458 protein-coding genes, 1 tRNA gene, 1 other RNA gene, 2 pseudogenes, 1 riboswitch and 1 other annotated feature (1 of these 464 only partly in view) are annotated in these 461,373 nt (G+C 53.1%); of the genes and pseudogenes, 331 read left to right on the top strand and 131 right to left on the bottom strand.

Annotated elements, in window-relative coordinates:
- From atpD to mreB, 6 genes are all read left to right on the top strand, one after another.
- On the top strand, positions 1-626 hold the 3' portion of the coding sequence (gene atpD / locus EVJ23_RS04890) for a F0F1 ATP synthase subunit beta (RefSeq protein WP_131464586.1). It extends 793 nt beyond the left edge of the window; 626 of the gene's 1,419 nt are visible here — the last part of the coding sequence; its start codon lies off the left edge, out of view; its stop codon occupies positions 624-626.
- Between the two features lie 28 nt (positions 627-654).
- Positions 655-1,065: a F0F1 ATP synthase subunit epsilon gene (locus EVJ23_RS04885; protein ID WP_016510237.1), complete on the top strand. Its 411-nt coding sequence runs from the start codon at positions 655-657 to the stop codon at positions 1,063-1,065.
- Positions 1,066-1,252: 187 nt separating this feature from the next.
- On the top strand, positions 1,253-2,443 hold the full coding sequence (locus EVJ23_RS04880; protein WP_070328174.1) for an EAL and HDOD domain-containing protein: 1,191 nt from the start codon (positions 1,253-1,255) through the stop codon (positions 2,441-2,443).
- A 204-nt stretch (positions 2,444-2,647) separates the two neighbouring features.
- Positions 2,648-2,893, top strand: coding sequence for a DUF1146 family protein (locus tag EVJ23_RS04875; protein WP_131459001.1), 246 nt, complete (start codon positions 2,648-2,650; stop codon positions 2,891-2,893).
- Between the two features lie 212 nt (positions 2,894-3,105).
- The gene (murA, locus tag EVJ23_RS04870) at positions 3,106-4,407 is read left to right on the top strand and encodes a UDP-N-acetylglucosamine 1-carboxyvinyltransferase (protein ID WP_131464584.1); all 1,302 of its coding nucleotides are present in this window, start codon (positions 3,106-3,108) and stop codon (positions 4,405-4,407) included.
- Positions 4,408-4,482: 75 nt separating this feature from the next.
- Positions 4,483-5,469, top strand: coding sequence for a rod shape-determining protein MreB (gene mreB, locus EVJ23_RS04865; protein ID WP_131464582.1), 987 nt, complete (start codon positions 4,483-4,485; stop codon positions 5,467-5,469).
- 161 nt (positions 5,470-5,630) lie between these two features.
- Here the strand turns inward: mreB and EVJ23_RS04860 are convergent, their stop codons facing one another.
- Both EVJ23_RS04860 and EVJ23_RS04855 read right to left on the bottom strand, forming a co-directional pair.
- Positions 5,631-6,350, bottom strand: a complete 720-nt coding sequence (locus tag EVJ23_RS04860) for a response regulator (protein WP_236641221.1) — start codon at positions 6,348-6,350, stop codon at positions 5,631-5,633.
- Between the two features lie 25 nt (positions 6,351-6,375).
- Positions 6,376-8,184, bottom strand: a complete 1,809-nt coding sequence (locus tag EVJ23_RS04855) for a sensor histidine kinase (protein WP_131464576.1) — start codon at positions 8,182-8,184, stop codon at positions 6,376-6,378.
- 189 nt (positions 8,185-8,373) lie between these two features.
- On the opposite strand from EVJ23_RS04855, the gene EVJ23_RS04850 reads away from it, so the two are divergent.
- The 4 genes from EVJ23_RS04850 to EVJ23_RS04835 all read left to right on the top strand — a co-directional run bounded on the left by EVJ23_RS04850 (position 8,374) and on the right by EVJ23_RS04835 (position 13,200).
- A complete protein-coding gene (locus EVJ23_RS04850; RefSeq protein ID WP_131464573.1) occupies positions 8,374-10,305 on the top strand; it encodes a sensor histidine kinase in 1,932 nt (643 codons plus the stop codon).
- Positions 10,306-10,462: 157 nt separating this feature from the next.
- A complete protein-coding gene (locus tag EVJ23_RS04845; RefSeq protein ID WP_070328167.1) occupies positions 10,463-11,236 on the top strand; it encodes a flagellar hook-basal body protein in 774 nt (257 codons plus the stop codon).
- Positions 11,237-11,247: 11 nt separating this feature from the next.
- Positions 11,248-12,033: a flagellar hook-basal body protein gene (locus tag EVJ23_RS04840; RefSeq protein WP_070328166.1), complete on the top strand. Its 786-nt coding sequence runs from the start codon at positions 11,248-11,250 to the stop codon at positions 12,031-12,033.
- Between the two features lie 63 nt (positions 12,034-12,096).
- Positions 12,097-13,200 carry a glycerate kinase gene (locus EVJ23_RS04835; RefSeq protein ID WP_236633710.1) on the top strand — a complete coding sequence of 368 codons (1,104 nt, stop codon included), beginning with the start codon at positions 12,097-12,099 and terminating at the stop codon, positions 13,198-13,200.
- 17 nt (positions 13,201-13,217) lie between these two features.
- Here the strand turns inward: EVJ23_RS04835 and mscL are convergent, their stop codons facing one another.
- A complete protein-coding gene (gene mscL / locus EVJ23_RS04830) occupies positions 13,218-13,598 on the bottom strand; it encodes a large-conductance mechanosensitive channel protein MscL (RefSeq protein WP_070328164.1) in 381 nt (126 codons plus the stop codon).
- A gap of 205 nt (positions 13,599-13,803) precedes the next feature.
- On the opposite strand from mscL, the gene EVJ23_RS04825 reads away from it, so the two are divergent.
- From EVJ23_RS04825 to EVJ23_RS04795, 7 genes are all read left to right on the top strand, one after another.
- Positions 13,804-14,055: a DNA-directed RNA polymerase subunit beta gene (locus EVJ23_RS04825; RefSeq protein ID WP_070328163.1), complete on the top strand. Its 252-nt coding sequence runs from the start codon at positions 13,804-13,806 to the stop codon at positions 14,053-14,055.
- Positions 14,056-14,068: 13 nt separating this feature from the next.
- Complete coding sequence (gene fabZ / locus EVJ23_RS04820; RefSeq protein WP_070328162.1) at positions 14,069-14,491, top strand: 3-hydroxyacyl-ACP dehydratase FabZ; 423 nt, start codon at positions 14,069-14,071, stop codon at positions 14,489-14,491.
- 11 nt (positions 14,492-14,502) lie between these two features.
- The gene (locus tag EVJ23_RS04815; protein WP_131464570.1) at positions 14,503-14,955 is read left to right on the top strand and encodes a hypothetical protein; all 453 of its coding nucleotides are present in this window, start codon (positions 14,503-14,505) and stop codon (positions 14,953-14,955) included.
- A gap of 95 nt (positions 14,956-15,050) precedes the next feature.
- Positions 15,051-16,790 (top strand): methyl-accepting chemotaxis protein, encoded by a 1,740-nt coding sequence (locus EVJ23_RS04810; protein WP_236633709.1) that lies wholly within the window; start codon positions 15,051-15,053, stop codon positions 16,788-16,790.
- Between the two features lie 63 nt (positions 16,791-16,853).
- Positions 16,854-17,903, top strand: coding sequence for a C45 family autoproteolytic acyltransferase/hydrolase (locus EVJ23_RS04805; RefSeq protein WP_070328159.1), 1,050 nt, complete (start codon positions 16,854-16,856; stop codon positions 17,901-17,903).
- A gap of 57 nt (positions 17,904-17,960) precedes the next feature.
- Complete coding sequence (locus EVJ23_RS04800; RefSeq protein WP_016507806.1) at positions 17,961-18,239, top strand: membrane protein; 279 nt, start codon at positions 17,961-17,963, stop codon at positions 18,237-18,239.
- Between the two features lie 154 nt (positions 18,240-18,393).
- Positions 18,394-21,669, top strand: coding sequence for an Ig-like domain-containing protein (locus EVJ23_RS04795; protein ID WP_161568389.1), 3,276 nt, complete (start codon positions 18,394-18,396; stop codon positions 21,667-21,669).
- 63 nt (positions 21,670-21,732) lie between these two features.
- On the opposite strand, the gene EVJ23_RS04790 is transcribed toward EVJ23_RS04795, so the two are convergent.
- Positions 21,733-22,365 carry a class I SAM-dependent methyltransferase gene (locus EVJ23_RS04790; protein WP_131464562.1) on the bottom strand — a complete coding sequence of 211 codons (633 nt, stop codon included), beginning with the start codon at positions 22,363-22,365 and terminating at the stop codon, positions 21,733-21,735.
- A 75-nt stretch (positions 22,366-22,440) separates the two neighbouring features.
- Here EVJ23_RS04790 and EVJ23_RS04785 point away from each other — a divergent pair, with 75 nt between their 5' ends.
- The 7 genes from EVJ23_RS04785 to EVJ23_RS04755 all read left to right on the top strand — a co-directional run bounded on the left by EVJ23_RS04785 (position 22,441) and on the right by EVJ23_RS04755 (position 29,512).
- On the top strand, positions 22,441-23,922 hold the full coding sequence (locus EVJ23_RS04785) for a cryptochrome/photolyase family protein (protein ID WP_131464559.1): 1,482 nt from the start codon (positions 22,441-22,443) through the stop codon (positions 23,920-23,922).
- Between the two features lie 201 nt (positions 23,923-24,123).
- Positions 24,124-24,711 (top strand): glycerol-3-phosphate responsive antiterminator, encoded by a 588-nt coding sequence (locus tag EVJ23_RS04780; RefSeq protein ID WP_131464556.1) that lies wholly within the window; start codon positions 24,124-24,126, stop codon positions 24,709-24,711.
- Positions 24,708-25,799, top strand: a complete 1,092-nt coding sequence (locus EVJ23_RS04775; RefSeq protein ID WP_070328149.1) for an ABC transporter ATP-binding protein — start codon at positions 24,708-24,710, stop codon at positions 25,797-25,799. The genes EVJ23_RS04780 and EVJ23_RS04775 overlap by 4 nt, the downstream gene beginning before the upstream one ends.
- Positions 25,796-26,701: a carbohydrate ABC transporter permease gene (locus EVJ23_RS04770; protein WP_070328148.1), complete on the top strand. Its 906-nt coding sequence runs from the start codon at positions 25,796-25,798 to the stop codon at positions 26,699-26,701. Before EVJ23_RS04775 ends, EVJ23_RS04770 begins: the two co-directional genes overlap by 4 nt.
- Positions 26,698-27,507, top strand: coding sequence for a carbohydrate ABC transporter permease (locus tag EVJ23_RS04765; RefSeq protein WP_131464553.1), 810 nt, complete (start codon positions 26,698-26,700; stop codon positions 27,505-27,507). Before EVJ23_RS04770 ends, EVJ23_RS04765 begins: the two co-directional genes overlap by 4 nt.
- Positions 27,508-27,522: 15 nt before the next feature.
- A complete protein-coding gene (locus EVJ23_RS04760) occupies positions 27,523-28,830 on the top strand; it encodes an ABC transporter substrate-binding protein (protein WP_131464550.1) in 1,308 nt (435 codons plus the stop codon).
- Entirely contained in the window at positions 28,793-29,512 is a 720-nt protein-coding gene (locus EVJ23_RS04755; RefSeq protein ID WP_131464547.1) for a glycerophosphodiester phosphodiesterase, read from the top strand. Before EVJ23_RS04760 ends, EVJ23_RS04755 begins: the two co-directional genes overlap by 38 nt.
- 32 nt (positions 29,513-29,544) lie before the next feature.
- On the opposite strand, the gene EVJ23_RS04750 is transcribed toward EVJ23_RS04755, so the two are convergent.
- Positions 29,545-30,822: a glycoside hydrolase family 32 protein gene (locus EVJ23_RS04750; protein WP_131464545.1), complete on the bottom strand. Its 1,278-nt coding sequence runs from the start codon at positions 30,820-30,822 to the stop codon at positions 29,545-29,547.
- Entirely contained in the window at positions 30,819-33,158 is a 2,340-nt protein-coding gene (locus EVJ23_RS04745) for a glycoside hydrolase family 65 protein (RefSeq protein WP_131464945.1), read from the bottom strand. The genes EVJ23_RS04750 and EVJ23_RS04745 overlap by 4 nt, the downstream gene beginning before the upstream one ends.
- Before the next feature lie 172 nt (positions 33,159-33,330).
- Here EVJ23_RS04745 and EVJ23_RS04740 point away from each other — a divergent pair, with 172 nt between their 5' ends.
- Positions 33,331-34,041, top strand: a complete 711-nt coding sequence (locus EVJ23_RS04740; protein ID WP_131464542.1) for a DUF1189 family protein — start codon at positions 33,331-33,333, stop codon at positions 34,039-34,041.
- Here the strand turns inward: EVJ23_RS04740 and EVJ23_RS04735 are convergent, their stop codons facing one another.
- On the bottom strand, positions 34,042-35,058 hold the full coding sequence (locus tag EVJ23_RS04735; protein WP_131464539.1) for a LacI family DNA-binding transcriptional regulator: 1,017 nt from the start codon (positions 35,056-35,058) through the stop codon (positions 34,042-34,044). It abuts the gene before it with no gap.
- Between the two features lie 232 nt (positions 35,059-35,290).
- Here EVJ23_RS04735 and EVJ23_RS04730 point away from each other — a divergent pair, with 232 nt between their 5' ends.
- Genes EVJ23_RS04730 through EVJ23_RS04710 form a run of 5 tightly spaced genes read left to right on the top strand, consistent with a single transcriptional unit; the run spans position 35,291 to position 40,755 of the window.
- Positions 35,291-36,568 carry an ABC transporter substrate-binding protein gene (locus EVJ23_RS04730; RefSeq protein ID WP_131464536.1) on the top strand — a complete coding sequence of 426 codons (1,278 nt, stop codon included), beginning with the start codon at positions 35,291-35,293 and terminating at the stop codon, positions 36,566-36,568.
- A gap of 56 nt (positions 36,569-36,624) precedes the next feature.
- The gene (locus EVJ23_RS04725) at positions 36,625-37,590 is read left to right on the top strand and encodes a carbohydrate ABC transporter permease (protein WP_131464533.1); all 966 of its coding nucleotides are present in this window, start codon (positions 36,625-36,627) and stop codon (positions 37,588-37,590) included.
- 13 nt (positions 37,591-37,603) lie between these two features.
- Positions 37,604-38,428: a carbohydrate ABC transporter permease gene (locus EVJ23_RS04720; RefSeq protein ID WP_071398317.1), complete on the top strand. Its 825-nt coding sequence runs from the start codon at positions 37,604-37,606 to the stop codon at positions 38,426-38,428.
- A 12-nt stretch (positions 38,429-38,440) separates the two neighbouring features.
- The gene (pgmB, locus tag EVJ23_RS04715) at positions 38,441-39,091 is read left to right on the top strand and encodes a beta-phosphoglucomutase (RefSeq protein ID WP_131464530.1); all 651 of its coding nucleotides are present in this window, start codon (positions 38,441-38,443) and stop codon (positions 39,089-39,091) included.
- A gap of 50 nt (positions 39,092-39,141) precedes the next feature.
- Positions 39,142-40,755 (top strand): alpha,alpha-phosphotrehalase, encoded by a 1,614-nt coding sequence (locus EVJ23_RS04710; protein WP_131470807.1) that lies wholly within the window; start codon positions 39,142-39,144, stop codon positions 40,753-40,755.
- On the opposite strand, the gene EVJ23_RS04705 is transcribed toward EVJ23_RS04710, so the two are convergent.
- Complete coding sequence (locus tag EVJ23_RS04705) at positions 40,749-40,928, bottom strand: hypothetical protein (protein WP_131464524.1); 180 nt, start codon at positions 40,926-40,928, stop codon at positions 40,749-40,751. The genes EVJ23_RS04710 and EVJ23_RS04705 overlap by 7 nt on opposite strands.
- Before the next feature lie 77 nt (positions 40,929-41,005).
- Entirely contained in the window at positions 41,006-41,152 is a 147-nt protein-coding gene (locus EVJ23_RS15275) for a hypothetical protein (protein WP_167615672.1), read from the bottom strand.
- 247 nt (positions 41,153-41,399) lie between these two features.
- Between EVJ23_RS15275 and EVJ23_RS04700 the strand changes: the two genes are divergently transcribed.
- A complete protein-coding gene (locus EVJ23_RS04700) occupies positions 41,400-42,842 on the top strand; it encodes a carbon starvation CstA family protein (protein WP_131464521.1) in 1,443 nt (480 codons plus the stop codon).
- 41 nt (positions 42,843-42,883) lie between these two features.
- Here the strand turns inward: EVJ23_RS04700 and EVJ23_RS04695 are convergent, their stop codons facing one another.
- Entirely contained in the window at positions 42,884-44,011 is a 1,128-nt protein-coding gene (locus tag EVJ23_RS04695; protein ID WP_236633708.1) for a sensor histidine kinase, read from the bottom strand.
- A 178-nt stretch (positions 44,012-44,189) separates the two neighbouring features.
- Here EVJ23_RS04695 and EVJ23_RS04690 point away from each other — a divergent pair, with 178 nt between their 5' ends.
- Positions 44,190-45,053 carry an SDR family oxidoreductase gene (locus EVJ23_RS04690; protein ID WP_236633707.1) on the top strand — a complete coding sequence of 288 codons (864 nt, stop codon included), beginning with the start codon at positions 44,190-44,192 and terminating at the stop codon, positions 45,051-45,053.
- 40 nt (positions 45,054-45,093) lie between these two features.
- Here the strand turns inward: EVJ23_RS04690 and EVJ23_RS04685 are convergent, their stop codons facing one another.
- Complete coding sequence (locus EVJ23_RS04685) at positions 45,094-45,810, bottom strand: peptidoglycan DD-metalloendopeptidase family protein (RefSeq protein ID WP_071398313.1); 717 nt, start codon at positions 45,808-45,810, stop codon at positions 45,094-45,096.
- Positions 45,811-46,270: 460 nt separating this feature from the next.
- Here EVJ23_RS04685 and EVJ23_RS04680 point away from each other — a divergent pair.
- Positions 46,271-47,083 (top strand): annotated as a pseudogene (locus tag EVJ23_RS04680) (RNA-guided endonuclease TnpB family protein); the annotation flags it as partial.
- A 284-nt stretch (positions 47,084-47,367) separates the two neighbouring features.
- On the opposite strand, the gene EVJ23_RS04675 reads toward EVJ23_RS04680, so the two are convergent.
- Positions 47,368-47,997 carry an NAD(P)-dependent oxidoreductase gene (locus tag EVJ23_RS04675; protein WP_070328140.1) on the bottom strand — a complete coding sequence of 210 codons (630 nt, stop codon included), beginning with the start codon at positions 47,995-47,997 and terminating at the stop codon, positions 47,368-47,370.
- A gap of 116 nt (positions 47,998-48,113) precedes the next feature.
- Between EVJ23_RS04675 and EVJ23_RS04670 the strand changes: the two genes are divergently transcribed.
- The gene (locus EVJ23_RS04670) at positions 48,114-48,455 is read left to right on the top strand and encodes a winged helix-turn-helix transcriptional regulator (protein WP_070328139.1); all 342 of its coding nucleotides are present in this window, start codon (positions 48,114-48,116) and stop codon (positions 48,453-48,455) included.
- Here EVJ23_RS04670 and EVJ23_RS04665 read toward each other — a convergent pair.
- The 6 genes from EVJ23_RS04665 to EVJ23_RS04650 form a co-directional block, all read right to left on the bottom strand.
- Positions 48,450-48,641 (bottom strand): hypothetical protein, encoded by a 192-nt coding sequence (locus EVJ23_RS04665; RefSeq protein WP_070328138.1) that lies wholly within the window; start codon positions 48,639-48,641, stop codon positions 48,450-48,452. The genes EVJ23_RS04670 and EVJ23_RS04665 overlap by 6 nt on opposite strands.
- Before the next feature lie 64 nt (positions 48,642-48,705).
- Positions 48,706-48,879: a hypothetical protein gene (locus EVJ23_RS15270; RefSeq protein ID WP_201738997.1), complete on the bottom strand. Its 174-nt coding sequence runs from the start codon at positions 48,877-48,879 to the stop codon at positions 48,706-48,708.
- 95 nt (positions 48,880-48,974) lie between these two features.
- On the bottom strand, positions 48,975-49,670 hold the full coding sequence (locus tag EVJ23_RS04660; protein ID WP_255569856.1) for a TerC/Alx family metal homeostasis membrane protein: 696 nt from the start codon (positions 49,668-49,670) through the stop codon (positions 48,975-48,977).
- A 102-nt stretch (positions 49,671-49,772) separates the two neighbouring features.
- On the bottom strand, positions 49,773-49,895 hold the full coding sequence (locus EVJ23_RS15370; RefSeq protein ID WP_255569849.1) for a hypothetical protein: 123 nt from the start codon (positions 49,893-49,895) through the stop codon (positions 49,773-49,775).
- 201 nt (positions 49,896-50,096) lie between these two features.
- The gene (locus EVJ23_RS04655) at positions 50,097-50,285 is read right to left on the bottom strand and encodes a hypothetical protein (RefSeq protein ID WP_070328137.1); all 189 of its coding nucleotides are present in this window, start codon (positions 50,283-50,285) and stop codon (positions 50,097-50,099) included.
- 138 nt (positions 50,286-50,423) lie between these two features.
- Positions 50,424-50,861, bottom strand: coding sequence for an Rrf2 family transcriptional regulator (locus EVJ23_RS04650; protein WP_070328136.1), 438 nt, complete (start codon positions 50,859-50,861; stop codon positions 50,424-50,426).
- A 148-nt stretch (positions 50,862-51,009) separates the two neighbouring features.
- On the opposite strand from EVJ23_RS04650, the gene EVJ23_RS04645 reads away from it, so the two are divergent.
- Positions 51,010-51,873 carry an SDR family oxidoreductase gene (locus tag EVJ23_RS04645; RefSeq protein WP_131464512.1) on the top strand — a complete coding sequence of 288 codons (864 nt, stop codon included), beginning with the start codon at positions 51,010-51,012 and terminating at the stop codon, positions 51,871-51,873.
- A gap of 487 nt (positions 51,874-52,360) precedes the next feature.
- Here the strand turns inward: EVJ23_RS04645 and EVJ23_RS04640 are convergent, their stop codons facing one another.
- Positions 52,361-53,017, bottom strand: a complete 657-nt coding sequence (locus EVJ23_RS04640; RefSeq protein WP_070328300.1) for a TVP38/TMEM64 family protein — start codon at positions 53,015-53,017, stop codon at positions 52,361-52,363.
- Positions 53,018-53,214: 197 nt separating this feature from the next.
- Here EVJ23_RS04640 and EVJ23_RS04635 point away from each other — a divergent pair, with 197 nt between their 5' ends.
- The gene (locus EVJ23_RS04635) at positions 53,215-54,924 is read left to right on the top strand and encodes a methyl-accepting chemotaxis protein (RefSeq protein WP_070328134.1); all 1,710 of its coding nucleotides are present in this window, start codon (positions 53,215-53,217) and stop codon (positions 54,922-54,924) included.
- A gap of 41 nt (positions 54,925-54,965) precedes the next feature.
- On the opposite strand, the gene EVJ23_RS04630 is transcribed toward EVJ23_RS04635, so the two are convergent.
- From EVJ23_RS04630 to EVJ23_RS04610, 5 genes are all read right to left on the bottom strand, one after another.
- Positions 54,966-55,388 carry a DUF1801 domain-containing protein gene (locus EVJ23_RS04630; protein ID WP_070328133.1) on the bottom strand — a complete coding sequence of 141 codons (423 nt, stop codon included), beginning with the start codon at positions 55,386-55,388 and terminating at the stop codon, positions 54,966-54,968.
- Positions 55,388-55,747 (bottom strand): DUF2200 domain-containing protein, encoded by a 360-nt coding sequence (locus tag EVJ23_RS04625; RefSeq protein WP_131464509.1) that lies wholly within the window; start codon positions 55,745-55,747, stop codon positions 55,388-55,390. The genes EVJ23_RS04630 and EVJ23_RS04625 overlap by 1 nt, the downstream gene beginning before the upstream one ends.
- An 88-nt stretch (positions 55,748-55,835) precedes the next feature.
- Positions 55,836-56,450 carry a flavodoxin family protein gene (locus EVJ23_RS04620; RefSeq protein ID WP_131464506.1) on the bottom strand — a complete coding sequence of 205 codons (615 nt, stop codon included), beginning with the start codon at positions 56,448-56,450 and terminating at the stop codon, positions 55,836-55,838.
- Positions 56,451-56,479: 29 nt separating this feature from the next.
- Positions 56,480-57,142 (bottom strand): haloacid dehalogenase type II, encoded by a 663-nt coding sequence (locus EVJ23_RS04615; RefSeq protein WP_070328130.1) that lies wholly within the window; start codon positions 57,140-57,142, stop codon positions 56,480-56,482.
- Positions 57,143-57,153: 11 nt separating this feature from the next.
- Positions 57,154-57,834 (bottom strand): Crp/Fnr family transcriptional regulator, encoded by a 681-nt coding sequence (locus EVJ23_RS04610; RefSeq protein WP_070328129.1) that lies wholly within the window; start codon positions 57,832-57,834, stop codon positions 57,154-57,156.
- 83 nt (positions 57,835-57,917) lie between these two features.
- On the opposite strand from EVJ23_RS04610, the gene EVJ23_RS04605 reads away from it, so the two are divergent.
- A complete protein-coding gene (locus EVJ23_RS04605; RefSeq protein ID WP_070328128.1) occupies positions 57,918-58,145 on the top strand; it encodes a glutaredoxin domain-containing protein in 228 nt (75 codons plus the stop codon).
- Between the two features lie 142 nt (positions 58,146-58,287).
- Here the strand turns inward: EVJ23_RS04605 and EVJ23_RS04600 are convergent, their stop codons facing one another.
- Together EVJ23_RS04600 and EVJ23_RS04595 are read right to left on the bottom strand one after the other, a co-directional pair.
- Positions 58,288-58,710, bottom strand: coding sequence for a hypothetical protein (locus tag EVJ23_RS04600; RefSeq protein WP_070328127.1), 423 nt, complete (start codon positions 58,708-58,710; stop codon positions 58,288-58,290).
- Positions 58,711-58,821: 111 nt separating this feature from the next.
- Entirely contained in the window at positions 58,822-59,328 is a 507-nt protein-coding gene (locus tag EVJ23_RS04595) for a peroxiredoxin family protein (protein WP_070328126.1), read from the bottom strand.
- Positions 59,329-59,424: 96 nt separating this feature from the next.
- Here EVJ23_RS04595 and EVJ23_RS04590 point away from each other — a divergent pair, with 96 nt between their 5' ends.
- The 5 genes from EVJ23_RS04590 (at position 59,425) to EVJ23_RS04570 (ending at position 63,811) form a co-directional block, all read left to right on the top strand.
- A complete protein-coding gene (locus EVJ23_RS04590) occupies positions 59,425-60,030 on the top strand; it encodes an FMN-binding negative transcriptional regulator (RefSeq protein WP_070328125.1) in 606 nt (201 codons plus the stop codon).
- A gap of 140 nt (positions 60,031-60,170) precedes the next feature.
- On the top strand, positions 60,171-61,190 hold the full coding sequence (locus EVJ23_RS04585) for an iron-siderophore ABC transporter substrate-binding protein (protein WP_201739224.1): 1,020 nt from the start codon (positions 60,171-60,173) through the stop codon (positions 61,188-61,190).
- Positions 61,191-61,194: 4 nt separating this feature from the next.
- Positions 61,195-62,214, top strand: a complete 1,020-nt coding sequence (locus EVJ23_RS04580; RefSeq protein ID WP_070328124.1) for a FecCD family ABC transporter permease — start codon at positions 61,195-61,197, stop codon at positions 62,212-62,214.
- On the top strand, positions 62,211-63,242 hold the full coding sequence (locus tag EVJ23_RS04575) for a FecCD family ABC transporter permease (RefSeq protein WP_131464500.1): 1,032 nt from the start codon (positions 62,211-62,213) through the stop codon (positions 63,240-63,242). The genes EVJ23_RS04580 and EVJ23_RS04575 overlap by 4 nt, the downstream gene beginning before the upstream one ends.
- Before the next feature lie 170 nt (positions 63,243-63,412).
- Complete coding sequence (locus EVJ23_RS04570) at positions 63,413-63,811, top strand: cytidine deaminase (RefSeq protein ID WP_131464497.1); 399 nt, start codon at positions 63,413-63,415, stop codon at positions 63,809-63,811.
- A 34-nt stretch (positions 63,812-63,845) separates the two neighbouring features.
- On the opposite strand, the gene EVJ23_RS04565 is transcribed toward EVJ23_RS04570, so the two are convergent.
- Positions 63,846-64,562 carry a polysaccharide deacetylase family protein gene (locus tag EVJ23_RS04565; protein WP_131464494.1) on the bottom strand — a complete coding sequence of 239 codons (717 nt, stop codon included), beginning with the start codon at positions 64,560-64,562 and terminating at the stop codon, positions 63,846-63,848.
- Between the two features lie 153 nt (positions 64,563-64,715).
- Complete coding sequence (locus EVJ23_RS04560; protein WP_131464491.1) at positions 64,716-65,435, bottom strand: GntR family transcriptional regulator; 720 nt, start codon at positions 65,433-65,435, stop codon at positions 64,716-64,718.
- A gap of 148 nt (positions 65,436-65,583) precedes the next feature.
- Here EVJ23_RS04560 and EVJ23_RS04555 point away from each other — a divergent pair, with 148 nt between their 5' ends.
- Entirely contained in the window at positions 65,584-66,933 is a 1,350-nt protein-coding gene (locus EVJ23_RS04555) for a 6-phospho-alpha-glucosidase (protein ID WP_131464488.1), read from the top strand.
- Between the two features lie 70 nt (positions 66,934-67,003).
- Positions 67,004-68,557 carry a PTS transporter subunit EIIC gene (locus EVJ23_RS04550; RefSeq protein WP_131464485.1) on the top strand — a complete coding sequence of 518 codons (1,554 nt, stop codon included), beginning with the start codon at positions 67,004-67,006 and terminating at the stop codon, positions 68,555-68,557.
- Between the two features lie 51 nt (positions 68,558-68,608).
- Here EVJ23_RS04550 and EVJ23_RS15205 read toward each other — a convergent pair whose 3' ends face one another.
- The 3 genes from EVJ23_RS15205 to EVJ23_RS04540 all read right to left on the bottom strand — a co-directional run bounded on the left by EVJ23_RS15205 (position 68,609) and on the right by EVJ23_RS04540 (position 71,126).
- On the bottom strand, positions 68,609-68,761 hold the full coding sequence (locus EVJ23_RS15205) for a hypothetical protein (protein ID WP_161567011.1): 153 nt from the start codon (positions 68,759-68,761) through the stop codon (positions 68,609-68,611).
- Between the two features lie 107 nt (positions 68,762-68,868).
- Positions 68,869-69,960, bottom strand: a complete 1,092-nt coding sequence (locus EVJ23_RS04545) for an RNA-guided endonuclease TnpB family protein (RefSeq protein ID WP_131464483.1) — start codon at positions 69,958-69,960, stop codon at positions 68,869-68,871.
- 266 nt (positions 69,961-70,226) lie between these two features.
- Positions 70,227-71,126: a helix-turn-helix transcriptional regulator gene (locus EVJ23_RS04540; protein ID WP_131464480.1), complete on the bottom strand. Its 900-nt coding sequence runs from the start codon at positions 71,124-71,126 to the stop codon at positions 70,227-70,229.
- A 66-nt stretch (positions 71,127-71,192) separates the two neighbouring features.
- Here EVJ23_RS04540 and EVJ23_RS04535 point away from each other — a divergent pair, with 66 nt between their 5' ends.
- A complete protein-coding gene (locus EVJ23_RS04535) occupies positions 71,193-71,708 on the top strand; it encodes a dihydrofolate reductase family protein (RefSeq protein ID WP_131464477.1) in 516 nt (171 codons plus the stop codon).
- Between the two features lie 42 nt (positions 71,709-71,750).
- On the opposite strand, the gene EVJ23_RS04530 is transcribed toward EVJ23_RS04535, so the two are convergent.
- The 4 genes from EVJ23_RS04530 to gnd (EVJ23_RS04515) all read right to left on the bottom strand — a co-directional run bounded on the left by EVJ23_RS04530 (position 71,751) and on the right by gnd (EVJ23_RS04515) (position 76,125).
- Positions 71,751-72,053 (bottom strand): hypothetical protein, encoded by a 303-nt coding sequence (locus EVJ23_RS04530; RefSeq protein WP_131464474.1) that lies wholly within the window; start codon positions 72,051-72,053, stop codon positions 71,751-71,753.
- A 245-nt stretch (positions 72,054-72,298) separates the two neighbouring features.
- A complete protein-coding gene (gene gntK / locus EVJ23_RS04525) occupies positions 72,299-73,798 on the bottom strand; it encodes a gluconokinase (protein WP_070328378.1) in 1,500 nt (499 codons plus the stop codon).
- Between the two features lie 16 nt (positions 73,799-73,814).
- Complete coding sequence (locus EVJ23_RS04520) at positions 73,815-75,158, bottom strand: GntT/GntP/DsdX family permease (protein WP_016507825.1); 1,344 nt, start codon at positions 75,156-75,158, stop codon at positions 73,815-73,817.
- Positions 75,159-75,240: 82 nt separating this feature from the next.
- The gene (gnd, locus tag EVJ23_RS04515) at positions 75,241-76,125 is read right to left on the bottom strand and encodes a phosphogluconate dehydrogenase (NAD(+)-dependent, decarboxylating) (RefSeq protein ID WP_070328380.1); all 885 of its coding nucleotides are present in this window, start codon (positions 76,123-76,125) and stop codon (positions 75,241-75,243) included.
- 184 nt (positions 76,126-76,309) lie between these two features.
- Between gnd (EVJ23_RS04515) and EVJ23_RS04510 the strand changes: the two genes are divergently transcribed.
- Genes EVJ23_RS04510 through dcd form a run of 4 tightly spaced genes read left to right on the top strand, consistent with a single transcriptional unit; the run spans position 76,310 to position 80,732 of the window.
- On the top strand, positions 76,310-77,386 hold the full coding sequence (locus EVJ23_RS04510; RefSeq protein WP_070328381.1) for an NAD(P)/FAD-dependent oxidoreductase: 1,077 nt from the start codon (positions 76,310-76,312) through the stop codon (positions 77,384-77,386).
- Positions 77,386-78,960 carry a nucleoside recognition domain-containing protein gene (locus EVJ23_RS04505; protein WP_131464471.1) on the top strand — a complete coding sequence of 525 codons (1,575 nt, stop codon included), beginning with the start codon at positions 77,386-77,388 and terminating at the stop codon, positions 78,958-78,960. Before EVJ23_RS04510 ends, EVJ23_RS04505 begins: the two co-directional genes overlap by 1 nt.
- Before the next feature lie 12 nt (positions 78,961-78,972).
- Complete coding sequence (locus tag EVJ23_RS04500; protein ID WP_131458519.1) at positions 78,973-80,193, top strand: GTP-binding protein; 1,221 nt, start codon at positions 78,973-78,975, stop codon at positions 80,191-80,193.
- A gap of 2 nt (positions 80,194-80,195) precedes the next feature.
- A complete protein-coding gene (dcd, locus tag EVJ23_RS04495; protein ID WP_131458520.1) occupies positions 80,196-80,732 on the top strand; it encodes a dCTP deaminase in 537 nt (178 codons plus the stop codon).
- A gap of 71 nt (positions 80,733-80,803) precedes the next feature.
- Here the strand turns inward: dcd and EVJ23_RS15365 are convergent, their stop codons facing one another.
- Complete coding sequence (locus EVJ23_RS15365; protein WP_255569937.1) at positions 80,804-80,932, bottom strand: hypothetical protein; 129 nt, start codon at positions 80,930-80,932, stop codon at positions 80,804-80,806.
- A 65-nt stretch (positions 80,933-80,997) separates the two neighbouring features.
- Here EVJ23_RS15365 and EVJ23_RS04485 point away from each other — a divergent pair, with 65 nt between their 5' ends.
- Positions 80,998-81,846: a MurR/RpiR family transcriptional regulator gene (locus EVJ23_RS04485; RefSeq protein ID WP_131464467.1), complete on the top strand. Its 849-nt coding sequence runs from the start codon at positions 80,998-81,000 to the stop codon at positions 81,844-81,846.
- Positions 81,847-81,944: 98 nt separating this feature from the next.
- Here EVJ23_RS04485 and EVJ23_RS04480 read toward each other — a convergent pair whose 3' ends face one another.
- Positions 81,945-84,722 (bottom strand): sensor domain-containing protein, encoded by a 2,778-nt coding sequence (locus tag EVJ23_RS04480; RefSeq protein WP_161567009.1) that lies wholly within the window; start codon positions 84,720-84,722, stop codon positions 81,945-81,947.
- A 285-nt stretch (positions 84,723-85,007) separates the two neighbouring features.
- Positions 85,008-85,889 carry a manganese catalase gene (locus EVJ23_RS04475; protein ID WP_131464461.1) on the bottom strand — a complete coding sequence of 294 codons (882 nt, stop codon included), beginning with the start codon at positions 85,887-85,889 and terminating at the stop codon, positions 85,008-85,010.
- A 232-nt stretch (positions 85,890-86,121) separates the two neighbouring features.
- On the opposite strand from EVJ23_RS04475, the gene EVJ23_RS04470 reads away from it, so the two are divergent.
- The 6 genes from EVJ23_RS04470 (at position 86,122) to EVJ23_RS04445 (ending at position 89,795) form a co-directional block, all read left to right on the top strand.
- Complete coding sequence (locus tag EVJ23_RS04470; protein WP_131464459.1) at positions 86,122-86,517, top strand: hypothetical protein; 396 nt, start codon at positions 86,122-86,124, stop codon at positions 86,515-86,517.
- Positions 86,518-86,596: 79 nt separating this feature from the next.
- Positions 86,597-88,114: an FAD-dependent oxidoreductase gene (locus EVJ23_RS04465; RefSeq protein WP_131464456.1), complete on the top strand. Its 1,518-nt coding sequence runs from the start codon at positions 86,597-86,599 to the stop codon at positions 88,112-88,114.
- Positions 88,115-88,330: 216 nt separating this feature from the next.
- Positions 88,331-88,717: a DUF2512 family protein gene (locus EVJ23_RS04460; RefSeq protein ID WP_131464454.1), complete on the top strand. Its 387-nt coding sequence runs from the start codon at positions 88,331-88,333 to the stop codon at positions 88,715-88,717.
- Positions 88,718-88,735: 18 nt separating this feature from the next.
- On the top strand, positions 88,736-88,936 hold the full coding sequence (locus EVJ23_RS04455; protein ID WP_131464451.1) for a spore coat protein: 201 nt from the start codon (positions 88,736-88,738) through the stop codon (positions 88,934-88,936).
- A 13-nt stretch (positions 88,937-88,949) separates the two neighbouring features.
- The gene (locus tag EVJ23_RS04450) at positions 88,950-89,246 is read left to right on the top strand and encodes a spore coat protein (protein WP_131464447.1); all 297 of its coding nucleotides are present in this window, start codon (positions 88,950-88,952) and stop codon (positions 89,244-89,246) included.
- Between the two features lie 138 nt (positions 89,247-89,384).
- The gene (locus tag EVJ23_RS04445; RefSeq protein ID WP_131464445.1) at positions 89,385-89,795 is read left to right on the top strand and encodes a hypothetical protein; all 411 of its coding nucleotides are present in this window, start codon (positions 89,385-89,387) and stop codon (positions 89,793-89,795) included.
- 127 nt (positions 89,796-89,922) lie between these two features.
- Here EVJ23_RS04445 and EVJ23_RS04440 read toward each other — a convergent pair whose 3' ends face one another.
- Positions 89,923-92,376, bottom strand: coding sequence for a sensor domain-containing protein (locus tag EVJ23_RS04440; protein ID WP_161567008.1), 2,454 nt, complete (start codon positions 92,374-92,376; stop codon positions 89,923-89,925).
- A 645-nt stretch (positions 92,377-93,021) separates the two neighbouring features.
- Here EVJ23_RS04440 and EVJ23_RS04435 point away from each other — a divergent pair.
- Positions 93,022-93,588 (top strand): hypothetical protein, encoded by a 567-nt coding sequence (locus tag EVJ23_RS04435; protein ID WP_201739219.1) that lies wholly within the window; start codon positions 93,022-93,024, stop codon positions 93,586-93,588.
- A 22-nt stretch (positions 93,589-93,610) separates the two neighbouring features.
- A complete protein-coding gene (tnpB, locus tag EVJ23_RS04430; protein WP_131464439.1) occupies positions 93,611-94,783 on the top strand; it encodes an IS200/IS605 family element RNA-guided endonuclease TnpB in 1,173 nt (390 codons plus the stop codon).
- A 71-nt stretch (positions 94,784-94,854) separates the two neighbouring features.
- On the opposite strand, the gene EVJ23_RS04425 is transcribed toward tnpB, so the two are convergent.
- From EVJ23_RS04425 to EVJ23_RS04415, 3 genes are all read right to left on the bottom strand, one after another.
- A complete protein-coding gene (locus EVJ23_RS04425) occupies positions 94,855-95,841 on the bottom strand; it encodes a metallophosphoesterase family protein (protein ID WP_131464436.1) in 987 nt (328 codons plus the stop codon).
- A gap of 213 nt (positions 95,842-96,054) precedes the next feature.
- Positions 96,055-96,936 (bottom strand): phosphogluconate dehydrogenase (NAD(+)-dependent, decarboxylating), encoded by an 882-nt coding sequence (gnd, locus tag EVJ23_RS04420; protein WP_131464433.1) that lies wholly within the window; start codon positions 96,934-96,936, stop codon positions 96,055-96,057.
- Between the two features lie 59 nt (positions 96,937-96,995).
- Positions 96,996-97,208: a hypothetical protein gene (locus EVJ23_RS04415; protein ID WP_070328395.1), complete on the bottom strand. Its 213-nt coding sequence runs from the start codon at positions 97,206-97,208 to the stop codon at positions 96,996-96,998.
- A gap of 510 nt (positions 97,209-97,718) precedes the next feature.
- Between EVJ23_RS04415 and EVJ23_RS04410 the strand changes: the two genes are divergently transcribed.
- The 5 genes from EVJ23_RS04410 to EVJ23_RS04390 all read left to right on the top strand — a co-directional run bounded on the left by EVJ23_RS04410 (position 97,719) and on the right by EVJ23_RS04390 (position 102,313).
- Positions 97,719-98,597 (top strand): LCP family glycopolymer transferase, encoded by an 879-nt coding sequence (locus EVJ23_RS04410; protein ID WP_236633719.1) that lies wholly within the window; start codon positions 97,719-97,721, stop codon positions 98,595-98,597.
- A 48-nt stretch (positions 98,598-98,645) separates the two neighbouring features.
- Entirely contained in the window at positions 98,646-99,515 is an 870-nt protein-coding gene (locus tag EVJ23_RS04405) for a YihY/virulence factor BrkB family protein (RefSeq protein WP_236641220.1), read from the top strand.
- Between the two features lie 102 nt (positions 99,516-99,617).
- A complete protein-coding gene (locus EVJ23_RS04400; RefSeq protein WP_131464939.1) occupies positions 99,618-100,541 on the top strand; it encodes an LCP family glycopolymer transferase in 924 nt (307 codons plus the stop codon).
- 85 nt (positions 100,542-100,626) lie between these two features.
- The gene (locus tag EVJ23_RS04395) at positions 100,627-101,823 is read left to right on the top strand and encodes an alpha-amylase family protein (RefSeq protein ID WP_131464427.1); all 1,197 of its coding nucleotides are present in this window, start codon (positions 100,627-100,629) and stop codon (positions 101,821-101,823) included.
- 127 nt (positions 101,824-101,950) lie between these two features.
- The gene (locus EVJ23_RS04390) at positions 101,951-102,313 is read left to right on the top strand and encodes a hypothetical protein (RefSeq protein ID WP_131464424.1); all 363 of its coding nucleotides are present in this window, start codon (positions 101,951-101,953) and stop codon (positions 102,311-102,313) included.
- A gap of 25 nt (positions 102,314-102,338) precedes the next feature.
- Here EVJ23_RS04390 and galE (EVJ23_RS04385) read toward each other — a convergent pair whose 3' ends face one another.
- Both galE (EVJ23_RS04385) and EVJ23_RS04380 read right to left on the bottom strand, forming a co-directional pair.
- Positions 102,339-103,355, bottom strand: coding sequence for a UDP-glucose 4-epimerase GalE (gene galE / locus EVJ23_RS04385; protein ID WP_131464421.1), 1,017 nt, complete (start codon positions 103,353-103,355; stop codon positions 102,339-102,341).
- 27 nt (positions 103,356-103,382) lie between these two features.
- Positions 103,383-104,567 (bottom strand): flagellar basal body-associated FliL family protein, encoded by a 1,185-nt coding sequence (locus EVJ23_RS04380; RefSeq protein ID WP_131464418.1) that lies wholly within the window; start codon positions 104,565-104,567, stop codon positions 103,383-103,385.
- A gap of 194 nt (positions 104,568-104,761) precedes the next feature.
- On the opposite strand from EVJ23_RS04380, the gene EVJ23_RS04375 reads away from it, so the two are divergent.
- The 16 genes from EVJ23_RS04375 to EVJ23_RS04300 all read left to right on the top strand — a co-directional run bounded on the left by EVJ23_RS04375 (position 104,762) and on the right by EVJ23_RS04300 (position 121,955).
- The gene (locus EVJ23_RS04375; protein WP_131458539.1) at positions 104,762-105,487 is read left to right on the top strand and encodes a YveK family protein; all 726 of its coding nucleotides are present in this window, start codon (positions 104,762-104,764) and stop codon (positions 105,485-105,487) included.
- Complete coding sequence (locus EVJ23_RS04370; RefSeq protein ID WP_070328404.1) at positions 105,480-106,196, top strand: CpsD/CapB family tyrosine-protein kinase; 717 nt, start codon at positions 105,480-105,482, stop codon at positions 106,194-106,196. Before EVJ23_RS04375 ends, EVJ23_RS04370 begins: the two co-directional genes overlap by 8 nt.
- Positions 106,197-106,211: 15 nt before the next feature.
- Positions 106,212-106,979, top strand: a complete 768-nt coding sequence (locus EVJ23_RS04365) for a tyrosine-protein phosphatase (RefSeq protein ID WP_131464415.1) — start codon at positions 106,212-106,214, stop codon at positions 106,977-106,979.
- A 219-nt stretch (positions 106,980-107,198) separates the two neighbouring features.
- On the top strand, positions 107,199-108,098 hold the full coding sequence (galU, locus tag EVJ23_RS04360; protein WP_131464412.1) for a UTP--glucose-1-phosphate uridylyltransferase GalU: 900 nt from the start codon (positions 107,199-107,201) through the stop codon (positions 108,096-108,098).
- Between the two features lie 76 nt (positions 108,099-108,174).
- Positions 108,175-110,007 (top strand): polysaccharide biosynthesis protein, encoded by a 1,833-nt coding sequence (locus tag EVJ23_RS04355; RefSeq protein ID WP_131464937.1) that lies wholly within the window; start codon positions 108,175-108,177, stop codon positions 110,005-110,007.
- Positions 110,008-110,023: 16 nt separating this feature from the next.
- Complete coding sequence (locus tag EVJ23_RS04350; RefSeq protein WP_131464409.1) at positions 110,024-110,656, top strand: sugar transferase; 633 nt, start codon at positions 110,024-110,026, stop codon at positions 110,654-110,656.
- Positions 110,653-111,516, top strand: a complete 864-nt coding sequence (locus EVJ23_RS04345; RefSeq protein ID WP_131464406.1) for an NAD-dependent epimerase/dehydratase family protein — start codon at positions 110,653-110,655, stop codon at positions 111,514-111,516. Before EVJ23_RS04350 ends, EVJ23_RS04345 begins: the two co-directional genes overlap by 4 nt.
- Complete coding sequence (locus tag EVJ23_RS04340; RefSeq protein WP_131464403.1) at positions 111,513-112,607, top strand: glycosyltransferase family 4 protein; 1,095 nt, start codon at positions 111,513-111,515, stop codon at positions 112,605-112,607. The genes EVJ23_RS04345 and EVJ23_RS04340 overlap by 4 nt, the downstream gene beginning before the upstream one ends.
- Before the next feature lie 24 nt (positions 112,608-112,631).
- Positions 112,632-113,753 (top strand): glycosyltransferase, encoded by a 1,122-nt coding sequence (locus EVJ23_RS04335; protein ID WP_131464400.1) that lies wholly within the window; start codon positions 112,632-112,634, stop codon positions 113,751-113,753.
- 36 nt (positions 113,754-113,789) lie between these two features.
- On the top strand, positions 113,790-115,226 hold the full coding sequence (locus EVJ23_RS04330) for an oligosaccharide flippase family protein (RefSeq protein ID WP_131464397.1): 1,437 nt from the start codon (positions 113,790-113,792) through the stop codon (positions 115,224-115,226).
- The gene (locus tag EVJ23_RS04325; RefSeq protein WP_161567007.1) at positions 115,223-116,368 is read left to right on the top strand and encodes a glycosyltransferase family 4 protein; all 1,146 of its coding nucleotides are present in this window, start codon (positions 115,223-115,225) and stop codon (positions 116,366-116,368) included. The genes EVJ23_RS04330 and EVJ23_RS04325 overlap by 4 nt, the downstream gene beginning before the upstream one ends.
- A gap of 41 nt (positions 116,369-116,409) precedes the next feature.
- Positions 116,410-117,756 carry an O-antigen polymerase gene (locus tag EVJ23_RS04320; protein WP_131464391.1) on the top strand — a complete coding sequence of 449 codons (1,347 nt, stop codon included), beginning with the start codon at positions 116,410-116,412 and terminating at the stop codon, positions 117,754-117,756.
- Between the two features lie 83 nt (positions 117,757-117,839).
- Positions 117,840-118,940, top strand: coding sequence for a glycosyltransferase (locus EVJ23_RS04315; protein WP_201739218.1), 1,101 nt, complete (start codon positions 117,840-117,842; stop codon positions 118,938-118,940).
- A 24-nt stretch (positions 118,941-118,964) separates the two neighbouring features.
- On the top strand, positions 118,965-119,543 hold the full coding sequence (locus tag EVJ23_RS04310) for a serine O-acetyltransferase (RefSeq protein WP_236633705.1): 579 nt from the start codon (positions 118,965-118,967) through the stop codon (positions 119,541-119,543).
- A gap of 35 nt (positions 119,544-119,578) precedes the next feature.
- Entirely contained in the window at positions 119,579-120,949 is a 1,371-nt protein-coding gene (locus tag EVJ23_RS04305) for a UDP-glucose dehydrogenase family protein (RefSeq protein WP_131464388.1), read from the top strand.
- Complete coding sequence (locus EVJ23_RS04300; protein ID WP_304984979.1) at positions 120,930-121,955, top strand: GDP-mannose 4,6-dehydratase; 1,026 nt, start codon at positions 120,930-120,932, stop codon at positions 121,953-121,955. Before EVJ23_RS04305 ends, EVJ23_RS04300 begins: the two co-directional genes overlap by 20 nt.
- Before the next feature lie 197 nt (positions 121,956-122,152).
- Here the strand turns inward: EVJ23_RS04300 and EVJ23_RS04295 are convergent, their stop codons facing one another.
- Complete coding sequence (locus tag EVJ23_RS04295) at positions 122,153-123,022, bottom strand: tyrosine-type recombinase/integrase (protein WP_131464382.1); 870 nt, start codon at positions 123,020-123,022, stop codon at positions 122,153-122,155.
- A 5-nt stretch (positions 123,023-123,027) separates the two neighbouring features.
- The gene (locus tag EVJ23_RS04290) at positions 123,028-123,480 is read right to left on the bottom strand and encodes a sigma factor (protein ID WP_131464379.1); all 453 of its coding nucleotides are present in this window, start codon (positions 123,478-123,480) and stop codon (positions 123,028-123,030) included.
- Between the two features lie 390 nt (positions 123,481-123,870).
- On the opposite strand from EVJ23_RS04290, the gene EVJ23_RS04285 reads away from it, so the two are divergent.
- The 12 genes from EVJ23_RS04285 (at position 123,871) to EVJ23_RS04230 (ending at position 138,500) form a co-directional block, all read left to right on the top strand.
- On the top strand, positions 123,871-124,731 hold the full coding sequence (locus EVJ23_RS04285) for an NAD-dependent epimerase/dehydratase family protein (protein WP_131464376.1): 861 nt from the start codon (positions 123,871-123,873) through the stop codon (positions 124,729-124,731).
- Positions 124,732-124,816: 85 nt separating this feature from the next.
- On the top strand, positions 124,817-125,965 hold the full coding sequence (locus EVJ23_RS04280; RefSeq protein WP_131464931.1) for an ROK family transcriptional regulator: 1,149 nt from the start codon (positions 124,817-124,819) through the stop codon (positions 125,963-125,965).
- A gap of 167 nt (positions 125,966-126,132) precedes the next feature.
- The gene (locus EVJ23_RS04275) at positions 126,133-126,582 is read left to right on the top strand and encodes a hypothetical protein (RefSeq protein ID WP_070328426.1); all 450 of its coding nucleotides are present in this window, start codon (positions 126,133-126,135) and stop codon (positions 126,580-126,582) included.
- Positions 126,583-126,602: 20 nt separating this feature from the next.
- Positions 126,603-127,904: an ABC transporter substrate-binding protein gene (locus EVJ23_RS04270; RefSeq protein ID WP_201739217.1), complete on the top strand. Its 1,302-nt coding sequence runs from the start codon at positions 126,603-126,605 to the stop codon at positions 127,902-127,904.
- A 67-nt stretch (positions 127,905-127,971) separates the two neighbouring features.
- Positions 127,972-128,925, top strand: a complete 954-nt coding sequence (locus tag EVJ23_RS04265; RefSeq protein WP_131458927.1) for a carbohydrate ABC transporter permease — start codon at positions 127,972-127,974, stop codon at positions 128,923-128,925.
- A 12-nt stretch (positions 128,926-128,937) separates the two neighbouring features.
- The gene (locus EVJ23_RS04260; protein ID WP_131464370.1) at positions 128,938-129,723 is read left to right on the top strand and encodes a carbohydrate ABC transporter permease; all 786 of its coding nucleotides are present in this window, start codon (positions 128,938-128,940) and stop codon (positions 129,721-129,723) included.
- A gap of 18 nt (positions 129,724-129,741) precedes the next feature.
- The gene (locus tag EVJ23_RS04255; protein WP_131464367.1) at positions 129,742-131,730 is read left to right on the top strand and encodes a beta-galactosidase; all 1,989 of its coding nucleotides are present in this window, start codon (positions 129,742-129,744) and stop codon (positions 131,728-131,730) included.
- Positions 131,727-133,793 (top strand): alpha-galactosidase, encoded by a 2,067-nt coding sequence (locus EVJ23_RS04250; RefSeq protein ID WP_131464364.1) that lies wholly within the window; start codon positions 131,727-131,729, stop codon positions 133,791-133,793. The genes EVJ23_RS04255 and EVJ23_RS04250 overlap by 4 nt, the downstream gene beginning before the upstream one ends.
- 22 nt (positions 133,794-133,815) lie before the next feature.
- A complete protein-coding gene (locus EVJ23_RS04245; protein WP_131464361.1) occupies positions 133,816-135,000 on the top strand; it encodes a galactokinase in 1,185 nt (394 codons plus the stop codon).
- Entirely contained in the window at positions 134,997-136,004 is a 1,008-nt protein-coding gene (gene galE, locus EVJ23_RS04240) for a UDP-glucose 4-epimerase GalE (RefSeq protein WP_131464359.1), read from the top strand. Before EVJ23_RS04245 ends, galE (EVJ23_RS04240) begins: the two co-directional genes overlap by 4 nt.
- Positions 136,001-137,515 carry a UDP-glucose--hexose-1-phosphate uridylyltransferase gene (locus EVJ23_RS04235; RefSeq protein ID WP_131464356.1) on the top strand — a complete coding sequence of 505 codons (1,515 nt, stop codon included), beginning with the start codon at positions 136,001-136,003 and terminating at the stop codon, positions 137,513-137,515. Before galE (EVJ23_RS04240) ends, EVJ23_RS04235 begins: the two co-directional genes overlap by 4 nt.
- A 22-nt stretch (positions 137,516-137,537) precedes the next feature.
- Positions 137,538-138,500, top strand: coding sequence for an aldose epimerase family protein (locus EVJ23_RS04230; protein WP_131464353.1), 963 nt, complete (start codon positions 137,538-137,540; stop codon positions 138,498-138,500).
- A 239-nt stretch (positions 138,501-138,739) separates the two neighbouring features.
- On the opposite strand, the gene EVJ23_RS04225 is transcribed toward EVJ23_RS04230, so the two are convergent.
- Entirely contained in the window at positions 138,740-140,245 is a 1,506-nt protein-coding gene (locus tag EVJ23_RS04225; RefSeq protein ID WP_131464350.1) for a hypothetical protein, read from the bottom strand.
- Positions 140,242-141,930, bottom strand: a complete 1,689-nt coding sequence (locus EVJ23_RS04220; protein ID WP_131464347.1) for a hypothetical protein — start codon at positions 141,928-141,930, stop codon at positions 140,242-140,244. Before EVJ23_RS04220 ends, EVJ23_RS04225 begins: the two co-directional genes overlap by 4 nt.
- Positions 141,931-142,044: 114 nt before the next feature.
- Here EVJ23_RS04220 and EVJ23_RS04215 point away from each other — a divergent pair, with 114 nt between their 5' ends.
- The 27 genes from EVJ23_RS04215 to EVJ23_RS04085 all read left to right on the top strand — a co-directional run bounded on the left by EVJ23_RS04215 (position 142,045) and on the right by EVJ23_RS04085 (position 168,413).
- On the top strand, positions 142,045-143,226 hold the full coding sequence (locus EVJ23_RS04215) for a transglutaminase domain-containing protein (RefSeq protein WP_131464344.1): 1,182 nt from the start codon (positions 142,045-142,047) through the stop codon (positions 143,224-143,226).
- A gap of 311 nt (positions 143,227-143,537) precedes the next feature.
- On the top strand, positions 143,538-144,368 hold the full coding sequence (locus tag EVJ23_RS04210; RefSeq protein ID WP_131464340.1) for a hypothetical protein: 831 nt from the start codon (positions 143,538-143,540) through the stop codon (positions 144,366-144,368).
- Entirely contained in the window at positions 144,365-145,957 is a 1,593-nt protein-coding gene (locus tag EVJ23_RS04205; protein ID WP_131464337.1) for a hypothetical protein, read from the top strand. Before EVJ23_RS04210 ends, EVJ23_RS04205 begins: the two co-directional genes overlap by 4 nt.
- Before the next feature lie 135 nt (positions 145,958-146,092).
- Positions 146,093-146,569 carry an Ig-like domain-containing protein gene (locus EVJ23_RS04200; protein ID WP_131464334.1) on the top strand — a complete coding sequence of 159 codons (477 nt, stop codon included), beginning with the start codon at positions 146,093-146,095 and terminating at the stop codon, positions 146,567-146,569.
- A gap of 330 nt (positions 146,570-146,899) precedes the next feature.
- Positions 146,900-147,103: a hypothetical protein gene (locus EVJ23_RS15200; RefSeq protein WP_131504539.1), complete on the top strand. Its 204-nt coding sequence runs from the start codon at positions 146,900-146,902 to the stop codon at positions 147,101-147,103.
- Positions 147,104-147,187: 84 nt separating this feature from the next.
- Positions 147,188-147,643, top strand: coding sequence for a hypothetical protein (locus EVJ23_RS04190; RefSeq protein WP_131464328.1), 456 nt, complete (start codon positions 147,188-147,190; stop codon positions 147,641-147,643).
- Positions 147,644-147,849: 206 nt separating this feature from the next.
- Positions 147,850-148,608 (top strand): YveK family protein, encoded by a 759-nt coding sequence (locus EVJ23_RS04185; RefSeq protein ID WP_131464326.1) that lies wholly within the window; start codon positions 147,850-147,852, stop codon positions 148,606-148,608.
- Positions 148,574-149,269, top strand: coding sequence for a CpsD/CapB family tyrosine-protein kinase (locus tag EVJ23_RS04180; RefSeq protein ID WP_131464324.1), 696 nt, complete (start codon positions 148,574-148,576; stop codon positions 149,267-149,269). Before EVJ23_RS04185 ends, EVJ23_RS04180 begins: the two co-directional genes overlap by 35 nt.
- A gap of 10 nt (positions 149,270-149,279) precedes the next feature.
- Positions 149,280-150,497: a glycosyltransferase gene (locus EVJ23_RS04175; RefSeq protein ID WP_201739216.1), complete on the top strand. Its 1,218-nt coding sequence runs from the start codon at positions 149,280-149,282 to the stop codon at positions 150,495-150,497.
- Entirely contained in the window at positions 150,494-151,420 is a 927-nt protein-coding gene (locus EVJ23_RS04170) for a glycosyltransferase family 2 protein (RefSeq protein ID WP_131464320.1), read from the top strand. Before EVJ23_RS04175 ends, EVJ23_RS04170 begins: the two co-directional genes overlap by 4 nt.
- 15 nt (positions 151,421-151,435) lie before the next feature.
- Entirely contained in the window at positions 151,436-152,485 is a 1,050-nt protein-coding gene (locus tag EVJ23_RS04165) for an EpsG family protein (RefSeq protein ID WP_131464318.1), read from the top strand.
- Between the two features lie 19 nt (positions 152,486-152,504).
- A complete protein-coding gene (locus EVJ23_RS04160) occupies positions 152,505-154,067 on the top strand; it encodes an oligosaccharide flippase family protein (RefSeq protein WP_131464316.1) in 1,563 nt (520 codons plus the stop codon).
- Between the two features lie 11 nt (positions 154,068-154,078).
- On the top strand, positions 154,079-155,230 hold the full coding sequence (wecB, locus tag EVJ23_RS04155) for a non-hydrolyzing UDP-N-acetylglucosamine 2-epimerase (protein WP_131464314.1): 1,152 nt from the start codon (positions 154,079-154,081) through the stop codon (positions 155,228-155,230).
- Between the two features lie 3 nt (positions 155,231-155,233).
- Positions 155,234-155,875, top strand: coding sequence for a sugar transferase (locus tag EVJ23_RS04150; protein ID WP_131464312.1), 642 nt, complete (start codon positions 155,234-155,236; stop codon positions 155,873-155,875).
- Positions 155,876-155,983: 108 nt separating this feature from the next.
- On the top strand, positions 155,984-157,027 hold the full coding sequence (locus tag EVJ23_RS04145) for a polysaccharide biosynthesis protein (RefSeq protein WP_131438962.1): 1,044 nt from the start codon (positions 155,984-155,986) through the stop codon (positions 157,025-157,027).
- Positions 157,028-157,037: 10 nt separating this feature from the next.
- A complete protein-coding gene (locus EVJ23_RS04140; RefSeq protein ID WP_131464310.1) occupies positions 157,038-158,168 on the top strand; it encodes a glycosyltransferase family 4 protein in 1,131 nt (376 codons plus the stop codon).
- Positions 158,169-158,188: 20 nt separating this feature from the next.
- Entirely contained in the window at positions 158,189-159,448 is a 1,260-nt protein-coding gene (locus tag EVJ23_RS04135) for an ATP-grasp domain-containing protein (protein ID WP_131464308.1), read from the top strand.
- Positions 159,412-160,527 (top strand): polysaccharide biosynthesis C-terminal domain-containing protein, encoded by a 1,116-nt coding sequence (locus EVJ23_RS04130; RefSeq protein ID WP_131464306.1) that lies wholly within the window; start codon positions 159,412-159,414, stop codon positions 160,525-160,527. Before EVJ23_RS04135 ends, EVJ23_RS04130 begins: the two co-directional genes overlap by 37 nt.
- 12 nt (positions 160,528-160,539) lie before the next feature.
- Positions 160,540-161,520, top strand: a complete 981-nt coding sequence (locus EVJ23_RS04125) for a glycosyltransferase family 2 protein (protein WP_131464304.1) — start codon at positions 160,540-160,542, stop codon at positions 161,518-161,520.
- Positions 161,521-161,533: 13 nt separating this feature from the next.
- Positions 161,534-162,232 (top strand): WbqC family protein, encoded by a 699-nt coding sequence (locus tag EVJ23_RS04120; protein WP_236633704.1) that lies wholly within the window; start codon positions 161,534-161,536, stop codon positions 162,230-162,232.
- Between the two features lie 23 nt (positions 162,233-162,255).
- Entirely contained in the window at positions 162,256-163,377 is a 1,122-nt protein-coding gene (locus tag EVJ23_RS04115; RefSeq protein WP_131464303.1) for a DegT/DnrJ/EryC1/StrS family aminotransferase, read from the top strand.
- Entirely contained in the window at positions 163,374-164,348 is a 975-nt protein-coding gene (gene rfbA, locus EVJ23_RS04110) for a glucose-1-phosphate thymidylyltransferase RfbA (RefSeq protein ID WP_131464301.1), read from the top strand. Before EVJ23_RS04115 ends, rfbA begins: the two co-directional genes overlap by 4 nt.
- Positions 164,251-165,300, top strand: a complete 1,050-nt coding sequence (rfbB, locus tag EVJ23_RS04105) for a dTDP-glucose 4,6-dehydratase (RefSeq protein WP_131464299.1) — start codon at positions 164,251-164,253, stop codon at positions 165,298-165,300. The genes rfbA and rfbB overlap by 98 nt, the downstream gene beginning before the upstream one ends.
- A gap of 6 nt (positions 165,301-165,306) precedes the next feature.
- Positions 165,307-166,284, top strand: coding sequence for a glycoside hydrolase family protein (locus EVJ23_RS04100; RefSeq protein WP_131464297.1), 978 nt, complete (start codon positions 165,307-165,309; stop codon positions 166,282-166,284).
- Positions 166,281-167,222: a glycoside hydrolase family protein gene (locus EVJ23_RS04095; protein ID WP_131464295.1), complete on the top strand. Its 942-nt coding sequence runs from the start codon at positions 166,281-166,283 to the stop codon at positions 167,220-167,222. Before EVJ23_RS04100 ends, EVJ23_RS04095 begins: the two co-directional genes overlap by 4 nt.
- Positions 167,219-167,638: a GNAT family N-acetyltransferase gene (locus EVJ23_RS04090; RefSeq protein ID WP_131464293.1), complete on the top strand. Its 420-nt coding sequence runs from the start codon at positions 167,219-167,221 to the stop codon at positions 167,636-167,638. Before EVJ23_RS04095 ends, EVJ23_RS04090 begins: the two co-directional genes overlap by 4 nt.
- A gap of 130 nt (positions 167,639-167,768) precedes the next feature.
- Positions 167,769-168,413, top strand: coding sequence for a thioredoxin domain-containing protein (locus EVJ23_RS04085; protein ID WP_161567006.1), 645 nt, complete (start codon positions 167,769-167,771; stop codon positions 168,411-168,413).
- A 19-nt stretch (positions 168,414-168,432) separates the two neighbouring features.
- On the opposite strand, the gene EVJ23_RS04080 is transcribed toward EVJ23_RS04085, so the two are convergent.
- Both EVJ23_RS04080 and EVJ23_RS04075 read right to left on the bottom strand, forming a co-directional pair.
- The gene (locus tag EVJ23_RS04080) at positions 168,433-169,086 is read right to left on the bottom strand and encodes a hypothetical protein (protein WP_131464289.1); all 654 of its coding nucleotides are present in this window, start codon (positions 169,084-169,086) and stop codon (positions 168,433-168,435) included.
- 214 nt (positions 169,087-169,300) lie between these two features.
- Complete coding sequence (locus tag EVJ23_RS04075) at positions 169,301-169,561, bottom strand: hypothetical protein (protein ID WP_131464287.1); 261 nt, start codon at positions 169,559-169,561, stop codon at positions 169,301-169,303.
- A gap of 105 nt (positions 169,562-169,666) precedes the next feature.
- Here EVJ23_RS04075 and EVJ23_RS04070 point away from each other — a divergent pair, with 105 nt between their 5' ends.
- Positions 169,667-170,908, top strand: a complete 1,242-nt coding sequence (locus EVJ23_RS04070; protein ID WP_131464285.1) for a UDP-glucose dehydrogenase family protein — start codon at positions 169,667-169,669, stop codon at positions 170,906-170,908.
- Between the two features lie 75 nt (positions 170,909-170,983).
- On the opposite strand, the gene EVJ23_RS04065 is transcribed toward EVJ23_RS04070, so the two are convergent.
- Positions 170,984-171,457: a DinB family protein gene (locus tag EVJ23_RS04065; RefSeq protein WP_131464283.1), complete on the bottom strand. Its 474-nt coding sequence runs from the start codon at positions 171,455-171,457 to the stop codon at positions 170,984-170,986.
- Between the two features lie 130 nt (positions 171,458-171,587).
- On the opposite strand from EVJ23_RS04065, the gene EVJ23_RS04060 reads away from it, so the two are divergent.
- Both EVJ23_RS04060 and EVJ23_RS04055 read left to right on the top strand, forming a co-directional pair.
- Positions 171,588-172,316 carry a DUF3784 domain-containing protein gene (locus tag EVJ23_RS04060; RefSeq protein ID WP_131464281.1) on the top strand — a complete coding sequence of 243 codons (729 nt, stop codon included), beginning with the start codon at positions 171,588-171,590 and terminating at the stop codon, positions 172,314-172,316.
- Entirely contained in the window at positions 172,313-172,573 is a 261-nt protein-coding gene (locus EVJ23_RS04055; protein ID WP_070328468.1) for a hypothetical protein, read from the top strand. The genes EVJ23_RS04060 and EVJ23_RS04055 overlap by 4 nt, the downstream gene beginning before the upstream one ends.
- A gap of 28 nt (positions 172,574-172,601) precedes the next feature.
- Here EVJ23_RS04055 and EVJ23_RS04050 read toward each other — a convergent pair whose 3' ends face one another.
- Positions 172,602-175,307 carry an EAL domain-containing protein gene (locus EVJ23_RS04050; protein WP_131464280.1) on the bottom strand — a complete coding sequence of 902 codons (2,706 nt, stop codon included), beginning with the start codon at positions 175,305-175,307 and terminating at the stop codon, positions 172,602-172,604.
- 114 nt (positions 175,308-175,421) lie between these two features.
- Positions 175,422-177,242, bottom strand: a complete 1,821-nt coding sequence (locus EVJ23_RS04045; RefSeq protein ID WP_236633703.1) for a C40 family peptidase — start codon at positions 177,240-177,242, stop codon at positions 175,422-175,424.
- 275 nt (positions 177,243-177,517) lie between these two features.
- On the opposite strand from EVJ23_RS04045, the gene EVJ23_RS04040 reads away from it, so the two are divergent.
- Complete coding sequence (locus EVJ23_RS04040) at positions 177,518-179,371, top strand: sensor domain-containing phosphodiesterase (RefSeq protein WP_131464279.1); 1,854 nt, start codon at positions 177,518-177,520, stop codon at positions 179,369-179,371.
- A gap of 17 nt (positions 179,372-179,388) precedes the next feature.
- Here EVJ23_RS04040 and EVJ23_RS04035 read toward each other — a convergent pair whose 3' ends face one another.
- Both EVJ23_RS04035 and EVJ23_RS04030 read right to left on the bottom strand, forming a co-directional pair.
- Positions 179,389-180,759: a sensor histidine kinase gene (locus EVJ23_RS04035; RefSeq protein WP_131464277.1), complete on the bottom strand. Its 1,371-nt coding sequence runs from the start codon at positions 180,757-180,759 to the stop codon at positions 179,389-179,391.
- Positions 180,760-180,771: 12 nt separating this feature from the next.
- Positions 180,772-181,461: a response regulator transcription factor gene (locus EVJ23_RS04030; protein WP_083274082.1), complete on the bottom strand. Its 690-nt coding sequence runs from the start codon at positions 181,459-181,461 to the stop codon at positions 180,772-180,774.
- Between the two features lie 107 nt (positions 181,462-181,568).
- Here EVJ23_RS04030 and EVJ23_RS04025 point away from each other — a divergent pair, with 107 nt between their 5' ends.
- The 3 genes from EVJ23_RS04025 to EVJ23_RS04015 are packed head-to-tail and all read left to right on the top strand — an operon-like array spanning position 181,569 to position 184,504.
- Complete coding sequence (locus tag EVJ23_RS04025) at positions 181,569-182,330, top strand: ABC transporter ATP-binding protein (RefSeq protein WP_131464275.1); 762 nt, start codon at positions 181,569-181,571, stop codon at positions 182,328-182,330.
- Complete coding sequence (locus EVJ23_RS04020; protein WP_131464273.1) at positions 182,317-184,146, top strand: FtsX-like permease family protein; 1,830 nt, start codon at positions 182,317-182,319, stop codon at positions 184,144-184,146. The genes EVJ23_RS04025 and EVJ23_RS04020 overlap by 14 nt, the downstream gene beginning before the upstream one ends.
- A 13-nt stretch (positions 184,147-184,159) precedes the next feature.
- Positions 184,160-184,504 carry a YxeA family protein gene (locus EVJ23_RS04015; protein ID WP_070328476.1) on the top strand — a complete coding sequence of 115 codons (345 nt, stop codon included), beginning with the start codon at positions 184,160-184,162 and terminating at the stop codon, positions 184,502-184,504.
- Positions 184,505-184,582: 78 nt separating this feature from the next.
- Here the strand turns inward: EVJ23_RS04015 and EVJ23_RS04010 are convergent, their stop codons facing one another.
- Positions 184,583-185,026, bottom strand: a complete 444-nt coding sequence (locus EVJ23_RS04010) for a MerR family transcriptional regulator (RefSeq protein WP_071398191.1) — start codon at positions 185,024-185,026, stop codon at positions 184,583-184,585.
- Between the two features lie 314 nt (positions 185,027-185,340).
- Between EVJ23_RS04010 and EVJ23_RS04005 the strand changes: the two genes are divergently transcribed.
- The 7 genes from EVJ23_RS04005 (at position 185,341) to EVJ23_RS03975 (ending at position 190,958) form a co-directional block, all read left to right on the top strand.
- Positions 185,341-185,553 (top strand): hypothetical protein, encoded by a 213-nt coding sequence (locus tag EVJ23_RS04005; RefSeq protein WP_070328478.1) that lies wholly within the window; start codon positions 185,341-185,343, stop codon positions 185,551-185,553.
- 73 nt (positions 185,554-185,626) lie between these two features.
- Positions 185,627-185,767 carry a YvrJ family protein gene (locus tag EVJ23_RS04000; RefSeq protein ID WP_021066374.1) on the top strand — a complete coding sequence of 47 codons (141 nt, stop codon included), beginning with the start codon at positions 185,627-185,629 and terminating at the stop codon, positions 185,765-185,767.
- Positions 185,768-185,793: 26 nt separating this feature from the next.
- Complete coding sequence (locus EVJ23_RS03995; protein WP_131464271.1) at positions 185,794-186,006, top strand: hypothetical protein; 213 nt, start codon at positions 185,794-185,796, stop codon at positions 186,004-186,006.
- A gap of 30 nt (positions 186,007-186,036) precedes the next feature.
- Positions 186,037-186,249: a DUF2922 domain-containing protein gene (locus tag EVJ23_RS03990; protein ID WP_070328480.1), complete on the top strand. Its 213-nt coding sequence runs from the start codon at positions 186,037-186,039 to the stop codon at positions 186,247-186,249.
- Positions 186,250-186,370: 121 nt separating this feature from the next.
- A complete protein-coding gene (locus EVJ23_RS03985) occupies positions 186,371-188,209 on the top strand; it encodes a methyl-accepting chemotaxis protein (protein WP_070328481.1) in 1,839 nt (612 codons plus the stop codon).
- 191 nt (positions 188,210-188,400) lie between these two features.
- The gene (locus EVJ23_RS03980; RefSeq protein ID WP_131464269.1) at positions 188,401-190,104 is read left to right on the top strand and encodes a methyl-accepting chemotaxis protein; all 1,704 of its coding nucleotides are present in this window, start codon (positions 188,401-188,403) and stop codon (positions 190,102-190,104) included.
- Positions 190,105-190,208: 104 nt separating this feature from the next.
- Positions 190,209-190,958, top strand: coding sequence for an SDR family NAD(P)-dependent oxidoreductase (locus tag EVJ23_RS03975; RefSeq protein WP_131464267.1), 750 nt, complete (start codon positions 190,209-190,211; stop codon positions 190,956-190,958).
- Between the two features lie 65 nt (positions 190,959-191,023).
- Here the strand turns inward: EVJ23_RS03975 and EVJ23_RS03970 are convergent, their stop codons facing one another.
- A complete protein-coding gene (locus EVJ23_RS03970) occupies positions 191,024-191,905 on the bottom strand; it encodes a tetratricopeptide repeat protein (protein ID WP_236633332.1) in 882 nt (293 codons plus the stop codon).
- Positions 191,906-192,033: 128 nt separating this feature from the next.
- Here EVJ23_RS03970 and EVJ23_RS03965 point away from each other — a divergent pair, with 128 nt between their 5' ends.
- Entirely contained in the window at positions 192,034-192,258 is a 225-nt protein-coding gene (locus tag EVJ23_RS03965) for a DUF3221 domain-containing protein (protein ID WP_131464265.1), read from the top strand.
- 19 nt (positions 192,259-192,277) lie between these two features.
- Positions 192,278-192,442: a hypothetical protein gene (locus EVJ23_RS15265; RefSeq protein WP_167615699.1), complete on the top strand. Its 165-nt coding sequence runs from the start codon at positions 192,278-192,280 to the stop codon at positions 192,440-192,442.
- A gap of 17 nt (positions 192,443-192,459) precedes the next feature.
- On the opposite strand, the gene EVJ23_RS03960 is transcribed toward EVJ23_RS15265, so the two are convergent.
- Positions 192,460-193,860, bottom strand: a complete 1,401-nt coding sequence (locus EVJ23_RS03960; RefSeq protein WP_131464263.1) for a S1 family peptidase — start codon at positions 193,858-193,860, stop codon at positions 192,460-192,462.
- A 155-nt stretch (positions 193,861-194,015) separates the two neighbouring features.
- Here EVJ23_RS03960 and EVJ23_RS03955 point away from each other — a divergent pair, with 155 nt between their 5' ends.
- From EVJ23_RS03955 to EVJ23_RS03935, 5 genes are read left to right on the top strand one after another with little or no spacing between them, the layout of a single operon-like run.
- Positions 194,016-195,143, top strand: coding sequence for an AI-2E family transporter (locus EVJ23_RS03955; RefSeq protein ID WP_131438926.1), 1,128 nt, complete (start codon positions 194,016-194,018; stop codon positions 195,141-195,143).
- Between the two features lies 1 nt (position 195,144).
- On the top strand, positions 195,145-196,263 hold the full coding sequence (locus EVJ23_RS03950) for a M20/M25/M40 family metallo-hydrolase (RefSeq protein WP_131464261.1): 1,119 nt from the start codon (positions 195,145-195,147) through the stop codon (positions 196,261-196,263).
- A 19-nt stretch (positions 196,264-196,282) separates the two neighbouring features.
- Positions 196,283-197,122 (top strand): YitT family protein, encoded by an 840-nt coding sequence (locus EVJ23_RS03945; protein ID WP_131464259.1) that lies wholly within the window; start codon positions 196,283-196,285, stop codon positions 197,120-197,122.
- A 21-nt stretch (positions 197,123-197,143) separates the two neighbouring features.
- On the top strand, positions 197,144-198,313 hold the full coding sequence (locus tag EVJ23_RS03940) for a hypothetical protein (RefSeq protein WP_071398181.1): 1,170 nt from the start codon (positions 197,144-197,146) through the stop codon (positions 198,311-198,313).
- 12 nt (positions 198,314-198,325) lie between these two features.
- Positions 198,326-199,102: a VLRF1 family aeRF1-type release factor gene (locus EVJ23_RS03935; RefSeq protein ID WP_131464257.1), complete on the top strand. Its 777-nt coding sequence runs from the start codon at positions 198,326-198,328 to the stop codon at positions 199,100-199,102.
- 31 nt (positions 199,103-199,133) lie between these two features.
- Here EVJ23_RS03935 and EVJ23_RS03930 read toward each other — a convergent pair whose 3' ends face one another.
- A complete protein-coding gene (locus EVJ23_RS03930; protein WP_070328490.1) occupies positions 199,134-200,045 on the bottom strand; it encodes a cation diffusion facilitator family transporter in 912 nt (303 codons plus the stop codon).
- 123 nt (positions 200,046-200,168) lie between these two features.
- Between EVJ23_RS03930 and EVJ23_RS03925 the strand changes: the two genes are divergently transcribed.
- Together EVJ23_RS03925 and EVJ23_RS15415 are read left to right on the top strand one after the other, a co-directional pair.
- Positions 200,169-200,729, top strand: coding sequence for an AAA family ATPase (locus tag EVJ23_RS03925; RefSeq protein WP_131464255.1), 561 nt, complete (start codon positions 200,169-200,171; stop codon positions 200,727-200,729).
- A 60-nt stretch (positions 200,730-200,789) separates the two neighbouring features.
- Complete coding sequence (locus tag EVJ23_RS15415; RefSeq protein ID WP_370251940.1) at positions 200,790-201,095, top strand: kinase to dihydroxyacetone kinase; 306 nt, start codon at positions 200,790-200,792, stop codon at positions 201,093-201,095.
- A 55-nt stretch (positions 201,096-201,150) separates the two neighbouring features.
- Here EVJ23_RS15415 and EVJ23_RS03915 read toward each other — a convergent pair whose 3' ends face one another.
- The 5 genes from EVJ23_RS03915 to EVJ23_RS03895 are packed head-to-tail and all read right to left on the bottom strand — an operon-like array spanning position 201,151 to position 205,096.
- Positions 201,151-201,846: a carbohydrate deacetylase gene (locus tag EVJ23_RS03915; protein WP_131464253.1), complete on the bottom strand. Its 696-nt coding sequence runs from the start codon at positions 201,844-201,846 to the stop codon at positions 201,151-201,153.
- The gene (locus EVJ23_RS03910) at positions 201,839-202,135 is read right to left on the bottom strand and encodes a PTS sugar transporter subunit IIB (protein WP_071398177.1); all 297 of its coding nucleotides are present in this window, start codon (positions 202,133-202,135) and stop codon (positions 201,839-201,841) included. The genes EVJ23_RS03915 and EVJ23_RS03910 overlap by 8 nt, the downstream gene beginning before the upstream one ends.
- Entirely contained in the window at positions 202,132-202,431 is a 300-nt protein-coding gene (locus tag EVJ23_RS03905; protein WP_035386318.1) for a PTS sugar transporter subunit IIA, read from the bottom strand. Before EVJ23_RS03905 ends, EVJ23_RS03910 begins: the two co-directional genes overlap by 4 nt.
- 29 nt (positions 202,432-202,460) lie before the next feature.
- On the bottom strand, positions 202,461-203,780 hold the full coding sequence (gene celB, locus EVJ23_RS03900) for a PTS cellobiose transporter subunit IIC (protein ID WP_131464251.1): 1,320 nt from the start codon (positions 203,778-203,780) through the stop codon (positions 202,461-202,463).
- Positions 203,777-205,096, bottom strand: a complete 1,320-nt coding sequence (locus tag EVJ23_RS03895; RefSeq protein WP_131464250.1) for a 6-phospho-beta-glucosidase — start codon at positions 205,094-205,096, stop codon at positions 203,777-203,779. The genes celB and EVJ23_RS03895 overlap by 4 nt, the downstream gene beginning before the upstream one ends.
- 174 nt (positions 205,097-205,270) lie before the next feature.
- On the opposite strand from EVJ23_RS03895, the gene EVJ23_RS03890 reads away from it, so the two are divergent.
- From EVJ23_RS03890 to EVJ23_RS03870, 5 genes are all read left to right on the top strand, one after another.
- Positions 205,271-205,987, top strand: a complete 717-nt coding sequence (locus EVJ23_RS03890; RefSeq protein ID WP_131456437.1) for a GntR family transcriptional regulator — start codon at positions 205,271-205,273, stop codon at positions 205,985-205,987.
- A 144-nt stretch (positions 205,988-206,131) separates the two neighbouring features.
- Entirely contained in the window at positions 206,132-206,353 is a 222-nt protein-coding gene (locus EVJ23_RS03885) for a DUF6440 family protein (RefSeq protein WP_131464248.1), read from the top strand.
- Between the two features lie 33 nt (positions 206,354-206,386).
- On the top strand, positions 206,387-207,091 hold the full coding sequence (locus tag EVJ23_RS03880) for an ABC transporter ATP-binding protein (RefSeq protein ID WP_070328498.1): 705 nt from the start codon (positions 206,387-206,389) through the stop codon (positions 207,089-207,091).
- Positions 207,088-207,861 carry an ABC transporter permease gene (locus tag EVJ23_RS03875; protein ID WP_131464246.1) on the top strand — a complete coding sequence of 258 codons (774 nt, stop codon included), beginning with the start codon at positions 207,088-207,090 and terminating at the stop codon, positions 207,859-207,861. Before EVJ23_RS03880 ends, EVJ23_RS03875 begins: the two co-directional genes overlap by 4 nt.
- Entirely contained in the window at positions 207,858-208,220 is a 363-nt protein-coding gene (locus EVJ23_RS03870) for a VOC family protein (RefSeq protein WP_131464244.1), read from the top strand. Before EVJ23_RS03875 ends, EVJ23_RS03870 begins: the two co-directional genes overlap by 4 nt.
- 38 nt (positions 208,221-208,258) lie before the next feature.
- Here the strand turns inward: EVJ23_RS03870 and EVJ23_RS03865 are convergent, their stop codons facing one another.
- The 4 genes from EVJ23_RS03865 to EVJ23_RS03850 all read right to left on the bottom strand — a co-directional run bounded on the left by EVJ23_RS03865 (position 208,259) and on the right by EVJ23_RS03850 (position 209,930).
- The gene (locus EVJ23_RS03865; protein ID WP_131464242.1) at positions 208,259-208,735 is read right to left on the bottom strand and encodes a hypothetical protein; all 477 of its coding nucleotides are present in this window, start codon (positions 208,733-208,735) and stop codon (positions 208,259-208,261) included.
- Positions 208,736-208,906: 171 nt separating this feature from the next.
- The gene (locus EVJ23_RS03860) at positions 208,907-209,248 is read right to left on the bottom strand and encodes a nuclear transport factor 2 family protein (protein ID WP_070328502.1); all 342 of its coding nucleotides are present in this window, start codon (positions 209,246-209,248) and stop codon (positions 208,907-208,909) included.
- A 24-nt stretch (positions 209,249-209,272) separates the two neighbouring features.
- On the bottom strand, positions 209,273-209,596 hold the full coding sequence (locus EVJ23_RS03855; RefSeq protein ID WP_370454207.1) for a DMT family transporter: 324 nt from the start codon (positions 209,594-209,596) through the stop codon (positions 209,273-209,275).
- A 25-nt stretch (positions 209,597-209,621) separates the two neighbouring features.
- Positions 209,622-209,930 carry a DMT family transporter gene (locus tag EVJ23_RS03850; protein WP_070328504.1) on the bottom strand — a complete coding sequence of 103 codons (309 nt, stop codon included), beginning with the start codon at positions 209,928-209,930 and terminating at the stop codon, positions 209,622-209,624.
- A 119-nt stretch (positions 209,931-210,049) separates the two neighbouring features.
- On the opposite strand from EVJ23_RS03850, the gene EVJ23_RS03845 reads away from it, so the two are divergent.
- From EVJ23_RS03845 to EVJ23_RS03810, 8 genes are all read left to right on the top strand, one after another.
- Positions 210,050-210,340 carry a hypothetical protein gene (locus tag EVJ23_RS03845; protein WP_131464238.1) on the top strand — a complete coding sequence of 97 codons (291 nt, stop codon included), beginning with the start codon at positions 210,050-210,052 and terminating at the stop codon, positions 210,338-210,340.
- Complete coding sequence (locus tag EVJ23_RS03840) at positions 210,337-210,627, top strand: hypothetical protein (RefSeq protein WP_131464236.1); 291 nt, start codon at positions 210,337-210,339, stop codon at positions 210,625-210,627. Before EVJ23_RS03845 ends, EVJ23_RS03840 begins: the two co-directional genes overlap by 4 nt.
- Before the next feature lie 264 nt (positions 210,628-210,891).
- Positions 210,892-211,893, top strand: coding sequence for a siderophore ABC transporter substrate-binding protein (locus EVJ23_RS03835; RefSeq protein ID WP_483297319.1), 1,002 nt, complete (start codon positions 210,892-210,894; stop codon positions 211,891-211,893).
- A 24-nt stretch (positions 211,894-211,917) separates the two neighbouring features.
- Entirely contained in the window at positions 211,918-212,910 is a 993-nt protein-coding gene (locus EVJ23_RS03830) for an ABC transporter permease (RefSeq protein WP_370252127.1), read from the top strand.
- Positions 212,907-213,983 carry an iron chelate uptake ABC transporter family permease subunit gene (locus EVJ23_RS03825; protein ID WP_131464230.1) on the top strand — a complete coding sequence of 359 codons (1,077 nt, stop codon included), beginning with the start codon at positions 212,907-212,909 and terminating at the stop codon, positions 213,981-213,983. Before EVJ23_RS03830 ends, EVJ23_RS03825 begins: the two co-directional genes overlap by 4 nt.
- Entirely contained in the window at positions 213,980-214,732 is a 753-nt protein-coding gene (locus tag EVJ23_RS03820) for an iron ABC transporter ATP-binding protein (protein ID WP_070328510.1), read from the top strand. Before EVJ23_RS03825 ends, EVJ23_RS03820 begins: the two co-directional genes overlap by 4 nt.
- A gap of 21 nt (positions 214,733-214,753) precedes the next feature.
- Positions 214,754-215,449: a dihydropteridine reductase gene (locus EVJ23_RS03815; RefSeq protein WP_131464228.1), complete on the top strand. Its 696-nt coding sequence runs from the start codon at positions 214,754-214,756 to the stop codon at positions 215,447-215,449.
- A gap of 111 nt (positions 215,450-215,560) precedes the next feature.
- The gene (locus EVJ23_RS03810; protein WP_131464226.1) at positions 215,561-216,778 is read left to right on the top strand and encodes a hypothetical protein; all 1,218 of its coding nucleotides are present in this window, start codon (positions 215,561-215,563) and stop codon (positions 216,776-216,778) included.
- A 9-nt stretch (positions 216,779-216,787) separates the two neighbouring features.
- On the opposite strand, the gene EVJ23_RS03805 is transcribed toward EVJ23_RS03810, so the two are convergent.
- The gene (locus EVJ23_RS03805) at positions 216,788-217,366 is read right to left on the bottom strand and encodes an anthranilate synthase component II (protein WP_131464224.1); all 579 of its coding nucleotides are present in this window, start codon (positions 217,364-217,366) and stop codon (positions 216,788-216,790) included.
- Positions 217,363-218,694, bottom strand: coding sequence for an anthranilate synthase component I (gene trpE, locus EVJ23_RS03800; RefSeq protein WP_131464222.1), 1,332 nt, complete (start codon positions 218,692-218,694; stop codon positions 217,363-217,365). The genes EVJ23_RS03805 and trpE overlap by 4 nt, the downstream gene beginning before the upstream one ends.
- A gap of 43 nt (positions 218,695-218,737) precedes the next feature.
- Here trpE and EVJ23_RS03795 point away from each other — a divergent pair, with 43 nt between their 5' ends.
- From EVJ23_RS03795 to EVJ23_RS03770, 6 genes are all read left to right on the top strand, one after another.
- The gene (locus EVJ23_RS03795; protein WP_131464220.1) at positions 218,738-219,304 is read left to right on the top strand and encodes a DUF3885 domain-containing protein; all 567 of its coding nucleotides are present in this window, start codon (positions 218,738-218,740) and stop codon (positions 219,302-219,304) included.
- Positions 219,301-219,533 (bottom strand) — a binding site (T-box leader). (Overlaps the previous gene by 4 nt.)
- Positions 219,534-219,694: 161 nt before the next feature.
- On the top strand, positions 219,695-222,415 hold the full coding sequence (locus EVJ23_RS03790; protein WP_131464218.1) for a S8 family peptidase: 2,721 nt from the start codon (positions 219,695-219,697) through the stop codon (positions 222,413-222,415).
- Between the two features lie 222 nt (positions 222,416-222,637).
- Positions 222,638-223,012 (top strand): nuclear transport factor 2 family protein, encoded by a 375-nt coding sequence (locus EVJ23_RS03785; RefSeq protein ID WP_070328521.1) that lies wholly within the window; start codon positions 222,638-222,640, stop codon positions 223,010-223,012.
- 146 nt (positions 223,013-223,158) lie between these two features.
- Positions 223,159-224,481, top strand: coding sequence for an Ig-like domain-containing protein (locus tag EVJ23_RS03780; protein WP_131464216.1), 1,323 nt, complete (start codon positions 223,159-223,161; stop codon positions 224,479-224,481).
- Positions 224,482-225,123: 642 nt separating this feature from the next.
- A complete protein-coding gene (locus tag EVJ23_RS03775) occupies positions 225,124-227,913 on the top strand; it encodes a hypothetical protein (protein WP_131464214.1) in 2,790 nt (929 codons plus the stop codon).
- A gap of 197 nt (positions 227,914-228,110) precedes the next feature.
- Positions 228,111-230,699 carry a hypothetical protein gene (locus EVJ23_RS03770; RefSeq protein ID WP_131464212.1) on the top strand — a complete coding sequence of 863 codons (2,589 nt, stop codon included), beginning with the start codon at positions 228,111-228,113 and terminating at the stop codon, positions 230,697-230,699.
- Positions 230,700-230,785: 86 nt separating this feature from the next.
- Here the strand turns inward: EVJ23_RS03770 and EVJ23_RS03765 are convergent, their stop codons facing one another.
- Complete coding sequence (locus EVJ23_RS03765; RefSeq protein ID WP_131464210.1) at positions 230,786-231,061, bottom strand: hypothetical protein; 276 nt, start codon at positions 231,059-231,061, stop codon at positions 230,786-230,788.
- Between the two features lie 488 nt (positions 231,062-231,549).
- On the opposite strand from EVJ23_RS03765, the gene EVJ23_RS03760 reads away from it, so the two are divergent.
- From EVJ23_RS03760 to EVJ23_RS03705, 12 genes are all read left to right on the top strand, one after another.
- Complete coding sequence (locus EVJ23_RS03760; RefSeq protein ID WP_161567005.1) at positions 231,550-233,676, top strand: heparinase II/III family protein; 2,127 nt, start codon at positions 231,550-231,552, stop codon at positions 233,674-233,676.
- Between the two features lie 231 nt (positions 233,677-233,907).
- The gene (locus EVJ23_RS03755) at positions 233,908-235,968 is read left to right on the top strand and encodes a bifunctional metallophosphatase/5'-nucleotidase (protein ID WP_236633334.1); all 2,061 of its coding nucleotides are present in this window, start codon (positions 233,908-233,910) and stop codon (positions 235,966-235,968) included.
- Between the two features lie 180 nt (positions 235,969-236,148).
- Positions 236,149-239,232, top strand: a complete 3,084-nt coding sequence (locus EVJ23_RS03750) for a CgeB family protein (protein ID WP_131464206.1) — start codon at positions 236,149-236,151, stop codon at positions 239,230-239,232.
- A complete protein-coding gene (locus EVJ23_RS03745) occupies positions 239,229-241,391 on the top strand; it encodes a glycosyltransferase (RefSeq protein ID WP_070328529.1) in 2,163 nt (720 codons plus the stop codon). Before EVJ23_RS03750 ends, EVJ23_RS03745 begins: the two co-directional genes overlap by 4 nt.
- 58 nt (positions 241,392-241,449) lie before the next feature.
- Positions 241,450-243,414 (top strand): hypothetical protein, encoded by a 1,965-nt coding sequence (locus EVJ23_RS03740; RefSeq protein ID WP_131464204.1) that lies wholly within the window; start codon positions 241,450-241,452, stop codon positions 243,412-243,414.
- Between the two features lie 10 nt (positions 243,415-243,424).
- Positions 243,425-243,778, top strand: coding sequence for a hypothetical protein (locus EVJ23_RS03735; protein ID WP_131438864.1), 354 nt, complete (start codon positions 243,425-243,427; stop codon positions 243,776-243,778).
- Positions 243,775-245,076 carry a glycosyltransferase gene (locus tag EVJ23_RS03730; RefSeq protein WP_131464202.1) on the top strand — a complete coding sequence of 434 codons (1,302 nt, stop codon included), beginning with the start codon at positions 243,775-243,777 and terminating at the stop codon, positions 245,074-245,076. Before EVJ23_RS03735 ends, EVJ23_RS03730 begins: the two co-directional genes overlap by 4 nt.
- A 147-nt stretch (positions 245,077-245,223) precedes the next feature.
- Positions 245,224-246,513 (top strand): nucleotide sugar dehydrogenase, encoded by a 1,290-nt coding sequence (locus tag EVJ23_RS03725; RefSeq protein WP_131464200.1) that lies wholly within the window; start codon positions 245,224-245,226, stop codon positions 246,511-246,513.
- Between the two features lie 14 nt (positions 246,514-246,527).
- On the top strand, positions 246,528-247,325 hold the full coding sequence (locus EVJ23_RS03720) for an ABC transporter permease (protein ID WP_070328534.1): 798 nt from the start codon (positions 246,528-246,530) through the stop codon (positions 247,323-247,325).
- A gap of 13 nt (positions 247,326-247,338) precedes the next feature.
- Positions 247,339-248,196, top strand: coding sequence for a teichoic acids export ABC transporter ATP-binding subunit TagH (tagH, locus tag EVJ23_RS03715; RefSeq protein WP_131438859.1), 858 nt, complete (start codon positions 247,339-247,341; stop codon positions 248,194-248,196).
- Positions 248,193-249,302, top strand: a complete 1,110-nt coding sequence (gene wecB / locus EVJ23_RS03710; protein WP_070328536.1) for a non-hydrolyzing UDP-N-acetylglucosamine 2-epimerase — start codon at positions 248,193-248,195, stop codon at positions 249,300-249,302. Before tagH ends, wecB (EVJ23_RS03710) begins: the two co-directional genes overlap by 4 nt.
- A 58-nt stretch (positions 249,303-249,360) precedes the next feature.
- On the top strand, positions 249,361-250,791 hold the full coding sequence (locus tag EVJ23_RS03705) for an MBOAT family O-acyltransferase (RefSeq protein ID WP_070328537.1): 1,431 nt from the start codon (positions 249,361-249,363) through the stop codon (positions 250,789-250,791).
- Between the two features lie 88 nt (positions 250,792-250,879).
- Here EVJ23_RS03705 and EVJ23_RS03700 read toward each other — a convergent pair whose 3' ends face one another.
- The gene (locus EVJ23_RS03700; RefSeq protein WP_161567004.1) at positions 250,880-251,971 is read right to left on the bottom strand and encodes an alginate O-acetyltransferase AlgX-related protein; all 1,092 of its coding nucleotides are present in this window, start codon (positions 251,969-251,971) and stop codon (positions 250,880-250,882) included.
- 301 nt (positions 251,972-252,272) lie between these two features.
- Between EVJ23_RS03700 and EVJ23_RS03695 the strand changes: the two genes are divergently transcribed.
- Positions 252,273-252,776 carry a YdcF family protein gene (locus tag EVJ23_RS03695; RefSeq protein ID WP_131464196.1) on the top strand — a complete coding sequence of 168 codons (504 nt, stop codon included), beginning with the start codon at positions 252,273-252,275 and terminating at the stop codon, positions 252,774-252,776.
- Positions 252,777-252,786: 10 nt separating this feature from the next.
- Here EVJ23_RS03695 and EVJ23_RS03690 read toward each other — a convergent pair whose 3' ends face one another.
- The 3 genes from EVJ23_RS03690 to EVJ23_RS03680 all read right to left on the bottom strand — a co-directional run bounded on the left by EVJ23_RS03690 (position 252,787) and on the right by EVJ23_RS03680 (position 256,233).
- Positions 252,787-254,562 carry an acyltransferase family protein gene (locus EVJ23_RS03690; RefSeq protein ID WP_131464194.1) on the bottom strand — a complete coding sequence of 592 codons (1,776 nt, stop codon included), beginning with the start codon at positions 254,560-254,562 and terminating at the stop codon, positions 252,787-252,789.
- 172 nt (positions 254,563-254,734) lie between these two features.
- Positions 254,735-255,919: a chromate efflux transporter gene (chrA, locus tag EVJ23_RS03685; RefSeq protein WP_131464192.1), complete on the bottom strand. Its 1,185-nt coding sequence runs from the start codon at positions 255,917-255,919 to the stop codon at positions 254,735-254,737.
- A gap of 5 nt (positions 255,920-255,924) precedes the next feature.
- On the bottom strand, positions 255,925-256,233 hold the full coding sequence (locus tag EVJ23_RS03680) for a PadR family transcriptional regulator (protein ID WP_131439584.1): 309 nt from the start codon (positions 256,231-256,233) through the stop codon (positions 255,925-255,927).
- Positions 256,234-256,435: 202 nt separating this feature from the next.
- On the opposite strand from EVJ23_RS03680, the gene EVJ23_RS03675 reads away from it, so the two are divergent.
- Positions 256,436-259,120 carry an HD domain-containing phosphohydrolase gene (locus tag EVJ23_RS03675; RefSeq protein ID WP_236633701.1) on the top strand — a complete coding sequence of 895 codons (2,685 nt, stop codon included), beginning with the start codon at positions 256,436-256,438 and terminating at the stop codon, positions 259,118-259,120.
- A 39-nt stretch (positions 259,121-259,159) separates the two neighbouring features.
- Here the strand turns inward: EVJ23_RS03675 and EVJ23_RS03670 are convergent, their stop codons facing one another.
- From EVJ23_RS03670 to EVJ23_RS03660, 3 genes are read right to left on the bottom strand one after another with little or no spacing between them, the layout of a single operon-like run.
- Positions 259,160-260,260 carry an ABC transporter permease gene (locus EVJ23_RS03670; RefSeq protein WP_070328543.1) on the bottom strand — a complete coding sequence of 367 codons (1,101 nt, stop codon included), beginning with the start codon at positions 260,258-260,260 and terminating at the stop codon, positions 259,160-259,162.
- On the bottom strand, positions 260,247-261,386 hold the full coding sequence (locus EVJ23_RS03665) for an ABC transporter permease (RefSeq protein ID WP_236633700.1): 1,140 nt from the start codon (positions 261,384-261,386) through the stop codon (positions 260,247-260,249). Before EVJ23_RS03665 ends, EVJ23_RS03670 begins: the two co-directional genes overlap by 14 nt.
- Before the next feature lie 5 nt (positions 261,387-261,391).
- Positions 261,392-262,324 carry an ABC transporter ATP-binding protein gene (locus EVJ23_RS03660; RefSeq protein WP_070328545.1) on the bottom strand — a complete coding sequence of 311 codons (933 nt, stop codon included), beginning with the start codon at positions 262,322-262,324 and terminating at the stop codon, positions 261,392-261,394.
- A 149-nt stretch (positions 262,325-262,473) separates the two neighbouring features.
- Between EVJ23_RS03660 and EVJ23_RS03655 the strand changes: the two genes are divergently transcribed.
- Together EVJ23_RS03655 and EVJ23_RS03650 are read left to right on the top strand one after the other, a co-directional pair.
- Entirely contained in the window at positions 262,474-262,872 is a 399-nt protein-coding gene (locus EVJ23_RS03655; RefSeq protein ID WP_070328546.1) for a hypothetical protein, read from the top strand.
- Between the two features lie 55 nt (positions 262,873-262,927).
- A complete protein-coding gene (locus EVJ23_RS03650; protein WP_071398105.1) occupies positions 262,928-263,125 on the top strand; it encodes a CsbD family protein in 198 nt (65 codons plus the stop codon).
- Positions 263,126-263,163: 38 nt separating this feature from the next.
- Here the strand turns inward: EVJ23_RS03650 and EVJ23_RS03645 are convergent, their stop codons facing one another.
- The 8 genes from EVJ23_RS03645 to EVJ23_RS03610 form a co-directional block, all read right to left on the bottom strand.
- Complete coding sequence (locus EVJ23_RS03645; protein ID WP_131464188.1) at positions 263,164-264,087, bottom strand: CAP domain-containing protein; 924 nt, start codon at positions 264,085-264,087, stop codon at positions 263,164-263,166.
- A 113-nt stretch (positions 264,088-264,200) separates the two neighbouring features.
- Positions 264,201-265,436, bottom strand: a complete 1,236-nt coding sequence (locus EVJ23_RS03640; RefSeq protein ID WP_131464186.1) for an exo-beta-N-acetylmuramidase NamZ family protein — start codon at positions 265,434-265,436, stop codon at positions 264,201-264,203.
- A gap of 191 nt (positions 265,437-265,627) precedes the next feature.
- Positions 265,628-266,386 carry an ABC transporter permease gene (locus EVJ23_RS03635; RefSeq protein WP_131464184.1) on the bottom strand — a complete coding sequence of 253 codons (759 nt, stop codon included), beginning with the start codon at positions 266,384-266,386 and terminating at the stop codon, positions 265,628-265,630.
- Complete coding sequence (locus EVJ23_RS03630; RefSeq protein ID WP_131464182.1) at positions 266,386-267,234, bottom strand: ABC transporter ATP-binding protein; 849 nt, start codon at positions 267,232-267,234, stop codon at positions 266,386-266,388. The genes EVJ23_RS03635 and EVJ23_RS03630 overlap by 1 nt, the downstream gene beginning before the upstream one ends.
- The gene (locus EVJ23_RS03625) at positions 267,231-267,437 is read right to left on the bottom strand and encodes a PLD nuclease N-terminal domain-containing protein (RefSeq protein WP_131464180.1); all 207 of its coding nucleotides are present in this window, start codon (positions 267,435-267,437) and stop codon (positions 267,231-267,233) included. Before EVJ23_RS03625 ends, EVJ23_RS03630 begins: the two co-directional genes overlap by 4 nt.
- Positions 267,438-267,549: 112 nt before the next feature.
- Positions 267,550-267,963, bottom strand: coding sequence for a universal stress protein (locus EVJ23_RS03620; RefSeq protein ID WP_131438831.1), 414 nt, complete (start codon positions 267,961-267,963; stop codon positions 267,550-267,552).
- Between the two features lie 130 nt (positions 267,964-268,093).
- Positions 268,094-268,507: a universal stress protein gene (locus EVJ23_RS03615; protein WP_131464178.1), complete on the bottom strand. Its 414-nt coding sequence runs from the start codon at positions 268,505-268,507 to the stop codon at positions 268,094-268,096.
- A 16-nt stretch (positions 268,508-268,523) separates the two neighbouring features.
- The gene (locus EVJ23_RS03610; protein ID WP_131464176.1) at positions 268,524-270,005 is read right to left on the bottom strand and encodes a SulP family inorganic anion transporter; all 1,482 of its coding nucleotides are present in this window, start codon (positions 270,003-270,005) and stop codon (positions 268,524-268,526) included.
- Between the two features lie 229 nt (positions 270,006-270,234).
- On the opposite strand from EVJ23_RS03610, the gene EVJ23_RS03605 reads away from it, so the two are divergent.
- The 7 genes from EVJ23_RS03605 (at position 270,235) to EVJ23_RS03575 (ending at position 276,600) form a co-directional block, all read left to right on the top strand.
- The gene (locus EVJ23_RS03605; protein ID WP_070328555.1) at positions 270,235-270,552 is read left to right on the top strand and encodes an ArsR/SmtB family transcription factor; all 318 of its coding nucleotides are present in this window, start codon (positions 270,235-270,237) and stop codon (positions 270,550-270,552) included.
- A 13-nt stretch (positions 270,553-270,565) separates the two neighbouring features.
- Positions 270,566-270,925 (top strand): arsenite efflux transporter metallochaperone ArsD, encoded by a 360-nt coding sequence (arsD, locus tag EVJ23_RS03600; RefSeq protein ID WP_131456514.1) that lies wholly within the window; start codon positions 270,566-270,568, stop codon positions 270,923-270,925.
- 11 nt (positions 270,926-270,936) lie between these two features.
- Complete coding sequence (arsA, locus tag EVJ23_RS03595; protein WP_131464174.1) at positions 270,937-272,697, top strand: arsenical pump-driving ATPase; 1,761 nt, start codon at positions 270,937-270,939, stop codon at positions 272,695-272,697.
- Complete coding sequence (locus EVJ23_RS03590; RefSeq protein ID WP_131464172.1) at positions 272,694-272,972, top strand: Fe-S cluster assembly protein HesB; 279 nt, start codon at positions 272,694-272,696, stop codon at positions 272,970-272,972. The genes arsA and EVJ23_RS03590 overlap by 4 nt, the downstream gene beginning before the upstream one ends.
- A 30-nt stretch (positions 272,973-273,002) precedes the next feature.
- Positions 273,003-274,289, top strand: a complete 1,287-nt coding sequence (locus tag EVJ23_RS03585) for an arsenic transporter (RefSeq protein WP_131464170.1) — start codon at positions 273,003-273,005, stop codon at positions 274,287-274,289.
- 14 nt (positions 274,290-274,303) lie between these two features.
- Positions 274,304-275,962 (top strand): FAD-dependent oxidoreductase, encoded by a 1,659-nt coding sequence (locus tag EVJ23_RS03580; RefSeq protein ID WP_131464168.1) that lies wholly within the window; start codon positions 274,304-274,306, stop codon positions 275,960-275,962.
- 68 nt (positions 275,963-276,030) lie between these two features.
- The gene (locus EVJ23_RS03575; protein WP_131464166.1) at positions 276,031-276,600 is read left to right on the top strand and encodes a hypothetical protein; all 570 of its coding nucleotides are present in this window, start codon (positions 276,031-276,033) and stop codon (positions 276,598-276,600) included.
- Between the two features lie 29 nt (positions 276,601-276,629).
- Here the strand turns inward: EVJ23_RS03575 and EVJ23_RS03570 are convergent, their stop codons facing one another.
- Positions 276,630-277,760, bottom strand: a complete 1,131-nt coding sequence (locus EVJ23_RS03570; protein ID WP_131464164.1) for a GGDEF domain-containing protein — start codon at positions 277,758-277,760, stop codon at positions 276,630-276,632.
- 209 nt (positions 277,761-277,969) lie between these two features.
- Between EVJ23_RS03570 and pulA the strand changes: the two genes are divergently transcribed.
- Positions 277,970-280,891, top strand: coding sequence for a type I pullulanase (gene pulA / locus EVJ23_RS03565; protein WP_236633698.1), 2,922 nt, complete (start codon positions 277,970-277,972; stop codon positions 280,889-280,891).
- Between the two features lie 256 nt (positions 280,892-281,147).
- Positions 281,148-283,964: a sensor domain-containing protein gene (locus tag EVJ23_RS03560; protein WP_161567003.1), complete on the top strand. Its 2,817-nt coding sequence runs from the start codon at positions 281,148-281,150 to the stop codon at positions 283,962-283,964.
- 188 nt (positions 283,965-284,152) lie between these two features.
- On the opposite strand, the pseudogene EVJ23_RS15410 reads toward EVJ23_RS03560, so the two are convergent.
- Together EVJ23_RS15410 and EVJ23_RS03555 are read right to left on the bottom strand one after the other, a co-directional pair.
- Positions 284,153-284,305: pseudogene (locus EVJ23_RS15410) on the bottom strand (transposase); the annotation flags it as partial.
- A 155-nt stretch (positions 284,306-284,460) separates the two neighbouring features.
- A complete protein-coding gene (locus tag EVJ23_RS03555; protein WP_131464160.1) occupies positions 284,461-284,913 on the bottom strand; it encodes a hypothetical protein in 453 nt (150 codons plus the stop codon).
- Between the two features lie 599 nt (positions 284,914-285,512).
- On the opposite strand from EVJ23_RS03555, the gene EVJ23_RS03550 reads away from it, so the two are divergent.
- From EVJ23_RS03550 to EVJ23_RS03530, 5 genes are all read left to right on the top strand, one after another.
- The gene (locus EVJ23_RS03550; RefSeq protein WP_131464159.1) at positions 285,513-286,589 is read left to right on the top strand and encodes a nitric oxide synthase oxygenase; all 1,077 of its coding nucleotides are present in this window, start codon (positions 285,513-285,515) and stop codon (positions 286,587-286,589) included.
- Between the two features lie 19 nt (positions 286,590-286,608).
- Positions 286,609-287,025, top strand: a complete 417-nt coding sequence (locus EVJ23_RS03545) for an RDD family protein (RefSeq protein WP_236633697.1) — start codon at positions 286,609-286,611, stop codon at positions 287,023-287,025.
- 114 nt (positions 287,026-287,139) lie between these two features.
- Entirely contained in the window at positions 287,140-287,991 is an 852-nt protein-coding gene (locus EVJ23_RS03540) for a DegV family protein (RefSeq protein ID WP_131464155.1), read from the top strand.
- A 19-nt stretch (positions 287,992-288,010) separates the two neighbouring features.
- Positions 288,011-288,334: a thioredoxin family protein gene (locus tag EVJ23_RS03535; RefSeq protein ID WP_131438813.1), complete on the top strand. Its 324-nt coding sequence runs from the start codon at positions 288,011-288,013 to the stop codon at positions 288,332-288,334.
- Positions 288,335-288,440: 106 nt separating this feature from the next.
- Positions 288,441-289,346, top strand: coding sequence for a DUF5996 family protein (locus tag EVJ23_RS03530; RefSeq protein ID WP_084812939.1), 906 nt, complete (start codon positions 288,441-288,443; stop codon positions 289,344-289,346).
- Between the two features lie 294 nt (positions 289,347-289,640).
- Here EVJ23_RS03530 and EVJ23_RS03525 read toward each other — a convergent pair whose 3' ends face one another.
- The 3 genes from EVJ23_RS03525 to EVJ23_RS03515 form a co-directional block, all read right to left on the bottom strand.
- Positions 289,641-290,366 (bottom strand): DUF4261 domain-containing protein, encoded by a 726-nt coding sequence (locus EVJ23_RS03525; protein ID WP_236633341.1) that lies wholly within the window; start codon positions 290,364-290,366, stop codon positions 289,641-289,643.
- Positions 290,367-290,451: 85 nt separating this feature from the next.
- The gene (locus EVJ23_RS03520) at positions 290,452-292,776 is read right to left on the bottom strand and encodes an ABC transporter permease (protein WP_131464150.1); all 2,325 of its coding nucleotides are present in this window, start codon (positions 292,774-292,776) and stop codon (positions 290,452-290,454) included.
- Positions 292,777-292,788: 12 nt separating this feature from the next.
- Positions 292,789-293,487, bottom strand: coding sequence for an ABC transporter ATP-binding protein (locus EVJ23_RS03515; protein ID WP_070328582.1), 699 nt, complete (start codon positions 293,485-293,487; stop codon positions 292,789-292,791).
- A gap of 177 nt (positions 293,488-293,664) precedes the next feature.
- Here EVJ23_RS03515 and EVJ23_RS03510 point away from each other — a divergent pair, with 177 nt between their 5' ends.
- Both EVJ23_RS03510 and EVJ23_RS03505 read left to right on the top strand, forming a co-directional pair.
- The gene (locus EVJ23_RS03510) at positions 293,665-294,495 is read left to right on the top strand and encodes a DegV family protein (RefSeq protein ID WP_070328583.1); all 831 of its coding nucleotides are present in this window, start codon (positions 293,665-293,667) and stop codon (positions 294,493-294,495) included.
- Positions 294,496-294,615: 120 nt separating this feature from the next.
- Complete coding sequence (locus EVJ23_RS03505) at positions 294,616-296,298, top strand: GGDEF domain-containing protein (protein ID WP_131464148.1); 1,683 nt, start codon at positions 294,616-294,618, stop codon at positions 296,296-296,298.
- A 44-nt stretch (positions 296,299-296,342) separates the two neighbouring features.
- Here EVJ23_RS03505 and EVJ23_RS03500 read toward each other — a convergent pair whose 3' ends face one another.
- On the bottom strand, positions 296,343-296,984 hold the full coding sequence (locus tag EVJ23_RS03500; protein ID WP_070328585.1) for a homing endonuclease associated repeat-containing protein: 642 nt from the start codon (positions 296,982-296,984) through the stop codon (positions 296,343-296,345).
- A gap of 451 nt (positions 296,985-297,435) precedes the next feature.
- On the opposite strand from EVJ23_RS03500, the gene EVJ23_RS03495 reads away from it, so the two are divergent.
- The 6 genes from EVJ23_RS03495 to EVJ23_RS03470 all read left to right on the top strand — a co-directional run bounded on the left by EVJ23_RS03495 (position 297,436) and on the right by EVJ23_RS03470 (position 302,926).
- Positions 297,436-298,248, top strand: a complete 813-nt coding sequence (locus EVJ23_RS03495; RefSeq protein ID WP_071398079.1) for an undecaprenyl-diphosphate phosphatase — start codon at positions 297,436-297,438, stop codon at positions 298,246-298,248.
- A gap of 91 nt (positions 298,249-298,339) precedes the next feature.
- Positions 298,340-298,482, top strand: a riboswitch (FMN riboswitch).
- Positions 298,483-298,632: 150 nt separating this feature from the next.
- Positions 298,633-299,715 carry a bifunctional diaminohydroxyphosphoribosylaminopyrimidine deaminase/5-amino-6-(5-phosphoribosylamino)uracil reductase RibD gene (gene ribD, locus EVJ23_RS03490; RefSeq protein WP_131464146.1) on the top strand — a complete coding sequence of 361 codons (1,083 nt, stop codon included), beginning with the start codon at positions 298,633-298,635 and terminating at the stop codon, positions 299,713-299,715.
- Positions 299,696-300,337, top strand: a complete 642-nt coding sequence (gene ribE, locus EVJ23_RS03485; protein ID WP_070328588.1) for a riboflavin synthase — start codon at positions 299,696-299,698, stop codon at positions 300,335-300,337. Before ribD ends, ribE begins: the two co-directional genes overlap by 20 nt.
- Positions 300,337-301,518, top strand: coding sequence for a bifunctional 3,4-dihydroxy-2-butanone-4-phosphate synthase/GTP cyclohydrolase II (locus EVJ23_RS03480; RefSeq protein ID WP_131464144.1), 1,182 nt, complete (start codon positions 300,337-300,339; stop codon positions 301,516-301,518). Before ribE ends, EVJ23_RS03480 begins: the two co-directional genes overlap by 1 nt.
- Complete coding sequence (gene ribH / locus EVJ23_RS03475; protein ID WP_070328590.1) at positions 301,518-301,982, top strand: 6,7-dimethyl-8-ribityllumazine synthase; 465 nt, start codon at positions 301,518-301,520, stop codon at positions 301,980-301,982. The genes EVJ23_RS03480 and ribH overlap by 1 nt, the downstream gene beginning before the upstream one ends.
- Before the next feature lie 128 nt (positions 301,983-302,110).
- Positions 302,111-302,926 (top strand): ZIP family metal transporter, encoded by an 816-nt coding sequence (locus EVJ23_RS03470; RefSeq protein ID WP_131464142.1) that lies wholly within the window; start codon positions 302,111-302,113, stop codon positions 302,924-302,926.
- 51 nt (positions 302,927-302,977) lie between these two features.
- On the opposite strand, the gene pruA is transcribed toward EVJ23_RS03470, so the two are convergent.
- The gene (gene pruA, locus EVJ23_RS03465; protein ID WP_071398075.1) at positions 302,978-304,522 is read right to left on the bottom strand and encodes an L-glutamate gamma-semialdehyde dehydrogenase; all 1,545 of its coding nucleotides are present in this window, start codon (positions 304,520-304,522) and stop codon (positions 302,978-302,980) included.
- Between the two features lie 170 nt (positions 304,523-304,692).
- Between pruA and EVJ23_RS03460 the strand changes: the two genes are divergently transcribed.
- From EVJ23_RS03460 to EVJ23_RS03450, 3 genes are all read left to right on the top strand, one after another.
- Positions 304,693-305,496 (top strand): nuclear transport factor 2 family protein, encoded by an 804-nt coding sequence (locus tag EVJ23_RS03460; RefSeq protein ID WP_131464140.1) that lies wholly within the window; start codon positions 304,693-304,695, stop codon positions 305,494-305,496.
- Positions 305,497-305,508: 12 nt separating this feature from the next.
- A complete protein-coding gene (bcp, locus tag EVJ23_RS03455) occupies positions 305,509-305,946 on the top strand; it encodes a thioredoxin-dependent thiol peroxidase (protein WP_070328593.1) in 438 nt (145 codons plus the stop codon).
- Between the two features lie 240 nt (positions 305,947-306,186).
- Positions 306,187-307,563, top strand: coding sequence for an alanine/glycine:cation symporter family protein (locus EVJ23_RS03450; RefSeq protein ID WP_131464138.1), 1,377 nt, complete (start codon positions 306,187-306,189; stop codon positions 307,561-307,563).
- 36 nt (positions 307,564-307,599) lie between these two features.
- Here EVJ23_RS03450 and EVJ23_RS03445 read toward each other — a convergent pair whose 3' ends face one another.
- Positions 307,600-309,303, bottom strand: a complete 1,704-nt coding sequence (locus EVJ23_RS03445; RefSeq protein ID WP_131464136.1) for a methyl-accepting chemotaxis protein — start codon at positions 309,301-309,303, stop codon at positions 307,600-307,602.
- 215 nt (positions 309,304-309,518) lie between these two features.
- Here EVJ23_RS03445 and gatC point away from each other — a divergent pair, with 215 nt between their 5' ends.
- The 7 genes from gatC to EVJ23_RS03410 all read left to right on the top strand — a co-directional run bounded on the left by gatC (position 309,519) and on the right by EVJ23_RS03410 (position 316,426).
- The gene (gatC, locus tag EVJ23_RS03440; protein ID WP_016509877.1) at positions 309,519-309,809 is read left to right on the top strand and encodes an Asp-tRNA(Asn)/Glu-tRNA(Gln) amidotransferase subunit GatC; all 291 of its coding nucleotides are present in this window, start codon (positions 309,519-309,521) and stop codon (positions 309,807-309,809) included.
- 11 nt (positions 309,810-309,820) lie between these two features.
- On the top strand, positions 309,821-311,263 hold the full coding sequence (gene gatA / locus EVJ23_RS03435) for an Asp-tRNA(Asn)/Glu-tRNA(Gln) amidotransferase subunit GatA (protein WP_131464134.1): 1,443 nt from the start codon (positions 309,821-309,823) through the stop codon (positions 311,261-311,263).
- Positions 311,264-311,274: 11 nt separating this feature from the next.
- Complete coding sequence (gene gatB, locus EVJ23_RS03430; RefSeq protein ID WP_131464132.1) at positions 311,275-312,705, top strand: Asp-tRNA(Asn)/Glu-tRNA(Gln) amidotransferase subunit GatB; 1,431 nt, start codon at positions 311,275-311,277, stop codon at positions 312,703-312,705.
- A 62-nt stretch (positions 312,706-312,767) separates the two neighbouring features.
- Complete coding sequence (locus EVJ23_RS03425) at positions 312,768-313,769, top strand: diacylglycerol kinase (protein ID WP_131464130.1); 1,002 nt, start codon at positions 312,768-312,770, stop codon at positions 313,767-313,769.
- 95 nt (positions 313,770-313,864) lie between these two features.
- Complete coding sequence (gene rlmD / locus EVJ23_RS03420; protein WP_131464128.1) at positions 313,865-315,226, top strand: 23S rRNA (uracil(1939)-C(5))-methyltransferase RlmD; 1,362 nt, start codon at positions 313,865-313,867, stop codon at positions 315,224-315,226.
- 71 nt (positions 315,227-315,297) lie between these two features.
- Positions 315,298-315,834, top strand: coding sequence for a GNAT family N-acetyltransferase (locus EVJ23_RS03415; RefSeq protein ID WP_035386431.1), 537 nt, complete (start codon positions 315,298-315,300; stop codon positions 315,832-315,834).
- A gap of 64 nt (positions 315,835-315,898) precedes the next feature.
- Positions 315,899-316,426: a DM13 domain-containing protein gene (locus EVJ23_RS03410; protein WP_236641223.1), complete on the top strand. Its 528-nt coding sequence runs from the start codon at positions 315,899-315,901 to the stop codon at positions 316,424-316,426.
- Positions 316,427-316,529: 103 nt separating this feature from the next.
- Here the strand turns inward: EVJ23_RS03410 and EVJ23_RS03405 are convergent, their stop codons facing one another.
- The 3 genes from EVJ23_RS03405 to EVJ23_RS03395 all read right to left on the bottom strand — a co-directional run bounded on the left by EVJ23_RS03405 (position 316,530) and on the right by EVJ23_RS03395 (position 318,544).
- Positions 316,530-317,249: a Fic/DOC family protein gene (locus EVJ23_RS03405; RefSeq protein WP_070328602.1), complete on the bottom strand. Its 720-nt coding sequence runs from the start codon at positions 317,247-317,249 to the stop codon at positions 316,530-316,532.
- The gene (locus EVJ23_RS03400) at positions 317,249-317,437 is read right to left on the bottom strand and encodes an antitoxin VbhA family protein (RefSeq protein WP_035386432.1); all 189 of its coding nucleotides are present in this window, start codon (positions 317,435-317,437) and stop codon (positions 317,249-317,251) included. The genes EVJ23_RS03405 and EVJ23_RS03400 overlap by 1 nt, the downstream gene beginning before the upstream one ends.
- A gap of 147 nt (positions 317,438-317,584) precedes the next feature.
- Positions 317,585-318,544 (bottom strand): DUF5692 family protein, encoded by a 960-nt coding sequence (locus EVJ23_RS03395; RefSeq protein WP_131464126.1) that lies wholly within the window; start codon positions 318,542-318,544, stop codon positions 317,585-317,587.
- A 219-nt stretch (positions 318,545-318,763) separates the two neighbouring features.
- Here EVJ23_RS03395 and EVJ23_RS03390 point away from each other — a divergent pair, with 219 nt between their 5' ends.
- The 18 genes from EVJ23_RS03390 to EVJ23_RS03310 all read left to right on the top strand — a co-directional run bounded on the left by EVJ23_RS03390 (position 318,764) and on the right by EVJ23_RS03310 (position 330,942).
- Positions 318,764-319,366: a TetR/AcrR family transcriptional regulator gene (locus EVJ23_RS03390; protein WP_131464124.1), complete on the top strand. Its 603-nt coding sequence runs from the start codon at positions 318,764-318,766 to the stop codon at positions 319,364-319,366.
- Positions 319,367-319,463: 97 nt separating this feature from the next.
- Entirely contained in the window at positions 319,464-320,450 is a 987-nt protein-coding gene (locus EVJ23_RS03385; RefSeq protein WP_131464122.1) for a tRNA dihydrouridine synthase, read from the top strand.
- Positions 320,451-320,504: 54 nt separating this feature from the next.
- Positions 320,505-321,011, top strand: a complete 507-nt coding sequence (locus tag EVJ23_RS03380; RefSeq protein WP_131438787.1) for a GNAT family N-acetyltransferase — start codon at positions 320,505-320,507, stop codon at positions 321,009-321,011.
- A gap of 108 nt (positions 321,012-321,119) precedes the next feature.
- Positions 321,120-321,446 (top strand): PadR family transcriptional regulator, encoded by a 327-nt coding sequence (locus tag EVJ23_RS03375; RefSeq protein ID WP_071398061.1) that lies wholly within the window; start codon positions 321,120-321,122, stop codon positions 321,444-321,446.
- Positions 321,443-321,973, top strand: coding sequence for a DUF2812 domain-containing protein (locus tag EVJ23_RS03370; RefSeq protein WP_131438786.1), 531 nt, complete (start codon positions 321,443-321,445; stop codon positions 321,971-321,973). Before EVJ23_RS03375 ends, EVJ23_RS03370 begins: the two co-directional genes overlap by 4 nt.
- Positions 321,974-321,987: 14 nt before the next feature.
- Positions 321,988-322,500: a hypothetical protein gene (locus tag EVJ23_RS03365; protein ID WP_131438785.1), complete on the top strand. Its 513-nt coding sequence runs from the start codon at positions 321,988-321,990 to the stop codon at positions 322,498-322,500.
- A gap of 62 nt (positions 322,501-322,562) precedes the next feature.
- The gene (locus tag EVJ23_RS15195) at positions 322,563-322,733 is read left to right on the top strand and encodes a hypothetical protein (protein WP_161567002.1); all 171 of its coding nucleotides are present in this window, start codon (positions 322,563-322,565) and stop codon (positions 322,731-322,733) included.
- Between the two features lie 32 nt (positions 322,734-322,765).
- Positions 322,766-323,257: a hypothetical protein gene (locus EVJ23_RS03360; RefSeq protein WP_131464120.1), complete on the top strand. Its 492-nt coding sequence runs from the start codon at positions 322,766-322,768 to the stop codon at positions 323,255-323,257.
- Positions 323,258-323,550: 293 nt separating this feature from the next.
- Positions 323,551-324,441 (top strand): GNAT family N-acetyltransferase, encoded by an 891-nt coding sequence (locus tag EVJ23_RS03355; protein WP_161567001.1) that lies wholly within the window; start codon positions 323,551-323,553, stop codon positions 324,439-324,441.
- 35 nt (positions 324,442-324,476) lie between these two features.
- Entirely contained in the window at positions 324,477-325,127 is a 651-nt protein-coding gene (locus tag EVJ23_RS03350) for an SIMPL domain-containing protein (RefSeq protein ID WP_131464116.1), read from the top strand.
- A complete protein-coding gene (locus tag EVJ23_RS03345) occupies positions 325,124-325,546 on the top strand; it encodes a hypothetical protein (protein ID WP_131464114.1) in 423 nt (140 codons plus the stop codon). The genes EVJ23_RS03350 and EVJ23_RS03345 overlap by 4 nt, the downstream gene beginning before the upstream one ends.
- Before the next feature lie 134 nt (positions 325,547-325,680).
- The gene (locus EVJ23_RS03340) at positions 325,681-326,151 is read left to right on the top strand and encodes a flavodoxin family protein (protein ID WP_070328611.1); all 471 of its coding nucleotides are present in this window, start codon (positions 325,681-325,683) and stop codon (positions 326,149-326,151) included.
- A 112-nt stretch (positions 326,152-326,263) separates the two neighbouring features.
- Positions 326,264-326,665, top strand: coding sequence for a hypothetical protein (locus EVJ23_RS03335; RefSeq protein WP_070328613.1), 402 nt, complete (start codon positions 326,264-326,266; stop codon positions 326,663-326,665).
- 82 nt (positions 326,666-326,747) lie between these two features.
- The gene (locus EVJ23_RS03330) at positions 326,748-327,860 is read left to right on the top strand and encodes a M14 family metallopeptidase (protein WP_131464112.1); all 1,113 of its coding nucleotides are present in this window, start codon (positions 326,748-326,750) and stop codon (positions 327,858-327,860) included.
- 91 nt (positions 327,861-327,951) lie between these two features.
- Entirely contained in the window at positions 327,952-328,752 is an 801-nt protein-coding gene (locus EVJ23_RS03325) for an alpha/beta fold hydrolase (protein ID WP_201739215.1), read from the top strand.
- A gap of 272 nt (positions 328,753-329,024) precedes the next feature.
- Positions 329,025-329,453: a CBS domain-containing protein gene (locus tag EVJ23_RS03320; RefSeq protein WP_016510664.1), complete on the top strand. Its 429-nt coding sequence runs from the start codon at positions 329,025-329,027 to the stop codon at positions 329,451-329,453.
- A gap of 98 nt (positions 329,454-329,551) precedes the next feature.
- A complete protein-coding gene (locus EVJ23_RS03315) occupies positions 329,552-330,055 on the top strand; it encodes a cupin domain-containing protein (RefSeq protein ID WP_070328616.1) in 504 nt (167 codons plus the stop codon).
- Positions 330,052-330,942 carry an aldo/keto reductase gene (locus EVJ23_RS03310; protein ID WP_131464108.1) on the top strand — a complete coding sequence of 297 codons (891 nt, stop codon included), beginning with the start codon at positions 330,052-330,054 and terminating at the stop codon, positions 330,940-330,942. Before EVJ23_RS03315 ends, EVJ23_RS03310 begins: the two co-directional genes overlap by 4 nt.
- 44 nt (positions 330,943-330,986) lie before the next feature.
- Here the strand turns inward: EVJ23_RS03310 and EVJ23_RS03305 are convergent, their stop codons facing one another.
- On the bottom strand, positions 330,987-332,681 hold the full coding sequence (locus tag EVJ23_RS03305) for a M3 family oligoendopeptidase (protein ID WP_131464106.1): 1,695 nt from the start codon (positions 332,679-332,681) through the stop codon (positions 330,987-330,989).
- A gap of 206 nt (positions 332,682-332,887) precedes the next feature.
- Here EVJ23_RS03305 and EVJ23_RS03300 point away from each other — a divergent pair, with 206 nt between their 5' ends.
- Entirely contained in the window at positions 332,888-333,388 is a 501-nt protein-coding gene (locus EVJ23_RS03300) for a PTS sugar transporter subunit IIA (protein ID WP_070328619.1), read from the top strand.
- A gap of 89 nt (positions 333,389-333,477) precedes the next feature.
- Entirely contained in the window at positions 333,478-334,077 is a 600-nt protein-coding gene (locus EVJ23_RS03295) for a helix-turn-helix domain-containing protein (RefSeq protein ID WP_016509316.1), read from the top strand.
- A 43-nt stretch (positions 334,078-334,120) separates the two neighbouring features.
- On the opposite strand, the gene EVJ23_RS03290 is transcribed toward EVJ23_RS03295, so the two are convergent.
- From EVJ23_RS03290 to EVJ23_RS03280, 3 genes are all read right to left on the bottom strand, one after another.
- A complete protein-coding gene (locus EVJ23_RS03290) occupies positions 334,121-334,546 on the bottom strand; it encodes a hypothetical protein (RefSeq protein WP_070328620.1) in 426 nt (141 codons plus the stop codon).
- Positions 334,547-334,609: 63 nt separating this feature from the next.
- The gene (locus EVJ23_RS03285; RefSeq protein ID WP_070328621.1) at positions 334,610-335,803 is read right to left on the bottom strand and encodes an ABC transporter permease; all 1,194 of its coding nucleotides are present in this window, start codon (positions 335,801-335,803) and stop codon (positions 334,610-334,612) included.
- Positions 335,793-336,683 carry an ABC transporter ATP-binding protein gene (locus tag EVJ23_RS03280; RefSeq protein ID WP_071398033.1) on the bottom strand — a complete coding sequence of 297 codons (891 nt, stop codon included), beginning with the start codon at positions 336,681-336,683 and terminating at the stop codon, positions 335,793-335,795. The genes EVJ23_RS03285 and EVJ23_RS03280 overlap by 11 nt, the downstream gene beginning before the upstream one ends.
- Positions 336,684-336,802: 119 nt before the next feature.
- Between EVJ23_RS03280 and EVJ23_RS03275 the strand changes: the two genes are divergently transcribed.
- Both EVJ23_RS03275 and EVJ23_RS03270 read left to right on the top strand, forming a co-directional pair.
- Complete coding sequence (locus tag EVJ23_RS03275) at positions 336,803-337,747, top strand: VOC family protein (RefSeq protein WP_070328623.1); 945 nt, start codon at positions 336,803-336,805, stop codon at positions 337,745-337,747.
- On the top strand, positions 337,744-338,343 hold the full coding sequence (locus EVJ23_RS03270) for an alpha/beta hydrolase (RefSeq protein ID WP_070328624.1): 600 nt from the start codon (positions 337,744-337,746) through the stop codon (positions 338,341-338,343). The genes EVJ23_RS03275 and EVJ23_RS03270 overlap by 4 nt, the downstream gene beginning before the upstream one ends.
- Positions 338,344-338,348: 5 nt before the next feature.
- Here the strand turns inward: EVJ23_RS03270 and EVJ23_RS03265 are convergent, their stop codons facing one another.
- Positions 338,349-338,837 (bottom strand): restriction endonuclease subunit S domain-containing protein, encoded by a 489-nt coding sequence (locus EVJ23_RS03265; RefSeq protein WP_131464104.1) that lies wholly within the window; start codon positions 338,835-338,837, stop codon positions 338,349-338,351.
- 250 nt (positions 338,838-339,087) lie between these two features.
- Here EVJ23_RS03265 and EVJ23_RS03260 point away from each other — a divergent pair, with 250 nt between their 5' ends.
- The 6 genes from EVJ23_RS03260 to EVJ23_RS03235 all read left to right on the top strand — a co-directional run bounded on the left by EVJ23_RS03260 (position 339,088) and on the right by EVJ23_RS03235 (position 343,475).
- A complete protein-coding gene (locus EVJ23_RS03260; protein WP_131464102.1) occupies positions 339,088-339,273 on the top strand; it encodes a hypothetical protein in 186 nt (61 codons plus the stop codon).
- A 74-nt stretch (positions 339,274-339,347) separates the two neighbouring features.
- Positions 339,348-340,403 (top strand): acyltransferase family protein, encoded by a 1,056-nt coding sequence (locus tag EVJ23_RS03255; protein WP_070328627.1) that lies wholly within the window; start codon positions 339,348-339,350, stop codon positions 340,401-340,403.
- A gap of 90 nt (positions 340,404-340,493) precedes the next feature.
- On the top strand, positions 340,494-340,811 hold the full coding sequence (locus tag EVJ23_RS03250) for an Asp23/Gls24 family envelope stress response protein (protein WP_236633343.1): 318 nt from the start codon (positions 340,494-340,496) through the stop codon (positions 340,809-340,811).
- Positions 340,812-341,013: 202 nt separating this feature from the next.
- Complete coding sequence (pgmB, locus tag EVJ23_RS03245; protein ID WP_016509311.1) at positions 341,014-341,679, top strand: beta-phosphoglucomutase; 666 nt, start codon at positions 341,014-341,016, stop codon at positions 341,677-341,679.
- 217 nt (positions 341,680-341,896) lie between these two features.
- A complete protein-coding gene (locus EVJ23_RS03240) occupies positions 341,897-342,310 on the top strand; it encodes a Rok-like winged helix domain-containing protein (RefSeq protein ID WP_016509287.1) in 414 nt (137 codons plus the stop codon).
- Between the two features lie 112 nt (positions 342,311-342,422).
- Complete coding sequence (locus EVJ23_RS03235; RefSeq protein ID WP_070328629.1) at positions 342,423-343,475, top strand: glycosyltransferase family 4 protein; 1,053 nt, start codon at positions 342,423-342,425, stop codon at positions 343,473-343,475.
- Between the two features lie 57 nt (positions 343,476-343,532).
- Here EVJ23_RS03235 and EVJ23_RS03230 read toward each other — a convergent pair whose 3' ends face one another.
- Both EVJ23_RS03230 and EVJ23_RS03225 read right to left on the bottom strand, forming a co-directional pair.
- Positions 343,533-344,534: an LCP family protein gene (locus EVJ23_RS03230; RefSeq protein WP_070328630.1), complete on the bottom strand. Its 1,002-nt coding sequence runs from the start codon at positions 344,532-344,534 to the stop codon at positions 343,533-343,535.
- 41 nt (positions 344,535-344,575) lie between these two features.
- Complete coding sequence (locus EVJ23_RS03225) at positions 344,576-345,217, bottom strand: YigZ family protein (RefSeq protein ID WP_131464100.1); 642 nt, start codon at positions 345,215-345,217, stop codon at positions 344,576-344,578.
- 174 nt (positions 345,218-345,391) lie between these two features.
- On the opposite strand from EVJ23_RS03225, the gene EVJ23_RS03220 reads away from it, so the two are divergent.
- From EVJ23_RS03220 to EVJ23_RS03190, 7 genes are all read left to right on the top strand, one after another.
- Complete coding sequence (locus EVJ23_RS03220) at positions 345,392-346,516, top strand: sensor histidine kinase (RefSeq protein ID WP_174545515.1); 1,125 nt, start codon at positions 345,392-345,394, stop codon at positions 346,514-346,516.
- Positions 346,517-346,538: 22 nt separating this feature from the next.
- Positions 346,539-347,234: a response regulator transcription factor gene (locus tag EVJ23_RS03215; RefSeq protein ID WP_131438756.1), complete on the top strand. Its 696-nt coding sequence runs from the start codon at positions 346,539-346,541 to the stop codon at positions 347,232-347,234.
- A gap of 95 nt (positions 347,235-347,329) precedes the next feature.
- Entirely contained in the window at positions 347,330-348,178 is an 849-nt protein-coding gene (locus EVJ23_RS03210) for a DegV family protein (protein ID WP_131464098.1), read from the top strand.
- Positions 348,179-348,193: 15 nt separating this feature from the next.
- Positions 348,194-348,937, top strand: a complete 744-nt coding sequence (treR, locus tag EVJ23_RS03205; RefSeq protein ID WP_131464096.1) for a trehalose operon repressor — start codon at positions 348,194-348,196, stop codon at positions 348,935-348,937.
- A gap of 204 nt (positions 348,938-349,141) precedes the next feature.
- Positions 349,142-350,590, top strand: coding sequence for a PTS system trehalose-specific EIIBC component (gene treP / locus EVJ23_RS03200; protein ID WP_131464094.1), 1,449 nt, complete (start codon positions 349,142-349,144; stop codon positions 350,588-350,590).
- An 84-nt stretch (positions 350,591-350,674) separates the two neighbouring features.
- Positions 350,675-352,306 carry an alpha,alpha-phosphotrehalase gene (gene treC / locus EVJ23_RS03195; RefSeq protein WP_131464092.1) on the top strand — a complete coding sequence of 544 codons (1,632 nt, stop codon included), beginning with the start codon at positions 350,675-350,677 and terminating at the stop codon, positions 352,304-352,306.
- A gap of 310 nt (positions 352,307-352,616) precedes the next feature.
- A complete protein-coding gene (locus EVJ23_RS03190; RefSeq protein WP_131438751.1) occupies positions 352,617-352,829 on the top strand; it encodes a hypothetical protein in 213 nt (70 codons plus the stop codon).
- Here the strand turns inward: EVJ23_RS03190 and EVJ23_RS03185 are convergent.
- Both EVJ23_RS03185 and EVJ23_RS03180 read right to left on the bottom strand, forming a co-directional pair.
- Positions 352,806-353,555 (bottom strand): hypothetical protein, encoded by a 750-nt coding sequence (locus EVJ23_RS03185; RefSeq protein ID WP_131464090.1) that lies wholly within the window; start codon positions 353,553-353,555, stop codon positions 352,806-352,808. The genes EVJ23_RS03190 and EVJ23_RS03185 overlap by 24 nt on opposite strands.
- Positions 353,556-353,558: 3 nt before the next feature.
- On the bottom strand, positions 353,559-354,305 hold the full coding sequence (locus tag EVJ23_RS03180) for a hypothetical protein (RefSeq protein WP_131438749.1): 747 nt from the start codon (positions 354,303-354,305) through the stop codon (positions 353,559-353,561).
- A gap of 165 nt (positions 354,306-354,470) precedes the next feature.
- Here EVJ23_RS03180 and EVJ23_RS03175 point away from each other — a divergent pair, with 165 nt between their 5' ends.
- The 11 genes from EVJ23_RS03175 to EVJ23_RS03125 all read left to right on the top strand — a co-directional run bounded on the left by EVJ23_RS03175 (position 354,471) and on the right by EVJ23_RS03125 (position 362,329).
- Positions 354,471-355,625: a DEAD/DEAH box helicase family protein gene (locus tag EVJ23_RS03175; RefSeq protein WP_131464088.1), complete on the top strand. Its 1,155-nt coding sequence runs from the start codon at positions 354,471-354,473 to the stop codon at positions 355,623-355,625.
- Positions 355,622-356,290 carry a ComFC family protein gene (locus EVJ23_RS03170; protein WP_131464086.1) on the top strand — a complete coding sequence of 223 codons (669 nt, stop codon included), beginning with the start codon at positions 355,622-355,624 and terminating at the stop codon, positions 356,288-356,290. Before EVJ23_RS03175 ends, EVJ23_RS03170 begins: the two co-directional genes overlap by 4 nt.
- A gap of 58 nt (positions 356,291-356,348) precedes the next feature.
- The gene (locus EVJ23_RS03165) at positions 356,349-356,693 is read left to right on the top strand and encodes a flagellar protein (RefSeq protein ID WP_131464084.1); all 345 of its coding nucleotides are present in this window, start codon (positions 356,349-356,351) and stop codon (positions 356,691-356,693) included.
- A 25-nt stretch (positions 356,694-356,718) separates the two neighbouring features.
- Positions 356,719-356,970: a flagellar biosynthesis anti-sigma factor FlgM gene (locus EVJ23_RS03160; RefSeq protein WP_131456628.1), complete on the top strand. Its 252-nt coding sequence runs from the start codon at positions 356,719-356,721 to the stop codon at positions 356,968-356,970.
- A 110-nt stretch (positions 356,971-357,080) separates the two neighbouring features.
- Positions 357,081-357,437: a flagellar export chaperone FlgN gene (locus EVJ23_RS03155; RefSeq protein WP_131464082.1), complete on the top strand. Its 357-nt coding sequence runs from the start codon at positions 357,081-357,083 to the stop codon at positions 357,435-357,437.
- 12 nt (positions 357,438-357,449) lie between these two features.
- Positions 357,450-358,964 (top strand): flagellar hook-associated protein FlgK, encoded by a 1,515-nt coding sequence (gene flgK / locus EVJ23_RS03150; protein WP_201739214.1) that lies wholly within the window; start codon positions 357,450-357,452, stop codon positions 358,962-358,964.
- Between the two features lie 6 nt (positions 358,965-358,970).
- Positions 358,971-359,909 (top strand): flagellar hook-associated protein FlgL, encoded by a 939-nt coding sequence (gene flgL, locus EVJ23_RS03145; protein WP_131464080.1) that lies wholly within the window; start codon positions 358,971-358,973, stop codon positions 359,907-359,909.
- 6 nt (positions 359,910-359,915) lie between these two features.
- Positions 359,916-360,491, top strand: a complete 576-nt coding sequence (locus tag EVJ23_RS03140; RefSeq protein WP_070328646.1) for a DUF6470 family protein — start codon at positions 359,916-359,918, stop codon at positions 360,489-360,491.
- 15 nt (positions 360,492-360,506) lie between these two features.
- Complete coding sequence (fliW, locus tag EVJ23_RS03135; protein ID WP_131438743.1) at positions 360,507-360,944, top strand: flagellar assembly protein FliW; 438 nt, start codon at positions 360,507-360,509, stop codon at positions 360,942-360,944.
- Complete coding sequence (gene csrA, locus EVJ23_RS03130; RefSeq protein WP_016509303.1) at positions 360,944-361,171, top strand: carbon storage regulator CsrA; 228 nt, start codon at positions 360,944-360,946, stop codon at positions 361,169-361,171. Before fliW ends, csrA begins: the two co-directional genes overlap by 1 nt.
- A 99-nt stretch (positions 361,172-361,270) precedes the next feature.
- Positions 361,271-362,329, top strand: coding sequence for a GGDEF domain-containing protein (locus EVJ23_RS03125; protein WP_236633693.1), 1,059 nt, complete (start codon positions 361,271-361,273; stop codon positions 362,327-362,329).
- Positions 362,330-362,359: 30 nt separating this feature from the next.
- Here EVJ23_RS03125 and EVJ23_RS03120 read toward each other — a convergent pair whose 3' ends face one another.
- Positions 362,360-363,274 carry a YitT family protein gene (locus tag EVJ23_RS03120; protein WP_236633345.1) on the bottom strand — a complete coding sequence of 305 codons (915 nt, stop codon included), beginning with the start codon at positions 363,272-363,274 and terminating at the stop codon, positions 362,360-362,362.
- Between the two features lie 120 nt (positions 363,275-363,394).
- Here EVJ23_RS03120 and EVJ23_RS03115 point away from each other — a divergent pair, with 120 nt between their 5' ends.
- Complete coding sequence (locus EVJ23_RS03115) at positions 363,395-363,691, top strand: putative quinol monooxygenase (RefSeq protein ID WP_016509292.1); 297 nt, start codon at positions 363,395-363,397, stop codon at positions 363,689-363,691.
- Positions 363,692-363,724: 33 nt separating this feature from the next.
- Here the strand turns inward: EVJ23_RS03115 and EVJ23_RS03110 are convergent, their stop codons facing one another.
- On the bottom strand, positions 363,725-364,219 hold the full coding sequence (locus tag EVJ23_RS03110) for a hypothetical protein (protein WP_016509305.1): 495 nt from the start codon (positions 364,217-364,219) through the stop codon (positions 363,725-363,727).
- Between the two features lie 158 nt (positions 364,220-364,377).
- Between EVJ23_RS03110 and EVJ23_RS03105 the strand changes: the two genes are divergently transcribed.
- From EVJ23_RS03105 to EVJ23_RS03030, 16 genes are all read left to right on the top strand, one after another.
- Positions 364,378-364,866, top strand: coding sequence for a hypothetical protein (locus tag EVJ23_RS03105; RefSeq protein WP_236633346.1), 489 nt, complete (start codon positions 364,378-364,380; stop codon positions 364,864-364,866).
- A gap of 97 nt (positions 364,867-364,963) precedes the next feature.
- Positions 364,964-365,389: a MarR family winged helix-turn-helix transcriptional regulator gene (locus EVJ23_RS03100; RefSeq protein WP_131464075.1), complete on the top strand. Its 426-nt coding sequence runs from the start codon at positions 364,964-364,966 to the stop codon at positions 365,387-365,389.
- A complete protein-coding gene (locus EVJ23_RS03095; RefSeq protein ID WP_131464073.1) occupies positions 365,379-366,089 on the top strand; it encodes a GAP family protein in 711 nt (236 codons plus the stop codon). Before EVJ23_RS03100 ends, EVJ23_RS03095 begins: the two co-directional genes overlap by 11 nt.
- 35 nt (positions 366,090-366,124) lie before the next feature.
- Positions 366,125-366,952 (top strand): GNAT family N-acetyltransferase, encoded by an 828-nt coding sequence (locus EVJ23_RS03090; RefSeq protein WP_131464071.1) that lies wholly within the window; start codon positions 366,125-366,127, stop codon positions 366,950-366,952.
- A 10-nt stretch (positions 366,953-366,962) separates the two neighbouring features.
- The gene (locus EVJ23_RS03085) at positions 366,963-367,286 is read left to right on the top strand and encodes a hypothetical protein (RefSeq protein WP_236633692.1); all 324 of its coding nucleotides are present in this window, start codon (positions 366,963-366,965) and stop codon (positions 367,284-367,286) included.
- Between the two features lie 122 nt (positions 367,287-367,408).
- Positions 367,409-368,698 carry a methyl-accepting chemotaxis protein gene (locus tag EVJ23_RS03080; protein ID WP_131464069.1) on the top strand — a complete coding sequence of 430 codons (1,290 nt, stop codon included), beginning with the start codon at positions 367,409-367,411 and terminating at the stop codon, positions 368,696-368,698.
- A gap of 62 nt (positions 368,699-368,760) precedes the next feature.
- On the top strand, positions 368,761-370,299 hold the full coding sequence (locus tag EVJ23_RS03075) for a PucR family transcriptional regulator (RefSeq protein ID WP_161567000.1): 1,539 nt from the start codon (positions 368,761-368,763) through the stop codon (positions 370,297-370,299).
- A gap of 249 nt (positions 370,300-370,548) precedes the next feature.
- A complete protein-coding gene (locus tag EVJ23_RS03070) occupies positions 370,549-372,111 on the top strand; it encodes a xanthine permease (RefSeq protein ID WP_201739213.1) in 1,563 nt (520 codons plus the stop codon).
- Positions 372,077-372,772, top strand: a complete 696-nt coding sequence (locus EVJ23_RS03065) for a cysteine hydrolase family protein (protein ID WP_131464065.1) — start codon at positions 372,077-372,079, stop codon at positions 372,770-372,772. The genes EVJ23_RS03070 and EVJ23_RS03065 overlap by 35 nt, the downstream gene beginning before the upstream one ends.
- Positions 372,765-374,309, top strand: a complete 1,545-nt coding sequence (locus EVJ23_RS03060; RefSeq protein ID WP_131464063.1) for a SulP family inorganic anion transporter — start codon at positions 372,765-372,767, stop codon at positions 374,307-374,309. Before EVJ23_RS03065 ends, EVJ23_RS03060 begins: the two co-directional genes overlap by 8 nt.
- On the top strand, positions 374,309-375,163 hold the full coding sequence (locus tag EVJ23_RS03055) for an oxamate carbamoyltransferase subunit AllH family protein (RefSeq protein WP_131464061.1): 855 nt from the start codon (positions 374,309-374,311) through the stop codon (positions 375,161-375,163). Before EVJ23_RS03060 ends, EVJ23_RS03055 begins: the two co-directional genes overlap by 1 nt.
- Positions 375,123-376,676 carry an acyl-CoA synthetase FdrA gene (gene fdrA / locus EVJ23_RS03050; RefSeq protein ID WP_131464059.1) on the top strand — a complete coding sequence of 518 codons (1,554 nt, stop codon included), beginning with the start codon at positions 375,123-375,125 and terminating at the stop codon, positions 376,674-376,676. The genes EVJ23_RS03055 and fdrA overlap by 41 nt, the downstream gene beginning before the upstream one ends.
- Positions 376,669-378,072 (top strand): YlbE family protein, encoded by a 1,404-nt coding sequence (locus tag EVJ23_RS03045; RefSeq protein ID WP_131464057.1) that lies wholly within the window; start codon positions 376,669-376,671, stop codon positions 378,070-378,072. Before fdrA ends, EVJ23_RS03045 begins: the two co-directional genes overlap by 8 nt.
- On the top strand, positions 378,065-379,003 hold the full coding sequence (gene arcC, locus EVJ23_RS03040) for a carbamate kinase (protein WP_131464055.1): 939 nt from the start codon (positions 378,065-378,067) through the stop codon (positions 379,001-379,003). The genes EVJ23_RS03045 and arcC overlap by 8 nt, the downstream gene beginning before the upstream one ends.
- 146 nt (positions 379,004-379,149) lie before the next feature.
- Positions 379,150-380,529, top strand: a complete 1,380-nt coding sequence (locus tag EVJ23_RS03035; RefSeq protein ID WP_131464053.1) for a coiled-coil domain-containing protein — start codon at positions 379,150-379,152, stop codon at positions 380,527-380,529.
- A 166-nt stretch (positions 380,530-380,695) separates the two neighbouring features.
- Positions 380,696-381,661 carry a flagellin N-terminal helical domain-containing protein gene (locus tag EVJ23_RS03030; protein WP_131464051.1) on the top strand — a complete coding sequence of 322 codons (966 nt, stop codon included), beginning with the start codon at positions 380,696-380,698 and terminating at the stop codon, positions 381,659-381,661.
- 439 nt (positions 381,662-382,100) lie between these two features.
- Here the strand turns inward: EVJ23_RS03030 and EVJ23_RS03025 are convergent, their stop codons facing one another.
- Positions 382,101-382,937 (bottom strand): endonuclease, encoded by an 837-nt coding sequence (locus EVJ23_RS03025; RefSeq protein WP_131464049.1) that lies wholly within the window; start codon positions 382,935-382,937, stop codon positions 382,101-382,103.
- A gap of 139 nt (positions 382,938-383,076) precedes the next feature.
- On the opposite strand from EVJ23_RS03025, the gene EVJ23_RS03020 reads away from it, so the two are divergent.
- The 5 genes from EVJ23_RS03020 to EVJ23_RS03000 are packed head-to-tail and all read left to right on the top strand — an operon-like array spanning position 383,077 to position 386,140.
- Positions 383,077-383,301, top strand: a complete 225-nt coding sequence (locus EVJ23_RS03020) for a hypothetical protein (protein ID WP_131464047.1) — start codon at positions 383,077-383,079, stop codon at positions 383,299-383,301.
- Between the two features lie 54 nt (positions 383,302-383,355).
- Positions 383,356-383,712 (top strand): flagellar protein FlaG, encoded by a 357-nt coding sequence (locus EVJ23_RS03015; RefSeq protein WP_131464045.1) that lies wholly within the window; start codon positions 383,356-383,358, stop codon positions 383,710-383,712.
- 12 nt (positions 383,713-383,724) lie between these two features.
- Positions 383,725-385,401: a flagellar filament capping protein FliD gene (gene fliD, locus EVJ23_RS03010; RefSeq protein ID WP_131464043.1), complete on the top strand. Its 1,677-nt coding sequence runs from the start codon at positions 383,725-383,727 to the stop codon at positions 385,399-385,401.
- A gap of 14 nt (positions 385,402-385,415) precedes the next feature.
- Positions 385,416-385,790, top strand: a complete 375-nt coding sequence (gene fliS, locus EVJ23_RS03005) for a flagellar export chaperone FliS (protein ID WP_114165847.1) — start codon at positions 385,416-385,418, stop codon at positions 385,788-385,790.
- Entirely contained in the window at positions 385,787-386,140 is a 354-nt protein-coding gene (locus tag EVJ23_RS03000) for a flagellar protein FliT (protein WP_070328660.1), read from the top strand. The genes fliS and EVJ23_RS03000 overlap by 4 nt, the downstream gene beginning before the upstream one ends.
- Positions 386,141-386,174: 34 nt before the next feature.
- On the opposite strand, the gene EVJ23_RS02995 is transcribed toward EVJ23_RS03000, so the two are convergent.
- Positions 386,175-386,558, bottom strand: a complete 384-nt coding sequence (locus EVJ23_RS02995) for a DUF3021 family protein (protein WP_131464041.1) — start codon at positions 386,556-386,558, stop codon at positions 386,175-386,177.
- A gap of 158 nt (positions 386,559-386,716) precedes the next feature.
- Between EVJ23_RS02995 and EVJ23_RS02990 the strand changes: the two genes are divergently transcribed.
- Positions 386,717-386,899 (top strand): hypothetical protein, encoded by a 183-nt coding sequence (locus tag EVJ23_RS02990; RefSeq protein ID WP_131464039.1) that lies wholly within the window; start codon positions 386,717-386,719, stop codon positions 386,897-386,899.
- 152 nt (positions 386,900-387,051) lie between these two features.
- Positions 387,052-387,693: a DUF4352 domain-containing protein gene (locus tag EVJ23_RS02985; RefSeq protein WP_131464037.1), complete on the top strand. Its 642-nt coding sequence runs from the start codon at positions 387,052-387,054 to the stop codon at positions 387,691-387,693.
- Between the two features lie 35 nt (positions 387,694-387,728).
- On the opposite strand, the gene EVJ23_RS02980 is transcribed toward EVJ23_RS02985, so the two are convergent.
- From EVJ23_RS02980 to EVJ23_RS02930, 11 genes are all read right to left on the bottom strand, one after another.
- Positions 387,729-388,472: a MurR/RpiR family transcriptional regulator gene (locus EVJ23_RS02980; RefSeq protein ID WP_131464035.1), complete on the bottom strand. Its 744-nt coding sequence runs from the start codon at positions 388,470-388,472 to the stop codon at positions 387,729-387,731.
- Positions 388,473-388,557: 85 nt separating this feature from the next.
- Positions 388,558-389,916 (bottom strand): 6-phospho-alpha-glucosidase, encoded by a 1,359-nt coding sequence (locus EVJ23_RS02975; RefSeq protein ID WP_131464033.1) that lies wholly within the window; start codon positions 389,914-389,916, stop codon positions 388,558-388,560.
- 17 nt (positions 389,917-389,933) lie between these two features.
- Positions 389,934-391,436 (bottom strand): PTS transporter subunit EIIC, encoded by a 1,503-nt coding sequence (locus EVJ23_RS02970; RefSeq protein ID WP_370252124.1) that lies wholly within the window; start codon positions 391,434-391,436, stop codon positions 389,934-389,936.
- 331 nt (positions 391,437-391,767) lie between these two features.
- Positions 391,768-392,265 (bottom strand): DUF1572 family protein, encoded by a 498-nt coding sequence (locus tag EVJ23_RS02965; protein WP_131464031.1) that lies wholly within the window; start codon positions 392,263-392,265, stop codon positions 391,768-391,770.
- Positions 392,266-392,546: 281 nt separating this feature from the next.
- Entirely contained in the window at positions 392,547-393,212 is a 666-nt protein-coding gene (locus EVJ23_RS02960; RefSeq protein ID WP_131464029.1) for a DUF2225 domain-containing protein, read from the bottom strand.
- Positions 393,213-393,220: 8 nt separating this feature from the next.
- The gene (locus tag EVJ23_RS02955; RefSeq protein WP_016508634.1) at positions 393,221-393,664 is read right to left on the bottom strand and encodes a YaaR family protein; all 444 of its coding nucleotides are present in this window, start codon (positions 393,662-393,664) and stop codon (positions 393,221-393,223) included.
- A gap of 22 nt (positions 393,665-393,686) precedes the next feature.
- On the bottom strand, positions 393,687-394,511 hold the full coding sequence (locus tag EVJ23_RS02950) for a flagellin N-terminal helical domain-containing protein (protein WP_131464027.1): 825 nt from the start codon (positions 394,509-394,511) through the stop codon (positions 393,687-393,689).
- Complete coding sequence (locus tag EVJ23_RS02945) at positions 394,495-394,875, bottom strand: flagellar protein FliS (protein WP_131464025.1); 381 nt, start codon at positions 394,873-394,875, stop codon at positions 394,495-394,497. The genes EVJ23_RS02950 and EVJ23_RS02945 overlap by 17 nt, the downstream gene beginning before the upstream one ends.
- On the bottom strand, positions 394,872-395,162 hold the full coding sequence (locus EVJ23_RS02940) for an EscU/YscU/HrcU family type III secretion system export apparatus switch protein (RefSeq protein ID WP_071397988.1): 291 nt from the start codon (positions 395,160-395,162) through the stop codon (positions 394,872-394,874). Before EVJ23_RS02940 ends, EVJ23_RS02945 begins: the two co-directional genes overlap by 4 nt.
- 9 nt (positions 395,163-395,171) lie before the next feature.
- A complete protein-coding gene (locus EVJ23_RS02935; protein ID WP_236633691.1) occupies positions 395,172-396,887 on the bottom strand; it encodes a hypothetical protein in 1,716 nt (571 codons plus the stop codon).
- Between the two features lie 92 nt (positions 396,888-396,979).
- On the bottom strand, positions 396,980-397,486 hold the full coding sequence (locus EVJ23_RS02930) for a competence protein ComK (protein ID WP_236633350.1): 507 nt from the start codon (positions 397,484-397,486) through the stop codon (positions 396,980-396,982).
- A 261-nt stretch (positions 397,487-397,747) separates the two neighbouring features.
- On the opposite strand from EVJ23_RS02930, the gene cspD reads away from it, so the two are divergent.
- The 12 genes from cspD to EVJ23_RS02870 all read left to right on the top strand — a co-directional run bounded on the left by cspD (position 397,748) and on the right by EVJ23_RS02870 (position 411,691).
- Complete coding sequence (gene cspD / locus EVJ23_RS02925) at positions 397,748-397,945, top strand: cold-shock protein CspD (RefSeq protein WP_035386012.1); 198 nt, start codon at positions 397,748-397,750, stop codon at positions 397,943-397,945.
- Positions 397,946-398,270: 325 nt separating this feature from the next.
- Entirely contained in the window at positions 398,271-398,831 is a 561-nt protein-coding gene (hpf, locus tag EVJ23_RS02920) for a ribosome hibernation-promoting factor, HPF/YfiA family (RefSeq protein WP_131464021.1), read from the top strand.
- A gap of 141 nt (positions 398,832-398,972) precedes the next feature.
- Positions 398,973-401,495: a preprotein translocase subunit SecA gene (gene secA / locus EVJ23_RS02915; protein WP_131464019.1), complete on the top strand. Its 2,523-nt coding sequence runs from the start codon at positions 398,973-398,975 to the stop codon at positions 401,493-401,495.
- Positions 401,496-401,549: 54 nt separating this feature from the next.
- Entirely contained in the window at positions 401,550-402,650 is a 1,101-nt protein-coding gene (gene prfB / locus EVJ23_RS02910; RefSeq protein ID WP_070328672.1) for a peptide chain release factor 2, read from the top strand.
- Positions 402,651-402,711: 61 nt separating this feature from the next.
- Complete coding sequence (locus tag EVJ23_RS02905) at positions 402,712-403,569, top strand: YitT family protein (protein ID WP_071397984.1); 858 nt, start codon at positions 402,712-402,714, stop codon at positions 403,567-403,569.
- Between the two features lie 107 nt (positions 403,570-403,676).
- A complete protein-coding gene (cccB, locus tag EVJ23_RS02900) occupies positions 403,677-404,012 on the top strand; it encodes a cytochrome c551 (protein ID WP_131464017.1) in 336 nt (111 codons plus the stop codon).
- A gap of 104 nt (positions 404,013-404,116) precedes the next feature.
- Positions 404,117-405,736: a BCCT family transporter gene (locus EVJ23_RS02895; protein WP_070328675.1), complete on the top strand. Its 1,620-nt coding sequence runs from the start codon at positions 404,117-404,119 to the stop codon at positions 405,734-405,736.
- A gap of 337 nt (positions 405,737-406,073) precedes the next feature.
- Complete coding sequence (gene ftsE, locus EVJ23_RS02890) at positions 406,074-406,760, top strand: cell division ATP-binding protein FtsE (protein WP_071397982.1); 687 nt, start codon at positions 406,074-406,076, stop codon at positions 406,758-406,760.
- The gene (gene ftsX / locus EVJ23_RS02885; protein WP_131464015.1) at positions 406,750-407,652 is read left to right on the top strand and encodes a permease-like cell division protein FtsX; all 903 of its coding nucleotides are present in this window, start codon (positions 406,750-406,752) and stop codon (positions 407,650-407,652) included. The genes ftsE and ftsX overlap by 11 nt, the downstream gene beginning before the upstream one ends.
- A 25-nt stretch (positions 407,653-407,677) precedes the next feature.
- Positions 407,678-409,012 (top strand): murein hydrolase activator EnvC family protein, encoded by a 1,335-nt coding sequence (locus tag EVJ23_RS02880; RefSeq protein WP_131464013.1) that lies wholly within the window; start codon positions 407,678-407,680, stop codon positions 409,010-409,012.
- Between the two features lie 98 nt (positions 409,013-409,110).
- Positions 409,111-410,514, top strand: a complete 1,404-nt coding sequence (locus EVJ23_RS02875) for a S41 family peptidase (RefSeq protein ID WP_070328679.1) — start codon at positions 409,111-409,113, stop codon at positions 410,512-410,514.
- 40 nt (positions 410,515-410,554) lie between these two features.
- Positions 410,555-411,691, top strand: a complete 1,137-nt coding sequence (locus tag EVJ23_RS02870) for a PDZ domain-containing protein (RefSeq protein ID WP_131464011.1) — start codon at positions 410,555-410,557, stop codon at positions 411,689-411,691.
- Positions 411,692-411,728: 37 nt separating this feature from the next.
- Here the strand turns inward: EVJ23_RS02870 and glpK are convergent, their stop codons facing one another.
- From glpK to EVJ23_RS02855, 3 genes are all read right to left on the bottom strand, one after another.
- A complete protein-coding gene (gene glpK / locus EVJ23_RS02865) occupies positions 411,729-413,246 on the bottom strand; it encodes a glycerol kinase GlpK (RefSeq protein WP_131464009.1) in 1,518 nt (505 codons plus the stop codon).
- A 30-nt stretch (positions 413,247-413,276) separates the two neighbouring features.
- Entirely contained in the window at positions 413,277-413,984 is a 708-nt protein-coding gene (locus EVJ23_RS02860; RefSeq protein ID WP_131464007.1) for an MIP/aquaporin family protein, read from the bottom strand.
- A 99-nt stretch (positions 413,985-414,083) separates the two neighbouring features.
- Positions 414,084-414,941 carry a sulfite exporter TauE/SafE family protein gene (locus EVJ23_RS02855; protein ID WP_131464005.1) on the bottom strand — a complete coding sequence of 286 codons (858 nt, stop codon included), beginning with the start codon at positions 414,939-414,941 and terminating at the stop codon, positions 414,084-414,086.
- 143 nt (positions 414,942-415,084) lie between these two features.
- On the opposite strand from EVJ23_RS02855, the gene uvrB reads away from it, so the two are divergent.
- From uvrB to EVJ23_RS02840, 3 genes are all read left to right on the top strand, one after another.
- Positions 415,085-417,061, top strand: coding sequence for an excinuclease ABC subunit UvrB (gene uvrB / locus EVJ23_RS02850; protein ID WP_370251869.1), 1,977 nt, complete (start codon positions 415,085-415,087; stop codon positions 417,059-417,061).
- Positions 417,062-419,935, top strand: coding sequence for an excinuclease ABC subunit UvrA (uvrA, locus tag EVJ23_RS02845; RefSeq protein WP_131464003.1), 2,874 nt, complete (start codon positions 417,062-417,064; stop codon positions 419,933-419,935).
- Positions 419,936-419,999: 64 nt separating this feature from the next.
- A complete protein-coding gene (locus tag EVJ23_RS02840; protein WP_131464001.1) occupies positions 420,000-421,178 on the top strand; it encodes a DUF4097 family beta strand repeat-containing protein in 1,179 nt (392 codons plus the stop codon).
- 93 nt (positions 421,179-421,271) lie between these two features.
- Here EVJ23_RS02840 and EVJ23_RS02835 read toward each other — a convergent pair whose 3' ends face one another.
- Positions 421,272-421,628: a hypothetical protein gene (locus tag EVJ23_RS02835; RefSeq protein WP_070328686.1), complete on the bottom strand. Its 357-nt coding sequence runs from the start codon at positions 421,626-421,628 to the stop codon at positions 421,272-421,274.
- A gap of 156 nt (positions 421,629-421,784) precedes the next feature.
- Here EVJ23_RS02835 and hprK point away from each other — a divergent pair, with 156 nt between their 5' ends.
- The 13 genes from hprK (at position 421,785) to EVJ23_RS02770 (ending at position 432,625) form a co-directional block, all read left to right on the top strand.
- On the top strand, positions 421,785-422,723 hold the full coding sequence (gene hprK / locus EVJ23_RS02830) for an HPr(Ser) kinase/phosphatase (RefSeq protein WP_070328687.1): 939 nt from the start codon (positions 421,785-421,787) through the stop codon (positions 422,721-422,723).
- On the top strand, positions 422,720-423,541 hold the full coding sequence (gene lgt, locus EVJ23_RS02825) for a prolipoprotein diacylglyceryl transferase (protein WP_070328688.1): 822 nt from the start codon (positions 422,720-422,722) through the stop codon (positions 423,539-423,541). Before hprK ends, lgt begins: the two co-directional genes overlap by 4 nt.
- The gene (ppaX, locus tag EVJ23_RS02820) at positions 423,541-424,191 is read left to right on the top strand and encodes a pyrophosphatase PpaX (protein WP_131463999.1); all 651 of its coding nucleotides are present in this window, start codon (positions 423,541-423,543) and stop codon (positions 424,189-424,191) included. Before lgt ends, ppaX begins: the two co-directional genes overlap by 1 nt.
- Positions 424,184-424,666, top strand: a complete 483-nt coding sequence (locus tag EVJ23_RS02815) for an acyltransferase (protein WP_131441393.1) — start codon at positions 424,184-424,186, stop codon at positions 424,664-424,666. The genes ppaX and EVJ23_RS02815 overlap by 8 nt, the downstream gene beginning before the upstream one ends.
- Before the next feature lie 296 nt (positions 424,667-424,962).
- A complete protein-coding gene (locus tag EVJ23_RS02810; RefSeq protein WP_236633351.1) occupies positions 424,963-426,435 on the top strand; it encodes a tetratricopeptide repeat protein in 1,473 nt (490 codons plus the stop codon).
- A 68-nt stretch (positions 426,436-426,503) separates the two neighbouring features.
- The gene (gene trxB, locus EVJ23_RS02805) at positions 426,504-427,457 is read left to right on the top strand and encodes a thioredoxin-disulfide reductase (RefSeq protein WP_070328693.1); all 954 of its coding nucleotides are present in this window, start codon (positions 426,504-426,506) and stop codon (positions 427,455-427,457) included.
- Positions 427,458-427,581: 124 nt separating this feature from the next.
- On the top strand, positions 427,582-428,454 hold the full coding sequence (rapZ, locus tag EVJ23_RS02800; RefSeq protein WP_131463997.1) for an RNase adapter RapZ: 873 nt from the start codon (positions 427,582-427,584) through the stop codon (positions 428,452-428,454).
- 1 nt (position 428,455) lies between these two features.
- The gene (locus EVJ23_RS02795; protein WP_071397965.1) at positions 428,456-429,451 is read left to right on the top strand and encodes a gluconeogenesis factor YvcK family protein; all 996 of its coding nucleotides are present in this window, start codon (positions 428,456-428,458) and stop codon (positions 429,449-429,451) included.
- A gap of 25 nt (positions 429,452-429,476) precedes the next feature.
- Positions 429,477-430,430, top strand: coding sequence for a DNA-binding protein WhiA (gene whiA / locus EVJ23_RS02790; protein WP_131455835.1), 954 nt, complete (start codon positions 429,477-429,479; stop codon positions 430,428-430,430).
- 86 nt (positions 430,431-430,516) lie between these two features.
- Entirely contained in the window at positions 430,517-430,753 is a 237-nt protein-coding gene (locus EVJ23_RS02785; RefSeq protein ID WP_016508644.1) for a hypothetical protein, read from the top strand.
- Positions 430,754-430,846: 93 nt separating this feature from the next.
- Positions 430,847-431,371: a DUF2179 domain-containing protein gene (locus EVJ23_RS02780; protein WP_236633352.1), complete on the top strand. Its 525-nt coding sequence runs from the start codon at positions 430,847-430,849 to the stop codon at positions 431,369-431,371.
- Positions 431,372-431,431: 60 nt separating this feature from the next.
- Entirely contained in the window at positions 431,432-431,872 is a 441-nt protein-coding gene (locus EVJ23_RS02775; protein ID WP_131463995.1) for a hypothetical protein, read from the top strand.
- A 57-nt stretch (positions 431,873-431,929) separates the two neighbouring features.
- Positions 431,930-432,625, top strand: a complete 696-nt coding sequence (locus EVJ23_RS02770; protein ID WP_131463993.1) for a MerR family transcriptional regulator — start codon at positions 431,930-431,932, stop codon at positions 432,623-432,625.
- 40 nt (positions 432,626-432,665) lie between these two features.
- On the opposite strand, the gene clpP is transcribed toward EVJ23_RS02770, so the two are convergent.
- Together clpP and EVJ23_RS02760 are read right to left on the bottom strand one after the other, a co-directional pair.
- Positions 432,666-433,280: an ATP-dependent Clp endopeptidase proteolytic subunit ClpP gene (gene clpP, locus EVJ23_RS02765; RefSeq protein WP_255569836.1), complete on the bottom strand. Its 615-nt coding sequence runs from the start codon at positions 433,278-433,280 to the stop codon at positions 432,666-432,668.
- 114 nt (positions 433,281-433,394) lie between these two features.
- A tRNA-Arg gene (locus tag EVJ23_RS02760) sits at positions 433,395-433,467 on the bottom strand.
- 124 nt (positions 433,468-433,591) lie between these two features.
- Here EVJ23_RS02760 and EVJ23_RS02755 point away from each other — a divergent pair.
- From EVJ23_RS02755 to EVJ23_RS02645, 23 genes are all read left to right on the top strand, one after another.
- Positions 433,592-434,731 (top strand): RNA polymerase factor sigma-54, encoded by a 1,140-nt coding sequence (locus EVJ23_RS02755; RefSeq protein WP_131463989.1) that lies wholly within the window; start codon positions 433,592-433,594, stop codon positions 434,729-434,731.
- A 1-nt stretch (position 434,732) separates the two neighbouring features.
- Positions 434,733-434,990 carry a glutaredoxin family protein gene (locus EVJ23_RS02750; RefSeq protein WP_070328700.1) on the top strand — a complete coding sequence of 86 codons (258 nt, stop codon included), beginning with the start codon at positions 434,733-434,735 and terminating at the stop codon, positions 434,988-434,990.
- A 112-nt stretch (positions 434,991-435,102) separates the two neighbouring features.
- Positions 435,103-436,128 (top strand): sugar-binding transcriptional regulator, encoded by a 1,026-nt coding sequence (locus tag EVJ23_RS02745; protein ID WP_070328791.1) that lies wholly within the window; start codon positions 435,103-435,105, stop codon positions 436,126-436,128.
- 60 nt (positions 436,129-436,188) lie between these two features.
- Complete coding sequence (gene gap, locus EVJ23_RS02740) at positions 436,189-437,196, top strand: type I glyceraldehyde-3-phosphate dehydrogenase (RefSeq protein ID WP_131463987.1); 1,008 nt, start codon at positions 436,189-436,191, stop codon at positions 437,194-437,196.
- Positions 437,197-437,294: 98 nt separating this feature from the next.
- Positions 437,295-438,479, top strand: coding sequence for a phosphoglycerate kinase (locus EVJ23_RS02735; RefSeq protein ID WP_070328702.1), 1,185 nt, complete (start codon positions 437,295-437,297; stop codon positions 438,477-438,479).
- Positions 438,480-438,497: 18 nt separating this feature from the next.
- Positions 438,498-439,250 carry a triose-phosphate isomerase gene (gene tpiA / locus EVJ23_RS02730; RefSeq protein WP_070328703.1) on the top strand — a complete coding sequence of 251 codons (753 nt, stop codon included), beginning with the start codon at positions 438,498-438,500 and terminating at the stop codon, positions 439,248-439,250.
- Entirely contained in the window at positions 439,251-440,789 is a 1,539-nt protein-coding gene (gpmI, locus tag EVJ23_RS02725; RefSeq protein ID WP_071397952.1) for a 2,3-bisphosphoglycerate-independent phosphoglycerate mutase, read from the top strand.
- A gap of 33 nt (positions 440,790-440,822) precedes the next feature.
- Positions 440,823-442,124, top strand: coding sequence for a phosphopyruvate hydratase (eno, locus tag EVJ23_RS02720; RefSeq protein ID WP_070328705.1), 1,302 nt, complete (start codon positions 440,823-440,825; stop codon positions 442,122-442,124).
- Between the two features lie 532 nt (positions 442,125-442,656).
- The gene (gene galU, locus EVJ23_RS02715) at positions 442,657-443,538 is read left to right on the top strand and encodes a UTP--glucose-1-phosphate uridylyltransferase GalU (protein ID WP_131463985.1); all 882 of its coding nucleotides are present in this window, start codon (positions 442,657-442,659) and stop codon (positions 443,536-443,538) included.
- 21 nt (positions 443,539-443,559) lie between these two features.
- Positions 443,560-444,768 carry a glycosyltransferase family 4 protein gene (locus tag EVJ23_RS02710; RefSeq protein ID WP_236633718.1) on the top strand — a complete coding sequence of 403 codons (1,209 nt, stop codon included), beginning with the start codon at positions 443,560-443,562 and terminating at the stop codon, positions 444,766-444,768.
- A complete protein-coding gene (locus tag EVJ23_RS02705) occupies positions 444,765-446,102 on the top strand; it encodes a glycosyltransferase (RefSeq protein WP_201739212.1) in 1,338 nt (445 codons plus the stop codon). Before EVJ23_RS02710 ends, EVJ23_RS02705 begins: the two co-directional genes overlap by 4 nt.
- A gap of 55 nt (positions 446,103-446,157) precedes the next feature.
- Entirely contained in the window at positions 446,158-447,045 is an 888-nt protein-coding gene (locus EVJ23_RS02700) for a YitT family protein (protein WP_167615727.1), read from the top strand.
- Between the two features lie 73 nt (positions 447,046-447,118).
- On the top strand, positions 447,119-447,343 hold the full coding sequence (secG, locus tag EVJ23_RS02695) for a preprotein translocase subunit SecG (protein ID WP_012726902.1): 225 nt from the start codon (positions 447,119-447,121) through the stop codon (positions 447,341-447,343).
- A gap of 102 nt (positions 447,344-447,445) precedes the next feature.
- Positions 447,446-448,186, top strand: coding sequence for an alpha/beta hydrolase (locus EVJ23_RS02690; RefSeq protein WP_070328793.1), 741 nt, complete (start codon positions 447,446-447,448; stop codon positions 448,184-448,186).
- Positions 448,187-448,202: 16 nt separating this feature from the next.
- Entirely contained in the window at positions 448,203-450,617 is a 2,415-nt protein-coding gene (rnr, locus tag EVJ23_RS02685) for a ribonuclease R (RefSeq protein WP_131463983.1), read from the top strand.
- A 48-nt stretch (positions 450,618-450,665) separates the two neighbouring features.
- On the top strand, positions 450,666-451,136 hold the full coding sequence (smpB, locus tag EVJ23_RS02680; protein ID WP_070328710.1) for an SsrA-binding protein SmpB: 471 nt from the start codon (positions 450,666-450,668) through the stop codon (positions 451,134-451,136).
- Between the two features lie 49 nt (positions 451,137-451,185).
- Positions 451,186-451,541: a transfer-messenger RNA gene (gene ssrA / locus EVJ23_RS02675) on the top strand.
- 127 nt (positions 451,542-451,668) lie between these two features.
- Positions 451,669-451,824 carry an alcohol dehydrogenase gene (locus EVJ23_RS02670; protein WP_071397948.1) on the top strand — a complete coding sequence of 52 codons (156 nt, stop codon included), beginning with the start codon at positions 451,669-451,671 and terminating at the stop codon, positions 451,822-451,824.
- A gap of 203 nt (positions 451,825-452,027) precedes the next feature.
- A complete protein-coding gene (locus EVJ23_RS02665) occupies positions 452,028-452,636 on the top strand; it encodes a hypothetical protein (RefSeq protein WP_131463981.1) in 609 nt (202 codons plus the stop codon).
- A 71-nt stretch (positions 452,637-452,707) separates the two neighbouring features.
- On the top strand, positions 452,708-453,667 hold the full coding sequence (locus tag EVJ23_RS02660) for an HNH endonuclease signature motif containing protein (RefSeq protein WP_131463979.1): 960 nt from the start codon (positions 452,708-452,710) through the stop codon (positions 453,665-453,667).
- A gap of 197 nt (positions 453,668-453,864) precedes the next feature.
- On the top strand, positions 453,865-454,335 hold the full coding sequence (locus EVJ23_RS02655; protein ID WP_161566999.1) for a GNAT family N-acetyltransferase: 471 nt from the start codon (positions 453,865-453,867) through the stop codon (positions 454,333-454,335).
- 28 nt (positions 454,336-454,363) lie between these two features.
- The gene (locus tag EVJ23_RS02650) at positions 454,364-455,011 is read left to right on the top strand and encodes a hypothetical protein (RefSeq protein ID WP_131463975.1); all 648 of its coding nucleotides are present in this window, start codon (positions 454,364-454,366) and stop codon (positions 455,009-455,011) included.
- Between the two features lie 69 nt (positions 455,012-455,080).
- Positions 455,081-456,142 (top strand): hypothetical protein, encoded by a 1,062-nt coding sequence (locus tag EVJ23_RS02645; RefSeq protein WP_131463973.1) that lies wholly within the window; start codon positions 455,081-455,083, stop codon positions 456,140-456,142.
- A gap of 83 nt (positions 456,143-456,225) precedes the next feature.
- Here EVJ23_RS02645 and EVJ23_RS02640 read toward each other — a convergent pair whose 3' ends face one another.
- Positions 456,226-456,414, bottom strand: coding sequence for a hypothetical protein (locus tag EVJ23_RS02640; protein ID WP_071397942.1), 189 nt, complete (start codon positions 456,412-456,414; stop codon positions 456,226-456,228).
- Positions 456,415-456,553: 139 nt separating this feature from the next.
- On the opposite strand from EVJ23_RS02640, the gene EVJ23_RS02635 reads away from it, so the two are divergent.
- Entirely contained in the window at positions 456,554-457,963 is a 1,410-nt protein-coding gene (locus tag EVJ23_RS02635; RefSeq protein ID WP_131463971.1) for an NAD-dependent epimerase/dehydratase family protein, read from the top strand.
- A gap of 139 nt (positions 457,964-458,102) precedes the next feature.
- Positions 458,103-459,659 carry a SulP family inorganic anion transporter gene (locus EVJ23_RS02630; RefSeq protein ID WP_131463969.1) on the top strand — a complete coding sequence of 519 codons (1,557 nt, stop codon included), beginning with the start codon at positions 458,103-458,105 and terminating at the stop codon, positions 459,657-459,659.
- On the opposite strand, the gene EVJ23_RS02625 is transcribed toward EVJ23_RS02630, so the two are convergent.
- Both EVJ23_RS02625 and EVJ23_RS02620 read right to left on the bottom strand, forming a co-directional pair.
- Positions 459,656-459,985 carry a YolD-like family protein gene (locus tag EVJ23_RS02625; RefSeq protein WP_071397939.1) on the bottom strand — a complete coding sequence of 110 codons (330 nt, stop codon included), beginning with the start codon at positions 459,983-459,985 and terminating at the stop codon, positions 459,656-459,658. The two genes, EVJ23_RS02630 and EVJ23_RS02625, sit on opposite strands and share 4 nt — an antisense overlap.
- Positions 459,982-461,277, bottom strand: coding sequence for a Y-family DNA polymerase (locus EVJ23_RS02620; protein ID WP_131463967.1), 1,296 nt, complete (start codon positions 461,275-461,277; stop codon positions 459,982-459,984). Before EVJ23_RS02620 ends, EVJ23_RS02625 begins: the two co-directional genes overlap by 4 nt.
- Between the last annotated feature and the right edge of the window lie 96 nt (positions 461,278-461,373).

The raw sequence follows: 461,373 nt of genomic DNA, 5'->3' as shown, positions 1-461,373 counted from the left end.
AAGTATCGGCCCTTCTCGGTCGGATGCCATCTGCCGTAGGTTACCAGCCGACACTCGCGACGGAAATGGGTATGCTTCAAGAGCGGATCACGTCGACAGCTAAAGGATCGGTCACATCGATCCAAGCGGTTTACGTACCAGCCGATGACTATACTGACCCGGCTCCAGCGACAACGTTCGCCCACCTTGATGCAACGACCAACCTTGAGCGTCGTCTCTCGGAGATGGGGATCTACCCAGCCGTTGACCCGCTCGCATCGACTTCACGTGCCCTCTCGCCTGACATCGTCGGACCTGAGCACTATGAAATCGCGCGTAACGTCCAGCAGACGCTTCAGCGTTACAAAGAGCTTCAAGATATCATCGCGATCCTCGGTATGGACGAGTTGTCTGAAGACGATAAGCTCACGGTTCACCGTGCCCGTCGGATTCAGTTCTTCTTGTCACAAAACTTCCACGTGGCTGAGCAGTTCACTGGCCAACAAGGTTCGTACGTACCAGTTAAAGAGACAGTCCGTGGCTTTAAAGAGATCCTCGATGGTAAACACGATGATCTCCCAGAAGACGCATTCCGTCTCGTTGGTCCAATCGAAGACGTCATCGAAAAAGCGAAGACGTTGGTCTAAGACCTACACGGAAGGGGGAAACTAGACGATGAATACTCTTCACGTCAACGTCGTCACCCCGGATGGTGCAGCTTACGAGGGCGAGGCACGAATGGTCGTCGCCAAATCGGTGACAGGTGAACTCGGTATCTTGCCGAAACACATCCCGATGGTGACGCCACTCGACGTCTCGGTCCTTAAACTGCGCCACGAAGATGGTGGACGCACGCTGATCGCACTCAGCGGCGGTTTCATGGAAGTTCGTCCCGATATGGTGACGATCTTAGCTGAAACGGCCGAAATGGCGGATAAGATCGACTACGACCGCGCCTCTGCGGCGAAATTCCGCGCCGAACGTCGCCTTCAAGATTCGAAGATTTCGGATACTGAATTCCGACGTGCGGAGTTAGCGCTCAAGAAAGCGGTCAACCGCTTGAGCATTCGCGATATTAAAGAATGATGAGCATCCTCTCTCACTTTTAGTGGGAGAGGATTTTTTGTTCCTCCATTTTGAATCAGACGTTTGAACCAGCTTCCTTCATTATATGTAGGTGGAAAGAACCATGTTTTTTTGTGTCCAAATAGTGGAATGCAGGAACGGGTCGTCCGATAGTATAGGTGGGAACTATCAAAAAGGAGATAGATGGATGAAAGTTTACGTTGCGCGTCAACCGATCTTTGACCAAAAACTACGTGTCTGCGGCTACGAACTGTTGTATCGCCGCAGCGAGAAAAATATGTTCGAACACGTCGACGATGCGCTTGCGACCGCCGACGTGATCCATAACGCCTACCTCGTCTTTAATTTTCGGGAATTGACCGAAGGGACGCGGGCGTTCATCAACTTTCCACAGAACTTGATCGAAGGGGAAGTGCCTTCATTATTGCCGCGGCAATCTCTCGTCATCGAAGTGCTTGAACACGTCGAACCGACCGAGAAAGTACTTGCCGCCCTGCGATCACTTCGGCGGAAAGGTTATACGATCGCCTTAGACGATTTCGTCTTCGAAGAGAAATACCGCCCGTTGATCGGGCTTGCGGATATTATTAAAATCGATTATCAGGCGACACCGGTCGATCAACAGAAACGCTTGATCGATGCGCTCGGACACCGGATCGAATTTCTTGCGGAAAAGATAGAGACGAAGCTTGAATATGATATCGCGAAAGAGCTTGGCTATAAAATGTTCCAAGGTTATTTCTTCAGTCGTCCGACAGTCATTCATGGGGCGGAAGTCCATCCGCTCCGTAATACGCTCGTCGAGGTGCTGAAAGAGCTTGATAAACCAGAACCGAACTTCCGCCGCATCGCCGGGCAAATTGAACGAAGTGTCGATCTGTCCTACAAGATGCTCCGGTCGGTGAACACGGTCTATCAAAAGGGCCGTACGACGATTCAATCGATCGAACAAGCCGTTGCCCGCATCGGACTTGACGAGATGCGGCGCTGGTCGTATTTGATGTTGCTTCGGGAGATGCAGACGTCTGAATCGAAAGAATTGATCAAGCAAAGCGTTATCCGTGGGAAGATGATGGAGTTGATTGCCGATGAGACAATTCCGGGGGTAGCTCCGTTTGATGCGTTCATCACCGGGATTTTCTCTTCACTCGACGTCATTTTGGACGAGACGATGCAAACGCTGATCGCCGAGCTCCCAGTCGAACCGGTTGTCAAAGAGGCACTTCTCGGTAAGCCGAACAAGTTGCATGAACTGCTCGAATCGGTGAAGGCATATGAGCAGTTAACTGTGCCAGTCGACGAGACGGCTCTAGATTGGTCTCGTTACTATATCGAAGCGATCCGCTGGGCGCTCGCACAGGACGAAAAAAAGGAATAATGTTTGAAAATTTGGTGGGACGTCAATTACTGTAGTAAAGGCTATGCGCCGATGACGTCCCTTTTATATGCGGTTTATTTAAAGAGAGTGAGCTGATAGGATGAGACGATTCGATTGATCATCATCATGCTAAGTCTTTTTTTCTCTGTCGCAACGTGCTATGATTAAAAATGGTACAAAATTTCGAAAAGAGGGGAATCGAGGATGTTAAACACCGTCTTATCGCTCGTCATCTATGTCGTAGCGATCTACGTCGCTTGGTGGGCACTCATGCCAGTTAAGTGGGAGAGCGTGCTCAACCAAGTGAGAAGTCCGCAAGCCGCTGTCTTGCGTGTCCTCGTGGCCGTCGTCTTCGGTTCTCTGATCGCCCAGTTCTTTTTGGAGTATATCCGATTGGCTCAGGCGCTCGTACCATTACAGTCGATTTTCCAAATCATTAACAAACTGTAATCCTGTTGTAACGACTCCTATATGTATATCATGTAGGATAAACTCGTCTGACATGACGACCAATCATCAGGACAGATTATGATTTTATTTTTATTTTTTTCTGATGAGGCGTCACGTTAAAAAAACATCATAGTAATCGACATAACCACATCCGGAAACGGATATCGACGCATAAAATAAAAAAACAACGAAGCTGGAGGACAAAGAGAGATATGAAGGATTTGATTGTAGTCCGTGGAGGACGTAAATTGTCAGGTATTGTGCGTGTTGAAGGAGCTAAAAACGCCGTACTGAAAACATTAGTTGCCACTCTTTTAGCAGGCGAAGGAAAATCGGTACTTCAAAACGTGCCACGTCTTGCTGATGTTTACACGATTAATAAAGTGCTTCGCCATCTCGGTGCAGAGGTCGCGTTCGATGAAGCAAACAACGAAGTCACTGTCGATGCCTCGGGCACAATCAAAGACGAGGCACCGCTTGAGTACGTTCGCAAAATGCGTGCCTCGATCCTTGTCATGGGTCCTCTCCTTGCTCGTCTTGGCCATGCGCGTGTCGCAATGCCAGGCGGATGTTCGATTGGATCACGTCCGATCGATCTCCATTTAAAAGGATTTGAAGCAATGGGCGCGAAGACAGTGATCGGCAACGGTTTCGTCGAAGCATCAGTTGAAGGTCGCTTGAAAGGTGCGAAGATCTATCTTGACTTCCCATCGGTCGGTGCGACAGAAAACATCATGATGGCGGCGGTTCTCGCTGAAGGAACGACTGTTATCGAGAACGTTGCGAAAGAACCGGAAATCGTCGACCTCGCGAACTTCTTGAACGGTATGGGCGCTCACGTCCGCGGTGCTGGAACGGAAACGATCCGCATCGAAGGCGTAGACAAGTTGCATGGTGCTGAGCATTCGATCATCCCGGACCGTATCGAAGCCGGCACGTTCCTCGTCGCTGCTGCGATCACAGCTAGCGATATTGAAGTCATCGGAGCTGAGCGCGAACATCTACGTCCACTTATCTCGAAGATGGAAGAGATGGGCGTCAAGTTCGAAGAGACGACGGAAGGTATGCGTGTCATTGGACCAGAAGTATTGAAACCAATCGACTTGAAGACGATGCCACACCCTGGCTTCCCGACAGATATGCAAGCGCAAATGATGGCCCTCGTTTTAAAAGCGGGTGGCACGTCAGTTATTACGGAGACTGTGTTTGAAAACCGCTTCATGCATGTCGAAGAATTCCGTCGCATGAACGCGGATATTAAGATTGAAGGTCGTTCAGCAATCATTAAAGGTGGCGTCCGCCTCCAAGGTGCCGAAGTCGTTTCGACAGACCTTCGTGCCGGGGCAGCGCTCGTCCTCGCAGGACTCATCGCCGACGAGGAGACTCGTGTCGGTGACTTATACCATATCGACCGCGGATACGTCGATTTCCACAAGAAACTTAAAGCACTCGGTGCCGACATCGAGCGAATTGAAGGAACTGTCGAAATCGCTGAAGAACTGGTCAACAACTAATTAATAGACTCATAGGAGCGAGGAGATTCTTCTCGCTCTTTTCAATGAAGTAACGAACGGAGGAACCTACACACCATGTTTTCAAAAGATATCGGGATTGATTTAGGAACAGCAAACGTCGTCATCCACGTGAAAGGCCGAGGCATCGTCCTCGACGAGCCTTCAGTCGTGGCCATCAAGCGTTCGACAGGGAAAGTACTCGCCGTTGGTTCGGAAGCGTATCAGATGGTCGGGCGTACGCCTGGCGACATCGTTGCCATCCGTCCACTCCGTGACGGGGTCATCGCCGACTTCGCGACGACAGAAGCGATGCTTCGCCACTTCGTCGAGAAGATTCAAGTCCGTGGCTTCTTCGGTGGCATCCGGATGCTGATCTGTACACCGGCCAACGTGACACCGGTCGAGGCGAAAGCCATTCGTGAGGCCGCTGAGAAAGCTGGCGCCAAAGAAGTCTTCCTCGCCGTGGAACCAAAAGCAGCGGCCGTCGGCTCGGGCATGGACATCTGGAAGCCAGCTGGACATATGATCGTCGATATCGGGGGCGGGACGACCGACGTCGCCATCCTCTCGATGGGCGACATCGTCTGCGGTGAAACGATCAAGATTGCCGGAGACCGGTTCGATACGGACATTCTCCGTGCCATCAAAGACAAGCACAAGCTCATCATCGGTGAGCGTACGGCCGAACAGATCAAAAAAGAGATCGCGACCGTATTCCCGGGTGGGCGCAACGAGACGATGGATATCCGAGGCCGAGACATGGTGCGTGGGCTTCCGCGTACAGTAACGATCACGTCAGAAGAACTCCGTGAAGCGATGGCTGAGTCGGCGAACGAGATCGTCGAAGCGACGAAGCGCGTCCTCGAGCAGACGCCGCCAGAACTCGCGGCCGACATCATCGACCGCGGCATCATCATGACAGGTGGTGGATCGCTCCTTCACGGCATCGACCAGCTCGTTGCTGAACGAGTCGGTTTGCCAGTCATGATCGCCGACGAGCCGACGCTTAGCGTCGCGCACGGTACAGGCATCATGCTTGAGAACTTAGATCGATTGAAATAAGAGGAAAACTCGGTACACGGCGTCTACGCTTCCTAGAGAAGACGGGACGCCTGGACCGAGTTTTTTTGTTCGTCCTTTTGTTGACTAGCCTTACACTAGTTTTTTGCTCCCCTAAACATCGGACGATAAAAAAACTTCTTCCCCGAGCGGGAAGAAGTTTTTTAGTGCCACTTGTAATCTTTGTCGACGAACAGGCGCGTGTTTGCTTCCGTCTGACCGGTATTCAACCAGTCGTGGTAGTCACACGAACAAACGTCGTCTAAGTGAAGCGAATAACCGTTGTTGATCGTTTGGACCGTGATGCTCAAGTCATGATCGGCGAGCGTCTTCTTTAAGCGATAGATGAGGTTGTAGACGTTATGGAGTGCCCGTTGCGGATCATCGATATCGGGATAGAGCGTCTCGGCGATGAGCCATTTATTGACGACCTTGTCACGATGATAGATCAAGTAGGCGAACAGCTCTTCGGTCTTTTGGGTCGGCCATTTGACGAGGTCGCCGTCTTGCGTCTTGACGGAGAAATTGTCGAAACATTGGATCGTACACGTCTGATGATGCTTGGACTGAAGCGATTCTGTATACCGTTTCGAGACGCGCGGGACGAGGTCGTGAATCATTTCTTCGGTAATCGGTTTGAGCAGATAGTGGGTCGCCTGTAACCCGAACGCCTCGACCGCATATTGGCTGTGTGCCGTTGTAAAAACGACTTGTGTCGTCTCAGGGAGGCGCTTAGCGAGGTCAAGTCCGTTCATCTTTGGCATTTCGACGTCAAGAAAGACGAGATCGACTTCTTGCGTCGTTAAAAATTCGAGTGCCTGGACGGGGTCGTGGAACGAGCCCATCCATTTCAAATTCGGCTCTGCTTGGATGAATCGTTCCATCATCCTCAAAATATGGGGCTCGTCTTCAATTAGGATTGTCCGCATGTGTTACTGTCATCCTCTCTCGTTTCGGAAGCCGAATGTGCACGTTCGTGCCGACCCCGTGTTCAGAATTCAATTTAAACGTGGCGTCAGGAAGGTAACCGATTCGGCTTTTGACGTTCGGGATACCGATACCGCTCACTTCGTGAAGCACTGCCTTCGGGTCAAAGCCGACCCCGTTATCCGAGATGCGAATATCAATCATATCGCCGGCGTCTTGGACGGATAACAGGAGCCGTTTGACGCCGTCTTGTTTCATCAACCCATGTTGGACCGCGTTCTCAACAAGCGGTTGGATCAAGAGTGGAGGGATGAGAGCGTCGAGAACGGTCTCGTCAATCTCTTTGATGATGGTGAAGGCGCCGTCGAACCGCGTCTGCTCGATCATCAAATAAGAATCGATCACCCCGAGTTCTTGGCGGAGTGAAATATCTGTCTCCGTGCGTCCGTTCTCGAAGATGAAGCGGACGTACGTGCTCAAATGGCTAAGAAGTCGTGCGGCTTCGTTCGGTGCGGTGTAGCAGAGTGCGATCACGTTCCCGAACGTATTGTACAAGAAATGCGGCTTGATTTGAGAGTTGAAGAATGAGATCTCGCTTTGTGTGGCGAACGTTTGCACTTCTCGCTTTTGCTTTTTGTCGGTCGATAAATGAACCGGCAGCAACATGAACATGAGTAAAAAGTAGATGAGCGACAGGACGTTCGAATACAACACTTGGTTCGGATGCGTGATGAACACGTAGATGAGTTGGCCGATATAGCCGATGACCAACGCGAGCGTAAAGATTAGAAATTCAAACGGATACCTATCGTCTTTTCGTTCGAATAGCCAATGGATATTGAGTCCTGTCCAAAACAAGGCGATTACGAGTACATAAACCCAGGCAACATAATCAAACGTCGCGTGTACACTGTACGGAATGATGAGTGCGATCAAGCTGAACGCGTAAAGTGGGTAAGATGCGATGGAGAGGAAACGGCTGAACGGGACTTGCTCGAGCCGGAGTGCGAATCCGATCAGCATGGTCAAGCTAAGGAGTCCTGTGATCATACTGAACTTATGGGCAACGACGTAGGTCATGGCCGGGATGAATTCGAATATGATCATTTGATCACGTGTCAACAGCGACAAGCCGATCAAGAAGAAGAAGGCGGCACCATATAGATAGAGTGACTCTTTCCGGTGGAACATAAAGACGATCGCATAGAATGAAAAAATTAAAAGTGAAATCAAAATAATAATAAAATCGTAGGTGAAAAATTTATTTTGGAGGGCCATGATACTGCTCGTCGGACCGATGAGCAGACTGTCTTGGATGCCGGTTGTGCGTTCATCCGATCTGGTCACTTGCATCGTCAAGCGAAAATCGGGCGTGTGCGTATCGAGTAAGACGAGATAGGCATGCCGTGAATCGGGTGTCGACGAATAGACGGGAGATACCGCTTCACCATCGATTGCGAGACGGATATGCGGGTGGTTTCTCGGGACGCGTAACGCGTACTGGCCAGGCGGGAGAGAGACGTCCACTTCGTACGTCGCCACTTGATGTGGGGTCACGTACGGGACGTTGCGATACGTCTGACGGTCGACTTGGTCGAGCAGGCTCGATTGAAAACGCCAAGTCCCGTCAAGACGTACGATTGTGTCAGTCACTTCGGAAGCGCTCAAGTCGGCAGTTCCTTGGATGACGGTAGCTGTACTGTCAATCGATTGCCCGCGTGTGAACGTGAGCCCACCTGTCAATGCCAGGAGGAGAATCAACAGCGTCAGCCCGATATATTTAGGGGTCATCAGCATGTTCCCTTCGCTATTTGTGAGTTTCTTGTGAGAAGTCATTGCTATACTGTTACTAGGTCAGGAAAAAAACTACATTTTTTAGAATAATAGTGTCTAACATCTAATTATAATACACGAATCTAGCTTATGTGAATAGCGAACGTAAATAAATAAAATATAACTGATACGGAAAGAAGGCCATGTATGAAACACTGGATCGAACAACGGATTAGCCGGCAAGTCCTAACGGTGTTCTACGTTCTCATCGTTTTAATTTGCGTTCCCTCGCTCGGGACTTATTTTTATACGCAACAGGCGATCGATGAGACGATGGTTGAACTCGAACGAATCAGTGAACAACGGGCGCGTGCGACCGACTTGTTCGAGACGTGGCAATCGATGCAGTATGAGATGCGCGGGCACGTCCTGCTCGGTGAGGCGTCACTGCTAGATGAAGTACGAGCGGCACAAGGCCGGATCGACGAACAGACGACGTGGTTCGAACAAAGCGCCGCGAGCGCAGAAGAAGTGACGTTCGCGACTGAAGCCCGTCTCCTTTTCACAATCTATACGTCCCGGGTCATGCCCGGACTCGAGCGTTACGTGATTGCCAAGGCGAACGGAGAAGTCGATGAGCCGTTCTTGCAGATGGCGACCGTTGGCCAACTCATGCCGCAAAACGCGAGCTCGGACCAGACACGATTCAAATTGAAGCCGACTAACGCGGCCGATATGAGCGCGAGCATCGTCGACATGGAATCGATATTCACCGATTATCGGTCCGAACTTGACTTCCAAGAAACCGGACTGCGTGAGTCGTTATCTGAACAGCTCGCCAAAGCCCAATGGAGTTGGCTCATCATCTTACTCGGCGCCCTGTTTACGCTCTTTATCAGTCTGCAACCGTATATCGTCCGGTTGACGAACCAGCTCCAGGCACTCATCACGAACAGCGAACGGTTGGCGGTCGATCCGCACGCATTGCTCGTCCCGGTCGATCCGCTTCAAAATGAGGTGGGGCAGCTTTCAAGATCGTTCAACGCGATGTCGAGCTCGCTCATCCAACAGCACGATGAATTGGAGCGGGAACGAGAGAAGACGGCACGAATCGTTCATACGATGCGAGACGCGATTGTATTTGTTAAGACGGACACAGGGCAAAGGTATGCCAATGCGGCGTTGTTTGATCTGTACGAACAACCGATCCCATTTGATGATCGCCAAAGTCTCTATCCGATTGAAGAGTTTTACCGACCGTTCATGGATCAAATCGACGATCAGGAAGGTCTCAACCGGTTCACAAATCGAGCGAAGCACGAAGGAATATTCGATGAGACGTTTACGTACTCGATGCAAGGGGGAACACGTATCATACGGATGTACGCCGAACCAATCGAACTGCAGGACGAACGTGTTGGTGTTATCTTTGTGTTGCGCGACGTCACGAAAGAGATTGAGGTCGATCGCTTGAAAACTGAATTGGTCGCGACCGTATCTCACGAACTGCGGACGCCTTTGACATCCATCCTCGGCTTCACGGAGCTCCTCGAGCACCGTCACGTCGATGAACTGAAACGCAAGCGTTACCTAGGGATGATCAGCAGCGAGACGAGACGGCTCGAACGGCTCGTCAGCGACCTGCTTGATGTTCAAAAGATGGAAGCGGGAAAAATCCAGCAAGCCTTTAAAGTACAGAGTTTGTTCGATCTCCTATCGGACGTCCTTGAGGTTCATGCGGGGTCGACCGAGCTGCATGCGTTCCATTTCGAGTGTGACGAGGAAATACGCGTCTCAGGGGACCCGGCCCAACTACGCCAAGTGTTCTCGAACATCTTGAACAACGCCATCAAATATTCACCCGACGGCGGGAATATTGCCGTCAATGTATCGTGTGAAGGGGACGTCATCCGCGTCGCCATCGAAGACGAGGGCATCGGGGTGACGGCAGAAGACGCCGAGCGACTATTCGAAAAGTTTTATCGCGTACAGAATGAACAGAGCCGCAACATTGGAGGCACCGGCCTTGGGCTCGCCATCTGTAAAGAAATCATCGAATCACACGGCGGAACGATTTCAGTCCGTTCTAAACCAGAACAAGGGACGACGATCATCGTCGAATTGCCGATTGTTGAATGATTGCATAGACAAAGCCCACTTCAGTCAAACTGAAGTGGGCTTTGTCTCGTATTGACGACTAAGAAGTTTTTATGCATTTTTTCGAAAAAGGGTGAATGATTCCTTCCTTTGGTACGATATAAGAAGTAGAAACTTTAAGGATGAAGGGAAGACGAACATGTTACGTGGACTTTATACGGCGGCGGGTGCGATGAACGCGCTTCAGCGGCAACAAGAGATATTGAGCAACAACCTTGGAAACGTTCGGACTCCGGGCTTCAAGGCATCAAACGGTGTCGTCCGGTCGTTCCCTGAACTATTGCTCGCCGAGGTGAGCCATCCTGGTAACGACCGTTCGCGCGTCCAAGGCGAGGTCGGCACGCTCTCGACCGGCGTGTATTTGCAGGAAACGATGCCACGCTTCTCTGCTGGCAGCGTCACGGCGACGGATAGCCCGACCGACGTATATTTGAAAGTTCCGGCTGACTTTACAGGCGCTGCCATGTTCGCGGTCGAACAGAACGGGGAGGCGCTCTATACGACGAACGGCCGCTTCTCGGTCGACGATGAGCGGTTCCTCCGCTCGGCAGATGGTGGGTACATCTTGTCTGATACGGGTGAACGCATCCAGTTGCCGTCTAGTGACTTCGAATTGTCAGGCGACGGTCAAATCACGTCGCTCGGTCAGGACGTAGCGACGCTCGGGGCGGTTCAAATCGATGATTTAGCCACGCTCGAACAAGTCGGGAACGACTATCGCGTCAACGGGGGAGCAAATCCCGCTGCGAACGTCCAGTTCCAACAAGGCTATATCGAAGAAGCAAACGTTGACCTCGACCGGACGATGGCTGACCTCATGGTGACGTACCGTCAGTTCGAGGCAAACCAAAAAGTCGTCCAGGCGTATGACAAGAGTGCCGAGCGGGCCATCGAAATCGCTCGGATTCGATAAGGAGGAAACCCATGCAGTCCATTTATAACTCGGTCTCGTCACTAGCCCAGCTTCAACGTCAGCTCGATGTGACCGGCCACAACATCGCGAACGTCGACACGGTCGGCTTTAAACGCCAGCAAGGTCACTTCGCCTCGCTCCTTTCGCAAGCGTATGACAATCAGCCTCGGGCCGAACTTGAAGTCGGCCGCGATACACCGAACGGGATCCGCATCGGTGTCGGCGGTCATGTCGGTGACATCTCCCAACAGTTCAACATCGGCCAAATCAAGAAGACGGACCGAGGTCTTGATGTCTTCTTGCAGGCAAGCCGCCAGTTTTTCGTCGTCGAGACGGAAGACGGGATCGGTGTGACCCGGAGCGGCAACATGCAGCTCTCGGTCGGCAATGACGGGACGACACTTTCTGACGTGAACGGTAACGCACTTCTCGGTGCAGATGGCAATCGCATCGTCACACCGAACGAAGCGACGAATCATCGCGTCCGTCAAGACGGGGTCCTCGTCGCCAGCGTGAACGGCGTCGAAGAAGAGTTCGGGCGCCTCGACATCGTCGAGGTGCGCAACACGTCGGAACTTCGTCCGCTTGGGAACAACGTCTATTCGGCTGATCTTGACATCGAAGTCGACCGTCCAGTCGGGAATCTCTTATTAGAAGGAACGCTCGAATCATCGAACGTCGACTTGATGAAAGAGATGACCGATATGACGATCACACAGCGTGCCTACCAGATGAACTCCCGGGCGCTGTCGATGAGCGACCAGATGATGGGGCTCGTGACGTCACTTCGCCCATAACATTGACCGCTTCTCTTCGGAGGAGCGGTTTTTATTTTATAATGAGGTGAAGGAGGGAACGGTATGAGAATTGTTGTGGCGATGGATTCATTCAAAGGCTCGCTGACGAGTCAGGAAGCGAATCGGGCGGTGCGACGGGCGCTTGCGGAACATGACGTCGTAGAGATCCCCGTATCGGACGGGGGCGAAGGGTTTCTCGACGCCTGGCTGGCGACACATCCGGAAGCGAATGCGGTCGAACAGGAAGTGACTGCGCTCGACGGACGGGTCCGTCAGGCGCGCTACGGATGGCACGAAGCAACACGAGAAGCGGTCGTCGAAGTGGCGGAAGCGTCCGGATTGACGCTCGTCAATCGGTTCGACCCGTGGCGGTACAGTTCTTACGGGACGGGGATGCAACTCAGACAAGCGATCGAACGCGGAGCGGGGCGCATCACGATCGGTCTCGGCGGCAGTGCGACTGTTGATGGTGGCAAGGGCGTGCTCGAAGCGCTAGGCGTCCGTTTCCTCGATGAGTCCGGACGAGTGCTCGAACCGTTCCCGCACGGACTCGAGCGCGTGAAGCGCGTCGACTGGTCCGGTCTGATGCCGGAGGCGAAGCACGTCACGTGGCGAATCGCCTCGGACGTGACGAACCCGCTCCTCGGACATGCGGGCGCGGCGGCCGTGTTCGGTCCACAAAAAGGTCTGGCACCAAGTGACGTCGCCCGCTATGACGACTTGATGAGCGCTTACGCTGCTTGTTTCGATCTCGCCGATACGACGGTCGCCGGGGCGGGAGCAGCTGGTGGCATCGGTTTTGCGATGTACCAACTCGGGGCGACGTACGTGAATGGCATCGAGGAAGTGATGCGTTGGTCATCGTTTGACGCGCAGCTGCATGGGGCCGATTGGTTGATCACGGGGGAAGGTAAGTTCGATGAACAGACACTGCACGGGAAAGCGCCATACGGTCTGGCCCGCCTCGCACGAACACATCATGTACCGACAATCGTCTTCACCGGCCAGACCGACATGACGGCACTCCCGGAAGTCGGGATTGAAGCCATTTTCCCGATCATTTCCCGGGTCATGACGCTTGAGACGGCGATGATGGAAGCGGCACCGCTCTTGACGAACGCGGTCAGCCGGGTGTTTCGACTAATTGAAAAAACGTCTAAACCGTGACGGCTCAGACGAATGGCTCATAGCGGACGGTTTTTAAGTAGATCGCGAATCTCGGAGAGCAACTGTTCTTCGCGCGACAACTCTGGCTCTGGCGTCTCTTCGACCGCTTGCTCGCGCTTCAGGCGATTGATCCCTTTGACCATCATGAATAAGGCGAAAGCGATCAGGAAAAACTTGACGATCTCTTGCAGAAAGTTGCCGTATGTGACGCTGACGCCGAGCACGGTGACTGCGAGCGTCGAGAAATCGATGCCGCCGATCAGGATGCCGAGGAACGGCATGAAGATATCGTTGACGAGCGACGTGACGATCGCCGTGAAGGCGGCCCCGAGGATGAAGGCGACAGCAAGGTTGATCACATTACCTTTGATTGCAAAGTCTTTGAACTCTTTCCACATGAAATGAATCCTCCTTTTACAATGAATACTCTCACGTTAGCATATTATTTAGGGCAAGCCGTATCTTTTTTCGCACGGGCGCTCGACTGCCAGAGGACGGGGCGCTTGTTCGACATTTCTAGATACGTTACACTTATAAAGAACTTATGAAACAATTTTAATACCTGGTACTAATATGTTATAATCAGATCAGCTGAAAGGATGAATGGACGTGACGAACGAAGAACAGAAGGGCTCGGAAGAAAAAGAGCCTAAAGAGCGGACGGAGCGAAAGCGCTTGTCGAACAACCGCCGTTTCCCGATCTTGTTACGCATCATCGTTGTCTTGATCTTGGCCGCCGCGATGCTCGCGATCGGTGCCATTATCGGGTACAGCGTGATTGGCGGAGGCGAGTGGAGAGACGTGTTCAACATCGACACGTGGCGCCATATCACCGATTTCTGGCTAACATCATAAGGGTGGTGGAACCATGTACACGATTGAACAGATTAAAGAAGTGATCCCGCATCGGTACCCGTTCTTGCTCATCGACCGGATTCTCGAGGTCGAAGAAGGCGAACGGGCCGTCGGTTTAAAAAATGTGACGGCGAACGAAGAATTCTTCAACGGACATTTCCCAGACTATAACGTCATGCCGGGCGTTTTGATCGTCGAAGCACTGGCCCAAGTCGGTGCGTTCGCGATGCTCAAACAAGAGTCGAACCGAGGTAAGCTCGCGTTCTTCGCCGGCATCGATAACTGCCGCTTTAAACGTCAAGTCGTCCCGGGCGACCAGTTGCGCCTCGAGGTCGAGATCTTGAAGGTGCGTGGTCCGATCGGTAAAGGACGTGCCGTAGCGACGGTCGACGGAGAAGTGGCGTGTGTTGCAGAACTGACTTTCGCCCTGAAGTGAGGGGAAACGAGATGCGTGTATTAGTGATTGCCTTGATGCTTGGATTAGCAACGATCGTCGGATGCCAACAGATGAAAACAGAAGAAGCGACAGAAGAGAACGTCGTCTTCGAACAGACGGCGGGCGATTCGATGATCGACAAGCGGGCCGGACAGTCTGAGTCGATTGCCGTGTCGCTCGAGCGGACGAACAGCTCGACGATGCTGTTCACGATCCGAATGCTCGAAGACCGTCGGCTCGACCCGACGACGGTGATCAGCTACGAAGTCGATGGCACGCGCGTACCGATCCCGTTCGGTGAAATCGTCGCCGAGCGTGAAGGTGACGTGCGGACATACGTCTATCAAGCCGACATGAACCCAGAATTGTTCGTGCCGACGACACTCCCATTGTTCCACATCGGAGAAGAAGGTGAGGCGGAAGTCTCGATGCCGCTCGAAGCCGTTAATTCGACAAATGAATAAAAAAAACGGATGATTTTGTCGAAAATCATCCGTTTTTTGTTTACTCTTTTTTAGTTTCCTCCGATATAACCAATAAGGAACTAGGAGGGGAATTTATGAAACAAAATAAACCACAGTCACTACAGAATCGGATTCTCGCGGCGATGCTCGCCTTTGTGACGCTACTCATCGTCATATTCGGGGTCACTCAATACGTGAGTACGAAACATACGGTGCTCAGTTCGATGCAGGCCGTCTTGCTAGAAGACGCCGCCCGAATCAGTGAGGCGATAGATGCGGACGCGTATGCGGCGTTTTTACAAAATCCGGAGAAGAATGAACAATTCGAGCAGTTTCGGGAACAACTCGATACGTACCGCACGCAAATCGGGGCGATGTACGTCTACACGCTCGCATTGGACGGTGAGGAGCTACAAATTATTGTAGATGGAATGAGTGGGACAGACGCGTCCGAGATTGGGGAACCGGTGTCTGCAACTTCGCTCGAAGACGCACAGCCGGCGTTTGAAGGCGGAACCGGCACGACGCCGATTGTCGAAGACCCGGAGTTTGGGACCTATATGACGGTGCTCGTCCCAATCAAGCAAGGGGATGAAGTCATCGGTGTCATCGGCATCGACAAAAGCGCGGCCGATGTTGCGGCGGTCACGACTGACGTATTACGTGAAAGTCTGCCCCCGGTACTCATCGGACTCGTCATCTTGCTCGGTCTCGCCTCGGTCATCATCTGGCGTTACCTCGGTTGGAAATTACGTCCGCTTCGTGACCTCGAACGCGTCGCAACGCACATCGCCGATGGCGACTTGGCGACGGCGTCGGTTGAGATAAACAACATTCAACTGCGCGCGAATGATGAGATCAAGCGCCTCACTGTCTCGATGGACCAAATGACGAAGATGTTGAAAGGGTTGATCTCAAACCTACAGACGTCGGCACAGACGGTCCGGGATGAGAGTGGCAACGTCGCGAGCATCTCAGAGGAAGTAAACGACGCGTCGCGACAGATTGCGTTCACAATGGAAGAAATCGCCGGCGGGGTCGAGAATCAGAGCGTGCTCACGATGAAGCTGTACGGACATATGAACGAGTTCTCGGGACTCGTCGAACAGACGGCGACGGACGGGCACGGCGTGAGCACTCAAGCGGAAGTCGTCAGTCGAGTGACAGCAGAAGGGCTGCAACTCATGGAAGACGCGGTCGGGAAGATGACGAACATCCACGCGCAAGTGAATGAGTCGCAAGGCCAAGTGAAAGACTTTGAGCAACAGGCGGACGAAGTGACGGCGCTCGTCACGATCATCCGGCAGATCTCGCAACAGACGAACTTACTCGCCTTGAACGCGGCCATCGAGGCGGCCCGTGCCGGGGAGCACGGGAAAGGGTTCGCCGTCGTCGCCTCCGAGATTCGCGGTCTGTCGAACAGCGTCGCCCAATCGGTCAGTGAGATCTCAGAGATCGTCGGCAGCGTCAAACGGAACTCGATCGCGCTCGGCGAGACGTTCACTGACAGTATGCACGCCGCCGAAGACGGCAGACGGACGCTCGAGGCGACGAAGCAGGCGTTCAATGAGATCGAGGCGAGTGTCCGTGAGATGCAGCGGCTGACCGGGTCGATGCAAGGACAGCTCGGTCGCGTCCAGACAAACCAAGAAGACATCAAGCGCGGTCTTTCAGACATTGCCTCGATCTCGGAAGAGAGTACGGCCGGTAACGAGGAAGTGGCCGCCTCGACCGAACAGATGTCGGCGACGAGCGAGACGATGAACCGTCTCGTCAAAGACTTGTCGCTCACCGCGGAAGACATGCAACAGATGAGCCGCCAGTTTAAACTATGAACAGCTTCAAGTCAGACATCCCTCCCGCGCGTCCGCTATAATGGGCGCAAGGGAGGTTTTTTCATGCAACGTGTCTCAAGCGAACTTACACAATTCCGCGGCAGTCACTACGACTTTGGCCGCTTTCAAGGTGAATATATCAAGCGCAGCAAGCTGCTCGAGAACCGGACCGATCAGTGGAAGCTGCGCGTCCCCCGGTTTGAGATTGACGAGCGCGAGGCGAAACAAGCGTTCGACCGGTTCGCCCCGCGGATTTGGGAAGAACTGCTCGGCCTGCAGGACGCGCTCGAACTGACGCTCGGCGATACGCTCCTTCACTTCGGTCATTTCCGGGTCAATAACCCGATCAGCGGCTGCTCGATTTTGACAGGGGACAACTTCCTCGTCCGCAACTACGACTATCATCCGATGACGTATGACGGGCGCTACAACGTGTTCCAACCGGACGAGGGCTACGCCGTCATCGGACCCGTCTCGCGCGTCACCGGGCGGATGGACGGAATGAACGAGCGCGGACTCGCCATGGGCTATAACTTCATCAACCGACGCCGCCCCGGCGACGGCTTCGTCTGCCAGATGATCGGACGGATGATTCTCGAGACGTGCGCGACGGTCGAAGAAGCGGTCGATCTGTTGAAAGACATCCCGCACCGCGGCTCGTTCACGTACGTCGTCCACGACAAGTCATCAAACACACGTGTCATCGAGGCGACCCCGCGCGATATCCGCGTCCGCGAGTCGAACATTTGTACGAACCACTTCGAGCTGTTGCAGCACGAGAACCGTTACCATCTCGACGACTCGACGCGGCGGATGATGGAGATCAAAATGTATCAACATATCGTCCAAGACGCCGAGAGCGCGTTCCGGCTCATGAACGACTCGGATAAAGGTGTGTTTTCGGAGCTGTATAAAAGTTGGGCCGGGACGATCCATACGGCCGCCTATTTCCCGGAGACGCTCGAGACGTGGTTCGCCCTCGGCGGCGACCGCGACCCGGTCATCTTTGATTTTCAGACGTGGCTCGACGGGGAGGATTTCGACTTGCACGCCCTCGACGGTGAGATTGCGACCGATATCGAGTTCGCGAACACGGTCCAGCTTTGGCGCTGACTTCGGTCAGTGCTTTTTTTATGAAAACGGGGAATAGGAATACGAGGAGGGATTCAAATGAAACGAATCGGATTATTGGCCATCATGCTCGGGTTGGTTGTCGTCCTCGGCGGCTGCGTGCCGGGTGACGGCTCCTACACGACGGACCCGGCCGGCTTCTTTTGGGGTGTCTGGCACGGCTGGATCGCACCGGTGTCACTGATTTTAGGGTTGTTCAATGATACGTATCGCGTCTATGAAGTGAACAACACCGGTTGGTTTTATGATTTAGGATTCTATATCGCTATCATCAGCGGTTTCGGCGGGGTCGCTGTGACACGGAGGAGCCGGGGCTAGACACAATTGTCTGGCTCTTTTTTATTGACCTATTTCCCGAAAATGTCGACTAGTTTATTGAAAATCGTGCTATATTTTTTATTGTTTAATCAGATATTACCAAAAGGAGATAGGGAAGATGGTTGCACATATAAAGAAGAGTTTCATATTATTCATGTTAATGATGTTGGTCGGGACGATGGTTACGCCACATCAAACATCAGCAGCGACATTAACAAAAACCGATACGAGTCAGAACGTGGTGACAGGAACCACAGATCAACCAAACCAGGAGGTCACAATTATAGCGAATGAACAGGTCTTCCGTACAAAGAGTGACGCCTCTAAAAATTATACATACACGTTCGATAAGGCACTGACTGGACAAATTGCGGTGTATCAACGTGACACGTATGGATTTGATCAATTGATTGACGTGACGGAGCGCCAGGCGCCCCAGACGTCGGCGGTTCCAGTGAAGCCACAAGACGCGACATTCATCGGGATGATGAACGACGAGTTCGTCTTCTTCACTCATCCGAACCATACGATTCACGCGACGTATGAAGGCCGAGTGAGAGAAGGAATTAGCGAGTTGCGCATCCAAAAAAATAAGGCGGATACCGTGAGCGTGTACGTCAGTAGTCCGGAGAAGGCGTCGACGCCAATCCGCACGTACACGGCGACGACCGTGACGGCGGATATCATTCAATTGGATGCATCACCGCACGAGACGTTGCGCGTCTCCGGGAAGACGTTGCCTTACGTCTCTGTGAACGTGAAAGTCGGACATGAGGTAAAGATGGGGCAAGCCGATGCGACTGGTACATTTGATTTTCCGTTCACGGGCTGGGAACCGCGCGCTTATCAGAATCAGACGTATACTGTGCAGGCTGCTCATTTGAATCAGACGAATGAAGGAATTCAGAAGTTCACAATGCCTGCCTTCAAAGCGACGCTCGACAACCCGTTGCTCGTGATTGAGGAGTCACTCACACAGTTTCGTGGGGTGACGATTCCGGACGCCGTCGTCTCACTCGATGGGGAAGCGTGTGCGGTCAGTGACGAGAGCGGTTATTTCGGCTGTTACTATGCACAGAACGATCAATCGAAGCGTACGTTCACGATTCAAAAAGAGAAAGAAACGATTTTTACAAAACAAGTGACTGTAAAACGAGACGTTCGGACCATCATGTTCGAAACGAAAGCGTTTGATCTTGAAGAGGGCCGATTGATTGGGAAGGCGACCCCGAATCAAACGTTTATCGTAACGTATGAAGATCGTCGAGCCGGTTACAGACAACTTCGTTTCCGGGCGAATAGTGACGCCAATGGTGACATCATTTTCCCGTTGCCGAAACTGTATGGTGTGAACTTTACCGTCTCTTATTTAGATGAGTACAATTACAGAAACCAGTTCTGGTCGGCCCGAGCCGAGGACAATCGTTTGGCACCGACACCGATCCTGAAGATGCAGAGCGACCGGGTTGCTATCAGCATCCCGCCGTTCTATTATCCGAACCAATCGATTTCGTTTGAGGCGAAAGTCGAGAAAGCGGATGGCGAATCTGTGTTAGAGAAGGCCGACATGAACAATCCGCATATTTCTCTCGAGGTGAACGACACGTTCATGATTCGGACTGTCCTACAAGATGGTCGTGTGTCGGAGTGGGTAAAAGGCACGTTCGATGCGATTCAAAAGCCACTCATCCCTGACTTGACGAACGACACGACGTTATTGAAAGGGACGACAGAACCGAACGCGACACTCAAGTTCACGAGCGGTCTCGTCAAAGAAGTAAAGGCAGATGCCCAAGGAAAATTTGAATTCGCCGTCGACTTGAAAAAAGTGAACGCTTTTACTTTGGCAGTCAGTGTCCAAGGAAAAGCCAATCAAACGTTCAAATACGAAGTGAAGGATACGATTCGTCCGACGCTGCGAATTCATGAACTAATACCTCAAGAAACAGAGACACTCATATTTGATGCGAATGAGTATGTCGGTAATTTTGAAATTGAATACTACAAAAATAATTCGTTAATCCGAAAAGAAAAAGTCACACCAATCAGACCGTATAAACCTCACAGTTCTGGTTTTTTAATCTCAGGAGAACTGCTGGTTTCACGCTTGAAAACAGATGGTATCACCCATCTAATGATTCGTTCCGAGGACTTAGCAGGTAATCCTTCTGAGGGAAATAAGATTACAGTGAAAGACATGGTTGCTCCGCGAGTCATTCTACAAAAATTCGTGTTAAACGGAGAGCATTTGATTTACGGGAAGACCGAACCGGGATCGACCGTGACGTTCACGTATCGAAGCGATAAAGACAAACGTGTCGCTGTCTCGAGCACCGGGATGTTCACGATCAAGACGACAGATCCAATTGTCGCGCAAAAATATGGACAAGTTAAAATCACGGCGACGGATAAAGCGGGAAACAAAGGGTATGGCTATATCTCTCCAAACGGAGAGAAGATTCAAGACATCCGTCTAGATGGCGGTCAGAAAGTTTGGTTCTATATGCAAAATGAGTATATGAACCAAAACCATTATGAGTTCACCATCAACGGACAAACCCAAAAGTATACTCAATTTGGATCCGTGATTACGTGGTCGAATGACATCTCGTTACCAGCGACTGTGACAGTTAAGCTCATCAACCCTGACAAAACTGTCAAGTACGAGATGACGAAAGTGATCACAAAACCGTATGTGAATAAGAACATCTCGAACGTGAAATTCCAGCAAGGCGTCCGTCGAATCACAGGAAACGGTGATCCATACGCAATCCTTGAAGTGTGGAGTGGCACGACACGCCTAGGATACACATCGATGGATGGTTTAGGAAAGTTCGATTTCAATCTAGTCCGGGCCTATAAAGAAGGCGAACAACTTCGTTTTGTTACGACTCCCCGTATCGGGAAGCAAGTGGCGACAACGATGAAAGCAAAAGACAACACGGCTCCGACGAAGCCGACCGTCAACGAAGTTTCGGCAGTGGCGACAAAAATCACGGGGAAAGCCGAAAAAGGAGCGACAGTTCTCATTACGTATAACGGGCGCACCTATTCGACTAAGGCAAATAACTCAGGTGTATATGCTTATGCCATTAAGAAATGGACGCCAGGAAAAACGGTCTCCGTCCGAGCGAAAGATGCATCAGGGAATTTGTCAGCAACTTCTACACAAATCATTAAATACGTGTTCAAACAGTTCAGTGTGAACACTGTTCGGACGAGTCACATCTACGTGACCGGCAAAGGGCATCCTGGCGCGACGGTACAGGTGTATAACGGTGCGGCAAAAGTAGGGAAGGCTGTTAAAGTCGATTCAAAAGGCAACTTCAAAGCGTATGTAAACAAGCAACGTCAAAGTAATATGTTGACGGTTGAAATGACACGATCAAGTTATGTGACGAAGCGTGTCAATGTCATCGTCTCTAAATAAAAAATCTCTCAGGATGTCATGTCCTGGGAGGTTTTTTTGCAGAACGGGTAAAAAAGAAGTGATTCATGGGTTCACCTTTTTGTAGCCAATCAAGGCAATGGTATGATAATCGCGAGAATCAGGTCCGCGCTGATCAGAGACGTCTGTCATACCGAGAGTCTTGGCGGAAGGGATGAACTGTTCCCGGACGAGCGTCGTGATCCCGTCCCAGGTCACGTCGCCTTTCCCGTCACAGTACGTGATGATGAACGACCCGCCTGGGGTTAAGACGCGTTCAATCTCGGCAAGTACCGTGGACATGTCGTCCCAGAAGTAGAGCGTATGGATGCTGAAGACGTGATTGAAACTCCCTTCCGGAAACGGGAGTGTCTCGAGGTCGCCTTCGACGACCTCGGCTCGCCCTGCTTGCAAGGCCGCTCGATTTCGTTTTGAGGCCGAGCGGACGATGGTCGGGGAACGGTCGAGCCCGGTCACGTGCACCTCATCAAAGCTACGAAGCATTTGTGCGATCGCATCACCGGCCCCGCAACCGAGGTCTAGGATGCGGTCGCCCGGCTGAACCGCCAACTGTTCAATCGTCCAGTCGACTTCTACCCGGTGTTGGCGGACCATCTTCTCGCCGATATACGTCCCGACGATGCCGCGCGGGTTCTCGTATTGGCTGTCGATCCATGTTTGCAGACGCTTCGGGCGCATCGAACCATTCCTTTCTAAATGAGGCAGATGTAAATTTAGTGTAGCACAATCAAAAATCAGAGAGGGGATGAATCCGTGCGCTCATTTTGGATTTTCGGCAATCAGTTATCACACGACCTCGAGATGCTCGACCACGTCAAAGCCGACGACGTCATCGTCATGATCGAGGCGACGTCACGGGCGATGTGGCGGAAGTATCATAAACAAAAACTCGTCCTCATCTTCTCGGCGATGCGACATTTCGCCGAGGAGTTACGCGAGCGCGGCTTCACCGTCGACTATCACGAGGCCGACTCGTTCCAAGACGCGTGGGACGATCACTTCAGCCGCTTCAATCCCGATGCGATTCACTACACGGCCGTCACCGATGAGCCGATGGAGCGGAAGCTGAAGCAGTTCGGAGACCAGCACGAGCTCATCGAACATACGGACGTACCGCTCTTCTATTTAACGAAGCAAGAGGCCGTCGACACGCTCGGCAGCGAGCCGTGGCGGATGGACCGGTTCTACCGTCATATGCGCAAACAGTTTGACGTGTTGCTCGAAGACGGGAAGGCAAAAGGCGGCAAATGGTCGTTCGACGCGGACAATCGCCAGCCGCCAAAGTCCGGGCTCACGTTCCCACCGGCCATCCACTTCCGACCTGACGCCATCACGACAGACGTCATCCGAAAAGTCGAGACGACGTTTTCCGACCACCCCGGACAAATCGAACCGTTCGCTTGGCCGGTGACGCGGGACGAGGCAAGGCGAGCACTCAAACGTTTCGTCGACGAGCGGCTCGAGACGTTCGGTCCGTATCAGGATGCGATGTTGACCGAAAACCCGGAGATGTCGCACAGTCTATTGTCGGCGGCGATCAATGTCGGACTGCTGACCCCGCACGAAGTCATCGAGGCGGCATGCGCGACCGACGCGCCCCTTGCTTCAGTCGAAGGGTTCGTCCGCCAAATCCTCGGCTGGCGGGAATACATGCGCGCCGTCTATGTGGCGTTGATGCCCGACTATCGAGACGTGAACACGTTCAACCACGAGCGTGACTTACCTGGCTTGTTTTGGGACGCGGACACGGACCTGAACTGTATGCACGAGAGCTTGAAACCGGTCGTCGAGCGAGCGCACAACCATCACATCCAGCGGCTGATGGTGCTCGGTAACTATGCGACGCTGTTCGAAATCTCGCCGCAACAGACGAGCGACTGGTTCAACGAGATGTATATCGACGCCTACGACTGGGTCGTGTTGCCGAACGTGCTCGGCATGGCGCTTCACGCTGACGGGGGACGTCTTGCGACGAAGCCGTACATCGCCTCGGGCAAATACATCGACCGGATGAGCGACTATTGCAAAGGCTGTAAGTATAACCCGAAACATACGACCGAGGCTGACGCCTGTCCGTTCAACGCCCTGTACTGGAACTTCATCGACAAGCACGAGGAACGCTTCTCGAACAACCAACGTATGAAGATGATGGTCCGCAACTGGCAAGGGCGTGACGACGACGTCAAAGCCGACATCTTGGCGAAGGCGCGACAAACATTGACCGATTCCCCGTGAATCGGTTTTTTTACGTTTCCTTAATGAAATTTTGCAGAGCGTTCACGGACACTTTACAATCGTTCGGTACGATATGACTTGTGAGACCCCTCAATCCAAAGTGAATAGCATTCGGTAGAACATTCGAGAGACCAACAGAAGCCCATACGTCCGTGACGTCATGTTTCTGTTGGTCTTTTTTTCTAGGAAAGGGTGAATCAAATGAATCCAACAATTCGCACGATTGGACGAGAGAAGATGATCGCATCGATCAAGTCGCCAAAACAGCTCGAGAAGTTCCTGCAATCGGACGTCACGACGACGTTCCTTATGATGGGCACGCTCAGCACGCTCGACCGGTATGTCGCGCATTTGAAGCGGGAGAACCGGACCGTGTTCCTGCACGCCGAACGAATCAACGGCATCAGCCTCGACCGCGACGGCATCGACTATTTGGCGAAACGGGTCGGCGCCGACGGTATCGTCACGACGAAAGCATCGGTCATCCAACACGCCAAACGAGCTGGGCTGATGACGGTGCAACGCTTATTCCTCGTCGACTCGGACGCCGTCACCTCAGGCATCAAGATGGCGAACGATCAACAGCCGGACGCACTCGAACTCATGCCCGGTCTCATCCCGAGCGTAATCGAACATGTCGCCGGTAGCGTCTCACTCCCAATCGTGACGGGTGGGATGATTCGTAAACCGATCGAAGTCCACCAAGCGTTGTCACATGGGGCGTTCGCCGTCTCGACAGGGGACGAGCGGCTATGGGCGTCACACGCGACGAAGGAGGAAATGGCATGAAGTCGATCCAACTGCAAGACCTCAAAAAATCATACGGGGACACCGAGGTCATCCGCGGCATCGACGTCACGATTGAGCCGGGCGAATTTTTCGCGCTCGTCGGACCGTCGGGTTGCGGCAAGAGCACGATGCTCCGGATGATCGCCGGTCTCGAGTCGATCACGAGCGGGACACTCCGGATTGACGGCGTCGCTGCGAACGAGCTGAAGCCAAGCGAGCGGCAACTGTCGATGGTATTCCAAAACTATGCGCTCTACCCGCATATGACGGTCGAGAAAAATATCACATTCGGCCTACATACGAAAGGACTCACGAAGCTCGAGCAGCGCGAACGGTGCGATGCGGCGGCCGAGACACTCGGTCTGACCGACTATTTGAAGCGCAAGCCGCGCCAGCTCTCGGGTGGGCAGCGGCAACGGGTCGCACTGGCCCGGGCTATCGTCACCGAGGCGCCAATCTGCCTCATGGACGAGCCGCTCTCGAACCTTGACGCCAAGCTTCGGGCCAAAATGCGTTCGGAGATCCGCCAGCTGCAACGCAAGCTGAACTTGACGATGATTTACGTCACACACGACCAAGTCGAGGCGATGACGATGGCCGACCGGATGATGTTATTGAACGACGGGGAAGTCCAACAAGTCGGCAAGCCGCTCGATTTGTACAACAAACCGGCCAATACGTTCGTCGCCTCGTTCATCGGCTCGCCGCCGATGAACTTGACCGAGGTAAAACGGGCGGAGAAAGGCTGGATTGCCTCGGATGGACGTCTCTTCCATCCGAATACGGTGACGAAACACGATGTGGCAACGCTCGGTATTCGGCCGGAACAAATCACACCGGCCGGGGAGACGGTGACGTTTTATGCCGAACTGAAGAACATCGAGGTGCTCGGCACCGAAACGATTCTTGCGTTCGATATGGGCGGGACCGAATGGCTCGCCAAATGGCCTGGACAGTGGCCGCTCTCGATCGGGGAGAAAATCGCTTGTTACGTCGATCCGAAACAAATGTCGCTCTTTGATACGGCCGGCGATCGCATCGAGCCACGGCAACCGAAACTGTTCGAGGCGCTGGAGGTGTTCCAATGACGGTCGCGTTGCCGAAACAGAGAGTCCGGGCACGCCTCTCGGACGCAGCGGCCGGGATCTTATATTTATCGCCCTCGATTGCGCTGTTTGGCATCTTCCTCGTCTATCCGTTGTTCCGGACGATCTACTTGAGCTTTTTTCGGACCGATACGCAGGGGACGCCGCTCAGCTTCGTCGGGGGTGAGCACTACGCGAAACTGTTCACGAGCGCCTCGTTTTGGCAAAGCATCCAAGCGACGGTCGGCTTCGTTCTGTTGACCGTTCCGCTCACAATCATCATCGCGCTAGGGTTAGCGCTGCTCGCTAACGAGAAACTACGCGGTATCGGTTTCTTCCGGACGGCGTTCTCGGCGACGATGGGGATGAGCGTCGCGGCATCATCGGTCATTTGGATGTTTATGTACAATCCGTCGATCGGCATCTTCAACCGTTTCTTAGAAGCGGTCGGGGCGAGTGGGGTACAGTGGCTACTTGACCCGCAGTATGCACTCCTGTCGGTATCGCTCGCGACCGTCTGGATGAACATCGGTTTCACATTTTTAATCATCCTCGGGGGACTGCAAAATATCGACCGGACGCTGTACGAGAGCGCGGACATCGCTGGGACGAGTTACGGGACGCAGCTTCGGTCAATCACGATTCCGATGCTGTCACCGACGCTCTTCTTCGTCGGTATCATTTCGCTCATCAACGCGTTCCAGACGTTCGGACAGATCGATCTACTGACGAAAGGCGGTCCGACGAATTCGACGAACGTCATCGTCTACGCCATCTACAAGGACGCGTTCATCAACTATAACGTCGGTGGGGCGAGCGCCCAGGCGGTGCTCTTGTTCGTCACGGTGCTGCTCTTGACGTGGCTCCAGTTCAAGCTCGTCGAAAGGAAGGTGCATTACCAATGACGCTTCGGAAAGTAGTCACGTATACGCTCCTCGTCTTGAGTACGCTCGTCATGCTGTTCCCGATCGCCTACGCGTTCTCGATCAGTTTGATGGACGGCGGCGAAGTATTGAACGGTCACTTGTTCCCACGTGAGGCGTCGTTCGCGAACTACGTCGCGGCGTTCGAGCGCCTGCCGCTGTTGACGTACTTGTGGAACAGCCTCGTCGTGGCGCTTTTCGTCATGGTCGGTCAGGTCGTCTTGTCGAGCCTTGCTGCGTTCGCGTTCGTCTTCATCGACTTCAAGGGGAAAGGGATTATCTTCATGCTCTTCCTCGCGACGATGATGGTGCCGTGGGAAGCGACGATGGTGCCGAACTTCTTGACGATCCAGTCACTCGGGTGGTTGAACTCGGTATGGGGGCTGTCGGTCCCGTTCTTCGCGCTTGCGTTCGGGACGTTCCTGCTTCGGCAACAGTTCAAGACGATCCCGCACGAGATGTATGAGGCGTCACAAATCGCCGGGGTCAGCCGCTTCCGTTTCTTTTGGAATATCGTCTTACCGGTGTCGAAGACGCCGCTCGTCACGTTGTCGGTCTACAGTTTTTTGACGACATGGAACATGTACTTATGGCCGCTCCTCGTCACGAACACGGAGCAGGCTCGAACGGTTCAAATCGGGATTAAACAGATGCAGTCGAACGAAGTGGCATCGGACTGGGGTGTCGTCATGGCCGCGGTCATCTTGATCATCATCCCGACGCTGATGCTGTTATTCGCTGGACAAAAACAGTTGCAAGAAGGATTGACGCAAGGTGCGATCAAATAATAGGGGGAATGTACGATGAAGAAGAAAGCACTATTCGCAGGATTGACTAGTTCGCTATTATTACTCGGGGCATGCGGTAGCGAAGAGGCGGCGACGGAAGCGTCGACGACAGAAGACGGGAAGACAGAGGTCGTGTTTTGGCACGCGATGAGCGGGGACCTAGAGACGGCGCTAAACAATCAGGTCGACGCCTTCAACGAGTCGCAGGAGGATTACGAAGTGAAACCAGTGTTCCAGGGGACGTATGAAGAGGCACTCACCAAATTTAACGCCGTCGCCGGTTCGACGGACGCGCCGGCCATCATGCAGACGTTCGAGGTCGGGACGAAGTATATGATCGACACGAACAAGATCACGCCGGTGCAAGAGTTCATCGACAAAGAAGACTTCGATACGAGCGTCTGGGAAGAGAACATCTTGAGCTATTACCAAGTCGACGGCAAGCAATACTCGATGCCGTTCAACTCGTCGACACCGGTACTGATCTACAACAAGGACGCCTTTAAAAAAGCGGGACTCGATCCGGAGAAGGCGCCACGAACGTATGATGAGTTGAAGCAAGCGGCGAAGGCGCTCACGACCGATGACCAGACCGGTTTCACGATGCTCAACTACGGCTGGTTCTTCGAACAGCTCGTCGCCGCGCAAGGCGGTCTTTACGTCGACAACGACAACGGCCGCAGTGGGGCGCCGACAAAAGCGGTGTTCGACGGCGAAGAAGGTCAGAACGCCTTCAACTTGATCAAAGACATGTACGACGAGAAGACGTTCCTAAATGTCGGACAAAACTGGGACGACATGCGCGCCGCTTTCCAGTCTGGGAAAGTCGCGATGTATCTCGACTCATCGGCTGGAATTCGTACGGTCGCGGACAATGCGTCGTTTGAAGTCGGCGCCTCGTACTTGCCGGTACCAGACGAAGCAGACCGTGAAGGGGTCGTCATCGGTGGCGCCTCGCTCTGGATGGGGGACGGTATCGCCGATGAGACGAAGCAAGGCGCATGGGAGTTCATGAAGTATGCCGCCTCGAAAGAAGCACAGGCCAAGTGGCACGTCGAGACGGGGTACTTCGCCATCAACCCGGACGCTTACAACGAACCGATTGTCGAAGAGATGTGGGCCGAGTACCCACAGCTAAAAGTGACGGTCGATCAATTGAGCGAGACGAAGGCGTCCCCGGCGACACAAGGCGCGCTCATCTCGACGTTCCCACAGTCGCGTCAGAGCGTCGTCAATGCGATGGAGAGCTTATACCAAGGCGTGTCGGTCGAGGACGCGTTGAAGCGTGCGGCCGACGAGACGACTTCCACCTTGGGGCAGTGACGTGTTGATTTATGCCCATCGCGGCTATAGCGCCAAGTATCCGGAAAATACGTTGGCGGCGTTTCAAGCGGCGCTGCCTTACGCCGAAGGCATCGAGCTCGATGTCCAGCTCTCAAAAGACGGCCGCCTCGTCGTAATCCATGACGAGACGGTCGACCGGACGACAGACGGGAGCGGCTACGTGAAAGACATGACGCTCCGGCAGATCCGCTTGCTAAGCACTGAGAGCGGGGAACGAATCCCGACGCTCGAAGAAGTACTCTTATTGATTGAATCGTCCGATGTCACGCTCAATATCGAACTGAAGACGGACCGATTCGATTATGACGGGATTGAATATCTCACATGGCTCGCTGTCACCGAGTTCAAGCTCGAGCAACGTGTCGTCTTCTCGTCATTCAATCCGGATACGCTCATCCGGTTACGAGATATCGCCCGAGAAGCGAGGATCGCCGTTTTAACGGTGGACGGGCATCCAGGCTTGGTTGATTTCATCGAGCGGATTGGGGCCGAGGCCGTTCATGCCCAACCGGAATTTCTCTGGACGAGAGACTGGACGACGCTTCGGGAACAGAATCGCTTGATTCGACTATATACGATCAACGACCCGAACGAGCTGCCGGACATGACTGGTGTCGATGCTATCATGACGGACGAGGTCGAAAGGTTCTATGTAAACTGAAACAGCCCGAGACATTTGTCTCGGGCTGTTTGTCAGTAACGATGAAGCGTTGCGGTCACATCACCAGTCAGTTCGTGGGTACGTTGATGGCTCGGGTAGACCCGACTTGAGAAGACGAATTCCCCGTCATTGACGAACACTTCGATTGAAGAGGCGTCGACGAAGATGCGGAATGTACGACCGTTCGCTTGCAGTCGGCGCACTTCTCGTCCGCGTGTCAATTCGAGTCTGTCGCCTGTTTTCGAGAAGGTAGCGGCCTCCCCGAAACAGGCGAAACAGAAGTCTCCTTGAGCTTCGACTGTCAGTTCAAACGCATCACCTTCAAATTTAGGTCCAGCCACACGATGACTGGTCTGGCGAAGGGACATCATTTCTTCGATTGGGGACATGTATACCTGTCCATTTCGAAGCGACAATTCTCGTGGGATTGTCATTTGATTCGTCCATCCCTCGATTTGTTCCGGCCAGTCGCGTTCCCACATAGCGTTCCAAGCGATCAAGATGCGTCGTCCTCGTTCGTCAAGGAACGTTTGGGCGGCGTAGAAATCGTGGCCATAATCGAGCTCGGTAAAAGTGCCGTGTGTGAAGAGCGGGGCGTTCAAGTCAAGGTGACCGACGAAGTACCCGCACTGATGCAAGTTATGATACCGATCACCGTCTTGCTCCATCCCTTGGGGTGAAAGGAGCAAGACGTCGTGACCGTCAAGGTGAAACAGGTCGGGACATTCCCACATCCAACCGTGTTCGCCCGTCTCCCCAGCGATAACGCCGCGCTCAGACCAATGAATGGCATCGTCCGAGTCGTAGAGGACGACTTTTCCGTCTGTCGCGTCACGCGTACCGAGGACCATGTAGTAGTGCCCGTCTTGTTCCCATACTTTCGGGTCGCGGACGTGAGCGTTACCCCGTGCGGGTTCGCCGGAGATGATTGGATTGTCTAAATGCTTTTTGAACGTGTTGCCATCTGCTGACGTGGCGAGACATTGAACTTGCCTGAGCGTCTCGCGTTTCTCATCAAGCCACACGTTGCCGGTATAATACAAGTGAAGTACGCCGTCTTTCACGAGGGCGCTCCCTGAGAAGACCCCGTCCTGGTCATAGTCTAGACCGGGACGAAGGGCGATTGGTTTGTGCTCCCAACGAATGAGGTCGGTCGACGTGGCATGTCCCCAGTGCATATCGTCCCAGTCTACCCCGAACGGATGGTACTGATAGAACAGATGATAGACACCATTATACTGGCACAGTCCATTCGGGTCGTTCATCCAACCGAACGGCGGGGCGAAGTGATAGTGGGGACGAAACGTCATACCGACAGCACTTCGCTCGTGAAAGCGTCTACGATTAAACGTTCTTCGCCATACACTTCGATTGTGACGGCATCATCTGTTGGTTGACGTCGAGTGATCGTCACTTTTTCTTGCGTCGCCTTCACGTCGAGCGTCTCGCCTTGCCAGTCGATTGAGAACGTGAGTGAGGTCCAAGCTTTCGGGAGCATCGGCGAAATGCGAAGCTTGCCGCCTGTCATACGGACACCGCCGAAGCCATTGACGACTGCTTGCCAAATGCCACCAAGCGAAGCAGCATGGATACCGGCGTCTGACGTCTTCATGTTCGGGCCGAGATCGATTTCAGAGGCGCGGCGGAACAAATCGTATGCCAATTCTTGATCGCCGAGATCAGATGCCAAAACACTATGTGTCGATAAAGACAGTGACGAATCGTGCAACGTTTTCGGTTCATAATAGTTCCAGTTGGCGCGTTTCACGTCCGCAGAGAACAGATCTTCCAACAAATACATGAGAATCATAACGTCTGCTTGTTTAGACACTTGAATCTCGTTCACTTGTTCAAGGTTATAGTCGAGGAACATCGAACCGACGTTCTCTTGATTCTTATACTTCGTCAAGTCGATGATCTCTTTTTGTAAATAGGTGTCGTCTTGTGGCAACACCCCGTCCTCGCGTACTTGTGGCAAGTAAATTAAGTCGAGCACGTGACGGAAGCGTTCGTCCGCCGTTTCTAGGTCGAGTTTGTAGTTCAACTGCTCGAAAAGTTCAGGTTTATCCGTACGGAGCAACTCGACATACTCGATTGCCTTGTTAATATTCCAGTGCGCAGTATAGTTCGTGAAGGCGTTGTTATCGACGTGCTCTTTATACTCGTCTGGTCCAACTACTTCGTTGATCTCATAGCGCTTTGTTATTTCATCCCACTCTAAGCGGCTTGCCCAGAACTTGGCTGTGTCGATAAGCAGTTCATACCCGTAGCGATCCATAAAGTCCTGGTCACCGGTGACATGGTAATACTGCCAAGCGGCGAAGGCGATGTCTGACGTGATGTGCTGCTCGATGAAGCCCGACCAAATTTTCGTTGCTTCACCTGTGACGATGTCGGCCGCGCCCCAGATCGGTGTGACTTCACCATCATCAAGCCATGCCGACTCCCACGGGAACATGGCACCCTCGTATCCGTTCTCTTTCGCTTTGCGATGAGCGCCGGAAAGTGATTGGTAGCGGTACTCGAGCAGGCTGCGAGCGATTTTTGGGTTCGTGTACGTGTAATACGGGAGAATGAATATTTCCGTGTCCCAGAATGTATGCCCTTTATACCCTTCGCCCGACAAGCCTTTCGCACCGACGTTCATCCGATTATCATGTTTCGGTGTCATGACGGCCAAGTGGTACTGTGCGAAGCGGATTGCGAGCTGGTCGAACATCTCGTTCGATTCGATTGCAATCGGGGCGTGCTCCCAGACAAGTTCGTTCCAAGCCTGGATGTGCTTCTCGAGCAAGCGGTCGTATCCCATCGCCTCGATTTCTTTTGTCACGTTGAGCGCGTGATTCGCGAGTTCTTCTGTCGTCTCGACCGTCAATTCTTTGTCGCGCGATGTGAAGATGGTCGAATACTTCTCAATCGTCAACGTCTCGTCTTGGGGGATGATCATGTCCGAGTAGTCAAAGAAGATTTTACGACGGTCCATCTTGATGATTGATTTTGGCTCGATTGTCTCATTGAGCATAAAGTGGTGCACGCTATGGAACGCGAAGTCGATGCCCGATTCGGTCGTCGTCTGAATTTGTTGCATGAAACGCCCGTCATATAGGCGTTTATCCCCTTCGAGGAAATGTTGAACCCCGCTGTTTGTCGTTTGACCGTTTATGCCTGACGTAAGAACGAGTTCTGTCTGTTGCTTCGGCGTGATAGATACGCGTTGAGCGATACTATGCAAGTTCGCCATCGAGACGAACCGCTTGAAGACGAGTTCGAACACATCACCGTTTGGACTTTCCCACGTCACTTCTCGAATGAGTTCCGCTTGTTTTAGGTTAAGGGTGCGACGATAGGCATGGATCTTTCCTTGTGTCAAATCGAAGCGAACCCCGTTCAATTTAAATTCCATCCATAAGACATCCGCCGCATTTGGCAGTTCTGTCACTTCGTTCGCCGCAAATTTATTGAACGTTCCGGCGACGAATAAGTTTCGTGTCTCGTTCGCATAATGTTCTTCTGTAACGGACCGTAGCCCCATGTACCCGTTTCCGAGTGAAAACACCGTTTCGCCTTTGCCGAGCCACTCTGGTCGGAAACCGTCCTCTGAGACGAGCCAATTTTGTAAATCACCTGTGCCAGTCGTATAGTTCATCAGTGTGTTTGTCACGGTATAACCTCCTGTATGATAAAGCGCTTTCTTGATTCGACCCCATTCTATCCGAAACGTTTCGGATGTTCAACCACTATTTTTGATATATTGGGTTTATTCGAATGATAAATCGTGATTTAATGGGGTTAGAAACGTTTTAGGAAAGAGGTTTGTCATGGAGCAATTAGTTGCAAGTTTGGGATTTCGATTCGATCAAGTGAAAATGTGGCGCGACCAATCGATCTGGAAGTCGGTCTTTTACGTTTTGATCGCACTGTTGATCTCGAATACGATTGTTTACGGTGTGAAGTGGGTGAATCAATCTACTCAGCTGGTCGAGTTGCCGGCTTTTTCGGTGACGGATGCTGGATTGCAGTATGATGAGGCGTTCGTTTTCGACGTGCCGGTACTTGATTTGACAGTCATGGTCGGGGAGGAAATACCGACGAATACGAAACAGACGCTATTGCTAGCGGATGAGGGGTGGGTCTTCAAACGGAGCGGTGTGGAGACGGAATTAAACGGTTACACGTCACTCTTGTCGTTCACCGGTAGCAGCGAACTATCCGAGCGTGACGTTCAAAGCGTATTGGAAGACTTAAACTGGTTTTATCCAGTCTATATTTATGGATCGATCCTGCTCGATCTTGTTGTTCACCTCATCTTGATTTCCTTGTTGGCGCTAGCTGGTCTTAGCTTCAAACGCTTCGTGCCAATCCGCTATAAGGAAGCGTGGACGATCACGGCGTATGGTATTACAGCTCCGCTCGTCGCTCGCACCATCATCGACCTATTACCGGTCAACGTCCCGATGCTTGCGGTGCTGTATTGGGCTACAGTTGGAATTTTTGCATTTATGACGATACGAAAAATCGGCGATGACTAATCATCGCCGATTTTTCGTGACTGATTCTCGTAAAACGAGTTGGTTATTGACGAACGCCTCGTGGGGGACGTCTTTTCCTTCGACAATATGAACGACCATCTCCGCTGCCGCCCGGCCCATTTCATACGGTTGTTGACCGATTGTCGTGAGTGGTGGCGATACGTATTGGGATAACAAGATGTTATCAAAACCGATAATCGATAAGTCCTCGGGCACATTCAGACCGAGTTCACGAGTTGCTTGAAGAACGCCGAGTGCCATGACGTCAGAAGCACAAAAGATGGCCGTTACTTCTGGGTGGTTCAATAAAAACGGTAGGGCGACTTCTTTAGCGGCGAGTTCTTCAAAATCACCATTCAATACGTAGTCGTCAAATGTATCGACCCCGTTCTCTTGAAGCACTTGACGGTAGGCGTCATAGCGTACGGTCGAGACATAGGCATGCGGGGAACCGTTCATAAAGGCGACATGGCGGTGGCCGAGGCGAAGCAAGTAACGGACTGCTTGTTTAGCACTCTCTAATTGGTTAGACGTCACATACCCTGTGTTCACGCCTTCGATTGGGATGTCGACCAAGACACATGGGACCGTACTTTCAATTGCCTCGAGCAAGTAAGGGTCGTCGCGTTTTAACCCTTGGATGACGACGCCGTCGAGTTGGCGCTCGGCGCACATTTGACCATACGTTTTATTTTTTTGTTTTGAAGTCGTTGTCGACAATAACACGAATTCATAGTCGAGCTTTGTTAGTTCGTCCGATACGCCGCACAACGTCTCAAACATGAAGTTGTCTTTGACGCTCTCGCGTTTTAGGTCGGTGACGAGGAAGCCGATCGTCTTCGACTGCTTCTTGACGAGGCTTCGTGCCAAAATGTTAGGGCTGTATCCGAGCTCTTTAGCGATGCTTAATATTTTGTCTCGTGTTTCGTTGTTCACGTCATCGTACCCGTTGAGTGCTCGAGAGACGGTCGTGACCGAAAAACCTGAAGCTTTCGAGACGTCTTTTAAAGTTGCCATAGGTAGTAGACTCCTTATTACCGGAAACGTTATGAGTGTTTTCCTGTAGAATGATTATATATCTATTCTAGTCGCTGATAGATAAAGCTGCAAACCCTTATTTATCAAGGTTGAATGCCAAATATAAAAAAAGTCTTGCTTTCCGAAACGTTTCGGGTATAAAATCGAGTTGTGAGTTGAAAGCGGTTTCTTAAAGTTTATTGATTAATTATCTCTGAGGAGGAAATCACACATGAATAAGAAAGTTTCGAAGCCATTATCAGTCTTAATGTTATCAGGTCTTGTATTCACGGCAGCTTGCGGTGGAGAAGAAGAAGCCCAAGTCGCATCTGACCCGACAGAACTCGAAGGAAAAGAAATCACGGTTGGGACTTGGAAGGGGACGGACGCAGAAGTGAAAGCGTTCGACGAAATGCTTGCTGCCTTCACCGACGAAACAGGCATCACCGTGAAGAAAAAAGTTTACAATGACTATCAGACCCAGCTGCAAACCGACCTAGTCGGGGGGACAGCACCTGACGTCTTCTACGTCGATGCGTTCCTAGCACCTGAGTTATCAAAACAAGGTGTCCTTGAGCCGATTGATCAATATGTTGAACAAGCTGAAAAAGACCTTGGTGATTTTTACGAGCCGGCCATCAACGCGTTTAAATCGGATGATAAATTGTTCGGATTGCCAAAAGACTATTCGACGCTCGGTCTTTACTATAACAAACAGATGATTGAGGATGCGGGTTTCACGCCAGAAGATATTCCGGCCGAAATGGAAGAACTTCCAGCTTTCCTCGCTGAATTGAAAGACAAGTTACCTTCTGGAGTGGCACCAGCTATTACAACGTCTGAACTCGCACGTCATATGTTCGTTATGCAGTCGGGCGGTACGGACGTTGTCGACGGTGACGGAAAAGCGGTCTTATCACAACCTGATCAGATTGCAGCGCTTCAACCGCTTGTCGATGCATACCAAGACAAGCTCGTCCAGCGTCCAGCTGATCTTGGTCAAGGTTGGGCCGGTGACTCGTTCGGTGCTGAAAAAGCGGCAATTATGATTGAAGGGAACTGGGCGATCTCGCATATCGAACAAAACTTCCCTGATGTTGAGATGGGGACAAAAGAAGTACCGACAATCGGTGGTGACAGCGGTTCGATGATGTTCACAGTGTCTTATTCACTGAACAGTGATTCGGATGAGAAAGCGGCTGGCTGGGAGTTCATCAACTACGCGACATCGAAAGACGGCATGAAGATTTGGTCTGAAGGGGCAGGGGTCCTTCCATCACTCAAATCGATTGCTGAAGAGTTGAACCTACAAGACGATGAATTGAAAGCACCGTTTGTTGCGGCTGGAGCTTATGCGACACCGTGGCAAAAAGGGGACTCACTCTCAATCGTTGCCCGTGAATACAACAACTTGTTGCCGGCAGCACTCACTGGGGATATGACGCTCGAAGAAGCGATGAAGCGCGCTGAAGAGGCCGCGAATAAAGATATCGAGACGCAGTTGCAGTAAGAAGAAGGGCTCGCGTGAAACCGCGAGCCTACTTTTGTTCGGAAAGGAAGGGTCAAATGGGCACTCAACTCGAGATTAATCGCCGTGCTGACACAGCGGCACAGGCGCCAGGTCCTCAAAAAAAGAAAGGGAACGAGCGTAATCGTCGGGAAGCCCTGCAAGGTGTCACGTTCATGTTGCCGACGATTATCCTCTTAGTGACGTTTACGTTACTCCCAATCTTCTATTCGTTATTCTTATCGTTCACGCGCGTCAACTTGTTTGGCGGAATTGATTTTCAATGGGTCGGTTTCACGAACTACGTCAACGCCTGGAACGATGACCGGGTTTGGGCGGCGCTAAATAATACGTTCCGTTACGCACTCTTCGTCGTACCGATCCAGACGGCGGTCGCCCTTCTCATGGCGGCGGTCCTCAATTCCGGAATCCGGTTTCAAAACACGTTCCGGACAATCTATTTCTTGCCGACGCTCACATCGAGCTCGGCGCTGACGATGATTTTCATGTTTCTCTTTAGTCTGAACGGACCAATCAACAATGCGCTCGTCAACTTTGGTTTGCTCGAGGCACCGATCAACTTTATCAATGAAACGGATTTTGCGCTTGCGACGATCATGGTCATGAACATTTGGTCGACGGTACCATTTTTTATGACGATTTACCTCGCGGGACTTCAAGATATCCCGACTTCTTTATATGAGGCGGCATCGTTAGATGGAGCGAACGCATGGCAGAAATTGATGAAAATTACGGTCCCAAACCTGACACCCGTCACGAACTACGTCATTTTGATGGGGATCATCGGTTGTTTCCAACTGTTTGACCAAGCCTATATCATATCTGGTGGGACAGGTGGACCGAACAATGCGACGCTCACGTTCTCGCTGATCATTTATCAATATGCGTTCCAAACGATCGGGACGATGGGCTATGCCTCGGCGCTCGCCATCATTTTGACGATCATCATCTTTACCGTATCGATGCTTGCTCGGAAGTTAAATAAAGAAGAATCCAACTACTAAGGAGGAATGGGATATGAAAAAGAGAAAATGGCCACGGATTCTCATGTATGTCATTCTCGTTTCATACGCGCTCGTCACGATGTACCCATTCCTATGGGCAGTGCTCGCATCGTTCAAACCGTATAGCGAGATTGTCGCAGGTGGTCTGACACTTTGGCCCGAAAATCCGACGCTTGCGAACTATGAACACATCTTCACGAACGATCCATTGTTTCCGCGTTGGATCTTAAACTCATTTTTCATCGCGACAGTGGGGACAATCATCAACGTCATTTTTAATACGATGGCCGGTTATTCACTTGCCCGCTTGCGATTCCCAGGTCGGAACTACTTGTTCTTGCTGATTCTAGCGGTCATGATGGTCCCGGGACAGATTTTGCTCATCCCGAACTATCTCATCATGCGCTCGCTCGGCATTTTAGATACGTATGCGGCGCTGATCGTACCTGGTGCGATAAACTTTGCCTATATCTTCTTGATGCGGCAATTCTTCATCAACTTCCCACGTGAAGTCGAAGAGGCGGCTCAAGTCGATGGATTGAACCGATTCCAGACGTTTTGGCGCATCGTCTTCCCGATGGCGAAAGCCTCGGTCGCGACGCAAGCCGTCTTCGTCTTTCTCGGTTTCTGGAACGAATTCTTGAAGCCGCTTCTCTATATCACATCGCCAGAGAAGTATACGCTCACGCTGGGACTTCAGTCGTTCCAAAGCCAAAACGCGACACAATGGAACTACATCATGGCGGCCTCGGTCGTCAGTATCGTCCCAATCATCATTTTGTACATCGTGCTGAACAAGTACTTCATGCAAGGTTTACGACTCGGTGGGGACAAATAAGGAGAGATGGATATGAAAGCTTTTATTTTTGATTTGGATGGCGTCATTACAGACAGCGCTGAATATCACTATTTAGCGTGGAAAGCGCTCGGGGAAGAACTGTCGATCCCGTTCGACCGTGAGTTCAACGAGACGCTAAAAGGTGTCAGCCGGACGGAGTCGCTCGAACGAATTCTGCGTCTCGGTGGCCGGGAGAACGATTTCTCGACAGAAGAGAAGGAACAATTGGCCACGAAGAAGAATGAACACTATGTGTCACTCATCAAAAACATCACGCCTGATGACGTCTTGCCAGGGATTGAGGCATTTTTGAGCGAGTTGAAGCAAGCCGGCTATAAGATTGGCATGGCCTCGGCCTCAAAAAACGCATTGATGGTGACGCGTCAGCTCGGCCTGCTCGATGCGTTTGACCATATCGTTGACGCGGCGACGGTCGCGCAGTCAAAACCGGATCCTGAAGTATTCTTGAAAGCGGCAGAAGCACTCGGGGTCGAACCGAAGGCGTGTATTGGAGTCGAAGATGCGGTGGCCGGTGTCGAAGCGATTCATGCGGCCGGTATGTTCGCTGTCGGAATAGGTGACCTAGCCGTCCTGACAGAAGCGAATATTGTCTTCACAGACACGACCGGACTCACGCTCGACAACGTATTGACACATATTTGAATGTTGCCTCGAGTGAAAACGCTCGAGGCCTTTCTATAGGGGGAGATAAAATGAAGCGAACATGGTGGAAAGAAGCAGTCGTCTATCAAGTGTATTGGCGCAGTTTCTTGGATACGAACGGGGATGGCTACGGAGATTTAGAAGGAGTCCGTCAAAAACTAGGCTACATCAAAGAATTAGGTGCCGACGTCATCTGGCTCAATCCGTTTTACGTCTCACCCGACAAAGACAACGGCTATGACATCGCTGACTATTACCGGGTCATGGACAAGGCAGGGACGATGGAGGACTTCGAGCGACTGCTCAAGGAAGCACACGAGCTCGGCCTGAAAGTTATTTTAGACCTCGTCGTCAACCATACGTCGGATGAGCACCCGTGGTTTCGCGAAGCAAAAGCATCCAAAACGTCGCCGAAACGAGATTATTACATTTGGCATGACCCGGTCGATGGGGAGGCGCCAAACAATTGGCGCTCGTACTTCGCCCCGTCATGCTGGGAGTATGACGAGGGAAGCGACCAATATTATTATCATTCGTTCGCCGTCGAGCAACCGGACCTCAATTGGGAGAATGAAGAGCTGCGACACGAAATCTACAACATGATGCGCTTCTGGCTCGACAAAGGCATCGATGGCTTCCGGATGGACGTCATCAACTTGCTCGCGAAGCGCAAAGATTTGTCGGACGTCGACAACCCGTATGATTTAAGTTACTTGGCCAACAATCCGGGTATTCACGACTATTTGCAAGAAATGCGTGACGAGGTGCTCAAGCATTACGACTGTATGACGGTCGGCGAGATTCCGTTTGTCACACCAAAAGAAGGACTGTTGTATGTCGATGAGGCACGTGGAGAACTCGATACACTGTTCCACTTCCAAATTGCTGATGAGATGCCGACGTGGGACATGCTTCGGTTCAAACAGATTCAACGGGATTGGTATAAAGGATTGAACGGGCGAGGGTGGAACTCGCAATTTTTGAACAACCACGACCATACGCGTCAAGTGACCCGCTACGGGAACGATGGGGAGCACCGCGTCGCCTCGGCGAAACTGCTCGCGACACTCACGCACACGCTGCCGGGGATGCCATATATTTATCAAGGGGAAGAGATCGGCATGACCGGCGTCAAGTTCGACTCGATTGACGACTATCAAGACATCGCCATGAAAAATCGCTACGTTGAGGAAGTCGGGAAAGGACGAGACCCGAAAGACGTGCTGGTGAGTCTACAACTGCTCAGCCGGGACAATTCACGGACACCGATGCAGTGGAACGCACAGAAGCATGGGGGTTTTACAGAAGGCAAGCCCTGGATGCCAGTTAATCCGAATTATGAGCGTTTGAATGTCGAGACAGATTTGTCGCGAGAGGATTCGGTGTTTCACTATTATCAACAGTTGATTCGACTTCGGAAAAACAATCCTGCGCTCATATACGGAGAGTTCACGGACTTGTTGCCGGAGGATGAGTCACTTCACGCTTATGAACGGAAATTAGGACAGGTCCGTTTCGTGATTGTCTTGAATCATTCGCACGAAACACGGACCCTTCCATTTTCGATCGACGCTCAATCGCTCGTTCTTCAAAATGTGGAGAATGGAACAGACGGATTGCTTCCGTACGAAGCACGGATTTACATGACGAAGACCGCTCAATGAGGCGGTCTTTTCCGTCTTTTCTTCGATGAACCGCTAAATGCGAAATACAGACCGGTCCCGAGCGCGAACCCGAGAAGATAGCTGTCGAGGACAATCGCGAACATGAAGCCGGAACTGATGGCGATTAGGATGGCATAGCTTTCTGAAAAACGTGACACTGACTGATTGGACATAGCATCGTTCTCCTTTGTTTAGTGATGATGATTTTTGTATGAAAAAGTTTCAGAGCGGTTGAAGGACCGACCTGTCGTCACGCCTTCTTCTTCGTCCCTTGGAACGCGAAAAACATCGCGATGCCGATCCCGATACCGAGCCACCAGTTGTCGAACAACAGTCCGAAGATGAGAATAAAGGCGACGGCGACCGGTAGTGCTAAATATCCACGTTGTCGTTTCATTTGATTCATCCTTTCCCTACGTCTCTCTTTGACTGTTCCCGGAAGCGGAATGATTCATTCTAAAAGTAACCGTTTTCATAAAAACGGCTCAACAGCAACGTTTGTCTAAAAAATGAACATTGTTATTTTCATGTGAAATAGTGAGCAATTACATCTATCCATCCATAGGAAAGCCTGTTATATTTTAATTGTGATAAGCTTCACAATAAGAAATCATACATGGGTCATATTATAGGAGGAAGAGAAGATGATTACATTTTTTATCGCACTAGGATTACTATTGGTCGGGTACCTCGTCTACGGCCGTTACGTCGAGAAGACGTTCGGCATCAAGGAAGAGCGGACGACGCCCGCCTATGCGTCTCAGGACGGTGTCGACTATGTACCGATGGGAAAAAAACGTAACTCGATGATCCAACTGTTGAACATCGCCGGTGTCGGTCCGATCTTCGGTCCGATCATGGGAGCACTCTACGGTCCGGTCGCATTCCTTTGGATTGTCGTCGGGTCAATCTTTGCCGGGGCGGTACACGACTACTTGACCGGGATGATCTCGCTCCGGAACAACGGCGCACACTTGCCGCAGCTCGCCGAGAAGTTCCTCGGCCGCTCGCTCCGCCACGTCGTCAACGGGTTCGCGCTCTTGTTGCTACTGCTTGTCGGGACGGTGTTCGTTACGTCACCGGCCAACATGATCAACAACTTGTTCGACGGTAACGCGTCGACGCTCGCCTGGGTGCTCCTCGCCATCTTCGGCTACTACATTTTGGCGACGCTCTTACCTGTCGATAAGATCATCGGGCGCATCTACCCGTTCTTCGGGGCGCTCTTGTTGATCAGCGCCGTCGGCATCGCCGTCAGCCTGTTCGCCCAAGGCTATCAGGTCCCTGAGATGACGTTCACGAACATGCACCCGGACGGCTTGCCGATCTGGCCGCTCTTGTTCTTCACAATCTCGTGCGGCGCGCTTTCAGGATTCCACGCGACGCAGTCGCCGATCATCTCGCGGACGACGATGAAAGAAAGCAATGGTCGCAGCATCTTCTACGGCATGATGATCGTCGAGGCCGTCATCGCCATGATCTGGGCAGCGGCCGCGATGGCGATCTTCGAACCGGGTCAACTGCTCGCGATGATCAACGCCGGCACACCGGCGCTCGTCGTCCAAGAAGTGGCAACGCTCATGCTCGGCAGCATCGGCGGCACGCTCGCCATCCTCGGTGTCATCGTCTTGCCGATCACGTCAGGTGACACGGCGTTCCGTAGCGCCCGGATGATCATCGCCGACTACATGAAGATCGCGCAGAAGAAGTTCGCATCACGCCTTTGGATCGCACTCCCGTTGTTCGTCATCTCGTTCATCTTGACGAAAGTCGACTTCCGTCTCCTCTGGCAATATTTCAACTGGGCCAACCAGACGACGGCGGTCATCGCCTTGTTCGTTGGGGCGACGTACTTGTACATCAAAGGACGCAACTACTGGATCGCGCTCGTCCCGGGGACGTTCATGCTGTACGCGGTCTGGTTCTATATCTTGACGGCGCCGATTGGCTTCAAGATGGATGGGGTCATTCCGTACGTCATCGCGACGGTCGGGACGGTGACATTGTTCTTCTTGTTCTTCAAGCACGCCAAAGCGATGCGCGCCCAAGATCTCGAGTGCGACGCACCGGTTCGAAAAGCCGCATAACAAACAGGGGTCTGGCATACATTGCCAGGCCCCTTTGTTGATCAGTCATATAAGTAAATTGAGAACGTCGTCCCTTCTCCGTACACGGAGTCGGCGTGGATGCCCCAACCGTGCGCCTCGGCGATCCGTTTGCAGATGCGCAGGCCGAGCCCGGTCCCTTTGATCGGACGGTGGGAGTCGGAGTCGACCCGGTAGTACTCGTCAAAGATGTACGGGATGGACTCAGGAGGGATACCGATGCCTGGGTCACGGACGGACAAGACGAGCGTCGTATCGTCCATCGAGCCCGTGATCCGGATCGTCCCGCCTTTCGGTGAATACTTGATGGCGTTGCCGATCAAGTTGTGAAGCAGCTGCAACAACTTCTCCTGGTCGGCCTCGATCGTCGCGTCGCAAGTGGACAAGACGACCTGGTGATTCGGGGATGTCGTCTCATAGTGGGCGACAATGCCTTCAAGAACCGGTTTGAGTGCGAACGTCGACAGCGTCAGCAATTCTGCGGAGTAGTTGACGCGTTGATAGTCGAGGAAGTTATCGACGAGCCGTTCGAGCCGCTCCGCTTCTCGTTTCACGAGCGTCAGCATGCCGTGCGTCTTCTCGTTATCGGTATGTTGGTACATGAGCAGTTCGGTGTAGCCGCTGATGGCGGTGAGCGGTGAGCGGAACTCATGCGACAGCTCGGCCAAAAATGAGTCTTTCTGCTCCTCGAACCGGCGCGCTTCGGTCTCGTCGCGCCAGAGGATGAACACGCCGCGCGGGGTGTGGGTGAAGTTCAAGATGAGTTGCAGCGTCCGGTCGCCGAGTTGGAAGTAGTGGGGTTCCATACTCGGACAGCAGCCGAAGCGATTGTCGAGCAATTCTTCCCGAAAAGACGTCACGGCGACCGGGTCGGCCCCGTTCCGTTCGAACACGTCATGGAGGAAGCGGCTCAAGGTCTCGAAATCGGTGAAGCGCCGCGTCGTCAGCGACGGACAGAAAGCACGGAGCGGTTGGTTCGTATACAGGTGGTTGCGGGTAAAATCGATATAACAGACGGCATCCTGCACTTCCTCGATGAGTGAAGCGATGGGAGAGTGCGGCAAGCGTCGTGTTGAATAGTTCGGGATGGCTCGTTTTGGACGTGTTCGGCCGTGCCTTGCGGATGAACGATAAAATCGGTTTCGGTCCATGCGTCGGCCTCCTCTCTACGATGTCGATTGATTTGTCTCTATTATACGACATTGTGCAGTATTTCCCTATATAGTCCATGGACCTACCTAAAAATGAGAGGAAATTGGGACGGTCGGCACAAATTGTTCAAACACAAACAGACGGGACTATACGACAATGAGAAGAGGAGGGGATATGATGAAGCAAGCGATTTTAGTGACCGGTGCGACCGGGAACGTCGGACAATACGTTGTGAAGTATTTAGAGAATCGAGGGGAAGCTGTCGTCGCGGCCGGGAGCAGGGTGGACGAGCTGCAGCGGCGCTTCCCGACGGCGGCACGACACGTCGAACTCGATTTTGAAAACCCGGACACGTACGAAGCGGCGCTAGACGGGGTCGATCGCGTCTTTTTGATGCGTCCGCCACAGATCGGGGACGCGGACGTGTTCGTTCCGTTCATTGAGGCGATGGCCGAACGTTCGATTCGACTCGTCGCCTTTCTTTCACTCATGGGCGTCGAGACGAATCCGTTCCCGCCACACTATAAGATCGAGAAGTACATCGAGCAGTCAGGTGTTCCATCCGTTCATATTCGGCCGGGTTTCTTCATGCAGAACGTGACCGACGTCCACGCCGAGGAGATCCGTCAAGACGACGAGATCTTCATCCCGGCCGGTAACAGTCAAGTCAGCTTCATCGACGCCGAGGATATCGGCAAGGCGATCGCGCACGTCTTGGCTGACCCGGAGTCACATCGCAATACGGCCTATACGCTCACCGGACCCGAGGCGCTCGATTATGTCGACATCGCCAACCAATTGACGATTCTGACCGGGCGGCGCATCACGTACGCCAAGCCGAGCATGCTGCGCTATCGCTCACACTATATTCAGGAACGTGGCCTGGATCCAGCGTATGTGAATGTGACGATGGCGCTCTACCTCATGACACGGCTCGGGACGGCGAAGGCGGTGACGGACGACTTTGAACGGTTGACCGGGGAGAAGCCACGTTCGTTTGCTGAGTTCGCACGTGATCATGTAGATGCGTTCCAACGCTAAAAAACACACTTTTATCCGTTAACGGATAAAAGTGTGTTTTTTAGAATAATGTATACGGGTTGACGCTGTTGGCGGCTGTCGAGCCGCTATAGACGTACTTGTTTTTATGGATCTCGAAGTGGAGGTGGCTCCCGAACGAGTTGCCGGTATTCCCGATTGTCCCGATGTTCGCGCCTTTTGAGATCGATTGGCCTTTGACGACGTTCAACCGATCCATGTGGGCATAGACGCTCGTGTACGCTTGGCCGTTGATCGTATGCGAGATCATGACGTGGTTCCCGTAGGCGCCATAGTTTCGGGCGACGATGACTTGACCGGAAGCGGCCGCTTGGATCGGTGTCCCTTTGGCGGCCGCGATGTCGATGCCGTTATGGAACGTGTAACCGTACTTTCCGCTCGCCGGGCCATACCCTTGCGACAATCTGCCTTGCGCCGGCATGATGAATTTAGCTGCCGTGGCCGTTTGTAACGCCGTACCGCTATATTTTTTGACATATGTACTCGCTACATATTTCGTGCTGCCGTTGTAATTGATTTTCGTCCATGAGCCGGTCGCCCCTAGATACGTGAACGATTGACCGAGCTTGGCGCTGCCGACCTTTTTGTAGGCGGTCGATGGACCCGTCCGCACGTTCAAGCTGTTCGTTGTGATTTTGACTTTATAAGAAGTGGCTGCTTCTACCGGTGTTGACGTTTGAAGCGTCAAACCGGAAACGAGAAGTGCGCCGAGAGTAATTGTCATTAATTGTTTTTTCATTTTTTGGTAAATCCTTTCGGTCAGTTAACAGGGCGACGGAATGATGTTTTTCTTAACCTTCTTTAGGAATTTTACCATCAAAAAATATAATTAAATATGTCATTTATATTTCAAAAAAATATATTGGGATTTTAACTGATTTAAGCGAGAATTCTCCCACCTCTAAGCGTCTGGGGCGAAGCCCAGCGTAGGTGGGAGATAAATCGCCCGTACATAAACCTCTTGGCCACCCCTGTGACAGATATAACGAACAGAAGTTCGTGATTTCGTCGGATTTCCCTTCCCCCGTCGCGGGTATCGGATGAGGAAGGCGTTCATCACGATCATCGGCCGGGAGGAGGGGGAGACATGCTGAAGGGCTACAAATACAGGCTCCACCCGACGGCGGCACAGGCCGAGTTCCTCCTACAAGCCGCCGTTCCCGTTCCTCGCCGAGGCGGACAGCCTCGCGCTCGCCAACGCGAAGCTTCACCTCGACACGGCGTTCGCGAAGTTCTTCGCCGGGACGGCCGGCTTCCCGGTCTTCAAGTCGAGACGGAAATCGCGCGCCTCCTACACGACGAACAACCAGCACGGCACGATCCGCATCGAAGGGGGCCACGTCCGGCTCCCGAAGGTCGGGTTCATCCGCTTCACACAGCACCGAATTTTCGACGGCGAGATCCGCTCGGCGACCGTGTCGATGACGAAGACGGGCAAGTTCTTCGTGTCGCTCCTCGTCGAGCAGGACGACGAGCCCTGGGTCCCGGCCGAGCACAAAATCGGGATCGACCTCGGCCTCGGGCACTTCGCCGTCATGACGAACGACGCAATGGTGACGGAGACAATTCCGAACCCGCGCAACCTGCGCGAGGCCGAGGAACGGCTGAGACGGGCGCAGCGCTCGCTCTCCCGCAAGAAGCCCGGCAGCCGGAACCGCGAGAAGGCGCGGCTCCTATTGGCCAAAAAGCATGAAAAGGTACGGAACCGCCGGCACGACTTCCTCCACAAGCTGTCACGACGCATCGTCGACGAGAACCAAGTCGTCGTCGTCGAGACGCTGAAACCGAGGGAGATGATGCGGGTCCGCCAGCTGGAATATAAGGCGAGATTCTATGGACGGACGTTCATCAAGGCCGACCCGTGGTTCGCCTCGACCCAGGTCTGTTCGGCCTGCGGCGAGAACGGCGGCAGGAAGGATCTGCACGTCCGCGAGTGGACATGCGGCGCTTGCGGCACACACCATGACCGCGACGTCAACGCGAGCCTCAACCTGTTGCGCCTCGCGGACTGAAACACTCCAGGGCAGGGACTGCCCGACGAGCTTGGTCCACAACCGTGGCTGGTCAAAGCACGGTCTTCCCAAGAAGCTCCCACTTCAAGTTGCGAAGCAAATAAGTGGTGAGTAGTTCACCTAGTTTGTGATTCAAAAGTATATGTTTGGACTCGGTTGTTTGAATAGGTATTCAAGTGACGAGTCGATGCTGGGGCATGTTTTTTAGCTGGAAATACAAACATTGAGACGTTACGAGTGAACGCAAAAAAAACAGGTGTGGCTGAATAAAGCGGCCACACCTGTTAGTTTCCAATCAGTGGATAGTCATGAACATATTGCCGCGTCTCGATTTCATCGAGCATAAAGTGGGCGACGTCAGCCCGGTCAATCACTAACTTGTCGAAAGCGAAATAACCTGTCCGATACTGCTCTGTCTTCGGACCTTCTGACAGACGAGGACAACGGACGACCGTCCAATCGAGCCCGCTCGCTTCAAGGATCCCTTTTTGCGTATAACTATCGCGAAGCAGATCGCTCGCGAGCGTCTTCATGAGCGTTTCGGCAAAACGGCTCATAAATTTCTGTTTGACGTCTTTTGGTACTTTGACGGTCGCGCCGGTCAAGTTGATGACCCGCTTCACACCGAACTCGTGCATCGCGGCGACGACGTGTGACGTCGCTTTTTCGAGGATATCTTTGTTCGACGTCTTCGTGTGGCCGAGTGCCATCACGACTGCGTCCGTTCCTTCGACGGTCCGGAAGACGTCCTCCCGATTTTCGGCATTTCCGCGGATGACTGTGAGCCGGGCGTGGGTGATGCCGAGTTTCTCTGGCGTTCTGATTAGAGCCTGAACAGTGTGTCCTTGTTCGAGCGCTTGGCCGATCAACTCATGTCCGGTTCGTCCGCTCCCTCCAAACAGTGCGATGTTCATGTCGTTCACTCCTTCATTTTAGTAGATACGTTTAGCGTACCCGTTCGTATACACAATTAGAAGTACGCACAATAATGACTTATACTATCTCTAAAGATACTAAAGGAGTGGATCATATGAAGGAGTGCCCGGTTGAAACGATCGTGCAAAAGATTTCCGGGAAATATAAGATGTTGATTCTTCATCGGCTCGGCACGCTCGGGACGAAACGGTTCAACGAGTTGTGTCGCTTGTTCCCACAGGCGACGCCACGGACGATGACACGGCAGTTGCGGGAGCTCGAGCAGGACGGGTTGATCACAAGAAAGATATATTCGGAGATTCCGCCGAAGGTCGAGTACTCGTTGTCGGAACAAGGTCGGTCACTTTACCCGATTTTACAGCAACTTGGCGATTGGGAAGCGGAGCAGCAAGAGTCGCAGTCGGCAAGCCATACGCCCCAATCATATCTGTCATAACTGATCTTCGATGAGCGCGACGGCCACAGTGAGAGCCTGAATGCGCCGTTTCGCTAGTGTCAGTTGGGACTTATAGCGCTCAGGCTCATCTTTTGCCTCGAGCGTCTTTATCGTCACGTTCAGCTTGTAGAGAATCGAGTCGATTTGTCGTTTCGCTTCTGTTAGTTCTATGGCTGAATAATCCATGTTGCCTCCTAAGTAAGTGTTTTTCTCCAGTATACATATGAAAAACCGAGGCGGGCGCCTCGGCTTAGCGTATTTGCGGTATATATTTTCTGGTACGGCGGTTTGACGAGCGCGGTGCGACGAGGAAGAACAATCCTAACATCACCCCAACTCCAAGTCCCCATAGACTGTTGAACAAAAACATCAACACGATCCCGAAGACGAGTCCAATACTCACATCACCCATACGGTCAAACATTTACAACCACCTTTTCTTTGTTTGCTAGACCAATAATTTACCCGGGTTTTAGACGAGATACACCTAACGACGAGATCTAGCTAGCATGTGTTTCTTTATGATACGTTTTTCTGCGAATTTGGTTTCGTTTTGTAAAAACTATAGACGACACTGATCAAGATGACGAGTACGATCGCACCGAGCGACATCCAGATCGGCATCTTGTAGACGTCACCGAAAATCATCTTCGTCCCGATGAAGACGAGCATGAAGCTGAGCCCATGCTTCAAATAGTAGAAGCGATCGATCAAGTTGGCGAGGACGAAGTAGAGGCTACGCAATCCAAGGATCGCCATAATGTTCGCGTAGAAGATGATATACGGGTCACGTGAGTAGGCGAAGCTGGCTGCGACCGAATCGACGGCGAAGACGATATCCGACAGTTCGATGAAGATGAGCGCGATGAAGAGCGGTGTGAAGAACAGCTTACCGTTGATGCGCTTCGTGAACTTCCCTGACGACATGTCTTGCGTGAGCGGCAAGTGGTTCTTTAACCAATTGATCGTCTTGTTGTCCTCGAGCGACTCGTCTTTGCCGATATTCTTGAACATCATCCAACCCGTATAGACGAGGAAAGCGCCGAACACGTAATAGACCCAACCGAAGTTCTCGAGAAGCGATACACCAGCGACGATGAAGACGGCCCGGAAGAGAATCGCACCGAGGATGCCCCAGAACAACACTTTATGCTGATATTTGAGTGGGATCGCGAAATAGGCGAAGACGAGCGAGAAGACGAACACGTTATCGATGGCGAGTGCCTTTTAGATGAAGTAGACGCTCGCATATTCGGTCGCGACCGTGCTGCCTTGCGAGTAGAACAACCAACCACTAAACGCAATGGCGATCCCGATTCAAACGAACGTCCATGTCCATGCCTCACGGAGCGAGACTTCGTGTGCCTTGCGGTGGAACACCCCGAGGTCAAGCGCGAGCATGAAGATGACGAGTGCCAAAAAGGCGATGAGTAGGGTCAACAATAATTCCTCCTTATAGGTTCATTTGAACTTTATATTATTATTATAAGTTCATATGAACTCAAAGTAAAGAGGATTCGTATTTCGCATTAAAACAAAGCGAGGAGAAATCGAACCTGTTGGGGCTATGGGAAGGGCTGGAAAATGGCACAGTCACATAAAAAAAGGCTTCTTAGCTGTTTTGCTAGGAAGCCCTTCGTCTTATTTTTTGCGTTTTTGAAATTGGTTGAAGACGCCTTTGACTTTATCCGTCAAGGAGTCGGAATGTCCTTCACCGCTTCGTTGGTTGGTCGTTTTATCATCGTTCATTTTCCCGGCGACTTCTTTCGCCTTGGCCGCGACTTGATCGATGATGTGGTCATACTTACCGTTTTGCTTATTTTCAGACATACGTCTAATTCCTCCTCGTTTCGAATCTTTATAAATAATATAACCGAATTTGCAACAATCTAAACTTTTGAGGTCGTTAGAACTTATTTTTACGAAGGGGATCTCAATGATAGCGAGACTGACAAAAACAGGGAAGCCTCAGTGGTTTCCCTGTCTTTGTGTTGCCACGTCTTGGACGACGTCGGCGAGTGTCACGTGCTTCAACACAGATTCCATCGCCGTTTGGGCGTTGATGAAGATCGGTTCGATTGTCGCTTGGATATTTTGGCCAACCGGACATGCCGGGTTCGGGTTGTCATGGATACTGAACAGTTCATTCTCCTCGACGACGCTGACGGCGCGATAGACGTCATACAGCGAGATATCGGTCAAGCCTTTAGCGAGCTTCGCACCAGCTACGCCGGGTTTGACCTCGATCAATCCGGCTTTTTTTAGCATCGCCATGATTTTACGGATGAGGGCGGGATTCGTATTGACGCTTCCGGCTAAAAAGTCAGACGAGGTGACGCCGTCCTGATTGAACTCGATCAACGTCAAGATATGAATGCCGACCGCGAAACGGCTACTGATGGTCATAAGCCACCACCTTTCTGAACAATCATGTAAGCAGATTAGTTACATCTTCAGTATAACAGGGAACAAATAATTGACAAATGAAGATGCTGTAACTATTATGATTACATGTAACTGATTTAATTGCAGGTTGAGAAGGAGGAAACGAATCATGAAATACTTAGTCACAGGTGCGACCGGGAAACTCGGTTCAAAAATCGTCGAGGTGTTGCTCGAGTCGATACCGGCGAGCGAACTTGCGGTCAGTGTCCGTAACCCGGAGAAAGCGGGAGCGCTGAAAGCAAAAGGAGTCGACGTGCGTCACGGCGACTTCGATCAACCGGAGACGCTCGACGAAGCGTTCCAAGGTGTCGAGCGGTTGCTCATCATCTCGGCGGACGGGGACAACGATACGCGCATCCGTCAACATGCGAACGCGGTCGAAGCAGCGAAGCGGGCCGGGGTCAAGTTCATCGCTTATACGAGCCTCGCCGATGCGACAGAGAGTCAAAATCTCATGGCACCGCCGCACGTCGAGACGGAAGAGGCGATCGAACGAACCGGGATCCCGCACGCATTCCTGCGCAACAACTGGTACTTAGAGAACGAACTCGGTGGCATTCAAGGCGCGCTCGCCGGTTCTCCTTGGGTGACAGCGGCCCGTGACGGGAAAGTCGGTTGGGCGCTGCAACAAGACTACGCCGAAGCAGCGGCGAACGTCCTCATGGCAGATGATTTCGAGCAAAACGTCTTCGAATTGTCAGGACCGCTCCATACGCAAGCAGAACTCGTCGAAGCGCTCAGTGACGTACTCGGCCGTGAGGTCAAACTCCAAGAAGTTAGTGCTGAGGCGTACGCCGACGTCATGCGCGGTGCCGGTGTGCCGGAAGGGGCGATCCCGATCGTCGTCGGCATTCAAGACAGTATCCGCAACGGGTCACTCGAAGTCGAATCAAATGACTTTGAATTGGTGCTCGGTCGTCCGGTGATACCGCTCAAAGAGGCGCTTCAAAAACTCGTCACCGCGTTATCATAACAACTACAGGACGGGGTGCTTCGTCTTTCTGACCAGATTATAAATGACAACGTCACGTTCTCGATTTCGAAGACGTGACGTTTTTTGATGCATGCTAGCGATTTGTATTCACATATTTGGCATACGTCAGCCACATTGCATATACTAACAATTAATGGATAATCGAAAGCGTACATATGCAAGAAAAGGGAAGCATCATTTTATTTAGATGGAAGGTGAATCACATGAAAAATATGATTTTTTTAACGGGAGTTGTCCTCGGATTGCTCTTACTTTTCGGATTAAGATATGAATTCAATGTGATTGGGGATATGGGCTTCAAAGTCACGGCCATCCTCATGTTTGTGACGATGCTTGTCATTCGATCGACTGCAAAAATCTCTTTCTTCAGCCGTTAACTAAAAAACAGACCGCGAATCCAAAATTCGCGGCCTGTTTTTTAGTTGGTCCGGGACTCAAGTTGACCGGTCGCGTCTTCTAACGTGCTCTAGTTCGAAGTGAGCCCGAGCCACCGTTTCACCGGCTCCCGGAAGTAATATGTGATGCCGATCAAACTGACGAAGACGAGGGCGGCGACGAAGACCGTCGTCACGCTCCCTGAAGCGAGGCTTGCCCCTAAAAAGCTATAGGCGAGTGTACCGGGGATCATCCCGAGCACGGTCGCGAGAATAAATGACCTGAAGCGAACCTTGGCAATCCCGCCCGCGTAGCTGAGAAGATCGAAGCTGACGAGCGGGATGAGCCGGAGTACGAACACGTATAAAAACCCGCGCTGCTCCATCTGCGTGAACAGCTTTTCCGACCACGGATAGTTCTCGACCTTGAGCACGGAGCGTCCGAACAAGCGCGCCATGACGTAGCCGGTCACGGCGGCAGCCGTCGCTCCGAACAGAATATACAGGACGCCCGGCCAGACACCGAACGCGAGGCCGGCTCCGAGCGATAAGACCGACGTCGGCAAGAACACGATCGGTCCGATCGCGTAGATGAGGAAGAAGATGACCGGTCCCCACCAACCGAACGACAAGACGACGTCGCGGATGTCGGACGGGCGGAGTTCGTAATGAAAATGCGTGATATAGAAGATACTCCCGAACACGACGAGCAAGAGACTGATTTTGAGCGGGCGCGGCACGGGAATCATTCCTTTCGAATCGATTTTCTTTTGTTCATCGTATCGCATTTTTTATTGAAATGAAGGTGAGACAGCTTACAAACATGCGATCAATGTGCTGATGAATCGTATAATCTGTCGAAAAATAGAAACTTAGGTCAACGCATGTGCGATCACACTTCACGTGAACCTTCTTTCCTACGATAAAGCAGATAGGAGGGATGGTCATGAAGAATTTGAAAATGTCTAAAAAGTTTGCGGTGCTCATCACCGCGTTCATCGCGACGCTTGTCATCATCGCGACGCTCAGCCACGTCTTGATGGGACGGATGGCCGACGCGGGGGAAGAAATTTATGAGGAGCGGTTGTTGCCGATTCGGGCACTCGGTCAAGTTCGGACCGATAACCGAGCCCTGGAAAGCTATTTACTCGAGTTGATGTTAGCAACCGAAGAAAGTCGTAACGCGGAACTCCAAGAAAATATTACGGAGCGACGAGATAGCATGGTCGAGAATTTAAAGTTGTTTAATGAAAACTTCGCTTCGACAGATGTTGACATGCAACAACAGGTCACAGATTTGAATACGTTGATTACGACGTATTTGGAACGGATTGATATCGTCTTGCAACCGGCAATCAGAAACGAGAATACGGCAGCCTATCGTCAATATGTCAGCGAGCTACGCCCAATCCGCCTCGCGCTCGTCGAAACGGCGACGGTCGTCATGGACGGGATTAACGAAGAAGCCGAGACGGCAAGTGCGGCGATGCAAGAAAATCGTGCTCAGTCGGTGCTCTTGTTTTGGGTGCTCGTCGCCATCGGCGCACTCGTCTCGATCGGACTTGGCGTCTATATCACGCGTCTCATCGTGCGGCCGGTCCGTGAATTGAATGGACTTATGAGCCGTGCCGGAGCCGGTGACTTGACCGTCGACAGCACGTATACGTCTCGTGACGAGATCGGTTCGCTCGCGATGTCGTTCAATGAGATGAAAGAAAGCTTGCGTGACTTGATCGGTAGCGTCACGGTGACGGCTGGACGTGTCGCGACATCTTCGGACGACTTGAAATCGAACGTCGAGGAGACGACGAAAGCGACGGAAATGGTTGCTGTGACGATGGAAGAGATCGCGTCAGGGTCGCTCCGCCAATTAACGCGGGTGAAAGAATCGAACGGCACACTGACGGAACTGACGAACGGGATCCACCACGTCTCGGGCAGCGCCCAGCAGATGACAGAGCTCTCGGAAGGCGCACTCCGAAAAGTCGGAGCCGGTAATGAACTAATTGAGACGCTCGAGACACAGCTCGAGGAGATGAATGAGAAAGTCAAATCACTCCAACACGTCATCGGCCAACTCGACGTCCGTTCCCAAGAGATCGGGACGATCACCGGAACGATTTCAGGCATCGCCGAGCAGACGAACTTGCTGGCGTTAAATGCGGCCATCGAAGCGGCCCGGGCCGGCGATCATGGACGCGGGTTCGCCGTCGTCGCCTCTGAAGTGAAGAAACTCGCCGAAGAGTCGGCCGTCGCGACGAAGTTGATCGCGTCGCTGATCACGGACACACAGACGGAGACGAAACAAGCCGTCAAGACGATGCACGTCGTCGAAGACGATATGGCGCACAGCGTGACGAACGTCCAACAGGCAGGGACGGCGTTCGATGAGATTAAGCTCGCGATTGAAGAGGTGAGCCAGAAAGTCGAGGAAGTGTCTGGTGCTGTCGAAGAGATGGCGGCAGGTGCGACCGAAGTGTTGACATCGGTGCATGAGATTCAAGGTATCACCGAGACGACGGCGACCGAGACCGAGAACACATCGGCGGCGACGGAAGAACAGATGGCGTCAATGGAAGAAATCACGGCGTCGGCGCAAGAGCTGTCGAACATGGCAGACGAGATGCGCCAAATGACGAAAAAATTCAATGTATGACGAACGAAAGACAGGTCGACATAAAAATCGACCTGTCTTTTTTAGCGTCCTGTGTAGGTGGCGACCCACTCGTCCGGTGTCATCTTCGCGACGAGCTCACCGATCAAGTCGTACGGGATATGCTTCACGTGTTTGAAGCGGATGCAGCTCTTGCCCATATCGAGCTTCGTCGGCACTCGTTCAGCGTACGCCTGCTCGAACCAACGCAACACGTCTTCGTCGGCGTAGACGCCCATATGATACAAGGCGACGTGATTCTTCTGGGCGATGACGCTCAAAAACGGCAACGGGGCGCCCGGCGTCACGTGATAACCAGGCGGGTACATCGACAACGGCACGACGTAATGGACACCTTTCCCGTCGGTCGTCTTCTCGAACCCGTCCGGTAAGTTCGCATCAATCACGTCAATCAAGCGGATAAAGCTGTCGAGCCGTTTGTCATCGACGAGTGTCGTATAGTCCATTACTGTTCGCCCCCTCGCAAAATCTTCGCCATCGCCTTGCCCTTAGCCAGTTCATCGACGAGTTTGTCCAAGTAACGGATCTCGCGCATGAGCGGCTCCTCGACGTTCTCGATGCGGACGCCGCAGACGACGCCTTTGATGAGAGCGCGATCCTCGTTCATGTCAGGGGCCGATGCGAAAAACGTGTTGAAGTCGACTTCGGCTTCGAGTTGCCGCTCGAGCCCGGCTTCGTCATAGCCGGTCAGCCAGCGGATGATCGTATCGACTTCGTCTTTCGTCCGGCCTTTCCGTTCGGCTTTCGCGACGTAACTCGGATAGACGCTCGCGAAGCTCGTCGTGTAGATGCGGTGTGCCATAATATCGCCTCATTTCGTGGATGGTACCTTCATTTTCGCACACAACGGCAAAAGACGATCAATCCGTTTGTGGATTCCTCGCCTTGGTCGGTCACGGCATGATGTTGCCTTCAGCCGGGATCGGATGTTGTTTCAACATGTTCGCGAAATGATAGAGGTTATACGCCAAAACCCGTCCGTTCTTTTTCGTGAAGGCGTTGTTGCGGCCGGCGTCGAGGTAAGAGTCGCCTGGACCGGCTTCGCCGACCCAGTATGCGTCGACGTTCGGCGGGATAGTGAAGCCGATATGGGACAAACCGTACAGGATTGAGGCACAGGCGTGCTTCGCCCCGTCCTCGTTGCCCGTCACGACGACACCGCCGACTTTGTTGTAGTAAATGGCTTGACCGTGTTCATTTTTCAGCCCGCTCCCGCCGTATAGCCGTTCGATCACTTGGGTGGCGACGCTGCTCTTCTCCCCGAGCCAAAGCGGCGTCCCGATGATGAGGATGTCGGCGGCTTTCACTTTGTCGAAGAGTTGCGGCCACTCGTCGCCAGCCCCTTCGTCCTCGGTCACCCCGAAAGCGATATCGTAGTCGACGACGCGGACGATCTCTGACTCGACGCCGAGTTTGTCAAAGTGGGGGATGATGTCTTTCATCAGACCTTCCGTATGCGATACCGTGTCTCCGCTTTTCAACGAACAGTTCAAAAATAGTGCCTTCATCACGATTCCTCCTTCTCAAAAGCAAGACGTTACGAAGTTCTCCACTCCAAAATTCCGGTCAAGTCGTCGTAGACTGCGTCTGGACGCACATCCATCGTTTCGAAGGGCTTGCCGTCACGGTTGATCCACACCGTCTGGAAGCCGAAGTTCTTGGCGCCAATGATGTCCCAGCCGTTCGAAGACATGAACAGCACCTCGTCCCGCTTCAAGTCGGTCGTCTTGAACCAGCTCATATAGGCGGCAGGTGATGGCTTGAACTGTTTGACGCCGTCGATGCTGACGAGTTCGTCGAACAGTTCGGTGAACGACGCGTTCGCGATCAATTGTTCAAGCATGTCAGCGGTCCCGTTCGACAAGACGACGGTCTGGGTGTCCCGCAGCTGCTTCAACACGTCCTCGACTTCCTCGTATGGCGAGAGCTCCGCATACGTGGCGATGAGCGCATCCTCGACGTCGCTAGATGCGGTCACATCCGCCGCCGCTAAGGCGTAACGCAAGGCGTCACGCGTGACGACCGAGAAGTCTTCATAGCGGCCCGAAATCTGACGGATGAAGAAATATTCAAGTTGTTTCGTGCGCCACGTCTGGCTGATCTGGTCACCTTTCCCGGGGAACTGTTCGTCACATGCTGCCTTGACGGAATGGACATCGAACAGCGTCCCGTACACATCGAATACGAATGCTTTTATCAAAGAATCCCCTCCTAAATTTCGTCTAACGCCTGCTGGACCTTGTCCGCGTGGATTGAGAGACGCAGTCCCTTTTTGATATACCCGTCTTTCTTCAAGTTAGACATGATGACGCTCGTCGTCTCCCGTGTCGTCCCGACCATGGCGGCGATATCGGCGTGAGTCAGCTTCATGTTGATCGTCTGCCAGTCTTTTTTGCGTTCCCCGCTCTTCTCGCTCAATTTGAGGAGCAGGAACAAGATGCGGTACTTCACGTCGGTCAAAGCAATCTTTTCACTGAGCGCATACACTTCCTTGAGTCGCACGGATAGAATGTTGATCAGCTTCAAGGCGATCTTCGGATTCTTTTCGATAAATTGCTCGAACTCATCGACCCCGATCGTACAAAGATATGTGTCCGTCATCGCCTCGGCGTACAAGTCATCGTCGGTCAACGAGAGCGTCGCCGTCTCACCGAAGATATTGCCGCTCGTCAAAATGTCGACGGTGAACTGTTTGCCGTGCTGATTCATCCGATACAGCCGGACTTGTCCTTCTTTCAACAGGAACAACGCCGGGATCGGGGCGTCCGGGGAGACGATGACTTTCCCTTTTTTGACAGGACGCATCTTACTCATCTCATCGATCACTTTCAACTCTTGCATCGGCAGCTCGTCGAACAGGCTGATATGTGAGAGTAACGTCAATTTGTCCATCGTTCACACCTCGCTTTCGTGTAATCTGTCTTACTGTCTCTCTTGATTATAAGCGATAGAATGAGGAAAAAGGGGGGAGTCTCGTGCTCGAACTTTATACGATCGACGGCTGTTCACGGTGTCACCGTGTCAAATTGCGCTTAGACGAATTAGCAATCCCGTTCGTCGAAAAAAATCTATTCGAAGAACAGCGCTTTGCCGAAGAATTGATCAACTTGAACCGCGAACTTGTCACCCCGGCACTCGTGAACGAGACCAGGGTCTTCACGGGAGACGAGTTATGGGACGAACTCGAGCTACTGACAAAGTGAACAGGCGAAAAAAGGGAGTAGGGTGACTCCCTTTTGTCATATTGTGACGTGTTCGGTTAGGAAACGGGTGACTTCATCTGGCGTTTTCGCGTTCGCGCTATGGAGATGCTTGCGCAAATTGCTGTTCATACGCTGCCCTTTATTAACGAGTTGCTGCTTTCGGCACGACTTGTTTTTCGGTGCGTAGTTTGAAGACGATGGCCAAGATGAACGAGAAGAACAGATGCGTGACGAGACTCATCAGCTGATCCGGTGCGAACGCGTTCACGAGGTTCGTCCCCATGCCCATCATGAGCGGCATGATGACGAGCGGCCCGACGATCCAAATGCCGATGCCGAACAAGACGGCGAGCGCCCAAACGTTTGAGATGACCAAATGACCTAATCCGTACGTGACGCCGAAGATGATGCTGATGATCATATGGACGATCCAACCGACGACGAGACTTTCGCTCCCGACCATGCTGGCGATCATTCCAATCATGCCCATCATCTGCATCAGTAGACCAAATAAGATCCCGCCGATGACCCCGCCAATCACACCGTTGACCACGTACCGTTTCATCTTCCTCACTCCCCTTTATTTTTATACAACTAGCATAAATCGAATGGTGTTTGATTTCTGTAACCGGCCTTACAATTTAGACAAAAAGACGTCATAATGGACGTCTTTTTGTCATTTCAGATTCTTTGTGATGTACTGGACGATTTTCCGGAGCTCGGTCGCGGTCGGCCGACCGAACGGGCTCGTCTGAATCTGTTGATACAACAGACGCCCAGTCTCGTCGATGAGGAAGTAAGCCGGTTCCCCGTGCTCGCCGTGGTCGGCGTACGGGGCGTCGGCGCCATGGTACTGAACGCCGTAATCGAGCAGCGTCTCGAGCGACTCGTCTCGGAGGACAGGGAAGCTGAGCGCATTGTCGTCGGCCATCTGCTTCAAGTCCTCGGCGCGGTCGGTCGAGATCGTCACGAGCCGAATGCCTTTATCGCGGAAGTAGCCTTGTTGGCTCTCGAGTTCTTTCAAATCTTGGACACAGACCGGACACCAGGCACCACGGAAGAAGATGATGAGATGCCAACCATCGTGCCGTTCAATCGAGTCTGTGAGTGAGAACATGTCACCGGATACGTCCGGTAAGTTGAAGTTTGGGGCTTGGTCGCGTAAGTTGAAAAGTGTAGCCACTGGGGTTCCTCCTCTATATGTTGTTTCGAGGAGGCAATCCTACCATGTCATCGGCCGCTTTGTTTGTAAGCTAGCTAACAATGGAGGAGGAATTCGATGTACGTTCCAAAACTATATGCCGTCAACGACGCTGAAGAAGTCCACGCTTTCTTGAAAGCCCATCCGTTCGGCACCGTCGTCACACATGACGGGCAGAAGCCGCACGCGACACACGTGCCGCTCCGAATTCACGCAGAAGATGGTCACATCTGGTTCACGACGCATATTGCCAAGAACAACTCGCAATGGCAGTCGATTGAAGACCAGACCGTGCTCATTATCGTCCAAGGAACGAACGCCTATATCTCGGCGTCGTTGTATGGCCACGAGGACGTGTCGACGTGGAACTATCAGGCCGTGCATCTGTATGGGAAGGCGACGATTTTGTCACCTACAGAGCTCGAGATGGATCTGGCAGGGCTACTCCGTGACCATGAAGGGGAGAGAGAGAACGCCGTCGTCTGGGAAGAGTTATCGGAGCCGGTGCAACGACAAAAACACGGCGTCGTCGGTTTCCGTATCGATATCGATGAAATCCAGGCGGCGTTCAAGCTGAGCCAGAACCGGAACGATGAGGATTATACGCGCATCGTCTCGGAGTTAGAGCAGGCAGGATGTCCGATGGCGGATGTGATGCGAGATAACCGAGACCCGTCGACGTGAAGTCGATGGGTTTTTTGCGTATTTCACGTTGACAACGTCAAGCCGTTCATCCTATACTCATAAATGATAATGATTATCAATATCGTTATAAAGGCATTGTCATAAGAAAAGGGGATCAGAACGTGAAAAACTATAAACAGATGCTACATATGTTCATCATCATGTCTGCCTTCGTACTCGTGCTCGCAGGATGCGGCTCGAACAATGAAGATGCGGCCACGACAGATGAGTCTGCCGAAACGGCAGAAGGCTATCCGATCACGATTAAACATGCGTTAGGCGAGACGGTCATCGACAAGAAACCGGAACGCGTCGCGACAATTGCTTGGTCGAACCAAGACGTCGCCCTCGCGCTTGACGTCGTCCCAGTCGGTTTCTCGGCTGCGAACTACGGTGTCCAAGACGGCAGCGGCATGTTGCCATGGACAGCTGAGAAGCTAAAAGACCTCGGGGAAGAAAACCCGAACATTTACCAAGACACAGACGGTCTCGATTTCGAAGCAATCGCTGACTCACAGCCGGACGTCATCTTGGCTGCCTACTCAGGCATCACGCAAGAAGACTACGACACGTTGAGCGAGATAGCACCGGTCGTTGCTTACCAAGAAACGCCTTGGGTGTCATCATGGCAGGACACGGTCCTCTACGACTCGATCGCCATGGGCATGGAAGCAGAAGGCAAACAGTTGATCGCAGACACAGAGAAACTCATCGCTGATAAAGCTGCTGAAGTACCGGACATGGCTGGCAAGAAAGCGGCCTTCATCGCGCTCAGCCCGGACGACCTCTCGAAGTTCTACATTTACACGACAGGTGACCCGCGTGGCGCCTTCATCGAAGAGCTCGGCATGGAGTACCCAAAAAACATCACGGACCAAATTAAAGACGAGAACAGCTTCTACCTCGAACTCAGCTCAGAGAACGCTGACATCTTGAACGACGTCGACATCTTCGTCGCTTACGGCAACGAAGAGACGTTGAAAGCACTTCAAGCTGACCCGCTCTACAGCAAAGTACCGGCCATCGAGCGCGGTTCGGTCGTCATGATCGAAGACAACACGCCGCTCGCGGCTGCCGGGACACCGTCACCGCTCTCGATCGAATACACGATCGACGACTACCTGAAGCTCGTGTCAGAAGCAATCGGGAAAGTCGAGTAATCATATGAATACGCTGAAGAAGTTGCAAACGCCGAGACATTTCCCGCTCCTGCTCGTAGGGTCGATCGTCCTGCTCGTCGTCTGCATGCTCGCTTCACTTGCTTTCGGCTCACGGACAGTCGGATGGGATGAACTGCTTGACGGTTTATTCCGTCCGGCTGTTCAGTCGTATGAAGCGGACATTGTCCGGCAACGGGTCGTGCGGACGCTGTTCAGTCTCATGTGCGGCGCGGCGCTCGGTGTGTCGGGTGCTTTGATGCAGTCGGTGACGCGAAATCCGATCGCTGACCCGAGCATTCTCGGGGTGAACACGGGCGCGGCGCTGTTCGTCGTCGTCGGGATCGCGTTCTTCAACATCTCGACTGCGGGCGACTACATCTGGTTCGCCCTCGTCGGTGCGCTCTTGACGGCCGCGTTCGTGTTCGGTATCGGCTCGCTCGGGCGGGGCGGCTCGACCCCGCTCAAGCTCGTCTTGGCCGGGGCGGCGACGAGTGCGGCCTTGTCCTCGCTCGTCATGGCAATCATGATCCCGCGCTCGAACGTCATGGACCAGTTCCGGTTCTGGCAAGTCGGCAGCGTCGGGGCGGGGACGATGGACTCGATCGTAACGTTTCTCCCGTTCTTCATCGCCGGCATTTTTATCGCCATTTTCGCGGCCCCGTCACTCAACATCATGGCGCTCGGCGAAGAGATGGCGACGGGACTCGGGGTCCGGATCGGTTCGTTGAAAGTCATCGCCTCGTTCGCCGGCGTCATCTTGTGTGGCGCAGCGACGGCATTGGCCGGTCCGATCGGCTTTATCGGTCTGTTGGCCCCGCACTTGATCCGTCTCGTGCTCGGCCCGGATGAACGGTATATCATTCCGATGTCAGCCTTATCGGGCGCCATCCTGTTGACGTTCGCCGACGTGGTCGGGCGTTTGCTCGGCAGTCCGGGAGAACTTGAAGTCGGCATCGTCACCGCGTTCGTCGGGGCGCCGATTTTGATCGCCTTGACGATGAAAGTGAAGGTGCGTGGCCTATGATGAAACAGTCAGTTCAACCTATCATTCACAATAGTCGCAAGCGCCGGCAGCGTACGGTGTTCGTGACGCTCGTGCTATTCGTGCTCGCGCTCGCCTTGAGCGCATTGATGCTCATGCTCGGTAATACGATCTATCCGGTCGCGGACGTCGTCCGTGTCTTGTTCGGGGAACAAGTACCGGGTGCGGCGTTCGCCGTAGGCACGATCCGTCTGCCGCGCATGCTCGCCGGCGTCTTCTCAGGACTCGCGTTCGGTATCGCCGGGACAGTGTTCCAGACGATGCTCAGAAACCCGCTCGCCAACCCGAACGTCATCGGCATCACGACAGGATCGAGTGCGGCCGCCGTGTTCGGCATCGTCGTCTTGCAGGCGAGCAACACTTTCGTCTCGGTGATCTCGGTCATCGGGGGACTCGCGACGGTGATCGTGCTCTACGTCTTATCAAAAGGCGCCGCTTTCTCGATCGGACGTCTCGTCTTGGTCGGAATCGGCATCCAAGCGATGCTGACCGCGGTCATCAACTACTTATTGCTCATCAGTCGCCAAAACGATGTCGGGACGGCGATGCGTTGGCTGAGCGGCAGTTTGAACGGGGTCAAGATGGAGACGTTGCCGCCGCTCATGCTCGCGGTCGCCCTCTGTCTCCCGGTCATCCTCCGCCTCAGCCGGCAGCTGCAGATTTTAGAACTCGGGGAGATGACGGCGACGTCGCTCGGCATCAAGACGAACCAGACCCGGATCCTCTTGATCATCGCCTCGGTGCTCATGCTCGCGCTGGCGACAGCAACGACCGGACCGATCGCTTTCATCGCTTTCCTTGCCGGACCGATCGCGAAACGGCTCGTCGGGGATGGACGCTCGACGATCATTCCGGCCGGACTTGTCGGCGTCGTCCTCGTGCTCGCCGCCGATTTGATCGGACAGTTCGCTTTCACCGTCCGCTATCCGGTCGGGGTCATCACCGGCATGGTCGGGGCACCGTATTTGATTTACCTCTTGATCCGGATGAACCGGAGAGGGGAATTGTAGACGACAGGAGCCGTGTCTGGTGGGACACGGCTCCTGTTTCGTCTAGGTGAAAGCGCCATCAAAAAGACGTTGACTTTGGTCGATGTGGGGTGTATGCTAAAAATCCTGCCCAAAAATCGAGGCACGGGAACTGGCATCAGTTCATTTTGAGTCAGAGAGGATACAATCCCATGAACCAACAACAATTAGTCGAGCGCGCCCGTCAATTGAAAGACAACGCCTACTCACCGTATTCGAACTTCCGCGTCGGAGCGGCCCTTCTTATGAAGGACGGGACGGTCATCGACGGCGTCAACGTCGAGAACGTCTCGTTCGGAGCGACGAACTGTGCCGAGCGCACGGCTGTATTCACGGCCATCGCGCAAGGTTATAAAAAAGGTGACTTCGAAGCCGTTGCGGTGTCAGGTGACACGGTCGACTTCTTACCGCCATGCAGCATCTGCCGCCAAGTGCTCGTCGAGTTCGGTGATCCGGACTTTAAAGTGTTGCTCACGAACGGCAACGCCGACGTCAAAGAAGTGACGCTCGAAGAACTCGTTCCGCTCGCGTTCACAGAGCTCGAAATGTAAACAGCAGTGCCGAGTCCATGCGACTCGGCATTTTTTACTGTCTTGGCTTCCATTTATTGAAGAAGTTGTGCGGGGTTTTGATGCCTTGTAGCGTCCTGAATTCGTAGCCGCGTTTCTTCGAATGTCGGAGGATGTAGTCGAGTGCGGTCGGGGTGATCGAATGGTCGTGCGTCAGGATGATCGAGGCGATTCTCGCTCTGTAGTTCGCGTCGAGCCGGGCGAACACTTGATTTTGGACGCGGCGGTTGTCCGACTTATACCGGTAGTCGAGACTGTCGATGTTCCAGTCCCACATTTGGAAGCCGGCTTTCGCCATCGCTTGCCTGTGCGCTGATGTCATGTACGGGTCGCTACCGTATGGGGTGCGGACGATGTTCGATTTGACGCCTGTCACTTGGAAGACGAGCTTTTGGACCGTCTGCATCTCGCGCACGGCTGTCGTCGGCGTCCGGTAAAACTTATGCCGGTCGTGCGTCATCCCGTGCAGAGCGATGAGGTGTCCTTCGGCGACGATCCGCTTCAGCAGTTTCTCATTGCCTTTTATATTGTTGCCGAGAATGAAAAACGTGGCCTTGACCTTATGCTTCTTCAAAACGTCGAGCAACGCGCCCGTCTGACGATGCGGCCCGTCATCGAACGTCAAATAGATAAGGCTGCGGTCGTTGTACGCTTTCGGCGTCGCCGCGCTTGCTGGCGACAAAGGACTAATTAATAAAAAGGCCAACACGAACAAAATCAAACGCTTCTTCATCGTACAAACCCTCCTAACGTTAAGTCGACGGGGGTTGGACGGTGCCGGCGTGAAATATACGTTACTCTTTACCCGATTACATTCCTAAAAATCGAACAAACAAAAAAATCGACATCGAATCGCTCGATGTCGTCACATACGTCTATATTTAATTCAATGCCTGCGTCCGGCACGGATGATGAAGCGGTATTCTTCGCTCTTGAAATACGTCTCCGTAAACTCGAAGCGGCTCCCGTCCATGAGGAAGGAATACAGCTCGACTTTGAGTACCGGCGTCCGTTCGCTCACTCCAAGCATCCCGGCAATCTCTTTCGTCGGGAGCACTGGGATGAACTCTTGGACGCTGTCGGCAATCTTCAATTGTTTGACGTTCTCGATGTACTCGTACTTCGACCGGGTCATCACTTCGTACGTCAAATCAGGAAAGAGCTTGAGCGGGAGGTACGTGTCCTCGACGATGAGCGGCTCACCGTCCGCGAATCGTTGGCGTCTTACATAGAAGACGAGTTCTCCTGTTTTAAGTTCGAGCGCTTCTCGAACTTTCTCATTCGGTGGTTGTAGCGTGAAGGTAAGTACTTTGTTCGTCACATCTTTTCCCTCTCGCTTCATGTCTTCGGTGAAACTTTTCAGTTCATACATATTGTGTTCGATCTTCTCGGACTGGACGTACGTGCCGCTTCCTTGTCGTTTCCACAACAGTCCTTCCTCTTGAAGTAGCTTGACAGCCTGGCGGACAGTGACTCGACTCACGTCGAACTCTTCGACGAGTTGCGCTTCTGTCGGGATTGCCTCTCCAGGAGCCCACGTGCCAGATTCGATGAAGCCGCGCATACTTTGTGCGACTTGTTGATAAAGCGGGGACTTTGCCTTCATGAAAAACACCTCCGATTTCCACTTGGATTTATACATTCAGTATACACAAAGTAAAACGTTTTCAAAAATAATGTTGACGACGAAAAATATATGTATTAAATTTGTATTGTAATCAATTAGATATGTATATTGAAAGGGGAAACGAAACATGAAACAGAGACAACGACTCGTCGTCGTAGGTGGCGGTAGTACGTACACAATCGGTATGATCATGAGCTTGATCGAAGAGAAAGCGCACTTCCCATTACGTTCAATCACATTTTATGATACAGATGGTGAACGCCAAGAGCGAGTCGCGAAAGCGACTGAGGTCATCTTGCGTGAGCATTATCCAGAACTTGAGTTGTTCGAATATACGACGGACAAAGAATATGCCTTTAAAAACAAAGACTTTTTCTTCGTCCAAATTCGGACCGGTGGCTTGGAGATGCGCGAGAAAGATGAACAGATTCCGCTCCGTCATGGTGTGGTTGGACAAGAAACGTGCGGACCGGGTGGTATGTCTTACGGGATGCGTTCAATCGGCGATATGATTGAACTCGTCTCAGACATCCGCGCCGGGTCACCGGACAGCTGGATTTTAAACTATACGAACCCGGCGGCGATTGTCGCTGAAGCATTGAAACGGGCCTATCCAAACGATAAGAAGATTATGAACATCTGTGACATGCCGGCGGCCATCATGGTGAGCTACGCGAAAATTCTCGGGAAAGAGATTTGGGATCTCGTTCCGGAATATTTCGGGCTCAATCACTTTGGCTGGTTCACAGGCATTTATGACAAAGAAGGCAACGAGTTGACGCAAGACATCAAGCGCGCCATCTTGGAGGACGGCTTCATTCCCGAAGACTCAGAGATCGCCAACGATCCATCGTGGATCAAGACGTTCAAGCAAGTCGAGAAGATGCTTACCGACTTCCCGGAATACTTGCCGAACACGTATCTCCAATACTACCTGTACCCGTCCGACATGGCAGAGAAGGAAGACGTATCGAACACGCGGGCCCGCCAAGTCATCAACGGGCGACAACAGCGCGTCTTCTCGATGTGCGACCAAATCATTGCCGACGACTCGCTCGAGAACGCGCATCTTGAAGTCGACATCCACGGGTGCTACATGATCCGTGTCGCGGCGTCACTTGCCTACAACAACGGGGACATCTTTATCGTCATGGTGAAGAACGATGGCATCATCGCCAACTTGCCGGACGATGCGATGGTCGAAGTGCCAGCGATGCTCACGAACCGCGGACCGAAACCGTTCGCCGTCGGGCACATCCCGCGTTTCTATAAAGGGATGATTGAAGGACAGCTCGCCTACGAGCAGCTCGTCGTCGACGCTTACTTCGAGAACAGCTATGAGAAAGCGCTCCAGGCGTTGACACTTAATCGGACTGTCGTCGACGCGCCGATCGCCCGTCAAATCCTTGACGACTTGATTACCGAGAATGAGAACTACTGGCCGGCCCTCAAACAACGAGAAACGGTCACGCGCTAAATAAAAGGGGATAGCATCCCCTTTATTCGCTTTATGAATTGACAACGCTTACACATGAGGAGTGAATCAGATGAGTCAATGGTTCGGGGTATTTCAAAAGTTTGGGAAGGCACTCATGGTGCCGGTGGCGCTTTTGCCGGCAGCAGGAATTTTGCTCGGTCTCGGGGCGGCGTTGACCGGTCCGCTCGCGGAAAGTTGGACGTTTCTTCAAAACGGGACGGTCGAGGCGGTCAGCGCCGGGATGTTGCAAATCGGCTTGAGCATCTTTGCCAACTTGCCGATCATCTTTGCAATCGGTGTCGCGGTCGGTCTGTCCGGCGGCTCGGGAATCGCGGCGCTCGCCGCGCTCGTCGGCTACGTCATCATGAACACGACGATCTCGATCGCGCTTGGCATCACGCCAGAGATGGCGACTGAGAGCGGGGAGTACGGCATGCTGCTTGGCATCCCGTCACTCGAGACGGGCGTGCTCGGCGGAATCGCGGTCGGCTTGCTCGCCGTCTGGGTGTATAAGAAGTTCCATACATTCAATCCACCAGAGATGCTCGGTTTCTTCGCCGGAGGTCGCTCGGTTGGGATTGTGATGGTGTTCTTCTCTATCTTGCTCGGTTTCGTCATGATGCTCATCTGGCCACCGATTCAGACGGCTCTCACGGCGATGGCGAACGTAATCGCGAGCGATGCGACGAACCCGGCCTACGTCGGGCTATACGGCATGCTCGAACGATTGTTGATTCCAACAGGTCTCCATCATATTTGGTATGCGCCGTTCTTATGGACGTCACTCGGTGGCACGGCGACGGTCGGTGATACGATTGTAAACGGAGATCAGTATATCTTCCTCGCTCAAATTGCTGAAGGGGTCGATGTGACGGCTGGTCGATTCATGGCCGGTAAATTCCCGATCATCATGTTCGGATTGCTCGGAGCAGCATTGGCGATGTATCGGCAAGCGGATCCGGATAAGCGTCCGGTCGTACGTGGTCTTCTGCTCGCGGCAGCTGGGACAGCGTTTCTGACAGGAATCACGGAGCCGATCGAGTTCACGTTCCTCTTTGTCGCACCGATTTTATACATCATCCATAGTGTCTTGACCGGAATCTCGTTCGCACTCATGTATGCACTCGACGTTCATATTGGTTGGGCCGGGGGTTCAGGATTCATCGATTACATCTTGGTGAATGTGCTGCCAGGGACACCACGTTGGTGGATGAACCTCGTTGCCGGGGCTGGATTCTTCTTCGTCTACTACGGCATCTTTACATTTGCTATTAAAAAGTGGAACTTGGCGACGCCAGGTCGTGGGGGACAAGAGACGAAACTGTTCACACGAAAAGACTATAACGATAAGAAATCGACAAAAACGTCGATTCAGACGACGGCACTTGCCATTCAAGAGGCACTCGGGGGTCGTGACAATATCGTCGACATCGACGCCTGTTTCACACGGCTACGCGTCGAACTGAAAGACGTCTCGCGCATCGATGAGGAAGAGTTAAAAGCACTCGGGGCGGCCGGGGTCGTCAAAGTGAAAAATAACATTCAGGCCATCTTCGGAGGACGTTCTGATTTGTACAAGAACGAACTGCTCAAGATTCATAAAGATATGGATCAAGCGAATTGAACAAAGCAGCCCAACCGTTCATGGTTGGGCTGCTTTTTAGTGTGACTCGTGTCAGTTGATGGCTGACGGTGTTTTGAAGAACTGGATACCTTTGATAAGTGAGGCGAAGACGAGTCCGATTGCGAGCGGCAACGTGACGACGCCGATGCCTTGCTCGGTGACGATCATATTGCCTTCTTCATAGTAGCCCTGTGAACTACTCACCACTTATTTGCTTCGCAACTTGAAGTGGGAGCTTCTTGGGAAGACCATGCTTTGACCAGCCACGGTTGTGGACCAAGCGCGTCGGGCAGTCCCTGCCCTGAAGGTTTTCAGTCGGCGAGACCCAACAGGTTGAGGCTCGCGTTGACGTCGCGGTCATGGAGCACCCCGCATGCGGCGCATGTCCATTCGCGGACGTCTAGCTCCTTCCTGCCGCCGTTCTCGCCGCAGGCCGAACAGACTTGGGTCGAGGCGAACCACGGGTCGGCCTTGATGAGTGTCCGTCCATAGAACCTCGCCTTATATTCCAATTGGCGGACGAACTCCCCCCATCCGGCGTCCCCGATCGACTTTGCCAGGCGGCGGTCCTGCATCATCTCCCTCGGCTTCAGCGTCTCGACCACGACGACTTGGTTCTCGTCGACGATGCGTCGTGACAGCTTGTGGAGGAAGTCGTGCCGTCGGTTCTTGACCTGCTCGTGCTTCTTGGCCAATAGGAGCCGTGCCTTCTCGCGGTTCCGGCTGCCGGGCTTCTTGCGGGACAGCGCGCGCTGCGCACGTTTGAGCCGCGCCTCGGCCTCGCGCAGGTTGCGCGGGTTCGGGATCTTCTCCGTGACGAGCGCGTCGTTCGTCATGACGGCGAAGTGCCCGAGGCCGAGGTCGATCCCGATCTTGTGCTCGGCGGGGACCCACGGCTCGTCGTCCTGCTCGACGAGGAGCGACACGAAGAACTTGCCCGTCTTGGTCATCGACACGGTCGCCGACCGGATCTCGCCGTCGAAGATTCGGTGCTGTGTGAAGCGGATGAATCCGACCTTCGGGAGCCGGACATGGCCCCCTTCGATGCGGATCGTGCCGTGCTGGTTGTTCGTCGTGTAGGACGCGCGCGCCTTCCGTTTCGACTTGAACACCGGGAAGCCGGCCGTCCCGGCGAAGAACTTCGCGAACGCCGCGTCGAGGTGAAGCTTCGCGTTCGCGAGCGCGAGGCTGTCCGCCTCGCAGAGGAACGGGAACAGCGGCTTGTAGGAGGCCGGCGTCGGCGGCTTCCGCTTCGGCCTGCCGTTCGCCTTCGCCTCCTCGTGGAGGGCGATGCGGTCCTCGAGCAGCTTGTTGTAGACGAACCGGGCGCAGCCGATCGTCCTGACCAGGAACTCGGCCTGTGCCGCCGTCGGGTGGAGCCGGTATTTATAGCCCTTCAGCATGTCTGTCCCTCCTTCACACCCGGCGTCAGGATGATTCTCTTCCCATTCCGATACCCGCGGCGGGGGAAGGGAAATCTGACGGAATCAAGAACTTATGTTCGTAATTATGTCACAGGGGTGCCCAAGAGGTTTATGTACGGGCGATTCATCTCCCACCTACGTTGGGCCTCGCCCCAGACGCTTAGAGGTGGGAGAATTCTCGCTTAATGATGTTAAATAGAACAGCCCTGAACCAATCGTCTCGTTCAATTCGAGTGGCGATTTGATTACCGATACAGGTCCCAAAGCCGTTCTGTTTGATCTCGCATCATCTCACGCAATTCGATCGGTGCCACGACCTCGACTTCCGCGCCGGCCGCGAGCAACTGCCGCGACAAGAACGGGAGCTCTGCTTCCGGCACATCCCACTCATTCTTTTCAGCGATATCGGGTAATACGTCTTCAAGCAGACGGCGGCCGAGCGGAGTGATATTGAGCCGGACGGTCACGCCGGTTCGTTCGTCAATTGTTTCGAGGAGCGTCGCCAAATCATCTGCTTCAAACGTCTTATCTAGCAGGCGTAGCGCTTCGACCCGGTCGATCCGATATTGACGCAACCCGTAATCCGAGAGACCGAACACGTACCATTTGAAGTTGAGGAGCGCCATCCCGACCGGCTCGATTGTGAACGTCCGTTGTCCTTTCGTCGTCGCGTACGTCATTTCGACTTTTCGTTTTCGTTCGACCGCCTCATAGACGTCTTTCGTGAACGGTGCCGGCGGGACAGTCTTGTTCCCGAGCCAAAGAATGTTCTTTTCAAGTCGGGCGATCTTCATCTCGAGGTCGTGCGGCAGCTCGTTCACGTACCAGTCGGACAGCGTGTCGCGCATATCGCCGAACGGTACGTCCGGGATCTGTTCCATCCATTTGAGCGTGAGGTAGAGCGCGACCGCTTCTTGCTCCCGGAGCTGGAGCGGCGGTAGCAAGCGGTTCGGCAACATCTCATAACCGCCGCCCGTGCCAGGGACGCTCCATATCGGATAGCCGAGTTCTTCAAGCGTGAACATGTCCCGTTGAATCGTCCGGACCGAGGCACCCGTCTCTGTCGCCAGTTCGTCCGCCGTGAAGCGTCGTCCCCGGTTGAGCAATCGGATCAACTGCAAATGTCGTTTTTTCAAATGAACCATTCCCGTCATGTTTTGTCGTGTTTGTCGATTAAGCTGAATGTATCACGAACCAAGGAGGAATACATCATGGCAAACGTCGTCGTATATATCGCGATGAGTTTAGATGGAAAGATCGCTCGGACGAACGATCAGCTCGATTGGCTATTTGAAATTATTGGGGATGGGGACAACGGTTACGCCGACTTCTTCAAGACGGTCGGTGCGGTCATCATGGGGCGGAAGACATACGAGGAAGTGTTGAAGTTAGAGCCTGACCGCTATCCGTACCCGGACATCCCGAACTACATTCTGACGCGGAGCCCGGAGCGGGAAGCCGAGCACGTCACGTTTACGGACGAGCCGATCGAGCAGTTGATCGAGCGGTTGAAACGAGAAGTCGACAAAGACGTCTGGCTCATCGGCGGCGGGGAAATCATCAAGGCCGCGATGGAACACGATTTGATCGATCGTTATGAGATCGCCATCGCACCGGTCGTCCTAGGAGAAGGCATCCCGCTCTTCCCGGAAGGCACGAAGGAGACGAAGTTGAGACTGACGAGTCAGCGCGCGTCCGGACAGTTCGTCATGGTGACGTACGAGTGAAATCGCTCAATTTCTTGAAGACAATCAAGTCGAACAGAACTTCTATGTACTAGAAGTTCTGTTCGCTTGGTTATCTTTTTCTTTTTTGAAAATGCCAACTAACAGCAGAGTGAGTCCGATTAAGAAAATAATAGGGAAGATAAGCCACATGATTAATCCGGCCCAACCATTTTGGACACTAATTGCATAAGAGAGTCCAATCGAAAAAGCTAAAGCGGGTGAAATGGGAAGCATCAGAGCGATGCCCCATATTTTATATTTTTTCTTTCTCGATTCTCCTGTACTAAGCAAATAAGCCGCAAGTGCACCTATACATGCAATGATATATCCGACAGCAATGGCCACTGAATCAATCCCTTCTCCTGATGATCATCCTTTTCATTCACTAAAACTTATAACCCTTCCAAGAGCAGTGTAGACACTTTTAACCCTATCGTTATTTTCCAGATATGTAATTGAATATCCTTTCGTAATCCTGTCATTCATTCAAATGATCGTATTCCGATGACGGATGTACTTTAGCACCTGCGACCGCATCCGAATAATTGATTCCCTCAAAAAAACCGAGCCCTTGAAGGACTCGGCTTTTCTCATACATGCTTCCGCTGAAACGCAGCAATCGCTTCATACTCTTCCGCGAAATGACGCGATAAGCGAATATAGATCGGGAGCAGTTCCCGGTAGATTGTCGTCGCCTCTACGTCCGGAATGTGCTCATGCGTCACTTGCGGTACCGCCGTGAAGTCGTCGATGTCACCGAACGCATACTCGCCGAGCATGACCGCACCTAAGCACGAACTCTCATGACTTTCCGGCACGACGACCGGCGTGTCGAAGATGTCGGCCATCATCTGGCGCCATAGCTTCGACTGGGCGAAACCGCCCGTCGCATGGATCCGGTTCGGTGCGCCCGTCAGTTCGTCGAGTGCGAGCATGACCGTATACAAGTTGAAGATGACGCCTTCTAAGACGGCACGGATGAAGTGCTCACGCTTATGATGGATGCTTAGGCCGAAGAATGAGCCGCGCGCGTTCGAGTCCCAGAGCGGGGCCCGTTCGCCCATCAAGTACGGATGGAACAGGAGTCCGTCCGAGCCCGGCTTGACCGTTTCAGCGATACGCGTCAGTACATCATACGCATCCATGCCGAGCCGTTTCGCCGTCTCGACCTCGCTCGCTGCGAACTCGTCTCGGAGCCAACGCAAGATGATGCCGCCGTTGTTGACCGGTCCACCGATGACCCAATGCTTGTCGGTCAAGGCGTAACAGAAGATCCGGCCTTTCGGGTCCTCGACCGGCTCACGGACGACCGTCCGGATGGCACCGCTCGTCCCGATCGTGACGGCGACGACGCCCGGTTCGAACGCCCCAACACCGAGGTTCGACAGCACGCCGTCGCTTGCCCCGATAACGAGCGGGAAGTCCCAGCCGAGCGTCTCACGCACGTCTTGCTTCAATTGAATGATCTCGGTCGTCGGCACGAGTTCGGACAGTTGGTCCGGTGTGACGCCGGCGATATGTAACGCCTCCGCGTCCCAGTCGCACGTCTTCAAATTGAACAGACCGGTCGCCGAGGCGATCGAATGGTCGACGACGAAGCGTCCGGTCAGGCGATAGAAGACGTACTCTTTGATCGAGACGAACTTGGCGGCACGCTTGAACACGTCCGCATGTTCCGCTTTTAACCAACGCAGTTTCGACAGCGGCGCCATCGGATGGACCGGTGTGCCGGTGCGCATATGGAGCGCACTCGCGTCAAAGTCGCGTTTGATCTCCTGCGTGTACGGGTTGGCCCGGCTATCGGCCCAGGTGATACTGTTCGTGAGCGGACGCCCTGACACATCGAGTGCGATCAAGCTGTGCATCGCCGAGCTGAACGAGACGAAGCGGATCGGCCCGTCGGCTTGCGCCCGGACGGCACTGACTGCTTCAAGCACCGCCCCGTAGATGACGACCGGGTCTTGCTCGGCCGTCTCCGTGTCCGGGGTGAGGAGCGGATACAGCACGTTATGTACCGCGAGTTGTTGGTGATTCTGAAACAGGACGGCTTTTGTACTCGTCGTCCCAATGTCGACGCCAATGGTGTACACACAATCACTTCCTTTGTTAAATGATGAATAGGCTGATCAAGAAGACGACCGCAAATCCGGTCAGTCCGATAATCGTCTCCATGACGGTCCACGATTTGAGCGTGTCTTTCACGTCTAGACCGAAGTAGCGGTTGACGAGCCAGAAGCCCGAGTCGTTGACGTGTGAGAGGACAGTCGCACCGGAAGCGATGGCGATGACGATCAAGCCGAGCGCGGCCCCAGTGATGTTTTGAATCTCAAGAAGCGGCGTGATGAGTCCTGCCGCCGTGACCATTGATACGGTCGCTGAACCTTGGGCGACGCGGACGACGGTCGCAATCAAGAAGGCGAGCACGATCGCCGGAAGCGGTGACCCGGCCATCATCTCCCCAAGGACGTCACCGACACCTGAGTCGATCAAGATTTGTTTGAACACGCCGCCGGCACCGGTGACAAGGATGATGATCCCGGCCGGTTCGAGCGCTTTCGTCGCAATCTCTTGCACTTCGTCACGTGTGTAACCACGGCGCGTGCCGAGGAAGATGAACGTGAGGAGCGTCGCGATCGTCAAAGCGACGAACGGATGACCCATGAACGTCAAGAACGTACGAATCGTATTTCCTTCATCTAACAGTACCGCAGACAACGTGTTCGCAAGAATCAACACGAGCGGGATCGAGATGAGCGAGATGATCATTTTGAAACTTGGCAGTTCTTTCGATGTGTCGATCTCTTCAAATTCCATATAGTCCGGGATGGTGACGTGAATCTTGTTCGCGATGTACTTCCCGAAAATTGGACCGGCGAGAATCGCTGCCGGAATCCCGGCGATCACTCCGAACAAGATGACCCAACCGAGCTCAGCACCGATGAGGTTTGCGACCGCAATCGGACCTGGTGTCGGCGGGATGAAGCTATGTGTGACGGCGAGGCCGGCGAGGAGCGGGATGCCGTAGTAGAGCAGCGAGCGACCCGTCCGCTTGGCGAGGCCATAAACGATTGGAACGAGAATGATGAAGCCGACGTCGAAGAAGACCGGGACGGCGACGATGAAGCCGGTGATGGCGAGTGCCCATTGTGCCTTGTCCTCACCGAACTTGTTGACGAGTGTCTGGGCGAGACGTTCCGCGCCACCTGATACTTCTAACATTTTACCAAACATGGCACCGAGTCCGACGACGACGGCGACGAAACCTAGCGTCCCGCCCATCCCGTTCTGAATCGAGGTGATGACATCCCCGAGCGGCATTCCGGCCGCGATCCCAACGAGCAAGCTGACGAGCAAGAGCGAGACGAACGCATGAAGTTTCGTCCGCATGACCAAAAATAAGAGCAAGAAGATGCCGGCGACGGCGATCAAGATAAGTGTAGAGCCTGACATATTTAGTTCCCCCTTTACCGTATGTGTAACCGTTTACAAATTTTTACAAAGGAAAAGGCCACCCCTGACCTTCTCCCGAACATTATTTTTTGACGACCGCGTGGCCTCCGAACTCGTTGCGGAGTGCGGCGACGACTTTACCTGAGAACGTGTCGTCCTCGAGCGAGCGATAGCGCATCATGAGTGACATGGCGATGACCGGGGCCGCCGCCTGCAGTTCGAGCGCCGTCTCGACCGTCCATTTTCCTTCCCCTGAAGAATGCATGACGCCACGGATCTCATCGAGCTTGGCGTCTTTTTTGAACGCGTTCTCGGTCAGTTCCATGAGCCATGACCGGACGACCGAGCCGTGGTTCCAGACGCGGGCCACTTGTTCGTAGTCGTAGTCGAACGGACTCTTCTCTAAAATATCAAACCCTTCGGCAATGGCTTGCATCATGCCGTATTCGATGCCGTTGTGGATCATCTTGAGGAAGTGGCCGCTGCCGGCCGGTCCCGTGTACAAGTAGCCGTTCTCGACCGAGAGGTCCTTGAAGATCGGCTCGATGGTTGGCCACGCCTTCGCGTCACCGCCGACCATCGTGCAGGCCCCGTTGCGTGCACCGTCCGTCCCGCCGCTCGTCCCGCAGTCGAAGAACGAGATGTTCTTCTCTGCGAATTGCTCGGCGCGTGCGACCGACAATTTATAGTTCGAGTTGCCGCCGTCGATGACGATGTCACCGGGTTCGAGTCGCTCGAAGAGTTCAGTGAGAACCGTCTCGGTGATGTCACCAGCCGGGACCATCGCCCAGACGACACGGGGCGCCTCAAGCTTGTCGACGACGTCCTTAAGTGTCGGGACGATTTCAAACGCTGTCGTCGCCTCGACGCTCGACGCGTCCGTTCCGATGACCGTGTGGCCGTGGTCACTCAAATTGAGCGCCAAGTTGTAACCCATTTTACCTAATCCAATCAAACCGATTTTCATAACGTCACCTCAAAAAAAGAATTTTTTTCCGTCTCTAGTCCATAATATCAAATAAAATTCGATTTTCAATTTAATTTTTGAAATTTATTTCGATTTTTTTATTTGGCCGGTTTCTGACTTGACAATCCTACTCAAGCAGTTCTATAAATAGTAATGATTACGATTAAGGGATAGGAGTGGTCGAATGATTACCGTCATCGGAGCCGGACCCTCGGGCGTTGGAATGTCCATTTTATTGAAGAAGTTAGGATTACCTTTCGTCTTGGTCGACCGAGACGAAGTTGGGGCCAGTTTAGCGAAGTGGCCGGAAGAGACGACGTTTTTGACCCCGTCCTTCACGGCGCATGGTTTTGGCGCCCTCGATTTGAATGCAGTCGCACCGAATACGTCACCAGCGTATTCGCTCCATAAAGAGCGTTTCACCGGATTGGAGTATCAACGCTACTTAAAGAGTCTCGTTGCGTTTTATGAAATTCCGTTCGAGAAGCGAGGCATTTACAAAATTAAAAAACAAGGTGATGCGTTTAAGCTGAGCCACTCTGACGGGACTAGCCTGAGCGATTTTGTCATCGTGGCGACGGGTGAGTACGGTGCGCCGATCCAGCCGTTTGAGGCCGGCAAACACGTCTCGACCGTGACGGCGTATGACGAAGAGTCGACGAGTGTCATCATCGGCGGCGGTGAGTCGGCGGCAGATGCCGCCATCCATTTGGCCAAGCATCGCGACGTCCTCGTCCTAATGAAAGAACAATGGGGGACGCAGCATCATGACCCGTCGACGACGCTCTCACCTTACACGAGACAACGTTTGTTCCCGTTGCTCTCGGACGGGAGCGTCAAGACGCGTTTCGTGACCGTTCAAGCGATCACCGAACAAGATGGCATCTATTCGATCAAGACGGACGGCGGAACGGTCAAGACGGATCACGTCCCAATCGTCGCCACCGGCTATAAACCGAACCTCGGTCCGTTCCGCGAATGGTTCGAATGGGACGCCTCCGGTATGCCGGTCTTGAACGACCGAGACGGCTCGACGATTGACGAGCGTCTATTTTTAATCGGACCGAGTGTCCGGCAACGTAACGTCATCTTCTGTTTCCTTTATAAATATCGTCAGCGCTTCGCCGTCGTCGCCGAGACGATGTTGACACTGTCGGACCAGCAGGTGGACAAGGACCAGGCCGACGTCTTCAACGACTATATTGACAACGATATGTTCTTGGACGACTTGTCCTGCTGCGACGCCGGATGTGACTGCTGATGGACGTCGCACTGATCGGACTCGAATCGTCCGGCAAATCGAGCCTCCTCTATCGGCTGAGTCAGTACAAGACGGCCCGTGGCTTGAACCAGCGTGGGTCGACGACCGATGTCGTCTCGTTCGAGGCGAACGGACTGACGTTTCATGACATGCCGGGGCTGCGGCACGACACCGATTTCGAGCGCTATCGCCATGTGACGGACGAAGCGGACGTCCATGTCGTCTTTGCTCGGGCTCATCAGTTGATTCGTGAGTGGAAGCGGCTTGAACGGGTCCTCACGTCGGGCAAACGGATTTTGCTCGTCATCTCACACATCGACCGACTTGATGAGGATTCGCTGCGCCGAGTCGAGCACCAGTTGAAGAAGCGGCAAATTCCCCACGTCATGCTGCAGACGCCCGGCAGCACGTGGAAGACACAATCGTTTTTCAAACAGTTGACCGAGGCACGGGCACTGTCCTTAGCAGATGTCTCGGCCTTGACGAGTCTATACGTCAAGCAGACGGACCCGGTCAATCTGTTCTTGAAGCACCCTGTCGGCGGGGTCGTCGCAGCGGTGCTCACGATTATCCTGTTGTACGGGCTCCCGGTCGCCCTCGCCTATCAAGTGGCGAGCAGGCTCGAGCCGTTCATCGAGCGCTTCGTTGACGTCGGGTCGACGTTTATCGACGGGGCCTTTTTAACGACGATGCTGTTCGGCGATTTCGGTTTGCTGTCGCTCGGCCTCTATTCGTTCGTCTGGGCGTTCCCGGTCGTCGTCTTGCTCGGCGTGATGGTCGGTGTGACTGATGACACCGGACTGAAGGACAAGCTTGCGGACGCACTCGATCCGGTCATGCGCAAGCTCGGCTTGAGTGGCCAGGACTTGATTCCGTTCCTTGGTGGCTTCGGTTGCAACGTGACGGCGCTCGATCAGACGAAAGGGTGTCATGCGTGCACACAGAAGAACTGCGCCTCGCTCATCTCGATCGGTTCGGCGTGCAGCTATCAGATGGGGGCGACACTGTCCGTGTTCGGCGCCATCGGGAAGCCGATGCTCGTGTTCCCGTACGTGTTCAGCCTGCTCGTCATCTCGCTCGTGCACTTGAAGCTGTTTGCCCGTAAAGAAGTGCCGCTGTTCTGGCGGCATGAGACGTTCTTGCAGCCGGCCCAGGCCGCGAACGTGCTGCGCCACGTCCGCGACGTCGTCGGTCAATTCATGACGCAGGCGATGCCGCTCTTCTTGCTCATCTGTCTGGTCGCGGCGCTGCTCGATTGGACTGGGCTGATCGCGCTGCTCGAGTCGGCGATGACACCGATCCTGTCGCTCTTACAATTGCCGGCTGTCGGGGCGGCCGCCTTGTTCGCGAGCATCATCCGAAAAGATGGGATTCTATTGTTGAACGAATCGGCATCAGCCATGGCGACCGTCGACGTGTTCTTACTCGTCTTGTTCGCCTCAGTGGCGACGTCGTGTCTCGTTACGATGACAAAACTCGGCAAACTGTTCGGTTGGCGCCAGGCGACGCGGACGATCGCGCTTCAGTTCGCAACGGCGTTCGGCGCCGTCTTTATCTTGTCGCACCTATTATAAAAGGAGGAATACATGATGAACAAAATTCCAGTTACCGTCCTGTCGGGTTATCTCGGCGCGGGCAAGACGACCGTATTGAACCATTGGCTCAACAACCGCGAGGGCAAGCGTCTCGCCGTCATCGTCAACGATATGAGCGAGGTCAATATTGACGCCGCCTTGATCGACCAGGGCGGATTTGCGCGGACGGAAGAGAAGCTCGTCGAACTGTCGAACGGTTGCATTTGTTGCACGCTCCGCGACGACTTGTTGATTGAAGTCGAGCGCCTCGTCAAAGAAGGAGACTACGACGGGATCGTCATCGAGTCGAGTGGGATCTCGGAGCCGGTACCGGTCGCCCAGACGTTCACGTTCGCCGATGAAGAGAACGGGATTGACTTGTCGCGCTATACGAAAATCAATGCGATGGTGACCGTCGTCGATGCGTATGGATTCATGCAGGACGTCCGTTCGCGTGACGCACTCCTTGACCGTGACCAGGCCGTCGGTGACGAAGACGACCGGACGATCGCCGATCTGTTGATCGAGCAGGTCGAGTTCGCCAACGTCATCGTCTTGAACAAAGTGGACCGGATGACCCCTGATACGCTGAAAGAAGTCAGACAGACGCTGAAGGCGCTCAATCCGGGCGCGCTCGTCATCGAGTCGACGTTCGGTCAAGTGTCAACAGACATTCTAACGCTCGACTTGTTCGATTTCGAAGAAGCGCAGTTGAACGCCGGTTGGGTGCGCGAGCTGCAAGGCGGACATCATCACCACACCCCGGAAACCGAAGCGTACGGCATCTCGAGCTTCGTCTATCGGGCGAACCGTCCGTTCCACCCTGATCGCTTCGCCGCCTTTTTAGACAAGTGGCCAACCGAGGTCGTTCGGGCGAAAGGGTTCCTCTGGATCGCCTCACGACATAACCTCGTCAGCGAGTTCAGCCGGGCCGGCTTCCATCATTCGCTCGAGCACGTCAGCCGCTGGGTCGCGACGTTGCCGATGCTCGACCAAGACTATTACTTACGGGAGATGCCGGGCTTGTCAGAGCGTTGGGACACAGAGCATGGTGACCGCTCGACCGAACTCGTCATGATCGGAATCGGTTTTGACCAGACGACATTGACGGCCGAGCTCGATGCATGTCTCGCGACGCGTGCAGAGCTTGAGACAAACTTGAAGGCAGTCGACCGCTTACCGAGTCGGGACGCGTACGAGCGGATGATTCATGCGCTCGGGTTGGAGGCGTGACCATGATTTTATCCCGACAATCGATTGAGCGGGGCATGCAGTCAGGTTCGATTCGGGTCGACGGAGCGGATGCACTTCAGCTTCAACCGGCGTCTGTCGATTTGCGTGTCGGCCGGCACTACCTGCAAGTCGACCCGAGCCAGACTTCGATGTTGACGCTGGATGCGACTGCGGCGTATCTCGAATTCGAGACGGACAAGATGGTCATCCCGCCGAAGACGTTCGTGCTCGCGACGACGATGGAGTACGTGTCGATCCCGAACGACATGACCGCTTTTGTCGAAGGAAGGAGCTCGATCGGCCGGCTCGGTCTGTTCATTCAAAACGCAGGCTGGGTCGACCCAGGCTTTGAAGGGCGAATCACGCTCGAACTGTTCAATGCCAACCAAGTCCCGATTGAGATCGAGGCTGGGCGACGGATCTGTCAGCTCGTGTTCGCGAAGCTCGATGAGGCGACTGCGCCGTATGCCGGCAAATATCGGGGACAGCCGAGTGTCACGGCGAGTCGTGTCGCGGCTGACTTTGAAGTGACGCCTTGAGAATCGTCCCTTTTCAGATTTCGTTCTAACTGTACATAAACAAACCTCCGTCACGGTTGACGGAGGTTTGTTTATTCGAGTAATCGGTCGAGCGCTTGCCACGTCATCTTCTCGTTTGAAGCCTTCTCCGGTGAATATGCGAGCGACTTTGGCCGCATAGTCCTTGTCCCGAAGAAGTGAAGCGACAAACGCAGGAACATCGTCTCGTCATTGCGGAATTTTTTTCGGAAAGGTATCGTTAAGAGAGACGAAAGGGTGATAGATGATGGAATCGATGAATGGACTGGCCCGTATCCGCGGTGCCTATTCGACTCTCAGCAAAAAAGAACAACGAATTGCCGACTATATGTTGAAACAACCGGAACTGATCATTCACCATACGATCAATCAAGTGGCCGACGACTTAGATGTCGCCGAGTCGACCGTGTTCCGTTTCTGTCAGCGCGTCGGCTTCAAAGGGTATCAAGCGCTGAAGATCGCGCTCGCCTCGGATATCGTCGCACCGCTCCATGATATCCATGAAGACATCACGCCAGATGATACGCCACTTCAAATTGCCGAAAAAATTTTCGCGACGAACGTCAAGACGATCGATTCGACGCGCCAAATCTTAGAGGAGGCGACGATGCAGCAGGCGGTCGACTTGTTGCTGTCGGCCCGCCGCATCGAGTTTTTCGGGAGCGGCGGGTCGGCCGTGATCGCGCTCGATGCGTACCACAAGTTCGTCCGTAGCGGCCTGCTCGTCACGGCGAATTTAGAATCCCATATGCAGCTCATGTCGGCGTCACAGCTGACGACAGACGACGTCGCCGTCCTCATCTCGCATTCGGGCGCCTCGAAGGAGACGCTCGACGTCGCGCACGTCTGTCGGGATCGCGGCGTGCCGATTATCGCCATCACGAACTACGCCAAGTCACCGCTCTCAAAACTTGCTGACGTCGCTTTATATACCGTGTCGCAAGAGACCGAGTTCCGCTCCGAGGCGCTCGCATCGCGCATCGCTGAGCTCAGTCTGATTGATGCTCTGTTCACGGTCGTCATGATGCGACGCGGGGAAGTGGGACGGGACGCGCTCCGTCAGATGCGGGAAGCGATCTCACTTAGAAGAATGTGATGTCCCGTGGCTAAAGTGTGCCGAGCCTCGGAGAAACAAAAACAGGCAGCCTTTCCGAGACTTTCTCGAAACGGCTGCCTGTTTCTGTTTGCATCACGTCAACGCTTTTGTTCTTGAAGTGAGGTGACGACACGGTGGGCTTGGTGCTGGTCTTTATAGACCGCCTCGTACTCATACATGCCGTCGCCCATCTCGGTCATGGTGACGAGTCGGACGTAGACGGGAGCACCGGACGGGAGCACGATCTTCAATTCGACCTCTTCGAGCACCGGGAGCCGAATTTTTGCATAAAAATGAACGGACCGGAGACTGCTCTTCGTCAGGACGATCGGTGTCGAGCCGACGTGGACGATGCGGTCATGGAACCGATGGATCGTCACGCGTGCATCGAGCGAGAACACTTGCTGGGAATTCGCCGACGCCGTCTCAGTCGTTATCATGTAGCGTTCCTCGAGCGCCTTGACGAAATCTTCTTCACCGAGCGGGCGGCTGAACAAGTAGCCTTGGACGATGCGGCACTTGAGTTGGCGCACGGCCTCGAGCTGTTCGAGTGTCTCGACCCCTTCGATGACGACATTCATCGAAAATTCCTCGGCCATGAACAGGATCGTCCGCACGATCGCCTGTGACTTCTTGTTCTCATGCAAGTCAGCGGCGAACTGTTGATCGATCTTGATCGTCTTGATCGGATAGTTTTGTAAATAGGAAAGTGAGGAGTAGCCGGTCCCGAAGTCGTCGAGGGCGATCTGGACGTTTGCCGCCTCGAGCTGTTCGAGAACCTCGTGGATCTTAAAGTTGTCGCTTAACACGTCCGTCTCCAAGATCTCAATCTCAAAGAGCGACGCGGGGACGTTGTAGTGCCGAAGAACGCGTTTGATCGTCTCGGCGTAATTGCCGTGCAACAACCGTTTCGGAGACACGTTGATCGATACCGGGACGACAGGCAGCCCTCGTTGCTGCCAGTCCTGCAAGTACGCACACGTCCGTTTGAGCACCCAATCGGCCAGCTTGATATGAAGCTCACTCTCTTCAGACAAGGCGATGAAGTCGTTCGGTGGGATCCGTCCCCATTCCGGGTGCTGCCAGCGCACGAGCGCCTCGGCGCCGGTGATTCGGCCCGACCAGGCCTCGACTTTCGGTTGGAACTCGAGGAAGAGCTCGTCTTCCTCGATGGCACGCCGCAAGTCGTTGCCGAGCTGGTGCCGGCGAAACAACTCGATATTGAAGTTCGAGGTGTAGAACACGAACCGGTCCGCGCCGGCCGCGTTCGTCCGGCCGAGTGCCGTGTTGGCGTACTGGAGCAGCTCTTCGGCGACATCTGAGTCTTCTGGGTAGCGGCTCACCCCGACCGTGACGGGCGGGCGCCATTCGTAAGGTCCGATGTGGATGGTCTTGTCCTCGAGGCGGATGAGTGACTTGCAATGCAGGGCGAGGGCCGCCTCGTCCACCGCATCGGCTAACAGTAAGATGAATTCGTCCCCACCGAGGTGAGCGACAAAACTGCTTTTCGGGAGCCGGTGGAGCAACGCCGACGTCGCCGCGACGATCCACTCATCCCCGATGGCGTAGCCGAAGTCACGGTTGATGAGATGGATCGAATTGAAACTGACGGAGAGCACGGCGACATGGTCATGCTGTTCAATCCACTCTTCTAGCTCATGGACGAACAAGCTCCGGTTAGGCAGTCCCGTCAGCGAGTCGTGCATGGCGAGCTGCCAGATCTGCTCTTCCTGCTCCTTGAGACGGGACACGTCCCGAGCGACGCTGATGACCGCGACGGGAGTATCGCCTTCCATCTGAGGGATGAGCTGTTTCTCGACCCATCTGACCTCGTTGCCCGTGACGACCCTGAAGACGATTCGGACTGTCTCGCCGGCCTCGGCCTTCGTATGGGCGGCACGTACTTTCATCCGGTCGTTCGGATGGATCATGTGCCGATGGGCGTTCGGGTCGAGCGCCATCGCCTCTTGGGTCGTATCGAAGAGCACTTCGAAGCCACGCGTGTAAAACTCGAGATGGCCGGTGGCGAGCGTCTTCTTATAGATGGACGCGTCGACGTGGTCATAAAGTTCCTCGAGCCGTTTGGCATGGGCCGCAACGGTCTTTGTGAGCAAATGGTGTGCCGTCACGTTCGTGAAGACACCGCGCGCCGTGTCGTTGAATTTGCCCATTTTGCCCACGTAATGGTGCTCGATTGGACCGAGCAGACGAAATTCGAGCGGTTCTTCTAACGTTTGTCCTTGAAACAAGGCGTCGCGGACCCGTCTCGCGTTCACCTGGTCGTCAGGGTGCATCCGCCGGACGAGCTGGTCCCAAGAAGTGACGGGACGCCCGACGGCTTCGTGGAGGGAGTCCGAACACTTGAGGATGACGCCATCGACGTCGAAGCTGAAGTAAGTGAGACCGGGCGCTTCCGTGAGCAGCCGCTGCTCGTAGAGGAGCCGTTCCCGCTCGGCCTTCAAACGTTCCTCCTGCGTCACGTCCCGGGCGATCCCGTACACGCCGACGATTAGTTGATTGTCATAGGCTGGGATGTTCGTGATCTGTAGCGTCAGCACGCGGCCGCTCTGATGCAGGGCACGGCAAAGATACGTCTCTTCATTCCCCGTCAAGACGCGTTCGAACTGCTCGGTGACGAACTCGACATCGTCAGGATGGATGAACGTCGAAAAGTGTTCATACATCGCCGCTGTCGAATAGCCGAGCAGAAGGGCAAGTTTTTCATTCATGTCGATGAACCGACCGTTCACGTCGATCATATATACCGGGTCGAGGTGTCCCTCGACGAAGTTTCGGTCCTGCGCGGCTTTGGTGAGCGGCGCGGTACTAGCAGCCAATCTTGATTTCAGTCGATTCGTCCAGGCAAAACGTGTCATAAGTTCCCCCTTAGTATGATTTGAGACCGCAACGTCTCTCGTTATGATACAGATATAATATTTAACAAAACTGTTTTTCATTTTACATTTATTTGCAGACAGCAACGTTTACAAATATACGCTTATTTAGATGAGTAGTAAAATAGATTCATCATAAGTTCACAAAAAATGAGCAAAAAGACCTATTACGGAACTTGGTCTTGTATAACAGATGGTGGACGTGTACATAAAAAAGCGAGCCCTGTCCTCATGGACATAGGCTCGCTCTGTGTGAAATTGATGTCGTTATTTACCTTTGATTTGGTCGGCGACTTTCTTGACGACTTTCTCGACGCCGCCCGGTCCTTCATCGAGATCGTGATGAAGCGTATGATCAGGAATGGATGGTGTTGGTTTTTGTCCTTGCGGGGCCGGGTCGCTCAAGTAGACGAAGTCGCCCGCTCCGTCCGGCGCCGAACCCGTCGCCCATTTGCCTTGGCTCGACTCGTTGCCTTCGGAGAGGTCCCAGAACTCGAGGCCGTGTTTTTCGGCTTCAAGCTCGTCTTTCGCCGGGAACGTCGCTGGGACGACGATGCCGTTTTTCTCTTCGAGCTCGTCGATCGCCGCCATCCATTGATATTGGTGGTAGCGGTCACGGGCGAGCATCTTACGGAACACTTTCCGGACGCCTTCGTCTTTCGTCATATGATACAGGCGCGCGACTTGAAGGCGGCCTTGTGTCTCCGCGTGCAAGTTCGAGCGCATGTCGGCGAGCAAGTTGCCGCTCGCGACGATGTATGATCCGTTCCATGGTACGCCATTCGAGTTCGTCGGCAGTCCGCCGAGCCCGCTGACGATTAAGTGTTGCGGGTTCATCCCGCCGAGAATGGCCGCCGTCGCCGGGTCTTTCGCCGCTTCGGCCTGATCGTCAGGCGATGCACCGTCGAGCAGCTGCGAGATGAGCGCGCAAAGCATCTCGACGTGGCCAATCTCCTCGGTGCCGATGTCCATGAGCATGTCTTTATATTTCTCTTCCCCACGACAGTTGAACCCTTGGAATAAGTATTGCATCATGACGGTCATTTCCCCGAACTGGCCGCCGAGCACTTCTTGAATTTGACGGGCGAGCTGTGGATCTGGACGATCGACCTTCACTTCGAACTGTAACTCTTTCTGATGACGAAACATGATATTCCTCCTTTTTTGAACAAACGGTGAATGAACAACAGTATAGTAGTACCACCCTCAACATATTCAAAACCTAAATTTAGCAGAATTTTGGAATATACAAGGTGGGGTATTTTCCGCCATTTTTTAAGTCGACCCTCGATTTTTTGGAGGAAATGGATTACTTCTGTCCGTATGGTGGAATAAATACACATGGAAGACATAAGGTTTAGAGACGAGAGAGGAATTCGCCATGCATAACATTGAATTTTTGACGCCTGACCATTACCAGACGTTCAAGCAGTTGGCACACCGCTTGGCTGACCCAGGGAAGGCGAGCCGCGAGTACTTCTCGGTGCTATACTTGATCTCAGGGAATGCGAGCGTGCGGGATATCTTGCTGCCCTACGTGGACTTAGAGACAGGGGAGATTCAGACGGAGACGATTATCGATGACAACACGTTCGACAAAGAAGCGCTCGTCCTCGTCAAGCTCGTCATCCATCTATATGACAATAAAGAATGGGTGCTACCGACCGAACTGCTCGGCTTGCTGGGGGAAGACTACAAACTCGCCATGCAGGCAATCACGCTTTGCCGGGCAGAACAGTTCGATACAATCACAATCACCGAGAACAAGGAGGCCTGACGCGAGGTCTCTTTTTTGTTTTCCTCCATCAAATGAAGGGTAATTCAACCATGCATTCACAATTGAAGGAGGGGATCATATGTTACAAGATTTTCCGAAGTCATATTGGCGTGACGTCGCCGGGGAGAAGACGGCATCGCTCCAAGCGGATATCAGCGCGGACGTCGCGGTCGTCGGGGCCGGGATCGCCGGTGTCGTGACGGCGCTCGAACTCGCCAAACAGGGCAGAAACGTCGTCTTGATCGAGGCGGCCGAATTCGGGAGCGGGACAACCGGATATACGACAGCGAAAGTGTCAGCCCAGCATGGCATCGTCTATGCCGAACTGATTAAGTCGCTCGGTGAGGAGAAGGCGAAGCTCTATTACGAAGCGAATATGGACGCGCTCCATTATTTGTCGCAACAGGTCGAACAGTATCAACTCGACTGCGATCTCGAGCATCAGCACGCTTACATGTACAGCGACTCGTCGTCGAGTTCGGCGAAGCTACTCGAGAAAGAAGACGAGGCGTACGCTAAACTCGGCATCAATGGCGGGGACGCGACCGACGAGGTGAACGGCTTGCTGCCGTATGCAGTGAAGAAGGCGACCGTCATGCGCGATCAGCTCCAGTTCCACCCGGTCAAGTACTTACAAGGTCTCATGAAGCAGTTTATCGAGCTCGGGGGCACACTTTACGAGATGACACGCGTCACGAAAATCGAATATGGGACGCCGAACGTTCTGTCGACATTGACAGGCCACACCGTGTCGGCGAAAGACGTCGTCGTCGCGACCCATTTCCCGTTCAACGACTTCAAAGGGCTCTATTTCGCGAAGATGGAGATCGAGCGGTCATACGTCGTCGCGGCCGAGGTCGATCAGTTCCCGGAAGGCATGTTCATCAGTGTCGACTCCCCGAGCCGTTCGCTTCGTCACATCAAACGCGATGGCAAGAAGATCGCCATGTTCGGCGGAGAGAACCATTTATCGGGACATAAAGAAGAGACGAAGAAGTGTTATGAGCATCTCGGCGAGTTCGCCGAGCGTCACTTCGGTGTTGACGAGTTCACGCACCATTGGTCGGCCCAGGACATGGTCACGCTCGACAAGGTCCCGTATATCGGGCGGATGACGAATGATACGCCGCACGTCTATGTCGCGACCGGGTTCTCGAAATGGGGGATGAGTCAAGGCATCGTCGCCGGTCGTTTGATCGCCGACTTGATCACGAGTCAGCCGAACCGGTATGAAGACTTGTATGACCCGACCCGGTCGAAATGGAAACTTGCCGACGCGGCCCGATTCGTGAAGACGAACGCCGACGTCGCCAAAGAGCTCGTCAAAGGAAAAGTGAAGCCGGTGACGAAACAGCTCGACGACCTCGGGTTCGATGAAGGCGCGATCGTCAATCATAACGGCGAGCACGTCGCCGCATATCGGGACCCGGACGGCAAAGTGTCGCTCGTAGGCTCGAACTGTACACACATGGGCTGTACGGTCAATTGGAACAATGCGGAGCGGTCATGGGACTGTCCGTGCCACGGCTCGCGTTTCAAACCGAACGGCGAAGTCATCGAGGGACCGGCCGTCAAGTCACTTCCGACGAAGAAGTGACTGTCATGTAATTGTAAATGTTTGTAGAAAATGTTAGGTGTATAAGGAAAATAAGCGAAATGTCCTCATCTGAAGCGGATGAGGACATTTTTTGTTTAAGGAAAAGGACAGCTGTTGTTATGCCACGATAGAATTGTGAAAATATCTTGTTTTTTCGTGAGACGTTCGGGAAACATGGTCTAAGACACGAACGATAAAGAAAGGAGGTTAGCAGTCATGGAAATCAATCATATGAAGGCGTTGACGATTAAGCATGGGGCGCTGCTCGTCGTTTTCATCGCCGTCTTGACGCTTGGCTTTGGCGTCCCGTGGTATCACGCCGCGTGGATTTCGTTCATGGTCGGCATCATCGCCTATTGGCTCGGGGACATGTTCGTCTTACGAAAGTTTGGCAACATCGTTGCGACCGTGGCCGACTTCGGACTCGTCTTCTTCTTGACGTGGTTTTTCCTTTGGATCTTGGACTTCGATATTCGGACGGAGACGAGCTTTGTCTTGCTGGCACTCTATACGGCGCTCGTGACCGCGGTCGTCGAATTCCTGTTCCACGGGTGGTTACTCAAACATAAACGGGAGAAAGCCGACGCACCGGTTACGCGCTAACGAAAAGGAGGAATAACGATGGCTAAAAACAAGCTCGCCATTCACGAAGTGTTGGAGATACATGAGATGTTGACGTTGAAGCAAGCGGGACTCGTCAAAGGGTATGTGAGCGAGCCGCTCATCAAAGATGACAAGTTAAAGAAGATTGCGCGGAAACAGTTGAAGAACGCCGAGCAGGCGGTCAGTGAGCTGAAGCAGTTGTTGCCGAACAAGGCATAAGGGGGAAAAACGTATGGGAATCGCAGAAAACTTGAAACGAGCCAGCAAACAACGCGACGAACTGATCGCGACAGATCTGCTTATCACGGCCAAGTCAGCCGTTCGGGCCTATGCCGTCGCCGTCACGGAGACGGCGTCGCCTGACGTGCGAAAAGTGCTCATCAAACAGCTAAACCAAGCAATCGAGGATCATGCCGAAATCGCTGACTACATGATCAAAAATGACATGTACATGGCGTACGACATCGAGAAGCAACTGAAGCACGACAAAGAAAAAGTCGACAAGGCGAACAAGTTGATCAATAAGTGACGGGACCGGCGTTCGCCGGTCTTTTTTTGTGGGAGCGAGATGGAAAGATTGCGGAATAAGCTGTGAGCAGGGTTACGTTTTGGCAAAGCGTGGAAATGATACATATCTAGTGAAAAACGGATAGAAAGGCTGAGCGCTATGAATAACATCGACTTCTTGTCGGCTGACCACTATCGCGTGTTCAAACAACTGGCGCAGCAGTTACAAGACCCAGGGACAGCGTGGAAAGAATATTTTTCGGCGCTGTACGTGATCGCGGGGAACGAGCGGGTGCGCGACATTTTTCTGCCGTACATTAATCTCGAGACAGGAAAAATCAACACATCGACCATCATCGACGATAATACGTTCGAGAAAGGCGAGCTCGTCCTCGTCAAACTCGTCATTCATCTATACAACCATAAGGAATGGGTGCTACCGACGGAACTGATCAGCTTGCCGCAAGAGGACTATCAACTCGCGATGCAAGCGATCACGCTCTGTCGCGATGACCAGTTCGACGGAATCGTGATCCCGACAGCCGACGAGACAGAGACACGCGGGAAATGAACGAACGACCATCCCTTCAGAGCGAAGGAATGGTCGTTTTTATTGTGTCGTTTTTCTCGCTTTGAAGCTTCGCGTGAAGAACACTTCGAGATAAAAACATTTGAAGTTTTTCAGTGCCCTCGACTGATCACAAAGAGCTTTTCGGGACTTGCGTGTTTTGTTGAAGCGTCATCATGACACGGTGCGATTCACTCGTATCGAGATAGCTCGCCTCGTATTCGAACAGACCGCTTTCGAGCTCGGTCACACGGACGAGTCGGACGAGGATATCTGTCTTGTCACCGACTTGTGGCAAGAGGATCTTTAATTCGATGGCCTCTGTGACCGGCAGGCGAACCCGGGCGTAAAAATGCAGGCTTTGCAGCCCGCTCTTCGTCACGAGAATCGGGGTCGAGCCGATCGACAGCTCCCGGTCGTGGAACTTGTGGATCGTCACGCTCGCCTCGAGCGAGAACGCCTGTCGCGTGGCGGCTGGACCGACCGTCTCCGTCGTTGCTAGGAAGCGGTGCTCGAGCGCCCGTTCGAACTGCTCGGCGCCGAGCGGACGGCTGAACAAGTAGCCTTGGACGATGCGGCAGTTGAGGCGTCGGACGACATCGAGTTGTTCGAGCGTCTCGACGCCTTCGATGACGACGTCCATCGCAAACTCCTCGGCCATGAACAGGATCGTCCGTACGATCGCCTGTGACTTCTTGTTCTCATGCAAGTCAGCGGCGAACTGTTGATCGATCTTGATCGTCTTGATCGGGTACTGCTGCAAATAAGATAACGACGAGTAGCCGGTCCCGAAGTCGTCGAGGGCGACACGGATATTGGCGGCGTCGAGCTGTTCGAGCGTGTCGTGAATCTTCCGATTATCGCTCAAGACATCGGTCTCTAATATCTCGATCTCGAGCAGCGACGGTGTGAGTGTATAGCGGCGGAGCGCCCGCGTGACCGTCTCGGCATAGTGCCCATGCAACAGTCGTTTCGGTGACACGTTGATCGACACCGGGACGACGGGGAGGTCTTTGTCCTGCCATTCGCGGAGATGGGCGCACGTATGGTGGAGCACCCAATCGGCGAGTTGGATGTGGAGGTCGCTCTCTTCAGACAACGGGATGAAGTCGTTCGGCGGAATCCGTCCCCATTCGGGATGTTGCCAGCGGACGAGCGCCTCGGCCCCGACGATCCGGCCCGACCAGGCGTCGACTTTCGGTTGGAATTCAAGGAAGAGTTCGTCTTCTTCGATGGCGCGACGCAAATCGTTGCCGAGCTGATGTCGCCGATACGAGTCGATATTGAAGCTCGAGGCGTAAAAGACGAACCGGTCCATACCCGGCAAGTTCGTCCGGCCGAGTGCCGTGTTGGCGTACTGCAGCAGCTCTTCGGCGACTGTCGAATCATGCGGATAGCGGCTGACACCGATCGAGACGGGTGGTCGCCATTCGTACGGGCCGACTTGGATATGCTTCTCCCCGAGTTTGAGCAAAGACTGGCAGCTCATGATCAACGAGGGCTCATCCGTGACATCGGGCAAGAGCAACATGAATTCGTCACCCCCGAGATGACCGACGAAGCTGCCGTTCGGCAAACGATGGAGCAGGGCCGACGTCGCCGCGACGATCCAGTCATCTCCGACGGCGTAGCCGAAGTCGTGATTGATCCGGTGAATCGAGTTGAAGCTGATCGTCAGGACCGCGATGTGCTCGTGCTGCTCCATCCGTTCGCCCAGCTCATAGAGAAACAGGCTCCGGTTCGGCAGACTAGTGAGCGAGTCGTGCATGGCGAGCTGCCAGATCTGTTCTTCTTGTGTCTTCAGACGGGTGATATCGTGGGCGATACTGATGACGGCCATGACCGTGCCGTCGTCGTCAAACTTCGGGATGAGGCGTTCCTCGACCCATTTGACGCTGTCGGTAAAGCTTGTCCGGTAGAGGACGGTCGTTTCCTGCCCCGCTTCGACACTTGCATGGGCGGCCCGGACTTTGGCCAAGTCGTTCCGATGGATCGCGTGATGGCAAGATGTCGGGTCCTCACCCATCGCTTGCGGTGCCGTCTGGAACAACGTCTCAAATCCGGCGGTATAAAACTCGAGCTTACCGGTCCGTAAATCTTTTCGATAGATGGACGCCTCAACGTGCTTGTATAAGTCGCGAAGCCGTCCCACCTCGTCCTTTAAGCGGTCGTCTTGCGTGATGTCCCGGGCGATCCCGTACACACCGACGATCAAGTGGTTGTCATAGGCAGGGATGTTGGTGATTTGCAGCTTCAACATGCGGCCGTCCTTCTGTTTCGCCATGCATGTGTACGTCTCTTCAGTTCCTGACAGGGCGCTTGCGAAATACGTTTGGATCCGTTCGGCGTCCGCTTCGGTCGTGAAGCGGGCGAAGTGCGTGAACAGCTCACGCTTCGTGTAGCCGAGCAAGAGCGACAGTTTCTCGTTGGAATCGACGATGTTCCCGTGAATGTCGAGTAAGAAGACCGGGTCGAGGTGTCCTTCGATGAAGTGGCGGTCGTTCGTGACGTCAGCGAGTGCGATCGGTAAGTCAGTGGCAGCCAATCGAGATTTGAGCGGATTGATCCAGTTGAACCGAGTCATAGTTTCCTCCTTAATCTGAATATATCGAGTCAGGAACGGTAAAGCATTCCTAATTTTCATTTCCAATCATTACAAAAACAGCAGCGTTTACAAATATACGCATAATTTGACGAGTAGTAAATATGTTTGAGTGAAGAGTCAATAAAACGGGAAAATAGACCTGAAACGTCGCGACATTAGAAGAATCGGGCGATCGTTTATATGTATGCACCAATATGAATGAAATCACATTATATATTTTTTGTGTATATTATTTCCATATAATGATAGCGGGGGGGTGATCGTAGCGAGACTGTGATTCGAAGCGCTGAACGTGTCAGCCGACAGGCCAGCATACCCGTAATATGAAAACGAGCGAATCATGCGTCTCAAAGTATACACCTAATTCAAGGAACGGTCATAACATTCGTAAAAGCGATGTGCCATCACATGATCGACGACCCGGCTCGCGCGGTGACATGCATGCCACGGACGAAACGTGAGGATAAATCGACCTTGTCCCTTGAGCTCGGGGCAACTTGTGCTCGCAGACGAGGGATAGGCCGAGCTTCGCCCGTTGCTTGACCAGATGAAAGATATGGTGCCGGAAAGCACCATCCAAGAAGACAGGCGGTTCATTCTTAGACGGTTAGAAGGTGCAGTCTGGTGAACAAATCAATGATCAGCTATGTCGCTGCCTTATTTTCGCTACTCTTGGTCGGAATTCTATTTGTCCAGTTGCTTAGACTCGACTATGGCCACCGGTTGATCCCGACCAAAGCCCATGAAGCGAGAGAGTTCAAAACGCTAGCGGGTGAGAGCAGAGAACTTGAAGGAGAGCCGATCGACATCTACATTCATCAAAACGAGGACGAATTGTCCGAGGCGATTTTGACGAACTTCAAATACGCACTCGACTACGCCAAACTCCCATATACATCGATCACGGCTGCACAGATCGAGGAGCTCGACCCGTCGCCGCATAACGTGCTCGTCTTGAGCGGGGAAAACACGGAGCAGTGGCCGTACGAGACGATCAAACAGTTCGTCGAACAAGGGGGGCGTCTCTATATCGCCGGACGTTTCATCGATGCGAAGTGGGCCGACCTCGTCGGCGTCAGCGATTTCGGGGACTTTCTGGACGGGGTCAACGGGCTTATCTTTGAACGAGAACTCTTCCCGGGCTATGTCGATCTGCCGCTAGACTCTGAATTGTTTATCCATTGGGTATAAATACCCAAAGGGGGTGAATATCATGTTGAAGCATAAGGCTTACAAATTCCGAATATATCCGACAAAGGAGCAGGAAATCCTGATTGCCAAGACAATCGGTTGTTCACGTTTCGTCTTCAACCACTTCTTAGCGAAGTGGGAAGAAACCTACAAGACGACAGGAAAAGGCTTGTCCTACGGTTCCTGTTCGAAAGAAATTCCTACCTTGAAGCAACAGTTTGACTGGCTAAAAGAAGTCGATAGCACATCTGTCCAGACCAGCGTCAAACATCTAGCCGAGGCGTATGACCGCTTCTTCAAGAAGCAGAACGAACGGCCACGGTTCAAATCGAAGCGGAACCCCGTCCAATCCTATAAGACGAACATCCAAGGCAAGTCTCAACTTCCTGAGGTGTCGATCGTCGGCAACAAGCTCAAACTTCCGAAGTTGAAGTGGGTCCGGTTCGCCAACTCGAAGCAGGTCGAGGGCCGCATCTTGAACGCCACGATCCGACGTAACGCCTCAGGTAAATACTTCGTCTCCCTCCTCGTCGATCAGGAAATCAACGAACTGCCGAAGACCGGCTCAACCGTCGGCGTCGACGTCGGACTCAAGAACTTCGCTATCCTGCCCGACGGCACGGTGTACCAAAACGACCGCTATTTTCGCACGCTTGAGAAGAAACTGGCGCGTGAGCAACGCAAGCTCTCCCGTCGTCAGCTCATCGCCCTGAACCGGAACATCAAGCTGTCCGAGGCGAAGAACTATCAAAAACAAAAGCGCAAGGTCGCCCGCATCCATGAGAAGATCGCCAACAAGCGTACCGACTTCCTGCACAAGGTGTCGACCGAGATCGTCAAAAACCACGACGTCATCGGCATCGAGACCTTACAGGTGAAGAACATGCAGAAGAACCGGAAGTTGAGCAAATCCATCTCCGAGGTCAGTTGGTCGGAGTTCTTCCGCATGCTCGAATACAAGGCGGACTGGTACGGGAAGACCGTCGTGAAGGTCGGCAAGACCTTTGCCTCGAGCCAGCTCTGTTCGAGTTGTGGCCATCAACACAAAGACGTGAAGCATCTTGGTCTGCGTGAGTGGACATGCCCGGGCTGCGGGATCCACCACGACCGCGATGTGAACGCAGGACTGAACTTGAAACGAGAGGCTGAACGAATCTTGGCCTCTTCAACCGTCGGGACGACGGGGCTAGCCTGATCAGGTTCCGGTCGTTAGACCGGATGACTCAGGAATCCTCCACCTCTAAGCGAAGCGTAGGTGGGGGTAGTTCAATGGGTGGTCGCTGTCGCCTTGAAGGAACGACGATAAAAATCTTCGAATCTAATTTCATTACGAAGCAGCGTTCGACCAGTCATACAGACGCGCGTGACGTTTTGACTTCGGTCACTCGGAGTGACGAAGTAATCGTCCGGATAACGTGTCAAAATGGCGCAGACGAGGAAACGCATGACGGAATCATCATCCGTTATCCAGCCGTCGTTGTCCCAATCGATATTATCGAGCGACAGGCAAATCCGGTCCTCATTCCGGTCGAATCGGTTGAAGGCGATGCGTCTTGTCTCCGGTCCTTCGAATGGACGGAACTCATGGGTCACACCGTCTGGAGAAATCGTCCCGATGACGTAACCTGTTGTCCAAGCCTTGCCGCTTCCGTCCCAGACGGAGAAGACATGGCCCGGGTAGACGAACGGGACACCGCCACGAGTAAATGGCTGTTTATACTCATGCAAATGACCTAACGCATAGTAGTCGTAGCCGAGCGAGGCGACAACGTCTTTAGGGAAGTCGGTACGATTGCCGTGGGTCAGAAACAGATTCGGATAAGCGTCTCGTCGCTGTGGCACAGTTACAAAGGATTCAGACAATCCAATTCGTCTAGCTTCACAACTAAGACCATATATACCGGCACCGAGTCGTACATCGAAGACGTAGTCGGGTTCCAAGAAACAATGGACGTGCTCAACCGTCTCCCATACATCCGTATAGACTGAACGATGTACATCGTGGTCACCGAAGATGATGTATACGGATGCACCGAGTCTTGTCCAGTCTCGTAAATATGGAAGGAAGTCATTCGGATCGCTCACTTCGATGTCACCGGCGACGAGAACTGCCTGGATGCTTTCGGTATGGATGACGTGAGCCAACTGATTGAGTTTGTCTCGCTGAATATCAAAACTTGAATGTTCTACAAGGATGTTCGTGTCGTCATATCTTGCGTGATGGATATCGGCGATGTGAATGAAACGGGTCATGGCTCAGCCTCCTCTAAGTCTCGTCTACATTGCCCGATTCCAAAGCTACGTGTCGATCACGCGTTTCCGGAAAGAGCAGCGTGGTGGAGCGACATCGTTGTTCGTACTTGCAACATTTATATATCCCAATTGCATCAACCACTGACGAGACGAGGTCGGATGGACAAATGTCACAACGCAAAAGACCGATCCAAAACGGATCGGTCTGGCCGTTCATTTCTTCTCGACCGCATGCCCACCGAACTCGTTTCGTAGCGCGGCGACGACCTTTCCGGAGAACGTGTCCTCCTCGAGCGAGCGTTGGCGCATCATGAGCGACATGGCGATGACCGGTGCCGGGACGCCGTATTCGAGCGCCGTCTCGACCGTCCACTTGCCTTCACCCGACGCATGCATGACGCCTTTGATCTCGTCTAGCTTCGCGTCCTTGTGGAACGCGCTCTCGGTCAACTCCATCAGCCACGAGCGAACGACGGAACCGTGATTCCAGACACGGGCGACTTGTTCGTGGTCGTAATCGAATAGGCTCTTCTCGAGAATCTCGAACCCTTCGGCGATCGCCTGCATCATGCCGTACTCGATGCCGTTGTGGATCATCTTGAGGAAATGCCCGCTGCCACTCGGCCCGGCGTACAAGTAGCCGTTGTCCGTCGACACGTCTTGGAACAATTCCTCGATCTTGCCGAACGCCTCGATATCGCCGCCGATCATCGTGCAGGCGCCGTTGCGTGCGCCTTCCATACCGCCACTCGTCCCGACGTCGAAGAAGTAGATCAGTTTGTCGTTGAAGTGCTCGGCCCGCCGCATCGACTCCTTATAGTTCGAGTTGCCGCCGTCGATGACGATATCCCCTGGAGACAACAGCGCATGCAAATCGTTCAACACACGCTCGGTCACGTCACCGGCCGGTACCATCACCCAGACGACGCGCGGCGCTTTCAATCCGTCCACGACCGCTTCGAGCGAATCGAGCGTCTCGAACTGGCTCGTCGACACGTTGCCCGGGTCGTAACCGAGCACGCGGTGGCCCCCATCCGTCAAATTGAGCGCCAGGTTGAGTCCCATCTTGCCAAGTCCAATCATTCCTAGTTCCATGTTCGCTCCCCCAATCAATTGGTTTAGTCTTTATAAGGGTTACCCGAAATGGAGCGGATTCAAAAGAGAGGATTTATATCATCGATCCGGTAGGCGAGGATCGACCCGATTCGAATCTTCTGTCCATCACTCGCCTCGATGAAGTCGTTGAGCGGATTGGCCAACTGGAGCGTCTGGTTAAATGTCCGTTCGGCCTGGTGCCTCGAACTCCCGTAAATAATGAATGAAAACGGCTCTTTTTTCTCGATAAAACACGTGACGACGAAACGCATCCGTCTATCCCCTTCGCAAAATAATTGGATTTCAATTACATTTACATGATTTCTTATACAAATATTACAAAAAATAATGCGTTTGTACTATAAGGCTTTTTAGAAATAAGGAAACGGACCTAAAAAAACAATCGATCGAGGGCGTCCCCGATCGGTTTCGTAAGAATTAGAACTGCGTGTTGCGACCTTGTGCCCATAGTGATCGGAATGGTAGCGGTTTCGGTTTTTGGAGCTCAGGGTACGATTAAAAAAAGATATGCCAGAAAAGCTAAACCTTTTTTCAAAACCGGCCGATAAAAATAAGCGAGTGAATGATTCGACAACAATCGGCAACCATTTACCTCTTTTATAAAAAATAGGAATATTAAAATAAGGTGCATGCTAAAATAAAACCTATGTGAAATTGACTACAGGTTCGAGGAAAGGTGCAATGTCATGGAAGAGCAAAAGAAAAAGAGAGTCAAGAAACGTCGTAGGAAGAAAACGCCCGCAAAACGCATCGCGTTGATTGTGGGGATCGTCGTCGGACTGTTCCTGCTCATCGGAGTCGGGGTGGCAGCTTATTTGTATAACCAAGTGGACTCGACGGTCAGTCGTTTGAACGAGTCGGCCGGGCTCAGCCCGGAACGGATGAACAAGCAGACGATCAACGACAAGAAACCGGTATCGGTCCTGTTGCTTGGTGTCGACCGCCGTGCCGACGAGCAAGGCCGCAGCGACTCGATCATCGTCATGACACTCAACCCGAATACGGATGCGAGCGCGATGCTCAGCATCCCGCGCGACACGAAGACGGAGATCGTCGGCAAAGGCACGACCGATAAGATCAACCACGCCTATGCGTTCGGCGGTGCCGAGATGGCGCTCGCGACGGTCGAGAACTTACTCGACATCCCGATCGATTACGTCGCCGAAGTCGATATGAAAGGGTTCCAAGACACGGTCGACCTTCTCGGAGGCGTCGAAGTGACGAACAAGTTCGCCTTCACGTCAGGCGACTATTCGTTCGAGCCAGGCACGATCAACTTGTCAGGCCCCGAGGCGCTCGCGTACACGCGGATGCGCTACGACGACCCGAGTGGTGACTTCGGTCGCCAAGAGCGTCAGCGTGACGTCATCACGGCGCTCGTCAACGAAGGCAAAGACGATTTCTCGATCTCGAAATTCAACAATATGCTCGACGTCTTAGGCAATAACGCGAAGACGAACATGACATTCAAAGACATCCGGACACTATCGGCCGACTATATGGCCGCCTTCAAAAACCAGGACGTCCTTCGACTCGAAGGCACTGGCGGCAAGGCTGACGACGGCATCTATTACTGGAACCCCGATGCGGCCTCACTTGAAGACGTGAAGTCGTATCTCGGCGAATTGATGGAACAATGACAATGGCGCCTCATCCAAAGCGGATGGGGCGTTTTAATTTGTGCGATAATGAAAAGAAAAGGGGTGACCCGTGTGCTCGACCGACTGATCCGTCTCATCATCGACGTCCGCCATCGCTTCAAAGACCATCACATCAACGACTATAGCGCCACGCTCGCCTTCTTCTGGTTTCTCGCCATCTTCCCGACGTTCGTCCTGTTGTTCGCCGTCATGGCGTGGCTCGGGATTGACGACGCCCTGTTGATCGAGCAGATCGAGATCTTGATCCCGGGCGCGAGCGTGCGTGATATGCTGTCGGTCGTCTATGACGTCAGCGGCGACATCAACGCCGGGCTCATCTCGGTCGGTGCCATCATCGCCGTCTGGTCGGCCTCGAACGGGGCGGCCCGGCTCGTCAAGCTGACCGTGTTCGCCTACGGCGAGACCGAGGCGCGCAGCTACATCGTCCGTCGGCTCATCGGGCTGTTGACGCTCGTCGCCTTCAGCGTCGGCGCCGTCATCTTGATCGTGTTCCACATCTTCGGCCGCGAGTTCGTTGAGCTCATGTACGCGTGGTTCCCGATGCTCGAGGAGTTTGAACGGTTGGCGACGCTCGCCCGGTATACCGTCTCGACCGTCATCCTCATCTTCGCGTTCTCGCTGTTTTATAAGTTCGCGCCCCAGCAACACGTCACATTCACGGAGACGCTCCCAGGCGCCACTTTCGCCGTCATCTCGTGGCAGCTGTTGTCGACCGGCTACAGCATCTACGTCGACCAGTTCTCGATGTTCGGCGACACGTACGGGACGATTGGGGTCGTCATCTTGCTGCAGATCTGGCTCTACTTGACGGCGGCGACGATGCTGCTCGGGGCGGAGATCAACGCGGCTTGGCCTGGTCATATGCGACGCCGGCCTCAGCGCACACATTTCCCATGAAAATCCGAAAGAAATCGTTAGCATTTTTTGGCAACGTGCTATAATACTACACGGTAAGCGGGAATTATTCATACTATAGATTTAATGAAAGCAGGTGGTCTGATGGCGAGACATCGCAAGAAATCATCATGGAAGAAATGGGTATTGCTCACAGTAGGCGTCATGACCGTCATCCTCATCGCCGGCGGACTGTTCGTCTGGTCGATGTACCGGGACGTCAATGAGACGGTGACACGGGTGAACGATAATTTAGAAATCTCTGAAGAACGCAAACAAGTACAGACGATCGAAGAGAAACGGTCCGTATCGGTCCTCCTCCTCGGCGTCGACCGCCGCGGCACTGAGCAAGGGCGGAGCGACTCGATCATCGTCATGACGCTCAACCCGGAGACGGACGAAGGGGCGATGCTCAGTATCCCGCGGGATACAAAGACGGAGATCGTCGGGCGCGGGATGCGTGACAAGATCAACCACGCCTACGCGTTCGGTGGGGCCGAGATGGCGATGGATACGGTCGAAGGACTCTTAGACATCCCGATCGACTACGTCGTCGAGACGGACATGGAGGCGTTCACCGAGGTCGTCGACGCGCTCGGCGGCATCACGGTGACGAACAACTTCGCGTTCGCATCGGACGGTTACTCGTATCCGGTCGGTGAAGTGGAGTTGACGGGTGAGTCGGCATTGTCGTATACGCGCATGCGTTACAACGACCCGAACGGAGACTTCGGCCGCCAAGAGCGGCAACGCGCTGTCGTCGCGGCCATCGTCGAGAAAGGGCGTTCCGACTTCTCGGTCGATAAAGTGACGAAATTGTTGGACGTCGCCGGCAACCGTGCCAAGACGAACATCGAGTTCAACGAGCTCGTCGGTCTGTCGACGGACTACATGCAGGCGTTCCGCAACGCCAGCACGCTCCGGATCGAAGGGGCGGGCGGGCTAGAGTCAGACGGTATTTATTACTGGAACCCAAATCCGGACTCGCTCGCAAGCGTCCAGACCGAACTGAAGCGTTTGATGGACTGAAGTCGCCCTCGGGTGGCTTTTTTCGTGCGTTTGAAACGGGCACATCGGTGGGACTGTTAATAGAGACAGTACTAGGAGGGATCACATGATTTGGGACAAACTTGAACCGATAATCAACCGACTCGAAGACGATCATACAACCGACGACTGGCGCCGTCTGTTCGACAAGTGGGCCGGCCACACGTGGCATGACCACGAGGCGCCGAGCGAACTGACGAGCGTCCTCATCGTCGACGCGAACGCCGTCACGACGGACGGGACGCAAGACCTCGACGCGCTGCACACGCTATTGAAAGACCACGTCCGATCGTCGATCAGCGACTTGTATCTCGTGTCGCTGTTCCCGCATCAAGTGAAGCCGACCGACACGGCCGTCAACCCGCGCATCCGTCTGTTCGAGGACCTCGGGCGCTTCCACGACGAGTTCGATCTCATGTATGAGATGACGCCGGACGTCTATAACGAGCTGCAAGTCGATTTGCTCGACGAGACCGACGCGTTCATCGAACGGCTCGCGCAAGGGGCGACGAAAGTACGCGTCCACGTCCAATCGTTTCGGGGCATGCCCGAGGAGCGGATCAAGCACGTGCTCGAACTATGGCAATTGATTCTCCACCACTATAAACCGCACGGGCAGCTCGTCCTCGCCTATGAAGGGGACGCCGACCGGACCGGTTCTTATTTCGAAGTCGCCGACGTCATCTGTCACTTCGACTTGGCGTCCCATACGCTGCTCGCTTTCGCCCAAGGCAACGCCAAAGGGTTGACCGACTGGGCCGACCATATCGAGGCACCCGAGGACGGCAAGACGTACTTCAACTTCTTGTCGACCCCGGAGCGGGACCCGTTCGAGAAGAACTTGCTCGAGCCGTCGGTCGACATGTTGCTCGCCGCCCATAGCGTCCTGTTCTCGCTCCAAGGCATCCCGGCCGTCGATTACCGGACGCTGCTCGGGGTGACGACGCCGGTCGAGCGGGCCGCGCTCGTCCAAGAGTTGAAGACGGACCCGTACCGCCTGCAAGTGTTCTCCGGCATCTTGAGCCAGCTGAACGTCAAGCGGACGCATCCGGCCTTCTCGCCGTACGCCGAGCAGCGCATCGTCGCGACGGACAAACGCGTGTTCACGGTCGAGCGGAGCGGGGGAGGCGAGACACTTCTACTCTATACGAACGTGTCGGACGAACGGGTCGTCATCGCTGCGAGCGGGACGAACTTGTTCACGGGAGAATGGGTCGAGGCGGTCGTGCTCGAGGCGTACGACTTCATGTGGCTCAAACAATAATAGGGCTTTTGAACCAAAAATCATTTTTGGTTAATAGTCGTATTGACGCATTCGATGTTTAGGTAGAAAATGGAATAGAAGGAAGTTCTATGACATACACGACCATACACCGAAGGAGCGGATTTCCATGAATCAACCTTTATTCGCGTATTTGTTCGGCTTGACGCTACAGTCGTTTCTCTATTGGATGTTTGCCACGCTGTTCATCGCCTTGGTCGGCTACGTCGCCCTCTACGTATGGGACCGTGACGTCGCCAATCAATACCGATCGCTTTGGCGCAAGGGCTATTACCTGACGTTCGGCGCCTTCGTCTTGTTCGGCTTCATCGTCGGTGAGTTCGCCATCGACGCCGCGTGGACGCTCGCGGGAATCGCCATCTTGATCGTCGTCCTCGACTACGGCGTGCTCGGGGCGCGGGAGCGACAAGATGTGATAGAAGAAGAACTGATAGAAGAAGACATGACAAAACCCCTTACGGAAGAACGATAACTCGTTCTCGCGTAAGGGGTTTTTCTTATGCCCGGTAACCGTTCGGGTTGTTCGCTTGCCAGTTCCAGGCGTCGCGGCACATGGCGCGGACGTCGTGTTTCGCTTCCCAGCCGAGCGCGTCTTTCGACTTTGTCGGGTCGGCGTAGCAGCTGCCGATGTCGCCTGGGCGACGCGGCGTCACTTTATACGGGACAGTTTTTCCACTCTCCGCCTCGAAAGCCTTGACGAGGTCGAGCACGCTGTAGCCCGTTCCGGTCCCGAGGTTGAACGCCTCGGCGCCGGTGTGGTCCATGACGTAGTCGAGCGCCTTCAAGTGGCCTTCCGCCAAGTCGACGACGTGAATGTAGTCGCGGACGCCGGTGCCGTCCGGTGTGTCGTAGTCGTCACCGAACACGCTCAGTTCGCTCAGGCGGCCGACGGCGACTTGCGTGATGTACGGCATCAAGTTGTTCGGCACGTCGAACGGGTCCTCACCGATCTGGCCTGACTCATGGGCGCCGATCGGGTTGAAGTAGCGGAGGAGCGCGATGCTCCATGACGGGTCGGCGACGGCCAAGTCGCGCATGATGTCTTCGATCATCAGTTTCGTGCGGCCGTACGGGTTCGTCGCGCTGAGCGGGAACGATTCGTCGATCGGGGTCCGTTCCGGCATGCCGTACACGGTCGCCGACGAGCTGAAGACGATTCGTTTCACGTCGAACGCATTCATCACGTCGAGCAGGACGGTCGTCCCGACGACGTTGTTCTCGTAATAGCGGAGCGGCTCGTTCACCGATTCGCCGACAGCTTTCAGTCCGGCGAAATGGATGACGGCGTCGATCGTATGTTTCAAGAAGATCTGTTCCAATAACTCCCGGTCGAGGATGTCGCCGAGATAAAACTCGACCGTTTTACCGGTCAGCGCCTCGACGCGGTCGAGCGCCTCACGGCGGCTGTTCGACAAGTTGTCGAGGACGATGACGTCGTGTCCGGTCTCAAGTAGTTGGAGGACGGTGTGGGTGCCGATGTAGCCGGCACCACCTGTAACTAAAATTGTAGTCATGGGGATTACTCCTTCCGAAGAAAACTATTATTTTTCTGTCAAACGCACGCGGGTCTGTCCGTTCGTGCCGATAAATAAGCGGAGCGAGTACGTCTCGCTCTCATAGACGAGCGCGTCGCTCGTCTCGATGACTGGTTCACCGAGCGGGTCGAACGCCTCACGCGCGAGTTGCGTGTTCGTCCAGTCGATGGCGTGGACTTGGTCGTCTTGGATGACGAAGAAGCCGCCGTTGTAGAACGCATAGGCGTTCAAGGCGTCGGTCTCACGACCGTACGGTGCGCCGAGCGTCTCGGTGAGTGCGGCCTCGTTCATCGCGAAGAAATCAGGGAGCGCTTCACCAAGCCAAGCGTTGTCTAGGTTCGTCTCGGCCCAGTCGAGCAGCGTACTGTCAGTCAGGTCGCGTGACGGCCAGTCGGTCGTGACGGCGTCGAGTGCGACCCAAGCCGTCGTGCCGTCGAGGTCGACTTCGACATGATCGTCTTGTTCGTTCACAATCTCGTAGCGATCGCCGATATCTCCTATATAGGTGACTGTCGTGCCGTTCGGTTCGCTGACGAGGTTGACGTTTTTGGTCGCCAGCCAGACGTAGTTCGTCTCCGGTTGTTCGACGACCGGTTCCGGTTCAGGCGCCGGGGCTTCGACTTCCGTTGTCTCGCTCGGCTCAAACAGCGCCGCTACATATGGATACCCGATATAGCCGCCGCCTAATAAGATCGCGACGAGCAACAGGCCACCGAGCCATTTGCCTTTCTTCTTACGGGGGCGGGCCGGTTCAATTCGCTTGGCCCGTTCGGCGCGTGACGGGACCGGTGTCTCTGGTACGTAACGCGGCTTCTGAGCCGGTGCTGCTGGTTGTGGCGTTCTTTCCGATGCGGCGTCTTCCGTTGTCTCGTTGACGACTGTCTTGTCAACCGTGATCGGTTGCGGCACCGTCGCTTCTTTGTTCAGCACCCGATCATGCTTCTCGAGTAAAGACACATAATATGGAAGGAACGTGGCATCTTTCTTCCCGTCTTTGATCCAGGCCGTGAAGTCGGCCGCTGATTTTTCGTCGGTCGGGAGTGAGGCTTTCGTCGCACCGGTCAGTTCTTCAAAAGAAACGGTCAACGATTTGCCGTCCCCTAGATTTTGTTTGATTAAAGTTTGCAATTTTGTACGTGTCGACGCATCGACATCGGCATATAGCTGGAGTAGGCGCTCACTAACGTGCACTATTGTCTCCCCCTTTTGTAAAGTTATTCCTTTCAAAGTTTAGCAGATTTGCATGCCAAAAAACCCAATTTTTAAAAAATGGGTCATCACGGGAGAGAATTTTTGCTATAATGTTTTGGTATTGTCAGTAAAAATATTATTTGCGGAAATTTTCCAGTCGTGATTTTACAGAATAGAGGAGAGAGAACACGAATATGAATGAAGAAACGATTTCCCTTGGAGAACTGTTCTCCATCTTGAAGCGGAGCAAATGGCTCATCGCAAGTTTAGCACTTATCGCGGCACTCATCGCCTTCCTCGTCAGCTCGTACGTCATCCAACCGACGTATGAGGCGTCGACACAAGTGCTCGTCGCACCGAAAGAGACACAAAACAACATGATCGACACCGGCCAAGTCCAGTCGTCGGTCGCGCTCGTCAACACGTACCGCGTCATCATCCAAAGCCCGGCCATCTTAGAGCCGGTCCAAGAGAACGTCGTCGGTGCCCCGGAGGACATCAGTAACTTGATTACCGTCAACAGCGAACAAAACTCGCAAGTCATCAACATTGCGGTCCAACATACGAACCCGGTGCTCGCAACAGATATCGCCAACGAGATCAGCACGGTGTTCTCGAAAGAAGTGAAAGAATTAATGAGCGGCGTCGACAACGTCAAAGTGTTGTCGGATGCGTCCGTACCGATGCTTCCGGTCAGCCCGAACATCTTGCTCAATACGGCGATCGCGACCGTGCTCGGCTTGATGATCGGAGTCGCTATCGCCTTCCTCAAAGTCGTGCTCGACCGTCGCATCAAGACGGAGCAAGACGTCGAGACGATTTTAGAACTCCCGGTATTAGGGTCGATCCCGGTCATTGACCGTGTCGAGATGCAGCAACAACGCCAAGCGAAAGTGAAAGGTGAAGAAGTCCATGTTTAATTTCGGGAAAAAGAAACACAAACATATCAAATACGACAAGACCGGACGCGACTTGATCACAGTCCACAAACCGAAGTCGCCGATCTCTGAGCAATACCGGACGATCCGGACGAACCTCGAGTTCACGGCCGTCGATGACGACTTACAGACGATGGTCATCACATCTGCCTCGTCTGGTGAAGGCAAGTCGACGACATCATCGAACCTCGCCGTCGTCTATGCCCAGCAAGGCAAGCGCGTCTTACTCGTCGACTGCGACATGCGCCGCCCGACGGCCCACTTCACGTTCCGTCTATCGAACGGGATCGGACTGTCGACCGTCCTCGCCAAGAAGACGACGATCGAGAAAGCGACGCATTCGACACAAGTCGAGAACTTGGACTTGATGGCGGCGGGACCGATCCCGCCGAACCCTTCTGAGTTATTGTCGTCGAAGACGATGGACCGCGTGCTCGAAGAGTTGAAGACGAATTACGACATCATCATTTTAGACGCCCCGCCGATGATGCAAGTCGCCGACACACGCGTCCTCGCCCGGAAAGTAGACGGCGTCGTCCTCGTCGTCGGATGCGACAAGTCGGACCGCCAGATGGTCGTCAAAGCGAAAGAACAATTGACGCTCGCCGAGGCCCATATCCTCGGTGTCGTCTTGAATAAGCGTGAGCCGCAAGGCAGCGACGATTACTATTACTACTACGCCTATGAGTAAAAAGGAGACAACGCCATGATCGATATCCATTGTCACTTGCTCCCGGCCGTCGATGACGGACCGGAGACGGTCGAACAAGCGGTAGAAATGGCGAAGCGCGCGGCAAGCGAAGGGGTGACCGCAATCGTGGTCACCCCCCACGCGTTTCACCCCCAGTTCGAGACGGACGAGTTGAACGTCCACAACGCCGTCGCCAAGCTTCAAGACGTATTGCGCCATGAGGGCATCGCGCTTGACCTGTACGCTGGGCAAGAGATTCGCGTGTTCGGCGAGTTAGTCGAGGCGCTCGAGCAAGGCCAGGCGCTCTCGCTCGCCAGCTCGCGTTACGTCCTCGTCGAGTTTCCGAGCGACTCTGTCCCGGCCTACGCCGAGCAACTGTTCTTCGGACTGCAGACAGAAGGTTACACGCCGGTCATCGCCCACCCGGAGCGCAACAAAGAGTTCGCGACGAACCCGAAACGCTTGATGGACTTCGTGTCGTCTGGTGCCTTGTCGCAAATCACGACGGGCAGTCTGACGGGTGAGTTCGGACAGAACGTGCAAGACCTCGCCTTTATGTTCCTTCGTAACGGACTGAGTCACTTGATCGCCTCGGACGCCCACAGCACCGGCCGCCGCACATTCTATTGGGATGACGCCAAAGCCGCTATCACAAAAGAACTCGGCCAAGACAAGTGGGACACGTACGTCGGCAACGCCGAGGCGGTCCTGAAAGACGAGTTCGTCTTCATCGACCCCCCAATTCTTCCAATTAAAAATTGGAGAGGGAAATGGAAGAAATGATTTCCCTTTATTAACAATAAACGGTTGACAACTAGGTTATCATTATGATTTTTGTCGACATCTGTCGAACGATTTTATGTTTTAATTTCCTTTCCTTGGTTTTTTAGGTGGATAGAACGTGATACCCTTAATTTATAATTTTTTTAAAGGATGGTAGATTCATCCTTTTTTCTATGGGTTAGACATAATAGAAAGAACCATCCAAGAGGAGTGGGATATATGACAATTAAACGAGTAAAAAAAGCCGTCATTCCGGCAGCTGGTCTCGGGACGCGTTTCTTACCGGCGACAAAAGCAATGCCAAAAGAGATGTTGCCGATCGTTGACAAACCGACAATCCAATACATCATTGAAGAAGCGGTTGAGTCAGGGATTGAAGACATTTTGATTGTAACCGGTAAAGGCAAGCGAGCCATCGAGGACCACTTCGACTCGGTACCAGAGCTCGAACAACAATTGATTGAGAAAGGGAAGTCGGAGTTTTTGAAGCTCGTCGAGGAGACGACGAACATTAACATCCACTTCATCCGTCAATCGAAGCCGCGAGGACTCGGTCACGCCGTGCTCCAAGCAAAAGCGTTCGTCGGCGACGAGCCGTTCGTCGTCATGCTTGGGGACGACATCGTCCAAGCGGATGTGCCATGTACACGTCAATTGATTGAACAGTACAACAAGACAGAGAGTTCGATCATCGGTGTCCAACCGGTATCGCGTGACGTGACGCACCGTTATGGCATCGTCGACATTCAGTCATCGCTTGAAGGCGGGTTACATAAAGTCGAGTCGTTCGTCGAAAAACCGGCACCAGGAACGGAACCGTCGAACTTGGCGATTCTCGGTCGTTACTTGTTCACGCCGCAAATTTTTAAATTTTTAGAGACACAAGCGCCGGGTGCGGGTGGCGAGATTCAGTTGACGGATGCGATCACACGGTTAAACGAAGTCCAGCGCGTATTCGCTTTTGAATTCACAGGTAAGCGCTATGACGTCGGGGAAAAGCTCGGCTTTATCCAGACGACGTTAGAATTCGCCTTGGCACGTGAAGACTTACGAGACGATGTCTTAAAGATGATGACGCAGTTAGTAGAAGAACAGTCTTCTATGAGTGCGATCAACTGAAAGGGAGGGAAAACGATTGTCCATTCCTGAACTAGGTCGAAAGTCGTTACGGACGAGTATATTGGTCATCCTCGATATGGCAGCAATCTTATCGTCGATGGTCGTCACTTATTTTTTCTTGTATCCAGTCGAATTCATTCAAAATATTGATCAAAATCATTTTATTGAGTCAGCCATTTTATATAGTGCGTTATTTATCGTCATGGCCGGTGTCAGCCGGCTATATCGTGTCGCTTGGCGCTTTGCGAGTATGTCTGAGGCGATCCGTCTCGCGATGACGCTTTTGTTGAGTACGATTACTCTTTATCTCATCCAGTTCGCCGTGTATGGCGAAGCGATGGAGCGGATGTTGTTCCTCAGTTTTTGCTTATCTCTTCTATTATTAGGTGGCATCCGTTTAGGGTCACGTATTTACGTGACGTGGAAACACGATCAGCTTTCAATTTTGCGTGGTCGCAATATGAAACGTCGTAAAGATGAGAAACGGACGCTCATCATTGGAGCGGGTCAAGCCGGTCGCATGCTCGTCCGTCAGATCAATCAGTCGGATAATCACCGGATGAATCCGATTGGCTTTATTGATGACAACCGTCACCTGCAGACGCTTACCGTCAACGGGGTCAAAGTCGTCGGGACAGTCGATAAGTTAGAAGATATCGTTGAGAAGGAAGCAGTCGATAAAATCGTCTTTGCCATTCCGTCGATGAAATATCAAGAGCGATTAGCCATCATCAAGCGGGCGAAAGCTGTTTGTACGAACGTGCATACGTTGCCGATGATTGAAGAAGTCGCAGCTGGTAAGGTCGCCGTCAATCAAATGCGTCAAGTGTCGATTGAAGATTTGCTCGGCCGCGAACCGGTCGAACTTGATATCTCGGGTATTCAATCTGAGGTCGAAGGTAAAACGGTGCTCGTTACCGGTGCTGGCGGTTCAATCGGATCAGAGATTTGTCGTCAAATTTTAAAGTTTAAACCAGAGCGCTTGTTGCTGCTCGGACACGGTGAAAACAGTATTTATTTAATTGAGCGTGAGTTGCGGGAGTTAAACTTAGATGTAGAACTCATTCCAATCATTGCCGACGTCCAAGACGTCGAACGGTTGCGTGACGTCTTTATGACGCACTCACCACATCTTGTCTTCCATGCGGCAGCACACAAGCACGTGCCGTTAATGGAAGCGAATCCACATGAAGCAGTGAAAAATAATATTTACGGCACGAAAAACGTCGCCGAGATGGCGGATGAATATGGTGCGGCCCGCTTCGTCATGATCTCGACGGACAAAGCAGTTAACCCGACGAACGTCATGGGCTCGACAAAACGAGTTGCCGAGATGATCATTCAAAACTTGGCGAAGACGAGTCGGACAAAATACGCCGTCGTGCGTTTCGGCAACGTGTTAGGAAGCCGCGGTTCGGTCATTCCGCTATTTAAATCGCAAATTGAGAAGGGCGGTCCCGTTACGGTGACACACCCTGATATGACCCGATACTTCATGACAATTCCGGAAGCAAGCCGTCTCGTTATTCAAGCTGGTACGCTCGCTGACGGTGGCGAAGTGTTCGTCCTTGATATGGGGGAACCCGTGAAGATTGTCGACCTTGCCCGTAACATGATCAAATTGAGCGGGTTCACGGAAGAGCAAATCCCGATTGCTTTTAGCGGGATTCGTCCTGGTGAGAAGATGTTTGAGGAGCTGCTGAAAGAAGGCGAAGTCCATCCTGAAGCAGTGTACCCCAAAATCTTTACTGGGATTGTGACCGAAGAGACAAATTTGGACGAGAAGTTAGCACGCATGAACGAATTGAAAACGAGCGAAGGGCTTGGTTTGTATCTAGTTAACTGGGCAAATGATTGTTTAGATTTAAATAATATGAACGTAAATAAAGACGTACGCGAGACCGTCTAAAAGTGGAGTGTGAATGATGAAGTATAGCGAGCAAAAACGAAAAATCGACTTTATTCTTTCTTTGATTGGATTAATTGTCCTGTCGCCATTGTTTATCGGAATTATGATTGCAATCAAACTTGAATCAAAAGGTCCGGTCTTCTTCAAACAAAAACGTGTCGGACTTTATCAATCGCACTTCAATATTTTAAAGTTTCGCACGATGCGCATCGATGCACCGAAAGATACGCCGACTCATTTACTAGCAGATCCAGAACAATACATCACGAAAACCGGAAAGTTTCTTCGGAAAACGAGTCTCGATGAATTACCACAGATTATTAACATTTTAAAAGGTGAGATGGCTATGATTGGTCCTCGTCCAGCGCTTTGGAATCAGTATGATTTGATTGAAGAACGTGAGAAATATGGAGCAAATGACGTCTTACCAGGTTTGACAGGGTGGGCTCAAATAAATGGACGTGATGAATTACCAATTTTACTTAAAGCAAAACTAGATGGCGAGTACCGAAATAACATCTCACTATTTATGGATGTTCGATGTTACTTTGGGACGGTGTGGGCAGTATTTAAAAGTAAAGGTGTAATAGAAGGAAAGCAAAAGCAAATAATTACAGATTTAGCTTCGAATAAGGAAGAAAATCAATGAAAAAAATCTTAATAACAGGTGAAAATAGTTACGTAGGAAATTCATTTCAAACATTTCTCTTAAATAATTACCCTCGGAAATATAGTATAGAAAAATTAAGTCTGCGTAATCAAAATTGGAAAAAACAAAATCTTGAAGGATATGATGCTGTAGTTCATGTTGCAGCAATTGTTCACAAAAAGGAAACTGAAAATAGTTTAGAGTTCTATCGGAAAATCAACAGAGATTTAACCTATGAAATTGCTCGAAAAGCAAAAAATGATAAAGTACCGCATTTTATTTTTATTAGTACTATGAGTGTCTATGGTAAAAAAAGTGGCATAATTGATCAGGAAACCGAACTGAAACCAAATACAAATTATGGTATTTCGAAACTTGAAGCGGAAGAGAGGTTGCAACAACTGCAAGATCAAAATTTCAATATCACTATTGTGCGGCCCCCGATGATTTACGGAAAACGTTGTGGTGGTAATTATAATAGACTTTCTAAATTTTCTATAATTAGTCCTGTTTTTATTCAAGCGGATAACCAGCGAAGTATGATATTTATAGATAATTTATCAGAGTATTTAAGAATCATGATTGAAAACAAAGTAATTGGAATAGTCCATGTACAAAATAAAGAATATATTAATACTTCTGATATGTACAAAGCTATTAGAGAAGTACATGAAAAAAAAATTTTGGTTATAAAAGCACCTGAATTTTTAAGAAAAATTATGAATTCTAATAATTTTTTAAACAAAATATTTGGGGATTTAGTTTACTCTAAAAAAATATCGTTTGATATTGAAGATTATGAAGATATATTATTTTCAGATTTAGAAACATCTATAAGATTGACGGAGGATATAACTTGAAAAAAGTAGTTATTTTATCAAATCACGATGCTTACACTTATAATTTCCGTAAGGAAATTATTCAAAAGTTTTTAGATGAAGGTTATGAAACTTATATTGTATTACCTTATGGGCCAAAAGTAGAAGCGTTAAAGGAATTAGGTTGCAAATTTATTAATGTGAATTTCGAAAGAAGAGGGAAAAACTTATTTAAAGAATTAACCTTATTAAAAGAATATTATAAAATATTAAAGGGAATTCAACCTACAGCTGTTTTTTCTTACACAATTAAGCCAAATATGTATGGAGGAATAGTATGTAATTTGTTAGACATTCCTTTTATACCAAACGTAACAGGACTAGGGTCAGTCTTTGAAAAAGACACGCTACTCCAAAAGAGTGTTTTAAAAGTCTATAAATATATTTTTTCTAAAGCTACTTGTGTATTTTTTCAAAATAAAAATGATCAGTTAATTTTAAGAAGTAAAGGTGTGAAATTTTTAAAAAGCAAAGTAATACCTGGATCTGGTGTAAATACTTCATATTTCGATTTAATTCCATATCCTATGGAAGAAGATAAAACAGTATTTTTATATATATCAAGGATTATGAAAGAAAAAGGCATAGATCAATTCTTAGAAATGGCTAACTATATAAAGATCAAATATCCAACTACAAGTTTTCACGTATTAGGTTTTTGTGAAGAAGCTTACGAAAGTAAGTTGAGGGAGCATGAAGACAAAGGAATTATTACTTATCACGGAATGCAAAATGATGTTAGAAAATTCCATGAAATATCTCATTGTTTAGTTCATCCTTCCTTTTATCCTGAGGGAATGTCAAATGTTTTACTAGAGGCTGCTTCTTCAGCAAGACCTCTTATTACCACTAATAGAAATGGTTGCAAAGAAACTTTAGATAATCACGAGAGCGGTTTTTTAATTAAAGAAAAAGATACATTAGATTTAATTTCTAAGGTAGAGACGTTTTTAAACCTTAATAGAGAAAAACAAAAGGAAATGGGTTTAAACGGCAGAAAAAAAATGGTGGATGAATTTGATAGAGAAATAATTGTAGAACACTATATTAAGGTTTTGGAAGAAATAAAATAAAATTTATTATTAAAGAGGAATTAAATGAGAATGAATAACCCTATAAGAATATTACACGTAGTAGGTATTATGGATGCTGGAGGAGCAGAGACCCTCATAATGAACTTATTCAGAAACATAGATCGAAAAAGAATCATTTTTGATTTTGTAGTTCATTCACAGAAAGAGGGGTTTTATGACAAAGAAATTTTAAAGTTAGGTGGCAGAATTCACAGAGTTCCTAATTTTAATACTAAAAATTCAATTAATTATTGTATTTCCTGGAATACTTTTTTCAAGACTTTTAAAGAGTATAGAATCATACATTCGCATGTGAGAAGTACTGCGTCACTTTTTTTATGGATAGCTAGAAAACATGGGAAGCACACTATAATTCATAGTCATAATACTTCAAATGGTAAAGGGGTAAATGCATTCATTAAGGATTTTTTACAGATTCCTTTGAAATATATTGCTGATGACTTTTTTGCATGTTCAAGAGATGCAGGACATTATCTTTTTGGTGAAAAAATAATGTCTTCTAATAAGTGCGAAATATTACCTAACGCTATTGATATAAAAAAATTTTCTTATGAAGAGTCCGGTAGAAAAAAAGTTAGAGAAGAGTTAGGGATTAATGATAATCAGCTTGTTTTGGGTCATATAGGAAGATTTGAATATCAAAAAAATCATGACTATCTAATAGAAATTTTTTCTGAAGTTGTCAAAAATGATAATAAAGCAATTTTGCTTCTTATTGGTTCTGGTTCTCTATTAGATTCAATTAAACAAAAAGTAAAAGAAAAAAAAATCGAGGAAAATGTTCGGTTTTTGGGGTTACGTGCAGATACTAGTTCTTTGTTGAAGGGGATGGATATCTTTTTGTTTCCGTCACATTTCGAAGGACTACCAGTCACGCTAGTTGAAACTCAAGTAAGCGATTTAAAGTGCATAATTTCTGATGGTATTAGTAATGAAGTTGATTTTAAAATGGGGCACATAGATTATATTTCACTTAAAAAACCTCCTGAATTTTGGGCTAATGAAATATTGAACCGAAAAAATATATCAAGAAATAATTTAGAGCATAAGTTTAAAAAATATAATTTTAATATTACTTATTTAAGTGAGTGGCTTAGCGAATATTATATTATTAAACAAAATTGAATTAGGATTTGACTTTTTAGAAAAGAGATTCTATATATGCAGAATAAAATAGTATTCGAAAATGTGGCATATCTTTTCTTTAGTGATGTGCTTACAAGAATAATTACCGCAATCGTAGCAATAGCATTGGCAAGGTATTTAGGTGCAACAGAATACGGAATGATCAGTGTTGCTTTGGCGTTTTCTGTAGTTGCCGGATACTTTGCAGATTTAGGCTTAGCACATACTTTAATCCGTGAAGGGACTAAGAAAAATGCAGATTTAAACGTCTTAATGAGTAGCTACATCAAGGCAAGATTTCTATTTGGTGCAATTACTGCTCTCTTTAGCATTGGAATAATAGAATGGTTTTATGAAGATGCAGAATTTAAAATGATACTGTCATTTATGGTTCTTCCTATTATTTTAGGAGCTACCCTTCAAGGAATAGGAGCAGTGTACTTTCAAGTCACTCAAAAAATGAAATACACAGCACTTATTAGAGGCATGTCAGCATTAATAGCTTCAATCTCTTTGATTATAGGAATGCATCTAAACTTAGAAGTTCATATAATTTCAGTGATATATGGATTGTCAAGTATTATAGGTGGAATTATTTCATGTGGACTAGTTTTTAAACGGATTACATTTACAAGAAAATGGGATAAGAAGATCTTTAATCAATTATTAGTATTTTCTATTGGCGGTTTTGGTGTTATGACTATACCGCAGTTAGGACCTTTAGTTCTTGAAAAGGTCACTACAGTTACAGAAGTAGGTTTTTTTTCAGCGGCATATAGAATTCCTGCTGTACTCTATCAAGTACCAGGGATAATAGCAACTGCATTTTATCCTTTACTATTCAAATACGCGAATTCTAACAAAATGGATGAACATTTGAATTTAAGTATTCTCGAATTAAAAATAATGTCATTTATAGGGGCAGTCGTATCACTGCCATTCTTAATATACGCAGAGTGGTGGATTGTCATCATGTTTGGTGAAGAATGGGTGAGGTCATCTTACATTTTACAAATTCTATCAGTGATAGTGATTATTCAGTCCATAAACTATCCATTAGCAGATTCACTTACGACAAAAGGATATCAAAAGATAAGAACGAATTTAGTTCTCATAGCGATGTTTATTGGTATAGCTTTGTATATTAACCTAGGTGAACTTTATGGCGCTGTCGGCGGTGCGATTTCTGCAATAAGCATTGAACTATTTTTAATGGTAGGCTATTTGATTTTCAATCGAACAGGTGGAAAGATACTCTTTAAAGGAGCATCTTTGACGTTAGTATCTTTAGGAATTACTGTATCAGTTTCAAAAAGTTTAGAATTATCAATTCATCCATTTTTAGGATCAATATTAATTGTTTTTATATTTTGTTTAATACTGTTTACAATAGATAAACAGTTATCTAAATATGTTCTTGAAAAAGTATTATTAATAAAAAATATAATTAGTTATAAATGGAGGCAATCATGAAAATTATTATCGGTACTTCTTCAAATTTTGAAATAGGCGGAGTCAACTCTTATATGAATACATTAAATGATTCATTGATCAAACAAGGGTTAGAATCAGAACTTTTATTTCCAAATCAAACAACTTCTATTTGGAAAATGAGGTCTTTGATAAAAAGTTACGGAAATCGAGATAAAGCTCGGTGTGAATTAGTTGAATTAAGGAAAGGAAATATTGAAAAAAAACTTAGGAATAAAATCGAGAATAGTTCTTTAAAAAATGAAAAGATATTAGTTCATGCTCAAGATATTATATTTGCTAATACTATTAAAAATAATGATTTCCCTTTAATTTTGACAGTACACGGTCCAACGTCAAGAGAGGCCGTAATGTCGAACAAATCTGGGGAACTCTATTCAAAATATCTTATTGAGAATGAAAGACAAGCGTTTAAAAAAGCTGATCATATTATTGCGGTTGATACGGGTCAAAAAAATATAGTTATTGAAGATTTTGGGATTTCTCCTGATAAAATATCTGTTATATTAAACAGCGTAGACGTTGAAGTATTCAAGCCTAAAAAAGTTTTGGAAAACAAAAAAAATATATTTTTAGTTCCAAGAAGACTTGTTCCTAAAAATGGTGTAGATGTTGCAATTAAGGCATTTGAAAATCTAAAGAATAACGAATGCGAACTTTGGATTGCAGGAGATGGCCCTGAAAAGGAAAAATTAAAGCAAATGGTATGTGACATGCAGTTAGATGATCACGTGAAATTTTTAGGGACTGTGAAAACAGAAGAAATGGTAAACTTAATAAATCAATCTACAGGAGTTATTATTCCATCTGTACCGGTAAATGGGGTAGTGGAAGCTAGTTCGATTTCAGCATTAGAAGGAATGAGCGTCGGAAAACCTGTGATTGCTTCTGATATTGGTGGACTTTCTGAGTTAATATCCCATGAAGAAAATGGTCTACTGTTTAAATCTGGCGAAGCAAAAGAGTTAGCTAATCTGGTTCTAAAAACTATCGAGGATACTACCCTTCGAGAAAAATTATCTTACATGGCACGTAAAGTAGTTATAGAGCAATTTAGCAGTGAAATTTGGGTCAAAAAGAAAATGGAGATATACGAACAAGCACTATCAAAATATTACATCTGATTTTAAAAATAGAGTCAAGTATACTCGAAAGGTTATAGTTTATGGTGAAAAAAATCGGGTTTGGTTTATCTTTCTTCTTGTCTATAGTGTTTGTATCTTTACATTCTTATGAATCGATCTATTTAATATTAGCGTTTATAATCTTAGCGGTTGAATTAGGTAGGAATAAGATAAACTGGGATTACTTGAGTGTAATCAATTACACATATATACTTTTGTACTGTATTGTTCCCATGTTTATGTATAGATTTCCTGAAGAATTACATTATTATATCGATCTAAATAATAGAAATATTTTAGTATCATCTCTTTATGTATATCTTGGATATTTTTTCATTTTATGTGGATACTTTATTACTTTTAACAAATCACTAAGACAAGATTTTATCATTAAAGATAAAATCTTGTTTAAGTTAAGCTTATTGTTTTTTACAATTGGATTGATTTCGTTTTCTCTATATGCTAGCTCTTATGGAGGATTTCAAATCATTATAGAAAATGCTGATAGAATAAGGTCAGGTTGGTTTACTACGAGTAGTCCGTTTGTTTTTTTTAAGTTACCCTCCGCCATGTTAACATTATCTTTTTGGATAGCTGTTTCATTGCTATTTAATAATAAAGCAAACGAATATACGAGATTGTTTTTACTTTTTTTAGTGGCAACTACTTTTACAATTGCACTAGCAAGAGCATTTGCCACTGCTGGAAGATCTGAAATTTTATATTTAATTTCACCAGTGATTCTAGGTTGGTATTTGTGGAGGAATAAAAAACCTAGTGCAGTGACGGTGATTGGATTATCAGTTTCATTTGTTTTCTTTCTACTAAATGGCGATCAAATCATTCGTAGACTAAATGGCAGCGAATCTTTTATAGAACAAAACAGAGAAAGCGGAACGGCTTTTTTTGATTTTCTACGAGAGTTTTCTCATCCATATGCTTCGCTAAATTCGATGATTATCTCAGTACCACATCCACTTTCTCCTGGACTTTTTTCAGATTTAATTTTATCTGTAGTACAACTTGTTCCTGAGAGACTACTAGGAATCAACTTGCCTTTTGGCGTGTCAGGTTATAATACTTATCAATTAACAGGTGTATTCAAAGAAACAATACCTCCTGGTCTTCTAGGTTTTTTATTTTATAGCTTACCTTTCGCAGGAGTAATTTTAGGAAGTTTTCTATTCGGACACCTAGTTAGAAGACTAGAATTATACCTGACTAAGTTTAAGGATACACACCCAATATATACATTATTATATGTTGCTTTTGGTATTACGATTTTTGGATTCATGATGGGAGGAGATCCAAAAGTTTATCTTAACTTGTACTTATGGAGTCTAATAATAGGAGCCTTAATAATTATCTTTTTCACAAAAAAAAAATGAAATCGATAAGTTCATCATTTAATTAAAATCTACAATTTTATATTATTTTTCACATCTAATAGATTTTGTTGGGAGGAGATAAAGTGAGTGAAATCAGCAAAAAAAAGGTGGCACTCTTTTTACCTTCTTTAAGGGGTGGCGGTGCCGAGAGAGTGATGCTCAATTTGGCAAAAGGGTTAGCGGAAGAGAATTTAGATGTTGATCTGATTTTGGCTCAAGCTGAAGGTGAATATATCAATCAAGTCCCTGAAAACGTAAGGATTATTGATTTAAAATCAAGTCGGATTTTAAAATCTCTTCCGAAACTAATTCATTACCTAAAGAAAGAAAATCCTGAATCAATTCTTTCAGCACTGACACATGCTAATATTGTACTAATATTAGCAAAGTTGTTTAGTAAAGGGACCACTAGAATAGTGGTCTCAGAACACAGTAATTTAACTCATGGGATTAAACATTCAAAAAGCATTAAAGAAAAAATTTTTCCGTTATTTATGAATCTAACATATAAGTATGCTGATGAAATAGTTGCTGTATCTAATGGAGTAGCAGAAGATTTAAAAAAAAACATCAAATCCCTTCATAAGGATGTAAAAGTAATTTACAACCCTATTTTGGAAGAACGGATTTTTACTCAAGCTAAAGCCCCTTTAAACAATCCCGTACCTATACATCGGCCGTATCTTCTCTCAGTTGGTAGATTAACTGAAGCAAAAGATTATGCAACGCTAATATCTGCTTTTTCATTAATCGCTCAACAATATGATGGGGATTTATTGATATTGGGAGAAGGGGAAGAGAAAAAACGTTTAGAAGCGTTAGCGATAGAATTAGGGGTCAGTAATCGTGTGCTGTTTTTAGGCTTTACTGATAATCCTTATAAATACATGAGGAATTGTGACTTGTTTGTTTTGTCATCAAAATGGGAAGGTCTACCAACTGTTTTAGTGGAGGCTCTCGCAGTAGGGTCTAAAGTTGTTTCAACTAGATGCCCTAGTGGTCCTGAAGAGATACTGAAAAATGGTGAAATCGGTATTTTAACTCCTGTAGGAGACGAAATTAAGATGGCAGAAAACTTATTATTAGGATTACGATACAAACAAAATATTAATCCCGAAATAGATTTAAAAGAATATTATTCTTCTTACGTAGTTAATTCCTACAAAAAAATAATGATTAAATAAACCTTTTTGGGAGGCATTCATATTTTGAAATTTAAAGATTTAATTGAATTTATTAAGGCTGATTTATTCAGATATGAAAAGCAAATAGGTTTTACTAACTTTATAAAAGTATTAATAAAAAGTCCTGGTTTCAAATATACTTTTTATCTAAGAACCACAAACTATTACAAGGATAAAAACGGAATTAGTAGAGTCTTATTTTTCTTGGCGCTTCTTTTTTTAAGAAAATATAGATACAAGTTTGGAATAGATATTCCTTATTCAACTAAAATCGGTAAAGGGCTGTATATCGGTCATTTTGGAGGAATCGTTGTTAATTCAGATGTGATAATCGGTGAAAATTGTAACTTGAGCCATGGTGTGACGATTGGTCAAGTTAATCGCGGGAAAAAAAGAGGTTCTCCGACAATCGGCAATGAGGTTTATATCGCACCAGGAGCTAAAATAATCGGTAAGATTAATATTGGAGATAACGTAGTTATTGGAACTAATAGCGTTATTAACTTAGATGTACCTAATAAATCTGTGATTGTTGGTATTCCTGGAAAAATAGTTTCCTCGAAGGGTTCGGCTGGGTATGTTGAGAATATATATTTGAATTAATTTAAAATAAAATCTTTATTAGAAAGGTGCTATATATGTATAAGGTAGCTGTTGCAGGGACTGGTTACGTTGGTTTGGTAGCAGGAGTCTGTTTTGCTGAGATAGGTCACCAAGTAACATGTGTGGATATCGACGAAAACAAAGTAGATTTAATGAAATCTGGTGTTTCCCCTATTTACGAACAAAGTCTAGAAGAGTTAATGAAAAAAAATTATACTGCTGGAATGATTGATTATACCACGGACTATAGTTCAGCCTATAAAAATGCTGATGCAATCTTTATAGGTGTGGGAACGCCTGAACAACCAGATGGATCTGCTAATCTCTCACATATTGCGACTGTTGCTCGTCAAATTGCTGAGTCGGTTGAGAAGGATTGTTTGGTCGTTGTGAAATCAACTGTTCCTATTGGTACGAATGATAAAGTTGAACAATTTATTCAGGACTTCCTTGTACATGATGTAAAAGTTGAAGTCGCTTCAAATCCTGAGTTCTTAGCGCAAGGGTCAGCAGTAAGGGATACATTATATGCTGATCGAATCGTTATTGGTACTGAGAGTGAGTGGGCCGGAAATTTACTGACGAAAATTTATGAGCCATTTAACTTACCTATCGTTTCGGTTAATCGTCGTTCTGCTGAAATGATTAAGTATGCATCTAATGACTTTTTAGCTCTTAAAATCTCTTACATGAATGATATCGCGAACTTGTGTGAATTAGTAGGTGCTGACGTTCAAGACGTAGCAAAAGGTATGAGTTTTGATGACCGGATTGGAAGTAAGTTTTTAAATGCCGGTATCGGCTATGGAGGATCGTGTTTCCCTAAAGACACGAAAGCTCTTGAGTATATTGCCAAGCAGAACAACTATGAACTCAAAACAGTCAAAGCTGCGATTGATGTTAATACTGAACAAAAAACGTTACTTTATAAGAAAGCTAGCAAGCGTCTAATCACGTTTAACAGGTTGAAGGTTGCGGTACTTGGTCTGACATTTAAACCTGGCACAGATGACTTACGGGAAGCAGCTTCTTTAGAAAATGTACCGCTACTTCTTGAACAAGGTGCGAATGTTTTTGCCTATGATCCTGTTGGAGCAGAGAACTTTGCCCACGTTCATCCGGAAGGTAAGCATGGTAAGGGTAGCATTACGTATGTGGATAATATTGAAGATGCCTTAGAGGATGCTAACGTGTGTTTCATCTTTACTGAATGGGGAGAAGTTAAAGCGATTCAGCCTGCTGATTATAAGACATTGATGAGAACACCACTAGTGTATGACGGTCGAAATATTTATTTAATAGAAGAAATGGTGTTAGCGGACGTAGAATACTATTCAGTTGGAAGGCGCCCTGTTCTTCGAGATACTAATAAGGAGTTGAAGAATGTTGAGCTACACAACTCTTGATGTAACAAAAACGTATTTTATTACAGGAGCGGCCGGTTTCGTCGGATACTTTTTATCTAAGCATCTGCTTGATAACGGATGTACTGTCATTGGCTTAGATAATCTAAATGACTATTACGATATTAACCTTAAACACGAGCGCTTGAATCAATTGAAACCTTATTCGAAATTCACGTTTATTAAAGGTGATATTTCAGATAAAGATTTCGTCCTTGGATTATTTGAGAAACATCGACCTGCTTTTGTAGTTAACTTAGCAGCTCAAGCGGGAGTACGGTACTCAATTGAGAATCCGGATGCATACATTCAAAGTAACATCATTGGCTTTTATAACATTTTAGAAGCTTGTCGTCATTATCCAGTCGACCATCTTGTCTATGCGTCTTCTAGCTCGGTATATGGGGCCAATAAAAAAGTACCATTTGAGGAAACAGACTTTGTTGACACCCCAGTGTCGTTATATGCATCGACCAAAAAATCGAATGAATTAATGGCCCACACGTATAGCCACTTGTATAAGATACCAGCGACCGGACTCCGCTTCTTCACCGTATATGGTCCGTTAGGTCGACCAGATATGGCGTACTTTGGATTTGCTGATAAGTATTTTGCTGATGAACCGATTCACATCTTTAACAATGGTGATTTCGAGAATGACCTTTATCGTGACTTCACGTATATTGATGATATCGTCGAAGGAATCGAACGGTTGATCAGTCATCCGCCAGAAGGTGATGTTCAACATAAAGTGTTCAATATCGGCAACAACAATCCTGAAAAATTGATGACGTTTATTGAAACTCTTGAAAAAGCTTTGACACATGCATTGGGAAGAGACGTTCAATTTGACAAAGTCTTTGAGCCGATTAAGCCGGGTGATGTACCCGCTACTTATGCCTCGACTGATCAATTGCAGAAAGCTGTAGGATTTAAACCAGAAACTTCAATTGAAGATGGGTTGCAACAATTTGCCAATTGGTATGTTGATTATTACGGAAAGAAATAAATACAAAAAAATAGCATGAGGCCGAATGGCTTCATGCTATTTCAATAATCAAACTTGGCTAGTTTACTAGTTTAAATTCTTCTGTCTAGTAGCTTCATCCCGTATTGATCGTCGGGCTGAAACTGTCAAGTACGAAAAGTCATGATAGGGGCACATTCCGCTAGCTACAAACAAAGCATGTGAGTCATTCTATTTACTCATTCGTTCAATCCTTCAATCAATTTACGACTCCGCTCCTGAGACACATGCAGATAGCGTTCTGTTGTCTTGGTCGATGTATGGCCTAGCAGATCCGCGACTGCTAAAATATCGTGACTTTGATTATAGAGTGTCGTCGCAAAGCTATGGCGCAACATATGACTCGTTAAGTGGAGGCCGAGTTGCGCTTTCGCGATCTGTTTCAAGTCCTCGTTCACAAAGTTCGCCTGAACGACGCGGCCGCTCGGCATGAGGAAGACATGGTTGGAGTCTCCGACGTTTGGTCGGTCCTTCTCGATGTACGTCTTCAATTCTTGGGCGAGTCGAGGCGTCATCGGGATCAATCGCGTTTTTTTGCCTTTCCCTTTCCAGACGATTAGGATGCTGTTTTCGAAATCGAGATGGTTCAGCTCCAAATTTAAAATTTCACTGATCCGGAGACCGGCGTCACCCCCGACGAGATAAATCGTATAGAGCGTCGTGTTGCGCGCGTGATACAGGACGGTGTTCAGCTGGTCGCGGCTGAGGATGGTCGGTTGTTTTTGGACGCTCTCGCGCGTGACGATTCGGCTGAACGGGTTTTGTTTCACCCAGCGTCGTTCCATCGCGAACGTGAACAGACTTCGCACCGCCATGATGTAGGACCGGACCGTATTGTCGGCTTTGTCGTTGATGGATTGTTTGTAAGGGACGGCATGTTTCTTCTCGGTAATGTCTTGGATATAGACGGCACCACGCTCTAGCGCGAACTGTTCAAAGCGTCGCAGCGTGTTGCGGTACGATTTCAATGTCGTCTCGGGTTTCTCGCGTCGTAGCTCCAAGTCTTTCAAATAAACAGTGATCGCATCGTTCAACAACATCTTCTTCATCGTGTTCACTCCTTCATCTGGATTGCCTCTCGAAGTTCGCGTTGGACGTCCGCCTTGTACGCCCGGAGCCGGCTCGGGGAGTAAGGCAACGTCTGTTCGGTCCCGTCGATCAAGTGGCAGAGGAGTTCGAAATGGCGTGGTGACAGCAACATCCGTTGTTCGTCGAGCCAGTCGTAGAAGTGACGCTCGGACTCGATGCATTGTTCGGGCAGGCGTTCGGCGGCGACTTCATGCTTCAAGTGACGGACGTTCTTTTGTTGGTGGTTCAGGATCGCTCCTCGGATACGTTGGAAGCAGTACGTCTTCGATAACGTGCAGCCGCGGTTCAACGCCTCCCATAAAGCAATCCTTGCGATTTGGGCGCAGTCTTCTTGTTCATTCGGATGGATGTGTAAGTGGCGGATGACATAACGAATCATCGGCTCCCACTCGTGAATTTGATCATCGATTGTGTTCATTGGTTGCTCTTTCTCGAGCGCTCTGTCAATTTCCTAGGATGCTTCGAGTATAGTCATTGATATCCCCGATGCACCAATGGCCTTATCGCACGTAAGCCTAGAGCTTATATCAAATATCTCCCTAAGATAAGGTATGGAGTCGAAAGGCGACCGTGTAGCAACATCCGAAAATTGAATATCAATGAATATTCTCCGCTTGGTCAAAAATAGGGGATTCGATGAGGGATGCCATCCGAATTAACCGTAAGTTGGCTTCGTTTGATCAAGCAATTTAGAAGTTGGACGCTCCGTAAATGAGCGTTCTTTTTTTATGTGTATCCAATGACAATTACGGGAAGAATTATAGAGAAAGTGGAAGGGACGAGTGAAACATACATCGGAGGCGATACCGTGAAGCGAGTGTTGATTACCGGAGTAACGGGTTTTGTCGGAAATTCATGCAAGCGTTGGATCGAGGAGCACTACAAGGAGCAGATTCACGTCGATACGGTCGGGATGCGTGACGGCGCATGGAGACAACGTTCGTTTGAAGGCTACGATGCAATCCTATACGTGGCCGGGATCGCCCATGTGTCGACGGATAAAAGTATGGAAGACCTCTACTACAAGGTGAACACGGAGCTGACAGCGGAAGTCGCAGCCAAAGCGAAGCGGTCTGGCGTCAAGCAGTTCATCTTCCTCAGCAGTATGATCGTCTATGGGGACGCGACGAACGCGAAATTGATCACGCGCGACACGGTGCCGAACCCGACCAACTTTTACGGCGACAGCAAACTCCAAGCCGAGAACAAGCTCGCGGAGTTGGCAGACGAAACGTTCGTCGTCGCGAACGTCCGGTCGCCGATGATTTATGGGAAGGGCTCGAAAGGCAATTACGTGAAACTCGCGGGCCTTGCTCAAAAAGTCCCGTTCTTCCCGAGCTATCAGAACAAACGCAGCATGATCCATATCGACAACTTGTCCGAGTTGTTAGCGCTCATCGTCTTGAACGGAGATAGCGGAACGTTCCATCCCCAGAACGCGGACTACGTGTGCACGTCCGACCTCGTCTCGATGATCGGGGCCGTCCACGGCAACCGCGTCCGGCGCTTAGGTTTGTTTAACGGTGTCATCGGAAAACTCGTCGACCGAAACGTCATGATGAACAAGCTGTTCGGGGATTTTGCGTACGCGAAAGAGCTTTCGGCGTATCCGCAGGACTATCACGTTCGCGACTTCTTTGACAGCGTCGTCGTCACCGAAAGAAAATGATTTGCCAGAATTTTTCAGTCAACCCATGACCGCTTTCTTCGACATGCTATACTAAGAAAAAAGCACAGAAATGGGTGGACTAGTTATGGGGAAGACGACACCACGGAACTCGAAATGGATGCGGACGTATAACCGCTCGCTCATCCTCCGGCTCATCCGGCTCCATCAGCCGGTGTCCCGGGTCGAGCTCGCCAAGGCGACGAATTTGACGAAGCCGACGATCTCGAACATCGTCAATGAGTTAAAGGAAGAAGGGCTGGTCAACGAGCGTGAGCTTGGCGTCTCGAGCGGGGGACGACGGCCGATCATGCTCGAGCTCGCGGCGAGCGACCGGTTCGTCATCGGCATCGACGCGACGCAACGAAAACTGCACGGCGTCGTGACGAACATTCACGGAGAATTACTTGACGAGGCGTGGCACGACGAGCGGTTCGATACGAACGAGGAGTTCATCGACGCCATCGTGACGCTATACATACAACTTGCCGGTAAGACTTCAGGGGACGTGATCGGACTTGGGGTGTCCGTCCACGGGATGGTCGAGGCCGGAGCGGGGATGGTCTTGTTCGCGCCGCGCTTCCACTTGCATGACATCCCGCTGAAGCGGGAGCTCGAGGCGCGCCTGAAACAGCATGTCTTCGTCGAGAACGACGTCCGGACGCTCGCGCTCGGGGAGCTCTACTTCGGTGAGGCGATCGGCATCGACGAGTTCTTCTACGTCTACGCCGGCTATGGTATCGGTGGCGCCTACGTCCACGGCGGCGAGCTGATCGACGGCGAGCACCATATCGCCGGTGAGATCGGCCATATGCGCATCATGCTCGACGGGCCGATCTGCTCGTGCGGCAACCGCGGCTGCTTGGAGGCGGTCGCTGGCGAACGGGCCATCTTGAACGAGGCGCGAGAGCTCTATGACTTGACGCTCGACGGCATGCGCGACGCGGTCGGGACGAATCCGGACGTCCAAAAGCTGTACGAGCGGGCCGGGGAGTACGTCGGCATCGCGACGCTCAATATGATTCATCTATTGAACCCGAGCCGGATCTTGCTCGGGGGGCCGCTGTTCAACTACGCGCCACAAGTCGTCACGAACATCCAGGAACGCGTCGCCCAGACGGCGTTGACGATGGACGCGCGCCAGACCGACATCCGCGTCGTCCCGTGGAACGCCAACCACGGTGCGCTCGGTGCGGCCGCACTCATCACGAACCAGCTGTTCGGCGAAATTCAATGACTCAATCGCTCTCACACGAGGGCGATTTTTTTGTGTCGAAAAATAATTTAAATGAAACCGTTTACAAATATAAAAACCATATGGTATAGTCTGTTTGTAGTTAGATAATAAATTTAATTTACTAAGTAAGGGGTGACACTCTCAAACGGGAAAGTGGAGGGGTAGACATGGACATAGAGACACCATTGCTGAAAGACAAGTTTCACGATATATTCGGTCGCTACGGAGCGACGCGGCTATTCACAAGGGACGGTTCGACGTTTGATGAATTGGAAGCGTTCACAAAAGCGGACGGCGTCGTCGTCACCCGCTCACGGCGGGACGGCATCTTCCGGCTATATGACGAGGAGGCACGCGACATCCGCCTGTTCCGCGTCTCGGACTTGAACCAGGCCGAGCGGGCGAACAGCTTCGACGAACTGTTCGAGATGCTGCTCTGGCGCTTGAAGCAACAGGACGCGCTGCCGTTCGGGGCGGACCTGTATGTCGTCGGCTCGTACATAGACGACCATTGGCAGTTTGATTTGGAACTGATCGCGTACACGCTCACCCGGCTCGGGGATCAACCGATGCCAGACCACTTGATTCGGGAGCTTTGCCTCAAGTTGGTCGCATAACATTCAAAGGAGAATTGGACATGAAAAAATCGACAATCGCACTCGCATCATCGGTACTCGTCTTGTCATCATTGCTCGCAGCTTGCGGCGGGAAAGAAGAGGCGGCCGCGACGACGGAAGACGGCAAGCCGGTCATCAACTGGTGGGGCTGGGCGCCGCAACCGGAAGTCGGCGAGGCACTCGCCAAATCGTTCAACGAGTCGCAAGACGACTACATCGTCAAGTTCAAGCGCCTCGAGGACTATGAGCAGCAACTCCAAGTCGCCATGCTCGGCGGCGATGGCCCGGACGTCATCGGCCTCAAGGAACCGATGATCCCGCAATACAAGGACCGCCTCGTCCCGGCGAAAGACTACATGGACAAAGCGGCCGGCGCGGGCTGGCAAGACAAGTTGATCGAGCTCGGCGTCGAACAGACGACGGTCGACGGCGAACAGATGGCGGTGCCGGTCGGCTTCACGGGCCAGGCCTACCTCATGTACAACAAGACGATGCTCGACAAATACGGCGTGACGCCACCGAAGACGTATGACGAGACGGTCAAAGCGATCGAGACGATCAACGCCTCGGGCGACGCGGTCATCCCGATGCAACTCGGCGCGAAAGACGCCTGGGTCGGCACGGACGTGTTCAACGTCTTGAGCCACCAGGTCGCACCAGGCTACATCCAAAAAGTACTCGAAGGCGAAGCGAAATGGACGGACAAAGAGATGGTCGAGACGGCCGAACTTTGGCAACAACTGTTCGAAGACAAAGTCTTCCAAGAAGGAGCGCTCGGCCTCGCGACATACATGGACGGTATGAACAACTTCTTCGACAAGAAAGCAGCGATGTGGGTCATCGGCTCATGGGAAGCCCACTCGATGACGACGGTCGAGAAGCGTGACAAGTGGAACAACTTCGAAGACGAGATCGGATTCGTCCCGCTCCCGAACCTCGCAGGTGGCACTGAGCAACCGGTCATCGCCTCGATCGACATGGCGCTCGGCGTCAACAAAGAGTCAGAGCAACAAGACGGCGCGGCCGCTTTCATCGCCTACATGACGCAAGGCGAGGGCCAAGCGCTCTACATGGAGAAGTTCGAGATGGCGCCAGCCGTCAAGGACATCGAAGTCGCGTACGAAGACAAGTTCACGTCTGACGTCGAGCGCGAATCGTACGAGATCTTGAACGAGACGGTGAAAAATGCCGTCGCGGGCCGCGGCATCCGTGACCCGAAAGTGTACGACACGCTCGGCAAAGAACTCCAGAACATCGCGGGCGGACAAGATGCGAAAGAAGCACTCGCACGCATCCAAGCCATCGCCGACCAAGGTAAATAATCGACACGAGCGCCAGTGGCCAGCCTGACTGGTGCTCGATTTTTTTAGCGGAAAGTGAGGGAACACTATGCAACACGCAACCGACTTAACGGAACAGGAACCAAAGCTGTCCGCGGTGCCGCCGAAACGACCGGACCCGGTGAAGAAGAAAGCACAGTTGAAAAAGAACTTGATCGGCTGGGCGTTCGTCGCCCCGACCGTCCTGTTCGTCATCGCCTTCATCTATTACGGCATCTTCTATAACGCGTATCACTCGGTGTTCTCTTGGGACGGCATCTCGTTCGAGAAGACGTACATCGGGCTCGAGAACTTCGGCCGCATGTTCAGCGACCCTGAATTTTATAACGCGCTCAAGAACACGGGCATCTTCACCGTCCTGACTGTAACGATCCAAGCCGGGCTCGGGCTCGTCTTAGCGTACTTGCTCCACACGAAAGGAGTCGGCCGGACGTTCTTCAAATCGGTGTTCTTCTTCCCGGTCGTCTTGAGCCCGGTCGTCCTCGGCGCCGCGTTCTCACAGATCTTCGACTTCCAGTTCGGTTACATCAACGAATTCTTACGCATGGTCGGCTTAGGCGCGTTCGAGCAGAACTGGCTCGGTGACCAAGACGTCGCGCTCTACTCGATCATCTTGATCAACATTTTCCAATGGACGGGCTCGTCGATGATCATGTACTACATGGCGATGCTCGCGATCGAACGAGAAGTGTTCGAGGCGGCCAACATCGACGGCGCCGGCTTCTGGCGCACGCTGTGGAGCGTCGTGTTCCCGAATCTTAAAGGGACGACGTTCACGCTGACGATCCTCGGGGTCATCGGTGGACTGAAGACGTTCGACATCGTCTGGATCTCGACGCAAGGCGGACCGGGTAACTCGACCGAGGTCATCTCGACGTACTTGTTCCGCAAGTCGATGCTGCACCAAGAGGTCGGCTACGCCAGTGCCGTCGCCATCATCTTGTTGATCATCGCGCTCGGCATCACGTACTTCCAGACGCGTGTGCAGAAGAAAATGGACTGAGGAGGGGTACCCATGGAAATTCAAACGAAAAAAGGAAGATGGCTCACCAATGTCGGCCTGTCACTCATGGCGATCATATGGTTGTTCCCGATCTTCGTCATGTTCAAAGAGAGTTTGCGGGTCAACGGCTTCAGTAACTATATCGCGACGTTACAGAACCCGAACTTTCCCCAGTTCGTCTTCAACAGCTTCATCGTCGCCTTCTTCATGATCATCATCTCGATCTCGTTTCTCGCCTTCGCGGCGTTCGGCTTCTCGAAGCTCGAGTTCGCCGGGAAACGGTTGTTGTTCAACCTCGTCTTAGCCGGGCTCATGCTGCCGGTCGCCTCGCTCATCGTCCCGCTCTTCTTCACGCTGCGGACGCTCGACGGGCTGAACAGCTATTGGGGCTTGATCGGCGCTGAGGTGGCGTTCTTCCTCCCGTTCGGACTCATGCTCATCAAGAGCTACTTCGACGAGCTGCCGAACGAATTGATGGAAGCGGCCCATATCGACGGGGCGTCGACGTTCCAAATCTTCTATAAGATCATGATGCCGCTCGCCAAACCGGCGCTCGCGACAGCGACGATCTATGCGTTCCTCAATTCGTGGAACGAGTACTTGATGGTGCTCACGTTCATGACGGACCCGGCCAAGCAGACGGTGACGCTCGCGCCGACGTTCTTCACGGAAGCGCTCGGCGGGGACCCGGGTAAACTATACGCCTCGCTCGTCTTGATCAGCTTGCCGACGATGGTGTTCTATATCTTCTTCCAACGCTTCTTACAAAAAGGGATGACTTCGGGAGCGGTCAAATAATCGATTGAGGTGACTAACATGTATGTAGGAGTAGACTATTACCCAGAACAGACGGACCGTGCCCTGTGGGACACGGACGTCCGCTTGATGAAAGAGTTAGGTGTCAACGTGATCCGGATGGCCGAGTTCGCGTGGACGATGATGGAGCCGGCCGACGGCGAGTTCGACTTCGCGTTTTGGGACGAGGTCGTCGCCAAGTTCGGCCAAGACTTCGACATCATCCTCGGCACGCCGACGGCGACGCCACCCGCCTGGCTGATCGAGAAATATCCGGACATCTTGCCGGTGACGGCCGACGGGGTCCGCATCAGTTTCGGGGCCCGGCGTCACTACACGGTCAACAGCCCGGTGTACCGCGAGTACTGCGAGCGCATCACCCGCAAGATGGCCGAGCGCTACGGCAAGCATCCGCGCGTCATCGGCTGGCAGACCGACAACGAGTACGGCCACGAGAAATCGGACCGCTCGTACGGCGACGTCGACCAAATCGCGTTCCAAGCATGGCTACAAGACCGCTACGAGACGCTCGACGCGTTGAACGCGGCCTGGGGGACCGTCTTCTGGAGCCATACATACTCGGCATGGAGCCAGATTCCGGTCCCTCGCACCGTGTTCCAAGAGCACAATCCGTCGCTCCTCGTCGACTTCGATCGCTTCTGCTCGGACGCGTACCGCTCGTTCAACAAGCTCCAAGTCGACACGCTCCGTCCGCTCATCCATGACGATGCGTTCATCACGCACAACCTTGTCTATAGCGACATGGCGATCAACCAGCAACAGATGGCCCAAGACCTCGACTACGTCTCGTTCGACAACTATCCGGTCTGGGGCGGGCTACCGGAGCCGAACCGGTTCGAGAAGACGGCGCACGACCACGACCTGTGCCGCTCGTCGAAACAAGGTAAAGGCTTCTGGGTGATGGAGCAGTTGAGTGGCGCCCAAGGCTGGAGCCGGATCGGCTACTTGCCTCGTCCGGGCCACATCCGTCTTTGGACGCATCAAGCCGTCGCCCGCGGCGCCGAGGCGATCGTCTACTTCCGTTTCCGGGCCGCGCACTTCGGTACCGAGGAGTTCTGCCACGGCATCATCGACCACGACGGCAAGCCGAAACGCAAGTTCGATGAAGTACAGGGCGTCATGAAAGAGTTGACGACGCACGGCGACATGATCAACGCGGCCGAATATAGAGCCGACGTCGCCGTCTATTACGACCAAGAGAACTTATGGGCCTGGACGCACCAACCCCATTCGGACGCGTTCAACTTCAAGCAAGAGTTCGTTCGCTTCTACGGCGCGGCCGTGCGCCAAGGCGTCAACACGGACATCGTCTTCCCGGGTGACGCGCTCGACAAGTATAAACTCGTCGTCGTGCCGCTTTATTTCCTCGGCAATGACACGTTCGACAAATCGCTCATCGACTACATCGAGAACGGCGGCCACGTCATCTTCACGTACCGGACCGGCGTCAAAGACCCGATCAACCGCTGTCACGCAGACACGCTCCCGGGCAAGTTCGCGACATACGCCGGTATCGAGATCGACGAGTACGAGAGCCTGCAGGCCGTCCAGTCGAACCAGGTTCGCCTAGGCGACTACGTGTCTGAGGCGAACATTTGGTGCGACTTGATCACGCCAAAAGGTGCCGACGTGCTCGCGACGTATGAGCAGGCGTTCTACAAAGGGACGGCCGCCGTCACGCGTCACACGTATAAAGGCGACGTGACGTACATCGGCTCATCGGTCGACGATACGATGCTTGACACAATATACAATGAGGCGCTCACGCGCGCCGGCATCGACGCAACGCGTCTTCCGGACGACGTCGAGAAAGTCGATCGTCACGGCGACGGTCACGTCATCCGCTTCTATATGAACCATTCGACGGACGTCACGTCGACGGTCGAGATCGGTGACGAGTGGCAGACGCTCGACGGGGACGCGGTCTCGGGGACACTCGAGCTCAAACCGCTCGACGTCATTATGTTGAAACGGGAGGTGGGGGCATGATTTATCGCTTCGACAACCGGTTTGTCATCGAAGGGAAGCAGATTGCCTACGTGTTCGACGTCGACGACCGGGGCCGGCTCGTCCATCAATACCTCGGCGATCGGCTCCATGAAACGGATTACATTGAACTACCAGATCGTCGGGTGTTGCACTCGTCGTTCGAGACACCAGAAGGCGTCGCCGCGTACGAGTTCGTCTCGTTCGGCGACCTCGTCTACACCGAGCCGACGCTCAAAAGCCATACGGCGACTGAACGGTTGCACGCCTTCACGTTCCAAGACGCACGGATCGGTCACGACACGCTCGAGCTCGACTTGGTCGACTCGATCCAACAGCTGACGGTCACGCTCCACTTCACCGTGTATCCGGCGTACGACATCATTGAACGGAAGATGACGGTTCAAGCCGGGACGGACGTCACGCTCGAGAGTGCGCAGTCGTTCAGCCTCGGGTTGACCGAGCGCAATCTGCGTCTCAGTCATTTTTCAGGGGCGTGGACCGGTGAGTTCCAATTACAACAAGGTGAGTTACTCCCAGGTAAGAAGACGATCGAGAGCCGGCGCGGCTTGACGAGCCATCAAAGCAATCCGTGGTTCGCGCTCGACGACGCGGCGACGGAACAGCACGGTGAGGTCATCTACGGCTTCCTCGGCCATTCCGGCAACTGGGCCATCCATTTCGAGCGCGACCAGTTCGGCTTCACGCAAGTGACGGGCGGGCTCAACACGTTCGACTTCGCGAAACGGCTGGCTTCAGGTGACGTGTTCACGACGCCAGCGGCCTATATCGGCTACACACAACTTGGTTTCGGGGCGATGAGCCGGAACGCGCACGACTTCGAGCGCGACGTCATCATGCCGGAACGGACGCGCGAGACGCTGCGTCCCGTGCTCTACAACTCATGGGAGGCTACGTATTTCGACGTCAGCGAGGACGGACAGAAACGGCTCGTCGATGAGGCCGCTGCGATCGGTTGCGAGCTGTTCGTCGTCGACGACGGCTGGTTCGGCGAACGGAACTCGGACGCGGCCGGTCTCGGCGACTGGCACGTCAACAATACGAAGTTCCCGAACGGGCTAGAGCCGCTCATCCGCTACGTCGAGGACAAAGGCCTCCAGTTCGGCCTCTGGGTCGAGCCGGAGATGGTCAACCCGGATTCGAATCTCTACCGGTCGCATCCCGACTGGATCTACCACACGAATGGACGCCCGTCGACGACGTCACGCAACCAGTTCGTGTTGAACTTGGCGCTGCCGGAAGTCGAGGCGCACGTGACGCATCTGTTGGACGATCTGCTCGAGAACCATGCGATCCGCTACATCAAGTGGGACATGAACCGCGCCTTCTCCGAACCGGACAGCCCGCATTTAGGTGATGCGAAAGAACTGTGGCTCCGTCATACGGAAGCGGTCTACCGCATTCTTGACACGCTCCGGGACAGACACCCGGACGTCGCCTTCGAATCTTGTGCCGGCGGCGGCGGCCGGATCGACCTCGGCGTGCTCTCGCGCGTCGAACAGGTTTGGACAAGCGACAACACCGACGCGCTCGACCGGCTCGAGATCCAGGAAGGGTTCTCCTACGCCTATAACGCCAAGATGATGAGCTGCTGGGTGACGGACGCGCCGAACTGGCTGAACGCCCGCGCACTCCCGCTCAACTACCGCTTCGTCAGCGCGATGCAGGGCACGCTCGGCATCGGCGGCAACTTGCTCGAATGGAGCACGGAAGACCTAGCCGCGTCGAAGCGTTGGATCGAGACGTACAAGTCGATCCGCCCGCTCGTGCAGCACGGGACGAGCTATCGTCTCGCCTCACTCAAGAAAGAAGGATTCCACGCGATGGGCTATACGGACGGGGAGGACTATGTCGCCCTCGTCAACGCAGACCGCCGTCATTACGGCAACAACAAGTTGCGCCTCAAACTCGCCGGGCTCGACCCGGACCGCGTCTACTTATATGAAGGAAGACGTTTGAGCGGCCGCTACTTGATGCAACAAGGGATCACACTGACACAACAAATCGATTATGACGCTTACTGCCTGGTCATCCACCCGGCGTGAGCGATGGAAGGGATGGAGTCGTATGCTTGCATTTGATTTAGCACACCTGAACGAACAGTTCGAGACCGTGTTTTTGGCGGGGCCTGAGCGGATCTTCTTCGCGCCGGGCCGCATCAACTTGATCGGCGAACACACGGATTACAACGGAGGTCACGTCTTCCCCTGTGCCATCACGTTCGGCACGTACGGGCTCGTCCGGAAGCGCGAGGACGGCATCATTCGCGTCTACTCGCTCAACTTCGAGGACGTCGGCGTCGTCACGTTCCCGGTGACGGACGGGACGTATGACGCCGGTCACGACTGGGCCAACTACGTCAAAGGGGTCGTCGCGCTCCTGCGACAAGACGGACACGACGTCGGAGGATTCGACTTCTTCCTCGCCGGCAACATCCCGAACGGCGCCGGACTGTCGTCGTCGGCCTCGCTCGAACTCGTGACGGCGCTCATGATCAATGACGTGTACGGCCTCGGGCTCGAGCGAATCGACCTCGTCCATCTCGGTCAACGTGTCGAGAACGACTTCATCGGCGTCAACTCAGGCATCATGGACCAGTTCGCGATCGGGATGGGCAAGGCCGACCACGCCATCCTGCTCGATTGCGATACGCTCCATCACGACTACGCGCCGATCAAGCTCGACGGTTACGACATTTTGATCATGAACACGAACAAGCGCCGTGAACTGGCCGACTCGAAATACAACGAGCGCCGGACCGAGTGCGACACGGCACTCGGCCTGCTAAAAGAGCGGTTCGATGTCGCCTCGCTCGGCCAACTATCGGTCGAGACGTTCGAGACGGTCGCATCGGAACTCCCGGAGACGCTCCGGAAACGGGCCCGCCACGCCATCTCGGAGAACGAGCGGACGAAGCTCGCCTTCACCGCCCTTCAAGACGAAAAGCTCGACGTGTTCGGGCAACTTCTGAACGACTCGCACGCGTCGCTTCGTGACGATTACGAAGTGACCGGTATCGAGCTCGACACGCTCGTCCAGGCAGCACAAGATTGCGATGGCGTCATCGGCGCCCGCATGACCGGTGCCGGTTTCGGTGGCTGCGCCATCGCCATCGTCGACAAGACGTCGACAGAAGCCGTCATCCAGACCGTGTCGACCGTATACGAAACAACGATCGGCTACGCGCCGACATTTTATATCGCGTCCGTCGGGGACGGCGCGCGTGAACTCGTAGAGGAGGAAGTCAAATGAGTGTACTCGTCGTCGGCGGGGCCGGTTATATCGGCTCCCATGCAGTCCGCGCCTTGCTCGCGCGCGGGGAAGACGTGATCGTGATCGACAACCTTCAGACCGGACATATCGAGTCGGTCCCGAAACAAGTCCGCTTCTATGAAGGCGACATCCGTGACCGTGCGTTCATGGACGAGACGTTCGCGAACGAAGACGTCACGGAAGTGCTTCATTTCGCCGCCAACTCGCTCGTCGGCGAATCGATGGAGGAACCGCTCGCGTATTACGACAACAACGTCTTCGGGACACAAGTGTTGCTCGAGACGATGCGCAAACACGGCGTCGCACGGATCGTCTTCTCCTCAACGGCCGCGACATACGGCGATCAGGACGAGATGCCGATCCGGGAGACGGCTGAAACGAACCCGACGAACACGTACGGGGCGACGAAGCTCGCCATGGAGACGATGATGAAGTGGTGTGACCGCGCCTTCGGCATCCGTTTCGTCGCACTCCGCTACTTCAACGTCGCCGGGGCTGATCCGTCAGGTGTGATCGGTGAAGACCATACACCGGAGACACACCTTATCCCACTCGTCCTCGAAGTGGCGAACGGGCAGCGTGAGGCGATCACCGTGTTCGGCGACGATTACAACACGCCGGACGGGACGTGCATCCGCGACTACATCCACGTCCAAGACCTCGTCGACGCCCACGTGCGCGCGCTCGACTACTTGAAACGAGGTGGAGACAGCGACGTGTTCAATCTCGGCACGGAGACGGGACTGTCGGTGCTCGAAATCATCGAGGCGGCCCGCCGCGTGACGGGACACCTGATTCCGGTCAAGACGGGGACACGCCGTGCCGGCGACCCGGCGATGCTGATCGCGTCACCGGACAAGGCGAAACGCGTGCTCGGCTGGACACCAGAGCGCTCGACGGTCGATATGATTCTCACAGACGCCTGGAACTGGCACGAGTCACATCCGGAAGGCTACAAACACGTAGAGGGGGCGAGACGATGATCGATGCAACGATTGAAGCGCTCGTCGAGGCGACGATCCGCGAGGAACTGATCACGGAGCAAGACCGCATCTACTCGCGGAACCGTGTGCTCGCGCGATTGAACAAGCTCGACTTTGACAAGCCGACGTTCGTGCCGCGCGACTCGATCCCGAACTTGCTCGAGACGTTGACCGAATATGCGGTCGAGGCCGGGCTCGTCGAGAATTTATTAGAGGAGAAGGACCGGTTCATGGCCGAGGTCATGGACGTGTTCGTCTCGAAACCTTCCGAGGTGACGCGCACGTTCAACGCGCTTCGGGCAGTTGACGTCGAGGCCGCGACGAGTTTCTTCTATAAGATGAGCCAGGCGTCGAACTATATCCAGACGCAGCGGATCGCAAACAATATCACATACAAGGCACCGACCCGCTACGGCACGCTCGACATCACGATCAACTTGTCGAAGCCGGAGAAAGACCCGCGCGAGATTGCGCGGGCCCGACTGCAACCGGCGCCAGAGACGAACTATCCGACGGGGTTGCTCGCGATCGAGAACGAAGGCTACGGCGGACACTTGAAACATCCGGCCCGGGCCAACCACCGCATCATCCCGCTCACGCTCGGCGGGGAAGAGTGGTCGTTCCAATACTCGCCGTACTTGTATTACAACGAACACTCGATTTTACTGTCGAACGAAGTGCGCGACATGGTCATCGACCGGTCGGCGTTCGAGCGTCTGCTCGACTTCGTCGGTCAGTTCCCGCATTACTTCGCCGGGTCGAACGCGGACCTGCCGATCGTCGGCGGCTCGATCTTGACGCACGACCATTACCAAGCCGGCCGCTACCGGTTTGCGATGGACGATGCCGACGTCGTCGCGACGTATCGCTCGGACCGTTACGACCAAGTCGACATCGAGACGCTCGAATGGCCACTCTCGGTCGTCCGGCTCCGTTCGACGCAGCGTGAGCAGCTCGCTATGTTGGCGAACCAACTGCTCGGCCACTGGCAAAACTACGAGGACGGTGACATCGTGCCGTATACGGGCGACGTCCGCCACAATACGGTGACGCCGATCGCCCGGCGCCGCGATGGCCGCTACGAGCTTGACCTCGTCCTCCGCAACAACCGGACGAGCGAGGCGCATCCGGACGGCATCTTCCATCCGCACGCCGACGTCCATCATATCAAGCGCGAGAACATCGGCTTGATCGAAGTGATGGGGCTCGCCGTGTTACCGGCCCGACTCAAGACCGAGCTCGAACAAGTCGTCCGTTTCATCGAAGGCGAGGACGTCGAGGTCGCGGACATGCACAAGGCGTGGGCCGAGGAGTTGAAGACGAAGTCAGGTGACGCTCGGATGATCGTCGACCAGGCCGTCGTCGACAAGTTCGTCAAAGGGTTAGAGGACGCGGGTGTGTTCAAACAGACGGTCGAGGGGCAGGAGCGCTTCACGGCGTTCATGAGCTCATTTTTGAGTCACGTCGATAAAGTGGAGTACGGCGCGTCGACTACGGGAAGTAACAGGTAAACTAGTCGAAGTAGGTGAGCCAATGAGAGAAGCAACGATTGAAAACAAGAACGGGATGCGGCTGTCGGCGATCGAGTATGGCTGTGCCATGACCGAGCTGACGGCACCGGACCGTGACGGCAACATGGACTCTGTCATTTTGAAATATGGCGACTTGGATCAATATCTCGAGAATCCGGTCTATTTGGGCTCGGTCGTCGGCCGTATCGCCGGAAGAATCCGTAACGCCGAGATCGATGGCGTGGCCTTGACCCCAAGCGAGGCCCCGCATCATATTCACGGCGGGACGGACGGTATCACGTCGCGGTATTGGGACATGGACGTCGACGGACAGGCGATTCAATTCATATACTTAAGTCCGGACGGGGAAGAAGGCTACCCGGGGAACGTCCGCTTCAAAGTCATCTATGAACTGACGGACGACAACGAACTCGTTGTCACGATGACGGCTGATACGGATAAACTGACGTGGGTCAACTTGAACCATCACAACTATTTCAATCTCGGTGGCCGGCCGACGATCCACGATCACGTGCTGACGCTACCGGCCGACCACGTCGCGCGGCTCGATGACGAGTCGCTCCCGACCGGGGAACTGCAGCCTGTCGATGCGACACCGTTCGACTTCCGCGACGGGAAACGAGTCGGCGAGGCGATCACGTCAGACGATGAAGCCATCGCGAAAGCCGGCGGGCTCGATCATCCGTTCATCTTGAAGAATGGGATGGCGCGGTTGCACGACCCGGTGAGCGGACGCGTGCTCGACGTCGAGACGAACCAACCGGTCATGGTCGTCTATACGGCGAACTTCCTCAGTGAAGAAACACCGGTCACGCTCGAGGGACGGCAGAAGCATAGCGCCATCTGTTTAGAAGCCCAGGCGCTTCCAGACGCGCCGCACTATCCAGACATCGCCACATCGATCGAACTGAAACCGGGTGAATTGTATCATTCGCGGACGGTTTATCGGTTTGGGGTGGAGTGAAAAAAGACCATCAAACTTGTGTATGACAAGTTCGATGGTCTTTTGCGTTGCGCTTTTACAGTATATAGCTCATTCAACACTTCGGTCACTGTCGCACTAAATGAACGAAACGCAGGAGCATCGAGGAGCGACGTCATGGCTTCTTTCACAATGATTACGTTCGTCCAGTCGGAGACATCGGTCGAATTTTCTAGTTGTAAGGTGGTACGAGTAAGTAGGGAATAAGAGCTCTTTTATGATCAGTATTCGCCGCTGAGTTTCTTCCATTCCTGCTCCAAATGGGCGTCAACGGCTTTCCAGTCGTACACGTCTTTCCCGAGCACATGCTTGAGCTCTTGCATCGAGGCGAAGGCAAAACGGCTCCAAGCGACGTAATTTAGCCGTGTCGCAAACAGAATTGGGACATTTCCACTCCGTATATATGCATCCATTCCGTCGGTCAGGCACAAGGCCCCGTGACCAACGAGTAGCATTTTTCGAAGTGTCGGTTTGTTGCCGACAGGAATTGACTCCATCCATCCATTTTTGTGATAAAACAGACTCTTCAATCCCCAAAGCAGGCGGATGACGAGTTCGTTGAAGACGACCGGAACCGCCATCGCGACACCATGACGCGCATCATATCCGCTCTCGAACACTTTTGTCGAGAAGTCGGCAAATGAGAGTGTCTTGCCTTTATGGGAAACCTGTCCGAAGTCGGCGAATTGGAACAGTTCGAAAAACGGGAGCGGGATACCGGCGCCACGACGACCATCGTCATGTCCCCGGACACCACTCGATCCTGACACGTCTGATAAAAGGTGGCCGATCCAGTTAGCGAACCCGGCGAACAGTTTAGCCAACACGTTCCCACCTTGAAGCACTTGGGTCCCGTCTTCTTTTGGCTCGAGCCGAAGCAGTCGGCCGTCCGAGATGAAACTGGCCTTACCCGTAAATTGATCTAAAATCGAGAAGAACAAACCGATGATATCCGGCGCGTGGGCGAGCGATTTCAAGTGGTGGTCCGACGGCCGCATGTTGAGCGTTGTTGCGCCCATCTTTAAATCACTCGCATAGCGTGCGTCGTAGTTTACTTTAAACCGACGCTCTAAAAAACCGATGGCGCTCGCAATCGAGTCCGGTTGTTTCCGGAGTCGAGCCCCATTCTTTTTGTCTTGTTTCCAGACGAGGTTTGCGAACTTGATGACGACGTTGTCGACTTTTTCGTCCGACCATGCGCGCAATTTACTGTCGGATGGGGAACCGACAAAGAAGCTGTCAATCAAACCGGCGATAAGGCCACTGAAGGAGGCAATCATATAATCGTAGCGGTCACATTCCGCTTCCTTCAGCATGAACTCTTCTTTAAATGACATCGCCAAGTCGTGCCGCTGTCGCGTTGTGAGTAAATGGACGAATGGGTCATCAAGTCCCGTTACGTCATGCCTTGCGGCGTACGAATCGAGCTCGTTCAAATAAATGTCCCAGGAGACGCCCGAGACTTGAATCGGCTCGAGTTCGTCAAACATCGGGACGGCTAGCGGTGCAAGCGTTGTTGCCTCCGCTGAAAGAGACTGCCCGTTCATGAGCCGCATCATATCTTCAAACAAATCATCGAGGACAGCAGCCTGCGCATCCTGTGTATTTTCAAGTTGTGATAGATGCTTGTTTACTTCACCTAAGCGTTGCTCGGCCTGGGCGGCTTGATGCTGTTGGACGAGTAGCGCTTTCGCCTTGTCTACCATGTCTTGTTCGGACCGGTTCATCTGTCACCGAAGACGTTCTTGACGAGACGCTTCGCTCCACCCGTCACTTCAGCGAGACCGCCGCCTGTCATCTCGAAGTAACCGATCGCTTGGAATGACTCATGCAATTGTTCTAGTTCTTCGAGCGTGAGCGTCTCTTTCAAGACGAGCTCCTCTTCGTTACTGAACGTCATGTCATCCAATTGGATTGGTTCAGGCGTATAACACGTATAGATGTAATCGCGAATCTTTTGATATGTCGCTTTCGACGTCAACTCATCTAAGCGAACCGTACTCAGTTTTGACGGTAGTTGCGTCATGATTTGTTCTTTCTGCGAATGGGTTTGCTTACCGGCGCTGAATTGAGCACTTTGGCTGAGCATCTGTAGCATATTGGATAACTGATTGATTTTCTCCGAATTTTCATTCCCCTGTTGGATGGCGACAACGAGACGACTTGAAATCTCATTGATGTCTTCGAGCAAATAGTTGAGCGTCTGCTGAGTGTTCCGGATGATGGCTTGAAGCATATATTCCCGTTGCTTATTATTCTCGATATCTTTAATTCCTGTGATTTTCTTCAATCCCTGGTATGTCCCGACTCCGATGACGACCAACACCCCGATTCCGGTGAACATGCTCGAGAATCCAAGCAATCCGCCCATGCCGAGAGAAGCCAAACCAGACGTCAATCCGGCGGCGCTCAAGCCGACGACAGATCCTGATAAATAGATGGCCGTCAATGGGACTCCGACCGCGGCCGCTTTCGCCGCCAAGTCTTTCATCGACTTGGCAATCTCAGAGTCATTTTTCCGGAACGTCAAAATATCCTCATCGCTTTGGATAGCACTTGAGATAAGTTCGATTTCGTCTCTTGAAATCGACAGATCCTCTTTTAGTTGTTGGAGAAACGCATTCTCAAACCATGCTGAGAGTGGGCGTTTTAATTTGAACAGATAAAGTAAGTCTTTGAACAATGATTTCTCGACGATGGAGAAATCGATCGTCGTCGACAGGGCACGTAATTCTTCAATCAAGTCGGTCGTCGAAGTGTGAAGCGACGGGTTGCTCAAGTAGCTTCGAAGCTGCAATCGATACTCGGAACTGAGGTGAATCCGAGTGACGAGTGACATGAGTTCACTGTACTCTTTCGCATCGATTTGCTGGTCGTCGACAAATGTGAAGTTCGCCAAAATTTTTAAATATGTAAGCTTATACGTTTCCGGCAAGTCGGCGAGGGGGGTCACTTGCGAGACGTTGACGAGTTCGTCTTCTTTGTCTTTGAGCGCTGCGATGCCGTTTAATAACTCGACGACGCCTTCGACGTTATACGTCGCGAGCTTGTCGGTCATACTATAGTCGTATTGCTCGGTGTGCATGACGACATGAAGCTTCTCTTTCCGCTTGTCGTTTTTATATGTTACTTCTCGGTCCAAGTCGACACGTTGCAAATCTTTGTAGAGCACACAGATTGGCTTTTCAAGAAGCGGTTTGAAGTAGAAGCGGTCCCCTAAAAACAGCATGCCTTCTTTGCCGCTCTTAAAGAGAGTCGAATCGTACAAGACGACGACGTGTTCTGGAAGTGCATCTTGCGCATAAGTTTTAATGGCACCGTTCAATTTTTTGTCGGGTACGTTCGGGGCGATATGTGTTCCGTCACCGAGCACAGTTTGAGCGTACTCTTTCAAATATGTATTAATATTCATGTGGCAACACCTTCCATATATTGTTTATAGAGTTATTATATACTTATAGAGGTTTAAGAGTAGGGAAAATATTCTATTCGGTAGCATACATGAACGAGAGGAGAAACGAACGTCGTGAATGTCATCATATATACGTTGATCGTGTTATTAAGTGGGGGTATTACGATTCTCTTATTTCGTCAAGGGCGTGAAATGAGGATTGTCCATCGAGCATTAAAGCGTGAACTTCGTCCCATCCGAATCGAGTTGAAAACGTATGAGCATAACCCCGCTAAACAGTTTGAACTGCTCGATCCGGTGTACCGGAAAGTCGTGTTTCAAGTTCATCCTAAATTGAAGATGAAACGGACGCAGCTAGAACAGATGGTCAGCAATGAACTGAACAGATTGATTAAAAGCAAGCGGTCGGCACTTTGGTCGTCCATCGTCGTGACTGGACGCGGCGTTTTGACGATGACAATGCTCGGGGTCAGCTTCGTGAGCGGATACATGGTGTATATGGAAGGTAACATGACGGAAATTTTCGGCCCGAAACAGGTCGAGAGTCAATCCGCTACGATTTTAGGGGACACGTTCGAGTTACCGAATCAGATTGCTTCTCCCGAAGAGCTCGGCAGGGCAATCGCCTACCATATGAGCCAATTCGATGATTCATTCAGCATCCGTTATATCGGTAAAAGTCGTGACTTCGAGCAGACGATGGATGAAGCGTGGGATTGGCTCGAAGCGAACCATATTTATGTCTTCCGCTTGTCACGCGGAGGCGAGACAGAGTATCGGGATCACGGCGGGTATGTCGATTTGGATATGCGATTGGCCTACGATATGAACATCGAGGAAGCTAAGCAAATCGAAGCAAAAGTCGATCAAGTCGTCGAGGAGATGCCTAGCGGCTTGAACGATTATGAGAAAGTGAAATATGTGAATGACTTTGTCGTCTTGAATACAGCCTACAATTTAAAAAGTGCGGCCAGTCCTTATACGCCGTACTCAATTTTGTTCAACGGCGAGGGTGTGTGTGAAGGGTATGCTTTGACGACGTTACTGTTATTGGAAGCCGCCGGGGTAGAGGCGAAGTATATTTCCGGGGAAGCCGGGACCGAGTTGCATGCCTGGAATCTCGTGAAGTTGGACGGTGCTTGGTATCACTTGGATACAACCTGGAATGATCCCGTGCCGAACCGGCCGGGGGAGGTCGGGTATGATTACTTCTTAGTGTCTGATGCGACGCTTCAGAAAGACCATAAGTGGGAAGTGGGGGATTATCCGGCGACAGGGCGGGTCGACTTCCAATAAAAAACGTGCTTCACTCCATTTAATCGGAGCGAAGCACGTTTTCCTTATTTAGGTGTGACAGAAGAAGACATCGTCTCTTCAAACCGCGCCGATTCCATGGATATCCGAATTGATGTGCCCGTTCAAATAGACATGATGTGAGATAAATCAACCTTAATGTGTAATCCCTTTACTCGTGTGGTGCATTACTTCTTAAAATCATCTACCTTAAACATAAAAATACCAACCTATAGCATGTTAAATCCTTATAATAGGATAAGGCTAGAATTTTTGTAATTATGTTCCTAATTAAAACATGGGGTGGTAGAAAAATGTTAAATCGACAGTTCCGAGATGATTCAATCGCAGAATATAAAAAATCTGAAATTGAATATGAAACAGCGAAAATTAGTGTAATGGACGAGTCAGAAAAATTATTTGGAAAACGAAAGTATTTAAAACTCATCATTGAAGGAAATTGGAATGTAATCCACAGATTAAAAAATCAACCGAGGGTCATGCAACTCGAAGTACAAAAAATTGAGCAAGGATTTAAAACATACGATACGTTTTTGATGGAAGTAGAGACTGCGATTGCAGCCAATCAAGAATTGCAAGATGCTTTAAAATCCGCGGTGAACGGTTTAAACAATGCAAACATTAGGACTACTGCGGCTGCCATTGCTACGACTTTCGGGATTGCCTCTCGTGGAACGATGAGTGGGAGTGTGGCTGCCGGTGCCTCTATAGCTTGGTTGGGGGGAAGTGTGTTCAGCAGTGGAAGTTTAGCCATAGGGAGTGGCCTTATCGGCTTAACTGGTCCCATTGGATGGGGGATTGTTTTCGCAACTGGTTTACTTCAAAATGGGAAAAATAAAAAGATGGGGCGAGAAGCACGAGAGAAGGCCACTGCATTGAAAAAGGAACGTGTGGCCCTAAAACAGAACGAAGCAGAGATTAAAGAATTAATCGATCTCACGAATCATTATTATGATGGTTTGCAACGCTTATTGAATGAAGTGAAACCCAAATTAAATACATACAGCTGGGACATGGAAAAGATTCAACAAGATCAAGATTTGTTAAAACGACTGGGAGTGTGGATGAATTCGTTAGAAAGTGCAACCGAGTTGTTGAATAAGAAAGTAGGTAAATCTAAATGAGCCAATTGTTCTCTGAATCCCTACACTCCAACTTTGAAATTGATTTGAACGAAACGTCCGGCTTAAAAGAATCCCATATCAAAATCTTATTAGAACAATATAAAGAGATTGCCATTACAAAAGTGATTCAAGAATTTGGGTTAAGCCCATTTATAGACGACTACAAACGAGGTGGCAATGTGACCACCTTGCATAATGCCAACGCGGGTGTGTTTTTAGATGATGACTTAAAAGAGCAATATTCTCGAGACTATTCAAAAAAAACGCGACAGGACATATACGAAAAAGATTTTAAAAAAATGAGAAAGCATGAATTTAAGCAAAACCAGACACTGGTAGATGACTACACGGGAAAAGAATTGCAAAAAGATGGGTCCAGTCATCGCGACCATATTGTGTCGGCCTCAGAGATTCATAAAAACAATGAAGCCCGTCTATATATGTCAGATGATGAACGAGGTAAAATGGCGGTCGATGAACAAAATTTGGCTTGGGCGAATGATCGTCTCAATAAATCAAAAGGCGATAAGGATTTAAAAGTATGGATGGATTCCCCTAACCCGAAAGATTCGAGCCAGACAAATCTAGACCGCTATGAAATAGACGAAGCAGCCGCGACGAAAAAATATGTTGAAGCGAAAAAGCATGTCAACTCTTCTGTTACTAAAGCAAAAAACACATATTACGTGAAAAAAATGGCTAAAACTGGGCTTGATCAAGGGGTACGTGTTGGATTTAAACAGGCGGTAGGATTATTTTTTTATGAGTTGCAACATAGTCTATTCAAAGAAATAAAAGTATTCTATAAAAATTTTAAACAATATACAGATTGGGAATCACGGACCGTGGCATTTAAACAAATGCTCGAGCGAGTGTTTGTCCATATGACTCAAAATGTGAAACGGTTTGCCACAACGTTCAAAGATGGCTTCATCGGTGGATTTATGGGGAATCTGTTGACCGTCTTCATTAATACATTTATGACGACTTCGAAAAAATTGGCTCGTTTGATTAATGATGGCGTAACGGGACTGTGGAGTGCGTTCAAATTGTTGACGAATCCGCCTCAAGGGATGGATTCGAAAACGGCGATGAAAGAAGCTACAAAGCTTGTAGTGGCGGCTTTGGCTACGACTGCCGGCGTATTATTGACGGAATCATTCGTGACGTATCTACAAACGACGCCGTTCGCAATGTTTGCTCACTTGATTGGTGGATTGATTGGCGGAATCCTGACTGGGATCGTCGTGGCCACGTTGATGTATGCGATTGATGAATTGGTCGCTTCGCTCTATAAATTGAACGAATTGATGGATACGTTCAAAGAGAGCTTATATACGAATACGGAGCAGGTGAAAGCCACATACGAGGCTGCCATCGCGATGATGAATGTGGAGTATCAGGCGGTGCTTCAAACCATCTTCAGACAATATGAGGAGTATCGACAGCTTTCGGCAATCGCCTTTGATGAAAACGAGCGAGTGAGCGTGCGTCTCGATGCGAGTGTCGAGTTGGCAGACTTACTCGACGTGCCGACGGATAATGTCATGCGCAACGCGGATGATGTAAGAAACTTCTTACGAAACTAACCTATTATTCATTTGTAGTAATAAAAAAAGGTGTCTCTCGTTTTAACTCAAAACAAGAGACGCTTTTTTTATTTTGTATGCAATGAAGAAGACATCGCTTCTTTAAACCGCGCCGTGATCTGTTGTGGACGCGTGATGGCTCCACCGCTCGCTACCGTCTCGACGTTGACGAACCGCTCGTCCCGTGTGTTCGGACGTGCGGAAGCCGGCTCGACAATCGTCGTTCATCACAATAAGAAACAATTGACTACGACCGCTTCGTCAGCAGGTGTCTACTCACTTAACTTGTCGCAGCTGACACGTGGTGATACCGTGTCAGTCCAAGCAATGGACGCGGCCGGAAACACGTCAAGTTCGATCAAACGGACCGTGCTCGGTGTCCAAGCGAAGCTCACGGCGACGGCCACACCGCGTGTCGTCAGCGGTAAAGGTGAGCCAGGTGCGTTCGTCCGCGTGTTCATCGGGACGAAGATGATTGGGAAGACCGTCAAAGTGGACGCCAAAGGAGCGTATCGCGTCGCCATCCCAGCACAAGCGAAAGGGAAATCACTTCTCGTGACACAACAAAAAACAGGGTATGTGAAACAGACGCAGACCGTCATCATCAAGTAGTCAGCACATAAGAATGGGGTCATTAGAAGAATTACACTTGAATGAAGTAAGATTTGAGACTTAAAATCGACGGAAATAGTAACTTATTTGTCACCTCAATTCCACTCCACTATTTAATTTCAACATGTGGTGATTTAGTATACTCTTCTCCTAAAGTAAAAACGCATTATCGACATAGCCTAATTTACACTCCGTCAAAGGAGCCGAATCGAAGCGGTTTTTCCCTATGACAGACTAAAAATGTGTAATGCGAACTCACCTAAAGTTTGCGATATACAACACAATTTTAAGCTTAGAAAAGAGGTGAATGAGCTCATGCTTTCTTTTTCAGTGAATGCGGAACAGACGTCAGTAGTTAAGTTTCAGCTTAACTCTGAAGTGAAGAATGCGTCTTACGCGGATGGAGTATTAGTCATCGAAACGGAGGATGGCAAACAAATTAAACTCAATGTAAATCAAGACGCATTGATTTTAAAATCTTCCCATCAATTCTCGGTTCAAAAACCTTACTTGTTTGAACTGGAAGAATTTTAAGAAAAGATCGGGCGAGTTTCTTATTTCGAAACTTGTGCCGAGCTTTTTACGTACATGGATATGTAATCCAAAGGAGGGACTCCCATGAAACGCGAACAACATATCCGCCGCCTCGTCGACTACGCACGGCAAGGCAAAGCAAAAGCGATTATGATCGGAGCCGGTTCCATCTTCCTGACGAGCACGTTCCTGCGAACGGACGACCTCTCGCAACCGCTCCTCATCGGACTCGGTTTCCTCGGCGTCGTCCCGCTGCTCGTGCGTGAATGGAAACTCGGGACAATCCGGAGTACGTTCAACGATGACGCGACGTATCAACGGCTCATCCGCTTCCCGTTTTGGCTGACGCTGTTTGGCCTCCTTGTCTTGTACGCGTTGCTTGGGTGGTTTGAAACCGGCTCGCCGGGGACGTCGTTCTTTCTAGCGCTCGGTGTCCTGTTGCTTGGCATGTTCGGCCTTCAACGCGCCTTCGACCGCGTCATCTTAAAACTCGAACCCGACTATATCACCGACCGCGAACTGCATCGCGAACTGAACTGACCGACCGTCTCCTCGCGAGGCGGTCTTTTTTAGGTCCAAGTTCCTAAAAAGACAAAGAACGAAACGGAACGGCAACATGACATGATGTTGCGAAAAAATGATAAATGATTCCCTCCGATTGTCAAGATGAACAGGGAAAGAACGTATTACGGTAGGCTCATGCCTTATTTCTGTCGTCCATTCTGTCTGTAGGGAGGGAAACATGTATGAATCAGCAAACGACGATCGTCGGTGATCTCGTCGAGGTACTTAAGAAAAGCAAGTGGTTACTCGTACCGTTCATCCTGCTCGGCGGGCTCGCTGCTTATTATGTGAGCACGGCGTTCATCCAACCGACGTACGAGGCCTCGACGCAAGTGCTCTTAGTGACCGAACAAGAAGGCGACCGCGTCGACAGCTCGGAAGTGCTCTCGTCGCTCTCGCTCGTCAATACGTACCGGGTCATCATGAAGAGCCCGGCCATCTTGAACGAAGTGACAGAGCGCGTCCCGAACGCGCCAGACCCGATCAGTGACGTGCTCACGGTCGAGAGTGAGGAAGAGTCACAAGTCATCAGCGTCGTCATCACCCATACGGACGCGGCGGTGGCGGCCGAGACGGCGAACGTCATCAGCGAAGTGTTCGCGGACGAGATCCCGGACTTGATGAACATCGACAACGTCCGCATCTTGTCGCCGGCTGAAGTGCCGCTCACCCCGATTTCACCAAACATCCTCGTCAATACAATAATCGGTATGTTCGTCGGCTTGTTCTTCGGCGGGCTGATCGGTCTCTTACGCTACGTGTTCGACAAACGGATCCAAAACGAACAAGAGGCGGAACGGCTGTTAGACCTTCCCGTCATCGGGTCGGTGCCGGTCATAGAACGGCGTGACATGAAACCGAAAAAAATAAAAACGAGCACCCCTAAAGGGAAAGGAGAGGTCCCTCATGTTCCTGAGAAAAAAGAACGACAATCTTCCTGATTACGGGCAGCGTGATTTGATCACGCTCGCCAATCCGAAGTCGCCGATCTCGGAGCAGTATCGGACGATCCGGACGAACCTCGAGTTCACGTCGATCGGTCAGAAGCTACAGATGATCAACGTCACATCGGCCTCGACCGGGGAAGGGAAGTCTACGACCGCGGCGAACCTTGCCGTCGTCTATGCGCAGCTCGGAAAGCGCGTCCTCCTCATCGACTGTGACCTTCGTAAACCGACGGCGCAGTTCACGTTCAACCTCTCGTCCCAAGCCGGGCTATCGACGATTCTCGTCGGACGGATCTTGCTCGAGCGGGCCATTCAAAAGACGGGCGTCGAGCGGTTGTCGCTCCTCACCGCCGGACCGATTCCGCCGAATCCGACCGAGCTCATCGCTTCTGACCAGATGGTCGAACTGCTCGACGAGGTGCGCCGGCAATACGATATCGTCATCCTCGACGCGCCGCCGATGATGCAAGTGGCGGACGCCCGTCTGCTCGCAAAAATCGCCGACGGCACGATCCTTGTCATCAGCTGTGAAAATTCGGAGCGCCAACTCGTCGTGAAAGCGAAAGAACAGCTCGAGCGGACCGGGACGCATATGCTCGGCCTCGTCTTGAACAAGCGGAAGAGCAGACGGCATAAGTATTACGCGTACGAGTGAGGTGGCGACGATGAAGATTCTCCATATTAACGCGATCAACGACGTGAAGAGCACTGGACGAATCTGTAAAGAACTCGCATCTGTCCATCACGACTGCGGACACGAGACGCGTGTCGCCCACTCGACGGGACCGGTCACCGAGGCGAGTTACGTCATCGGCGATCCCGTAGACGTGAAGCTGCACGCGCTGCACGCCCGGCTCACCGGACGGCAAGGCTACGCCTCACGATTTGCGACGGAGAATTTGGTCCGTGACATCGAGCGCTACACCCCGGACGTCGTCCATCTCCATAACTTGCATGCCAACTACGTTCATCTCAGGACGTTGTTCGAATACTTGGCCGCACGCGACATCCCGACCGTGTTGACGCTCCATGACTGCTGGTTCTTCACCGGCAAATGTACGCATTACACGACGGTCGGGTGCAACAAGTGGCAACAAGGTTGCGGCGACTGCCCGCAACTTCGGGACGATATCCCGAGCTGGCTGTTCGACCGGACGAGCGAGATGCTCGACGACAAGCGTCGCTGGTTGACGGCGATTCCGCGTCTCGCCGTCGTCGGGGTCTCCGACTGGATCACGACCGAGGCGCGCTTTTCGTTCCTCCGACACGCTGCCGTATTGCGCCGGATTCATAACTGGGTCGACCTCGACGTGTTTCGTCCGGTCGACGCGACCGAGCTCCGGGCACGGCTTCAGTTGGCCGACAAGATGGTGCTACTCGGTGTCGCGAGCACGTGGAGTGAGGCGAAAGGGCTCGGTGCCTTCCTCGACCTCGCGGCGGCACGTCCGAACGACGCCTTTCTCTTGATCGGCCGGCTTGACGACACAGAGCTCCCGGACAACGTCATCCACGTCAACGAGACGAACGACGCCCGTGAGCTCGCCCGCTACTACGCGCTCGCCGACGTGTTCCTCAACTTATCGGAACAGGAGTCGTTCGGCAACGTCACGGTCGAGGCGATGGCGTGCGGGACGCCGGTGCTCGTCTTGGACGCAACCGCGAGCCCGGAACTCGTCACCGACGATACGGGTGTCGTCGTCGCGACACGGGGACTCGCTGATTTGAATTACGGGATCGAGCGCATCTTTGCCCGTGGCAAACGGTCGTACAAAGACGCGTGCGTCACCCATGCCCGGACGAATTTTGCGCTCCGTGACCGCGCCATCGACTACTTGGACGTCTATGCGGCGCTCCGACACGAGAAAGTGAGGAATATTCTATGAAACCACTCGTCTCGATCATCATCCCGGTGTACAACGGGAGCAACTATTTGGCCGAATGTATCGACAGCGCCCTGGCCCAGACGTATACGCACATCGAAATCATCGTCGTCAACGACGGCTCGACCGACGGAGGGAAGACGGCCGCCGTCGCCAAGACCTACGGCGACCGGATCCGTTACATCGAGCAAGTGAACGGCGGCGTCTCGAGCGCGCTCAACCGTGGGATCGACGAGATGCGCGGTGACTTCTTCTCTTGGCTCAGCCACGACGACTTGTACGCCCCGCGGAAGATCGAGGCGCAGCTCGAGACGCTCGAGCGGGAAAGACTCGACCCGTCGCGGACGATCCTCGTCACCGGCACCCGCTTCATCGACGAACACGGGGCCCCGATCCGACGTTACCAGCGCAAGTTCACCGGGTTGTATGAAGCGGGTGATATGTTCCGTCACTTGATGCTGACGTCGAGCCTGAACGGTTGTGCGCTCCTCATCCCACGCGCGGCGTTCGCAGCGCGGCGCTTCTCGGAGGAGGACCGGTTCATCCAAGATTGGATATGTTGGATCGGGTTCGCGCTTGAAGGGTTTGACTACTATTTGACGGATGAGCCGCTCGTTCTGTCCCGGATTCATGGGGCCCAACAGACGAAAAAGATTGCCCACCGTGCCGAAATCGAATCGGACCGCTATCTCAGCCAGTTACTGATCGATGTTGAGCGCCGTCCGGACGCGGGTACGCTCATCCCGATCATCTTGCGCCATACGTTCAAAGAAGACGCGGCGGCGGTGCGTGAAGCGTATCTCGCGACCCGGGACGTGCGTGACTATTTCAGTCCGTTCGAACATGGGCGTCTGCGGTTCAACGGACTGTTGATCTCGAACTTGCTGTCGCTCTATCGCGGCGTCACGAACCTCATCTATCGTTAGAAAAGAGGCGACCTCATGACCATCTATCTCGTCAACATCGCACTGCTCGTCCTCTGGGCGATGCTGCTCATGCGTTCTGACACGACTTACAGGCGCGGTTGGTTCGTGACGTTCGCGACCGTCCAGTGGATCGTCTTGTCGGGATTTCGTCACATTTCGGTCGGGGACGACACGGCGCAATACGGAGCGCTGTTCCTTGCGACGAAGCCGTTGCCGCTCGACGCGCTGACACAGGACTTCTTTACCCTCGTCTTCACCGAGAGCGAGGACCCGGGCTATTATTTGTTCCAACGGATCACCCAGTTCGTCATCTCGGACTATCAACTGTATCTCGTCTTGATCGCCGTCATCTTCATGGTGCCGCTCGGTTACTTCATCTATAAATATTCGAGCGAGCCGCTCATCAGCTTTTTACTCTTCTCGGTCCTGTTTTATGAATTTTTCGCCGTGACGGGGTTACGCCAGACGGTGGCGACGGCGCTCGTCGTCCTCATCGGTTATCACTTCGTCAGGGCCCGCAAGCTCCTACTGTTTCTCGTCCTCGTGTTCGTCGCCATGACGATCCATAAGTCGGCGCTCGTGTTCTTGCCGTTTTATTTCTTGGCGAACCGCCAACTGACGAAAGCGTACATTCTCGGCATGCTCGGCTTCATCGCCGCCTTGTTCGTGTTTCGGGGCCCGTTCTTTGAGATGTTGGTGACGTTATCTGGCTACGACACGTATGACTACATGAATGGTGCGGGTGCGATCAACTTCAGCGTCATGCTCCTGTTCGTCCTGTTCGTCGCTTTATGGCGGCGCGATGAGATTTTGGCGAACAACCCGTCGGCGACGCATTACTTTAACGCGTTGTTCCTCGCGGCATGCTTCTTGCCGCTCACGTTCATCAACCCGTCGATGATGCGACTCGTCCAATACTTCACGCTGTTCTTGATTTTGATGATCCCGGAGATCCTCAAGACGTTCGAGCGGCGCGAACGATTGCTCGTCTATTACGCGGCGGTGACGCTGTTAGTCTTGTTGTTCCTGCAGGACGCACCGGTGTATACGTTCTTCTGGCAGTAAGGAAGAGAGGTGGAAACACATGTCGACACGCGTCGAGCCCGATGAGGCCGCGAGTACGCGCAAAATCAAATACGGGGCAGCGATGTCGTATACGCAAATCTTTTTCGGCATCTTGTCCGGATTGATCTATACGCCGTGGATGATCCAGGAGATCGGTCAGGCGAACTACGGGCTCTACATGCTCACCATCTCGCTGATCAGCATGTTCGCGATGGACTTCGGGCTCGACGCGGCCGTATCCCGGTTCATGAGCAAATACATGGCCGAAGGGGACGAGGATAAGGCGGCACGCTTCCTCGGCGTCGCCTATAAACTGTTCACCGTCATCGGCTTCGTCTTGTTCGTCATCCTCGCGGTCGTCTATTTCTTCCTCGACTCGGTATACGCGGGGCTGACCGCGGCCGAGCTCGACAAGTTGAAAGTCCTGTACGTCGTCGCCGGTCTGTTCATCGTCATGTCATTCCCGGCGAAACCGTTCACGGGCATCCTTGTCTCACATGAGTACTTCTTGTTCTCGAGCGCGCTCCAGTTAACAGAAAAGATCGCGACCGTCGTCCTCATGGTGACGGCGCTCCTTCTCGGCTACGGGCTGTATGCGCTCGTCCTCGTCACCGCGTTCGTCGGCACGCTCGTGCTCATCATCGAATACATCTTTATCCACCGGAAGACGACGGTCCGCGCGAACTTCCGTGAACGCGACAAAGGAATTTATAAAGACATCTTCGGCTTCATGACATGGAGCACGGTCACGCTCGTCGCCCAACGCTTCATCCTCAACATCACGCCGAGCCTGCTCGGGATGCTCGCCGGCAGTGCCTCGATCGCCTTGTTCTCAGTCGGGATGGTCATCGAAGGGTACGTCTGGACGATCGCGTCGGCGCTCGGTTTCTTGTTCTTGCCGAAAGTGAGCCGGATGCTCACGCGTGACGACAGGGGAGGAATCGCCGTCTTGTTCGTCCGGATCGGCCGCATCCAGCTCTATATCGTCGGATTGATCGTCCTGTCATTCTTCGTCCTCGGGCAAGAGTTCATGCGGCTCTGGGTCGGCGAGGCGTTTCACGATTCATATTACGTCGCGCTCCTCCTCATCGCCCCGAGCCTCATCACATTGACACAAGACATCGGCAACACGACGCTCATCGCCGAGAACAAAGTGAAATATCGGGCGTATGGCGCACTCATCGTCGCCTGTATCAGCATCACGTTATCTCCGCTCCTCATCCCGATTTACGGGCCGATCGGGGCGGCTGTCGCCATCTGTATCGGCAATGTCGTCGGGCTAGTCTTCTACATGAACTTCGTCTACAGCCGCATCCTCAAACTCGACATCGTCCTGTTTTTCCGGTCATGCCACGTGAGGATTCTTCCGGCGCTCGCGCTCTATACGGTCATCGGCTGGGGCATCCAACAGCTGTTCCCGGCGTCGAACCTGTTCACCTTCGCCTTGAAAGGGGGCGTGCTCGTCGTCCTCTATGGCATCATCATGTGGTTCCTCGCGTTTGATGACAGCGAGAAAGCACTCGTCCATCAAGTGTTTGCCCAAGTGAAGATCCGCATCCTATCCATCCACCATACTTCTTAGGAGGGAACGTTATGAATCGACTCAAAGTGATGACCATCGTCGGCACGCGCCCGGAAATCATCCGTCTCTCGGCCGTCATCGCCAAGCTCGAGGCGTCGGAGGCGATCGAACACATCCTCGTCCACACCGGACAAAACTACGACTACGAGTTGAATGAGATCTTTTTCGAAGACTTCGGTCTGCGCACACCGGACTACATCCTCGACGCCTCCGCGGACGGGCCGATGGCGACGATCGGCAACATCTTGATCGCGGTCGATCCGGTGCTCAAGGCGGAACGACCGGACGCCGTCCTCATTCTCGGCGATACGAACAGCTGCCTCGCCGCCATCGCCGTCAAACGCCATAAAATCCCGATCTTCCACATGGAGGCAGGGAACCGCTGCTTTGACGAACGTGTGCCGGAAGAGACGAACCGCCGCATCGTCGACCATATCGCTGATGTCAATTTGACGTACAGCGACATCGCCCGCGAGTATCTTCTAAAAGAAGGGCTCCCGTCCGACCGCGTCATCAAGACGGGCAGCCCGATGTTCGAGGTGCTCACGCGCCAACGAGACAAAATCGACCGCTCGGACGTGCTCGACCGGCTCGGTCTGACGGCAGGCGGCTACTTCGTCGTCTCCGCGCATCGGGACGAGAACATTAGTGCGGATGAGAACTTCTTCGACCTCGTCGACACGTTGAATGCGATCGCCGAGACGTACGACCTCCCGCTCATCATCAGCACGCACCCGCGCACCGCCAACCGGATTCGCGAGACCGGGGTGACGCTGCACCCGAATATCCGCACGCTCAAGCCGCTCGGGTTCAGCGATTACGTCCACTTGCAACTTCATGCGAAAGCGGTACTCAGTGACAGCGGGACGATCAGCGAGGAGAGCTCGATCCTCGGGCTGAAGGGCTTAAACATCCGCCAAGCGCACGAACGGCCCGAGGCGATGGAAGAAGGGGCGGCGATGATGGTCGGCTTGAAACGCGACCGCGTCCTCCAGGCGCTCCGCGTGTTAGAGGAGACGGATACGCCGATGCGACTCGTTTCCGACTACGCGATGCCGAACGTGTCCGATAAAGTGCTCCGCATCTTGTTGTCGTACACGGATTATGTGATGCGCGAAGTGTGGAAACAGACTCCGGGGAGTCCGCTCAAGAAGGAGGTGTGAGGGATGCGCTATTTGAATCAAAAGCGGAAACTCGACATCGTCTTGAGTTCGCTCGCACTATTTTTGCTCGCACCGTTGCTCGTGTTGATCGCGATTTTGATCAAACTCGACTCGAAAGGACCGGTCCTGTTCAAACAGCAGCGCGTCGGTCAGGACGAGACGTTGTTTTGGATCTATAAGTTCCGGACGATGCGGGACGACACGCCGAAAGACGTGCCGACCCACCTGTTCGCCGACCCGACGAAACACATCACGCCGATCGGTAGCGTCCTCAGGAAGACGAGCCTCGACGAACTCCCGCAACTCGTCAACATTTTAAAAGGCGACATGGCGCTCGTCGGTCCGCGACCGGCGCTGTGGAATCAGACCGATCTGATTGAGGCGAGACGCGCAGAAGGCGTCGCCCCGGTCAAACCAGGCCTGACCGGGTGGGCGCAAGTGAAAGGACGCGATGAGCTCCCGATCGAGGTGAAGGCGAAGTTTGACGGGGATTACGTCCGGCACATGGGTCACCGTCTCGACCTCGTCTGTATCTTGTTGACGGTCCGAAACGTCCTCCTGCGCAAAGGCATCATCGAAGGGCAGGTCGAACCGCCGACCGTCCCGTTGAAAGAAAAAGAGATGACACATGTTGCGAAAAAATGATAAGGGTTTCCCTTCTATTACCAATTCATTTCAAATTTGGCGGGTAAAAGACTTCATACACAACCTCCTGACCTCTTAGACAATGCAGATTAGAAAGGAGACTCGATCATGTTTTCGAATAAGACTTTGCTCATCACCGGCGGGACCGGCTCGTTCGGCAACGCCGTCATGGAACGGTTCCTCCATACGGACATTAAAGAGATCCGTATCTTCTCGCGCGACGAGAAAAAACAAGAAGACATCCGCAAGCGCTACAACGATGACAAACTGAAATTTTACATCGGTGACGTGCGCGATTCGAATAGCGTCAAGAACGCGATGTACGGCGTCGATTACGTGTTCCACGCCGCGGCGCTCAAACAAGTCCCCTCGTGCGAATTTTTCCCGATCGAAGCCGTCAAGACGAACATCCTTGGCACCGAGAACGTCTTGAACGCTGCCGTCGACGCGGGTGTCGCGAAAGTGATCTGCCTGTCGACCGATAAGGCGGCCTATCCGATCAACGCGATGGGCATCTCGAAAGCGATGATGGAAAAAGTGTTCGTCGCCAAGGCACGCGCCGTCGGTCCGGACAAGACGCTCATCTGCGGCACCCGTTACGGTAACGTCATGGCGTCCCGCGGCTCGGTCATCCCGCTCTTCGTCGAACAGATCAAAAACGGGGAACCGCTCACCGTGACCGACCCGCTCATGACCCGGTTCTTGATGAGTCTCAGTGACGCGGTCGAGCTCGTCGTCTTCGCCTTCAATTATGCGCACGCGGGCGACATCATGGTCCAAAAGTCACCGGCTTCGACGATTGGTGACCTCGCCGAGGCGCTCAAACAATTGTTCCAAGTCGACAATCCGGTCAAAGTCATCGGCACCCGGCACGGCGAGAAGACGTTCGAGACGCTCATGACACGTGAAGAACATGTCCTCGCCGAAGATATGGGCGGTTTCTTCCGTGTCCCGGCTGACAACCGTGACCTCAACTACGACAAATATTTCAGTGAAGGCAGCAGGGAGCTGACGGTCCAAGGCGAGTACAACTCGAACAACACCGAACAGCTCGGCGTCGAAGACGTGAAACGGCTGCTGTTGACGCTGCCCTACATTCAAGCAGAACTCGCAGCTTGGCACGTGCCGAGCTCGACGAAGCGGATCGGGTGAGGTGAATCTGATGAAACAACGACTCGTCTTCATCACGAACATCGCCGCCCCGTATCAAGTCAAATTCTGCTACGCGCTCCAAGAACATTTCGATACCGAGTTTTGGTTTTATGACCAATTGACCGCCCGACGTCCCGACTGGTGGAAAGTCCCGCTCGGCGACCGCTGTAAAGTGCTCAAAAGCAACTACTTCGCCGGACCATTGAACTATGTGTCACTCCAAGTGTTCCAAGAACTTGCCCGCTTCAAACCGGACATCATTCTCGTCGCCGGCTTCACACCGCTGCACTCGCTCATCTTGAAGCTCGCGAAACGGAAAGGCAGCAAAGTCGTCGTCTTGAGCGAGCCGATCCGCGACGTGTCGGGTGAGGATAACGCCTCGGACAAGCTGCTCGAACAAGCGAACGCGAAGTGGAAGACGCGGATCATCCACACGATGTTCCGTGACGCCGACCTGATCTTCGGAATGGGGCAGGTCGCCCGCGACCAATTCGTCCGCGAGTTCGGATTCATGGAAGAACAAGTCGTCAACGCCCCGTACCCGATCGATATCGACGCCTATTTCGACCATCCGCTCCGCGTGAAGCGCCGAGGTGACCCGGTCCGGATCTTGTTCGCGAACCGGCTCATCGACCGCTACCAACCGCTCGTCGCCCTAGAAGCGTACCGGGCCTTGAAACGAGACTATCCGAACCTGTCGCTCGCGTTGAACCGGGACGGACACTTGTACGAGGCGTGTCGTGACTACATCAAGGAGCATGACCTCGAAGGTGTGACGTTCTTGGATGAAATCGACGCCTGGGACAATATGCATCTCGTCTATCGTGACTCGGACATCTTAGTCTTGCCGGCGACCTATTCGAACGGCAACTTGACGATCATCGAGGCGTGCGCGTCCGGAATGGGCGTCGTCGTCAGCCGTCAAGTCGACAACGTCTCGGGGCATTTGACGGAAGGGGAGAACTGTTTCAAATGTGAGCCGACCGCTGCGTCGCTCGAGGCGTCGCTCCGGAACTACCTGGAAGCACCGGAACGGCTCGCGCCGCATGGCGCCCTGTCAAAACAAAGCGTCGAGAATCGTCGCAACCGTGCGACCGCTGCGACGTATCGCCAACTGTTCACGCAAGCACACATCATTTGACGCCAAAGGAGACCAACGACATGGTGAAGCTCATGCTGTTAGGAGGAGCGATGCATCAAACGCCCGTCATTTTAAAGGCGAAAGAGAAAGGGATCTTCACGATTCTGTGCGATTTCTTGCCGGACAATCCGGGGCGAACCGTCGCTGACCGCTATTATTGCGTCAGTACGCTCGACCGCGAACGCGTGCTCGAAGTGGCGCGCGAGGAACAGATTGACGGGATCATCGCTTACGCGTCAGACCCGGCCGCTCGCACTGCGGCTTATGTCGGCGAAGCGCTCGGACTCGTCACGAACCCGTTCCAGACGGTCGAGACGTTGACGAATAAGGTCAAGTTCCGCGCCTTCTTGAAAGCGAACGGCTTCCCGACACCTGAAGCGTACGCCTTCACCGAATTCGAAACGGCCGTTTCGGCACTGTCGACGCTGCGTGGGACGTACGTCGTCAAACCAGCCGACTCGTCGGGCAGCAAAGGGATCAGCCGCATCACCTCATCGGATACGCCCAGGAGGATTCGCGAGAAGCTAGCCGCAGCCTTCGAGGTGTCACCGGGCGGAGAGATCGTCGTCGAGCAGTTCATCAAACGTGATGGCTATCAAGTCGCCGGAGACGGGTTCGTCGTCGATGGAAAACTCGTCTTTCGCTGTTTCGGCAACAGCCATTTCAACGTGAAAGGCGTCAACCCGTTCGCGCCCATCGGTGCGAGCTTCCCGAGCGTCCAACCGGACCGCGTCCAAGCGAAAGTCCACGTCACGCTTCAACGCATGATCACGAAAGTCGGGCTGAAGAACGGTCCGCTCAACTTCGACATTTTCGTCAGTAAAGGTGACGTCTACTTGATGGACATCGGCCCCCGTAACGGCGGCAACTATATCCCGCAGATCATCGAACAGGCGACCGGTGTCGACATGGTGAGCGCGACGATCGACCTCGCGCTCGGACGACCGGTCGAACTGGAAATGAAACATGTCACGACGCCGTCGAGTTACTTCATTCTCGGCAGCCAGATCCCAGGCCGTTTTATCGGACTCACGTTCGCATCCAAAGGGTACACGATCGTCAAATCGAATTTGGCCTACGCGATCGGTGCGGATATTCCGTGCTTCGAAGGGGCGAACAAATCGCTCGGCAGTCTCATCCTTCGGTTTGAAGACGTGCCGACGATGCTCCGCTTGCTCGATCATCCGGACAAATGGGTGACGCTTCACGTCACGCCGGCTACTCAACGGAAGGAGAGATTATCATGGACATCGTCGTCACCGGAGCAAACGGCTTTTTAGGAAAACACCTCACGCACGCACTTGAACAGGATGGGCACAACGTCCTTAAAGTCACGCGGGAGACACACTTCGCTGAACGGAGCCGGATGCTCCGAGCGGCCGACTTCGTCTTCCATCTCGCCGGTATCAACCGGCCGGAAGACCCGCACGAATTCATCACCGGTAACGTCGATTTGACCGAGGTCATCGCGACGGAGCTGTTGTCATACAACCCGGTCCCGATCGTGTTCGCCTCGTCGATCCAGGCGACGCAAGACAACGACTACGGCCGCAGCAAGCGTGACGCGGAAAACATGCTCGTCGTCTACAGTGAACGCTCGGAGACGCGGGTCCACTTGTTCCGCTTGCCGAACGTGTTCGGGAAGTGGGGGCGTCCGTTTTATAACAGCGCCGTCACGACGTTCTGTCATCAGATCGCGCGCGGCGAGACGGTCACGGTGAACGACCCGGACCGATTGCTCACACTCGCCCACGTCGATGATGTCGTCGCCTCGTTTCTTGAGACGTTGACGACGGACGTCGCGCTCTATCCGACCGTCCCGGCGCATGAGATCTCCCTGCTCGACGTCGTCCGGACGCTCGAGGCGTTCGAGACGATGCGGGCGGCGCACAGCGTGCCGGACTTGTCGGACGCGTTCACGAAACAGCTGTATAGCACGTACACGAGTTACTTGCCGAGAGAGCGGATGGTGACACCGCTCCTGATGCACCGCGACGCGCGCGGCTCGTTCACCGAGTTCTTGAAGACGCCGGACCGGGGGCAAGTGTCCGTCAACGTCGCCAAGCTCGGCATCAAAAAAGGGGAACATTGGCACGACACAAAGCATGAGCAATTCCTCGTCGTCAGCGGAGAAGGCGTCATCCGGCTCCGATTGGTCGACGACACGGAAGTCATGACGTTCCATGTGAGCGGGGAAACGCTCGAAGTCGTCGAGATCCCGCCTGGATACGTCCACAATATCGAGAACGTCGGCACGACCGACCTCGTCACCATCATGTGGGTGAACGAACCGTTCGACCCGGGCCAGCCCGACACGTACTCAGGCACCGTCGCCCGAGCTGAAACCGAAGTGCTGTGAGGAGGAAACGCGATGATCATGGTCAGTATCAACTGCATCACCTATAACCATGAGGCGTATATCGGCCAGACGATCGAAGGATTCCTCATGCAGGAGACGGATTTCGACTTCGAGATCCTGATCCATGAGGATGCGTCGACGGACCGGACAGCCGAGATCGTCCGGGGTTACGAACGTCTTCACCCCGACAAGATCCGGGTCATTTATCAGATGGAGAACCAGTACTCAAAAGGCGTGTTCGTCAACTTGTTGAACGAAGAGCGGGCCCGCGGCAAATACGTCGCCCTCTGTGACGGTGACGACTACTGGATCGACCCGCACAAGCTGCAAAAGCAAGTCGACTACATGGAAGCAAATCCCGACTGCACGCTTTGCTTCCACGACGCCTACGTTGAGACGGACGACACGTTGCATACGGATTGGCGCGTCATTCCATGGATGCCTGAGAACCGGAAGTATGCGTCGTTTGAAGCACGGACGTACAACGCCGGTGAGCTGCAACTGCTCGGGTTCATCCCGACGATGTCGATGTTGTACCGAAACGGACTGATCATGGACGGGCCGGACTGGTTGAGCGATGCGCCGGCAAAAGACGGGGCGATGAAACTGTACGTCGCGAGTCATGGCTACGCCTACTATATGCCCGAGGTGATGAGCGTCTATCGATATGGCGTCGCAGGATCGGCGACGACGATCTGGAACGAAGGGAACCTCGAGCGGGATATCGCGCGTCACGAGGCGTTCATCCGCTTCATCGATACGTTCGATGCGTATTCAAACGGACAGTATCATCAGGAGATGGAACTTTCCCGCATCTCGTTCGAGGTCGGGCTGCACCGGCTGAGACGAGACTATGCCGCTTTAAAGTCACCACGATACGACCGTTACCTTGACCGTTTTGTCGGGAAAGAGCGGATTCGTCCTTACTTGATGGTGCGGCATCCGATCGTCACCGAACTATTGATTCGGCTTCGGTCGCGGCAACTGATATAAGGGGGTCGTAAACTTGAAACTGGCAATCATGCAACCTTACTATTTTCCATACCTCGGCTACTTCCAACTCATGGCCGCGGTCGACACGTTCGTCATCCTGGACGATGTCCAGTTCATTAAAGGGGGCTGGATCCATCGCAACACGATCCTGCTCGAGGGTAAAACGAAACCGATTCTCATGCCGGTCGAGCACATGTCCCAACTGCGTTTGATCAATGAGCATGACCGTGTGCTTGATTCGAAGCAGCGGCACTCCCAGTTACGTCTCATCCGTCACGCCTATCAGCGTGCGCCTCACTTTGACGACGTCATGCCGATGGTCGAGCGGATCATGAAAGACGAGGAGCGGAACGTCGCCGCTTACTTAGGGCGTCTCTTGAGTGAGGTGCGTGACTACGTCGGACTCGACACATCAATCGTCTATTCGTCGGAGCTCACGAACGACAAAAATACGAAGTGTGAGCATCTCGTTTTATCCATCTGTGAACATTTAGATGCGGACCATTACATCAACGCGATCGGGGGCACGGCCTTATACGATAAAGCGATGTTCGCCGAAGCCGGGGTCGTGCTCGACTTCATTAAGATGGACCCGGTCACATACCGGCAATTCAATGAACCGTTCACACCGAACTTGTCGATCATCGATGTGCTCATGTTCAATTCGAAACCGAAAGTCCGCGAGCTGCTGAACGCCTACACGCTAACTTGACTTAATAGAAGGAGAGGGACTAGATGAACTTACCGAAACACGATCTGTCGCCGCCGATCGCCGTGACACGTCCGGCGATGCCTGAGTTCGAGGCGTACGTCGAGATGATCCGGCCACTCTGGGACAGCCGCTGGCTCAGCAATCGCGGCGAACACGTCCGCGCACTCGAAGAAGAATTGACGGAATTGCTTGGTACAGAGCACGTCTCGCTCCTGACGAACGGACATTTGGCGCTCGAGACGGCGATCGACGTCCTCGGCCTCTCGGGCGAGGTCATCACGACACCGTTCACGTTCGCCTCGACGACGCATGCGCTCGTCCGAAAAGGACTGACACCGGTCTTTTGTGACATCAATCCGCTCGACTATACGCTAGACGTCTCGCAGCTCGAGTCGCTCATCACCGACAAGACGTCGGCCATCCTTCCGGTGCACGTGTACGGCAACGTTTGCCACGTCGACGAGATCGACCGCATTGCCAAACGGCACGGGTTGAAAGTACTGTACGATGCGGCCCATGCGTTCGGGGTCACGCATCAAGGACGAAGCATCGCCACATATGGAGACATGAGCATGTTCAGTTTCCATGCGACGAAAGTATTCCATACGATCGAGGGCGGTGCGCTCGCCTACGATGAGACGAGTTACCGAGACGCCATCGAACAGGCCGTCAACTTCGGCATCACCGGACCTGAAGCGGTCGAATCGGTCGGGGGCAACGCCAAGATGAACGAGTTCCAGGCGGCGATGGGGCGCTGTAACTTGCCGCGGTTCGAGCACGACGTCATGAAACGGCGCGCCATCGTCGAACGCTATGACGAACGGCTCAGGGGAATCCCGACGATTCGCTTGAACCGCCGAGGCGACGACACCGTCTCGAACTACGCCTACTATCCGGTGCTGTTCAAAGGCGACCGGCGCCGCCGCGACGAGATGATGGCTTGGCTCGCCGAGCACGGCATCTTCGCCCGGAAGTACTTTTATCCGCTCGTCACCGATTTTGGTTGTTATACGTTCGACGCCCGCGTGCCGAACGCGAAATATGTATCCGACCGCATCTTGACGCTGCCGCTCTATCCGGACATGACGCTCGAGATGGTCGACCGGATTTGCGACTTGATTATTGAAGGAGGGAACCGGACATGAAAGGAATCATTTTAGCAGGCGGTAATGGGACACGGCTCTATCCGATGACGAAAGCAGTCTCGAAACAGTTGCTCCCGATTTACGACAAGCCGCTCATCTACTATCCGATGTCGGTCTTGATGCTCGCTGGGATCCAAGACATTCTGCTCATCTCGACACCGAAAGACATCAATGGCTATGAGCGGTTGTTCGGGGATGGACATCAGCTCGGGTTGTCGATCACGTATAAAGTGCAAGACAAACCGGTCGGTCTCGCCGACGCCTTCATCCTCGGCGCGGACTTTATCGGTGACGACTCGGTCTGCCTCATCCTCGGTGATAACGTCTTTTATGGACAGGATTTGACGCAGTTCTTACGTGACGCGAAACAACGCGAGACGGGGGCGACCGTGTTCGGGTATCCGGTCAAGGACCCACGCGCGTTCGGTGTCGTCGAGTTCGACGATAATCGCCGCGTCATCTCGATCGAAGAGAAACCGGCGCAGCCGAAGTCGAACTATGCCGTGCCCGGTCTCTACTTCTATGACAACCGTGTCGTCGAGTACGCCAAACAAGTCCAGCCGTCCCCGCGCGGCGAGCTCGAGATCACCTCGATCAACCAGATGTACCTCGAGGCCGGTGATTTGAACGTCGTCTTGTTCCGACGCGGGATGGCGTGGCTCGATACGGGGACGCCGGAAGGGATGATCAAGGCGTCGGTGTTCGTCCAGACGGTGCAGGAGCGGCAAGGTTACTATATCGCCTGTCTCGAGGAGATCGCCTGGCGCCGCGGGTTCATCACGTCGACCGAGCTCCGCGATATCGGCCAAACGTTAAAGATGACGGATTACGGGCAGTATATCCTATCACTTCTTGAAGAGGAGCGTGTCGAAGATGAAGACTTTACTCGTAACTGGCGGAGCCGGGTTCATCGGATCAAACTTCATAAAGATGCTTCTGGAAAACGAGCAGTGGCGTATCGTCAACCTTGACGCGCTCACGTACGCCGGTAACCTCGAGACGCTGCAAGACATCGACGACTCGCGTTACGTGTTCGTCAAAGGTGACATCCGGGACCGCGAGACGGTCGAACGCGTGTTTGCGACGTATGACGTGACGCGCGTCATCCACTTCGCGGCCGAGTCGCACGTCGACCGGAGCATCGTCGAACCGGACGTGTTCTTGACGACGAACGTGCTCGGGACACAAGTGCTGTTGGACGCGGCGAAGCGGCACTGGAATTTACGTCCTGATGATAAACACTCACGTGACTATTCGGAAGGCGTCAAATTCGTCCACGTCTCGACCGACGAGGTGTACGGGACGCTCGGGCCAGACGGGCTCTTCACCGAGACGACCCCGCTCGCCCCGAACAGTCCGTACTCGGCCTCGAAAGCGAGCTCCGACCTCATCGTCCGAGCCTATCACGAGACGTACGGCCTCCCGGTCAATATTACGCGTTGCAGCAACAATTACGGGCCATACCAATTCCCCGAGAAGCTGATCCCGCTCATGATCCAACGCGCCGAGCGCGGGGAGACGCTCCCGGTGTACGGTGACGGTCAACAGATCCGTGACTGGCTCCACGTCAAAGACCATTGCGTGGCGATTTGGACGGTCGCTGAGCGGGGACGCGACGGCGACGTGTATAACATCGGTGGCAACAATGAACAAGCGAACGTGACGATCGTCCGCTTAATTTTAGAACTGCTCGGTAAAGATGACTCCCAGATCACATTCGTCACCGACCGTCCCGGGCACGACCGCCGCTACGCGATCGACAACACGAAGATCACGACCGAGCTCGGATGGCGTCCGGCCTACACGTTCGACCAAGGCTTGCGGGAGACGGTCGACTGGTACGTCACGCATCCTGACTGGGTCGACCACATCGTTTCCGGGGATTATGCACACTACTACGACAAGATGTACGCGAAAGGGTGACGGGGAATGGCTGAGACGACGAAGACGACGTACGAATGGACGAACCGGCGCTTGCTGTTCAGTCCGGAACGAGATACCGACATCGATTGGATGGATGCATTCGCGCAGGCGCCGTCCGTACTCGAGCGCGATACGTATTTGCGCATCTATTTCAGTTGCCGGCCGAAACCAATCGATGGCCGCTACGTCAGCTATAGCGCTTACGTCGACGTCGATAAACGAGACTTCTCGATTTTACGTGTGAGTGAAGAGCCAGTGCTTTCACTCGGGGAGCGGGGCACGTTCGACGAGTTCGGCATCTATCCGTTCTCGGCGATCGACGTCGGGGACGAGGTACACGCCTACTACGGCGGCTGGACACGTTGTACGTCGGTCCCGTTCAACGTCGCTATCGGCAAAGCAGTGAGTCAGGACGGTGGCAAGACGTTCGAGCGGATCGGACCGGGACCGGTTTTGTCGTATACGCTCGATGAACTGTTCGTCTTGAGCGGGCCGAAAATCCGGCGCTTTAATGACACGTGGTACTTGTTTTACATCGCGGGCCGGGAGTGGCTCATGCACGAAGGTAAACCGGAACCGGTGTACAAGATCCGTCTCGCCACGTCAGCCGACGGCGTGAACTGGGTGAAACAAGAGCGCGACTTGATCGAGAGCATCGTCCCGGACGAGGCACAGGCGAGCCCAGACGTGTTTTATGAGAACGGGTCGTACCATATGTTCTTCTGTTATCGCGACGCGACCGATTACCGGAAGAATCCCGAACGGACGTATCGGCTCGGCTATGCGTCGTCGCCGGACTTGTTGAACTGGACGCGCGACGATGACGTCATGCGCTTCACCCGCTCAGACGTCGGGTTTGACGACGAGATGGTCGCCTATCCACACACGTTCGTCGTCGGCGGAAAGCGTTATCTGCTCTATCTCGGCAACGAGGTCGGACGGGCCGGTTTCGGCATCGCCGAGCGGAAGGAGGAAACGACATGAAGTGGCGGAAACTCGGGCATATTTTCGATCCCAAGCCGCACGGCTTTTTCGGGGACTATTCTGCGTTCGCTCAATCACCGCAAGCACTCGTCTTCGACGACTTCGTCCGCATCTACTTCTCGACCCGGGAGCCGGATGCGGACGGGACGTTCAAGAGCCATATCCGTTACGTCGATATGACACCGTCGTTCGAAGTGATCGCCGTATCGCACGACCCGGTCATCCCGCTCGGAAAACTGGGCACGTTCGATGAGCACGGCATCTTCCCGTTCCACGTCACGCGGACGGACGCGGGCCTGTACGGATATACGAGCGGCTGGAGCCGACGCGAGTCGGTGTCGGTCGAGACGGGGATCGGCCTGTCGATCAGTCATGACGACGGGCATACGTTCGAGCGGCTTGGTGATGGGCCGGTGCTATCGGCGAGTGTTGACGAGCCGTTCCTCGTCGGGGACCCGTTCGTCTTCACGAAAGACAAGCAGTATATGTACTACATTTACGGTACGACGTGGAAGACGGGACCGGACGGCGTCGCCGAACGGACGTACAAGATCGCGCTCGCGACGTCCGAGGACGGGCGCACGTTCAACCGGTGCGGCCGCATCGTCGATGATGTGATTCCAGACGAGAGCCAGGCACTCCCGACCGTGTTCGAGGCGGGTGGCCGCTATCACATGGTGTTCTGTTTCCGTGACACGTTCGGCTTCCGGGACGACCCGACGCGCGGCTACCGGCTCGGTTACGCTTATTCCGACGACCTCATGCAGTGGACGCGCGACGACGCCTCGCTCGGTTTCGAGCGGAGCGACTCGGGGTGGGATTCAGCAATGGAATGTTACCCGCACGTGTTCGAGATGAACGGGCGGCAGTATTTGTTGTATAACGGCAACGCTTTCGGACGTGACGGCTTCGGTGTCGCCGTCTTGGAGGACGTATGATCACGCTCGGCCGCGGGTCGGTCGCCGACTACGAGGCCCACCTCGAGGCGTGTGATGCCTTGTTCCCGACGGCACTGTCGGAGAGGATCGACTTGCACGAATATGCGCGCAAGCTGCATGACCGGGCGACATCGTTCGAACTGTGGGACGACGACCGGTTGCTCGGCCTCCTCGCGGCCTACTTCGATACGGACGTCGCCTTTATCAGCCATATCTGTGTCTTGCCGGAGGCGCCGAAAGGGAGCGGGCATGACTTGTTGGTCAGACTGTTCGATGAGGCGGCGCAGCATCATAAGCAGTTGATCCGGCTACACGTCGAGAAGACGAATGAGCACGCCATTTCATTTTATAGAAAGCATGGCTTCGTCGGGACGGGACAAGCGGGGAACGATGTGATTATGGAGCGCGAAGCGTGAAGGTTCTGAATAGAATCGAAGCGCTTCTTTTTGTTTGGCCCGGGGAGTGTCAACAGAACGTCACTCGAATTTTCATAGGAGGCATGGTATAACAGATTTATGTGAATAAATGAACAAACGGAGGATGAGCATGAAACGTTTACTATTGATTTTACTCGGTGTGATGATGTTGGCGGCTTGCGGGACAAGCGAGGCGGATGAACGGGGAGAGCAGTTTACATATACGAGGTATGAGCTCCCGCTCGAAGATAAGATCGCGCTCGGCGATGGTTCGCACGAGATCGTCTTCGTCTTTGACTACAGTTGCCCATGGTGCAAAAAATGGATGGAGAGCGTCTTGCCGGAGATCGAGTCGCGGTGGATCGAGACGGGAGAGGCGACGTTCAAAGGACAGCCGCTCGTCTTGTTGAATGAGCAGTCGCAACTGCTCGCTAGTGTCGATGCGAATGCGGAACAAGTGATGCCGGAACGGTACTATGCGTTGCAACGCCACATCGGGCTCGACGCCGAGACGGTCTCGGACTTCGGCACGGAGGTGTACGTCCAACGGCTCGCGGAAACGTTCGATGTGGACGCGGAAGCTCTGCTCGCGCCGCAAGTCGACGCGGGGATTCAAAACGCACGGCTCTATACACGTGACCTCGGCGTCGAATACGTGCCGACCGTGTATGTGAACGGGATCAAGTTGCTCGACGCGTTCAGCTTAGAGGAGATGGAGCGGGTCATGTCTGGCGAGATTGAGGCGGGGGACCAAGTCGAGATGCCGAAAGAATGAACAAGCGACACCCTCATTTCTACTGGGTGTCGCTCTGTCCGCAGGCGATGCCGTCAAGATCGGTGTCGAACGACAGCAAATAGGCGTCGTGCTCGAGTGGGACACCGTCCGGGTAGACCGCGTTCAAATCGAGGCAGGAACCGTACACCTCGAAGAACGCATCCGTCTCGTCGGCCGCGGCGATTGCGTCGTCTTGGAGGGCGGCTAGTTCACTTTCGAGTTGCTCGTTCAAGGCGTGCGCTTCCCGCAATTCGTCTTCGAGCGCGTACATCTCGGTCCGTTGCGTCTCAATGACTTCTTCTAGATCGAACACTTTTTGAAACAAGTTGTCTTTCATCGTGTCTTCGCGGACGGCAAGGCGTGCCTCGAGTTTCTCGGTCACGTCCCGCTCGATTTGAATCGCTTGCCAAGCGAGGGCGTCGGCATGTTGTTCCTCGAGGGCGAGCAGAGATTCGTCGTAGCTCGCCTCGACCTCAGCTAAGTCGGCGCTGACATGCAGCTTGTCTTGTTCCAAGTTGTAGTAGTAGACGCTCGAGCCGACGAACAGTAAATATAAGACGGTCGCGAAGACTTGTAGTTTGATCGGCTCGACCGGATGTTCGGCGAACCAGATGAACACGAGGCTGAGCGTGCTCGCCACGCATGCAGCCGTGATGAACGTCATGATCGTCATAGACACCCCTCTTTTCCTAGACTCTCTTTGTCTATTCCTGTTTCGACTCGAAAACGAAGCGACAACGCGAGCATACTTTCAAGAAATCGAATCGACAGCTAGATGTTGAACAACATTTATCACAGCGAATGTTCACGTGTCATACATATCGAAAAAGCAGGAGTTTCGGCAGATTCGTGGAATACTGCAAAAAGAAAAAAGCGTTCGACTGTCGTCAAACGCTCTTCTTGTCTTCAAGCTGTTGATTTTTACGCCATTTCCAAATCACGAGACCGAGGACGAGGAAAATCGGAGCGGCCACCCAAGGACGGGCTTCGAGAATCGCGACAATTTCAAAGATGGACAACCATCCGCTGATCATGACGAGGATGAGCAACAAGGTTCGCAGTCCCCCCCGGACCGGAAACCAGTAATAGATGAATAACGTGATCAAAAAGAAAGCGAGCAAGCCCATGCGGTTAGTCCTTTCTAGCATCATTTTGACCAATTATAGCAGACAACATTGCGAGAGTGTTAGAGGGTTCCCTTTAAGACGACTTTTCGCTACAGTTGAAGATAGATTATCTAAGGAGGAACTAGCGTGAAATTTGGAATCATCGGCTTAGGATATGTCGGATTAGCCACCCTGTGTGGCCTTGCAAAAGCGGGACATGAAGTCATCGGTGTCGAGAAAGACCAACCGAGACTGCGCCACCTCATGAGCGGCCACGCACCGTTTCACGAGCCGGGTATGGCGGAAGTGCTCCAAGACTATGCAGACTCGATCACACTTACGGATAACACCGCCGACACAAATGATGTCGATTACTTGTTCTTGGCTGTCGGTACGCCGAGCAAGGAAGATGGCAGCTGCGACATGACGTTCGTCGATGCCGCTTTGTCTGAGATCAACACGAAGCAAAAAATCGTCATCCGCAGCACTGTGCCACCGGGAACGACCGACTTACTCAGCATCATGTATCCATCCCACACGTTCGCAATCGTGCCGGAATTCTTACAAGAAGGGCGTGCGCTCGCCGACGTCCTTAAACCGCAACGCGTCGTCATCGGCAGCGGGAATCTTGAAATCAGCGAAGAACTCGCCGGCATTTATGGCCGTCTCGGTGTGCCGATTGTTTGCACGACACCAATCAACGCCGAATTGATTAAATACGCCTCGAACGCATTTTTAGCCACAAAGATCAGTTTCATGAACGACTTGTCACGCCTCGCGGATAAAGCAGGCGCCGACATCGCGACGATTGCCGACGGGATGGGGCTTGACCCGCGCATCGGACGTTCTTACTTAAACGCTGGTCTCGGTTACGGCGGCTCGTGTTTCCCGAAAGATATGAACGCGCTCTTGAACGTCGCGGCCGAGAACGAACTCGACTTGCCGGTCATCCGTGCGGCGATTCAAGCGAACGATGAACAGATTGCCTATGTCGCATCGAAGATCGAACACCGTCCGAACCTGCGTGTCGCTTTCCTCGGTCTCGCCTTTAAACCAGGGACGGACGATATGCGTGACGCACCGTCGATCACACTCGCCAATCACTTACGGTTACGTGAAGTCGAAGTCGTCGGCTACGATCCGCTCGCGAAGTGGGAGTACCGTCAAGCGTTGACACCAGAAGAAGCGCTTAAAGGAGCCGACGTGGCGATTCTTGTCACGGAATGGGACGAACTCGTCAACTTGAAGCCGGAAGCGTTCGCCGGGATGCGGACGAAACGGTTGATTGACGCACGCAACGCATGGAAGTATGCGCGCGACCCAGAAGACGTCGAGTACGAAGGCGTCGGCCGCATGCAGGGCAAGACGAACACACCGTCATCGAAATGAGCAAAGACGAGACCTTTCAACAGGTCTCGTCTTTTTGGTTGCGGTCCATGACCTAGGTGCTGAGTGCGACGGCGGTTAGCGATTCGTCTGTTCTTTTGTCGGGCCCATGACACCGGGAACGTGTTGTCCCGCTTGGCGTAAAAGTACCGTCATCTGACCACGGTGATGCGTCTGATGGTCGATCATCATGCGGAGGACGGCACCGCGCGGCGTCATCTTCCCGTGGACGTCGACTTCTTCTAGCAAATAGTCATCTGTAAAACCGTCAGCGGCGCTTGAAATTTCTTGCGCGTATCGTTCGTACTGGTCGGCGATCACGCTCGCTTGATCGGGCTGGGTCAGGCTCTTCAAAGCTGAGAGACGGAAACCGAGCAAGTTCGTGAAGTAGCCGAGGGCGGTCGTGACGTGCCAACCGATCCAACCGAGTGAGTTATGGTCGGGGACGATTTTTTGGCCGAGCGTGTCATCGGTCATGGCGCGGAGCACGTCGAGCGTGCCGGTCGATGATTTTGTCCAATCCTGTTTGAAGTCGTTAGCGGTACGATACATAAGACTACCTCCTTCTGCGTATTCTACCGCTAGTATACGCATGTGCCTTTCGTTCGCGCACGTCTGATGATTCGGTGAAACATTTCGGTCGATTTTCCCGTAGAATGAAGGAGATAGGAGGGACTTGTTCATGTGGATTCTTATATTTGCAGCACTACTCATGTTTGTCCTAGGGTTCGCCGTCCACAAGTTAGGGTGGCACTTTCTCATTTCGGGCTATAACACGATGAACGAAGCAGACAAGGCACGCGTCGACATCAAACCGGTCGCACGGTTGATCGGTATCATGTGTTACGGCATCGGCTTCATCTTTCTCATCGTCGGCCTCATTGATTGGTTCGGGCTCGTCGTCCCAATCGAGCCGCTCTTTATCGTGCTCATCCTGTTCATCGTCGTCATCCTTTGGCGCGCCCAAAAGTATGACGGGAATATTTTTGACGACACGGGACGGCTTCGTCCGGGCGGGAAGAAGAAACTCATCCCGATCGTCCTCGTCTCTATGCTCTTGCTCACGGTCGTACCGGGGCTCCTGCTTTGGTTCTCTCAACCGACCGAAGTGACACTCACCGATACGGCACTCGTCATCGAAGGCAGTTACGGGCAAACCGTGCCGTATGACGAGATTGTTGATGTCATATTGACCAACGTCCCGGACGTCGAGCGTCGAACGAACGGGGCCGCTACAAGCTCACAACTGACAGGACACTTTCGAACGACTTATAAGGAAGACGTGCTTCTCTTCATCAACCGTGACGCCACAGCCGCCATCCGCATCGACTGGAGCGGAAAACCGATCTATCTAAATCTTGAAACGAACGAAGCAACGGAACAATTATATGAGGAGGTGATCACTCGATGAGTCCATGGTACGCGCGCAACATGCCGTTCTTTTTCCTGACGTTCTTTTTTCCACCGCTCGCGCTGCTCTTGCTCGTCTGGCAGTGGGACAAATTCACGACAGACCGGGGCATCAAACTGTTTTTCGCGGTCGGGATGACGGTGTTCATCGTGTTCGGTCTATTGCCGCGCGGCACGCTTCCGGTCATTCTGCCGATCATTTTCGGGTTGATCGCCTTAAAGCTCGTGCTGAACGTGATCAGACGAAAAAAAGGCTGACGCGCTAGACGTCAACCGATCGGGACGCTCAGTCAGGGCGTCCTTTTTTTTCGTTCACCCAAGCCTCGAACGCGTCAGGTTTGAGCGCCGGGGCGTAGTAATAGCCTTGCCCGAGCTCGACCCCTTCGGCAATCATCCGTTCAAGGTCTTCCTTCGTCTCGATGCCTTCGGCGAGTGATGTGAGCGCCTGCTCGCTCGCGAAGCGTGAGACGGCACGGAGGAAGGATGTGCTGTCTTTCGCTTTCCCGCTGACGTACATCCGGTCAATCTTCACTTCTTGAATCGGTAAGTGCCAAATCGCTTCGAACGAGGCGTAGCCGGTGCCGAAGTCATCGATCGACAAGCAGTAGCCGAGGTCGGCGATGTCCTCGAGCCGCTCGAGCTCGTTCGCATGTGACATGATGTCGGCCGACTCGGTCAATTCGATTTTCAAGCGGTCCGGCAGCCACGGGTACGTCTCGATCAAATCACGCAGCTTCGTGACAATCGACGGGTCGACCGAGTGGGCAGACAAGTTGTACGACAACGAGACGTCGGAGAATGACGTATCGCGCCAAGCGACGAGCTGGTTGATGACTTGGTCGAGGATCGAGTGAGATAACCATAAAATCTGGTCTGACCGTTCGGCAATCCGGATGAACTCGTTCGGCGGGACGTGACCGATATCCGGATGCTGCCAACGGGCGAGCGCCTCGGCCCCGACGACGCGTCCAGTTGTCAATTCGACTTGTGGCTGGTAGGCGACGGAGATGTGTCCTTGCTCGATCGCCTCGGGGAGCGCCTGTTCGATCAAGGCGGCCCACTGCAGCTGGGCGAGGATGCTCGCGTCATACCAGACGAACGGCGTCCGCGTCTCTTTGGCGTGTTGGAGTGCTCGTGTCGCCTCGAACAAACAATCGGTATAGTTCGGCGTCGTGTGTGCCGCCCCGATTTGAACGTGGACGGTCTGCCGTTTTTGATTGATCAACAGTTCGGTCGGGAACAGCTCCATCAGTTCATGTTCGTCGAGCGTGCTGAACCCTTTGACGTACAACATGAGCGTGTCGTCACGATAGCGGCCGAACAAATGATGCGCATACTTCTCGAGCCGGTCCTCGACGTGACGGGCGAACTCGGTCATGAGCAGGTCAGCATAAATCGTATCGTACCAGTCAACGAGATGGTGGAAATCGTTCAACTTGATCAAGAGGAACGTCCCATCGATGTCTTGTTTTTCCCACGCTCGGATAAAACCGTATTCGTTATACAGTTCGGTCGCGAGGTCGAATCGGACGAGGCGATCGACTTTCCGTTCGCGCTCGACGCGCTCGGTCTCATCTTCGAGGATCAAGTAGTACGTGAGTGTTCCCCCGCGCTTGAGCGGGATGATTTTCGCGTTCAAGAAACGGGCATGTTCTCCTTTTAAATGCAAAATGAATTGTGCGCTCGTCCCGTGCTCGGTCACACCTTCAAGTGCTTCCTGGAACAGGCGACGACCTGTGTTAGTGAATAGCTGGTTGATCTCGTACAAGTTCCGGGCGCCGAAGAACTGATCGAACACATCGTTCCGTTCGATGAAGTTATAAGCATCATCGATCAACGCGATGGCGAGACCGGTCTCTGAGAACAGGGACGACCAACGCTCGTGATAGCGAAGCAGGTCGTTCGATTGCGTCTCGAGCGTGTTGACGGTCGAATGGACGCTCACCGCAATCTCGCGGAGCTCGTCCTCGATGCCACGGAAGTCATGACTGGCCGGGAATGACGCCTCGACCGGTTCGGTGCTTGGGTCGATGGCGAGCGCACGGGCTTTCAAATGACTTAAATCATGGGCATACATTTTACGTGTATAGCAAAGCGCGACCAAGAGTCCGGTCGAAAGCACGAGCGTCGCGAGCAGGACGAGGACGGCGAGCGTCCCATATCGGTTTCGTTCCTCTAGGAGCAATGACTCGGTCGACGAGCGGATAGTCTGGAGAACTTCATGCGAGTCTTCGTAAAACTTGGTCCCGTTGACGTAACGCGCCTCGAGCGTCGAGCCGGTCGAAGTCAGTCGTCCCAACGCTAGGGCGCTCTCCGTTAAATCAGCGGTCGATTTCGTTTGGAGAGTAGGATTCGTCGCGATAATCTCTTCAAGTAAACGCGCTTCCGTGGCGATGGAGGCGAGTTCGGCTTCTAATTTTTCTCGGTCCGGCGTCTCCGCCAGCAAGTTCGTCACGTTTTGGATGAACGTCATCTGCATCCGCATGACGGCATCGGTCAACTCGTAGGCCGTGTTCGCTTGGGCGGTCCGCTCTAAGCCTTGGTAGAGCCAACGCCGATCAATCGATTCGATGACGTCAAACGGGACGTTGTCGAATTCGCTCAACTCGCCGTCGAGCGTCTCGTCTAGTCGTTCAGAAAAAGCGAGGAGGGCATCCCGTTCGCGTTCGTGGACCCCGGTCTCGAAATCATCGAGCAGCTGGGTGTTATACTGGAGCGCGCGTTCGCGATAAGGCGAGGACAACAACGCCGTCGGCTGGCCCGAGTTCAGTTCGTACAGTTTCGCGGCCTGGTGGAGGACAAGGTAAGACTCGACGCCGGCAAGGTCGGATGCATGGTTCAAGTTCGTCACGGACTGATCGACGCTGACGTGTTTCTCTTTCCAGTAATAGCTTAATCCGAGACCGAATAACAACACACCGACGAGGCAGGCGACAGCAAGTACCATCGTATAGATCCGGTACGGAATTTTGGCGAATCGGTTGCTTCCCATCGTACACTCCCTTTCTACCTTTCCTATCTTATATCGCATTTCGAGTCTTTCAAGTGAAATCCTGCTAACTGAAAAAAAACCCGACAAAGGTCGGGTTTTCAAATGCGTCAAAGGTCACGGTCGCTTGTAGCCGATGAGGCGTGATTTCCAATATGGCTCTTTGCTGATTTGGTTGTAGCCGAGACCAAACGTCCCGGCGTGGATGAACGTATCGGCGTCGATCATGATGCCCATATGGGACGGACCGGCCGTATACGTGTTCTCGAAGAAGACGAGGTCGCCGGCCTGAGGCACGAACGATTTGTCGAGCTGCGGACCGAAGTAAGACCCGGCCCAATAGTTGGCGACGTTCGTCCGCGGGATCGAGACCCCTGCTTGGTTGAACGCGTAATAGATGATGCCTGAGCAGTCAAAGCCGCCGTTGACCGGACTAGACGACGCCCAGATGTACGGCGTCCCGACGTATTTCTTAGCGACGGCGATCGTCGCGAGCCGGGTTGCTTGGGCGGTCTGTCCGTTGACTTGGGTGACGAACGCTTTGGCGACGAAACCTTGCGTCCCGTTCTCGTTGACACGGTAGTGTGTCGCCGTCTCGCCGACGACGTTCAACAGTCCGCCGCGGAGCGTCGACCCGACGACCTGGCTCGAATCGTTCGCTTGGGCGCGGATGGCGGCCGGACTTGCCGTATAGAACGTATGTGAGTCGAACGACCCGCTGACCCATGTTGGTGCCGTCGTTGAGCCTTTCGGTACTTCCTTGACGAACGAGGCTGCGACGAAGCCGGTCGTGTTACCGATATAAATCTGGTGCCAGCCGTTTGCCGTCTGGACGACGCGGAGCGTCTGACCGGCTTTGACGCTACCGACGATGGCGGAACTCGTCGACGCAGCAGCACGGACGTTCAAGGACGGGGTGTTGACGACGTAATCGACCGAAGTGTTCCCAGCCCCGGCGTCACCTAAGTTCGGTGCGACCGGTGCACTCGGTGCGGTCGTCGTCTGTTTCAAGTAGCCGGCACTGACGTAACCGCTCTTTCCGTTATACGTGACGTAGTACCAAGTGCCGCTCTGTTTCGTTGCTTGCACGGTCGCGCCGTTCGGGATCGTCGTGACGAGCGCGAAACCGATGCCTGCTCCTTTTCGCACGTTCAAGTTCGCCGTCGTGACGAACGATTGATTGACGCTCTCTTCTTTCGGCGCTGCCGGTGTCGCCGGCTGACTCGGTGAAGGTGTGGCAGGTTGACTTGGTGAAGGCGTCGCGGCGGCTTTCTTTAAGTATGTAGTGGCGACGAAGCCTGTCGTCGAACCGTATTTGATGTGCGACCACGAACCTTCGACTTTTAGGATCGTGACCGTTTTTCCTTTCGGGATCGTGACGAGTACGTTCGCCTTTGTCGATTTCGAAGCCCGGAGGTTCAAGTTGACGGTCGTCTGTGACGTCGATTGGGCGGTCGGGCTGACGGTGCTCGTTGATGCCGTCGGCTTAGTCGTTGCTGCCTTGGCTGTACCGAGATAGTCGTTATGTACCCAGCCGGTCTTCCCGTTAAAGGTGACTTGCGACCACTTACCGCTCGTCTTGAGCGGTTTGAGCGTTTGACCTTTTGGGATGGTGAGCAAGACATTATGGCTCGTACCGGCACCGGCGCGAAGGTTTAATGCAGCGGTCGTGACTCGATTTTTGCTTACTGCCGTCGTGAGTACGGTCGGTGATCCGGCCAAGTTAAGTGTTTGTCCGATGGCGATTCGGTCGGTCGTCAAGTTGTTCATCGACTTGAGTGTCGCGAGCGGGATTTGATGCTGTTGGCTGATCGACCAAAGCGTGTCACCGGCTCGGACGATATGGGTGCTAGCGGCGGACGCTTCGTCGGCCTGGGCGAGGACGCTTACGGCGGCGATTGCGGCGAATGAGTACATGAGGCCGGACTTGTGATTCATGGAGTCACTTCCTTTAATATAATAGAGTCATTCATGACGGGTAACGATACACATTTATTGTACGGTGCCGAGAAACCGGGAAGCAATGGTGGAAAGGACTCATTCGAGCGAGATTCCTTGAAAAGCAGGTCAATATTTTTTGATAGGTCTGTCAGATAGATGTCTCCTAAAAAGAGGGAAATTAGAAATTGACTTTATGTTGAATTTTGGAAGGTTTCGTATTTGTGCTTCATGCTATCATTAAGGCAAAACTGTTTGAACGAGGGTAGGGGACTATGATCGAGGGGAACTTTTCAACACAAACATACCGTAAACATCAAGAGAAACTGTTCGAGCTCGTACGGATGCCGGACGTGTCCGACGCGACAGTCGAGCAGGCGATCAGCTATATGTGCGAAGTCGTCGCGGATATGCTCGAAGTCGACACCGTATCGATCTGGCACTTCGATGAGACGCAACACTCGATCAGTTGTCAAGTCGCATATTCAAAAGATAAAGGCATCAGCAAGCCGGCATTAACGGTCTATCGTCAGGATGCGCCGGTCTATTTTGATGCGCTCTGCACGAACCGTGTCCTCCTGTTTGAGAATGTCCGGACGCACGAATGGGTGAAAAATTTATATCAACAATACTTCGTCGAAGGACAACGGGTTTACTCGATGCTTGACGCACCGATCTTTGCGGACGGACAAGCCCGCGGTGTCATCTGCTGCGAGACGTACGAGCTTCGGAAGTGGACGTATGTCGAAGAGCTGATCGTGAGTACACTCGCTGATTTTGTCGCTATTTTATATAGCCGGCTCGAACGTCAGTCGGTCGAACAACACATCGCCCGGCTCGCTTATACGGATGAATTGACAGGACTGATGAATAAGAACGCGTTCATCGAACGAGTCGACCAGATGCGGGACGAACTTGATCATCACCTGGGGTCACTCATTTACGTGAGAATCGATGAGTTCCGCTCTGTCGAGGACGCGCTCGGCAGCGAGAAGGCCAATCAATTAATCCAGGAAATCGCGAATCGGCTCCAACTCGTCGTCGATCCGGCGATGCTCGCCCGGAGTTCTCAATCCGGTTTCGTCGTATGGACACCGTACGGCGACCGGATCAAAGCGTACGGGATTGCCGACATGCTTTGCGAGACGGTGATGAGCGAGCCGTTTACCGTCGATGAACTGGATGTCGTCCTGACGATGAGTGCCTTTATCTCGATTGAGGATAAGACGCGCTCGACGCTCGAGATGATTCACACGACACGGATCGCCGCTAGTTATCATCATGTCCAACGCGGTGGCATCATCTTCTATGAAGAGAAGATGGGCGAGAAGGCGACGGCCCGATTGACGCTTGAGATGAATTTGCGCAAAGGGCTCGCCTTGAACGAGTTTGCGCTCTACTATCAGCCGAAGATTGACGGTTCGACCGGACAGCTTAACGGTTTTGAAGGGCTCATGCGTTGGATCCATCCGGAAAAGGGGCTGATCCCGCCGCTCGACTTTATCCCGCTCGCCGAGTCGACCGGTGTCATCATCGCCCTCGAGGAGTGGGCGCTTGAGGAGGCATGCCGCCAATTGAACGCGTGGCACGCCTCTGGTCGGACATATCACTTGGCGCTCAATTTGTCGGCCCGTCACTTCCTATCAGAAGGCGTTGTCGAGAAGTTCGCCCGTGTCGTCGAAAGAATGGGTGTCTGCCCGAACTATTTGACGTTTGAGATCACGGAGAGCGTCGGAATGGAGAATCAGCAGCACGTCATCGAACGGTTCATCGCCTTCCGCAAGCAAGGATTCTCAATCTCGATCGATGACTTCGGGACAGGTTTCTCGGCGTTCGTCTATTTAAAGCATTATCCGATTCATGAGATCAAAATCGACCGTCAGTTCATCCAAGCGACGGAGAACGACCCGACCGGAAACGTCATCGTCCAATCGATCATCGAGCTCGCCCGCGGCCTCGGTTTAAAGACCGTCTGCGAAGGCATCGAGACGACCGAGCAGCACGACGCACTCCGTTTGCTCGGCTGTGACGAGATGCAAGGGTATTACTTCTCGCGTCCGCTCGCGATTGATGAGCTTGAGGTATGGATTGAAGCTTATAACAATGAAAACAAGGATTCGCTCCGTTGAGCGAATCCTTGTTTTCATTACGGCAGGTCAATTTGAATCGTCGTCCCGACACCGAGGTCACTCGTCACGGTGACCGTGCCCCCGTGTGCCTTGACGATGTCCCGGGAAATCGCCATCCCGAGCCCACTGCCGAGCGCGTCGGTCGTATTCGTCCCTCGGTAATAACGTTCGAAAATATACGGCAGGTCGGCTTCATCAATGCCGTTCCCATCGTCTTGTACGATAATCGTCCCGCCTAGGACCGTGACATGTACCGTCACTGACTCGTCGTTATGGAGGAGGGCGTTATAGATGAAGTTGAGCAACGCCCGCTTCATGAAATGACGGTCGACGTCGCGTGACGCCGCGTCTGTGCTTGAGAACGTGATGTTGCGCGTCGCAAACCGCGGGTCGTTCAAGACGTCGATGACGAGCTCGCGGACGAACGGCTCGAGCCCGGTCGTCTCGCGGTTGAGCGGGAAATCACCGTGCTGCAGCCGCATCGTCAAGTTGAAGTCGTCGAGCAGTTCTTTCATGTAGAGCGCTTGGCGTTCGATGACTTCAGCGTACTGGCGCCGTTCCGTTTCGTCGACGTCTGTATCCTCGAGCAGTTCGGCGTAGCCTTGGATCGAGGCGAGCGGTGTCTTCAAGTCATGGGAGACGTTGCTCATCCACTCTTTGCGGCGGCGCTCGAGTTGTTCCCGTTCTGACTCATATGTCGTCAGTGTCTGTGACACATCGTTCAAGTTTGCGAACACGGGTCGGTACATGCCGGGCCGTTTCGGTTCGACGGTCGAGAAGTCGCGTGCTTTCAGCTGGGCGATCCGCTCGGTCAAACGATAGACAGGGCGTGTCAAAATCGAACTGAAGGCGAGCCCGATCAGTGCGGCGACGGCGAGATCGACGATGAGTAAGATGACTGTCGCTCGCGACACGTAAGCGAAGATCGCCTCGGGATCAAGCATGAACAGGGCACGGTCCTCTTTGGCGTCTGGTACGCCGATCAAGTAGCTATACGTTTCAAATTCACCGACGAAGTAGAGGACGAGGTCGTCGTCTTTATACTTATAAATCTGAATCAGTTCGATTGGGGAGTAGGAATCGGGTGCGTCAACGGGCGCATCGACGTCGCTGACCACGTCACCTGAAGCATCGAGGATTTGGATGAACGCCCCGAACTCCTCAAGGGCGGTTATCCCGTCTTCGTTGACGACCGGTGCGCCGTCCTCGAGTGACATGTACTGGTTGAACGTGCGGGTGAACGTCTCTCCGGAGTTGCTCTCGACGTCATCAATCCCGGTCCGGTCGTTGACGAGCAACGTGACGAGAATGACGACGTTCAAAATGACGACGATGGCAACGATGGCGAGAATCGACACCAAGTAACGTCCGGTCAATTTCCATTTCAATTCAAACGCCCCCTATGCCTCAAACTTATAGCCGAGCCCTTTGACCGTCTTAATATAGATCGGTTGTGACGGGTTCGGTTCGATTTTTTCGCGGAGTCGGCGCATGTGCACCATGACCGTATTGTCAGAGCCGTAAAAGTCCTCGCCCCAGACGCGGGTGAACAACGTTTCTTTACTGAGAATCCGGTTCGGATTACGCATGAAGCAGGCGAGCAGGCCGACCTCTTTCGCCGTCAGTTCGAGCCGGACGCCGTCTTTGTATGCTTCTGTCTCGTCTACATTCAACCGGAACGGCCCGACGATTGTATCGACGGGTGCTGGTGCGTCGTACATCGAGACACGGCGAAGCTGCGCCTTGATGCGGAAGGCGACTTCTTTCGGACTGAACGGCTTCGTGATGTAATCGTCGCCGCCGATGGCGAGGCCGAGGATCTTGTCGATTTCGTCTGACTTCGCGGATAAGAACAAAATTGGAATGTTCGACGTGTCGCGGATTTGGCGGCACAGGTCATAGCCTTCACCATCCGGCAACATGACGTCGAGAATGGCAATGTGCGGGGCGAACGTGTGGAACGTCTCCAAGCCGCTTTTGACGGTGTGGGCGGTCGCGATTTGTGTGAATCCTTCTCGTTCAAGCGCTTTTTGAATGAGTATACATAAATCTTTTTCGTCGTCGACGATTAAAATACGTGGTTGGTCCAATGAAATCACCTCTCCTTGTAGCATATCATTTAAGGATTTCGTAAGGTACGCGTGATTTTCAGTTAAGGTGGCGCGTGTATCGTAGTGTTTAGAAAGAGGTGCTATTCATGGAATCATTATTACAAGTCAACGCAATCGAAAAAACATATGGGAAAGGCGACACAACGTTCAAGGCGCTCGACGATGTATCATTCACGATCGAACACGGCGAATTTGTCGGCATCATGGGACCATCTGGCGCCGGGAAATCGACACTGTTGAACGTGCTCGCGACGATCGATACGCCGACCGCGGGGGATATCCTCATCGAAGGGGAAAACATCGCCAAGCTCGACGAGGAATCACTGTCGGACTTCCGACGCGACCACCTCGGTTTCATCTTCCAAGACTACAACTTGCTCGACTCGCTCACGGTACGGGAGAACATCTTGCTGCCGCTCGCCGTCGCCAAGACACCGGTCCGCGAGACGCGGGTTAAAGTCGACGCGCTCGCCAAGCGGTTCGGGATCGCGTCGATCCTTGATCAATATCCGTACGAGATCTCAGGCGGGCAAAAACAACGGACGGCTGTGTGCCGGGCGCTCGTTGCCGATCCAAAACTTATCTTCGCCGATGAGCCGACAGGTGCGCTCGATTCAAAGTCGGCGACCGACCTGTTACAGACGCTCGCCGGGCTGAACGAGGCCGAGACGACGATCATGATGGTGACACACGATGCCTACGCCGCAAGCTTTTGTCGCCGGGTCCTCTATATTCAAGATGGAAAGCTATCGCGCGAACTGATTCGCGGCAGCAAGTCGCGTGACGCGTTTTATCAAGCGATTTTAGACGAGCTCGCAAAAGGCGGTGCGACCGATGACGTTATTTGATTTGGCGAAGAAGAACGTCGCTCGCAATCTATCGCGGTACGCGCTCTACGTCGGGACGACGATCTTTTCCATCATCATCTACATGACGTTCGCGACGCTCAAACATAGCGGGGAAATTAGTGCCCTCGCCGAGACGTCCGGACAGATCAGCGGTCTCATGAACGCTTCGACGTTCATTCTGCTCATCTTCGTCGCGCTGTTTATCGCTTACTCGAACGCCTTTTTCTTGAAAGGACGTAAACGGGAAGTCGGACTGTATTCTCTTCTCGGGGTACGGAAAAAGCAGATAGGTCTCATCCTGTTGTTTGAGAACCTCGTCATCGGTGCGGTATCACTCGTGATCGGGATCGGGCTCGGTTTGATTGGGTCGAACGTTTTGTTGCGGCTGCTACTCAACTTGATGAACAGCGACTTGTCGATCGGGTTCACGGTCTCGACCTCGGCGCTCGTCGAGACGACGCTCGTCTTCCTCGCCATCTTTTTATTCACATCGTTCCAAGGTTACCGGGTCATCTATCGCTTCAAATTAATCGAACTGTTCCATGCCGACAAAAAAGGCGAGGACGTGCCGAAAGCGAGCCCGCTCATGGCGCTACTCGGTATCCTCACCCTCGGTACGGCTTACACGCTCGCGCTGCAAGACCTCGCCACGTCTCCGCTTTGGGGTTATCTTGCGGCGGCAATGCCGCTTCTCATCATCGGTCTTACCGTCATCGGTTCCGGTCTCTTGTTCCATAGCGTCCTCATCTTTATCCTCGGCCGCCTAAAAGCGAACGAGCGTTGGGCGTGGCGCCGGCTCAACTTATTGACGACGTCACAGTTGTTATACCGGATTCGAGGCAACGCGAAGACGTTGACGCTCATCAGTATCATCAGTGCGACGGCGATCACGGCTGGCGGGGCCATCTTTAGCGTCTACTACTACGCGGAACAACAAGTCACTTCGTACGCTCCCTATACGTTTGCTTGGCAAGGCGACAAACAAGACATCGACGCCGATGTGTTGGCTGAGACGAGTGTCATGCAAAAGACGGTTCGTGTCGCCTTAGAGACGGGAGAGCGGGAATATGGCGTCATCGATGAGACGACGTTCCGAAAACTTGCCGCCGACCTAGGCTGGAGTGAACCGGAACCGCTGCAAGAGCAAGGCGTCTTCTTGATTGATCCGTTCTATGACGAACGGTTCTCGGAAGACGTGAACGATGTGACGCTAGACGAGACGACGTATTCGGTCGCGTCCCGCTATGACAAGACACCGCTCAACGTCATGACGTTCGGCGGACTGTTCCTAGTCACACCGGATGACGTCTTCAAGACATTGCCGGGAGAAGGGACGATGTATCAAGCCGTGTCCGTCGCTGACTATAAAGAGCAGACCGTCTTGTCGGATCGCTTGTCGACAGCAGATAACTTCTCGAGTGCGACAGCGTTATACGCTGAGACGATGGCCATGCACGGAGCACTCTTGTTCGTCGGTAGTTTTCTCGGACTCGTCTTCCTCGTCGCAACGGGCAGCATCATCTACTTCAAGACGATGACCGAGGCCGAGGAAGACCGCTCGAAGTACGCGGTGTTACGAAAAGTCGGGATCTCGAAGCGGGATATTAAACGCACGATCCGTCAACAAATCGCGGTCGTGTTCCTCGCCCCATTCTCGTTAGGGATTTTGCACGCCTCGGTCGCGCTCTTCGCGTTCTCGCGCTTGCTCGTCATGGACTTCACGGTACCGGTGCTCGTCTGGATGGCGGTCTATTCTGCCATTTATACGCTGTATTACGTGTTGACGGTTCGACGGTTTACGAAATACGTTATCTGAAGGAGAGAATATTATGAAGAAACTAGTAATTGCGGCTTTCGCCCTCGTCATCGTGGCGCTCGGGCTTGTGAACATCGACTGGAACCGGCTTGGGAAAGAGGCGTTATATGTACAAATCGGGGAAGCGACAAACGTTGAGGAGACGACGCTCGAGTCGGGTGACGTCGTCCGCCGCTACGAGTATACGATGCCGGCGTTGACGAAAGACGGGGATTCGCAACCGGTCACGTTCACGGCGGCGAAGGAGCTTCGAAGCGGGGCATACTTGAAGCTATATGTGAAAGATCAAGACGTCGTCACGTCTTACGATGAAGTAACGGTCGCAGATATTCCGAAGGCGGCTCGAGAGCAACTATAGGGGTAGACTCAAATCAACCTCAACCCAAAAAGCCTTTCCCGACGATCAACGTGTCGTCGGGAAAGGCTTTTTGTGTGCTCATGCGAGTGAACTTTCTCGCTCGGCTAATTCGTATTGGAGTATGTACGTCAATTCTACATGTACTTGATCTGAAAAGTTAGTCTTTCTGACGTGCGTACGTGGTCGTAATCCACATTCCAAAGCAATATCGATGATTGTCCGAATCTGATTTTCCGTATAAAAACGTTTGCGTCCCATCGTGAACGGGGTCGGCGGTAAGACGCCGTCCGTCTCCCATTTGATCAACTGTTGCTGGCTGCGTGGGATGCCGGCAACGGTGAAGGCGCGACTCAATTCTTTAAGCGGATAGACAATTAAATGGCGTCCGTTATATTGAAATGGTTTACCTAGTTCGGGACGATATGCATCCCATTCGGTCGCAAAGAACGTTAAATCGATCGTGTCAACTTCAAATTGAGCGGAAGGAATTGGAGTGGCGAGTGCGATGTCTAAGTTGTTCATCTAGTGTTAGCTCCTTCTTCAAGTCTGCCGGGTGGTAGTACCCTCCCTCGTATAGTACCCTATTTTCAAAAAATTAACTGTTCATTTTTTGAAAGCGTGGAAATGAATTTATGGGACTTTCGATGCGGTTGTCAAATTTACACAACGTCTATAAAAATACCCTAAATGGTATGGCGATGCAAGTCATAGGAATGATTTGAGGCAGATGTAACGACTGCTTGATGATGTGGTTCAAAAGTCACGGTTGGAACATTTACGACTTTTGAGCAAAACGGTTTCCTCGTCGGTTAATAAGGGCGAAGGAGGTGAGACATATGGCAGTGTATCGAGAATACGCAAGCGTTTTTTATCTCGACACGAAACGGCTCGTTTACGGCAAGGAAAAACGTCAGCTCGTCCGCTTCGGTCCGCTCGGTGCGCGGATGGAGACCGAGGAGATCAAACAGTTTGGCGACTTGTTGATCCCGTTACTCGCGGTCGAGTCCGCTGCGTACGTCGTGTCGCGTGAGTTCCACGTGACGGTCTAAATTGGAGGCTCCCACTTATGCTAATACCCCCTCGTCCCGCCGCTCACAATCGGCACGATGAGCAGGTGGTCACATGAGCTGGCCCGAACTCATCTCAAACCTAGGATTCCCGATCGTCGTCTCGCTCTATCTGCTCCACCGGATCGAGACACGTCTTGAGCGGATGATTCAGCTGCTCGAACGTCTGGACTCCACCTATCCGTCTGAATTGTAACCACTCCCCGAAAGGAGCCATCCCCTATGGCACAGCTGACAGAAAAGAAAGCCACGCTCGTCCTGACGACGCATCATGACCTCGAAAGTTTGAAACCGACGAAGAAGACGCAACGGTTCGGTCCGATTCGCGCTGCGCTCACGGCAGATCAAGCCGATTCATACGGTCAGCTCATGCTCGATCTTCTCGAACATGAAGATTTCACCGTGTCGGTCATCCGCGAATACGACTTAGCCTAATCCACTCACATTCTAAGGAGGAAATGAACCATGACTGAGACAAAACTAGAGATCGCCTTTTTGGACACGTTTAACAAAGTTGCCCGCTTCCGTTTGAACAACGTCAAACAACCGGTCGACCCAGTGAAAGTGCAAGCGCTCGCCGACTTCATGGTCGCGAACGACCCACTCGGCAAAAACGTCGTCAAGTGGACCGAGATCAAGATGATCGAAGGCACCGAGACGGTGTTGAACATCCAATAATCGAACCCGGAAGGTGACTGAGTTTTCAGTCACCTTTTTTTATTTTGGTCAATCCACTTTAAACTTCTCGACTTCAAGACGATAAAGAATGAAACGTTGTACTTGAGAGGGGAATACATACATGGCATGGAAAGAAAAATGGTCAGCGGCTGTACGTCGATTGAACCTGCGTCGCATCGATGTCCGCCGCTTTACATGGAAACCGAAACAACGGAAACGACAAAAAGTAGAGACATCCGCGCCTTCAAGTAAAGGCCTGACGATTCGTCAAAAGTTATGGGGACTCGTCATCCTCGCACTCGTCATGGTCGCCGGTGTCGGCGGCTACTCGCTATTGTCACTCGCCGACGCGAACCGTCAAGGCGACGATATCGTCAACAACTGGAATAAAGGGCTCGATTACGCCCACGAACTAAACACGCTCGCCGCGAACTATCGTGCGCTCGAACTCGAGCATATCGTGACCGAGGACGCGGCCGGAAAAGAAGAATTGATGGCGAGACTGAAAGAGATTCGGACCCAAATCAATGAACTCGCGCCGAAATATGAGGCGACAGCGTCAGGCGAAACCGATAAAGAACTGTTCGCCAACTTCGCCCGCCAATGGGAGATGTATCAACGCGTGTCAGACAACATGCTCATCTTTAGTACATCGGGCAACAACGGCATGGCCCGCTCGTACTACGATGCCCAGTCCCAGTCTACATATGAGAACTTTACGCAACGCCTGACCGAACTCGTCGATTACAACTCAGAAGGCTCGCGGCAAGTCGGGGCGGACATGGAGCGTGAGTTCCAACAAGCGCTCATCGCCTTGCTGGCCGTGACGGTTGGGGCGATCGTGATCCTCTTGTTCCTCGGGATGAGTCTACTTCGTTCGATCATCAAGCCGATGCGGATGCTCCAGACGAAATTCGATGAACTGGCGTCACAAGGCGGGGATTTGACAATGTCGATCCCGGTCACGTCGAACGATGAGATCGCGCAAGTGAGCCGTTCGTTCAACGCCTTCCTCGCCTCGCTTCGTGAGATTATGATCGATGTCGACGAGACGGCGAAAGTCGTGCTCACATCGTCGCAAGAAGTCGCCGCGGAAGTGACCCAACTGAGCCGTTATATGGAAGAGACATCAGGTACGGTCGAAGAACTGACGGCCGGGATGGAAGAGACGGCTGCTTCGTCGCAAGAGATGAGTGCCTCGACGACCGAGATGGGCAGCTCGATCGATACGATCGTCGAACTCTCGAACGATAGTGCCCAAACAGCTGGACATGTCGAACAGCGTGCCCACGCGATGCGTACGCAAGCCATCGCCTCGAAGACGGAAGCGAACGCCATCATCCAGAAAAAACGCGTCGAGCTCGATGAGGCGATTAAAGGTGCCAAGTCGGTCGAAGAGATCCGCGTCTTGACGAGTGCGATCCTCACGATTGCCGACCAGACGAACCTGCTCGCCTTGAACGCATCGATCGAGGCGGCACGAGCTGGTGACGCCGGACGAGGATTTGCCGTCGTCGCGTCAGAAATCCGTAAGCTCGCCGAGAACTCGCGTCAAACCGTGAACGAGATTCAAGCGGTATCGAATACGGTCATCGATTCGGTCGAACGGCTCAATACGAGCTCGGCGGATATGCTCACGTTCTTGAACACGAACGTGCTCGCCGACTACGACCGGCTCGAGGAATCGGCAACGCAGTACGAAGAGGACGCGACCGTATTCGGCAAGACGGCGAACACGTTCGAGACGAACGCGCTGCAGCTCCGCCATATGACCGATAGCATTTTGCACGTCATCCAAGAAGTCGCGACGACCGTGACGGAAGGAGCGGACGGGACGCAGTCGATCTCAGAGAAAGTTCAACTGTCCGTCGAACGGTTCAACGATGTCCAACAGCGGATGAACGAGACGGAACAGCGGGCGACCGAACTATCGAATCGCGTGTCACAGTTCAAGTTATGAAACCGGACCACAGTCAAACGACTGTGGTCTTTAATTGTGACAAAAATTGGAACATAAAACTGATAAAGGTAGTCAATAAGAAGTCAGACTTCTTTTATTTGGTACATATTAGGTTTCGTCATCCGATATAAGAATGGCAATACAAAATTAGAGAGAAGTAGAGGTGGGAGAGGACGTGTTCCTCAAAAGAGATGAAACGATTGAAAACACTGTCATTAACGCAAAAATTATTTAGTGGTATCGGACTTATTTTATTGTTCGTTGCGTTCGGCATGGGCTATAACTTATGGACGCTTCAAAATATGACGAATCAGTATGAAGATATGATTAGCCATGATGTGATGAAGATGAAGGCGGCCGACGACCTGTCGCTCGGCATGACGCGTCAGGCATATGGACTTCGGGGTTACATACTCGAGCAAGATGACTCGCGTCTCGACGCAGAGAAACGTGGGTCAGAAGACAAGAAACAGGCGATTCAGACACTCATCGAACTTGCCGAGACAGAAGAAGAACAGACAGAACTCGAGAATCTTTTATCCTATGCAACCGGCTATGATGAGTTAGCCGCCCAATTGATTGCAGCAATCGATGAAGGGGACGAAGAGTCGATCGACCGACTCGCGCTTCGACTCATGCCGGATGTGACAGCTTCAATCACGGAGACGGGCGAGCGGTTACAAGCCGAGTCAGAGGCGGAGATGTTCGAGCAGCAACGAAGACTTGAAAAGTTAGGTGAGAAGGCAGTCTTGTACTCCGCGGGAATCGCGATTCTCATCTTGCTCCTGACAATTGGTGCCGGTTACGCCTTGAAACAAATGGTGACCGTCCCACTCCGGATGTTGTCAGACGAAGTCGCCGTCGTCGCGAATGGCGATTTGACACGCGCCGACTTGGACGCGCTGACGCGTGACGAGATCGGGCAGCTCATGGTCGGCTTCAACCAAATGAAAGGCAACTTGCGTGAGTTGATCAATGAAGTGAACCGTAACGCCCAAGAGATCACGGCGCAATCGGAAGAGCTTTACGCCAGCACGGAAGAGATGTCGTCGCAAACTGAAGAAACGACGCGGATGATTGAGGCGGTCGTCGAAGAGACGATTCAACAAGCGAAAGAAGCGACGGGCAGTGCCAAAGCGGTCGCTGCGGCCGATGAAGGCGTCGAACAGATCGCCCGTTCAATCGGGACGATCAGCGAAGACGTCGCGATGAGTCTAAAGCTCGCCGAACAAGGGGACGAGACGATTCAACAAGCGAAACAAGAAGTGCTCGCCCTTGCAACCGAGACACGAATGACCGGGGAATCGATCGCGGCGTTGAAACATCAGTCGGACGAGATCGCCTTGATCACGGAAGTCATCCAATCAATCACGGACCAGACGAACTTGCTCGCCTTGAACGCGGCCATCGAAGCCGCCCGGGCCGGTGAACAAGGCAAAGGGTTTGCCGTCGTCGCCGAAGAAGTCCGGAAACTCGCCGAACAGTCGAAACAGTCGGCGACACGGATCGCCGGATTGATCGAATCGATCCAAGTCCAATCAAACGCCGTGCTCGCAAGGCACGAACTCAGTGCGAAGCGGGTCGAGGCGAATACGAAACTGTTGGAGAAAGCGACAAACGCGTTCCAACAAATCGTCGTCCAACTCGAGACGTCGGTTGAGAACACGAAACATATTCGTGTCGCCTCAAACGAGATCGCTTTGACGACAAAACAAGTCGCCACGGCCGCCCTCGGGATTGCGACCGAGAGCGAACAGATGGCGCAGACGATGCGTTCGGTCGGCGAGACAGCCGATTCACAGCTCGCGATGATCCAAGAGTTGAACGGCGTCGCCGAGTCACTCGGGAACATGACGGGAGATCTGCAGACGTTGATCGGAAAATTCAATACGTGACTTTAGCCGTCCTCGGACGGCTTTTGTACGTTCAAAGGATTGACGATGCTACGTTTCGGGAATGACGGGATAGAACGCATTTTAGATGGAAAAGGGGAATTTGAATGAAATATACGGTCATCACAGGGGCAAGTTCAGGCATCGGCTACGAGGCGGCGAAGCAGCTTGCCAAGCAAGGGAAATCGCTCGTGCTCGTCGCGCGTCGCACGGACGAGCTTCAAAAATTGCGTGACGAGATCAAGTCGATCTCACCAGACAGCGACGTCATCCTCAAAACGAATGACTTGTCATATAGTGAAAACGTCTATGCACTCTATGAGTCGCTCGCCGACCTCGATATCGAGACGTGGATCAATAACGCTGGGTTCGGGGACTCGAATCTTGTGAAAGACGCCGAAGTCGGGAAAATGGAAAACATGATTCGTCTAAACGTCGAGGCGCTGACCGTCTTGTCGAACTTGTACGTTCGGGACTACCACAAGGTCGAAGGGGCGACACTCCTAAACATTGCCTCGGTCGTCGGCTACCGCATTGCGGCGAAAGGGGTCACGTACAGCGCGACGAAGTTCTTCGTCAGCGCCTACACGGAAGGACTCGCCCAAGAACTTATCCAAAACGGCGACAAGTTGCGGGCGAAAGTGCTCGCACCGGCTGCGACCGAGACCGGATTCGCGAGCCGGGCCCGCGAGGAAGAGAACTTCGATTACAGTGAGAACGTCGCGAAGTACCATACGGCCGAAGAGATGGCCGAGTTTTTAGTTCAATTGCTTGAGAGCGATGAAACGGTCGGCATCGTCAATCACGAGGACTACTCATTTGAACTGCGCGGACCGATTCATCCGTATATGGGGTGAGTTAGACAGCATTCAATACCATAAGCAGACGACAGCCCGAACTCTTTTTGAGTTCGGGCTGTCGTTTAGGATTGTCGCATCGTATCCGCATAGCCCCCGGTCAGGCGGTGGGTCAGGCGATGATACCAGTAGCGCAGACGCAGGCGATATACATACGTTCGGGACGTGTTCGGTAAGACGACGTTATCGATATAGTCGGCGAACATGGCGCGGAACATTTTGTCCTCACTATCGTCGTACGTCGCGCTCCACATGCCGTGCTCTTCGACTTCGAGCAGCGTCGCGATCGTCTCGTCGTCGAGTTGACCGTCTTCCGGCAAACGTTTGACGAGCATCTCGACCCGGTGGCTGCAAATCGAGGCATAGAGCGAATGGGCCCGTGGGTTTCGCGGATTTGCGTTCAAATAGCCGATTGCGGCTTTGAGCAGCTCGTCGTTCATCTCGAGCGGGATCTCATCGAACGCTTGGAAGAATTCGAGCAACATCGGCACGGTCTCTTCGCTGAAACCGGCGAGACGGACGTAGTGCATGATGTGTAAACCCGCTTCGCCGTAGAATTTACGATTGAAGTAATGGACGGCAAGGGCGCGCCGTGTCATCGGTACGTCCGGATAGCGCTCGACGGCGCGGCAGTAATGTTGCTCGGCCTCAAACGTAAACCCGGCGTCTTCGCTGAGGGCGCCGTGCAGGCAATGGATGAGGTAATGGTCGCCCATCGTACTCGCGGTTTCGAGCACTTGTCTGGCTGTCTTGAAATCGCCTTCGCGAATGAGCGGATAAGCGCGCATCGCCGGGAAGAACGGGTCGTTCGGGAAAGCCGTCTCGCCGCGGACGATGAGCGTCTCGATGGCCTCGGCGTTATAGTCTTCGATCAACTCTTCAAGGAGCATCATCTCAAGGAAGGTGCGCTGAAAGTCTGGGGTGTGTAAGTCGATGGTGTGTTTCAAATGAGGTCCCTCCCAGCTTTTGTGATTGTCGCTTTATTATACAAGTCAATCGCTTCACGAAGTAGCATTATTTGAAAAAATGGGAAAAGAAAAGAGGGGGAGCGCATTTGGGGGAAGGAGGGATCAACGTGGTCACGTTCACGGGCTATATCGTCGAACTCGAGGCAGCGCGAATTCGGGTCGCACCGAAGTTGGAGGCTGAACCGTTCGACGGCATCGTGTTTCATCTAGACGAGCAGATCGGGGACACATCGACGCTCACGGTCGGCCAATTCGTGCGGGTCGAGCATAGTGAGATGATGACGAAATCATTGCCGCCCCAGGCGGCGGCGCACCGGATTGATGTGCTATGATGGATGAGAGGTGAGTCATATGGGACAGTGGAATTTTCTTTGGCTCGGCGGCGTCATCGCGCTGAGCGCATTTCTCGTCTGGCTCTTGCAAGACGCGATCCCGTTTTGGATGCTATCGATTTTGCTGCTGTTACTCGGGGCCGCGGTCGGTAACGTGCAACGCAAATTGAATAAGGGCGAGTAAAAAGCACGTCTTCCGATTTAGTCGGAAGGCGTGCTTTCTTCGTCTCGCTCTGTGGCAGCCGGTTTAGCTTTTTCTTCTTTAGCAGGCTTTTCTTGTTTAGCAGGCTTTTCTTGTTTGGCAGGTTGTTCTTTTTTAGTAGGCTGTTCTTTTTTAACAGGCTGTTCTTGTTTAGCAGGCTGTTCTTGTTTAACGGGCTGTTCTTTTTTAGCAGGCTGTTCTTTTTTAGCAGGCTGTTCTTTTTTAACAGGCTTTTCTTGTTTAACGGGCTGTTCTTTTTCAACATGCTTTTCTTGTTTAGCGGGTTGGTCTTTTTTAACCGGTTTTTCTTCTGTGACTGGTTTCTCTTTTGGCTGATCTTTCGGTTTGCTTTCTTGCTTTTTGACTGGTTTCTCTGCTTCAGCTGCTGGTTTTTCAGGCGCCACCGGTTCTGCCGGTTCTGTCACAGGAGGTTCCGGCGTGACCGGTTCTTCTGTGACGGGAGGCGGCGTCGGTTCTTCAGCTGGCACTTCCGGTTCAACGACTTCAGGCTCTGGCGTTTCCTCTGGCGTTGCCGGTGCGTCTTCAACCGGCTCTTCGGCAGGCGCGACCGGTTCTGGTGCAGCTTCCGGGGCCTCGGCTTCTGGTTGCGGCGCTGGCGCTGGTTCCGTCACGGGTTGCTCATTTCGAGGTGGCGTGATTGGTGCGACCGGTGCTAGTTTAGCTAACGGTGGCGCTGGTGTGTCCGATTCAAGAAACGCGAGCACGTCTTGTTCGAACAGGGCGACCGGGAGTGCTTTTGACTTGAGGTGCATGGCGAGTACCCGTCCATCTGAAGCAACAATCGGACTGCCGATTGCCCGTCTCGGGATATCGAACTCGCGCTCATACCCGGTTTCATTGAACGTCATCTGGCCTTCGATCCGTTTAGACGGCATGAGCGTGATGAGCGTTTCGTCCGCCGCAGCAATCGCGTGACTGAACATGAACGGCGTCTCTTTCATTTGATTGATCCGGATGACGGCGATGTCGACGGTACGTCCGACGACGGTCCCTTTAATTTTCTTCCCATCGTGGTCGATTGTCATCGTCGTCAAACCTTCAACATTATGGGCAGCCGTCAAAATATCTTGCGGGCTGATTAAAAACCCTGTCCCGGCACCGACAGAAAACAGACTTTTCTCGAGCGTCGCCAAATCAATCATCGAAGTGTTATCGGCTGAGACGGTGTCTTCGGCGATGTTCAAGTTGACTTTGTCAGCGAGTGAATCCGTCGAACGAGGAGCTTCTTTCAAATAGGCGACTGTTAAAATAGAGATGAATGCGATAAGTGCAATCACGGTCGGAATGGCAATCCATTTCAAGCGACGGGGGCGATGGCCACACGTCGGACAAGCAGTTGTTTTTGAGCGGGTCTTCGTTCCGCAGCGTGGACAAGTCACGAGGGTGACACCTTCCTTCATATGCATAGATGATTAGCTATACCTTAAATGGAACAGGGATAAACAATATTTTGATGGGGTAAGCAGATGGGGTTGGAATGAACTTCCGGAAATCGGGAAAGAGATAGATATATTTCAAGAAAGGGGAAACGCCCATGCAGCCCTTTTGGACAACGCGTGCGTTCCGTAACGGCATCTGGGTACTGCTCATTTTGACGATCATCTTCATGGCGAAACAAGTCGAGTTTTTGTTCTATCCAATCGGTATCTTTTTCGCGACCGTACTGACACCGTTCTTGTTCGCCGGCATCTTGTTTTATTTGACAGTCGGTCTCGTCGATTTCCTTGAGATCAAATGGAAGCGACGGTCACTTGCGATTTTGAGCGTGCTCCTGTTGCTCCTCACCCTCGTCGTGTTGTTCGTCGTCACGCTCGGACCGCTCATCACAAGGCAACTGCTCGCGCTGCTTGACGCGTTCCCACGTTTTGCCGAAGGGAGCTATCGCCAGTTTTTGCTACTGTACGGACGGCTCGAGGAATACGCGTGGTTTCGGGACTATGCGGAGCAGAACGCGGCATCGATTGAGACGTGGATTCGTCAGTTGACCGACGCGCTCGGTTCACTCATCGGTACTGTCGCCGGTTCGCTCGGACGCGTGCTCGCGCTGATCGTGTCTGGACTGTTCACGTTGTTCATCGCGCTATTTTTGTACGTGTTCATGCTCATTGACGGGGGCAAGCTCGCGACGGCAATCGTGCGGTGGATCCCTGAGGCGTACGAACAAAACGCCCGCCATATCTTGCATGACATGCACGAGACGATCAAACGTTACGTCCGGGCCCAGCTCATCGTCTGTACGTTCGTCGGCTTCTTCGCGACAATCGCTCTTTGGCTACTCGACGTCCCGTTCTTCCTGCCGCTCGGTCTGTTCATTTTCGCGACGAACATCATCCCTTACTTCGGTCCGTTTCTCGGGGCCGCACCCGCCGTTTTGATAGCGTTCATCGACGAACCGGTCAAAGCGCTCTACGTCATCATCGCCATCACCATCGTCCAACAGCTTGACGCCAACGTCATCTCACCGCTCGTCCAAGGCAAGTCACTCCGTGTCCATCCCATCACCATCACTCTTGTCCTGCTCGTCGCGGGACGCCTCGCCGGTATCGTCGGCATGTTGCTCGCCGTCCCGTTCTATGCCGTCTTGAAAGTCACGTTCCTCAACTTGCAAAAACTATACGCGTTACGCAAACAGTCGAAGCTTCCGATCGAAAGGAGCGACTAATATGTCCTCGCGCATCACCCACACGTTCATGGAACTCGTACAAATTGATTCAGAGTCTTATGCCGAAGGTCCATTTTTAGAGTATTTAAAAGAACGATTCGATGGACTTGGTCTTGAAATTGACGAGGATGACTCGACAGCAGAGACCGGTCTCGGTTCGAACAATTTGATCGCCCGTCTAGCCGGCGACGCCTCGATCGCACCGTTATTCCTGTCGGCTCATATCGATACGGTGTCACCTGGTAAAGGCATCGTTCCGGTCATTCGGGATGATGTTGTCTATTCAGAAGGAGAGACGATTTTAGCGGCCGACGACAAGGCCGGAATCGCCATCATGATTGAAGTGGTGGAACGGTTGCGTGAAGGACGAACCCGGCACGGGCCGATCGAACTCGTACTCACACCAGGAGAAGAAGTCGGTTTGCTCGGAGCGAAAGCGCTCGATATGTCAACACTGAAAGCGAAGCACGGGCTCATCCTCGACAACGGCGGACCGGTCGGCGGCATCATCTTAAGTTCGCCGAGTATGTTCAGCCTGAATATCGATATCCACGGGAAAGCGGCCCACGCCGGACTCGAACCGGAGAAAGGCATCTCGGCACTCGTCATCGCGGCCGAGGCGATTCATCAGATGAAACTCGGACGTATCACTGAACAAACGACCGCGAACATCGGTAAGATCTCGGGCGGGACCGGCAGTAATGTCGTCATGGAACACGCGACGCTCGTCGGGGAGGCCCGGTCGCTCGATCACGACGCCTGCGTCGAACAAGTCACACACATGGTCGAGACGTTCGAACGAGCGGCACAAAACCATGGCGGCACGGTCGACATCAAGCAACAACAGATGATCCGGAGCTATCGGTTCGAGGAAGACGAACCGTTCGTCCGCCACGTCTCGGCAGCGCTCGCGCATACTTCGTTCCCGGTACGCTATGAGCATAGCGGCGGTGGGAGTGATGCCAACGTGTTCAACGAGTTCGGAAAAGTCGCACTCAACGTCTCCATCGGGTACGACTCGATCCATACGGTCGATGAGTCGATCCCGATCAAAGAGCTCGAGGACAGTGTGACGTTCGTACTCCGGTTGATCGAGACGATGCAGTCGTTCAAAGCATGAGGGAAGGGGATGGGTTGTCGTGCGAAAACGAATCATCGACGTCGGCATCATCCTCGCCTCGATCCTCGTCCTCGGGTTAGCGATCAACTTGTTTTTAGGTCCTCACGAGATTGCGGCCGGCGGCGTGACCGGGATCGGAATTTTGTTAGAAGAAGTGCTCGGCATCGACCGCTCAATCGTCGTCTTCGTCTTGAACGGTGTCATGCTCGTCTTGACGTTCGTCTTTCTCGGGAAAAAAGTGTTTTACAATACGCTGCTCGGCAGCCTGTTCTTGCCGCTCGTTCTCGCCGTCGTCCCGAAATATATGGTCACGACAGACCGGTTCTTCTCGGTCGTGTTCGGCAGTATCTTGTTCGCTGCGGCGGTCGCCATGCTGTACCGAATCGGTGCCTCGAGCGGAGGGACGACGATCCCGCCGCTCATCTTGAACAAATACACCGGGTTGAACACGGCGATTGGCTTCTTTTTGACCGATGCGCTCATCGTCGTCTCAAGCTTGTTCGTCTTCGGGATCGAATCGTTCCTGTTCGCAATCGCCTCGATCATTTTGACGTCGGCGGTCATGGCGTATATCGAGCTCGGCCTTGACCGGAAAAAAGCCATCTTCATCATGAGCGAGTCGCACCTAGACGACATCAAGCAGGCGCTCTATCGGGACGTCGACCGGGGAATCACCGTCTTTGACGTGAGAGGAGGGTTTCAAGGAGAAAATCGGGAGATGTTGATGATTGTGTTGACACGTGGCGAATATCAGACGGCACTCAGAACGATCGACGCAATCGATAAACGTTCGTTCATGATCGTCTACAACGTCGCCGATGTGCATGGATTAGGATTCAGCTACCAACCGCGCGTCTAACTTTGGAAAGGGGAGCCCTTCATGAACTCCTTACTCGCCTTCACGATCGTCATGCTCATTTGGACGATCAGTGATTTCGTCGCCAAGAAAACGAAAGCGTTGCTGTCCTCGCTATTTGTCGCGTCTGTCATCTTTCTCGTCGGCTTCAAATCCGGATTGTTCCCGGAAGATTTGTTACCGTCATCATCTTTACTAGCCCTCGGTCAGACGGTCGTCGGACTCGTTATCGTCCATCTCGGGACGCTCATCAGTCTCGACGAGTTCAAGCGGCAATGGAAGACGTTCGTCATCGGTGTCTCCGCCGTGCTCGGCATCGGGATTTTTCTATACGTGATCGGGCAATTTTTCCTCGATACGAACTATATTTTAAGTGCCATCGCAGCCATCAGCGGCGGGACGATCTCGATCATTCTCGTCCAAGACGCCGCCGTCAACGCGGGACTCGTCTCGGTCGCTGTATTCCCGGTCTTGATCGCGGCGACGCAAGGGCTGATTGGTTTTCCGCTCACGTCGATCATCTTACGGAAAGAGGCACTCCGCATCCGGACGGCACATCGGGACGGGACGCTCGTCACGCCTGAACAACATGCCGTCGTCCATGACGAGACAGATGACTCGATTTTGCCGGCGCCGTTCCATACGACGGCCGGGACGTTGTTCGTCATGGGGGTCGTCGTCTTGATTTCGACCGTCATCAGCGGATGGACGAACGGTTACCTGAACACGTTCGTCATCGCCTTGATCCTCGGTATCGTGTTGCGCCGCTTCAAGGTTTTGAAAGCGAACGCGTTGAACGGGATCGATGCGTACGGTCTCATCATGATCGCCATCCTGCTCATCATCTTCGGACCACTCGCGACGCTGTCACCGAGTGCGTTGTTCGATTTGATCGTGCCGATCACGATTTCATTCGTTCTCGGCGTGTCCGGACTTTTGTTGTTTGCGCTCCTCGTCGGCCGTTTCCTCGGCTACTCGAAAGAGATGTCGATGGCGATCGGGTTGACGTCGTTATATGGTTTCCCAGGAACACTCATCTTGAGCGAAGAGGCGGCGAAGAATATCGGGGAGACGGAAGAGGAGGTGCATATTATCGAGGATGAAATATTACCGAAAATGATTGTCGCCGGGTTCTCGACGGTCACGATCACATCTGTGTTCATCACAGGGATACTTGCTGCGTTCATTTACTGAGGAGGGAACAAGATGGCATTATCAACAGAACTCGGAAAGATCAAGCAACTGCATAACGCGGAGGCGGGCGTACTGAGTCTCTACTTAAGTACGAAGCCGAGCGAGCGCGACAAATGGGAGATTCATTTGAAGAACGAGCTGCGCCGACTCGAGCAAGAAATCAAGAACGGGGACGAGGCGAAGTTGAAAGCGTTCAAAGGCGTCCGGGAACGGGCCGAGCGTGAGATTATGGGCAACGAGCATAAGCTGTTGCGCAGCATCGTCTTGTTTGCGGAAGGAAATGATGGCTTATTCGAGCTCCACTTCCTGCAGCTTGACGTTGACAACGATTTTCATTACGGCGACAAACCTAACTTGGACCAAATCGAGAGACTCGACGCCGAATTCCCGAACACGGGAATCTTGCTCGCCCAGCTCGACAGCATCACCGCCTACGATACGCGGCTCGGTGAAGTTGAGGACGTCGTCGTGTTCGATCTTGATTTAGACACCGATCAATGGAGACGGTACCAAGGCCGCGGCAAGGGTGGCGAGGCAGCGTCAAGCAGCCAAATCGACCAATTCGACAGCCGAAAAGAAAAACAAGTCCGACGGTTTTACCGGGATATCGCCGGTGAGATTCGTTCCTTACACAAGAAACATAAATGGAACGAGGTCGTCATCATCGGGCAAGATCGGAGTGCGAACTTATTGAAAGATGAACTCGACATCGACATCGAGCGCGTCGTGAACCGGAACTTAGGAAACGCTGAGGAAGAAGAGATTTTGCGCCGGGCGTTTGAGCAATAAAAAGTAGCGAGTGACGTTATGTCGCTCGCTATTATTCTGCCCAGCGATTGTCTTGTGTGAACGAGATCGTCAGCCATTTCTCATACGGCAAGAAGGCGAGCGCGTCCTCGATCTTTTGACGGATCCGGTCCTGCTCGGCGATTTTGTCATACGGGTAGTCTTTCGCCACGACGAGGTCGATCTCGATGAACAGAAGATTACCGGACTTCGTCGTCCGGACGTATGTTTTCGAGACTTCGTATTGATGGGCGACTTGGAGGATGGTGAGTGTGATCTGTTTACTGTACGGGGTCTCGGTGTTCATCCCGATCAATTCTTTGATGGCGACCCACATCTCGATGAGCGGCGTCTTGACGAGCCAAAGGGTGATCAGCATGAGCATGACCGGGTCGACGTACGGGGAGATGGCGTCAAACGATAGCCAGACGAGCACTTGGGCGATCAAATAGCCGACGAGGGCACCACCGGTCAAGATGAAGCTGAGCCGCCACTGGACGATCTCGGCACTGACGAGACCGGAGCTCGCTTTCATCTGGAACGTCCGTAAGTAGCGGAAGATCCCGTACGTCAATGCGCCGCTGATCGTAAGATAGACGAGCGCCCAACCGAGGACGAGGTCGTTGCCGCCGGCGCGGATATCATCGATTGCACCGAGGAAGGCGTTGACGATGACGAATAAGAGGACACCATATTGGAACAAGATGATGAACGGCTCGATCGTGCTCTTGCCGAACGGGAAGCGCTTGTCCGACGTCAGCATGAACACGCCGGCCCGGAGCGAGATCCAGCTCATGATGACGCTCAAGAACGAATAGACGCCATCGAACAGGATGAAGGCGGACGATAACGCGTAACCGACGATGATCCCGGCGATGGCGAAGAACAAGGAGCCAAATACAGAGACACGTAGGACGAAGCGTTCGAGTTTGGGGTCTTTTGGCATGGGAATGTCCTCCTTAGAAGCTGAGCAGCCGTTGGTACGTGTTTTCCCGCTTTTCAGTGTTCCTATTCGAGGACTCGAGCCGTATGGTATGCTAGAAAAAAATGGATAAAGGACGGGGGAAGAATGAAGCTTGTCATACTGATCGGTCCACAAGCCGTCGGCAAGATGACGGTCGGACAGGAACTCGCGAAACAGACAGGATTGAAGTTACTGCATAACCATATGACGATCGATCTCGTCAGCCCGTTCTTTGATTACGGGACGGACGAGGGGCGCCGGCTCGTCCAACTGTTTCGGCACGAGTTATTCGAAGCGGTCGCGAAAAGCGATCAGCCCGGCTTGATCTTCACGTTCGTCTGGGCGTTTGATATGGAAGAAGACCGGACCTACATCGAAGGAGTGGCGGAACTGTTCGAGTCGCACGGGGCGGACGTCTACTACGTCGAGCTCGAAGCGGACATCGAGGAGCGGCTCGCCCGGAACACGACCGAGAACCGGCTTGCACACAAGCCGACGAAACGGGATATCGCTTGGTCCGAGGCCGAGCTGAAGCAGACGGCGACGCTGTACCGCTTGAACTCGCGTGATGGGGAGATCGATGTCGACAACTATTTGCGGATTAATAACACGCATCTTGACGCGGCGACGGTCGCTGGGCAGATCCAACGCCAGTTCAACCTTTAGAAGTTTAAAGAGCGACGACTGATTTGCCAATCGGGACGAAAAGAGATAATCTAGCACTAGATGGTAACCATTACATTCTTTGCAGTCTATCCATTGAAATGCGAGGTGAACAAGATGATAGAATTCAAATATGATACACAACTGTTGATCGAAGGGGAGCAACTGTCCGAAGATGCGATATTTGAGTACATCAACACAAGCTTCGCGGGAGATTGTTTGTTGGCAGTCGGGGACGAAAATCTAATCAAGATTCATTTTCACACGAACGAACCGTGGGATCTCGTTAAATATTGTGCGTCGCTAGGTGAAATCTATGACATTGTGATTGAAGATATGAGTAGACAAGAAAGAGGTCTACCTGGTTAATCTACGAACAGAAAAGAGAGTTGTTCGCCGGTAAACGGTGAACAACTCTCTTTTTCTACACCCACCAATCAGGGCGCTCATAGTTGATCAATAGCTGCTTTTCCAGTAAGCGTTGCACGAGGTAAGACGTGACGCTTGGTAAAATCTCATCGATGTCGGCCGGGTGGACCATGACCTCGATCGAGTCGCCTGGTTGAATTGCGTCGAGCGTTGCCCGGGACACACCATCGCCGTAGAACTGGTCACTGAACCGCTCGGTCACCCACAAGTCCCGTCGTGCATCGAGTGTCGTTAAGGCCCGAAACGTCGTGTCGTATTCTTCGGCGAGACGGACGATGACGTCTTGGATCGCCGGCCAGCCATGGACGTGATGATGGCTGTCGAGGTGATGGAGCGACAGTCCCGTCGCGCGGAACGCCTCGATTTGCGCTTTCCACTCGAGGTAGACGAGCTCAGGGTCGGGTGCCGCTTCCGTCAGAAACCGGTTCGTGTAGCGGAACGTCCCGTCTGCTTTCGTGAGCGGTGTACTCGTCTTTGCGAGCGGCCGTCCCCACGTCAAGGCGAGATGCACGCCGACACGTAAGCCGGGATGGAGTTTTGCGAGCGTGACGGCCTCATCGACGGCATAGCCGTTCATCATCATCGTTGCCGAATTGACGATCCCTTTGAGGTGACTGTCGAGGATTCCGGTATTCACACCAGATGTCAGTCCAAAGTCGTCGGCGTTGATCAAGACGTGTGTTTTATGCATTTTGTACGAGACCGAGCGCTTGGTCGAGCACTTGGTCGCCTTTCATGAGCCCGTAAGCCATATTGTCGATGACAGCGACCGGTACCGTGACGGATGCTTTGATCTTACCTTCGAGGTAGCGGACTTGTGGTCCAATCAAGATGACGTCGACGTTCGTTTGTTCTTTCAAGCGTGATTCCGGGATAGCTTCGATTGTCGCGTCCAAGCCACGTGAGGCAGCCTCGGTGCGCATTTTTTCAACAAGGATCGATGTCGACATACCGGCCGAGCAGACAAGTAAGATGTTCATTTCAATTCCTCCAATTGGTTGAGTCGAGTGATCATATCGACCATCTCGATCGCAAGTTCTTTGACGGTCATTGCCGTCATCAAGTGATCTTGGGCGTGGACGAGCAGGACGCTCATGTCGCTCGTCGCCCCGCGTGCCTCTTCTTGCAACAGTTCGGTTTGAAGCTTGTGGGCTTCTAAAAACGCCTCGTCCGCTTCTTTCATTTTCGCTTCAGCAAGTTCACCTTCGCCGCGTTTGGCGGCTGCGATCGCCTCGAACGCCGACGAGCGGGCGTTGCCGGCGTGCAAGATGATCATGAACGACAATTGTTGGATGCTTTCTGTCTTCAACTGATTTTCTCTCCTTCGTTGATTTCTGCTTTATTTTTATTGATTTCGGCCGTCATCGCTTTCGCACCTGCCATGACGAACGGGATATACATCGCCGTCGCGATCGTCAAGTTGACGAGTTGGAGCAAGACGCCGCGGACGCTGCCGCCGGTGACGAGGTAACCGCTGATGATCGGTGGCGTCGTCCATGGCACGATGGCGACCGTCTTCGGTACCATGCCCGTTGAGAGGGCGACGTAGGACACGATCGTGAGTGTGACCGGCACCAAGATGAATGGGATCAACATGACCGGGTTCAACACGATCGGCAGACCGAAGATGACCGGTTCGTTAATGTTGAACAGTCCGGCCGGTGCCGACAGTTTCGCAACTTGGTGGTACGGGTGGTTGCGCTGTTTGCGGACGACGATGAAGATGGCGAGTAACAGCGCGAACGTCGTACCTGATCCGCCCATGAAGACGAACGAGTCGAGGAACGGTTTTGTCACCGTGTACGGGACGTCATACGCCGACACTCCTGCTTGGAACGCGGCCAAGTTTTGCTCGATGAGCGGGAGATAGATCGGCTCGATAACGGAACCGATGATGTTCGTGCCGTGCAGTCCGAAGAACCAAAGGATATGGTTCAAGAAGGCGATGACGAGACCGGCCGCGAGCGAGTCGCCGAATCCTTGAAGCGGTTGCTGGATGACTTTAAAGATGACTTCAAAAATGCTGAGCTCGACTTGGAGTGTCATGAACAGTTGAACCCCCGCGACGAGCGTCAAGATGAGCATCGACGGGATAAGTGCTTGGAACGAACGGGTGACCCCGCCCGGTACGCCTTCCGGCATCTTGATCGTCAATTTCGTGTTGATGAGGTAACGGAACAGTTCGGTGACGGCGATCGAGACGATGATGGCAACGAATAATCCTTGGGCACCGAGCCAAGCGAAGTTAAGTCCCCAGTCGGCTGTGACCGGTACGAGCATGATGTATGACGCGACCGATAAAATACCTGCGGCGAGCCCATCGACCCCGTATGACCGGGCCAAGTTATACCCGATCGAGAAAGCGACCAAAAGGCCTAATATGGCGAACGAGGCCGTCCAAATGTTGCCGCCGAGTCCTTGCCAGTTCCCTTCGCCGAACGCATTGTTCATCATGCCGACGAAGTCGAGCGAGAGGCCACCTAAATTGATGGCCGGGAAGTTGTTAATAAGGACAGCGAGCGAACCGACGATGATAAGCGGCATGACCGAGACGAATCCATCACGGATGGCGACTAAGTGTCGCTGGGAACCGATGCGCCCAGCGATTTCGATAAACTTGTTCATGAGTAAACCTCCTTCTTAAATTGTGGTAAGTACGCTTCATGCGCGTCGAATAGCTCACGGAGGAGCGGATCGATTTTCTTCTCATCTTGGATGAGCGGGTTCATCAGGCAGGCGAGGTAGGCATCGTTGTATGAGCCGGACATCGCTGCGCGGATGGCGAGCTGTTCAAACGTCTTCAAATTAGTGATGAGTCCTTTGATCGGGAGCGGTAACGCACCGATTGAAATCGGACGTGGACCAGCCTTCGTGATGACGGCGTTCACTTCGATGACGGCGTCGTCCGGTAAATCGCGAATCGTGCCGCGGTTCAGTGTGTTCACCGTCTGGATATCACCGCGGTCGTTGTAGATCGAGTCCATCAAGTTGCAGGCGGCGTCGGAATAGTAGGCGCCGCCACGCTGTTCGAGCTCAACAGGCTTCACGTCGAGTTCGACGTCTTTGTATTTCTCGAACAGTTGCGCCTCGACTTGCTGGACGACCTCGGCGCGCGTGCCGTTCTGTTCATACGCCGCTAGATCTTTCGCGAGTACGTCCGCCGTTTGGAAATAGTATTGATGGTACGGGTTCGGCAACATGCGGAGCGATTTCAAGAACGACTCGCTCCAACCGAGCCCGACGATGTTCGCCGGCGAGTAGTCGGTGCCGGCGTTCAGTGACGCGAGTACGTCGTCCGTACGATCGACGCCGTCGACCCAGACGTGGCGGCCGAACACGAAATGGTTGAGTCCGATGAATTCGATGGCGACACGTTCGACCGGCGTGTCTAAAATCTCCGCGACCGAGTTGCGCATGTTGAACGGGATGTTGCAGACGCCGATGACGTTTTTGTGGGCCGAGTGCTGCAAGACGGCCTCGGTGACGATACCGGCCGGGTTCGTGAAGTTGACGAGCCACGCGTCCGGGCAAATCTCCGCCATCTCATTAGCGAGCTCGATCAACACTGGAATCGTCCGGAACGCTTTGAACAAGCCGCCGGCACCGTTCGTCTCTTGACCGATGAAGCCGTGCTTGAGCGGGATGCGTTCATCCAAGGCGCGGGCTTTCAGGCCACCGACGCGGATCTGCGTCGAGACGAAGTCGGCGCCAACAAGTGCTGCTTTCCGGTCGAGCGTCCAACTGAGTCTGATGTCAGCGCCTGCCTTTTGAATCATCCGTTCGGCGAGACGGCCGACGATGTCTAATTTGTCTCTCCCTTCCTCGATGTCGACAAGAACGATCTCCCGAACCGGAAACGTCGCTTGTCGCTGGATCAAACCTTCAATGATTTCGGGGGTATAACTCGAACCTCCACCGATGATGACGACCTTGACTGCCATAGTGCCAACTCCTCCTTGTGAAAGCGATTTCTTTTTGTTGTAACAAATATAACAAATAGTACAACTTGTCGCAATATAAAAAGTACAAATAATACAAATTGTTTTTTGTATTTGCATTTGTATGTTTGCTGTATCAGAATAAAGGAAAGAAGGATGACACAAAGGGGTGACAGAATGTCGCAGTCGACGCTTCAAACAGCCATCAAAGAAGAGTTATTGTCCCGTATCAAGAGCGGACATTATACAGAAGGCGAGAAATTCCCGACCGAGTACGCGTTATGCGAAGAGTTCGACGTCAGCCGGACGACGGTCCGCGGCGCGCTCAACCAGTTGACGACGGAAGGCTATCTCGTCCGCCAGCAAGGGCGCGGCACGTTCGTCGCCGGGAAGAAAGTCCGGCAGACGTTATCGCATACGCCGAACAATTACGCGGCCCAGCTCGCCGTTCAAGGCAAGCGCGGCCAAGTGTCGCTCATCGACTTGTCGGTCGTCTCGGCGAACGCCCAGCTCGCCGACGTATTCACGGTCGACGAACAAGCACCGATCCAAAAGATCGAACGGATCCGTCACGCCGACGGGGAGCCGACGCAATACGAGGTCTCGTTCATCCCGTGGCAGATCGCGCCGGGTATCACGAAAGACCAGGCCGAGCATTCGCTGTTCCAAACGCTAGCGGAAGTCCACGACGTCCACGTCGCCAAGACGACCGAGGCGCTCGAGATCGCGCTCGCCGACGAACGGATAAGCGATCTTCTCGACTGTCCGCTCGGGACGCCGTGCTTTTATATCGAGACGGTGACCGAGGACGCGTCAGGAAAAACGATCGAGTACTCACGTTCATATTTCCGAGGGGACAAGACAAGTTTTGTCATCGAACGGAGCTACGCTTGAAAACACGCCGAAACCTGGCGTGTTTTTTTGTAGTCATATTAAACAAAAATGAACGGGTTAAGGATTTGTCAGCCTTGGAGATATCGCATTCATTGAAACCAAGGGTCATGTTGCGTACAGTTAACAGTAGGAAGGCGGGATGTCATGTTATTCAAGAAAAAAACAGACGAGGAAGTGACAGTGGCGACGCGTTTCCAAGTCAAATTGACGGAACAGTTGCCGGAACTTGGCCAAGTTATGATACTCGTCGACACAGCGACCGGTGTCAACTACATCCAGACATGGGTCGGGACGGGTGGCGGCATCACGCCGTTACTTGATTCAAACGGTGACGTCGTGGTCGACGACGTGTCTAACTTTCAGTAAATAGGGATCGGATCGAGAAAGGATTGAAGACACATGCACATTATCGAATTCATTGGGGTCAGTCATAACGACATCCTACATAACATCACCGGCTACTTCCGCGAAGGCCGGATCACGACGTTCGTCGGACCGAGCGGCGCCGGCAAGACGACGTGCCTGAAGCATATTAACGGGCTACTATCGCCGGACGCGGGCGACATTTATTTCAAAGGCGAGAACATCCGCGATATCGATGTCATCGCGCTCCGGAAACAGATCGGCATGGCGTTCCAAAGCGCCCCGATGATCGACGGGACGGTGTACGACAACTTGAATTTACCGAAAGCGATTTTCGGGGAGACGCTCGACCGGGCTAAAGCGACAGAGCTGCTCGGAAAAGTCGACTTGGATGGCATCTCGCTCGACCAACCGATCAAGACGTTGTCGGGCGGGGAGCGGAGCCGGGTCGCCATCGCCCGGACGCTCGTCAATAAACCGGACGTCTTGCTGTTAGATGAGATCACGTCGAGCCTCGACTACCGGACGGTGAAAGAGATCGAGCATTTGATCGTGCGACTTCAAAAAGATTTCGGGGTCACCGTCATTTGGATCACCCACGACCTCGATCAAGCGAGACGGGTCAGTGACGACATGTGGTTTTTACGGAACGGGGAATTGATTGAGTTCGGAGACGCGTCGTTCATCGACGAGTCGGACAATCCGATGATCGGGCGTTTCGTCAGGGGGGAAGAGCTATGACTTTCATCGAACTGATGACTTCCTTGATTTTCGTGGCGATTCCGCTCGGGTTGGCGTTATTTTTGAAGCTCGGTCTCGAGCGTGACATCGTCATCGCGACGGTACGCTCGATCATTCAACTGTTGTTGATCGGCTACATTTTGACGTTCGTCTTCGAGAGCGATAACCCGGTGTTCATGCTGCTCATGATCCTCCTCATGATTGGCGCGGCGACGCAAAACATCATCAAAAAAGGGGACGGCATCCCTGGCATCACCTGGATGATCGTCCTCACGCTCGTCACGGTCGAGTCGCTGACGATGGGGCTCATGCTCGGGCTCGGCATCATCCCGTTCGAGCCGGAGAAAATCATTCCAATCAGCGGTATGGTCATCGGCAACTGTATGGTGTTGTCACTCCTGTTTTTGAACAAGTTCAAAGACGAGGTCGAACGGAGCGATGAGGTCATCGAGCTCATCCTGTCGATGGGCGGGGCACCGAAAATCGCAATCGAGCGGAGCTTGAAGAACGCCATCCGGACGAGTATGATCCCGACCGTCGAGGCGCAAAAGACGATGGGGCTCGTCCAGCTCCCGGGCATGATGAGCGGTCTCATCATCGGCGGCGCCGACCCGATGGAGGCGGTGTTGTACCAACTGCTCATCTTGTTCCTCATCTTGACGACGGCGACGATCTCAGCCGTCATGGTCGGCTATATGTCGTATCCACGCTTGTTCAACCAAAAACTGCAGTTTATCGGATTGACGTATCGGAAGGGGAAAACGACATGATCACAGGCATCCATCACGTCCAAATCACGATCCCAAAAGGTGAAGAAGCGACAGCACGCGCGTTTTATTGCGATGTGCTCGGCTTGAATGAAATCGACAAACCGGAGTCGCTTCAAGGACGAGGCGGGTTTTGGCTTCAAGTCGGCGACCAAAGCGTCCATGTCGGTACCGAGGACGGGGTCGATCGGCTGACGACGAAAGCACATGTCGCCTATGTGGTGACCGATTTAGCGGAGTGGGGACGGAAACTCGAAGCAGAAGGAATCGAGCGGCTCGAAGGGATTCCAATCCCTGGCTTTGACCGGTTCGAGTTCCGCGACCCGTTCGGCAATCGGGTCGAGATGATTCAGGCGATATGAGAAAAGGGAGCGCCCAAGTGGGTGCTCCCTTTGTCGGTTCACGAGATGCCGAACAGTTCCGTGACGGCTTTCCAGCTCGATGGGTAGGCGTTGCTGCCGGAATGCTGATGGATAAGTTTCCCGTGACGTTTCACAACGAGGCTCCACTGCGTCCCATCGGTGGTGTAATATCCTTTTTCTTCAAACACTTCAGGCCAACGATGTGAGGAGAGGGCGACGAATCGTTCGTGGACGCGTATCGCATCCTCCTTTTCGTACCAACCTGAGCTTGGGATTGCTACGCTCAAGTCGTAATCTTCGCGCCAAATCACTTCTCGTTTGACCGACCCGTCTTCAAAGAACGTCAACGTGGACTCGTTGTGGACACCGAAGCCACCGACGGAGAACGTGACGGTGATGGACGGTTTCTTTTTACGGATGGCATCGAGCGGGATCGTCGGCTCGAACATCAATTTCTTTCGGCGTGACTCCATAAGCGCTAACTTCTCTTCTAACGTGGCTCTCGGTCGTCGCATGACCGGTTCAAGGTGGTTGCGTGTGCTATATGTATTCAATTTTGTCGACCCTCTCTTTTGGTGTCATTCATACGTGAATTATAGGACATCCGGACAAGGCGGGTGAGCAAAAAAAATGGCAGGGTGAATAGAAAAAAAGGGGGCGCTTAAATCGGCGCGCCCTATCTATCGTTATTGTGCAGGTGTCCCTTGATGGAATCGCATTTTCCATACGCCGTCAATCCTGACCCAAATCGAGCTGCGGAGAGCGGTCTTCTCAGTCGCGTGATTCTCGGTTCGATACGTAGCGAGCACGACATCGTCGCGGATGACTTCGAGGTTGAAGTCGGACAGCGTGATGTCAATCTCTCCAAGGTCCATCGTATTCGTGTCGTCTTCTTTGTATAAGACGCGACCGGAGCTCCCGATTTCAAAGAAATCTTCGGTCAACAGTTCACGCAATCGCTCGGGCGACGTCCGAACTTCCGTCGTCAATAAAAGTCGTTCTTTCTCTTCGATCAATGGTGCGAGCATTCGCGTCACTCCTTTCTAAAAACGTTAGCCGTGTACCGTATTCGTTTTCCCGAAATTCATGACGATGACACCGAGCACGATGACGATGAGCCCGATGCTATTCAGTGTCGAGAGCACTTCACCGTAGACGAATACCCCGATCAATCCGGTCGCGACCGTGCCAAGACCGGCCCAGACGCTATAGGCAATGCTGAGCGGGATTGTCTTCAAAACGAAGCCCATGAGCGTGAACGAGACGGCGAAACTCGCAAGCAGGATTACGCTCGGCAATAAATTTGTGAAGCCGTCTGACAGCTTCAGCATCGATGTACCGAGCACCTCGAACGAAATCGAAACCAGTAATAGCATATACCCTTTCACACGTGTCCCTCCTTCATATTTTCATCAAGACGAGCCCGACGATGACGAGTCCGATGCCGATGACGGTCTGTTTTCGAACTTGTTCCTTGAACACGAGAAAGCCAATCAATGCCGTCGCGGCCGTGCCGACCCCGCTCCAAAACGCGTAGGCGAAACTGAGCGGGATGGACAAGAGCGCGAGCGACAACAGATAAAACGCGGTCACGTATCCGAGCGCGACACCGAGGATTGGCAGTCGGTTCGTCGACGTTGCGTTCAGTTTTAACATACTTGATCCGAACACTTCCGCGATAATCGCAGCAACTAGATAAGCAAAACCCATATAACCGTGACCTCCAACAATGTCATTACTTCATGTACGTTGCTGTGAATGTAGCAAAATCTATAAGGGTTGTCGATAGAATAAGTGAATGGGATAATTAGGAAAAAGGAGGTGGTTGGATGACGAAACGTCATTATGCACCGCTTTACACGACGCTCGTGCTTTTTTTGGTAACACTGCTTACGCTGTTCACATTGAACGGCCGTGTCTTTCCTAATTTAAATTTGATGACGGCCATCTGGGTGTATCTCGCCTTGGATATCGCGTTGCTTGCCACACTCATCTGGGGACTTTTCTCGAAGGAGAAGATGGTTAGATTATTCAGCCTCTTCGCGAACATCGGATTGATTGTACCGTTATCGATTTGGATTTTCCTGTTGTTACTCGCGAACGGAATTTCGGAAGCATGAATCATCAGAAACAAGACGTACCATTTCTGATGCGGCCTGTCCCGTTCTTCATCTTATTTGCGCTATGCGGGCCGCTCGCGTTGGCACTCGTCGTGATCTACTGGCGCGATCTGCCGGAAGATATCCGGGGTCCTCATCTGATTATTGCCATCATCTTTTCGCTGTTTTTCATCGTGAAACTGCTTCCGGACGGCCTCCTGAAAATCATTCTCTTCTCGTTCACGTACACGTTCGTATTATTTCTCACTTACAGCATTCTCGGGAGAAAGCGGGATAAGAAAAACTGAACGCTAACCCTCCAGAAAGTGGTCTCGTACCACTTTCTTTTTATTTTGCATTATATGGTAGGAAAAATATTTCCAATCTCTTTTTGAAATTTTGGCATTGCGCATCCTTTTTTTGTTTGCTATGCTTCTCAATGAAAACGACAATGATAATCATTATCAACGATAAAGCATTCCTGTTGCCTACATAGACAAGATCAACAACAGGGATGCCGTTCGATTGAGAAGGTTGTCGGCGTAATCAATACATATAGGGAGATGGAAAAAGTGGGGAAATTAAAAGCATCAATCATGGCGACATCGCTCGTCTTGTTGCTCGCGGCATGCGGGAACGAGAATGAAGCAAAAGATACGGGTAACGCGGAAGCGGAAGCGAAACCGAAGACGGTGGAAATCACGGACGCACATGGCACGATCGAAGTACCGGTCAACCCGGAGAAGGTCGTCGCGCTCGACAACCGGACGTTCGAGACGCTCTCGGATTGGGACATCGACTTGGTCGCGGCACCAATCGGATTGATTCCAGCGGACTTGCCTTATAAAAATGATAAAGACATCGTTGACGTCGGGATGCACAATGAACCGAACTTAGAAGCAATCGCCGGTGTCGATCCGGATGTCGTCATCGTCGGTCAACGATTCGCCGACTACTACGACGACATTAAAAAATTAGTTCCGGAAGCAGCCGTCATCGATTTGAATATTGAGCTCCCAGAAGATGCGGGCACGCCAGGTGAAATCTTGGTAGAAGGCTTTGAGACGACGACGCGTTCACTCGGCCAAATCTTTGAAAAAGAAACGGAAGCAGATGAACTCATCAAAAGCTTCGAAGCATCGATCGACAGTGTAAAAGCTTCATACAACGGTGAAGACAAAGTGATGTCAGTCATCGTCTCAGGCGGCGATATCGGATTCTCGGCACCGAATACAGGTCGTGTCTTCGGACCGATGTATGACATCTTTGACTGGACACCTGCCCTCGAGGTAGAGAAAACGACAGGTGACCACCAAGGGGATGAGGTATCGGTTGAAGCGATTGCTGAGAGTGACCCGGACTGGTTGTTCGTCCTCGACCGTGACGCGGCGATTTCGAGCATGGAAGACGCTGTACCTGCAGCAGACGTGATCGATAACGCACCGGCACTTCAAAAAACAAAAGCCGTGACAGATGCAAAAATCGTTTATGCACCGAACGACACGTACATCAACGAGTCGATTCAAACATACTCTGAACTATTCAACGATATCGCAGCCGCGCTTTCGAAGTAAGGGAGTCATGTTGTGCAAAAACCAATGACAGCAAGGGTTGAGACATTGTCTCAGCCCTCCTTTTCTAACATATGGACAAAGTCGTTTATCGTAGCAGTTCTCGTTGTCTTCATGTTGGCATGCCTCTCGCTCGTGACCGGTGTCTATGACATTCGTCAGGAGGGCGGAGCGGATATGTTTTGGATTACCCGCGTCCCGCGCACGATTGCCATCATGTTGACCGGTGCCGCCATGGCGATGTCGGGGCTCGTCATGCAACTGATTACGCAAAACCGTCTCGTCGAACCGACGACGACCGGGACGCTCGAATGGGCGGGGCTCGGTCTGCTCACTGTGTATCTGCTCGTTCCGGCGCCGACGCTCATGATGCGCATGACGGGGGCCATCGTCTTCTCGTTCATCGGAACGATGGTCTTCTTCTGGTTCCTGCGCTCGGTCAAACTTCGCTCATCGTTGATCGTCCCGATTATCGGGCTCATGCTCGGGGCGGTCGTATCGGCCGTGTCGACGTTTCTCGGCTTGTTCTTCCAAGCGAGTCAGACTATTGAAGGCTGGTTCGTCGGGTCGTTCGCATCGGTGCAGGTCGGACGTTATGAATACTTGTGGCTTATCATTCTCGTCACGTTCTTCATCTTCATCCTCGCGAACCGGTTAACGCTCGCCGGACTCGGCGAAGATATCGCGACGAGCCTTGGCGTCAACTATAGCCGTCTCATCTTGATTGCGACGGGGCTGATCGCACTTGCGGTCGGGGTCGTCGCGACGGTCATCGGCAATCTGCCGTTCCTCGGACTGATCGTCCCGAACATCGTCTCGATGTTTCGTGGAGACGATCTCCGCAGCAACTTGCCGTGGGTATGCGTCATCGGTATGGGCACGGTTCTCGTCAGCGACTTGATTTCGCGGACGATCATCATGCCGTTTGAATTACCGGTATCGCTCATTCTCGGGACGGTCGGGTCGGTCGTGTTTATCGCGATTCTCTTGAGACAACGGAAGACGGGAGGGGTACGATGAGCACACTCATCGAAAACAAGACGAAGCAACGGGAAGCGTATGACGTCGATGGTCGATCCGTGCATACGGAAGAGCGGTGTGCGACGGCGTTCCGTTCGAAACGAGAACAGCGCCGTTATTGGCTGTTCCTTGCATTCTTCATCGTGGGCGGACTGCTCTGTGCGTTCGGGTTACTCGTCTACAACAATCCGGTCCCGTTCGATTCGCCGTCGTTCATCCCGGTCGTCGAGCGTCGGGTCGTCGCCGTCGTTACGATGGCGATCGCCGCGCTCTGTCAAAGCTTGGCGACGGTCGCGTTTCATTCGGTGACGAACAACCGCATCATCACGCCATCCTTGCTCGGGTTCGATGCGCTTTATTCGACGATTCAGACGAGCATGATCTTCTTCTTCGGTGCGGGTGCGTTAATCGGTTTTTCGGGAACCGGTGCCTTTTTGACCCAGGTCGGCCTCATGGTGCTCATGAGCCTGCTCTTGTATGGCTGGCTCTTGTCCGGGAAATACGGGAATCTGCAACTCATGCTTCTCGTCGGGATCATCATCGGGACCGGTTTGAATTCGGTGTCCTCGTTCATGCGCCGTATGCTCGCGCCGTCGGACTTTGATATCCTTCAGGCCCGTCTGTTCGGATCGGTCATGCATGCTGATGCCGCGTACTTCCCAATCGTCATTCCGATTGTGATTGTCGTCGGAATCATGTTGTATAGCTTCTCAAATCGCTTGAACGTCGTCGCACTCGGGAAAGATGTAGCGACATCGTTCGGGGTGAACCATCGGGGGAGCGTCATCTTTACGCTCATTCTCATCTCGCTATTGATGTCGGTATCGACAGCGCTCATCGGACCGCTGACGTTCTTTGGATTCTTGGTGGCGACGCTCAGCTATCAGGTTGCTTCGACGTATGACCATAAGTATATGTTCCCGATGGCGTTCGCGCTCGGTTTCTTCGTGTTGACGAGCGCGTATTTCTTTATGTATCACATTCTCAATACACCGAGTGTCGTGTCCGTCATTATCGAATTGTTCGGCGGAATCGTTTTCTTGGCAATCATCTTAAGGAGAAAATCGCTATGATTCAACTTGAACAAGTACAAAAATCGTATACGGATGACGTCCGAATCGGACCGATCAATCTCGACATCCCGAAAGCCGGGTTCACGTCGTTGATTGGGCCGAACGGGGCCGGCAAGTCGACGACGCTCATGATGATTGGCCGCCTGCTCGATTTAGACGCGGGTCAAATTCAAGTCGCGGGGATGGACGTGTCGAGCACGAAATCGAAAGACTTGGCGAAAATCATCACGATTTTACGGCAAGAAAACCATTTCGTGACGCGTCTCACCGTCCGTCAGCTCGCCGGGTTCGGTCGCTTCCCATATTCGAAAGGACGGTTGACGCAAGAGGATGAACGCATCATCTCGAAGTATATCGACTTCCTTGATTTGACGGAGCTCGAGCATCGTTATCTCGATGAACTGTCGGGCGGGCAGCGCCAGCGGGCGTACGTCGCGATGGTGCTCTGCCAGGAGACGGAATACGTGTTGCTCGATGAGCCGCTCAATAACTTGGACATCGCTCGCTCGGTCCAGATGATGGAATACTTGCGCCACGTCGCCGACGAGTTCGGCCGGACAATCGTCACCGTGCTCCACGACATCAACTTCGCGGCCAAGTACTCGGACCGGATTTGTGCGATGAAAGACGGCAAGATCGCCGCCTTCGGTACAGTCGATGAGATCATGGTCGCCGAGACGCTATCCGACATCTTTGAGACGAAGCTTGAAATCATTCAAGGACCATACGGACCGATTGCGGTCTATTAATAGAAGGAAGGAGTGACGACGATGCAAATTTACTGGACACCGATTCAACGAGTTGTACAGGAAGCGCCAGATACATACACGTTCCAACTCGAGCTCCCGGACGGCTTCACGTGGGACGAGGGGGCGCATACCCACTTCGCGTTAGAAGGGTTCAACAAAGAAGACAAACCGAACCGGAGCTTGATTCGCCACATGTCGATCTCGACGCTGCCGCGTGAAGGCGCGATCGGTATCACGACACGGATCAAGCGAGAGTGCTCCGAGTTCAAGTCAATCTTGCGTGATATGAAGATTGGCGAACAAGTCGCCATCTTCAAGACACATTCGAACGTCCCATTGAAGCGTGAGGGGAAGAATGTGTACTTGTTGTCGGCCGGTGTCGGGCTCGCGACGTTCCGCCCGATCGTACTTGACTATTTGGCGAACGGGGAAGGTGTGTCGCATCTCCACTCGCTGAACGTCGACACGTCAGCGAACTATCTATTCAACGACGTATTTACGTCATCAAACAGCTTCACGGCAGAGTTTGTCGCCAATCGTGTCGACTACTATACAGCGGTCGAGACGCTCGCGACGGACCGAGACGGCTTATTCTATCTCGTCGGTAGCGACGACTTCCTGCATCAGACGATCGACGTGTTGCGCCGAAGCGGCATCATGCCGGAACAGATCGTACTCGACAAACATGACTTCCAACTTGAAGACTTTTTAAGATGAGGCTAAGACCGGGGACGCGTTCCTCGGTCTTTCTTATGGAATCGAAATAGTGTTGCACATAAAAACTGATTTCCCTTTATACTAGATACAACGATAAAGGGGGGAGTTCAAATGGAATACCTGTACATATTCCTTGGTGTTTTGTTCGTTGCAATCGTTGTCCTGATTTGGAAGAAGCGTCAGAAACCGACTGAAACATCAATTCCGCTCAACTCAGAAGACAATCAAGTGATCCAGTCTAGCGCAGCGCATGAATTGGTCAAACAAGAGCACTCGGCAACCGTTTTGCCGGTTGTTTTAGAGGACGTGTCTAATAAAGAAGAGATTACGGTCGGGGCGGATATGGCGCAACTGTTAAAACATGTCGTGCAATCTGTCGGCATCCCGGCGGCAATACAATCGCTCGGCCAAAAGCCTACGTACCAACTCGTTTTTTCGCCGAAAGTAGAAGCCGCCTTGAAAAGTGGTGTCTATTCTTTAAGGAAATCAAAAGAAGACGGTTATTGGCGAGCCATCTTGGTGGACGGAAAAAATACAATTAAAGCCCAAGCGAATTTGAAGAAAGTTAACCCGCTCCAAGTTCGGCGGATTGCGCTAGATTTGGCAACAACGGTCGTTGCCCAAGAACACTTAAGAGAAATCAAACAGTCGCTCGACAAGATTGAGACGATTGTAAACAAGTTAGTCACGATGAAATTGAATGAATATCACGGTCAAGCCCGGAGTTCGTTTAACTATTTAGATCGCGTCTACGTATTTTTAAAACAAAATACTGTGGACAGCAAGGTCACACACCAGCTTGAGAACAACTATAAAGCAGACATCGATACCATCTATGCCTTGCTCAAACATATCGATTCCCCACTCGGGAAAATGAATGAACTGAAGAAACGTGCTTTTGTTTTCAAAGAGGCTGACAAAATCCAAACGATGAAGGAAGTCATCGGCGAGTTCCAAGAGTATGAAGAACTCATCTATATGTTCCTATTAAGCTTGCAAGGAGAAATTCACGCGATGCGCCTGTTGGGGGACCCTGAAGAGGCGATTGATCAAGCCACAAAACAAGTGAACACAATTAGCCAAGAGTTCGAATCGAAGCGTCATGCATTCCATCAAGGGCTTGAAAGCTACGAGAAAGAATTCAAGGTTCGCTTCGCCTTGGCGAGCCGTGAACGGAATCAAATCCAGCTGATCGCAAACGAGCATATGGCGGTTATCGATCAATCAGCGGCTCGTGCAATCAATCTTGACTTCAAGGCGGAAGTCGAACCAAGAAAATTGTTTATCGTGTCAGAAGGGGACGAAGTCAAAGTGTTCGCGAATCGATAAAATCAGTACTTAGACCGGGGATACGTTCCTCGGTCTTTTTGTATGACAAATCGCGACGAATCGTTCGAACAGGTCACGTCCGTCCGGTGTCCCGATCGACTCGGGGTGGAACTGGACGCCGTACGTCGGATGTGTCGGATGTTCGAGCGCCATGATGACGCCGTCCGCAGTCGTTGCCGTCACGTTGAGTTCCGTCGCTTGGACGACGAGCGAGTGGTACCGCATGACGTCCATCGGCTCTCCGTCGAACAAGGCACCGGTCGTCGTCTCGATCACAGACGTCTTGCCGTGCATGACCTGTTTGGCCCGGCCGACCGTGCCGCCGAACGCTTCGGCGATGACTTGATGACCGAGACAGACACCGAGGATTGGGATTTGTCCCGACAGCTGTCGGACGACGTCGAGGGAGACACCGGCGTCGTGCGGACCCCCTGGACCAGGTGAGATGATGATACCAGTCGGATTGAGGTCACGAATTTCATTGACCGTCAGCTCGTCGTTACGGACGACCAAGACATCGCTGAACCGGGCGACATCTTGATAGACGTTATATGTGAACGAGTCGTAGTTATCGATCAGTAAAATCATGCGAACACCTCCAACAGGGATTTGGCTTTATGCAGCGTCTCTTCATATTCCGATACCGGATCCGAGTCAAAGACAATGCCGGCCCCGGCTTGGACGTACGCCGTATCATTTTGGACGACCATCGTCCGAATGGCGAGGGCGAAGTCGAAGCCGCCCCGGACGTCGAGATAGCCGACGGCCCCGGCGTATACTTCACGTTTCACCGTCTCGAGCTCATCGATCAACTGCATCGCCCGAATCTTCGGTGCCCCGGAGACGGTGCCGGCCGGGAGACAGGCCCGTAGCGCGTCGATCGGGTTCAAGTCGTCACGTAGTTCGCCTTCGACTTCGGAGACGAGATGCATGACGTTTTTGAAACGCTCGACTTCCATCTGTTTCGGAATCGTGACCGTTCCGACTTTGGCGACGCGGCCGATGTCGTTCCGGCCAAGGTCAAGTAGCATCCGATGTTCGGCCAGCTCTTTCTCGTCTTCAATCAAGTCGGCAGCGTGGCGCATGTCTTCTTCGACGGTCTTGCCGCGCGGGCGCGTACCGGCGATCGGGTTCGTCGAGACGCGGTTCCCTTCGACACGGACGAGACTCTCAGGCGACGCCCCGAGGACGATCGCTTCGCCGAGGTCGATGTAGAATAAGTACGGGCTCGGATTAAGTTTTCGCAGCGTCCGGTAGAAGTGGAACGGGTCACCGGTGAACGTCGCGTCAATCCGTTGCGACAACACGAGCTGGAACACCTCGCCGGCAAGGATTGCTTCTTTCGCTTTCAAGACACGCTCGATAAATGCGTCCTTGTCGGTCAAGATCCGTTCGCTCGTTCGGACGACCGGCGCGAGTTCATGCGTCTTCGCCGTCTCGAGCTCGGCTTTCAACTGTTCGAGCCGGGCCGCTCCGTCGCTGTCGCCGGTGTCGATCAAGATGACGCGCTCCTCGAGATGGTCGTATAAGACGACCGTCTCATAGCGCTGGAACAACGCGTCCGGCAAGTCGCGCGTCTCGGTCGGCGTGTTCGGGATCGGCTCATACGTCCGCAGCAGGTCGTAGCCGATATACCCGACGGCGCCGCCGATGAACGGGTAGGGCGCGTCTTCCGTGTCACGTGCGATCAATGTGGATAAGACGGCGAGCGGGTCGTCCGTTTGGGTCGTACCCGTTGCATCGGTCACGGTGTTGCCGTCGACACGGATCGTCTCGACCGGATTCGCCGCGATGATCGAGTAACGTCCGTGTTTACCTTCAGCCCGGCTCTCGAGCAGTACTTTCCGCTCTCCTTGCAACCGGTGGAAGATTGCCACCGGGGTCAGTTCGTCGCCGTTGATGATTAGTTGTTTCATAGGATTGACCTCCTTATAATGTAGACAGAAAGGGGAGAAGCACGTGCAGATTCTAAGACCAGACCAGTTTTCAGGTGACCCGTTGACGGCTCATATCGAACTTGAAGAAACAATGTCACCTTACATCGAGTCGGACGTGTACAATCCGGCCTATTTTCAGGCGGTCTTACAGAAGGCGCACGACCTGTTTGACGCCTTGTTCGATGAAGGGGATGCCATCCTTCTCGTGTATCACGTGTATGGGACCGCATTTACGCCCACGCACCTCTTTCGCTTCATTCGTGACCGAAACGCCCGATTTAAGACGACGTTAACGCGTTCCGTCCTACATGAAGAAACGATTCGAACCTATACGGTAGCGATTTCAGGCAGGTCACAGCTTCGACTCCATGCCTTGTTAGAAGCAATTTGTCATCAAGACTTCCACTTCTCGCCAAGGCTCTGCCGTCACCGTTGGACGTGTCCTTCCATTCAGTTCATTCATCAAACGAAAAACCATGTGCTGTTTATTTATGATGACCGTGGTGCTTATATCCGCGGGACATCACCCGAACACCTTGAAGCCTTAAAACAAAAAATCTCCCCGCCCTTCATGCCCAATCGGACATGAAGGACGAGGAGATTTCCCCGTGTTGCCACCTTCGTTGAGAAACTTCGTGTCTCTCCACTCATCGCGAACGATCATTCGCTGTCCTCGGTAACGGGAGGACCCGTCAGAGCCTACGTATCGGTCTGAACGCTCAAAAGCCCATTCACGCAAGACACGTCACCGGTTCGCATCGACCACCGGCTTTCTGGAGACGTCCCTTCGCGCTACTCTTCTTTCTCATCGCGAGTTCGTATGATGTTATCGTTACTTTAACGGGATGACGTGATGATGTCAATCTTTGACGTGTTTCATTGTCGAAATATTTTTGTAACACGATTGAAACATTTTCTAACAAATCTCGTATACTATATCCAAGGTGATTCACCTAATACTTGGAAAAGAGGAAAACAAATGAAACGATTGGTGCAACGGACTGTTGCGACATTGCTCGCGGTCCTACTTATCGTCTCGCTCGTCCCGCCGCGCATCCACGCTGATGCCGGGGCCGGAATGAAGCAAGCGACACTACTGGAAGCAGGGGAGGCTGTCACGTTCACGACGGGCGTCGACCCGGTCAATACATACTGGTTCAAGATGGAGCGAGGAGCTCCGAGCCAGATGACCCATATGGAAATCGTCATGGAGGCGACGAAACTCGCCAACGTCTCGGTCTATCCGAGCGCCGATATGGCCGGGAAAGACGATACGTTCTATCCTTACCGTGCGAGCGCCTCGAAAGAGGACGGCAAAGCGACAATCCATCTCCCATATGCATGGGAAGGACCATACTACGTCAAAGTCGAGTACATGCCGATGGAGACGCCGGACATGTATCCACCGGAAGAGGAGATCTTCTCACTTGAAGAAGGAGAAGAGCCGAGTGAAGAAGGAACAGAACCGAGTGAGGACGGAACAGAACCGCCAAGCGAACCGGACCCGTCGGAGTTCGCTTCAGAGATCAACCTCGTCTACAACCCGGTCAAATTGCCGGTGAAATATGAACAGGCAAGCGGCGATATGTGTGCCGTCGAATCGATTTTAATGCCGGCAAGTGATCAAAAGACGATGCTCGAGCTGATTCGACGTGTCCAGACGGACGTGCTCAACCAATCAGAAGAAGGGCGGGAACTCGCGGCACTCTACTACCGTGCCTCGCCTTACATCATCAAGGCGATCACGTTCGACAAGACGAAGCGTCAGGCGGCGTATAACGACCTGGTGACACTCAAACCGCTTTTGACAGCTCTCGTCGAGCGAAAACAGCATACAGTGTCGTCGAAAGAGTCAGCGGCCATCAACCGGATGCACGCCCTCGTCAGTCAAAGCGTGCCGGAAGGATTGAAGGCGGACATCGCGTCTGTCGCAGGTCTTGCCGGGATGGATGAACTTGCGGGAACACCGCTCACGGACGTGTTCGACCGCATCGGCGTCACCGTCAACGTGACGGACGCCCCGCGTTATATCGTCAAATACAAGTCGTCACCGAACCAATCGATTGGCAAGATGAACGCGATGCGTGATGTCTCGGCCGAACGTCTCGCCATCGGTTCACCGGGTGACCATTTCGCGCTCGTCGATGTCGAAACGGCGTCAGCGAAGACGAAAGCGTCGGCACAAGCGGTGCTCGAGTCAGACCCGAACGTCGACTATATCGAGCCGATCGAGACATACTCTGCATTTATGGCGGACCCGAGCTATAGCTATCAATGGTCGGTCAACAGCCGCTCTGTGTTGAAACCGTTCGGGGACGCGGGCATCAGCCTTGATAAGTACGAGGCGCTCAACTTGAAAGCCCGTACCGTCAAAGTTGCCGTTCTCGATACCGGTGTCGACCACCGCCTTCTCGATTTGAAAGGGAAAGTTGATGTCCGAAATGGGAAGAACTTCGTCGACCCGAACGGGGAAGGCGACGCAATCGATGACCACGGTCACGGGACGCACGTCGCCGGTGTCATCGCGGCCGCTCAAAACAACGGCACGTCGATGCGGGGGATTGTCCCGAACGTGTCCATCTTACCGGTAAAAGTACTTGATGCCGGCGGATATGGGGAGACGGATCAAATCGCACTCGGTATCAAGTATGCCGTCGACGCCGGAGCGAAAGTCATCAATATGAGCCTCGGCGGAACGGAAAGCCGCACGATCGGTTATATGTTGAAGTATGCGCATGACCGCGGTGTCATTATCGTTGCAGCAACGGGGAACGACGGCCAGTCGCGCGTCTCGTATCCGGCGTCTTCGAAGTACACGATTTCGGTCGGCGCGACGAACACGTTCGGTCTCGTCACGGACTATTCGAACTACGGAATTAACGTCGATGTCGTCGCACCAGGTTCAAAAGTCGCGAGTCTTGTTCCGGACGGTAACGTCGTCTATATGGACGGGACGAGCATGGCGACGCCACACGTCGCATCCGCTGTGGCACTTCTCGTCTCGCAACACCCGCGTGTGACAGTCGAAGGCGTCCGGACGATCTTACGCCGTTCGTCGGAGCCGCTCGCCTTCACGGGTGGAGACGCACCGAAAGACCCGCGTGAATATGATGGTATGCAAGACGTGTTAGATGGTTTGAACACTCCGCTCCTCCCGTATTATGACGTCGTGAGCGGTTACGGGAAAGTGAACGTCTACCGGGCCGAGTCGATGCTTCAACTCGCGCCGAAGCCGGAGCGCATATTTGATAACGCGCCGGTCTTCAACGTTTCCGCAAAATCGGGAACGGTCGTCAACGTGTATAATAAAACGAAACGGATCGGCTGGGGAACGGTCAAAAACGGCAAGTTGACGATGTCGCTCGCCCCACAAAAAGCGGGAACGGTACTTCGTGTCACGTATACGAACGGGCCACTCTTCACGGGAGAACGTGTCGTCGTCGCCAAAGGGCTTCGACCGAGTGCCCCGAGCGTCACAGCACCTCGTGCAAACGCGAAACAAGTGACCGGGAAAGCGCAAGCCGGGATGACCGTCGTCGTGCGTGATCAGAACAAACGTGTCATCGGCAAGTCGAAAATAGCATTGAACGGCACATACGTGGCGAAGACGCGAGCCTTGAAAAAAGGTGAGCGCTTGTCTGTCCACGTTGAAGACGTGACGAAGAAAGTCAGTAAAATCACGACCGTCACCGTCAAATGAACGAACGAAAACCGGCTCTCCATAGAGGGCCGGTTTTCGTATGCGTCAAAGGATTTTGGTGCTCAAGACACTTTCAAATTGCCGTTCATCTTGCGGAGCTTGTCGATACGGTCTTTTCTATAGACAATCGCAGAGGTACTTTGGGTGGATGAGGTAGTGTCAGATTGGGCGGTCTAAGCGGGAAATGTATGCTATGATGTACGGTGAAAGGAAGGTACAGCTATGGAAACACTCAACATGAAACAACTTTCTGACGACCGGGCCTCGCTTCAAACGGCGGGCGACCTTGACGCGATGCGGGGCATCATGCACGATGAATTCCGCTACGTCGACTCGAGCGGGCGTCAGTTCGATAAAGAGACGTTTTTAGACCAGTTCGTCGACCCGGCCGCCGTCCAATGGATCGCCCAAGAGACGGTGACGTTCGACGAGACGATCAAAGGTGAGCTCGCTGTCGTGCAACTGTTGCTCGAGGAGCGGTTCATCCTTGGGACGAACGCTTACGAGGGCCGATTCTGGGCACTGCACTTGTACGTGAAAGACCAGGACACGTGGCTCTGGCAAGGCGGACAAGCGACGATGATTCACGAGACGTGATCAGGCATCTCCAGCGATGGAGATGTTTTTTTGTGCATCGAAAAAATATGCACCTAAAATAGAAAATTATGTACCTATTTTTAAAAAAATCCATTAAAATAAAGTTGTTGTCTAATTCGATACATTATTTAGGAGGAATTCATAAAATGAAACAACCGAAATACTTAGCGCTTTTCCTCGCCGGGACACTCGTCGTCGGTGGCTTTACACCGACGTTCGTCGCGGCTGAAGGAGACACGACGACTGTCGCCGACGTGACGGCACCTGCTGCGCCGGTCGTGGCGGCACCGTTCCATACGTCGACGTCACTCACGATTCAAGGGGAGATCGGTGCAAAAGCTGAAATCCTTGTCGCTGGGAAAACATACGAGCGCGTCATCCGTACGAACGGTGAAGCCGTGTTCACGATGTCCCCACAACCAGTCGGCCGCGTCATCGATGTCCGTTTAGTCGATGCGAGCGGGAACGCAAGCGCTGTGACACGCGTCATCGTCGCGGAAGACCCGGCGGCACGTCCGGCGGCACCGGTCATCAACCCAGTCGATAACTCGGCTCGTGCGATCGAAGTGAAAGGTACACCAGGACTCGCCGTCACTGTGACGGTCGGGGGCAGCACGTTCAACGGCTCGTTCGACGCGAACGGGAACTACCGCCGTGTCATCGCGCTTCAAAAAGTCGGTACCGTCTTGACGGCGCAGGCGAAGACGGCGAACGGTGCGATCAGCGAACTCGTCAAGTCGATGGTCGTAGCGGATAAGGTCGCACCGAGCAAGGCGCGCCTCACGCAAGCGGTCACGACGCTTTCGAACGGGATTGCCGGAACGGCAGAGCCGCTCGCGACGGTCATCGTGACGATCGACGGGAAAGCGTACACGGCCCCGGTCATGTCGACAGGGAAGTTCGTTCTCCCGATCCCGAAACAACCGCTCGGCAAGAAGATGTCGCTCGTCGTCCGTGACGGTGCCGGCAACCGTAGCGCATCAGAGACGCTTACGGTCCAACACGCGCTCTTCAACAACTTCCACCGTGTCAGTGACGAAGAGGGAAATCGTATCGTCGTTCATAAGGAAGTGTTCGCGGCTGATGGGTCGACTCGTTACAACGAGACGTTCGCACCGTTCTTCTTCGAACGTCCGACGAAAGCGAGCATGGGCTTCCTCTTGCAATACTATGCGGAAGACGGTGAGCCGCTCGAATTCGAGAAGCTCCGTATCCGTGTCGGTTCGGCATCGTACGTCCATACGATTGATCCGTTCGATGTCGACTATATAGAGTACGACGATGGAACGGTCGACGAGACGTATTGGTTCATTCCGGATGCGAAGATGATCGCGTTCATCAAGCAACACGTCCGTCCAGAGAACCGGATCGTCATCACCATCGAAGGCTACGAGTATGAATTCGAATGGGCGCTCCTCGGGGGCGAGAAACGGGCCTTCATTCAATCGCTCCAATACGCGGGTTACTAATATAGAAGAAAGACGTTTTTCATAAGCTACGGACCAAACCGGTTCGTAGCTTTTTTTGTGTATAATTTGCAATCGGACTAGTCAAAATGTATTCCCCAAATTTCAAACTAGTCTTATTGAATCAGTTTTAAAAGTTTGGTCAATGTAAAAATAAGGGTTAAATTATTCCTTATTTTGATACAATCTAAAATTAGACATGGTAATTATATGAGAAGGTAATAAAAGTAAAATTAAATACATTTAAAGGATTAATCATATCGAAAAATGTCGAAATGGCGTTATATCGGCGTTTTTCGACGGTTTTCGACATTTCAAAAAGTGGGTAATGTGATATTAAATTATCTCACAAACTCCAAAATTCAAAATCATTCCCATTTTTGCGAAAAAAAACGCTTGTGCTGATTGGAAGCGTTATGTATATTATGGATGTAAGGTTTTCCAAGTTCATACTTGGTAAATTGTTCAAGATTCACATCTTGAAAAATACCTATCAGTTTAAGTGAAACTCAAGACCTAAAGGATCAGGTTGCATAAGTCGTTCGAACGAATGGCGTATACATATGGAATCGTTTAGTGGGGGGAGCGTAGCTTGCAAGCTGGTAGCGCAAAATCGCAACATACCAAAGGGAGGATTTACACAAGATGGCAAAGAAATCATTCAAGCTAGTCAAAGCGTCAGCAGCACTTGCTGTGACGGCAGCAGCTCTTACTCCGGTAATGGCAGCAGAAGCTTCAACTTCAACAGTAGAACTTAAAGCAGAGGTCGTACTCGGTGGCAAGTTCAAAGAAGCGCTCGCGCTTAACACGCCTAAAGGTGTAGAAATCAAATGGGGCAAATACCTCGTAACAGCAATCAACAAGTGGCAAACAGTTAAAGGCCAAGGTTCTGATGGCAAGACTTACATCAAGAAACTTTACGCTCGTAACTACCCACTTTACATCTTCGATCAAGACCTTGGAGAAGTAAAAGCTGGTTCTGAACTTACGAAACCATCGATTCGCGTCATGTACCGCGACGGTAAAGTTTACACACAAGCTCCTGAGCGTTTCACAATGAGCTCAACTTACAACACGAAAGATGCAGGCGCACAAAAAGTCCTCATCTCTTACAACCACAACGGGAACCGTATCACTTCGTTCTTGACTTACACAGTTGTCGCAAGCGAAGTTGCATTCTCAAACGTTGCTTCTTCAGTCGATCAAGCGAAAGAAGTTCTTTCTGTAACTGCTGACGTTGAAAACGCTAAAGAAGATACGAAGGCAGATGTTCTCATCTACCCATTCAAAGACGCTTCTAAAGCAATCCCAGTTGCTGCAACAATCAAGGATGGTAAGTTGACTGCTAAGACTCCAGCTCTTCCTGCAGGAACTCACTCATTCGTCATCAAGTCTGGTGAAGTAATGACTGCAGAAACTGCTTTCACAGTTGAAACTACTGAATTCTCAGTGAAGCCAGTTAAAGTTGACCAACTTGAAGTGAAATTCAACAAAGAAGTTTCAGGCGTTGAAGCTGCTGACTTCAAACTCAACAACGGCCGTTACGTTACTAAAGTAGAAGTTGACGCTGATGACAAGACTAAATTGCTTCTCACACTCAACGCAGACTTGGTTGACCGTGGCGAGTACACGCTCTCAGTTAATAACTTCTCAGTTCCATCTGGTGAAGTGACAACTGCGATCGAAAAAGACTTCGAGTTCGAAGTTGCTGCTGCTGCTTCAGTAACACTCACGAAAACAAACTTCCTTGATGGCGATGACATCTTCAAATCTCTCGTTGTTAAAGACAAAAACGGTGTCATCTTGTCAGATGCGAAATTAGAAGTTTCTTCAACTTCAACTGCTTTAGAAGATGGGAAGTTCGAGTTCCAGACTAACCCTACTACTGGATCTGCAAACACATTCTTTGTTGAAGTTAAAGCAGTGGATGCTGCTAACAAAGTGTTGGCAACTACAGGCGCTGTCAAAGTAACTGTATCTAGTAAGCAAGAAATCGCAGCATTCGATGGCGTTCACATTTCTTCATATCCTGGTGACACATCAGCAGATGAAGTAGTAGAAGCTTACAAAGAAGCGAAGAAAGATGGCAAACTTGATACGACAATCAAACTCTCTGAGAATGACCAATTCTTGGATGTGTTCGTGAAAGACGTGTCTGGTGACATCCAAGTTCTTACGAAAGCTAACTCAGCGTACACGAACTTGACACCAGCGATTGCGACTGTATCTCCAGAAGGCGTCATCACTGCGCACAGTACTGGAACGGCTAAAGTTAAAATTGTGAGCGGCGACTTCGAGCGCATCGTAGAGTTCTCAGTTGTAGCTAGCTCTAAGGTTGCTGACGCGACACTTACAACTACATCACTCAGCTTTGATTCTGGAACTGTAGCAGGGAATGATAGCCCGAAACCTGTTGGTGTCAACTTCTTTGACCAGTACAAAGGAGCACTCGGTGCAGTCATCGGATCTGATGGAGTCGTTAAAGTTGACAACTCTAAAGTTGGTACACTTGAAGTTAAATCTAGCAACACAAATGTTGCGGAAGTAACACTCGAAAATGGCGTGGTGTCAGTTGAAGAACAGGACCGCAAAGGTACTGCTACTATCACGATCACGTTCAAAGACAACGATGGCAAAGTGGTATTCACGAAGTCAGTCGCTGTTAAAGTATCTGAATTTGATGCGACAGTCGCTTCTTACGACCTCGTTCTCACATCAGATAACAAATATCTTGACGCTGACGTAGATGATGCAAACGTTGCTTCTGATGTCGATAATGCAGTTTCATTCACTGTGAAGAGCTTCGATAAATTCGGTAACGTGATTCCAACTCCGGAAACGGCTTTAGTAACTTATGATGTAGCATTCTCTTCAGAATCACACGCGAACTATTTCGAAGAAAATTCTGCTGGCACGCTCTCGTTCAAAGCTACTGCTGCTAAGACATTCGCCGGTTCTGGTAAAGCTACAATCAAAGCGTTCGTGAACGGGGTTCAAGTCGATACGGTTGCAGTTGATTACTCAAACACTGATTCAGTAGCGACTAAAGCAATGATCAACACAACTTCGCGCACAATCGACCTTTCAGATGTTGATGGATTGTCAATTAACAACCTTCTATTCGGAAAAGTAAACTCAGAGAAAACTAAGTTCACTTTGCAACCAGCTGTATCTGTTCAAGATCAGTTCGGGAAACCTATGAACTATGATCTTCGTGCTGCAGTACTTGGAACACTCTCTAATGGAGCGAAGCTTTCTCCAGAAGATCTTGTTGTAACAAACAAAGTCGGAGTTGACATTAACAATGGCGTAGTGACTCTCGTTTCGGGACGTCCTTCTGGTACCTTCACGGTAGTGGTTCCGCAAATCGTGTCTGATGTTAATGGCGACCTCCTTTCTGCACCAGTAGCATTCGACGTAAAAGTCGTTCAGTAATCGTTGACCCTCCCTTAGGGTTAAATAGAGCAAAGTCTTCGGACGGAGCCATCTTGTAAACCGGTAGTGCTTCGGCACTGCCGGTTTTTTCTGTGCTTTGCACAAAAAACTATTCCCCTTTTCTAAAAAAGCAATTATACTTTTTTTGTAATAAAAAATATCATTTCCCATAATTTTAAGAAAAGAGGAAAACATACGTGAAACGAATTATCTTTTTGTTGGCGCTCTTCTTGGTTGCCTCCGGCTTCGCTTTGCCAAGTGCGAACGCCGAGACGACCAATGAGCCGATCCCAGGGCACCACCGGATCTCAAACAGCCCTTACGTCTTACTAAACGACTGGACGGCGCTATATGAGCCTGCGACCGGCGAGCGCATCCCGCTCGAGGAGACGCTAGACATTATGCGTCATCATGACGTCAATAGCTTCGCAAGTATTGATGGTGACCACGTCGTCATCTTGAGAAGTTGCTCGGGTTGTTCCACGACGAGTTACCTCATCGGGTTTGACGGCAGTGTCACCACGTTCTGGTTCGATGAAGACGACAAATTGCTCGGGGCGGATGTTGAAAATGATCGTTTGCTCTGGTACAAAGACGGCAAGACCGTCATGACAACACTTAACCGCGACGTGATTTGGGAGAAAGACCTTGGTACACGTTACGTGTCGTTGTCGACAGATCGAAAAACGGTGCTCGCCGCGTCGAGCCACCTCGAGACGGTCGACCATGTGTCGGTCGAGACGGGCGCGACGCTCTTCACACGGACGTTGCCTCGCCAACTGAACCCGATCAACAAAGTGCTCACGTTCGAAAAGACGATCGTCTATGTGACAGGTTATTCGAACGAGGCCCACTACATTTACAATGAAACGACCGGTGCGGTCACCTTGACGACACGAAACCACTCACGGACCGAATATGCGATGTCGAACGGGGCGCTGCACTGGACCGGACAAAAAGCTTACTCGGTGCACGATGTGACGACCGGCGAAACCGAGACGTACCAAACGGACACCGTGCCGCGCGTCTATAACGGCGTCCTTGGCTTCACAGATCAGACGATGCCGATGGCGGATTACAAAAAGCTTCCGACGAAACTCGAACTCGTCGTCGACAAGCGCCAAAATCGCGAAGGGGACACGACGATTTATACGAAGCGTGACTACCCGGTCTATTTGAGCGCGACTTACCTGGACGGGACGACCGAGTCCATCTCGATTGAACGAGCGAAGAAAAATGGCCGTTATGAGCTGTTGACGTCGCCGTTCAATCGGAGCTATGCGACGACCGTCTATTACGATTTTGTTTATCTGGGGAAAGTATTTAGCGGTAGTTTGAATACGACAGATGAAGGGACGGTCAGTTTAAATCGATTTGGTCTTGCTGGTGAAATTGTCGGACAGACGTCGCCGCGGGCAAGTGTCACCGTCCGTGTGTTGAAGTCAGAGACTGACGTGTTGACATACACGGCAAGTGCTGATGCGACGGGTGTCTTCCGTATGCAGACGGAGCGCCTGCTCCCGGGGACACCGCTCACGGTGACGTCGAATTCGAGCGGGACATACGTTTATCGGAAACCGTTCGTCGTGCCGACGCCGAATCCGGAAGCGAACACGATCACGGTCGTGAGCGATTCAGCGGAGGCAGGTGTCGTCTTCAAGACGGTGCCGAACGGGAAAATCGATTTGTACGTCATCGAGTATGCGCACCGCTACTATGACACGATACAAGCGGACGCGAACGGTATCGCCCGTGTGACCGATACGGTCGACCCGATCGCCAAGGGTGTCGAGATCCAGTACGCGCCGGCCGGGACGGAAGGAGCCGAGAAGAAGCTCGTCGTCTATGAACGGGCCGAACCGGTATTCAGTCTAGCCGGCACGCCGAACGAAGGAGATACGACACTCACGATATCTTCGACGGCAAAATTGACGACGTTCACACATTATATCAACGGAAAACACGTCGGGAATGGGAAGACGGTCTCGTTGACGACGCCATTAAAAGACGGGGACGTCATCAAAGTCGTCGCCAAAGCCGGTGACCGGGAGAAGACGCTCGAACATCGTGTCGCCGCAGTTGGTCCGACCATCCTCCAAGTGACGGACGTCGCGATGACGGCGACGCATACGGTCGTCAGTGTTCGCCGTGACACGCGCGCTGTGCTCCAATTCTTCATCAACGGGAAGTTGACGACGGCGACACCGGTCTCATCGACACGCTTCACGGTGCCGGCAAAACCGGGCGACATCGTCCTCGTCCGCTTGACACGAGGCGGGCAAAAGCTCGACACACGCCTTGCCCTCCCGCAAGTGACGTTCAGCAACATTCGTCTCCACGATGAACAGAAGACGTGGGTCGGCATGGTGCTCCCGAACAGTCGCGTCACGTTGCAGAACGGGACGAAACAAATCACGAGCGGCAAGAGCTCATCGACGGGCCGTGTCGTCATGAGCTTGGCACCGCAACCGCTCAAGGCGAAGATCACGCTCGTCAGCACACGCGGTGTCTATCGCTTCGTCCAGACGGTGAACGTGAAGGCGGGTCTTACCCCGGTCATGAAGGTCGCCGCCCCGACGAGTACGATGCGCACGCTTACGGTGAACTCGAACGTCGACTACGGCACGATCACGGTCCGTCGCGGAACGACGCTGATCGCGACGAAGACGGTGACATCGAAATCGACACCGGTCGCGATCGCGGCACAAAAGTCAGGCACACGCCTGACCATCAAATTCACGACGCCGAAAGGGCGTACGCAGACGGTGTATGTGACCGTCCGCTAAACCGAAAAACGCCTGTCCGAATTGAAATCGGGCAGGCGTTTTCTTGTGAAGAAAAACGAGGCGCGTGAAGCACCTCGTTTGAAAAATTAATTGATGACCATGACAGACAGGCAAGACGTCGCCGCTTTGAGGCAGTCGCGCTGCGTATCGTATTTGGCTTTGACGTTCGGGAACCATTTCCAAAGCGCTGCCGAGTCGAGTGAATCGATTTGTTGGAATGGCTCGGCCAATTTCGCTTGCTCACTGACGCGCAGCGTGAACGAGAATTCAGATGTGGCTGACTGGTGCAAATCGATCTCCGCGAGCCGTTGTAAATTTCGTTTATATGTGAATCGCTCGGAACAAGGGAGAAAAGTTGTCATGACCGCACCTCTTTCTATCAGTTTCTTCCACATCAGTATACATTTATATCCATAATTTGTCGCTTCTTTTTTTGTTTTTTTAGGCTGTGATTTTGGATTAATTGACGTTTACTCTTTTATGAATTCCAAATACAAGGAATTGAATAATTTTACGAAATTGCGTTTCGAAAGCATAGAAATTAAGGGGTTCGGACGAGTACATCTGTGTAGCCATACGCTTGAATTCGAATCGATTTTCCTTTGCTTGATATGTATCCGCCTGCCTGAAACATGTTGCCTACTGCGAGTGGGGCCATCCCATCTGTCTTGAACTGCTGAGCGTGTTGAAGCCATGCATGTTCCGACGAGCGGATACGCAAACAGTCTCCTTTGTATGAAGGTAGAAACGAGTTATTTGAAAACAAAAACCAAAAAACAGTTCCCTCTATTTTGAAAAAGTTTCCTTATGTACGTGTTATGATGGTAAAAAAAGATAAATGGGGTATTCGATGAACACATTAATGAAAGGGACGCTTCTCACGACGGCGCTCGTCATGGCGGCGACGTCTGTCGGGGCCGAAGCCGGCGCGCGTCCCTTCTTCACAGAAGTCGCGAAAGACACGACCGTCTATCGGCTCATGCCGGATAAGTCGATGAAGCCGATCGCATTGCTCGCGCCGAACAAGCGCTATGACGTCGTTGGCGTCTCGGGCGGGTACTATCAAGTCGAGGTCAATGGACGCCGTACATACGGATTGAAACGGGACATCCCGCTCAAGACGGCACTCCTCACTCAGGCAGTTGTCGCTGATAGTCAGTACGACCGTCTGCTCCACAACTATACGGCGCGCTCGGTGAAGCGCGAAGTGCCATATTATTATGGTTTCTTGACCGAGGCGCAGGCGGTATCGCAAGCGGACTCGGCGCTCAAAGGCAGTTGGCGTCTCGGTGCGGCACCGGGTCGACAAGCCGTCCCGGACATCGCGACGTTCGATTGGGAGCGTGACATTCGAGTCGGCGACTCGACGTCGTTCATGTTCCAGGCCCAGTACTGGATGGTCTTGAACCAAGTGACGATGGCGTACCATTACACGAAAGATGCCAAGTATTTGGCATACGGTAAACAGCTCGTCGAAGGGTGGATCAAGCAGTATCCGACGGCGCAGTATAAGCGTTATCCGAACGCCTACCATCAGCAAGGGACGGCCATCCGGACGTTCCACTTGATTAACTTTTGGAATCAATTTAAAAAGTCGCGTCTGAACAACGACCCGGCGTTCAGCGCGCTCGTGTTGCGCACGGTCGAAGGTCACGGTGACATCCTATCGACGCCGTCATTTTATCGTCCGCGCCATAATCACGGCATCTTCCAAGACATGGCGCTTACCGATATCGCCGAGACGTTCCCGGAACTCGAACGGTCATCGGAGTGGCGCGACCTCGCCGCGTTGCGTCTGACCGAGCAGCTCGACCACTCGTTGAGCCCGGACAACGTCCATCTCGAGCATTCGCCGGGCTATCAAGTGTACACGTATGAGATGCTGTACCGCTTCAATCGCTGGATCGAGGCGAACGCCTTCACGACGTCACCACGGCTCGAAGCCGTCCGACAGATGCCGGAGACGCTGACTCATCTCGTCAAGCCGAACCGGACGCTGCCGCTGTTTGGGGACACGACAGGCGAGCCGCGGACGATGTCGATGATATCGACGCTGCGCAATTATCCGCATCTCATGTATGCGGTCAGTGGCGGGAAGGAAGGGGAACGCCCGCTCGAACGGACGAAACAGCTCCATACCCAATACGCGATTCTACGTGAACATTGGGGTGAGAAGGAGACGTTCGCTGATGCCATCTCCCTCATGATGACGGCCGGCTTCCATAATACGGCGCACAAGCATCAAGACGATTTGAGCATCGACTTGTACGGCTACGGCCGTGACTTCATCGTCGAGACGGGACGCTTCGGGTACACGACGCTTCCGCAGAGAAATGCAGCGGTGCACGTCAACGCCCATAACACGGTGAACACTGGCACCCGGCAATTGACGCTTCATCCGAGTACGATCGGTAAGAGCGGGATCGTCTCGGTCGAGGAGACGGAAGGGTTACAACGAGCACTTGGGTACAGCGAGTTGATTGGGCAGGATATGCACCATACGCGCAGTATCGCCCATGATCAAGCGGGCACGGTTATTGTCGCCGATACGATTCGGTCGGACTCGCGTGCCTCGTTCACCCAACGTTTCCACCTCGGTGTCGGGTTAGAACCGGTCGCGGAACAAACTGGTGAGATGACGTTCCGCGACAAAGAGGGACGCACTCTCCAAGTCGTTCAGCTTCCGGTCGCGTCGTCTGATGCCATGAAACGAGAGTCGAGCTTTATCGCCTACCGTGACTTCGAGTGGGTGCCGCGTCACCAAGTCGTCTCGACGAAAACGGGTGCAGGGACATCGTTCGTCACGTTGTTCCACATGTCGAAGTCGGGGACGAACGTTACGTTCTCGAACGTGGTTGAGAATGATGCGAGTTATGTTGTCACGTATTCTCTTTCGGACGGACGCTCGCGGACGATTGAGATGCCGAAGGGTGAAGGACCGGTGTTGGAGCTTGAGGAAGGTGAAATATCAGAATGAGTGAGAGGATGCCAATAGGTGTCCTTTTTTTCAAAATTCAAAAGAAATAACGAAATATTTACAGAAAAGTAATTGTGTTATTCTATGAGATTGCGTATCTTTAAAAGTGAAGTCTGTACGTGTTTTGTAATCGCTTCCATTGGCTTGAGGTCAGACATCTGGCAGTGGCGACGAAATGGCGGTTATGACTTCGGTTCGGTCGACTTATACATAATAGAGGAGGAACAGTGCATGTTGAATTCGAAGACACGCAAGTTTTATCAAGGGATGCTCGCGGCGACGCTCACGGCATCGGTGATCGCCCCAGCGGTCGTGACAGAGGCAGCCCCGGCCAAAAAAACGATCAAGTTGAAGGCGGCTTTCGTTGAGAACGGGGATCTTGACGCAGCGCTCGACAAGACATACCAAGGCAACAAGATCTATTGGTACAAATCGACAGTCAACATGGACAAGCTCGGTACATATCAAACGGTAAAAGGCTACATCAAGTGGAAGAACCAACACTTCGAGAAGAAAGTGCGCGTCATCAACTATCCGAAAGCGATCATCGCACCGAAGGGTGAGTGGACGTTCAAGCACGGCGAGAAGTTGACTGGGCAATTGAACACACTCCAAATCCAATTCGTCGACCGCGTTCTACGCCAACCGGTGAAGTGGACGAACTTATCGACTGACAAAATCGGGAAGTTCACGGCGACGGCATCGTACACGCACAAAGGCCGCACGGTGACGCTCGACGTTCCTTACGAAGTAAAAGGTTTCGAACTCTCGTTCATGCATACGAACGACACGCATGCGTCGCTCGACTTTGCGGCGAACCGTGCTTCGGCAGTCAAAGAACTCCGTGCCGCTAACCCGAACCGCCTCTTAGTTGACGCGGGTGACGTCTTCTCAGGATCGCTCTACTTCAACGAATTCAAAGGACAAGTCGATCTTAAGCTCATGAACTATATGAAGTACGACATGATGGTACCGGGTAACCACGAGTTCGACCTCGGCACAGAGCAAGGCCATAAAGAGTTGGCACAATTCGTCCGTTACGCGAACTTCCCGTTCGTCAGCTCGAACGTCGACTACTCGAACGATCAATACGTGAAGTCGCTCTTCCGTGATGAGATCGCGACGAAGCCTTACAACGGTCGCTTGTATGAAGGGATCATCCAAGAAGTCGACGGTAAGAAAGTCGGATTCTTCGGTTTGACGACGGAAGACACGGCGAACATCGCGAGCCCAGGACCGATTCAATTCCAAAACTATATCGACGAAGCGAAAAAAGCCGTCAAAGCGTTCGAAGACATGGGCGTCGACCAAATCGTCGCTGTCTCGCACCTCGGTTACGACGACAACCCGGCAATCGACAACGACCTCGAACTCGTGAAAAACGTCGACGGCATCGATGTCATCATCGGCGGTCACTCACACTCACGTCTTGACGCACCGGTCGTCATCACAGAAGGTGGTAACTCGACCGTCGTCGTCCAAGCGTATCAATACGGTGACTTCCTCGGTACGCTCGACCTCGTCTTCGATAAAGACGGAAAAGTCGTCTCACAAGCCGGTAAGCTCATCGATGTGAAGACGTATGCACCAGACCCAGGCGCAGCCCGACTCCTCGCACCGTTCGCGGCTGAAATCGACGGCATCAAGAACGCTGAAATCGGCGCGACAGCGACTGCCGAGTTTGAAAACTTGCGCGACGCAGGTGACGTGACGAAGCCGAGCGTTCGTAAAAATGAGACGGCTCTTGGTAACTTGATCACGGACGGCATGCTCGAACGTGCGAAACAAGCCGACCCACAAGTCGTCGCGGCGATTCAAAACGCGGGCGGTATTCGTGCTAAAATCGATGCAGGCCCAATCACGACAGGCGAAGTGCTCACGACGCTTCCATTCGGAAACACACTCGCGGTCATGACGCTTCAAGGCAGTGAGTTGCTCGCGGCACTTGAACGTAGTGTCAGCGTCTATCCGATCGAGAGCGGCGGCTTCCTCCACATGTCTGGCATGAAGCTTGAGTTCGATAGCTCGAAACCGGCGAACAGCCGTGTCGTCAAGGCGCAAGTGCTCCAAGGCGAGACGTATGTCGACATCGACCCGGCAGCAACTTACAAGATTGCCACAAACTTCTTCGCAGCGAAGGGTGGCGACAACTACCTCGAGTTCAAGAAGGCTTATGAAGAAGGACGCGTCAACGACCTTGGTCTCATCGACTGGGAGATCATGCGTGACTATCTCGTGAAGCAAGGCGAAGTCACACCAACTGTTGAAGACCGTATCAAAGACGTCAAATAATGATTTTCGAAAGGACATCCACTGGGTGTCCTTTTTTTGTCTCCGTTTTGTCAAACAGATGATTTTGCCTTTTGAATTGAGCGTTTGCTATAATCAATGGGTGTCGAAACGAGATGTTTCAAATAACAGGGCATCGGTTAAAGAGAAAACGATGCCATTATGAATTTGGAGGAACCCCCCATGAGTTGGAAACGAAAAGTGAAGCGTGGTGTCTATTTAGGCATGCAACGCGGCAAACGAATCGGCCGTCGGTTGATGAAAGGAACGAAGACGCAAGTGCAGACGAGGCAGTTCGTCGAAGTCGTCCCGTCTTGGCACGCTCGGACGTCTGCGAACTATGAAGTTGACGGTGCGGCGCTCGTTTCTACGATGGCTGAAAAACAATTTTTATCATACGGTGAGCGCGCCTCGTCGTTTCGGACGGTACCTGGTGCGAACTCATTTCAACTCAACCCGTCAATCCGCGAGTTTGACGCGAGTTTAAACGTTGAGAAGAGCGGTGACATCGAAGTCACGTTGCTCGTCATGATTTATAGCGACGAAGAACGCAAACGTGTCGTTCGCGTCGGAGACGGTGTCCGTACGACGGTCTCGCTTGTAGACGGTGAGACGAAGACACGCTTTGTGATTCAAACGCAAGGAAAAGGTCGGGTCTTGATTCAATCGCTCCTGATTGACGGACAATCGCTTTGGAACGTCGAAGGAATGAGCAGTGCGGTGGCAGACGCCGACTTTGACGCGATGATTCCTTTAGATGTGGATTCGCTCGAACTCATCTCGCCGCTTAGCCGAATCGTTGAGATCGATGGCGGGCTCATTCGTGTCAGCGGGCAAGGGAACCAATACGAGCACTACGGTGTGCTCGAGACGGCGCTCCCTCACGTCGACACCGAACGCGGTATCGATTTTTCGCTCGCCGATATGGACGATTACGTCTATCGTTTCTATTTAAAAGGAGAAGCCGAAGAGCTGGCGAAAGCGACGTTGTTCGTCGCGACGTATGCCCACGGTGAACGCGACCAGCTCATCGAGGTCCCGCTCGGCTTCAGTAACGTCTTGAGCCTTACACCGAGCCATGATTCGGTTCGCTATTTCATCCGTTTCCACGGCAACGGTACACTCTCAGACTTGAAGCTCGGCGTCATCCGTGAGAACAGTGTACGCCGTACCGAGACGTTCGACCTTGATCCGACGTTCTGGACGATCCCGACACCGGAATCAATCAAGTTAAAACAAGATCCGTCTGGTCTCCGTCTCGTCCTCGATGTCGAGCCGGACGTGCGCCGCTACGTGTCGTATATGGAAACGAACAACCGCTTCACGGTCCTCCCGAAAGAGAAACCGTATACGGTCCGACCGAACCATCGTTACCGTGTGACGGTCGACGGTGAACTCGATGCGAACACCGGTGTCGTCCTCTACATCATCTCGTATTCGTTGACTGAGCGGTTGTCGATGCAGCAAGTACAACTCGGCAGCGAGAAGATTTTCGAGTTCGGAAAAGACGTGCGCTACCTGCGCTTCGCACTCCGCGTCGACGGGACTGGCGAAACGCTCGTCACGAACATCCGCGTCACCGAAGAGATCATCACGGACCGGACGCAAGTGCCAGAGTGGATCGACCCACGCGAGGCCCGTCTGTTTGAGGCGAAACCACGCGAGCTTCACGAGATGAAAGTCGCAGCCATCTTTGATGAGTTCACGACTGCCTCGTATCGCCCTGAATGTGAACTGATCACGTTCTCGCCGGACGATTGGCCGGCTGTTCTCGCCGACCGTCAACCGGACTTCCTCATGGTCGAATCGGCCTGGAAAGGGAACGACAAGACGTGGGAGAAGAAAATCGTCAAATATGGCACGAACACGTGGGAAGAGCTCGACGCGCTCCTTGACTGGTGCCGCGTCAACAACGTGCCGACCGTGTTTTGGAATAAAGAAGACCCGATTCACTATGACCGCTTCATCGAGACGGCGAAACGGTTCGACTTTGTCTACACGACGGATGCGAACATTCTCGATAACTATAAAGAAGACTGCGGACATGACCGGGTCGGCGCTTTGCCGTTCGCGGCGCAGCCGAAAGAGCATAATCCGATCCGCCTGCCGGGCACACGTGAACCGTACGCCTCGTTCGCCGGTTCGTATTACGCAAACCGTCACGAATCGCGCCGTATCGATATGGATCGCTTGTTCGCGGCGGCTGATAAGTATGGCCTTGTCATCTATGACCGGAACTATGAAATGAACCAACGCGGTGAGACGGATCAACTCCAATTCCCGGAGCAGTTCCGTAAATCCATCCGCGGCAGCTTGAAGTACAACCAAATCGCTAAAGCGTATAAAGGCTTCAAAGTCATGCTGAACGTCAACTCGGTGAACGATTCACCGACGATGTTCTCACGCCGCGTGTTCGAAGGGCTCGCTTGTGCGACGCCGGTCGTCAGTACGCGCTCTGTCGGCGTCAAGCAGATGCTCGGGGATTACGTCTTCCTAGACGAAGGCGACGAGATGCTCGAAGAGACGTTCCGCAAACTGCTCACGGACGACAGCTTCTATGAAGACGTCGCCATGGGCGGCATGCGACACGTGCTCAAGTACCACACGTACACACAACGTCTCGCCCAAGTCGTCGGCAACATCGGTCTGCCGTATCGTGTCGATCACCCGGAAGTCGCGCTCGTCGCGTTCGTCCGCTCAGCCGACGAGATGGACCGCGCCGTCGAGACGTTCCGCGCGCAAGACTACGAGCATAAACACCTCGTCGTCTTCCTCGACAAGTTCGAGGGGCATCTTGACTTGTATGAAGCTTACAACACCGAGGACATCTCGACGTTCATGCTCAGTTACTTGACGCAATATAACGCCTTGTCTGAGATTCTTGAAGGCTTCGACTGGATGGCGTTCATCCGTCCGAGTGACTATTACGGACCGGCGTACGTGTCTGACTACATGCTCGCGACGCGTTACGCGGACTCGAACATCTTGACGAAAGAAGATTACTTCGTCTGGAAAGACGGACTCGAGAAAATTGACTCGGACGGCACGTACCGCTACGTCTTCGACGCGACCCCGTCGCGCTCGATCATGAAGCCAGATGTGCTCCGCTTCTATAGCGTCCTTGAAGCGCTCGATGTCTTAAAACAAGACGAGACGCTCAAAGAGCTCGCTCAGTCCGGAGAACGGATCTTCAGTACAGACCCGTATCAATACGTGAAAGCAGGGAGCGATATGCCAAAAGCGGTCGCTCAGGAGGTACAATTATGACGACACCACTTCGCGTCCTCGTCTATGGGGATGTCAATTTAAATTTGATCGACGGGTCGGCCATTTGGCTGACGTCCGTCGTCTCGATGTTGAACCAAGACCCATCGATTCAAGTCGACGTGCTGCTGAAGCGCTCGATCACAAAACCGGAAGTGACGGCCGGCATCCGTGAGTTGCCGAACGTCCGCTTCATCGATGTGTTCGCCAAAGATTCAGGCAGACAAGACGCGCCGTACTACGAGCGCGGGGTACTCCAAGCCGACGAAGCGGCCGGGCTGATTGACGAGTTGATGACGACAGGCGGCTACGACATGTCATTCATCCGTGGCTTCCAGCTTGCCTACGACTTGTCACAGTATGAACGGACGATGGCGAAGACGTGGACATATATCACCGACTTCACACACGACCATACGCAGGCGTCGGCAGAAGAACTCGCCCGCTTGCAGCAGATTGCGTCGCGTTCGGCGCGCATGCTCTGTCAGACCGAGGCGATGAAGACGTATTTCGAATCGTTCCTGCCGACGGACCGGCCGTTCCTCATCTTGAACCCGATGATCCCGAACGTGAAAGACGAGACGCCGACGTTCACGAAACCGAACGATCGCCTCGTCTATACGGGCAAGTTCGCCCCGCTATGGTATTCGACGGAGATTCTCGACGCGTTCGCGAAGCTTCGGGCCGACTACCCGGCCGAACTCCACGTCGCCGGCGACAAGTTCAATCAAGACCCGAACAACCCGAACTTTAAACGAGACGTACTCGCCCGCTTGAAGGCGGATGACGGCGTCCATTGGTTGAAAGGGATTCCACGCGCCGATGTCGAGACGTTGATCGACTCGAGTGCGATCGGTGTGTCGTGGCGTCATCCGGAGCTCGACGCGAGTCTTGAACTGTCGACGAAACTGCTCGAGTACGGATCGCTCGGAAAACCGGTGCTGTTGAACCGTAACCCGATGCACGAACTCATCCTCGGTGCGGACTATCCGCTATTCGTCAATTCGGAAGACGAGTTCATCGAGAAGGCGAAGCTCGCGCTCACAGATGAACGTGTCTATCGTGATGCGGCGAGTCGCCTCTATGAGATGGCGCAGTATTATACGTTCACGAACACGTATAAACGTCTCCACGATGAACTGTGGGGGATGAAGAAGATCAACTTGCTCTTCGCCGGACACGATTTCAAATTCCTGCGTCTGTTCATGGACTACTTTGAGCGCCATCCGCGCTTCAACGTCTTGATTGACGAGTGGGAAGGTCACAAAATCCATGACGTGAATCACAGTAAGGCGTGCTTGGACCAGGCCGATATCATCTTCTGTGAGTGGGGTCTCGGTAACGCGGTCTGGTATTCGCACCATAAAAAGCCACACCAGACGATGATCGTGCGCATCCACCGCCAAGAGAAAGAGACGCCGTTCCCGCGGGAGTACAACCTTCACAACATCGACCGGATCATCCTCGTGTCGCCGTATATGCTCGAAGAGATGTACCGCTTGTTCCGGATCCCGCGCCATAAGATGACGATGATTTACAACGCGGTCGACGGGACGCGTCTCATCCAACCGAAACAGCTGGACGAGTTGACGTTCCACCTCGGTATGATCGGGGTCAATCCGAAGTTGAAACGACTTGATCTCGCGCTCGACATGCTCGAGACGCTCCGCAAGGAAGACACGCGCTACAAGCTGTTCATCAAAGGGCATCATCCGAACGAGATTTACTGGATCAACAAACGGGAAGACGAGCGCGCCTATTACGATCGTCTGCTCGAACGACTTGAGGAACCGACGTTCAAGGACAGTGTCGTCTTCGACGGTCACGGTGATGATGTTCCGGAATGGCTGACGAAAATCGGCTTCATCTTATCGACGAGTGACCTCGAGAGCTTCCATCTTGCGCCAGCAGAGGCGATGACGTCGGGAACGTTCCCGATCATCCGCCATTGGACGGGGAGTGAAACGATTTATCCGGACGACGTGCTGATGGAAAACGTGCTAGACGGCGTCGACATCATCCGATCGTTCCGCGATGATTCAGCCAAGCTACTCGCAGCGACACAAGACTATATGGCTTACGCACATCATCATTTCGCCATCGAGACGCTCGCACCGAAGCTTGAACAGCTCCTTTTGATAGAATTGAATCGGAAACACTAAAAGCAAGCCCGGTCATTCCGGGTTTGCTTGTTTTGAAATTATTTTGAGGAGATACGCTATGAGCCATTTTATATATGAATCGACTGGTCAGACGCTTGATTTCGAGCGCCGCGACGGTCTGACACACATCGTCTCGGAGACGCCGCTCGACGTTCGTCTCGGTATGTACGATCAGTCACGAGACGAACCGAACGGGATGAACATCTCGTTCACGTTAGACGAACAGTTCAGCGTCGCCGTCCCGTTCAATAACTTGATCCCGGTCTACTATTCAGAAAGTCCGGTCGTCGTCGGGACGTCACTTGAAGAAGTGGCACAGCTAGCCGGGAAAACGGCCGTTCGCGCAGAGGCCGTCTCTCAGATGCGCCTCATTGGGCATGTGTTTGGGGACGGGACTCGCTTCGAAGGGGTCAAACGTCTCGGTGCGGGCGAACGATTAACGGTGCGTGACGGAGCGATATTGATCGACACGTGGGACGAACTTCCGCAAAGTACGCCACAACTCCGCGACGATTTTGTCGACTCGTGGATGACGGCGCTTCGAAACGCGGTCAACGTACCGATGCAAGCCGTCAATATCCCGTTCGCCGGGTCAGCACTCGACGTGTTACTCACAAAACTTTATCTCGAAGCCGGAAAAAACGTGACGCTGCACGTACCTGACATGGGAGGGAACGAGGCGCGTGTCGCACGCGACTTGTTCGACGACATCGAGCTCGCCGAGACGGCTGCCCCCGAGGCGACACTCGCGTTGTCGCTCTCTAAACGGATCGCCGCTTCCTACGAGGCGACAGACGGCAACTTGACTGCCTATGAGAGCATCCCGACCGGTAGAGCCGTCGACCTTGACTATGTCGAGGTTGGGAAACACGGTACGGATTGGTTGTACGGGAAACACGTGTTTTTGAAAGACAACATGGATGAGCACGAAGCGAAGCAACAATTATCACGTAAAGCGATTCGTGCATTCGAAGGATTTGGTGAAGCGGAACGCGAACAAGTTGAAGGTATGCTCGACCGCCTATTCGACGCAGAACCGGAACGCGATTGGAACGGCCGGCTCGAAGCGGTCTGGTTCCATTTGAAAATCGAACATTTCCATGCTTACGCACGGCGTGGGTTCATGGGTGAGATGACGCTGTTGCAACCGCTCTTCGATCGCGACGTCTTGCGTCACATCCTCGAAGCGCCATACGAACTGCGCCGCCAAGGTCATCTCGTCAAAGTTGCGCTCGAGGAGCTATTTGGTACGAAGCCGCTCCACTTCGTCAAGGAGACGTTCGCTTGGAGTGATGCACCGCTGCTGCCGACGGTCGTACAGACGCCGCTCAACTGGCGGCTCATGCTTGAGGCGACCGCATCCACTCAAGTGAAGCGAATGAATGAATTGCTCGGTGTCGAATCGGGCGTGACTGAGGCTTTCCAACCGAGCGAGACGCCAGACCATGGTTACGTCTCACTTTGGAACGACTGGACGGCTAAAAACTGGTCGGCCCGCCTGTCTGGTTCGGAAATCGAACCGGAGACGGTCGAGTTGATGATTCCGGAGGCACACAAGCCGCGCAGTGTCACGATCAAGCCGTTCATCTATCACTACTTCATCCCGTTCAACGCCGAACTGTTCAACATGCGTGAAGAAGGATTTGCCACCCATATCGAAGTCAAACCGCTCGGCGGGGAGAACGGCTACGTACAATTGTTCAACCAGAGCTTCAGTGCGCCGCCATCGACAGAGTTCCAAAAAGATGCGACACTCGGTAGCGCCCCTTATATAAACATCGAAGGAACGATCGAACTCGTGTCTGACGAGACGACACCGATCGAACTATACGTCATGCAATACGATGCGAAAAAGAATTTGAAGAAGACGGCGTTCAGCCATGAACTCCGTCCCGGCGCGAACACGCTCCGCCACCGTTTGCCGAAAGAAGTCGAGGCCAAGTTCGTCAAGTTAGCGATTAAATTCCAAAACAATCAACACACCGTCCAAGTGAGGATGGGGTCGTGGGTCATAGAAAGCTGAGGAAATCGTCATGGACCGTCAACAAGTTGAATATGTAGAACGTGAGAACGCATTTTTGCGGGAACAGTTACATGCACTGACAGACCAAATCGAAACGGTGAAGCAAGACGTGCTTGAAGAAGGCGCGAAGCATATTCGCGGCAAAGAGAACACCGTCCAAAAAATGAAAGAGCTTGAACGAGAAATCCGCCAAGCGAAAGCGAATACGGACAAGTGGAAACAAGAAGCGATGAAGGAAAAGCAGCGAGTCGAAGAGTTGACTAGTCAAGTTGAACGTTTGCAAGATGTGGTCAATCGGGCGAAATCAATCCCGTTCGCGGGTAAACTCGTCACGAAACTCGAGCAGGAATGTAAGCCATCATGAGTCACTACGATGAGCTGTTAGCTGAAATCGTAGCCGAGAAGAAAGCGTGGAACCGATTCGTCGATCGAACGTTCGAATCGGTCAAACTTCCGCCATGGTTTGACGATCCGGTCGAACGAGGAATCAGTGTCATCGTGGCCTCTCATGACTCGGAAGAGCTGCTCGCGACATGTCTCGCCTCGCTCGAGGCCCAGACGCTTGACGCCTCGCTCATCGAATGGGTGCTCGTCTTCAATGGAGACAAGAACGAAATGTTGCTTGAGGCGAGTCGGCAGTTTGGCCGTGACGTGACCGTGCATCGTCTGCTTGAAGACGAAGCGAACGTGAGTATCGCCCGAAATCGAGGACTCGAGACGGTGACGCGTCAATACGTGACGTTCTTGGACGAGGACGACACGTTCAGCCCGACCTACTTGGAACGACTATTAAACGAGGCGTTGCCGGACCGGGTCGTCATCGCCGATATTCAAGACTTCGATCCCGAGGGCAACGTACTCGTCTCGCCGCTCCATCGTGAGTTCGAGCGACTCGCCGGAGGTGACTGGTCGTACGAACAAATGGCACAGCTGTTGACGCTGAACGCCTGCAAACTCATCCCAGCGGTGTATGCGAAACAAGTCCGTTACGAGCCGTCGCTTCGCAGCGGAGAAGACGTCGTGTATTTCTCGACGCTCTTCTCGACCTATCAACCGGCCGTCACGCTGTTGCCGAGCGGCACGGACGCCGTCTATTTCCGCCAAGTGAGAGACAATTCAGTATCTCGGCAGGCAGTGAGCCGCGAGTTCTCGATTCGACAACGCCTCGCCGTCATCAAGTCGCTTAGCGATTTGCTTATGAACGCGAATGACGCATCGCGCCGTTTCATCGAGCGCAAGATTGATGCCCAAACATCGATGATGAGCCTGTACTTCAAAGATCATCCTGAGGAGCGCGGGGCCATTCATCAACTTGTCGTCGAGAGCGATCTGCCGTACTTCTCATACAGCATCTTGAACCAACACGCGGCAACGGTTGGACTAGTACTCGGGGAAAAGCTCGAGAACGTCGAACGACTCGTCTCGGAATATCCGAAAGACACGATTCTCCGTGTTTACTTGCTTAGTCCGTTCACTCGAGGTAAGCTTGCCGAAGCTGTCAGTCCGGAAGTATTCCGTCGTCTGACGTTCGCTAACATGGCTTCGGTGTCGAATTGGTCATTGTTGCCTGAAGTTTGTTATAGTTTAGGGGATGTGCGGGCGGCTTCCTTGAGCACAGAATATGTGCTTAGTACGACCGTGCGAGCGGTTGCGTCGTCGTAATCCCGTTTTGTCATTAAAATGTAATTGCTTCTCAATTCACATCAGGAGTATAATGGGTTTGATTTTTGATGAATTCTTAAATAAAGTGAAATGTTAAGCAATATTCAGTGACCAGTGTCACTAACATCTATGGAGGTAAGCTCAACTATGAAAGTATGTACAATCGGATTAGGATATATTGGACTCCCAACGTCTGCAGTCTTCGCACAATACGGTGTCGATGTACTCGGCGTAGACATCCATCAGTCAGTCGTCGATAAATTGAATCGTGGTGAAATCCACATCGAAGAACCGGGCCTCGGAGACGTCGTCAAAGAAGTCGTCGCCAAAGGCAAGTTCCGTGCCTCGCTCGAGCCAGAGAAAGCAGATGCATTCATCATCGCCGTTCCAACACCGAACAACGATGACGAGCATAAGTCTTGTGACCTCACATACGTGTTGGATGCAACACGTAAAGTATTGCCATATGTTGAAAAGGGCAACGTCATCATCGTCGAGTCGACAATCGCGCCGCGTACGATGGATGATTTCGTGAAACCAATTGTCGAAGAAGCAGGCTTCATCGTAGGTGAAGACATCTTCCTCGTGCACTGCCCAGAACGTGTCCTCCCAGGACAAATTCTGCATGAACTCGTTTACAACAACCGTATCGTCGGCGGCATCACGCCAGAATGCGCTGAAGCCGGTGCTAAAGTATATGGTACGTTCGTAAAAGGTGAAATCATCAAGACGGACGCGAAGACGGCTGAAATGTCGAAACTCATGGAAAACACGTTCCGTGACGTCAACATCGCACTCGCGAACGAACTTGCGAAAGTGTGTAACGCCCTCGACATCAACGTCCTCGACGTGATCGAAATGGCGAACAAACACCCGCGTGTGAATCTTCACAGCCCAGGACCAGGTGTCGGTGGACACTGTCTCGCGGTCGACCCGTACTTCATCGTCGCGAAACAACCAGAGCTCGCGAAAATCATCAAGTTGTCACGTGACACGAACGTCTCGATGCCGGCATACGTCGTCGAAAACGTTCAAAAACTTGTGTCAGGTCAAACAGACGCAAAAATCGCCGCGTTCGGCGTAACGTATAAAGGGAACGTTGATGACATGCGTGAAAGCCCAGCTGTTGAGATCATCGAATTGATGCTCGAGCAAGGCATGAACGTCGCCGTCCACGATCCACACGTTGAAGTCTCATCGTCGAAACACTTCGATCTCGTCTCGAAAGAAGAAGCGATCAAAGATGCGGACGTCGTCCTCGTCCTCGTTGACCATAACGAGTTCAAAGCGCTCGACTTCAACGAGTTGAACGCAGCGATGCGTCGCCCGATGATCTTTGATACACGTAATATCGTGAAGGCTGATGACAGCGACCTCGCGGTTGTAAACTACGGAAACTTGTACGAATACGTCAACGGAAAAGTAACGTTGGCTTAACCTGTGTGCCGACTATGATCAAAGCCTCGAAGCAAGTATTCATCGAACTATGGGAGAGTCTCTATTTAATTGTGAGACTCTCTCTATATGAAACGAAAAGTCGCTATTCGATGCAGTACTTCGGATACTTGTGGGAAATCTTGACGCCAATCATTCAAATCAGCATCTATTGGCTCGTCTTCGGGTTCGGTCTTCGTGCGGGTCGAGACGTTGGTGATGTCCCGTTCCTTCCATGGCTCGTCTCCGGAATTGTGCCATGGTTCTTCTTTGGACCGGCCATCGTCAGTGGTTCTCGATCCGTTTTTTCGAAGATTGCACTCGTCTCAAAGATGAGCTTCCCGATCAGCACAATCCCGGCGTACGTCATCTTGTCGGAACTATACCGACACGTAGCGATGGTCGTGATCGCGTTCATCTTGATGATGGCGTTTGGCATCAGTGAAGGCTGGAACATCCTGTTCTTGCCGTACCTGCTTCTCAGTGCGCTCGCGTTCCTTTATGCGTTCTCACTTTTGACGTCGGCACTGGCCACGATTATCCGCGACTTTCAAAATTTGCTGTCACAAATTATTCGGATGATGCTTTATTTACTACCTATCTTTTGGCAACCGACCGGAACGCTTGAAACGATTCTCATGATCAACCCGCTCTACTACTTGGTGGAAGGGTACCGATCGATGTTCCTCGGAACGGATTGGCTCATGCAAAATCTTAGCTACGGCCTCTACTTCTGGGGCTTCACGCTCGTGACGTTCTTAATCGGTTCGGCGATCCACGTTCGTTTCCGTCGCTACTTCATTGACTATATTTAAGGAGCGGTGACGTATGAGCTACCAAGTAAAGTTTGAAAACGTATCAAAACGGTACACGTTGTACCGGAAACAAAGTGATAAGCTGAAAGAAGTGTTGTTCAACCGGGCGAACGGTAAGCAGTTTTATGCGCTCCGTAACGTCACGTTCGAAGTCCCGCCTGGGGAAGTCGTCGGGATTCTCGGGATTAACGGTTCGGGGAAATCGACGATGTCGAACCTTCTGTCGGACGTCATCCCGCCGACGCACGGCAAGATCGAGCTGCGCGGAAAACCGTCGCTCATCGCCATCTCGTCTGGGCTGAACGGAAACTTGACCGGGATGGAGAACATCGAACTGAAATGCCTCATGCTCGGCATGGACAAGCATCAAATCAGAGCGATCACCCCGGAAATTATCGAGTTTGCCGATATTGGCGACTTTATCGATCAACCGGTCAAGACGTACTCGAGCGGAATGAAGGCACGACTCGGCTTCGCCATCTCGATCAATATCAACCCTGACATCCTCGTCATCGATGAGGCGCTCTCGGTCGGAGACCAAACGTTCACCGACCGCTGTCTCGTCAAGATGAACGAGTTCAAAGACGAAGGAAAGACCATCTTCTTCATCAGTCACTCGGTGTCACAAGTTCGGCAGTTTTGTACGCAGGCGATCTGGCTTGAATACGGTGAGATCCGTGAGTACGGACTCGTCGACGATGTGGCCGACGAGTACATGAAGTTTTTGAAATGGTTCCGTACGCTTGATTCGAAGCGTCAATCGGAGTTCAAACAGCAAAAAATGGAGCAACGCACAACGATCGTCGACCAGCACGATATCGGTGAGACGATCATTTTGCCGCGTCACCCCCGAAAAGGAGAATCACTATGATTAAAGTTATGACCGTGTTCGGCACGCGTCCCGAAGCCATCAAAATGGCTCCACTCGTTTTGGAGCTCAAAAACCGTGAAGGGATCGAACCGATCGTCGTCGTCACAGCCCAACATCGGGAGATGCTCGACCAAGTCTTGCAATTGTTCAAAATCACACCAGACTATGACCTAGACGTCATGAAGAAGAATCAAACGCTCTTCGACGTGACGACACGCGTCCTTCACGGACTCGATGAAGTCATGAAGGAAGCGAAACCGGACATCGTCCTCGTCCATGGGGACACGACGACGACGTTCGCGGCGTCACTCGCGGCGTTCTACAATCAGATTGCCATCGGTCATGTCGAGGCAGGGCTACGCACGTACAACAAGTACTCGCCATATCCGGAAGAGATGAACCGTCAATTGACTGGCGTCATGGCTGATCTACACTTCGCACCGACTGAGACGTCAGCTGAGAACTTGCTTCGTGAGAACAAGACAGAAGCAGACATCTTCGTCACAGGCAACACGGCAATCGATGCGTTGAAGACGACCGTTCAAGACGGGTACGACAATGAACTGTTGAACTCAATCACGTCACAAGGCAAGCGCCTCGTCTTGTTGACGGCACATCGTCGGGAGAACCTCGGTGAACCGATGCGCAATATGTTCCGTGCTGTCCGTCGCTTGATTGAAAAATATGACGATATCGAAGTCGTCTATCCGGTCCATATGAACCCGATCGTTCGGGAACTGGCCGGTGAGATTTTAAACGATCTCGACCGCGTCCACTTGATCGAGCCGCTCGACGTGTTCGATTTCCATAACTTCGCATCACGCTCACACTTGATCTTGACAGATTCAGGTGGCGTACAAGAAGAAGCACCATCACTCGGCGTACCGGTCCTTGTCCTTCGTGACACGACGGAACGTCCAGAAGGTGTCGCAGCCGGAACGCTCAAACTCGCAGGCGTTGAAGAAGAAGTCATCTTCGGCCTCGCTGACGAGCTCTTGTCTGACGCGGCGGCGCACCAAAGCATGGCGAAAGCGTCTAACCCATACGGGGACGGGGAGGCGTCACGCCGCATCGTCGACGCAATCGTCGAACGCTTCACGCGTTGATGGGTTTAGGCTGTCCCTCGGGGCAGCCTTTTATTTTTTATGAGAAAGGAGGGAACTCATGCTCTTCAGTTCGACGATTTTTTTATTCTGGTTTTTACCGATTGTTCTTATTCTCTATTATGTCGCACCGCGTTTTTTGAAGAACACGGTGCTCCTGATTGCCAGTCTATTGTTCTATGCGTGGGGAGAACCGATCTATACGACGGTCATGCTCGCATCGATCGTCATGAACTATGCGTTCGGTCTGCTCGTCGACAACAACCGTGACGACAAGAAGAAGGCGAAATGGCTCGTCGGGGCGATGGTCGCTGGAAACGTGTTGCTGTTATCCGTCTTCAAATATACGAGTTTCATTATCGAGAACGTGAACGCCATCACGGGTCTCGAGCTGACCGATCCCAAAATCCCTCTACCGATCGGGGTGTCGTTCTTCACGTTCCAAGCGATGAGTTACGTCATCGATGTGTATCGAAAAGATGGGAAAGTCCAGCGCAACCCGCTCGATCTCGCGCTCTACATCTCGCTCTTCCCACAACTGATTGCCGGGCCGATCGTTCGCTATCAGACGGTCGCTGACGAGATCAATGATCGCCGTGAGACGATGGACGACTTTGCGAGCGGGGTGCAACGGTTTGTCATCGGCCTCGCTAAGAAAATGCTCCTCGCCAACAACGCCGGCTACGTGGCCGACCAAATTTTCTCGCAAGATGCCGGGGAGATGTCGATGGGCCTCGCTTGGATCGGGATTATCGCGTACTCGCTTCAGATTTATTTTGATTTCTCTGGATATTCCGACATGGCGATCGGGCTAGGACGGATGTTTGGTTTCCATTTCCTTGAGAACTTCAATTATCCGTACATTTCAAAGTCGGTGTCTGAATTTTGGCGCCGCTGGCACATCTCGCTCGGTAGTTGGTTCCGTGACTATGTCTATATCCCGCTTGGTGGGAACCGTGGCAGTGCGTGGAAGCTCTATCGTAACCTCGCCGTCGTCTGGATTCTGACCGGGGTTTGGCACGGTGCGAGTTGGACATTTATCGCCTGGGGTGCCTACTATGGAATCTTTATCATGCTTGAGCGGGCGTTCCTCGGGGCGTGGCTCAAAGCACTCCCGGCACCGCTCGCCCATGCGTTCACGTTGTTCGTCGTCATCATCGGTTGGGTGTTCTTCCGAGCGGATGACTTCCCGTACGCCATCTCGTACTTGGCGGCCATGTTCAACTTGAATGGAGCGGCGGTATGGGATAGTGAGGCGATGTTCTACTTCGTCCAATACGGGGTCATCTTACTGATTGCGATGATTGCGGCGACACCGCTCCCGAAAGTGTTTGGGGAAAAAGTGCTCCGTCTCGAACAGGAGAGCAAGAAACTATGGGTCAACTACATGGCCGGTTTCATGCGCCTCGGATTTATGGCGACAATCTTCATCTTCGCCGTGTCGTATATTATCGCGAGCAGTTTCAACCCGTTCATCTATTTCCGGTTTTAATTCCTGTTTGTTCTAAGCAACGGCTAGGAAGAGCGCACAACAAAGAGAGACGAATCATCCTATTCGGGATGATTCGTCTCTCTTTTGTTTACTCATTCAACTTGTCGTGATAGAGCGGGATGAACTCACCGAGGTTGACGTTGTGGATGAACAAGACGACGTCGATGTCGTTATCCTTCACATACGTTTCAATCGATGACTCATCGAAATGGCGGATATCGATGACCGACAGATGACCAAAATGTTCCGGCAACAGCGTTAGCATCGGATTTGCGTACGAATCTTTCAAGATGAGTGTCCGTGTATCATTCTTCGGCGCCTCTTGGTCCATTGTGATGATCGGCCAGTTACGGTGTAAGAAGAGCGAGTACATCTCCGTGTACGTCTCTTCTGATTTGAGCGGTTTTTTGTTGATCAAATTACCGTTACACGGTTCGGCCCGGTTGTAACAAATCGAACTTGGCGTGAATCCGGCCTTTGGTTCCATCCATTCGAACGTATCACCGTTTTTGACGTATTGGAGCGTTGTGCTACGGGCGTAAGAGCCGTAGTATGGGCGGTCGTGCGCCTTCGTCCGGAGTTCGCCTGGCTTGAGCGGATCACTGACTTCGGGATGTTTGGCAGCAATCTGCTTCACCGTTTGGACGTAAGCCAGATAAGCGCCGTTTATATTCCAGTGGTAGTCGGTCTTATAAAAGACGTCACTCAATTTGTCTGCCGTGTTCAGTGGCTTCCGGTAATCCATGACCGTCATTCCCTCGACCGTAGCCAAGCTGTCACGCGTTTCTTTAAAGATTGTTGGTGCCTCGTTGCCCATGTAGTCAGGCATGTTCGGTTCGACTTCGACCATCGAAGCTTTGTTCGGGGCAAGCCCGAAGTAGACGTCGACGCCAGACGACTGCATCGACGTCGTGAACGCCGACAGATCATCGAGGAGCATGTTCGTATCGATCGTCTCTTTCATGGGAGACTCCATCGTCCCGTCAGCCGAAACATAAATCCCATTCTTCACAGTCTGCCGGAACAAGTCTTTCGATAAAAACGCATGTAAGCTGATCCAGCTGTCACGATTAAAGACGTGATCGGTGACATACGTCTCGACGCTCTTCATATAGGCGCCGGACATGACGTTCTCGAACGTGAGGTCGGCGGTCGCTTTGGCGAGTTGGCGATTCTCCATGGCAGAGACTTCGCGTTTCTCCGAAGAGAGCGTCACATAGGCGCCGCCTATAAGAAAGGCTAAGAAGCCTATGATTAGCAAACTATGGAATACTCGTTTTGTAACGATATGTCGCGTCTCGTGCCGCTGTCGTGTGCTCCGAGGCGTAGGATTCAAGTTTTGCATTGTTGCGACTCCTTCAAATTCAAATTAATCCGATACTCATTCTACCATATATTTGCTTTACCTACTGTAACAAAAACGTATCAGTCAATCGAAGAAGCCGTTGATGCTATACTTGAAATCAAGGCAGGTGACCCCTATGCGACGACATCAAGCGGACGGTACGTACCGGTACGTCCTCATCTTAGGGGCGAAAGTGAACGGGACGGCACCGTCACGGGCGCTCCGAAACCGAATAGACGTGGCGGCTACATATGCGCACCAATATCCGCACGTCAAACTAATCGCCTCCGGCGGGCAAGGTCCGGACGAAGGGATGGCCGAGGGGCGCGTCATTGCCCGGGAATTGATCGACCGTGGCGTCGACCCGGGGCGCATTCACATCGAAGCTGACTCGACGTCGACGTACGAGAACTTTTTATTCAGCCGCGACGTGTGGGCAGGCGAGACGGGACTGACGGTCGTGACGAACGACTTCCATGTGCGCCGGGCCCGGCTCGTCGGGAGGCTCTACTTCGGGCTCAAGACGGACGCGCTCTATGCCCCGACGCCGGCTGCGGCGAAAGCGAAGTATGTCATCCGTGAACAGCTCGCCTATATCAAGCTGTTGATCAACTATATGCGCTGGAAGTGGCGCCCATGAAAACAAGGACTTAGCGGTTGCTAAGTCCTTGTTCGTCGTGACAGCCAATCTCTTCAGACAACAACTTTCCGAACGCCTCGGCGCCATCGATGTTCAAATGGACACCGTCACTCTCAAAGTAGTCGGCTTTATCGGCGGACGCTTCATGCCAGTCGATGAGCGTGACGAAATCGTGCCGCTCGCTCGCGCGCTTGAGCAACTCGTTCACTTCGCGTTCCCACGGGCGCGGGACATGCGTATTGATGACGTACACGTGATCGGCTGATTCAAACATACCGATCAACGTGTCGAGCTGTTCCATCTTGAAAGCTCCGTTCGTCCCGAGATGGAGGAAGACGACATGGCCGGGGGCATCAAATTCACGATAGCCCGCGGCGACGTCTTGCGCGTCACGGACTTGGCGGCCGACTTCGGCGTCGATCGTCATGTTCGGGAACGTGGTACCGAGATACTCGTTCAAGCCGAGCAAGACCGAGTCGCCGATGGCAAGGGCGGGCGGGCATGACTCGACCGGCCGTTCGGTCGTCGTTTCTTTTGGCTTCGGCTTCGGTGCTTTGACGACCGGGAGCTCGTGTTGCCGGTCCGAGTTATCCGTGAACGCGAGGATCGTCAAATTCCCGACGAGGACGAATGACAAGACCGTCGCGATTGTGATCGCGAACAGTCGAGCCGGTTTGATGTTGCGAGTCGGGGTCAGGTTACGGATGACATGGCGGAACCCGTTGCGGCGAATCGGTGTCTCGACGTAGCGGTAAGACGCTTCAGCGATGAGCAGCGTGAGCATGACTTGACCGAGCGCGAGGAGGGGATTGAACGAACCGATCCGCTCAAGCGGGGTCGTCAAGATGATGACCGGATAGTGCCATAAGTAGATGCCGTACGTCCGTGTCCCGATCAACCGAAGCCAAGCGCTTCCAAACAGACGGGACCAGAGCGTCGACGGATGGGCCGTCGCGGCAATCAACACACCTGACGCCACGGCGACGAGCAAGAAACCTCCATAATAGAGGAACGCATCATAAGAGTTCGCTGTCATCATGACCGTGACAAGCGTTATGAGCGCTCCGGCGCCACCGACGTTCAAAATACGAAGACCGAGCGCTGGCATCTCGCGCTTGAACGCATCCGGACGCCAACCGAACGCGAGCAACGCCCCGATGAGGAGCGCGAACAGACGCGTGTCGGTACCGTAATAAACACGGCTCGGGTCGGTCCCGGGTGTGAAGCTGATTGCCATCCAAACGGTTGAAGCGAGTAAGACGATGCCGGTGAGCTGGAGGAAGCGTTTCTTCACGGTCAGCCCAAAAATCAACAGTAGCGGCCAGACCAAGTAGAACTGCTCCTCGATCGAGAGCGACCACAGGTTTTGGAGCGGTGACGGCTTGCCGAAACTCTCGAAGTACGAGACGTCGTGGAAGATATACCACCAGTTGTTCACGTAGGCGAGCGCGGCGAGCGTATCTTGGCGCACCGTATCGAGCAGTCCGCGCTCGAACAACGTGACGTACGCCATGACGACCGAGAGCATGAAGACGAGCGCCGGCAACAGGCGCCGGAACCGGGCGACATAGAATCGTTTCAAATTGATCCGTCCGTGTTTTGCTTGCTCACGAAGCAAGATGCCGGTGATCAAATAACCGGACAAGACGAAGAATAAGTCGACGCCAAGGAAGCCGCCGGGTATGTATGGTGCGTTCAAATGAAAGAGTATGACTGCAAAAACGGCGAACGTGCGCAGGCCGTCGAGACCTGGCATATACGTTGTTTTATGGTGTAAGGGCTGCATGACCCCACTTCCTTTCTCAAATCCAAGCGGAACGTTTCCCTCATTTGTAAAGGGACCTATACTCCAGTATAGCGAGCGCTGGACTAGAAAAAGTTTCAAATGATTAACATTTTAGCTTCCGAAGTGGAGAATAACAGGGAACGAAAAAAGGGACACGAAGTCCCTAGTCCCGTTACAACATTCCGATAATCGTCCCGCCGATGACGCCAGCGATGACGAGTGCCCAAGGCGGCAGTTTCCAATAGGCGATCATGACGAACAAGAGGGCGGCGAATACAAAGTCGACGGCGCCGTTCACCGTGCTCGTGAAGATCGGCTGATAGAACGCAGCGATCAAAATCCCGACGACGGCCGCATTGACACCGATCAACGCACCGGCCACTTTTGGATTGCGCCGGAGTGCATCCCAAAACGGCAACGCCCCGAGGATGAGCAGGAACGCCGGCAAGAAGATGGCGAACGTCGCGAGCAGTCCTCCCGGGACACCGTTGATGACGGTCCCGAGGTACGATGCGAACGTGAACAGCGGACCCGGTACGGCTTGGGCCGCCCCGTAGCCGGCGAGGAACGCCTCTTCGCTCAAGAATCCGGCCGGGACGAGCTCGCGCTCGAGGAGCGGCAAGACGACGTGACCACCACCGAAGACGAGGGCACCGGCCCGGTAAAAGCTGTCGAACATGGCGAGCGACTGGCTTTCTATCGTCTCGCGCAAGAGCGGCAAGATGACGAGTAACGCTCCGAACAGACCGAGCAGCGTCGCCCCGAGCCGTTTCGAGAGCGGGAACGAGGCCGACTTGACGTCGAGGTGTTGCGGCTTGAACAGCAAGAATCCGGCGAGCGCGGCCAAGGCGATGACGAGCACTTGGCTATACGTCGTCTGCCAGAGGAGCACACCGGCGAGCGCGAAGAAGGCGATCGTCCGCGTCTTTGCGTCCGGTGTCAGTTTGCCGGCCATACCGAGAATGGCGTGGGCGACGATGGCGACGGCGACGACTTTCAAGCCGTACAGCCAGCCCGCGTCCGAGACGTCGAGTCCTGAGACCAAAAGGGCGAACAAGATGAGGGCGATGACGGATGGTGCCGTGAAGCCGATGAACGAGGTGATACCGCCGAGGATACCGCCACGGACGATGCCGATGCCGATCCCGACTTGACTGCTCGCAGGGCCAGGTAAGAACTGACAGAGGGCGACGAGGTCGGCATACGTTCGCTCGTCCATCCATTTCCGACGCCTTACGTATTCCTCATGGAAGTAGCCGAGGTGGGCGACCGGTCCGCCGAACGACGTCAAGCCGAGACGGGTCGATACGAATAAAATCTCCAGTAACGTCTTGAACGTCACGCGTTGATTGGCCATTGGTTTCACTCCTTGATCTCTTTGAATAGTTCGTGCGCTTTTTGACGGGCTTCGGCCAAGACGACGAGCCCTTTTTCGGTCGTCGTATAGTTCTTGCGGATATGACCGTCGACCAACTCGTTCGTCCGAGCGAGCAGGCCGTCTTGTTCCATGCCGTGCAGGATCGGATAGAGCGTACCGGCACTGATCGCGTAACCGTGCTCGCGCAGCTCTTCGACCATCCACGCCCCATAAACGGGATGTTCGGACGCATGGTGCAAGATGTGGATATGAATAAAACCAAGAAACAGCTTACGAAGGACGCGGTCTTCCACTTGCTTCATCTCCTTGAAATCGATTTCCGATATCGGGTTTCGTAATCATACTAACAACGGGGAGCAAACCGTGCAACCTGTGAGGTGGGATTTACAAAAACTTAATGTGTGCACATTGGGAGGAATTGATTCGGAAAATATAGGGAATTCATCGAAAATGAGGTAAACTAAAATGTAGAAAAACAGCGTAGGAGGAAATGACGTGACAGAACGAGACAGCACCCATTATAGATCTTTGTTGCGCCATATGCCCCAAGGCTACGTCGAATTCAAAGTCATCTTCGACGGTGCCGGGGAGCCGGTCGATTATGAGTTTGTCGAAGTGAACGAAGCGTTCGAAAAGATGATGAAGGCGAAGCGCAAGCAGTTTCTCGGCGGACGCATCACCAAGCAGTTGAAAGACTTTGAATACAGCGAACGCGAATGGATCGTTCAAGTCGCGCGAGCGGTGAACAACGGCGAGACAATCAAGTTCGAACACTTCTCGCGCCGGAACAAAGCGTGGTATGAACTGTCCGTCTTCAGCGAACGACCAGGTTTCGTCTCGACCTTGTTCCATGACATCACCCCGCACGTCCAAGAGAACAACGCCTTGAAACAACTCGTCAACGTGTCGCATCGCTTCGTCGCCACGGGCCGGGAACTGTTGATGAACCAACATTTCCTTGACCAGATCCGGGACTTCACCGGTGCGAAAGCGGTGACGCTCAACTTGGTGAATGACGATGGACAAACGTACTCGACGGTCGCGATCTCTGGAATCGACGAGCTGCTCGAACGCAGCTTGGATGTCCTCGGCTTCCACCCGGTCGGCAAGAAATGGCCGATGAGCCGGAAACGCATCGAGCTGTTGGAGTTGCCTAGTCCGATCATCTTGGACGAGATCGAACCACTCATGGACGGGGTGTTGCCGAAACGGCTCGTCAAAAACATTTTACGCATCTTCGACCTCGGGCAAGTCATCTTGTTCAAGATTGAAAAAGACGGCGTCTTTTACGGTGATTTGACGATCGTCATGCAAGGGAAGAAGCGGGCCGACCGTCTCGGTCTCGTCGAGCTGTACATCGTCCATATCCTCGAACAGATGACGAAAGTCGACCGTCAAGTCGGTGAGGCGAAAGAATCGATGTTTGAAGGGTTCGCCACCGTCGACCTCGAGTGCATCATGTCATTGACGACGCGAGACGTACTGCATTTGAATAAGGCGTGGGAGCGTGTGCTCGGCTTCCCAATCGAGTCACTCGAGAACATGGACTTCATCGGGCTCGTCCATCCTGACGATCAGGTGAAGACCGAAGCGGCCTTTAGTGAGCTCGATACGGCGCGTGAACTGTTCCGGTTCGTCAACCGCTTCCGGACGATCGATGGAGATTACCGCTCGATCGAATGGCATTGCAAAGTCCAAGGCAACTACATCTACGCCGTTGCCAAGGACGTGACCGAACGCGTCCAGCTCGAAGAGGAACTCGCTGAGCGCGACCGTCTGCTGACAAAGTTGTCCGACCAGGTCCCTGGCGCCATCTACCAGTTCGAGCTCCGGCCGGACGGGTCGTTCTACTTCCCGTTCTTCAGCCGTGGCTTTGAAGTGTTGACCGGGGTCACGGCGGACGAGGTGAAACGGGATGCGAATCTCGTCTTCTCAAAAATTCATCCGGACGATTATCCGCAAGTGATGGCGAGCATCCAAGAGTCATATCGTAGCTTGACGATTTGGGACGCCGAGTTCCGGGTGTATACGCCGGACGGGCGGACGAAGTGGATCCTCGGGTCGTCCCGTCCCGAGAAGCTCGCCGAGGGGCACGTGCTCTGGCACGGATACATCGGGGATGTGACCGAGAAGAAGACGTACGAGATGGAAATCGAGTATTTGAGTTATCACGACCAGTTGACCGGGGTGAAAAACCGCCGCTACTTCGACGAGGCGCTCGTCACGTTCGACGAGCCGGGCTATTACCCGCTCGCCCTCATCGTCGTCGACATCAACGGCCTGAAACTGACGAATGACGCGTTCGGCCACTTGGTCGGAGACCGTCTCTTGATTGAAGCGACGAATATTTTGAAGCGTGAAATCAGTGGTGTCGATACGGTCGCCCGGATCGGCGGTGACGAATTCGTGATCATCTTGCCGAATACGTCGTTATCTGATGCGCAGCAGTTGTCCAATCGATTGAGCCGTTTATTCCTTGAAAAATCGATTGAAGGGTTGCCGATCTCGGCATCGTTCGGAGAAGCGGTCAAAACCGACGGCGCACTGTCGATCATGGACGTGTTCAATTTGGCTGAAGACCAGATGTACCATCATAAAGTGTCCGAGAAGCAGAGCCGCCGCCACTCTTCGATTCAATTGATCATGCGGACGTTGTATGAGAAAATCCCGCGCGAAGAGGCGCACTCGCAGCGTGTCGCCGAGCTATCCGGTCAGCTTGGCGAGGCGATGAACTTGACGAGCAGTGACGTGAACGAGTTGAAGACGGCCGCCATCTTGCACGATATCGGCAAGGTCGCGATCAGCAATGAGATTCTCGACAAAACGGGTGCTTTGACCGAAGCCGAGTGGCGCGAGATCAAACGTCATCCCGAGGTGAGCTACAATATTTTGAGCACTGTCCCTGAGTACGGGACGCTGTCAGAGATTGTACTGGCGCACCATGAACGTTGGGACGGGAACGGTTATCCGAACGGCATAAGCGGGTTTGATATTCCGCTCGCCTCCCGGATCATCGCGCTCGCCGACACGTTCGACGTCATGATGACGGGCCGACCGTACCGCCAAGCGAAGACGCTCGCCGAGGCGCTCGCCGTCATCGAACAAGAGGCAGGTCGTCAGTTCGACCCTGTGCTCGTCGAGGTGTTCTTCCAAAAGATTGTTCCGACGTTACAACGCTAAAAGGCGAGACGCTCTGATGAGTGTCTCGCCTTTTTTGTGTCATGTGAGCGGTCGTTTTTTCAACGCGAAGACGGTCGCCGCGAACACGATGAGCGCCATACCGACCATGACGAGGACAGACAGCGTCGGGAACCGATCGTCATACATGTCGGCGACCCCGCTATTGAACCAATAGGTTGGCAAGAAGCGTCCAACGAGCTGGAGCGACTCCGGGAGCCACGTCAGGCTGATAAAGGCGCCCCCGGTGATGGCGGCGGCCATCGTGACCGACGTCTGCCAAATGTTCGCCTTGTCCCGATTCGTCGCGAGGACCGCGATGAGTGAACCGATCGCGAGACAGACGAACAAATAGACGGTGAACAACAACGTGAGCACGGGGAGGTGAGCGATGATGTCTTGCCGATAGAGGACGGCGCTAAAGACGAGCAGCATGAGCACGTAGATGAGCCCGACGGCGCAAAATGATAAAAACAGCGACCCGACGTAGCGGCGCGGCGTGACCGGTGCCGCGAACAAGCGCGAGTAAATCAATTCATCCCGGTCGTCGGCGACAAAAAGCGGAATGAACTGGAGGAACGCCGACATCATGACGAACGACAACAGCCCGAGGAACGCCTGTGTCCGCGCGGTCGTGCCGACACTTTCTTGGAACGGCTCGCTCGAGAGCGTGTAACCGTTCATTGTCTCCGCTTCCGCCAACTCGAGGAATCGCCCTTCGTCAAACTCACTCGCCGCGAGCAGTTGCCGCTCGCGGGAAAGGTGGGAGTTGAGCGCCTGTTCGATCAAGGCGGCGTCACTCCCTTCGGTCGCGCTGAACGAGAGCCGCGGAATGTCGCCGGCGAACAAGTCTTCCGTAAAACCGTCCGGGATAGTTAAGACGATATCTTGTCCTTCGAGCAGCGCCTCGTCGGCCTCGTCCGTCTCAAGCGGTGTCACCGAACCGAACCGGCCCGCCTCTTCGATGACCCGGCCCGACAACGAGCCGCCGTCACGGTCGAGAATACCGATCGAGACGTTCAAAGCAGACGTCGAGTTGAGGAACGACAGGACGAGGGCGAATCCGAACACGGATACGAACGTGAACACCCATAACCCTTTTCTTCGGAGCATCCGTTTGGCGACATGCCTAAACAAGACCACGGCGGCTCACTCCTTTCCACAACAGCAGGCTGATCACGGTGAAGACGGCGACGTGCAGGGCGAGCCAACCGAGACCTTGCCAAAACAAGGTGACGTCCCCGCCTCGGAGCAGCACTTGGAGGATGCCGTCGCGCATAAAGATCGGCATGAACACGTACTTCGCCCACGGTGCGACGCTCAGCGTCACTTGGTCGAATCCAGGGACGTAGCCCCCGGAGAGGATCATGATGATGGCGACGCTACCGTTGACGATCGCGTCTTTCGTACTTCGCGTGACGCGAGGCAGACTGGCGATTATAAATCCGAACGCGGTGCCGTAAAGGGCAAGTGCGACCCAGGCGAGAAACAACAGTCCGAAGTGGACGTAGTCGAGCGAGAAGCTTCGGTAGACGAAATGGCTGAACCAAAAGACGAGCACGAGCTGCAGGAAGATGAGCACGTAACGGCTGAACGTGCGAGCGAGCCGGTAGTCGATTGTCTTGACCGGAGCGGCCTGGATCCGGAGATAGCTGCTTTTCATCGGCTGTTCCTCACTGAGCATGCCCGTGATATAGAAGGCGCCGAATAAGGCGGTCATGATCGAAATCGTGACCGTGAAGTATTCGAGCGAGGTCGGGGTGCGGCCCGACAAGTCGACGCTCTCGCTGTCGATGAACGTCTCCGGCTCGAACGGGACGGCGACGCCTGACTCGGCGAGCATGATCTGTTGATTGGCGACGTCGGTATATTGCCGGATGACCGCCTCGAGCACATCGAACTCGATCGTCGTCGGTTCTTCATACAAGAGACGCACGTTCGACCCGTCGAGGTGCAAGATGACGTCGGCATCGCCGTCGTTGACGCCACGTTCGGCAGCGGCGACGCTGTCGTACGGGACGAGGTTGACGAACGCCTTGATGTCATCGTCGGCGAGGAACGTCTCGAGCGGGACGCGATAGTCGTCGGTCGACTGCTCGACATAAGCGACGTCTGTGACCGGGAGTGAGAAGTCGTTACTGAAAATGGCAGACAGCATCGTGCCGAGCCCGAAGATGAGGATGATCGGGAACAGCAACATCCAAAACAAGGTCGAGCGGTCGCGCAGTTGTTGTTTGACATCGTATTTGATGAACGTCCACGTCTTCATGACCGTCACTCCCTTAGCGTCTTGCCGGTCAAGGCCAGGAAGACGGTATTCAAGGACGGGCGGTCGACAGTGATCGACGTGAACCGGACCTTCGCGTCGTGGAGCACGTCGAGGAGCGGGGCGAGCGGCGTGTCTTTCTCGAGCGACACCTCGATGTACGGCTCATGATACTCGACTTTCTTTACTTGACTGAGTGCGCCGAGCCGTTCGATGAGCCCTGGCGTCAAGGCATCAACTTTGATGCGGGCCGTCTCGAGCGTCATGACTTGGTCTTTCAACTCGTCTTGCGTCCCTTCGGCGATGATCTTCCCTTCGTCGACGATGGCGACGCGGTCGCACAGCATCTCGACTTCCTCCATGTAGTGGGACGTATAGATGATCGTCGCCCCGCGCCGGTTCAACTCACGGATGTTCTCGAGGATCGTGTTCCGCGACTGCGGGTCGATGGCGACGGTCGGTTCGTCCATAAAGATGAGCTCCGGTTCATGGACGATGCCGCAGGCGATATTTAAACGACGCAGCAGCCCTCCGGACAGTTCCGGCGGACGTTTCTTTTGGTGAGCGGTCAGCTCGACGAAGTCGAGGGCGGCCTCGGTCTTTTGTTTCGCCTCGGCCGGCTTGAAGCCATAAAGTTCGGCGAAAAATTGGATGTTCTCGAACACGGTCAGCTGGTCATAGACGGAAACGTGCTGCGGGACGATGCCGACGCGTTGCTTGATCGCCTGTTCGTCTTTCGGCATGACGCGGTCAAAGATACGGATCGTACCACTGTCGGCAGGATATAGGTTGAGCATGACGGAGATGGCGGTCGTCTTGCCGGCCCCGTTCGGACCGAGCAGACCGAACAGTTCGCCTGCTTCGACGTGGAGCGAGAAGTCGTTCAAGGCGATTGTCTCCCCGAAACGCTTCGTGACATGGTCGAGTGCGATGATGGACACGTGGACGCAACCCCTTTCAGATGGACGGACAGAAAAAGAGCATACAGAGATTTGTTCCCGTTTGCAGGGATTTTGAACGTGTTGGCGAATCAATTTGTTATAGTCCGATTATTCAGACAATTATAAAAAGAGGGAAGTAGGGATTGAGTATGAAAGGGTGGCAGTTCAACAAAGGAGAAGCGGGTGAAAAATTTCCTGACGAGATGGCGTGGGCGTTATTTTGCACGGTCGAGCCGAAGCGGATGGATGCGACGCTCCCGTTTTATTATGACGAGTCGGTGTTCCGCTTCACGAACGGGAAAGAGTCGTTCTATTTTAAAGTCTCCCCGAGCTACCACGAGTTCGAGGTGAACGTCAAAGGCGAGACGGGCGAACTGCTCTACTATCAACTGCTCCGCACCGTCAGCAAAGTCGAAGTGCTCGAAGACCGGCGCGACCATGGGGAGCTTTTAATCGTCATGACCGAGGACCGGACTCGGACCGTGACGACGATCGAGCTGACCGTCCGGCCGCGGTTTCGTGTGCTCGTCAAAGAGCACTATGTTTGAGTTTTCTTCAGAGTGGTACATTGTTTAGACACGATACCACGAGGAGGAGATTCATATGAAAGACGGACTAAACAAAAAAGTCGACGGATTCATCGATAAAGCGGCCGGAAAAGCGAAAGAAGCAGTCGGCAAATCGTCGGACAACCAGTCGCTCAAACGTGAAGGTCAAAAGGATCAAGTCAAAGGTACGGCAAAAGAGAAGACGGGCCAAGCCCAGCAAAATCTCGAAAGCTTGAAAGACGAGCGCCGCTAATCAAAATGGAGGACCGCCATGGGGCGATCCTCCATTTTTCATTTCGTCAAAAACACTTGGACATGAATCGTCGAGCCTTGTGCGTTTTTCGCTGTGCCGACCCCGAGATGCGTGAAGCGGCCGTTCAAGATGTTGGCGCGGTGCCCGCTCGAGTTCATCCAAGCGTCGACCGCTTGGCCAGGGTCGCTCGACCCCATATAAATATTCTCGCCCCAGCCACGATAGCTGACGTTGTAGGCGTCGAGCGTGTCACCCGGGCTGCCGTTCTCACGGAGTTGGTGCGAGAATTGACCGGTCCGTGCCATCTCATCGGCCCGGACTTGGGCGACGCGGTTCGCTTCGCTCGAGGCGGCGAGCGTTGTCAGGCCAGCCGCTTGGCGCTCTTTGTTCGTCTCGCTCAAGACGCCGCTCGCGGGAGCGGTGAACGTGACGTGTTTCGCCATGATGTAACCGGTCTTCGTACCACTCGTCGCCTTATACCAACGTGTCGAGCCGGTATAACGGTACGAGCTCGTCTCGAGCTTTACACCTTGGCGGAGGAAAGCGACGTTCGAAGACGTCGTGAGCGGTCGTGATTTCAAATAGACGCTCGACGGGGCGACGTAAGCCGTTTTCTTGAACGCGACTTCCGCCGTCGACAGTTTGACGTAAGCGGCCGGGACGTAGGCGACGCCAGCCCCCCATTTAATCTTGTACCACTTTGATCCGCCGACGGTGAACGACGTCTGGACGGTCATCGTGCCGTAACGCTTGATCGAGCCGAGTCGTGCTGCTGAAAGCGACGGCGTTTTGCGGACCGGGAGCTGGCTGATGCCCGTGACCGAACCTTTCGTGTTGATTGCTGTTTCTGTATACGCCGCTTGGACGGTGGCCTGTTCGAGCGGGAGCGAAGCCGTCGACGGGGTGAACGTGAGCGCCGCGGCGAGTGCGCTTGATACGAGGATGGTAGTTGGTTTTTTCAAGAGGGAAGTCTCCTTTTCCGATAATATAACCATATAATATATTGAATAGGGCAATAGTGGGTATTACCATTGGATTACAAATAAGGGCAGACTCAAAAGAGCCTGCCTTCGTTTCATTTATACAGAAGATAATCTTTACGAATCGGTAAGAACGCGTCGCGCTCGGCGTCGACTTTATCCATGATCGCCTCAAGCGACTCCTCGTCGAGGATCATGTCCTTCACGTAGGTGTTACCGGTCAGCTTCGTGATGAAGTCGTTCGCGAGGAACTCGAAGTCGTCCGGGTACAAGTCGTGCGCCACTTTCAACATGGCGATGCCAGTCTTGACCGCTTCAAACTTCGTCGGTTCGGTGATGTAGACTTCGACGCCGTGCGACAGCTTGCCCGCATTCTTCGAAAACGTCGGTGTGAACGAGGAGGCGCGGAACGTGACACCTGAAAGATCGAGCGCGTTCAGCGTCTTGGCGTACTCGTGCGCGTTGATGTACGGGGCGCCGATCAATTCGAACGGTTTCGTCGTGCCGCGCCCTTCGGACAGGTTCGTTCCTTCGAACAGTCCGGTCGCCGGATAGACGTTGACCGTGTCGGTCGTCGGCATGTTCGGTGACGGCATGACGAACGGGAGGCCTGTATCTTCGTACAGCATCGAGCGTTTCCAGCCTTTCATCTTGACGACTTCGAGGTCGGCTTGAAGTTGGTATTCACGGTTGAACAGACGTGCGAGTTCACCGACGGTCATGCCGTGTTTGAGCGGGATCGGGTACAGGCCGATGAAGCTTGAATAGGCCGGATCGAGCACCGGTCCTTCGACACGGAGGCCACCTTGCGGATTCGGCCGGTCGAGGACGACGAACGGGATGTCATTCTCGGCCGCAGCTTCCATCGCGTACGCCATCGTATAGATGTACGTGTAGTAACGGGTGCCGACGTCTTGGATATCGAAGACGAGCACGTCGACGTCTTTGAGCATCTCAGGCGTCGGTTTTTTCGTCGCCCCGTACAAGCTATACACCGGAAGACCGGTCACGTCGTCGATATACGAGCTGATCGTCGAGCCGGCCTGCGCATCACCGCGGACGCCGTGCTCCGGTCCGTACAGTGACGTCAGTTCAAAGTCGTCCGCGTTGTGAAACAAGTCGACGATGCTCGTCATCGTGGCATCGACACCGGTCGGGTTTGTGATCAGCCCGACGCGTTTACCGGCGAGCAGTTCCGGGTCGTCCATCAACCGGTCGACCCCGAGTTCAACTTTCGGTTTCTTCGGTGTCGACTTGGCATCGGCGTCGAGCAAGACGACGGATGAGGTCACGAGCGTCAGGGCAGCGAGGCCACCAATCCATTTCTTCATAAGAGTTCCTCCTTTAGGAAATGTAAGCGCTTTAACGATTGCTCAAAGTGTAGCATTTTGTATTTATAATTCGATAAAATCTATCGTAAATAGGAAATTAGATTTCTTTATTTGATTCGTTATACCTAAAAAAAGCCACCGGTTTCTCGGTGGCTTATGAATCAATGGACGGCGAAAATGCCAATCAAGGGTCAAGAGGAACTACTCAAAAATAATAAACGCTTGGATGCGATAACCAACGCCAGCCCGATCAAGACAATGCTAGTGACGAGCGGCCACGTGACACTGATATCTTCGATCAACGCTTGACCCGACAATCCGCCAAGGTTCCAAGGCAACCAGTCCCAATCGATCCAACTGAGCAGGAGCGATAAGACGAAGTGGACACCGAGTGTGATGACGAGGGCGACGAGTCCGCTCTCGAGCAGCGCGGCGAATAAGAAGAAGATCGACAGCTGCACGACGAAATGGACGATCAATAGACCCGTGGAAATGAGAAAGTCCGTCACATCGAACGAGTCGAACAAGATGACCGTATAATAGGCGGCTGTGCCTTGGGCGAGCAAGATGGAAACAGCGGAAAGTAACGTGTAGTGTGCCCATTTACTCATGACGATGCGAGAAGCCGGAATGTTGAGCGATTTGAGCCAAGCGAGCGTACCGAGTGTACGTTCTTGGCTGAACGTATGCATCGCCGACAGCAAGACGACGAGCAGGCCGATCTGTCGTAGCTGCTCACTGACCGATAAGAGTACTTCGGCCGGTGTCGGCGTCGGGATCTCGATGACGGTCCCGTCCGGCAAGTTGCCGCCTGACGCTAAAATGTCTGGTAAGAAGTAGAGCGTGAGCGGCTGCATCGCCGCGAGCAACATCAGAGCGACCGGCACCCAAACGAGCCGTTTATTGCGCCACGATTCTTTCCATTCTTGTTTAAAAATGGCCGTCCTCATTAAGCGTTCACCTCCAAAAACAGTGATTCGAGCGACGGATGACCGACGTGGAACGATTGGATCATCAGTCCTTGGGCGAGGACGCGTTGCAGAATCGCCCGCTCGGACATCGTTTTATCGGACGTCTCGAACGTCCATGTCGTCCCCGTCCGCGAGACACGGACGACACCCGCAAGCGCGCTCCAATCGTCTTCCGTCGTCATGTCATCGAACAGGCGAAGTTGGATGGACGATTTGGCCCCGAGCAAATCGGTGACGGTGCCTTCCATGAGTAGGCGTCCTTGCCGAAGCAGGAGCACCCAGTCGCTCGCCTCCTCGGCGTCAGGGAGCACGTGCGTCGAATAGAGAATCATCCGCTCGCGCTTCAAGTCGCTCAAGAGATCGAGCACTTCCCGGCGGCCGCGCGGGTCGAGCGCCGACACCGGTTCATCGAGCAACAATAGTTCCGGGTCATGGACGAGCGCTTGGGCGATGCCGAGCCGTTGCCGCATCCCGCCTGACAAGTGCGCCGCCGGGCGGTCGACCGGTTCTAAGCCGACGCGTTTTAAGAGGTTCAAGGCGTCGACGCCGGTCGTGCCCGTCAAGTCGGCCGCATATTTAATCGTCTCGACCGGTGTGAGGGAAGGGTAAAGCGCCGGCCGTTGCGGTAAATAACCGACCCGGATCGTGTCGTGACCCTCGATCTGTCCGGACGTCGGCGTCGTCACACGGGCGATCATGTTGAGGAGCGTCGTCTTGCCGGCCCCGTTCTCGCCGAGGAGCGACGTGCAGCCCGGGCGCAGCGAGAAGCTGACGTCATCGAGCGCGGTGAACGTGCCGAATCGTTTGGTGAGATGGCTCGCATTCATTGTTTTGTCCGTCCCCAGAGGAAATAGACGATCGGACCGAGGATGTTGATAAAGACGATGACGAGGAGCCACACCCATTTCGGTCCGTTCGTTTCAGGCCGCTTGAATAAATCGATCATGGCGACGACGAGGAGGATCAGTTGCAGCACCAATAAAGGCAGTAAAATTAAAAGTAACGTGCTCGGGTCGTTGACAATCTCCATGAAAGCTTGCCTCCTTAGTTAGTTGTACATACACTATTTGATTCCACACATAGGACGTTGTTCCTGTATAAGACACAAAAAATCCCTTTCTCGAGTCGAGAAAGGGGATGGCTTATTTGACGATGATGACGGGTGCTTGCGCCCGTTTGGCGAGTTTGTGGCTGACGCTGCCGAGGACGAACTCTTGGAACGTATTGAGGCCGCGCGAGCCGACGACGACGTATTCGAACGGATCGCGATTGGCGTATTTGACGAGCTCGACGTCCGGTTCGCCGCGGAGTTCGACGTATTCATAGGCGATGCCTTCCGCTTCGATCGTATCGAACAACGGTTGCATCATGCGTTTTCGTTTCGTCTCGAGATCGATCTTGCCGGTCGAGTTGAGCGCGGCCTCTTTCGATTCTTTCGCACTGACGACGTGAACGATATCAATCGATGCGTCTGATGCTTTGGCGAGTTGAATTGCCTTTGTTAAAGCTCGTCTCGAGTGATCCGAGCCATCTGCCGCTAAAAAGATTTTACCCATTCTTTCAACGCCTCCTCTTGTACGCTTGCTACTACAAGTATATGCGATTTTTTATGAAAGCGCATTCGCAATTGTGTCGATTCGAGATACAGAAAAAGGAAGTGAACGCTGAGGTTCACTTCCTGTCTGATTATCGGACGATGACGACCGGCGCGAGCGCGCGTTTGGCGAGCTTATGGCTGACGCTGCCGAGCACGAACTCTTGGAACGTGTTCAAGCCGCGCGAGCCGACGACGACGTATTCGAACGGTTCATGGTTCGCATACTTGACGAGCTCGACGTCCGGTTCACCACGGAGCTCGATATATTCGTACTCGAGTCCGGCTGCTTCGATCGCTGAGAAGAAACGTTGCATCCGCTGCATCCGTTTCGCCTCCAGGTCGATTTTGCCTGTTGATTGCAGGGCACTTTCTTTTGACTCTTTCGAGCTGACGACGTGAACGACATCGATTTTGGCGTTCGAGACTTTCGCGAGCTCGATCGCTTTCGCGGTCGCGCGCATCGAATGGTCCGATCCGTCAACGGCTAAGAAGATTTTTGTCATGTGAATCCCTCCCGAATTAATGTCCGATGCCGGCATCTTGTTGTTTCAAGTGAAGCGCGAGCGTATTGAGCAGCTTCTCTGAATCTTTGTTCAAGTTCAACAGTTCTGGCTCGATTCCATTCGCACGGTATTTGAAGACGACTTTGTCGATGGCGCCGATGGCCGAATCGTCCCAAAGGTGTGTGTTCGAGAAGTTGATTGTCACATGTTTGATGCCTGCCTCGACATCTTCTTCGACGTCGAATTGGTTGACGAACTCAGACGTTGATGCGAAGAACAATTGACCGTTCACGACGTAGTGGGCGTGGTCGGCTTCGACGTTGCGGTCGAGTTCGACTTTCGAGATTTTCGCGGCGAACAAAATCGCAGCTGTTAAAATCCCGGCGAACACACCGATTGACAAGTCGTGCGTGAGCACAGTGACGAGCACGGTGACGAGCATGACGACCGTATCCGACTTTTGTGCCGTCCGGAGCGCTTTAAGTGAGCCCCAGTCAAACGTCGCATACGACACGAAGAACATGACACCGACGAGGGCGCCGACTGGAATCAACATAAGAACGTCACTGATTGTCATGATCATGATGAACAACGCGAGTCCGGCGACGAACGTCGATAGACGGCCACGTGCTCCAGACGAGACGTTGATGACCGATTGGCCGATCATCGCACAACCTGGCATCGCGCCGAAGAAACCGGCGATGATGTTGGCGATCCCTTGACCTTTTGACTCACGATTCTTGTTCGAATCCGTTCCTGTCATGTCATCGACGATTTGAGCTGTGAGCAACGACTCGATCAAGCCGACGAAGGCGAGTGAGAAGGCATACGGCAAGATGATCATGAGCGTCTCGAGCGTGAACGGAACGTCAGGGAATAAGAATTCCGGCAACGTTGCTGAAATCGTCCCCATGTCGCCGATGTTTTTCGTATCGAGCCCCATAAAGACAGCAAGTAGCGTCATCGCGACGATGGCGACGAGCGGTGCCGGGATTGCGCCCGTGATACGTGGGAACAAGAAGATGATGACGAGTGATGCGGCGACGATCGCCCACATGATCCAGCTCTCGCCTTCAAAGTTTGGTAATTGAGCTTGGAAGATCAAAATAGCGAGGGCGTTAACGAAGCCGACCATGACCGCACGCGGGATGAACTTCATAAGACGCGCTATACCAAAGAACCCGAGCACGATTTGAATGATACCGGCTAAAATACCGGCTGCTAATAAATATTGGAGACCGTAATCTCGAACTAAATCGACAACGAGGAGCACCATGGCCCCGGTTGCAGCTGAAATCATCGCTGGTCGACCGCCCGTGATCGAAATGACCATGGCGATAATGAATGAAGCGTATAGACCGACCATCGGGTTCAGTCCAGCGATGAGTGAGAATGCGATCGCCTCAGGGATGAGGGCGAGCGCGACGACGATCCCCGCAAGGACGTCAGCCCGGACGTTACCGAGCCATTCTTGTTTGACAGTATTCAATTTTTCCAAAAAGAACACACCTCTCTTTATAGTTTTGACTTTGACCTCCGAGTCTCACGAAGATCAAATGCGTCATTATATGAAGGAAGCGGTTAAACCGACACATGTTTTCACAACGTGTTTTATCATAACGAACTTTTTCAGAAAAGACAATTGCTTATCATTAAAAACTATGGTAATTTCATAACGTAAAGGTTATATAACGGTTTTGTTATACACGGAGTAAAGGAGAATGACGATGCATACCGCAGAAGAACTGAGTAAAGTGCTCAAAGTGCTCGCTGACCCGACGCGGTTGACGATGTTAAAGCAGATGCAGGATGGGGAACAGTGTGCCTGCAGCTTCGTTGACTGCTTCGACATCTCGCAGCCGGCGATCAGCCGGCATTTGAAGATGATGCGGCAAGCGGGACTGCTGCTCGAGCGCCGGGACAAGCAATGGATCCATTACCGGTTGAACGAGGCGAGCCCGTTCTATTCGATCGTCGTCGATCTGCTCGGACAAGTCGAGATGATCGATGCGAGCTGTGACTGTGACGCCGAGTGTGCCATTTAAGGAGGAATAAACGATGAAACTTGAAGTATTCGAACCGGCCATGTGCTGTCCGACCGGACTATGTGGCCCATCGATCGACCCGGAACTGACGCGGATCGCGACGATCCATTACGTGTTGAAACAACGCGGTTTCGACGTCGAGCGTTATAACCTCGCCTCGGAGCCGAACCGTTTCGTTGAAAACGCAAACGTGCAAGCCGAGATCACGAAAGGGCTCGACACGCTCCCGCTCACCGTCATCGACGGTGAGATCGTCAAACGCGGCGCCTACATGACGAACGAAGAGATCGCTGAACTGACCGGTCTCCCGGTCGCGGCGTTCGCGAAACAAGACGGCGAGAAACCGAAAGTCCGCATCACGCTTAAAAAATAAGGAGGCGCGTCATGATGAATCGCTTTGATTTTAATACGATAGAGCCGACCCGTTACATGTTTTTGACCGGGAAAGGCGGCGTCGGGAAGACGTCGACCGCCTCGAGCCTCGCCTTGACGCTCGCTGACCGTGGCAAGCGCGTCTTGCTCGTCTCGACCGACCCGGCAAGTAATTTGCAGGACGTGTTCGAGATGGAACTTGACGAGACACCGCGAGCAGTCCCGGGGACGGAGCTATTGATTGCGAACTTCGACCCGGAAGAAGCGGCAAAAGCGTATATGGAACGCATGGTCGGCCCGTATCGCGGCGTGCTCCCGGACGTCGCCATCCAGTCGATGGAAGAGCAACTGTCCGGTGCCTGTACGGTCGAGATCGCGGCGTTCGATCAGTTCACCGAGCTGTTGACGTCAGAGACGGCCCGTGACACGTACGACCATGTCATCTTCGACACGGCACCGACCGGGCATACGCTCCGGTTGCTCACGCTCCCGAGCGCGTGGGACGAATTTTTAGAGACGAACACGACCGGCGTCTCATGCCTCGGTCCGCTCGCTGGTCTATCAGACAAGCAACACCAATATAAACGGGCGGTCGAGACACTCTCGAACGGGGACGAGACGACACTGTTGCTCGTCGCCCGTCCTGAGACGTCGACGCTCGTCGAGGCGAGTCGTGCCGCGACGGAGCTCCACGCCATCGGGATCGAGCGGATGCAACTCGTCATCAACGGTGTTGTCGACCCGGCGGAAGGTACGGACCGTTATACGAGACGGTTCATCGAGCGCCAACAAGACGCGCTCGACAACTTGCCACAAGGCGTCGACACGCTCGAGACGTTCACGCTCCCATACGCCTACGAGAACTTGGTCGGCGTCCCGGCACTGCGCCGCTGGGTGAACGGGGAGACGGTCGACGTACCGGATATGACATATGATGCGAGCCGTTACGGTTCGATCGATACGCTCGTCGATGAAATCGAAGCAGACGGTCCGAGCGTCATCATGACGATGGGCAAAGGTGGGGTCGGCAAGACGACACTCGCCTCACTCCTCGCCGTCGCTTTGAGCGAACGCGGCCACGCCGTCCATTTGACGACGACCGACCCGGCGGCACACGTCGCTTTCACAATCGGTGAGGACGTGCCCGCCACGTTCACCGTCGACGCGATCGACCCGAAAGTCGAGATCGAGAACTATCGGGCCGACGTGTTCCATGAAGCGGGGGACATGACCGACGAACAGCACGCGATGCTTGAAGAAGATTTACGTTCGCCGTGTACGGAAGAAATTGCGGTGTTCCGTGCCTTCGCCGGTCAAGTCGCCAAAGCGAAAGACCGGTTCGTCGTCATCGACACGGCACCGACCGGACATACACTGCTCTTGCTCGACGCGACCGAGAGCTATCACCGTGAGCTCGAACGCTCGACCGGTGTCGTCCCGGAAGCGGTCCGCGAACTGTTGCCGAAGCTCCGTGACCCGAAACAGACGCACGTCGTCATCACGACGCTCCCTGAAGCGACACCAGTGTATGAAGCCGAGCGGCTCGTCACCGACTTGGAACGGGCCGGCATCCGTCCGTTCGCCTGGGTCGTCAACCAATCATTCACACCGCTCGACGTCGAAAGCAAACTGCTCACGGCGAAAGTCGCGAGTGAGGCGATTTGGCTCGAACGGGTGAACACGTATCCGCGTCCGACGTTACTGTCGTGGCAAGAACACTTGCCGGTCGGCTATCCGGCGTTATCTCAACTATTGAAGGAGGAAATCAAATGAACATCACGAATGAAGCGATCGATTTTATGAAAACAGCACTCGAGGATGAAGAAGTGAAATCAGTCCGGATCTGTACGGAAGCAGGATGCTGCGGCCCGACGCTCGGTCTTCACATCGCCGCTCCGGAAACGACGGACGACGTGAAAGATTATGACGGCCTCACGTTCGCTGTCTCGAAAGACGCAGAAGCGATGGCGGAGAACGTCACACTCGACGTCGAATCGACAGAAGACAGTGCGAGCCTCGTGCTCCGTGGTCTTCAAGAAACGTGCTAACAAAAATAGAGATTATTGGAGGAACTCATTGTGCAGTGGATTGCTAGTATCATCTTTTTAGTGACGCTCTTCCTCATCATCAAGCAACCGAAAGGCCTCGGCATCGGTTACTCGGCGATGGGGATGGCGGCCATTGCCCTCATCACTGGGGTCGTCAATTTTGATGACGTCGGTACCGTATGGGGCATCATTTGGAACGCGACGTTTACGTTTATCGCCATCATTCTCATCTCGCTCATTTTGGACGAGATCGGATTCTTTGAATGGGCCGCTTTACATATGGCTCGGATCGCCGGGGGGGGCGGTGTCAAACTGTTCGTCTACATCACGCTTCTCGGTGCGCTCGTCGCCGCATTATTCGCGAACGACGGGGCGGCGCTCATCTTGACGCCGATCGTGCTCGCGATGGTACGGGCGCTTAAACTACCGGACGCCGTCGTCTTGGCGTACGTCATCGCCTCGGGTTTCATCGCCGATACGGCAAGTTTGCCGTTCGTCGTCTCGAACCTCGTCAACATCGTCTCGGCCGACTTCTTCGGGATCGGTTTTGCCGAGTATGCGGCGCGGATGGTGTTCGTCAACGTGTTCGCCGTCGCCGGCAGTTTGCTCGTCTTGTACTTGTACTTTAAAAAAGACATCCCGAAGCAGTACGACTTGTCAAAACTCGTCGAGCCGAGCACGGTCATTAAAGACCATAAGATGTTCCGCTTGTCGTGGGTCGTCCTCGCTCTGCTCGTCATCGGCTACTTCACGAGCGACATCATCGGCATCCCGGTCTCGCTCGTCGCCGGTGTCATCGCCTTGTTCTTCCTGATCATGGCGAACCGTTCGCCTGCTGTGAAGACGGAGCAAGTCGTCAAAGGCGCGCCGTGGGCGATCGTCTTCTTCTCGCTCGGGATGTACATCGTCGTCTACGGCCTACAAAACGCGGGGCTGACGCAAGTGCTCGCCAACTTTATCGACTGGTTCTCAGGTAGCGTGTTAACGGCCACGTTCGGGATGGGCTTCTTGGCCGCGATCTTATCGTCGGTCATGAACAACATGCCGACCGTCATGATCGACGCGCTCGCCATCGATTTGACGAATACATCGGGTCAGATTCGCGAAGCGCTCATCTATGCGAACGTCATCGGTTCCGACCTGGGACCGAAGATCACACCGATCGGGTCGCTCGCGACGCTCTTGTGGCTTCACGTGCTCCGGACGAAAGGACTTAAGATCGGTTGGGGACAATACTTTAAAGTTGGAATCATCTTGACGATCCCAACGCTTGCCATCACGTTGCTCGGCCTGTATATCAGCTTACTACTATATTGAGGAGTGGATTTTTTATGAAGTTAGTCATCATCGGTTCAGTCGCTGCCGGTACATCGGTCGCGGCGAAAGCACGTCGTAACAACGAAGACGCACAAATTACGATTTACGACCGTGATTACGATATCTCCTACTCGGGTTGCGGGATCCCATATTACGTCGGAGGCGAAGTCGAGTCACGCGATGACTTGACGCCACGCGACGCCGCTTTCTTCAAAAAGCGTTACAACATCGATGTCATGACGCGTCATAACGTGACGGCGATCGATGCGGACGCGAAGACGGTCACGGTCGAAAACCTGGAGACGGGTGAGACGTTCACGGACAGCTATGACGTCCTCGTCCTCGCGACCGGTGCCTCGAGCATCGTCCCGCCGATTCCGGGCGTGAAGTCAGATAACGTCTTCCCGATCCGCAACATCCAGAACGCGGAAGCGACACGCAACTTCGTCGACGCGACGAACCCGAAACATGCGACGGTCATCGGGGCCGGCTTCATCGGTCTTGAGATGGCCGAGCAGCTCAAACTTCGTGGCATCGACGTCACGATCATCGAGCGCATCCCGCAAGTGATGCCGCCGCTCGACAAAGACATGGCGTGCCGCGTCGAGGACCACCTCGAGAAGAACGGCATCGAGCTGTTGCTCGGTGAGACCGTGACAGAGCTCGTCGGCGACGGTCACGTCGAACGCGTTGTCACCGCGAGCGGGAAGACGGTCGAGACCGACCTCGTCATCCTATCGGTCGGTGTCCGTCCGAACACGGAACTCGCCAAGTCGATCGGTGTCACGATCGGTGAGACGGGTGCGATCGCCATCAACGAACGGATGGAGACGAACGTGGACAGCGTCTATGCTGCCGGCGACGTCGCGGAAAGCTTCTCGCTCGTCACAGGCAAACCGATTTGGCGCCCACTCGGCTCGACGGCGAACAAGATGGGACGTTCACTTGGTGATCTGCTCACGGGCGGGGAACTCGAACACCGCGGCATCCTCGGGACGGGCATCTTCAAAGTGTTCGGCCTCGCGGTCGCGCAGACGGGCCTCTCGGAGCGTGAAGCGCGTGACCTCGGCTACGACGTCGAAGTGCTCCACAACACGAAACCGGACAAGCCGGCCTATATGGGCGGGAAAGACATGACGATCAAAGCGATCGGCGACCGGGCGACACGTCAACTGCTCGGCGTCCAAATCGTCGGCTTCGAAGGCGTTGACAAGCGTATCGACGTGTTCGTCACGGCGATCACGTTCAAAGCGAAAGTCGACGATTTGTTCCATCTCGACCTCGCGTACGCACCGCCGTTTTCGACGACGAAAGACCCGGTCATGTACACGGGGATGGCACTGGCGAACAGCATGAACAAGTCGGCCCGTCTCATCACGCCGGCTGAGCTACAGCAGCGAATCGACGCGGACGAGGACATCCAGGTCATCGATACACGGAAAGCGGCGCAGTTTGAGAAGGCGTGCGTCGACTGTGCGGTCAACATCCCGCTCGGCAAGCTTCGCGAGGCGTCAAAAGACCTCGAGAAAGACAAGCCGACGGTCGTCTACTGCAACGGCGGCGTCACCGGGAACGCAGCGCAAAACGTGCTCCGTAACCTCGGTTTCACCGACGTCTACAACTTATCGGGCGGCAACAAGAACTATCAACTATTCAAAAAACACGGGAATTAACAAACAGGGCGTCCGAATCATTTTTTCGGACGCCCTGTTTTGATATGCTTATCAGTGAGGTGAATATCATGAACTACCGGATGTTGCATGAGAAGTTTGAGCGCCGGAAGCAGTGGCTCATTTTTGAAAAAGAAGAAGTCGTCCGGCGTGTGATGGTCCGCTACAAGGCACGCATCATTCCGAAAACGGATATTATGGACCTCGTGAATGATGATCAGCTGTCGTATGAGCATATCTTCTGCTGTTTGACGATTGATGACCCGCGTATGATCGATAAAATTTTTACGGCGAAGGAAAAAAAGGACCACAAATGGGAACGTGAGGATAACGCACGGCGTGGGATGGTATACAAACATAAGGACGAGGAACATCGTCGTTATAATCAACTGATCATTGATGAAATGGAAGGTCGCCGGCTCGATATCGTGCTCGAGAGTAAGGACGGGAAGTTCGTGACCGGTTTTTTGACGCGCGATATGTGTGAACAAGTAGGGTCTTATATTTATGCTCATACAGGCGGCGCGAAGTTCACAGGACTCATCCCGAGAGCGATGTGGCCGCCAGATGTGACGGACGAGGAGTTAAAACTGAGTTATCGCCGGTATTTGGAATCGTTAGACGAATTCAACAAATTGTGAACTAACCCCCGATGCGCTGACATCGGGGGTTAGTTCGCTTGTTGCTGATTCCATTTACTGACCCGGTTGCGACCGCTACGTTTGGCGACATACAGACCGAGGTCGGATTTTTTGGTGAGTTGTTCGGACGTGACGATCTTTGGTTCGGACGTACTCGCGACACCGATTGAGACGGTGATGTCGAGCTGTTTGCCGTCCGGGAGCAAAAATGGACTTTCCGCGATTTGACGCAAGTAGCGGTTGGCGATGACGAACCCTTGCGACAAGTTGCAGTCCGACAACAGCACCGAGAACTCTTCGCCGCCATGGCGACACACCATGTCATCGGTACGGGCCGTCTCTGTGAGCCGTTTGCCAAGCTCGATCAAGATGGCATCGCCGGCATCATGGCCATACGTATCGTTCACCGATTTAAAATGATCGATATCGAGTAAGAGCAGCGTGATGTCGTAAGGACTCGAGAACACTTCCTCGTCGACGCGCTTCATCTCTTCCTCGAAGCGACGACGGTTGCCAAGACCCGTCAAGGCGTCGGTGTAGGCTGCTTCTCGATATTTTGTGATCTGCCGTTCCGTGCGCTGCATCTTGCGGATGCCCCCATAGACGATATGAAGGACGAACCCGGTTGAATATCCAATCGTGACGAAAGCAATCAACGTATAGACGTACATTTTTGGAGCGGTATAGGTACTAAAGTTTAAGAGCGAGAACAAGGCGATAAATCCGAGGCTGATGGCGTTGACGATGCGGATGTCCCGCGTCGGTTTGATTCGCTCCCGGAGTTTCATATAGACGACTGCGGTTGTGGCCGCGACCGTATAGTCGAGAAAAACGATTAACAGCAACGTATCCGATATGATGAACGGGAGCAGCAGTATGCTCGAGACGTACGTGATCCGGACGCCTTGGAGGCCAAAGTAAAGGCCGGCAATGATGATGGGGACAAACCCGTACTGAAAGTCGGCTTGGGCGTTCCAGAGCACACCATGCAACGTAATGACGATCGTCAGGCCGGCGAGGAGTAGTGAAATCGTGATTTGCCGTCTTAACGGGAGCTTGCTCGTGAACCCGAGCTTCGTGAGGCGCGAGATCATATAAAGGCCGATCAGCAGTAAGCTGGCGTTGGCAATCAAGTTATTGATTAAATTGGTCATCGACATTTTAAAAATTCCTCCCCTATTTTCTATATTCGACAGATGAGGATAAAAAAGCAATCATTTTGTGATGGGAAAATGAGTTCGAACCAACAAGTGGCTTGATATGGGAAACGTTAGTTGTTTATTTAGAAAAGAATTGAAATTAAGGAAGCAAACGTTTACAATTTTTGTGTAAGCGTTTTCCTAAATTCATGCTACAAGGAGGGACCCACATGGTCAACAAACAATGGAAACCAGTATGGGCAGTTGTGCTAACGTTTGCACTGATTCTGTCGATGTTTCCGATGTCAGCGTCTGCCCTTGATAAAGGCAAGTCGACACTAGTCGTCGTCCACTATCAAGAGGCGCCAGACAATCAAATGGATTGGAACTTATGGCTTTGGGCGAATGGCCCAGATTACTTCCCGAACAAAGGCTTCGCCTTTAACGGCGAGGACGATTACGGCAAGGTGGCGGCCTACGAATTCCCGGTCGACTCACCTGAACAGATCGGTCTCATCGTCCGAACGGACAATTGGGACAAGGATAAAGGGTCGGAAAACGACCGCCTGATCACGAAAGACATGATCAAGGACGGTGTCGCCGAAGTGTGGATCAAGTCGGGCGACTCGAAAATCTACACGTCGAACCCGGACGGGGAGACGGCGAAGACGGAAGTCGACATGAAAGTCCACTACTTCCGCTATGACAATACATACACCGACTGGGGTGTTTGGACGTGGCCGGACGGTGGCGACGGTCAAAGCATCAACTTTGATGAGACGGACGCCTACGGCGGTGTCGCGAACGTGAAGTTTGCGAATCCGGATGCGAAACAACTCATCGGTCTGATCACGAAAAAAGGCGAATGGTCCGACAAGGACGGCGAAGACCGCTTCGCGCTCAGCACGGCGAAAGAGATTTGGCTCGTCGAAGGTGATTCGACGATTTACTATTCAGAGCCAGAAATCGACCGCTCACCAAAAATCGTCTCGTTCGAGGCAAACACGTTCCGTCAGGCGGAACTAACGCTCAACCGCGCGATCGATGAGCAGTTCCTTAGTGAATTGAAGGTCGATGGCGCGGCAGTCGAGTCGGTCGAGAAGACTGGCGACAAATCGGTCACGGTAAACTTCAGCGCTGACCTCGACTTGGCGCAAGTCATCACGGCGTCGCACCCGACGTTCGGTGACAAAGTGCTGCAAGCAGGCGACGTACTTCGATCACCAGAATTCGATGCGAAGTATGCGTATAACGGCAAGCTCGGCGTCACATACAAGCAGTCGAAGACGAACTTCGTGCTTTGGGCACCGACGGCTCAAGACGTTTCACTCGAACTGTGGAACATGCCGAAAGAGCGTCCAGCGAACGACAAGGATATCAAGAAAACGATTGCGATGAAGCGTGGCGAACGCGGCACGTGGACTGCTGAAGTCCGCGGTGACCTCGACGGCATCGGCTACACGTACAACGTCAAGCATGCGTCAGGCAGCGTCCGTGCGGTCGATCCGTATGCGACGGCGGTCGGCGTCAACGGGGACCAAGGGGTCATCGTCGACTTGAACGAGACGAAACCGAAACGTTGGAACTCGATGAAACCGAAGCTTCAAAACGCGACGGACGCAATCATCTACGAGACACACGTCCGTGACTTCTCAATCTTTGACGTCACATCGAACACGTACGATTCAGGAATTCGCTATAAAGGTAAATACCTCGGTGTCGTTCAACCGGGTACTCGCTTGATTGAAAACGGGAAGAAGACGGCGACGAAGACAGGCCTTGACCACGTCAAAGACCTCGGCGTGACGCACGTCCAGTTCATCCCGGTGTATGACTACAACACGGCCTCGGTCGACGAGACGAAACCGAACGCGACATACAACTGGGGCTATGACCCGAAAAACTATAACGCGCCGGAAGGCTCATACTCGACGAACCCTTATGACGCAAAAGTTCGAATCATGCAGATGAAAGAAATGATTCAAGGTCTCCACGACCACAACTTGCGTGCTGTCATGGACGTCGTCTACAATCACATGTTCGATGCGCAAGCCTCGAACCTTCATAAGATCGTACCAGGCTACTACTACCGTTACACGGCAGGCGGAGACTTCGCGAACGGGACGGGCGTCGGCAACGACACCGCGTCGGAGCGCAAGATGATGCAAAAACTCATCGTCGATTCAGTCGTCTACTGGGCGCAAGAATATCATTGGGACGGGTTCCGCTTCGACCTCATGGGCATCCACGACGTCGAGACGATGAACCAAGTCCGCCAAGCGCTCGACAAAGTCGATAAATCGATCCTCGTCTTCGGCGAGGGTTGGGACCTCAGCACACCGCTCGACCCGGCACTGAAAGCGAACCAAAAGAACGCCTACAAGATGCCCCGCGTCGCGCACTTTAACGACAACATCCGTGACGGCTTGAAAGGCAGCGTCTTTATCGACACGGACAACGGCTTCATCAACGGCAAAGACGGTCTTGAGAACCGCATCAAGACGGGAATCGTCGGTGAGATCGACTACAATGCCGAGATCAAAGGCTTCACGAAAGAGCCGACGCAAGCGATCACGTACGTCGAAGCGCACGACAACCACACGCTTTGGGACAAGCTCGAACTCACGAATAAAGAGACGGCGGAAGCGGACCGGACGAAGATGCATCGTCTCGCGTCAAGCATCCTCTTGACGAGCCAAGGGACGACATTCCTCCACGCCGGCCAAGAGTTCATGCGGACGAAAGAAGGCGACCACAACTCGTACAAATCACCGGACCGCATCAACCAAATGGATTGGAAACGCGCCGCTGACCGTAAGGCGGACGTCCAGTACATGAAAGGCTTGATCGAGATGCGTAAACAAAACCCAGGGCTTCGCATGACGAAAGCGACTGACGTTAAGAAGAACGTCAAGTTCTATCGTTCTGCGCCAAACGTCATCACGTATTTGATCGATGACAAAGCGCCTGGCCAGAAGAAAGACTTGTTCATCACACATAACGCCAACGCAGAAACAGTCAAAGTGAAACTTCCGACAGGACAGTGGAACGTGATTGTCGACGGCAGTCAGGCAGGAACGAAGACGATCAAACGCGTCTCGGGCTATGTCGACGTGCCATCGTATGCGACGGTCGTCGTAAAACAACCATAATGCGCGAGACCACGGAGCATATATCCGTGGTCTTTTTTGCGTCATCATCGTGTGGAGGAGTAGGTTGACAGCACATTAAGACATGACATTTTTTTGAATATATGTATGTAATACGGTTCATTTCCCTTATTTGCAAAATGCAGAAGCTCTTTAAACTAGTCAATCTTGTATAATCAAGTTAACACGTATCGAAACGTGACATTTGTCACACGAAAGGGTGATACACATGGGCTTCTTCCGTAATTGGAAGCATGTATTGGAATCAAACGTTGAGCAGGCTGAGCATGAGGGGAGAATCAATATCGATCCGTTATTGCTCGATCAATATCCTGACGCGGTGTACGTCCTTGATCGAGATTTGAACTTCGTCGACTCGAACGAAAAGTTGTCGCTTCTCTTTAGCGGGGAAGAGGAGCGTTTCGTCGATCCTGACTCCTGGCTTCCAAAACTAGAAAGCGAACGTGTTCACGCCTTTCATCAGCGGGCGCTCCATGGGGAGACGGTCCATTATGAACTGAAAGCGTTGAATGCGGACAAGCGACGCATTCATCTGTCGGTCACGAATACGCCGCTCTATACCGGCCGGGTCATCACCGGCCTGTACGGCGTCGTCAAAGACTTGACGACCCAGATGGAACTGCGCGAACGATACAATCGGATGAAAGTGGGACGGACGCTGTTCGAGCGCATCCCGGGTCTCATCCTGATCGAACTTGACCTCGAGTCCGGCGAGTTTTACCATTCACCGCAGACGGGTGAACTGCTCGGGTTATCTAAGCGGCAACTTGGAGATATGAAACGCGAACATTTCCGTAACATGATCCATGAGGATTACCGTCCAGAATTTGCGGCAGCCATCGAGACACTCATCCACGATGCTGACGTGCAAGAGTATGAGACCCAAATCAAGGCGTTCAATCCGAAGCAACAAAAATATTTGGATTTGATCGTCAAAGTCGGAATGTCAAAAGATCGAAAATCGGTGACGTGGGCAATGTTTGACGTCACCAATTTGGTCAAAGTCGAAGAAGCGCTCACGATGGAGCAGTCCAAAGTGAAGCAGTTGTGCGAAATCGTCGACTCGGTCATTTTTGAACGTTATTTCGAGACGAAACAGTTTAAGTTTTTGACGCCGGGCTTCTCGCACATCTTTGGCTATACGGAAGACCAGTTCAACACACACCCTGACTATTGGCAGCGTGTCGTCGTTCCTGACGACGTGCCGAAAGTGAACCAAGCCCGAGAAGTGACGCTCAGCGGTAAACCGACAACGTTCTCGTATCGTATCTATGCGAAAGGCAATGTCAAATGGATCGAAGAGAACCGGGAACCGATTTTCTCTGAAGGCGGAATCGTCATCGGGTTTCGGACGCTCGTCAAAGACATCACCCAATTGAAAGAACAGCAACAAGAGATTTGGCGCCTCGCCTCGCTCGACCCGATCACGAACATGCCAAACCGTGAGTCGATCACAGGATCGGTCTATCAACTCACGCGCAAACGCGACCCGTTCACATTGTTCTCGCTTTCGTTCAACCGGATTGCCGAAATCAACAATACGTTCGGCTACGAGCTCGGTGACGAGTGGCGTGTCGCGACGGTGAACCAATTGATTCGTCTGTTGCCAAAAGACGCCTTGCTCGGTCATCTCGATGCGGATAACGTCTTGATTGTGTTGCCGCGCCGGATGGAAGACCCAGAAGTGCTCGCGCTCGGGAAAGAGTTAGGAACGTTGTCGAAATATCGATTCCATATTGACGTGTACGACTTGTTCGCGCGTATCTCGATCGGCGTGAGCCGCTATCCTGAAGACGGGGCACAGGCGAGCGAATTGATCAAGCACGCATGTGTCGCCATGAACCGGGCCGATAAAAAGTTCGGGACGCAACTCGAACTGTATTCGTCGCAAATGGACATCGAGTCACTCAAACGCTACGAGCTGTTGCGCGATATGCGAGGTGCGCTGCAAAACAACGAGTTCTATTTGATGTATCAACCGAAAGTGAACGCCTGGACCGGTCAAATCGTCGGAGCCGAGGCGCTCATGCGTTGGACGCACCCGACGTGGGGCTCGATCTCACCGGCCGAGTTTATTCCGCTCGCCGAGGAGAGCAGCCTCCATCTCGACTTGACGAACTGGTTGATCGAAGAGGTGTGCCGCTATATCACGTCGCTCAAACATCGAGTCCCAATCTCAATCAACGTCTCGGCCAAATACTTGTATCAAGAACGGTTTGAACGCGTGTTCGAAGAGATGTTAGACCGCTTCCACGTCCCGGCGTCGTATCTCGAAGTCGAGATCTCGGAGACGTCACTGTTAGACGACGCCCAGCAGATCACACAAGCGTTCGAACGGTTGAACAGCCTCGGTATCCCGATCGCGTTTGACGACTTCGGTAAAGGGTATTCGTCGCTTGCTTACTTACAGGCGTACAGTGCCCAGACGATCAAGATCGACCGCATCTTCGCCCATAACGTCAACCAAAGCCGAAAAGCCCAAGGCATCATCCGGAGTCTGCTCCTCATCGCCGAAGAGTTCGGGATGAACGTCGTCGTCGAGGGTGTCGAGATGATGGATGACCTGCTTCGACTCCGTGAGTTCGGGTGTCACGTCATTCAAGGTTTCATTTTCAGCCGACCGTTGCGAGAATCCGATTTTGAACAAGCACTCGAGACGGGAACGCTCATCCCGATCGAAGAGTACGTCGAGACGATCCAACCGTCGAACCGGTTGATCCACGCCGGTATCACGATCACGCGGCTGCGCAATCAAGCGGTCGCGGTTGGGACATCGCCAATCGTCATAATGAAGCGCGGCTTTAAAGCGATCGCCTTCTATGGCTCGATCCGGTTACCGGTCGATAGTGACATCAATCTCGTCATCTTGCTTGATGACGGGCAGCCGTCGCTACCGATCCAAGTGACGCGATTGACCGAGCTCGCGAACGGATTGTACCAGTATGAAGCGACGTACGAACAGACCGTCGAACTCGAGAAACGGCTGACCGCGCTCGAGAGTGATAAACCGCGCGGCTTCACGATTCAACAAGCGAAAGATTTAGTCGAAGGATGAGACAAAGCGAGCGGGATTTGCCGGCTCGCTCAGCTTGTTGACCAACATCAATAGAATCGCTCGTCCTTCCGGCGCCCACGCTTTCCGCAGGCAATCCCGGAGCCGCATCGCGACTTATGTCGCTGCTGGGTCTCCGTTGGATTGCTCTCCTGCAGGAGTCGGGGCGCCGCCGGACGAGCAACGCAAACGGTCGCACGGCTCTGATTGATCCAGCGGCCCAGGGCTGACGGTGACAGGTCATACTCTCGGATGAAATCAATCCTTGGCTTTCCGTTGAAATAAAGCTAGACGACTTGTGCTTTGAATTTATCTGTATAGGTGCGGTGCGCTCTTTTTGGCATGTCTGATGTTCTCCTCGTATGGATGAGTTGTTTCAGGCTAATCGACCTCTACTTTTATATCCAACTGATTGTAGCCTATCCAACATACGTAATAAAAGAAAATAGGAGGTCAAGAGATGCAGTCAAAAATGCATCTCTTGACCTCCTATTGAAAATTAGTATCCTTCGTTCAAGGTTGTGAATTCATCTTCTTTTAAAGGCGAGTCTCCTTTGGAATTATGACCGTAATAGGTTACAACGTATTCTTTTTCTTTATTTTTTTTGACGAAGAATTCATAGTCGACTCTTTTCTCGTCTTTGAATTTCAAACGATATAAGTATCCAAATTGATTAATTCCGTACTCAACATCATAGGCATTTTTTTCTATCGAAAAGTTGTTTTCTAATGTTTCGTTTAAAATAACTTCTCGCTGATGTATCTCGTTGAAAAGAAATAGTAGGCCTCCTAAAGTCAATAAAGCAAAAAATATTTGGAACTTTGGCAAAGGTTTTTTAGATGTCATATAAGGCAACCTTCCTTTTTTAGGTAAATAGAGTTTTTTCGTTGCTATTGATTTTTGGTTTAGTTTTAAACCCCTTAAGTACGAAAGCAGAAGGTGATGATCCATATCCAGCCGATAATCATGAAAACCTTGTTTCTGAAGAATTTATTGATGAAGCCTGCTGTCGATTCGCCAAATATATTTGATATCGGAGTAAAAAATCCAGGCGGTCTTACATACGCTGTTCCTAACTCAGGCGACACAGTTAGATACCCGAATAGTACCATTGTTGTGAAGTCGGGTGATGTATTAGTTTCGAATAATAGAAGTTCTTCCTTTCGATACAGCACCTGGAAAAACTCGTACTTTGTCTCAACACCGTTCAAATCAAAGTGGTGGAGAAGTTCGTATTTATCGTCATGCAAATACTACAGTAGCTGTAAAAGCTGGCACTTAGGCTGTAAACAATATCAGTAAGGTTTCGTATTATTATTTTTCGACAGGTCTTAATTCTGTTTCAAGTAACTATTGTTCGAAATTTGTATGGCAGGCATATAACAAAACCGGTTCTAATGCTGGGGTCATTGGTAACCTTCAAATAGTTGGTTTAGTGTGGCCTGAGCGAGCCGGATTTGCCGGCTCGCTTTTTGTGCGCTCTAAAACTAGAAACGGGACGCAGTTTTCTCTAAGATGGAAGGGACAGATTAGAAGAGGAGACAGAAACGATGGATCGACTACAGGCAGCCCGCCACTTTTTCTCACAACTTGAAGGGGAGCATACCGAACGGTTACGGGAGATCGAAGCCGAAATCGAGCGGACCGGGACGTACACGCTCACGACGGATGAATTGGCGTCCGGGGCAAAACTCGCATGGCGCAACTCGAACCGCTGCATCGGCCGCTTGTTTTGGCAGACGCTCACCCTCCACGACGCGCGTGACGCGGAAACGTTTGATGATGTGTTTGAAGCAATCGTCGCCCATCTTCGCTACGCGACGAATGGCGGAAAGATTCGCTCGACGATGACCGTCCTCCCGAACCATTTTCGGATTTTGAACACACAACTCATCCGTTACGCGGCGTACGAGACGACAGACGGCATCGTCGGTGACCCGCTATCGCTGTCGATGACGAGACAAGCGATGCGTCTCGGGTGGGTCGGGGCTGGGACGGCTTTCGATCTGTTACCGCTCTTGCTTACAGACGGGAACGAGATCCGCATGTATGAACTGCCAGCCGATGCCGTGCTCGAGGTCGATATTCGCCATGACGACGTCGATTTGTTCGGGGGACGTGACGTCAAGTGGCACGCCGTCCCGGCCATCGCTGACATGGAGCTTGAAATCGGTGGACACCGCTTCACATCGGTCCCGTTCAACGGGTGGTACATGGAGACAGAGATTGGGGCGCGCAACCTCGCCGACGTCGAGCGATACAACCTGCTCCCGCTTGTCGGGGCATCACTCGGTCTCGATACGACAAAAGAGCGGACGCTCTGGCGTGACCGCGCCCTCGTCGAGCTGAACGTCGCCGTCTTGCAATCGTTCGAGCACGCCGGCGTGACGATTGTCGACCATCATACAGCGGCGAAACAATTTAAACGGTTCGAGAAAAATGAGACGGACGCCGGTCGTGACGTGACCGGACAGTGGAGTTGGCTCATCCCGCCGCTGTCACCGGCCTCGACCCACGTCTTTCATCGGCACTATGATGACAAGATTGTGACGCCGAACTTGTTCGCACGGTCAGGTTGTCCGTTTTCAGCGTTTCAAGCCAAGCCAAAAGAGGAATCTAAAGGCTAGGAAACGAAACGAAAGGATGATGAACGTGGCAGTCCCAATCTGGAAACGCGCTGTAGCTAGTCGAATCGATAAAATCCTATTAGAAGCACCCGCGAAACTCGTCGAGAAGACGATCCGTAAAAAAATCTGGCCGGATAAAGAAATGAAGCATTATTACTTACCGACAATCGTCTCCATCGCAGGAGAAGCCTACTTCTTGCTCAACCGGGACGGACAGACGATCGGCGACAAAATCGTCGGGATTAAAGTCGTGAGCCAAGACGGCCGGCCGCTAACGCTCGAACAAGTCATGAAACGGACGCTCTACAAGGACGTCGTCTATCCGGCGACGCTCGGTCTACCACTTCTTCGTGCACTTCAACAGATGAAGTCGAATAAAGACCTCGAACTGCCGCACGATGAGTTCGCCCACACGAAACTGATTTCGACAAAATGAACGGGAGCAGGACGATTCCGCAATCGTTCTGCTTTTTTCTTCGGGGAAGTGGCGGGGAAAATGGGTTATAATGAAAGAGGAAAAAATTGAACGACTACTGGAGGACTATTTGTTATGACAAAAATTGCATGGATCACCGATAGTATGGCCAACTTCTCGAAAGAGGAGGCCGCCCAGCTCGGCGTCGAGATCGTCCCGATCCAATTGATCGTCGACGGGAGCGGCTACAGTGAAGTCGACCTCTCGATTGAGGAGTTGCACCGCTACATGATCGACCAAAAGAAAGAAGCGAAGACGTCGCAACCGATTTTTGGTGACTTCATCTCGCGTTACGAGCGCTTAAAAGAAGAAGGGTACGATTGCGCCATCGCCGTCCACTGTTCAAACGGATTGAGCAGCACCGTCAAAAACTCGAGTGCAGCGGCTGAGGCGGCTGGATTTAAAGTTTACACGGTCGACTCGCACGCAGCGCTCGAGGCGCAGCAAGAGCTCGTCCGTCTCGGTCTCGCTGCCGAGGCAGAAGGCAAGTCGGTCGAGGAAATCGTCGCTCTTCTCGAAGCGTGGCGTGACAAGAAAAACTTCTTCATGATCATCGGGAACATGGAGACGATGCGCCGAGGCGGACGTGTGTCATCAGGTGAGATGTTCCTCGCGAACATCTTGAACATCAAACCGATCATCACGCTCGACGAATCTGGGAAAGTCATCCCGTTCAAGAAAGTGCGTTCGATCAAAAAAGCGTACGCTGAGATGGTCACAGAACTCGAACGTCTTCATGCGGCGAACGGAATCCATAACAACCGTGTCTTCGTCCAGACGGCGCTCGCTCCAGAGATGCAAGACAACCTCGTCGCCCTCATCCAAGCGAAATTGCCGGAGGTTGACGTCGTGAAGACACGTTTCTGTCCGTCGATTGCGGTCCATGCCGGCTTTGAGACGGTCGGTGTGCTTTGGCTCGACGCTTAAGTTGAAAGGGGGAGACAGCATGGAGGCTGTGAACACACTTTCGATGTTGAATGAACGGGTCGCTGAGGCCGAGCAGTTGCTCGTCTATGTCTCGCACCCGGGATGCAGCGTCTGTCACTCGCTCAAGCCGCAAGTCGAGGAGATGCTCGTTGATTTTCCCGACATCGAGGCGGTCGCGGTCGATTCGGACGAAGTGCCGGATATCGCCGGCGCCTATTCGATTTTCACCGTACCGGTCGTCTTGTTCTTCATCGACGGCAAAGAGATGCTCCGCCGGGCCCGGTTCGTGCCGATCGGTGAGTTGACCCACCAGCTCGAACGGCTCCAAGAGATGAGAAAGTAAATCCACAGACATGTGTCTGTGGATTTTTTTGATTGTCGTGATGATTTAACGGGAATTAATGAAGTGGTTCTGTCACTTTTGCAACGAAGGAACGGAGGAATCTGTGATGGAGATGATACGCCACTCGGAATGGGCTGAGACAAAGCTCACGCTCCATTTGCTGTCGCAAATCTTGGGGAAAATCAAGTTGGCTTTGGCTCCGCAAGAGCCACAATGGACACACGTCACGTTGCCCGTTGCGCTGAGCGGCTTTTCGACTGGCCCGCTCGTGCAAGGGGAGACGTGGCTACAACTCGACGTCGATGTCTTTCAATCTCATATCAGAGTCCAAGTCGGTGCCGACACGTCGGTATTCCCGCTCGAAGCAGGCAAGTCGATCAGTACGTACTATGAAGAAATCATGGGTGCCCTGCGCGCAAACGGCGTCTCGGTCGCCCTCAATCCGAGAACGCAAGAGATGCGGGAGTTACGTTATCTGGACCGGGACGAGACACCGCTCGCCTATGACGCTATGGCGGCGCAACGAGGCATCCGTCTGTTTCAATACGCCGCGCGGGAGCAAACGGCATTTCTCGCACCGCTCCGCTGTCGGAAAGTGAAGCCAGGCCTGTTTTGGGGAACGTTTGACGTGTCGTCGCTCATCGTCTATGGACGGCCTGAGCCGTTCCCGGAAGATAAAGTCATCGAGAAGGCGGCGTTTGACGAGCACATGGTCGAGTTCGGGTTTTGGCTCGGTGATGAAGCGGTCGATATTCCGACGTTCTTCATCTTGCCTTACCCGTTCCAGTACACGGAGATCGGGACGGAGCGGCTCAAACCGCAAGACGCCTATTATGATGCCGGCAAGAGTGAGTTCTTTTTATCTCTTGAGAACGTAGGGGAAACGAGAGACGTGCAGGCATTCTTCCGGACGTCGTTCGATATTTTGAGCGAACAGCTCGAATGGGAAGGGTGCGACCATTACTTTATGCCGCTCGACATGCCGAAACAACAAGAGCTCACAGACGAATGATCTGTGAGCTCTTGTTTACTTTAGGGGCTGGTAGCGAGTAGATGTCCCATTTCCTACACGGATGATTTTCCGTTCGGCTATTAGCTGTTCGATTAGTTTTCGTACAATACCTTTTTGTTGCTCGTCCGATGGCGCCCCGACTCCTGCAGGAAAGCAATCCGACGGAGACCCAGCAGCGACGCGAGTCGCGATGCGGCTCCGGGATTGCCTGCGGAAAGCGTGGGCGCCGGAAGGACGAGCGATATCAAAAAATCGATCAATTTGGATGTGGGTCCAAATTAATCGATTGACATGTTATTCTGCAATTTGTGGTACGAGGTAGATCAAGCCGAACGGGTTATGGAGCAAGTTGTCGATTGACGTGCGCTCGTCTTCGCCCATCTCGACCGTGAACGTCTTGCCGTCCTCGAACGTGAAGCTGTCGCCGTCACCGAACATTGATCCGCCTGCGATCAAATGGAAGTTAAACGAATGGATGACGTGGATCGCGTCTTCGATCTCGAGCGTTTCTGGTACGGCGACGTCGGCATGGCCGAACGCTTTCATGCCCCACGACACGTACGCCGTCTCTTCTTCCGTGATGGCGGTGAGGAGCGAGTAGTCGAGGGCGAGGTCTTCTTCTTTCGACGCTTGCCATTCGTCTTTCGAATAAGCGACGCCTGCCGTCTCGACCATGACACCGAGTCCGCCGGCGTTCAACAGGGCGTTCGCCCCGCGACGGGCCGCGGCGATGTCTGTCACATCATTGACGTCGCCGATCAAATAGACGATATGTGTGTGACGCGTAAGTCCTTTGGCGATTTTCGGTGTGAAGCCGCTCGTGCTGGCGTGAATCATCGCCTCGGCGAGCGCTGGGTCGCGTTCGACGACTTCGACGGTGAACGCTTTTCCGGTCTCGTCTTCTAACAGCAACAGGCCGGCCATTGTGTAGCCTTCGCTATGTATACTAATCTTTTCGCTCACTGCCTCGGCCGATGGCCAGTTTCCTGGGATAGCGAGCAACACTTGTGTACGGTTCATTAGAATCATCCTCTTCTGCAAATAGTTAGGCCCCTCAAGCGAGAGGCCTAGTCTCTTCTCTTATTATGCCCTATTTCGAGCAAAATTATTCTTGATACGTCTTCAACACTTCTTGGAGCGGGATTTGATCGATCTTGCGCCGGCTGACGAACGTGCTGACGAAGAACAAGAGCGTGACGGCCCCGACCGTATAGAGCACGTAGATCCATTCAAACTCGAGCGGCAAGACGAGCCCGTAGTCCTCGGCGAAGACGACGATGATGATCCGGAGGACGACGAGGGCGATCGGGATGCTGAGGAGTGCTGAGATGAGCGCGTAGACGAAATAGCTGTCGAGGATCATCGAGCGAACCTCACGTCGATTATACCCCATCACTTTGAGGAGCGAGATGACGTAATAGTTTTTCTCGACCGTGAGCGCGGTCAAGACGAACAAGATGCTGAAGGCGATCAAGGCGGAGCCGCCGATCATGACGTTCATCATCAAATTCATATACTCGTTGATCGACTCGGACTGTTCGATCAAGCCGTCGCGCGACAGAATCGTCGGATACACCGACTCGTCCGGCCGTTCACTGGCGTAGACGCCGTTGAACAAATCGCTCGAGGCGCCGTCTGTCAGCTCGTTGCTGAGCATTTCAATCGGTAAATAGACGACGTCACCCGTGAAGTCATCGGCGATGCCGAGGATCGGGTACGATAACGTCTCCCCGTCGAGCTCGAGGTCGATCGTGTCGCCGACGTCAAAGCTTTGTTTTAAGGCGAGCGGTTCGGTGACGATGACGCCATCGGTTGCAGGGGTCAATTCGTTCCCGTCCCGGTCTTGCAACCGGTAGAGCGTGTTGTCGTCGCTCAAGCCTTTAAGGGTGACGAGTTGATCCTCGACGAACGCGAACGGATAGGCGAGGAACGGTTCCTGACCGTCGGCGAGCATTGGCGGCGATTCCGTGTTCGCGTACGCCTCATACGCATAGTCGACGTCGTTCAATCCGCCGACCGTCATCCGGTCGACGGCCCCGTTCATCATGAGCGCGAACACGATCAACAATGTCGAGAACAAGATACCGAGGAAGAAGATGATGAAGCTGCCCGTGCTTTTGACGGCGTATAAATATTTGAACTTCGTTTTCCCGCTGGCCCGGCTTAGCATTCGGCTGACGAGCCGGCTGAGCCGGTTGAGCGATATGTTGTCGCGCGGTGACAGCAGTGCGAGCGCGCTCTCACCCATAAGCTTGTAGATGACGGCACCGGCGACGATGCCGAAGAAGACGAGCGGGGCGAAGACGGCGGTCATGAAGACGAGTGGGTTTTGAGCGATCGTGATCGATGGCAACAGATAGAAGTCGAGGTACAGGTTTTTGAGCGGGTCGGCGAAGTAGAGGCCGAGGAAGTACCCGATGACGAGCATGAGCGTCGCGAACACCAAGATCAGAACCAAGTAGGGGATTGAAATCTGGCGCCGGTTGTAGCCGATCGCTTTCAACAGCCCGATCTGACCGCGTTCGGCCTCGAGCATGTTCGAGATGAGAATGGCGACGATGATGACGGCGATCGAGACGATGAATAGGCTAAGTCCGAGCGCCATCGCTTTCCCGGACGAGATCTCACTATAGATGGCCCCGCTGCGCATAATATTCTCCGTCTCCATGACCGAGACGACGAACGGGAGCTCGACGGTGTCGATCGCGCCGTCCGTGACGCCTGAGAGCCGGAACGATTCCGTCCCGACGACCGCTTCATACGCCTCGTCCGTCATGAGCAGGAGCGTCTGCGTCCCGGCGTCGAGATTGAAGAAGTTCTCATCGAACAGCGGGAGCGTATAGTCCGGGAACAAGACGAAACCGCTCACCGTGAACGGCGTGCCGAGGTCGATCGTGTCACCGACCTCGATCCCGTTCTTCTCGGCGTATTTGGCGTTGAGCGCGACCTCGTCGTCGGTCGTCGGACGCGATCCTGCTTCGAGGTAAGACTGATTGATCGTCATTGTTTCTTTTAAGACGAGCCCCCGATGTTCACTGCCCGCGAATGGATAAGTGATCAGTTTGGATTCGCGAAGTTCGAGTGTCGCCTCGGGCATGACGGACTCGACCGCGTCGATCCGGGCGCCGATCAAGTCGTCGAAGCGTTCCGGGTCGACCTGTTTCAAGTCGGCGAGCGTATACGTGCCCGAGGCGACGAGGGAGGCGATTTCGGGATCGTTCGCTTCGTCTGCGGTGACGCGGTTGAGCATCTCGACGGCGAAGTCCTCTTGGTTAGACGACGCCAAGTAGTCCTCGGTCGGGACCTCGATCCCGCTGATGCCGTAGAACATCATCGTATAGGTGAGCGAGCTCATGACGATGATGACGGCGATGGCGACGAGCTGCATCCATTTGCCGACGAGCGTCTTCAAAACGTTTTTATACAGCATGGTCGAAACCTCCTAACCCCAAGCGATATCGCGCGCGGCTTGTCGGACCGGGTTGTGCGTCAGTTCGACGATGCGTCCCGAGTTCATCTTGATGACGTCGTCGGCCATGGCGCTGATGCCGGTGTTGTGGGTGATGACGACGACGGTCTTGCCGTACGTCGTGTTCAATCGTTCGAGCAGCTCGAGCACTTTCTTCGAGTTGTCCTCGTCGAGCGAGCCGGTCGGTTCATCGCAAAAGATGATCGACGGGTTTTTGGCGAGACTCCGGGCGACCGAGACGCGCTGCTGCTCACCGCCGGACAGTTGGTACGGGTACTTGTCGCGCGCAGGCGACAGCCCGACCTGCTCTAACAGCTCGTCGATACCGAGCGGTTGCGTCGACAGGTCGGCCCCGATCTGGATATTTTCGTAGACGGTCAAGTTTTGGAGCAAATTGTATTGTTGGAAGATGAAGCCGAGATGGTCGCGCCGAAACGCCGTCATCTGTTCCGGGGACAGGTCGGTCAAGACGGTGTCATCGAACGTGATGTTCCCGGACGTGACCGTATCAAGCCCGCTGATGACGTTCAAGAGTGTACTCTTGCCGCTGCCGCTCGGTCCGAGGATGACGACGAACGCCCCGTCGTTGATCGTCAAGTCGACGTCTTTCAAGGCGGCCGTCTCGATGTCACCGGTCTTGTAAATCTTATTGACGTTCTCGATTCGAATCATAAAAAAACGCCTCCTTTGTCCATGTTATCTTTTACCCGTTTCGGGCGGGTTGTGGACCTTAGAGGTTTGAACGTTTGACGAAGACGGGTACATTTTTTGAAAAATTAGTGAAACCGTTTCACCTGTGATAAAATCATACTACCAGGTACTAATCACGATTTTAAAGGAGAGGCTCACATGAAAATTGCCTACATCACGGACAGCACGGTCGTCTTGCCAGATTCGATCAAACACCACCCAGACATCCATATCGTCCCGCTTTACGTCGTCAAGGGCGATCAACCTTATAAAGACGGCATCGAAGTCGACGCCGAGACGGTGTACGACTGGATCGATGCCGGCGAGCGCGTCTCGACGAGCCAACCGGCAATCGGGGATTTCGCCACGCTGTATGAAGAGTTGAAGCCGAAGTATGACATGGGCATCGCCGTCCACCTGTCGTCTGACTTGAGCGGCACGTACTCTGCGTCGATCCAAGGGGCCGAGATCGCCGAGTTCAAGCTGCTCGCCATCGATTCACGGTCGGGTATTTATACGATGGGTCTGTTGCTCGAAGAACTGATCGAGCGCGTCGAGCGCGGAGACGCCCTTGATGACGTCGAGGCGTACATGAAACAGCGCGTCGAGGACGTCCGGATCGAACTGACGATTCAAAATTTGACGCAAATGCAAAAAGGTGGACGCATCTCGAAATCAAAAGCGCTCATCGGCAACATGCTGCAGCTGAAGCCGGTGCTCCGCTTCGAGGACGGGCTCATCGTCCCGTATCAGACCGTACGGACGTATAAAAAGGCGCAAGCCCACTTGTTCGAGGTCATCCGGGCGGCGATCGAGTCAGGCGAATGCACGGACGTCTCGATCTTCCACGGGAACGTGCCAGAGCTTGCGGAGTCGTGGAAACGGGAACTCGGCGACAAGGTGCCGATCCGCGTCGACACGCTCGCGCCGCTGCTCGGGGCCCACACCGGGTCCGGCTCAATCGGCATTTCTTATTTGAAAGCGAAATAACGGACAGACCGTGGCGCACGCCACGGTTTTTTCATTGTCACAACTTTCAAACAACGACTGGAATGTTTCTCCAAAACCCTTCATACTATTAAAGAATGTTACAAGAAAAGGGGGAAGACGATGCGGTTTCGGAAGTATCTCATAAGGAGCTGGCTCTCGTGGTCGCTCGTCTTCATCGGGATCGTCTATTACACGTGGACCGATCTGGAAACGTTCGATTGGGCGTTCTTCTGGTTCATCTACACGCTCGGTGCCTTGTTCGTCATGAACCCGTTGAAGCGGCGGCACCTGCACTTCACATTCCACGAGCTGTTCGTCTTCATGACGTTCTTCTTGTACGGGCTCGTCCCGGCACTTTTAATGGGGCAATTGCTGTTGTTGACGTTCCAGGCGCGGGCGTTCAACAGGAAAGTCGGCCGCCGGCGCTTCTTACACTTTTATCCGCTCAACACGTTGATCGAGGCGATGATTCTCGTCATCCCGGGTCTCGTCTACTTTTCGCTCGGCGGTGAGATCGGGTCGACCGTCCACTTGCTCGAGCAAGGAGTGGCACTGATCGGTTTCTTCGGAGTGCTTTATCTCGTCCTCGGCTTCAGCTTCGTCATGTCCCGGTTCTTGATCGGGGAGCGGATCCCGCTGCCGATCATGTGGCGGTTGTTACGGTTCGATTGGCTCGTCATCTCGCTCGAGCTGTTGTTCACGATGGTCGCGCTCGAGGCGTTCCAACTGTTCGGGTATGTCGGGTTGATGGCGACGTTCCTGCTCTTGTCGATCTTGAAGATGGGGTTGTCGAAAGCGACACAGACAGAAGAGACGCAATCGAAGATCGACCAAGTCGAGCGGTTGAAAGAACAGCTCTATCGCGTCGACAGCGAAGCGCTGTTAATTGAAAAATTTTGGAACGGCTTACGGGAAGTCGTCGAGGTCGAGCGCGGCTGGCTTCAAATCAATCGAGACGGGGACCAGACGTTTTATGATGTCCGGGGGCGGAAAGCGGAAGCGGTCACTGATGCGTATACGCTCGAACGGCACCGTGACGCGAGTGAGCCATACTTTCTGTACGATTCGCTCCACGAGTGGCACCCAGAGCTTCAGCTGAACCAAAGCGAACTGCATCATTCCGCGCTCGTCATTCAACCGGTGACGAGCACGACGAACGCGGTCAGCTGTATGATCTCGACGACGGCGAACGGTGCCTATGATGAGGCGCTCGCGGTCGAGATTCACCGCTTGCTCAAGACCCTGTCGTGGTCACTCGAGCGGATCGATGAACGGGATCGGCTCCAGCACGAGAGTCTGACCGATCCGTTGACCGGGTTGCCGAACCAACGGGCGTTGAAACGTTGGACGAAAGAGCGATTGAACGACGTCGCGTCGTATCCGTTGTCGGTCTTTTTGATCGACCTCGACCATTTTAAATCGATTAACGATACGTACGGCCATGCGTTCGGTGACGAAGTGTTGATTGAAGCGGGGGTCCTGTTCAACCGGCTCGTCCGGAGCAGTGACCTCGTCACGCGTTACGGCGGCGAAGAGTTCGTCTTCGTGTTCCCGAGGACGAACGAGGCGGCGGGGATTGTGACCGGTGAGAAGATTCGGCAAGCGCTCCGGTCACACCCGTTCGGGACAGAAGGGATCCGGGTCCAAGTGACGGCGAGCATCGGCATCGAGACGATTCATGAGTACGAAGAGCTCGATACGGTGTTGCGACATGCCGACCGGGCGATGTACGTCGGGGCGAAGTTTAACGGTCGCGACCGTGTCGCCCATTACCGGGACACGTCGACCGAACGAATTCAATGAAAAAAAGGAGGACCGTTAAACGGTTCTCCTTTTTGAATGAATGATTATGATTTCTGGCTGAACATGTCGGACTCGACCGCATGGATGGCAGCGGACCAAGACCCGTAACGATGCAAGATCGCTTTCGTAGATGGCTTGTTGTTGCGTTTCGCCCATTCTCGGTACGCCTCGAATGAAAGAGAGAAGCCCATCTCATGAATCGCTTCTCGAAGAGCGTTCGACAACTCTGACTTCGAGTAAGTCACGCTCGCCTCAAGCCCGGCTTCGGCGCAGGCGTCATGCCACGAACCGAACGTCTTGACGATGTGGTAATGGCTCGGTGCTTTCGGATGTAGTTTCCGCCATTCTTGATATTTCTTCAGCGTGATGATCGAACCCATGTCCCGTGAATAGAGGGCAAGCGTCTCGACGATATCATCGCGTGTATATTTTGGCATTTTATCGGGTAAATCAACGGCGATTTCCCCATGCCATTCATAGCCGGCGATGGCGAGTGCCTCGGCCCATGATCCGAACTGTCGAATGATCGATTCGGGAGACGGCCAGTTTTGCTCCATCGCGAAACGACGATAGACAGAGCGACGAGGACGTTCCTTTAATAAATCCCCGAGCAAACGAATACAGTGAATCATGCGTTGCTGTTCGGTTGATAAGTGATGAGTATTAGTGGATAGCGTTTGACTCAATGATGGTTCCTCCTTCCATGGACTCATATCTGAACCGACAATGATGACGAAAGTGCTTCTACAATCATACTATCGGATAGTTTTTACGATTTATAAGCGCTTTTGTAAGTTTTTTATGTTAAAAATGGGACGTGATAGGTCTAAAGTCGGATGAAAGATTGAAAAAAAAGGTAACAGGTATATTACAAATTTAATATTATATGGGTTCATTTGTAAACAAAAAGTTTTATTTTTGGTAATTTATATGAATTCCATACAAAAATGTACCCAGCTGGACAATGGGGTCATCACCGTTGTCCAGTTGAGTACACCTCTATAATAAATTTAATTTTCAGACTAATCAATAAAAGTTTTCAAAATATACGAATTTTTTTTTAAGGGTGGTCAATGAAACTGTGATTCTGCTAAAATAGCCGCATTGAGCGAATTTGAGAAAAGAGGATATTATGATATGACAATATGGTTATTTTACTTGCTGCTTGGTCTCGTCCAAGGGTTCACGGAGCCGATCCCGATTTCGTCGAGCGGTCATTTGGTCATCTTCCAAGAGCTATTCAATATCGAATTACCTGGGCTGTCGTTCGAGATTTTCGTCAACTTTGCGTCGCTCCTCGCCGTCTTGACGATTTATCGCCAAGATGTCGTCCGCCTCGTCGTCAGTCTGTGGACGTTCTTATTTAAGAAAGACCGCAGCGAGGATACGATGATCGACGTCAAGTTCATCGGTCTCTTGCTCGTCGCGACCGTACCGGCCGGCGTGCTCGGCGTGTTATTCGGAGATTGGATCGGTGAGACGCTCAGCGGCGTCGCGACGGTCGGCTACACATTGATTTTGACCGGGGTCGCACTTTGGTTCATCCGCAACATGCGCGGGAATAAAGGTGACGGCGGTATCACGTTACGTGACGCCATCTTGATCGGTCTCGCCCAAGCGGTCGCGCTTATCCCCGGGATCAGCCGCTCGGGTGCCACGATCGTCATGGCGATGTTGCTCGGCATTAAACAAGAGTCGGCGCTCCGGTTCTCGTTCTTCTTGTTCATCCCGGTCAGTCTCGGGACGATGATTTTGGACGGCCCGGCACTCTTCACCGACCCAGCGACGCGTGATCTGTTCGGTCCGCTCGTCTTGGCGTTCATCGCCTCGTACGCGCTGACGGCCATCTCGCTCAAATGGTTCCAGCACATCATGGCGAAGGGTGAGCTCAAGTACTTCTCGTTCTATTGCTGGATCGTCGGTTTGCTCGTCGTCTTGTTCTTGGCTTGATTGGAAGCGCTGCTCATCGGAGTGGCGCTTTTTTGCACTTTTATTTTTGCCTTCGATTCTTTTTTGCGATAAAGTAAATGCGTACAAACAAATATTCCTTCGGGGTCGGGTGCAATTCCCAACCGGCGGTGATGGGCGCGAGCCCTAAGTCCGTGACCCGGGCGCACGTGTGCGAACGGTGGATCTAGTGTGACTCTAGAGCCGACAGTATAGTCTGGATGGGAGAAGGAAAAAAGACAGGTCCTCGTGACCTGTGCTTCGTCGTACGTTTTTCTGTAAAGAAAACGCTTATTTGGCCTGCCAAATGACGACTGAGACCTCCCGCCGAGACCCTAAGGACATCCTTAGGGTCTTTTTGTTTGTACGAAACAAGGAGGGAGAACGATGCAACAGTACATGCAACAAGCAATCCAATTGGCCAAGTCCGCTGCCGGACAGACCGGTGTGAATCCGCTCGTCGGGGCCGTCGTCGTCAAAGACGGTCGCGTCGTCGGATTCGGTGCCCATTTGAAGGCCGGTGAACCGCACGCCGAAGTACACGCCATTCGCATGGCCGGTGCGTCCGCATACGGTGCGACGATTTACGTCACGCTCGAGCCGTGCTCGCACTACGGGAAAACGCCGCCATGTGCCGACTTGATCGTCGAGTCGGGCATCAAGTGCGCCGTCATCGCGATGAAAGATCCGAACCCGCTCGTCGCAGGGAAAGGTGTCGCCCGTTTGAAGGCGGCGGGGATCGACGTCGAAGTCGGTCTGCTCGAAGACGAGGCCCGTGCGCTCAATCCGGCGTTCCTACGTTCGCTTGAGACGAAACGGCCGTACGTCGTATTGAAGACGGCGACGAGCCTAGACGGGAAAGTCGCGCTCGACACGGGTGAGAGCCAGTGGGTGACCGGGACTGAAGCGAGACGTGACGTCCACGAACTACGGGCGACGGTCGATGCCGTCTTGACTGGAATCGGGACCGTGCTCGCCGACGACCCTGCCTTGACCGTCCGGCTCGACACGCCGACACGTCAGCCGCTTCGGGTCATCCTCGACCGCGAGCTCCGCTTACCGCTCTCGAGTCAGCTCGTCCGGAGCGCGAAAGATGTGCCGGTGCTCGTCTATACGCTGTCCGATGATGAAGTGAAACGGACCGAGCTCGCGCGAAACGGTGTCGAGCTTGCCGACTATTCGACACTCGACAACGTCCTTCGTGACTTGCATAGTCGCGGCGTCGGCCGTTTGCTCATCGAGGCGGGACCGACGCTCGTGACGTCACTCTTTGACGGACGATACGTCGACGAATGGGTCATGTATCAGTCACCGCGCGTGTTCGGTGGGAACCGAGGCGTCTATCGCTCGAGCCAAGCCGGGCCGTTAGATGCGATCGAGCGCTTCGCGATCGGCTCGGTCGAAACTGTCGGTACCGATATCAAGCTCGTCATGAGAAAGGGGGAGTCCGATGTTCACGGGAATCGTTGAAGAAATCGGCAGTGTGAAAGCAGTGAAGCGGAACGGGCCGTCGCTACGGCTCACGCTCGCGGGCAAGATCGTGTTAGAAGACGTGAAGCTCGGCGACAGCATCTCGGTGAACGGGATTTGCCTGACCGTGACGGCGTTTGATCAAACGAGTTTTGCCGTCGACGTCATGCCGGAGACGCTCAAAGCATCAAGTCTAGATGGGGTCCGCCCTGGAACGGACGTCAACCTCGAGCGGGCGATGCCGGCGAACGGTCGCTTCGGCGGTCACTTCGTCTCGGGACACGTCGACGGGGTCGGTCGCATCGTCAAGAAGCGTCCGCTCGCGAACGCGGTCTACATCGATATTAGTTGCGAGCCGTCGCTACTCCGTTTCATCGTCCCTAAAGGTTCGATCTCGGTCGACGGGACGAGCTTGACGGTGTATGAGGTCACTGAACGCGGCTTCACGCTGTCGCTCATCCCGCACACGTACAGTGAGACGGTGCTCGGGATGAAGCAGGCAGGGGATAAGGTCAATTTGGAATGCGATATGTTGGCTAAATATATGGAAAAGCTAGTGAATCAAAAGGACATGACGCTCGAATCACTTGCGTCGATGGGATACGGAAAGGCGGGATGGTGATGTTTCACACAATCGAACAAGCAATCGAAGATTTGAAGATGGGGCGTCCGATCATCGTCGTCGATGACGAGGACCGGGAGAACGAAGGTGATTTCGTCGTCCTCGCCGATAAGATGACGGCCGAGACGATGAACTTCCTCATCACGGAAGGGAAAGGGCTCGTCTGTGCCGCCCTGGCGGAAGAAGTCGCCGTCCGGCTCGACTTGTCGCCGATGGTCGACAACAGCACCGATCCGCACGGGACGGCGTTCACCGTCAGTGTCGATCATGTCGACTCGACGACGGGCATCTCGGCGAGCGAACGGGCCCACACGGTCCGCGAGCTGGCCAATGCAAACGCGCGTCCGGCCGATTTTCAACGGCCGGGACACATCTTCCCGCTCATCGCGAAAAAAGGTGGCGTCTCGGTGCGGCGCGGCCACACCGAAGCGTCGGTCGATTTGGCCCGACTGTCAGGGAGTGAGCCGGTCGCCGTCATTTGCGAAATCATCCGTGAAGACGGCGAGATGGCTCGAGTACCGGACCTGGTCCACGTCGCGGAACGGCACGATTTGAAATTTATCACGATCGAGGAGCTCGTCCGCTATATGGAGACGGACCTCGTCGAACGAGAGGCGGACGTCAATCTCCCCTCGGCTAAGGGTGAGTTTCGCCTGATCGGTTATCGAAACGTCCTTGACCGCGAAGAGCACGTCGCGCTCATCAAAGGCGAACTTGAACATGCACCGCTCGTCCGCATCCATTCGGAATGTCTGACCGGTGACGTGTTCGGCTCTTACCGCTGCGATTGCGGTCCGCAACTTGATGCGTCACTCGCTAAAATTGAAGAAGAGGGCGGCGTCGTGCTCTACATGCGTCAAGAAGGGCGCGGCATCGGTTTACTGAATAAATTGAAGGCGTATGAACTGCAGGAGCAAGGGCTCGACACGGTCGAGGCGAACGTCGCGCTCGGGTTGCATACCGACTTGCGTGACTACCGGGTGAGCGCGGGCATGTTGCGTGACCTCGGCGTCACGAACGTGCGGCTCATGACGAACAACCCAGAGAAAGTCGACGCCTTGGAGGCGTGCGGCATCACCGTCGTCGAACGCGTCCCGATCATCGTCGGGGAGCACGCCGAGAATGAACGCTATCGCTTGACGAAACAACAAAAAATGAATCATTTTGGAGGAGAAGAATAATGTTGCATACATTTGAAGGTAACTTGGTTGGTAAAGGCTTGAAAATCGGGATCGTCGTCGGACGGTTCAACGATTTGATCACGATGCGCTTGCTAGACGGGGCGAAGGATGCGCTGAAGCGCCACGGCATCGAGCAAGACGACGTCGAGATCGCGTTCGTGCCGGGCGCGTTCGAACTCCCACTCGTCGCCAAAAAGATGGCGATGAGCAAGAAGTATGACGCCGTCATCACGCTCGGAGCGGTCATCCGCGGGGCGACGCCGCACTTCGACTACGTCTGCAGCGAAGCGGCAAAAGGTGTCGCCCAAGCGAGCTATCAGTCGGAAGTGCCGGTCATCTTCGGCGTCTTGACGACCGAGACGATTGAACAAGCGATCGAGCGGGCCGGCACGAAAGCCGGGAACAAAGGCTGGGAAGCAGCGACAGCGGCGATTGAGATGGCGAACTTGATGCGCACGTTTTAAATAGAATTGTAACGGAGGAGAGCGACGTCGCTCTCCTCTTTTTTGATTGTTCAAATCGGGATTAGCGACGCAGGGACGACGGGAAAAGAATAGGGCGCGCATACAAAGCTTAAGGGGAGGCGATGGCGATGTGGGACGGGGTGGCTCAACTGAGCCCGGCCGTGCAAGCCTTGCTCGGGACGTTGTTCACATGGGGCATGACGGCGCTCGGGGCGGCTGTCGTGTTCACGACGAAATCGATCAATCAACGGCTGATGGACGGGATGCTCGGATTTGCCGGCGGGGTGATGATTGCCGCCAGTTTTTGGTCGCTGCTCGCGCCGGCGATCGAGATGGCAGGACAGGACGCTTGGCCGGCCTGGTTCCCGGCCACGATCGGCTTTTTATTGGGGGGATTCTTTTTATGGGGCATCGATCAACTGATTCCGCACTTGCATCCGACTTCCCCGCTCAGTGAGGCGGAAGGGATCGGCCCGTTCAAACGAAAGCGCAGCACGTTGCTCGTCTTAGCGATCACGTTGCACAACATACCGGAAGGGCTAGCGATCGGGGTCGCGTTCGGGGCGGTCGCGGCTGACTTTCCATCGGCCTCGTTGACAGGTGCCATCGCCCTCGCGATCGGGATCGGGATTCAAAACTTTCCAGAAGGCGTGGCGGTGGCGCTGCCGTTAAGGCGTGACGGGATGTCACGACGAAAGAGTTTTTTCTACGGACAGCTGTCGGCCGTCGTCGAGCCGGTCGCCGCCTTATTCGGCGTTTGGGCGGTGTTCGTCATGGAGCCGCTTCTGCCGTTCGCATTGAGCTTTGCCGCCGGGGCCATGATTTTTGTCGTCGTCGAAGAAGTCATCCCGGGGTCGCAAGAGAATGGCCATAAGGACTTGGCATCGATCGCCTTGATGCTTGGATTTACCGTCATGATGATTTTAGACGTGGCGTTAGGGTGAGGCCGACACAGAAAAAAGGCACGACGGGCTATCCCGTCGTGCCTTCCTGGATTAAAACGTCTCTGACGTCGTTTTCGCTTGCATGTGGAGCTGGATGTAATCCGGCCCGCCTGCTTTTGAATCGGTCCCTGACATGTTGAAGCCGCCGAACGGCTGATAGCCGACGATTGCGCCTGTGCAACCACGGTTGAAGTACAAGTTGCCGACGTGGAAGTTTTGGCGTGCGTATTCTTGGTTCGAGCGGTCACGCGTCAGCACCGCGCCCGTCAAGCCGTACTCGGTGTTGTTGGCGATGTCGATCGCTTCTTTGAAGTCTTTCGCTTTCGTGAAGGCGACGATCGGCCCGAAGATCTCTTCTTGCATGAGACGTGCTTTCGGTGCCACGTCGGCGACGACCGTCGGCTCGACGAAGTAGCCGGTCGAGTCGTCCGCTTTACCGCCCGTGACGATGCGTCCTTCTTCTTTCGCGACGTCGAAATATGACGTGATCTTCTTGAACGCGGCCGCATCGATGACCGGTCCCATGAAGTGTTCGTTCTGCTCGGTGTTTCCGACTGACAGTTCGTTCGTCAATTCGATGACGCGGTCGAGCACCGTGTCATACACGCTATCGACGATGACGGCGCGTGAACAAGCTGAACATTTTTGTCCCGAGAAACCGAACGACGATTTGACGATCGACTGGGCCGCGAGTTCGAGGTCCGCTGATTCGTCGACGACGATCGTGTCTTTTCCACCCATCTCGGCGATGACACGTTTGAGCCAGATTTGGCCGTCGTTCAACTTCGAGGCGCGCTCGTTGATGCGCAGACCCACGTCGCGTGAACCAGTGAAGCTGATGAAGCGCGTCTTCGGATGGTCGACGAGGTAGTCGCCGACTTCAGCGCCCGGTCCCGGGATGAAGTTGAGGACGCCTTTCGGGAGACCCGCTTCTTCCATGACCTCGACGAATTTCGCCGCGACGATCGGTGTCGTCGAAGCTGGCTTCAAGAGGATCGTGTTACCGGCGACGATGGCCGCGACGGCCGTCCCTGCCATGATCGCGAACGGGAAGTTCCATGGGCTGATGACGATCCCGACCCCGAGTGGGATGTAGTCATAGCGGTTGTACTCGCCCGGACGGCTCTCGACTTTCTTACCCGGTTTAAGTTCGAGCATTTGACGCGCATAGTACTCCATGAAGTCGATCGCTTCCGCCGTGTCCGCGTCCGCTTCGTTCCAAGGCTTGCCCGCTTCTTTGACGAGGTAGGCCGAGAACTCGTGCTTCCGTTTACGGACGATGTTCGCCGCTTTGAACAAGACGTCGGCACGGACTGACGGGTCGACGTGACGCCACGTGTCGAACGCTTTGAGCGCTTCTTGCATCGCACGTTCCGCGAGTTCTTGGTTCGCTTTCGAGACGTGTCCGATGACTTCGTCTTTATTGGCCGGGTTGTAAGACGTGATCTTACCTTCCGTCGTCACTTTTTCCCCACCGATCACGAGCGGATAGTCCTGACCAAGCTCCCCGTTCACTTTCTCGATCGCCGCTTGAATCAAGGCAGCGTTCTCTTTGTTTGTAAAGTCTGTGAATGGTTCATGTTTGTATGGAATCATTCTCGTTCCCCCTTAAAGTGATTATGCAGTTAAGCGCTTACGTCTGTATTGTATCGGAATTCTTCATGAAATCCTAGTGAAACAATTTTCCGGAAAAGCGTGTCGTTTCCGCTCTAAATTCAGTCGTGGTAGGATGGTGAAAAGAGATCGATCGAGGAAGGAATGATTGGATGAGAAAATGGATGTTGCCGCTGGCGCTCACACTCATGCTCGGCGCTTGCGGGAATGAAGAGGCAGCACCGGTCGAAGAGACGAAACGACCGCTCCCGGACGAGGTCGAGACGGTGTATGAATCGTATCGACAAGCGCTCCGTGACGGGGACGCCGATGCGCTCGCGGACATCGACTACGCTGCTGCCCGGACCGACATCCCGGCGACTGGTGCCGTGACGCGTGACTTGACGCCGGGTGACATCGTCGAGAGTTGGGTGAACGAGGATGAGGACGTCGCCTATATCGTCCATGAGATGGAGGATGGTGACGGGAACGAACTGCCGAACCGACTCGCCAAAGTCGCGATCAAGGAAGGCGACGATTGGTCGCTCGTCGTCACACCGGCCTTAGTCCCGGCTGACGTGATCGGTGAGGTCGGGGAGTTGTTGACGGGGATCGAAGCGAGCGAGTACGGGGTGAACGCTGAAGCGAACGCCCGTCTCGCCGACGTGCCGGAAGATGAGGCCGGACCGATTTACGACCGGGTCAACGCCCAGACGGACTATGTCGCGCTCGAGGCGGACAATAACGTCTTCCTGCTCATGTCAGAGACGCTCACCGTCCCGGAAAACCAAACGATCATGACCGATTATTTTAAAGCGTATCAGACGTGGTATATCGACAATGAGGCCGCGCTTCGCGACGCGGCCGCGACGGAAGACCCGGTCGACTATCTCGAAGTGCTCGACCCGCTCAAACAAAAACTAGAACAAGCGATCGACGGATATGACGAACAGCTCGTCGACCCGTCGTTCGGATAAGGAGGAAATCAGATGTTAGCACCAACATTTACACTACCGAACCAAAATGGGGACATGGTCGCACTCGAAGATTATCGTGGCCAGAAAGTCGTCCTCTATTTCTACCCGAGAGACGCGACGCCGGGCTGTACGACCGAGGCGTGCGATTTCCGTGACGCCGCACCGAAGATGAGCGGGGCCGTCGTCATCGGCATCTCGGCCGACAGCCAGAAGAAGCATCAAAACTTTATCGAGAAGAACGATTTGCCGTTCGACTTGCTCGTCGACGACACGCATGAAGTGTCAGAACTATACGGCGTCTGGCAGTTGAAGAAGAATTACGGCAAGGAATATTACGGCATCGTCCGCTCGACGTTCCTCATCAACGAGGACGGCTATATCGAAGAGGAGTGGCGCGGCGTCAAAGTGAACGGTCACGTCGACGAGGTCGTCGCGGCGCTCGCCAAATAAGTTGGACCCAACCGATTTCCCAATAGGGGAGGTCGGTTTTTTTGATGAAGTGAATCGTTACATTTTTATTTCAAATACTAAAGTCGGAAACAGGATAAAACCGAGCGTTGAACAGATATATTACAAAAACATTACGCGGAATCGGTATGATTTCACCCCGCGTCAACTTGACGAAGTTGTGAATATTCTGAAAAATATAAACCAGCAGTCAAGCGAATACATACATAGGGGGAACATCACGTGAAGCAGTTTGAAAGTTGGGTGACGAGTCTATCGAACCTCGTCTGGGGACCACACTTGCTCATATTATTGATCGGGACGGGCATCTTCTTGACGTTCCGGCTCGGATTCATCCAAGTGACACGGCTCGGGTTCGGCTTGAAAGAAGCGTTCATCCCGAAGCAAAAGACAGGCGTGGAAGCCGAAAAACGAAAACGGCAACGTGGGGACATCTCGCACTTCCAAGCGCTCATGACGGCGCTCGCGGCGACGGTCGGTACCGGCAACATGGTCGGGGTCGCGACCGCGATCGTCCTCGGAGGACCGGGTGCGATCGTCTGGATGTGGCTGAGTGGCTTCATCGGCATGGCGACAAAATACGCCGAGGCGATCCTTGCCGTCAAGTATCGTACCGTCGATGAACGGGGCGAGGTTGCCGGCGGCCCGATGTACTATTTAGAACACGGGCTTAAAAAACGTTGGCTCGGCATGACGTTCGCCTTGTTCGCCTCGATCGCCGCGTTCGGTATCGGCAATGGCGTCCAGACGAACTCGATCAGTTTAGCGCTGAACACGTCGTTCGGTGTCCCGATGGTTGCGACCGGTATCATCATGATGGTCCTGACGGGGTTCGTCATCCTCGGTGGCGTCAAATCGATCGGGAAAGTCGTTGGGATTTTCGTCCCGGTCATGATTTTCGCTTACGTCGGGGCCGGGCTCGTCATTTTAGTCACGAACTTCGACTTGATCCCGTCCGCGTTCGCGACGATCTTCTCGAGTACGTTCAGTGCCGAAGCAATCGGCGGCGGAGCGCTCGGTGCCGCGATCCGTTACGGGGTCGCGCGCGGCGTGTTCTCGAACGAGGCTGGGCTAGGCTCGGCACCGATTGCGGCCGCGGCCGCGAAGACGGATTTCCCGGGACGGCAAGCGCTCGTCTCGATGACACAAGTGTTGATCGACACGCTCATCGTCTGTTCGATCACCGGGTTGACGATCGTCATGGGTGGTCAGTATACGGAAGGGCTGCAAGGCATCGAGCTGACGCAAGCGTCGTTCGCTTACTTTCTCGGCCCGATCGGTGAACTCATCGTCACGATCTCGCTCGTCTTCTTCGCCTTCTCAACCGTGATCGGCTGGTGTTATTACGGGGAACGCTCGGTCCATTACCTGCTCGGGGAACGGGCGATCGTCCCGTACCGGATGGTGTACATTGTCGTCGCCGGACTCGGTGCGATGACGACGAACTTGAACTTGATTTGGGCCGTCTCCGATGTCTTCAACGGTCTGATGGCGATTCCGAACTTGATCGGTCTGTTGTTCTTGTCGGGTGTCGTCGTCGCCGAGACGAAGCGGTTCGAACTTGAGATACGGAAAGAGCGGCAACAGTCGGCCGCATGACAAAGGACGCATTCCCGAGGGAGTGCGTCCTTTTATTTACACTTTAAATTGGCCGATCAACTCGCTCAACTCGTCCATCTTCCGTTGCGACGCTTCGGTGACACGGTTCAACTCACTGAACCGTTCGACCGACAACGTCACTTTCTCGGCGATGTCTTGCGTACCGAGCGCCCCGTTATTGACCGTCACGGCGACGTCTTGAATGACGCCGATCATCGCGGCCGTCAATTGTTCGAGTTCGGTGGCCGCTTCGGCGAATTCAGAGGCGGTCGCCTCAAAGCGCCCGGCGTCTTCGCTGTAGCGTTCGGCCGCTTCTTCGAGCTGGTCGTAATCTTTCAATACGTTCGTATCGAGGAAACCGAGCATCTCGCTCGACGTTTCATTTAAATGATCGACCGAATGGAGCACGGTCGTCGAGATCGCTTGGATTCGTTCGACGGTCGTCCGGCTCGTCTCGGCCAGTTTACGGATCTCGTCGGCGACGACGGCGAACCCGCGTCCCGCCTCACCGGCCCGTGCCGCTTCGATCGAGGCGTTGAGCGATAACAGGTTCGTCTGAGCCGCGATGTCTAAAATATCGTTCGTGAGCGTCGCGATCTCGCGGACGGCCTTGGCGTCATGCATGGCCCGTTCGAGATTGTGCCGTGTCGAGGACAAGACGTCGATCGCTGACGCCTTCGCTTCGACGGCGTGGCTGCGGAGCGCCATGGCCCGGGCATCGACTTGTTCCGCCTCAGTTTTTCGTTCGGCCGCCATCGTCACGATGTTGTGAAGCGTTCGTTCCATATCCGACGCGGAGGCGTTCATTTCCTGGGCACTCGCCGCGGTCTGTTGCATGCCGGCCGTCAAGTCCTCGGTCGTTGCGGCGGTCGTCGTCATATACGAATCAAGCGCTTTCAATTCGTCGTACATGCGAGTGGATTGCTCGGTCACCCCGCGTGAGACGCCGTTCACTTGCAAAATGAGCTGGCGCAGGTTGGCGATGAATTGGTTGAAGTCGCGCGCGAGCCCAGAGAACTCATCACGTCGCTTCACCGGGATCGACGTCGTCAAATCGCCTTGGCTCGTCGCCAGTTCGCGCATTTTCACTTTGAACTCGTTCAACGGTTCGAAAATCGAGCGGAAGATGAACACCATCATGAGTACGGTGAACAGAATAGCGGCGATCATGATGACGATGAGCGTGAGTTGGACTTGTGCAAACAACGCTTCACCAGCCTCGGTGTCAGAACGAATCCCATCACGGTTCAAGTTGATGAGGAGACCGAGCGTATTCGACAGGGCGTCTGCGCTTGGCGTGGCCGTGTCTCGGATGTAGGCGTCGGCCGCGGCTTGTCCTTCTTCATTCGAGATGCGAATCAATTCCTCAATGTTTGACTGGAACGTCGTCCATTGTGCCGTCGCTTGATCGAACAGTTCACGGTCGGTCTTGTTGATGATCGTCGACTCATAGCCGGTCAGCTGTTGTTTTAAAATCGTGATACCGGTCTCAATGCTGATTTCGACATTTTGCTTTGTCACCTCGTCCTCGACTAGAGAGTGGCGCATCATATGCTGGCGAATCTCGAGCAACTGCTTGTCGATTTGATGAATTTGGTCCATGCCGGGCACCCAAGAGACGTTCATGTCTTGTTGGGCTGCCTTCGAGGCGTTCAACGCATAGAATGAATAGCCGCTCACACCGAGTAATAAGACTAACAGGACGGTGAAGGCGACGATCAATTTGTTACGGATTGACATAGTGATCCTCCTCGGGAAATGTTTGCTACTCTCTTAGCATAATGAGATTTGTCGGTGTACCGTATAGCTGTTTTTTGAAACGAGTCAATATTCTAGCGCGATTCCCTAACTTTCAAAAAATGATCATCTTTGACCGGATTGGATTTTCTTTTTTGTCTTATGGAAAAGTGGTATGATAATGAACGATGTATTGAAAACTGTTGGAGGTGGAACCTTTGGCTCGAATCACTGAAGCTGAAGTTCGGCACGTCGCCGGACTCGCCCGACTTGCGATCACGGAAGATGAAGTGACGCACTTCACGGAGCAATTGACAAAAATCCTCGAGTTCGCCGAGCAACTCGATGAACTCGATACAACGGGCGTCATCCCGACGACCCATGCCCTAGATTTGAAAAACGTAATGCGCAAAGACGAGGTCCGCCCGTCACTTCCTCGCGAGGAAGTCGAACGGATGGCGCCTGATTGGGAGAACGGCCAAGTCCGCGTCCCAGCCGTCTTTGAGTAAGGAGGCCCTTCATGACACTATTCGATCACGGTGTAGCCAAGCTACATACCTTATTAAAAGAAGGTGAGGTCACGGTAACGGACCTCGTCAAAGAATCATTTGACCGCATCGAAGCGACCGATGACAAAATCGGTGCTTTTCTCACGTTGAACGAGGACGCGTTCGAGCAAGCGAAACGGATGGACGACCTCGCCAAGACAGCGGACAACCCGCTCTTCGGGTTGCCGATCGGTGTCAAAGACAACATCGTCACGAAAGGGACACGCACGACGTGTGCCTCGAAGTTCCTTGAGAACTTCGTCCCGGCCCATGACGCGACAGTCGTTGAGCGTCTTCACGACGCCGGTGCTGTCACAATCGGGAAGTTGAACATGGACGAGTTCGCGATGGGTTCATCAAACGAGAACTCAGCGTTCAAAGTCGTCCGCAACCCGTGGGACACAACGCGCGTACCAGGCGGCTCGTCAGGCGGTTCGGCCGCGACGGTCGCAGCCGGACAAGTGCTGTTTAGCCTCGGTTCGGATACGGGTGGCTCGATTCGCCAACCGGCAGCCTACTGTGGCGTCGTCGGCATGAAACCGACGTACGGTCTCGTGTCACGTTACGGTCTCGTCGCGTTCGCCTCGTCACTTGACCAGATCGGTCCGCTCACGCGCTCGGTCGAAGACAACGCCTATTTGTTGAACGTCATCTCAGGTCATTGCGACATGGACTCGACGTCGGCGACAGTCGACCTTCCGGACTATACGACGTCACTTCATGGCGACATTAAAGGTATGAAGTTCGCCCTGCCGCAAGAGTTCATGGCAGAAGGCGTGTCAGCCGGTGTCCGCAAACAAATCGAACAAGCGGTCGAGACGCTCAAGTCGCTCGGTGCGACCGTTGAGACGGTATCGCTCCCGACCGTGAAATACGCGCTCCCGACGTACTACTTACTCGCTTCATCTGAGGCGTCTTCGAACCTCGCTCGCTTTGACGGCATCCGTTACGGACGTCGCGCCGAGGCCGATGCGCTCGAAGAAGTGTTCACGTATTCACGCGAGCAAGGGTTCGGCGAAGAAGTGAAACGCCGCATCATGCTCGGGACGTACGCGTTAAGCTCAGGTTATTACGATGCGTTCTACAAGAAGTCGCAACAGGTGCGCACACTTATGAAGCAAGACTTCGCGCGCGTGTTCGAGAACTATGACGCGATCATCGGGCCGACTGCGCCGACGACGGCGTTCAAGCTCGGCGAACAACTCGAAGATCCGCTCACAATGTACGCCAACGACATTATGACAATCCCGGTCAACTTGGCTGGTGTACCAGCCATCTCGGTGCCGGCCGGTCTCTCAGACGGCCTCCCGGTCGGTCTACAGATCATCGGGAACCACTTCAGCGAACCAACACTCTACCGCGTGGCCCATGCTTTTGAACAAGCAAACGGCGGTTTTAAGATGCCACAGCTTTAAGGAGGACAACGATGAACTTTGAAACGATCATCGGGATCGAGGTGCACGCCGAGCTGAGCACGAAGTCGAAGATTTGGTGTGGCTGCTCGCGCACGTACGGTGCCGAAACGAATACGCAAACGTGTCCGATCTGTCTCGGACACCCGGGCGTTCTGCCTAAATTGAACGAAGAGGCGGTCAACCTCGCCATCAAGGCCGCGATGGCACTCAACTGTGAAATCGCGACCGATACGAAGTTCGACCGCAAGAACTATTTCTATCCGGATACGCCGAAAGCGTACCAGATCTCGCAGTTCGACCAACCGATCGGCTTTAACGGCCACGTCGATGTCGAAGTCGATGGCGAGATGAAACGGTTCCGCATCGAGCGGGTCCATCTCGAGGAAGATGCTGGGAAGATGAACCATACGGGCGAGAAACATTCGGTCGTCGACTTCAACCGGACCGGCTCACCACTCATCGAGATCGTCAGTGAGGCCGACATGCGGTCACCGAAAGACGCGGTCGCTTACCTCGAACGCTTGAAAGAAGTGCTCTCGTTCGCGGGCGTCTCGGACGTCAAGATGGAAGAAGGGTCGCTCCGTTGCGACTGTAACATCTCGGTCCGTCCGTTCGGTCAAGAGCCGTTCGGGACGAAGACGGAGCTCAAAAACTTGAACTCGTTCTCGAACGTCTTGAAGGCACTCGATTATGAGGAAGAGCGTCATCGTAAACTCCTCATCACGGGCGGCGTCATGCGTCAAGAGACGCTCCGTTTCGATGAGGCGGCGAAGAAGACGATCCTCATGCGCGTCAAGGAAGGGGCGGCCGATTACCGCTACTTCCCAGAGCCGGACCTCGTCCGTCTCGAGATCGACGAAGAGTGGAAAGAGCGCATTCGCAAAACGCTCCCAGAACTTCCGGTCGAACGCCGCGAGCGTTACATGAACAACTATGGCTTGTCGGCTTATGACGCCAAGGCGCTCACGTCGACGCGCGAGTTCTCGGACTTCTTTGAAGCGACGACAGCGGCCGGTGCCGAACCGAAAGCTGCCGCGAACTGGCTCATGGGCGAAGTGCTCGGCCACTTGAACAAGTCGAACGAGACGGTCGAGACGATGAAATTGACGCCGAGTTCGCTCGCGGAGTTGATTCGTTTGATCGGAGAAGGTACAATTTCTTCGAAGATCGCGAAACGCGTGTTCACGGCCATGATCGAGGAAGGCGCCGAACCGAAGGCGTACGTCGAAGCGAAAGGTCTCGCCCAAATCTCGGACGAGAACTTGCTGCGCGGCTATATCCTCGACTTGTTCGAAGCGCATCCGCAGATGATCGAAGACTTTAAGAACGGGAAAGACCGTGCCAAAGGCTTCATCATCGGGCAGATCATGAAGCAGACGAAAGGGATGGCGAACCCGGCGCTCCTCGATGGCTTGTTCCACGAAGAGATCGCGAAACGTTAAGCAGCAGCGAGGCACTTGTGTCTCGCTTTTCGCTCGAAATGAGCATAGGGGAGAGAAACGATATGCAACGAAAACGCGCACGGGTCATCTATAACCCGACATCTGGAAAAGAAGTGATCAAACGGGAGCTCCCGTATATCTTGAACCGCCTCGAGGATGCGGGTTATGAGACGTCGACGTACGCGACGAAAGCGATCGGTGACGCGACGCTCGAAGCCGAGCGGGCCGCGGCGGCCGAGTTCGACTTGATCGTCGCGGCCGGCGGGGACGGGACGTTGAACGAGGTCATCTCGGGACTCGCTCCGCTCGATGAACGTCCGACGATCGGACTCATTCCGGTCGGAACGACGAACGATTTCGCTCGGGCGATGCGGATTCCTTTAAACGTCGTCGGTGCCCTCGACGTCATCTGTGACGGCTTCGAGATGCCGGTCGACCTCGGGGAGATCGAAGGCGAGGCGGGAGATATCCATTACTTCATCAATATCGCCGGCGGCGGCATCATGACCGAGCTGTCGTACGAAGTGCCGTCGAAGTTGAAGACGGCGCTCGGACAGCTCGCCTATTACGTCAAAGGGATGGAGAAGCTACCGCTCATCAAGCCGACGTATATCGAGCTCGAGCATGACGAAGGGACGTTCAGCGGGGAAGTGATGATCTTCCTCACGTCGAACTCGAACTCGGTCGGCGGCTTTGAGAAGATTTCGCCACACGCGTCACTCAATGACGGCTTGTTTGACTTGTTCATCTTACGGAAATGTAACTTGTTCGAATTCATCCACGTCGTCCGCTTGTTGCTCCGGGGTGAGCACTTGTCGAGCCCGCTCGTCGAGCACGTCAAGACGGGCCACGTCAAGATGAAGACGACGACGGAGCGGATGAGTCTCAACATCGACGGCGAGTACGGCGGCGAATGCACGGGTGAGATGCGGAACTTGTTCCGTCACTTGACGGTGCTCGCACCGAACGCGCGCATCCGCGAGATGGAAGAGTTGAACGCTCAGTACGAACGCGAACAGATGATCAAGCAATTGTTCAACGTGTCGAATGAGAAAGCAGAATAAGTCGGCTCGGCGTGGCGCTCACGCCGAGCTTTTCGTTGGCCTCTGAACGGGTAATGAACCAATACGTACTTCTCGAATCGGGAAAGGAGAGACTCATGCTACCAGTAACTAAAAACGACCGTCTCGACGTCCACATCCATGACCTCACACACGAAGGGGCAGGCGTGGCACGCGTCGACGGTTATACGTTGTTCGTGCCGAACGCGCTCCCGGGTGAGACGGTCGAGATCGTCGTGACGAAGACGAACAAACAGTACGGCTTCGCCCGGCTGATCGAAGTGAAACAAGCGAGCACGGACCGGGTCGAACCGCCGTGTCCAATCTTTTATCAGTGCGGGGGCTGTCAGCTCCAACACTTCAGCTATGACGGCCAGCTCCGTCAAAAACGGGACCGCGTCGTCGAGGCGCTCCAGCGGCTCGGCCAGTTCGACGTCCCGGTCCACGAGACGATCGGGATGCTAGAACCGTGGCGTTACCGCAACAAGGCGCAAGTGCCGTTCAAGCAAGAAGGAGATCGTCTCGTCGCCGGGTTCTACCGCCCACGCTCGCACGACATCGTCGAGATGAAGGAATGTCTCATCCAAGACGAGCGGAACGATGAGGCCGTCCAAGTCGTCCGCGACGTGCTCGCGGCGCACGGTGTGCCGGCGTATGACGAGAAGACAGGACGCGGCGTCATCCGCCACGTCATGGCCCGTTACGGGTACCATTCAGGTGAATTGATGATCGTCCTCATCACGAAGACGACGAAAATCAAAGGCGTGAATGAGATCGTCGCCGACATCTTGAAACGTCTTCCGGACGTGACGTCGATCATGCAAAACGTCAACCCGGACAAGACGAACGTCATCTTAGGGGCGACGAATAAGCTGCTCTATGGCCACGAGACGATTGAGGATAAGATCGGTGGACTGACGTTCACGATCTCGCCGCACTCGTTTTTCCAAGTCAACCCGGTCCAGACGGAGAAGCTGTACGGCAAGGCGCTCGAATATGCGCAGTTGACCGGCACGGAACAAGTCGTCGACGCCTACTGCGGCATCGGTACGATCAGTCTGTTCCTTGCCCGGAAAGCAGCGCACGTGTACGGCGTCGAGGTCGTGCCGGAAGCGATCGAGGACGCGAAACAGAACGCGCTCGTCAACGAGATCGATAACGTGACGTACGCCTGTGGCGCGGCCGAAGACGTCCTTCCGAAGTGGAAGCAAGACGGCATCAATCCGGACGTCATCGTCGTCGACCCGCCGCGCAAAGGCTGTGCCGAGTCGTTCCTCGAGACTATGGTCGAGATGGCACCGAAACGGATCGTCTACGTATCGTGTAACGTCGCGACACAAGCGCGCGATATGCGTTATCTCGCCGACCGCGGCTACGAATTAGTCGAAGTGACACCAGTCGACATGTTCCCGCATACGGCGCATGTCGAGACGGTGGCGTGGCTTGAAAAAATAGAATAAACTGAAAAAAATGACCTTCGATTTGTTAAAATCGGAGGTTTTTTAGTATCACGTTGGGGAGGAAAGTGCGAATGGAAATTCAGCGGTATATGGAATTAGACATTGACGAGAAATTGAACAATGAGTTAAGTGATTTGTTAGTGGCGTCATTTGAACCCCTCTATCCAAAACGCCGATATTTCAAGCAATTACCTCATCTTCGTCTCCTTGTTTTTGGAGACCGAGGTCAGGTTGTGGGTCATGTCGGGTTAGACTATCGGGTGATGAATTTGAACGGGCATCCGATTCAAGTTCTTGGTGTGATTGATTTATGTGTACAGGAAGATGTGCGTGGTAACGGGATTGGTGAAGCGTTATTGAACGAGGTTATTAGTATAGGAGAGACGAAACAGGTCGATTTTCTCTTATTGTTTGCGGATCGACCCGATCTTTATTTACGAGCCGGATTCAGCCATGTTGACAACGCTTGTTCGTGGCTCCAAATAGACGATGAGCGGCAGATGATACGCGGGATTGGGGAAGAATCGTTTGATGAATTGATGATTCGCCCCGTAGGTACGAAGGCGTGGACGGATGGTCGATTGGATCTGTTGGGTTATTTGTACTGAGTGCTCGCAGCCATCATAGGATGGTGAAGGGTTAGAGATTTTCTCATGAAATGGAGCGAAGATGATGCGAACCGTGACAAAAGTGATCCTAGGTATAGTAGGAGTAGCCGTCCTTTTGATTGGTTGGTGGCTCATTTCTCCGCTGTTCTTGGAAGAGACGGTTGATGAAGGACTTCCACCGACTTCACTTGATACAACTGTAGAAGAAGGAGAAGCTGAGGAGGCGACGGAACCTCCGGCTTCTGAGGATGATGGAGCCGCTACGGAGTTTACCGACTTGGCAGGGGTGTTCATGGATGGTGAAAAAAATTATGAGACGTCAGGCAACATTCAAACGATTCGTGCAGAAGATGGCGTGTACCTGCGTTTCGAAGATTTCCAAACGACAAATGGTCCCGACTTGTTCGTCTATTTGATTCAGCCGGGGATGGAGACGACAGAAGGAATCAGCCTCGGTTCGTTAAAAGGAAATACTGGGAACCAAAACTATTTGGTTCCTGAAGACGTCGAGCTCACGCAATATTCAACAGTCGTGATCTGGTGCCGGGCGTTCGATGCAACTTTTGGTACGGGAGAGTTGAATCCCCAATAATGATCATGCATTCAAAATTTAGATCGTCGTTTAATTATATTTGAAAATAAACAACCTTAGAGAGGCCGGTGAGCGGTTTCTCTAAGGTTGTCTGTTTTTTGAATTATGATTCATGATGGTCTGTAGAGAATGGCTTTTCTTCATAACTAGAAACGTTATACGAACCAATTGTGCGATATTTTTCAGAAGAAGCGTCACTATCTGACAAGCTAGTAGAGACGTCGATAGATAAAGCATCATTTATGATTTTGTGTAAATAGGTCGGATCTGGCGCATCATTGATAGCGGCCATGACGAGTGCATTTCTAAGGTAACCGGCGTTATTAGAAAGCAGTTCTGCATTAAAAGGCAAATTATGATGTTGAGCGAAAAGTTTCATGAAAACAGAAACGGTACGGGTATTTCCTTCACGAAAAGGATGAACCCGCCACAAATCTGTCATTAGCTTAGCGAAATAGACGGGCAGTCGTATATTTTTATGGGTCCATGTGATTTCTTGTTTCCAATCAAAGATAGATGCTAAGTTCGTTTGAATCTGCAAAGAATCACTGTAAACCACAGATAAGCCACCCAAAATTCGCTCATTTTTATAGATATTGATTGAGCGAAATTCGCCGGCCCATTCATATAGTTCGTTGAATAGATGTCGATGGATTTGTTGCAGAGAATGATAACTATCGAAATCCACTTCCGAAATGAGTGACTCGATCTCTAATATGTTTGCAATGATGAGTTGTGCTTCAACATTAATCAGTTGTTGTTCGTCAGTTATCCCAAGTTTATTAATGAGTACATTTGTATGTGGGTAAACATAAGGATCCATTAGGATTGATGTGCTTTCGTATACTGCTCCATAATGGCTTGCTTAAATTGGGCTGAAGTGATCTCACCGTTTTCATATCGATTCAGCAATTTCTGTGTGAAGGGACTTGGTTTTCCCCCGTCGATTGCAGCCATACCAACTGCAAATTTTACTTGCCTTTGACGTTCGATATATGAGTTCTTATCCACTTTTATCACCCTTTTCACTTTGATCAACTTATTTACAATTATATCATACACGTAAAAAATTTTTTTGAAGAGCAACTTATTTTGAGCTGCTCTCAGAGCTATCTAAATTTACGTAGCAAAAGACGGGCCTCGTAGCCCGTCTTTTGCTTACAACGCTTTACCGATCGCGGTTTCCCGTTCAGGAACTGCATCTTCACGCAACGCGTTGATTTCTTTGTATTCGTTCGTATCTTTCCACAACTCGTCTTTCAACGGGTTGAGTTTGTATTTGACGATGCGCGTCACTTGCCAGACGGCGAGGACGACGTTCAGCGCAAGGCTGAACAGCGCGATCGTCCAGTTCGCTGCCGGATTATACGACACGCTCACGTTGAACGTGCTGCCGACGGCGAAGAAGTAAGGGAACGTCATGACCCACATCATCCAAAACGTGAGTGTCTGGGCACGGTTTTGCATCCACGTCCCTTTCGCCCAGAGCAGGACAGGAACCGTCGCGGCGATGTTCAAGGCGAACCCTGAATAGAACGCGTTACCCGGTGCACATGAATAGACGTAGGCGATATTCCAGATGCCGTAAGCAACAATCCAAAGCTTCGTCTGGTCTGGCCATAGCATGTCTTTTTTCTTGCCGGATGTCGCGAAGATGCCGACCCAGCCGCAGATGAGTAGCAAGTTCAGGATCCCGGCAACGGCGTTCACGTAGTTCCAACCACCCGAGATGTAATTCATCCCGTCGACCATGCCTTCAAATCCCAGAATGCCGACTTGGAATTCTCGAACGACGGCCTCGGCGATATTGAGGGCCAAGATACCCGGCACGAGTATCAAGTACCATGGATGTTTTTTGTGATAATCGGTGAAGCGGATGACCATGTAAATCAAGCTTCCGGCGAGAGCGGAATACACTTTCACCCAGTGAAACCATGATGTGATCTCAGGGTCGGCGGTGAAGAACCAAATCGGGGTCAACACGATCGGAACCGCCATGAACATGAGAATGCTGGCTTTTTTGCTGGACCGGACGATTTCATTTAATCCGATCAACAAGCCGAATACGACGAACCACATGGCGACATTGTACCAAGGAATGGATTCAAAGAAGAACATAAATAACGCCCCTTTCATTTCTAAAGTATTGGTGACGAAACAACAATGAAAAATATGATGTCAATAAACATACCGAACGTTCGTTATGTTTATGTGAAAAGTGTAACAAACTATTGGAAGCGTTGTCAATGATGTTCGGGACGTCACAGGGACATGTCATAGAACCGTCAAATCATTATGATATAATTAGCCATTATTAAGTGAGGAGCGTCGAAGCACATGATGAACGAAGGGAAACAAAAGATATTAGAGGCGGCGCGAGCGACGATCATCGAGAACGGGATCCAAGGCACGACGCTTCGTGGCATCGCGAAGAAGGCGGGGCTTAGCACGGGCGCCATCTATCACTATTACAGTTCCAAAGAGGCCATTCTTTATGATGTGATGGACGAGGGCTTGGGCGAGATTCGCCGAATCGCGACCGTATCGATCGAAGACAAGAAAGAAGCCCATGCCATTATTCAAGAGATTTTCGACGGGATGCAAGACCGCTTGAAAAAAGATGCGGAGAGTCGACTACAGTTTTACTTGGCCCATGAGGCGATGCTCGGGAACAAGGAACTGCAACAAAAGTTCAAAGAGAAGTATGAGGAGTGGATCGACCGGGTGGAAGCCATCTTCGTACGAGCGTACGGTGTCGAGCGAGGTCCTTCGACACGAGCGGTCGCCGCGTGGACGATGGCAGCGATCGATGGGATGGTGCTCCAAACGTTGCTGCAGACAAATGTTGTCGAGCCGGAACATATGAATCGTGTATTGGAGTACTTGTTGCAAGACGGGTTCACGCACTTCTTCAAGATTATTGGGAATGAGGAGCGTTAAAAATTTCGAAAGTATTGTCAGTTGATACATTCCCCCGTCCATAATAGAATGGATAAAGTGATTTTGTTGGATTGATTACGAAAGGGAATGATTTTATATGAACGAAAACTTCTGGCGCGACCTTCCGCGTCCATTCTTTGTACTTGCCCCGATGGAAGACGTGACTGACGTCGTCTTCCGTCACGTCGTCGCCCATGCCGGACGTCCAGACGTGTTTTTCACCGAGTTCGCCAACTCGGACAGCTACTGCCATCCGGAAGGGAAAGGCAGCCTGCGTGGACGCTTGACGTTCACGGAGGACGAACAGCCGATGGTCGCCCATATTTGGGGTGACAACCCGGACTACTTCCGCGAGATGAGCATCGGCATGGCCGAGATGGGTTACAAAGGTATCGACATCAATATGGGTTGCCCGGTCCCGAACGTCGCCAAACGCGGGAAAGGGAGCGGCCTCATCCTCCGTCCTGACGTCGCGGCCGAACTCATTCAAGCGGCGAAAGCTGGCGGCATCCCGGTCAGCGTCAAGACACGACTCGGCTTCGCAAAACTCGACGAGTGGCGCGATTGGTTGACGCATCTCTTGAAGCAAGACATCGCCAATCTGTCGATTCACTTACGCACACGCAACGAGATGAGTAAAGTCGACGCACACTGGGAGATGATCCCGGATATCGTGAAACTACGTGATGAGATCGCACCGGATACGCTCATCACAATCAACGGCGATATTCTCGATCGTCAAATGGGATTAGAACTCGTCGAGAAATACGGCGTCGACGGCGTCATGATTGGTCGCGGGATTTTCAAGAACCCGTTCGCGTTCGAGAAAGAGCCGCGTGAGCACTCGATGGAAGAGCACCTCAATCTTCTTCGTCTCCAGCTCGACCTGCAAGACAAATTCCAAGAAGACGTGCCGCGTTCGATCTCGAACTTGCACCGGTTCTTCAAGATTTACGTGAAAGGGTTCCCCGGGGCGAGCGACCTCCGTGTGAAACTGATGGATACGAAATCGACAGATGAAGTGCGGGCCCTGCTCGCCGAATTTGAAGGAAATAAACGAATAGAACAGCTGATTGAAAGCTAATTTTGGAGCGCATAGTCGCTCCTTTTCTATATTTATTAACAGGAGGACGAACAGATGATTCCAACTCGACAGACTGAGCGGCTGGTATTGAGGTCACTCACTCAAGAGGATTTAACAACATACGCCGCCATACTCGGTCAACGGGAGGTGAGCCGTTATTTAGGGGACGGGAAACAGAAGACTCGAGAAGATGCCGCGCACTTGCTGACTCGTTTCCAGGAGCAGTGGATGGAATATGGCTACGGGGTCTGGGGTGTGGTTGAACGGTCGACGAACCAACTGATCGGTCATTGCGGTTTCTCACGGTTACCGACTGGCGATGTCGAGTTATTGTATGCTTTCGATCCGACCACATGGGGGAAAGGGTACGCGGTCGAGTCAGCTCAAGAGGCACTCGAGTTTCTCGATTTGCTGGCGGGAATAGGACCAATCATCGCGCTCAGCTATCCTGAAAACGAGCGTTCGCAACGGGTCTTGGTACGTCTCGGTTTCACGTATATGAAAGAAGATGATTATGCAGGCGTCAATTTGTTGGTGTATCAGCGCCACACGACAGGATGAGCAACCTATGGGAACATAGGTTTTTTTTGTAGACAATTATTGAAGATGAGCGTACACTCATTATATCGGGAGACGATATAACGGTAGACGAAGTAAAGGAGATAAACTATGACACAATCAGCAGGAACCGTCGCGTTGACGGAAGCGGTGTATTACATTTTATTGTCGCTACAAGTTCCGCGTCACGGGTATGGAATCATGCAATTCGTACAAGAATTGAGCGATGACCGTGTCCAGTTGGCGGCGGGAACATTATACGGCGCGTTAAGCAACTTAGTTGAAAAAGGATGGATTGAAGCAGTGGAGAAAGCGAGCGGACGAAAGAAAGAGTATGTCGTCACACCTCTAGGACAAGCAGTGCTTGAGGCCGAACTCGTCCGGCTCGAAGAACTCGTCACGAATGGAAAACAGTGGATTGGGGGAAACAAATCATGAAAACCAAAACGGTATATCGCTTTTACGCGGATTACGAAAAGGAAGAGGCTTGGTTGAACGATATGGCGGGTACAGGGTGGTTTCTTGAACGTTTTAGACTTGGGCGTTACACGTTTGTGCAAGGGGAGCCGAACAAATATACTTATCGAATCGAATTGATTGAAGAGGCACCAAGTCATCCGAAATCGGTCGCTTACTTTGAATTTTTGGAGGAAATGGGCATTGAGGTCGTCGCGACGACATTTCGTTGGGTCTTTCTCCGAAAACTAACAACTGACGGACCGTTTCGACTCTACTCAGACATTGACTCGAAGATTCGCCATGAACGACGGATTTTTCATCTGTATAGTTTTGTGTTGTATCTCAATTTATTTGTAGCATTCCTCAACCTGTCGAACGGTATCGAATCTTTCCTCTGGGTTCCTAATTTGTTAGTCAGTATACTATTTATCACATTCGTGCTGAAACAATATCGGAAACTTTCAAAGTTGAGGGAGGCGCGTCAACTGGTCGAACGGGATCAGTGATGGAGGAGAATCTGTTGGAACGTCTTCAAGGCGGGGACTTGCGTTCCATCGGACGGGTCGATGAGGTCGTCCAATTCGTTGGCGACGATTCAGAACGATTCGCGGAACTGATGGTCGGGTTGACCGATGACCGTCCTGTCGTCCGAATGCGAAGCGCGGATGCGGTCGAGAAGATCACGCGACGCTATCCTGAACTGTTGAAGGCGCATCAGGCGCCGCTCCTCGAACTTTTGCCAGCGTTCACCCAACAAGAAGTCCGTTGGCACGTCGCCCAACTGATGCCGCGGTTGCCGCTCAGCGATGACGAAGCGGGGCAGGTCGTCCGTGTTCTAAAAGCATGGATTGCTTCCGAGACGAGTAAAATCGTCATCGTCAATTCGCTCCAAGCGCTATTCGACTTGAGCGTCCGCTATTCGCGCTTCCATGATGAACTGATTGATTTGCTCCATAAACAACTCGAGACAGGAAGTCCGGCTGTCCGCAGCCGTTGTAACACATTGTTGGCTAAATGGCGAGAGAGTGAGTGAAAAATGAAACATTTTATTGGGTTAATTCGTATGTAGTGAGCGGAAGGAAGGTGGTGGTGGAAATGAACGAATGGCGCGAATCAGCGGTCGGGCTTGGTCTTATTTTCGGAACGGCTGCCGGGATGATCATCTCTCTACTATTCGATTTTACGGTTGCATACGGGATTGTCATCGGCTCGATAATCGGCTATTTGATTGGACTCATCATTTCCATTCGCGCGATGAAACAATGACTATGATGATATAAGAGTGGGAGGCAAATAACATGAGTGAAATTCAATTTATGACGAGCGATAGACCGCTAAAAGAAGTCGAAAATCCATATATCGAATTCTTATCCATCAACGAGGCCATCAAAAAAGGTGTCGTGTTGCCTGAAATGCTCACAGACGACGAAGACCTCGATCGCGACGAAAAGATTTTGATGCACGTCGAGGCAGAAGAGCAACTCGACGAGATTGAGGTCAAACGAGAACTTTATTATGCAGAGGAAAACGTCGAAGCGTACTCGAAAAAACCGCACGTCGCTGAATTGCGTTGGCGCTACACCGAAACGAGAGCCCAGCAACTCGTTGACTACATCACCGACCACCTGAAGACGGCGGATGAAGTCGAGATTTGGAAAGTGTGGGTCGATGAACAGACCGAACCGAGCGTTCGTTCGATCACGCTCGACGAGTTGACGATTGATGAGTTGCGGTTTTTAGGGGATGTCGGGTTTGAGCGGCCAGAGTGTCTCCATGTCGTAAAATCGTGACATTTTCGTAAAATGCTTGTAGATTTTCCGGACGTGGTATCATGTTCGGTTTTTTGTCTCCTCTTGAAAAAAACTGCTACATAACAAGAGAATAGTTGAAGCGGGAGTGGGGACACGATTATTCGGTTGCTCACTCTTTTCATTTCTTGTACGAACTGACCGACGTCAAGTGGGCGGCTAGTGTGATGCCATCGTGAAGGAGGTTTCGAAGTCGCTGGCGAATTGTAGCAACATCACGTATTGGCAGGGACTGGATGCTGTTCAGTGAAAGCTTTATAGAGGAGGGTGGCACAGTGATCTCATTTCGACCGTATTCACATGAGCCTTATGTGTCGGAGGATGCTGTAAAAGTAAGAGACTTTCTCATCAGAATCAACTTAACGGAGCTGCAGGCACCACGTCTTTTATGGGGGGCGTGGGACTGGGCGGTGAACCATGCGCTTCGTGATCAAGAACATGTGCATCGGATTGGCATGTGGGAAGATGAGGGGCGCCTTGTCGCCCTGGCGACGTATGAGCTCAATTTAGGGGAAGCGATTTTGGTCGTGGAGGAAGGGTACAACGCATTGAAGCCTGAACTCGTTGCCTATGCGGTCGAGCGGTTGCATAGGCATGGTGATTTGCGACTATTGTTACCGGATGAGGATGAGTGTCTGCAACTTGCCGCCTTAGAGACCGGATTTCGACCGACGAGACAAATCGAGCGGTTCGCGAAAATCCATGTTTCTCGGATAAATCAGGAGTCGTTGCCGCACGGGTTCTCCTACGTGTCTCTCGCGGATGAATGGGATTGGCGACAATACAACCAAGTGATGTGGCGTGGCTTTGACCACGACGGGAATGCGCCGGATGATGCCGCGACCATCGCCGGACGGAAAAAAATGTTGTCGAGTCCAGTGATTCTCCCTGAACTGATCGTTGCCATTGCCTCACCTGAGGGGAAGTACGTTGCACATTGTGGTGTCTGGTATCGCCCGGGTGATCGCTATAGTTACGTCGAACCGGTCGTGACGGACCCGACGTACCGGGGGAAAGGCTTCGGAAAGTCGGTCGTCTATGAGGCGATCATACGGAGCGGGAAACTAGGGGCGGAACAGGCGATTGTCGCTTCAGACCAGATGTTTTATTACAGCATCGGCTTCGTTCCGTTTCGGACGATGACGCAATGGCAATTGCACAATTAAGCGACTTAGGATAGAGAGAAAGGGGAGAATGAAACATGGAACGCACCATCACAGTCAAAGGAACGGGAAAAGTATCGGCCAAGCCAGACTTGATTGTCGTGAAAATGGAGTTGACCTCGAAGGCCGTGCGTTACGAGGAGACGATGAACGAGGCGGCGACGGCCGTGGCGCGTCTGCAAAAGGCGCTTGGACAGGCCGGCTTCGATAAGACCGCTCTAAAGACGACGGACTTCTCGATCGATACAGACTATGAAAGTTACCGTGACGAGGACGGAAATTATAAATCTCGTTTCCGTGGCTATGTGTGTGAGCAACGAACAAAACTTGAGTTTGACCTCGACACGAAACGCTTGTCTGACGTCATCCAAAGCGTCACGAATTCAATGGCAGATCCAAAACTGTCCATCAAGTTCACGATCAAAGATTCAGATGTGGTTAGCGATGCACTCCTCGCCAGCGCGGCGGAGAGTGCGTTGCATCGGGCTGAACTGTTGACGAAAGCGGCCGGTGCGAAGCTTGGGGAATTGAAACGGATTGACTATACGTGGGCCGAGCTCCATCTTTACTCGCCAACTAATTTGGTATTCCATGAAGAGGTGTTCCATTCACAGGCGTCGATGCCAGAGCTTCAGCCGGACGATATCGATTTGAGCGATACGGCGACGTTCGTCTGGGCAATCGAATGAAACGAGTCGTTTGGATGTTGGTGTTGCTGCTTTCTGTCTCACTGTCGGTCCACGCCTTGTCCTGGGCGTACGCGTTCGTCGTCTTGGACGGACGGGTGTATGAAGTGACGGACATTATGGTCTTGGAGGCTGATCTTGGTGACGTCGTCGGTGAGGTCGAGACGTTGGCTGACGATATGACCGGCGACTATTATGGGGACGCCTCGAACATGTATCCGATCGGAACAGAATATCGTCAAGTGGAAGGGGAGTCGGTCGAAGACGTGCTCGCGGTCGAGGACGGTACTGAGTGGAAGCGGGCCGAATTCGTCCATGAAGCACCGTTTGACAGCCGAAATCATCTAGACGTAATCGCCTATGCCGCCATCGGCTTGGGAATCGCGGTATTTTTGGGCACTAGGCTGAGGAAACGTCGATGAACTTATATAATTTTGAGGAACAGATTTCGAATCGGATTATAGAGAAAAGAATGGATACATGATGAGCGGTCCATCATTAAGGGAATAGTCCCATGTAGACATAAGAAAGTTTTCGCTTAATGGAGGGATACGTCATGAAAATCCTCATCACTTTTGACTCGATGTACGGATGCACAGAAAAAGTCGCCCACGCCATCAAAGACGGATTCGGCGAGCTTCATCAAGTCGAGGCGGTTCACATCAGTCATATCGGCTACGGGGATCTCGCCAACCTCGATTTACTCGTCGTCGGATCACCGACACACGGCGGACGCGAGACCGAGGACGTGAAGACGTTTCTCGACGGACTGTCGGATCATGCGCTCCGCGGAGTGCGGGCCGCGGCGTTCGATACGAGCATGGCCGAAGAAGACCAAGGCTTTTTCGTCGGAAAGATCGTCAAGTGGTTCGGCCACGCCGCGACCCGGATTGAACGGGCGCTTACGGAAAAAGGAGCAGAGCCGGTGCTTCAAGAATCATTCCTCGTCCTCGACAAAGAAGGACCGCTCAAAGAGGGAGAGCTCGAGCGGGCCCGTGACTGGGCGAGCCATCTGTTCGATAAGTGAACGAAGACGCGTTCCTGATGGGATGCGTTTTTTGTTGTGTCGTATGACCGAACAGTACGAGAAACGGGTAAATACAAGTGTAGCTCTTTTTCTAAAGAATGGAGGGAGAAGGATGAAAAAATGGGAACGAGATGTGCTTGTCGGGTGGATTGTCGTCTTGCTTGTGTTGATCGCCCATTACGCGATCACCGTGTCGCTCGGCAACACTTATTTTGCCGAATCGACGTTGAATCGGATGCTCTGGTTCAGTAGCTTCCCGGCTTTTTTGATCGCGTTTATCGCAGCACTCTTCCAAAAAACGAACACGATCACCCTTGCCGTCCGGCGCGCCGTCATTTGGACAGCCGAGCTCGTCGTCGGGTTTTCACTTGTCGCCTTGTTCTTCCGCGCGTTCGAACCGTTGTTCGCAAGCCCTGGTGCGTATTGGCTATTCGGTGCCGTCTTGCTCGCCCCGCTCGTCTACTTGTTTGCGTTCCGCCGCCAAGACCGCGGCACGAAAGCCGGAGCCCATTAATCGAAACGCCTTCCTCGGGAGGCGTTTTTAGCTTGCCTCGAAATGGGAAAGGGGTACAGAAGACATGAATGGAGGGAATCATATGAGTACTTATTTTTCATCATCTTACGACGAGTCGCGCGAGAGGTTTCTCGATTTGCTCGACACCGTCAAACAATACTACCCGAGCGCGCGGACGATGTCGCATTCGATCGGGGAAGATACGATCGACGTGATCATCGGCGAACCGGCCGGGTCACGTGAGGCGATGCTGCTCATGACGATCGGCGAGCATGGGATCGAAGGCTACGCCGGTGCGGCCGTGACGCAGCAATTCATCGAGACACAGCTCGGCAACGTCCGCCATGACGTGACAGGCGTCTGCTTCATCCATGCGGTCAACCCATGGGGGATGAAACATTTCCGGCGCGTCAACGAACATAACGTCGATTTGAACCGAAACTACGTCGTCGACCGGGAGTCGCTGCCGCGAAACGTCAATAAAGAGTATGAGGTGATGCGCCACTTGTTCGTCCCGGACGGTGTCATCGACGACTATCACGAGGCGCGCGAACACATTTATTCGTTCCTCGGCTCTGGCATCAAGCTCGACGGGTTCGACGCGATGACCGAGGCGAAAGGGATGGGCCAGTACCAATTCCCGAAAGGCGTCTATTATGGCGGAGACGCCGACGAACCGTCCGCTGTCTTCATGAAAGAGATCCAGCACGATCTTCTCGACCGTTACGACCGGGTCGTTCATATGGACTGGCACACCGCGCTCGGGCCGACGAACGAAGTGACGATGCTCGTCAGCGAGCGGGACGGACGCAGCGCCGAGCAGTTAAAACAGACATACGGGTTGAAGAACATCAAGACGTACAATCCGGATGACGTGCTCGGCGACTCGACGAACCATTTCTATTACGTCCGCGACACGCAGCATCCGGACAAGCAGCTCGTCTCGGCCTTGTTCGAATTCGGGACGTTCGGCACGTCGACGAAAGCGCTGATCCGTGAATTTTTGACGATCATTTTAGAGAATCGTCTCTATTTCGAAGGCACGAAAGACCCGGAGGCACGGAACGGCATCAAAAAAGAATTCATGGCCATGTTCTACCCGGAAGACGAGACGTGGAAGACGTCCGTGTTACGAGAAGGCGCGCAAGCGGTCGAGCATATCTTGAAGGCCGAATCGCTCTGGCGCGACGGTTGACAGGTTTTCAGTTCGTTCAAACGGGAACAGATGGGTTGTGGGCAAACGTACGGCGCACAACGCTCAACAATACGATTGGGGGTTTTGAATGATGGGGAATTACATTACAGCACATGACGGGACGTCTATTTTTGTCGAGGACGTCGGAACGGGCGACGCGGTCGTCTTCTTGCACGGCTGGCCGGCGAACAACAACATGTTCGAGTATCAGAGGAACGCGCTGTTGGATGCGGGCTACCGCTACGTCGGTATCGATTACCGGGGTTACGGGAAGTCGGACGCACCGGCTACGGGCTATGACTACGAGACGATGGCGTCTGACGTGAACATGGTCGTCAACGGCCTCGGTGTCAAAGACTTCACACTCGTCGGCTTCTCGATGGGTGGGGCGATCGCGATCCGCTATGCGGTCGATTATCCGGACGGTGGTTTGAAAAAACTCATCCTCGCCGGCGCGGCGGCACCGGTATTCACGCAACGCCCGGACTATCCGTACGGCATGACAAAAGAAGAAGTCGACGCCTTGATCGAAGATACGAAACGCGACCGTGCCTCGATGTTGACCGGGTTCGGCGAGATCTTCTTTGAGAAGAAGCATCCAGAACCGCTTCAAAACTGGTTCCACAGCTTGTCACTCATCGCCTCGAGCCACGGGACGATCGCCTCGGCGAAAGCGCTCCGCGACGAGGACCTTCGTGAAGACTTGCCGAAAGTCGGCGTCGAGACGCTGATCATCCATGGCGTCCACGACAAAGTCTGTCCGTTCGAGTTTGCCCTAGAGATGGAAAAAGGCATCCCGAACGCGCGCATCGAGCGTTTCGAGGAGAGCGGTCACGGTACCGTGCTCGACGAGATGGAGAAGTTCAATCAAACGATGTTACATTTTATCTGATTAGACGAGACGCCTTGATCGAAAGGCGTCTTTTTTTATGGACTCGGACGGGTAGAATCGATGCGTACAGGGTATAAATAATTGGAGTTACTTTCCAGTTTTCTGTTGATGACGTGTCACGCCGGTCCTGTTCTTGTAAAGGACTTTTTTCTGTGACAGCAACTAATGAAGGGAGGGTGAAACAATTGTGGGGTGCGGTCAATTATTGCGGTCAACCCTACGATTCATGGTACAATAGCGTGGTGGATTAACAGATTGAGGAGAGATTATATATGAACATCGCTTTCTTTTTATATCCGAAAGAAGACGTCAAATATTTAGACCCGGAGTCGACGGTGCGGCAAGCGCTCGAGAAGATGAAGCATCATCGCTTCACCTCGGTGCCGCTCGTATCCGAGAACGGCTTTTACGCCGGAACGATGACGGAAGGAGACTTACTGTGGGCACTCGCTGAACAACTTCGCGGGGAAGAAGATTACGAGAAAGTGCTCCGGACTCGCCTGAAAGACATCAAACAACGCATACGCTATAAACCGGTATCGATCACGGCGCAAATCGAGGAGCTTGTCGATGCGATCACCGATCAAAACTTCGTGCCGGTCGTCGATGACGGCAAGTATTTCATCGGCATCATCCGACGCCGTGACATTATCGAGTACTACTCGACGAAGTTGAAACAGCTCGAGAGCGAAGTACGCTAACTCAGTGGCTCGGCCCTTATTAAAGGGTCGGGTCATTTTTTGTGTCGATTATATCCCGTGTAAGTCGGGTACAGTGTCAGAGACAAGGAGGCGATCACATGGACATGTCCACATATCGGTTTAAAGATGACGGCTCGATCCCGAACAACCCGTATTTCCCGGTGCTCTTATACCGACGCGTGTTCGATGAGGCGGACGGCATCCAGGCGACGTTCGAGCATAACGGTTGGGGCAACAGTTGGGTGAACGGTGTGTTCGACTATCACCACTATCACAGCAACACGCACGAGGTCCTCGGGGTGAGGTCAGGCCGTGCGACCGTTCAACTCGGCGGCGCGACCGGCGATCTCGTCTCGTTGAATGCGGGTGACGTGTTGATCCTGCCGGCAGGGACGGGACACCGTCGACTCGAGGCGAGCGATGACTTCGAAATCGTTGGGGCGTATCCGGAAGGACGCGACTATGACACGTTGACGGGTAAGCCTGAAGAACGCCCGGACAACGTCCATCGAATCGAACGCGTCGACAAACCGGCGACCGATCCCGTCTTCGGGACGACAGGGCCGTTGCACGATCAATGGATCAAGGAGGAAACAACATGAACCGAATTCCACACACACTGATTTTGGCGGCATTGAAACAACACGTGGTCAAATTGCCGGACGGGCGCGAGATGCGCGCCCTCGGTCAAGGCACGTGGCGCATGGGCGATGACGCATCGAAACATGACGCGGAGATCGAGGCGTTACAAACAGGTCTCGACTGCGGATTACACGTCATCGATACGGCCGAGATGTACGGGGAAGGCAAGTCGGAGACACTCGTCGGGGAAGCGATCCAAGACCGGCGCGAGGACGTCTTTCTCGTCTCGAAAGTGTATCCACATAACGCCGGGGGCGACAAGCTCGTACAGGCGTGCGACGCGACGCTCGAGCGGCTCGGCACCGACTATCTCGACCTTTACTTGTTGCATTGGCGCGGCAACATCCCGCTCAAGGAGACGGTCGACGGGCTCGAACAGCTGAAAGCAGACGGGAAGATCCGGGCGTGGGGCGTCTCAAACTTTGACGTCGACGACATGAAAGAACTGCTCGCCTTGCCGAACGGGAAGCATTGCGCGGTCAACCAAGTGCTGTATCATCTCGGCAGCCGCGGCATCGAGCACGACTTGTTGCCGTTCCTAGAAGAGCAGCGCATCCCGGTGATGGCCTATTCGCCGCTCGCCGAAGGCAGCGACGTGAAAGAGAAGATCTTTAACGATGAGACGGTGAAACAAATCGCCGAGGCGTATCATGCGTCGGTGGCCCAAATCCTGCTCGCGTGGACGGTCCGGAGCGGCAACGTCATCGCCATCCCGAAAGCAGGGCAGAAAGCGCACGTCGAAGAGAACGGGGCGGCGCTGCTCCTCAATCTGACTGAAGAAGATTTCAAAGCGCTCGACGAGGCGTTCCCGCCGCCGAGCGGGAAAGAACCGTTAGATGTGATTTGAGGACAAAAAGGGTGAGCCCATGCGGACTCACCCTTTTTCTATCTTCAGTTCGCTAACGGGTGCTTCAATAGATAGTCTTCAATCTGTCCGATCGTGTCTTTTAACACACCGTCTTCGAACGGCGACTTCAGTCCGGCCAGTTCAACGAGCTCGAGGAACGAGCGGCTACCGCCGGCCTGACAGAGTGTGAGGTAATCGCTCCACGCCGACTCACGGTCCTCATGCATGCGCACCCAGAACTGGAAGGCACAAACTTGGGCGAGCGTGTAGTCGATATAATAGAACGGGCTCTGGAAGATGTGGCCTTGTTGATGCCACCATGCCCCCGACTCGAGGTAGTCGTTCGTCTCGTAGTCGCGGTGCGGCAAGTATACCTTCTCAAGGTCACGCCACGCCTGACGACGTTCTTCTGCCGTCATGTCCGGCTTCCGGTAGACGATGTGCTGGAACTCGTCGACGAGGACGCCGTATGGGAGGAACGTGACGCTTCCGGCCAAGTGGTTGAACTTGTACTTGTCGACCTGGTCGCCGAAGAACAGCTCCATCCACGGCCAGCAGAAGAACTCCATCGACATCGAGTGGATCTCACACGCCTCGTACGTCGGGAACGCGTATTCCGGCGTCGTCAAATGACGGCTCTCATATACTTGGAAGGCGTGACCGACCTCGTGCGTGAGCACGTCGATGTCGCCGGCCGTGCCGTTGAAGTTCGAGAAGATGAACGGGAGACCTTCAGACGGTAAGTACGTGCAGTAACCGCCGCCGGCTTTGCCGGGCTTCGCCGTAAGATCGAGGGCGCCGCGCTGTTGCATGTACTGGAAGAACTCGTCCGTCTCGCCCGAGAGCTCACGGTACATCTTGTTGCCGCCCTCGATGATGAACGACTCGTCGCCTTGCGGTGTCGCGTTGCCGTCCGGGAAGACGAACGATTCGTCATAGTAGCGGAGCGTATCGACAGCGATGCGTTTCGCCTGCTTGTCTTTTAACGTCGTCGCGAGCGGGACGATGACGTCACGCACTTGTTTACGGAAGTTGTCGACCATCGACTCATCATAGCCGACGCGTTGCATCCGGGCGTAGCCGAGTTCGACGAACGATGGGAAGTCGAGCGCGTGCGCGATCTCGGTCCGGACGCGGACGAGTTCGCCATAGATGCGGTCGAGCTCGTCACCGTTGTCGGCGAGGTATGTATAACGCGCCTCGGACGCCGCTTTTCGTACCGACCGGTCGGGTGACTGTAAGTATGGGCCGAACTGTGACAAGTTGAGCGTCTTGCCATCGAACTCGATCTGTGCGGCCGACATCACTTTTTGATAGCTCGTCGCGAGTCGGTTCTCTTCTTGCAGTTTCGGGATGAGCGATTCGTCGAACGTTTTGAGTGCCCGTTCCGCGAGTTCGAACAATTGGCTGCCCCATTCCGCTTCGAGCTGGCTGCGGAGGTCGTGCTCCGTCAAGACGCGATAGTACGCCTGGACTTCTTTCTCGTAGACCGGCAACGCGTCGTCAAAGAACGTCTGCTCGGCTTCGTAGAACGCATCGCGCGTATCGATCGAGTGGCGGATCGCGACGAGCTGACTTTGCGTCTCGAACGCGTTCCGTTCCTGGTTGATTTGGCGAATCAATTCGTTCGCCTCTTCGAGTGTACTCGCTTGCTGCAATTCGACTGAATAGTCCGACAATCGGCTGTTTAAAGCGTCCACGTCGGGCCGTTCGTATGACAATTTTGTGAAAGTCGTCATTGTAAGCGCCTCCATCATGTGAAATTTTTATAAAGTGTAAAAAGGGCTTGCAAAAGCGATTGCACACTCGTATTCTTACGATGTGTAAACGAATTCGCACTACCTTAATACAACTATACCGTGAATAGGGTAGGGATTGAAGTAATAGCTTTTCGGGTATAAAAGCTAAGACTTTGATTAACAGAACATGTTGGAGGGATTAAGCTATGGGATTCTTTAAAAAACTTTTTGGTGGTAAAGACGAGCAACTGAACGCGGTGTCACCACTTACAGGGAAAGTCATCGATATTACGAACGTGCCTGACCAAGTGTTCTCACAAAAAATGATGGGTGATGGCATCGCCATCGAACCGACAGACGGAAAAGTCGTGTCACCGGTCAACGGGACAATCGCGACGGTCTTCCCGACGAAACACGCGATCGGTATCAACGCGGACAACGGTGCGGAGTACTTGATCCACATCGGTCTCGACACGGTCAACCTTAAAGGTGAAGGCTTCGAGACGCACGTCACGGAAGGCCAAGCCGTCAAAGCGGGCGACCCGCTCGTCACGTTCGACCTTGACTTCATCAAAGCGAACGCACCGTCGACGATCACACCGATCATCATCACGAACCATGACAGCTTCGCTGTGAACAAACTTGTTGCCGAAGGCGACAACGTTACAGCCGGTTCATCTGAAGTCGTCGAGTTGACGAAAAAATAATTAATTCGACCACTTGCTCGGAAGCATGCGCTTCCGAGTATTTTTTTGTGGATTCGGGAACTATAATGGAAAAGAGGGGGTAGAATTCAATGGATGGTAAAAATGCACCGTACCGGGGTTATGGGGACCGGATCCGAATCTTGCGTGAGCGGACGGGTATCTCGATCGAGGCACTCGCCGAACAGATCGGTGTCGCTCCGTACTTTATTCGCCGGACCGAGCTCAGTGAAGTGTACCCGACGATGCCTTACATAGAGGCGCTCGCCGAGGCGCTGAAGATTGACGCGAACTACTTGGCACGGCACATTTGGACGGGGGAATCCTTGAAGGTGCTCATGAAAGGCAAAGCCCCTGAACTCGAACAGATGAAGCTCGCCTATGAAGAAGCGATGCACGGAAAGTCGACGGAAGATATGCAGCATCAGCTCGAGACGCGCATGCGCATCTTCGACTTGATGCACGAAGAGGAACTGCGCCGCATCTTTGAAGAGGACGAGGAACCGACGTCGCACCACGCGTTAGAAGCGTTGGTCGATGCCGTGCTCGACCTCGGACGGACGCATGAGGCGACACATCGCATCGTCCCGTTCGCCCGCTACGTCGACCAGCTCGTCCCGGAGCAGTTCGTCGATAACTCGTTCCAATATACGGAGTTTGGCATCGTCGATAAGTCGTATAAGTTACAGTGAGCACAAAAAAGCAGCCGTTCTGAGCAGAACGGCTGCTTTTGATTTAACGCATTGGTCTTGCTTCATAACGCACTTTCGGTTTCGTCCCGGCAAGCAGGAAGCCGAGCACGATGTTGAGAATCGTGAGCACCCAGCCGATGTAACCGAACGTATAGGCGAGGCTCGCGAGCATCGTCTGCCAGTCGAGTAAGGAAGCGGCATCACCGCGAACGGTGAAGCGGATGATCGTGAATCCGACGAGTGTCGTCAGCGTGATCAAAATCCCGATCCACGCGCCGCCGAACCTTGACGTCTCAGAACGTCGACTGACCGGATACCAAAACGCGAGCGTTCCGAGGAACGTGCTGCCCGCGTATGCGAGCAAGATTTGCCACAACGCGTCGGCCTCTAAGAAGACGGTATAACAGATGAACGTCGTGAGCGTCGTCATGAATGTAAAGATCAAGGCTGCGAGTAATCGTGATCGCATAGTTCGTTTCCTCCTCATTTTGCACATTCTTTAGAGTATACGAAAACGAAAATGCTGTAAACGTTATTGACGATTTTGTAATATTTGACGCCATTGTTTAATCGCGTTGTTCCCGTAGAACAGGACGCCGCCGCGATAGAACTTCGAACCGATCCAGAGAATGACACCGATCGAGCCGAGCATGATGCCGATCGACAAGGCGACTTCCCAGACTGGTACGTCGACGAGCATGACGCGGAGGAACATGAGCATCGGCGTGAAGAACGGAACGAACGACAAAATCGTGACGATCTGCGCTTCCGGATTGTTCAACCCGAACATCGCGGCGAGGAAACCGGCGACGAGGAGCATGATGACCGGCATCGTCATCTGCTGCGACTCTTCGACACGGCTGACGAGCGAGCCGAGGACGGCGAACATGGCCGCATAGAGCAGATAGCCGAGCGTGAAGAACGTCAATAAGTAGATGACGGCCCGGGCGTTGCCGGCGTTGTCGATGACCGATTGGGCCATCTCATTGCTGCGGGCGCTGAAGTAACCGAACCCGAGGAAGATGCCGATCTGTAACAGGGCGAGCGTACCGATCGCCGAGATCTTGGCGAGCATGTGCGTCACCGGATGCGTCGTCGAGATGATCAGTTCCATGACGCGCGACGACTTCTCGGTCGTCACTTCGGTCGAGATCATCGAACCGTACGTGATGATCGATACGTAGAGCAGCATGAGCATGATGTAGACGAACGCGAATGATGAGAACAGCTCCTCTGAGTTCTCGCCGCCACGGCCGAGGTAAGACTCCTCGATCGGGACCGGCTCGTTCAAAGCGGCGAGGACGGTCGGGTCGATGTTCGACGTCTCGATCAGCTCGGCGTTGCGGACTTCGCGTAGCGCCGTCTGCAGGAGTGTCGTGAAATCGGGCTCCGGACGGTCGGACAAGACGCGGGCCGAAGCGCCGTCGATGAAGGCGACGATCTCGTAATCCCCATTTTCGAGTCCCGCGCGCGCCTCGGTCTCGGTGATGTCGGCCGATTCGACCCCTTCGTAACCGAGCGACTGCATGATTTCAGTCAGTTCGGCGTTTTGCGTGACGAGGAGCGCCTGGCCTTGATCGGTGTCCTCGAAGTTCGCGAGCAGGCGGTCGATGTTCGTGAAGCCGAGGATGAACACGATCGTCAAGATCGTCGAGATGAGGAACGCCTTCGACCGCAGTTTCGAGCGTAGCGTGAACGCGTACAATGGTTTGAAGTTATGAAACATGGCTGCCTACCTCCTTGATGAAAATGTCGTTGAGCGAGACGGGTTGGCGCATGAACGTCTTGACGGAAGCACCTGCTTGCACGAGGGCGCCGAGCACCGCGTCGCTGCCTTCGAACGAGTCGAGCCGGACGAGGTGACCGTCGCGATGAGGTTCGACCGCTTTGACGATCGGGAGTGCCGTGAGGACATCGACGCGATCGGTCTCGATGAAAAGCACCGGCTCGGCGTAACGCGACTTGATCGTCGGGACGTCGCCGCTGACGACGGCGCGGCCACCTTTCAAGATGCCGATATGTTGGCACAGCTCTTCGACGTGCTCCATCCGGTGACTCGAGAAGACGATCGTCGTCCCTTCGTCGCGCAGGGCGAGCACTTCACGCTTCAAGATCTCGACGTTGACGGGATCGAGGCCGCTGAACGGCTCATCCAAAATGAGCAGTTCCGGGTTGTGGAGCAGCGCCGCGATCAACTGAATCTTTTGCTGATTTCCTTTTGACAGCTGTTCAACACGCATCGTCTCGTACTGCGGGATCTCGAGCCGTTCGAGCCACGACTTGACGGCACGTTTCGCCTCAGCCGACTTCATGCCTTTCAGGCTGGCGAGAAAGACGAGCTGGTCGCGGACGGGCGACTTCGGATACAGGCCGCGCTCTTCCGGCAAATAGCCGACGATGCGGTGGTCGACGTTGCGTCCGTCCCAGAGGATCGTGCCGTCAGTCGGCTTTAAAATGTCTAAGATCATCCGGAACGTCGTCGTCTTGCCGGCACCGTTCGCCCCGAGCAGGCCGTACATCTCGCCACTGGGGACGTGAAAGCTCAAGTCGTCGACGGCCGTGAACTCCCCGAACTGCTTCGAGACACGGTCAATTTGTAAAGTCATATGTAAGTCCTCCTTATTAGGTGTCTACTCTTAGCGTACGGCATTGTGAGCAAAAAGTTTCACTTTTCATCAGAAATGATTTATCTTGAAATCAAGATAATGAAAAAGGGGGACACGTCATGACGACGCACTCAGCAGGTATCCATCACATCTCGGCGATGGTGAAAGACCCGCAACGCACATTAGATTTTTACGGCAACGTCCTCGGTATCCGCTTCATCAAGCAGACGGTCAACTTCGACGACCCGGGCACGTACCATTTATACTTTGGCGATGAAACCGGGACGCCGGGAACGGTCATCACGTTCTTCCCGATCCCGGGTATCGGGAAAGGCAGCGTCGGCAGCGGGCAGGTCGGTGTCACCGCGTATCTCGTACCAGTTGGCAGTCTCTTGTTTTGGGAAGCGCGTCTCCGCGAACACGGTGTCGCGACGGTCGCGACCGAACGGTTCGGCGAGCCGTCGTTGTTGTTCGAAGACCCGGACGGACTCGTCGTCGAGCTCGTCGCGCGGGCGAGCGCGAAACAGACGGACTGGCTCGTTCCAGGTATCACGAAACAAGAAGCGATCACCGGGTTCGCCGGGGCGACGCTTTTGTCGAAAGACCCGGAGGCGACGGTGCGGCTATTGACCGAACTGTTTGGCTTCACGAAGACGGGGGAAGACTCGGAATGGGTCCGACTTGAGGGCGAGGCCGATTACGGCAACGTCATCGACGTCAAAAAGGCCGTCCTCCCGAACGGCGTGCCCGGTGCGGGGACGGTCCACCATATCGCCTGGCGTATCGCGGACGGTGACGAGTATACGACGTGGCAAGACGCAATCTTTGACCGCGGCCTCCGTCCGACCGAGGTGAGAGAGCGGCACTACTTCCGCTCGGTCTACTTCCATGACGAAGGACGCATCTTGCACGAGCTCGCGACCGACGCACCCGGGTTCCTCGTTGATGAAACGATCGACGAACTCGGTAGCGCGCTGAAGCTGCCGGACTGGCTCGAAGTCGACCGCGACAAGATCACACGAACGCTACCAACCATCACAATCCCGAGAGGAGACAGAATATGATTCATCAATTCATTAAAGGCACGACCGAGACGACGCTCGTCTTGTTGCACGGTACAGGCGGGACGGAGCAGGACTTGATCCCGCTCGCCCGTGAACTCTCAACTGAAGTGAACATTCTCACGCTCCGGGGCGACGTCCTCGAGAACGGCATGTCCCGTTTCTTCCGCCGTCATGCGGAAGGCGTGTTAGACCTTGAAGATTTGAAGAAACAGACGGAGCGCTTCCTCACGTTTCTTGACGAGGCGGCAGCTAAATACGGTGTTGCCCGCGACAAGATGATCCCGCTCGGCTACTCGAACGGTGCCAACTTGATCGGATCGGCCTTATACCGGGACAACGCGTTCAAGGCGTCGCTCTTGTTCCATCCGATGGTACCGGACCGCTCGCTCACGCTCCCTGACTTGACGGGTGCGACCGTGTTCATCTCGGCCGGCGAGCGTGACCCGATTTGTCCGAAACAAGAAACAGAAGAGCTGACGTCGACGCTACGGGAAGCCGGAGCGGACGTCGAGCTCTTCTATCACGGAGGCGGGCACGAGCTGCGAATGGAGGAAGTCGAAGCAGCTCGAGCATGGGTTGTGCCGTTAATCGATTGAAACGGTCAGGCCATTTTCTTCGGTTTGGACGATCTCGAGTAGACGACGAGGACGCCACGATCAATCAAATAGGCAGCGAACATGCGTTTCGCTTCTTCAGCACGAACGGTTCGGTCGATTTGGATGTACAATCGGCCGAGCTTTTTTTGTGAGGTGCGGGTCAACAACCAGATCGAGTCGAGCGTGTATTGCCAGCTCCGGAGTGTGTCCGCCCCGACATACATGTACCGGTTCGACGTGCGCTCGAGCAGGTAGTTGAGCCACCAGACGTCACGGGCGAGCTTCATGACGACACCGGCCACGAACGAGATGCCAATCAGGAACAAGACTGAAGCGACCGGATGTAAGGCGCTGAACCGTTCACGGAGCGGTTCGAAAGCGATGATGAATAAACCGATCGAGAGCGCGCCGATACTCCACCAAAATCCAAAGTTAGAGAACGAACGTTTCGGGTCATGGACCACGTGATGACGGTTACGGATGACAGAAGCCATTCTCCACACCTCCTTTATTAGAATATTCTGATTATTTAGTAAAACCACTATACTATACTCTACCCACTCTCGTCCATTTGAATACGCGCAAAACCTGCTCGCGCATGAAGATTTGTTAACGATTCGGCTTGCAAGCGGCAGATACAGGGAATGATGACAATGACGTCATCATTTTTTTGTTGAATCGTAATTTCACCGGGTCAAAAAATCGGCTATGATGGGAAAGGAAAAAAATGAAGCGGGTGGTCAGATGAAGAAGTTAAAAGTCGGTGAACTGCGTGCTGAGTTGAAGCGCTTCACTCAAGAAGAGTTGATTGAGCTCGTCGTTGGCTTGTATAAACAGCACAACGATGTGAAGACGACGTTGAACCAATACTTCAACGAAGGGTTCGAACAAGAAGAGGTCCATCGACTCGTTGGTGCCATGGACGGCTGAAATCCGGGTTGTCGCTCAGAAGCGATACGCCAACAACAAAGAGGAAAAGCAACAGGAGAACTAGAGGGGACGCTATGCGAAATCATTGGTACGACAATATTAAAGGCGTGCTCGTCTTGCTCGTCGTCTTCGGTCACTTGCTGACCGATGTGCGCGGTGCCTACGACGACTTACTGCCGAAGTGGGTTTATTTGTTCTTATATACGTTTCATATGCCGTTATTCATTATGCTGAGCGGTTACTTCTTTCGGGAGAACCGTTATTTGCGTGTCATCCAGCTGTTCGTCGTCTACGTGATCTGGCAAGTCATTCTCGGCTCATGGTTCGCCTTCACGGAAGGGGTCCCGCTCTTGTCGCTCGAGAACCCGGGACTGAACGTGCTCAAGCCGTACTGGGCGCTCTGGTATTTGATGGCCATCGTCATCTGGTACGTCATCACGCCGTACGTGACCCAGTTGAAAGGGTATGTGCTCTATGCGCTGTTGTTCGCCCTGTTGTTCGGCTTCCAAGAAGAATCGACCGGATTCTTCGCGCTCCGGAAAGTCATCATGTTCTATCCGTTCTTCTTGATCGGCAACTGGATGAGTGAGCGCAACACGATGAACTTCTTCGAGTTGCCGAAGCGGGCCGAGCAACGGAACCGTTACCGGGTCGGTGGGGCGGTCGTCTTCATCGCACTTACGCTCGGACTGCTCGCCTCGATGAGCTTCCAAAAAGAAGGCACGTTCTATCACGTCGGCAACTTGTTCAAATTCCGGTTCGCCTACGAGACGGCGGTGCCGGAGGCGATTTGGAGCGGTCCGTTCGCTTTCTTGATCGTCTATACGGTGTCGACGCTCATGGCCGTCAGCTTCGCGCTCATCGTGCCGGGGCGTGAGTTGCCCGTGTTCACGCGGGCAGGGAAGTATAGTCTATACGTCTACTTGGTCCATGTGTTTTTAATCGTCGCCTGGAAGGCGTTCGTGCCGGTCGGATTCATGCCGACGTCATGGCAACAGTTGCTCGTCTTGTTCGGTGTCGCCTGCCTCATCGTCCTGCTCATCATCAGCCCGCCGGCCGTCCGGATGTTGAGGCCGCTCGTCGAGATTGACGTCCGCCGCGCGCAGGACGTGAAAGACCCAAAATCGTAAACCCTTTTCTAAACGGCGGTTTTCCGCTACACTTTAGATGGGAACCGAAACTAGAGCTAAGGAAGTGACAGCATGCCATATGAAAATGGAATGAACAGTACAGAAGGAGACGTCAACGTCTCACGCCACGTCGTCGAGATGATCGCCGCGGTCGTCGTCAAAGAAACGAAACACGTGTCGTTCACACAAGAAGACACGAAACTCTCAGAGCGTGCGCTCATGAAGCACGTCAAAGTCGATGAGTCGTCGGAAGGCGTCATCATCAACTTGTCGCTCTACATCGCTTACGGTCAATCGATCGTCAAGACGGTGACGGCCGTCCAAGAGCGCATCACCCAAGACATGGACACGATGCTCGCGATGACACCGCTAGCGGTGAACGTGAAAGTCGTCGGCATTCAATTGTAAAATGGTAGGAGGAGCGAAGCGCTCTTCCTATTTTTTATTTTTTCTGCGAAAGCGGTTGCATAGATGAGGCGTTATCCGATATAATAGAAATCGAACAAGTGCAACCGTTTGCATCATTGACCAATCGTGCAACGGGTACTTGTCAAGTTCCCTAAATGTAGTCTGAGGACACAAACATTTGAAGGAAAGGCGGAAAGCATGTATGTCGACGATTGAAGCAGTCATTTTTGATTTGGACGGTGTCATCACTGACACCGCGGAGTACCATTACCTCGCTTGGAAACAACTCGGAGAAGAGCTCGACATTCCATTTGACCGCGAGTTCAATGAGACGCTCAAAGGGGTGAGCCGGACTGACTCGCTCGAACGCATCCTTGCGCTCGGCGGAAGACAGGACGATTTCACACCGGATGAAAAGGCGGAACTCGCCCAGAAGAAGAACGAGCACTACGTTGAACTCATTCAGCACATCTCTTCGGCCGATTTGCTTCCTGGCATCGTTTCATTTCTCGATGAAATTAAAGAGGCCGGTCTCAAAATCGGAATGGCATCTGCTTCAAAGAACGCATTCGCGGTCGTTGACGCACTTGGTGTCCGCCATTACTTCGATCACATTGTCGATGCAGCAACTGTCGCCGACTCAAAACCACATCCCGAAGTGTTTTTGAAGGCTGCCTCTGCCCTTGGCGTGAAACCCGAACATGCCATCGGCGTTGAAGACGCAGCCGCAGGCGTGACTGCAATCAAAGCGGCAAACATGTTTGCTGTCGCCGTCGGGGAAGAGTCGATGCTTGGTCATGCAGACCTCATCGTCGCTTCGACCGATGAACTCTCGCTCCGACGCATCCTCGAACGCGTCGGCGCGTAACAGACTACGTTCATCTTCCGTGAGATGACGACTGCCCCGAACAGTCGTCATCTTTTTTTTGGTCCAAAAGTCCTAAAAAGTCCAAAACGCCCAAAAACAGATGACAAACACATTACACCTCCGTTACACTTTTAGAAGATAACAAGTAATAATTAGAAAATCTTGATTTAAAATAGGTAATCGAGAAGTTCAATTGGATGTAGAAGGGGAATTGTGTATGGAATCTACGAACATCAACGAACATATCTATCGCGAACTGATGGAGATCGAGGAGTCGTATCGTCAATTACAGCGCCGGGCCGAATACTTAATTTCTGAACTGAGCCGGGACAAACGGGAAGAAGAGCTGTCGACAGATCCATCAAAGCGGTTGCGTCCGCGTCGCGTCAATCAACGTTATCCGCTCGAGGTTTACGTCCATCAGGTCACAGACCTTTTGAAAGAACGGCAGACGATGAGTGTGCGTGACATCCAGATGGAGCTCGAGCTTCGCTACCGTCACCATATTAGCAACATCTACCAATTAATGGTCAAGATCGAATCGGTCAATCCGGAAATCAAGAAAGTCGGGCGCGGACTATATACATATGCATCAGCTGAAGAAGTCACGACTGAACCAGCACACGCTTGACCGACGAGAACGTTCGTCGGTTTTTTGCTGTAACATTTCTGATACGATTTTGGTGACGGGAAATATGCTATAATTCGCCAGAGTCTATTTTTTTGAGAGAGGAACGTTGGCCATGTTATGGATTGCCATGTTGGTCAGTTTTGTGATGGCCATCTTGATCACGCCGCTCGTTCGCCGGTTCGCTTTTCTGATCGGAGCGGTCGATCACCCGAACGCCCGAAAAGTACATTTACGGACGATGCCGCGAATCGGCGGCCTCGCCATCTTCATCGCCTTCCTGATCGGCTACGCCTTGTTGTTGCCGACGAGTCGTTATAACGAGGCCATCTTGATCGGAGCGGTCATCATCATCTTGACCGGCCTGATCGACGACCGGTTCCAGTTGAACGCCCGCATCAAGTTGATGGGGCAGATGATCGCGACGGTCGTCGTCTTGAACGCCGGGATGCGGATCGAACTCATCAACTTGCCGTTCGACCAACAGCTCTATCTCGGCGCTTGGAGCATCCCGGTGACGGTGCTTTGGTTGATCGGGATCACGAATGCGATCAACTTGATCGACGGCCTCGACGGTCTCGCCGCCGGGGTCTCGAGCATCGCGCTCGGGACGATCGCGCTCCTAGCCATCATTCAAGGGAACGTCTATTTGACGATGATGGCGCTCTTGCTGCTCGCGAGCACGCTCGGGTTCCTCGTCCACAACTTCTACCCGGCGAAGATATTCATGGGGGACACGGGTGCGCTCTTCCTCGGCTACATGCTCGCCGTTTTCTCGCTGATCGGCTTCAAGAACGTGACACTGTTCTCGCTCGTCGTGCCGGTCCTCTTGCTCGGACTGCCGATTTCGGACACGATCTTCGCGATCGTCCGCCGGCTCGTCCAAGGGCGCCCGCCGATGTCGCCTGACAAGTCACACATGCACCACCAGTTGATCGATATGGGGTTCACGACGCGCCAAGCGGTGCTTCTCATGTACGGGATGACGTTCTTCTTCGGGATCGCCTCGATTCTGTTCGCGAAGACGACGATGGTCGGTGCCGTCATCACGTTCGTCATCGTCTTGATCGTCATCGAACTGATCGTCGAGTCGACGGAGTTGATCCACCCGAACTACAAACCGATCATCCAGACGTCACGCCGCCTGCTCGGCCGGGCGAAGACGTGACTTGGATATACACATAGAAACGACCAAGGACGCCATGTCCTTGGTCGTTTTTTTAGGTCAGTACGTCGTCGTCTCGCTAAAACCGTCGCCTGGGTCAGGTTCACTGTCTTCGGCCGTGACCGGAAGACCGAGCTCTGTTTTCAACAGTGCCCGCTTATCGTTCAAATCCGCCTGGTCCAACTCATAATAGTAGACGCCGCCGATCGTCAAGTCGCCGCCTTCTAGCGTCTCTTGGTTGAACGAGCGGAGCGATTTCGTATACGGCTGGAGCTGGGACGCCTCGGAGAGCGACATGTTCGTTCGGATATTATTGCCGACCGCAGTCATGATCCGGTTGAGCTTCGTGAACGAATTGATCGTCGTCGCCTCGTTGATGATGGCCTCGAGCACTTGTTGTTGGCGCTTGGCCCGGCCGATGTCGCCTTCAGGGTCGTCTTTCCGCATGCGGGCATAGGCGAGTGCTTCCTTGCCGTCTAGCATCTGGACGCCCGGTTCGAGCTCGACGTTGCCGGTGGCGCGTCCTGAGATCGGGATCAACACGTCGACTTCGACGCCGCCGACCGCGTCGACGAGGTCTTCGATGCCGTCAAAGTTGATCGTCGCGTAATAATCGATCGGGATGTCAAACAGCGTCTCGACCGTGGCGATCGTCGTGTCGATGCCGCCGTACGCATACGCATGGTTGATCTTGTCCTTGAACTCGCCGTCCTCCGTGACGATATCGACGTACGCGTCGCGGGGGATACTGACGAGCGTCACTTGGCGAGATTCCTTGTTGAACGTCGCCACCATCAGTGAGTCGGTCCGTCCCTCTTCGAGCGAGGCGCCGCCATCGACGCCGGCGAGCAGGACGGAGAAGTGATTTTTCGTCAAATCGATCGTGTCGTCGCGACGTTCCGATTTGTCGCCACGCGTCAGTTCGCTGTTCGTGGTCTCTGCCGTCTCGTTCGCCTTGAAAACGAAGTAGCCGAAGGCCGAACCGCCGATCAGCAGGACGAGGCCAAGCACGAGCAGACCGATTTTCCACACGGAGCGTTTCTTGCGGGAGTCTTGTTCCATGTCGTCTCCTCATTTCAGTCATTTCTTTTAGTATACGGGACCTAGCGCACAAAATCACGTTCGATGATACGGACGTCCTGGGTCTCGAGTCGGCCTTGACCGTTCGTCAAATCGACGAGCCAGGCGAGCGCTTCCTCGGTCGCTTCGACCGGTACCGAGATGTGGAACGTGACGGTGTCGGCATAGACAATCTCGTCAAGCAAATAAGCGGACTGGCGGAGCTCGTTCTCGACTTTCCCGATCCATCCGTAGTCGACCGTGAGCGTGAGACGTTGCATCGGCAACCGTTCGACGATCCCGACCGCATCGAGCCCTTCGCTCACCGTCCCGCCGTAGGCGCGGATGAGTCCGCCGCCGCCGAGCTTGATGCCGCCGAAGTAGCGGGTGACGACGACGACCGTGTCTTTCAAATTGCGTTTACGGAGCACTTCGAGCATCGGCAGGCCGGCCGTCCCGCTCGGCTCGCCGTCATCGTTCGCTTTTTGGAATTCGTTCCGGGCTCCGATGATGTAGGCTGAACAATTATGATTGGCGCTCCAATGCGCTTTTTTGATCGTTTGGATGAACGTCTGGGCTTCCGCCTCGGTCGTGACGCGTTTAAAGTGAGCGATAAATTTTGATTTTTGTATGACGACCTCGTATTCTCCGTCTTGTTTTATAGTATAATTTTGTTCAGTAGACATTTCTGAAAATTCTCCTTTCTATTTTCATGTATTTTTTTTGAAATCGAGTAGGCGTCTGTAGATTAAGTGGCGAATTGTGAAGATAGCCTCTGATTCTTACTGGAAACGAACGCTTATGCAGTCGATAATAGAAACAAATGAGGACTTACTACCGAACTATTAGGGGATGGCATCGTGAATCATATTACCGATCGTACAGCATTAGAGCATATCATAACAAATATGATTGATACGGTGACGGAGAGTAAAGAGGAGATCGTCCGTATAACTGAAAATTCAGCTAATGAGTATTCGTCGATCCAAACGGAGCTAAAAGAGTTGACGCAAAAGATCGAGTTTCACATTAAAGAGTCCGAGCGCCTCGATCTATTAGTGAAAGCGGCGAAGAATAAACTCGTTCAAGTGAGTAAGAAGTTCCATATACATAGTGAGCAAGAGATCCGCGAGGCGTATGAACTCGCCAACCAGATGCAGCTCGAGCGGTTCCTCATCCAAAAAGAGGAGATGGTGAGCCAGCAGCGCCGAAACGACCTCGAGCGGCGGTTGCTCGTCCTTCAGGATACGATGGAGCGGGCGGACCGGTTAGTCAGCCGCGTCTCGGTCGTCCTCAACTTTTTACGCGACGACCTGCAGCAAGAGTATTCGGACATGATGAAGAAGCAAGAGATGGCAATCAGCGTCTTCGAGGCGGCTGAGCGTGAGCGGCGCCACCTGGCCCGGGAAATGCATGACGGCCCCGCGCAATCGCTTGCCCATATTTTGATTCGGGCCGACTTGATCGAGAAGACATTCGACCGAAGAGGCAAGGACGAGGCGTTCGCCGAACTGCACGAGCTGAAACGGCTGATTCGCGGGGCGCTCGTCGACGTACGACGCTTGATTTACGACCTGCGGCCGATGTCGCTTGACGACCTTGGCTTCTTGCCGACGCTCGAGCGTTATTTACATCAGACGGAAGAGTACACGGCGATCAAGACGCGGCTCAACTACCGCGGCAACCGGACACGTCTCTCGGAAAAACTCGAGATCAACGTCTTCCGGCTCGTCCAAGAGGCGGTCCAAAATGCGATCAAGCATTCGAAGACGACGGAAATCATCGTCAACGTCGAGCAAGCGCTAGACGTGATTCACATTCACGTGCGCGATCACGGGGTCGGCTTCGTGCCGAGTATGATCGGGCAAGAGTCGTTCGGTATCGTTGGTATGCGCGAACGGATCGAGCTTGTGAACGGCAGTATCAACATTGATTCGGAAATCGGCAAAGGGACGGTCGTCCGCATGTCGATCCCGATTTTGTAATACAGATAAAGGGGAGTGTACGATGGAAATGACAAATACAATCCGCATCGCAATCGTCGATGACCATGAGCTGTTTCGAGAGGGCTTGAAGCGGATCTTTGATTTAGAAGACGAGTTCACCGTCATCGCTGAAGGGCGGACGGGTGCTGATGCGATTCGCATCGCCAAAGAGGAGAAACCGGAGATCATGATCCTCGACATCAACATGCCCGACTTGAACGGGATCGAGGCGACGAAACAGTTGACCGCGGCATCGTCGGACACGCGCGTCCTCATCCTGTCGATCCATGATGACGAATCTTACATAACACATGCGCTTGAAGCGGGAGCATCAGGTTTCTTGTTGAAAGAAGTTGCTTCAAGCGAACTCATCTCGGCCGTTCGTTCGGTCGCGAAAGACGGGGCGTACTTGCATCCGAAAGTGACGACGAACGTGTTGAAGGATTACCGGCGCCTGCTCCAGTTCAAAGGAGAACAAGCCGAACGGAACGTCGTGAACCGGACGGACGATCCCGTCTATCGGTTGCTGTCGCGCCGTGAGGTCGAGGTGCTCCACTTGCTCGCCGATGGCCGCTCGAACCGCGATATTAGCGACATGCTGTTCATCAGTGAGAAGACGGTCAAGAACCACGTCTCGTCGGTTCTGCGCAAAATGGAAGTAAACGACCGGACGCAAGCCGTCGTCGATGCGATCCGCCGCGGGTGGGTCGAGATTTGACCTAGACCGATGCAATACATCGCTTTTGTGCTACAATATGGAATGGAATCTTAATTCAATTGGAAAAACGAAACGATGTAAAGTGAGGATATAGTATGGGAAACATAGCGATTTTGACCGACAGTACCGCCTATTTGCCGGCCGAATTTTGTGAGCGACACGACGTCCACGTCGCACCGCTAAGCGTGATTTTTGGCAGAGAATCGTTCCGTGAGGCCGTCGATATCACGACGGAGGCGTTCTATGAACGGATCGAGGCGGGGAATTTGCCGACGACATCGCAACCGATCATCGGGGAGACGGTCGAACTGATCGACAGCCTTCCGGCTGAAGTGACCGACGTCATCGCTATCACGCTCTCGAGCGGGATCAGCGGGACGTATCAATCGATGATCGCCTTGAACAACATGGTCGATGTCAACGTGCACGCGTTCGACTCTGAAATCTCGTGCATGCCTCAGGCATTTCTCGTCGAAGAGGCCGTCCATATGCGTGACAATGGTGCCTCGGCCGAGGAGATCATGCAGCATCTCGAGAAGACGCGTGAACGGATCCGTGCCTATTTCGTCGTCGATGACCTCGACCACCTCCAACGGGGCGGACGGCTCAGCGCGGCGCAAGCGCTCGTCGGCTCGTTCCTGCAGATCAAGCCGGTCCTTCATTTTCAGGATAGACAGATCGTCCCGTTCGAGAAGATCCGGACGTACAAGAAGGCGGTCCGTCGCATCGAAGAGATGATGGACCAATCGATCGTCGGTGACGGCGCGGGATATTGCATCGGCATTATCCACGCCAACTGCCCGGAACGTCAGGCCGAAGAGATCGCCTCGATGAAACAGAAGTTTCCGCAAGCGCAAGTCACGGGCGGTCATTTCGGACCAGTCATCGGGACACACCTTGGACCTGGCGCGATCGGCATCACGTGGTATCACCGCGAACGATAAACAGAAGACGGCCGCATGGTCGTCTTTTTCGATGAAGAAAGGAGTGGGCTTGTGGCCAAGTATCGTCAAATCTATGAACGGCTCGCCGAGCGGATGAAAACGGGTGAGTACGAGGCGGAGTCGAAACTGCCGTCGGAGACAGAACTCATGCATGAATACGAGGCGAGCCGGGGCACGGTCCGGAAAGCGCTCGACTTGCTCCAAGAGCACGGCTATGTCCGCAAACATCATGGCAAAGGCGTGTTCGTGCTGCGCCGCGACCAGATCGAGTTCCAGTTCAACGGCATCGTCAGCTTCTCGGAAATATACGCCAGTATGCTCGGCCGTTCGATCGAGACGAGCGTCGCCTCGTTCGAGGAGATCGAGGCACCGAGTTGGCTCGCCGAGCGGATGGGTCTTGAGCCCGCCACGCTCGTCTACCGGATCGAACGGGTCCGCAACTTCGACGGGGAGAACGTCATTTTAGACGTGAACTATTTCGTCAAAGACCTCGTCCCCGGTCTGACGAAACAGATTGCCGAGCACTCGATCTATCAATACGTCGAGCGCGAGCTCGGGCAACAGATCAGCTACGCGAAGCGGAAAATCGCGGCCGAGGACGTGACCGAGCTTGACCGGTCACGCCTCGATCTTCACGATTACGAATACGTCATCGTCATCACGAACGACACGTTTTTGTATGAGGGAAGACAGTTCGAATATACCGAGTCCCGTCACCGGCTCGACAAGTTTCAGTTCAGCGATGTGGCGCGTCGATAAGGCTTCTTCTTTAAGAAGGGGTCTTTTTTGTCGTTTTGAATCGGGAGGAGAGGGAACAAAATTAGTGAACGCTTGTCACACATTCGTCACGATAAACTTATATAGATAAGTTGTTGACAGAACTCATCTATATAAGTTAAACTTTGTTTGTAATCATATGTAACCGTTCTCAAAAAACGCTTTCACACAAAGGAGGCCTATCTTATGAAGGCAGATTATCGTCAAATCGCCGCGGATATCCTAGAAGCCATCGGGGGCAAGGATAACGTCGATAAAGCGGCGCACTGTGTCACGCGACTCCGTCTCTCACTGAAAGACCAGTCGCTCGTCAATGAGGCAAAAGTAAAAGAAGCCGATCTCGTCAAAGGGGCGTTCGAGAACTCGGGCGTGTACCAAGTCGTCATCGGTGCCGGGGACGTCGAGCGCGTCTACGCCGAGTTCATCAAACTCGCCGGGCTCGAGGCGGCAACGGTCGCTGAAGTCAAATCGTCAGGCGGCAAGAAGATGAACCCGCTCCAAAAACTCGTCAAAGTGTTCTCGGACGTGTTCATGCCAATCATCCCGGCCATCATCGTCGCCGGTCTCTTGATGGGGATTAACAACTTGCTCGCGTCGGAAGGACTGTTCGTCGACGACGCGACGCTCATCGAGGCGTATCCGAACTTGCAAGGCTTATGGGATCTCATCAACATGATGGCGAACACGGCGTTCGTCTTCCTGCCAGCCCTCGTCGGTTGGTCGGCAACGAAGCGTTTTGGTGGCAGCGAAGTGCTCGGTATCGTCATGGGTCTACTGCTCGTCCACCCGGACTTGTTGAACGCATGGGGTTACGGGCAAGCGGCGCTTGAAGGCGATATCCCGACGTTCGACATCCTCGGGCTGTTCGAAATCGAGAAAGTCGGCTATCAAGGTCAAATCTTGCCGATTTTGGCCGCGGCCTTCATTTTGAGCCATATCGAGATCTTCTTGAAAAAACATGTTCCAAATGCGATCCAACTGCTCGTCGTGCCGATCACGACAATCGTCGTCACAGGTTTCCTCGCCCTTGCGATCGTCGGACCGGTCACACGCGGAATCGGGAACGTCATCGCGACGAGTCTCGTCAACGTGTTCGAAGCGGTACCGGTCGTCGGTGCGCTATTGTTCGGTTTGTTCTATGCACCGCTTGTCGTCACGGGGATGCACCACTTGTTCATCGCGATCGATCTTCAGCTGATTGCGGAGACAGGCGGCACGTTCATCTGGCCGATGCTCGCTCTGTCGAACATCGCTCAAGGTTCGGCGGCGCTCGCGATGTTCTTCGTCTATAAACACAACGCCAAACAAAAGAGTATGGCATCGACGTCAGCAATCTCGGCTTACTTTGGGATCACCGAGCCAGCCATGTTCGGGGTGAACTTGCCGAACAAATTCCCGTTCTACTCAGCGATGATCGGGTCGGCGATTGCCGCCGTCTTCATCACGCTGAACGACGTCCAGGCCATCGGCATCGGCGTCGGGGGACTCCCTGGCTTCCTGTCGATCTTCACAGATAAAATCTTGCTCTTCATGGTCGGGATGGTCATTGCGATCGTCGTCCCGTTCGTGCTCACGTTCGCCTTGTCAAAACGCTACATGAAAAAAGGCGAGCTGAAAGTAGACAAAGTCGCATAATATGGGGATTCATCAAGGGGAGGGACGGAGGTTCTTCCCCTTTTCCTATCAAAATGAAAACTCTTACAAAAGGAGCTGTCGTTCATGACACAAACAAACTGGCGCAAATCAGTCGTCTATCAAATCTATCCAAAAAGCTTTTACAGCCCGGAAGGTAACGCTACCGGCTCGATTAAAGGAGTGACGTCGAAACTCGATTATCTGGCCGATCTCGGCATCGAATATATTTGGATGACACCGGTGTACAAGTCGCCGCAAAACGATAACGGGTACGACGTGAGCGACTATTACGCGATCGACCCATCGTACGGGACGATGGAAGACCTTGACGAGCTCGTCCGCGAGGCCGAGGCGCGTGGGATCGGACTGATGATGGACATCGTCGTCAACCACTCGTCGACCGAGCATGAGTGGTTCCAAAAATCGCTCGCCGGTGACGAACGGTACCGGGACTATTACATTTGGCGCGACGAACCGACGAACTGGGAGTCGAAGTTCGGGGGCAACGCCTGGAAGTATGACGACAAGAGCGGCCAGTACTTCCTCCACTTGTTCGACGAGACGCAAGCCGACTTGAACTGGGAGAACGAACAGATGCGTGAGGACGTCTACGAGATGATGCGTTTCTGGCGCGAGAAAGGCATCAAAGGGTTCCGCCTCGACGTCATCAACTTGATCTCGAAGCAACAGGACTTCCCGGAGGACGAATCGGACGGCCGCAAGTTCTATACGGACGGGCCGCGCATCCATGAGTTCTTGAAAGAGATGAACCGCGAAGTGTTCGAGGGGCATGACGTCATCACGGTCGGCGAAATGTCGTCGACGACGCTCGACCATTGCGTCCGCTACTCGAGCCCGGACGAACGTGAACTCAGCATGACGTTCAGCTTCCACCACTTGAAAGTCGATTACCCGAACGGCGAGAAGTTCGTCGCCGCACCGTTCGATTTCGTGCAGCTGAAAGACATCATGTCGACGTGGCAGGAAGGGATGCACGGCAAGGGCTGGAACGCCATCTTCTGGTGCAACCACGACCAGCCGCGCGTCGTCAGCCGCTTCGGCAACGATACCGACCACCGCGTCGAGAGCGCCAAGATGCTCGCGACCGTGCTCCACGGCCTACAAGGGACACCGTACATCTATCAAGGCGAAGAGATTGGCATGACGAACCCAGGGTTTGACTCGCTCGACGAGTACCGCGACATCGAGACGCTCAACATCTACAAGCTGAAGCGCGACGAGGGCGTGTCGCACGAGGACATGATGGCCGCCATCAAACAGAAGTCACGCGACAACTCACGGACACCGATGCAGTGGGACGCGACGCCGCACGCCGGCTTCACGAGCGGGACGCCATGGATCAACGTGGCGCCGAACTATACGGAGGTCAACGTCGAGACGACGCTCGACGACCCGGATTCGGTGTTCTACCACTACAAGAACTTGATCTCGCTCCGCAAAGAGCTCGACGTGTTGACGGACGGGGACTATACGCTGTTGACGAAACAGGACCTAGACGTCTGGGCGTACACGCGGAAGACGGACGACGAAGAAGTACTCGTCGTCGCCAACTTCTATGGACCCGAGACGACGTATGAGATCCCGGAACGGTTCACATGCGCCGACGTCGTCAGCCATAACTACGACGTGCCGCAGCTCGACGGAACGACGTTGTCGCTCCGGGCGTACGAGGCGATCATGTTCTACAAGAAGTGAATAAAAGGGGTGATTGGTCCGACTTGAATTGGGCCGGTCGCCTTTTTTCATTAGTAGATGGAGCGGGGGATGAGCACGACTCGATTGATTATAAGCTCTAAACGAATAGTAGCTCTAGGCGATTATTCACGTCCGGGATTAGGGAAGAGTCTACAAAAAGAACGGAGGATTCGATGATGGAATCGATACACTATACGAAAGAGCCACCTGCTGACTTTGGAGAATTGTTAAACATTTATGAAGAACTAGGGTGGAATTCACTTGGGTTATCCGCTGAAGAGTTGGAGCACAGCCTTCCGTCGATTAAAAGGTGTACGTGAAAGAGTTGCCTGTCGTCCACGAAATGTTGCCGTTAGAAGATACATTGAAACAAATGTGCGAAGCGCGAACAAATAGTGCCATCTTCTTTGACGAATATGGCGGCACGTCCAGCCTCGTCCACCCTGACGTCCAAGAGGCACAACAAAAGGTTCATCTGCTGTATGCGGATGAACCTTTTCTAATTATTGAGACGTTGTTCTAAGTACTTTACAAAATCAGGTGAATCGATGTCATCATAGAAGATATCTTCAGTATAACGATCCACCCCATCGATTGTGATTTGGAGTTTGATTGAGTGGAAGCGAATGTTACGGTCGTCAGCCTCATATTTGAGGTCACGTAATAAATCCGCTGCTTCTTCATAAGTGTACGATTTACTCCTCACATGAGCAAAGAGACTCCCGTATCGTGCTCCATAAAAGGCGAGCCCTGTTACTTGGTCTACCTCTAGGTCGTCAAGGTCTATCTTGTTTACTTCGTCTTTGTCTTCATCCCATTGTAAATACGGTAATTCGGCCATAAGTGAGATACGATCTGAAAAGACTAACCGGAGAGCATCTTGAACAGCTCGGTCGTAAGCTTCTTGGATACGCGTGTATGTATTGAACTTTGAGACGACATCTTCTTCATAGCTATCATCAACAATCTTGCCACTCCGTGTCACCCTTACCGTGAAATCGGTGTCGACGCTTGTGTCCGAAGTCATTCTGACGTGATATTTCGGATCATATAGTGATAAGTACATCACGTCTGTCACATGAAGCGTTCGGTCCGTGTAAGTCTGGTGGACATAGTCTTCGGCTGCTTGGATGGCACGCTGTTCGGCTTTTTCGCTTCCGTCAAGCACATACCAGAACCACCATCCTAACAAAAAGATGCCGAGCATACCTAATCCGGTCAAGACGTTGTGGATGAGTCGTTTATGCATCAATTACTTCATATCCTTCCATTCGTTATCATTTCGTTGCAAGCGCTCGGCCAACCCATCATCGTCGATATCTTCCGCGTTGACGCGTCCGGAATAGAACGAGTCGCGCCCGTCTTGAATCGTGACGAGGAGCGTCCGGAACGGCACATCGGCCTCGTCGAGAACGCGTTTGATTTCACGCATCCGTTCACTTGCGTGCCGGGCTGTCGCGTCTTCGCCTTCAATCGAGATGAAGAGGGAACCGTGATTTTCTCCGATTTGTTTGATGTCATACGGGTGATCGAGGATGAGCGTTGCCGGGTCAAGCGCCTCCTCATCCGAGCCCTCACCTTCATAGACGGTCAACACTTCTTCATACAAATCGTGGTCGAACGGGAGCGAGAGGAGCGCTTTTTCCACGAGCGGGCGATATTCCGCATTCAGCCGATTGAACGTCACCATCCCTGAAAGGACATCATCGTATTCGTCTGACAGGATGGTGCCATCTGGGGAGACGGTCACATAAAACTGAGTGTCCTCGCTCGAAGGTGAAGCGATTGTAACGACATATGTATCGTCGCCCCAAATCATCAAACCGGCGTGGACGGCTGATAAATCCATCTCTGGATATGTCGAAGTGACGTATTGTTCCGCCGCCTCTATGGCCCGCCGTTCGTCCCGCGGGTCACCGAACAGTGTGTGTGACAGGAGCATGCCGACGCCATAAAGGATGAGCCCGGCTCCAAGCAACGTCCCAAAGAAACGACGCATGTTCACCACTTCCTCGCTAAATATAGTTGACTACTTCCATTACTTTACTCGATTCCATCCGGGAAGGCATCATCCTTTAGAATGAAACGGGTCGACTTGCCTGAAATAGCGGGTGTGGCACGGAAGCAAGCGACCTGATAACGTCAGACAAAAAGGACTGATCGTATGGGACAACTCGTCTTGCAACAAGGCGGGAAGCGGGCCATTCGCTTCGGCGTCTGTCAGCGCTGTCTGAGCACCGATATCCGCGCGTTCACCTGTCATCACGGCGCATGTCAGTATTGCCGCAATTGCTTGCACCTCGGGCGGGTATGCCGCTGTGACTTTTTAGCAGAGATCGACGTCACGACGCCGGTCGAACCGACTGAACTCGTTATGCCGTTCGAGCTGGCAGACGCGCAACAACGTGTCAGCGAGCAATTACTCACGTGGTGGGAGAAACGACAGACCGGTCTCGTCCACGCCGTCTGCGGTGCCGGCAAGACCGAGATGGCGTTCCCGGTCATTGCCCGCATCGTCAACGAAGGGAAGCGCGTTCTCGTCGTCTCGCCACGGCGTGACGTCGCCATCGAGTGGGCCGACCGGCTCGAGGCAAGCTTCACCGTCCCGATCACAAGGCGCTACGGGGGCGGGGACAAGGAATCGATTGGGATGATCACCGTTGCGACGGCCCCGCTTCTTGTGAATTTGCGCGACGTGTTTGATTATGTCCTCGTCGACGAGTCGGACGCGTTCCCGTTCGCTTTCGACTTATCGCTCTGGTGGACGCTCTATCGTGCCGGGAAAGGTGTCTTCTTGTTCGTCACGGCGACACCGACGCTTTGGCAACGTCAGTTTCCAACCACCCACTTGTCGCGCCGCTACCACGGCCACGATTTGCCGATGCCGCGGCTCGTCAAACAGACCGATGATGCCATTCTCGACTTTTGCCGGAGCCATGTGGCGCCGCGCCTATTGTTCGTCCCGACGAAACCGGACCTTGTCCGTTATGGAAAGCTACTTGAGGCGGCCGGGCTCGACTACCGGGCCGTCTCGGCCGACACCGATGCGCGGACGGATACACTCGTCTGGCTAGAAGAAACGAACGGCATCGTGCTCGCGACGTCGATTTGGGAGCGCGGCATGACCGTCCGCGGCGTCCAGGTCGCCATTCTCGATAGTGACCATCGTCTGTTCTCGACGCGCGCCCTCATCCAGATGGCGGGCCGGGCCGGACGTAAGCCTGACGCGCCGACCGGGGACGTCGTCTTGTTCTATACCGAGCGGACGTTCCGGCAAGACCAGACCATCCGCGCGATCGAGGAGGCGAACCGGCGATGAACTGCCTCGTCTGCCGCCAACCGATGACGGTGCCGTGGAGTCCGTCGACACTTTTAAAACGTGACTGGGTCTGTCCGGACTGTGAAGCGATGTTGACCCCGCTCGAGCCGGGCTGTCCCCGCTGCGGTCATCCGAGCCCAGACGGGAAGACGTGCCCGGACTGCGTCCGCTGGCTCGCGCTCGGTCTCGATTTGACGGTCCGTTGCCTCTACGCCTACGACGAGGCCGGTGCGACGTGGCTCCATCGCTTCAAGTTCGGCGGGGATGTCGCGCTCGTCGATCATGTTCGGGACACGTTACGAAACGCGCGTGAACCGGGCGTGATTTACGTGCCCATCCCGCTCGGGGAGGAGCGGCTTTTGACGCGTCGCTTCAACCAGGCGGACGTGCTCGCCCGATCAATCGGACCGACGCAGCAACTCCTTCAAAAAGAAGAGGTTTCAAGTCAGCGTGAATTTGGGAAAGGAGAAAGGCGGCACCGTCCAAACCCGTTTGCTGTACAAGCTGCGACTACATATGGGAAAATCGTGCTCGTCGACGACGTCTATACGACCGGTACGACGCTCCACCAAGCAGCGTACACACTGAAGAAAGCCGGCTATGCAGAAGTTTCTGCGGTTTGCCTGTTCCGGGCGCTAAACAAATCAAAAATGCGTCCGATATAAAGGGCAGAGGTGAATGACATTGGAAGCAGCAACTTGTCAGATGTGTGGGCGTTTGTTTATGAAACAAAGCCGCTCACCGTACTGTCCGTCATGTAGTGAAGTCGATTTCCAAAACTTCTTGAAAGTTCGGGACTTCATTCGGGAACCAGCCAACAAACAGACAACGATCGGGGCCTTAGTCGAAGCGACAGGTGTCTCCGAACTTGATATCACGCGATATATCCATGAAGGACGCTTGATCATCAAGGACAACCCAGCAATGAGCATCGCTTGTGTGCGCTGCGGCAAGGCGACGAACGAAGGAAAAGTTTGTTCGGCTTGCCAGGCAGATATGCAGCAAGAACTACAAAGTTTACAAGCAAGTGTAAACAAGACGAGCGCTCGCGCTTATCGTTTGGACTAACACAACATGAAGAGGGGGGACACGCATGCGCATCGATTCTGCAAAGTGGGTACATTTACCGAACACTTACGAGAAGAAAACGCAAGCCGAGACGAAGCCCGAGCTAACACGCCAAACGGACCGAATATCGATATCGGCGGAAGCCCGCGCCCGGTTTGAAGAACCGGTGAAAAATCCGGACCGTCTTGAGAAGATCAGCGCCTTGAAGGCGGAGATCAACGCAGGGACGTATACACGGGACGCGCGCGACATCGCCAAACGCTTTCTACAAGGATGAATGGAAGCGAGGTCCGCTTGAGGCCTTCGCACTTATAACACGGCACGGAAGCTGACTAGACAAGGGAACCCCTTTTTAGTCGGCTCTTTTTTTGGAAAAAGGAGACCATTATGCTCACATTACATACACGTTTACTCGAACTCGCTTACGCAAAAGAACAACTACTCATCAAAGGCGATATGCCCGCTTTCAGCGCGCTCGTCAAAGAAGAAGCGACGATTGTCCGACAAATCGGACAAAAAGAGACGGAACGACTTCAAGGTTTGTTCGTTTTGGACGATGAAGAGAAGGAAGCGCTACGACCGGTGCTGTTCGAACTGAAGCGACAGAATGAACTGAACGCGACGTTGCTCGAACAGTCGCTCCGGTATATCAATTGGCATTTGGATATGCTCATGCCAGAAGCAGACGATTTCACATACGGGCAACAGGCGTTCGAGACACGCTCGTTCAGCCGTGACGTATAAGGAGGAACATTCATGGGTTCAACATTTATGGGATTAGAGACGGCGCGCCGCAGTTTGACGACGCACCAGTGGGCGCTGCAGGCGACGGGCAACAACATCGCCAACGCCTCGAACCCGGGCTACTCGCGTCAACGACTGACGCTCGGGATGACCGAACAACTCAGTGTCAACTTCGGCGGCACGAAAGCCGGCCAATTTGGGACAGGTGTCCGTGGGGAGACGCTCGCCCGCATCCGTGACTTGATGGTCGACCAACAATACCGTGACGAGACGGTCAAAAACTCGTTTTATGCGACGAAAGAAGCGGCGTTCGGCCGGATGGAGGACATCATCAACGAACCTTCTGAGAACGGGCTCGCCAAATCGCTCGACTTGTTCTGGGGCGCACTCCAAGACTTGGCGGTCAACCCGGACGATACCGGCGCCCGCAGCGTCGTGCGTCAACGGGCGATGACACTCGCTGATACGTTCAACTATATGTCATCCTCGCTCACGAAAGTCCAAGATGATTTGAAGTCAGAAGCCGATGTCGTCATCAAGAAAGTGAACGATTTGTTGACGAAGATTAGCGATGTCAACCGTCAAATCGGGGACTCGGAGCCCCTTGGCGTTCTACCGAACGAACTATATGACGAGCGCGATCGCTACATGGACGAGCTCGCGCAATACGTCGAGTTCGAACGCAAACCGGTCGATTACTTGAACGGGGAGACGCGTGGTAACTCGCAGCGGATGGCCGAGGGGCGAATCGAGATTGTTGTCAAAATCGGGGGTGTCGATCAGACTCTCGTCAGCGGGATCACAGGTGACGTCGGTTCATTCGGTCAGTCAAGTTATAAAGAAGCAGGGGCGCTTGCGACTGACCCGATGATCTCGATGCCGTACGACGATATGCCGAATGGAAAGTTGAAGGCGCTCGTTGAAATGTATGGTTCTTCGACAGGACCTGAGGCGAAAAACGGAAAGTTTACGATCATTTTGAGTGATTTGGACACAATGGCCAGAGAATTCTCGACAGCGTTCAATACAATGCACAACACATTCTTCGACGGCAATCCTGACGAGGCGCTCCGTACAAATGGAATCGACTTCTTTGTCGTCGGTGGTGCCTCGACGATCACGGTCAACCCGGATATCATGAAAAACCTTGATTTGATTGCGGTCTCAAAAGACAAAAACATCGGGGACGGCAGTGGGGCGTTAGACCTCGCTGACCTGAAAAACACGGCGCTCACGTTTACAGGCGGATCGACCACGGCGACGACGTCCGTCGGGAAGTTTTATCAGAACGTGATCGGCAACATGGCGGTCGAAGCCAGTCAGAGCGGAAGTCTCGCCAAGAGTACGTTCGCGCTCATGGCTAGCTCGGACCAGCGCCGTCAATCGGTCAGTGCGGTGTCGCTCGACGAAGAGATGACGATGATGATTCAGTACCAGCACGCCTATAACGCTGCGGCACGGAACATCACGGCGGTCGACGAGATGCTCGACAAAATCATTAACGGCATGGGTGTCGTAGGGAGGTAATGAGTAATGCGTGTCACACAAACGATGCTCACACAGACGAACTTGAAACATTTATCGAGCAGCTATAACACGCTCGCCCGCGTCCAAGAACAACTGATCAGCGGGAAACGGATCCAAAAAGCGTCCGAGGACCCGGTCGTCGCGATGCAAGGCATCCGTTACCGGACCGAAGTGCGCGAAGTCGACCAGTTCCGTCGTAACGTCAGCGAAGCGACGAGCTGGATGGACTTGACCGACTCGACGTTGAACGAAGTGACGGAAGCCGTCAAACGGATCCGTGAACTGACGACGCAAGCGGCGAACGACACGTACGAGTCGTCGCAACGCGAGATCATCAAGAGTGAGATCGACCAACTCGTCGAACATATCGGTTCGCTCGCGAACTCGAAAGCGGGCGAGAAGTATATTTATAACGGGACGAAGACAGACAAGCCGCTTATTAATATCGCCAATCTAAAAGCATATTTGGCGAGTACGGACCCGGCTGCTCCTGTGGCCGATATTTATGAGAGCGGGGCTGTTCCGGCTGGTAGCGGTGAAATCAAATTTGAAGTGTCAAAAGGAATCACGGTTCAAGTGAATATGCAGCCGGAGACCGTCTTCGGTGAAGAGTTGTTCAAAGGATTGCGTGACTTGAGTTTGGCGCTTCAAGACTCGACGAAGAGCGGACAAGACTTCTCGACAATGCTCGGGACGCTCGACACGCTCGGGCAAAGCTTGATCACGGAGCGGGCTGAACTCGGGGCTCGCGCCAACCGGCTCGAACTCGTCGATAATCGTCTGCAAGACCACGAAATCATCGCCAAGACGATCATGTCGAACAATGAAGATATCGATATCGAGAAAGTCATCATGGAGCTCAAGTCACATGAGACGGTACACCGGGCCGCACTCTCAGCCGGGGCCCGCATCATCCAGCCGACGCTCCTCGACTTCCTCCGGTAAGCGCGGATGAACCTGGCGAGACTTGAGATGCGGCAGACACAGGCCGCGATCCAGATGACGTCGAACCGCCCCGTGCTCGAGATGAGACAAGGGCGGGCCGATGTGTCGATGACGCAAGGCAAGGTCGAGATGACGCAACAGACGAGACAAGGCACGCTCGAAGTCGACTCTTCGGTCGCACGCAGTGAGAGCAATTTGAAAAGCGCGCTCGAACTCGGCCGCTACTTCGGCCAGCTCGGCGAACAAGGCGTGCGCGAGGCGACGAGCCAGACGGCCCGGGAAGGCGATCAACTCATGCGGATCGAGAACGGTAACCCGATTCCGAGCATCGCTGCGAGCAAAGTGAACGACCCGTACCCGATCGTCGACATGGGCTATATGCCGAAGTCGATCGACCGCGTCAAGTTGACGTATACGCCGGCGGATGTCAAAATCGAATGGAACCTGACGCCGGCACAAATAGATGTATCGCTTACCCCGGCCGAGATTTCGTTCACACCATGGACGACGGACATCTCGCTTCGCCAAGAGGCGTCGCTCGAGATGTGGCCAATCGGTGGCATGTATGATGAGACGCGTTGAAAGTGAGGACAAACCATGTTCATTGAGACAGATTATTTTGGCAAGATTGAAGTGAATGATGAAGAGACGATTTCGTTCGTCAGCGAGGTGCCCGGTTTTCCGGACTCGAAGACGTTCGTCCTCATCCCGTACGGGGACGACCTCCCGTTCTGGTCGTTGCAGTCGATCGAAGATTCGGCTTGTGCGTTCGTCGTGACGAACCCGTTCTGGCATAAGGCGGATTATGCGTTCGAACTGACGGACGGTGCCAAGGAGCAGCTCGCGATCGGTGAGGCCGAGCACGTCTCGGTATACGCCATCGTCACGCTTCGCGAACCGTTCGACGCCTCGACGCTCAACTTGAAGGCACCGATCGTCATCGAGACGAAAGAGCGCCGTGGCAAGCAAGTCATCTTAGACGATGCCTACTCGGCCCGCTACCCGCTCGGCGGCCAGAAAGCAGAGGTGCGCTGATGCTCGTATTGAAACGAAAACAAGGTGAGGCGATCCATATCGGCGACGATGTGACGCTCACCGTGCTCGCCATCGAAGGCGACCAAGTCAAGCTCGGCATCGACGCCCCGCGTCACATCGACATCCATCGCCACGAGGTGTATGTCCAGATGCAAACCGAGAATGAATCGGCCCGCGATAGTGCCAATTTGATGAAACAAATGCTTAAAAACAAGTCGGAAGCATGAGCTTTCGACTTTTTAGCTGGCTGAATTTTTAGATAGGCTGACACGTGTCGCACGGGTACGATAGGATAGACAGGAAGAATTGGGAAAGGATTGGGTCGATTGGGTCAGGTTGTAAACATTTTTTTCATCAATATCAGCATCATCTATTTGCTCATTTCGTTGACGTTCTATGTGATGCGTGACGTTTTGCCGATTCAAGTGTCGTCACCGCTCGCCATCCGCATCGGGTTCGGGCTGTCGAACGGACTGATCGCTGTGTTGCTGACGATCAACTCAATCATAGTCGACGGGGCCAAAATCGACCTGCGGATCATCCCGTTCGCACTCGCGGCGGCATTCGCCGGTCCGGTCGGGGTGACCGTCGCCATCCTCACATCTGTCGCGGCCAGGTTGATGACAGAGGGATTCAGTGCGGTCATCATGAACGCCTTCGTCATGATCGGCATTTTTTGGGTGATTGCCGTCGGGCTCGGTCGTCAATCTGTGCGCCGAGGTCATTCGTTCGCGGTGTACATCGCGATCGGCATGGCGCTCGTCCTCGTCCGCGTCGTCGGCAACGTCTCGCTCGATACGTTTATTGACGTGTTCATCCCGTATTTCCTGATGACATCGCTCGGGGCTTGGATGTGCTACTGGGGTGCCAAGAAGTTGGAGACCCATCTTTGGATGTTCCGTCTGCATACCCATCGGGCGACGGTCGACGAGTTGACGGGACTCCCGAACCGCTACATGACGCTCGAACGGTTGAGCGAGGTGGAACTGTCTGGTCGGCCATGGGCACTCTTCGTCATCGATGTCGACCATTTCAAGCAATTGAACGATACATATGGCCATCGTGCCGGCGACGAGGCGTTGCGTCAAATCGGTGAGACGTTACGCCTGAACTGCCCGGACGGGGGATTTGTCGGTCGGTACGGCGGCGAAGAATTTTTGATGGTCGTCGAAGGTGCAGGGGAGGCCGTCGTGGCGCTTGCCGACGCGGTCGTCGATGTCGTCCGTGAGACACCGTTCACGTTCGAGGGGGAAGCAATCCCGATGACGATCTCGATCGGGGCGTCGGTCGCCGACGCCGAACCGAGCATGCTTGTGTTCGAGCGGGCCGATGCGGCGCTCTATGCGGCGAAGATGAGCGGACGCGATCAGGCACGGTTAGGATAACGCGAAAGGTCGGCCCCGGGGCCGACCTTTTTAGTGGATATTTTTCTTTTTGAACTGTCCGCCCCGGACGTCGTGGATGTTACCGATGGCAAGGAACGCCTTCTCGTCATAGTCGTCGAGGATGTCTTTCAATTTCGTCTCCTCTAGACGGCTGATGACAGTGAAGACGACTTTTTTGCCGTCACCCGTATACGCCCCTTCGCCGTGAAGGTACGTCACACCGCGGCCGAGTCGGTCCATGATGGCTTGACCGACGTCGTCCGGCGACGTCGTGATGATCCACGCCGCTTTCGATTGGTCGATCCCTTCTAACACGATATCGATCGTCTTGAAGGCGACGAAATAGGTGATAAGCGAGTACATGGCCCGGTCCCAGCTGAAGACAAAGCCGGCCGTGCCGAGGATGAAGATGTTGAAGAACATGACGATCTCGCCGACCGAGAACGGGAGCCGGTCCGTGAACGACACGGCCAAAATCTCGGTCCCGTCGAGCGAACCGCCGGCCCGGATGACGAGCCCGATCCCGGCGCCGAGCAAGAAGCCGCCGAACACGGTTGAGAGGAGCAGATCGTCCGTGAACGGTTCGATTGAGTGCAATAGGATCGTGAAGCCCGACATGAGTAAGATCGCGACGAGCGTGACGACGGCGAACGTCTTCCCGATCTGGCGGTAGCCGAAGTAAATGAACGGCAAATTGAATAAGACGAGCCAGATGGCGATTTTTGTTTCCGTCAGATAAGAGACAATGATCGAGACGCCGACGATGCCGCCGTCGATGATCTGGTTCGGGACGAGGAACGCCTCGAGTCCGATGGCGAAAATGAAGGCGCCGATCAAGAGGAGCAGCGCTTTCGCGAAGAGCTCGGTCGGTTTGATCGGGTTATGTTCCCGCTTTAAGCGGAGCACTTCCTCCGGGGTCGGGGAAGGCATCGGTGGACGCTGCATCGCGTATCGCCCCTTTCCTTTTTGTTTTAGTATAGCAAACCTCACAACGGATTTTACGGTCGAGGCAGGAAATCTGACACAAATTATGGAACAAGTCGAGAATCAGGAAGGAGAGATCTCATGCGTCCATATGGATTGTTCGGCAAGTTGACCGCCGTCCCGGGTGAGCGCGACACGTTGCTCGCGATCTTGCTCGAGGCGGCCGAGGCGATGAAACAAGAGTCGACGTGCGCTATGTACCGGGTGAACGTCTCACTCGATGACGATTCGATTCTCGTCTACGAGGTGTGGGAAAGTGTAGACGCCCATCAACAGTCGCTCTCGCTTGAGACGACGAAGACGCTGATCGAGCGGGCGCGACCGGTCTTGGCTAAAGTCGAGCGCTTGGCCGTGTTCGAGCCTAGAGGCGGGCATTGAAAAACATCCACGTCCGCGGACGTGGATGTTTTATCAAGATTTTGTCAAACTGCCTTTGACCTGCTCATAAAACTCGTCCATCATGCCGGTACGACTGCCGAGCTGACAAATGAGTTCGAGCGTTTCTTTATAGAACTTTTTGACGAGTCCTTTGTTTTTGACTTCCATCGACGCGAGCGTCTTGTCGAGGTTTTGGAGGATCTCCTCGATCTGGTTATCCGAGTCCGGTTTGACGACCGTCATGTTATCCGGGATCTTGACGACTTTTTCTTGTTCCTGGTGACGGAACGAAGCGCCGAAGCCAAGGTTCTCGATGAACAAGTGCGGCATCGCCTTCTGACCGAAGAATTGTTGGTGCCACTCGCTCGCTTTCATCGTGTCCATGTCTTGCTTGAACGTGGACGCCGTCGAGACGTATTTTTTAAACAGATCCGTCATGAATTTTTCGATGACCGGGATTTGCAGGGCGAAGACGTTTTTTAAGAGCGCGTCGAGCTGTGCGCGCGACAATTGGGATTCGTTTGACATGTCAGTTCCTCTTTTCTATAATACGATATCTTCATCGTATGGGATTGGCGGACGGGCGTCAACGCATCCTAAAAAGTTTTTTCAGAATATTTAATGATTTGGTGATGTTTTGTGCGATAATCGTCTCATGGCAGTCATCAAAGAGGAGTGAGTTCAACATGAATAAAACAGTAAAATGGGCCGTCGCGCTTGGCGTGACCGGTGCCCTCGTCGCAACGGTCGGTGTCGTCTCGTCACGCGGACGGACCGATGATACGTCACAGACGATCCGTGACCGCGACCTCGGCTACGAGATCATTCTCCCATCGAAGATCGCCGAGGCGATCGAGCGCGGTGACGTCTATATCGAGAAAGCACAAGACGTCGTCGATGTCGGCGATAAAAATAGCTACGGCACGTTCGACCTCTACTATAACGTCGAGGAGGGGGACGACCAACTGTTGTTCCACCTTGACTTGATCGACCGTGAACTCTCGGAAGAGGCGTTCGCGACCGAAATCGGTTACGGCAACTATCTCGGTGCGAGCGACAAGACGTTCTTCTGGGTCGAACCGACTGAGGCCGTCCCAGGCGCTGAGGCGCATACGGATGAGATCGCGGAGCTGCTCGAGACGCTCCCAGAGCTCGAGTTTAAATTGATCGATTGATCTGGACGCCTGTCATGAGACGGGCGTTTTTTTGTTTGCTGAATAAGATAATCTATTATATAGTTAGGTTAACTAACTATATAAGGGGGCGCAACAGATGTCTGTAATTCAACATTTCAACACACTGTATGACAGCTACTTAAGACGTTTACAGAAGGAAATTGAAGTCCATGAGTATGACGACATCACGGTCGCGAATTATCCATACATCTTGGCGATTTATGAGGAAACATCAATCACCGTCTCATCGCTTGCCGAACGGATGGGCGTCAAGAAAGCGTCCGTGTCTCAAATGCTCGACCGCCTCGTCAAAACGGGATATGTCGAACGGGTACGTCAGGAGACAGATAAACGAAGTATTCAAGTGAGACTGACACCGCGTGGGCGTGAGTTCGTCGACACGGAAACGGGCGTCTATATACGCTTTATCGATCACATCTCACAAGCGCTCTCGCCAGAAGAATGGCAAACGTTCGAGCGGTTGCTCGGACAGTTAGCCGAGGCGGCAGACGATGAATCTTGAATTCGTTCTCGCCGCGCTAGGTCTCGCCTTGCTCGACAGTCTGAACCCGGCGACGATTGCCACGATGATGGTGCTGCTGCCGCTTGTTCGAAAAAAGTGGCATGCGAGTCTATTTATTGTCGGGACGTTTGTCGTATACACGGTTGCGGGAATCGCCATATATACAGGGCTCGATCGCTTGCTGCGAGATGTCTTGTCTTCGTGGCTCGAGCGATTCACGACTCAAGTGGGGATATCGTTACTCGTCATCGGACTGGGCTGTCTCGTGTATGGCGCCGTCACGACGCTGCGTTTATTCAGGCGAATCCGAGCAAACGAGCCGTTGCCAGACGTCGTGGGGACGCTTGTCCGCACCGTGAACCCGTATTCGATTATCGTACTTTCGGTCTCGTCAACGTTTCTTGACTTGCCGACGGCTTTACCGTTGTTCGGCTTCGTCGCAATCCTATCTGGGGCAGGGCTTGAAATCATTGTCAGTCTGATCGCGTTCGTATGCTATGGGGTGGTGTATATCGCACCGATGGCCATGGTCTATGGTCTGTACATCTATTTTCATGGAGATGCGCGCTACGTCCGTTTCGAACGTTCGTTTCGCCACTTGTTGAACGTTTCAAGCGTTTATCTGATTCCGGTGTTCTTGTTTCTTTTAGGCGGTTGGCTCGTCTTCAATGGGATTGCACGGCTCGGGGTGGACATGTAAATCGCTTCCGTGCAAAATGGAAAAGAGGTGATTGGATGAATTGGACAGTAGAAGAAGCAAGACAGGCAGAACATGTAACAGCGCTCGAAGGAGCGGTCAACGTGCATGACGCGATCGACGTGAAGATCGGTCACGTCGCGGTCGGACAGAACGACTACGCCGTCTATGACGGTGAGACGTTGATCGGTTATTTGATGTTGTTCCCGTATCTCCCGAACGAGTATGAGGTGAATGCGCTCGTCCATCCGGACTATCGCCAGCAAGGCGTCTTCACGGCGCTCCTAGATGCAGCGAAACGCGACGCGAAAGAGAACGGTTGCGAGGCGTTCACGTTCGTCATCGACCGCAAGTCGAAGTCGGGTAAGGCGGTCGTCGACCACATTCAAGCGGCGTATCAGTTCTCGGAGTACAACCTCGTCTTGAAGAAAGCCGAGCTGTTCTTGAAACCGAACGAGGTGTCGCTCCGTGAGGCAACCGACGCCGACCGTCCCGTCATCATCGAGACGCTCAGTGAGGCGTTCGGTGACCCGGTCGATGTGACCGAGAACATCTACAGCCAAATCGACACGCCGGACCGGGTGACGTACATCGGTGAAGTTGAAGGCCGTCCCGTCGGTGTCATCCGCGCGCTATTGTCGGGAGACGATGCCGCGAGCATCCACGCGTTCGGTGTGCGGGCGAGCGATCAGGGTCAGGGCTACGGCACGAAGATGTTGAAGCAGATGGTCCAACAACTGTTCCGTATGGGCCGCACGAAGCTCGAACTCGACGTCGAGACCGAGAACAAGGCCGCGCTCGAGATCTACAAGCGGGCCGGATTCGCTGAGAACGGCGGCTATGAGTTTTACTTACTAGAACTGTGAGGTGGAGACGATGGTTCGCAATTTGAAATGGTTAGGTGCCGCGTTTGAGGCATTGCTCGGCATCCCGGTGCTCGGTGGACTGTTCATCATCAGTATGGGGTATTCACCGCTCGGATTCATGCTCGTGTTTCACATCGTCGTGTTGATTCTGTCGGTATCGCGGCTGAACAAAGTCTCGTTCGGCCCGATCGTCGGGATTACGGCGTCGGTGCTCGGCTTCATCCCGTTCGTTGGCATGATGTTGCACTGGGTGGCGGCGATCGCCCTTGCAATCGATGCGCTCACGACGACCCGTGAACGGACACGTGTGATAAAAGAAGACGACCGGTTTTAACGGACGCTCTCGAAGTCGAGGGCGTTTTTTTCATTGACCAAAACTTCAAGTGAAAACGCTATACAAAAGCTTCCAAGTGGACGATATAGTAGGTGATGAATTACACAGAGGAGGAACTCATAGTGAAAGTATTTAAAAACTTTACGACTCAACTGCTCGCCTGGATCTTGGTCACATCCTTCATTACAGGCGGGGCGGTCGGGTTCATCACGCTTCAATTAACTGAGCTCGAACTAGCTAAGGGTCAGGTCATGCTCGTCGGGACGGCCGTGGCCTTGCTCATTTCAGTACTAGGTGGGGGCGTCATTTACTTGATCGCCCGTCGCCCGCTTAAAGCGATCGAGTTAGCGTCAGACAAGGCGGTTGAGGTCGGCAACGGCGACTTGACGGTCGTGTTCGCGAGTGAGACGACGAGCGACCGCTCGGAGATGGGGCGTCTGCTTCTGTCGATGGACAACATGGTCGAACACTTGCGGGAACAAGGGACGAACATGCGCTATACAGCGGACCAATTGACGGGTTCCGCGCAAGAGATTGCGGCAGCGGTCCAAGAAGGCAACACGGCCGGCGAAAGCATCCGCTCGGCGATGAACGCCTTGAACAAGATGCTCGAGGATAACGTCAACGCGACATACAGCTCGATGGACCTGCTCGGTGCCGTCGCCCGGACGATGGAGAACATCCGTAAAGAGATGGGCTCGGCGCTCGAATCGGCGAGCGAGATGCAACAAGAAGCCGAGAGCGGGAAAGGTTTGGCCTCGTCGTCGGTCGACGCGATGCATGCGATCGCTGGGAAAGTCGAACAGTCGTCGACACTCAATAGTCAATTGACGGAGAAGACAGGTGAGATCTCACGCATCACAGACGTCATCAGCGACATCTCGGCGCAGACGAACTTGCTCGCACTTAACGCGTCAATCGAGGCGGCGCGGGCCGGTGAGCACGGACGCGGTTTCGCGGTCGTCGCGGCCGAAGTCAAAAAGCTCGCCGAACAGACGGCGAACTCGACGCAAGAGATCACAGATTTGATCGTCGACGTCAAACGTTTGGTCGGCGACACGTCGTCATCGATGGCGAACGTGAAAGCGGAAGTCGAGACGGGTGTCGGGCTCGTCGAGAAAGCGGGCGGTGCGTTCGCGACGATCCACAGTTCGGCGAACGAAGTGTACAGTCACGTCCATTCGGTCGATGCGCTCTTAGACGAGTCACGTGGACAGATCGATTCGGTCGTCACGAACTCGGCTGGCATCGTTGGCATGGTCGAAGAGGCGTCACGCTACGCGACAGAAGTCACGTCGGCGGCGAGCCAGCAAGCGGCGAGCCTCGGCGAAGTGAACGGCGCGATGACGGAACTCGTCCGTGTCGCGGAGAGTTTGCAGAATGAGACGGAGCAAATGAAGACGGAAGCGTAATTCTTAAAGCGTATGCGAAATGCATGCGCTTTTTTGCTACACTACAGGTGGAGGGATGTCTCGTGAAAATTGATGTGGAAGCAGTCCTGTCACTCCCGGCGTATGCTGGGGCGACCGTCATCGCCGGTCGAAACGGGATGAACCGGGGCGTGAACAACGTCTCATTCATGGAAGTGCCTGATATTTTGCCATACGTCTCAAAAGGGAATTTATTGCTGACTACGTTTTATCCGATTGCGGGTAACGAAGTGGCGATGCAACAACTAGTTCCGCGATTGGCTGAAAAAGGACTGGCTGGTCTTGCGGTGAAAGTTGGCCGATACGTCACGGAAATCCCGGAAGTCATGATTGAGGCGGCCGACCGGAACGACTTTCCGCTCATCGTGCTGACGGAAGATGCGAATTTGTCTGAATTGAGCAACGCCGTCCTCGAAGTCTTGTTAGAAAAACAGAACTCGATTCTGAAGTTTCGAGATGAGATTCATCAACAGCTGATGCGATTACTACTGAACGGGGCCCATATCAATACGTTTGTCACCGTATTGTCCGGTATGATTCAAATGCCTGTTTTTTTATTTTCGGGATATGGGGAACTGCTCGCCCAGTCGGTTTCAGATGAGCCGTTCGAACGGGATGAGACCTCGATGACGTTAGGGAACCGGACATTCGGTCTCGACGAAGTCATCCGGCAACCGATTCGGGTCGGTGAGGAACAGCTCGGGGAATTGATTGCTTTAGATGTCGCAGAAAAGCGAAATTCGAATATTCACGTCGCGATGGAGCAGGCGTCGATTTTACTCGCACTCGATTTTCAACGAGAACGTGCCATCGTTCAGCAAGAACGTAATTATTTAGATGCTTTTTTACGAGATATTTTAAACGGAAGGTTCCGGAGCGAAGAGGAAGTCATCCGACGCGCCAATACATTCAATTGGGAATTGACGTTGCCTCTCGGTATGATTGCCGTCGAGCGAAAAGCTTCGCTCGCATTCTCGGAAAATGAAACGATTGAGCGGTTCGAACGCTGGTTATCAGGACGGTTTGCCGAGCGAGATTTCGTACATAAAGTGATTTATTATGAGGACAGTTTGATTTGTTTCTTAAACAAACCGGAGAAAAAATCGCTTGCAGAAATCGGGAACTACATTTACGACCAAGCTGAACGAGCAGGGTACGATGTGATCATCACCTATTCGCGAATGGTCGACCATTTACGAGACGTAGCGAACGAGTATGAGCGATTGCGTCAAGCGTTACGAATTATGCGTTCGATCGATACCGAGCCTGTGCAATCCTATGATGCGCTCGGCGTCTACTCGATTCTGTTCGAGCTCCAGGATGAGACGTCGCTTCAAGAATTTGTGGAGAGTCGGATCGGTCCGATTTTAGGTGAAGAAGAGTTGTTGCGGACGTTGCTTATGCTGATTCGATGCCAAATGAACGTTCAAAAAGCATCCCAACACTTATTCATACACTACAATACGTTGCGTTACCGTATCGAGCGGTTGAAAGATTTAGGGTTGGAATTAAACGACGGGGAAAAAATGAGCGAGTATTATGTGGCCTATCAAGCCCATCACTTGCTGAAAAGCCGTCTTTGAGACGAATGGTTGGCCATTTCATGGCGACGATTCGTCTTTTTGTTTGTACAATGTGTGACAGCAATCAAGTGGTAAGTAGGTAAACAAGCATGGTTGAGCCATTTCAAAGGCTATTATCAATAGTTGATAAAATGAAAGCGTTTCATTCGTGTTTTGTTGACAATGATTGATAAAAGCGTCGGTGTTACTTTAAGGGTGTACCAATAATTCGCGAATTTGCAGTCATCATTAAGAAATGAGGTCATGCCTATGGACTCACCATTTCGTATCAAATATTGGACAAGGGGAGATGTGGACGGATACTTCGGCCTATTCACCAACAATTTAACAAATCTACTCGTGATGGCGGGGTTGCTTCATCTTGCCATCGGTCTGCCGGTCGCCCTCGTATACGGTAAAATATTGCCCGCTGTCGGATTGTCCATTTTTGTCAGCAGTCTATTTTATACGTATATGGCCGTTCGTCTGGCCAAGGCGGAACAGCGGACGGATGTCACAGCGCTACCGACCGGCGTCAGCGTCCCGCACATGTTCTTGATCGTCTTTTTGATCATGGGTCCCGTGTACTGGAAGACACAAGACCCGTACCTCGCCTGGACGACCGGTCTCGTCTGGTGCTTCGTTAACGGCCTGATCGCAATGAGTGGTTCGCTGATTGGCCCGAAGATTCGGGAATGGCTACCTCGTCCTGCGATGCTCGGGACACTGACCGGGGTGTCGCTCACCTTTATCGCGATGGCACCCGCGATGGATACGTGGGATGTACCGTATATCGGACTCGTGTCACTTAGCATCATCCTGCTCGGTTGGTTCGGGAAAGTGAAGATGCCGTTCCACCTTCCGGTCGGACTCGTCGCCATCGTTGTCGGTACGTTGATTGGTTGGGTGAGCGGGGTGATGGATGTGCGCGAGGTGAGCGAGTCGCTCGCAGCGGTCAATTTGTCGGCACCGACCTTTTCGCTCACGCGTCTTCTCGATGGATGGTCGGTCGCCCTTCCGTTTCTCGCCTCGGCTGTGCCGCTTGGTATCTATAACTTCATGGAAACGATCGATAATCTTGAGAGCGCGGAAGTCGCTGGTGACAAATACCCGACGCGGCAAGCACTCGTGTTCGACGCCACGTCGACACTCGTTGCGAGCTCGTTTGGAAGCCCGTTTCCGATTGCGGTTTATATCGGCCACGCCGGATGGAAAGAAGCGGGGGCACGGCTTGGCTATTCGTGGATGACTGGTGTGACGATGCTCGTCTTGACCTGGTTTGGCATCGTTTCCGTGTTATACGCCATCATCCCAGTCGTCGCGATTTTACCGATCCTAATCTATATCGGTCTTATCATCGGTGCCCAGGCGTTCCAGGAGACGAGCCCACGCTACGCCCCGGCCATCATTTTGGCCATCATTCCTTGGGTGGCGAACTGGGGGCACAACATCGTCAATACGTCGTTGAATGCGGCCGGAACAGATGCGTCGACCGTCGGTTACGCTTCGATTCTCGCGGCTGGTCTCAACTATGAAGGAATGGCGGCACTCGGTGCGGGTGCGATTCTTGTCAGCGTGCTGTGGGCAAGTATCCTCGTCTTTATCATCGACCGAGACTTCGCGAAGGCTGCATTCACGAGCCTCATCGCGGCAATCCTTGCCTTCTTCGGGATCATCCATGAGGAAACGGTCGGCTTCGCTGTCAACAACGGAATGGCCCTCAGTTATGTCATCATCGGAGTGCTGTTTTACATCGTCGGAAAAAATAAATCAACCCATCAACTAGGAGGACTTAACTATGAACACGACAACCGAAATGATCATGCAAGCTAAACCCTATGAATTTACGTTCCGCTCTGAGTCGACGGCACTCGTCTTGATTGATATGCAACGCGATTTTTGTGCGCCGGGTGGATTCGGTGAAAAACTCGGGAACGATATCACCCTTACCCAATCGATCATTCCACAGACGAAGCGTGTCCTCGAGGCGGCACGTGCCGCCGGCATGACCGTCATCCATACGCGTGAAGGACATGTGCCGGACTTGTCGGACTGCCCGCCAAGCAAATTGAATCGCGGGAAAAAGCAAGGCGCTGGCATCGGTGATGAAGGTCCGATGGGACGTATCCTCGTCCGCGGCGAATACGGGCATGACATCGTCGATGAGTTGAAACCACTGGATGGAGAGACGATCATCGACAAACCCGGAAAAGGTGCTTTCTACAATACAGAACTTGACGACGTGTTGAAGCAAAAGGGGATCACCCATCTCCTCGTCGGAGGTGTGACGACACACGTGTGTGTGCAGACGACCATCCGGGAAGCGAACGATCGTGGTTACGAGTGTCTGTTGCTTGAAGACTGTTCGGCAGCGTTTGACCCGAAAGACCACGAGGACTCGATTCGCATGATTCACCAACAAGGGGGCATCTTCGGCTGGACGGCACCGTCTAGTGAATTCTTGAACGCGATTGGAGGAGGAGACCATGAATGACCGACACGTCACCCCATGGTTCGTGAAAGGGGATTTGAACGGCTTCTTCGGTTTATTCAGTAACGTGCTCACGAACTTGTTGGCGGCGATCGGGTTACTCGTGTTCGCCATCAACATGCCGGGTGATATCGTCTACGGAAAAATCGTACCGGCGACGGCTGTCGCGGTCGGGCTCGGCGGGATCATTCTCGCTATCCAGGCTCGTCGCCTATCGCAACGGGAAGGCCGTGACAACGTCACAGCAATGCCATACGGGATTAGTGTCCCGCACTATTTTGTCGTCGCCTTCGCCGTCATGTTGCCGGTCTATGTTCAAACGAATGACTGGATGATTGCCTGGGCGGTCGGGGTCGCCTGGAATATCGTCCAAGGACTCATCATGACTCTCGGTGCGTTCATCGGACCGTTCATTCAAAAGTATATTCCGCGCTCGGCGATGCTTGCGTCACTCGCGGGGATCGCGCTCACCTACATCGCGATGAACCCGCTCGGCCAAGTGTACACGACACCTTATATCGGTCTGTTGACACTCGTCATCGTCCTCGCCGGATGGCTCGCCCACAAACGGCTCCCGGGAAATATGCCGGCTGGTCTCATGGCGATCGCTGTCGGGATGGTGCTCGCTTGGGCGACCGGCTACATGGACTTCAATGAGGTCCGTACGGCCGCAGCAGGGTTCTCGGTCGCATTCCCGTCCATTTTCGGATTTGATTTGCTCGCAGAAGGATTCGCCTTGCTCGCACCATTCTTGCCGGCTGCAATCCCGCTCGCGATCTATGACTTCCTAGAGAGCCTAGACAATATCGAAAGTGCCTCGGCGGACGGGGACCATTATCCGACGACCGTAACGATGCTCGTTCCAGGGTTGCTCACACTCGTCGGCGCCGTACTCGGAAGCGTCTACCCTATGATTATCTACATCGGACATCCAGGTTGGAAGAAAGCCGGGGCACGCGTCGGGTATTCGCTCGCGACCGGGGTCGGAGTCATGATCCTCGCCTTCCTCGGATTGCTCCCGCTCGTCTTGTCTGTCATTCCACTCGTCGCGTTGCTGCCGATTCTCGTCTACATCGCGATGGTCATCGGGGCACAAGCGTTCGGGGAGACGGAGAAGCGGCATATCCCGGCGCTCATCATCGCACTCATGCCGTTCGTCGCCAGCTATATCATCACCCAAATCAACAATACGCTCGGCGCCATCGGGACATCGGCTCAAGAAGTCGGCTATGCGACACTCGCCGCGAACGGCATCCCTTATCTCGGATGGCGGACGCTCGGTTCGGCAGACATTTTGGTATCGATGCTCCTCGCGACGATCGTCATCTATATCATCGATAAGAAGTTCCGCCTCGCCGCGGTCTACGCAGGGATTGCCGCACTCCTTTCCTTCTTCGGCATCATCCATAGTGCTGAAATTGGGATTGGCGTCGGGATGGATGTGACCATCGGCTACCTCGTCGCAGCAGCGGGTCTCGTCGGACTCAGTTACTATCGGGCGAGTGAGGACCAAGTTGTAGAGCAAGAGAAGGTGTCATAATGTTGCGGCTCGAGGGGGGGCGTCGAGATGAAGCGCTTGATATCGGTCAGTTGAACGGTCAAGTCGGCTATGTACACAGTGTCTTTCAAAACGTGTTGAACATCGAGTTGCTCGAGGACGATCGCTTGATTGCCATCTCCACGCCACGACGACCGCTCGCGCCAGACATGGTTCAACTGAATCAGATGATTGATTTTCGAACGGTCGCACCTGATATCGGCAACCGGGTCACCTTTGGAGAAGTCCTCGCCTTTGAGAACGGAATACAGGTGTCGCTTGAGGCGACACCTGTCAACCTTCTCGTCAAGACTTGCGAGTTCGACGATGCCTCAATCGATAGACTCTACACGTTTCTCGTGACGTATGGGAAAGCAGGCGGAATGCTCCGTCCTTATCAGAAAATGATGGAGGGTACGGCGACCGGCCACTGGAACGCGGAAGAACGATTCATCGATCAGGTTATGCAGGAAGGCCGTCTCGAACGATTGATCGGGCTCGGGCCTGGCCTCACGCCCGCAGGTGACGATTTCGTGAGCGGTAAAATACTCGGAGACCAGATACTCGGGAGAGTACCTGAACTCGGATGGGGCGCGCTGCTTGAGAGTCGGGATAAGACGACGCGTGTCAGTTACCACATGTTGCGTCACGCCTATCATGGACGGACGAATGAAGCAGTACTTACTTTTTTTGAACAATTGACAGATGCAGCCATGCAGGAAGCGGCAAAACGTGTGCTTGAGATCGGCTCCACGTCAGGTACCGATTTTTTAACGGGCGTCCACGCCGCACTCATCGAACAAAGGAGTGGGAAACTTGGATCATCAAACAATCATAAAGAAGAAAACATATCATGATTCGGTGACGCTCATGTCACTCGCTGGTAAGTTGAAGAAGCGAGACGGGGTCGAGGAAGTCATCGTCTCGATGGCGACCCCGATGAACAAAGAATTGCTTGAAAACGTCGGACTGATGACAGAAGAGGCGAGCACGGCGACGGATGCTGACTTGATCATCGCGTGCCGGGCTGAGGCGGACGTTCTGCCATCGCTCCTCGCAGAAGTCGACGACGCGCTTGGTGCCAAAAAGACAGCGGCGAAACGAAACGGAAAAACGAGTGTGACGACTTTCAACGCGGCGCTCGACATGAGCCCGGACGCGAACCTTGCGGTCATCTCGGTACCCGGTGAGTTCGCAGCACGTGAAACGCGACGGGCGCTCGAACAAGGGCTCCACGTCATGTTGTTCAGTGACAACGTCTCGGTCGAAGATGAGCGGGACTTGAAGACATACGCCGCGGGAAATGGATTGTTCGTCATGGGACCGGACTGTGGCACGGCGATGATCAACGGGACCGGACTCTGTTTCGCCAACGACGTGAAGCGAGGTGGCATCGGGATGGTCGCTGCCTCTGGCACGGGACTCCAAGAAGTGATGGTCCAAGTCGACCGTCTCGGCTACGGTGTGTCGCAAGCGATCGGTACAGGGGGACGTGACTTGTCGAGTCACATCGGTGGCATCATGATGCGGCAAGGCATCGACGCATTGCTCGCGGACGAGTCGACGGACGTGCTCGTCGTCATTTCGAAACCGCCTGCGCCAGAAGTCGAACAGATGATTCTTGAGCGGGTCGCTCATGCGACGAAACCGGTCGTGCTCTGTCTCCTTGACGGGAAAGTGCCCGCTGATCTGCCGGAACATGTGACGTTCACGACGACGTTGTTCGAGGCGGCGCTCGCCGCAGCCCGGACGTATGACTCGAATCTTGAAGTGGAGCTCGTCTCAGACGAGGCATTGACATGGAGCCGTGTCGTACACCGGACACAAGGGACGGAGCGGTTCATTCGCGGTCTGTTCTGTGGAGGGACACTCACGGCCGAGGCGCTGTCGATTTTACGGGACCGGATCAGCCCGCTCACGAGTAACGTCGCGAAACGGACAGAAGAAAAAATGCCGGACGTCTTCATGAGCACGGGCCATACGCTCTGCGACCTCGGGGACGACGCGTTCACGGTCGGTAAGCCTCACCCGATGATTGAACCGGCGCTCCGGAACGGTCGTATCTTACAAGAAGCGGCTGATCCGACGTGTGGGGTACTCTTGCTCGATTTCGAACTCGGGTATGGATCACACGACGATCCGGTCGGCGAGACGCTTGAAACGTTGAAAGTAGCACAGGACATCGCGAAACGTGATGGGCGCATTTTACCGATTGTGACGTACATTTGCGGCACGGAGACAGATAAACAAGGATATGCCGATCAGAAGCGCCGTCTTGAACAGATTGGCGCGTACGTCGCTCGAAGTAACGCTGAGGCGGTCGAAATCGCTTGTACCATTGTCAAAAAAGGAGTGGAAATCCATGGCTAACTTGTTTGATTCAACGTTACACGCAATTAATATCGGTGCGTCTACGTTCTCAAAAGACATCGATCGTCAAGGGACGGATGTCGTTCAATATGACTGGTCACCGCCTGCCGGTGGGGACATGTCGCTGCTTGCCGTCCTCGATCAACTGAACACAAGCGAGACAGAAGAAAAGAACGCCGAGGCCGTCGCGAAGATCAAAGCGGCGCATCCGATGCTCGTCGGCATCAGTCATGCCCGCTATGAGATCCCAGGGATGCACGCGCGTCTCATCTTGCACGCCGGGCCGCCCGTCGAATGGCGTGATATGTGCGGACCGATGCAAGGTGCGGTCATCGGGGCCCTCTTATATGAAGGTCTAGCGACGACAGAAGCCGAGGCACGCGAACTCGCGGCGTCTGGTGACATCGAATTCGCGCCGTGTCACGAGCATGACGCCGTTGGACCGATGGCCGGGGTTATCTCGCCGTCGATGCCGGTTCACATCATTGAAAATGTTACCGATGGCAACCGGGCCTACTGCACGGTCAACGAAGGGCTTGGTAAAGTGCTCCGCTTCGGGGCGTTCTCGAATGATGTGCTCGAGCGATTGCGCTGGATCGAGAAAGTATATATGCCAGCGTTGCAAAAAGCGCTCGATGTCTCGGGAGCGGTCGACCTTCGTGCCTTGATCGCCCAAGCGCTCCATATGGGAGACGAGTGCCATAACCGCAACAAGGCGGCGACGAGCTTGTTCTTACGGGACATGTTACCGGCATTCCTTGCGGCGGACATGGCGGACGACGTCCGGAAACAAGCGCTCGCGTTCATTCAAAAGAACGAGCATTATTTCCTCAACTTGTCGATGCCGGCAGCCAAGGCGTCGCTTGAGGCCGGGCACGGCATCAAAGGATCGACGATTGTCACGGCGATGGCCCGGAACGGCGTTGATTTCGGCATTCGTGTGAGCGGGCTCGACGGTTGGTTCACGGCACCGGCGAACTATGTCGAAGGACTGCTGTTCCCAGGCTATACAGTCGAAGATGCGGCACCGGACCTTGGCGACAGTGCCATCACGGAGACGCTCGGCATCGGCGGGTTCGCCATGGGTGGGGCACCGGCCATCGTCCAGTTCGTCGGCGGGGCCGTCGAGGACGCGCTCGACTATTCGCGGGCGATGTATACGATCACAGAGGACGAGAACAACACGTACTCGATCCCGACGCTCGACTTCCGTGGCACGCCGCTCGGGATCGACGTTCGAAAAGTCATCGAGACGGGTGTCCTCCCGGTCATCAATACGGGGATGGCACACCGTGAGGCTGGAATCGGTCAAGTCGGGGCCGGCATCGTCCATCCGCCGCTCGATTGTTTCACAAAAGCGTTGAAAGCCTATTCAGAGGAGGTCAGCCATGTCTAACGTACTGATTGCATTAGGTGGAAACGCGCTTGGTAACAACCCGGCCGAGCAGCTCGAACTGGTCCGGGAAGCGGCGCGCTCGATTGTCGATTTGATTGAAGCGGGGCATGGGGTCATTGTCGCACACGGCAACGGTCCTCAAGTCGGGATGATTCATCAGGCGTTCGACGAAGCCGATCAGCTTCCAGACGTCCCGATGGCGGAAGCCGTGGCGATGAGCCAAGGATATATCGGGTACCATTTGCAGCAAGCGCTTCGTGAAGAGTTACGTCAGCGAAATGTCGACAAAGCAGTCGCCTCGATTGTGACGCAGACCGTCGTCGCCGCAGATGATCCCGCCTTCTCCAACCCAACGAAGCCGATCGGACAGTTTTATTCGAAAGATGAAGCCGGTCGGTTTGAGAAACGAGGAATGGTCTTTGTCGAGGATGCTGGACGTGGTTACCGACGCGTCATCCCATCACCTGAACCGATGGAGGTTGTGGAAATCGAGGTGATTCGAACACTCGTTGCGGCTGGTCATATCGTCATCGCTGGCGGTGGAGGCGGCATTCCGGTCATTGAACAAGAGGGACGACTCGTCGGGGTCGATGCGGTCATCGATAAAGACCGGGTGAGTGAACTGCTCGCACGCGAGCTCGACGTTGACATCTTATTCATCCTGACGGCCGTCGATCAAGTTGCGGTCGACTTTGGGAAGCCGTCGCAGCGTGGACTCGATATGTTATCGGTGGAAGAAGCGCGGACGCACATTCGTGACGGGCAGTTCCCGCCCGGTAGCATGTTACCGAAAGTGGAAGCGGCACTCGCTTTCGTGACATCTCGTTTCGGACGCGAAGCGATCATCACGTCGCTCGAGCGAGCGGGTGAGGCGATTCACGGGAAGACGGGGACAAAGTTTGTGGATGAAGCTAGAACAGCTGTGAAGTGAGGAGGAGCGGCCCAGTGATGGGTCGTTTTTTTGTTTGATTGAGCGAAACACTTACCTAAATACTGTAAAAAATAATTGTACGAGCCTTTGTTAAGATAAAATGAATTGAAATAATTGTTAATTGATAAAAGGGTGAGTGATGTGGAGTGAATCAATCTGTAGATACGTGGAAAGATAAAATTGAAAGGTATACAAAAGAAACGACTCGATTTATTGATAAATGGGTGGACCATTTGGACGAAAAAGGTACAGAGCTGAAAGATAAATGGATTGAACAAAGTCAAACGATTGAAAAGCAAAACCGCCTTTTGGAATCTTTGAAAAAGAAAGAACAGTTGAATCAAAAAACGATTCAAACGTTACAAGAAAAGTTGAAAGCTAGAGAATCGAATACAAGCCAACAACGAACGAATGATCTTTCGAAAGCTTTGAAAGAGAAGAATGAGGTGGTAGGGAAACTACTTCGTCACGTTCAGGCTCAGCAAAAGCAATTAGATGAAAAGAACATTGCAGTACAAAGACTAGAAGATACGCTACAGGAATCTGAAAAGGCGATTAGCGAAACACAATATCGCTTAAGTCAATCGAAAGCGATGTTAAAAGAGTTGCAAGAAGAACGGCTCAAAGTCCAGAAGGAGCAGCAACGAACGACTAAACTGCTTCAAACGTACAAAGAGAAACTAGAAGAAGCGGCAAGTGAAAATACGGTTCGGCATTACGAACACCTCATTAAAACGTTGACTGATCAACTATTTCAAGTCACGGAACGGACAGAAGAAATCGACCGTGAAATGGATCAAGAGAGCAATAAAAATCAAAAATTTGAGGAACTACTTGTACAGGAAAAAGCACGTGCGAGTCAGTATCTTCAAGATATAGAAATCATGAAGCGAGATTATGAGAAAGTCGTTTCGGAACGTGAGCAATTATACGGGCTTTTAACAAAGTACAAAGATGAGATGAATACATATATGACTCAGTTAGAAGATGAGCGGCAAGCAACTAGTTTGCAAAGAGCAGAAATGGAAGAGCTTGAGAATTGGTTAAATGAAGAGTGGAATGAGCGGGAGCGACTTCAGGTCGAGTACGAAAAATTGATAACGCAGCGAACCGATACATTCTTCGAACGAGAAGCGACGACAAGTGAACTAAAGAAGAAAATGGACTTAGAGCAAAGAATGGAACGAGGTTTTGACAAAGTTTTTCAATATGTCAAACTTTCTAATACATTCTATAAAGATTACAGGCAATTAAAAGATCCCAGTGAACGAATGAGTTTAGAAGTGGGATTAATTGAAATGGAGATTGCTTATCGAATGGGGAAACCGAAGTATCGGCGCAACGTCGTGAAAACCAAAGACCAAAATTATTATGAATGTGAGTGGGGGTTCAGTATCGGGTTACCCGGGCGGATTTATGTCCGAAACGAAGGTTCGGGGTGTGTGGTGGAACGGATCAGCCGTGTTAAGCACGGTGGAAGCAAGCTTAGCCAAGATCGTGTGATTGATTGGCTAAAAAATCAATAAAAATTCAAAACAGTGCTAAACATCATCAGTTACGTTCCGATATAGAGTATGGAAACGCAAAAACGTTACCAATTAATGCAAGGTGAGGGCCGGCCTAAGCCTTGTGTGCTCGGACAAATGGATTTGGAAGAGCGGAAAAAACTCAAACCTATGGAGGGAAATTAAAATGATTATTAACAATAACATGAACGCAATGAACGCGCACCGTAACATGTCATTCAACACAGCACAAACAGGTAAAGCGATGGAGAAACTGTCTTCAGGTCTTCGTATCAACCGTGCGGGTGATGACGCAGCTGGTCTTGCGATTTCTGAAAAAATGCGCGGACAGATTCGTGGCTTGGATCAAGCTTCACGTAATGCCCAAGACGGCATTTCAATGATTCAGACAGCTGAAGGTGCTTTGAATGAGACACATAACATTTTGCAACGTATGCGTGAATTAGCAGTTCAAGCATCAAACGACACTAACACTGACGTAGATCGTAATGAAGTTCAGAAAGAGATTAACGAACTGACAACTGAAATTAACAGAATTAGCGAGAACACAGAATTTAACTCTAAAAAAATGCTAAACTCTGCTGACGCTACTGATGGTTTCGCGGCTACGTTCCAAGTCGGAGCTAACAACGGTCAAGGCATGGCAATCAACATTCAAAATATGGGTGCGGCAGCTTTAGGATTAACTGGTGATGCAGACGATGTTCATGCTCAGGGTGGATCTGTAGAAAACCTCCTAGGAACAACTGACTATGAGGCGGTTGCTGGTGCCGTATATGCTTCAACTGCTTCAGTTTCATTAGAAGATGGGACTGCTACTAAAACAGCTGCATTATCAGTTGCTGATAATGCTTCAGCTACAGCGGCGGTTAAGGCGATTAGCGATGCAATTGAAACAGTATCAGCACAACGTTCTAATTTGGGAGCATTCCAAAACCGCCTTGAGCATACTATTTCTAACTTGAGCAACTCTGCTGAAAACCTTCAAGCTGCTGAATCACGTATTCGTGACGTAGACATGGCGAAAGAGATGATGAACTTTACGAAGAACAACATCCTCAATCAAGCTTCACAAGCAATGTTGGCTCAATCGAAATCTCAACCAGAAGCAGTCCTTCAACTTCTTCGGTAAGATTTACGGGCGTCTTATCTGGTAACGGATAAGAGTACAACTGGGTGAATTGCTGGGACTCCTTAGAGCCCTCCTTACGACAACGTGACTGGAAACGGTGAGCGTGAACGTTTTGAAAAAAGGAAGGGATTGGACAATCAGCAGCCAAGCATCTGTCAGGAAACTGTGATGAAGGTTCAACGACTAGGATGAACGACCTAACGACTTATGGTCCACGGTTATGAGATCCGTACCTCGTAAACGGCGAGGGAAGTGCCCAGCCCCTATTTTACAATAATGCTTGATTTTATATCAGTATTGTAAAAGGGTGAAGATATAGTCTGGACCATATTGAAAAATATGGACATCTGCAAGCAAATCAACAGCCACAAGCTGTACTTCAATTGCTCCGTTAATATAGCAATTGACTATTTAAAAGTTATACTAAAAACCGTGGAGCTTATGCTTCACGGTTTTTCACGTCTTGCCATTTATAGACGACCGACCAATATGTTCGATTTAAGCGTCGGGCAATCTCACGGTCGGTGACTCCTTGATGTTTCCATTCAATAAGTGAAGCGATTTCTTCACTTGAATACGGACGGGCTGGGATTGATACCCGGACCGTATAAGCGGGATGTGAGACTTTGTATTGAGCGATTTCTGAAGCGAGACGCGTCTCCCAATCCAATTTATACGCAAAGTCTGGTAACTCAGTCAGATAAGGTTTCAACACATCAAGAATGTGAAATGTGTCGATGACTTTAGTTGTTTTAAGATAATAGCCTGTCCCACTTGGCGTACCTGACGTCCGGACATTGATGTTGAAGCGTTCAAATAAGAAAACTGCCAATCGCTCTAACTGTTCTTTGGAGAACGCTTGTAAGTACAAGGCGATGTGTGGTGTGAATTGAATTTCTTTTTTGTTGTGGTTGAACCGTTTGCTAAGTAAAAGGGAACCATCATCGAGATAAAGCGTGAGTAGAAATGAAGGGTGACGAATGTCTTCGAGCAATTTGAATGGGATTTGTTTTTTATTGTCCGGATAGAATAATGGAAACAGTCTCGTCATGAGTGGCATCGAACGAGATACTAGGTTGTTGCCGCGTAAATACAATAATTCTGGAAGCTTTCTTTGCTTCCACTCTCGGTAGCTCAGTTGCCCCATGCTGAAATGTTCGCGGTAGCTATTATTCACGCGTCGATCATACACGTAGCATTTTGTGATTTCTCCGTCCCCTAAAATACTAGCGACTAATATGGCGATTTGCTCCTCTGATAGTCCTTCCCAGTCCATCGCTTTTCTCTCCTTTACGAAATAGTAGCTTCAGTTTATTTATTCCCGTTTTGAATAGCGTACCGGTTTCAATAATGGACTAGCTTGAATCAACTTTTTGATTGACAAGTCGATACATACACTGAGAGAAGGTGTACAGATGATTGGATTACAGAAGCAACTACATGCAATTCAGATTGAACAAGAACGATTGACGGAAGTTGAGGACGTCTTACGGACGATGCGTTCAATCGCGATCGAGGCGACACAATGTGCGGATAAGAGGCGATTACAATTGAATGAGCAATTTCAGGAACTACAAGCACACCTGGCCTATTTAGAACGTGAAAAGCAGGAACCATTTCAGCAAATCACTACAAACTGATGGCGAATGAACCGATAAAGTCCATGAGAACAATTATAAGAGGAGCAGAAGCTTATGAACCCGACCATCTCTGAAGTCCGGCTTCACCTACCATCTTCTGTACTGCCGTACGAACAAACAAAAAACGTGTTCGTCGAAGCGAACCATGCTCGTCTTGCCGATGAAGGCATCGTCATTCTTCCGACGCCTCAACACGTCACGAAGTTAGAGGCGGCCGTCGAGAAGGCGAATCAAGTTTTAGAACAACAACGTACTGGCTTAAAGTTTATGAAACATGAAAAATTGAACGATTATTATATTCAAATCGTGGATACGAACAACGAAGTCATCCGCGAGATTCCAAGCAAGAAGTCACTCGACTTCTTCGCGGCGTTCATGGAGTTTAATCATTTATTCGATGAACGTGTTTAAAGGAGGAAGACTATGACATCACCAATCCGATTTGGCGGACTCGCCAGTGGAATTGATACCGATACAATTATTAAACAGTTGATGCAAGTCGAACGGGCACCGGTCGATAAGCTTGAACAAAAGAAACAAACAACTGAATGGAAGCGTGACGCGTATCGCGAAATCAATCGCTCGCTTATGAACCTACGTAATAGTGCGGTCGACCTTTCGTTTAGTCGTAACTTTTATGCGAAGACGTCTAGTTCCTCCGACGAATCACGTGTTTCTGTCGTGGCTGGTCCTTCAAGTGGGAATACGGCGATTCGTATTGAATCAGTCAGCCAGCTTGCGACCGCGGCTACTCAAGTCGTGGAACCGGTTGATAAAAACGGAGTTAAAGTGACGAAAGCAACAAAAGTGGCAGACATGAATTTACAGTCTGCGACACAAGAAATTAAATTAAGTACGGCTACTAAAGAATGGACGCTCTCCCCGAAACCGAGGACTGGAGAGACAATTGCATTAAAAGATGCGACCAACAATCCAATTGCCGACACCAGCTACACTTACGACGAGGCGACCGGAAAAGTTACGATGAATGATGGTTCAGATGTCCCTACAGGTACGACAGCTACTTATACTTCTGGCTACCAAATCCAAATCCGCTCTGTCGAAGGTGGAGACTTCAAAACAATTAAAGTGGCAGAAGACGCTACGATGGAAAACCTGGTTACTGCCTTAAACGGAAAAGACTCAGGAATTTCTGCTTTCTTCGAACCGATTTCTGGAAAACTATCACTTACCCAAAAACAGACTGGCGAAAAAGCAATCATTGAATTTGATGCCACCACAAAAGCTGCTTTTAAGATAGATCCGGCAGCTCTTCCGCAAAAGGGTGGGGACGCTAGCTTTATGGTGAATGGCATCTCGATGACACAAAGTTCGAACACGGTCACGATTGATAATATGACCGTTACACTGAAGTCATCTTTTGCGGCAGGTAATCCGGTTACCTTATCCGCTGCCACCGATACGCAAAAAATCTTCGACAACATCAAAGGGTTCGTTGACAAATACAACGAGACGATTGATCTGATGAACAAGAAAGTCAAAGAAGATCGTTTCCGTTCATTTGCACCGCTCACACAAGCCCAGCGCGATGAGCTATCAGATGATGAAATCAAGAAATGGGAAGAGAAAGCGATGAGCGGGATGTTGCGCGGCGATACGATTGTTCGCAGTGCGATGGACTCAATGCGCAGTAAATGGTCGAGTACATCATCTGCGACGAATGACGATACGATGAAACAACTGTTCCAAATCGGTCTCTCGACCGGTGCTGACTTCACAAACGGCGGGAAGATCGAGCTGAACGAAGAAAAACTCAAAGCCGCCATTGAGAAAGATCCGGAGCAAGTGTATCAGCTGTTTACGAATGCGGATAGTGGATTGCTTCCGAAAATTCGCGACGCCGCGACCAACTCACGGTCGTCCATCACACGGATTGCCGGTGCAGACGGTTCCGGTGCCCCGACGTACTCGATGGGCCGGGAGATGGCACAAATTGATACACGGATTCAACGCTTAAACGATTTACTCGTCAATAAAGAAAACGCCTACTACCGTCGCTTCACGGCTATGGAGACGGCGATGAACCAAGCGAATTCGCAAGCAGCATCGTTGCAACAGTTTCTAGGCGGAGGCATGTAAGAGGAGGAATTTAAATGGTAGCCAATCCATATGCAGCATATCAAAACAACGCGGTAACGACCGCGAACCCACAGGAACTCACGCTCATGCTGTATGACGGGGCGCTCAAGTTCACGCGTCTCGCCAAACTCGCGCTCGAGCAAGGAAATCCTGACTTAAAAAATACAAATATCCAAAAGACGCAAGCCATCTTTCAAGAGTTGCGCCTAACTTTAAATAAAGACATCGCCATCTCAGCGAACTTGGATTCGCTCTACGAGTACTTATGGCGCCGTCTCGTCGATGCGAACGTCAAGAACGATACGACGATCCTAGACGAGGTGCTCGACTTCACGACCGAACTCCGCGACACGTGGAAGGAAGCGATGAAACTCGCGAAACAAGGATGAGACCGATCGATGAGATCATTCTCAAAACGCAACGGCTGAAAGACTTGCTGGCGCAAGTGCCGGAAGAGCCGACGTATGACACGTGGATGGACCAGATCCATGAACTGCTCGACGACCGCGAACAGCTGCTGTCGGCGCACGGCCCCGACTTAGAAGCGGCCGATCAGACGGTCATCCGTCAGCTCGTCGACGACAGTCAAAAGATTGCCCGCTTGATCGAAGCCGAGCATCAACGGCTCGGGATGACGCTTGGGACGACGCGGCAAGAACGGAAGACAGTCAAGTCGTACGTCGACCCGTACGAGGACGTCGACTCGAACTTTTCTGGACTATTTGACCAACAGACATAAACGAGCCTGGGGATGCCCCGGGCTCGTTTTGTGTTCACTCTGTTTTGATAGGTTTTCGGTTTCTTAAAAATTTTGAGATAAAAAATGTCGTGGCAAATAAGAGGATCCCTGTCAAATTGAACTGTATGTAGACGTTGAGTAGATCTTGGAACGAGTTCAATGGATAGAAGCCGCTCAACAAGACAGTCGGTAATACGGTGACATGCATCGCGCCATAATGGGCAAGAATCTGTTTCGAGAAGCGCCAATCTTGGATTTGGTAGATGACACTCGTCAGTCCGAGGAAAAAGGCGATGACTCCATAAAACAGAAAACTGCGAGCCACACTGTCGTCACCATTCAATTTCTGCCATAGGGCAAGAATGAGAAAACCCGCAAGCAGTAAACTTCCTCGAATCAATCCTGTTTTGAATAACATACGTCCAGCCCCTTCGTTTTATTGTTTCTCTTTATACGGAAAAAGTCGCATAAACGTTTCAACGAATGACGAGGATGCGTTCATGTCTGTTTTATTGTAATATCGGGTAAATACTACTATACCCGTTGCTTCTGTTCTGGAAAGGGGAGGGAAACGAGATGAGTGAGAAAAAGGTAAAACCTAACGTGAAAGATCGTCGTTACTTCGTCTACGGTCCAGAAGGGGCGTACGATGAATACGTGGAACGGGACCCGAAACTTGAGGCGTACGTCGAGGACGACGCACCAATCGAAGATAACCCAGACCCTTATGAAGAAGAAGACTTAAAAGCTCGCGGATAAATGTCAAGACCGAACAAGGCTCAATCGCGAGCCTTGTTTTTTATTTTATAAGGGTGTGGACCTATCACTTTTTATTATCAAGGTAAGGCGAAGGAATCCGTTATGCTCGTTGTATCAACCACCACTCGTCACACGAAAAGGAGATACTACCAATGAACATGAAACGATACGGATTCTTATTTGCCTTACCACTCGCGCTACTCGTCGGCTGCGGAGAGGCGGACGAATTGAAGACTACGGCTACCGATACGGAAGAAGTCGCGGTAGCGGAAGAAGAGAAAGAATCTGCTCCACAAGAAAAAGTGGAAGTGAAAGATGAAGCGGAAGTGCAAGACAGCGAGCTCGGGACGAACACGATCTACATGAAGAACAAGGCGCTCGACATTCAAGAGACGATCGCTTCCTTGACGTTTACCATCGATAAAGTGCAGACGTCACGGCTCCAAGTCGCAGAAGCGTATCGTGATTCGTTCGACGGTCAAGACGAGGTGACGGTCGTCGCCGTCAACGCCATCGTTGAAAACACGGTCGACGATACAGTTAGTTTCCACCCGAACCAAGCGACGCTTGTCACGAACACGGGAGAACAAGTGACGGCCGACATGTGGTTCTCGGATGACGTCGGCGGCGAGTTCCTCGGCAAAGTGAAGAAGGAAGGGAACGTGCTCTTCTTCGTCAAGGCGTTGCCAGAAGAGTTAACCGAATTGAAACTTGTCGTCGATGGACCGTTCGACGCCGATTATAATTCAATCGGAGAAGAACGTTACGAATATATGATCAACGTTGGGAAATGAGGAATGGTCGCGCCAGGATACTGGTGCGACCATTGTCAGCGATGAAGGAGCATCTCCATCACGAGTAATAGATTTGAATCGTAAGAAGAAGCCGCCTTCGACTCTTCTCGTTGATCGTCATAAATAGGAATATGTACGGAAGCGAGATCACCCAATCGATTCTTCGTCGCACGCGTGAAGGCGATGACGGGGATGTCGTGTTGTTTAGCGATCTGTGCCTTCTCGAGCACCGATTCGGTTTCGCCACTACGTGAGAAGGCGATGAACAAATCTTGGTGTTCAATATGGGCGAGAAACAGGCTGCGGCTGTCTCCGGCCGAACTAACCCATGCTTGCTTCTTTAGTAAATGTAACTTCTTCGCCATGTACTCGGCAAAAAAAGTCGAGAATCCAGCTCCATATAAGAAAATCGATTGACTTTCGTCCAGCAAACGATGGAAGGCGAGGGTCTGCTCGGAGATCAACGTATTCGTCCGCTCGAAATTGGTCAAAAACATTTTAAATTGGTCGTCCCACGCTTCAAAGTGAGTCGTTTGCGTTTGATGCAATGTTGGCTGCTGTCCTTTCAAGAAAAACAGGAATTCGCTGTAACCTTTAAATCCCAGCTTTTTGCAAAGGCGGATAATCGTCGCAGGTGATGTGTAGCAACGTGCCGCCAGTTCACGAATGTTCATTTCGCGCACGAGGGAGACGTTTTCGGCAGCGAACAGCAAGACGCTATACTCCATCTCCGTCAAACGGTTTTTCCCTTTTAACAAATCCCATACGGATGGTTCCATCGTCCATCTCTCCTTTCACACTATCTCATCATAAGCGAGTGGAACGAAAAAAAGAAGCAGTCCCCGTGAAGGACCGCTTCTTTCGTCAATTGCGGACGAGAGGTTGTTTGGGCTCAAGAACTGGCCAAAAACCTGAATTCGCCTCGATCATCTCATCTAAAATCTCTTTGGCGTGACGGGCCGACGGGACCGTCTTGTTCAACGTGAACGCCTGTAGCGTTTTTTCGTAAGACCTCTCGATCGTCGCTTCGACGAGCAGCTTCTCGCTGGCGAGTTGTTGCTCCATCAAACCTTTATAGAAGAGCGGGATGTGGCCGACACGAATCGGCTCTGGACCGTGTGACGTGATGTAAGCCGGAACTTCGACCATCGCATCGTCCGGGATGTTGGCGATGGCGCCATTGTTCTCGACGATGACGAGGTGACGTTCGCGGCGGTCGAACGCGAGCGAGATGGCGACATCGACGATGAAAATTCCATGGACGCCGACGTGGAACGCTTCAGGCATCTCGCCTGTCTCGTCGAACGTGCGGATAGCCTCGAATAGTGTCTTCTCTCGACCCGCCATCACCTCGTTGGCACGGGTGTGCTCAGGATTCGACCCTTCGACGATATCCGTGCTCATCAAGTAGTACTGCATGTATGGATTCGGGATATATTCCGGGAAGTAATCCATGAGCGGTTTGATGTTCTTATACGTCTTCACCCATGAAGGATCTGAATGTTGTACGTCGATCACCGAGATGTCTTCGGTCAATAAACCGAACTTAGCGATATGTTCCCGTAGCTCAGGCAACTTGTCTTCCCCGTCGACGAACACTTCCGTGAACCAGCCGAAGTGGTTGAGGCCGAAATAGTTGACCGTCAAATCTTCACGTTCGACCCCGAGCACGGCGGCCATGTTGCGCATCACGCCGACCGGCATGTCACAGATGTTGAGCACTTTCGCAGTTGGGCGTAAGCGACGAATGCCTTCGGCGACGATTGCGGCTGGGTTTGAGTAGTTAATGATCCATGCGTCGTTCGCGTAAGCCTCGACGAAGTCGATCAACTCTATCATTGGTTCGATCGTGCGAAGACCGTAGGCGAGTCCGCCTGGCCCACACGTCTCCTGACCGACGACTTGATGACGGAGTGGGATTTTTTCATCATGCTCCCGCATCTTGTATTTGCCGACCCGCATTTGGGCAAACACGTAATCCGCATCTGTGAACGCTTCCTTCGGGTCTGTCGTCACGGTGAGTTTCACTTGGTCGGTATGTTGATTGATGACATATTGAACGACTTTCGAGACGGCGAGTTGGCGATCGGCATCGATGTCGTACAGGCGAATTTCCTTGAGCGGGAATTCTTCGAGCCGTACCATCAGGCTTTTCACGATACCCGGTGTATAGGTGCTACCGCCACCGACGATTGTTAAGATGAAAGGTGATTGTTGTTTCATGTTCAAGTTCCTCCTTGTTATAATGCTTCTTCGACAGCATCCCGCATTTTCTTCACATGCAGACCGTATACGACTTGGATGTTGTCTCCTGATGTGATGACTCCTTTGGCCCCGGTCGAGAGCAGCGTCGGCTCATCGATCTTGCTCGTGTCTTTGACGATGACGCGTAAGCGTGTGTAACAATTGTCCACCGTGTCGATGTTGTCACGGCCGCCAAGACCATCGATGATGACGTGACCGACACCGAGGTCCGTCGCCGCTGCTTCGCCTGTCTGTTTGGCTTGGTAATCTTTTTTGTCGTAAAGTTTGATGTCTTCTGCTTCATCCCCACGGCCCGGTGTCTTCAAGTCGAGTTTCAGGATCAGCGTCCGGAAGACGATGAAATATACAGCTGACATGATGAGACCGACCAGGATATACATGTGCCAGTTCGATTTTTCAAGACCGAGCGGCAAATTGTACAGGACGAAATCGATGGCGCCATTGGCCCCGATTGCGTGGACGTCGAGAAGGTAATAGAGTGTCATCCCGAAACCGGTCAACACAGCATGGACGACGAAGAGCAACGGTGCCGTGAACAAGAACGCGAATTCGAGCGGTTCTGTTACTCCGAGTAAGAATGACGTCAAGGCGGCAGGGAAGAGGATGGCTTTCGCTGCATTCTTCTTAGCTGGTGACGCCGTGACGTACATGGCGAGAGCGGCAGCCGTCAAACCGAACATCTTGGCGATGCCTCGCGCATCCCAGACGGCAGTCGTGCTCAATTGAGTCACGTCCTGACAGGCCATCTCCGCGAAGTAGATGTTGCGGGCGCCATTATACACTTGTCCGCAAACTTCGGCCGTTCCGCCGAGCTCCGTATACAGGAACGGGGTGTAGACGAGGTGGTGTAGGCCGGTCGGGATTAAGACCCGCTCCAAGAATCCATACAAGAAGACCCCAAACGCACCAGCGCTCTTGATGAAGTAGGCCGAACTCGTGATCACGCTTTGCGCATAAGGCCAAACGAACGTCATGGCGAACCCGAGGACGATTGCGGTCGGAATCGCTAGAATGACGACGAATCGATGGCCAGAGTAAATGGCCATGACGCCTTCGAATTGAACACCGGAATACTTATTGTGCAGATAACCGACAAGTCCACCGATCAGGATTCCGGCGAAGACGCCCATCTCGAGAACTTGCACACCGAGAACCATCCCTTGGCCTGCAGCACGCATCGATTCCGCATCGGCCAAGTTCCCGGTCAGGCTGAGCGTTAAGTTCATCGCGTTCATGAAAATGATGAACGTGACAAGACCGGTCAACGCGGCGTAGCCTTTATCTTTTTTAGCGAGACCAATCGGAATACCGACCGCGAACACGAGTGCGAGGTTGACTAGGATTGCCACGGCACTGCCGGATAATAGTTGTCCGAATCCTTGGATATATGGATTGCTCAAAAATGGGACATAAGTCGCTAGGTTCCCGTTACCGAACATGTTCCCAAAGGCGATGAAAAGCCCGACGATTGGCAAAATGAGAACCGGAGCGAACAATGATTTTCCGAAGTCTTGCAATATGTTGACTGCTCGCTTCATAAACATCCATCCTTTGACATATCATTTTTGTAAGCGCTTTACAAATTGAATACTACCACGGGGAAAATGGGAATCGAATAGGTAACACGCACAAAAAAACACGTTTCAACGAATGAAACATGTTTCGCGTTTGTGAAGTAACATGCAAGGAAGGAAAAGGCTTGTCATAGGGATGATGCGCTTATGTCGGTACCCTATAAAAACAACGGGCTGGCGTCCGAACACCTGGTGACAGCGGACGCGCGTGGTGAACGCGACGAGTGCCGCCATGTCAGCGCTGATGCGGCAACGGAATCGTCAACACGCTCCAACTCTCTCCGGCGAATACCTTCGCCAAGTAGACAATCTGGCCGACGTGATAGCTGTAGTGCGACACTTGCTTCTCGATCGCCCAGATGACGCTTTTCTCCTCGCCACGGATGAACACGGTCTTACCGATGTCGTCCGGTGTCAGGCTCGCCAAGACGTCGTCAAGCAGTTGCCAACGCTCGTCCCACGTCGCCATGAGCTCGGTGCGGGACAACTGTTGGTCCTCGAACTCGGCGTCGCGGTTCCGGTCCGGTTTCTCCCCGTCCGTCGTCAAGAAGTCGGTCCAACGGGATAACATGTTGTTCGAGATGTGTTGCACGATGACGGCGAGCGAGAGCGTGTCCGGTGCGAGCACGCGATGCAGGTCGTCATCACTTACTTGATTGAGCGCTCTTTCTGCGAGCTGTTTCTGTTCTTGGAAGATGCTGCGTACTTCGGTTAGGTAACGTTGTTCAAACATGTGACGTCCTCCTTTTCATTCATATAAACAATACCCCGAAAAATCTTCGGTGAAAACAATAGTAAAATAACGAAATGCGATTTATAATGGAGTGGAACCGTGCAAGACGCCACCGCGTGATCGGTTCTTGGGTGCCCTGTTTAGGTTTTGTCGCGAGTCAAATCGCGCATATCTCCTTTCGGTTTGGGGGTTCATCCGTTAAGAGGGTCGATCGCGTTTGTCCGTGAGTGGATGAGCGCGGTTTTTTTGTATGCGAAAAGGGAAAGCCGCGGCTTTCCCTTTTAGGCGTGCTCAGCCCGGAAGTCTTCCCAATGATCCTTCGCTTGCGTCCGGATCCGTTCTGATACTTCCTTGCTGCCGAGCAAGATCCCGTACCAGCGCCGGGCGTCCTCGTACAATCCGAGGGCGGCCGACAAGTCGGCGATCCGCAACATGAGCTGATCGTACGGCAGGCCGGTCCGAATCTGGTCGGTATACACTTCCTGCACCTCGTTATACTTATCGAGCGTCCGTTGCATCCATTCCTTCTCGGCCGCCCCGTTCCCGATCAAGCGGTTCATCCAGACGAGACGCATCCCGAGCATGGCGACGACCGACGGCTTCTGTCCGCTCAGCTGCGCCGTCATGACGGCGAACTTGTACAGTTGGATGACGTGTTCAGGCGTGCGGTCACCTTCGAGCGTCTCCGGGTTGACCCGGGACAAATAGTTCGTCTCGAGCGCCTCGCGGTTGTTTTTGCGGACTTTATCGAATGAGTCGTGGAAGACGAGGTGGCAATGGCTGCAGACGACCGGCTCATACAAGTACGGGTTTTCGCCGTCGTATGTCGTATAGCCGTCCTTCGCGACTTCTTGCGGCCGGATATGGCGCGATAAGATGCGTGGTGTCACACTTTCCTTCAAACAGTACGGGCATTTCACTTTCTTCGAAAACAAATGTTCAGCCATACGTCACCTCATACGTACACGTTGACGAGAAGTCCGCGGATCTCACCGACTTGGTCGAGGAGCGACAGGCGTGACGCTTCTCCTGAGATGACCTGGTCCGTCAGTGCGAGCAGTTTCTGGTCGACCTGCTCGACGATCTTATAGATCTTGGCTCGGCCCCGGCGGTTGAACCCGCGTTTGTCTTCGAGGCTGAGCGCCGCGTCAACGGCGTCTTTCATAAAGTCTTTGATCAATCGTTTATATTCGGTGAGCGATTCGACCGTCTGGCTCTCGGCGAGGAGCTCACCTTGATCGTGAATGGCCGCGATCTGGCGCTGGAAGCGCTCGTATTCGCGGTCTTCCCGTTTTTGTCCAATCACGTTCTGGAACGAGACGCCGGGTTCCGCGTCAGGACGCTTGGCTTTGCCCGCGCCGTGAAGCGACTGGGTCTCCATAATTCGACGAATGTCCATCAGGCCTCGTCCTTTCTGTAAGTTAGTTCAACAATTGTAACACGCCTTGCGGCAAAGCGTTCGACTGGGCGATCATCGCCATGCCGGACTGGTTCAAGATGTTGAGGCGGGCGAAGTCCATCATCTCGCGGGCCATGTCGGCGTCGCGGATGCGTGACTCAGACGCGGTCAAGTTCTCTGAACCGATCGTGACGACACCGATGTTCGCTTCTAAACGGTTTTGGATGGCACCGAGCTTCGAGCGTTCGAGGGAGACGTCGTTGATGGCTTTATCGAACTTGGCGATGGCGTCGTTTGCGCCGCCTGGTGTCGTGACGTCGAGCCCGTCGATGCCGAGCGCTTCCGCGCGCATATCGGCGACGTTCAAGACGACGCCTTCACCGCTGCCGGCCCCGAGTTGGAAGAAGAGTGTCTCGTTCCCGGCGATATAGTCGCCGTTCATGATCTTCTTCGAGTTGAACTCGGTCGTCTCGGCGATACGGCTCACTTCTTCTGTGAGCGCGTTGATCTCTTCTTGGATCGCTTTCGTATCGTCTGGGCTCAACGTCCCGTTCGCCGCTTGGACCGACAGTTCGCGCATGCGCTGCAGGAGCGAGTGCGTCTCGTTCATGCCGCCTTCAAGCGTCTGGGTGAGCGAGATGCCGTCGAGCGTGTTGCGCTCGGCCATCGACAACGAGTCGAGGCGCATCCGCATCTTCTCGGAGATGGCGAGGCCGGCCGCGTCGTCCGACGCCTTGTTGATGCGGACGCCGCTCGAGAGCCGGTCCATCGTCTTCTTCATCGTCGTCTGGTTGAGCGACAGCGACGTATAGGCTTTCAACGCTTGAATGTTATTGGTAATTTTCATAACGGTTTCCTCCTACGTGTGCGGGTTGAAGCTGAGCGTTCAAAATCGCCTCGTCCCACGTCGTCTCTAAGTTGGTCGCGAGCGAGTGGAGCTCCTCGATTTTACATAAGTCTTGTTCGATCAGCGCCTCGAGGCTGCCTTTCGCCATATACAAATACAATTCCTCGAGCTGGGCCGAGATGATGCCGCCGCCGTCATGAAGTCCTTGGTACAGTTTGGCGAGCAGTTCGCGCGCTTGGCGCAGATGACGGTTGCGCTCGGCGATCGTCGCGGTCAGCGCGGTCTCGTAGTGATAGGTGAGCGCGTGGAGCATCGCTTGCGTCAGCTCCTCCGGGCTCATTTCATATAATCGGTTCGAATTCATGATTGTTCTCCTTTGATCGAGTCAAGTTCTTCTATTAAAAGCAACACTTCGGCCATGACGTCATATAGTTCCGGCGGGATGGCATCCCCGAGGTCAAGGTCGAGCAGGTGGCCGAGGAGCGAATGGTCGTGCTCGATGGCCACACCGCGCGAGCGTGCCTCTTCCAAAATCTTGTCGGCGACGGCACCTGTGCCGCGGGCAACGATGATCGGGGCCCGGTCGGTCGTCTCGTCATAACGGACGACGGCGGCCGTCTTGCGTTTCGTCAAATCCATGCGTTGATACATAAGGGCCTCCTAGATTCTAAAGTCATAGCCGGTCGTCTGTGTGCGCTCTGGTTCGACTTCGACTTTCTCGGCTTTCGTCAGCGGGCGGAACTGGGTCGTCACGCTCCGGTAGCCGATCGCTTCGAGCGTCGTCTCGATCTTGCCGAGTAGCGGTCGCGCGATCCGTTCGACCGTCGGGTCATCATGCTCGAGCGTGAGCCGGAGGTTGCGGTCGAGCGCTTCGACTTTCACGCCGATCTCGCCCAGGCGAGGTGTCTCGAGCCGGATGTAGAGGACACTGTTCTCCCAATCGACGACGTCGCCGGCTTCCCGGTTTTGGATGTGGACGTGGATGCCGGTGTCGATCTCCTGGACTTTCGCCGGCAGGGCGAGCAGGAGCTGATGGAGCTGCCCGCCGTCGAGCCGGTTGATCGTCTGTTGGACTTGGAAGAACGAGGCGAGGCGCGCAGCTTCCGGGGACGCCGCCTCCGATCGGACCGACAAGGCCGATGCCTGAACGGCTTGCGACGTTTGCGCTTGCGCCTGTTGCGACGCGGTCTGGACGCGCTGCGCCGTCTCTTGGACGTGGCGGCCCGACAGGTTGGCGTCAAGACGGAGTGGTGTCACGTGGGCTTCGCCGGCACGAGTGGCGCCATGCGGGATGTATTCGACGCGGACCTGGTTCGGCACGTAACGGAACTCGTTCAACGCGGTGCGCACGTCTTTAATGAGGGCGGCACTCTCGGCGGGTTTCGTCGACAATAGTGACAAGGCGACGTCGAGCTTCGCCGTCATCGCGACGAGCGCTTTCTCTTGCCTAGCGTCGGTATGTAACAGGGCGTCCGTCTTTTGGATGAGTTGCGTCAGACGCGTCCCGACCGTCTCGAGGGCAGGGCGGGCCAAATGCGGCTTCGATTCGACGAGCGCCGCGACTTGTCCGAGCTGTTTCGTCACGGTCGCTTGTTCTGAGCGGAACGTGTTCGTCACGGCTGCTAGATGCGTCGTCACTTCCTTGACCATGACTTGGCGTCCGCCTACGGGCGGCAAGGCTTCCCTCGGTTCGGGACGGGCGGGTGGTGCGGCCGGGAGTTCTTTGATCAGCCGGTCGACCGTCTCCGGTGTCGGTGTGACCCGTTCTGTGGCCGGGCGCGACAAGTTGACGAGTTCGACGTAGCGCTCTTTTTGCGGGTACGGCGCGTCCGGTGTCGGCACCTTAAGTTGACGTTTCGCTTCATCTAATGAAGCGACCGCGATGTCACGGGCCACGTCCGGTTTGACGACGGGTGCGTCCATCGTGCGCAAGAACAAGACGGCGTCGCGCATGTCGCCTTTGAAGACGGTCTCGAGCAAGCGGACCGTGTCCTCGTTCATAGGCAGGCGTCCCGATTGGATCAAGCGGCTGACGGCGCTCCGCACTTCGGGCGGGAGCGATGCGAGCAGCGCTTGGATTTTCGTATCGACTTTCGTCTCAGGTTTCGTCCCTGGCGCCGGTGCGTCCGCCGTCTCCGTTTCCGGTTTCACGACGACGGTCCCGAGCAACACTCCGTCCTCTTCGACGAGCGTTAGTTGGAACGGGTTCGTCTTCGGCAGCCCGTCTTTGAACGTGACCTCGACTTGTTCGCCGCCGACCTTGACGATGGCCGTGTCAGGACCGGTCTGTTTGACGATTTCAGCTTTATAGACGCGGTTCATCTGGACACCCGCGTTCGCGGCTACGGTTGTAGCGAGTTGCGCTTGGATTTGCATTGTTGTCACCTCGACCAATATATCGACCTCTTTTTCAAAAAGTGAAGCAAAAAGGCCATAAAAAAACCTCCCGTCAAACGACGGAAGGCAGGTCAAGATTCGAGCGCAGGGCTCATGTTCAGTTGTTGGAACCGGGCGACCAATTCACCGGTCGCTTTGATCTGGTTTTTTAAGACGTACGCGGTCGCGTTCGTCTGGATGCGGTGACCGTCTTTCGTGACGATCACGCCGTTCGGGGCACCCTCGACAGTCACGATGTCCCGAATGTGGGACCAGGCGTACCATTCGCAATCTTCACGTTTCGGCGATTTCGTCGGGAAGAAGACGAGTCCCGTCGTCGGTTCGATGACGACTGGCACTTTGCCTTTGACCCCGGCGACGCGTTTGGCGACGAAGATCCGTTCCTCGATCGAGCTGTTGTACTGGCGGCAAGAGAGCTGCAGCAACTGGTACGGCCGGAGCGGGGTCGAGATTTCGCTGCCGTCCTCGAGAATGATTCGCGATTGCTTCATCATGTCGAAGCAAGGCAGGATCGCCACGGTTCGCTTCGTGATGCGATATTTTTCCTCGGAATAGTAGGGGCGCATACGCTGCACCATCCTCCTCGTATTAGATTTTCAGGATCGGCCGATATTCAAAAAAAGCACAAACCTAAATCATCCCTTCCATGATATATCACAAAAAATGTAAATTCAATAAGCCAATATGAAAAGTAGGGAAATATAATTCCAATGTAAGCCAAAAGACGATTCATTTACAAAAAAGTAAAAAATGTTTGTATCGTGACCGATAAGGTGGTAATATAGCAATTAGAGGGAAAGCCTCTGTATTCTTCAATGGTGAAAGGAATGGATTTGCACATGGTAGGTAAAGTAAAATGGTTTAACTCAGAAAAAGGTTTTGGTTTCATCGAGGTAGAAGGCGGCAAAGACGTTTTCGTACACTTCTCAGCAATCCAAACTGACGGCTACAAAGCTCTTGACGAAGGTCAAGAAGTTGAGTTTGAAATCGTAGATGGCGAACGCGGCCCACAAGCGGCTAACGTTGTAAAATTATAATTTCAAACCGTGAACCGGCTTCCTCGTGAAGTCGGTTTTTTGTTTTGTCTACATAGTATTTTTCTCTTAAGAAAACGAGTTTAAAAACGGTGATAACGGGTAACTTCTTTCTATACAACCGATTCGATTGCAGGCGTGAGCATCGGAACAAAATTGTCATTATTTTCTGATGATAACGTTTTCAAATAAACTGAATTCGGGGTATACTATATATGAGCCACCCGCTTCCGCTTTCTTTTTAAGATCTTTTTAAGCGATGAGGCAGGAGATTCGGTCCAAAATGACGAATCATTGGTTCAAGCGGTTATTTTAAGGAGGAGTTAAGATGATTTATAACATTCGCGGCGAAAACATTGAAGTCACACCAGCCATCAAAGACTATGTCGAGAAAAAGCTGGAGAAGTTGACTCGGTATTTCACAACTCCTACGGATGCACAGACGGTTTACGTCAACTTGAAAGTGTACAACGAAAAGCAAAAAGTAGAAGTGACGATCCCGATGACGAACTTATTGCTTCGCGCTGAGGAAACCAACCTCGATATGTACGCGGCAATCGACCTCGTCGTCGACAAATTGGAACGTCAAATCCGTAAACACAAAACAAAGCTCAACCGTAAAGGACGCGCCAAAGAAGGCGGGATCGGCGAGTATTTCAAATCACTCGAAGGTTCTGAAGACATTCCTGCGTACGATGAGGACGAGGCAGAACTCGAACTCGTGCGGACGAAGCGATTCACGCTCAAGCCGATGGACACGGAAGAAGCGATCCTTCAAATGGACATGCTCGGTCACAGTTTCTTCGTCTTCTCAGACGCGGAGACCGGGAACACGAACGTCGTCTATCGTCGGAAAGACGGTAAATACGGCTTGATCGAACCTGAATAATCTAACTTTGAATTCACACGGCCCTCCGACTTGGAGGGCCGTTTCGTTTTGCCTTTCCTTGAAAGCATGGGTCACTTCGGTTAAACTGTACATTAGGGAAAAAACATGCATTTTTGACTGAGTGCAGAGGAGATAAAACGTATGGCGAACTTTTTGAAAGATTTATTTGCTCCACAGAAACGAGTATTGAAAAAAGCAGAAAAAGCGGCCGACTTAGTCGAGTCATTCGCTGAGCCGGTCAAGGCGTTGTCTGACGAAGCACTTCAGGCGAAGTCTGTCGAATTCCGTGAGCGTCTGGATAAAGGGGAAACGCTTGACGATATCCTTCCGGAAGCGTTCGCGGTCTGTCGCGAGGCGTCAGAACGCGTGCTCGGCATGCGTCACTACCGCGTCCAGCTCATCGGGGGCTACGTGCTCCATAACGGCGACATCGCTGAGATGAAGACCGGTGAAGGGAAGACGCTCGTCGCGACGCTCCCGGTTTACTTGAACGCCCTGACTGGCCGTGGCGTACACGTCGTGACGGTCAACGAATATTTGGCGAAACGTGACAAAGAACTCATGGAACCGCTCTACTTCGCGCTCGGCCTCTCGGTCGGACTGAACGTCTCGAACATGGACCGCGTCGAGAAGCAGGCGGCGTACAACTGTGACATCACGTACTCGACAAACAATGAACTCGGGTTCGACTACTTGCGTGACAACATGGTCCTTTATAAGGAAGACCGTGTTCAGCGTGAGCTCTACTACACGATCGTCGATGAAGTCGACTCGATCCTCGTCGATGAGGCGCGGACCCCGCTCATCATCTCAGGGTCGGCCCAAAAATCGACCGAGTTGTACACACGTGCCGATGCGTTCGTCCGGACGCTCAAGCTCGAAGACGACTACACGGTCGACGTGAAGACGAAATCGGTGTTACTCACGGACAAAGGGGTCGACCTCGCCGAGAAGTTCTTCGGCATCGACAACTTGTTCGCGATCGAGCACGTTTCGGTCAACCACCACGTCGGGCTCGCATTGCGTGCGAACGCCGTCATGCATCATGACGTCGACTATATGATCCGCGACGGCCAAGTCATGATCATCGACCAGTTCACAGGTCGGGTCATGGACGGACGCCGCTACTCGGAAGGTCTGCACCAGGCGATCGAGGCGAAAGAAGGCGTCGAGATTCAGCGGGAATCGATGACGCTCGCGACGATCACGTACCAAAACTACTTCCGGATGTATGAGAAGCTGGCCGGGATGACCGGTACGGCGAAGACGGAGGAAGAAGAGTTCCGTAACATCTACAACATGCAAGTCGTCACGATCCCGACGAACAAGCCGATCGTCCGTGAAGACGGTTCCGACCTCATCTTCAAGTCGATGGAAGGCAAGTTCAAAGCCGTCGTCGAAGAGATCGCTTCGGCGCACGCGACCGGACAACCGGTCCTCGTCGGTACGGTCGCGGTCGAGACGTCTGAGTACTTGAGCAAGCTTCTCACGAAGAAGAAGATCAAACACGAAGTCTTGAACGCGAAAAACCACGCCCGTGAAGCCGAAATCGTCGAGAACGCCGGACAAAAAGGTTCGGTCACGATCGCGACGAACATGGCCGGACGCGGAACCGACATCAAGCTCGGCGAAGGTGTCATCGGGCTCGGCGGTCTTTACATCGTCGGTACCGAGCGCCACGAGTCGCGCCGGATCGACAACCAGCTCCGCGGTCGGGCCGGTCGTCAAGGCGACCCGGGTAAATCGCAGTTCTACTTGTCACTCGAAGATGAGCTCATGCGCCGCTTCGGGACCGACAGCCTCCAGAGCATGATGGAGCGCCTCGGCATGGACGACACGCAACCGATCGAGAGCCGCATGGTCTCGAAAGCGGTCGAGTCGGCTCAAAAACGTGTCGAAGGCAATAACTATGATGCCCGTAAACAGCTGCTCGGTTACGACAACGTCATGGCCGACCAACGGAAAGTCATGTATAAAGACCGGGCCAGCATCCTCGAGAACGAATCGGTCACCGATATCGTTCGCTCGATGATCCGTGAGACGGTCGAGATGGGCGTCGCGCAATACACGCCGCTCGAACTCGTGCCGGAAGAATGGAACATCGACGAGCTGGCGCACTGGGCCAACCAGACGCTCGCCCTCGAGAATGCGGTCGCCGGGAAAGACTTCTACGGCAAAGAGCGCGAGGAGATCACTGAGCTGTTGCTTGAGCGGACAAACGCCCAATATGAGGCGAAACGTCAACTCGCACCGCCGGAACGGTTCAACGAGTTCGAGAAGATCATCGTGCTCCGTGCCGTCGATTCGCACTGGATGGCGCACATCGACCATATGGACCAGCTTCGTCAAGGGATCCACTTGCGTGCTTACGGACAGAACGACCCGCTCCGTGAGTATCAGGCGGAAGGCGTCAGCATGTTCGACGCGATGAACGCGGCCATCTCGGAAGAAGTGACCGGCTTCGTGCTCCGTGCCGAGGTCGGCGACAACCTCCGACGCGAGAAAGTCGTCGAGGAGGAAGTGGCAGTGTCTGGCAAGGACGACGCACCGGTGAAGAAAAAACCGGTCCGCCGTTCAGAAGACCAACGCCTCGGGCGCAACGACCCGTGCTGGTGTGGTTCAGGCAAGAAGTTTAAAAACTGTCACGGCAAACAACAAGCTTAATTTTTGAAGAGGCGAGCCTGCTCGCCTCTTTCCTACGGAAAGGTGAATCTCACTATGGAAATTTCAGATATTCGGAACGAACTCGAGGCGATGGCAAAACGCCTCGAAAATTACAGACAATCGCTCAACTTAACAGAGAAACAGGCGCGCATCGCCGAGCTCGAGAACGAGATGACGTACCCGGACTTCTGGGACAGCCAAGAGAAGGCACAAAAAGTCATCGACGAGTCGAACGTGCTCAAAGCGATGGTCGACAAGTATCAAGAGCTCGCGGATGGTCACGAGGACGGCGAAGTCACGCTCGAACTCATCAAGGAAGAACCGGACGTCGAGATGCAAGGTGATCTCTCAGAGATGGTCATGGCGCTCAAAGCCGACTTCGACGCGTTCGAACTCGAGATCCTCTTGAACGGACCGTATGACGCGAACAACGCCATCCTCGAGCTGCACCCGGGTGCGGGCGGTACCGAGTCGCAAGACTGGGCCTCGATGCTTCTCCGCATGTATCAGCGCTTCGCGGACAAACAAGGTTGGAAAGTCGAGACGGTCGACTACCTCGCGGGCGAGGAGGCCGGCGTCAAGTCGGTCACGCTCCGCATCGTCGGGCATAACGCCTACGGCTACTTGAAAGCGGAGAAAGGGATCCACCGCTTGGTCCGGATCTCGCCGTTCGACTCGTCAGGCCGCCGTCATACGTCGTTCGTCTCGTGCGACGTCATGCCGGAATTCGATGACGATATCGAGATCGACGTCAGAACCGAAGACCTCCGCATCGACACGTACCGCGCGTCAGGCGCCGGCGGTCAGCACATCAACACGACCGACTCGGCCGTCCGGATCACGCACGTGCCGACGGGTGTCGTCGTCTCATGTCAGGCCGAGCGTTCGCAGATCAAGAACCGTGAAGCGGCGATGAAGATGCTCAAGGCGAAACTGTACCAGCGCGAACTCGATGAGCAGCAACGCAAGCTCGACGAGATCCGCGGTGAGAAGACAGACATCGGCTGGGGCAGTCAGATTCGTTCATACGTCTTCCACCCGTATGCGATGGTCAAAGACCACCGCACGAGTTATGAAGTCGGGAACACGAGCGGCGTCATGGATGGAGACATCATGGGCTTCATCGACGCTTACCTCCGTAAGACAAATATGTGATGCATGTGGCTCAAAGACGTCCGTCTTTGGGCCACGTTGTATGTAGAGGAGAATTTCTTTAATGAAGCAAATCGTCAAAGACTATATTTACTTATTGACCGGTTCCGTGTTCGTCGCCTCGGCGTTCAGTCTGTTCCTGTTCCCGAACAACATCGCCTCGGGCGGCGTCAGCGGGATCTCGATCATCACGTACGAGCTGTTCGGCATCTCGCCGGGGGCGTTCCAGCTCGTCTCGAACGTGTTGCTCCTCCTCGTCGGCTGGATGATCCTCGGGCTCGGCTTCGGCGTCAAATCGCTCGTCGGCTCGATCTTCTTACCAGGTGTGATCTTGTTTTATGAAGCGATCGGTGCGGGCGCGGCGGTCGATGATACGCTGCTCGCGGCCGTGTTCGGCGGTGTCGGTGTCGGGATCGGCCTCGGACTCATCTTCCGCGGCCGGGCCTCGACCGGCGGGATGGACTTACTAGCCCAGATCCTACATAAGTTCACCCACATCCCGCTCTATCTCTGTATCGCCATCCTCGACGGTACCGTCGTGGTCGTCGCGGCCGTCACGTTCTCGTTCACGACGGGACTGTACGCGCTGATCGCCTTGTACATCACGATCAAGATGATCGACTTCGTCCAGCTCGGCTTCACGCAAGACAAGATGGCGTATGTCATCTCGGACAAGCGTGACGTCATCACGCGCGCCGTCTTCGACGAGCTCGACCGGGGTGCGACCGAGATCCAGGCGATCGGCGCCTATTCGCGTCTCGACCGGCCGATGTTGCTCGTCGTCGTCCGTCAGAACGAGGTGAGCCGGTTGAGAGACCTGATCCGCCGCATCGACCCCGACGCGTTCCTCATCTTCAGCGAGGCGCACGAGGTGATGGGCCAAGGTTTCACCTCAGATAAACGGTATAGCAACGTCCCGTGAGATGTGGAATCTTTGTGTACTTTTCGTGAGATTAGGTTAAAGGGCTTGTCAAAACGGTTATAATGGATAATGTAGGCAATTTCTACAACTTAGGAGGGGAACCCTATATGAAGAAGTGGATGATGGCCATCGGCCTCGGCGCCATGCTCACGCTCGGTGCGTGCGGCGGCGGCGATGAAGAAGAAACGACAAACGATGGGGATACGGGCTCGACGACCGCTTCGGTCGACGCGGAAGCGGTATACGCACAGAACTGTGCGGCCTGCCACGGCGCGAACTTGGAAGGCATGAGCGGTCCGGCATTGACGGACGTCGGTGCACGCCTCTCGGCTGAAGACATCGAGAACATTATTCGAAACGGACAAGGCGCGATGCCAGCGAACGTGATTGAGAAGGACGAAGAAATCACAGCGGTCGCAGCTTGGCTCGCCGAGAAGAAGTGATCATCAGGACCACGGGATAACCGTGGTTTTTTTGCATTCCGCGTTTTGGATTGATCGAATTTTGGTAAGGAACGATAAAGACATTGAAACGGAGTGGATATGATGTGAAGACAAAACTGATTGATTGGCCGACGTTCATCGGTGCGTTCGTCCTGTTGCTGACGGTGACGTTGCCGCTCGTCTTTTTCCCGGAGACGGGGAAGGCATGGGTCGGCGCCGCCAACACGTTCATGACGACGAACTTTGGCATGTTGTATTTAGCGATGGGACTCGGCGCGTTCGGATTTTTGATCTTCGTCGCTTTCAGTGAAAATGGGCACGTCAAGTTAGGCGCTGAAGATGAGGAACCCGAGTTCAGCACGTTCTCTTGGGCGGCGATGTTGTTCGCCGCCGGGATCGGCTCGAGTATTTTGTATTGGTCGGTCATCGAATGGGTGTACTACTATCAAGGACCGCCGTTCGGTGTCACACCGGAGTCGACCGAGGCGATCCAATGGGCGACCGCCTATGGCATGTTCCACTGGGGGCCGATCGCTTGGGCAATCTATACGCTGCCGGCGCTGCCGATCGCTTACTTCTATTATGTACGCCGCAAATCGGTGTTGAAAGTGAGCGAGGCGGTCCGGCCCGTCATCGGCAAATGGGCGGACGGACCGGTCGGTAAAGTCATCGACATCTTGTTCATCTTCGGTCTTCTCGGCGGGGCCGGCACGACGCTCGCCCTCGGGACACCGATGATCGCCGAAGGGGTGAACGAGATCACTGGCATCCCGGTCACGCTCGGCATGCAGGCGGTCATCATGCTCATCTGTACCGTCATCTTCGCCATCAGCTCGTACGTCGGCTTGAAACGGGGCATCAAAGTGCTGAGTGACTTGAACATTTGGCTCGCCATCATTATCTTGACGTTCGTCTTCGCCTTCGGTCCGACCCGGTTCATCTTGGAGACGACGTTCAACGGGGTCGGCACGATGCTCGACAACTTCTTCTTGATGGCGACGTGGATGGAGCCGTTCGGCAACCTCGGCGGCTTCGAAGAAACAGGCTTCCCGGAATCGTGGACGGTGTTCTACTGGGCGTGGTGGCTCGTTTACGCACCGTTCGTCGGCCTGTTCGTCGCCCGGATCTCGCGGGGGCGCACGATCCGCGGGATGGTCATCGGGACGATGGTGTACGGGACGTTCGGCTGTATCCTGTTCTTTGGGATACTCGGCAATTACGGGCTCTACCTCCACTTGACCGGCGCGTTCGACGTCATCTCGTATATGGACATGTACGGACCGCCGGCAACGATCATCGCCATTATCGGCCAGCTGCCGTTCGGTAAAGTCGTCGTCGCCGTGTTCACGCTCCTCGCGATCATCTTCCTCGCGACGACGTTCGACTCGTCTTCCTATATCTTGGCATCGGTCACGCAAAAGCATGTCGAAGAAGAGCCGCTCGTCTGGAACCGCCTGTTCTGGGCGTTCGCTCTCTGTATCATGCCGCTGACGCTCATGTTCCTCGGTGGGCTTGACACGTTGCAGACGGCGAGCATCGTCGGCGGATTCCCGCTCATCTTCATCATGGTGCTCCTCGCCTGGTCGTTCATGCGCGTCTCAAGCAAAGACATCCGGGCGTCGGAAGAGTATGAGTCACCGACGATCCACATCAAATACCGGAAACGGAAACGTTCACCGTTCGACGCGTTGAAAAAACGTCCGACCGATAAACGGAACGATTGAACATAGGCACTCGCCCCGGCGAGTGCCTGTTTGAATGTGAGTTTCACCAAATGTGACCGCAACGTGAAACGGACGTTCAGTCCGACAATTTCCCACCGAACTCAATCGAACTGAAACAATCCTGTAATGGTTATTTAAAATTCTGGTTGTTATAATTGTAGGCGCTCCTACTACTGAACCGGATAAACCTTGGCCCGTTCCGAAACTTGGACGGTGCCTTGACAGAATCACTAGTTATCGTGTAGAACTGAGGCTAGGCGAAAATATTCACTTACTAAACAATCACACACTCGTCATAGATGCATGAAAAATTTATAAAAAGGGTAGGGAATACGTTATGATCTCGATGCAAAAAGTTAGTAAAGTATATCCAAACGGTGTCGTCGCAGTCGACGACCTCGATTTGAAGATCGAAGACGGCGAATTTTTATACGTCGTCGGACCATCCGGCGCCGGGAAATCGACGTTCATGAAAATGATTTATCGGGAGGAGAAGCCGTCGAACGGTCAACTGTTGATCGACGGGATCGACGTCGGGAAATTAAAAAACCGGCACGTCCCGAAACTACGCCGCCAGCTCGGCGTCATCTTCCAAGATTATAAACTGCTCCCTTCATTAACAGTGTATGAGAACGTCGCGTTCGCACTTGAAGTCGTTCAGGCCGACACGAATACGATGCGTAAGCAAGTCATGGACGTCTTGAACCTCGTCGGATTGAAACATAAGGCACGTAACTATCCGGACGAACTGTCAGGTGGCGAACAGCAACGTGTCTCGATCGCCCGCGCCATCGTCAACAAGCCGAAGCTCATCATCGCCGACGAGCCGACCGGTAACTTAGACCCGGATACGGCATGGGGCATCATGGAAGTATTCCAAGAGATCCATCGCCGCGGGGCGACGATCGTCATGGCGACACATAACCGTGACATCGTCGATAAGATCCGTCATCGCGTCATCGCGATCGAAAACGGAAAAGTCGTCCGCGATGAAGAGAAAGGAGCATATGGCTATGATATTTAAAAGTGGGCTACGCCATTTACGCGAAGGGTTCAAAGGGACGCTTCGCAACGGTTGGATGTCGTTTGCGGCCATCAGTGCCGTCACCATCACCTTGTTACTCGTCGGCGTCTTCGCCCTCGTCATGTTCAACGTCAACGAGATCTCAGAGAACGTCGAGAACGACGTCGAGATCCAAGTGTTCGTCACACGGACGGCGGAGGAAGCGAACGTCGAGAAGCTAGGCGAGAACTTAGAACAGATCCCGGGCGTCGCCTCGGTGACGTTCAGCTCGAAAGAGGATGAACTCGAAAACTTCCGCAACCAGCTCGGGGAAGACGCCAACGCGTACGGTACGGTCGAGAAAGACAACCCGCTCCATGACCGCTATATCGTCAAAGCGGCAGACCCGCTCAACACGGAGACGGTCGCCGACGCGGTCCAGTCACTTGAAAACGTCGATAAGGTCACGTACGGTCAGGACTATATCGATAAGATGTTCGCCTTCTTCAACGGGATCCGCATCGGTGGACTCGTGTTGATCGTCGGACTCACGCTCATGGCGATGTTCCTCATCTCGAACACGATCAAGATGACGATCTTCTCACGCCGTCGCGAAATCGAGATCATGCGTCTCGTCGGAGCGAAAAACAGCTTTATCCGCTGGCCGTTCTTCATCGAGGGGCTTCTGCTCGGTGTGCTCGGCGCGCTCATCCCGATCGCGGTCATTTATTTCGGGTATGACGTCGCATATGGTGCTTTACAACCATCGCTAGATCAACTGAATAGTGATATATTTAAATTGATCGATCCATCGGTACTCACGACGCAAGTCTCGCTCGTCTTGCTTGCGCTCGGTGCGTTCATCGGGATCTGGGGATCGACGACATCGCTCGGTCGATTCTTAAAAGTTTAATTTAAATATGAGGAGGAATTGGCGGATGAAACGTTCGCTTGCGCTTGGATTAAGTTTGACGCTACTCGCCGCGCCGGTCATGGCGACGGAGAAAGAGACGTTGAAAGAACGACAAGATCGTCTATCCAATCAATTGGAGCAGTCTAAAAAAGCGCAAGTCGAGACGGACGCCGAGCTCGAAGTCACCGAGGCACAGCGCGACGCGGTCTCAACCGAGATCCGCGCCGTCAATGAACGTCTCGAGGGCTTAAGTGAACAGATCGCCGTCCAGCAAGTCGAAGCGGACGCGGCGCGCTCAGAGCTCGAGGCGACCCGCCAACAACTCGCTGCCCAAGGGCAGTATCTTGAAGGCCAGAAGGCGCTCCTTAGTGAGCGTCTTCGTGTGCTTCAAATCCATGAGGACCGGTCTTATCTCCAAGTCGTATTCGAATCCCGCTCGTTCGGGGATTTTGTGACGCGGCTCATGACCGCACAGACGATCGCGGAGCAAGACCGGGACCTCATACATAGCTATATGCATGAAGTCGAGCGCCTCGAGACGCTCGAGGCGACGCAACGGACACAGCTGTCGTTCGTCAAACAAAAAGAGCGCGAGCTCGTCGTCACGAAACAAGCGCTCGATCAAGCGGCCACAGAGAAACATGCGCTCCTCTCGGAACTGAACGAGCAGGTCGAACTGCTCGAGCTCGAACAGATGACCCGTGACGAAGAACAGGCGCTCATGAACGAACAGCGCCGCATCATCGCCAGTCAGCTCGACGCGATCGCGACGGCTGAACGGGAACAAGCGGAAGCCGAGGCCCGCGCGAAACAAGAGGCCGAGGCAAAAGCCGCCGCAGAAGCGCGAGCACGGGCCGAAGCAGCGGCACGAGCCGAAGCGAATCAAGAAACCGTGACACCACAGGCACCGCCAGCAGCGGAACCGGAAGCCGTCACGGCTCCGGTCAGTACGTTCTTGCGCCCGGTGTCGGGTTACGTGTCGAGCCGGTTCGGACCGCGGGAGAACCCGCTCACCGGGGCACCCGAATCGCACCGCGGCATCGATATCGTCAACGCGACCGGCACACCGATCGTCTCGGCCGCCCCAGGTATCGTCATCAAGGCGGCTGAAGCGACCGGTTACGGCAACGTCGTCTTCGTCTCGCACGTCGTGAGCGGGCAAGTCTGGACGACCGTCTACGGTCATTTAGATTCGATCACGGTAGCGGCCGGCCAGTCGATCGGGGCGGGCCAGACGGTCGGTACGCTCGGCAACACGGGCTGGTCGACGGGACCGCATCTCCACTTCGAGCTCCATCGTGGGGAATGGGCACCCGGGCAACCAAATGCGGTCGACCCGGGCCCTTATATCGGCTACTGACAGACGGACGCGTCCCAAATATGTGGAACGCGTCCGTTTTTCTGAAGTTTTTGCTATACTGGATGAAAGACCGACAAAAAGAAATGAGGGACTTACCCGTGAAAAACACAACCGCAGGACTACTCGCCGGCGCGACGTTCGTGGCAGGGGCCGGTGCAGGCCTGGCGACGATGGCGTTCACCGATACGAGGTTACCGATCCAACCGAAAGCAGAAGGTTGGGACAAGGTCGAACAAGTCCGCAGCTTGATCGAGACGCACTCGCTAAAGGATATCTCGGAAGAAGACTTGTTGACCGGCGCCCTTGACGGCATGACGGCAGCGCTCGATGACCCGTACTCTGACTTCCTCGACGCGGAAGAAACGTCACAGTTCACCGACTCGATCGAGTCGAGCTTTGAAGGAATCGGCGCGACTTTGGAGAAGAAAGGAGAAGACATCTTGATCGTCGCTCCGATCAAAGGTGCACCAGCTGAAGCGGCAGGCCTTCGTCCAGGGGATATCATCACCGCGGTCGACGGCGAATCAATCGAAGGGATGGCCGTCGAAGAGGCGGTCCAGCTCATCCGTGGTGAAAAAGGAACGGTTGTCACGCTGACGATCCGTCGCGGCGGGCAAGAGGCCGATTATGAGATCACGCGGGATACGATCCCGATCGAGACGGTCTACTCGGAAGTGAAAGAGCAGGACGGCAAAAAGATCGGCTATCTGGAAGTGACCCAGTTCTCAGAGCCGACGGCCGATGAGTTTTTAGAGCAGCTCGAGACGCTCGAGAGCCAAAATATCGATAGCTTGATCATCGACGTCCGGGGCAACCCGGGTGGTCTCTTGCCGGCCGTCATCGCGATGACCGAAGGGTTCGTCCCGACGGATAAGCCGGTCGTTCAAATCGAGAACGCCGACGGGGAACGTGAGGCCCAAAACGGACGCGCCCGTGAGGCGAAGCCGTACAAGCTGTTCGTCTTGACGAACGAAGGCTCGGCCTCGGCGTCCGAGATTTTGGCCGGTGCGCTCAAGGAAGGCGCCGGTGCGACAGTTGTCGGCAACACGACGTTCGGGAAAGGTGTCGTCCAGACGGCGTTCGACTTGGAAGACGGTAGCAACTTGAAGCTGACGACGAGCAAATGGCTCACACCGGACGGCAATTGGATCAACGAGACGGGTATCGAGCCTGACGTTGAGGTCGATCAACCGGATTACTTTGGGGTCAACCGTATCCTCGCGGAAGAGGATTCGCTCAAAGTCGGGGACTACGGCGAGACGGTGTCGAACCTGCATACGGTGTTGACCGGGATCGGTTATGAGCCGGGCGGTCAGGCGGGTTACTTCGGTGACACGATGGCACAGGCGGTCTCAGACTTCCAAGCCGACAACAACTTAACGGAGGACGGGGTCGTCAATGAAGCGACGGCGTCCGCGCTCGAGTCACGGTTGCTTGAAGTCATCCAAGACGAGGCGAACGATGCCCAGTTGAACCGGGCACTTGAAGAAGCCGCAAAATAAGGATTAGGGAAAGGATTGGACAAGTGTGGACGTTCTACGAATGAGTTTTACCGCTTTGTTGACCTTGTTAGGTAGTCCGCTGCTCTGGGCGACGTTCGTCGCCCTCGCTTACATATCCATGACGCGCATTAAACGGGAGCGAAGCATGTTCCGGTCGCGCCGACGCTCGCCGAAGTCAGATTGGCGCCACTTTGTGTGGCCGAGTCTGTTGCTCGCGGTCCTCGGAACTGTAGCGACCGTCTTGCTCGAGACGACGGTCAACTTCGAGTGGGTCGTCACGTTCACCGTCCTCTACGCCCTGATCGTCTTGACGATGCATCCGCGCTTCATGAGTCCGGCGTTTCCGTTCCTGATCATGCTCGTGGTCATCGGTCTGCGCGACGTTGTCCCGCTAGCCGGGCTCACGAATTGGGTCGACCGGCTCGCCGACGTCGAGTGGCCGGTGTATGCGCTCGTGTTCGGCATCGTCACGCTCGCCGAAGCGATCCTCCTTCGTTGGAACGGGACCAAAGAGACGTCACCGACGCTCATCTTGTCGAAGCGCGGCCAGTTCATCGGCGGACACGTCGTCAAGCGGGTTTGGTTCTTTCCGCTCATCGTCTTTTTACCGCCAGCGTTCGGGCTCGACTTCTCGGTACCGGTCATCTTGCCGATCCCGATCGGGGTCAGCCTGCTGTCGACCGGGGCACTGCCGGGAACGCTGCTCGGCCGGTTGAGCCTGTATCGCGGTTTGCTCGCGGTGGTCGCGCTCGGCTTGTTCGCCGGGTCGTACGTCCTAGACGTTCCGTACGTCGCTTATGTGTTGATCGGTCTGTTCGTCTTGTACGAGCTCGCCTTGCAGCTCATCAAACGGGAGAACCGCGGCACGACACCGGTCTTCTTGAACGGGAACCGCGGGGCGGTCATCATCGATACGCTTCCGGGTTCTCCGGGGGAGACGATGCAGCTCATACCAGGTGAGTCGATCTACAAAGTGAACGGTACGGTCATCACCGGAGGGAGCAGCTTTTATGAGGCGCTTCAACTCCATAAGCCGTACATCAAGCTCGAAGTGCTCAACTTGAACGGGGATATCCGCTTCGTGCAACGGGCGATGTATGAGGCCGACCCGCACGAGCTCGGCATCTTGTTCGTCGGGGATCCGATGAGCCCGCGCTTGCGCTTACGGAAATTATAAAAAGGAGCATCCGTCGCGGATGCTCCTTTTCGTATGCTTATACTTCAAGTTTTGATGGTTTGAAGCCCATCGTCGCTTCGACGGCGTGTTGCCAGCCTTTGTAGAGCGCTTCACGATGCGTTTCGTCCATGTTCGGTTCGAACTGATGATCGAGTTTCCATTGCTGCTTGATCTCGTTCTGGTCTTTCCAGAACCCGACGGCGAGTCCGGCGAGATAGGCGGCGCCGAGCGCCGTCGTCTCACTCACTTCCGGACGTTCGACCGGTACGTTCAAGATGTCCGCTTGGAACTGCATGAGGAAGTCGTTGTTGACTGCACCACCGTCGACGCGGAGCGTCTTCAATGCGATGCCGGAATCTTGCTCCATCGCCGTCAAGACGTCGCGTGTCTGATAGGCGAGTGACTCGAGCGTCGCCCGGACGAAGTGTTCTTTTTCCGTACCGCGGGTGATCCCGAAGATGGCGCCGCGGACGTCCGAGTCCCAATACGGGGCACCGAGTCCGACGAAGGCCGGGACGACGTAGACTCCGTCGGTCGTGTCGACACGGTTCGCATACTGTTCCGTATCTTTCGCCGACTTGAGCATACGCAGTCCGTCACGGAGCCACTGGATGGCTGATCCAGCGACAAAGATCGATCCTTCGAGCGCGTACTCGACTTTGCCGTTGTAGCCCCAGGCGATCGTCGTCAACAGACCGTGGTCCGACTTGACGGCTTCTTCTCCTGTGTTCATAAGCATGAAGCAACCCGTTCCGTATGTGTTCTTCCCTTCGCCTGACTCGAAGCAGGCTTGGCCGAACAAGGCGGCTTGTTGGTCACCGGCCGCGCCGGCAATCGGGACTTCGAATCCGAAGAAGTGGTACGGAATCGTGTGAGCGTATACTTCACTCGATGGCTTGACTTCAGGCAGCATCGACTTTGGTACGGTGAGGATGTCGAGCAACTCATCGTCCCACTTCTGCTCGTAGATGTTGTACATGAGCGTCCGTGACGCGTTCGAGTAGTCGGTGACGTGCGCGAGACCGCCCGAGAGTTTCCAGATGAGCCACGTGTCGATCGTTCCGAACAACAATTCCCCGGCTTCCGCTTTCTCACGGGCGCCTTCGACGTTGTCGAGGATCCATTTCACTTTCGTCCCCGAGAAGTAAGCGTCGATCAATAATCCGGTCTTGTCGCGGAACAAGTCGGCGTGACCGGCCGCATTCAATTCGTCACAGATGCCGGCAGTCTGACGCGATTGCCAGACGACGGCGTTGTAGACAGGTCTGCCGGTCGACTTCTCCCAGACGACCGTCGTCTCCCGTTGGTTCGTGATGCCGATGGCCGCGATCTCTTTCGGGTCGATGTCGGCCGAACCGAACGCCTCGGCCATGACGGCGAGGACCGAACCCCAGATCTCGTTGGCGTTATGCTCGACCCAGCCTGGTTTCGGGAAGTACTGCTTGAACTCGCGCTGAGCGGTCGTGACGATCTTGCCGTCGTGGTCGAAGATGATGACCCGTGAACTGGTCGTACCTTGGTCGATTGCTAAAATATACCGTTTTTCTTTGTCCATATGAATGTGCCTCCTTAGAAGTTAGGGTGATTATGGGACGAGGATACCATAGAGCAACGCGGCGATGACAGCGCCGATGATCGGTCCGACGACTGGAATCCATGAATAGCCCCAGTCGGACGTCCCTTTGCCTTTGATTGGGAGTATCGCATGCGCGATCCGCGGTCCAAGGTCACGGGCCGGGTTGATCGCATAACCGGTCGTTCCACCGAGCGAGAGACCGATCGAGACGATCAAGAAACCGACGATGAGCGGGTTTAATCCATCTGTGAACGTGTTGGCCCCGAACGATAGTAAAGCGAAGACGAGGACGAATGTTCCGATGATCTCCGAGATCAAGTTGAACGGAGTGTTCCGAATACCAGGAGCGGTCGAGAACGTCGCGAGCTTCGCACCCGGGTCGTCGGTCGCGTCATAGTGCGGTTTGTAGTGTACGTAGACGAGTACGGCCCCGATGAACGCCCCGATGAACTGGGCAAGGATGTACAGTGGCACATCTTCCCATGGGAATGCCCCGCTCGTGGCGAGGCCGATTGTGACGGCCGGGTTGATGTGCGCGCCTCCGTAAATACCTGCGGCGTACACCCCGACCATAACGGCGAGACCCCAACCGAACGTGATGACGATCCAGCCGCCGTTCTCGGCTTTCGAGTGGCGGAGGACGACGCCGGCGACGACACCGTTACCGAGCAAGATGAGTAGCATTGTACCGATAATTTCGCTGACAAATGCTGACATGTGATACTCCCTTCCTTCCATATTGGATTTGGCTTACCACTTTTCTATATCCCCCGTTTGAAAGCGCTTTAAAACCAAGATATTGAAAAAAACCACTTTTTAATGAGGAAAGTGGTTCGGACTGGTAAAATGTTTGGAAAAATCAAGGGTGATCCCGACGAGAAAGATGAAGAGAACCCCTAAGCTCACGAAAGACAACGGTGTCCACCATGTCGCCCCGAGGTCGAGCACAATCGAGGCGATGACAGTCAAGTAGAGCCAAGCGAGTCGTCTTGAAATCTCATGGTCCCGATAACGATTCGTGAGCGCTGCGCCGAATGGGGCACCGATGAAAGCACCTGTCACCAAGGCGAGCGGCGCGACATAATCAAGCGACAACGAAGGCAAGTAACCGATGAGTCCGCCGAGCGAGATGAACAGGACGGCGGCAAGGCTCGTCCCGACGGCACGGTGCGTCGAAAAACCGAGCCAACTCACGAGCAACGGGACGATGATGAAACCGCCGCCGATGCCGAGGAGCGCCGACAAGAGCCCGGCGATCGCACCGATGAAGAAACTTGCGGCGAATCCAGATTTTTTGCGTTTCGGTGGCTTTGATGTTTTCTTTAGAAGCGTAACGGCAAAATAAGAGAGGATAAGCAAATAGAAAACATTCAGCAACCAGTCATACGTCCCGGAGATCGACAGCACGACCCGGCTCGACAGCTGCGCGGTGACGGCACCGGCCAGACCGACCGTGAGACCGTTCGACCATGACACGTTTCCGAGCGACGAGTGCTTCTTCGCTCCGGACAGGCTCGTGCCGACGACGAACAAAAGTGACGTCGCGACCGCCTCGGCCGCCGAGTATCCGTTGAACAAGAGCACCGGGACGATGATGACACCGCCCCCGATACCGAAGAAACCGGACAAGGCGCCGACGACCGCGCCGAGCGGGATAAAGAGAAGTGACCACATGACGACCCACCCATTTCTGTTTAGATTCCTCCTCACTATAGCGAATCGGAGAGCGGTTTGGGAAGCGTCTCAGAAGCGAATATTTGTTCGTGTATGTGCTATAATCAAGTCAATATGCAAGGGATAGAAAGCGAGGAATATATATGGACAAGATCAAGCTTCCGTTCGAATTACATTCGGAATATAGTCCGGCCGGCGACCAGCCGGAGGCGATCCGCCAGCTCATCGAAGGCGTCAACCGTGGCGACCGTTATCAGACGCTGCTCGGTGCGACCGGCACCGGGAAGACGTTCACCGTGTCGAACGTCATCCAGGAAGTGAAGAAACCGACGCTCGTCTTAGCCCACAACAAGACGCTCGCCGGCCAGCTCTATTCCGAGTTCAAAGAGTTTTTCCCGAACAACGCCGTCGAATATTTCGTCAGCTATTATGACTACTATCAACCGGAGGCGTACGTGCCGTCGACCGACACGTTCATCGAGAAAGATGCCTCGATCAACGACGAGATCGACAAGCTCCGCCACTCGGCGACGTCGTCCTTGTTCGAGCGGGATGATGTCATCATCGTCGCATCTGTATCGTGTATATACGGTCTCGGTAACCCGGAAGAATACAACAGTCTCGTCTTGAGTCTCCGCGTCGGCAAAGAGATGGGGCGCGACCAGATGCTCCGCAAATTGATCGACATCCAATATGAACGGAACGACATCGATTTCCAACGCGGGCGCTTCCGTGTCCGCGGCGACGTCGTCGAGATCTTCCCGGCGTCACGCGACGAGCAGTGCTTGCGCGTCGAATTCTTCGGTGACGAGATCGACCGTATCCGCGAGATGAACCCGCTCACCGGCGAGATCATCGCCGACCGTGAACACGTCTCGATCTTCCCGGCATCCCACTTCGTCACCCGCGACGAGAAGCTGCAAAAGGCAATCGTCAACATCGAGGCCGAGCTCGAGCAACAGCTCGAGAAATTCCGCGAAGAAGGCAAACTGCTCGAAGCGCAACGTCTCGAGCAGCGGACGAACTACGACCTCGAGATGATGCGCGAGATGGGCTACTGTTCAGGCATCGAGAACTATTCACGCCATCTGAACTTGACGGAAGAAGGGGCGACGCCGTACACGCTCATCGACTACTTCCCGAAAGACTTCTTGCTCATCGCCGACGAGTCACACGTGACGCTGCCGCAAGTCCGCGGGATGTTCAACGGCGACCAGGCGCGCAAACAAATGCTCGTCGACCACGGTTTCCGTCTACCATCGGCCAAGGACAACCGTCCACTCAAGTTCGAGGAGTTCGAGAAGAAGTTGAATCAGGCGATCTTCATCTCGGCGACACCGGGCCCGTACGAGCTCGAGCATACACCAAACATGATCGAGCAGATCATCCGGCCGACGGGTCTACTCGACCCGACAATCGAGATCCACCCGATCAAAGGACAGATCGACTACTTGATGGACCAGATCCGCGACCGCATCAAACAGGACGAACGCGTCCTCGTGACGACGCTCACGAAGAAGATGGCCGAAGACTTGTCGGACTATCTCCGTGAAGCGGGCATCAAGGTCAACTATATGCACTCCGAGATCAAGACGCTCGAACGGATCGAGATCATCCGTGACCTGCGGCTCGGCAAATACGACGTCCTCGTCGGGATCAACTTGCTGCGGGAAGGGCTCGATATCCCGGAAGTGAGTCTCGTCACGATCCTCGACGCCGACAAGGAAGGGTTCCTTCGTTCTGACCGGTCACTCATCCAGACGATCGGACGGGCGGCCCGTAACTCGAACGGCCACGTCATCCTGTTCGCGGACAAGATGACCGATTCGATGACGCGGGCGATCGGGGAGACCGACCGCCGTCGGACGATCCAACAAGAATACAATGAAGAGCACGGCGTCACGCCGCAGACGATCCGCAAAGAAGTGCGCGGCGTCATCCGCGCGACCGTCGCTGCCGAAGAAGAAGTGCTCGAGTCGCTCAGCTCGATGAATCAAGACGAGCGCGAGGCGGCAATCGGCAAACTAGAAGAAGAAATGAAACAAGCGGCCCGCGATCTTCAGTTCGAGCGGGCGGCCGAATTGCGTGACTTAATCTTGGAGTTGAAGGTAGGGAATTAAATGGCTGAAAAGAAAAATGCGATCGTCATCAAAGGGGCGCGCGTCAACAACTTGAAAAACATTGATATCGATATCCCTCGTGACCAGCTCGTCGTCTTGACGGGTCTGTCGGGATCAGGGAAGTCATCGCTCGCATTCGATACGATTTACGCCGAAGGGCAGCGCCGTTACGTCGAGAGCCTGTCGGCATACGCCCGTCAGTTCCTCGGACAGATGGACAAGCCGGACGTCGATACGATCGAAGGGTTGAGCCCGGCCATCTCGATCGATCAGAAGACGACGAGCCGGAACCCGCGCTCGACCGTCGGGACGGTGACGGAGATCTATGACTACTTACGACTCTTGTTCGCCCGCATCGGGAAACCCGTCTGCCCACGCCACGGCATCGAGATCTCAAGCCAGACGATCTCACAGATGGTCGACCAAGTGATGGAGCTCCCGGAGAAGACGCGCCTGCAAATCTTGGCGCCGATCGTGTCGGGACGGAAAGGCACGCACGTCAAAGTGTTCGACTCGCTCAAAAAAGAAGGGTTCGTCCGTGTCCGCGTCAACGGGGAAACGATCGAACTGACCGATGACATCGAGCTCGACAAGAACAAGAAACATTCGATCGAGGTCGTCGTCGACCGGCTCGTCGTCCGCGCTGACGTCGAAGGCCGCCTCGCCGATTCACTCGAGACGGCACTCCGCCTCGCGGACGGCCGCGCCATCATCGACAAGATGGACGGGACCGAGTTGTTGTTTAGCGAACACCATGCTTGCCCGATCTGTGGCTTCTCGATCGGTGAGCTCGAGCCGCGCATGTTCTCGTTCAACTCACCGTTCGGGGCCTGCCCGACGTGTGACGGTCTCGGTACGAAACTCGACGTCGACCCGGAGCTCGTCATCCCAGACCCGTCGAAGACGCTGAAAGAAGGAGCGGTCGTCGCATGGCAGCCGACGAGCTCGCAATATTATCCGCAGCTGCTCGCCTCGATGTGTCAGCATTTCGACATCGACATGGACGTGCCGTTCGAACGGCTGTCAAAACGTGACCAAGACCTCGTCTTGCACGGGACGGAAGAAGAATCGTTCTTGTTCCGCTACGAGAACGATTTCGGCCAAGTCCGGACGAACACGATCTTTTTTGAAGGGGTGCTCCGCAACATCGAGCGCCGCTATAAAGAGACGACGTCGGATTACATCCGGGAACAGATGGAGACGTATATGGCGACGCACGCCTGCCCGACGTGTGACGGCTATCGGTTGAAAGAAGAGACGCTCGCCGTCAAGATCACCGACCGCCACATCGGGGAAGTGACGACACTTTCGGTCGAGCATGCGCTCGCCTTGTTCGAGTCGCTCATGGACGAACTGAGCGAAAAAGATATCGCCATCGCCCGGCTCATCTTGCAAGAGATCAGAGAACGGCTCAGCTTCCTGAACAACGTCGGTCTCGACTACTTGACGTTGTCGCGGGCGGCCGGGACGTTATCAGGCGGGGAAGCGCAACGGATCCGTCTAGCCACGCAGATCGGCTCGCGGCTGACCGGCGTCTTGTACGTCTTGGACGAGCCGTCGATCGGGTTGCACCAGCGTGACAACGACCGCTTGATCGCGACGCTCAAACAGATGCGCGACATCGGCAATACGCTCATCGTCGTCGAGCATGACGAGGACACGATGATGGCGGCCGACTACTTGATCGACATCGGACCTGGCGCCGGAGAGCACGGCGGAGAAGTCATCGCCGCCGGCACACCGAAACAGATTATGAAGAACCGAAAGTCGCTCACCGGGCAATACTTGTCCGGGAAACGGTTCATCCCGCTGCCGGCCGAGCGCAAAGTGCCGGACGAGCGTTTCATCAGGATCGTCAAAGCAGCAGAGAACAACTTGAAAGAGGTCGACGTATCGATCCCGCTCGGTATGTTCATCGCCGTCACCGGTGTCTCCGGCTCCGGGAAGTCGACGCTCATCAACGAGATCCTGTACAAGTCGCTCGCGCACCATATTAACCGCGCCAAAGCGAAGCCAGGGAAGCATAAGACGATCGAAGGGCTTGACCAGATCGATAAAGTCATCGATATCGACCAGTCGCCGATCGGACGGACGCCACGGTCGAACCCGGCGACGTATACGGGTGTGTTCGATGACATTCGTGACGTGTTCGCGTCGACGAACGAGGCGAAGATGCGCGGTTACAAGAAAGGCCGCTTCAGTTTCAACGTCAAAGGCGGACGCTGTGAGGCGTGCCGCGGGGACGGGATCATCAAGATCGAGATGCACTTCCTTCCAGACGTTTACGTCCCGTGTGAGATCTGTCACGGCAAACGCTACAATCGGGAGACGCTCGAAGTGAAGTATAAAGGCAAGACGATCGCCGACGTGCTCGACATGACGATCGAGGAAGGACTCGACTTCTTTGACAAGATTCCGAAAATCAAGCGGAAGATCCAGACGATCTCTGACGTCGGCCTCGGCTACATGAAGCTCGGACAACCGGCGACCGAACTGTCGGGCGGGGAAGCGCAACGCGTCAAGCTCGCGTCTGAGCTGCACAAACGTTCGACCGGCAAGACGATCTACATCTTGGACGAGCCGACGACCGGTCTTCACGTCGACGATATCGCCCGGTTGTTAATCGTATTGCAGCGCCTCGTCGAGAACGGGGACACGGTGCTCGTCATCGAGCATAACTTAGACGTCATCAAATCGGCCGACTACTTGATCGACCTCGGACCGGAAGGCGGGGACGGCGGCGGCGCGATCGTCGCGACCGGGACGCCGGAAGAAGTCGCCGAAGTCACGGCGTCGTACACCGGCAAATATTTGAAACCGGTACTCGAACGTGATGCGGCCCGGGCCAAACCGAAAGCAGGAAAAAAGAAATAAGTATAGAAATGTTTAGAAACGGGAACATGATTGACGTGTAACCAAATCGAAGGGGGAAACGAACGTGAAACAAGAAATGCGTGAACTGATTCTCCAGCAAGTGAAAGATGGCAAACTGACGATCGAGGAAGGGATGACCCAACTCGAGCGGCTCGAGAAGTTGGAGCCGGAGCGTATCCAAGCGCTTGAAGAACATCAAGAGACGGAGAAGGTCGATGCCTACTCGGTCGAGTCGCTCACGACGAAACTGACGTCAGCGGTCGATGGACTCGTGACTAAACTTCGCGACAGCGACTTCTCGTTCAGCTCGAACTTCGGGCCGGAAGTGACGTACTCGAAATCGTTCCCGTTCACCGGGAAAGACATCCTGCTCGACTTGTTCAACGCCTCGGCGACGATCGTCTCGTCGGACCATGACGAGTGTGAACTGATCGTCACCGGTCGTCCGCTCCGACAGCAAGACGCGGACAAAGCGCTCGAACAGCTCCAGTCGGCCGTCAAACATTCGGTCATCGGCGACCGTCTCGTCATCTCACTTCGTGACAAGCTCGTCCGGGCCCACGTCGAACTGTACGTCCCGCATCATCATTTCGACCACTTGAACGTCCAAACGTTGAACGGTGAAGTCCGTGCCGACGGGATCGACGTCGAGAGCTTCCGCGTCCAGACGGCGAACGGCCGCGTCGTGCTTCACGAGGTGCACGCTTCAGAGATCCTCGTCAACACGGGCAACGGTACGGTCGAGGTCGAAGCGACCGAGTCTGAGCTCGTCCACGTCCGGACCGGTAACGGTTCTGTCATCGTGAACGGGAAGTATGACAAGGCCTCGCTCAAGACCGGGAACGGCAACATCCGCGCCGAACTCGCGACGGCGCGTCCGGCCAAGTTCGAAATCGCTTCGCTCGCCGGGAACATCCGACTCGTCTTGCCGCACGGCGTCGAGATCGAAGGCGAACTCGAGACGAACTTCGGTGGTCTCCACTGTAACTTGGACGACCTCGAGATCGTCCGCGATCGTAAAGACGTCGCCCAGCGTCGTCTCGAGTTCTTATCAGGCCGTGGTCAGACGCCACGCATCGAAGTCGATGCCGGTACGCGTACTGGTACGATCGACCTTGAGCACGGTTCACTCCATACGCCGTCGACGTTCCTCGAAGAAGACAAGCACGAACCGACGGAACCAATCGATCCGGTCGACCCGGTCAATCCGGCCGACTTGAACAACCCGTTCCATCAGCAATGACAATCAACCCCGAAGGCGAGCGCCTTCGGGGTTGTTTTTGTACAGCGTGAATCATAATAAGCCCGAAGGCGATTGCCTCCGGGCTTTGTCACGTCATAAATTCATTTCGTTCTCGAACTGTTCCCATTCCATCATCGGGGCGTCATATAACGTGAACGAGCCGATGATAAAGAGGATAAACAGAATCGGTCCAGCGATGAGTAGGAAGATCCCGAGGTTCCGCATTTTTTTCGAGCGGTTCCAGTAGAAGATGATGGCGACGATCATCGAAAGTAACGAGCCGGACAAGAAGACACCGACGATGTTCAGGATGAACAACAAGAGCACCGTCTCGTTCTTCGTCGTCGCATATTCGCGCCACATGTCGATGAGTGACTTGATCAGATAGACGAGCGCCGCGATCCCGACGATGAAAATAAAGACGATGGCAATCCAAAAGAGTGCGTCCATTTTGTTTCACCTCCTTATAAACTTCTATACCCGTTCTACGCAATTGCCACAAATTAGTTTCATTCCTTTTGAATTGACAAGTTCTGCCTCACTTTTCATTAACGCTTCTCATGAGGAGCTATGATACAATAATGAGCGTGAAAGGGGCAGATACTTATGCAAAATATCGTACGCACGGCTCAACTCGTTGAGCGCTTCAAGCTTCAAGTCATTTCCGGGGAAGAAGGGCTTCACCGTCCTGTCGCCACACCGGACCTCAGTCGACCAGGACTCGTCCTCGCCGGCTACTATACACACTATGCGAAGAACCGTCTTCAAGTGCTCGGCAAGACGGAGCTCACGTTTTACGCGAGCCTGTCTGAAGAAAGCCGGCGCGAGCGTGCCAAAATTCTTTGCACGGAGTCGACACCGGGCATTCTCATCACGCGCGGCTTCGACATCCCGATCGAGATCGAGGAAGAGGCCGAGGCGGCGAACGTTCCGCTCATGCGCACGAACGCGGTGACGACGTCGATCGAGTCACAGATCACGAACTTCCTCGAGATGGAACTCGCACCGATGACGGCGATGCACGGCGTCCTCGTCGACATTTACGGTGTCGGCGTCCTCATCAAAGGACAGAGCGGCGTCGGTAAATCCGAGACCGCGCTCGAGCTCGTCAAGCGGGGCCACCGTCTCGTCGCCGACGACTCGGTCGAGATCCGGCAGACGGGCGACCAGCTGCTCGTCGGGTCGGCACCAAAACTGATCCGCCACTTGCTCGAGATTCGCGGGATCGGCATCATCGACGTGATGACGTTGTTCGGAGCGGGCGCCGTCCGTTCGCACAAAAAGATCAGCTTGATCATCAACCTCGAGAACTGGGACGCCGGCAAAGTGTATGACCGCGTCGGGCTCGACCATAACACGATGAAGATCATCGACAGTGAAGTGCCGCTACTCACGATCCCGGTCCGTCCGGGACGCAACTTGGCCGTCATCGTCGAAGTCGCGGCGATGAACTATCGCCTGCAAAACATGGGCATCAACACGGCGGAAGAGTTCGCCGAACGACTCGCCAACGCGATCCACGATAACGAAGGGGACATGGAATGATGGTGGAGCCGACGTTTGACCGCGTAGCGTTCGAGATCGGGTCGCTCCCGATCTATTGGTACGGCATGATCATCGCCTTCGGAGCGATGCTCGGTCTCGTCCTCGCCTTGTTTGAGGCGAAGCGACTCAATTATGATTCGGAGCGGGTCGTCGACGTCATCATCTGGGCGATCCCGATCAGTATCGTCTTCGCCCGGATTTACTATGTCGTGTTCCAATGGGATTACTACAGCCAAAACCTCGGGCAAATCATCGATATCCGTCAAGGCGGGATCGCGATTCACGGGGCCATCTTCGGCGCCTTGCTCGTCGTCATCATCTACTCGATGCGTAAATCGATGTCGTTCTGGAAAGTGACCGACATCCTCGCGCCATCGCTCTTGCTCGGTCAAGCGATCGGGCGGTGGGGCAACTTCATGAACCAAGAGGCGCACGGGTCTGAGACGACGAGCCGATTTTTGAAAGAGACGTTGTTGTTACCAGACTGGATCGTCAACCAGATGTATATCGACGGGGCGTACTACTTGCCGACATTCTTGTTCGAGAGCGTCTGGAACATCCTCGGCGTCATCTTGCTCGTCGTTTGGCGCATGGTCGGCAATCCGCCGCGCGGCTATATCTTCTTGTCGTACCTCGTCTGGTACTCGATCGGTCGCTTCTATATCGAGGGACTCCGTACGGACAGCCTCATGGCCGGTGATCTACGGACGGCACAGCTCGTCTCGATCGCGATGATCGTGTTCGGGATCGTGATGATGGTGTTGCGCCGGAAAGCGAAGCGGTACGATGACCCTTCTGAGAAAGGACTGTTTGATTGATGGATACGATTTTATTTGATTTAGATGGTACGTTGCTCGATACGAACCCGCTCATCCTTGCGAGTTTTCGTCATACGCTCGGGTATTACTTCCCGAACGAGACGTATCAGGACGAAGATATCTTCCCGTTCATCGGACCGACGCTCGAGAAGTCGTTCAAAGCGCTCAATGAGCCGGAATGGAAAGAGATGCAGGCGTTCTATCGCAGCTTCAACATCGCCATGCACGACGCGCTCGTCGCCGAATATCCTGGCGTGATCGAAGGACTGCATCGTCTGCACACCAAAGGCTATAAGATGGGTATCGTCACATCGAAAGGCCGGCCGGTCGTCGAACACGGACTTCGCCTGTTCAACATCGACCACTTGTTTGGCGTCGTCGTCACGGCTGACGACGTCGAAAACGAGAAACCGCACGCCGAGCCGGTCGAGCAGGCGCTGCGCGCGCTCGGTTCGACACCGGAGCGGGCCGTCATGGTCGGAGACAACGATACGGACATCTTCAGCGGCAAAAACGCCGGCACGAAGACGGTCGCCGTCGGTTGGGCCTTGAAGGGCCGGGCGTTCTTAGAGACGCTCGAGCCTGACGTCATCATCGAGTCGATGGAGCACTTCGAGACGTGGCTCGACGAGGTCACGGTCAATGCGTAAGACGGAACGGTATCATCTGGACGGGCCCAACCCGCTCTGGCAGATGTATCGGACGATCCGCTTCTTGCGCGTCTTCAAAAATACGACGGTCGTCCTCGTCGGTCGTTACTTCCCGTCCGTCAAGGCGAAGCGTTGGCTGTACCGGAACTTCCTCGGGATGAAGATTGGGGAGTATAGCGCCCTCGCCCTCATGGTGACGCCTGACGTCATGTTCCCGGAGCGGATCACGATCGGACGCAACACGGTCATCGGCTTCAACACGACGATCCTCTGTCACGAGTACCTCGTCGACGAGTATCGGATCGGTGACGTCCGGATCGGTGACGACGTCTTGATCGGGGCGAACGTGACGATCTTGCCGGGCATCACGATCGGGGACAAGGCGGTCATAGGAGCCGGTGCCGTCGTACATCGCGACGTCTTGCCCGGCGAACGCGTCGTCGGCGCTAAACTACAAACCATAGACACGAAATAGACACAATTTAGCGCGAAATCATTTCAAGCTGTTCGATTGGTCTTCGTGTGAAAAATACTTGAGCGGTATCACTTTATTTGAAGGTGATGCCGTTTTTTTGTGTCGTGTCGCGAGGTGAGCCGTCATGTATATTTTTGTCGAAAAACAATTGTCAGACCTAGTAAAATATATTCATTATAGAAGGAATATAGTCCCGATTTTTTTAAACTTTTTCGGTTGCCCTCATGGATTGAGTGCGGTATTCTTAATCCTGCAACTAAAAAAAGATACTAGAGACGATGTGGAGGATTTAGAATATGGAAGCGAACTATGAAGCACTAATGACGCTACCCGAACCAGAATCTCCGCTTGCTGCGGAGCTCCACTACTATAGAGGTCGTCGAGCGTTACGAGAAGGTCGCCTAGATGAAGCGACTTTTTTCATGGCTGAAGCAACTGCTGCGGCAGTCCATCGCGTCGATTACCACAAACAGTACGCTGAACTGTTATTCGAAGTAGGGGAGGTCTACCACGCCAACGATGTGTGGAAACGGGTATTAGAACTCGACCAAACGGCGACAGAGGCACTTTATCACCTCGCGAGCAACTGCGCCTATATCTCACAGTACGAAGAAGCGGCCACGTATGCGAGCCGCTATCTTGAACAGGAAGCGCACGGTCGTTACGCGGAATCGGTCCAATCCCTTCTCGAACTGATCGAGCTTGAACAAGAGCTCGAAGACGAAGAAGAGGACGAGTTGATCACGTGGCACACCGAGGCGCAGCAACACATCGACAAAGGTCGGCTCTTCGCCGCCAAGTCGACGCTCGAGCGCTTGATCGATCAATATCCGACGTTTTGGCCGGCGTTCAACAATTTGGCCATCGTCCACTTTTACCTCGGCAACGACGAATCGGCGTTCGAGACGCTCGAGTACGTCCTCGACCAAAATCCGGGCAACTTGCATGCGATCTTGAACACGATTCTTCTATTACATGAGGCTGGACAGTCGGAAGCGGCGCTGCAACTGTCGGTCCCGCTCACACGCGTCCGTCCGATCCAATTTGAATTGCGCTACAAGCTCGCTACGACGCTAGCTCTCGTCGGCCAGTACGACCATGCCTACGAAGAACTGCGTCTATTGAAAGAACGCGGCTTCCGTGGCGACTCACTGTTCGGGCATTGGCTCAGCGTATCCGCCTACAAGACAGGACGTTCTGAAGAAGCGGCTACCTATTTGAACAGTGACGAGTTGAAACAGTTTGAAGAGAAAAATCCGTTCGATATCCGCGACAACCTCGAGTTCCGCTCGGCGCTCGTCCAAGGTCTGCGCCAAGAGGAAGACACGGCCCGCATCGAGATCATTCGGATCATCTCCAAGCTCGCCGATGACGAAGCGTTCGAGGCGCTCGCCTTGACGAACGGATTGACCGATAACGAGACGGTGATCTCGTTCGCCGAAAAGTGTCGCGCTGAAATTTGTGGTTCTCCGTTCACGGGCGACGCCCGGATCGAACGAGGATACGCCGCCCTCGTCCTCGCCGAAACGGAAGTGACGGAAGCAGAACAGATGAGCCTCGACGGCGATTTCTATGAGCGCTTCTCGCGACTGCTGCTAGCGGGAGAAACGTTCGAAGACGTCACGGCATCGGCCGCGGCGCTCGTCTGGATGTTTTACGCAAAACGCGAATCACTCCTGCTCGAGGAATGCGCCGATACGTTCGGCGTCTCGGTCGACACGCTCACCGGGACGATCCGGACGTTCAAGCGGACACTCGAGCAAGCATAAAGATAGACGATACCTCCCTAGGTTTCTTATACTGAAGTCAATCAATTTCATGCAGAGGTGGAATCACTATGACAGAAGAAAAAATCTATGACGTCATTATCATCGGGGCCGGCCCAGCCGGAATGACGGCGGCACTTTACGCGTCGCGTGCCAATTTGTCGACACTTATGATCGAACGAGGCATCCCAGGTGGGCAGATGGCGAACACGGAAGATATCGAAAACTATCCAGGTTACGACAGCATTCTCGGTCCAGACCTATCTCAAAAAATGTTTGACCACTCGAAAGCGTTCGGTGCGGAGTACGCGTATGGCGATGTCCAAAGCATCTCGGACGAAACCGAATATAAAGTCGTCCACGCCCACAACCGTGACTACAAGGCACGCGCCATCATCCTTGCTTCAGGGGCGCAGTATAAAAAAATCGGCGTACCGGGCGAAGAAGAGCTCGGCGGTCGCGGTGTATCCTACTGTGCAGTCTGTGACGGTGCGTTCTTCAAAGGGAAAAACTTGTTCGTCATCGGCGGTGGCGACTCTGCTGTCGAAGAAGGCGTGTTCTTGACGCGCTTCGCGGACAAAGTGACGATCGTCCACCGTCGCGATGAGCTACGGGCGCAGAAGATCCTGCAAAAACGTGCGTTCGACAACCCGAAAGTCGACTTCATCTGGAACCATACGTTGAAAGAAATCGTAGAAGCAGACGGGAAAGTCGGCGGGGCCCGTCTCGTCAGCACGATCGACGGCACGGAGTCGGAGCATGAGATCGATGGCGTATTCATTTACATCGGGATGAACCCGATCACTGGATTCGTCAAAGATCTCGGCATTTTGAACGAGCAAGGCTACATCGTCACGAACGAAGCGATGGAGACGACGATCCCCGGGATCTTCGCCGCCGGAGACGTTCGCGACAAGACGCTCCGTCAAGTCGTCACAGCGACGAACGACGGATCGATCGCCGCTCAAAACGCGCAACATTTCATCGAGGGTCTCCTCGAGAAATTACAAGAACAAAACGCGTGACCAAGGCAGAAGGGATTGCGGGCAACCGCAATCCCTTCTCTTTTTTTCGGGCGTTCGTTATACTGAGGGTAGAAGAGAGCCGAACACACGGCTCGGTTGTCAAATTTAAGGGGGCGTCAGCGACATGGAAGACTTTAAAGGATTAGAAGAATTGATCATCATCAGCGGGATGAGTGGGGCTGGTAAATCGGTCGCAATGAATAGCTTTGAGGACCTCGGCTATTTTTGCGTCGATAACTTGCCGCCAGTACTGTTACCGCAGCTGATCGATGTCATCAGTTCGGTCCGTCCGAAGATCGCGGTCGCGATCGACACGCGCACGCCGGACTTCATCGATAGCTTGTTCATCGTCATCGATGATCTCGAACAAAAGAACGTGCACCCGCATCTGCTCTATCTCGACACACGGGACGACGTGCTCGTCCGTCGTTATAAAGAGACGCGCCGGTCGCATCCGCTCGCCCCGGAAGACGCACCGCTCGTCGGCATCAAGATGGAGCGCTCGCTGCTCGAAGGGTTCCGTGACCGGGCCCACACGCTCTACGATACGAGCGACTTGAAGCCACAAATGCTCAAAGACCGGATCTTGCTCCAGTTCAACGAGGAGCGGATCCCGTTCACCGTCAACTTCATGTCGTTCGGCTTTAAGCACGGCGTGCCGCTCGACATCGACTTGTTGTTCGACGTCCGCTTCATCACGAACCCGTTCTACATCCCGGAGCTAAGGCCTCTCACTGGGCAGACGGAAGAAGTTCAAAATTACGTCATGTCGCATCCTGAGGCGCGGGCGTTTTATAAAAAAGTGATTGATATGCTCGAGTTCCTGTTGCCGCAATACAAGCGGGAAGGGAAAGCGCAAGTCGTCGTCGCTTTCGGTTGCACGGGCGGGAAACACCGCTCGATCACGTTCGCTGAAAAAGTATCGGCCCATTTCGCCGAGCGCTACAACGTCAAGACCGTCCATCGCGACCTCGTCCACGCGACGAAGGAGAAGTAAGATGAGACGCGAGAGAAAAGTTGTCGCCATCGGTGGCGGGACAGGGCTATCGACGCTCGTCCGTGGTCTCAAGCATTATCCGCTCGCGATCACGGCGATTGTCACGGTCGGGGATGACGGCGGCAGCTCGGGACGGCTCCGCGACGAGTTCCATATGCTCCCGCCCGGGGATATCCGTAACGTCATCTTGGCGTTGTCTGAAGTCGAGCCGCTCATGGACCGCATCTTACAGTATCGGTTCGATAGTGGCTACGGGCTCGAGGGTCATTCGCTCGGCAACTTGATGTTGACGGCGGCGACACATATTTGTGAAGGGTCGTTCGTCAAGGCGATCGACGTGCTGTCGCAGCTGTTGAACGCCCAAGGGAAGGTCTTGCCGGTCACGGAGACGCTCATGACGCTCGCCGCTGAATTTGAGGACGGGACGATCGTCAAAGGCGAATCAAAGATCCCGCTCGTCGGAAAAGCGATCAAGCGCATGTTCTTGCTAGAAGAAGGCATCAAAGCAGCACCGGGTGTCGTCGAAGCGATTGAACAGGCGGATGTGATCGTCCTTGGTCCGGGAAGCCTGTATACGAGCATCATTCCGAACTTGTTGATCCCGGAAGTGCGCGACGCCATCGTCCGGGCCGGCGTCCCGATCGTCTATATTTGTAACGTCATGACGCAACCGGGTGAGACGCAAGGCTACGACGCGATGCGGCATTTGAAGTCGGTCGAGGCGTACCTCGGGAAGTCGACGGTCGATACGATCGTCGTCAACAACGAACCGATTGAAGATATTTATTTAGAGCGCTACCTCGAAGACGGATCGGAAGAAGTCCGGTTCGATCGGAAGAAGCTCCGCAACTATGGCACGAACGTGCTCGCCGGGGACATCGTCGACTATAACCGGGACTATATCCGTCACGATTCGGATGCGATTGCTGGGCTCGTCATGCAACGCGTGCTGCGGATCAAGAAACCACGCTCGTACCAGGAGCTTGAACTGAAATAGCAGGAATGGAAAGGAGGGGACCGAGATGAGCTTTGCCTCAGAAGTGAAAAAAGAACTGACGCAACTCGACGTCACCGATGCCGAGGCGAAAGCGGAATTGTCCGCGCTCGTCCGCATGAACGGTGTCATCTCGCTCGCTTTAGGACGGGGGATGACGCTTGACGTCTCGACCGAGAACGCCGCGATCGCGCGCCGCATCTACTCCCTCATGAAACGTCTGTACGACCATCACTTGGATCTGTTCGTCCGGAAGAAAATGCGGTTGAAGAAGAACAACGTCTACATCGTCCGTGTCTCGCAACGTGCCGAGACGATGCTCCGTGACCTAGAGATCCTCGGGGAGAACTATGAGATGATCCGGACACTCAACTCGGATATGACGCGCAACCAGAACCTGGCCCGCGCTTACTTGCGTGGTGCGTTCCTCGCCGGAGGATCGATCAACCATCCGAAGACGTCATCGTACCATCTAGAGGTGTACAGTCTGTATGAGAACCATAACCAGGCGCTCCGTGACCTCGCCAACCGCTTCGGCTTGAACGCAAAGACGCTCGAACGGAAAAAAGGGCATATCCTCTACATCAAAGAGAGCGAGAAAATCTCCGACTTCCTTAAACTGATCGGGGCGACGCGCGGTATGCTCGATTTTGAGGACGCCCGCATCATCAAAGACATGCGCAACTCGGTCAACCGGCTCGTCAACTGTGAGACGGCGAACTTGAACAAGACGGTCGGGGCGGCGCTCCGGCAAGTCGAGAATATCAAGTATCTCGAACGGACGGTCGGGCTTGAAATTTTACCGGTCAAGCTCCGTGAGATCGCCGAGCTTCGGGTCACCCATCAAGACGTATCGCTCCAAGAACTCGGGGAGATGCTCGAGACGGGACCGATTTCGAAGTCGGGCATCAACCACCGGCTTCGCAAAATCGACCAGATTGCGGAGAAAGTTCGCAGCGGCGAAGAAATCGGGTCATCCTGACACCGGTTGCGCCAAAAGCATTCTTCCTATATAATTAGCAATTGTGTATAGGAATTTGAAATGTAAACTAAAGGAGCTTCAACATTATGTCGAATGCAAAGAAAAGACTTTCGCTCACGATTGACGCTGAGCTAGACCGGGTCATCACGGACCGGGCCAAAGAAATCGGGATTCCGAAAAGTGCGCTCGTGACATTCGCGACAAGCCTCTTCCTCAACCAGTTGCGTGCTGAAGAGATGTTGTCGGGCGATACGAACGCGATTTACCAAGTTATCCGTAAAGACTATGAACTGCTCACGAGCGTTGATAATTTAAGCAAATGAGAAAAGGGCTGACCGCGGTCAGCCTTTTTTGGTTGCATCCGTCACGGAAATTTGGAATAGTGGAGTTACTGAATTGGAATGGAGGTCGATCCTATGGGACAAGCGAGCCAACTCTTGCTCATTTTATTATTACAATTACTATTTGTACCGGTGCTCACGCTTCGGACGATCATGCTCGTCAAAGGGAAAACGGTGATTGCGGCCATGTTCGGGACGCTCGAGACGCTCATCTATATCTTTGCGCTCGGTATCGTCTTTCAAGATTTGACGACGCTCGGGATGATCGTGTATGCGGTCGGGTTCGGGCTCGGTATTCTTCTCGGCGGTTTCGTCGAGCGGAAACTTGCGATCGGCTACAACATGATCCAAGTCCACACGCAAGAGTTTCCGGCTGAGCTCATTCAAAAAATGCGCGACAGCGGATATGGTGTGACGCACTATCAAGGCCAAGGCCGTGATGGAACGCGTTATCGTCTTGATGTCTTGGCGGCTCGGACGCGGATGAAAGAATTGCGCCGACTGGTCGAGGAGTATGAACCGAAGGCGTTCCTCGTCGCGTTCGACCCGGTCGATTTCAAAGGTGGATATATGTTGAAAGGGCTACGACGCCCGAAATGAACGGAAGACTCACGAAAGTGGGTCCTTTTTTGTGGAGTGGGGAATAGACAGGGAAAGGAGATGAGTGCGTTGAAGCGAAAAGGGCGATGGGTGTTGGTGATCGGGTTACTGGTAGTCGGGGGAGGATTGCTCGCGATGTCCTTTTGGAAAACAGAATCGTCGCTACGCCCGCCACTGCCGACGGTCCGGGTCGGTTCAGTGACCGCCGAAGTGAGACAGTCGACGTTTTGTTGGTCCGATCAGGGACAAGGGGTATGTGAAGACCACGGGTTACCGGGAGCGGACGACCTGCAGCTCGTCCCGGTCAAACCAGGTGCTGAAATCGACGTGACGTTCCACGCCGAGCCTTCGAACTTTTCATTCAATCAGATTGTCGACGGGGAACTCGTCCCGTCCGAGCAAGTCGTTCCCGATGAACCGGGCGTCTATTTGTTCGAGACGGGCGGGGACTGGGCACAAGGCGACAGCCGTTACGTGTTCGGCGTCAAGGTCGAGGAATAAAAGAGTTGACCTGTCCGTTACGGACGGCTTTAACATAAACGAGAAGGGGGAACGCCAATGATTCAAATCGGAAAAGTTGTCCATCTAACGGGGTTGTCAATTAAAGCGATAAAGTGGTATGAAGCGAAAGGGCTCGTCCAGCCGACTCGTTTAGACAATCAGTATCGGTTATACGGAATAGAAGAAATAAGACGCTTGAACGAAATCAAGTTATTGCGGCAAATAGGCATTTCGCTCGAACAGATTCAGACCGCAGGAAGTGTGAGCGAGTTACTTGAAGGCAGGCTTGATGAAGTCCAACGTGAAATCGAGGCGTTGCGACAAATCGAGCAACAAATCGAATGGATGCAAACAGGAGGGAATCAAATGAATGTTCGCTATGAGACGTGGGAGCAACCTAAAGTTGTGAACGGGTACGTATCCGAACTCACAGCAATCTCGGTCGTATGGGAAAAACTAAATCCAGAGCTGACGACAAACGAATCGTACGGTGTCTGTTTGCCTAAAGAAGAAGCTTATCTGGCCGGCATGACCGAACCCGTACATGGGAAGGGTGCCCGACAAGTCGAATTGTCGGCAGGACGTTACCTGGTCGCAACGGTCGAAGGGGGGATCCCGGCCATTCCATCGACGTACGATCAACTTTTGGCTTTGCCGGATGTGACGTTGCGTGATGCAGTCGATTTTGAGCGCTATATCCATGGGCAAGATGGGGCCGATGATTTGATTGAGATTTGGTTACCAACCCAATAAAAAAAGCGCCTTTCCCGAAGCTGGGAAAGGCGCCTGTGGTTTAACGTGTCATGACTTTATCGATGAGACCGTAGTTGCTCGCCTCATCAGCTGACATGAAGTAGTCGCGCTCTGTGTCGCGCTCGATGACTTCAAGCGGCTGGCCTGTGTTGTCGGCCATGATTTGGTTCAACTTCTCACGCATCTTGATGATCCGTTCAGCGTGGATTTTAATGTCCGACGCTTGACCTTGTGTTCCGCCGAGCGGTTGGTGAATCATGATCTCCGCGTTTGGAAGCGCGAAGCGTTTACCTTTTTCACCGGCTTGGAGCAAGAAGGCACCCATCGATGCGGCCATTCCGATACAGATTGTCGATACGTTCGGCTTGATGAAGTTCATCGTGTCGTAGATCGCCATTCCGGAAGTGATCGAGCCACCCGGGCTGTTGATGTAGAGTGAGATGTCCTTATCTGGGTCCTCAGCTGCAAGGAAAAGAAGCTGGGCGACGATCGAGTTGGCGACGTTGTCGTCGATCGCGCTTCCGAGAAGGATGATCCGGTCTTTAAGCAAGCGTGAGTAAATGTCGTACGCGCGTTCCCCGCGACCTGTTTGTTCGATAACTGTTGGAATTAACATTGAATTTGCCTCCTTGTATGTATCGTGTAAACCTATCATAACCGCTATAGTCAATGTTGGTCAAACGATAGTCTTTGTTTCTCACATATTCCACCGTTCGCCCAATTATAAACGACAAAAGAGGCCAGGCATCTGCCTGACCTCTTGATTTGATACACCCGGAGAGATTTGAACTCCCGACACCTGGCACCGGAAACCAGTGCTCTATCCCCTGAGCTACGGGTGCATGTTCTCTGACATGATTTATTATACAATTGTTTTTTTGAAAAAGCAATCCTGTTGTTATGTCTTTTTTTGCAAGCGCGTTTGGCGACCATTCGTTACAATTAGAAGTGAGAGGGGTGTGACCGATGCAACGGCAAGAACAGCAACAACTGCAGAAGCTTCAGCTGACACAAGACATGGTCCGGCGTCTGCCGGTTCTTGAGGCGGACCGGGTCGCGCTCGAGTGGCAGCTCGCCCGGTTGGCTAAACGAAACGCGCACGTCACAACGGGCGGTACGGTCGAATGGATTGCGGACGCGGCGGGCGGTTTTGAAGAACGGCTATTTGAACAGATTGACGAAGGAAGCGGGACCGGGGCCCAAAAGCAGCTTCAAAAACAACTCGTCATGGCGCTCGACCATCGCGGGCTACTGCCGGAGACCGATGCCGTCCTCGCGAAGCGATTCGGTGTTGAGATGACGGACGTCGATCTGGCCCGGCGCGCACTGTTATTTTTAGAGCCGACCGGGATCGGTGCGGCTTCAGAACATGACTGCCAATACCGTCACGCGATCGAGCATGACGATCCACACGTGCTCGACGTGTTCGAGGCGCTTGACGCAAAGGTCGAGCATGTAGCGGACAAGCTCGGGATGACGACCGACGAATACGAGCGAATCAGCCGAATCGTCGCCACGCTCCCGAGGACACCGATATTATATGAAGAAACCGAGCATATTCTGCCCGAACTCGAGGTCGTCGTTCAAGACGGGGAACTCATCACGACGTGGTTCAGCCCGGTGATCGCCTTAGACGTCGGTTCGGACCGGGAGGCGAAGTGGTGGCAAGAGACGCTCGCGATGCGCGCAGAGACGCTCCGCTCTGTGTGGGCCGTCATCGAGCGACGCCAGGCGGACTGGCTCCGCGGCCAACTCGTCCTGCATCCGCTCACACGAAAAGAAGTCGCCATCGAGATCGGCAAGCATGAGTCGACGGTCGGCCGCGCGATTCAAGGCAAGTACGCCAAGACCGCGGGCGGCGTGATGGAGTGGCGTCACTTCTTCGTCCGCGCCACATACCACGGCCAAGCCCCGTTCATGATTAAACGGGCGCTCGCCGAGCTGATCCAACAAGAGACGGCGCCTTTGAGCGACCAGGCGCTCACCGAGGAGCTGGCCCGGATCGGTTACACCGTGACGCGGCGAACGGTCGCGAATTATCGTGAGGCGCTAGGTTTTGGCAACTCGCGGGAGCGGGAACGACAGTTATGGAAAGGGGAGACGTGACATGGTACTGACGTTATATCGCCGGGAGAACTGCTCGCTCTGCGAGGAGGCGCTCGTCATGCTCGAATGGCTGCAGGAAGATTATCCATTCGAGCTCGAGCAAATCGACATCACGGGTGACGCGTTGCTCGAAGAAAAATATTTATTTGAGATTCCCGTCGTTGTACATGAAGGAACCCTTATCAGTCAAGGGCGATACGATGATGAGAAAGTTGAAGAATTTGTTAAGTATACGCTTACATCGAAAAAAAACGTTTGAAGGGGTTGCCAGACGGTAAGGTGATTGGTAAGATGAACTCGTAGCGGTGGGACGTAAAAATAAAAGTGGGACAATTTTTGTCCACACTTTAAGTCGAGGGGGAATGAGCATGATCCAGCAACTGATTCAAGTTCAGAAGCAAATCGTCCCTGACCTGCTCGACACGCTCCGACATCGTTATGACATCTTACATTATGTCCGGCTCATGCAGCCAATCGGCCGCCGGACGTTGGCCACAAGCCTCGGGCTGACGGAACGAATCTTAAGACGAGAAGTCGACTTTTTGAAAGACCAAGGTCTTCTCACAGTCGCGACCCAAGGGATCTCACTTACAGAATCGGGCCGAAACGTTCTCAGAGACTTGCACGAGGTCATGGGAGAAATCCTAGGGATTTCACAAATCGCACGAGTTCTCGAGCAAAAACTAGGCGTTCGCCAAGTCGTCATCGTACCGGGAGATTCGGACGAGACGTTCTGGGTCCAGCGAGATATCGGTCGGGCCGCCGTCACGCAACTAAAAGCGCGACTGGCACCTGACGACAATATCATCGCGGTCACAGGCGGGACGACGATGGCATCGGTTGCGGCAATGATGTCGCCCGATAAAAAAGAACGACCGATGCATTTCGTGCCGGCACGCGGCGGACTCGGCGAAACGCTCGAGTTACAGGCGAACACCGTCTGTTCTCGAATGGCGGACCGGGCCCACGCCGACTATCATTTACTCCACATTCCGGATGAGGTTTCACAAAAGACGTTTGAACGGATGGTGGAGGAACCAAGCATAAAAAATGTGCTGGAAATGATTAGAGCGGCTCGAATAGTGGTACATGGAATTGGTGAGGCCGAAACGATGGCAAAACGTCGTCACGCCACACCGGAGCATTTGCGGATGATCGAACGGCACGAAGCCGTCGCCGAAGCGTTCGGATATTATTTCAACGCAGAAGGCGAAATCGTTCATCGGGTCAAGACGGTCGGCATCCAATTAGAGGAGCTCGACGACATGGACACCGTCATCGCCGTCGCCGGAGGAAAGTCAAAGGCACAAGCGATTGCCGCATATGCGAAACATAGGCCGAACATCATCCTCGTCACAGACGAAGGTGCGGCCACAGAATTATTAAATCGTTATTAAAGAGTTGACCCCCGTTGGCTCTTCTAATAAATAGCTTCTACCCTAAGGAGGAAATTAACTATGGCAGTAAAAGTTGGTATTAACGGATTTGGACGTATTGGTCGCTTGGCATTCCGCGAGATCATCAAGAACGAAGGAGTCGAAGTTGTTGCAATCAACGACTTGACTGACACGAAGATGCTTGCTCACCTTCTCAAATATGACACGACACAAGGTCGTTTCGACGGAGAAGTTGAAGTACACGACGGTCATTTCCTCGTAAACGGCGAGAAAATCGTTACACTTGCTAACCGTAACCCAGAAGAACTTCCATGGGGCGAGCTCGGTGTTGACATCGTTCTCGAATGTACTGGATTCTTCACAGACAAAGAAAAAGCGGAGCTTCATTTGAAAGCTGGCGCGAAAAAAGTTGTGATCTCGGCTCCGGCTACAGGTGACATGAAAACTGTTGTCTTCAACACGAACCACGAAATCCTTGACGGTTCTGAGACAGTAATCTCTGGTGCTTCTTGTACAACAAACTGCTTGGCGCCAATGGCGAAAGTTCTCCAAGATCAGTTCGGAATCATCGAAGGTCTCATGACAACAATCCACGCTTACACTGGCGACCAAAACACGCTCGACGCTCCACACCCTAAAGGTGACTTCCGTCGTGCACGTGCGGCAGCAGCGAACATCGTACCGAACACAACTGGTGCGGCTAAAGCGATCGGCCTTGTTATCCCAGCACTTCAAGGTAAACTTGACGGCGCAGCACAACGTGTACCAGTTGCAACTGGTTCATTGACTGAGCTCGTAACAGTTCTCGAGAAAACAGTTTCTGTTGACGAAATCAACGCAGCAATGAAAAAAGCAGCGAACGAGTCATTCGGTTACACTGAAGACGAAATCGTATCTTCTGACATCGTCGGAATCACTTACGGTTCACTCTTCGATGCGACACAAACGAAAGTCATGACAGTCGGCGACAAGCAACTCGTTAAAACAGTTGCATGGTACGACAACGAAATGTCATACACTGCACAATTGGTTCGCACACTCAAGCACTTTGCTGAAATCGCGAAGTAAGTTCGTGAACTAAATAGAACCAAATAGGAGCGGAAACAAGAGATTGTTCTCCGCTCTATTTATGAAATTTAAACGCACGACATATGGAGGCGAAGTTTATGAACAAAAAGTCTATTCGTGACATCGATGTAAAAGGGAAGCGCGTCTTTTGCCGCGTTGACTTCAACGTTCCAACTAAAGATGGCGTCATTCAAGACGAGACGCGGATCCAAGCAGCTATTCCGACGATCAAGCATTTGATCGACGGCGGCGCGAAAGTCATTTTGGCGAGCCACCTCGGCCGTCCAGGCGGCGAGAAGAACGAAAAATACTCGCTCGCACCGGTTGCAAAACGTCTAGGTGAGCTTCTCGGCAAAGACGTACCGCTCGCTGAAGAAGCGTACGGTCCAGTTGCAGAAGAAGCCGTTTCAAAACTTGGTGAAGGTGACGTCGTCGTTCTCGAAAACGTCCGTTTCTACCCTGGTGAAACGAAAAATGATCCAGAACTCGCTAAAGGCTTTGCGGCGCTCGCTGACGTCTTCGTCAACGACGCGTTCGGTGCGGCTCACCGTGCCCATGCCTCGACGGAAGGAATCGCGCAAAACGTCGACACGGCGGTTGCTGGTTTATTGATGGAGAAAGAACTTGAAGTGCTCGGCAAAGCGCTCTCGAACCCGGATCGCCCGTTCACGGCTATCATCGGCGGTTCGAAAGTTGCTGACAAGATCGGGGTCATCGACCACCTTCTCGACATCGTTGACACGCTCATCATCGGTGGCGGACTCTCGTACACGTTCTCGAAAGCACTCGGGAACGAAGTCGGAACGTCACTCCTTGAAGAAGACAAGCTCGACCTCGCTCGTGAGTTCATGAAAAAAGCAGAAGACAAAGGCGTGAAGTTCTTGTTGCCGGTCGACGCTGTGATTGCGAAAGAATTCGGCGAAGAAACATACGTCGGACCAGTCGATATCGACTCGATCCCTGCGGATCACATGGGTCTCGACATCGGACCGAAGACGGTCGAAATTTACGCGGAAGCGATTCGCGAATCGAAACTTGTCGTTTGGAACGGACCGATGGGCGTATTCGAACTCGATAAATACGCTAACGGAACGAAAGGTGTCGCTCAAGCACTCGCAGACAGCGACGCGTATTCAATCATCGGTGGTGGCGACTCAGCCGCGGCAGCAGCCAAGTTCGGCCTTGCTGACAAGATGAGTCACATCTCAACTGGTGGCGGCGCTTCACTCGAATTCATGGAAGGCAAGAAACTTCCAGGCGTCGAAGCGTTGAACGACAAGTAAAACTGAGGAGGATTATCGATGCGTAAACCGATTATTGCAGGTAACTGGAAAATGAATAAAACACTCTCGGAAGCGGTCGCTTTCGTAGAGGAAGTTAAAAACAATATCCCGTCAACGGACAAAGTTGACGCGGCGATTGGTGCACCAGCAGTATTCTTAGCCCCAATGGTAGAAGCGGCTAAAGGATCGAACTTAAAGCTTAGTGCGCAAAACATGTACGACAAAGACAGCGGGGCATACACAGGTGAAACGAGCCCGGCGATGATCGCCAACCTCGGCGTCACTTACGTCATCCTTGGACACTCGGAGCGCCGTGAGTACTTCGGCGAGTCAGATGCGTTCATCAACAGCAAAACAAAAAAAGCGTTCGAACACGGTCTTACGCCAATCGTTTGTGTCGGTGAAACACTTGACGAGCGCGAAGGCGGCAAGTTCGAAGAAGTCATCAAGACGCAAGTCGAAGGTGGCCTCGCCGATCTTTCAGCTGACCAAGTCAAACAACTCGTCATCGCGTACGAGCCAGTTTGGGCAATCGGTACTGGCAAATCAGCGGACGAAGCAGATGCGCAAAGCTCATGCAAATACGTTCGCGACGTTGTAAAAGGCCTTTACGGTGAAGACGTAGCGGCTGCGGTTCGCATCCAATACGGCGGTTCAGTCAAACCTGAGAACATCAAGGAGTATATGGCTCAAGAAGACATCGACGGCGCACTCGTCGGCGGTGCTTCACTCGAAGCTGCTTCGTTCCTCAAGTTGTTGGAGGCGATTTAAATGGCAAGACCTGTCGCCCTTATCATCTTAGATGGTTTCGGTATGCGGAACGAAACGTTCGGTAATGCGGTCGCTGCGGCGAACAAACCGAACTTCGACCGTTACTGGGAGACGTATCCACACACGCTGTTAAACGCGCAAGGTGAGTACGTCGGTCTCCCGGAAGGTCAGATGGGCAACTCGGAAGTCGGTCACTTGAACATCGGTGCCGGCCGGGTCGTCTATCAGTCACTTTCACGCGTCAACAACGCCATCAAAGACCGGTCGCTCTTCGACCGTCAAGCGATGAACCATTTGGCGGGACATGTGAAGAAGTATGATTCAAGCCTCCACATCATGGGGCTCGTCTCAGACGGTGGGATCCATTCCCACATCCAGCACATGTTTGCCATCGTCGAGTTCGCGAAACTCCACGGCATTGAAAAAGTATTCATTCACGCTTTCACGGACGGCCGTGACTGTGATCCGAAATCAGGTGCAAGCTTCCTCGAACAGACGGAAGCGAAGCTCGCTGAACTCGGTGTCGGTCAAGTCGCTAGTGTGTCTGGACGTTACTATGCCATGGACCGCGACAACCGTTGGGAACGCGTCGTAAAAGTTTACGACGTCCTCGTCAACGCAAAAGGCGAAGTCGGAACGAATGCGGTCGACGTGCTTAAGCAGTCGTACGCAGACGGTTTGACAGATGAGTTCGTCTTGCCGACGGTCATCGAGAAAGACGGTCAACCGGTCGCGACAATCAAAGACAACGACGCGATCATGTTCTTCAACTTCCGTCCGGACCGGGCGATCGAACTCGCGAAAGTGTTCAAAGAGAAGACAGGCTTCAAAGGGTTCGAGCTCTCGAGCGCGCATCCGGAGAACGTCTTGCTCGTCTCGATGACGAAATTCTCGGATGAGATCGATACGGATATCGTCTTCCCGCCGGAAGATTTGAAAAACACGCTCGGCGAAACGCTCGCCGCGCAAGGGTACAAACAGCTCCGCGCAGCGGAAACTGAGAAATACCCGCACGTCACGTTCTTCTTGAACGGACAACAAGAAACACCGTTCGAAGGTGAAGATCGCTTCCTCGTCCCGTCGCCGAAAGTAGCGACGTACGACTTGAAACCGGAAATGAGCGCATACGAGCTCACAGAAGGTCTTCTCGAGCGCATCGAATCAGACACGTACGACGCGTATATCATCAACTACGCGAACCCGGACATGGTCGGCCATTCCGGTATGCTCGAACCAACGAAAAAAGCGGTCGAAGTCGTCGACGAATGCCTCGGTAAAGTAGTGGACGCACTACTCGCCAAAGGTGGCGCGGCGATCATCACGGCGGACCACGGGAACGCTGACCTTGTCACGAACCCGGACGGCTCACCGATGACGGCCCATACGACAGAACCTGTACCGTGTATCGTCACGAAGCCAGGCGTTGAACTGAAACCAGTTATGAAAGGTTCGCTTTGCGACCTCGCGCCGACGCTCTTACACCTCCTAGGAGGAGAGCAACCGGCTGAAATGACCGGTACGTCAATCGTTAAGAAGTAAACTACATTTTCCAAACAAAAAGGAGCGATTTTTATGTCAATGATCACAGAAATTTACGCACGCGAAATTTTGGATTCACGCGGTAACCCAACAATCGAAGTAGAAGTATTCACAGAAGACGGCGGCTTCGGTCGTGCCCTCGTCCCATCAGGCGCATCAACTGGTGAGCACGAAGCAGTAGAGCTTCGCGATGGCGACAAGTCACGTTACCTTGGTAAAGGCGTACTCAAAGCCGTTGCTAACGTAAACGACACAATCGCACCTGAACTCATCGGCTACGATGTCTTCGACCAAAACGCACTCGATGCGAAAATGATCGAGCTCGACGGTACGAAAAACAAAGGTAAACTCGGCGCAAACGCGATCCTCGGTGTCTCAATGGCAGCAGCACACGCAGCAGCAGACGAGCTCGGCCTTCCACTTTACACGTACCTCGGTGGATTCAACGCGAAGACGCTTCCAACTCCAATGATGAACATCATCAACGGTGGTTCGCACGCTGACAACAACGTTGACTTCCAAGAGTTCATGATCATGCCTGTAGGCGCGCCAACGTTCCGCGAAGCGCTCCGCATGGGTGCAGAAGTATTCCACGCCCTCAAATCAGTTCTTTCTGGTATGGGTCTTAACACAGCTGTCGGTGACGAAGGTGGTTTCGCACCAAACCTTAAGTCGAACGAAGAAGCGATCACAGTTATCCTTGAAGCAATCGAAAAAGCTGGTTACAAAGCTGGCGAAGACATCTACCTCGCAATGGACGTTGCATCGTCTGAGTTCTACGACAAGTCAACTGGCAAGTACGAACTCGCTGGCGAAGGCAAGTCAATGACAACTGCTGAGCTCGTAGACTTCTACGCTGAGCTCGTTGACAAGTACCCAATCATCTCAATCGAAGACGGTTGCGACGAAAACGACTGGGACGGCTTCAAATTGCTTACTGACAAAATCGGTCACAAAGTTCAGCTCGTTGGGGATGACCTCTTCGTAACGAACACTGAGAAACTTGCTGAAGGTATCGAAAAAGGCATCTCGAACTCGATCCTCATCAAAGTTAACCAAATCGGTACGCTCACAGAAACATTCGACGCGATCGAAATGGCTAAAAAAGCTGGCTACACAGCAGTTATCTCGCACCGTTCTGGTGAAACAGAAGATGCGACAATCGCTGATATCGCAGTTGCGACAAACGCTGGTCAAATCAAAACAGGTTCACTTTCACGTACAGACCGTATCGCGAAATACAACCAACTTCTCCGCATCGAAGACATGCTCGGCGATGTAGCGAAATACGACGGTATCAAGTCGTTCTACAACCTCAAAAACCTCAAAAAATAATTGATTGTTTCAGGTCCGCCTTATGGCGGGCCTGTTTTTTTGTGGAGGGGGGGAGAAGGCGTTCATCAGACGGCGGGACGCTTTCCTGGGGTGATGCGGATGCCTCCGCAGCGCCTGCGCGCTTTACGGGGTCATCCTTGCATCACTCTCCCCAAGGAGTCGCCCACCGTCTGATTTCCGTCCGAGCGGCACCGTGACTCTTGCAGGAAAGCAATCGCGCGGAGACCCCGCAAGCGCGTAAGCGCGAGGAGGCTCCGTGGATTGCCTGCAGAAAGCATCGGTGCCGCCAAGACGGAGCGCATATCCCTTCGCATTTCCGGGAATAGACTAGTGTAGGTAAAAGGAGGCGTTCGTCATGATGATCAGCGGCTTTCTCCTTCTTCTCATTGCGCTCGGTGTCGGCGGGTGGTTCCTGTATAAGTATATGGACGATCGGAAATGGTCGTGACGCATGTCACGGCCGTTTTTTACGTGCGTGAAAGTCGAATTTTTGGGTATAATCATCTACATAATGAAAAAAGGAGATACGTTCATGAAACGTGTACGCAAAGCCATCATCCCAGCCGCCGGACTCGGCACGCGCTTCTTGCCGGCGACGAAGGCGATGCCAAAAGAGATGCTCCCGATCGTCAACAAGCCGACGATCCAGTTCATCGTCGAGGAGGCGGTCGCCTCAGGGATCGAGGACATCATCATCGTGACCGGGAAGAACAAACGTGCCATCGAGGACCATTTTGACCGCGCCATCGAGCTCGAACAGAACCTCGAGTCGAAAGGGAAGACGGAGCTGCTCGAGTCGGTCCGCCACTCGTCGAACCTCGCCAACATCCACTACATACGCCAACAGGAGCCGAAAGGACTCGGCCATGCGATTTGGTGTGCCCGCAAGTTCATTGGCGACGAACCGTTCGCCGTCCTTTTGGGCGATGATATTATCGAGGCGGAAGTGCCGGCGACACGCCAGCTCATCGAGCAGTACGAGATACATGAACGCTCGATCATCGGGGTTCAGCGTGTCCCGTATGAAATGACGAATCGATATGGTATAATTGACCCGCTTGCCGTCGAAGGGAAGCTCATCCCGGTGCGGACGTTCGTTGAGAAACCGCCCGCCGGAGAGGCGCCTTCAAACCTCGCCATCCTCGGCCGCTACATTTTGACACCGGACGTCTTTGAGGCGTTATCGGCCCAAGAGGTCGGTACCGGGGGCGAGATCCAATTGACGGACGCCATCGCGCGCTTGAACGAGGCGCAGACGGTGTTCGCCTACGAATTTGACGGCCGTCGCTTTGATGTCGGGGAACCGATCGGCTTTATCGAGGCGACGATTGCCTATGCGTTATGCGACCCAGATTTAAAACCCAACGTCCATCAGCTCTTGAAACGGTTCGTGGACGAACTCGAACAACAGTAAGGTGTGTTATTTTTGAAAACAATGTTAATGGTGTGTCAAAACTATTATCCGGAGATCGGCAGCGCCGGCAACCGGATGCAAAATATTACGCATCTCATGAAAGAACGCGGCTACGAGGTCGAGGTCATCACGGCCGCCCCGTCGTATCCGAACTTCAACTTGTATAAAGACGACCGGTTCTGGAACGACACGGAGCTGAACAACCAACCGTTCATCAAGCGGTTGATCACGAAACAGCGCAAGCATACGTCGAACATGTTGAGCCGGCTCGCCTTGTTCCTCGAACAGATGATCAAAGGTGTCGCCGCCGTCAGAGCACTCGATACGAAACCGGATGTCGTCTTCGCGACGACCCCGTCTTTTTTTATGGCGTTCGTCGGGGTGTATGCGAAGCGAAAACATGGCGTCCCGTTCGTACTCGACGTCCGTGACCTGTGGCCGGAGTCGGTCAAAGGTGTCGGTGTGTTCAAGTACGACTGGATGCTCACGCCCGCGTTTTGGTTCGAGAAACGTCTCTACAAGTCGGCCGATGCGATCATCATCAACTCGGAAGGCTTCCGCAGCTATTTGCGCCAACGTGGTGTCGACAATGGCATGATCCACTATATGCCGAACTCGATCCGTGTGAGCGAGCGCAACTTGGAGCGGACCGTTCCCGAAGACGACCGGATGGAGATTTTATACGCCGGCAACATGGGGCTTGCCCAAGACGTGTCGCTGTTGCTTGAACTCGCGGAGCGGTTCCGAGACGAGCCGCGTGTCCATTTCAAGCTGATCGGCTACGGTTACCGGAAGAACGAATTGAAAGCAACGATTAAAGCCCGCGGATTCAAGAACTTCCTCTTCCTCGAGGCGATGCCACGGACGGAGGCGTTCCAAGCGATCAAAAATGCCGACGTCGCGTTCGTCAGCCTGATCGACCAAGACGTGTTCGACACGGTCATCCCGGGTAAACTAATCGATTATATGGCGGTCGGCAAACCGATCGTCGCTGCGGTGTCAGGCCATGCGGCGAATGTCATCGAAGCGGCGGAAGTCGGCTACGTGTCACGGAAGCGTGACATCGACGAGATTGAACAGTCACTCCGGACATTGCTCGATCGCCCGGATCTGCGCGACAAGTTCGGGGCGAACGGCATCCGTTACGTGAAAGACAACCTGTGCTGGGAAAACAATATACACGTCCTCGACGACGTGATCGAAAAGTTATTGATGGAGGAACAACGATGAAGGTATGTATGTTTGTTTGGAACCACTTTACGAATGACGCCCGTGTCCTTCGCGAATGCTCGGCGCTCGCCGAGGCGGGGTACGAGGTCGATTTGATCGCCTTGCAAGACCCTAAAAATAAAGATCTTCCGGCCGAAGAGATGCGCCCAGAAGGTTTCCGCGTCATCCGCGTGAAACGTCAACCGTCGATTCTCGTCAACGGGATGAAGGCGTTGAAATCAGTCCGGACGTGGGTGTCGGAGAAGAGGACGCGCCAACTCGGGGCTGGACTCGTCGGGGCGGGATTAGTCATCCTCGCGCCACTGACGATGCTCGGTCTCGGCGCGGCAGCGGGTGCGATTTTGCTCCCGCCGGTCCGTAAAAACATCGTCAACGCGAGCGCGATGCTCGAGATGGTGTTCGCCTCGACGAAGAAGTCGTACGACTTCTATCACGCGAACGACTTGAACACATTGCCGCAGGCGTTGATCGCCGGCAAACTCGTCAATAAAGGCAAGATCGTCTACGACTCGCATGAGGTCCAGACCGACCGGACCGGTTACGGCTACATCCAAAGTAACCTTGAGGGCTGGTTGTTGCCATACGTCGATTCGATGATGGTCGAGAACCATACGCGTGCGGCGCACAACGAAGAGTTGTACGGTTTCTATCCGTACGTGCTCCATAACTATCCGTTCTACCGTCCGCTCGACTTCTCGCTCCGGAAAGACTTACACGCCTTGCTCGATTTGCCGCAAGATGAGAAGATCTTGCTCTATCAAGGCGGCGTCCAAGCGGGACGCGGTCTCGAACAACTCGTCTTGGCGGCGAAAGACTTTAAAGAAGGCACGCTCGTCATGATCGGCGATGGGAAACTAAAGCCGGTCATCAAACAGATGATCGAGGAAGAAGGCGTCAGTGACCGCGTCAAGATGATTGATAAAGTACCGGTCGAGGCGTTACCGTACTACACGATGAACGCATATCTCGGTTTCCAAGTGTTGAACAACGTCTGCTTCAACCACTACTCGGCGTCATCGAACAAGCTGTTCGAATACTTGATGGCCGAAGTGCCGGTCGTGTCGTGTGACTTCCCTGAGATTGAACGTGTCGTCGCCGGCAACGACGTCGGTGTCGTCGTCGACTCACACGACCCACAATCGATCGCAGAAGGCGTCAACCGCCTGCTCGAAGATCAAGAACTTTACGCCCGTGTCAAAGAGAACACGAAGACGGCGCGTGAGAAATATAACTGGGATTTGGAAAAAGAGGCACTCTTGAACGTCTACGAAAACGTCGCAGACCGCAAGTTGCCGATTATGAAAGACGGTGCGCCAAAGCCAGTACAACGTTAAGACTGCGGCTTTTGCCGCGGTCTTTTTTATATGCAAAATGGAAAGGGGATTTTTTATGAAACGTCAGCAACAACATCTTTTGCGTCAACAAGTTTGGCAAAAACTCCAATCGATCTCATTGAAGGACATCGCCTGGATCATCGCCGGGTCGTTCATCCTCGCCTTCGGGGTCAACTACTTCACCGTCCCGAACGCCTTCTCGGAAGGCGGCCTGCTCGGGGTCACGATCATCTTGTACTACTTGTTCGGTTGGGACCTCGGCATCACGTCGATCATCGGGAACGGCCTGTTGTTCATCGTCGGCTATAAGTTGCTCGACCGCCGGACGATGGTCTATTCGGTCGTCGCCGTCGTCGCGACGTCGTTCTTCCTCAGCTTGACCCATAACTGGGGCAGCCCGGCCGAGGATAAACTGCTCGCGGCGATTTATGCCGGGATCTTGATCGGTGTCGGCATCGGCATGGTGCTCCGCGTCGGCGGGACGACCGGGGGCGGGGTCATCATCGCCCGGCTCATGGAACGCTATCTCCACATGAGCGTCGCCGTCTCGATGTTCATCATCGACGTCATCGTCGTCGGGGCGTCGGGCTTTTTCCTCGGGGAACAAGTCGTGCTTTATACGCTCATCGCCATCATCATCGGCTCGTGGGTCATCGACCTCGTCGCCGAAGGGTTGAACATCCGGAAAGCCGTCACGATCATCAGCGACAAGCACGAAGAGCTCGCCGCCGTCTTGACGGAGACGCTCGGCCGCTCAGCGACGATCATCCACGGTCACGGCCATTATTCGAAGCAAGATAAGAACATGTTGTACATGATCGTCGACAAGCGCCAAGTCGGTCCGCTCAAGAAAATCGTCGAAGTGACCGACCCTCGTGCGTTCGTCGTCATCCACCAAGTGAAAGAAGTGATCGGGGAAGGGTTCAGCTACCCATCCCGTTAATTTGAAAGCTGGCGTTTTTATCACAACTTCTATATAATAAGAAGCGTGTAAAAAGAAGGAGGAACTGACTATTATGCAAACGATCGCTACAATCAGCCTGCTCGTCGTGGCTGTTTTATTGATTGTCGTCGTACTGCTCATGTCAGGTCGGTCGCAAGGTCTTGGGGCGATTGCAGGTGGCGCGGAGCAGTTGTTCGGCCGCCAGAAAGCACGCGGCTTTGACGCTGTTTTGAACCGAACTGCAGCTGTACTAGGCACATTGTTTTTCATTTTAGGATTACTAGTCGCATCACTATGATGAAAGGCTGATCGTTCTCGGTTTTTACGTGAGGCGGTCAGCTTTTGTTTTTTTGCATTATTTTTTGGGAATAATGGAATGTATGAGGAGTTGACTTGGACGATGAAAGTGAGTGCACCGAAACCGTTCTTCTTCGAAGGCGGACCACGTGCCGTGTTAATGTTACATGGCTTTACAGGATCGAGCGCGGACGTCCGCATGCTCGGTCGTTTCCTACAAAAAGAAGGCTACACGTGCATGGGACCCCAGTACCGGGGACATGGCGTCCCACCAGAAGAGTTGCTCGAATTTGGACCGAACGACTGGTGGCAGGACGTCCAAGACGCCTACCAAGCGTTGAAAGACAAAGGCTACGACGAAATCGTCGTCTGTGGCCTATCGCTCGGCGGCGTCATGTCGCTCCGTCTCGCTTCAGAAGCGAGCGTCAAAGGTGTCGTGCCGATGTGCGCACCGACTGAAATCGATGCCGAGGACCGATTGTATAAAGGAGTCCAGGCATACGCCCGAGAATATAAATCAAGGGAAGACAAATCGACCGAACAAATCGAACGGGAGATGGCGGACTTCAAACCGATGCCGACACTCACCGATTTACGTGCGTTCGTCGAGGAGACGACGTCTCGGCTCGAAGATATCTTCGTACCGGCGCTCGTCATCCAAGGAGCGAAAGACCGCATGGTCGATCCTCAATCTGCACACGAGATCTACGAGGCGATCAACGCGTTCCAAAAAGAACTGCTCATGTACGAGCATTCGGGACACGTGATCACCCTCGACAAAGAAAAAGAGAAACTGCACCAGGACGTGCTCGATTTTCTCGAAACGTTAGACTGGTCAGTGTGAAAAAGGAGGTGTCACGTTGAATTTACGTGACCAACTACTAGAAATCATCCAGGCAAGCGACAAAGCGCTGACTGTAGACCAATTGACCGAGCGTCTTGCGCTCGAGTCGACGGATGCCTTTAAAGAGCTCATCCGCACCTTGAACGAACTTGAAGCGGAAGGCTTGATCGGCCGGACGCGGACGAACCGTTACGGCACGCTCGCCGTGCTCGGCCAAGCGGCCGGGATCATCTCGATCCACCAACGCGGCTTCGGCTTCTTGTCGGTCGAAGGCGAGACAGAAGACGTGTTCTTGCCACCGGACCAATTGAAAGACGTCTATCACGGCGATACGATTCTCGTCAAAAAACGCGAGGATAACCATGGCAAGACAGAAGGCGTATTGCTCAAAGTCTTGAAGCGCGGCCTATCTGAATTTGTCGGGACGTACACACTCCCGAGCGGCCGCCTCGACCAGTTCGCCTTCATTGAACCGGACGACAAACGCATCAACTTCTGGCCGATCGTCAACACAGACAAATCGCTCGGTGCCGTCGAAGGACACAAAGTCGTCGTCCGCATCACGAAGTATCCGGATGGACGTTTCGCCGGAGCGTGTGACGTCGTCCGTATCATCGGACATAAGAACGACCCTGGCGTCGACATCTTGTCGATCGTCTACAAGCACGGCATCCCGACGGAGTTCCCGGAAGACGTCATCGACCAGGCGAACGCCGTGCCGGAAGAGGCGGACGAGAAAGACTTCATCGGCCGTGTCGACCTGCGTAACGAGACGATTTTCACGATCGACGGCGAAGACGCCAAAGACTTGGACGATGCCGTCCACGTCAAGAAACTGAACAACGGCAACTATGAACTCGGTGTCCACATCGCCGACGTGTCGCACTACGTCAAGGAAGGCTCACCGCTCGACGTCGAGGCGTTCGAGCGCGGGACGAGTGTGTATCTCGTCGACCGTGTCATCCCGATGTTGCCACACCGCTTGTCGAACGGGATCTGTTCACTCAACCCGCACGTCAACCGCCTGACGCTCAGCTGTGTCATGGAGATCTCGCCGCAAAACGGGAAAGTCGTTAGCCATGAGCTGTTCCCGAGTGTCATCAAGACGACGGAGCGGATGACGTATACGAACGTCCGTGAAATCATCGAACGTGACGACGAGGAGACGCTCGCGCGCTACGAGCCGTACATCGGTGAATTCGACCTCATGGCCGAACTCGCGGAAGTACTTCGTGCACGCCGTAACTCGCGCGGTGCCATCAACTTCGACTTCGCCGAGGCGAAAGTCATCGTCGACACGGAAGGGAAAGCAGCCGATATCGTCTTGCGCCCACGCTCGGTCGCCGAGAAGTTGATCGAGGAGTTCATGCTCGCGGCCAACGAGACGGTCGCCGAACACTTCCACAAGATGGACGTCCCGTTCATCTACCGTGTACACGATAACCCGAAATCAGACAAGCTCGATTTCTTCTTCGACTTCGTCGCCAACTTCGGCGTGCATATCGAACGCTTCAAAGGCCAAAAAGTCGAACCGAAGACGCTTCAGAAGATCTTGAAAGCGATCGAAGGTCAGCCGGAAGAGCCGGTCATCAGCACGATCATGTTGCGCTCGATGCAACAGGCGAAGTATGACGACGTCTCGCTCGGTCACTTCGGTCTTGCGACCGACTTCTATACGCACTTCACGTCGCCGATCCGTCGTTACCCTGACTTGATCGTCCACCGTCTCATGCGGACGTACGCCTTCAACCAGGACTTGTCGGACAAGACGATCGCCAAGTACGAGGAACGTCTCAGTTCGATCGCCGAACAGACGTCGAGACGCGAACGTCGCTCGGTCGACGCTGAACGGGAGACGCAAGCGCTCAAGAAAGCCGAGTACATGGAGTCACGTCTCGGTGAAGAGTTCGACGGTGTCGTCAGCGGTATCACGAACTTCGGGATGTTCATCGAGCTCCCGAACACGATCGAAGGGCTCGTCCGTCTTCAAACGATGGATGATTACTACCACTTCGACGAGTCACAGCTCATGTTGCTCGGCGAGCGGACGAAACGTCAGTTCCGGATCGGGGACTCGGTCCGGGTCAAAGTCGACGCCGTCAACCTAGACGAGCGCACGATCGACTTCACGGTCGTCGGTATGCCAAAACGTGAACAGACGCGCCGTCGCCAACCGACGACGATCAAAGCGACGGAAGGTCGTCCGAAGAAAGACGATAAGCGCGGTGGACGCGGTCGTGACGACAAACGTCCGAAACGCGGCAAGCCAGGCAAGCCTGGACAACCAGGTAAGCCGGGTCAAGCGAGCAAGCCGAGTAAGCCGGGCGAGAAGCCGAAATCGTCACAAGGACGTTCGGCGCTTGATCTGAAGAAACAAGACGGTCAAAAACGAACAGGCGACGCGAAACGCGGAGCGAAGAAACGTCGCTGACGGGAGGGGGAGACCCCTTCCGTAATTTGATATAAAGGACTGAGTAATATGGCCAAGAAGAAAGATTCGAACGCGCTCGCGCAAAACCGAAAAGCGTCCTTCGATTATGCGATCGAAGATACGATTGAAGCCGGCATGGTGTTGACCGGGACCGAGATTAAATCGGTGCGCCAGTCGAAGATCAACATCGCCGACGCGTATGTCCGCTTTGACGGTGGCGAGGCAACGCTTCACAACTGTCATATCAGCCCGTTCGAGCAAGGGAACCGGTTCAATCACGAGCCGCTCCGTATCCGAAAGCTATTGTTGCATAAAAAACAAATCAACCAGCTCATCGGCGCACAAGGCCGGGACGGGTATACGATCATCCCGCTCAAAGTGTATCTCAAGAACGGCTTCGCTAAATGTCTCCTCGGCATCGGGCGCGGGAAGAAGAAGTATGACAAGCGCGATGACTTGAAGAAGAAAGACGCGAAGCGTGACGTCGACCGGGCACTCCGGGACCGGCAAAAATACTGACAGCGCGACCTGATTGTGGTATAGTTGTTGTAGTACCAATTACCACCTCGGGGACGTTATGGATTCGACGGGGGTAGGTCGGTCGTATGTGGCGTGTCGAGGGGTCGGCCTCGTTAAAACGCAAACGCCTATAACTGGCAAAACTAACACACAACTCGCAGCAGCCTAAGTGCCCTGCGGATCCTGACATCCATCGCTTGTGTGGATGATTATCAGGGTCTCAAACTAAGCAAGCTACGCTTCAACCTCGCCGTCTGAGGGCGCGAAGAAGAGATGAATCAGACTGGATGCGACAACGCCTGTTTATCGGCAGTGTCACATTGAGATTCAATAGATAAACTACACACGTAGAAGCATGCGTTACGATGCCTTCGGACGCGGGTTCGACTCCCGCCGTCTCCATTTTTAAGCAGTCTACAGTGACTGCAATCAATGATTTTTAATGAAGACCTTCTAATTTCATTGAGATTAGAAGGTCTTTTGATGTTAATGGAGCAAGTCAATCACAATGAAATGAAAGCAGGTGAATAGAATGGGAAAATATCAATTAGATCATAAAAGTAAAGTAGCTGCTGCAAAGTATCAAGACGGTAAAAAACCAGCTATTTCGAATAAAAAAGAAAAGCTAAATCAGATTCGAGAAGCATATTTGCAGAAGCAAAAAGACACAAAAGAGTCTGGTGAATGATAAGAAAGCATTATAGCAAAAGGATTATTGAGTGTTTGCTCAATAATCCTTTCTTTGTGAATGGACAACTTGAATGGACGACGCCATTATTTGGGTTTTGAACGGGATCAAAGGATTGAATATTACTTTGTTGAATATAAACTATGAGCTGTTTTTAAAAAATCGTCACGAGAATATACATAACCATCATAGGAGGAATCCTCATGTCAAAAAAATCTACGGAATTAATTATGAACGGAGTCAAAAAGTATGGTCCGGCAGTAGGGAAGTTTGCACTTGCTCATAAAAATGAAATTGTTGGAGCATTTGGTGCACTTGGTGTAACGGAACAACTTAGAAAGCGTACGAATAAAGAATCAAATCCTAAAAAAGCAAAAGACAAAATCATGCATCCTCGAAAGAAGAGATATCAATATTATTTAACAGAGGTAATCCCTACAGTAGATACTCGAAATCGAGACGAGTTGTTCCAATATAAGTTAGAAGTGGAGCAATGCATTCAACAAATCAAACAAGAACAAGAACAAGACATCATCATCAAAAGACATATCCATGAGGGACGTGTAAAAGAGTGGGGTGCAATTCTATCCCAGATTATGAGCCAAATGGCCGTCAAAGATTATATGGAATATTTAAGATTCTTTAACAATCCGGAATATCAAAGCGAGTATTTTAGAGGTTTTGAAGGAGATATTGAAAAATTTAAAAAGCTAAATACTGCCGAACAGTATGATACGTTAGTCCGTTATATTCATGAAAAAACAAATATCGATATAGAACAAATCAAAAAAGATTTTTCGGCTCCTGTTTGATTTACCTTGATCCGCTCTTGTTCCTCATTCGTTATAATCGATGATGTAACGAATGAGTGGGGGTGAGGTCATTGGGCTGGAATTTAGAAGTCGCTGAAGCGAAAAGTGAGTACTTAACAGAAACGGATTTGTGGCGCTTCACGCAACAGTTTTTAATGAACGCGACACATACGACGACATACAAGCATATGCTCATGAAGGCGCTGCTCGAATGTACGACCGAATTGAATGATTCGGGTGTACTGACGTTCCAGCAAATCTCGAAACACGTGACGAAGATGTATTGGAATTTGATTGTGACGAACGGGTTGCGACAAGTGAATCAAATTGGGAAATTGAGCTCGGTAGAGAAAACGATGCTCACGTTTCAAGCGACGCATGAGATTCCGTACACTTGGAACTTTGACCGCCTGCCGGATGAGCAGCAACAACAATTGACTCGGAACGTGAATCGGTTCTATAAGAAATACGTGTACGGCTCGTTCTATGCTTCGTTCGATGGGACCATTTATTCGTTCAATCGAAAAGAAGAGTGGGTCAAACTTGTGCCGAGCTATATCGTCTTTTTCGAAAAGTACAAGCGGGTATTGATGAACGTCACGAACTATCAACTCGCTGTCTTCTTAGAAAAATACAATACACGAGAAGCGATGGAGCAGATTTTGAGTAAAATCGAGTTCGTCTCGGCCCGGCAATCGCTCGACGAGTTTAAACAGATTTTACTGAGTCACGGTCACGCCATCTGTTTTTATTGTATGAAGCCGCTCAAACAGATTCATGTTGATCACTTTATTCCGTGGTCGTATATACAGAATGATGTCTTATGGAATTTTGTCCTCGCTTGTCCGACTTGTAATACGAGCAAGAACAATCGAATGGCGAAGATTGATTATCTTTATACGCTTGTGGAACGCAATCAGGAGTTGCGAGTGTCCGAGCAGATGAACACGTATAAAGAGGCGAAATTGATTCACCTGTACGACTATGCTGTGCAAAATGGGTTTGAAGCCAACTGGGTACCTAAGACATGAGACAAGTCGAATCTTGATTAATGAGATTCGACTTGTCTTTCGTTATACTTCCACGTGTGATCGCTTCGTTATGGTGAAGGGAGACAGTACAGTCGTTCAAGGATGACTTTCTGCTAAAAGATAAAAGTTAAATATGGTATAATAAGTAAATTATAAAAATGGATGGATTTAACTTTTTAATTCATGGAGGTTATGTGATGACGATTAGTTTTCAACAAATGAACGAATCAGAGTTTGATACTTATTTAGAGTTTTTAATACCTGACTATGGTTCAGATTTCGCGAAAAATTTTATGATTCCGTTAGAAAAAGCGATGGACGATTCTCGTGAACTGATAACGAATTTATTTCCAGAAAAACAAGCAACCGAAGGACAGTATGTATTTCATGTTTTCTGTCACGAAGAAAATGAGAGAGTGGGAGTGATCTGGTACAGTTTTCAAAAAGAGACCAATAAAGCTTTCATCTACCACATTTACATAAACGAATCTCATCGAAAAAATGGATACGGTACAGCCACACTAAAAATGGTAGAAGACAGTGTAGTGAAAGATTTAGGTGCACATTCAGTCGGACTCAGTGTGTTTGGATCTAATGAACACGCGTGTGAGTTATACAAAAAGATGGGTTATTCGGTTTCGTCGATTGCGATGGACAAAAAGCTGTAGATTAGGCGTTCTATCAGGGGGAATCTACATGGGAAAATTTTTAAAAGTGACATTGATTATTGTCGGGGTAATTGTGCTAGGAATTTCTGTCCTTGCATTCTCGTTTGTTCAATCCATGAAGCCAGACAAGGATGAAGAAGAAAAAGTGAAACAGCAAGCAGAAATCTATTTAGAAGAACATTTCGATGATCAGTTTGAAATATATGATGTGTATTTTGATAACATGGGTAATTTTAATTTCGACTATGCAGCCGAAGTTGTAGATAAAAGAAATCAAACGAGATTCTTTGTTTATTATGATGAGACGACAAGACAAATGATAGATACGTATGCTGCTGATAAATGGGCAGATGAATTAGAGAAAGAAATCACACCTTACGTAAAACAGAATTTTGGGGACACTACTGATGTTTTCGCTCTTTATGACGAAGAGATAGGTAACAAGCTAGGTCTTGAACCGTCTAATCCAGGGAGCTATAAAGAACATGACGCTGTACCTACGATTGGAATTACACTCCGTAGAAAAAAACAAGATGATGATGAAGCCCTATTTAATGATTTTATATCGTATTTAAAAACTGAAGATAAACTACAGCATGGGTATGTGATGGTAGACTATATTGCGGAAAATGGCGAGCTGTTGGAAGAAAACTATGGATGGAATAAAGAATTTTAAATAGGACTTCGGTTCAGAATAGGACTCAGAGATATCGAAGATAAAGCATTCAGGAAATCGGGTGTAAATATGAATAAAGCAAGGTTAAAACGGGTGCTCCAGCATGCCGATGTAAGTGATCCAGCCTTTCTCGGTTCAGGGGCATGGCATGATGCGTGGAAAGTAGTGAAAGAGAATCGCGAGCTTGTCTTGCGCATCCCAAAAGACATTGCCTACGGAAAGTCTATCTCGTTTAACGAAGAGGAACTAACCGCAGAATACGCCGCTACGAAATTGTACTACCAGTCTGTCAATCAAGCAGTAAACGGAGCCGCACCAGACTTTTACGAGTTCTATGTATCAGCTGATCTCACCTATACGTTAGAGTCGTATGGGGGAGAACAGATTGACTTGCATACGATGACAAAGGAACAAGTACTGCAGATTGGTAAACAAATAGGGGGAATTTACCGGAAGACAGATCAAGTTTCTCAAGAAATCAGCGGATTGGGTTACTTGACGTGGACAGAAGAAAAAGGGTTGCACGGTGTGTTAGAGGGGGAACTCCACGCCTTCATCCAAGAAGAAAGTGCGGAACATATAGCGGATTATGAGACGTTATGTACTGTATATCCACAGTTTCAGGATGAAAAAGTCCCACAAGCTTTAATAGCAGCGACGGAGCTACGAAATCAGCAAGTCGTGAATATAAGTCTCGTCAATCAAGACGCTTCTCCAGAAAACATTTTGTTGCGGGACGACCAGGTCTGTTTGATCGATCCCTATCCGAGTTTATATGCTCCAAGAGGAATGGCGGGTAATTTTATGAACCTGTATGAGACATTCTTTCTTGTTCTTTCGCAGACAGAGCGATATAAAAAGCATCGGTTCGATTTATGTGAGCAACAATTAAAAGGAATGGCTGAAGGGTTTCTTGCCGGGTACAGTGAAGGGAATAAAGCAGTGATCCGTGAGGTGAGAGGCGAGCAATTACTCCAGCTGCTTGAAACAGCTTTTGTTCACCATCAGTTACTCTTAAAAGATATAACCCCCGAAGACATCATTCGTTACGGGGACAGGCAAGCAATTGAAGCTCGCTTATTTGTATTATGCGAGGAGCTGAAACGGTTTGCTGCGTCTCAAATAAAATAAAAACATGAACCTTGGGCCGATGGCATAAAGGTTCATGTTAAAAGTTTAATACGTAGATTTACTACCTCGCATGCGATCCGTGGTTACAAGTTTAGTAAATCAGCTACGATTTCAGCACTTCCATCTTGAAACATGAACAATCCGAGTGCGATCAACAGACCACCGACGACAAGTGTGCCAATCCGCAGGAGGCCGTTCGTGTTCTTTTTGAATACGGCACGAATTACGAGCCAGCCACCAATCAACAGCATCAAGAAATACCAAAATCCCATAACCATTCCTCCTCTTCCTGTAATTGAGTCTAGTTTACATAAATTTTCCAATGCACACTGTAGGGCTCGCGACTGATTTAATCTCAGTCCAAGACGGGTACATAACCTCTATGTGCAAATGAAGGGGAGAGTGACCACTATGCGGAAAACCATCGTCATCGCGGGGGCGAGCGGCTATATCGGCTCGAACGTGATGGAACATTTAAAAGAAGAGTACGACATTATCGCCTTGTCCCGCTCGACGAAGAACAAGGAAGACGAGGCCCATATCACGTGGCGGTCGTGCGACTTGTTCTCATATGAGCAGACGCGCGAGGCGTGCGAAGGGGCGGACTACGCCATGTTCCTCGTCCACTCGATGATCCCGGACGGTGGGCTAACGCAGGCGACGTTTGAGGATATGGACGCGCTCATCGCTGATAACTTCGCCCGGGCAGTGAGCGCGAACGATATCGAGCAGATCGTCTATTTGAGCGGCATCATTCCAAAAGAGTCGAAGACGTTGTCACGGCACTTGAAGAGCCGCCTTGAAGTCGAACGCATCCTCGGTGGCCAAGGCGTTCCGGTGACGACGATCCGGGCCGGGCTCATCATCGGTCCGGAAGGGTCGTCGTTTCCGATTCTCGCGAAACTCGTCAAACGACTCCCGGTCATGGTCCTCCCGAACTGGACGAAGACGGAGACGCATCCGATCGACCTGCGTGAAGCGGTCCAAGCGCTCATCTCGGTCGTCGGGGCCGAGTCGTTGTACGACCATCATATCGACATCGGTGGTCCGGAAGTGATGACGTATCGGAAGATGATCGAAGATACGGCTGACGTCATGGGCAAGCGTCGCGTCATGATCGACTTCCCGTTCCCGACGATCAAGCTGTCACGGCTTTGGGTCATGGCTGTCACCGGTGAACCGAAAGACACCGTCTATCCGCTCGTCGAGAGCATGGATCACGCCATGGTCGCCAAAGACACGGACGGCGTCAAGCAAGGTGAGATCCCGTTCAAAGAAGCGGTCGAGCACGCGCTCGAGGAAGAAGAGAAGCAGAAGTCGGCCGGCAAGACGAAAAAAGCGCCGCAACAGTATACGGTCCGTTCGATTCAACGTTTCGGTCTGCCGGACGATAAATCAGCGGCTTGGATGGCCGACGAATATTTCGAATGGCTCGGGCGGATCGCTTATCCGCTCATCCAGACGACGAAAGAACAGGATGATTGGGAGATTGCGCTCCTCCGTCCGTCACTCGTCGCACTTCACTTGTCGCTTGAAGATGCGGCGACGGACGACATGGCCTCATTCGAGATCGATGGGGGACTGTTCGCGAAGCTGACCGAGGACGACAAGACCGGCCGCCTTGAGTTCAGGCGACTCCCTGACTCGGACGAGGGGCTTATCGCCATCCACGAGTTCGTACCGGCCATGCCGTGGTGGTTCTATACGAAGACGCAGGCGAAAGCCCATCTCGTCGTCATGTGGCTGTTCGGCCGTCACGTCCGTCTGCTTGGGGAAGAGGCGGATGAGGGTGACCAAGTTGTCGAAGCACCGACCAATTAACGAAGACGTGTCCATCGCGTGATGGATACGTCTTTTTGGTTTGTCGATTATGTAAACGTTTCTTCTGTGACGTTTACAAGAAGTGGTGACAGGCGTACACTGAACTTGTTTTCGAACTAATGGAAAGAAGGAATGTAAGATGGAAAATTTAATGAGTAAGCGTGAGGCGTGGCAAAAAGACATCTCGGCCGGGATCACCGTCGGGGTCGTCGCCGTCCCGCTCGCGATGGCGTTCGCGATCGCCTCGGGCGTCGGACCGGTGTACGGCCTTTATACGGCCATCATCGCCGGCATCCTCGTCAGCCTGTTCGGGGGCTCGACGTTCCAAATCGCCGGACCGACCGGCGCCTTCATCCCGATCGTCTCGGGCGTCATGCTGGCGCACGGCTACGAAGGGCTGCTCGTGACGACGTTTCTCGCCGGGATTTTGCTGTTCCTTATGAGTGTGCTCCGCGTCGGCCGGCTCATCCGCTTCATGCCGCGCGCCGTCACGATCGGCTTCACGGCGGGGATTGCCGTCGTCATCTTCGTCGACCAGCTCGATGAACTGCTCGGCATCACGTTCGAGAAGGCGCCGCACTTCCATGAGAACGTCCTAAAACTCGTCACGTCACTCCCCGAGGCGAGTCTCTGGCCGATCGGTATCGCCGCCATCGGCTTCTTGACGCTCTGGCTCGTCCCGAAACTGCCGGTCCGATTGCCGCTCTTGCTAATGGCGATGCTCGTGCCAACGTTTATCAGCCTCGTCATCCCTGGCGAAATCGCGACGATCGGCAGCGCCTACGGAGGCATCCCGAGCGGACTGCCTGACTTCAACTGGCTCACGATCGACCTCGACTTGATTGCGACGCTGCTCCCATCGGCGTTCGCCATCGCCTTCCTCGGGGCGCTCGAATCGCTGTTGTCAGGTGCGGTCGCGGACGGCATGGCCGGCACGAAGATGAACCCGGACAAGGAACTGTTCGGGCAAGGGCTCGCCAACGTCGTCGTCCCGTTCTTCGGCGGCATCCCGGCGACAGGTGCGATCGCCCGGACGGCGACGAACATCCAAGCCGGAGCCGTCAGCCGTCGCTCGGGTGTCATCCACGGGTTGACGGTGCTTCTCGCCGTACTCGTCTTGGCGCCACTCGCGAGCTACGTCCCGCTCGCCGCACTCGCGCCGATCTTGATGCGCGTCGCTTGGAACATGTCGGAGCGACACCACGTCTTTGAGATGCTCAAGCATCGGTCGGCCGAATCGCTCGTGCTACTTGTCACGCTCGGGCTGACCGTCTTCGTCGACCTTGTCGTCGCTGTCGAGGTCGGGGTCATCTGTGCGCTCGCCTTGTTCGCGAAACGGATGGCCGATACGATCGACGTCCGCGAACAGACGGAACGTTACGTGACGCGCGACGGCCAAGTCGTCTTCAGCGTCGAAGGGCCGCTCTTCTTCGGGGCGATCGAGATGTTCGAGCACGTCCTGCAACACATCCATAATGAGCCCGACGTGTTCATCTTCAACTTCCATCGCTGTCCGGTCATCGATGTGACGGCGGTCGAAGAAGTCCGCCGGGTCGTCCGGGAACTGAAAGCGGCGGAGCGTCGTGTCGTTTTCGCCCACTTATCGGAACCCGTGCGGCAGACGCTCGATCACTATGGCGTCCTTGACGGGATTGCGACGTTCGAGACGACGCAAGACGCGATTGACGCGTCTTAACGGACTGACAGGATGTGGCTGAACGGGATGCGGCGCACGTCCGTGTCGAACAGTTCGACTTCGCGTTCGGCGTAATAGATGGCATGGACATAGCCACGCATAGAGCGGGCGAGACCATCCTCGAACAACGTCAGTTCGACTTGGTCGCCTTCCCGGATGGCCCGTTCAAGTTCGGTCTGCCACAGATAAAGGAGTTGCTCGTCGATGTCGGGCAGCTCGATCTTTTGGACGTGGGCGTAATATTTTTTGAGCAGCGCCACGTGTTCGGGCATGAGAAACGGGATCCACTTCAATTCACCGCGGTCTTTGTAGCGGGTTTGGCTCATGACGGTTCACCTCCTTGTTTATGTCCGCCGATCAGGCGTTGCCGCGTGCGGAGCGGACTGTCTTTCAGTAGACTCGACGCCGGACGGATCGTGCCGCGGCCGAAGCGGACGTTCAATTGATCGACGAGGTCGAGGAAATCGAACCGGCGGGCCCGGGCCCACTCGTCCTCGAACAACGACAGCTGGACGTGTTCGCTCCGGGGCTCGAGCTTACCGAGGGCGACCGACACGTACCGCACCGCCTCCGTCTCGTCCCAAGCGTCAAGAAACAGTTGGAACAGAATCGGTAAAAACTCACGCTCGTCCGCCGTGAAGCGGGCGAGCTTTTTTTGTTTGCTGAAGCCGCGTCGCTCGCTCGTCCGAGTGTAGCGGACACCGAGATGGATACTGCCGCCGACGAGTCCCGATTGCCGCGTCCGCATCCCGACCTCGACGGCAATGGCCTGCAAGACGAGTCGGATCGAACTTTCCGTCGTATAGTCTTTCATGAGCGTGATGCCGTGGCCAATCGTCCGGGGCCGTTGGCGTTTCGCCCCGAACAGCGAACTCGCCGGCAGGATCGTCGGCGACTCGTCGATGCCCCAGGCGTGATGCCACAGCTCGGCGCCGATGACACCGAACTTATCGTGCAACACGTCTAGCGGATAACGGGCCAGGTCGCCGATTGTGTCGATGCCGAGCCGATGGAGATGGACCGCCATCTTCGCCCCGACGCCCCACATCTTCTCGATCGGCGCCGGATGGATCAATCGTTCGACGTCGTGGAGGGCACAACTGGCGACACCGGTCTTTTTGCCATGCAAGTCGAGGACGAGTTTGGCGAGGACGTTGTTCGATCCGATCCCAATCGTGACCGGGACGCCGGTGTAGCGGAAGACGGTCGAGCGGATGAGGCGGGCGACGTGGTCATCGTTCCCGAACAAGCGCTCCGTCCCCGTCAAGTCGACGAGCGTCTCATCGACCGAGTAGACGCGGATCGCCTCAGGCGGTGCGAACTGGTGCAGGATGTGGACGATTTGCACCGATACGTTCAAGTAGTGGCTCATCCGGGCCTCGGCGTAGAGGACGTGCCGTCGTTCATGCCAAGGCAGGCGGTCGATATGAAAGCGCCGGGAGCCGGTCTTGATGCCGAGCCGTTTCAGCGGCGGGGTCGCGGCGAGGACGAGGGCGCCGCTGTCCTGTAAGTTCGATAAGACGACGAGCTTCGTCTTGTACGGGTTCAAGTTACGGGCCGCGCACTCGCAGCTGGCATAAAATGAGACGCTGTCGACACAGAAGATCCGCCGGCGCATGATCCCATCTCCTTTTTTACGAACAAATGTTCTGTTTTTCTTATCGTATCACGGTCTCAAACCGTCTCAAATAGAAAAATGAAAATAAACTTGTAA

The organism is Exiguobacterium sp. SH1S1 (genome assembly GCF_004337245.1).
Taxonomy (GTDB): domain Bacteria; phylum Bacillota; class Bacilli; order Exiguobacteriales; family Exiguobacteriaceae; genus Exiguobacterium; species Exiguobacterium aurantiacum_A.
Note: the sequence above shows the minus strand (reverse complement) of the source record. Positions and strands in the feature narration are given on the sequence as shown.

Excerpts from the sequence above, each read along its gene's own strand:
- EVJ23_RS03995 (WP_131464271.1), top strand. The coding sequence starts at position 185,794 with ATGGCACAGCTGACAGAAAAGAAAGCCACGCTCGTCCTGACGACGCAT.
- EVJ23_RS04805 (WP_070328159.1), top strand. The coding sequence starts at position 16,854 with ATGCAACGTGTCTCAAGCGAACTTACACAATTCCGCGGCAGTCACTAC.
- EVJ23_RS04350 (WP_131464409.1), top strand. The coding sequence starts at position 110,024 with ATGAAGTATAGCGAGCAAAAACGAAAAATCGACTTTATTCTTTCTTTG.
- EVJ23_RS02700 (WP_167615727.1), top strand. The coding sequence starts at position 446,158 with ATGAAACGTCAGCAACAACATCTTTTGCGTCAACAAGTTTGGCAAAAA.
- EVJ23_RS04810 (WP_236633709.1), top strand. The coding sequence starts at position 15,051 with ATGAAACAAAATAAACCACAGTCACTACAGAATCGGATTCTCGCGGCG.
- EVJ23_RS02690 (WP_070328793.1), top strand. The coding sequence starts at position 447,446 with ATGAAAGTGAGTGCACCGAAACCGTTCTTCTTCGAAGGCGGACCACGT.
- EVJ23_RS02945 (WP_131464025.1), bottom strand. The coding sequence starts at position 394,875 with ATGAATTCGAACCGATTATATGAAATGAGCCCGGAGGAGCTGACGCAA.
- EVJ23_RS02775 (WP_131463995.1), top strand. The coding sequence starts at position 431,432 with ATGAGTGCGTTGAAGCGAAAAGGGCGATGGGTGTTGGTGATCGGGTTA.
- EVJ23_RS04670 (WP_070328139.1), top strand. The coding sequence starts at position 48,114 with ATGAAGGAGTGCCCGGTTGAAACGATCGTGCAAAAGATTTCCGGGAAA.
- EVJ23_RS04405 (WP_236641220.1), top strand. The coding sequence starts at position 98,646 with ATGAAAAGAAAAGGGGTGACCCGTGTGCTCGACCGACTGATCCGTCTC.
- uvrA (WP_131464003.1), top strand. The coding sequence starts at position 417,062 with ATGGCTGAAAAGAAAAATGCGATCGTCATCAAAGGGGCGCGCGTCAAC.
- hpf (WP_131464021.1), top strand. The coding sequence starts at position 398,271 with ATGATTTATAACATTCGCGGCGAAAACATTGAAGTCACACCAGCCATC.
- ribH (WP_070328590.1), top strand. The coding sequence starts at position 301,518 with ATGTTGCATACATTTGAAGGTAACTTGGTTGGTAAAGGCTTGAAAATC.
- EVJ23_RS02960 (WP_131464029.1), bottom strand. The coding sequence starts at position 393,212 with ATGGCTGAACATTTGTTTTCGAAGAAAGTGAAATGCCCGTACTGTTTG.
- EVJ23_RS03605 (WP_070328555.1), top strand. The coding sequence starts at position 270,235 with ATGCATACCGCAGAAGAACTGAGTAAAGTGCTCAAAGTGCTCGCTGAC.
- EVJ23_RS03760 (WP_161567005.1), top strand. The coding sequence starts at position 231,550 with ATGAACACATTAATGAAAGGGACGCTTCTCACGACGGCGCTCGTCATG.
- EVJ23_RS03345 (WP_131464114.1), top strand. The coding sequence starts at position 325,124 with ATGAAACGAGTCGTTTGGATGTTGGTGTTGCTGCTTTCTGTCTCACTG.
- EVJ23_RS03830 (WP_370252127.1), top strand. The coding sequence starts at position 211,918 with ATGACAGCAAGGGTTGAGACATTGTCTCAGCCCTCCTTTTCTAACATA.
- EVJ23_RS02635 (WP_131463971.1), top strand. The coding sequence starts at position 456,554 with ATGCGGAAAACCATCGTCATCGCGGGGGCGAGCGGCTATATCGGCTCG.
- EVJ23_RS03890 (WP_131456437.1), top strand. The coding sequence starts at position 205,271 with ATGTCGCAGTCGACGCTTCAAACAGCCATCAAAGAAGAGTTATTGTCC.
- EVJ23_RS03495 (WP_071398079.1), top strand. The coding sequence starts at position 297,436 with ATGACAATATGGTTATTTTACTTGCTGCTTGGTCTCGTCCAAGGGTTC.
- EVJ23_RS03720 (WP_070328534.1), top strand. The coding sequence starts at position 246,528 with ATGATCAAAGCCTCGAAGCAAGTATTCATCGAACTATGGGAGAGTCTC.
- EVJ23_RS03175 (WP_131464088.1), top strand. The coding sequence starts at position 354,471 with ATGGGACAACTCGTCTTGCAACAAGGCGGGAAGCGGGCCATTCGCTTC.
- EVJ23_RS04440 (WP_161567008.1), bottom strand. The coding sequence starts at position 92,376 with ATGACTCGGTTCAACTGGATCAATCCGCTCAAATCTCGATTGGCTGCC.
- EVJ23_RS03530 (WP_084812939.1), top strand. The coding sequence starts at position 288,441 with ATGGAGATGATACGCCACTCGGAATGGGCTGAGACAAAGCTCACGCTC.
- EVJ23_RS04445 (WP_131464445.1), top strand. The coding sequence starts at position 89,385 with ATGAATAACATCGACTTCTTGTCGGCTGACCACTATCGCGTGTTCAAA.
- EVJ23_RS03840 (WP_131464236.1), top strand. The coding sequence starts at position 210,337 with ATGAATCATCAGAAACAAGACGTACCATTTCTGATGCGGCCTGTCCCG.
- EVJ23_RS04165 (WP_131464318.1), top strand. The coding sequence starts at position 151,436 with ATGACCATCTATCTCGTCAACATCGCACTGCTCGTCCTCTGGGCGATG.
- EVJ23_RS04295 (WP_131464382.1), bottom strand. The coding sequence starts at position 123,022 with ATGAAGAAGATGTTGTTGAACGATGCGATCACTGTTTATTTGAAAGAC.
- EVJ23_RS04485 (WP_131464467.1), top strand. The coding sequence starts at position 80,998 with ATGGAATCGATGAATGGACTGGCCCGTATCCGCGGTGCCTATTCGACT.
- flgL (WP_131464080.1), top strand. The coding sequence starts at position 358,971 with ATGCGTGTCACACAAACGATGCTCACACAGACGAACTTGAAACATTTA.
- EVJ23_RS02755 (WP_131463989.1), top strand. The coding sequence starts at position 433,592 with ATGCAACGGCAAGAACAGCAACAACTGCAGAAGCTTCAGCTGACACAA.
- EVJ23_RS04730 (WP_131464536.1), top strand. The coding sequence starts at position 35,291 with ATGAATAAGAAAGTTTCGAAGCCATTATCAGTCTTAATGTTATCAGGT.
- EVJ23_RS02980 (WP_131464035.1), bottom strand. The coding sequence starts at position 388,472 with ATGGAACCATCCGTATGGGATTTGTTAAAAGGGAAAAACCGTTTGACG.
- EVJ23_RS03300 (WP_070328619.1), top strand. The coding sequence starts at position 332,888 with ATGGGATTCTTTAAAAAACTTTTTGGTGGTAAAGACGAGCAACTGAAC.
- pgmB (WP_131464530.1), top strand. The coding sequence starts at position 38,441 with ATGAAAGCTTTTATTTTTGATTTGGATGGCGTCATTACAGACAGCGCT.
- pulA (WP_236633698.1), top strand. The coding sequence starts at position 277,970 with ATGGTCAACAAACAATGGAAACCAGTATGGGCAGTTGTGCTAACGTTT.
- EVJ23_RS02870 (WP_131464011.1), top strand. The coding sequence starts at position 410,555 with ATGAGTTTTACCGCTTTGTTGACCTTGTTAGGTAGTCCGCTGCTCTGG.
- EVJ23_RS03320 (WP_016510664.1), top strand. The coding sequence starts at position 329,025 with ATGAACATCGCTTTCTTTTTATATCCGAAAGAAGACGTCAAATATTTA.
- EVJ23_RS03540 (WP_131464155.1), top strand. The coding sequence starts at position 287,140 with ATGACAAAAATTGCATGGATCACCGATAGTATGGCCAACTTCTCGAAA.
- EVJ23_RS02735 (WP_070328702.1), top strand. The coding sequence starts at position 437,295 with ATGAACAAAAAGTCTATTCGTGACATCGATGTAAAAGGGAAGCGCGTC.
- EVJ23_RS03240 (WP_016509287.1), top strand. The coding sequence starts at position 341,897 with ATGGAATCTACGAACATCAACGAACATATCTATCGCGAACTGATGGAG.
- clpP (WP_255569836.1), bottom strand. The coding sequence starts at position 433,280 with ATGATAGGTTTACACGATACATACAAGGAGGCAAATTCAATGTTAATT.
- EVJ23_RS04085 (WP_161567006.1), top strand. The coding sequence starts at position 167,769 with ATGAAACGTTTACTATTGATTTTACTCGGTGTGATGATGTTGGCGGCT.
- EVJ23_RS04770 (WP_070328148.1), top strand. The coding sequence starts at position 25,796 with ATGACGGTCGCGTTGCCGAAACAGAGAGTCCGGGCACGCCTCTCGGAC.
- EVJ23_RS02855 (WP_131464005.1), bottom strand. The coding sequence starts at position 414,941 with ATGTGGTCACTTCTCTTTATCCCGCTCGGCGCGGTCGTCGGCGCCTTG.
- mreB (WP_131464582.1), top strand. The coding sequence starts at position 4,483 with ATGTTTTCAAAAGATATCGGGATTGATTTAGGAACAGCAAACGTCGTC.
- EVJ23_RS03120 (WP_236633345.1), bottom strand. The coding sequence starts at position 363,274 with ATGCAGCGTCCACCGATGCCTTCCCCGACCCCGGAGGAAGTGCTCCGC.
- gatB (WP_131464132.1), top strand. The coding sequence starts at position 311,275 with ATGAACTTTGAAACGATCATCGGGATCGAGGTGCACGCCGAGCTGAGC.
- EVJ23_RS04565 (WP_131464494.1), bottom strand. The coding sequence starts at position 64,562 with ATGAAGAAGCGTTTGATTTTGTTCGTGTTGGCCTTTTTATTAATTAGT.
- EVJ23_RS03325 (WP_201739215.1), top strand. The coding sequence starts at position 327,952 with ATGGGGAATTACATTACAGCACATGACGGGACGTCTATTTTTGTCGAG.
- EVJ23_RS04175 (WP_201739216.1), top strand. The coding sequence starts at position 149,280 with ATGAAGATTCTCCATATTAACGCGATCAACGACGTGAAGAGCACTGGA.
- EVJ23_RS04585 (WP_201739224.1), top strand. The coding sequence starts at position 60,171 with ATGCTACATATGTTCATCATCATGTCTGCCTTCGTACTCGTGCTCGCA.
- EVJ23_RS03695 (WP_131464196.1), top strand. The coding sequence starts at position 252,273 with ATGCGACGACATCAAGCGGACGGTACGTACCGGTACGTCCTCATCTTA.
- EVJ23_RS03480 (WP_131464144.1), top strand. The coding sequence starts at position 300,337 with ATGTTTCACACAATCGAACAAGCAATCGAAGATTTGAAGATGGGGCGT.
- arsA (WP_131464174.1), top strand. The coding sequence starts at position 270,937 with ATGATGAATCGCTTTGATTTTAATACGATAGAGCCGACCCGTTACATG.
- EVJ23_RS04665 (WP_070328138.1), bottom strand. The coding sequence starts at position 48,641 with ATGGATTATTCAGCCATAGAACTAACAGAAGCGAAACGACAAATCGAC.
- EVJ23_RS03845 (WP_131464238.1), top strand. The coding sequence starts at position 210,050 with ATGACGAAACGTCATTATGCACCGCTTTACACGACGCTCGTGCTTTTT.
- EVJ23_RS04500 (WP_131458519.1), top strand. The coding sequence starts at position 78,973 with ATGATGAACAAAATTCCAGTTACCGTCCTGTCGGGTTATCTCGGCGCG.
- hprK (WP_070328687.1), top strand. The coding sequence starts at position 421,785 with ATGCAAAATATCGTACGCACGGCTCAACTCGTTGAGCGCTTCAAGCTT.
- EVJ23_RS02835 (WP_070328686.1), bottom strand. The coding sequence starts at position 421,628 with ATGGACGCACTCTTTTGGATTGCCATCGTCTTTATTTTCATCGTCGGG.
- EVJ23_RS02880 (WP_131464013.1), top strand. The coding sequence starts at position 407,678 with ATGAAACGTTCGCTTGCGCTTGGATTAAGTTTGACGCTACTCGCCGCG.
- EVJ23_RS04885 (WP_016510237.1), top strand. The coding sequence starts at position 655 with ATGAATACTCTTCACGTCAACGTCGTCACCCCGGATGGTGCAGCTTAC.
- fliS (WP_114165847.1), top strand. The coding sequence starts at position 385,416 with ATGGTAGCCAATCCATATGCAGCATATCAAAACAACGCGGTAACGACC.
- EVJ23_RS04330 (WP_131464397.1), top strand. The coding sequence starts at position 113,790 with ATGCAGAATAAAATAGTATTCGAAAATGTGGCATATCTTTTCTTTAGT.
- EVJ23_RS04580 (WP_070328124.1), top strand. The coding sequence starts at position 61,195 with ATGAATACGCTGAAGAAGTTGCAAACGCCGAGACATTTCCCGCTCCTG.
- EVJ23_RS02905 (WP_071397984.1), top strand. The coding sequence starts at position 402,712 with ATGAAGCAAATCGTCAAAGACTATATTTACTTATTGACCGGTTCCGTG.
- EVJ23_RS15270 (WP_201738997.1), bottom strand. The coding sequence starts at position 48,879 with ATGTTTGACCGTATGGGTGATGTGAGTATTGGACTCGTCTTCGGGATC.
- trpE (WP_131464222.1), bottom strand. The coding sequence starts at position 218,694 with ATGAAACAACTAATCATCAACGGCGACGAACTGACCCCGGTGGCAATC.
- EVJ23_RS03740 (WP_131464204.1), top strand. The coding sequence starts at position 241,450 with ATGAGCCATTTTATATATGAATCGACTGGTCAGACGCTTGATTTCGAG.
- EVJ23_RS04640 (WP_070328300.1), bottom strand. The coding sequence starts at position 53,017 with ATGATTCCCGTGCCGCGCCCGCTCAAAATCAGTCTCTTGCTCGTCGTG.
- EVJ23_RS03350 (WP_131464116.1), top strand. The coding sequence starts at position 324,477 with ATGGAACGCACCATCACAGTCAAAGGAACGGGAAAAGTATCGGCCAAG.
- ribE (WP_070328588.1), top strand. The coding sequence starts at position 299,696 with ATGTTCACGGGAATCGTTGAAGAAATCGGCAGTGTGAAAGCAGTGAAG.
- EVJ23_RS04760 (WP_131464550.1), top strand. The coding sequence starts at position 27,523 with ATGAAGAAGAAAGCACTATTCGCAGGATTGACTAGTTCGCTATTATTA.
- EVJ23_RS03265 (WP_131464104.1), bottom strand. The coding sequence starts at position 338,837 with ATGGCTTCTGTCATCCGTAACCGTCATCACGTGGTCCATGACCCGAAA.
- EVJ23_RS03470 (WP_131464142.1), top strand. The coding sequence starts at position 302,111 with ATGTGGGACGGGGTGGCTCAACTGAGCCCGGCCGTGCAAGCCTTGCTC.
- EVJ23_RS04590 (WP_070328125.1), top strand. The coding sequence starts at position 59,425 with ATGTACGTTCCAAAACTATATGCCGTCAACGACGCTGAAGAAGTCCAC.
- EVJ23_RS04235 (WP_131464356.1), top strand. The coding sequence starts at position 136,001 with ATGATCGATGCAACGATTGAAGCGCTCGTCGAGGCGACGATCCGCGAG.
- EVJ23_RS04270 (WP_201739217.1), top strand. The coding sequence starts at position 126,603 with ATGAAAAAATCGACAATCGCACTCGCATCATCGGTACTCGTCTTGTCA.
- EVJ23_RS04800 (WP_016507806.1), top strand. The coding sequence starts at position 17,961 with ATGAAACGAATCGGATTATTGGCCATCATGCTCGGGTTGGTTGTCGTC.
- EVJ23_RS02620 (WP_131463967.1), bottom strand. The coding sequence starts at position 461,277 with ATGCGCCGGCGGATCTTCTGTGTCGACAGCGTCTCATTTTATGCCAGC.
- EVJ23_RS04650 (WP_070328136.1), bottom strand. The coding sequence starts at position 50,861 with ATGACCATCAGTAGCCGTTTCGCGGTCGGCATTCATATCTTGACGTTG.
- EVJ23_RS04045 (WP_236633703.1), bottom strand. The coding sequence starts at position 177,242 with ATGAATCACAAGTCCGGCCTCATGTACTCATTCGCCGCAATCGCCGCC.
- treC (WP_131464092.1), top strand. The coding sequence starts at position 350,675 with ATGACACAAACAAACTGGCGCAAATCAGTCGTCTATCAAATCTATCCA.
- EVJ23_RS03955 (WP_131438926.1), top strand. The coding sequence starts at position 194,016 with ATGCAGCCCTTTTGGACAACGCGTGCGTTCCGTAACGGCATCTGGGTA.
- EVJ23_RS03640 (WP_131464186.1), bottom strand. The coding sequence starts at position 265,436 with ATGAAGAAATGGATTGGTGGCCTCGCTGCCCTGACGCTCGTGACCTCA.
- EVJ23_RS04750 (WP_131464545.1), bottom strand. The coding sequence starts at position 30,822 with ATGACGTTTCGTCCCCACTATCACTTCGCCCCGCCGTTCGGTTGGATG.
- EVJ23_RS03210 (WP_131464098.1), top strand. The coding sequence starts at position 347,330 with ATGGGAAACATAGCGATTTTGACCGACAGTACCGCCTATTTGCCGGCC.
- EVJ23_RS03635 (WP_131464184.1), bottom strand. The coding sequence starts at position 266,386 with ATGAGGACGGCCATTTTTAAACAAGAATGGAAAGAATCGTGGCGCAAT.
- treR (WP_131464096.1), top strand. The coding sequence starts at position 348,194 with ATGGTCGTCTTTTTCGATGAAGAAAGGAGTGGGCTTGTGGCCAAGTAT.
- EVJ23_RS04355 (WP_131464937.1), top strand. The coding sequence starts at position 108,175 with ATGGCAGCAATCTTATCGTCGATGGTCGTCACTTATTTTTTCTTGTAT.
- EVJ23_RS03885 (WP_131464248.1), top strand. The coding sequence starts at position 206,132 with ATGTTATTCAAGAAAAAAACAGACGAGGAAGTGACAGTGGCGACGCGT.
- ppaX (WP_131463999.1), top strand. The coding sequence starts at position 423,541 with ATGGATACGATTTTATTTGATTTAGATGGTACGTTGCTCGATACGAAC.
- EVJ23_RS02815 (WP_131441393.1), top strand. The coding sequence starts at position 424,184 with ATGCGTAAGACGGAACGGTATCATCTGGACGGGCCCAACCCGCTCTGG.
- EVJ23_RS03705 (WP_070328537.1), top strand. The coding sequence starts at position 249,361 with ATGCTCTTCAGTTCGACGATTTTTTTATTCTGGTTTTTACCGATTGTT.
- EVJ23_RS04740 (WP_131464542.1), top strand. The coding sequence starts at position 33,331 with ATGGAGCAATTAGTTGCAAGTTTGGGATTTCGATTCGATCAAGTGAAA.
- EVJ23_RS03100 (WP_131464075.1), top strand. The coding sequence starts at position 364,964 with ATGTCTGTAATTCAACATTTCAACACACTGTATGACAGCTACTTAAGA.
- EVJ23_RS03370 (WP_131438786.1), top strand. The coding sequence starts at position 321,443 with ATGAAAACCAAAACGGTATATCGCTTTTACGCGGATTACGAAAAGGAA.
- EVJ23_RS04275 (WP_070328426.1), top strand. The coding sequence starts at position 126,133 with ATGGACATAGAGACACCATTGCTGAAAGACAAGTTTCACGATATATTC.
- EVJ23_RS03505 (WP_131464148.1), top strand. The coding sequence starts at position 294,616 with ATGCGGTTTCGGAAGTATCTCATAAGGAGCTGGCTCTCGTGGTCGCTC.
- EVJ23_RS03160 (WP_131456628.1), top strand. The coding sequence starts at position 356,719 with ATGCGCATCGATTCTGCAAAGTGGGTACATTTACCGAACACTTACGAG.
- EVJ23_RS04205 (WP_131464337.1), top strand. The coding sequence starts at position 144,365 with ATGAGCCAATTGTTCTCTGAATCCCTACACTCCAACTTTGAAATTGAT.
- wecB (WP_070328536.1), top strand. The coding sequence starts at position 248,193 with ATGATTAAAGTTATGACCGTGTTCGGCACGCGTCCCGAAGCCATCAAA.
- flgK (WP_201739214.1), top strand. The coding sequence starts at position 357,450 with ATGGGTTCAACATTTATGGGATTAGAGACGGCGCGCCGCAGTTTGACG.
- EVJ23_RS04705 (WP_131464524.1), bottom strand. The coding sequence starts at position 40,928 with ATGTCCAATCAGTCAGTGTCACGTTTTTCAGAAAGCTATGCCATCCTA.
- gap (WP_131463987.1), top strand. The coding sequence starts at position 436,189 with ATGGCAGTAAAAGTTGGTATTAACGGATTTGGACGTATTGGTCGCTTG.
- EVJ23_RS03555 (WP_131464160.1), bottom strand. The coding sequence starts at position 284,913 with ATGGATCATCACCTTCTGCTTTCGTACTTAAGGGGTTTAAAACTAAAC.
- whiA (WP_131455835.1), top strand. The coding sequence starts at position 429,477 with ATGAGCTTTGCCTCAGAAGTGAAAAAAGAACTGACGCAACTCGACGTC.
- EVJ23_RS03855 (WP_370454207.1), bottom strand. The coding sequence starts at position 209,596 with ATGCTATTACTGGTTTCGATTTCGTTCGAGGTGCTCGGTACATCGATG.
- EVJ23_RS03460 (WP_131464140.1), top strand. The coding sequence starts at position 304,693 with ATGAGAAAATGGATGTTGCCGCTGGCGCTCACACTCATGCTCGGCGCT.
- EVJ23_RS04675 (WP_070328140.1), bottom strand. The coding sequence starts at position 47,997 with ATGAACATCGCACTGTTTGGAGGGAGCGGACGAACCGGACATGAGTTG.
- EVJ23_RS04210 (WP_131464340.1), top strand. The coding sequence starts at position 143,538 with ATGTTAAATCGACAGTTCCGAGATGATTCAATCGCAGAATATAAAAAA.
- EVJ23_RS04555 (WP_131464488.1), top strand. The coding sequence starts at position 65,584 with ATGAAACAGAGACAACGACTCGTCGTCGTAGGTGGCGGTAGTACGTAC.
- EVJ23_RS04370 (WP_070328404.1), top strand. The coding sequence starts at position 105,480 with ATGTTTAATTTCGGGAAAAAGAAACACAAACATATCAAATACGACAAG.
- EVJ23_RS04620 (WP_131464506.1), bottom strand. The coding sequence starts at position 56,450 with ATGAAGGCACTATTTTTGAACTGTTCGTTGAAAAGCGGAGACACGGTA.
- csrA (WP_016509303.1), top strand. The coding sequence starts at position 360,944 with ATGCTCGTATTGAAACGAAAACAAGGTGAGGCGATCCATATCGGCGAC.
- EVJ23_RS04100 (WP_131464297.1), top strand. The coding sequence starts at position 165,307 with ATGGCTGAGACGACGAAGACGACGTACGAATGGACGAACCGGCGCTTG.
- EVJ23_RS03255 (WP_070328627.1), top strand. The coding sequence starts at position 339,348 with ATGCGAAATCATTGGTACGACAATATTAAAGGCGTGCTCGTCTTGCTC.
- EVJ23_RS04835 (WP_236633710.1), top strand. The coding sequence starts at position 12,097 with ATGAGAATTGTTGTGGCGATGGATTCATTCAAAGGCTCGCTGACGAGT.
- EVJ23_RS02785 (WP_016508644.1), top strand. The coding sequence starts at position 430,517 with ATGTCGAATGCAAAGAAAAGACTTTCGCTCACGATTGACGCTGAGCTA.
- fliD (WP_131464043.1), top strand. The coding sequence starts at position 383,725 with ATGACATCACCAATCCGATTTGGCGGACTCGCCAGTGGAATTGATACC.
- EVJ23_RS03385 (WP_131464122.1), top strand. The coding sequence starts at position 319,464 with ATGAACGAAAACTTCTGGCGCGACCTTCCGCGTCCATTCTTTGTACTT.
- EVJ23_RS04220 (WP_131464347.1), bottom strand. The coding sequence starts at position 141,930 with ATGAATATTAATACATATTTGAAAGAGTACGCTCAAACTGTGCTCGGT.
- gatA (WP_131464134.1), top strand. The coding sequence starts at position 309,821 with ATGACACTATTCGATCACGGTGTAGCCAAGCTACATACCTTATTAAAA.
- galE (WP_131464359.1), top strand. The coding sequence starts at position 134,997 with ATGAGTGTACTCGTCGTCGGCGGGGCCGGTTATATCGGCTCCCATGCA.
- rfbA (WP_131464301.1), top strand. The coding sequence starts at position 163,374 with ATGAAAGGAATCATTTTAGCAGGCGGTAATGGGACACGGCTCTATCCG.
- pruA (WP_071398075.1), bottom strand. The coding sequence starts at position 304,522 with ATGATTCCATACAAACATGAACCATTCACAGACTTTACAAACAAAGAG.
- EVJ23_RS03725 (WP_131464200.1), top strand. The coding sequence starts at position 245,224 with ATGAAAGTATGTACAATCGGATTAGGATATATTGGACTCCCAACGTCT.
- EVJ23_RS04855 (WP_131464576.1), bottom strand. The coding sequence starts at position 8,184 with ATGACCCCTAAATATATCGGGCTGACGCTGTTGATTCTCCTCCTGGCA.
- murA (WP_131464584.1), top strand. The coding sequence starts at position 3,106 with ATGAAGGATTTGATTGTAGTCCGTGGAGGACGTAAATTGTCAGGTATT.
- EVJ23_RS03180 (WP_131438749.1), bottom strand. The coding sequence starts at position 354,305 with ATGCGTCGTTTCTTTGGGACGTTGCTTGGAGCCGGGCTCATCCTTTAT.
- EVJ23_RS02810 (WP_236633351.1), top strand. The coding sequence starts at position 424,963 with ATGGAAGCGAACTATGAAGCACTAATGACGCTACCCGAACCAGAATCT.
- EVJ23_RS02930 (WP_236633350.1), bottom strand. The coding sequence starts at position 397,486 with ATGGTGCAGCGTATGCGCCCCTACTATTCCGAGGAAAAATATCGCATC.
- EVJ23_RS04725 (WP_131464533.1), top strand. The coding sequence starts at position 36,625 with ATGGGCACTCAACTCGAGATTAATCGCCGTGCTGACACAGCGGCACAG.
- EVJ23_RS04025 (WP_131464275.1), top strand. The coding sequence starts at position 181,569 with ATGGAATCATTATTACAAGTCAACGCAATCGAAAAAACATATGGGAAA.
- EVJ23_RS02665 (WP_131463981.1), top strand. The coding sequence starts at position 452,028 with ATGTCAAAAAAATCTACGGAATTAATTATGAACGGAGTCAAAAAGTAT.
- EVJ23_RS03065 (WP_131464065.1), top strand. The coding sequence starts at position 372,077 with ATGAACACGACAACCGAAATGATCATGCAAGCTAAACCCTATGAATTT.
- EVJ23_RS04000 (WP_021066374.1), top strand. The coding sequence starts at position 185,627 with ATGAGCTGGCCCGAACTCATCTCAAACCTAGGATTCCCGATCGTCGTC.
- EVJ23_RS03765 (WP_131464210.1), bottom strand. The coding sequence starts at position 231,061 with ATGACAACTTTTCTCCCTTGTTCCGAGCGATTCACATATAAACGAAAT.
- EVJ23_RS04720 (WP_071398317.1), top strand. The coding sequence starts at position 37,604 with ATGAAAAAGAGAAAATGGCCACGGATTCTCATGTATGTCATTCTCGTT.
- EVJ23_RS02935 (WP_236633691.1), bottom strand. The coding sequence starts at position 396,887 with ATGCAAATCCAAGCGCAACTCGCTACAACCGTAGCCGCGAACGCGGGT.
- gnd (WP_131464433.1), bottom strand. The coding sequence starts at position 96,936 with ATGGAACTAGGAATGATTGGACTTGGCAAGATGGGACTCAACCTGGCG.
- EVJ23_RS04075 (WP_131464287.1), bottom strand. The coding sequence starts at position 169,561 with ATGCTAGAAAGGACTAACCGCATGGGCTTGCTCGCTTTCTTTTTGATC.
- EVJ23_RS04125 (WP_131464304.1), top strand. The coding sequence starts at position 160,540 with ATGATCATGGTCAGTATCAACTGCATCACCTATAACCATGAGGCGTAT.
- EVJ23_RS04135 (WP_131464308.1), top strand. The coding sequence starts at position 158,189 with ATGGTGAAGCTCATGCTGTTAGGAGGAGCGATGCATCAAACGCCCGTC.
- EVJ23_RS04845 (WP_070328167.1), top strand. The coding sequence starts at position 10,463 with ATGTTACGTGGACTTTATACGGCGGCGGGTGCGATGAACGCGCTTCAG.
- EVJ23_RS03910 (WP_071398177.1), bottom strand. The coding sequence starts at position 202,135 with ATGAACATCTTACTTGTCTGCTCGGCCGGTATGTCGACATCGATCCTT.
- EVJ23_RS03625 (WP_131464180.1), bottom strand. The coding sequence starts at position 267,437 with ATGGAGATTGTCAACGACCCGAGCACGTTACTTTTAATTTTACTGCCT.
- EVJ23_RS03975 (WP_131464267.1), top strand. The coding sequence starts at position 190,209 with ATGAAATATACGGTCATCACAGGGGCAAGTTCAGGCATCGGCTACGAG.
- mscL (WP_070328164.1), bottom strand. The coding sequence starts at position 13,598 with ATGTGGAAAGAGTTCAAAGACTTTGCAATCAAAGGTAATGTGATCAAC.
- EVJ23_RS03980 (WP_131464269.1), top strand. The coding sequence starts at position 188,401 with ATGAAACGATTGAAAACACTGTCATTAACGCAAAAATTATTTAGTGGT.
- EVJ23_RS04190 (WP_131464328.1), top strand. The coding sequence starts at position 147,188 with ATGAAACGCGAACAACATATCCGCCGCCTCGTCGACTACGCACGGCAA.
- secG (WP_012726902.1), top strand. The coding sequence starts at position 447,119 with ATGCAAACGATCGCTACAATCAGCCTGCTCGTCGTGGCTGTTTTATTG.
- EVJ23_RS04010 (WP_071398191.1), bottom strand. The coding sequence starts at position 185,026 with ATGAACAACTTAGACATCGCACTCGCCACTCCAATTCCTTCCGCTCAA.
- EVJ23_RS03000 (WP_070328660.1), top strand. The coding sequence starts at position 385,787 with ATGAGACCGATCGATGAGATCATTCTCAAAACGCAACGGCTGAAAGAC.
- EVJ23_RS03290 (WP_070328620.1), bottom strand. The coding sequence starts at position 334,546 with ATGCGATCACGATTACTCGCAGCCTTGATCTTTACATTCATGACGACG.
- EVJ23_RS03285 (WP_070328621.1), bottom strand. The coding sequence starts at position 335,803 with ATGTTTCATAACTTCAAACCATTGTACGCGTTCACGCTACGCTCGAAA.
- EVJ23_RS04695 (WP_236633708.1), bottom strand. The coding sequence starts at position 44,011 with ATGGACCGAAACCGATTTTATCGTTCATCCGCAAGGCACGGCCGAACA.
- EVJ23_RS03380 (WP_131438787.1), top strand. The coding sequence starts at position 320,505 with ATGATTCCAACTCGACAGACTGAGCGGCTGGTATTGAGGTCACTCACT.
- EVJ23_RS03550 (WP_131464159.1), top strand. The coding sequence starts at position 285,513 with ATGGATCGACTACAGGCAGCCCGCCACTTTTTCTCACAACTTGAAGGG.
- EVJ23_RS03390 (WP_131464124.1), top strand. The coding sequence starts at position 318,764 with ATGATGAACGAAGGGAAACAAAAGATATTAGAGGCGGCGCGAGCGACG.
- EVJ23_RS04465 (WP_131464456.1), top strand. The coding sequence starts at position 86,597 with ATGTTACAAGATTTTCCGAAGTCATATTGGCGTGACGTCGCCGGGGAG.
- EVJ23_RS04365 (WP_131464415.1), top strand. The coding sequence starts at position 106,212 with ATGATCGATATCCATTGTCACTTGCTCCCGGCCGTCGATGACGGACCG.
- EVJ23_RS03260 (WP_131464102.1), top strand. The coding sequence starts at position 339,088 with ATGAAGAAGTTAAAAGTCGGTGAACTGCGTGCTGAGTTGAAGCGCTTC.
- ftsE (WP_071397982.1), top strand. The coding sequence starts at position 406,074 with ATGATCTCGATGCAAAAAGTTAGTAAAGTATATCCAAACGGTGTCGTC.
- EVJ23_RS04040 (WP_131464279.1), top strand. The coding sequence starts at position 177,518 with ATGATCGAGGGGAACTTTTCAACACAAACATACCGTAAACATCAAGAG.
- EVJ23_RS04090 (WP_131464293.1), top strand. The coding sequence starts at position 167,219 with ATGATCACGCTCGGCCGCGGGTCGGTCGCCGACTACGAGGCCCACCTC.
- EVJ23_RS04145 (WP_131438962.1), top strand. The coding sequence starts at position 155,984 with ATGTTTTCGAATAAGACTTTGCTCATCACCGGCGGGACCGGCTCGTTC.
- EVJ23_RS04055 (WP_070328468.1), top strand. The coding sequence starts at position 172,313 with ATGAGTCCATGGTACGCGCGCAACATGCCGTTCTTTTTCCTGACGTTC.
- EVJ23_RS03690 (WP_131464194.1), bottom strand. The coding sequence starts at position 254,562 with ATGCAGCCCTTACACCATAAAACAACGTATATGCCAGGTCTCGACGGC.
- EVJ23_RS04815 (WP_131464570.1), top strand. The coding sequence starts at position 14,503 with ATGCGTGTATTAGTGATTGCCTTGATGCTTGGATTAGCAACGATCGTC.
- EVJ23_RS04255 (WP_131464367.1), top strand. The coding sequence starts at position 129,742 with ATGTATGTAGGAGTAGACTATTACCCAGAACAGACGGACCGTGCCCTG.
- EVJ23_RS03340 (WP_070328611.1), top strand. The coding sequence starts at position 325,681 with ATGAAAATCCTCATCACTTTTGACTCGATGTACGGATGCACAGAAAAA.
- treP (WP_131464094.1), top strand. The coding sequence starts at position 349,142 with ATGAAGGCAGATTATCGTCAAATCGCCGCGGATATCCTAGAAGCCATC.
- EVJ23_RS03095 (WP_131464073.1), top strand. The coding sequence starts at position 365,379 with ATGAATCTTGAATTCGTTCTCGCCGCGCTAGGTCTCGCCTTGCTCGAC.
- EVJ23_RS03650 (WP_071398105.1), top strand. The coding sequence starts at position 262,928 with ATGAAAGACGGACTAAACAAAAAAGTCGACGGATTCATCGATAAAGCG.
- EVJ23_RS03735 (WP_131438864.1), top strand. The coding sequence starts at position 243,425 with ATGGACCGTCAACAAGTTGAATATGTAGAACGTGAGAACGCATTTTTG.
- EVJ23_RS03775 (WP_131464214.1), top strand. The coding sequence starts at position 225,124 with ATGGCAAAGAAATCATTCAAGCTAGTCAAAGCGTCAGCAGCACTTGCT.
- EVJ23_RS02670 (WP_071397948.1), top strand. The coding sequence starts at position 451,669 with ATGGGAAAATATCAATTAGATCATAAAAGTAAAGTAGCTGCTGCAAAG.
- rlmD (WP_131464128.1), top strand. The coding sequence starts at position 313,865 with ATGCTACCAGTAACTAAAAACGACCGTCTCGACGTCCACATCCATGAC.
- EVJ23_RS04180 (WP_131464324.1), top strand. The coding sequence starts at position 148,574 with ATGTTCCTGAGAAAAAAGAACGACAATCTTCCTGATTACGGGCAGCGT.
- EVJ23_RS04685 (WP_071398313.1), bottom strand. The coding sequence starts at position 45,810 with ATGAAAAAACAATTAATGACAATTACTCTCGGCGCACTTCTCGTTTCC.
- EVJ23_RS02995 (WP_131464041.1), bottom strand. The coding sequence starts at position 386,558 with ATGTTATTCAAAACAGGATTGATTCGAGGAAGTTTACTGCTTGCGGGT.
- EVJ23_RS15265 (WP_167615699.1), top strand. The coding sequence starts at position 192,278 with ATGGGACAGTGGAATTTTCTTTGGCTCGGCGGCGTCATCGCGCTGAGC.
- EVJ23_RS04600 (WP_070328127.1), bottom strand. The coding sequence starts at position 58,710 with ATGAAACGGTACGTGGTCAACGGTGTGATTGGCGGGGTCATCGGCGGG.
- EVJ23_RS03895 (WP_131464250.1), bottom strand. The coding sequence starts at position 205,096 with ATGGCAGTCAAGGTCGTCATCATCGGTGGAGGTTCGAGTTATACCCCC.
- EVJ23_RS03170 (WP_131464086.1), top strand. The coding sequence starts at position 355,622 with ATGAACTGCCTCGTCTGCCGCCAACCGATGACGGTGCCGTGGAGTCCG.
- EVJ23_RS04265 (WP_131458927.1), top strand. The coding sequence starts at position 127,972 with ATGCAACACGCAACCGACTTAACGGAACAGGAACCAAAGCTGTCCGCG.
- EVJ23_RS04395 (WP_131464427.1), top strand. The coding sequence starts at position 100,627 with ATGATTTGGGACAAACTTGAACCGATAATCAACCGACTCGAAGACGAT.
- EVJ23_RS02705 (WP_201739212.1), top strand. The coding sequence starts at position 444,765 with ATGAAGGTATGTATGTTTGTTTGGAACCACTTTACGAATGACGCCCGT.
- EVJ23_RS04570 (WP_131464497.1), top strand. The coding sequence starts at position 63,413 with ATGAACCAACAACAATTAGTCGAGCGCGCCCGTCAATTGAAAGACAAC.
- EVJ23_RS03745 (WP_070328529.1), top strand. The coding sequence starts at position 239,229 with ATGACGACACCACTTCGCGTCCTCGTCTATGGGGATGTCAATTTAAAT.
- EVJ23_RS04060 (WP_131464281.1), top strand. The coding sequence starts at position 171,588 with ATGTGGATTCTTATATTTGCAGCACTACTCATGTTTGTCCTAGGGTTC.
- EVJ23_RS04280 (WP_131464931.1), top strand. The coding sequence starts at position 124,817 with ATGGGGAAGACGACACCACGGAACTCGAAATGGATGCGGACGTATAAC.
- EVJ23_RS03860 (WP_070328502.1), bottom strand. The coding sequence starts at position 209,248 with ATGCTCGCACCATTGATCGAAGAGAAAGAACGACTTTTATTGACGACG.
- EVJ23_RS04375 (WP_131458539.1), top strand. The coding sequence starts at position 104,762 with ATGAATGAAGAAACGATTTCCCTTGGAGAACTGTTCTCCATCTTGAAG.
- EVJ23_RS04050 (WP_131464280.1), bottom strand. The coding sequence starts at position 175,307 with ATGGGAAGCAACCGATTCGCCAAAATTCCGTACCGGATCTATACGATG.
- glpK (WP_131464009.1), bottom strand. The coding sequence starts at position 413,246 with ATGGACAAAGAAAAACGGTATATTTTAGCAATCGACCAAGGTACGACC.
- EVJ23_RS04470 (WP_131464459.1), top strand. The coding sequence starts at position 86,122 with ATGCATAACATTGAATTTTTGACGCCTGACCATTACCAGACGTTCAAG.
- eno (WP_070328705.1), top strand. The coding sequence starts at position 440,823 with ATGTCAATGATCACAGAAATTTACGCACGCGAAATTTTGGATTCACGC.
- EVJ23_RS03085 (WP_236633692.1), top strand. The coding sequence starts at position 366,963 with ATGGTTCGCAATTTGAAATGGTTAGGTGCCGCGTTTGAGGCATTGCTC.
- EVJ23_RS04225 (WP_131464350.1), bottom strand. The coding sequence starts at position 140,245 with ATGAACCGGTCCGAACAAGACATGGTAGACAAGGCGAAAGCGCTACTC.
- tpiA (WP_070328703.1), top strand. The coding sequence starts at position 438,498 with ATGCGTAAACCGATTATTGCAGGTAACTGGAAAATGAATAAAACACTC.
- EVJ23_RS03825 (WP_131464230.1), top strand. The coding sequence starts at position 212,907 with ATGAGCACACTCATCGAAAACAAGACGAAGCAACGGGAAGCGTATGAC.
- EVJ23_RS04450 (WP_131464447.1), top strand. The coding sequence starts at position 88,950 with ATGGGAATCGCAGAAAACTTGAAACGAGCCAGCAAACAACGCGACGAA.
- EVJ23_RS03870 (WP_131464244.1), top strand. The coding sequence starts at position 207,858 with ATGATCACAGGCATCCATCACGTCCAAATCACGATCCCAAAAGGTGAA.
- EVJ23_RS03030 (WP_131464051.1), top strand. The coding sequence starts at position 380,696 with ATGATTATTAACAATAACATGAACGCAATGAACGCGCACCGTAACATG.
- EVJ23_RS04700 (WP_131464521.1), top strand. The coding sequence starts at position 41,400 with ATGATTACATTTTTTATCGCACTAGGATTACTATTGGTCGGGTACCTC.
- EVJ23_RS03730 (WP_131464202.1), top strand. The coding sequence starts at position 243,775 with ATGAGTCACTACGATGAGCTGTTAGCTGAAATCGTAGCCGAGAAGAAA.
- EVJ23_RS02975 (WP_131464033.1), bottom strand. The coding sequence starts at position 389,916 with ATGAAACAACAATCACCTTTCATCTTAACAATCGTCGGTGGCGGTAGC.
- EVJ23_RS04080 (WP_131464289.1), bottom strand. The coding sequence starts at position 169,086 with ATGACGATCATGACGTTCATCACGGCTGCATGCGTGGCGAGCACGCTC.
- EVJ23_RS04130 (WP_131464306.1), top strand. The coding sequence starts at position 159,412 with ATGGACATCGTCGTCACCGGAGCAAACGGCTTTTTAGGAAAACACCTC.
- EVJ23_RS02860 (WP_131464007.1), bottom strand. The coding sequence starts at position 413,984 with ATGTCAGCATTTGTCAGCGAAATTATCGGTACAATGCTACTCATCTTG.
- EVJ23_RS03405 (WP_070328602.1), bottom strand. The coding sequence starts at position 317,249 with ATGGATCCTTATGTTTACCCACATACAAATGTACTCATTAATAAACTT.
- secA (WP_131464019.1), top strand. The coding sequence starts at position 398,973 with ATGGCGAACTTTTTGAAAGATTTATTTGCTCCACAGAAACGAGTATTG.
- EVJ23_RS04245 (WP_131464361.1), top strand. The coding sequence starts at position 133,816 with ATGCTTGCATTTGATTTAGCACACCTGAACGAACAGTTCGAGACCGTG.
- EVJ23_RS04860 (WP_236641221.1), bottom strand. The coding sequence starts at position 6,350 with ATGGAACGATTCATCCAAGCAGAGCCGAATTTGAAATGGATGGGCTCG.
- EVJ23_RS04150 (WP_131464312.1), top strand. The coding sequence starts at position 155,234 with ATGCGCTATTTGAATCAAAAGCGGAAACTCGACATCGTCTTGAGTTCG.
- EVJ23_RS03755 (WP_236633334.1), top strand. The coding sequence starts at position 233,908 with ATGTTGAATTCGAAGACACGCAAGTTTTATCAAGGGATGCTCGCGGCG.
- EVJ23_RS03270 (WP_070328624.1), top strand. The coding sequence starts at position 337,744 with ATGATTCATCAATTCATTAAAGGCACGACCGAGACGACGCTCGTCTTG.
- trxB (WP_070328693.1), top strand. The coding sequence starts at position 426,504 with ATGACAGAAGAAAAAATCTATGACGTCATTATCATCGGGGCCGGCCCA.
- EVJ23_RS04320 (WP_131464391.1), top strand. The coding sequence starts at position 116,410 with ATGGTGAAAAAAATCGGGTTTGGTTTATCTTTCTTCTTGTCTATAGTG.
- EVJ23_RS03820 (WP_070328510.1), top strand. The coding sequence starts at position 213,980 with ATGATTCAACTTGAACAAGTACAAAAATCGTATACGGATGACGTCCGA.
- EVJ23_RS03025 (WP_131464049.1), bottom strand. The coding sequence starts at position 382,937 with ATGGACTGGGAAGGACTATCAGAGGAGCAAATCGCCATATTAGTCGCT.
- EVJ23_RS03510 (WP_070328583.1), top strand. The coding sequence starts at position 293,665 with ATGAAAATTGCCTACATCACGGACAGCACGGTCGTCTTGCCAGATTCG.
- ribD (WP_131464146.1), top strand. The coding sequence starts at position 298,633 with ATGCAACAGTACATGCAACAAGCAATCCAATTGGCCAAGTCCGCTGCC.
- EVJ23_RS04840 (WP_070328166.1), top strand. The coding sequence starts at position 11,248 with ATGCAGTCCATTTATAACTCGGTCTCGTCACTAGCCCAGCTTCAACGT.
- EVJ23_RS04480 (WP_161567009.1), bottom strand. The coding sequence starts at position 84,722 with ATGACACGTTTTGCCTGGACGAATCGACTGAAATCAAGATTGGCTGCT.
- EVJ23_RS03915 (WP_131464253.1), bottom strand. The coding sequence starts at position 201,846 with ATGCATAAAACACACGTCTTGATCAACGCCGACGACTTTGGACTGACA.
- EVJ23_RS03330 (WP_131464112.1), top strand. The coding sequence starts at position 326,748 with ATGAGTACTTATTTTTCATCATCTTACGACGAGTCGCGCGAGAGGTTT.
- smpB (WP_070328710.1), top strand. The coding sequence starts at position 450,666 with ATGGCCAAGAAGAAAGATTCGAACGCGCTCGCGCAAAACCGAAAAGCG.
- EVJ23_RS04095 (WP_131464295.1), top strand. The coding sequence starts at position 166,281 with ATGAAGTGGCGGAAACTCGGGCATATTTTCGATCCCAAGCCGCACGGC.
- EVJ23_RS03925 (WP_131464255.1), top strand. The coding sequence starts at position 200,169 with ATGAAGCTTGTCATACTGATCGGTCCACAAGCCGTCGGCAAGATGACG.
- fliW (WP_131438743.1), top strand. The coding sequence starts at position 360,507 with ATGTTCATTGAGACAGATTATTTTGGCAAGATTGAAGTGAATGATGAA.
- EVJ23_RS03250 (WP_236633343.1), top strand. The coding sequence starts at position 340,494 with ATGAACAGTACAGAAGGAGACGTCAACGTCTCACGCCACGTCGTCGAG.
- EVJ23_RS03865 (WP_131464242.1), bottom strand. The coding sequence starts at position 208,735 with ATGCGACGACCGAGAGCCACGTTAGAAGAGAAGTTAGCGCTTATGGAG.
- EVJ23_RS04735 (WP_131464539.1), bottom strand. The coding sequence starts at position 35,058 with ATGGCAACTTTAAAAGACGTCTCGAAAGCTTCAGGTTTTTCGGTCACG.
- EVJ23_RS03230 (WP_070328630.1), bottom strand. The coding sequence starts at position 344,534 with ATGGAACAAGACTCCCGCAAGAAACGCTCCGTGTGGAAAATCGGTCTG.
- EVJ23_RS04630 (WP_070328133.1), bottom strand. The coding sequence starts at position 55,388 with ATGGACTATACGACACTCGTCGATGACAAACGGCTCGACAGCTTTATC.
- EVJ23_RS03520 (WP_131464150.1), bottom strand. The coding sequence starts at position 292,776 with ATGCTGTATAAAAACGTTTTGAAGACGCTCGTCGGCAAATGGATGCAG.
- EVJ23_RS03985 (WP_070328481.1), top strand. The coding sequence starts at position 186,371 with ATGGCATGGAAAGAAAAATGGTCAGCGGCTGTACGTCGATTGAACCTG.
- EVJ23_RS03515 (WP_070328582.1), bottom strand. The coding sequence starts at position 293,487 with ATGATTCGAATCGAGAACGTCAATAAGATTTACAAGACCGGTGACATC.
- EVJ23_RS03140 (WP_070328646.1), top strand. The coding sequence starts at position 359,916 with ATGAACCTGGCGAGACTTGAGATGCGGCAGACACAGGCCGCGATCCAG.
- EVJ23_RS04390 (WP_131464424.1), top strand. The coding sequence starts at position 101,951 with ATGAATCAACCTTTATTCGCGTATTTGTTCGGCTTGACGCTACAGTCG.
- EVJ23_RS04345 (WP_131464406.1), top strand. The coding sequence starts at position 110,653 with ATGAAAAAAATCTTAATAACAGGTGAAAATAGTTACGTAGGAAATTCA.
- EVJ23_RS03335 (WP_070328613.1), top strand. The coding sequence starts at position 326,264 with ATGAAAAAATGGGAACGAGATGTGCTTGTCGGGTGGATTGTCGTCTTG.
- EVJ23_RS03950 (WP_131464261.1), top strand. The coding sequence starts at position 195,145 with ATGTCCTCGCGCATCACCCACACGTTCATGGAACTCGTACAAATTGAT.
- EVJ23_RS03905 (WP_035386318.1), bottom strand. The coding sequence starts at position 202,431 with ATGATCATCTTGCACGCCGGCAACGCCCGCTCGTCGGCGTTCGAGGCG.
- gpmI (WP_071397952.1), top strand. The coding sequence starts at position 439,251 with ATGGCAAGACCTGTCGCCCTTATCATCTTAGATGGTTTCGGTATGCGG.
- EVJ23_RS03185 (WP_131464090.1), bottom strand. The coding sequence starts at position 353,555 with ATGCATAAACGACTCATCCACAACGTCTTGACCGGATTAGGTATGCTC.
- EVJ23_RS02780 (WP_236633352.1), top strand. The coding sequence starts at position 430,847 with ATGGGACAAGCGAGCCAACTCTTGCTCATTTTATTATTACAATTACTA.
- EVJ23_RS03590 (WP_131464172.1), top strand. The coding sequence starts at position 272,694 with ATGAACATCACGAATGAAGCGATCGATTTTATGAAAACAGCACTCGAG.
- EVJ23_RS04460 (WP_131464454.1), top strand. The coding sequence starts at position 88,331 with ATGGAAATCAATCATATGAAGGCGTTGACGATTAAGCATGGGGCGCTG.
- pgmB (WP_016509311.1), top strand. The coding sequence starts at position 341,014 with ATGTCGACGATTGAAGCAGTCATTTTTGATTTGGACGGTGTCATCACT.
- EVJ23_RS02940 (WP_071397988.1), bottom strand. The coding sequence starts at position 395,162 with ATGTATCAACGCATGGATTTGACGAAACGCAAGACGGCCGCCGTCGTC.
- EVJ23_RS04305 (WP_131464388.1), top strand. The coding sequence starts at position 119,579 with ATGTATAAGGTAGCTGTTGCAGGGACTGGTTACGTTGGTTTGGTAGCA.
- EVJ23_RS03780 (WP_131464216.1), top strand. The coding sequence starts at position 223,159 with ATGAAACAACCGAAATACTTAGCGCTTTTCCTCGCCGGGACACTCGTC.
- EVJ23_RS03535 (WP_131438813.1), top strand. The coding sequence starts at position 288,011 with ATGGAGGCTGTGAACACACTTTCGATGTTGAATGAACGGGTCGCTGAG.
- EVJ23_RS04655 (WP_070328137.1), bottom strand. The coding sequence starts at position 50,285 with ATGTCTGAAAATAAGCAAAACGGTAAGTATGACCACATCATCGATCAA.
- EVJ23_RS04250 (WP_131464364.1), top strand. The coding sequence starts at position 131,727 with ATGATTTATCGCTTCGACAACCGGTTTGTCATCGAAGGGAAGCAGATT.
- EVJ23_RS03815 (WP_131464228.1), top strand. The coding sequence starts at position 214,754 with ATGCAAATTTACTGGACACCGATTCAACGAGTTGTACAGGAAGCGCCA.
- EVJ23_RS04185 (WP_131464326.1), top strand. The coding sequence starts at position 147,850 with ATGAATCAGCAAACGACGATCGTCGGTGATCTCGTCGAGGTACTTAAG.
- EVJ23_RS03060 (WP_131464063.1), top strand. The coding sequence starts at position 372,765 with ATGAATGACCGACACGTCACCCCATGGTTCGTGAAAGGGGATTTGAAC.
- ftsX (WP_131464015.1), top strand. The coding sequence starts at position 406,750 with ATGATATTTAAAAGTGGGCTACGCCATTTACGCGAAGGGTTCAAAGGG.
- EVJ23_RS04015 (WP_070328476.1), top strand. The coding sequence starts at position 184,160 with ATGAAGAAACTAGTAATTGCGGCTTTCGCCCTCGTCATCGTGGCGCTC.
- EVJ23_RS04575 (WP_131464500.1), top strand. The coding sequence starts at position 62,211 with ATGATGAAACAGTCAGTTCAACCTATCATTCACAATAGTCGCAAGCGC.
- EVJ23_RS04200 (WP_131464334.1), top strand. The coding sequence starts at position 146,093 with ATGGCTCCACCGCTCGCTACCGTCTCGACGTTGACGAACCGCTCGTCC.
- bcp (WP_070328593.1), top strand. The coding sequence starts at position 305,509 with ATGTTAGCACCAACATTTACACTACCGAACCAAAATGGGGACATGGTC.
- rapZ (WP_131463997.1), top strand. The coding sequence starts at position 427,582 with ATGGAAGACTTTAAAGGATTAGAAGAATTGATCATCATCAGCGGGATG.
- EVJ23_RS03850 (WP_070328504.1), bottom strand. The coding sequence starts at position 209,930 with ATGGGTTTTGCTTATCTAGTTGCTGCGATTATCGCGGAAGTGTTCGGA.
- EVJ23_RS04610 (WP_070328129.1), bottom strand. The coding sequence starts at position 57,834 with ATGGACAAATTGACGTTACTCTCACATATCAGCCTGTTCGACGAGCTG.
- chrA (WP_131464192.1), bottom strand. The coding sequence starts at position 255,919 with ATGGCCAATCAACGCGTGACGTTCAAGACGTTACTGGAGATTTTATTC.
- EVJ23_RS03105 (WP_236633346.1), top strand. The coding sequence starts at position 364,378 with ATGAATAAAACAGTAAAATGGGCCGTCGCGCTTGGCGTGACCGGTGCC.
- galE (WP_131464421.1), bottom strand. The coding sequence starts at position 103,355 with ATGACTACAATTTTAGTTACAGGTGGTGCCGGCTACATCGGCACCCAC.
- EVJ23_RS15365 (WP_255569937.1), bottom strand. The coding sequence starts at position 80,932 with ATGTTCCTGCGTTTGTCGCTTCACTTCTTCGGGACAAGGACTATGCGG.
- EVJ23_RS04775 (WP_070328149.1), top strand. The coding sequence starts at position 24,708 with ATGAAGTCGATCCAACTGCAAGACCTCAAAAAATCATACGGGGACACC.
- prfB (WP_070328672.1), top strand. The coding sequence starts at position 401,550 with ATGGAAATTTCAGATATTCGGAACGAACTCGAGGCGATGGCAAAACGC.
- EVJ23_RS03275 (WP_070328623.1), top strand. The coding sequence starts at position 336,803 with ATGACGACGCACTCAGCAGGTATCCATCACATCTCGGCGATGGTGAAA.
- celB (WP_131464251.1), bottom strand. The coding sequence starts at position 203,780 with ATGAACAAGTTTATCGAAATCGCTGGGCGCATCGGTTCCCAGCGACAC.
- EVJ23_RS04880 (WP_070328174.1), top strand. The coding sequence starts at position 1,253 with ATGAAAGTTTACGTTGCGCGTCAACCGATCTTTGACCAAAAACTACGT.
- EVJ23_RS03615 (WP_131464178.1), bottom strand. The coding sequence starts at position 268,507 with ATGACAAAAATCTTCTTAGCCGTTGACGGATCGGACCATTCGATGCGC.
- EVJ23_RS03810 (WP_131464226.1), top strand. The coding sequence starts at position 215,561 with ATGGAATACCTGTACATATTCCTTGGTGTTTTGTTCGTTGCAATCGTT.
- EVJ23_RS15415 (WP_370251940.1), top strand. The coding sequence starts at position 200,790 with ATGGTAACCATTACATTCTTTGCAGTCTATCCATTGAAATGCGAGGTG.
- EVJ23_RS04475 (WP_131464461.1), bottom strand. The coding sequence starts at position 85,889 with ATGTTTCGTCATCAGAAAGAGTTACAGTTCGAAGTGAAGGTCGATCGT.
- EVJ23_RS03620 (WP_131438831.1), bottom strand. The coding sequence starts at position 267,963 with ATGGGTAAAATCTTTTTAGCGGCAGATGGCTCGGATCACTCGAGACGA.
- EVJ23_RS04065 (WP_131464283.1), bottom strand. The coding sequence starts at position 171,457 with ATGTATCGTACCGCTAACGACTTCAAACAGGATTGGACAAAATCATCG.
- lgt (WP_070328688.1), top strand. The coding sequence starts at position 422,720 with ATGATGGTGGAGCCGACGTTTGACCGCGTAGCGTTCGAGATCGGGTCG.
- EVJ23_RS04765 (WP_131464553.1), top strand. The coding sequence starts at position 26,698 with ATGACGCTTCGGAAAGTAGTCACGTATACGCTCCTCGTCTTGAGTACG.
- EVJ23_RS04260 (WP_131464370.1), top strand. The coding sequence starts at position 128,938 with ATGGAAATTCAAACGAAAAAAGGAAGATGGCTCACCAATGTCGGCCTG.
- tagH (WP_131438859.1), top strand. The coding sequence starts at position 247,339 with ATGAGCTACCAAGTAAAGTTTGAAAACGTATCAAAACGGTACACGTTG.
- EVJ23_RS04455 (WP_131464451.1), top strand. The coding sequence starts at position 88,736 with ATGGCTAAAAACAAGCTCGCCATTCACGAAGTGTTGGAGATACATGAG.
- EVJ23_RS04745 (WP_131464945.1), bottom strand. The coding sequence starts at position 33,158 with ATGAACTATACGACTGGCACAGGTGATTTACAAAATTGGCTCGTCTCA.
- EVJ23_RS03225 (WP_131464100.1), bottom strand. The coding sequence starts at position 345,217 with ATGTCTACTGAACAAAATTATACTATAAAACAAGACGGAGAATACGAG.
- EVJ23_RS03700 (WP_161567004.1), bottom strand. The coding sequence starts at position 251,971 with ATGGAGAATCGCCAACTCGCCAAAGCGACCGCCGACCTCACGTTCGAG.
- EVJ23_RS03110 (WP_016509305.1), bottom strand. The coding sequence starts at position 364,219 with ATGTCAAACGAATCCCAATTGTCGCGCGCACAGCTCGACGCGCTCTTA.
- galU (WP_131464412.1), top strand. The coding sequence starts at position 107,199 with ATGACAATTAAACGAGTAAAAAAAGCCGTCATTCCGGCAGCTGGTCTC.
- EVJ23_RS03935 (WP_131464257.1), top strand. The coding sequence starts at position 198,326 with ATGGCATTATCAACAGAACTCGGAAAGATCAAGCAACTGCATAACGCG.
- dcd (WP_131458520.1), top strand. The coding sequence starts at position 80,196 with ATGATTTTATCCCGACAATCGATTGAGCGGGGCATGCAGTCAGGTTCG.
- EVJ23_RS03055 (WP_131464061.1), top strand. The coding sequence starts at position 374,309 with ATGTTGCGGCTCGAGGGGGGGCGTCGAGATGAAGCGCTTGATATCGGT.
- rfbB (WP_131464299.1), top strand. The coding sequence starts at position 164,251 with ATGAAGACTTTACTCGTAACTGGCGGAGCCGGGTTCATCGGATCAAAC.
- EVJ23_RS03395 (WP_131464126.1), bottom strand. The coding sequence starts at position 318,544 with ATGTTCTTCTTTGAATCCATTCCTTGGTACAATGTCGCCATGTGGTTC.
- arsD (WP_131456514.1), top strand. The coding sequence starts at position 270,566 with ATGAAACTTGAAGTATTCGAACCGGCCATGTGCTGTCCGACCGGACTA.
- galU (WP_131463985.1), top strand. The coding sequence starts at position 442,657 with ATGAAACGTGTACGCAAAGCCATCATCCCAGCCGCCGGACTCGGCACG.
- EVJ23_RS02650 (WP_131463975.1), top strand. The coding sequence starts at position 454,364 with ATGGGAAAATTTTTAAAAGTGACATTGATTATTGTCGGGGTAATTGTG.
- EVJ23_RS04335 (WP_131464400.1), top strand. The coding sequence starts at position 112,632 with ATGAGAATGAATAACCCTATAAGAATATTACACGTAGTAGGTATTATG.
- EVJ23_RS03580 (WP_131464168.1), top strand. The coding sequence starts at position 274,304 with ATGAAGTTAGTCATCATCGGTTCAGTCGCTGCCGGTACATCGGTCGCG.
- EVJ23_RS04170 (WP_131464320.1), top strand. The coding sequence starts at position 150,494 with ATGAAACCACTCGTCTCGATCATCATCCCGGTGTACAACGGGAGCAAC.
- EVJ23_RS03165 (WP_131464084.1), top strand. The coding sequence starts at position 356,349 with ATGAAACAAAGCCGCTCACCGTACTGTCCGTCATGTAGTGAAGTCGAT.
- EVJ23_RS04710 (WP_131470807.1), top strand. The coding sequence starts at position 39,142 with ATGAAGCGAACATGGTGGAAAGAAGCAGTCGTCTATCAAGTGTATTGG.
- EVJ23_RS03940 (WP_071398181.1), top strand. The coding sequence starts at position 197,144 with ATGAACTCCTTACTCGCCTTCACGATCGTCATGCTCATTTGGACGATC.
- EVJ23_RS03315 (WP_070328616.1), top strand. The coding sequence starts at position 329,552 with ATGGACATGTCCACATATCGGTTTAAAGATGACGGCTCGATCCCGAAC.
- EVJ23_RS04290 (WP_131464379.1), bottom strand. The coding sequence starts at position 123,480 with ATGAACACAATCGATGATCAAATTCACGAGTGGGAGCCGATGATTCGT.
- EVJ23_RS02990 (WP_131464039.1), top strand. The coding sequence starts at position 386,717 with ATGAGTGAGAAAAAGGTAAAACCTAACGTGAAAGATCGTCGTTACTTC.
- fabZ (WP_070328162.1), top strand. The coding sequence starts at position 14,069 with ATGTACACGATTGAACAGATTAAAGAAGTGATCCCGCATCGGTACCCG.
- EVJ23_RS15195 (WP_161567002.1), top strand. The coding sequence starts at position 322,563 with ATGAACGAATGGCGCGAATCAGCGGTCGGGCTTGGTCTTATTTTCGGA.
- EVJ23_RS03235 (WP_070328629.1), top strand. The coding sequence starts at position 342,423 with ATGTTATGGATTGCCATGTTGGTCAGTTTTGTGATGGCCATCTTGATC.
- cccB (WP_131464017.1), top strand. The coding sequence starts at position 403,677 with ATGAAGAAGTGGATGATGGCCATCGGCCTCGGCGCCATGCTCACGCTC.
- EVJ23_RS03115 (WP_016509292.1), top strand. The coding sequence starts at position 363,395 with ATGCGTCCATATGGATTGTTCGGCAAGTTGACCGCCGTCCCGGGTGAG.
- EVJ23_RS02985 (WP_131464037.1), top strand. The coding sequence starts at position 387,052 with ATGAACATGAAACGATACGGATTCTTATTTGCCTTACCACTCGCGCTA.
- EVJ23_RS03545 (WP_236633697.1), top strand. The coding sequence starts at position 286,609 with ATGAACGTGGCAGTCCCAATCTGGAAACGCGCTGTAGCTAGTCGAATC.
- EVJ23_RS04160 (WP_131464316.1), top strand. The coding sequence starts at position 152,505 with ATGTCGACACGCGTCGAGCCCGATGAGGCCGCGAGTACGCGCAAAATC.
- EVJ23_RS03045 (WP_131464057.1), top strand. The coding sequence starts at position 376,669 with ATGGCTAACTTGTTTGATTCAACGTTACACGCAATTAATATCGGTGCG.
- EVJ23_RS04140 (WP_131464310.1), top strand. The coding sequence starts at position 157,038 with ATGAAACAACGACTCGTCTTCATCACGAACATCGCCGCCCCGTATCAA.
- arcC (WP_131464055.1), top strand. The coding sequence starts at position 378,065 with ATGTCTAACGTACTGATTGCATTAGGTGGAAACGCGCTTGGTAACAAC.
- EVJ23_RS04545 (WP_131464483.1), bottom strand. The coding sequence starts at position 69,960 with ATGCTGAAGGGCTATAAATACCGGCTCCACCCGACGGCGGCACAGGCC.
- EVJ23_RS02640 (WP_071397942.1), bottom strand. The coding sequence starts at position 456,414 with ATGGGATTTTGGTATTTCTTGATGCTGTTGATTGGTGGCTGGCTCGTA.
- EVJ23_RS04780 (WP_131464556.1), top strand. The coding sequence starts at position 24,124 with ATGAATCCAACAATTCGCACGATTGGACGAGAGAAGATGATCGCATCG.
- EVJ23_RS02630 (WP_131463969.1), top strand. The coding sequence starts at position 458,103 with ATGGAAAATTTAATGAGTAAGCGTGAGGCGTGGCAAAAAGACATCTCG.
- EVJ23_RS03790 (WP_131464218.1), top strand. The coding sequence starts at position 219,695 with ATGAAACGATTGGTGCAACGGACTGTTGCGACATTGCTCGCGGTCCTA.
- EVJ23_RS03425 (WP_131464130.1), top strand. The coding sequence starts at position 312,768 with ATGCAACGAAAACGCGCACGGGTCATCTATAACCCGACATCTGGAAAA.
- EVJ23_RS02795 (WP_071397965.1), top strand. The coding sequence starts at position 428,456 with ATGAGACGCGAGAGAAAAGTTGTCGCCATCGGTGGCGGGACAGGGCTA.
- EVJ23_RS04325 (WP_161567007.1), top strand. The coding sequence starts at position 115,223 with ATGAAAATTATTATCGGTACTTCTTCAAATTTTGAAATAGGCGGAGTC.
- EVJ23_RS03295 (WP_016509316.1), top strand. The coding sequence starts at position 333,478 with ATGGATGGTAAAAATGCACCGTACCGGGGTTATGGGGACCGGATCCGA.
- EVJ23_RS03445 (WP_131464136.1), bottom strand. The coding sequence starts at position 309,303 with ATGTCAATCCGTAACAAATTGATCGTCGCCTTCACCGTCCTGTTAGTC.
- EVJ23_RS03280 (WP_071398033.1), bottom strand. The coding sequence starts at position 336,683 with ATGACTTTACAAATTGACCGTGTCTCGAAGCAGTTCGGGGAGTTCACG.
- EVJ23_RS03655 (WP_070328546.1), top strand. The coding sequence starts at position 262,474 with ATGAAAGGGTGGCAGTTCAACAAAGGAGAAGCGGGTGAAAAATTTCCT.
- EVJ23_RS03070 (WP_201739213.1), top strand. The coding sequence starts at position 370,549 with ATGGACTCACCATTTCGTATCAAATATTGGACAAGGGGAGATGTGGAC.
- EVJ23_RS04520 (WP_016507825.1), bottom strand. The coding sequence starts at position 75,158 with ATGTCAGGCTCTACACTTATCTTGATCGCCGTCGCCGGCATCTTCTTG.
- EVJ23_RS04415 (WP_070328395.1), bottom strand. The coding sequence starts at position 97,208 with ATGCGTTTCGTCGTCACGTGTTTTATCGAGAAAAAAGAGCCGTTTTCA.
- EVJ23_RS02750 (WP_070328700.1), top strand. The coding sequence starts at position 434,733 with ATGGTACTGACGTTATATCGCCGGGAGAACTGCTCGCTCTGCGAGGAG.
- EVJ23_RS03750 (WP_131464206.1), top strand. The coding sequence starts at position 236,149 with ATGAGTTGGAAACGAAAAGTGAAGCGTGGTGTCTATTTAGGCATGCAA.
- EVJ23_RS04020 (WP_131464273.1), top strand. The coding sequence starts at position 182,317 with ATGACGTTATTTGATTTGGCGAAGAAGAACGTCGCTCGCAATCTATCG.
- EVJ23_RS04795 (WP_161568389.1), top strand. The coding sequence starts at position 18,394 with ATGTTAATGATGTTGGTCGGGACGATGGTTACGCCACATCAAACATCA.
- uvrB (WP_370251869.1), top strand. The coding sequence starts at position 415,085 with ATGGACAAGATCAAGCTTCCGTTCGAATTACATTCGGAATATAGTCCG.
- EVJ23_RS03805 (WP_131464224.1), bottom strand. The coding sequence starts at position 217,366 with ATGATTTTACTGATCGATAACTACGACTCGTTCACATATAACGTCTAT.
- EVJ23_RS03415 (WP_035386431.1), top strand. The coding sequence starts at position 315,298 with ATGGAAATTCAGCGGTATATGGAATTAGACATTGACGAGAAATTGAAC.
- EVJ23_RS02625 (WP_071397939.1), bottom strand. The coding sequence starts at position 459,985 with ATGAGCCAAACCCGCTACAAAGACCGCGGTGAATTGAAGTGGATCCCG.
- EVJ23_RS04550 (WP_131464485.1), top strand. The coding sequence starts at position 67,004 with ATGAGTCAATGGTTCGGGGTATTTCAAAAGTTTGGGAAGGCACTCATG.
- EVJ23_RS02645 (WP_131463973.1), top strand. The coding sequence starts at position 455,081 with ATGAATAAAGCAAGGTTAAAACGGGTGCTCCAGCATGCCGATGTAAGT.
- EVJ23_RS03570 (WP_131464164.1), bottom strand. The coding sequence starts at position 277,760 with ATGTCGATGACCAATTTAATCAATAACTTGATTGCCAACGCCAGCTTA.
- EVJ23_RS04635 (WP_070328134.1), top strand. The coding sequence starts at position 53,215 with ATGAAGAATTTGAAAATGTCTAAAAAGTTTGCGGTGCTCATCACCGCG.
- EVJ23_RS03930 (WP_070328490.1), bottom strand. The coding sequence starts at position 200,045 with ATGCCAAAAGACCCCAAACTCGAACGCTTCGTCCTACGTGTCTCTGTA.
- EVJ23_RS03020 (WP_131464047.1), top strand. The coding sequence starts at position 383,077 with ATGATTGGATTACAGAAGCAACTACATGCAATTCAGATTGAACAAGAA.
- EVJ23_RS15275 (WP_167615672.1), bottom strand. The coding sequence starts at position 41,152 with ATGAAACGACAACGTGGATATTTAGCACTACCGGTCGCCGTCGCCTTT.
- EVJ23_RS03305 (WP_131464106.1), bottom strand. The coding sequence starts at position 332,681 with ATGACGACTTTCACAAAATTGTCATACGAACGGCCCGACGTGGACGCT.
- EVJ23_RS03875 (WP_131464246.1), top strand. The coding sequence starts at position 207,088 with ATGACTTTCATCGAACTGATGACTTCCTTGATTTTCGTGGCGATTCCG.
- EVJ23_RS04535 (WP_131464477.1), top strand. The coding sequence starts at position 71,193 with ATGGCAAACGTCGTCGTATATATCGCGATGAGTTTAGATGGAAAGATC.
- EVJ23_RS03575 (WP_131464166.1), top strand. The coding sequence starts at position 276,031 with ATGAACTACCGGATGTTGCATGAGAAGTTTGAGCGCCGGAAGCAGTGG.
- EVJ23_RS04425 (WP_131464436.1), bottom strand. The coding sequence starts at position 95,841 with ATGACCCGTTTCATTCACATCGCCGATATCCATCACGCAAGATATGAC.
- EVJ23_RS02710 (WP_236633718.1), top strand. The coding sequence starts at position 443,560 with ATGTTAATGGTGTGTCAAAACTATTATCCGGAGATCGGCAGCGCCGGC.
- EVJ23_RS02955 (WP_016508634.1), bottom strand. The coding sequence starts at position 393,664 with ATGGACATTCGTCGAATTATGGAGACCCAGTCGCTTCACGGCGCGGGC.
- EVJ23_RS03525 (WP_236633341.1), bottom strand. The coding sequence starts at position 290,366 with ATGAACCGTACACAAGTGTTGCTCGCTATCCCAGGAAACTGGCCATCG.
- EVJ23_RS03015 (WP_131464045.1), top strand. The coding sequence starts at position 383,356 with ATGAACCCGACCATCTCTGAAGTCCGGCTTCACCTACCATCTTCTGTA.
- EVJ23_RS03155 (WP_131464082.1), top strand. The coding sequence starts at position 357,081 with ATGCTCACATTACATACACGTTTACTCGAACTCGCTTACGCAAAAGAA.
- EVJ23_RS04400 (WP_131464939.1), top strand. The coding sequence starts at position 99,618 with ATGGCGAGACATCGCAAGAAATCATCATGGAAGAAATGGGTATTGCTC.
- EVJ23_RS04690 (WP_236633707.1), top strand. The coding sequence starts at position 44,190 with ATGAAGCAAGCGATTTTAGTGACCGGTGCGACCGGGAACGTCGGACAA.
- EVJ23_RS04540 (WP_131464480.1), bottom strand. The coding sequence starts at position 71,126 with ATGGTTCATTTGAAAAAACGACATTTGCAGTTGATCCGATTGCTCAAC.
- tnpB (WP_131464439.1), top strand. The coding sequence starts at position 93,611 with ATGTTGAAGCATAAGGCTTACAAATTCCGAATATATCCGACAAAGGAG.
- EVJ23_RS04875 (WP_131459001.1), top strand. The coding sequence starts at position 2,648 with ATGTTAAACACCGTCTTATCGCTCGTCATCTATGTCGTAGCGATCTAC.
- EVJ23_RS03785 (WP_070328521.1), top strand. The coding sequence starts at position 222,638 with ATGGAAACACTCAACATGAAACAACTTTCTGACGACCGGGCCTCGCTT.
- EVJ23_RS03990 (WP_070328480.1), top strand. The coding sequence starts at position 186,037 with ATGACTGAGACAAAACTAGAGATCGCCTTTTTGGACACGTTTAACAAA.
- EVJ23_RS02770 (WP_131463993.1), top strand. The coding sequence starts at position 431,930 with ATGATTCAAATCGGAAAAGTTGTCCATCTAACGGGGTTGTCAATTAAA.
- EVJ23_RS03310 (WP_131464108.1), top strand. The coding sequence starts at position 330,052 with ATGAACCGAATTCCACACACACTGATTTTGGCGGCATTGAAACAACAC.
- EVJ23_RS04560 (WP_131464491.1), bottom strand. The coding sequence starts at position 65,435 with ATGAAGGCAAAGTCCCCGCTTTATCAACAAGTCGCACAAAGTATGCGC.
- EVJ23_RS03215 (WP_131438756.1), top strand. The coding sequence starts at position 346,539 with ATGGAAATGACAAATACAATCCGCATCGCAATCGTCGATGACCATGAG.
- EVJ23_RS04850 (WP_131464573.1), top strand. The coding sequence starts at position 8,374 with ATGAAACACTGGATCGAACAACGGATTAGCCGGCAAGTCCTAACGGTG.
- EVJ23_RS03090 (WP_131464071.1), top strand. The coding sequence starts at position 366,125 with ATGAATTGGACAGTAGAAGAAGCAAGACAGGCAGAACATGTAACAGCG.
- EVJ23_RS04115 (WP_131464303.1), top strand. The coding sequence starts at position 162,256 with ATGAACTTACCGAAACACGATCTGTCGCCGCCGATCGCCGTGACACGT.
- EVJ23_RS04790 (WP_131464562.1), bottom strand. The coding sequence starts at position 22,365 with ATGCGCCCGAAGCGTCTGCAAACATGGATCGACAGCCAATACGAGAAC.
- EVJ23_RS04825 (WP_070328163.1), top strand. The coding sequence starts at position 13,804 with ATGGACGTGACGAACGAAGAACAGAAGGGCTCGGAAGAAAAAGAGCCT.
- EVJ23_RS03375 (WP_071398061.1), top strand. The coding sequence starts at position 321,120 with ATGACACAATCAGCAGGAACCGTCGCGTTGACGGAAGCGGTGTATTAC.
- EVJ23_RS03630 (WP_131464182.1), bottom strand. The coding sequence starts at position 267,234 with ATGAATGCGAGCCATCTCACCAAACGATTCGGCACGTTCACCGCGCTC.
- EVJ23_RS03360 (WP_131464120.1), top strand. The coding sequence starts at position 322,766 with ATGAGTGAAATTCAATTTATGACGAGCGATAGACCGCTAAAAGAAGTC.
- EVJ23_RS04645 (WP_131464512.1), top strand. The coding sequence starts at position 51,010 with ATGAAATACTTAGTCACAGGTGCGACCGGGAAACTCGGTTCAAAAATC.
- gnd (WP_070328380.1), bottom strand. The coding sequence starts at position 76,125 with ATGAAAATCGGTTTGATTGGATTAGGTAAAATGGGTTACAACTTGGCG.
- EVJ23_RS04505 (WP_131464471.1), top strand. The coding sequence starts at position 77,386 with ATGGACGTCGCACTGATCGGACTCGAATCGTCCGGCAAATCGAGCCTC.
- EVJ23_RS04510 (WP_070328381.1), top strand. The coding sequence starts at position 76,310 with ATGATTACCGTCATCGGAGCCGGACCCTCGGGCGTTGGAATGTCCATT.
- cspD (WP_035386012.1), top strand. The coding sequence starts at position 397,748 with ATGGTAGGTAAAGTAAAATGGTTTAACTCAGAAAAAGGTTTTGGTTTC.
- EVJ23_RS03880 (WP_070328498.1), top strand. The coding sequence starts at position 206,387 with ATGCACATTATCGAATTCATTGGGGTCAGTCATAACGACATCCTACAT.
- wecB (WP_131464314.1), top strand. The coding sequence starts at position 154,079 with ATGAATCGACTCAAAGTGATGACCATCGTCGGCACGCGCCCGGAAATC.
- EVJ23_RS04230 (WP_131464353.1), top strand. The coding sequence starts at position 137,538 with ATGAGAGAAGCAACGATTGAAAACAAGAACGGGATGCGGCTGTCGGCG.
- EVJ23_RS04005 (WP_070328478.1), top strand. The coding sequence starts at position 185,341 with ATGGCAGTGTATCGAGAATACGCAAGCGTTTTTTATCTCGACACGAAA.
- EVJ23_RS02950 (WP_131464027.1), bottom strand. The coding sequence starts at position 394,511 with ATGAAAATTACCAATAACATTCAAGCGTTGAAAGCCTATACGTCGCTG.
- EVJ23_RS03410 (WP_236641223.1), top strand. The coding sequence starts at position 315,899 with ATGCGAACCGTGACAAAAGTGATCCTAGGTATAGTAGGAGTAGCCGTC.
- EVJ23_RS03665 (WP_236633700.1), bottom strand. The coding sequence starts at position 261,386 with ATGAAGACGTGGACGTTCATCAAATACGATGTCAAACAACAACTGCGC.
- EVJ23_RS02965 (WP_131464031.1), bottom strand. The coding sequence starts at position 392,265 with ATGTTTGAACAACGTTACCTAACCGAAGTACGCAGCATCTTCCAAGAA.
- EVJ23_RS02655 (WP_161566999.1), top strand. The coding sequence starts at position 453,865 with ATGACGATTAGTTTTCAACAAATGAACGAATCAGAGTTTGATACTTAT.